The 461,373-nt window shown below is 54.6% G+C and carries 416 protein-coding genes, 9 tRNA genes, 5 pseudogenes, 1 riboswitch and 2 other annotated features (2 of these 433 running past the window's edge); of the genes and pseudogenes, 177 read left to right on the top strand and 253 right to left on the bottom strand.

Translation table 11 applies throughout. From position 1 onward, the window contains the following. Nucleotides 1-125, bottom strand: the 5' portion of a protein-coding gene (locus tag CWR52_RS22395) for a crotonase/enoyl-CoA hydratase family protein (protein WP_032674921.1). 745 nt of this gene lie to the left of the window's left edge; the window shows 125 of its 870 coding nt (coding positions 1-125); its start codon is at nt 123-125; its stop codon lies off the left edge, out of view. A 193-nt stretch (nt 126-318) separates the two neighbouring features. Between CWR52_RS22395 and CWR52_RS22390 the strand changes: the two genes are divergently transcribed. The 3 genes from CWR52_RS22390 to osmB all read left to right on the top strand — a co-directional run bounded on the left by CWR52_RS22390 (nt 319) and on the right by osmB (nt 1,777). Continuing rightward, nucleotides 319-501, top strand: a complete 183-nt coding sequence (locus CWR52_RS22390; RefSeq protein ID WP_045908883.1) for a hypothetical protein — start codon at nt 319-321, stop codon at nt 499-501. A gap of 44 nt (nt 502-545) precedes the next feature. Then, the gene (locus CWR52_RS22385; RefSeq protein WP_045908884.1) at nt 546-1,298 is read left to right on the top strand and encodes a DNA-binding transcriptional regulator YciT; all 753 of its coding nucleotides are present in this window, start codon (nt 546-548) and stop codon (nt 1,296-1,298) included. 260 nt (nt 1,299-1,558) lie between these two features. After that, entirely contained in the window at nt 1,559-1,777 is a 219-nt protein-coding gene (gene osmB / locus CWR52_RS22380; RefSeq protein ID WP_008501216.1) for an osmotically-inducible lipoprotein OsmB, read from the top strand. Between the two features lie 105 nt (nt 1,778-1,882). Here osmB and yciH read toward each other — a convergent pair whose 3' ends face one another. The 5 genes from yciH to pgpB form a co-directional block, all read right to left on the bottom strand. After that, nucleotides 1,883-2,209, bottom strand: coding sequence for a stress response translation initiation inhibitor YciH (gene yciH / locus CWR52_RS22375; protein WP_104950797.1), 327 nt, complete (start codon nt 2,207-2,209; stop codon nt 1,883-1,885). Next, on the bottom strand, nt 2,209-2,946 hold the full coding sequence (gene pyrF, locus CWR52_RS22370; protein WP_032674923.1) for an orotidine-5'-phosphate decarboxylase: 738 nt from the start codon (nt 2,944-2,946) through the stop codon (nt 2,209-2,211). The genes yciH and pyrF overlap by 1 nt, the downstream gene beginning before the upstream one ends. 185 nt (nt 2,947-3,131) lie before the next feature. Then, nucleotides 3,132-4,301, bottom strand: a complete 1,170-nt coding sequence (gene lapB / locus CWR52_RS22365; protein ID WP_104950796.1) for a lipopolysaccharide assembly protein LapB — start codon at nt 4,299-4,301, stop codon at nt 3,132-3,134. A gap of 6 nt (nt 4,302-4,307) precedes the next feature. After that, the gene (locus tag CWR52_RS22360) at nt 4,308-4,616 is read right to left on the bottom strand and encodes a LapA family protein (protein ID WP_104950795.1); all 309 of its coding nucleotides are present in this window, start codon (nt 4,614-4,616) and stop codon (nt 4,308-4,310) included. Nucleotides 4,617-4,764: 148 nt separating this feature from the next. Further along, a complete protein-coding gene (gene pgpB, locus CWR52_RS22355; RefSeq protein WP_104950793.1) occupies nt 4,765-5,532 on the bottom strand; it encodes a phosphatidylglycerophosphatase B in 768 nt (255 codons plus the stop codon). A 197-nt stretch (nt 5,533-5,729) separates the two neighbouring features. Here pgpB and ribA point away from each other — a divergent pair, with 197 nt between their 5' ends. Continuing rightward, nucleotides 5,730-6,320: a GTP cyclohydrolase II gene (gene ribA / locus CWR52_RS22350; protein WP_008501210.1), complete on the top strand. Its 591-nt coding sequence runs from the start codon at nt 5,730-5,732 to the stop codon at nt 6,318-6,320. Between the two features lie 35 nt (nt 6,321-6,355). Here the strand turns inward: ribA and acnA are convergent, their stop codons facing one another. The 6 genes from acnA to topA all read right to left on the bottom strand — a co-directional run bounded on the left by acnA (nt 6,356) and on the right by topA (nt 13,840). Next, nucleotides 6,356-9,031: an aconitate hydratase AcnA gene (acnA, locus tag CWR52_RS22345; protein ID WP_104950792.1), complete on the bottom strand. Its 2,676-nt coding sequence runs from the start codon at nt 9,029-9,031 to the stop codon at nt 6,356-6,358. Nucleotides 9,032-9,192: 161 nt separating this feature from the next. Further along, the gene (ymiC, locus tag CWR52_RS23470; protein WP_032623144.1) at nt 9,193-9,291 is read right to left on the bottom strand and encodes a small membrane protein YmiC; all 99 of its coding nucleotides are present in this window, start codon (nt 9,289-9,291) and stop codon (nt 9,193-9,195) included. A 137-nt stretch (nt 9,292-9,428) separates the two neighbouring features. After that, complete coding sequence (locus CWR52_RS23270) at nt 9,429-9,599, bottom strand: hypothetical protein (RefSeq protein ID WP_021240301.1); 171 nt, start codon at nt 9,597-9,599, stop codon at nt 9,429-9,431. Nucleotides 9,600-9,601: 2 nt separating this feature from the next. Next, nucleotides 9,602-9,742, bottom strand: a complete 141-nt coding sequence (locus CWR52_RS22340; RefSeq protein WP_213374860.1) for a YmiA family putative membrane protein — start codon at nt 9,740-9,742, stop codon at nt 9,602-9,604. Between the two features lie 338 nt (nt 9,743-10,080). Further along, on the bottom strand, nt 10,081-11,055 hold the full coding sequence (cysB, locus tag CWR52_RS22335) for an HTH-type transcriptional regulator CysB (protein WP_008502814.1): 975 nt from the start codon (nt 11,053-11,055) through the stop codon (nt 10,081-10,083). Nucleotides 11,056-11,242: 187 nt separating this feature from the next. Next, nucleotides 11,243-13,840, bottom strand: coding sequence for a type I DNA topoisomerase (gene topA / locus CWR52_RS22330; RefSeq protein WP_104950791.1), 2,598 nt, complete (start codon nt 13,838-13,840; stop codon nt 11,243-11,245). Nucleotides 13,841-14,239: 399 nt separating this feature from the next. Between topA and CWR52_RS22325 the strand changes: the two genes are divergently transcribed. Continuing rightward, nucleotides 14,240-14,491 carry a YciN family protein gene (locus CWR52_RS22325; RefSeq protein WP_003856804.1) on the top strand — a complete coding sequence of 84 codons (252 nt, stop codon included), beginning with the start codon at nt 14,240-14,242 and terminating at the stop codon, nt 14,489-14,491. 34 nt (nt 14,492-14,525) lie between these two features. Here the strand turns inward: CWR52_RS22325 and sohB are convergent, their stop codons facing one another. Further along, nucleotides 14,526-15,572 (bottom strand): protease SohB, encoded by a 1,047-nt coding sequence (sohB, locus tag CWR52_RS22320; RefSeq protein WP_104950790.1) that lies wholly within the window; start codon nt 15,570-15,572, stop codon nt 14,526-14,528. A gap of 251 nt (nt 15,573-15,823) precedes the next feature. Here sohB and CWR52_RS22315 point away from each other — a divergent pair, with 251 nt between their 5' ends. Continuing rightward, on the top strand, nt 15,824-16,585 hold the full coding sequence (locus CWR52_RS22315; RefSeq protein ID WP_008502811.1) for a YciK family oxidoreductase: 762 nt from the start codon (nt 15,824-15,826) through the stop codon (nt 16,583-16,585). After that, nucleotides 16,582-17,172 carry a cob(I)yrinic acid a,c-diamide adenosyltransferase gene (gene cobO, locus CWR52_RS22310; RefSeq protein WP_104950789.1) on the top strand — a complete coding sequence of 197 codons (591 nt, stop codon included), beginning with the start codon at nt 16,582-16,584 and terminating at the stop codon, nt 17,170-17,172. Before CWR52_RS22315 ends, cobO begins: the two co-directional genes overlap by 4 nt. 35 nt (nt 17,173-17,207) lie before the next feature. Here cobO and rluB read toward each other — a convergent pair whose 3' ends face one another. After that, on the bottom strand, nt 17,208-18,083 hold the full coding sequence (gene rluB, locus CWR52_RS22305; RefSeq protein WP_008502809.1) for a 23S rRNA pseudouridine(2605) synthase RluB: 876 nt from the start codon (nt 18,081-18,083) through the stop codon (nt 17,208-17,210). A 664-nt stretch (nt 18,084-18,747) separates the two neighbouring features. Further along, on the bottom strand, nt 18,748-19,257 hold the full coding sequence (locus tag CWR52_RS22295) for a hypothetical protein (protein ID WP_252152173.1): 510 nt from the start codon (nt 19,255-19,257) through the stop codon (nt 18,748-18,750). 82 nt (nt 19,258-19,339) lie between these two features. On the opposite strand from CWR52_RS22295, the gene CWR52_RS22290 reads away from it, so the two are divergent. Genes CWR52_RS22290 through CWR52_RS22275 form a run of 4 tightly spaced genes read left to right on the top strand, consistent with a single transcriptional unit; the run spans nt 19,340 to nt 22,052 of the window. After that, nucleotides 19,340-19,837: a hypothetical protein gene (locus CWR52_RS22290; RefSeq protein ID WP_201268146.1), complete on the top strand. Its 498-nt coding sequence runs from the start codon at nt 19,340-19,342 to the stop codon at nt 19,835-19,837. Between the two features lie 36 nt (nt 19,838-19,873). Beyond that, a complete protein-coding gene (locus CWR52_RS22285; RefSeq protein WP_104950964.1) occupies nt 19,874-21,265 on the top strand; it encodes a PAAR domain-containing protein in 1,392 nt (463 codons plus the stop codon). Continuing rightward, on the top strand, nt 21,262-21,660 hold the full coding sequence (locus tag CWR52_RS22280) for a hypothetical protein (RefSeq protein ID WP_104950787.1): 399 nt from the start codon (nt 21,262-21,264) through the stop codon (nt 21,658-21,660). Before CWR52_RS22285 ends, CWR52_RS22280 begins: the two co-directional genes overlap by 4 nt. Then, nucleotides 21,657-22,052: a hypothetical protein gene (locus tag CWR52_RS22275; protein WP_104950786.1), complete on the top strand. Its 396-nt coding sequence runs from the start codon at nt 21,657-21,659 to the stop codon at nt 22,050-22,052. Before CWR52_RS22280 ends, CWR52_RS22275 begins: the two co-directional genes overlap by 4 nt. 353 nt (nt 22,053-22,405) lie before the next feature. Here CWR52_RS22275 and CWR52_RS22270 read toward each other — a convergent pair whose 3' ends face one another. Further along, complete coding sequence (locus CWR52_RS22270) at nt 22,406-23,026, bottom strand: L-threonylcarbamoyladenylate synthase (protein WP_003856793.1); 621 nt, start codon at nt 23,024-23,026, stop codon at nt 22,406-22,408. Continuing rightward, the gene (gene rnm, locus CWR52_RS22265) at nt 23,023-23,904 is read right to left on the bottom strand and encodes an RNase RNM (RefSeq protein ID WP_104950785.1); all 882 of its coding nucleotides are present in this window, start codon (nt 23,902-23,904) and stop codon (nt 23,023-23,025) included. The genes CWR52_RS22270 and rnm overlap by 4 nt, the downstream gene beginning before the upstream one ends. Nucleotides 23,905-24,043: 139 nt before the next feature. Between rnm and trpL the strand changes: the two genes are divergently transcribed. From trpL to CWR52_RS22230, 7 genes are all read left to right on the top strand, one after another. Beyond that, nucleotides 24,044-24,088: a trp operon leader peptide gene (gene trpL / locus CWR52_RS23625; RefSeq protein WP_106993556.1), complete on the top strand. Its 45-nt coding sequence runs from the start codon at nt 24,044-24,046 to the stop codon at nt 24,086-24,088. Beyond that, nucleotides 24,065-24,158: a sequence feature (Trp leader region), on the top strand. It overlaps the preceding gene by 24 nt. A 26-nt stretch (nt 24,159-24,184) precedes the next feature. Then, entirely contained in the window at nt 24,185-25,747 is a 1,563-nt protein-coding gene (locus tag CWR52_RS22255; RefSeq protein WP_044596563.1) for an anthranilate synthase component 1, read from the top strand. Beyond that, the gene (trpD, locus tag CWR52_RS22250) at nt 25,747-27,342 is read left to right on the top strand and encodes a bifunctional anthranilate synthase glutamate amidotransferase component TrpG/anthranilate phosphoribosyltransferase TrpD (RefSeq protein ID WP_104950784.1); all 1,596 of its coding nucleotides are present in this window, start codon (nt 25,747-25,749) and stop codon (nt 27,340-27,342) included. The genes CWR52_RS22255 and trpD overlap by 1 nt, the downstream gene beginning before the upstream one ends. Nucleotides 27,343-27,345: 3 nt before the next feature. Further along, nucleotides 27,346-28,704 carry a bifunctional indole-3-glycerol-phosphate synthase TrpC/phosphoribosylanthranilate isomerase TrpF gene (trpCF, locus tag CWR52_RS22245; protein WP_104950783.1) on the top strand — a complete coding sequence of 453 codons (1,359 nt, stop codon included), beginning with the start codon at nt 27,346-27,348 and terminating at the stop codon, nt 28,702-28,704. A gap of 10 nt (nt 28,705-28,714) precedes the next feature. Then, entirely contained in the window at nt 28,715-29,908 is a 1,194-nt protein-coding gene (trpB, locus tag CWR52_RS22240; protein WP_104950782.1) for a tryptophan synthase subunit beta, read from the top strand. Next, nucleotides 29,908-30,717 carry a tryptophan synthase subunit alpha gene (gene trpA, locus CWR52_RS22235; RefSeq protein ID WP_104950781.1) on the top strand — a complete coding sequence of 270 codons (810 nt, stop codon included), beginning with the start codon at nt 29,908-29,910 and terminating at the stop codon, nt 30,715-30,717. Before trpB ends, trpA begins: the two co-directional genes overlap by 1 nt. 308 nt (nt 30,718-31,025) lie before the next feature. Beyond that, entirely contained in the window at nt 31,026-32,159 is a 1,134-nt protein-coding gene (locus CWR52_RS22230) for an acyltransferase family protein (protein WP_104950780.1), read from the top strand. Between the two features lie 102 nt (nt 32,160-32,261). On the opposite strand, the gene CWR52_RS22225 is transcribed toward CWR52_RS22230, so the two are convergent. Next, nucleotides 32,262-32,513, bottom strand: a complete 252-nt coding sequence (locus tag CWR52_RS22225) for a hypothetical protein (protein ID WP_129546968.1) — start codon at nt 32,511-32,513, stop codon at nt 32,262-32,264. On the opposite strand from CWR52_RS22225, the gene yedE reads away from it, so the two are divergent. Further along, complete coding sequence (gene yedE / locus CWR52_RS22220) at nt 32,512-33,723, top strand: selenium metabolism membrane protein YedE/FdhT (RefSeq protein ID WP_104950779.1); 1,212 nt, start codon at nt 32,512-32,514, stop codon at nt 33,721-33,723. The genes CWR52_RS22225 and yedE overlap by 2 nt on opposite strands. Then, nucleotides 33,720-33,953 (top strand): sulfurtransferase-like selenium metabolism protein YedF, encoded by a 234-nt coding sequence (yedF, locus tag CWR52_RS22215; protein ID WP_003856774.1) that lies wholly within the window; start codon nt 33,720-33,722, stop codon nt 33,951-33,953. Before yedE ends, yedF begins: the two co-directional genes overlap by 4 nt. Nucleotides 33,954-34,109: 156 nt before the next feature. Here the strand turns inward: yedF and CWR52_RS23210 are convergent, their stop codons facing one another. Both CWR52_RS23210 and ompW read right to left on the bottom strand, forming a co-directional pair. Then, on the bottom strand, nt 34,110-34,319 hold the full coding sequence (locus CWR52_RS23210) for a hypothetical protein (protein ID WP_161566071.1): 210 nt from the start codon (nt 34,317-34,319) through the stop codon (nt 34,110-34,112). 145 nt (nt 34,320-34,464) lie between these two features. Beyond that, a complete protein-coding gene (gene ompW / locus CWR52_RS22205) occupies nt 34,465-35,097 on the bottom strand; it encodes an outer membrane protein OmpW (protein ID WP_104950777.1) in 633 nt (210 codons plus the stop codon). 282 nt (nt 35,098-35,379) lie between these two features. On the opposite strand from ompW, the gene CWR52_RS22200 reads away from it, so the two are divergent. From CWR52_RS22200 to yciA, 4 genes are all read left to right on the top strand, one after another. Continuing rightward, nucleotides 35,380-35,784 (top strand): YkgJ family cysteine cluster protein, encoded by a 405-nt coding sequence (locus CWR52_RS22200; RefSeq protein WP_032674935.1) that lies wholly within the window; start codon nt 35,380-35,382, stop codon nt 35,782-35,784. Nucleotides 35,785-35,809: 25 nt separating this feature from the next. Further along, nucleotides 35,810-36,553 (top strand): YciC family protein, encoded by a 744-nt coding sequence (locus CWR52_RS22195; RefSeq protein WP_104950776.1) that lies wholly within the window; start codon nt 35,810-35,812, stop codon nt 36,551-36,553. Nucleotides 36,554-36,609: 56 nt separating this feature from the next. After that, on the top strand, nt 36,610-37,149 hold the full coding sequence (locus CWR52_RS22190) for a septation protein A (RefSeq protein WP_032647595.1): 540 nt from the start codon (nt 36,610-36,612) through the stop codon (nt 37,147-37,149). Between the two features lie 104 nt (nt 37,150-37,253). Beyond that, nucleotides 37,254-37,649, top strand: a complete 396-nt coding sequence (gene yciA / locus CWR52_RS22185; RefSeq protein WP_008502796.1) for an acyl-CoA thioester hydrolase YciA — start codon at nt 37,254-37,256, stop codon at nt 37,647-37,649. Nucleotides 37,650-37,687: 38 nt separating this feature from the next. Here yciA and tonB read toward each other — a convergent pair whose 3' ends face one another. After that, nucleotides 37,688-38,410: a TonB system transport protein TonB gene (gene tonB / locus CWR52_RS22180; protein WP_104950775.1), complete on the bottom strand. Its 723-nt coding sequence runs from the start codon at nt 38,408-38,410 to the stop codon at nt 37,688-37,690. 220 nt (nt 38,411-38,630) lie between these two features. Here tonB and CWR52_RS22175 point away from each other — a divergent pair, with 220 nt between their 5' ends. Next, on the top strand, nt 38,631-38,927 hold the full coding sequence (locus tag CWR52_RS22175) for a YciI family protein (RefSeq protein ID WP_104950774.1): 297 nt from the start codon (nt 38,631-38,633) through the stop codon (nt 38,925-38,927). 41 nt (nt 38,928-38,968) lie between these two features. Here CWR52_RS22175 and CWR52_RS22170 read toward each other — a convergent pair whose 3' ends face one another. The 3 genes from CWR52_RS22170 to CWR52_RS22160 all read right to left on the bottom strand — a co-directional run bounded on the left by CWR52_RS22170 (nt 38,969) and on the right by CWR52_RS22160 (nt 40,936). Then, nucleotides 38,969-39,922, bottom strand: coding sequence for a helix-turn-helix domain-containing GNAT family N-acetyltransferase (locus CWR52_RS22170; protein WP_104950773.1), 954 nt, complete (start codon nt 39,920-39,922; stop codon nt 38,969-38,971). A gap of 93 nt (nt 39,923-40,015) precedes the next feature. Beyond that, nucleotides 40,016-40,651, bottom strand: a complete 636-nt coding sequence (gene leuE / locus CWR52_RS22165; RefSeq protein ID WP_104950772.1) for a leucine efflux protein LeuE — start codon at nt 40,649-40,651, stop codon at nt 40,016-40,018. 111 nt (nt 40,652-40,762) lie between these two features. Then, nucleotides 40,763-40,936, bottom strand: coding sequence for a YciY family protein (locus CWR52_RS22160; RefSeq protein WP_021240326.1), 174 nt, complete (start codon nt 40,934-40,936; stop codon nt 40,763-40,765). A 158-nt stretch (nt 40,937-41,094) separates the two neighbouring features. On the opposite strand from CWR52_RS22160, the gene cls reads away from it, so the two are divergent. Then, nucleotides 41,095-42,555, top strand: coding sequence for a cardiolipin synthase (gene cls / locus CWR52_RS22155; RefSeq protein ID WP_008502791.1), 1,461 nt, complete (start codon nt 41,095-41,097; stop codon nt 42,553-42,555). A 33-nt stretch (nt 42,556-42,588) separates the two neighbouring features. Then, nucleotides 42,589-42,918, top strand: coding sequence for an HI1450 family dsDNA-mimic protein (locus CWR52_RS22150; protein ID WP_006810881.1), 330 nt, complete (start codon nt 42,589-42,591; stop codon nt 42,916-42,918). 31 nt (nt 42,919-42,949) lie between these two features. On the opposite strand, the gene CWR52_RS22145 is transcribed toward CWR52_RS22150, so the two are convergent. From CWR52_RS22145 to CWR52_RS22110, 7 genes are all read right to left on the bottom strand, one after another. Further along, nucleotides 42,950-43,819: an ion transporter gene (locus CWR52_RS22145; RefSeq protein ID WP_201268145.1), complete on the bottom strand. Its 870-nt coding sequence runs from the start codon at nt 43,817-43,819 to the stop codon at nt 42,950-42,952. Between the two features lie 14 nt (nt 43,820-43,833). Beyond that, nucleotides 43,834-44,838, bottom strand: a complete 1,005-nt coding sequence (gene oppF / locus CWR52_RS22140; RefSeq protein ID WP_008502789.1) for a murein tripeptide/oligopeptide ABC transporter ATP-binding protein OppF — start codon at nt 44,836-44,838, stop codon at nt 43,834-43,836. Beyond that, nucleotides 44,835-45,848, bottom strand: coding sequence for an ABC transporter ATP-binding protein (locus CWR52_RS22135; protein WP_024907097.1), 1,014 nt, complete (start codon nt 45,846-45,848; stop codon nt 44,835-44,837). Before CWR52_RS22135 ends, oppF begins: the two co-directional genes overlap by 4 nt. An 11-nt stretch (nt 45,849-45,859) precedes the next feature. After that, nucleotides 45,860-46,768: an oligopeptide ABC transporter permease OppC gene (gene oppC, locus CWR52_RS22130; RefSeq protein ID WP_008502787.1), complete on the bottom strand. Its 909-nt coding sequence runs from the start codon at nt 46,766-46,768 to the stop codon at nt 45,860-45,862. Nucleotides 46,769-46,780: 12 nt separating this feature from the next. Then, nucleotides 46,781-47,701: an oligopeptide ABC transporter permease OppB gene (gene oppB / locus CWR52_RS22125; protein ID WP_008502786.1), complete on the bottom strand. Its 921-nt coding sequence runs from the start codon at nt 47,699-47,701 to the stop codon at nt 46,781-46,783. Nucleotides 47,702-47,785: 84 nt separating this feature from the next. Further along, complete coding sequence (gene oppA, locus CWR52_RS22120; protein ID WP_008502785.1) at nt 47,786-49,417, bottom strand: oligopeptide ABC transporter substrate-binding protein OppA; 1,632 nt, start codon at nt 49,415-49,417, stop codon at nt 47,786-47,788. Nucleotides 49,418-50,187: 770 nt separating this feature from the next. Next, the gene (locus CWR52_RS22110) at nt 50,188-50,835 is read right to left on the bottom strand and encodes a YchE family NAAT transporter (RefSeq protein ID WP_008502784.1); all 648 of its coding nucleotides are present in this window, start codon (nt 50,833-50,835) and stop codon (nt 50,188-50,190) included. Between the two features lie 478 nt (nt 50,836-51,313). On the opposite strand from CWR52_RS22110, the gene adhE reads away from it, so the two are divergent. Then, on the top strand, nt 51,314-53,992 hold the full coding sequence (adhE, locus tag CWR52_RS22105) for a bifunctional acetaldehyde-CoA/alcohol dehydrogenase (protein ID WP_028013432.1): 2,679 nt from the start codon (nt 51,314-51,316) through the stop codon (nt 53,990-53,992). Nucleotides 53,993-54,060: 68 nt separating this feature from the next. Here the strand turns inward: adhE and tdk are convergent, their stop codons facing one another. Further along, nucleotides 54,061-54,675: a thymidine kinase gene (gene tdk, locus CWR52_RS22100; RefSeq protein ID WP_008502782.1), complete on the bottom strand. Its 615-nt coding sequence runs from the start codon at nt 54,673-54,675 to the stop codon at nt 54,061-54,063. A gap of 549 nt (nt 54,676-55,224) precedes the next feature. Between tdk and hns the strand changes: the two genes are divergently transcribed. Continuing rightward, on the top strand, nt 55,225-55,638 hold the full coding sequence (gene hns, locus CWR52_RS22095; RefSeq protein WP_008502781.1) for a histone-like nucleoid-structuring protein H-NS: 414 nt from the start codon (nt 55,225-55,227) through the stop codon (nt 55,636-55,638). A 202-nt stretch (nt 55,639-55,840) separates the two neighbouring features. On the opposite strand, the gene galU is transcribed toward hns, so the two are convergent. The 3 genes from galU to rssA form a co-directional block, all read right to left on the bottom strand. Next, entirely contained in the window at nt 55,841-56,749 is a 909-nt protein-coding gene (gene galU / locus CWR52_RS22090; protein ID WP_008502780.1) for a UTP--glucose-1-phosphate uridylyltransferase GalU, read from the bottom strand. 200 nt (nt 56,750-56,949) lie between these two features. After that, the gene (rssB, locus tag CWR52_RS22085; protein ID WP_104950771.1) at nt 56,950-57,963 is read right to left on the bottom strand and encodes a two-component system response regulator RssB; all 1,014 of its coding nucleotides are present in this window, start codon (nt 57,961-57,963) and stop codon (nt 56,950-56,952) included. Nucleotides 57,964-58,054: 91 nt separating this feature from the next. Then, nucleotides 58,055-58,957 (bottom strand): patatin-like phospholipase RssA, encoded by a 903-nt coding sequence (gene rssA, locus CWR52_RS22080; protein ID WP_045908968.1) that lies wholly within the window; start codon nt 58,955-58,957, stop codon nt 58,055-58,057. A 114-nt stretch (nt 58,958-59,071) separates the two neighbouring features. Between rssA and CWR52_RS22075 the strand changes: the two genes are divergently transcribed. From CWR52_RS22075 to CWR52_RS22060, 4 genes are all read left to right on the top strand, one after another. Next, nucleotides 59,072-59,530: a YchJ family protein gene (locus tag CWR52_RS22075; protein ID WP_114149327.1), complete on the top strand. Its 459-nt coding sequence runs from the start codon at nt 59,072-59,074 to the stop codon at nt 59,528-59,530. A 46-nt stretch (nt 59,531-59,576) separates the two neighbouring features. Continuing rightward, entirely contained in the window at nt 59,577-60,419 is an 843-nt protein-coding gene (gene purU / locus CWR52_RS22070; protein WP_023312104.1) for a formyltetrahydrofolate deformylase, read from the top strand. A gap of 157 nt (nt 60,420-60,576) precedes the next feature. Beyond that, nucleotides 60,577-60,661, top strand: a tRNA-Tyr gene (locus tag CWR52_RS22065). A gap of 35 nt (nt 60,662-60,696) precedes the next feature. Beyond that, nucleotides 60,697-60,781 (top strand) — tRNA-Tyr (locus tag CWR52_RS22060). A 77-nt stretch (nt 60,782-60,858) separates the two neighbouring features. On the opposite strand, the gene CWR52_RS22055 is transcribed toward CWR52_RS22060, so the two are convergent. Then, complete coding sequence (locus tag CWR52_RS22055) at nt 60,859-61,302, bottom strand: Lrp/AsnC family transcriptional regulator (RefSeq protein ID WP_021240337.1); 444 nt, start codon at nt 61,300-61,302, stop codon at nt 60,859-60,861. A gap of 107 nt (nt 61,303-61,409) precedes the next feature. Here CWR52_RS22055 and CWR52_RS22050 point away from each other — a divergent pair, with 107 nt between their 5' ends. Further along, the gene (locus CWR52_RS22050; protein WP_104950770.1) at nt 61,410-62,306 is read left to right on the top strand and encodes a DMT family transporter; all 897 of its coding nucleotides are present in this window, start codon (nt 61,410-61,412) and stop codon (nt 62,304-62,306) included. Here the strand turns inward: CWR52_RS22050 and narI are convergent. The 5 genes from narI to CWR52_RS22025 form a co-directional block, all read right to left on the bottom strand. Next, entirely contained in the window at nt 62,303-62,980 is a 678-nt protein-coding gene (gene narI / locus CWR52_RS22045; protein ID WP_023312107.1) for a respiratory nitrate reductase subunit gamma, read from the bottom strand. The two genes, CWR52_RS22050 and narI, sit on opposite strands and share 4 nt — an antisense overlap. After that, nucleotides 62,980-63,690 carry a nitrate reductase molybdenum cofactor assembly chaperone gene (narJ, locus tag CWR52_RS22040; RefSeq protein ID WP_104950769.1) on the bottom strand — a complete coding sequence of 237 codons (711 nt, stop codon included), beginning with the start codon at nt 63,688-63,690 and terminating at the stop codon, nt 62,980-62,982. The genes narI and narJ overlap by 1 nt, the downstream gene beginning before the upstream one ends. Then, nucleotides 63,687-65,222 carry a nitrate reductase subunit beta gene (narH, locus tag CWR52_RS22035; protein WP_104950768.1) on the bottom strand — a complete coding sequence of 512 codons (1,536 nt, stop codon included), beginning with the start codon at nt 65,220-65,222 and terminating at the stop codon, nt 63,687-63,689. The genes narJ and narH overlap by 4 nt, the downstream gene beginning before the upstream one ends. Then, nucleotides 65,219-68,962 (bottom strand): nitrate reductase subunit alpha, encoded by a 3,744-nt coding sequence (locus CWR52_RS22030; protein WP_104950767.1) that lies wholly within the window; start codon nt 68,960-68,962, stop codon nt 65,219-65,221. Before CWR52_RS22030 ends, narH begins: the two co-directional genes overlap by 4 nt. Nucleotides 68,963-69,341: 379 nt before the next feature. Next, entirely contained in the window at nt 69,342-70,739 is a 1,398-nt protein-coding gene (locus tag CWR52_RS22025) for a NarK family nitrate/nitrite MFS transporter (RefSeq protein ID WP_048989619.1), read from the bottom strand. A 309-nt stretch (nt 70,740-71,048) separates the two neighbouring features. On the opposite strand from CWR52_RS22025, the gene narX reads away from it, so the two are divergent. After that, entirely contained in the window at nt 71,049-72,845 is a 1,797-nt protein-coding gene (gene narX, locus CWR52_RS22020; protein ID WP_104950766.1) for a nitrate/nitrite two-component system sensor histidine kinase NarX, read from the top strand. Next, complete coding sequence (gene narL, locus CWR52_RS22015) at nt 72,838-73,488, top strand: two-component system response regulator NarL (RefSeq protein ID WP_008499531.1); 651 nt, start codon at nt 72,838-72,840, stop codon at nt 73,486-73,488. Before narX ends, narL begins: the two co-directional genes overlap by 8 nt. 3 nt (nt 73,489-73,491) lie before the next feature. Here the strand turns inward: narL and CWR52_RS22010 are convergent, their stop codons facing one another. From CWR52_RS22010 to nasR, 7 genes are all read right to left on the bottom strand, one after another. Beyond that, entirely contained in the window at nt 73,492-74,898 is a 1,407-nt protein-coding gene (locus tag CWR52_RS22010; RefSeq protein WP_104950765.1) for a YchO/YchP family invasin, read from the bottom strand. Nucleotides 74,899-74,945: 47 nt separating this feature from the next. Further along, nucleotides 74,946-77,471 carry a nitrate reductase gene (locus CWR52_RS22005; RefSeq protein WP_104950764.1) on the bottom strand — a complete coding sequence of 842 codons (2,526 nt, stop codon included), beginning with the start codon at nt 77,469-77,471 and terminating at the stop codon, nt 74,946-74,948. Next, nucleotides 77,468-81,454 carry a nitrite reductase large subunit NirB gene (gene nirB / locus CWR52_RS22000; protein ID WP_104950763.1) on the bottom strand — a complete coding sequence of 1,329 codons (3,987 nt, stop codon included), beginning with the start codon at nt 81,452-81,454 and terminating at the stop codon, nt 77,468-77,470. Before nirB ends, CWR52_RS22005 begins: the two co-directional genes overlap by 4 nt. 13 nt (nt 81,455-81,467) lie before the next feature. Beyond that, entirely contained in the window at nt 81,468-82,256 is a 789-nt protein-coding gene (locus CWR52_RS21995; RefSeq protein WP_104950762.1) for an ABC transporter ATP-binding protein, read from the bottom strand. Nucleotides 82,257-82,265: 9 nt separating this feature from the next. After that, nucleotides 82,266-83,144, bottom strand: coding sequence for a nitrate ABC transporter permease (gene ntrB, locus CWR52_RS21990; RefSeq protein WP_104950761.1), 879 nt, complete (start codon nt 83,142-83,144; stop codon nt 82,266-82,268). A gap of 2 nt (nt 83,145-83,146) precedes the next feature. Further along, nucleotides 83,147-84,394 carry a CmpA/NrtA family ABC transporter substrate-binding protein gene (locus CWR52_RS21985; RefSeq protein ID WP_104950760.1) on the bottom strand — a complete coding sequence of 416 codons (1,248 nt, stop codon included), beginning with the start codon at nt 84,392-84,394 and terminating at the stop codon, nt 83,147-83,149. Between the two features lie 229 nt (nt 84,395-84,623). Beyond that, nucleotides 84,624-85,808 (bottom strand): nitrate regulatory protein NasR, encoded by a 1,185-nt coding sequence (gene nasR / locus CWR52_RS21975; RefSeq protein WP_104950759.1) that lies wholly within the window; start codon nt 85,806-85,808, stop codon nt 84,624-84,626. 73 nt (nt 85,809-85,881) lie between these two features. On the opposite strand from nasR, the gene CWR52_RS21970 reads away from it, so the two are divergent. From CWR52_RS21970 to CWR52_RS21960, 3 genes are all read left to right on the top strand, one after another. Continuing rightward, nucleotides 85,882-86,235, top strand: a complete 354-nt coding sequence (locus CWR52_RS21970; RefSeq protein ID WP_104950758.1) for a DsrE/DsrF/TusD sulfur relay family protein — start codon at nt 85,882-85,884, stop codon at nt 86,233-86,235. Nucleotides 86,236-86,341: 106 nt separating this feature from the next. Continuing rightward, entirely contained in the window at nt 86,342-88,126 is a 1,785-nt protein-coding gene (locus CWR52_RS21965) for a methyl-accepting chemotaxis protein (RefSeq protein ID WP_104950757.1), read from the top strand. Between the two features lie 211 nt (nt 88,127-88,337). Next, a complete protein-coding gene (locus CWR52_RS21960) occupies nt 88,338-88,577 on the top strand; it encodes a DUF1883 domain-containing protein (protein WP_013096243.1) in 240 nt (79 codons plus the stop codon). Nucleotides 88,578-88,607: 30 nt separating this feature from the next. On the opposite strand, the gene CWR52_RS21955 is transcribed toward CWR52_RS21960, so the two are convergent. Continuing rightward, a complete protein-coding gene (locus CWR52_RS21955; protein WP_023618421.1) occupies nt 88,608-89,303 on the bottom strand; it encodes a gamma-glutamylcyclotransferase in 696 nt (231 codons plus the stop codon). 177 nt (nt 89,304-89,480) lie between these two features. Then, entirely contained in the window at nt 89,481-89,711 is a 231-nt protein-coding gene (gene chaB / locus CWR52_RS21950) for a putative cation transport regulator ChaB (RefSeq protein ID WP_008499518.1), read from the bottom strand. Nucleotides 89,712-89,981: 270 nt separating this feature from the next. Here chaB and chaA point away from each other — a divergent pair, with 270 nt between their 5' ends. After that, entirely contained in the window at nt 89,982-91,082 is a 1,101-nt protein-coding gene (chaA, locus tag CWR52_RS21945; RefSeq protein WP_008499517.1) for a sodium-potassium/proton antiporter ChaA, read from the top strand. Between the two features lie 93 nt (nt 91,083-91,175). Here chaA and kdsA read toward each other — a convergent pair whose 3' ends face one another. The 5 genes from kdsA to hemA form a co-directional block, all read right to left on the bottom strand. Further along, nucleotides 91,176-92,030, bottom strand: coding sequence for a 3-deoxy-8-phosphooctulonate synthase (kdsA, locus tag CWR52_RS21940; protein ID WP_104950756.1), 855 nt, complete (start codon nt 92,028-92,030; stop codon nt 91,176-91,178). Nucleotides 92,031-92,066: 36 nt separating this feature from the next. Then, entirely contained in the window at nt 92,067-92,876 is an 810-nt protein-coding gene (gene sirB1, locus CWR52_RS21935; protein WP_028013460.1) for an invasion regulator SirB1, read from the bottom strand. A gap of 121 nt (nt 92,877-92,997) precedes the next feature. Beyond that, nucleotides 92,998-93,828, bottom strand: coding sequence for a peptide chain release factor N(5)-glutamine methyltransferase (gene prmC / locus CWR52_RS21925; protein WP_104950755.1), 831 nt, complete (start codon nt 93,826-93,828; stop codon nt 92,998-93,000). Further along, the gene (gene prfA / locus CWR52_RS21920) at nt 93,828-94,910 is read right to left on the bottom strand and encodes a peptide chain release factor 1 (RefSeq protein WP_021240360.1); all 1,083 of its coding nucleotides are present in this window, start codon (nt 94,908-94,910) and stop codon (nt 93,828-93,830) included. The genes prmC and prfA overlap by 1 nt, the downstream gene beginning before the upstream one ends. Nucleotides 94,911-94,951: 41 nt before the next feature. Continuing rightward, complete coding sequence (gene hemA, locus CWR52_RS21915) at nt 94,952-96,208, bottom strand: glutamyl-tRNA reductase (protein ID WP_104950754.1); 1,257 nt, start codon at nt 96,206-96,208, stop codon at nt 94,952-94,954. 326 nt (nt 96,209-96,534) lie between these two features. On the opposite strand from hemA, the gene lolB reads away from it, so the two are divergent. The 4 genes from lolB (at nt 96,535) to dauA (ending at nt 100,889) form a co-directional block, all read left to right on the top strand. Further along, nucleotides 96,535-97,146 carry a lipoprotein insertase outer membrane protein LolB gene (lolB, locus tag CWR52_RS21910; RefSeq protein WP_104950753.1) on the top strand — a complete coding sequence of 204 codons (612 nt, stop codon included), beginning with the start codon at nt 96,535-96,537 and terminating at the stop codon, nt 97,144-97,146. Beyond that, nucleotides 97,143-98,012 carry a 4-(cytidine 5'-diphospho)-2-C-methyl-D-erythritol kinase gene (gene ispE, locus CWR52_RS21905; RefSeq protein WP_104950752.1) on the top strand — a complete coding sequence of 290 codons (870 nt, stop codon included), beginning with the start codon at nt 97,143-97,145 and terminating at the stop codon, nt 98,010-98,012. Before lolB ends, ispE begins: the two co-directional genes overlap by 4 nt. A 125-nt stretch (nt 98,013-98,137) precedes the next feature. Continuing rightward, a complete protein-coding gene (gene prs, locus CWR52_RS21900) occupies nt 98,138-99,085 on the top strand; it encodes a ribose-phosphate diphosphokinase (protein WP_003856663.1) in 948 nt (315 codons plus the stop codon). A 124-nt stretch (nt 99,086-99,209) separates the two neighbouring features. Then, a complete protein-coding gene (gene dauA, locus CWR52_RS21895; protein ID WP_104950751.1) occupies nt 99,210-100,889 on the top strand; it encodes a C4-dicarboxylic acid transporter DauA in 1,680 nt (559 codons plus the stop codon). On the opposite strand, the gene CWR52_RS21890 is transcribed toward dauA, so the two are convergent. Together CWR52_RS21890 and ychH are read right to left on the bottom strand one after the other, a co-directional pair. Continuing rightward, entirely contained in the window at nt 100,875-101,933 is a 1,059-nt protein-coding gene (locus CWR52_RS21890) for a MerR family transcriptional regulator (protein ID WP_104950750.1), read from the bottom strand. The two genes, dauA and CWR52_RS21890, sit on opposite strands and share 15 nt — an antisense overlap. A 119-nt stretch (nt 101,934-102,052) precedes the next feature. Beyond that, nucleotides 102,053-102,328, bottom strand: coding sequence for a stress-induced protein YchH (gene ychH / locus CWR52_RS21885; RefSeq protein ID WP_028013466.1), 276 nt, complete (start codon nt 102,326-102,328; stop codon nt 102,053-102,055). A gap of 274 nt (nt 102,329-102,602) precedes the next feature. Here ychH and pth point away from each other — a divergent pair, with 274 nt between their 5' ends. Together pth and ychF are read left to right on the top strand one after the other, a co-directional pair. Then, a complete protein-coding gene (pth, locus tag CWR52_RS21880; RefSeq protein ID WP_023336005.1) occupies nt 102,603-103,187 on the top strand; it encodes an aminoacyl-tRNA hydrolase in 585 nt (194 codons plus the stop codon). A gap of 126 nt (nt 103,188-103,313) precedes the next feature. Beyond that, nucleotides 103,314-104,408 carry a redox-regulated ATPase YchF gene (gene ychF / locus CWR52_RS21875; RefSeq protein ID WP_003856650.1) on the top strand — a complete coding sequence of 365 codons (1,095 nt, stop codon included), beginning with the start codon at nt 103,314-103,316 and terminating at the stop codon, nt 104,406-104,408. A gap of 58 nt (nt 104,409-104,466) precedes the next feature. Here the strand turns inward: ychF and CWR52_RS21870 are convergent, their stop codons facing one another. The 28 genes from CWR52_RS21870 to CWR52_RS21735 form a co-directional block, all read right to left on the bottom strand. Then, nucleotides 104,467-104,892: a hypothetical protein gene (locus CWR52_RS21870; protein WP_104950961.1), complete on the bottom strand. Its 426-nt coding sequence runs from the start codon at nt 104,890-104,892 to the stop codon at nt 104,467-104,469. Continuing rightward, nucleotides 104,879-105,121: a hypothetical protein gene (locus CWR52_RS21865; protein WP_252152172.1), complete on the bottom strand. Its 243-nt coding sequence runs from the start codon at nt 105,119-105,121 to the stop codon at nt 104,879-104,881. Before CWR52_RS21865 ends, CWR52_RS21870 begins: the two co-directional genes overlap by 14 nt. A gap of 434 nt (nt 105,122-105,555) precedes the next feature. Continuing rightward, a complete protein-coding gene (locus CWR52_RS21860; RefSeq protein ID WP_063437391.1) occupies nt 105,556-105,999 on the bottom strand; it encodes a DUF6386 family protein in 444 nt (147 codons plus the stop codon). Nucleotides 106,000-106,007: 8 nt separating this feature from the next. After that, the gene (locus CWR52_RS21855; protein WP_252152171.1) at nt 106,008-110,423 is read right to left on the bottom strand and encodes an RHS repeat-associated core domain-containing protein; all 4,416 of its coding nucleotides are present in this window, start codon (nt 110,421-110,423) and stop codon (nt 106,008-106,010) included. A 3-nt stretch (nt 110,424-110,426) separates the two neighbouring features. Next, complete coding sequence (locus tag CWR52_RS21850; RefSeq protein WP_104950749.1) at nt 110,427-110,867, bottom strand: DcrB-related protein; 441 nt, start codon at nt 110,865-110,867, stop codon at nt 110,427-110,429. 82 nt (nt 110,868-110,949) lie between these two features. Then, nucleotides 110,950-111,648, bottom strand: coding sequence for a hypothetical protein (locus CWR52_RS23320; RefSeq protein WP_201268143.1), 699 nt, complete (start codon nt 111,646-111,648; stop codon nt 110,950-110,952). Next, a complete protein-coding gene (tssI, locus tag CWR52_RS21840) occupies nt 111,648-114,209 on the bottom strand; it encodes a type VI secretion system tip protein TssI/VgrG (RefSeq protein WP_104950748.1) in 2,562 nt (853 codons plus the stop codon). Before tssI ends, CWR52_RS23320 begins: the two co-directional genes overlap by 1 nt. 65 nt (nt 114,210-114,274) lie before the next feature. After that, the gene (locus CWR52_RS21835; protein ID WP_104950747.1) at nt 114,275-115,693 is read right to left on the bottom strand and encodes a serine/threonine protein kinase; all 1,419 of its coding nucleotides are present in this window, start codon (nt 115,691-115,693) and stop codon (nt 114,275-114,277) included. Between the two features lie 24 nt (nt 115,694-115,717). Beyond that, a complete protein-coding gene (gene tssH, locus CWR52_RS21830) occupies nt 115,718-118,333 on the bottom strand; it encodes a type VI secretion system ATPase TssH (RefSeq protein ID WP_104950746.1) in 2,616 nt (871 codons plus the stop codon). 34 nt (nt 118,334-118,367) lie between these two features. Beyond that, entirely contained in the window at nt 118,368-119,411 is a 1,044-nt protein-coding gene (tssG, locus tag CWR52_RS21825; RefSeq protein WP_104950745.1) for a type VI secretion system baseplate subunit TssG, read from the bottom strand. Continuing rightward, nucleotides 119,408-121,279, bottom strand: a complete 1,872-nt coding sequence (tssF, locus tag CWR52_RS21820) for a type VI secretion system baseplate subunit TssF (RefSeq protein ID WP_104950744.1) — start codon at nt 121,277-121,279, stop codon at nt 119,408-119,410. Before tssF ends, tssG begins: the two co-directional genes overlap by 4 nt. A 2-nt stretch (nt 121,280-121,281) precedes the next feature. Next, nucleotides 121,282-121,845, bottom strand: a complete 564-nt coding sequence (gene tssE / locus CWR52_RS21815; protein ID WP_024909842.1) for a type VI secretion system baseplate subunit TssE — start codon at nt 121,843-121,845, stop codon at nt 121,282-121,284. After that, a complete protein-coding gene (locus tag CWR52_RS21810; RefSeq protein WP_104950743.1) occupies nt 121,838-122,650 on the bottom strand; it encodes a type VI secretion system accessory protein TagJ in 813 nt (270 codons plus the stop codon). The genes tssE and CWR52_RS21810 overlap by 8 nt, the downstream gene beginning before the upstream one ends. 9 nt (nt 122,651-122,659) lie before the next feature. Then, nucleotides 122,660-123,658, bottom strand: coding sequence for a hypothetical protein (locus tag CWR52_RS21805; protein WP_104950742.1), 999 nt, complete (start codon nt 123,656-123,658; stop codon nt 122,660-122,662). Between the two features lie 16 nt (nt 123,659-123,674). Continuing rightward, complete coding sequence (locus tag CWR52_RS21800) at nt 123,675-124,472, bottom strand: PP2C family protein-serine/threonine phosphatase (RefSeq protein WP_104950741.1); 798 nt, start codon at nt 124,470-124,472, stop codon at nt 123,675-123,677. Further along, nucleotides 124,469-126,232, bottom strand: a complete 1,764-nt coding sequence (gene tagH, locus CWR52_RS21795) for a type VI secretion system-associated FHA domain protein TagH (protein ID WP_104950740.1) — start codon at nt 126,230-126,232, stop codon at nt 124,469-124,471. Before tagH ends, CWR52_RS21800 begins: the two co-directional genes overlap by 4 nt. Nucleotides 126,233-126,319: 87 nt before the next feature. After that, nucleotides 126,320-126,736 (bottom strand): hypothetical protein, encoded by a 417-nt coding sequence (locus CWR52_RS21790; protein WP_104950739.1) that lies wholly within the window; start codon nt 126,734-126,736, stop codon nt 126,320-126,322. After that, nucleotides 126,730-127,719 (bottom strand): hypothetical protein, encoded by a 990-nt coding sequence (locus CWR52_RS21785; protein ID WP_104950738.1) that lies wholly within the window; start codon nt 127,717-127,719, stop codon nt 126,730-126,732. Before CWR52_RS21785 ends, CWR52_RS21790 begins: the two co-directional genes overlap by 7 nt. A gap of 580 nt (nt 127,720-128,299) precedes the next feature. After that, nucleotides 128,300-128,782, bottom strand: a complete 483-nt coding sequence (locus CWR52_RS21780) for an Hcp family type VI secretion system effector (RefSeq protein WP_008502640.1) — start codon at nt 128,780-128,782, stop codon at nt 128,300-128,302. A gap of 344 nt (nt 128,783-129,126) precedes the next feature. Further along, a complete protein-coding gene (gene tssC / locus CWR52_RS21775; protein WP_021240385.1) occupies nt 129,127-130,626 on the bottom strand; it encodes a type VI secretion system contractile sheath large subunit in 1,500 nt (499 codons plus the stop codon). A gap of 3 nt (nt 130,627-130,629) precedes the next feature. Continuing rightward, the gene (gene tssB, locus CWR52_RS21770) at nt 130,630-131,154 is read right to left on the bottom strand and encodes a type VI secretion system contractile sheath small subunit (protein ID WP_104950960.1); all 525 of its coding nucleotides are present in this window, start codon (nt 131,152-131,154) and stop codon (nt 130,630-130,632) included. Between the two features lie 75 nt (nt 131,155-131,229). Then, nucleotides 131,230-132,246 (bottom strand): type VI secretion system protein TssA, encoded by a 1,017-nt coding sequence (gene tssA, locus CWR52_RS21765; RefSeq protein ID WP_104950737.1) that lies wholly within the window; start codon nt 132,244-132,246, stop codon nt 131,230-131,232. Nucleotides 132,247-132,257: 11 nt separating this feature from the next. Beyond that, nucleotides 132,258-132,974 (bottom strand): type VI secretion system-associated protein TagF, encoded by a 717-nt coding sequence (gene tagF, locus CWR52_RS21760; protein WP_045908265.1) that lies wholly within the window; start codon nt 132,972-132,974, stop codon nt 132,258-132,260. Between the two features lie 16 nt (nt 132,975-132,990). After that, a complete protein-coding gene (tssM, locus tag CWR52_RS21755) occupies nt 132,991-136,611 on the bottom strand; it encodes a type VI secretion system membrane subunit TssM (protein ID WP_104950736.1) in 3,621 nt (1,206 codons plus the stop codon). A 3-nt stretch (nt 136,612-136,614) separates the two neighbouring features. Then, nucleotides 136,615-137,853 carry a DotU family type VI secretion system protein gene (locus CWR52_RS21750; protein ID WP_104950735.1) on the bottom strand — a complete coding sequence of 413 codons (1,239 nt, stop codon included), beginning with the start codon at nt 137,851-137,853 and terminating at the stop codon, nt 136,615-136,617. A 17-nt stretch (nt 137,854-137,870) separates the two neighbouring features. Beyond that, nucleotides 137,871-139,214, bottom strand: a complete 1,344-nt coding sequence (gene tssK, locus CWR52_RS21745; RefSeq protein ID WP_008502649.1) for a type VI secretion system baseplate subunit TssK — start codon at nt 139,212-139,214, stop codon at nt 137,871-137,873. Nucleotides 139,215-139,242: 28 nt separating this feature from the next. After that, the gene (gene tssJ, locus CWR52_RS21740; RefSeq protein WP_104950734.1) at nt 139,243-139,746 is read right to left on the bottom strand and encodes a type VI secretion system lipoprotein TssJ; all 504 of its coding nucleotides are present in this window, start codon (nt 139,744-139,746) and stop codon (nt 139,243-139,245) included. A 23-nt stretch (nt 139,747-139,769) separates the two neighbouring features. Next, complete coding sequence (locus tag CWR52_RS21735) at nt 139,770-140,264, bottom strand: hypothetical protein (protein ID WP_104950733.1); 495 nt, start codon at nt 140,262-140,264, stop codon at nt 139,770-139,772. A gap of 1,004 nt (nt 140,265-141,268) precedes the next feature. Between CWR52_RS21735 and CWR52_RS21730 the strand changes: the two genes are divergently transcribed. Together CWR52_RS21730 and CWR52_RS21725 are read left to right on the top strand one after the other, a co-directional pair. Then, a complete protein-coding gene (locus CWR52_RS21730) occupies nt 141,269-143,557 on the top strand; it encodes an FdhF/YdeP family oxidoreductase (RefSeq protein WP_104950732.1) in 2,289 nt (762 codons plus the stop codon). 22 nt (nt 143,558-143,579) lie between these two features. Continuing rightward, nucleotides 143,580-144,476, top strand: a complete 897-nt coding sequence (locus CWR52_RS21725; protein WP_104950731.1) for a LysR family transcriptional regulator — start codon at nt 143,580-143,582, stop codon at nt 144,474-144,476. On the opposite strand, the gene CWR52_RS21720 is transcribed toward CWR52_RS21725, so the two are convergent. Together CWR52_RS21720 and CWR52_RS21715 are read right to left on the bottom strand one after the other, a co-directional pair. Beyond that, the gene (locus CWR52_RS21720) at nt 144,455-145,213 is read right to left on the bottom strand and encodes a phosphate/phosphite/phosphonate ABC transporter substrate-binding protein (RefSeq protein ID WP_104950730.1); all 759 of its coding nucleotides are present in this window, start codon (nt 145,211-145,213) and stop codon (nt 144,455-144,457) included. The genes CWR52_RS21725 and CWR52_RS21720 overlap by 22 nt on opposite strands. Further along, nucleotides 145,206-146,177, bottom strand: a complete 972-nt coding sequence (locus CWR52_RS21715) for a fatty acid desaturase (protein ID WP_104950729.1) — start codon at nt 146,175-146,177, stop codon at nt 145,206-145,208. The genes CWR52_RS21720 and CWR52_RS21715 overlap by 8 nt, the downstream gene beginning before the upstream one ends. 148 nt (nt 146,178-146,325) lie before the next feature. Here CWR52_RS21715 and CWR52_RS21710 point away from each other — a divergent pair, with 148 nt between their 5' ends. Then, nucleotides 146,326-147,306, top strand: a complete 981-nt coding sequence (locus tag CWR52_RS21710; protein ID WP_104950728.1) for a GlxA family transcriptional regulator — start codon at nt 146,326-146,328, stop codon at nt 147,304-147,306. A gap of 78 nt (nt 147,307-147,384) precedes the next feature. Further along, on the top strand, nt 147,385-148,395 hold the full coding sequence (gene gap, locus CWR52_RS21705) for a type I glyceraldehyde-3-phosphate dehydrogenase (RefSeq protein ID WP_104950727.1): 1,011 nt from the start codon (nt 147,385-147,387) through the stop codon (nt 148,393-148,395). 41 nt (nt 148,396-148,436) lie between these two features. Here the strand turns inward: gap and CWR52_RS21700 are convergent, their stop codons facing one another. Further along, a complete protein-coding gene (locus CWR52_RS21700) occupies nt 148,437-149,624 on the bottom strand; it encodes an MFS transporter (RefSeq protein WP_104950726.1) in 1,188 nt (395 codons plus the stop codon). A 115-nt stretch (nt 149,625-149,739) separates the two neighbouring features. Here CWR52_RS21700 and CWR52_RS21695 point away from each other — a divergent pair, with 115 nt between their 5' ends. Further along, complete coding sequence (locus tag CWR52_RS21695) at nt 149,740-150,696, top strand: AraC family transcriptional regulator (protein ID WP_104950725.1); 957 nt, start codon at nt 149,740-149,742, stop codon at nt 150,694-150,696. Between the two features lie 13 nt (nt 150,697-150,709). Here CWR52_RS21695 and CWR52_RS21690 read toward each other — a convergent pair whose 3' ends face one another. Continuing rightward, a complete protein-coding gene (locus tag CWR52_RS21690) occupies nt 150,710-152,050 on the bottom strand; it encodes a carbohydrate porin (RefSeq protein WP_104950724.1) in 1,341 nt (446 codons plus the stop codon). A 418-nt stretch (nt 152,051-152,468) separates the two neighbouring features. Between CWR52_RS21690 and CWR52_RS21685 the strand changes: the two genes are divergently transcribed. Next, a complete protein-coding gene (locus tag CWR52_RS21685; RefSeq protein ID WP_104950723.1) occupies nt 152,469-154,154 on the top strand; it encodes an alpha,alpha-trehalase in 1,686 nt (561 codons plus the stop codon). Between the two features lie 64 nt (nt 154,155-154,218). Here CWR52_RS21685 and CWR52_RS21680 read toward each other — a convergent pair whose 3' ends face one another. Both CWR52_RS21680 and CWR52_RS21675 read right to left on the bottom strand, forming a co-directional pair. Next, complete coding sequence (locus tag CWR52_RS21680) at nt 154,219-156,321, bottom strand: TonB-dependent siderophore receptor (RefSeq protein ID WP_104950722.1); 2,103 nt, start codon at nt 156,319-156,321, stop codon at nt 154,219-154,221. 112 nt (nt 156,322-156,433) lie between these two features. Continuing rightward, nucleotides 156,434-156,688 carry a GlsB/YeaQ/YmgE family stress response membrane protein gene (locus CWR52_RS21675; protein ID WP_008502662.1) on the bottom strand — a complete coding sequence of 85 codons (255 nt, stop codon included), beginning with the start codon at nt 156,686-156,688 and terminating at the stop codon, nt 156,434-156,436. 208 nt (nt 156,689-156,896) lie between these two features. On the opposite strand from CWR52_RS21675, the gene ycgR reads away from it, so the two are divergent. Beyond that, nucleotides 156,897-157,628, top strand: coding sequence for a flagellar brake protein YcgR (ycgR, locus tag CWR52_RS21670; protein ID WP_104950721.1), 732 nt, complete (start codon nt 156,897-156,899; stop codon nt 157,626-157,628). Nucleotides 157,629-157,666: 38 nt separating this feature from the next. Here the strand turns inward: ycgR and emtA are convergent, their stop codons facing one another. Further along, on the bottom strand, nt 157,667-158,278 hold the full coding sequence (gene emtA, locus CWR52_RS21665) for a membrane-bound lytic murein transglycosylase EmtA (protein ID WP_024909815.1): 612 nt from the start codon (nt 158,276-158,278) through the stop codon (nt 157,667-157,669). A 106-nt stretch (nt 158,279-158,384) separates the two neighbouring features. Between emtA and ldcA the strand changes: the two genes are divergently transcribed. Together ldcA and CWR52_RS21655 are read left to right on the top strand one after the other, a co-directional pair. Further along, complete coding sequence (ldcA, locus tag CWR52_RS21660) at nt 158,385-159,299, top strand: muramoyltetrapeptide carboxypeptidase (RefSeq protein WP_104950720.1); 915 nt, start codon at nt 158,385-158,387, stop codon at nt 159,297-159,299. Between the two features lie 97 nt (nt 159,300-159,396). Further along, nucleotides 159,397-161,064 (top strand): annotated as a pseudogene (locus tag CWR52_RS21655) (potassium/proton antiporter); the annotation flags it as partial. Nucleotides 161,065-161,226: 162 nt separating this feature from the next. Here CWR52_RS21655 and dadX read toward each other — a convergent pair. Beyond that, complete coding sequence (dadX, locus tag CWR52_RS21650) at nt 161,227-162,297, bottom strand: catabolic alanine racemase DadX (protein ID WP_008500515.1); 1,071 nt, start codon at nt 162,295-162,297, stop codon at nt 161,227-161,229. Nucleotides 162,298-162,306: 9 nt separating this feature from the next. Continuing rightward, entirely contained in the window at nt 162,307-163,605 is a 1,299-nt protein-coding gene (locus tag CWR52_RS21645) for a D-amino acid dehydrogenase (RefSeq protein ID WP_045908248.1), read from the bottom strand. 321 nt (nt 163,606-163,926) lie between these two features. On the opposite strand from CWR52_RS21645, the gene CWR52_RS21640 reads away from it, so the two are divergent. Then, nucleotides 163,927-165,459, top strand: a complete 1,533-nt coding sequence (locus CWR52_RS21640) for a SpoVR family protein (protein ID WP_023293929.1) — start codon at nt 163,927-163,929, stop codon at nt 165,457-165,459. 93 nt (nt 165,460-165,552) lie between these two features. Here CWR52_RS21640 and fadR read toward each other — a convergent pair whose 3' ends face one another. Further along, nucleotides 165,553-166,272: a fatty acid metabolism transcriptional regulator FadR gene (gene fadR, locus CWR52_RS21635; protein WP_104950719.1), complete on the bottom strand. Its 720-nt coding sequence runs from the start codon at nt 166,270-166,272 to the stop codon at nt 165,553-165,555. A 201-nt stretch (nt 166,273-166,473) separates the two neighbouring features. Between fadR and nhaB the strand changes: the two genes are divergently transcribed. Both nhaB and dsbB read left to right on the top strand, forming a co-directional pair. Further along, complete coding sequence (gene nhaB, locus CWR52_RS21630) at nt 166,474-168,012, top strand: Na(+)/H(+) antiporter NhaB (protein WP_104950718.1); 1,539 nt, start codon at nt 166,474-166,476, stop codon at nt 168,010-168,012. A gap of 143 nt (nt 168,013-168,155) precedes the next feature. Further along, entirely contained in the window at nt 168,156-168,686 is a 531-nt protein-coding gene (dsbB, locus tag CWR52_RS21625) for a disulfide bond formation protein DsbB (RefSeq protein ID WP_024909807.1), read from the top strand. 125 nt (nt 168,687-168,811) lie between these two features. On the opposite strand, the gene CWR52_RS21620 is transcribed toward dsbB, so the two are convergent. From CWR52_RS21620 to CWR52_RS21610, 3 genes are all read right to left on the bottom strand, one after another. After that, nucleotides 168,812-169,252, bottom strand: coding sequence for a YcgN family cysteine cluster protein (locus tag CWR52_RS21620; RefSeq protein WP_045908282.1), 441 nt, complete (start codon nt 169,250-169,252; stop codon nt 168,812-168,814). A gap of 93 nt (nt 169,253-169,345) precedes the next feature. After that, nucleotides 169,346-170,005: a fumarylacetoacetate hydrolase family protein gene (locus CWR52_RS21615; protein WP_024909871.1), complete on the bottom strand. Its 660-nt coding sequence runs from the start codon at nt 170,003-170,005 to the stop codon at nt 169,346-169,348. A gap of 47 nt (nt 170,006-170,052) precedes the next feature. Next, nucleotides 170,053-170,328: a YcgL domain-containing protein gene (locus CWR52_RS21610; protein ID WP_008500507.1), complete on the bottom strand. Its 276-nt coding sequence runs from the start codon at nt 170,326-170,328 to the stop codon at nt 170,053-170,055. Nucleotides 170,329-170,451: 123 nt separating this feature from the next. Between CWR52_RS21610 and minC the strand changes: the two genes are divergently transcribed. From minC to minE, 3 genes are read left to right on the top strand one after another with little or no spacing between them, the layout of a single operon-like run. Next, nucleotides 170,452-171,159: a septum site-determining protein MinC gene (minC, locus tag CWR52_RS21605; RefSeq protein WP_104950717.1), complete on the top strand. Its 708-nt coding sequence runs from the start codon at nt 170,452-170,454 to the stop codon at nt 171,157-171,159. Between the two features lie 23 nt (nt 171,160-171,182). Beyond that, nucleotides 171,183-171,995, top strand: a complete 813-nt coding sequence (gene minD / locus CWR52_RS21600) for a septum site-determining protein MinD (protein WP_104950716.1) — start codon at nt 171,183-171,185, stop codon at nt 171,993-171,995. A 3-nt stretch (nt 171,996-171,998) separates the two neighbouring features. Beyond that, the gene (gene minE, locus CWR52_RS21595) at nt 171,999-172,268 is read left to right on the top strand and encodes a cell division topological specificity factor MinE (RefSeq protein WP_008500504.1); all 270 of its coding nucleotides are present in this window, start codon (nt 171,999-172,001) and stop codon (nt 172,266-172,268) included. A gap of 73 nt (nt 172,269-172,341) precedes the next feature. Here minE and rnd read toward each other — a convergent pair whose 3' ends face one another. The 5 genes from rnd to CWR52_RS21570 all read right to left on the bottom strand — a co-directional run bounded on the left by rnd (nt 172,342) and on the right by CWR52_RS21570 (nt 178,721). After that, nucleotides 172,342-173,469, bottom strand: coding sequence for a ribonuclease D (gene rnd / locus CWR52_RS21590; protein ID WP_104950959.1), 1,128 nt, complete (start codon nt 173,467-173,469; stop codon nt 172,342-172,344). Between the two features lie 71 nt (nt 173,470-173,540). Next, nucleotides 173,541-175,226, bottom strand: a complete 1,686-nt coding sequence (gene fadD, locus CWR52_RS21585; protein WP_129546967.1) for a long-chain-fatty-acid--CoA ligase FadD — start codon at nt 175,224-175,226, stop codon at nt 173,541-173,543. A 203-nt stretch (nt 175,227-175,429) separates the two neighbouring features. Further along, nucleotides 175,430-176,011, bottom strand: a complete 582-nt coding sequence (locus tag CWR52_RS21580) for a Slp family lipoprotein (protein ID WP_104950714.1) — start codon at nt 176,009-176,011, stop codon at nt 175,430-175,432. A 37-nt stretch (nt 176,012-176,048) separates the two neighbouring features. Beyond that, on the bottom strand, nt 176,049-176,744 hold the full coding sequence (gene tsaB / locus CWR52_RS21575) for a tRNA (adenosine(37)-N6)-threonylcarbamoyltransferase complex dimerization subunit type 1 TsaB (protein ID WP_024909864.1): 696 nt from the start codon (nt 176,742-176,744) through the stop codon (nt 176,049-176,051). Between the two features lie 66 nt (nt 176,745-176,810). Further along, nucleotides 176,811-178,721: an ATP-dependent DNA helicase gene (locus CWR52_RS21570; RefSeq protein ID WP_104950713.1), complete on the bottom strand. Its 1,911-nt coding sequence runs from the start codon at nt 178,719-178,721 to the stop codon at nt 176,811-176,813. 133 nt (nt 178,722-178,854) lie between these two features. On the opposite strand from CWR52_RS21570, the gene CWR52_RS21565 reads away from it, so the two are divergent. Continuing rightward, entirely contained in the window at nt 178,855-179,199 is a 345-nt protein-coding gene (locus tag CWR52_RS21565) for a RidA family protein (protein ID WP_023312193.1), read from the top strand. Between the two features lie 6 nt (nt 179,200-179,205). On the opposite strand, the gene CWR52_RS21560 is transcribed toward CWR52_RS21565, so the two are convergent. Then, nucleotides 179,206-179,388: a YoaH family protein gene (locus CWR52_RS21560; protein ID WP_008500497.1), complete on the bottom strand. Its 183-nt coding sequence runs from the start codon at nt 179,386-179,388 to the stop codon at nt 179,206-179,208. A 61-nt stretch (nt 179,389-179,449) separates the two neighbouring features. On the opposite strand from CWR52_RS21560, the gene pabB reads away from it, so the two are divergent. The 4 genes from pabB to CWR52_RS21535 all read left to right on the top strand — a co-directional run bounded on the left by pabB (nt 179,450) and on the right by CWR52_RS21535 (nt 184,639). Continuing rightward, entirely contained in the window at nt 179,450-180,775 is a 1,326-nt protein-coding gene (gene pabB, locus CWR52_RS21555; protein WP_104950712.1) for an aminodeoxychorismate synthase component 1, read from the top strand. A 6-nt stretch (nt 180,776-180,781) separates the two neighbouring features. Then, a complete protein-coding gene (locus tag CWR52_RS21550; protein ID WP_045908238.1) occupies nt 180,782-181,360 on the top strand; it encodes a CoA pyrophosphatase in 579 nt (192 codons plus the stop codon). 185 nt (nt 181,361-181,545) lie between these two features. Beyond that, entirely contained in the window at nt 181,546-182,910 is a 1,365-nt protein-coding gene (gene sdaA / locus CWR52_RS21545; protein ID WP_008500494.1) for an L-serine ammonia-lyase, read from the top strand. A gap of 130 nt (nt 182,911-183,040) precedes the next feature. After that, nucleotides 183,041-184,639, top strand: a complete 1,599-nt coding sequence (locus CWR52_RS21535) for an EAL domain-containing protein (protein ID WP_104950711.1) — start codon at nt 183,041-183,043, stop codon at nt 184,637-184,639. Nucleotides 184,640-184,645: 6 nt separating this feature from the next. Here CWR52_RS21535 and yoaE read toward each other — a convergent pair whose 3' ends face one another. Next, the gene (gene yoaE / locus CWR52_RS21530) at nt 184,646-186,205 is read right to left on the bottom strand and encodes a CNNM family cation transport protein YoaE (RefSeq protein WP_008500492.1); all 1,560 of its coding nucleotides are present in this window, start codon (nt 186,203-186,205) and stop codon (nt 184,646-184,648) included. Then, nucleotides 186,193-186,351, bottom strand: coding sequence for a protein YoaL (locus CWR52_RS23620; RefSeq protein ID WP_414650396.1), 159 nt, complete (start codon nt 186,349-186,351; stop codon nt 186,193-186,195). The genes yoaE and CWR52_RS23620 overlap by 13 nt, the downstream gene beginning before the upstream one ends. A gap of 316 nt (nt 186,352-186,667) precedes the next feature. On the opposite strand from CWR52_RS23620, the gene manX reads away from it, so the two are divergent. The 5 genes from manX (at nt 186,668) to mntP (ending at nt 190,823) form a co-directional block, all read left to right on the top strand. Beyond that, nucleotides 186,668-187,633 carry a PTS mannose transporter subunit IIAB gene (manX, locus tag CWR52_RS21525; protein WP_045908235.1) on the top strand — a complete coding sequence of 322 codons (966 nt, stop codon included), beginning with the start codon at nt 186,668-186,670 and terminating at the stop codon, nt 187,631-187,633. 47 nt (nt 187,634-187,680) lie between these two features. After that, on the top strand, nt 187,681-188,481 hold the full coding sequence (gene manY, locus CWR52_RS21520) for a PTS mannose transporter subunit IIC (RefSeq protein ID WP_024909729.1): 801 nt from the start codon (nt 187,681-187,683) through the stop codon (nt 188,479-188,481). A 12-nt stretch (nt 188,482-188,493) separates the two neighbouring features. Beyond that, complete coding sequence (locus CWR52_RS21515; RefSeq protein WP_006810994.1) at nt 188,494-189,345, top strand: PTS mannose transporter subunit IID; 852 nt, start codon at nt 188,494-188,496, stop codon at nt 189,343-189,345. A gap of 55 nt (nt 189,346-189,400) precedes the next feature. Further along, entirely contained in the window at nt 189,401-189,859 is a 459-nt protein-coding gene (locus CWR52_RS21510; protein ID WP_104950710.1) for a DUF986 family protein, read from the top strand. A 197-nt stretch (nt 189,860-190,056) separates the two neighbouring features. After that, a riboswitch (yybP-ykoY riboswitch) is annotated at nt 190,057-190,247 on the top strand. A gap of 9 nt (nt 190,248-190,256) precedes the next feature. After that, nucleotides 190,257-190,823 (top strand): manganese efflux pump MntP, encoded by a 567-nt coding sequence (gene mntP / locus CWR52_RS21505; RefSeq protein ID WP_045908281.1) that lies wholly within the window; start codon nt 190,257-190,259, stop codon nt 190,821-190,823. On the opposite strand, the gene rlmA is transcribed toward mntP, so the two are convergent. From rlmA to mgrB, 7 genes and pseudogenes are all read right to left on the bottom strand, one after another. After that, nucleotides 190,820-191,635: a 23S rRNA (guanine(745)-N(1))-methyltransferase gene (rlmA, locus tag CWR52_RS21500; protein ID WP_104950709.1), complete on the bottom strand. Its 816-nt coding sequence runs from the start codon at nt 191,633-191,635 to the stop codon at nt 190,820-190,822. The genes mntP and rlmA overlap by 4 nt on opposite strands. Nucleotides 191,636-191,700: 65 nt before the next feature. Further along, nucleotides 191,701-193,401, bottom strand: a complete 1,701-nt coding sequence (gene ftsI, locus CWR52_RS21495) for a peptidoglycan glycosyltransferase FtsI (protein ID WP_104950708.1) — start codon at nt 193,399-193,401, stop codon at nt 191,701-191,703. A 237-nt stretch (nt 193,402-193,638) separates the two neighbouring features. Continuing rightward, nucleotides 193,639-193,848 carry a transcription antiterminator/RNA stability regulator CspE gene (gene cspE, locus CWR52_RS21490; RefSeq protein ID WP_001062678.1) on the bottom strand — a complete coding sequence of 70 codons (210 nt, stop codon included), beginning with the start codon at nt 193,846-193,848 and terminating at the stop codon, nt 193,639-193,641. Between the two features lie 13 nt (nt 193,849-193,861). After that, nucleotides 193,862-194,006: pseudogene (locus tag CWR52_RS21485) on the bottom strand (DUF2627 domain-containing protein). Nucleotides 194,007-194,519: 513 nt separating this feature from the next. Then, the gene (locus CWR52_RS21480; protein WP_104950707.1) at nt 194,520-195,521 is read right to left on the bottom strand and encodes an MBL fold metallo-hydrolase; all 1,002 of its coding nucleotides are present in this window, start codon (nt 195,519-195,521) and stop codon (nt 194,520-194,522) included. 23 nt (nt 195,522-195,544) lie between these two features. Beyond that, nucleotides 195,545-195,835: a YebO family protein gene (locus CWR52_RS21475; RefSeq protein WP_024909723.1), complete on the bottom strand. Its 291-nt coding sequence runs from the start codon at nt 195,833-195,835 to the stop codon at nt 195,545-195,547. 74 nt (nt 195,836-195,909) lie between these two features. Next, a complete protein-coding gene (mgrB, locus tag CWR52_RS21470) occupies nt 195,910-196,053 on the bottom strand; it encodes a PhoP/PhoQ regulator MgrB (protein ID WP_006175995.1) in 144 nt (47 codons plus the stop codon). Nucleotides 196,054-196,213: 160 nt separating this feature from the next. Between mgrB and CWR52_RS21465 the strand changes: the two genes are divergently transcribed. Continuing rightward, a complete protein-coding gene (locus CWR52_RS21465; RefSeq protein ID WP_104950706.1) occupies nt 196,214-196,453 on the top strand; it encodes a YobH family protein in 240 nt (79 codons plus the stop codon). A gap of 66 nt (nt 196,454-196,519) precedes the next feature. Here CWR52_RS21465 and kdgR read toward each other — a convergent pair whose 3' ends face one another. Continuing rightward, nucleotides 196,520-197,311 (bottom strand): DNA-binding transcriptional regulator KdgR, encoded by a 792-nt coding sequence (gene kdgR, locus CWR52_RS21460; RefSeq protein WP_023312208.1) that lies wholly within the window; start codon nt 197,309-197,311, stop codon nt 196,520-196,522. A 178-nt stretch (nt 197,312-197,489) separates the two neighbouring features. Between kdgR and CWR52_RS21455 the strand changes: the two genes are divergently transcribed. After that, nucleotides 197,490-198,863: an MFS transporter gene (locus CWR52_RS21455; RefSeq protein WP_104950705.1), complete on the top strand. Its 1,374-nt coding sequence runs from the start codon at nt 197,490-197,492 to the stop codon at nt 198,861-198,863. 50 nt (nt 198,864-198,913) lie between these two features. Here CWR52_RS21455 and htpX read toward each other — a convergent pair whose 3' ends face one another. The 4 genes from htpX to CWR52_RS21435 form a co-directional block, all read right to left on the bottom strand. Then, nucleotides 198,914-199,795, bottom strand: a complete 882-nt coding sequence (gene htpX / locus CWR52_RS21450) for a protease HtpX (protein ID WP_014884290.1) — start codon at nt 199,793-199,795, stop codon at nt 198,914-198,916. A 193-nt stretch (nt 199,796-199,988) separates the two neighbouring features. Beyond that, a complete protein-coding gene (gene prc / locus CWR52_RS21445; protein ID WP_025910096.1) occupies nt 199,989-202,037 on the bottom strand; it encodes a carboxy terminal-processing peptidase in 2,049 nt (682 codons plus the stop codon). A gap of 19 nt (nt 202,038-202,056) precedes the next feature. Next, nucleotides 202,057-202,743: an RNA chaperone ProQ gene (gene proQ, locus CWR52_RS21440; protein ID WP_014884292.1), complete on the bottom strand. Its 687-nt coding sequence runs from the start codon at nt 202,741-202,743 to the stop codon at nt 202,057-202,059. 96 nt (nt 202,744-202,839) lie between these two features. Next, a complete protein-coding gene (locus tag CWR52_RS21435) occupies nt 202,840-203,337 on the bottom strand; it encodes a GAF domain-containing protein (protein ID WP_008500476.1) in 498 nt (165 codons plus the stop codon). Between the two features lie 132 nt (nt 203,338-203,469). On the opposite strand from CWR52_RS21435, the gene yebS reads away from it, so the two are divergent. The 4 genes from yebS (at nt 203,470) to CWR52_RS21415 (ending at nt 209,221) form a co-directional block, all read left to right on the top strand. Next, nucleotides 203,470-204,753 carry a membrane integrity lipid transport subunit YebS gene (gene yebS / locus CWR52_RS21430; protein WP_104950704.1) on the top strand — a complete coding sequence of 428 codons (1,284 nt, stop codon included), beginning with the start codon at nt 203,470-203,472 and terminating at the stop codon, nt 204,751-204,753. After that, nucleotides 204,722-207,355, top strand: a complete 2,634-nt coding sequence (locus CWR52_RS21425; RefSeq protein WP_152034559.1) for a PqiB family protein — start codon at nt 204,722-204,724, stop codon at nt 207,353-207,355. The genes yebS and CWR52_RS21425 overlap by 32 nt, the downstream gene beginning before the upstream one ends. A 122-nt stretch (nt 207,356-207,477) precedes the next feature. After that, nucleotides 207,478-208,875 (top strand): 16S rRNA (cytosine(1407)-C(5))-methyltransferase RsmF, encoded by a 1,398-nt coding sequence (gene rsmF / locus CWR52_RS21420; RefSeq protein ID WP_414650405.1) that lies wholly within the window; start codon nt 207,478-207,480, stop codon nt 208,873-208,875. 106 nt (nt 208,876-208,981) lie between these two features. Further along, nucleotides 208,982-209,221 (top strand): YebV family protein, encoded by a 240-nt coding sequence (locus CWR52_RS21415; RefSeq protein WP_008500472.1) that lies wholly within the window; start codon nt 208,982-208,984, stop codon nt 209,219-209,221. 34 nt (nt 209,222-209,255) lie between these two features. On the opposite strand, the gene pphA is transcribed toward CWR52_RS21415, so the two are convergent. Then, nucleotides 209,256-209,900 (bottom strand): protein-serine/threonine phosphatase, encoded by a 645-nt coding sequence (gene pphA / locus CWR52_RS21410; protein WP_104950701.1) that lies wholly within the window; start codon nt 209,898-209,900, stop codon nt 209,256-209,258. 177 nt (nt 209,901-210,077) lie between these two features. Between pphA and CWR52_RS21405 the strand changes: the two genes are divergently transcribed. Beyond that, nucleotides 210,078-211,019 carry a VirK/YbjX family protein gene (locus tag CWR52_RS21405; RefSeq protein ID WP_104950700.1) on the top strand — a complete coding sequence of 314 codons (942 nt, stop codon included), beginning with the start codon at nt 210,078-210,080 and terminating at the stop codon, nt 211,017-211,019. A 406-nt stretch (nt 211,020-211,425) separates the two neighbouring features. Here the strand turns inward: CWR52_RS21405 and CWR52_RS21400 are convergent, their stop codons facing one another. The 3 genes from CWR52_RS21400 to yobA are packed head-to-tail and all read right to left on the bottom strand — an operon-like array spanning nt 211,426 to nt 213,023. Continuing rightward, entirely contained in the window at nt 211,426-211,764 is a 339-nt protein-coding gene (locus tag CWR52_RS21400; protein WP_048029434.1) for a YebY family protein, read from the bottom strand. Between the two features lie 16 nt (nt 211,765-211,780). After that, the gene (gene copD / locus CWR52_RS21395; RefSeq protein ID WP_104950699.1) at nt 211,781-212,650 is read right to left on the bottom strand and encodes a copper homeostasis membrane protein CopD; all 870 of its coding nucleotides are present in this window, start codon (nt 212,648-212,650) and stop codon (nt 211,781-211,783) included. A gap of 1 nt (nt 212,651) precedes the next feature. Beyond that, nucleotides 212,652-213,023, bottom strand: a complete 372-nt coding sequence (gene yobA / locus CWR52_RS21390; protein ID WP_048029432.1) for a CopC domain-containing protein YobA — start codon at nt 213,021-213,023, stop codon at nt 212,652-212,654. A 137-nt stretch (nt 213,024-213,160) separates the two neighbouring features. Here yobA and CWR52_RS21385 point away from each other — a divergent pair, with 137 nt between their 5' ends. From CWR52_RS21385 to exoX, 3 genes are all read left to right on the top strand, one after another. Next, nucleotides 213,161-213,391 carry a DNA polymerase III subunit theta gene (locus CWR52_RS21385; protein ID WP_008500465.1) on the top strand — a complete coding sequence of 77 codons (231 nt, stop codon included), beginning with the start codon at nt 213,161-213,163 and terminating at the stop codon, nt 213,389-213,391. A gap of 110 nt (nt 213,392-213,501) precedes the next feature. Further along, nucleotides 213,502-214,152, top strand: a complete 651-nt coding sequence (locus CWR52_RS21380; RefSeq protein WP_104950698.1) for a carbon-nitrogen hydrolase family protein — start codon at nt 213,502-213,504, stop codon at nt 214,150-214,152. 24 nt (nt 214,153-214,176) lie between these two features. After that, nucleotides 214,177-214,839, top strand: a complete 663-nt coding sequence (gene exoX, locus CWR52_RS21375; RefSeq protein WP_104950697.1) for an exodeoxyribonuclease X — start codon at nt 214,177-214,179, stop codon at nt 214,837-214,839. On the opposite strand, the gene ptrB is transcribed toward exoX, so the two are convergent. Both ptrB and CWR52_RS21365 read right to left on the bottom strand, forming a co-directional pair. Further along, on the bottom strand, nt 214,836-216,896 hold the full coding sequence (ptrB, locus tag CWR52_RS21370) for an oligopeptidase B (RefSeq protein ID WP_104950696.1): 2,061 nt from the start codon (nt 216,894-216,896) through the stop codon (nt 214,836-214,838). The two genes, exoX and ptrB, sit on opposite strands and share 4 nt — an antisense overlap. 85 nt (nt 216,897-216,981) lie before the next feature. Then, entirely contained in the window at nt 216,982-217,632 is a 651-nt protein-coding gene (locus CWR52_RS21365; protein WP_104950695.1) for a tellurite resistance TerB family protein, read from the bottom strand. Nucleotides 217,633-217,803: 171 nt separating this feature from the next. On the opposite strand from CWR52_RS21365, the gene purT reads away from it, so the two are divergent. Continuing rightward, on the top strand, nt 217,804-218,982 hold the full coding sequence (gene purT / locus CWR52_RS21360; protein WP_104950694.1) for a formate-dependent phosphoribosylglycinamide formyltransferase: 1,179 nt from the start codon (nt 217,804-217,806) through the stop codon (nt 218,980-218,982). 42 nt (nt 218,983-219,024) lie between these two features. Here purT and CWR52_RS21355 read toward each other — a convergent pair whose 3' ends face one another. The 3 genes from CWR52_RS21355 to zwf all read right to left on the bottom strand — a co-directional run bounded on the left by CWR52_RS21355 (nt 219,025) and on the right by zwf (nt 223,226). Further along, nucleotides 219,025-219,666 carry a bifunctional 4-hydroxy-2-oxoglutarate aldolase/2-dehydro-3-deoxy-phosphogluconate aldolase gene (locus CWR52_RS21355; RefSeq protein ID WP_104950693.1) on the bottom strand — a complete coding sequence of 214 codons (642 nt, stop codon included), beginning with the start codon at nt 219,664-219,666 and terminating at the stop codon, nt 219,025-219,027. A gap of 39 nt (nt 219,667-219,705) precedes the next feature. Further along, nucleotides 219,706-221,517 (bottom strand): phosphogluconate dehydratase, encoded by a 1,812-nt coding sequence (edd, locus tag CWR52_RS21350; RefSeq protein WP_048029427.1) that lies wholly within the window; start codon nt 221,515-221,517, stop codon nt 219,706-219,708. 233 nt (nt 221,518-221,750) lie between these two features. Continuing rightward, complete coding sequence (gene zwf, locus CWR52_RS21345; protein WP_023312228.1) at nt 221,751-223,226, bottom strand: glucose-6-phosphate dehydrogenase; 1,476 nt, start codon at nt 223,224-223,226, stop codon at nt 221,751-221,753. A 356-nt stretch (nt 223,227-223,582) separates the two neighbouring features. Between zwf and CWR52_RS21340 the strand changes: the two genes are divergently transcribed. Both CWR52_RS21340 and pyk read left to right on the top strand, forming a co-directional pair. Next, nucleotides 223,583-224,452 carry a MurR/RpiR family transcriptional regulator gene (locus CWR52_RS21340; RefSeq protein ID WP_023312229.1) on the top strand — a complete coding sequence of 290 codons (870 nt, stop codon included), beginning with the start codon at nt 223,583-223,585 and terminating at the stop codon, nt 224,450-224,452. Between the two features lie 140 nt (nt 224,453-224,592). Continuing rightward, on the top strand, nt 224,593-226,035 hold the full coding sequence (gene pyk / locus CWR52_RS21335; protein ID WP_020883399.1) for a pyruvate kinase: 1,443 nt from the start codon (nt 224,593-224,595) through the stop codon (nt 226,033-226,035). A 45-nt stretch (nt 226,036-226,080) separates the two neighbouring features. Here the strand turns inward: pyk and lpxM are convergent, their stop codons facing one another. The 3 genes from lpxM to znuA form a co-directional block, all read right to left on the bottom strand. Next, nucleotides 226,081-227,052 (bottom strand): lauroyl-Kdo(2)-lipid IV(A) myristoyltransferase, encoded by a 972-nt coding sequence (gene lpxM, locus CWR52_RS21330; protein ID WP_104950692.1) that lies wholly within the window; start codon nt 227,050-227,052, stop codon nt 226,081-226,083. Between the two features lie 121 nt (nt 227,053-227,173). Further along, on the bottom strand, nt 227,174-228,493 hold the full coding sequence (mepM, locus tag CWR52_RS21325) for a murein DD-endopeptidase MepM (RefSeq protein ID WP_104950691.1): 1,320 nt from the start codon (nt 228,491-228,493) through the stop codon (nt 227,174-227,176). Nucleotides 228,494-228,508: 15 nt separating this feature from the next. Next, the gene (znuA, locus tag CWR52_RS21320) at nt 228,509-229,453 is read right to left on the bottom strand and encodes a zinc ABC transporter substrate-binding protein ZnuA (RefSeq protein WP_129546970.1); all 945 of its coding nucleotides are present in this window, start codon (nt 229,451-229,453) and stop codon (nt 228,509-228,511) included. 77 nt (nt 229,454-229,530) lie between these two features. Between znuA and znuC the strand changes: the two genes are divergently transcribed. Next, nucleotides 229,531-230,286: a zinc ABC transporter ATP-binding protein ZnuC gene (gene znuC / locus CWR52_RS21315; RefSeq protein WP_028018633.1), complete on the top strand. Its 756-nt coding sequence runs from the start codon at nt 229,531-229,533 to the stop codon at nt 230,284-230,286. After that, entirely contained in the window at nt 230,283-231,068 is a 786-nt protein-coding gene (znuB, locus tag CWR52_RS21310; protein ID WP_104950689.1) for a zinc ABC transporter permease subunit ZnuB, read from the top strand. Before znuC ends, znuB begins: the two co-directional genes overlap by 4 nt. Before the next feature lie 59 nt (nt 231,069-231,127). On the opposite strand, the gene ruvB is transcribed toward znuB, so the two are convergent. The 6 genes from ruvB to aspS form a co-directional block, all read right to left on the bottom strand. After that, nucleotides 231,128-232,138: a Holliday junction branch migration DNA helicase RuvB gene (gene ruvB / locus CWR52_RS21305; RefSeq protein ID WP_008500449.1), complete on the bottom strand. Its 1,011-nt coding sequence runs from the start codon at nt 232,136-232,138 to the stop codon at nt 231,128-231,130. 8 nt (nt 232,139-232,146) lie between these two features. After that, entirely contained in the window at nt 232,147-232,761 is a 615-nt protein-coding gene (gene ruvA, locus CWR52_RS21300; RefSeq protein ID WP_104950688.1) for a Holliday junction branch migration protein RuvA, read from the bottom strand. An 80-nt stretch (nt 232,762-232,841) separates the two neighbouring features. Beyond that, the gene (gene ruvC, locus CWR52_RS21295) at nt 232,842-233,363 is read right to left on the bottom strand and encodes a crossover junction endodeoxyribonuclease RuvC (RefSeq protein ID WP_003859749.1); all 522 of its coding nucleotides are present in this window, start codon (nt 233,361-233,363) and stop codon (nt 232,842-232,844) included. A gap of 34 nt (nt 233,364-233,397) precedes the next feature. Then, nucleotides 233,398-234,138, bottom strand: coding sequence for a YebC/PmpR family DNA-binding transcriptional regulator (locus CWR52_RS21290; protein WP_008500447.1), 741 nt, complete (start codon nt 234,136-234,138; stop codon nt 233,398-233,400). Between the two features lie 27 nt (nt 234,139-234,165). Continuing rightward, nucleotides 234,166-234,609: a dihydroneopterin triphosphate diphosphatase gene (gene nudB, locus CWR52_RS21285; RefSeq protein WP_104950687.1), complete on the bottom strand. Its 444-nt coding sequence runs from the start codon at nt 234,607-234,609 to the stop codon at nt 234,166-234,168. 1 nt (nt 234,610) lies between these two features. Then, complete coding sequence (gene aspS, locus CWR52_RS21280; RefSeq protein WP_104950686.1) at nt 234,611-236,383, bottom strand: aspartate--tRNA ligase; 1,773 nt, start codon at nt 236,381-236,383, stop codon at nt 234,611-234,613. 263 nt (nt 236,384-236,646) lie between these two features. Here aspS and CWR52_RS21275 point away from each other — a divergent pair, with 263 nt between their 5' ends. The 5 genes from CWR52_RS21275 to cmoB are packed head-to-tail and all read left to right on the top strand — an operon-like array spanning nt 236,647 to nt 240,227. Next, a complete protein-coding gene (locus CWR52_RS21275) occupies nt 236,647-237,213 on the top strand; it encodes a hydrolase (RefSeq protein WP_104950685.1) in 567 nt (188 codons plus the stop codon). Beyond that, entirely contained in the window at nt 237,210-238,028 is an 819-nt protein-coding gene (locus CWR52_RS21270; RefSeq protein WP_104950684.1) for a DUF72 domain-containing protein, read from the top strand. Before CWR52_RS21275 ends, CWR52_RS21270 begins: the two co-directional genes overlap by 4 nt. 51 nt (nt 238,029-238,079) lie before the next feature. Next, on the top strand, nt 238,080-238,475 hold the full coding sequence (locus CWR52_RS21265) for an MAPEG family protein (RefSeq protein ID WP_104950683.1): 396 nt from the start codon (nt 238,080-238,082) through the stop codon (nt 238,473-238,475). Nucleotides 238,476-238,515: 40 nt separating this feature from the next. After that, entirely contained in the window at nt 238,516-239,259 is a 744-nt protein-coding gene (cmoA, locus tag CWR52_RS21260; RefSeq protein WP_104950682.1) for a carboxy-S-adenosyl-L-methionine synthase CmoA, read from the top strand. Next, nucleotides 239,256-240,227 (top strand): tRNA 5-methoxyuridine(34)/uridine 5-oxyacetic acid(34) synthase CmoB, encoded by a 972-nt coding sequence (gene cmoB / locus CWR52_RS21255; protein WP_104950681.1) that lies wholly within the window; start codon nt 239,256-239,258, stop codon nt 240,225-240,227. Before cmoA ends, cmoB begins: the two co-directional genes overlap by 4 nt. 120 nt (nt 240,228-240,347) lie before the next feature. On the opposite strand, the gene cutC is transcribed toward cmoB, so the two are convergent. Together cutC and CWR52_RS21245 are read right to left on the bottom strand one after the other, a co-directional pair. Next, nucleotides 240,348-241,091, bottom strand: coding sequence for a copper homeostasis protein CutC (gene cutC, locus CWR52_RS21250; RefSeq protein ID WP_104950680.1), 744 nt, complete (start codon nt 241,089-241,091; stop codon nt 240,348-240,350). 69 nt (nt 241,092-241,160) lie between these two features. Then, nucleotides 241,161-241,730, bottom strand: coding sequence for a VOC family protein (locus CWR52_RS21245; protein ID WP_069718983.1), 570 nt, complete (start codon nt 241,728-241,730; stop codon nt 241,161-241,163). A 239-nt stretch (nt 241,731-241,969) separates the two neighbouring features. Here CWR52_RS21245 and argS point away from each other — a divergent pair, with 239 nt between their 5' ends. Then, nucleotides 241,970-243,703, top strand: a complete 1,734-nt coding sequence (gene argS / locus CWR52_RS21240) for an arginine--tRNA ligase (protein WP_008500436.1) — start codon at nt 241,970-241,972, stop codon at nt 243,701-243,703. A 76-nt stretch (nt 243,704-243,779) separates the two neighbouring features. Here argS and CWR52_RS21235 read toward each other — a convergent pair whose 3' ends face one another. From CWR52_RS21235 to flhB, 5 genes are all read right to left on the bottom strand, one after another. Continuing rightward, nucleotides 243,780-244,919 carry a glycoside hydrolase family 88/105 protein gene (locus CWR52_RS21235; RefSeq protein ID WP_104950958.1) on the bottom strand — a complete coding sequence of 380 codons (1,140 nt, stop codon included), beginning with the start codon at nt 244,917-244,919 and terminating at the stop codon, nt 243,780-243,782. A 4-nt stretch (nt 244,920-244,923) separates the two neighbouring features. Next, entirely contained in the window at nt 244,924-246,507 is a 1,584-nt protein-coding gene (locus CWR52_RS21230) for an MFS transporter (RefSeq protein WP_104950679.1), read from the bottom strand. 262 nt (nt 246,508-246,769) lie between these two features. Beyond that, nucleotides 246,770-247,162, bottom strand: a complete 393-nt coding sequence (flhE, locus tag CWR52_RS21225; RefSeq protein ID WP_104950678.1) for a flagellar protein FlhE — start codon at nt 247,160-247,162, stop codon at nt 246,770-246,772. After that, nucleotides 247,162-249,240, bottom strand: coding sequence for a flagellar biosynthesis protein FlhA (gene flhA / locus CWR52_RS21220; RefSeq protein WP_045908197.1), 2,079 nt, complete (start codon nt 249,238-249,240; stop codon nt 247,162-247,164). Before flhA ends, flhE begins: the two co-directional genes overlap by 1 nt. After that, nucleotides 249,233-250,381 (bottom strand): flagellar biosynthesis protein FlhB, encoded by a 1,149-nt coding sequence (flhB, locus tag CWR52_RS21215; RefSeq protein ID WP_104950677.1) that lies wholly within the window; start codon nt 250,379-250,381, stop codon nt 249,233-249,235. Before flhB ends, flhA begins: the two co-directional genes overlap by 8 nt. Before the next feature lie 504 nt (nt 250,382-250,885). Between flhB and CWR52_RS21210 the strand changes: the two genes are divergently transcribed. The 4 genes from CWR52_RS21210 to CWR52_RS21195 all read left to right on the top strand — a co-directional run bounded on the left by CWR52_RS21210 (nt 250,886) and on the right by CWR52_RS21195 (nt 255,998). Further along, nucleotides 250,886-251,461 carry a fimbrial protein gene (locus CWR52_RS21210; RefSeq protein ID WP_062935745.1) on the top strand — a complete coding sequence of 192 codons (576 nt, stop codon included), beginning with the start codon at nt 250,886-250,888 and terminating at the stop codon, nt 251,459-251,461. 138 nt (nt 251,462-251,599) lie between these two features. Next, nucleotides 251,600-252,280, top strand: a complete 681-nt coding sequence (locus CWR52_RS21205; protein ID WP_391527365.1) for a fimbrial biogenesis chaperone — start codon at nt 251,600-251,602, stop codon at nt 252,278-252,280. 93 nt (nt 252,281-252,373) lie between these two features. Continuing rightward, nucleotides 252,374-254,845 (top strand): fimbria/pilus outer membrane usher protein, encoded by a 2,472-nt coding sequence (locus CWR52_RS21200; RefSeq protein ID WP_252152170.1) that lies wholly within the window; start codon nt 252,374-252,376, stop codon nt 254,843-254,845. Next, on the top strand, nt 254,835-255,998 hold the full coding sequence (locus CWR52_RS21195) for a fimbrial protein (RefSeq protein WP_104950675.1): 1,164 nt from the start codon (nt 254,835-254,837) through the stop codon (nt 255,996-255,998). The genes CWR52_RS21200 and CWR52_RS21195 overlap by 11 nt, the downstream gene beginning before the upstream one ends. 48 nt (nt 255,999-256,046) lie before the next feature. Here the strand turns inward: CWR52_RS21195 and cheZ are convergent, their stop codons facing one another. The 11 genes from cheZ to CWR52_RS21140 form a co-directional block, all read right to left on the bottom strand. Then, nucleotides 256,047-256,691, bottom strand: a complete 645-nt coding sequence (gene cheZ / locus CWR52_RS21190) for a protein phosphatase CheZ (RefSeq protein ID WP_104950674.1) — start codon at nt 256,689-256,691, stop codon at nt 256,047-256,049. Nucleotides 256,692-256,701: 10 nt separating this feature from the next. Next, a complete protein-coding gene (gene cheY, locus CWR52_RS21185) occupies nt 256,702-257,091 on the bottom strand; it encodes a chemotaxis response regulator CheY (protein ID WP_008500431.1) in 390 nt (129 codons plus the stop codon). Between the two features lie 17 nt (nt 257,092-257,108). Continuing rightward, nucleotides 257,109-258,158 carry a protein-glutamate methylesterase/protein-glutamine glutaminase gene (locus tag CWR52_RS21180; RefSeq protein ID WP_008500430.1) on the bottom strand — a complete coding sequence of 350 codons (1,050 nt, stop codon included), beginning with the start codon at nt 258,156-258,158 and terminating at the stop codon, nt 257,109-257,111. Continuing rightward, on the bottom strand, nt 258,155-259,021 hold the full coding sequence (cheR, locus tag CWR52_RS21175) for a protein-glutamate O-methyltransferase CheR (protein WP_008500429.1): 867 nt from the start codon (nt 259,019-259,021) through the stop codon (nt 258,155-258,157). The genes CWR52_RS21180 and cheR overlap by 4 nt, the downstream gene beginning before the upstream one ends. A 19-nt stretch (nt 259,022-259,040) precedes the next feature. Beyond that, nucleotides 259,041-260,642, bottom strand: coding sequence for a methyl-accepting chemotaxis protein IV (gene tap, locus CWR52_RS21170; RefSeq protein WP_104950673.1), 1,602 nt, complete (start codon nt 260,640-260,642; stop codon nt 259,041-259,043). 44 nt (nt 260,643-260,686) lie between these two features. Continuing rightward, nucleotides 260,687-262,354 (bottom strand): methyl-accepting chemotaxis protein II, encoded by a 1,668-nt coding sequence (gene tar / locus CWR52_RS21165; RefSeq protein ID WP_104950672.1) that lies wholly within the window; start codon nt 262,352-262,354, stop codon nt 260,687-260,689. Between the two features lie 84 nt (nt 262,355-262,438). Next, nucleotides 262,439-263,401: a Csu type fimbrial protein gene (locus CWR52_RS21160; RefSeq protein ID WP_104950671.1), complete on the bottom strand. Its 963-nt coding sequence runs from the start codon at nt 263,399-263,401 to the stop codon at nt 262,439-262,441. After that, nucleotides 263,398-265,782, bottom strand: coding sequence for a fimbria/pilus outer membrane usher protein (locus tag CWR52_RS21155; RefSeq protein ID WP_104950670.1), 2,385 nt, complete (start codon nt 265,780-265,782; stop codon nt 263,398-263,400). The genes CWR52_RS21160 and CWR52_RS21155 overlap by 4 nt, the downstream gene beginning before the upstream one ends. Further along, on the bottom strand, nt 265,758-266,516 hold the full coding sequence (locus CWR52_RS21150; RefSeq protein ID WP_104950669.1) for a fimbrial biogenesis chaperone: 759 nt from the start codon (nt 266,514-266,516) through the stop codon (nt 265,758-265,760). Before CWR52_RS21150 ends, CWR52_RS21155 begins: the two co-directional genes overlap by 25 nt. 16 nt (nt 266,517-266,532) lie before the next feature. Next, entirely contained in the window at nt 266,533-267,081 is a 549-nt protein-coding gene (locus CWR52_RS21145; protein ID WP_104950668.1) for a Csu type fimbrial protein, read from the bottom strand. A gap of 12 nt (nt 267,082-267,093) precedes the next feature. Then, nucleotides 267,094-267,666, bottom strand: coding sequence for a spore coat protein U domain-containing protein (locus CWR52_RS21140; protein ID WP_104950667.1), 573 nt, complete (start codon nt 267,664-267,666; stop codon nt 267,094-267,096). Between the two features lie 430 nt (nt 267,667-268,096). Here CWR52_RS21140 and CWR52_RS21135 point away from each other — a divergent pair, with 430 nt between their 5' ends. Beyond that, nucleotides 268,097-269,356 (top strand): dicarboxylate/amino acid:cation symporter, encoded by a 1,260-nt coding sequence (locus CWR52_RS21135; RefSeq protein WP_104950666.1) that lies wholly within the window; start codon nt 268,097-268,099, stop codon nt 269,354-269,356. 106 nt (nt 269,357-269,462) lie between these two features. Here CWR52_RS21135 and cheW read toward each other — a convergent pair whose 3' ends face one another. From cheW to flhD, 6 genes are all read right to left on the bottom strand, one after another. Next, nucleotides 269,463-269,966, bottom strand: a complete 504-nt coding sequence (gene cheW, locus CWR52_RS21130; protein WP_008500420.1) for a chemotaxis protein CheW — start codon at nt 269,964-269,966, stop codon at nt 269,463-269,465. A 19-nt stretch (nt 269,967-269,985) separates the two neighbouring features. Next, nucleotides 269,986-272,022: a chemotaxis protein CheA gene (gene cheA / locus CWR52_RS21125; protein ID WP_104950665.1), complete on the bottom strand. Its 2,037-nt coding sequence runs from the start codon at nt 272,020-272,022 to the stop codon at nt 269,986-269,988. Nucleotides 272,023-272,026: 4 nt separating this feature from the next. After that, nucleotides 272,027-272,956 carry a flagellar motor protein MotB gene (gene motB / locus CWR52_RS21120; protein WP_008500418.1) on the bottom strand — a complete coding sequence of 310 codons (930 nt, stop codon included), beginning with the start codon at nt 272,954-272,956 and terminating at the stop codon, nt 272,027-272,029. Then, a complete protein-coding gene (gene motA / locus CWR52_RS21115) occupies nt 272,953-273,840 on the bottom strand; it encodes a flagellar motor stator protein MotA (protein WP_008500417.1) in 888 nt (295 codons plus the stop codon). The genes motB and motA overlap by 4 nt, the downstream gene beginning before the upstream one ends. A gap of 123 nt (nt 273,841-273,963) precedes the next feature. Beyond that, nucleotides 273,964-274,542 carry a flagellar transcriptional regulator FlhC gene (gene flhC, locus CWR52_RS21110; RefSeq protein ID WP_008500416.1) on the bottom strand — a complete coding sequence of 193 codons (579 nt, stop codon included), beginning with the start codon at nt 274,540-274,542 and terminating at the stop codon, nt 273,964-273,966. Nucleotides 274,543-274,544: 2 nt separating this feature from the next. After that, nucleotides 274,545-274,895, bottom strand: a complete 351-nt coding sequence (gene flhD, locus CWR52_RS21105; protein ID WP_008500415.1) for a flagellar transcriptional regulator FlhD — start codon at nt 274,893-274,895, stop codon at nt 274,545-274,547. A gap of 795 nt (nt 274,896-275,690) precedes the next feature. Between flhD and uspC the strand changes: the two genes are divergently transcribed. Continuing rightward, entirely contained in the window at nt 275,691-276,119 is a 429-nt protein-coding gene (gene uspC, locus CWR52_RS21100) for a universal stress protein UspC (RefSeq protein WP_104950664.1), read from the top strand. Nucleotides 276,120-276,136: 17 nt separating this feature from the next. Here uspC and otsA read toward each other — a convergent pair whose 3' ends face one another. From otsA to araF, 5 genes are all read right to left on the bottom strand, one after another. Continuing rightward, complete coding sequence (gene otsA / locus CWR52_RS21095) at nt 276,137-277,561, bottom strand: alpha,alpha-trehalose-phosphate synthase (protein ID WP_021240457.1); 1,425 nt, start codon at nt 277,559-277,561, stop codon at nt 276,137-276,139. Beyond that, the gene (gene otsB / locus CWR52_RS21090) at nt 277,536-278,339 is read right to left on the bottom strand and encodes a trehalose-phosphatase (protein WP_104950663.1); all 804 of its coding nucleotides are present in this window, start codon (nt 278,337-278,339) and stop codon (nt 277,536-277,538) included. Before otsB ends, otsA begins: the two co-directional genes overlap by 26 nt. Nucleotides 278,340-278,515: 176 nt before the next feature. Continuing rightward, nucleotides 278,516-279,505, bottom strand: coding sequence for an L-arabinose ABC transporter permease AraH (araH, locus tag CWR52_RS21085; RefSeq protein ID WP_175430159.1), 990 nt, complete (start codon nt 279,503-279,505; stop codon nt 278,516-278,518). An 11-nt stretch (nt 279,506-279,516) separates the two neighbouring features. Then, nucleotides 279,517-281,031 carry an L-arabinose ABC transporter ATP-binding protein AraG gene (gene araG, locus CWR52_RS21080; RefSeq protein ID WP_104950662.1) on the bottom strand — a complete coding sequence of 505 codons (1,515 nt, stop codon included), beginning with the start codon at nt 281,029-281,031 and terminating at the stop codon, nt 279,517-279,519. 71 nt (nt 281,032-281,102) lie between these two features. Next, nucleotides 281,103-282,092: an arabinose ABC transporter substrate-binding protein AraF gene (araF, locus tag CWR52_RS21075; RefSeq protein WP_008500409.1), complete on the bottom strand. Its 990-nt coding sequence runs from the start codon at nt 282,090-282,092 to the stop codon at nt 281,103-281,105. 787 nt (nt 282,093-282,879) lie between these two features. On the opposite strand from araF, the gene CWR52_RS21070 reads away from it, so the two are divergent. Further along, the gene (locus CWR52_RS21070; protein WP_104950661.1) at nt 282,880-283,383 is read left to right on the top strand and encodes a non-heme ferritin-like protein; all 504 of its coding nucleotides are present in this window, start codon (nt 282,880-282,882) and stop codon (nt 283,381-283,383) included. 156 nt (nt 283,384-283,539) lie between these two features. Continuing rightward, nucleotides 283,540-284,883 (top strand): anaerobic C4-dicarboxylate transporter, encoded by a 1,344-nt coding sequence (locus tag CWR52_RS21065; protein WP_104950660.1) that lies wholly within the window; start codon nt 283,540-283,542, stop codon nt 284,881-284,883. Nucleotides 284,884-284,925: 42 nt separating this feature from the next. On the opposite strand, the gene CWR52_RS21060 is transcribed toward CWR52_RS21065, so the two are convergent. After that, on the bottom strand, nt 284,926-285,177 hold the full coding sequence (locus tag CWR52_RS21060; protein WP_008500405.1) for a DUF2766 family protein: 252 nt from the start codon (nt 285,175-285,177) through the stop codon (nt 284,926-284,928). 109 nt (nt 285,178-285,286) lie between these two features. Continuing rightward, entirely contained in the window at nt 285,287-285,370 is an 84-nt protein-coding gene (gene azuC, locus CWR52_RS21055; protein WP_014884364.1) for a stress response protein AzuC, read from the bottom strand. Between the two features lie 234 nt (nt 285,371-285,604). Between azuC and yecR the strand changes: the two genes are divergently transcribed. Beyond that, entirely contained in the window at nt 285,605-285,943 is a 339-nt protein-coding gene (gene yecR / locus CWR52_RS21050; protein ID WP_045908178.1) for a YecR family lipoprotein, read from the top strand. 202 nt (nt 285,944-286,145) lie between these two features. After that, nucleotides 286,146-286,643 carry a non-heme ferritin gene (gene ftnA, locus CWR52_RS21045; RefSeq protein ID WP_014884366.1) on the top strand — a complete coding sequence of 166 codons (498 nt, stop codon included), beginning with the start codon at nt 286,146-286,148 and terminating at the stop codon, nt 286,641-286,643. A gap of 36 nt (nt 286,644-286,679) precedes the next feature. On the opposite strand, the gene CWR52_RS21040 is transcribed toward ftnA, so the two are convergent. Then, nucleotides 286,680-287,021, bottom strand: coding sequence for a hypothetical protein (locus CWR52_RS21040; protein ID WP_104950659.1), 342 nt, complete (start codon nt 287,019-287,021; stop codon nt 286,680-286,682). A 216-nt stretch (nt 287,022-287,237) separates the two neighbouring features. On the opposite strand from CWR52_RS21040, the gene tyrP reads away from it, so the two are divergent. Continuing rightward, nucleotides 287,238-288,449 carry a tyrosine transporter TyrP gene (tyrP, locus tag CWR52_RS21035; RefSeq protein WP_104950658.1) on the top strand — a complete coding sequence of 404 codons (1,212 nt, stop codon included), beginning with the start codon at nt 287,238-287,240 and terminating at the stop codon, nt 288,447-288,449. A gap of 498 nt (nt 288,450-288,947) precedes the next feature. Here tyrP and CWR52_RS21030 read toward each other — a convergent pair whose 3' ends face one another. Further along, the gene (locus CWR52_RS21030; protein WP_104950657.1) at nt 288,948-289,616 is read right to left on the bottom strand and encodes a YecA family protein; all 669 of its coding nucleotides are present in this window, start codon (nt 289,614-289,616) and stop codon (nt 288,948-288,950) included. 424 nt (nt 289,617-290,040) lie between these two features. Between CWR52_RS21030 and CWR52_RS21025 the strand changes: the two genes are divergently transcribed. From CWR52_RS21025 to CWR52_RS20995, 7 genes and pseudogenes are all read left to right on the top strand, one after another. Next, on the top strand, nt 290,041-291,162 hold the full coding sequence (locus CWR52_RS21025) for a branched-chain amino acid ABC transporter substrate-binding protein (RefSeq protein WP_023312277.1): 1,122 nt from the start codon (nt 290,041-290,043) through the stop codon (nt 291,160-291,162). A 99-nt stretch (nt 291,163-291,261) separates the two neighbouring features. Then, nucleotides 291,262-292,176 carry an ABC transporter permease subunit gene (locus CWR52_RS21020; RefSeq protein WP_032646250.1) on the top strand — a complete coding sequence of 305 codons (915 nt, stop codon included), beginning with the start codon at nt 291,262-291,264 and terminating at the stop codon, nt 292,174-292,176. An 11-nt stretch (nt 292,177-292,187) separates the two neighbouring features. Then, entirely contained in the window at nt 292,188-293,462 is a 1,275-nt protein-coding gene (gene livM, locus CWR52_RS21015) for a high-affinity branched-chain amino acid ABC transporter permease LivM (RefSeq protein WP_104950656.1), read from the top strand. After that, nucleotides 293,459-294,334: pseudogene (locus CWR52_RS21010) on the top strand (ATP-binding cassette domain-containing protein). The gene livM and the pseudogene CWR52_RS21010 overlap by 4 nt, the downstream one beginning before the upstream one ends. Continuing rightward, nucleotides 294,331-295,047, top strand: a complete 717-nt coding sequence (locus tag CWR52_RS21005; RefSeq protein WP_104950655.1) for an ABC transporter ATP-binding protein — start codon at nt 294,331-294,333, stop codon at nt 295,045-295,047. The pseudogene CWR52_RS21010 and the gene CWR52_RS21005 overlap by 4 nt, the downstream one beginning before the upstream one ends. A gap of 154 nt (nt 295,048-295,201) precedes the next feature. Continuing rightward, nucleotides 295,202-295,693, top strand: coding sequence for an Hcp family type VI secretion system effector (locus CWR52_RS21000; RefSeq protein ID WP_008500392.1), 492 nt, complete (start codon nt 295,202-295,204; stop codon nt 295,691-295,693). After that, nucleotides 295,690-296,169: a DUF2778 domain-containing protein gene (locus tag CWR52_RS20995; protein ID WP_104950654.1), complete on the top strand. Its 480-nt coding sequence runs from the start codon at nt 295,690-295,692 to the stop codon at nt 296,167-296,169. Before CWR52_RS21000 ends, CWR52_RS20995 begins: the two co-directional genes overlap by 4 nt. A gap of 355 nt (nt 296,170-296,524) precedes the next feature. On the opposite strand, the gene CWR52_RS20990 is transcribed toward CWR52_RS20995, so the two are convergent. Then, nucleotides 296,525-297,202 (bottom strand): DUF2076 domain-containing protein, encoded by a 678-nt coding sequence (locus CWR52_RS20990; protein WP_104950652.1) that lies wholly within the window; start codon nt 297,200-297,202, stop codon nt 296,525-296,527. Between the two features lie 843 nt (nt 297,203-298,045). Here CWR52_RS20990 and CWR52_RS20985 point away from each other — a divergent pair. Continuing rightward, nucleotides 298,046-299,392, top strand: coding sequence for a hypothetical protein (locus tag CWR52_RS20985; RefSeq protein WP_129546966.1), 1,347 nt, complete (start codon nt 298,046-298,048; stop codon nt 299,390-299,392). A gap of 232 nt (nt 299,393-299,624) precedes the next feature. Here CWR52_RS20985 and CWR52_RS20980 read toward each other — a convergent pair whose 3' ends face one another. The 12 genes and pseudogenes from CWR52_RS20980 to uvrY all read right to left on the bottom strand — a co-directional run bounded on the left by CWR52_RS20980 (nt 299,625) and on the right by uvrY (nt 312,747). Further along, the gene (locus CWR52_RS20980) at nt 299,625-301,496 is read right to left on the bottom strand and encodes a DUF262 domain-containing protein (protein ID WP_104950650.1); all 1,872 of its coding nucleotides are present in this window, start codon (nt 301,494-301,496) and stop codon (nt 299,625-299,627) included. A gap of 57 nt (nt 301,497-301,553) precedes the next feature. Next, complete coding sequence (locus CWR52_RS20975; RefSeq protein WP_104950649.1) at nt 301,554-302,063, bottom strand: hypothetical protein; 510 nt, start codon at nt 302,061-302,063, stop codon at nt 301,554-301,556. A gap of 46 nt (nt 302,064-302,109) precedes the next feature. Further along, nucleotides 302,110-302,865 carry a M48 family metallopeptidase gene (locus CWR52_RS20970; protein WP_104950648.1) on the bottom strand — a complete coding sequence of 252 codons (756 nt, stop codon included), beginning with the start codon at nt 302,863-302,865 and terminating at the stop codon, nt 302,110-302,112. Beyond that, complete coding sequence (locus CWR52_RS20965; protein ID WP_104950647.1) at nt 302,862-306,146, bottom strand: type I restriction endonuclease subunit R; 3,285 nt, start codon at nt 306,144-306,146, stop codon at nt 302,862-302,864. The genes CWR52_RS20970 and CWR52_RS20965 overlap by 4 nt, the downstream gene beginning before the upstream one ends. Nucleotides 306,147-306,167: 21 nt before the next feature. After that, nucleotides 306,168-307,439 (bottom strand): restriction endonuclease subunit S, encoded by a 1,272-nt coding sequence (locus tag CWR52_RS20960; protein ID WP_104950646.1) that lies wholly within the window; start codon nt 307,437-307,439, stop codon nt 306,168-306,170. After that, nucleotides 307,429-308,952: pseudogene (locus CWR52_RS20955) on the bottom strand (type I restriction-modification system subunit M). Before CWR52_RS20955 ends, CWR52_RS20960 begins: the two are co-directional and overlap by 11 nt. 258 nt (nt 308,953-309,210) lie before the next feature. Then, nucleotides 309,211-309,297 (bottom strand) — tRNA-Leu (locus CWR52_RS20950). Between the two features lie 11 nt (nt 309,298-309,308). Further along, a tRNA-Cys gene (locus CWR52_RS20945) sits at nt 309,309-309,382 on the bottom strand. A 46-nt stretch (nt 309,383-309,428) separates the two neighbouring features. Beyond that, nucleotides 309,429-309,504, bottom strand: a tRNA-Gly gene (locus tag CWR52_RS20940). A gap of 152 nt (nt 309,505-309,656) precedes the next feature. After that, a complete protein-coding gene (gene pgsA, locus CWR52_RS20935) occupies nt 309,657-310,205 on the bottom strand; it encodes a CDP-diacylglycerol--glycerol-3-phosphate 3-phosphatidyltransferase (RefSeq protein ID WP_008500348.1) in 549 nt (182 codons plus the stop codon). 56 nt (nt 310,206-310,261) lie between these two features. Further along, nucleotides 310,262-312,094 carry an excinuclease ABC subunit UvrC gene (gene uvrC / locus CWR52_RS20930; protein ID WP_008500347.1) on the bottom strand — a complete coding sequence of 611 codons (1,833 nt, stop codon included), beginning with the start codon at nt 312,092-312,094 and terminating at the stop codon, nt 310,262-310,264. Then, nucleotides 312,091-312,747, bottom strand: coding sequence for a UvrY/SirA/GacA family response regulator transcription factor (gene uvrY / locus CWR52_RS20925; protein WP_013096026.1), 657 nt, complete (start codon nt 312,745-312,747; stop codon nt 312,091-312,093). The genes uvrC and uvrY overlap by 4 nt, the downstream gene beginning before the upstream one ends. 467 nt (nt 312,748-313,214) lie before the next feature. On the opposite strand from uvrY, the gene CWR52_RS20920 reads away from it, so the two are divergent. Next, nucleotides 313,215-313,439: a DUF2594 family protein gene (locus CWR52_RS20920; protein ID WP_008500345.1), complete on the top strand. Its 225-nt coding sequence runs from the start codon at nt 313,215-313,217 to the stop codon at nt 313,437-313,439. 66 nt (nt 313,440-313,505) lie between these two features. On the opposite strand, the gene sdiA is transcribed toward CWR52_RS20920, so the two are convergent. The 14 genes from sdiA to CWR52_RS20850 form a co-directional block, all read right to left on the bottom strand. Beyond that, entirely contained in the window at nt 313,506-314,228 is a 723-nt protein-coding gene (gene sdiA / locus CWR52_RS20915; RefSeq protein ID WP_104950645.1) for a transcriptional regulator SdiA, read from the bottom strand. A 221-nt stretch (nt 314,229-314,449) separates the two neighbouring features. Further along, entirely contained in the window at nt 314,450-315,202 is a 753-nt protein-coding gene (tcyN, locus tag CWR52_RS20910; RefSeq protein ID WP_008500343.1) for an L-cystine ABC transporter ATP-binding protein TcyN, read from the bottom strand. Next, a complete protein-coding gene (gene tcyL, locus CWR52_RS20905; protein WP_014884380.1) occupies nt 315,199-315,867 on the bottom strand; it encodes a cystine ABC transporter permease in 669 nt (222 codons plus the stop codon). The genes tcyN and tcyL overlap by 4 nt, the downstream gene beginning before the upstream one ends. 21 nt (nt 315,868-315,888) lie before the next feature. Then, on the bottom strand, nt 315,889-316,875 hold the full coding sequence (gene dcyD, locus CWR52_RS20900; protein WP_104950644.1) for a D-cysteine desulfhydrase: 987 nt from the start codon (nt 316,873-316,875) through the stop codon (nt 315,889-315,891). Nucleotides 316,876-316,982: 107 nt separating this feature from the next. After that, a complete protein-coding gene (tcyJ, locus tag CWR52_RS20895; RefSeq protein ID WP_023336163.1) occupies nt 316,983-317,783 on the bottom strand; it encodes a cystine ABC transporter substrate-binding protein in 801 nt (266 codons plus the stop codon). An 86-nt stretch (nt 317,784-317,869) separates the two neighbouring features. Continuing rightward, a complete protein-coding gene (gene fliZ / locus CWR52_RS20890) occupies nt 317,870-318,421 on the bottom strand; it encodes a flagella biosynthesis regulatory protein FliZ (protein WP_104950643.1) in 552 nt (183 codons plus the stop codon). A 53-nt stretch (nt 318,422-318,474) separates the two neighbouring features. Continuing rightward, complete coding sequence (locus CWR52_RS20885) at nt 318,475-319,194, bottom strand: RNA polymerase sigma factor FliA (RefSeq protein ID WP_008500338.1); 720 nt, start codon at nt 319,192-319,194, stop codon at nt 318,475-318,477. 131 nt (nt 319,195-319,325) lie between these two features. After that, nucleotides 319,326-319,775, bottom strand: a complete 450-nt coding sequence (locus CWR52_RS20880) for a GNAT family N-acetyltransferase (protein ID WP_104950642.1) — start codon at nt 319,773-319,775, stop codon at nt 319,326-319,328. A 10-nt stretch (nt 319,776-319,785) separates the two neighbouring features. Next, nucleotides 319,786-320,487, bottom strand: a complete 702-nt coding sequence (locus tag CWR52_RS20875; protein ID WP_252152169.1) for a WbqC family protein — start codon at nt 320,485-320,487, stop codon at nt 319,786-319,788. A gap of 16 nt (nt 320,488-320,503) precedes the next feature. Beyond that, nucleotides 320,504-321,658, bottom strand: a complete 1,155-nt coding sequence (locus CWR52_RS20870; protein ID WP_104950640.1) for a DegT/DnrJ/EryC1/StrS family aminotransferase — start codon at nt 321,656-321,658, stop codon at nt 320,504-320,506. 144 nt (nt 321,659-321,802) lie between these two features. Continuing rightward, nucleotides 321,803-325,201 (bottom strand): glycosyltransferase family 2 protein, encoded by a 3,399-nt coding sequence (locus CWR52_RS20865; protein ID WP_114149326.1) that lies wholly within the window; start codon nt 325,199-325,201, stop codon nt 321,803-321,805. Continuing rightward, nucleotides 325,198-328,836, bottom strand: coding sequence for a glycosyltransferase (locus CWR52_RS20860; RefSeq protein WP_104950957.1), 3,639 nt, complete (start codon nt 328,834-328,836; stop codon nt 325,198-325,200). Before CWR52_RS20860 ends, CWR52_RS20865 begins: the two co-directional genes overlap by 4 nt. A 170-nt stretch (nt 328,837-329,006) precedes the next feature. After that, a complete protein-coding gene (locus CWR52_RS20855) occupies nt 329,007-329,912 on the bottom strand; it encodes a flagellin (RefSeq protein ID WP_104950638.1) in 906 nt (301 codons plus the stop codon). A 188-nt stretch (nt 329,913-330,100) separates the two neighbouring features. Beyond that, a complete protein-coding gene (locus CWR52_RS20850) occupies nt 330,101-331,033 on the bottom strand; it encodes a flagellin (protein ID WP_023293880.1) in 933 nt (310 codons plus the stop codon). A gap of 238 nt (nt 331,034-331,271) precedes the next feature. Between CWR52_RS20850 and fliD the strand changes: the two genes are divergently transcribed. From fliD to amyA, 4 genes are all read left to right on the top strand, one after another. Then, nucleotides 331,272-332,675 (top strand): flagellar filament capping protein FliD, encoded by a 1,404-nt coding sequence (gene fliD / locus CWR52_RS20845; RefSeq protein WP_049005150.1) that lies wholly within the window; start codon nt 331,272-331,274, stop codon nt 332,673-332,675. A 24-nt stretch (nt 332,676-332,699) separates the two neighbouring features. Then, nucleotides 332,700-333,110, top strand: coding sequence for a flagellar export chaperone FliS (gene fliS / locus CWR52_RS20840; protein ID WP_104950637.1), 411 nt, complete (start codon nt 332,700-332,702; stop codon nt 333,108-333,110). Further along, nucleotides 333,110-333,469, top strand: a complete 360-nt coding sequence (fliT, locus tag CWR52_RS20835) for a flagella biosynthesis regulatory protein FliT (protein WP_104950636.1) — start codon at nt 333,110-333,112, stop codon at nt 333,467-333,469. The genes fliS and fliT overlap by 1 nt, the downstream gene beginning before the upstream one ends. Nucleotides 333,470-333,572: 103 nt before the next feature. Further along, nucleotides 333,573-335,060: an alpha-amylase gene (gene amyA / locus CWR52_RS20830; protein ID WP_104950635.1), complete on the top strand. Its 1,488-nt coding sequence runs from the start codon at nt 333,573-333,575 to the stop codon at nt 335,058-335,060. A 102-nt stretch (nt 335,061-335,162) separates the two neighbouring features. Here amyA and yedD read toward each other — a convergent pair whose 3' ends face one another. Both yedD and fliE read right to left on the bottom strand, forming a co-directional pair. Next, nucleotides 335,163-335,576: a lipoprotein YedD gene (gene yedD / locus CWR52_RS20825; protein WP_104950634.1), complete on the bottom strand. Its 414-nt coding sequence runs from the start codon at nt 335,574-335,576 to the stop codon at nt 335,163-335,165. A gap of 74 nt (nt 335,577-335,650) precedes the next feature. Then, nucleotides 335,651-335,965, bottom strand: a complete 315-nt coding sequence (gene fliE / locus CWR52_RS20820) for a flagellar hook-basal body complex protein FliE (RefSeq protein ID WP_008500329.1) — start codon at nt 335,963-335,965, stop codon at nt 335,651-335,653. A gap of 228 nt (nt 335,966-336,193) precedes the next feature. Here fliE and fliF point away from each other — a divergent pair, with 228 nt between their 5' ends. The 14 genes and pseudogenes from fliF to rcsA all read left to right on the top strand — a co-directional run bounded on the left by fliF (nt 336,194) and on the right by rcsA (nt 347,728). Continuing rightward, complete coding sequence (gene fliF, locus CWR52_RS20815; RefSeq protein WP_104950633.1) at nt 336,194-337,873, top strand: flagellar basal-body MS-ring/collar protein FliF; 1,680 nt, start codon at nt 336,194-336,196, stop codon at nt 337,871-337,873. After that, complete coding sequence (gene fliG / locus CWR52_RS20810) at nt 337,866-338,864, top strand: flagellar motor switch protein FliG (protein WP_008500327.1); 999 nt, start codon at nt 337,866-337,868, stop codon at nt 338,862-338,864. The genes fliF and fliG overlap by 8 nt, the downstream gene beginning before the upstream one ends. Next, complete coding sequence (gene fliH / locus CWR52_RS20805; RefSeq protein ID WP_104950632.1) at nt 338,857-339,564, top strand: flagellar assembly protein FliH; 708 nt, start codon at nt 338,857-338,859, stop codon at nt 339,562-339,564. Before fliG ends, fliH begins: the two co-directional genes overlap by 8 nt. Continuing rightward, nucleotides 339,564-340,934 carry a flagellar protein export ATPase FliI gene (gene fliI / locus CWR52_RS20800; RefSeq protein WP_104950631.1) on the top strand — a complete coding sequence of 457 codons (1,371 nt, stop codon included), beginning with the start codon at nt 339,564-339,566 and terminating at the stop codon, nt 340,932-340,934. The genes fliH and fliI overlap by 1 nt, the downstream gene beginning before the upstream one ends. A gap of 21 nt (nt 340,935-340,955) precedes the next feature. Further along, a complete protein-coding gene (gene fliJ, locus CWR52_RS20795; RefSeq protein WP_104950630.1) occupies nt 340,956-341,399 on the top strand; it encodes a flagellar export protein FliJ in 444 nt (147 codons plus the stop codon). Then, on the top strand, nt 341,396-342,628 hold the full coding sequence (fliK, locus tag CWR52_RS20790) for a flagellar hook length control protein FliK (RefSeq protein ID WP_104950629.1): 1,233 nt from the start codon (nt 341,396-341,398) through the stop codon (nt 342,626-342,628). Before fliJ ends, fliK begins: the two co-directional genes overlap by 4 nt. Nucleotides 342,629-342,734: 106 nt before the next feature. Further along, complete coding sequence (gene fliL, locus CWR52_RS20785) at nt 342,735-343,205, top strand: flagellar basal body-associated protein FliL (RefSeq protein WP_021241388.1); 471 nt, start codon at nt 342,735-342,737, stop codon at nt 343,203-343,205. A gap of 4 nt (nt 343,206-343,209) precedes the next feature. Next, the gene (gene fliM, locus CWR52_RS20780; protein WP_008500320.1) at nt 343,210-344,214 is read left to right on the top strand and encodes a flagellar motor switch protein FliM; all 1,005 of its coding nucleotides are present in this window, start codon (nt 343,210-343,212) and stop codon (nt 344,212-344,214) included. Continuing rightward, nucleotides 344,211-344,624, top strand: a complete 414-nt coding sequence (gene fliN, locus CWR52_RS20775) for a flagellar motor switch protein FliN (RefSeq protein WP_008500318.1) — start codon at nt 344,211-344,213, stop codon at nt 344,622-344,624. The genes fliM and fliN overlap by 4 nt, the downstream gene beginning before the upstream one ends. A 2-nt stretch (nt 344,625-344,626) precedes the next feature. Then, nucleotides 344,627-345,001 (top strand): flagellar biosynthetic protein FliO, encoded by a 375-nt coding sequence (gene fliO, locus CWR52_RS20770; protein WP_028016024.1) that lies wholly within the window; start codon nt 344,627-344,629, stop codon nt 344,999-345,001. Beyond that, entirely contained in the window at nt 345,001-345,738 is a 738-nt protein-coding gene (gene fliP / locus CWR52_RS20765; RefSeq protein ID WP_008500316.1) for a flagellar type III secretion system pore protein FliP, read from the top strand. Before fliO ends, fliP begins: the two co-directional genes overlap by 1 nt. Before the next feature lie 9 nt (nt 345,739-345,747). Then, nucleotides 345,748-346,017: a flagellar biosynthesis protein FliQ gene (gene fliQ, locus CWR52_RS20760; RefSeq protein WP_008500315.1), complete on the top strand. Its 270-nt coding sequence runs from the start codon at nt 345,748-345,750 to the stop codon at nt 346,015-346,017. Nucleotides 346,018-346,024: 7 nt separating this feature from the next. Then, a pseudogene (gene fliR, locus CWR52_RS20755) lies at nt 346,025-346,817 on the top strand (flagellar biosynthetic protein FliR); the annotation flags it as partial. Nucleotides 346,818-347,104: 287 nt separating this feature from the next. Further along, on the top strand, nt 347,105-347,728 hold the full coding sequence (gene rcsA / locus CWR52_RS20750) for a transcriptional regulator RcsA (protein WP_013097740.1): 624 nt from the start codon (nt 347,105-347,107) through the stop codon (nt 347,726-347,728). A gap of 102 nt (nt 347,729-347,830) precedes the next feature. On the opposite strand, the gene dsrB is transcribed toward rcsA, so the two are convergent. Next, on the bottom strand, nt 347,831-348,019 hold the full coding sequence (gene dsrB / locus CWR52_RS20745) for a protein DsrB (RefSeq protein WP_008500312.1): 189 nt from the start codon (nt 348,017-348,019) through the stop codon (nt 347,831-347,833). A gap of 128 nt (nt 348,020-348,147) precedes the next feature. On the opposite strand from dsrB, the gene yodD reads away from it, so the two are divergent. Together yodD and CWR52_RS20735 are read left to right on the top strand one after the other, a co-directional pair. Then, complete coding sequence (gene yodD / locus CWR52_RS20740; RefSeq protein ID WP_032641438.1) at nt 348,148-348,375, top strand: YodD family peroxide/acid resistance protein; 228 nt, start codon at nt 348,148-348,150, stop codon at nt 348,373-348,375. Between the two features lie 301 nt (nt 348,376-348,676). Next, nucleotides 348,677-349,477: a mannosyl-3-phosphoglycerate phosphatase-related protein gene (locus CWR52_RS20735; RefSeq protein ID WP_104950628.1), complete on the top strand. Its 801-nt coding sequence runs from the start codon at nt 348,677-348,679 to the stop codon at nt 349,475-349,477. Here CWR52_RS20735 and dgcQ read toward each other — a convergent pair. The 3 genes from dgcQ to CWR52_RS20720 form a co-directional block, all read right to left on the bottom strand. Continuing rightward, entirely contained in the window at nt 349,462-351,162 is a 1,701-nt protein-coding gene (gene dgcQ / locus CWR52_RS20730) for a cellulose biosynthesis regulator diguanylate cyclase DgcQ (RefSeq protein ID WP_104950627.1), read from the bottom strand. The genes CWR52_RS20735 and dgcQ overlap by 16 nt on opposite strands. A 73-nt stretch (nt 351,163-351,235) precedes the next feature. Next, the gene (locus tag CWR52_RS20725; RefSeq protein WP_023618677.1) at nt 351,236-351,418 is read right to left on the bottom strand and encodes a YodC family protein; all 183 of its coding nucleotides are present in this window, start codon (nt 351,416-351,418) and stop codon (nt 351,236-351,238) included. A 78-nt stretch (nt 351,419-351,496) separates the two neighbouring features. Then, the gene (locus CWR52_RS20720; RefSeq protein ID WP_104950626.1) at nt 351,497-352,408 is read right to left on the bottom strand and encodes a DUF808 domain-containing protein; all 912 of its coding nucleotides are present in this window, start codon (nt 352,406-352,408) and stop codon (nt 351,497-351,499) included. A gap of 178 nt (nt 352,409-352,586) precedes the next feature. Here CWR52_RS20720 and yedA point away from each other — a divergent pair, with 178 nt between their 5' ends. Then, nucleotides 352,587-353,501: a drug/metabolite exporter YedA gene (gene yedA / locus CWR52_RS20715; protein ID WP_104950625.1), complete on the top strand. Its 915-nt coding sequence runs from the start codon at nt 352,587-352,589 to the stop codon at nt 353,499-353,501. On the opposite strand, the gene CWR52_RS20710 is transcribed toward yedA, so the two are convergent. The 3 genes from CWR52_RS20710 to CWR52_RS20700 all read right to left on the bottom strand — a co-directional run bounded on the left by CWR52_RS20710 (nt 353,473) and on the right by CWR52_RS20700 (nt 356,123). After that, on the bottom strand, nt 353,473-353,964 hold the full coding sequence (locus CWR52_RS20710; RefSeq protein WP_104950624.1) for a very short patch repair endonuclease: 492 nt from the start codon (nt 353,962-353,964) through the stop codon (nt 353,473-353,475). The genes yedA and CWR52_RS20710 overlap by 29 nt on opposite strands. After that, nucleotides 353,945-355,360: a DNA cytosine methyltransferase gene (locus CWR52_RS20705; RefSeq protein ID WP_104950623.1), complete on the bottom strand. Its 1,416-nt coding sequence runs from the start codon at nt 355,358-355,360 to the stop codon at nt 353,945-353,947. The genes CWR52_RS20710 and CWR52_RS20705 overlap by 20 nt, the downstream gene beginning before the upstream one ends. A 61-nt stretch (nt 355,361-355,421) precedes the next feature. Further along, nucleotides 355,422-356,123 (bottom strand): phosphohydrolase, encoded by a 702-nt coding sequence (locus tag CWR52_RS20700; RefSeq protein ID WP_104950622.1) that lies wholly within the window; start codon nt 356,121-356,123, stop codon nt 355,422-355,424. Nucleotides 356,124-356,407: 284 nt separating this feature from the next. Between CWR52_RS20700 and ompC the strand changes: the two genes are divergently transcribed. Next, the gene (ompC, locus tag CWR52_RS20695) at nt 356,408-357,550 is read left to right on the top strand and encodes a porin OmpC (protein WP_104950621.1); all 1,143 of its coding nucleotides are present in this window, start codon (nt 356,408-356,410) and stop codon (nt 357,548-357,550) included. A gap of 56 nt (nt 357,551-357,606) precedes the next feature. Here the strand turns inward: ompC and CWR52_RS20690 are convergent, their stop codons facing one another. Next, nucleotides 357,607-358,470 carry an N-acetylmuramic acid 6-phosphate etherase gene (locus tag CWR52_RS20690; RefSeq protein WP_104950620.1) on the bottom strand — a complete coding sequence of 288 codons (864 nt, stop codon included), beginning with the start codon at nt 358,468-358,470 and terminating at the stop codon, nt 357,607-357,609. Nucleotides 358,471-358,635: 165 nt separating this feature from the next. On the opposite strand from CWR52_RS20690, the gene CWR52_RS20685 reads away from it, so the two are divergent. Then, complete coding sequence (locus CWR52_RS20685; protein WP_045908150.1) at nt 358,636-360,252, top strand: sensor histidine kinase; 1,617 nt, start codon at nt 358,636-358,638, stop codon at nt 360,250-360,252. Beyond that, nucleotides 360,249-360,968: a two-component system response regulator DcuR gene (gene dcuR / locus CWR52_RS20680; RefSeq protein WP_104950619.1), complete on the top strand. Its 720-nt coding sequence runs from the start codon at nt 360,249-360,251 to the stop codon at nt 360,966-360,968. Before CWR52_RS20685 ends, dcuR begins: the two co-directional genes overlap by 4 nt. Here dcuR and CWR52_RS20675 read toward each other — a convergent pair. Together CWR52_RS20675 and CWR52_RS20670 are read right to left on the bottom strand one after the other, a co-directional pair. Further along, nucleotides 360,949-361,911, bottom strand: a complete 963-nt coding sequence (locus CWR52_RS20675) for an FAD:protein FMN transferase (protein ID WP_104950618.1) — start codon at nt 361,909-361,911, stop codon at nt 360,949-360,951. The genes dcuR and CWR52_RS20675 overlap by 20 nt on opposite strands. A 94-nt stretch (nt 361,912-362,005) precedes the next feature. Beyond that, nucleotides 362,006-364,786: a flavocytochrome c gene (locus CWR52_RS20670; protein WP_104950617.1), complete on the bottom strand. Its 2,781-nt coding sequence runs from the start codon at nt 364,784-364,786 to the stop codon at nt 362,006-362,008. Between the two features lie 608 nt (nt 364,787-365,394). Here CWR52_RS20670 and CWR52_RS20665 point away from each other — a divergent pair. Continuing rightward, nucleotides 365,395-366,903 carry an anion permease gene (locus CWR52_RS20665; protein WP_104950616.1) on the top strand — a complete coding sequence of 503 codons (1,509 nt, stop codon included), beginning with the start codon at nt 365,395-365,397 and terminating at the stop codon, nt 366,901-366,903. A gap of 52 nt (nt 366,904-366,955) precedes the next feature. Further along, complete coding sequence (gene fumA, locus CWR52_RS20660) at nt 366,956-368,605, top strand: class I fumarate hydratase FumA (protein WP_104950615.1); 1,650 nt, start codon at nt 366,956-366,958, stop codon at nt 368,603-368,605. On the opposite strand, the gene CWR52_RS20655 is transcribed toward fumA, so the two are convergent. Beyond that, a complete protein-coding gene (locus CWR52_RS20655; protein ID WP_104950614.1) occupies nt 368,594-369,487 on the bottom strand; it encodes a LysR family transcriptional regulator in 894 nt (297 codons plus the stop codon). The two genes, fumA and CWR52_RS20655, sit on opposite strands and share 12 nt — an antisense overlap. Before the next feature lie 106 nt (nt 369,488-369,593). Between CWR52_RS20655 and CWR52_RS20650 the strand changes: the two genes are divergently transcribed. The 3 genes from CWR52_RS20650 (at nt 369,594) to CWR52_RS20640 (ending at nt 373,271) form a co-directional block, all read left to right on the top strand. Continuing rightward, a complete protein-coding gene (locus tag CWR52_RS20650) occupies nt 369,594-370,892 on the top strand; it encodes a serine hydrolase domain-containing protein (RefSeq protein WP_104950613.1) in 1,299 nt (432 codons plus the stop codon). Between the two features lie 280 nt (nt 370,893-371,172). Then, a complete protein-coding gene (locus CWR52_RS20645) occupies nt 371,173-372,486 on the top strand; it encodes an MFS transporter (protein WP_104950612.1) in 1,314 nt (437 codons plus the stop codon). Continuing rightward, nucleotides 372,483-373,271 (top strand): substrate-binding domain-containing protein, encoded by a 789-nt coding sequence (locus tag CWR52_RS20640; RefSeq protein ID WP_104950611.1) that lies wholly within the window; start codon nt 372,483-372,485, stop codon nt 373,269-373,271. Before CWR52_RS20645 ends, CWR52_RS20640 begins: the two co-directional genes overlap by 4 nt. Here the strand turns inward: CWR52_RS20640 and CWR52_RS20635 are convergent. From CWR52_RS20635 to CWR52_RS20625, 3 genes are all read right to left on the bottom strand, one after another. Then, a complete protein-coding gene (locus CWR52_RS20635) occupies nt 373,246-374,145 on the bottom strand; it encodes a LysR family transcriptional regulator (RefSeq protein WP_104950610.1) in 900 nt (299 codons plus the stop codon). The two genes, CWR52_RS20640 and CWR52_RS20635, sit on opposite strands and share 26 nt — an antisense overlap. A 94-nt stretch (nt 374,146-374,239) precedes the next feature. Then, nucleotides 374,240-375,769, bottom strand: coding sequence for a cryptochrome/photolyase family protein (locus CWR52_RS20630; protein WP_104950609.1), 1,530 nt, complete (start codon nt 375,767-375,769; stop codon nt 374,240-374,242). Beyond that, a complete protein-coding gene (locus tag CWR52_RS20625) occupies nt 375,766-375,912 on the bottom strand; it encodes a DUF2256 domain-containing protein (RefSeq protein WP_071530926.1) in 147 nt (48 codons plus the stop codon). Before CWR52_RS20625 ends, CWR52_RS20630 begins: the two co-directional genes overlap by 4 nt. Before the next feature lie 216 nt (nt 375,913-376,128). On the opposite strand from CWR52_RS20625, the gene mtfA reads away from it, so the two are divergent. Further along, nucleotides 376,129-376,926, top strand: a complete 798-nt coding sequence (mtfA, locus tag CWR52_RS20620; protein WP_104950608.1) for a DgsA anti-repressor MtfA — start codon at nt 376,129-376,131, stop codon at nt 376,924-376,926. Here the strand turns inward: mtfA and CWR52_RS20615 are convergent. Further along, entirely contained in the window at nt 376,923-378,134 is a 1,212-nt protein-coding gene (locus CWR52_RS20615; RefSeq protein WP_104950607.1) for an MFS transporter, read from the bottom strand. The two genes, mtfA and CWR52_RS20615, sit on opposite strands and share 4 nt — an antisense overlap. Before the next feature lie 138 nt (nt 378,135-378,272). On the opposite strand from CWR52_RS20615, the gene CWR52_RS20610 reads away from it, so the two are divergent. From CWR52_RS20610 to CWR52_RS20585, 6 genes are all read left to right on the top strand, one after another. Then, nucleotides 378,273-380,015 (top strand): IucA/IucC family protein, encoded by a 1,743-nt coding sequence (locus CWR52_RS20610; RefSeq protein WP_104950606.1) that lies wholly within the window; start codon nt 378,273-378,275, stop codon nt 380,013-380,015. Beyond that, entirely contained in the window at nt 380,015-380,962 is a 948-nt protein-coding gene (locus tag CWR52_RS20605) for a GNAT family N-acetyltransferase (protein WP_104950605.1), read from the top strand. The genes CWR52_RS20610 and CWR52_RS20605 overlap by 1 nt, the downstream gene beginning before the upstream one ends. Continuing rightward, complete coding sequence (gene iucC / locus CWR52_RS20600; RefSeq protein ID WP_104950604.1) at nt 380,959-382,701, top strand: IucA/IucC family protein; 1,743 nt, start codon at nt 380,959-380,961, stop codon at nt 382,699-382,701. The genes CWR52_RS20605 and iucC overlap by 4 nt, the downstream gene beginning before the upstream one ends. Then, the gene (locus tag CWR52_RS20595; RefSeq protein WP_104950603.1) at nt 382,698-384,023 is read left to right on the top strand and encodes a lysine N(6)-hydroxylase/L-ornithine N(5)-oxygenase family protein; all 1,326 of its coding nucleotides are present in this window, start codon (nt 382,698-382,700) and stop codon (nt 384,021-384,023) included. Before iucC ends, CWR52_RS20595 begins: the two co-directional genes overlap by 4 nt. A gap of 26 nt (nt 384,024-384,049) precedes the next feature. Beyond that, nucleotides 384,050-386,239 (top strand): TonB-dependent siderophore receptor, encoded by a 2,190-nt coding sequence (locus tag CWR52_RS20590; RefSeq protein WP_104950602.1) that lies wholly within the window; start codon nt 384,050-384,052, stop codon nt 386,237-386,239. Between the two features lie 164 nt (nt 386,240-386,403). Continuing rightward, nucleotides 386,404-386,479: transfer RNA gene (locus CWR52_RS20585), tRNA-Asn, on the top strand. A 54-nt stretch (nt 386,480-386,533) separates the two neighbouring features. Here CWR52_RS20585 and CWR52_RS20580 read toward each other — a convergent pair. Next, nucleotides 386,534-386,935 (bottom strand): RidA family protein, encoded by a 402-nt coding sequence (locus CWR52_RS20580; RefSeq protein ID WP_104950601.1) that lies wholly within the window; start codon nt 386,933-386,935, stop codon nt 386,534-386,536. Nucleotides 386,936-387,076: 141 nt separating this feature from the next. Here CWR52_RS20580 and CWR52_RS20575 point away from each other — a divergent pair, with 141 nt between their 5' ends. The 4 genes from CWR52_RS20575 to CWR52_RS20560 all read left to right on the top strand — a co-directional run bounded on the left by CWR52_RS20575 (nt 387,077) and on the right by CWR52_RS20560 (nt 390,907). Then, nucleotides 387,077-388,015, top strand: a complete 939-nt coding sequence (locus tag CWR52_RS20575) for a LysR family transcriptional regulator (protein ID WP_104950600.1) — start codon at nt 387,077-387,079, stop codon at nt 388,013-388,015. 429 nt (nt 388,016-388,444) lie between these two features. Further along, nucleotides 388,445-388,756, top strand: a complete 312-nt coding sequence (locus CWR52_RS20570) for a phage holin family protein (protein WP_414650395.1) — start codon at nt 388,445-388,447, stop codon at nt 388,754-388,756. After that, nucleotides 388,743-389,132 carry a M15 family metallopeptidase gene (locus tag CWR52_RS20565; RefSeq protein ID WP_104950598.1) on the top strand — a complete coding sequence of 130 codons (390 nt, stop codon included), beginning with the start codon at nt 388,743-388,745 and terminating at the stop codon, nt 389,130-389,132. The genes CWR52_RS20570 and CWR52_RS20565 overlap by 14 nt, the downstream gene beginning before the upstream one ends. A gap of 245 nt (nt 389,133-389,377) precedes the next feature. After that, the gene (locus CWR52_RS20560; protein ID WP_104950597.1) at nt 389,378-390,907 is read left to right on the top strand and encodes an aryl-sulfate sulfotransferase N-terminal domain-containing protein; all 1,530 of its coding nucleotides are present in this window, start codon (nt 389,378-389,380) and stop codon (nt 390,905-390,907) included. Between the two features lie 146 nt (nt 390,908-391,053). Here CWR52_RS20560 and tnpA read toward each other — a convergent pair whose 3' ends face one another. Further along, nucleotides 391,054-391,488, bottom strand: a complete 435-nt coding sequence (gene tnpA / locus CWR52_RS20555; protein ID WP_104950596.1) for an IS200/IS605 family transposase — start codon at nt 391,486-391,488, stop codon at nt 391,054-391,056. A gap of 179 nt (nt 391,489-391,667) precedes the next feature. Beyond that, nucleotides 391,668-392,795, bottom strand: coding sequence for a cytoplasmic protein (locus CWR52_RS20550; protein ID WP_104950595.1), 1,128 nt, complete (start codon nt 392,793-392,795; stop codon nt 391,668-391,670). A gap of 132 nt (nt 392,796-392,927) precedes the next feature. On the opposite strand from CWR52_RS20550, the gene CWR52_RS20545 reads away from it, so the two are divergent. From CWR52_RS20545 to CWR52_RS20525, 5 genes are all read left to right on the top strand, one after another. Beyond that, nucleotides 392,928-394,481, top strand: coding sequence for a bifunctional metallophosphatase/5'-nucleotidase (locus CWR52_RS20545; protein WP_104950594.1), 1,554 nt, complete (start codon nt 392,928-392,930; stop codon nt 394,479-394,481). Nucleotides 394,482-394,596: 115 nt separating this feature from the next. Continuing rightward, nucleotides 394,597-396,132, top strand: a complete 1,536-nt coding sequence (locus CWR52_RS20540; protein WP_414650404.1) for a bifunctional metallophosphatase/5'-nucleotidase — start codon at nt 394,597-394,599, stop codon at nt 396,130-396,132. A 56-nt stretch (nt 396,133-396,188) separates the two neighbouring features. After that, the gene (locus tag CWR52_RS20535) at nt 396,189-397,070 is read left to right on the top strand and encodes a nucleoside-specific channel-forming protein Tsx (protein ID WP_104950592.1); all 882 of its coding nucleotides are present in this window, start codon (nt 396,189-396,191) and stop codon (nt 397,068-397,070) included. Between the two features lie 22 nt (nt 397,071-397,092). Beyond that, nucleotides 397,093-398,703 carry a bifunctional metallophosphatase/5'-nucleotidase gene (locus CWR52_RS20530; protein WP_104950591.1) on the top strand — a complete coding sequence of 537 codons (1,611 nt, stop codon included), beginning with the start codon at nt 397,093-397,095 and terminating at the stop codon, nt 398,701-398,703. Between the two features lie 7 nt (nt 398,704-398,710). After that, entirely contained in the window at nt 398,711-399,817 is a 1,107-nt protein-coding gene (locus CWR52_RS20525) for a radical SAM protein (RefSeq protein WP_348982979.1), read from the top strand. Between the two features lie 71 nt (nt 399,818-399,888). On the opposite strand, the gene cbl is transcribed toward CWR52_RS20525, so the two are convergent. Both cbl and nac read right to left on the bottom strand, forming a co-directional pair. Then, the gene (gene cbl, locus CWR52_RS20520; RefSeq protein WP_028013741.1) at nt 399,889-400,839 is read right to left on the bottom strand and encodes an HTH-type transcriptional regulator Cbl; all 951 of its coding nucleotides are present in this window, start codon (nt 400,837-400,839) and stop codon (nt 399,889-399,891) included. Nucleotides 400,840-400,935: 96 nt separating this feature from the next. Further along, the gene (gene nac / locus CWR52_RS20515) at nt 400,936-401,853 is read right to left on the bottom strand and encodes a nitrogen assimilation transcriptional regulator NAC (RefSeq protein WP_008499475.1); all 918 of its coding nucleotides are present in this window, start codon (nt 401,851-401,853) and stop codon (nt 400,936-400,938) included. A gap of 320 nt (nt 401,854-402,173) precedes the next feature. Here nac and CWR52_RS20510 point away from each other — a divergent pair. Beyond that, nucleotides 402,174-402,249, top strand: a tRNA-Asn gene (locus CWR52_RS20510). A gap of 145 nt (nt 402,250-402,394) precedes the next feature. Here the strand turns inward: CWR52_RS20510 and ldtA are convergent. From ldtA to CWR52_RS20495, 3 genes are all read right to left on the bottom strand, one after another. Continuing rightward, a complete protein-coding gene (gene ldtA, locus CWR52_RS20505) occupies nt 402,395-403,291 on the bottom strand; it encodes a L,D-transpeptidase (RefSeq protein ID WP_104950589.1) in 897 nt (298 codons plus the stop codon). Between the two features lie 61 nt (nt 403,292-403,352). After that, nucleotides 403,353-406,046: a cation-transporting P-type ATPase gene (locus tag CWR52_RS20500; RefSeq protein WP_104950588.1), complete on the bottom strand. Its 2,694-nt coding sequence runs from the start codon at nt 406,044-406,046 to the stop codon at nt 403,353-403,355. A 47-nt stretch (nt 406,047-406,093) separates the two neighbouring features. Further along, entirely contained in the window at nt 406,094-406,525 is a 432-nt protein-coding gene (locus CWR52_RS20495; RefSeq protein ID WP_028019628.1) for a universal stress protein, read from the bottom strand. 396 nt (nt 406,526-406,921) lie between these two features. On the opposite strand from CWR52_RS20495, the gene CWR52_RS20490 reads away from it, so the two are divergent. From CWR52_RS20490 to CWR52_RS20480, 3 genes are read left to right on the top strand one after another with little or no spacing between them, the layout of a single operon-like run. Next, nucleotides 406,922-408,007 carry an efflux RND transporter periplasmic adaptor subunit gene (locus CWR52_RS20490; protein ID WP_167467787.1) on the top strand — a complete coding sequence of 362 codons (1,086 nt, stop codon included), beginning with the start codon at nt 406,922-406,924 and terminating at the stop codon, nt 408,005-408,007. Then, entirely contained in the window at nt 408,007-411,069 is a 3,063-nt protein-coding gene (locus tag CWR52_RS20485) for an efflux RND transporter permease subunit (protein WP_104950586.1), read from the top strand. Before CWR52_RS20490 ends, CWR52_RS20485 begins: the two co-directional genes overlap by 1 nt. Then, the gene (locus CWR52_RS20480) at nt 411,066-412,031 is read left to right on the top strand and encodes an acyltransferase (RefSeq protein WP_104950585.1); all 966 of its coding nucleotides are present in this window, start codon (nt 411,066-411,068) and stop codon (nt 412,029-412,031) included. The genes CWR52_RS20485 and CWR52_RS20480 overlap by 4 nt, the downstream gene beginning before the upstream one ends. Here the strand turns inward: CWR52_RS20480 and pagP are convergent. Further along, complete coding sequence (gene pagP, locus CWR52_RS20475) at nt 412,028-412,603, bottom strand: lipid IV(A) palmitoyltransferase PagP (protein WP_045908122.1); 576 nt, start codon at nt 412,601-412,603, stop codon at nt 412,028-412,030. The genes CWR52_RS20480 and pagP overlap by 4 nt on opposite strands. 257 nt (nt 412,604-412,860) lie before the next feature. Here pagP and shiA point away from each other — a divergent pair, with 257 nt between their 5' ends. From shiA to CWR52_RS20460, 3 genes are all read left to right on the top strand, one after another. Then, entirely contained in the window at nt 412,861-414,180 is a 1,320-nt protein-coding gene (gene shiA / locus CWR52_RS20470) for a shikimate transporter (protein WP_104950584.1), read from the top strand. 73 nt (nt 414,181-414,253) lie between these two features. Beyond that, nucleotides 414,254-415,708, top strand: a complete 1,455-nt coding sequence (locus CWR52_RS20465) for an AMP nucleosidase (protein ID WP_045908120.1) — start codon at nt 414,254-414,256, stop codon at nt 415,706-415,708. An 18-nt stretch (nt 415,709-415,726) separates the two neighbouring features. Beyond that, nucleotides 415,727-417,493 carry an aminopeptidase P family protein gene (locus CWR52_RS20460; RefSeq protein WP_104950583.1) on the top strand — a complete coding sequence of 589 codons (1,767 nt, stop codon included), beginning with the start codon at nt 415,727-415,729 and terminating at the stop codon, nt 417,491-417,493. A gap of 142 nt (nt 417,494-417,635) precedes the next feature. On the opposite strand, the gene CWR52_RS20455 is transcribed toward CWR52_RS20460, so the two are convergent. Both CWR52_RS20455 and emmdR read right to left on the bottom strand, forming a co-directional pair. Further along, nucleotides 417,636-417,711: transfer RNA gene (locus CWR52_RS20455), tRNA-Asn, on the bottom strand. Between the two features lie 103 nt (nt 417,712-417,814). After that, nucleotides 417,815-419,269, bottom strand: a complete 1,455-nt coding sequence (emmdR, locus tag CWR52_RS20450; protein WP_129546965.1) for a multidrug efflux MATE transporter EmmdR — start codon at nt 419,267-419,269, stop codon at nt 417,815-417,817. Between the two features lie 161 nt (nt 419,270-419,430). Between emmdR and CWR52_RS20445 the strand changes: the two genes are divergently transcribed. Together CWR52_RS20445 and CWR52_RS20440 are read left to right on the top strand one after the other, a co-directional pair. Next, nucleotides 419,431-419,506 (top strand) — tRNA-Asn (locus tag CWR52_RS20445). 53 nt (nt 419,507-419,559) lie between these two features. Further along, entirely contained in the window at nt 419,560-419,895 is a 336-nt protein-coding gene (locus CWR52_RS20440) for a gamma-glutamylcyclotransferase family protein (RefSeq protein WP_104950581.1), read from the top strand. Between the two features lie 46 nt (nt 419,896-419,941). Here CWR52_RS20440 and CWR52_RS20435 read toward each other — a convergent pair whose 3' ends face one another. The 4 genes from CWR52_RS20435 to dacD form a co-directional block, all read right to left on the bottom strand. Then, nucleotides 419,942-420,277, bottom strand: coding sequence for a DUF496 family protein (locus CWR52_RS20435; protein ID WP_008499467.1), 336 nt, complete (start codon nt 420,275-420,277; stop codon nt 419,942-419,944). A gap of 281 nt (nt 420,278-420,558) precedes the next feature. After that, nucleotides 420,559-421,617, bottom strand: coding sequence for an FUSC family protein (locus tag CWR52_RS20430; protein WP_104950580.1), 1,059 nt, complete (start codon nt 421,615-421,617; stop codon nt 420,559-420,561). Between the two features lie 92 nt (nt 421,618-421,709). Beyond that, a complete protein-coding gene (sbmC, locus tag CWR52_RS20425; protein ID WP_104950579.1) occupies nt 421,710-422,183 on the bottom strand; it encodes a DNA gyrase inhibitor SbmC in 474 nt (157 codons plus the stop codon). Between the two features lie 119 nt (nt 422,184-422,302). Next, on the bottom strand, nt 422,303-423,469 hold the full coding sequence (gene dacD, locus CWR52_RS20420) for a serine-type D-Ala-D-Ala carboxypeptidase DacD (protein WP_104950578.1): 1,167 nt from the start codon (nt 423,467-423,469) through the stop codon (nt 422,303-422,305). A gap of 198 nt (nt 423,470-423,667) precedes the next feature. Between dacD and sbcB the strand changes: the two genes are divergently transcribed. Then, the gene (gene sbcB / locus CWR52_RS20415) at nt 423,668-425,104 is read left to right on the top strand and encodes an exodeoxyribonuclease I (RefSeq protein WP_414650403.1); all 1,437 of its coding nucleotides are present in this window, start codon (nt 423,668-423,670) and stop codon (nt 425,102-425,104) included. 99 nt (nt 425,105-425,203) lie between these two features. On the opposite strand, the gene plaP is transcribed toward sbcB, so the two are convergent. From plaP to CWR52_RS20395, 4 genes are all read right to left on the bottom strand, one after another. Then, nucleotides 425,204-426,562: a putrescine/proton symporter PlaP gene (gene plaP / locus CWR52_RS20410; protein WP_008499462.1), complete on the bottom strand. Its 1,359-nt coding sequence runs from the start codon at nt 426,560-426,562 to the stop codon at nt 425,204-425,206. Then, nucleotides 426,552-426,614 (bottom strand): membrane protein YoeI, encoded by a 63-nt coding sequence (yoeI, locus tag CWR52_RS23615; protein WP_100245854.1) that lies wholly within the window; start codon nt 426,612-426,614, stop codon nt 426,552-426,554. The genes plaP and yoeI overlap by 11 nt, the downstream gene beginning before the upstream one ends. Before the next feature lie 219 nt (nt 426,615-426,833). Next, the gene (locus tag CWR52_RS20400) at nt 426,834-427,763 is read right to left on the bottom strand and encodes a LysR substrate-binding domain-containing protein (protein ID WP_104950576.1); all 930 of its coding nucleotides are present in this window, start codon (nt 427,761-427,763) and stop codon (nt 426,834-426,836) included. A 41-nt stretch (nt 427,764-427,804) separates the two neighbouring features. Then, nucleotides 427,805-428,629 (bottom strand): SDR family oxidoreductase, encoded by an 825-nt coding sequence (locus CWR52_RS20395; protein ID WP_104950575.1) that lies wholly within the window; start codon nt 428,627-428,629, stop codon nt 427,805-427,807. Between the two features lie 175 nt (nt 428,630-428,804). Here CWR52_RS20395 and hisL point away from each other — a divergent pair, with 175 nt between their 5' ends. The 9 genes from hisL (at nt 428,805) to hisIE (ending at nt 436,021) form a co-directional block, all read left to right on the top strand. Then, the gene (hisL, locus tag CWR52_RS20390; protein WP_001364200.1) at nt 428,805-428,855 is read left to right on the top strand and encodes a his operon leader peptide; all 51 of its coding nucleotides are present in this window, start codon (nt 428,805-428,807) and stop codon (nt 428,853-428,855) included. Beyond that, nucleotides 428,831-428,954 (top strand) — a sequence feature (His leader region). Its footprint overlaps the gene before it by 25 nt. Before the next feature lie 45 nt (nt 428,955-428,999). Beyond that, nucleotides 429,000-429,899 (top strand): ATP phosphoribosyltransferase, encoded by a 900-nt coding sequence (hisG, locus tag CWR52_RS20385; protein WP_000886595.1) that lies wholly within the window; start codon nt 429,000-429,002, stop codon nt 429,897-429,899. A gap of 5 nt (nt 429,900-429,904) precedes the next feature. Continuing rightward, nucleotides 429,905-431,209, top strand: a complete 1,305-nt coding sequence (gene hisD, locus CWR52_RS20380; RefSeq protein WP_104950956.1) for a histidinol dehydrogenase — start codon at nt 429,905-429,907, stop codon at nt 431,207-431,209. Beyond that, the gene (hisC, locus tag CWR52_RS20375; protein ID WP_021241431.1) at nt 431,206-432,267 is read left to right on the top strand and encodes a histidinol-phosphate transaminase; all 1,062 of its coding nucleotides are present in this window, start codon (nt 431,206-431,208) and stop codon (nt 432,265-432,267) included. The genes hisD and hisC overlap by 4 nt, the downstream gene beginning before the upstream one ends. After that, entirely contained in the window at nt 432,264-433,331 is a 1,068-nt protein-coding gene (hisB, locus tag CWR52_RS20370; RefSeq protein WP_104950574.1) for a bifunctional histidinol-phosphatase/imidazoleglycerol-phosphate dehydratase HisB, read from the top strand. The genes hisC and hisB overlap by 4 nt, the downstream gene beginning before the upstream one ends. Beyond that, nucleotides 433,331-433,921: an imidazole glycerol phosphate synthase subunit HisH gene (gene hisH / locus CWR52_RS20365; RefSeq protein WP_104950573.1), complete on the top strand. Its 591-nt coding sequence runs from the start codon at nt 433,331-433,333 to the stop codon at nt 433,919-433,921. Before hisB ends, hisH begins: the two co-directional genes overlap by 1 nt. Then, nucleotides 433,921-434,658 carry a 1-(5-phosphoribosyl)-5-[(5-phosphoribosylamino)methylideneamino]imidazole-4-carboxamide isomerase gene (hisA, locus tag CWR52_RS20360; RefSeq protein WP_023616231.1) on the top strand — a complete coding sequence of 246 codons (738 nt, stop codon included), beginning with the start codon at nt 433,921-433,923 and terminating at the stop codon, nt 434,656-434,658. The genes hisH and hisA overlap by 1 nt, the downstream gene beginning before the upstream one ends. Beyond that, complete coding sequence (hisF, locus tag CWR52_RS20355; protein WP_048029350.1) at nt 434,640-435,416, top strand: imidazole glycerol phosphate synthase subunit HisF; 777 nt, start codon at nt 434,640-434,642, stop codon at nt 435,414-435,416. The genes hisA and hisF overlap by 19 nt, the downstream gene beginning before the upstream one ends. Next, a complete protein-coding gene (gene hisIE / locus CWR52_RS20350) occupies nt 435,410-436,021 on the top strand; it encodes a bifunctional phosphoribosyl-AMP cyclohydrolase/phosphoribosyl-ATP diphosphatase HisIE (RefSeq protein WP_104950572.1) in 612 nt (203 codons plus the stop codon). The genes hisF and hisIE overlap by 7 nt, the downstream gene beginning before the upstream one ends. 38 nt (nt 436,022-436,059) lie before the next feature. Here the strand turns inward: hisIE and wzzB are convergent, their stop codons facing one another. Next, nucleotides 436,060-437,040, bottom strand: coding sequence for an LPS O-antigen chain length determinant protein WzzB (gene wzzB / locus CWR52_RS20345; RefSeq protein ID WP_104950571.1), 981 nt, complete (start codon nt 437,038-437,040; stop codon nt 436,060-436,062). Between the two features lie 192 nt (nt 437,041-437,232). Here wzzB and CWR52_RS20340 point away from each other — a divergent pair, with 192 nt between their 5' ends. Next, the gene (locus CWR52_RS20340; RefSeq protein WP_104950570.1) at nt 437,233-438,237 is read left to right on the top strand and encodes an NAD-dependent epimerase; all 1,005 of its coding nucleotides are present in this window, start codon (nt 437,233-437,235) and stop codon (nt 438,235-438,237) included. A 52-nt stretch (nt 438,238-438,289) separates the two neighbouring features. On the opposite strand, the gene ugd is transcribed toward CWR52_RS20340, so the two are convergent. The 20 genes from ugd to wzxC form a co-directional block, all read right to left on the bottom strand. Continuing rightward, the gene (ugd, locus tag CWR52_RS20335; RefSeq protein ID WP_104950569.1) at nt 438,290-439,456 is read right to left on the bottom strand and encodes a UDP-glucose 6-dehydrogenase; all 1,167 of its coding nucleotides are present in this window, start codon (nt 439,454-439,456) and stop codon (nt 438,290-438,292) included. 226 nt (nt 439,457-439,682) lie between these two features. Then, the gene (gene gndA, locus CWR52_RS20330; RefSeq protein WP_024908082.1) at nt 439,683-441,089 is read right to left on the bottom strand and encodes an NADP-dependent phosphogluconate dehydrogenase; all 1,407 of its coding nucleotides are present in this window, start codon (nt 441,087-441,089) and stop codon (nt 439,683-439,685) included. Nucleotides 441,090-441,297: 208 nt separating this feature from the next. Further along, nucleotides 441,298-442,410, bottom strand: coding sequence for a glycosyltransferase family 4 protein (locus tag CWR52_RS20325; RefSeq protein WP_104950568.1), 1,113 nt, complete (start codon nt 442,408-442,410; stop codon nt 441,298-441,300). Nucleotides 442,411-442,484: 74 nt separating this feature from the next. After that, nucleotides 442,485-443,354: a rhamnosyltransferase gene (locus CWR52_RS20320; RefSeq protein WP_104950567.1), complete on the bottom strand. Its 870-nt coding sequence runs from the start codon at nt 443,352-443,354 to the stop codon at nt 442,485-442,487. 13 nt (nt 443,355-443,367) lie between these two features. After that, nucleotides 443,368-444,456 (bottom strand): glycoside hydrolase family 99-like domain-containing protein, encoded by a 1,089-nt coding sequence (locus CWR52_RS20315; protein ID WP_104950566.1) that lies wholly within the window; start codon nt 444,454-444,456, stop codon nt 443,368-443,370. Beyond that, on the bottom strand, nt 444,453-445,619 hold the full coding sequence (locus CWR52_RS20310; protein ID WP_104950565.1) for an O-antigen polymerase: 1,167 nt from the start codon (nt 445,617-445,619) through the stop codon (nt 444,453-444,455). The genes CWR52_RS20315 and CWR52_RS20310 overlap by 4 nt, the downstream gene beginning before the upstream one ends. Next, a complete protein-coding gene (locus CWR52_RS20305; RefSeq protein WP_161566070.1) occupies nt 445,616-446,836 on the bottom strand; it encodes an oligosaccharide flippase family protein in 1,221 nt (406 codons plus the stop codon). The genes CWR52_RS20310 and CWR52_RS20305 overlap by 4 nt, the downstream gene beginning before the upstream one ends. A gap of 62 nt (nt 446,837-446,898) precedes the next feature. Beyond that, entirely contained in the window at nt 446,899-447,447 is a 549-nt protein-coding gene (rfbC, locus tag CWR52_RS20300) for a dTDP-4-dehydrorhamnose 3,5-epimerase (protein ID WP_041909150.1), read from the bottom strand. A 3-nt stretch (nt 447,448-447,450) separates the two neighbouring features. Then, a complete protein-coding gene (rfbA, locus tag CWR52_RS20295) occupies nt 447,451-448,329 on the bottom strand; it encodes a glucose-1-phosphate thymidylyltransferase RfbA (protein WP_041909149.1) in 879 nt (292 codons plus the stop codon). Between the two features lie 52 nt (nt 448,330-448,381). Then, complete coding sequence (rfbD, locus tag CWR52_RS20290) at nt 448,382-449,281, bottom strand: dTDP-4-dehydrorhamnose reductase (protein WP_104950563.1); 900 nt, start codon at nt 449,279-449,281, stop codon at nt 448,382-448,384. Beyond that, nucleotides 449,281-450,366 (bottom strand): dTDP-glucose 4,6-dehydratase, encoded by a 1,086-nt coding sequence (gene rfbB / locus CWR52_RS20285; RefSeq protein ID WP_104950562.1) that lies wholly within the window; start codon nt 450,364-450,366, stop codon nt 449,281-449,283. The genes rfbD and rfbB overlap by 1 nt, the downstream gene beginning before the upstream one ends. A gap of 102 nt (nt 450,367-450,468) precedes the next feature. Further along, on the bottom strand, nt 450,469-452,355 hold the full coding sequence (locus tag CWR52_RS20280) for a polysaccharide biosynthesis protein (protein WP_104950561.1): 1,887 nt from the start codon (nt 452,353-452,355) through the stop codon (nt 450,469-450,471). A gap of 38 nt (nt 452,356-452,393) precedes the next feature. Continuing rightward, nucleotides 452,394-452,954, bottom strand: a complete 561-nt coding sequence (locus tag CWR52_RS20275; RefSeq protein WP_104950560.1) for a sugar O-acyltransferase — start codon at nt 452,952-452,954, stop codon at nt 452,394-452,396. Then, on the bottom strand, nt 452,947-453,990 hold the full coding sequence (locus CWR52_RS20270) for an MraY family glycosyltransferase (protein WP_104950559.1): 1,044 nt from the start codon (nt 453,988-453,990) through the stop codon (nt 452,947-452,949). The genes CWR52_RS20275 and CWR52_RS20270 overlap by 8 nt, the downstream gene beginning before the upstream one ends. Then, on the bottom strand, nt 453,990-454,934 hold the full coding sequence (locus CWR52_RS20265) for an NAD-dependent epimerase/dehydratase family protein (RefSeq protein ID WP_167467786.1): 945 nt from the start codon (nt 454,932-454,934) through the stop codon (nt 453,990-453,992). Before CWR52_RS20265 ends, CWR52_RS20270 begins: the two co-directional genes overlap by 1 nt. Nucleotides 454,935-455,316: 382 nt before the next feature. Next, on the bottom strand, nt 455,317-456,213 hold the full coding sequence (gene galF, locus CWR52_RS20260; RefSeq protein WP_104950557.1) for a GalU regulator GalF: 897 nt from the start codon (nt 456,211-456,213) through the stop codon (nt 455,317-455,319). A 176-nt stretch (nt 456,214-456,389) separates the two neighbouring features. Beyond that, the gene (wcaM, locus tag CWR52_RS20255; RefSeq protein WP_104950556.1) at nt 456,390-457,781 is read right to left on the bottom strand and encodes a colanic acid biosynthesis protein WcaM; all 1,392 of its coding nucleotides are present in this window, start codon (nt 457,779-457,781) and stop codon (nt 456,390-456,392) included. A gap of 12 nt (nt 457,782-457,793) precedes the next feature. Then, nucleotides 457,794-459,014, bottom strand: a complete 1,221-nt coding sequence (gene wcaL / locus CWR52_RS20250; RefSeq protein WP_104950555.1) for a colanic acid biosynthesis glycosyltransferase WcaL — start codon at nt 459,012-459,014, stop codon at nt 457,794-457,796. Further along, nucleotides 459,011-460,291, bottom strand: coding sequence for a colanic acid biosynthesis pyruvyl transferase WcaK (gene wcaK, locus CWR52_RS20245; RefSeq protein WP_104950554.1), 1,281 nt, complete (start codon nt 460,289-460,291; stop codon nt 459,011-459,013). The genes wcaL and wcaK overlap by 4 nt, the downstream gene beginning before the upstream one ends. A 17-nt stretch (nt 460,292-460,308) precedes the next feature. Continuing rightward, nucleotides 460,309-461,373: the 3' portion of a colanic acid undecaprenyl disphosphate flippase WzxC gene (gene wzxC / locus CWR52_RS20240; RefSeq protein WP_025913264.1), read on the bottom strand. 414 nt of this gene lie beyond the right edge of the window; 1,065 of the gene's 1,479 nt are visible here — the last part of the coding sequence; its start codon lies off the right edge, out of view; it ends in the stop codon at nt 460,309-460,311.

The following is a 461,373-nucleotide window of genomic DNA, read 5'->3' as shown; positions in this document are numbered from 1 at the left end:
GGCCGTGGCTGAGCCCGTAACATCATCCAGACGGTATGTCGCTCCGCCTCGTAATACCCTGACAGCTGGGTGAACCGTTCAGTATCGGTAAACAGTGTACAGGTAGGCTGATTGATAACTGTCATAGTCTACTTCCTCCTATAAAAAAGCGCGTTGCGCGCAGTTTTAGACTAATCCACTCAATAAGCCCGCTGTATGAGGGGGAATAATTTTATCACTTCCGTTTATGTAATTTAGTTATTGCATTTTTTCCCTTCTCTTTTGAACCCAATTTCTGCATCATTGAAAATATTAACTTTTCGCGCCTGGGGTGAGATCATGTCTACTATTGACGCACAAGCTGTAGCACAACGAATTGATACCGTGCTGGATATCCTGGTGGCGGGCGATTATCACTCTGCTATCCGTAATCTTGAGATCCTGAAGTCTGAACTTCTTGCTCAGCATGGCGCTGACGCTGCGCCCGAAAACAGACAGCCAAAAGCGCCGTGGGAAGTTTAACGCCCACCGTTTCCGACCTCGTTTCGCTTTATTAAATGGATGCTATGAATTCCCGACAACAACTCATTTTGCAGATGGTCATCGATCAGGGACGCGTAAGCGTAGTCGATCTCGCGAAAACCACTGGCGTTTCTGAAGTCACCATCCGTCAGGATCTTAACCTGCTGGAAAAACAGAGCTACCTGCGTCGCGCGCACGGCTATGCGGTCCCGCTGGACAGTGATGACGTTGAGACGCGCATGATGAACAACTACGCGCTCAAACGTGAACTGGCGGAATTTGCTGCCTCCCTGGTGAACAACGGCGAGACCGTCTTTATTGAGAACGGCAGCAGTAATGCCCTGCTGGCGCGCACGCTCGCCGATCAAAAGGACGTTACTATCATCACCGTCAGCAGCTATATCGCGCATTTGCTCAAAGAGACGCGCTGCGAGGTGATTCTGCTGGGCGGTATTTATCAGAAAAAAAGCGAAAGCATGGTTGGCCCGCTGACCCGTCAGTACGTCCAGCAGGTTCATTTCAGCAAGGCCTTTATCGGGATTGATGGCTGGCAACCGGAGACAGGTTTTACCGGCCGGGATATGATGCGCTCTGACGTGGTGAATGCCGTACTGGAAAAAGAGTGTGAAGCCATTGTGCTCACCGACAGCTCTAAATTTGGTGCCGTTCATCCTTACACGATGGGTCCCGCTTCACGCTTTAGCCGTGTGATTACCGATGACCGTTTGAGCGAAGCACATCGCAATAAACTCGAAGAGAGCGGTCTGATCGTCAATATTATTGAAACCAGCGCCTGATTTCCCTCCGCGCCCGAATTTCGGGCGCGCATGTTTTTTCTCTGAGATGATTCTTAGCCCTGCTTTAAGAGTTTTTACCTGTTTAACCTGCCCTAAAGTCGTAAAATTACTGTTAGCGATATAACAGGAAGTGACTATCACCTGCGTGATGAAGTAACGCCTGCGCGACCAGCTTTCACGGGGAAAAGAATTAAGTATTCGATTCGTCTATACTTAACGTGTACATCTTTCCGTGAATCGATAATTCAGGAGAAAGTATTATGACCTTAACCAGCAAAAAATTAGCCGCCGCTGTTCTGGCAATCACTGTAGCAATGTCCCTGAGCGCATGCTCTAACTGGTCTAAACGTGACCGTAACACCGCGATTGGTGCCGGTGCCGGTGCTCTCGGTGGTGCAGTATTAACGGATGGTAGTACGCTGGGTACATTAGGTGGCGCTGCTGTCGGTGGTATTATCGGTCACCAGGTTGGCAAATAATTATTATCTAAGCCTTCCTCGATATTGCGATATTTAAACGCATTTCAGGTCTGACATACGCACGTATATAACACGAGCCACGGCATTTGCCGTGGCTCATTTATTTTAACCGCCTGCCAGTTTAACTTTCATGCCTTTGGCTTCCAGCAGTGATTTTATTAAATCACGTTTATCACCCTGGATTTCAATAACCCCGTCCTTTACGGCACCGCCGCAGCCACATTTCTTTTTCAGCTCGGCCGCAAGCGCTGACAGTTCTGCATCATTCAGATCAATGCCGGAGATAAGGCAGACCCCTTTCCCCTTACGTCCGCTGGTTTGACGCTGAATCCGAACGATACCGTCTCCCTTTGGACGCTCCACTTTGGCTTTCGGTTCGTCTATCCGCCCGGAATCGGTTGAGTAGACCAGACGGCTGTTGGAATCGGTCATTACGCCCCCTTCTTCAGCGATGCATTGATAGCCTTAAGCGTCTCAGCCGGGTTTGCAGACTGCGTCACCGGACGCCCGATAACCATATAGTCTACGCCCGCCGCCAGCGCCTGCTCAGGCGTCATAATGCGGCGCTGATCGCCCACGTCGCTGCCCGCAGGGCGAATCCCTGGCGTGACGAGTTTAAAATCCTGGCCCAGTGCTGATTTGAAACGTACCGCTTCCTGCGCGGAGCAGACAACACCATCCAGGCCGCACTGCTGCGTCAGACGCGCGAGACGTTCAGCATGTTCCGCAGGTGACAACGTCACGCCGAGGTCGCGTAAATCACTTTCGTCCATACTGGTCAGCACGGTGACGGCGATCAGCAACGGCGCGTCCTTACCGAACGGCAGGAGCGCCTCACGGGCGGCGGTCATCATTCTTGCCCCACCCGACGCATGGACGTTGACCATCCATACACCCAGCTCTGCGGCTGCAGCAACGGCGTGGGCCGTGGTATTCGGAATATCATGGAATTTGAGGTCGAGGAAAACGTCAAAGCCGCGCTGTTGCAGATCGCGAACGATTTGCGGTCCAAACAGCGTGAACATCTCTTTGCCAACTTTCAGACGGCAGTCGCGAGGGTCGATACCGTCGACAAACGCCAGTGCAGCGTCACGCTTATTGTAATCAAGCGCAACAACAACAGGAGAATCCGTAATTACACGGGAAGTGGAGGATGTAACAGACGTCATGACCAGCCCTTTTCGTCTATGGGCGCGCAGCGGCGCGGAACAGATAAACGGCCAGCATTCTACCTGCCGCCGCCGCAAATTGACAGGATCCATTTACGCGCCTGCCAGGCCGGCAAACCGCACGGTGTTGAGACACTGCTAAAAGTCTTAAGTATGTTGTAACTAAAATGAAGGCTTTTAAAAAATCACTGCCCGTCAAGGCCGCGGATTGGCTTGATGGTTGACCAGGCCCGGCATGAAGGACAATGCCAGTAGAGGGTATAGGCGGTAAAACCACACTTCTGGCAACGGTAGCGCGGCTTGCTGCGCACCTGTTCGCCAACCATGTCGCGCAGCACCATCAGGCTCTCTTTGGCGCGCCCTTCTTCCGCGTCGTTCAGGTGGTAATCCATCAGCTTATGGAAGACCCGCATCGTCGGATGACGCTGAAGCTGTCGGGTGATATAGACCTGCGCGGTGTCGCCCCCCTCATACTGCTCAACAACGTCAGCGAGCATCAGTTCCGCGGTTGCGCCGGTATTCTCTTCCACGCAGCGACGCAGGAACGCCACCCACTCTTCCCGCTTGTCCAGCTGTTGATAGCAGGTTTGCAGCATTTCCAGCGTTTCACTGACCAGCTCTTTGTCCTGGTCGATAACCCGCAGCAGGCTTTCAACGGCTTTGGCGTAGTCGCCATTCGCCATAAAGACGCGCCCCATCATGATGGAGATTCGCGCGCTGTTACGATCCGCGGCGGCACCTTTCTTCAGCAACGCCATGGCTTTGTCCATGTCGTCATTGCCCATCTGCTGAAGGGCAAGCTCACAGTAGAAATGGGCTATCTCAACGCGCTGCTTATCTTTACCCAGCTTCACCAGCCGTTCAGCCGTATCAATGGCTTTTTGCCAGTCGCTGGTGGCCTGATAAATCTGCAGGAGCTGCTGCAACGCGCCGATGCGGAAATCTGTTTCATCCACCAGCTGAGCGAACATATCTTCCGCGCGATCGTACAACCCCGCAGCCATGTAATCTCGTCCCAACTGCTGTACGGCCAGCAGTCGTTGATCGTAGGTCAGCGAGGCGCTTTCCATCAGGGTCTGGTGAATACGAATGGCGCGGTCAACCTCGCCGCGCGAGCGGAACAGGTTACCCAGGGTAAGATGCGCTTCAACGGTCCCCGAATCCTCTTTCAGCATGTCGAGGAACAGGTCAACCGCTTTGTCCTGCTGATTGCTCAGGAGGAAGTTGACCCCCGCAACGTAGTCGCGGGTAAGTCGGTTGGCCTCATCCTGTTTTGTTTGTTGCGCACTTCTGCGGCCCATATACCAGCCATAGGCTGCGGCGACAGGCAAAAGCAGAAACAACAACTCCAGCATCGTCGATTATTCCTTCACGACCGGCACGGCAGAGCTTTCCGGCATGTCGGACGCAGGCGCAATGTGATGTTCGAGTCGTTTGATTTTACGTTCAGCGCGCGCAAGCGAAACACGGACTTTTAACCAGAACAAACCGCAAACCAGCCAGCCAATGGCAAAGCCTGCAGCAAATAAGACCGCGAGCAGGCTCGACACACGGTATTCACCCTGAGCCAGCAGATAGTTAAACGTCACCTGCTGATCGTTTTGTGCACCCAATGTGACTGAAATGACAAAAATCGCCAATACCAGTAAGAAAATGAGTAAATATTTCACATTACTTCCCGTTATGTGGTTCAAGCGAATAAAGTGTGTTCAACTTACCGCAATCAGCCTTATAAACTACCATTTTAGTGACGGGCGCGAAACGGAAAAAGTGACGCGCACGTCATGGATCTATGGGCAAAATGCGCAATATCAACCGTCAGGCGTCCGTTTGGTCCCTTTCGGCTATTTCTTCTTTCTCTTCCGGCGGTGGCGTTAGCGGGCCGCAGAATCGTTCAGCCAGCCAGGTCGCCAGCATTACCAGCAGCCACGAGATGAGCGTAGCGACGACCAGATCCCGTGGCCAGTGCATCCCCAGCAGTAAGCGGCTGCCCATGACCGCCGTCGCCCAGACCAACAGAATCACGATAGTGACCGTACGGCGTCTTGGCCAAAGCAGGCCAACCCCCAGCAGCGCCCAGCTGGCGGCAAACATGGTATGGCCAGAAGGAAACGCGAACCCGGTCTCTTTCTGCCAGTGTTTTCGCAAGAATTTCGGGATATCCTGCTGTTCCGCAAGCTGTTCTTTGACCAGCGCGCCGCGATCTTTACGCTTTAAAGTGTAGAACTCATCCACCGGAACATGGTGCGTTTTTTCCAGCCAGACGACAAAAGGACGCGGTTCCTGGACGCGATCTTTAACCCAGGACTTCACGCCCTGACCGACAAGGATAGCGCCACCGAGGATAGTAAAGAGCACCAGCGCCGCGCGCAGACGAAAGCGCAGGCACCACAGAAACCAGGCGCACAGGAGAACGTGGGTAATAATTCCCCAGGGCTGGGTCACCGTTTCCGTAATCCAGTATAACGTTTTCAACCACGTGGCGTTCTGTCCGGGCTGCCACATCCACCCGGAAAGCCATACGGCCAAAGGCATAATCAGTAAAATGGCCGCACCTGCTGCCGTACGTCTGGCGATTGAATGCATGTCTTCTCCTTTTTCGCTAAGCGTCACAATCATAACTGAAATTTATTCACCTGGTGGAGATGTCGGATCGTGCGTTTAACGTTCATATAGCATGGTGCCCATTAGGCGAACATGCTGAGCTTGTGGCAAAATAAACTGATACAGAAAGCAAAACAGGGCACAGGCACGAAACGTGTCAGCCTACTCTGGAGAATCACATGCAGCTTAAACGTGTGGCAGAAGCCAAACTGCCAACCCCATGGGGCGATTTCCTGATGGTGGGTTTTGAAGAACTGGCAACCGGACAGGATCATGTCGCACTGGTGTATGGCGACATTTCAGGGCAGACACCGGTGCTGTCCCGCGTCCATTCAGAGTGTCTCACCGGCGATGCGCTGTTCAGCCTGCGCTGTGATTGCGGTTTCCAGCTGGAAGCAGCCCTTTCTCATATTGCTGAAGAAGGCCGCGGCGTGCTGCTTTATCACCGTCAGGAAGGGCGTAATATTGGTTTGCTGAATAAAATTCGCGCCTACGCGCTTCAGGACCAGGGCTACGATACGGTTGAAGCCAACCATCAGCTCGGTTTTGCCGCTGACGAACGTGACTTCACCCTGTGCGCCGATATGTTCAAGCTGCTGGGCGTGGACGAAGTACGTCTGTTGACCAATAACCCGAAGAAAGTGGAGATCCTGACCGAAGCCGGGATCAACATCGTTGAACGTGTACCGCTTATTGTCGGACGTAACCCGAAAAATGCTCATTACCTGGATACCAAAGCCGCCAAAATGGGCCATCTGCTGAAAGAGTAATATAAAAAGCCCGGCACGCCTGCCGGGCTCGTTCATCAATCCAGCATCTTACGAATCACGTAATGTAAAATGCCGTCGTTCTGGTAGTAGGTCAGCTCGGTTGCCGTATCAATACGGCATCGGCAATCCAGCACCTCGGTTTTCCCGTCTGCCCGCGTTAACGTTACCGGCACCGTTTTACCCGGCTGCAGGTTTTGCAGGCCGCTAATGTCAATCTGCTCTTCCCCGGTCAGGCCCAGCGTTTTACGCGTTACGCCCTGCGGGTATTCAAGCGGCAGGATCCCCATACCAATCAGATTCGAACGGTGAATACGTTCGAACGATTCGGCGATGACCACCCGAACGCCAAGCAGGCGCGGACCTTTCGCCGCCCAGTCGCGGCTGGAGCCGGAACCGTACTCTTTACCGGCAATCACCGCCAGCGGCGTCCCTTCCTGTTGGTATTTAACGGCCGCATCATAGATCGACACGACTTCCGTTCCAGGCAGATGACGCGTCATGCCCCCTTCCACACCCGGCACCATTTCGTTACGAATGCGGATGTTGGCAAAGGTCCCGCGCATCATGACTTCATGGTTACCGCGGCGCGAGCCGTAAGAGTTAAAATCGCGGCGTTCGACGCCCCGGCTTTGCAGATAACGACCCGCCGGGCTATCGGCTTTGATACTCCCCGCCGGAGAGATGTGGTCAGTTGTGACAGAATCCCCCAGCATCGCCAGGATACGCGCTCCGTGGATATCCTTAAGTGGCGCGGGCTCGGCCTGCATCTCATCAAAGAACGGCGACAGACGAATATAGGTCGAGTCATCCTGCCAGCCATAGGTATCCGAACTTGCAACATTGATGGCTTTCCATTCCGGCGTGCCTTCAAAGACTTCCGCGTACTCTTTGCGGAACATTTCGGTAGAGACCTTCTCAACGGCCAGCGCGATTTCTCGCGAGGATGGCCAGATATCTTTCAGATAGACAGGGTCATTCTTGCGATCGTGACCAATCGGATCGGTCACCAGGTTGATATTCATGTTCCCCGCGAGAGCGTACGCCACCACCAGCGGCGGCGAAGCAAGCCAGTTGGTTTTCACCAGCGGGTGAATGCGCCCTTCGAAGTTTCGGTTACCGGAAAGAACGGCGCCTACCGTCAGGTCACCCTGCTTGATCGCCGTTTCGATGGGTTCAGGCAATGGCCCGGAGTTACCAATACAGGTCGTACAGCCGTAGCCCACGAGGTTAAAGCCCAGCTCGTCCAGGTACGGCGTCAGTTTGGCCTGAGCCAGGTAATCCGACACCACTTTGGATCCCGGCGCCAGCGAGGCCTTAACCCACGGCTGAGGTTTTAACCCAAGCTCGACCGCCTTTTTCGCCAGCAGACCGGCTGCCATTAATACGCTGGGGTTGGACGTGTTGGTGCAGGAGGTAATGGCGGCAATAACAACCGCGCCATCCGGAAGCTGATACTGATGCCCGTTCAGAACATAATCGACGGGACGATGGTCTTTCTGCGCCACGTTCACTTCCAGGGCATTGCTGGCGGCAAACGCTTTCGGCACGTCAGACAACGCAACCCGATCCTGCGGACGTTTCGGCCCCGCGAGGCTCGCTTCGACGCTTCCCATATCGAGTTCAAGCGTGCTGGTGAAAACAGGCTCATCGCCCGGATTGCGCCACATGCCCTGCGCTTTGGTGTACGCTTCCACCAGCGCGACCTGCTCTTCGCTGCGGCCACTAAGGCGCATGTACTCCAGCGTGACGTCGTCAATGGGGAAAAAGCCGCAGGTGGCACCGTATTCCGGCGCCATATTGGCAATGGTGGCGCGGTCAGCCAGCGGCAGCGAATCCAGACCGTCACCGTAGAATTCAACAAACTTGCCCACCACGCCATGCTTACGCAGCATCTGGGTGACGGTCAGTACCAGATCGGTGGCAGTGATGCCTTCAGAAAGCTTTCCGGTCAGCTTGAAGCCCACCACATCCGGAATAAGCATGGATACCGGCTGGCCGAGCATGGCGGCTTCCGCTTCAATACCGCCGACGCCCCAGCCCAGCACGCCCAGACCGTTGATCATGGTGGTATGCGAATCCGTGCCCACCAGCGTGTCCGGATAAGCGACCCACTCTTTATCCTGCAATTCGCTCCAGACGGCTTTACCCAGATATTCAAGGTTCACCTGGTGGCAAATGCCGGTGCCTGGCGGGACCACGCTAAACCGGCTGAACGCCTGCTGTCCCCACTTCAGAAATACGTAGCGCTCGTGGTTACGCTCCATCTCCAGACGCACGTTTTCGCCAAAGGCGTCATCATCACCGAAGTGGTCAACGGTGACGGAGTGGTCAATGACGAGGTCAACCGGGGAAAGCGGGTTAACTTTTGCCGTATCCCCGCCCAGACGCTTAACGGCTTCGCGCATCGCGGCCAAATCCACCACGGCCGGAACACCGGTAAAGTCCTGCATCAGCACCCTTGCCGGGCGGTAGGCTATTTCTCTGTCGGCATGGGCATTTTCAAGCCACCCTGCCAGCGCCTGGATATCATCGAGGGTGACAGAGTCACCGTCCTGCCAGCGCAATAAATTTTCCAGTAAAACTTTCAATGACTTGGGTAAACGCGAAATGTCCCCAAGCGTTCTGGCAGCCAGCGGCAGGCTGTAGTAATGCCAGGTTTTATTTTCTGCCTGTAATGTGTCCTTACTGGCTTCGCGTAGGGTTAACGACATAAGCTCCTCCTTAATCACAGAGATGCCCTGACAATCATCAGGGCCGTAATTAAAGATAACACAAAGATGTCGTAACGTTTTGATAACAACCCAAATTGATAAATTTAGGATTGGTCCAGTGCGGGGAAACAAAAAACCCCGCCGTAGCGAGGTTTTACAATTTAGTGGAGCGCCAGCCAGATGAGCTGACTCCAGAACAGAATCGACACGGTAAAAACGCCGATCCACGACCAGTATTTGTGAGACGTCATGTTATTCATCATAGGGACACCAGGCATTATTTATAAAAATTCCGAGGTCGTTCCTCAGTGCTATATTGCTGATGTGTATTTATTAAAGAGTACAAAAGCGCAGAGTCGATATTCAGACTATTTGCATCATTACGCAATAAACTAAATTATTGTTTTTTGGGTTCGTCTTCTGCGAACACATCAATAAAAGCCTGCTGCTGCGGCGTCAGTTTCCAGGACGCAGGTACAACAGTTGCAGGTGCTTTACGCCCTCTGTGGCCGTTGTCACGATGCTGACACATCTGTTTTACCGAAGCGGTACGTACCGTCACTGCCATATTTAACCCCAATATCTCCAGGCCAGGAGAGCAACAGCCACCCAAAACAAGGCGGAGACGAGAAAGACCGCCAGCCAGGCTTTACGCTTGAGCGCAGGATCCCTTTGCGGTTCTTCACTTCCTGAAGGCATTGCTAACCTCATACAATCGACATCGCTTATCATTTAGGACCAAACAATTGGTACGATTAATCATCTGTTGAGATAAATCCTAAAGAAACTTTAGCCGAAAAGCCAGTGAATTTACGCACCGGGAGGTATGAAATATTCAATCTTTTGACCAGAAATAAATAATTGAAAAGAAAAATTTGCGAAGGCGTAAATTAGTTTCTACTTTTGTCGCCAATTCACGACATTATAACCTTACGCATTAAATGGATAATGACATTATATGGCAGGGGACGCGCAGATGATGATAATTCTAATTTAGCTTTGAGGCGTTATTTCGGTATCTTTCCCTAAGGGAAAGATACCGGGTGTGATTATTTTTCGGGGAGTTTGATGTCTTTAAACATCTCTTCAATATCTTCATTTGAGCGTAATGCCACGGCGGTATCAACCACATCACGCGTTAAATGAGGGGCAAAGCGCTGAATAAAATCATACATATAGCTGCGCAGGAAGGTGCTGCGGCGAAAACCAATTTTTGTGGTGCTATGGCTGAAAACGTCGTGCGCATCAAGACGCACCAGGTCAGGGTCTGACACCGGATCCACCGCCATGCTGGCAATGACGCCCACCCCCAATCCAAGCCGGACATAGGTCTTAATGACGTCGGCGTCCGTCGCAGTAAAGACAATACGCGGCGTTAATCCTGCCCGGTTAAAGGCCGTATCAAGCTCAGAACGCCCGGTAAAGCCAAAGGTATACGTCACCAGAGGATACTGGGCCAGCTCTTCGATAGTGACCGACCCTTTACCCGCCAGGGGGTGATCGGGGGTCACCACAATAGAACGGTTCCAGTGGTAGCACGGGAGCATGACCAGATCGTCATAGAGATGAAGCGCTTCGGTGGCGATGGCAAAGTCTGCATTCCCCTTGGAAACGGCTTCAGCGATTTGCGTTGGCGAGCCCTGGTGCATATGCAACGAGACGCGAGGATAACGCTCGATAAAGCCCTTGATCACGCCGGGCAGCGCATAGCGCGCCTGCGTATGCGTGGTGGCAATATACAGCGAGCCTTTATCCGGCCAGGTATGCTCCCCTGCCACAGACTTAATCGCATCGACTTTGGAGAGCACTTCCCGCGCAATGCGGATGATTTCCTGCCCCGCCGGCGTCACCTGGGTAAGATGCTTACCGCTGCGGGCGAAGATCTGAATGCCTAACTCATCCTCCAGCATACGAACTTGTTTGCTGATGCCCGGTTGCGAGGTATACAACCCCTCGGCGGTAGAAGAGACGTTAAGGTTATGATTCACCACCTCAACGATATAACGAAGCTGCTGTAATTTCATGCCAGACCATCCGATTTAGCGCATGCGGTCAATCGCTTAAGACGATTTAATAATAAAAAACAGGTTAACTATAACCACTATATCATTTATAGCCTGACTGTATAGTACGGAACAAAAAATAATAACAAGGTAATAAAAAAGGGCCGGAAATCCGGCCCTTTCACAGGTAAGTTACGGTTAGGGAAGATTATTTCTTGCCTTCAACCCATTTGCCATCGACAAAGAAGGCTGACCATCCGGTCGCTTTACCCTCTTTCTCTGCCGCAACGTACTGCTGCTTAGTTTTACGGCTAAACCGCACCACGGTTTTGTTGCCTTCCGGATCCTGCTGTGGCGCATCGGCCAGATAACGCAGTTTCTCCGGCAGACGATCGCGGAAGCGATGCAGCTCTTCCACCAGCGGCGCGCGGGTTTCACGCGATTTCGGGAAGGTGTTGGCGGCCAGGAAGACACCTGCCGCGCCGTCACGCAGCACGAAGAACGCGTCGGATTTCTCACACGGCAGCTCTGGCAGCGGAACCGGATCTTCCTTCGGCGGAGCCACTTCACCGTTACGCAGAATTTTGCGCGTGTTTTTACATTCGTCGTTGGTGCAGGCCATGTACTTACCGAAACGCCCCATTTTCAGGTGCATTTCAGAACCACACTTCTCGCACTCCACAATCGGGCCGTCATAGCCTTTAATGCGGAACTCGCCCTCTTCGATCTCATACCCGTCACACGTTGGGTTATTACCACACACGTGCAGCTTGCGTTTTGGATCGATCAGGTAGCTGTCCATTGCCGTGCCGCATTTTTTGCAGCGGCGCTTGGCACGCAGAGCGTTAGTTTCCGCATCATCACCTTCCAGCACGTTGAGAACTTCATTCTCCGGCACCAGGTTGATGGTGGTTTTGCAGCGCTCTTTTGGCGACAGCGCATAGCCGGAGCAGCCCAGGAACACGCCCGTGGTGGCAGTACGGATCCCCATCTTGCGGCCACAGGTTGGGCAGTCGATGCTGGTCAGTACCATCTGGTTAGGCAGCATGCCGCCTTCTTCAGGGTCTTTCTCCGCTTTTTCAAGCTGGTCGGTGAAATCGCTGAAGAAGCTGTCGAGGACCTTTTTCCATTCCGCCTGGTGGCTGGCGACCTGGTCGAGACTGTCTTCCATTTGCGCGGTGAAATCGTAGTTCATCAGCTCGCGGAAGTTGGCTTCCAGGCGATCGGTGACGATCTCACCCATTTTTTCCGCATAGAAACGACGGTTTTCAACACGGACGTAACCGCGATCCTGAATCGTCGAGATAATTGACGCGTAGGTCGACGGACGGCCAATACCGCGTTTTTCCAGCTCTTTTACCAGAGATGCTTCACTGAAGCGTGCAGGTGGCTTGGTGAAGTGCTGGGCTGGCACGAGGTCAACCAGCGAGAGCTCATCCCCTTTGTTCACTGCCGGCAGCGTTCGGTCTTCATCACCTTTACGCAGCGCAGGCATTACTTTCGTCCAGCCGTCGAAACGCAGAATACGACCGCGCGCCTTGAGACGGAAATCACCCGCGCCGACGGTCAGCGTGGTGGAATCATACTGTGCTGGTGTCATCTGACATGCCACGAACTGCCGCCAGATAAGCTGATACAGCTTCTGGGCATCGGCTTCCATATCTTTCAGCGATTCAGCGAGCACAGAGACATCAGAAGGACGAATCGCTTCGTGCGCTTCCTGAGAATTCTCTTTGCTGGCAAACTGGTTAGCGCTTTCCGGCAGGTATTTTTTACCGAAGTTGTCGCTGATGTAGCCACGCACCATGTTGACCGCGTCCTGACTCAGGTTGGTGGAGTCGGTACGCATGTAAGTGATGTAGCCCGCTTCATACAGGCGCTGGGCCATCATCATGGTCTTCTTCACGCCATACCCCAGACGGGTGCTCGCCGCCTGTTGCAGGGTGGAGGTGATAAACGGCGCACCAGGCTTGCTGCTGGTCGGTTTGTCTTCACGTTCCAGCACCTGATAGCGAGCCTTTTCCAGCAGCGCCACGGCGGCCATGGTCTGGTCGCGGTTTTCCGGACGGAAAGGCTTATCGTTCTGATGGCTTACCTGCAGCGGCAGAGCGTCACCGCCCGGCGTGGTTACATTGGCATCGACTTCCCAGAACTCTTCCGGCACGAAGGCTTTAATTTCGCGCTCACGCTCAACGACCAGACGCACGGCAACGGATTGCACACGCCCTGCGGACAGGCCACGGGCAATCTTCTTCCACAGCAGTGGAGAAACCATGTAGCCCACAACGCGGTCCATAAAGCGACGTGCCTGCTGGGCGTTTACACGGTCAATATTCAGTTCGCCCGGCTTCTCAAACGCCTGACGAATCGCATTCTTCGTAATTTCGTTAAACACTACACGACTGTAGCGTTTGTCATCACCACCAATCACTTCCCGCAGGTGCCACGCAATGGCTTCCCCTTCGCGGTCAAGGTCGGTTGCGAGATAGATGTGGTCTGCTTTTTCAGCCAGCTGCTTGAGCTCGTTAACGACTTTTTCTTTCCCGGGCAGCACTTCATATTGTGCGTCCCAGTTATGCCATGGGTTAACACCCATGCGGTTGACAAGCGCGCTACGTTCATCCTTTTTAGGCTTTTTAGCCCCTTTGGTGGAGGTAGAGTCTGCGCTCTTTTTGCTGGCTGAGCCACTGGTCGGCAAATCGCGGATATGACCCACGCTGGACTTAACCACGTAGTCATTACCCAGATACTTATTGATCGTTTTGGCTTTTGCCGGGGACTCAACGATGACGAGAGCTTTACCCATATTCACCTTTACCTAATTTAATTCTTCCAGGAATACGCCGCACGTTGATTTCCCTTCCGCTGACGACGAGCCAATGATATTGCGACTGCGTCAGGAGATATCAACCCCTTTGTCTTACCGGGCGTTAAAGAAAAGATGCCCAGGTGATTGAGTTCTCGGGTATTTTTCTCACATCTCGTGTAATTCGTGACGAATTCCCGGTTGAATGTCAAGCAATTCTGTTGCCAGAATGACGAAAGCGCACACTCTACCTGATAAAATTCGTTACGCAACTTTATTAGCATGCAAAAGCAAATCCTGCCAGCCAGGCCCCTGCACCTTATCCCCTCTCATTACAGGGAAAATTTGCCCCCAAAGCGCCCTCGGCGTAGACTATTGTCACTGTTTAAGGAGTGGATTATGCAGAATACGACCCAACCTATTGACCGAGCCTCTCTGCTTATCGAAGCAAACAAGCTTATTCGTGACCATGAAGATACGCTGGCAGGCATTGAAGCCACCGGTGTAGAGCAGCGAAATGGCGTGCTGGTTTTCAGCGGCGAATACTTCCTTGATGAACAGGGTTTGCCGACCCCGAAAAGCACCGCCGTGTTTAACATGTTTAAATACCTGGCGCACACGCTTTCCGAGAAATATCACCTGGTCGATTAACGCAAAACGCGAGGCATAAGCCTCGCGTTTTGGTTTACAGCAACGGTTTTTGTCCGCGCTGTAGCCAGCGGAGCAGCAGGCGGTCCGCGCTTTCTGCGGCACTGTTGGTAAAGCGGTCAAGGAGTCGCTTGCGCTGGGCAAAGCGGACGCCCACCAGTTCCCGGCCTTCCATCAGGTTGAGCAGCAGATCGTCACTGGTTCCGACTTCATCCACCAGCCCTTTCTCCTGCGCCTGAACGCCGTACCAGTGCTCACCCGTTGCGACCTGCTCAATGTCCAGCGTCGGGCGCATACGGTGCACAAAGTCTTTAAAGAGATGATGCGTTTCGTTGAGATCCTCACGGAATTTTTGGCGCCCTTCTTCCGTGTTTTCCCCCAGCAGCGTCAGGGTACGTTTGTACTGACCCGCTGTGTGAAGCTCGATATCAATCTCTTTATTTTTCAGGAAGCGGTTAAAGTTCGGGATCTGTGCGACCACCCCGATCGAGCCAATAATCGAGAACGGTGCGGCCACAATTTTGTCCGCCACGCAGGCCATCATGTAGCCACCGCTCGCAGCCACTTTATCTACGGCCACGGTCAGCGGGATCTGTTTTTCACGCAGGCGCTGCAGCTGAGAGGCCGCCAGGCCGTAGCCGTGCACTACGCCCCCCGGGCTTTCAAGGCGTACAACGACCTGGTCCTGGGGCGTCGCCACGGCCAGCACGGCAGTGACCTCTTCGCGCAAAGACGCGACTTCATGCGCATCCATGCTGCCCTTAAAATCGAGCACGTAGACGCGGGGCGTGACCTTATCCTGTGGTGTATTGAGCTTCGCCTTTGCCTTTGCCGCTTTGGCTTCCTGTTTATGCTTTTTCTTCTGCGCGTTGAGCCACAGTTTCTGTTGATGACTGTCAAGCAGCGCCAGAGACATCTCTTCCTGCATCTCTTTATACTGCTCGCTCAGGCGGGTGATGCGTAACTCCCCACGCTGACGCTTGCGCTGCGTCAGGTTGACAATCAGAACGGCAAACACCGCAATGGCAATCACCACCGTCGCGATTTTCGCCAAAAACAACCCATATTGAGAAAGTAATTCCACGCGTTCCACCTTGATTTAACCACGAATCTTTCACGGCAGTGTACAACAGCCCTGCCCATGCGTCTCGCTCGTGACATTACCTCTGCGAGGCGCCTTCAGGAATCCCCGGTCTGGCGTTTAAATATTTGCAAATTGTTAATTTTACAGCAATGCGTCCTGTAGACTGATTGAATTATCAGGCGAATTCGGGCATAAAGCCGAAAAGTCACAAAAGAAGGCGTCTTTGAGTCACCGTGCGCCGAGGAGTCACCTTGCATTATCAACCGCAAAAAAATCTGCTGCAGAACCGCATCATTCTTGTCACTGGAGCCAGCGACGGGATTGGCCGTGAAGCGGCGCTGACCTACGCTGAGTATGGCGCGAGCGTCATCCTGACCGGCCGCAACGAAGAAAAACTTAAAGGAGTGGCGCAGGAGATTGAAGCCGCAGGTGGGATTCCTGCTCGCTGGTACACGCTCGATCTGCTCACCTGCACGCCCGCGTCATGTCAGGAGCTTGCTCACCGCATCAGCACCCATTATCCGCGTCTCGACGGCGTGCTGCACAATGCCGGCTTGCTTGGCGAAGTTCGCCCGATGGATGAACAAGATCCTGAGATCTGGCAGGAGGTCATGCAGGTCAATGTCAACGGGACGTTTTTCCTGACCCAGGCACTGCTTCCTTTATTACTCAAATCGGATTCGGGTTCACTGGTGTTCACCTCCTCCAGCGTAGGCCGTGAGGGGCGTGCAAACTGGGGTGCCTATGCCGTATCAAAATTCGCGACCGAAGGCATGATGCAGGTGCTGGCAGAGGAGTACCAAAGCCGCCATCTGCGCGTAAACTGCATTAACCCGGGCGGTACGCGCACCAAAATGCGCGCCAGCGCCTTCCCTACGGAAGATCCGCAGAAGCTGAAAACGCCGGCAGACATTATGCCGCTCTATCTCTGGCTAATGGGCGACGACAGCCGCCGCAAAACCGGGATGACCTTTGACGCCCAGCCAGGCCGTAAACCAGGAATATCGCAATGAGTGAAGAACGTCACCAGCAGCGCCAGCAGCGTCTGAAGGAACAGGTCGATGCGCGCGTCGCGGCCGCTCAGGATGAGCGCGGGATCGTGATCGTCTTTACCGGCAACGGCAAAGGGAAAACCACGGCCGCATTCGGCACGGCGACACGCGCCGTCGGCCACGGGCAGAGGGTCGGCGTTATCCAGTTTATTAAAGGTGAGTGGCCTAACGGCGAGCGTAATCTGCTTGAGCCCCACGGCGTTGAGTTCCAGGTGATGGCGACTGGATTTACGTGGGACACCCAGAACCGCGAAACCGATACCGCAGCCTGTCTGGCCGTCTGGGAGCACGCTAAAAGAATGCTGGCCGACCCTTCACTCAATATGGTTCTGCTGGATGAGATCACGTATATGGTCGCCTACGACTATTTGCCGCTGAAAGACGTGCTTAATGCACTGAAAAACCGTCCCGCCCATCAGACGGTTATCATCACGGGCCGCGGGTGTCATCGGGATATTCTGGAGCTGGCAGATACCGTCAGCGAGCTGCGTCCGGTTAAACATGCGTTTGATGCGGGCATCAAAGCGCAAATAGGGATTGATTACTAAAGAAAAAAGCCCGATGTCTTCACCGGGCTTTTACATTAACCGTTGTTATTACGGCTGCCAGAGCGGCGGTTGCTGCTCACCTGGCTGTGACGCTTCACCGCACGGCGAATCTGGTTCGCCTTCATGCGGCGACGATCTTTCTCCACCGCCACTTTAGAGGTGGTTTCCGGCGTCAGGCCGACCAGCTCGCGCAGGTAGTTGGTCTGGGTCAGATCCAGTTCGGTATAGCCCCCACGCGGCAGGCCTTTCGGCAGCAGGATGTCGCCGTAACGCACACGGATCAGGCGGCTAACCTGCACGCCTACCGCTTCCCAGAGACGACGCACTTCGCGGTTGCGGCCTTCGGTCAGGGTCACGTTGTACCACTGGTTGATGCCTTCCCCACCGGTAAATTTGATGGTTTTGAACGCCGCAGGACCGTCTTCCAGCTGAACGCCACGCGACAGGTCGCGCAGTTTATTCTCGTCAACCTGGCCGAACACACGCACGGCGTATTCACGTTCCACTTCACGGCTTGGGTGCATCAGACGGTTTGCCAGTTCACCATCGGTGGTAAACAGCAGCAGACCGCAGGTATTCACGTCCAGACGGCCAACGGCAATCCAGCGAGCGCCACGCAGTTTAGGCAGACGGTCAAACACCGTCGGGCGACCTTCTGGGTCATTGCGGGTACACAGCTCGCCTTCCGGCTTGTAGTAAGCCAGCACGCGGCAGATTTGTTCAGCAGACTCTTTCACGGAGATAAGATGACCGTCGATACGGATCTTCAGCCCCGGTACGATTTCTACGCGGTCACCCAGCGTGGCGATTTTACCGTCCACACTCACGCGGCCCGCTTCAATAATGGCTTCGATTTCACGGCGTGAACCGTGGCCGGCACGCGCCAGCACTTTCTGTAACTTCTCGCTCATTGAGCTTCCTCAGGTGTCGCCTTCACAGGCGTCTGGTGTACTTTCTAAAACAACGAGTTAACGCTAAAATTAGACTAACTCGCTGATCTGCAACTATTTCATGGTACACAGCATGGCAAACGACGTGTCACACAAGCTGTCACACACAATGATTCGTGGGCGCACATACTACACGAATTTTTGACTAAATGATTCAACAAGTTTTGTGCGTCTGAATCTTGGTACTGACAGTCAAAAACAAGCCGAAGTGGTCATGAATCAGATCCGCCCATACATTCCTCTCGTTCAGAATGGGACAATGGGTAGTGAAGAGTTTAAGCGGAAGATTCAAAGCTACCGAGCCGCCACTAAGCAGGACTTTGATAGCTATCTACTACGTGCCCTTGAAAGAGATGTTGCCGAAGTGGAGCGCCTCCCAGAGTTGGGCCAACAGTGCTTCCACTACTCCTCGGTGCTCTACCGTACATCCTCCCCGTCGGATATTTGGGGATTGTCGGGGTAAAAACCGGGAGAGCCTCAAAATTCGCGCTTAATAGCTCATGCAATGGCGAAGAGCATCACCCCCTTGCCTCGGTAAACACTACATTCCCCCGCTCATCTCTTCTACGTGACCGTAATCACGGCCCGGATTGATCCTAAGCAGCTAAACAAGATAGGTTTTTAACTACTCTTTTTGGGAAAACTTGCAGTGCATACATGACCAATTATTGGTCGGCTTAATCCCGTATCCTGGTACACCGTCATGAATGACAGAACGCAGGTGATGCTTCTTATTGTCCCCTTCGTAGCATCTCGGACAGAAAGGAGTTTCATCACCTTCTCTCCAGTACAACGGCGGCTTAAATACGAACGTTGATTTATCTACCAACTGTTCTTCAAGGTGCTTGTTTTTTTGCTCAGCATCGAAAAGCAAAGTCTGGGTAGTTAGCGCTTCGATTTTGGCATTAGCAAGTTCAACCATCAGATTAGCCAACTCAAGTTTGAGCGTTGCCTTATCCAGTTCATCACTGTTATTCGCCAGTTTCTGGGTGATGCTCACCGCTTTATCAAGGATTCCAACCGTTGCCGCCGTACCTGCCAAAATGCCTGCCATAGCGTCCCTTGTCTGATATTTGTTGAAGATTAATGCCCACCACTTTACCGGATAACCTTCTGTTACGAAACGAAGTTTCACTTAGGCATAATACTTATTGCGCATGTGGTTATTGTTTGTAAAATGACCTCTGTGATTATTTCTATAACAAGTAGAGGGACTTATGAAACAGTACAACAACTATCTTACCCCTGAAATCATCGCATCTTTAGATGCTCCTCGTTATACCGACAACCAACTGTCCGAAATGAATGAAGAATCCCGCCAACTCGTTATCGAGCAGCAAGAGTACGCTGAACACCATCCAGTTACAGCTATCTATCGTACAGCCGTTGCCGGAAGCCGCACTCTTCGGGGCGGCGTTGTCGATGAGCCTAATCCAGATCCGAGCCAGGGTATGAAAGTCCAACTCGATAGCGGTGAATGGGCCAGCATTGTCACAGAAGGTGCAACCGTCACTTATCCAGACGGAACGAAAGCTGTCATCATCACCAGCGCCGGGCAGTTAAGCGAATGGGAAGGTAAAGGGATCGCGCTGGTTGGTAGTTTACTTGATAACGGAGATCAAATTATCAGCACCCCTGATTATGGATTGGTGTTCTCTTTCCGCGAGGGTGAATCAATGCCAGATGATTTCCTGACTGTTGCAAAGGTGGCATAAATGGGGGGAATGCGTCCAAACGTTTTAGGGCGGGGAATGGCGTTGTTTGGTGATCAAACCACAACTGGCGCAAAACTCATCCCCTCACTTTCTTGCGGTAACATTCTTGGTCGTCGTCCGATTGTTCTGGGTGACAAGACCACCGCTTGCCCGAAATGCGGCAAAGAAGGAAAAGTTGTTGAAGGTGAGTCACACCGCACAATTCACCAGATCCCTGTAGCAGTGGACAGGGGCGTCGTTTTATGTGGTTGCCCCTCTGGATCTAACCGTATAATAGCCCCTTTGGGATGGATCGGCCCAGGTGAATCCCCCTCTCAGGCAACAGCAAGGTATCTGGCAGAAGCGGCAACCGCAGCAGCCGCTCTTGCTGCATCTCAACAGCCGCAAGCAGAACCAGAACAACACGCCCAGACAGCGAAAAAGAAAACAGGCATCGACGCAGGTTTTGCCGTTATCCCCTACGGCGGCACCACAGAAGCCTGGCAACGTCTGCTATTCACAGGCACCCCGCCAGCAGGAGCAAAGGAGCTATTCTCTACGCTGAACGGCCCGGATGAAAGATACAAAGCTGGTTCGATTATGCTTCTGGTTGATCCAGAGAAACAGGACGACGAGCAGATCGCCCACATGAAAGCCGCGAAAGCGCGAGTCGATGCGGTGTTAGAACCGCTGACAATCCAGGAAGCTAACTTCCTGCATAAGAACAAAGACACCATTGATCTGTTTACTTCCCGCGCCAGTACGACAACAGGGATTGCCTCAGAAGCTGCGGGAAAATACTTTGAGAAGATCGAGAGTGTTCTGACCAGGATTCAGCAAGCATACAAAAATCAGTACATAACCAGTGGGTCACTGATCAGCGAGCAATTTTATGTTCAGAGACGGCAACTGTTCGGTGAACTCGATAGCATTCTAACGGATTTCACGCGTCACAAACTGGCATTGCAGGACTACCCAGACATTAAACGAGCGTTGGGACTTTCAACCAGTTCGATCACACATCGCTGGAATCAAACCGGGGTTGCAGACATCGAGGGCTACGCCACCTTCATCGAGAAAGCTGCAAAGTATGTGAAAATGATGAAAACAACGGGCTATGTCGGAATCGCTCTTGATGGCGTGAACAGGCTGGATAAGATTTACGAAGCCTGCACAGTCGGGTCTGACTGCGAAAAAACGGCGTATACCGAGGTTGGAAGTTTTGGTATGAGCATCGGAGGCGGTGTATTTGCAGGTTCACTCGCATCAGGGGGAGCCTCTGCAACCGTTTGTTCTTTTGTCTTGGGCGCATTAACTATTGAAGCCGCTGGTGCGGGAATGTTGGCTTGCGGTGTAATCTTCACTGGCGCGGCTGGTTATGCCGGGGGAGAAATGGGAGGAAAACTCGGCGAAACATTAGGTGAAAAAGTTTATGAGGTAACAAAATGACCGTTACCGCATCTGATGCTCTGCTTTTCATCATTTCAGGAGCAATGATGATCGCTTTAGTTTCGATGGTTATCATCTCCATTCTGAACAAAAAGCGATTCCTTGAGGTCTGCCGTTTGTATGAAGTCAAGTTTGGAACTTTGCCCCTTGCCGCCGCAGTATTGAAAGATGCTAACGTTATTGGATTTACAGCAGGGTACACAACCAAAATGGACTTCATCATTCATCCGTTGATCTATGGAAAAAAATCCATCCATAGCAAGAACGATGATGTTGCATTCATCAGAGACTTACCAGCAAAAATCAGATACTGGTTTATTGCGGAATTTGTTTGCTCAGTGATTGGTTTGGTTGCATTGCTTCTCGGTGGTGTGTGGCTTTGGGTCAACAAATGACCAACTTACCATCAGATCTAATCATCTGCGGATTTGGAGGGTTAAGCCTTGTCTGCGGTATCGCCGTCGCGTTGCTCTCATTTATCAACAAAAAGCGCTTCTCCGCGATCTGTACACTGTATAAAGAAAAGTTTGGTTTTCTCCCGGCAGGGGCTATTATTTTCGACAAAGCGGACTCGACAGGATTTAGCTCAGGTTATGCCGCAAAGATCAATTTTATCGTAAACCCGTTAATCTTCGGTAAAAGCTCAGTAGACAGTACCAATGATGATGTTACGTTCATCAGAGGCTTGCCACCTCACCTCAAAAATGGGTTTATCGTCGAGTACGCTTTCTCTGTTTTAGGATTGCTATCAATCATTATCGCCGGGTCTGTTCTGTACTTCCGATAAACTCCCAAAGCCAAGCCAGCAATCATGCTGGCTTGCAATTAGCACATAGCGATCCCTCATTTCAACCAGCCTCTCCCCCAGCCCCCGAATCAAAGAAGTCCGTTGGTGATACCAGCTTATTGGCGCAGGCGTTGAAGCCTGCCAGAGAATAGCAAACGGTGTGCATAAAGGATGAGAGTCAAAGTGCTACTAAAGCTGTCACACAAAGCGATGATCACCATTCACGAGCTCGAAATAACCCATTGATTAATTATAAGTTATTATTTCGCTTGCGCGCCTTCACAGGCGTCGAATCAGGTCAAAAGAGGGCTGAGCCCTGCTTTGATGGCCGCGTAGTATATCTGCTTATACCTTTACAAGAAAGGCTTTACATCACCCACGCCTTCACGAATCACTTCCGGTGCATCTTCGGTTAAGTCGACCACGGTGGTCGGCTGCTGGCCGAGATAGCCGCCGTGAATAATCAGCTCGACCACCTTCTCCAGACGATCCTTGATCTCTTCCGGATCGGACTCGGTAAATTCACTTCCCGGCAGCATCAGCGAGGTAGACAGCATCGGCTCGCCGAGGGTTTCCAGCAGCGCCTGCGCAATCGGGTTCGACGGCACGCGCATGCCGATAGTCTTACGCTTTTCCTGCAGCAGGCGGCGCGGCACCTCTTTCGTCCCTTTAAGGATGAAGGTGTAGTTGCCCGGCGTGTTGTTCTTGATCAGGCGAAACGCCACGTTATCCACATAAGCATAGGTGGACAGCTCAGAGAGATCGCGGCACATCAGGGTAAAGTTATGCCCGTCCGGCAACTGGCGAATGCGACAAATGCGTTCCATCGCCCCTTTATCTTCAATTTTGCAGCCCAGCGCGTAGCCTGAATCGGTCGGATAGACAATCACGCCGCCTTTGCGGACGATCTCCACGGCCTGGTTAATCAGACGTGGCTGCGGGTTATCCGGATGGATATAGAAAAACTGACTCATACTTCCCTCTCTTCAATTTGCTGCGGCTGTTCCCAGAGCTGCCAGACCGGCTCAACGCCAGCGGGCAGCCAGAGTTTACGCCCCAGTTCGATCCAGGCGCAGGGCTGATGGAAATCAGAACCCTGTGAGCCAAGCAGACCGTACTGTCGGGCATAGGTCGCGAGCTGCGCGCGCTCATTGGGCGCCTGCTGACACTGGGCGACTTCCATCGCCTCACCACCGTTTTCGGCAAAGTGCGCCAGCAGCCTTTTCAGCCATTTAGCAGAAAGATTATACCGCCCCGGATGGGCCAGCACGGCCTTACCGCCAGAATGATGAATCACATCAATAGCTTGTTTTATTGTACACCACTGTGGCGGAACGTATCCGGTTTTCCCGCGCGCCAGATACTTTTTAAAGACATCCGCCATCGTCGTGGCTTTACCCGCCTCTACCAGAAAACGGGCGAAATGACCGCGCGTGACCGCCCCGCCGTTCGCCAGCTTTTGGGCACCTTCCAGCGCGCCCGGAATATGCGCCTTTTCCAGACGTTCGCCGATCATCTCTGCGCGCTGGTTGCGGCGCGTTTTTTGTTCTTGCAAAAAAGCAATAAGTGCCGGATGGTCTATATCGATGTTCAGGCCAACGATATGAATCTCATGGTTTTCCCAGACGGTCGAAATTTCGACACCGGACACCAGATTAAGCGCCAGCCCGCTGCGGGCGATCTCGGCGCGCGCCGCCGGAATGGCATCCGTCGTATCGTGATCGGTTATCGCCAGCGTACCGACGCGCATTTCAACGGCACGATGAACCAGGGCTTCGGGTGTCAGCAGGCCATCAGAGGCCTGAGTATGGCTGTGTAAATCATAAATAATAGCGTAGGTGGTATCGCTCAAAGCACTTCCCATAACAGGTTGGAGACATCCGAAACCATCATGATACCGACTTATATCGAAATTCTGAAATCAAGGGTTGACAACACGCCATCGAACTAGTTAACTAGTACGCAAGTTCACACGAGAAAGGTATCTGAAAATGACAGCACATTTCACTCTGCACGGTTGGTGGCGTACTTCCTGATCATCGGGCAGTGTCACGCGTCTGCGAAATGCAAACAGATACCCGCCCGCTACCCAGCGGGCTTTTTTTTTGAACAGAATAAATGAGAACACCAACATGCAAACAGCCAAACCCCATCTCGAATTGCTGACCTGCGAGGCGGCCTATCGCCACAACCCGACCGCGCTGTTTCATCAGGTGTGCGGGGCTCGCCCGGCAACGCTGCTGCTGGAATCTGCGGACATCGACAGCAAGGACGATCTCAAGAGCCTGTTGCTGGTCGACAGCGCGCTGCGCATTACCGCTCTAGGTGACACCGTCACAATTAAGGCCTTGTCAGACAACGGCGCATCGCTGCTGCCGCTGCTGGATGCCGCCCTGCCTTCAGGCATCGAAAACGAACGTCATCCAGAAATGCGCATTCTGCATTTCCCGCCGGTTAGCCAGTTGCTGGATGAAGACGCGCGCCTGTGCTCCCTTTCCGTCTTTGATGCCTTCCGCCTGCTGCAGAACCTGGTCACCGTTCCGCACGATGAGCGTGAAGCGATGTTCTTTGGCGGGCTGTTTGCCTACGACCTGGTCGCCGGATTTGAAGATTTACCGGAAACCGAGCAGGGCAATCGCTGCCCGGACTATTGCTTCTATCTGGCCGAAACCCTGCTGGTGATCGACCATCAGAAACAATACACCCGTATCCAGGCCAGCCTGTTCACGCCTTCGACCGCTGAGAAAAACCGTCTTGAGCACCGCATCGCTCAGCTTCAGCAGCAGATGACGGAAGCGCCACCTGCACTGCCGGTACAGCGCGTGGAAAAAATGACCTGCGATGTGAACCAGACCGACGATCAGTACGGTGCCGTGGTTCGCCAGATGCAAAAAGCGATTCGCGCCGGGGAAATTTTCCAGGTTGTACCGTCCCGTCGCTTCTCTCTGCCCTGCCCGTCTCCGCTGGCCGCTTACGACGTGCTGAAAAAGAGCAACCCAAGCCCGTACATGTTCTTTATGCAGGACAACGACTTCACGCTGTTCGGCGCCTCGCCGGAAAGCTCGCTGAAATATGACGCCACCAGCCGCCAGATTGAGATCTACCCGATCGCCGGAACCCGTCCACGCGGACGTCGCGCCGATGGCTCCCTGGATCGCGATCTCGACAGCCGCATCGAGCTGGAAATGCGTACCGACCACAAAGAGCTCTCCGAGCATCTGATGCTGGTTGACCTGGCGCGTAACGACCTGGCACGCATTTGCACCCCGGGCAGCCGCTACGTCGCCGACCTGACTAAAGTTGACCGCTATTCGTTCGTGATGCACCTGGTCTCTCGCGTGGTCGGTGAGCTGCGCCATGACCTCGACGTGCTGCACGCCTACCGCGCCTGCATGAACATGGGCACCCTGAGCGGTGCGCCGAAAGTGCGCGCTATGCAGCTGATTGCCGCCGCCGAAGGACGCCGTCGCGGAAGCTACGGCGGCGCGGTGGGCTATTTTACGGCCCACGGTGACCTCGATACCTGCATCGTAATCCGCTCCGCCTATGTTGAAGACGGTATTGCCACTGTCCAGGCGGGTGCCGGGATTGTCCTTGATTCTGTTCCGCAGTCTGAAGCTGACGAAACGCGCAGTAAAGCCCGTGCGGTCCTTCGCGCCATTGCTACCGCACACCATGCACAGGAGATTTTCTGATGGCTGACATTCTGCTGCTCGATAATATCGACTCCTTTACCTACAACCTGGCAGATCAGCTGCGTGCGAATGGCCATAACGTCGTTATCTATCGCAACCACGTACCGGCGCAGACCCTGATTGACCGTCTGGCCACCATGCAAAACCCGGTGCTGATGCTCTCCCCCGGGCCAGGCGCACCGAGCGAAGCAGGCTGTATGCCGGAGCTGCTGACCCGCATGCGCGGCAAGCTGCCGATTATCGGCATCTGCCTCGGCCATCAGGCAATTGTGGAAGCCTACGGCGGCTACGTCGGCCAGGCGGGTGAGATCCTGCACGGTAAAGCGTCCAGCATTGAACATGACGGCCAGGCAATGTTTGCCGGGCTGCCGAACCCGCTTCCGGTCGCGCGCTACCACTCGCTGGTCGGCAGCAACATTCCCGCCGGGCTGACCATTAACGCCTCGTTTGAAGGGATGGTGATGGCGGTACGTCACGATGCGGATCGCGTCTGCGGCCTGCAGTTCCATCCGGAATCGATCCTGACCTCCCACGGCGCCCGCCTGCTGGAGCAGACGCTCGACTGGGCGTTACAGAAGCTGGAGCAGACCAATACCCTGCAGCCGATTCTGGAAAAACTGTACCAGGCGCAGACCCTGAGCCAGCAGGAGAGCCACCAGCTCTTCTCCGCCGTGGTTCGCGGCGAGCTGAAGCCTGAGCAGCTGGCGGCCGCGCTGGTGAGCATGAAAGTCCGCGGCGAAAGTCCGCAGGAGATCGCCGGTGCCGCTACGGCCCTGCTGGAAAATGCCGCCCCGTTCCCGCGCCCGGACTATCAGTTTGCCGATATTGTTGGCACCGGGGGAGACGGCAGTAACAGCATCAATATCTCCACTGCCAGCGCCTTCGTGGCGGCGGCGTGTGGTTTAAAGGTCGCAAAACACGGTAACCGCAGCGTTTCCAGCCGGTCTGGTTCTTCCGATTTGCTCGCCGCATTCGGTATTAATCTCGATATGAACGCCGAGCGTTCCCGTGAAGCGCTGGATGACCTGGGCGTCTGCTTCCTGTTTGCGCCGAAGTATCACACCGGTTTCCGCCACGCGATGCCGGTTCGTCAGCAGCTTAAAACCCGCACGCTGTTTAACGTGCTCGGCCCGCTGATCAACCCGGCGCACCCGCCGCTGGCGCTGATCGGTGTCTACAGTCCGGAACTGGTACTGCCGATTGCCGAGACGCTGCGCGTGCTGGGTTACCAGCGTGCCGCCGTGGTGCACAGCGGTGGAATGGACGAAGTGTCACTGCATGCGCCGACGCTGGTAGCCGAACTGCGCGACGGTGAAATCCTGAGCTACCAGCTGGAAGCCGCTGACTTTGGTTTAACCCCGTATCACCAGGAAGCGCTGGCCGGCGGTACGCCGGAAGAAAACCGTGACATTCTGACGCGCTTATTACAAGGTAGGGGAGAGGTTGCCCATGAGGCCGCCGTTGCTGCCAACGTCGCTATGCTGATGCGTTTGCACGGTGAGGAAGACCTGAAGGCCAACGTTCAAAAAGTTCTGGATGTACTGCGCTCCGGTGCAGCTTACGATCGCGTTACCGCACTTGCGGCAAGAGGGTAAAGAATGCAGACCGTTTTAGCGAAAATCGTTGCCGATAAGGCCATCTGGGTGGAAGCCCGCAAGCAACAGCAGCCGCTTGCCAGTTTTCAGAATGACGTCGTACCAAGCCAACGTCGTTTCTATGATGCCCTGCAGGGTGCGCGCACCGCGTTTATTCTTGAGTGCAAAAAAGCGTCCCCCTCTAAAGGCGTTATCCGTGACGATTTCGACCCGGCACGTATTGCCGGCATTTATAAGCATCATGCGTCAGCTATCTCCGTGCTGACGGATGAGAAATATTTCCAGGGCAGCTTCGATTTTCTGCCGATCGTCAGCGGCATCGCGCCGCAGCCGATCCTGTGCAAAGACTTTATCATTGACCCGTATCAGATCTGGCTGGCGCGCTTTTACCAGGCTGACGCCTGCCTGCTGATGCTCTCGGTGCTTGACGACGAGCAGTACCGCCAGCTTTCCGCCGTGGCGCACAGCCTGAACATGGGCGTGTTGACCGAAGTGAGTAATGAAGAGGAGCTGGAGCGCGCGATTGCGCTGGAAGCCAAAGTGGTAGGCATTAATAACCGCGATCTGCGTGACCTGTCCATTGACCTGAACCGCACGCGCCAGCTGGCGCCGCGTCTGGGCGCTGGCGTCACGGTGATCAGCGAATCCGGCATTAACAGCTACGCCCAGGTGCGCGAGCTGAGCCACTTCGCCAACGGTTTCCTGATTGGCTCCGCCATGATGGAACATGACGATCTCAATGCGGCAGTACGTCGCGTGCTGCTGGGTGAAAACAAAGTCTGCGGCTTAACCCGCGAACAGGACGCCCAGGCCGCGTATGAAGCCGGAGCGATTTATGGCGGGTTGATTTTTGTGGATTCCTCCCCTCGCGCGGTCAGCGAAGAGCAGGCGCGTAAGGTCATCGCCGCGGCACCACTCAGCTATGTTGGTGTGTTCCGCAACGCAGATATTGCAGACGTTGCGGTAAAAGCCGACGCGTTATCCCTCAGCGCGGTGCAGCTCCACGGTGATGAAGACCAGGCCTATATCGGTGCCCTGCGTGCCACGCTGGCACCGCAGGTACAGATCTGGAAAGCGCAACGCGTTGACGATACGTTGCCCCCGCGTAACCTGAACCACGTGGATAAATACGTCCTCGATAACGGCCAGGGCGGAACCGGCCAGCGTTTTGACTGGTCTTTGCTGAACGGCGAAAAGCTGGACAACGTCCTGCTGGCGGGCGGATTAAGCCCGGATAACTGCGTAGAAGCCGCGAAAACCGGCTGCGCAGGCCTCGATTTCAATTCAGGCGTAGAGTCCCAGCCGGGTATTAAAGATGCCAGCAAACTGGCCTCGGTTTTTAAAACTCTGCGTGCATATTAAGGAAGAGAAGATGACGACATTACTTAACCCGTATTTTGGTGAGTTCGGCGGGATGTACGTCCCGCAAATCCTGATGCCCGCGCTGCGCCAGCTGGAAGAAGCGTTTGTGAGCGCGCAGAAGGATCCGGCGTTTCAGGCTGAATTTACCGACCTGCTGAAAAACTATGCAGGCCGCCCAACGGCCCTGACCAAATGCCGCAATCTGACAGAAGGCACGAAAACCACGCTGTATCTTAAGCGTGAAGACCTGCTGCACGGCGGCGCGCACAAGACTAACCAGGTGCTGGGCCAGGCGCTGCTTGCGAAGCGTATGGGCAAAACCGAAATCATCGCCGAAACCGGCGCAGGCCAGCACGGCGTGGCCTCGGCGCTCGCCAGCGCCCTGCTCGGTCTGAAATGCCGCATCTATATGGGAGCGAAAGACGTTGAGCGTCAGTCTCCGAACGTCTTCCGCATGCGTCTGATGGGTGCGGAAGTGATCCCGGTGCACAGTGGCTCCGCGACGCTGAAGGATGCCTGTAACGAAGCGCTGCGCGACTGGTCTGGCAGCTACGAAACCGCGCACTATATGCTCGGTACCGCGGCGGGCCCGCACCCGTTCCCGACTATCGTGCGCGAATTCCAGCGCATGATCGGTGAAGAGACCAAAGCGCAGATCCTCGAAAAAGAAGGTCGCCTGCCGGATGCGGTGATCGCCTGCGTTGGCGGCGGATCTAACGCTATCGGCATGTTCGCGGACTTTATCGACGAAACCCGCGTGGGTCTGATTGGCGTCGAGCCTGCGGGTCACGGCATTGAATCGGGTGAACACGGCGCGCCGCTGAAGCATGGCCGCGTGGGGATCTACTTCGGTATGAAATCCCCGATGATGCAGACCGATGAAGGCCAGATAGAAGAATCCTACTCTATCTCTGCTGGCCTCGACTTCCCGTCCGTGGGACCGCAGCACGCCTATCTGAACAGCACCGGTCGTGCGGACTATGTCTCCATTACCGATGACGAAGCGCTGGAAGCGTTTAAAACGCTGTGCCGCAGCGAAGGGATTATCCCGGCGCTGGAGTCATCACACGCCCTGGCGCACGCGCTGAAAATGATGAAAGAGAACCCGGAAAAAGAGCAGCTGCTGGTGGTGAACCTTTCCGGCCGCGGTGACAAAGATATCTTCACCGTTCACGATATTCTGAAAGCACGAGGGGAAATCTGATGGAACGCTACGATAACGTATTTGCAGAACTGAAAACCCGCCAGGAAGGCGCGTTCGTTCCCTTCGTCACCCTGGGCGATCCGGGCCCGGAGCAGTCGCTGAAGATTATCGACACCCTGATTGAAGCCGGTGCCGACGCGCTGGAGCTGGGGATCCCGTTCTCTGACCCGCTGGCGGATGGCCCGACCATCCAGAATGCGACGCTGCGCGCGTTTGCCTCAGGCGTCACACCGACCCAGTGCTTCGAGATGCTGGCGGCGATACGTCAGAAGCACCCCACTATCCCGATTGGCCTGCTTATGTACGCCAACCTCGTGTTCAACCGCGGTATCGATGAATTTTACGCCGAGTGCGCCCGCGTGGGTGTCGACTCCGTTCTGGTCGCCGACGTGCCGGTTGAAGAGTCCGCGCCGTTCCGCCAGGCTGCGATGCGTCACAATGTCGCCCCGATTTTCATCTGCCCGCCAAACGCGGACGATGAGCTGCTGCGCCAGATTGCCTCTTACGGGCGCGGTTACACCTACCTGCTCTCCCGCGCAGGCGTGACCGGTGCCGAGAATAAAGCCGCATTGCCGCTGCATCATTTGGTGGAAAAGCTGGCCGAGTACCATGCCGCACCGCCGCTGCAGGGCTTCGGGATCTCCTCTCCGGATCAAGTCACCGCGGCGATTGACGCGAAGGCTGCGGGTGCCATTTCCGGCTCTGCGATTGTGAAGATCATCGAGAAGAACGTGGACAAGCCCGAGCAGATGCTGGCCGAGCTGAAGGCGTTTGTAACTGCCATGAAGGCGGCGACGCGTAAATCCTGACCCCTCCACCGTCTGGCATCCCTGCCAGACGGTTACCCTCTTTTTTACACTTCTTTTTGATTTTACAGCGTTCCACTCCAATGAAATAAACGGAACATAAATACTGAATTGCACTTATCAACAGATTAGCCAGAAAAAAGCTGACGACATAGCGTCATACGGTGCCGCGGGGTAAAGAAATCAACCAATTTTCAGGGGATTAAATGAGATACATCATCTCGACGAAAATAAGAAGCAATGCTAGAATGGCATCGAGGTCAGGTAAAGCCTTCCAATTATTTCTATACAAATATCCGTAAGGTTTGAAGATGGATTTATACTTTTCGATTTACTTAGTTTTCACATGCTTAGCCTTGGCAATTGTGATTTTTAGTCTACCGCTATTCAAATTTATAGATGAAGATACTGAACCGACAAGGTCAAATAGTATAGATGGTATGAGATACGTCCTTGCCTCATTTGTCATATTTCATCATATGGATTGTGCTTTCACATTTATTAAAAAAGGCAATTGGGCTCCGACATCAGACTTGTTGCTCTATTTTGGGAGATACGGGGTTGCTTTATTTTTTATGATTACAGCTTTTTTGTTTTGGGGAAAAATCAGAAAAGAAAATGAAGTGGATTGGATTGAATTATATAAAAAACGCATTTACAGAATTGCACCGCTATCCGTATTTTGCTCCATAGCGGCTCTATCTTTACTTTTCTTATTAACTGAACAAAATGAATTTTCTCTTAGTGTAATAAACAACGCGCTTTCTTGGTTTGATTTGGGACTCTGGAATGACAAACCGCCGGTCACTACTTTCCAGTATCCTTTTATGGCTCTGGCTGGGGTGACGTGGACACTGCGCTGGGAATGGATTTTCTATTTTTCTCTTCCGTTGTTATATATGTTCAAAAAATGGTCCTTTGAATTAACCATTTTCCTTTTTGCCTTCTCCATATATTTTCTTCCAGCCTTTACGAACGATTCATCTTTGTGGTCTTATTTTTTCACCGGAATGTTATGCCGGGAAATCAAAGACAGAATAGTCATAACAAAAAAACTGGCCAATGCTGCTTTGATTTGCACGATTCTTATAACCCTTTTAGCGCAACCAACACTTTACGGTCCGTCCGAGAAACTATTTCTCTGCGCGATATTCTTTTCTGTAGTTTCAGGCGCGAATCTTTTTGGTTTTTTAATTACCAAAGCAGCCATTCGCCTCGGTGCAATAAGCTACAGTTTATATTTGACGCAAGGGTTGATTTTATTCCCTTTAATCCTTCACTTCAAAACAAACAATGAACCAGAGTTGAATGTTCATACTTTTGCGATCTTAGTTTTATGCTACGTGGCAATATGCCTTCTCTCTTCCATTACTTACCACTTTATTGAAAGACCTTTCATAAAGAAAATGAGCATTATTAGCATAAAGAAAGTATACGAAAAATAATCATCTCCGGCGCGCAGGCGCCGGAAGTTAAAGTCATTATTATATGATTCATTGGTTTTATTTTTATGATATACCATGGCAGGTGTTTCTAACCCCTGAGATTTAAGTCCCCCTCTCAGGCGTTAGACTCACTTTGTTACACCACGCCATCCAACGGTTATCTTCTGGAGCAAGCTTGAAAGTAAATGTTGAGAATATACGGTTTACAGTGAGTTGCAAGTTTCGATGACGGAGGTCATAAAAGGTGTAAGTAATTGGAAAATCTCTGTTGACAACTTTTAGATATTTAGAAAAAGAGATATATTCCAGTCCGCTTAATTCACTAACACCTTCTGAGTTCAGAGGTTTATTCATGTCATGGCAATCCTTCAAACAGGCTTACCTGGTTAAGTTCTGGTCACCCGTTCCGGCCGTTATCGCGGCAGGCATTCTCTCTACTTATTATTTTGGCATTACCGGTACCTTCTGGGCCGTGACCGGCGAGTTTACCCGCTGGGGTGGACAGCTGCTCCAGCTCGCAGGCGTGCACGCCGAAGAGTGGGGATACTTTAAGCTCATCCACCTCGACGGTACGCCGCTCACCCGTATTGACGGGATGATGATCATCGGCATGTTCGGCGGCTGCTTCGCTGCCGCGCTGTGGGCAAACAACGTTAAGTTGCGTATGCCCAAAAGCCGAATCCGCATTTTGCAGGCGGTTATCGGCGGCATGATTGCCGGATTCGGCGCGCGTCTGGCGATGGGGTGTAACCTTGCCGCCTTCTTTACCGGGATCCCGCAGTTTTCGCTTCACGCCTGGTTCTTTGCTGTTGCCACGGCCATCGGCTCTTACTTTGGCGCAAAATTCACCCTGCTGCCGCTGTTTCGTATTCCAGTGAAAATGACAAAAGTCAGCGCAGCGTCTCCGTTAACCCAGAAGCCCTCTCAGGCCCGCCGCCGTTTCCGCCTCGGAATGCTGGTCTTTTTCGCCATGGTGGCATGGGCGCTCTGCACCGCCCTGAATCAGCCTAAGCTCGGTCTGGCGATGCTGTTCGGTGTGTGTTTTGGTCTGCTCATTGAACGTGCGCAGATCTGCTTCACCTCCGCGTTTCGCGATATGTGGATCACCGGGCGCACGATGATGGCGAAGGCGATTATCGCCGGGATGGCGGTCAGCGCCATCGGCATCTTCAGCTATGTTCAACTGGGCGTCGAACCGAAAATCATGTGGGCCGGTCCTAACGCGGTCATTGGCGGCCTGCTGTTCGGCTTCGGGATCGTGCTGGCTGGCGGATGTGAAACCGGCTGGATGTATCGCGCCGTCGAAGGCCAGGTGCACTACTGGTGGGTGGGTCTGGGAAATGTGATTGGCTCGACGATCCTGGCGTACTACTGGGATGACGTGTCTCCCGTCCTGGCCACCCGCTGGGACAAGGTCAACCTGCTGAATACCTTCGGGCCTCTCGGCGGCCTGCTCGTCACCTACGCCCTGTTGTTGCTCGCTTTTTTACTGGTTGTCGCACAGGAGAGACGTTTCTTCCGCCGTGCGAGCGTTAAAACAGAAACGCAGGAGAATGCAGCATGAAAGAGATTGTGCCTGATTATCGTCTGGATATGGTTGGCGAGCCCTGTCCATATCCGGCGGTGGCTACGCTTGAAGCGCTACCGCAGCTTAAAAAAGGTGAAATTCTGGAGGTGGTCAGCGACTGCCCGCAGTCCATCAACAACATACCTCTGGATGCGAAAAACCACGGTTATACGGTGCTGGATATCCAGCAGGATGGCCCAACCATTCGCTATCTGATTCAAAAATGATCGTTAAGGGCCTCGTCAGGGGCCTTTATCGTATTGAATTATAAGACATCTTGATCCACGGCAAAAACGCGATTTTTGACTTAAGTAAAATCTCATTTCCCTTTTGAAGGAGGTTTTCGCGGTTTGATGTATTTACGAGCTTTACTGGTTTTCGCCTTATTGATTCCCTTCCATGCGCTGTCCCTGAATTTCTCTTCTACCTTCCTGCGCCTTAATTGTCCGCAAAGAGGACTTGTCGAGGTTATTCTTCACGTTTATGACCATACCCAGGAACGGTGGCACGATCATTTTGAAACCGGCGCGGGACACAAACGTGCGGGTGATACCGAAATTATCCCGTTTGCCAACGGCGATATTCTCTTCCATTCCCTGTCCAGCGACGCTTTCAGCTATTTATATGATGGGGAAACGATCCTGAGGCACTGTGTAAAGCTTGATGAGCGGCCAGTTTATCCGTCGTTTTGATGTGAGCAAAGCAAACTGGCCACCCTGTGGCCAGTTTGACGGGGGATCAGAAACGATAACCCGCAGAGAACATAAACACCCACGGATCCAGGCGAGTATTGATACTTTGCTGCTGACCGCCCGCCTTGAAGCGTACGTCCGTATCAATATCCATATACCAGACCGAGGCGTTGATCAGCCAGTCGCGGTTAATCAGGTAATCCAGACCGACCTGTCCCGCCATGCCCCAAGAATCTTTCAGGCTGAGATCCGTCAGACCCGCCTCTTTACCGGTATCGTTAAATTTCTCATCAAAGAAGGTGGTGTAGTTCACACCGGCGCCAATATAAGGACGCACCTTGCTGCTTGAGTCGCCAAAGTACCATTGCGCCATCAGCGTTGGCGGTAAATGGTGGACCGTGGCGATATCACCGGTTGGTCCTAAACCGACGCGATGACGGAACGGCGTTGCGGCCAGAAGCTCAACACCAACATTATCCGTCGCCATCCAGGTGAACGTTAAACCTAACTGGGTGTTATTACTGACGCTAAAACCGCCCATACCCAGCACGTTATCCGATCCTTCAGTTGGGCGAACCGTAGCCGAACCGGCACGAATAAAGAATTCGCCTGCTTCATGCGCATACGCGCCGCCAGAGAGACTGCTTAATACAAGGGCTGCCACCGCTAATTTTTTCATATCCGCTCCATCGTTGTGGTTTTAATCGCGGATGAGAATATACTCACAAAAGAGTAATAAGTGATCTGCCACAGATCACATTAAAACCAGTAACTTAACATTCATTGATCTGGATTAATTTTTTGTTACGCATCCAAAACCAATAAGTTGTTTCCATGTCAATTTTTGGCATTTCACGGTTACAAAATTTTCCCTTTTCCCCCTCTTGCTCTTCCTCTGGCGGCTGGATAATTTATCGCTCTCACAAGTTGATTTGATGCGTTCTTCTTTTGCAGGTGTGCCATGAGTGATATTAACCCGTGCATGACGTGCGGAGCCTGTTGTGCGTATTTTCGAGTCTCTTTCTACTGGGCCGAAGCCAGCGATGGCGGCGGTACCGTTCCGGTTCATCTTACTGAGCCGTTAACTCCCTTTCTGCGCTGCATGAGCGGCACGAACCAAAAGCAGGCCCGTTGTGTGGCGCTACAGGGTGAACCTGGGGTCGCGACCCGCTGTTCCATCTATGAGGATCGCCCCAGCCCGTGCCGGGAATTTGCCATGTCGGGGGAAGATGGGCAGGTCAACGAAGCCTGTAACCGCGCCCGCGCCCGTGTTGGATTACCGCCGCTTTACAAAGATATGCTTTTCCATACAAGCCTTGATGCTGCCACAGCAGGTGCATCCGGTGTACAATTGCCGGCTAATTAACACCTGCAATACTCAAGGAGAGTGCATGTCTATCACGGCGAAGTCTGTCTACCGTGACACGGGAAACTTTTTCCGCAATCAGTTCATTACCTTTTTACTGATCGCGTTGCTTTGCGCCTTTATCACGGTGGTGCTGGGTCATGCGTTCTCACCGAGTGAAGAACAGATTGCCAGCCTGAGCCAGGGCGACCATCTTGCGGGTAGCGTGGGGTTGTTTGAACTGGTGCAAAACATGACGCCGGAGCAGCAGCAAATTCTGCTGCGCGCTTCTGCCGCGTCCACGTTCTCAGGCCTGATCGGTAATGCGGTTCTGGCGGGCGGCGTTTTGCTGATGATTCAGCTGGTATCAGCGGGGCAACGGGTCAGCGCCTTACGGGCGATTGGTGCCAGCGCGCCGGTCTTACCTAAGCTGTTTATCCTGATCTTTTTGACCACCCTGCTGGTGCAGATGGGGATTATGCTGGTCGTGGTGCCGGGGGTATTACTGGCTATCGTGCTCTCATTTGCCCCGGTGATGGTCGTGCAGGATAAGATGGGTATTTTTACCGCGATGCGCAACAGCATCAGACTGGCATGGGCTAATATGCGTCTGGTGGCGCCCGCCGTGATCGGCTGGCTGCTGGCCAAAACGCTGCTGTTATTGTTTGCGCCGAATTTTGCGGTTTTAACGCCTAATGTTGGCGCCGTGGTGGCGAATACGCTGAGCAATCTCATTTCAGCGGTACTGCTCGTCTATCTGTTCCGCCTGTATATGTTAATTCGTCAGTAATCCCGAGGCGGGGGGCATCGCTGTCTCCCGCCCCGCTCAGAAGATGGAATCACAGAATGAAGCAGTTTCTTGATTTTTTACCGCTCGTGGTCTTTTTTGCTTTTTATAAGCTGTACGATATTTATGCCGCCACCACTGCGCTGATCGTTGCAACCGCCGTCGTACTGATCTACAGCTGGGTTCGCTATCGTAAAGTCGAAAAAATGGCGCTGGTTACCTTCGTCCTGGTCGCCGTATTCGGCGGGCTTACCCTGTTCTTCCACAATGATGAATTTATTAAGTGGAAAGTGACCGTCATTTACGCGCTGTTTGCGGGTGCATTGTTAATCAGTCAGTGGGTGATGAAAAAGCCGCTGATCCAGCGCATGCTGGGCAAAGAGCTTACACTGCCTCAACACGTCTGGTCCCGTCTGAATATCGCCTGGGCGGTCTTCTTTATTCTCTGCGGTCTCGCTAACATCTATATTGCTTTCTGGCTGCCGCAGAATATCTGGGTCAACTTTAAGGTCTTTGGCCTGACTGCGCTGACGCTTATCTTCACGCTGTTAAGCGGCGTATATATTTATCGACACATGCCGCAGGACGACAAGCACTGATTAATGACTGACCAGAACGTCAACGACAGGCGTTCTGGTCTATTCTCTCCGCTGTGAAATCATAGTAGCATCCCGCCTGAAGTCTTCCGTTACGAGTTAAAACAATGACAACAACTAACGCCCCTCAGGGCGAACTGGTTTTACGCACACTGGCAATGCCCGCTGACACCAATGCCAATGGCGATATTTTTGGCGGCTGGCTGATGTCGCAGATGGATATGGGCGGCGCAATTCTGGCAAAAGAGATCGCCCACGGGCGCGTGGTCACCGTGAGAGTGGACGGCATGACCTTCCTGCGCCCGGTTGCGGTGGGAGATGTGGTTTGCTGCTACGCGCGCTGCGTGAAACGCGGTAATACTTCCATTTCCATCAACATCGAAGTCTGGGTGAAGAAAGTCTCTTCTGAGCCGATTGGACAACGTTATAAGGCCACTGAAGCGCTGTTTATTTATGTCGCCGTGGACAGCGAGGGTAAACCGCGTCAACTTCCACAGGCCTGATCGACAGGCAAAAAAAAGCCTCCTTTCGGAGGCTTTTTTTATTCCATCTGCGCCCCGCCGTTCAGGCGGAAAACAATATTGACGATCAATCCGCTGCCCGGCTTGCCTGGCTCATAACGCCATCTGCGCATGGCAGATTTCACTTCGCGCTCAAACATATTAGAAGGTTGCGCAGACAAGATTTCCACATTATCCACGCGGCCATCCGCAGTGACATCAAATTTCACCCGTACGCGGCCTTCAATACGCAAGGCCTGAGCTCGCGCCGGATACTGAGGCTGATTGCGGCTTACGGCTCGCGGGCCCGCTGGCGCGGTAACCGTTGGCTTTGACGTCGTTGCCGTATTGTTCATCACCGAACGTGAAGGCGCTGCATTTTCGACTGGCTGGGCCGCGCGCGGTTCAACCGGACGTTCCTCGCGTTTCGGACGCTCCTCAACCTTCTTCACCGGCTTCGGCTTCGGCTTAGGTTTTGGCTTCGGTTCAGGTTTGTGGATCACCACCGGGGCTTCCTTCGGTGGCTCCGGAACGGGCTCGGGTTCTGGCTCCGGTTCAGCCACCGGCTGTGGCGGCGGAGGGGCAACCTGCGGCGGTTCGAGATCCGCTGGCGATACCATCGTCACGGAAATCGGCTGCGCGGGCGCGGGCATTTCAATAACCTGATGAACCGAGGTATACAGCAGACCCGCCACAACGGCACCGTGAATCACGACAGAAAGCAGCGTCGGCCAGGGAAAGCGGCGAGGTAAATCAAGGGTCATCGAAGTCATAGTCATCAACGTTAAAAAACCGAACCCTGATTTTAAATGCAAATAGCAATCATATTCAATAAGACACTTTGCTCTGGCGCAACTTTAGCGCCTGAGAGGCCAAAAAAGGCGCATTCAGATCAGGGTATTAACATTGTTTTTATTTTACATTGCAGTCGTTTGCCCTTTCACATAACGTAACTGACACTTTTACCGGTTAAGGAGCTTCGCCGTGTTTTACGTGATTTACTCTGAAGATGTTGCTGATTCGCTCGAAAAACGCCAGTCTGTGCGCCCTGCGCATCTGGCACGTTTGCAGTTGCTTCAGGATGAAGGCCGATTACTGACCGCTGGCCCCATGCCCGCAGTAGACAGCAACGATCCGGGTGCTGCCGGTTTTGCCGGCTCCACGATTATTGCTGAATTTGAATCCCAGGAAGCCGCTCAGGCCTGGGCTGACGCAGACCCGTACGTTGCAGCGGGTGTATATGCGAAGGTAACGGTCAGACCGTATAAGAAAGTGTTTTGATACCAAAGCGGCTCCGAAAGGAGCCTTTTTTATGGCGGCGATTACACGCCTCTGTACCGGGTAAACTGCTGCTCTGTAATCAGGCTCCCCCACTGGTCGCCTTCCCACTCTTTTACCAGCGTAAACCCAAACGACTCGTACAGACGCCGGGCGGCGGTCAGCTTATTGAACGTCCAGAGGTGCACGGCAGAAAACCCGACACTGTCGCAGAACCGCATCGCTTCATTCAGCAGTTTTTTCCCCACGCCGTGTCCCCGGCAGCCATCATCAAGAATAAACCAGCGAAGATGGGCTTCACCCGTCGCCAGATCCTCGCCATCGATTGCCACCGAGCCGACAATTTTGTCGTTGAGTACAGTCAGCCAAATCTGGTTACAGGGCTTCTCCAGTCTTTCACTGAACTCGGCCAGCCCAGAAGCCACTTTGGCCTCGAAGAAGCGACCAAAGTTATGCTCCCGCGAATAATAGCTGCCATGCATCTCCGCAATACGGCCAATCATGCCGGGGATATATCCCTGCACTATCTTCAGCTCGTCGGGCTGCATATCGTTGCCCGCCTCGCGGCATGCCAGCAGCGCGTTGGCATAAAGGGAGAGCCCCTCAGAGATGGTCTGCTGCTGGGCAGGAGCAAGACGCTTTATTGCTGTGACCACGCGCTCATTGCTGAAGGCATTAATTTTGCTGACCGTCTCGTGACCTTTCGCGGTCAGCCTGAGGCTCTTTGCTCTCGCATCCTCAACAGAAATGACTTCCTCGAGTTCGCCTGCGGCAATCAGGCGAGCCAGCATCCGGCTGACGCTGGACTTTTCCAGGCCCAGCAGTTGCACCAGCTGACTCGCCGTCATCTGTTTGCGTAAGGCGATTTCGACCAGGGTATGGACGGCCGAAGGTGAGTAGCTCGTTGAGGCCAGGGTAGAACCCATAAAACCTAACTCTCGCACCATGAGGCGCGAGGAACGTCGAATAACGCTGACTACCGGGGTTTCGCTGTGCATGTTCTGTCCTCACCATTTAGTTGCACTATACAACTAAGTGATGAGGCGTTGTCAAACATAATTAGAAAGGCTCCCGCAGGAGCCTTTCATTCATCAATGCAGCGACGCCAACCTCGCCGCAAACCCGACGAACAGCAGCCCTATCAGCCCGTTCCCCAGCTTTGCCAGTTTCTTTTTGGTTTTCAGATAACGCGTGACAAACGCACCGGAGAAGATCAGGAAGCTCATGTACATGAAGCTGATTAACTCAAGCGTCGTCGCGAGGATAAGGAAAGAGGTGCCGGTGCTCTGTGCGTTCACGTCAATGAACTGAACGAAGAACGATACGTAGAACAGAATCGCTTTTGGATTCGTCAGGCTCAATACCAGCGAACGTTTCATGATCGTGCTGGCAGGCTCGGTACCGCTCTCATGAGCGTGATTCTGCCGGGTAATGACCGACCAGAGCATTTTGCCGCCCAGCCACAGCAGATAGAAGGCGCCGAGATAGCGCACGATATTAAACAGTACCGGCGTGGTCTGAATTAATGCCGCGACGCCCGCCCAGGCCAGAAACATCAGTACCGCATCGCCGATAAATACGCCCGACGCGGCAAGATACCCTTTTTTAACGCCGTGTCCAATTCCGGTTTTGAGGACAAACAGGGTATTCGGCCCCGGTACGAGCACGATAAAAAACGCGCCAACAACATACGTCCAGAAATTCAGTACGCCAAACTCCGCAAACACTTCTTCTCCCTCCTTTTGCTCAATACAGCAGGAGTAGCGCTGCAAATACGCTACTCCTAAAAATCAGACTCTATAAAATCATTGGGCACCATTACGGTGCCCTCATGGTACTCAGATATCCTGGACTGCGAACAGCAACGCGTTGCGATGCCGGGTCATTCCACATTTTCTGATGGCGTGAATACGCATATTGCGGCGGGATTGTGCTTCCAGCCAACGAGCCTTGCGACGACTCACCTGTCGCAACATGCGCCAGCGCCCTACTTCTGTTCTACTGCGCTTCATGTCTACAACTCTTTCTCTAACACTTTTTCTCTAAAAGAAAGGCCATTATAAACCCAACCCTGCGGCAAACCAGCGCTTTTACCTGGCGTTTTTATTTGCCAGATGAATCCTGATGCGTACACTCATAACAATACGCTTTCAAAAGGATTTTTTTACCTATGACAACCTTCTACACCGTGGTGAGTTGGCTGGTCATTTTAGGATACTGGCTGTTAATCGCGGGTGTGACGTTACGCATCCTGATGAAGCGCAGAGCCGTACCCTCTGCCATGGCCTGGCTTCTGATCATCTACATCCTGCCGCTGGTGGGAATTATTGCCTATCTCTCTTTCGGTGAGCTTCATCTCGGCAAACGCCGCGCCGAGCGGGCCCGCGCCATGTGGCCCTCAACCGCAAAGTGGCTAAACGATCTTAAAGCCTGCAAGCATATCTTTGCCGAGGAGAACAGCAGTGTCGCCTCGTCACTGTTTAAGCTGTGCGAGCGCCGTCAGGGGATTGGTGGTGTTAAAGGCAATCAACTGCAGCTGCTGACCTCGTCCGACGACGTCATGCAGGCATTAATCCGCGATATCCAGCTGGCGCGTCATAATATCGAGATGGTTTTTTATATCTGGCAACCCGGCGGGATGGCTGACCAGGTCGCTGAATCGCTGATGGCCGCGGCGCGACGCGGCATTCACTGCCGTCTGATGCTTGACTCCGCAGGCAGCGTGGCATTTTTCCGTAGCCCCTGGGCAGGCATGATGCGCAATGCCGGTATCGAAGTGGTTGAAGCGCTGAAGGTCAATCTCCTGCGCGTGTTTCTGCGCCGGATGGATCTCCGTCAGCATCGTAAAATGATCATGATCGATAACTATATTGCCTACACCGGCAGCATGAACATGGTTGACCCGCGCTTCTTCAAGCAGGACTCGGGCGTGGGCCAGTGGGTGGATTTGATGGCGCGAATGGAGGGGCCAATTGCCACCTCGATGGGCATCGTTTACTCCTGCGACTGGGAGATAGAAACCGGCAAACGCATCCTGCCGCCACCGCCGGACGGCAATATTATGCCGTTTGAAGAGGCCAGCGGTCACACCATTCATACCATTGCTTCCGGGCCAGGCTTCCCGGAGGATTTGATCCATCAGGCGCTGCTGACGGCGACCTACTCGGCGCGTGAATACCTGATCATGACGACGCCCTACTTTGTTCCCAGCGATGATCTCCTGCACGCGATCTGTACCGCGGCGCAGCGCGGCGTCGATGTGAGCATTATTTTGCCACGCAAAAATGACTCTCTTCTGGTGGGCTGGGCCAGCCGGGCATTCTTTAGCGAACTGCTGGCTGCAGGGGTGAAGATCTACCAGTTCGAAGGCGGATTGCTCCACACCAAAAGCGTGCTTGTCGACGGCGAGTTAAGCCTGGTGGGGACAGTGAACCTGGATATGCGCAGCCTGTGGCTCAACTTTGAAATCACGCTGGTTATTGATGATGCCGGCTTTGGCGGCGATCTCGCGGCGGTGCAGGATGATTATATCTCCCGCTCGCGGCTGCTGGATGCCAGACTGTGGGTAAAACGTCCGCTGTGGCAGAGAATTGCCGAACGACTGTTTTACTTCTTTAGTCCGTTGCTGTAAAACGTGCCCAACGATGTTAAACAGGTAGTCATCATGGAAATGGATCTGAACAATCGCCTGACCGAAGACGAAACGCTCGAGCAGGCCTATGACATTTTTCTCGAACTGGCGGTTGATAACCTCGATCCCGCAGACGTGATCCTCTTTAATCTGCAGTTCGAAGAGCGCGGCGGTGCCGAACTGTTTGACCCTTCAGAAGACTGGGCTGAGCATGTGGATTTCGATCTGAATCCTGACTTCTTTGCCGAAGTGGTCATCGGGCTGGCCGATGAAGACGGTGGCGAGATTAACGATATTTTCGCCCGCGTCCTGCTCTGTCGAGAGAAAGACCACAAGCTGTGCCATATTCTCTGGCGCGAATAATAAAAAAGGCTGCGATTGCAGCCTTTTTTATTTACTCCGGCAACGCACTTCCGCAGCGGTTACAAAACCGCGCGTTAAGGTCATGTTCACCCTGGTGACATGCCGGACATTTGCGCTGCTGCTTGCGGCTCTGAAATGCGCTGCTCATGTGCGTGGTAATAAGCCCTGTCGGAATAGCAATGACCGAATAGCCAATCAAAATCAGCACTGAGGCCACAATGCGGCCCAGCGGCGTATGGGGCGTGATATCACCGTACCCGACGGTCGTCACGGTCACTATCGCCCAATAGACGGACGCATTGAGCGTCGTGAAACCATATTTCGGCCCCTCTATCAGATACATCAGCGCGCCAAAAACGATCATGACGATGGCAATAAACGAGTAGAAGAGAATAAGCTGATGACGCGCGCTGACGATTGCGCTCCAGAACACGCGCAGTGAGGGCATAAAGCGCAGTAATTTCAGAATACGTAATACGCGAATAACGCGCATCGCTCGCCAGGCAAAGACATAGCTCAGGCTGATTTCCGGCCACAGCCACATGACGTAGAGCGGCAGAATGGTGGCTAAATCGATAAATCCCCAGAAGCTGAAAACATATCGGCCCGGGTTAGGCCAGGCAATCACTCGGAGGAGATATTCAGCGGTAAAAACCAGGGTAATCGCCAGCTCAAGCCAGACAAAGACATGCCATTCGTCAAACGTCAGGTGGTATTGCGTCCCGGCGCCTGACTCGATAAAGATGACCACCACGCTGAGGAGCGCAAATAAACCGCAAAGACCTTCGAAGCGTCGCCCGGATACCGTTTCAGGATCGAATAAAACATGATAAAGCCGCCGACGGGCTGACGTGAATAAACGCGACACATTGACCTCGCAAAATATAAGGGCTGACATCATGTCAGCCCTTGCGATTATAACGGGTCTACTTTCAGGCAGGAAACCGCATGTCGGAAACTGCCTTCCAGAACCGGCCGCGTTTTCGCACATTCCGGCCCGGCCATAGGGCAGCGCGTGCGGAAGACGCAGCCCGACGGCGGGTTAATCGGTGAAGGCAATTCCCCTTCCAGAAGCTGGATGGTCTTATTCTTTTCCAGATCGGGATCGGGGATCGGCACCGCCGACATCAGCGCTTTGGTGTAAGGGTGCAGCGGATTGTGGTACACCTCGTCATAGGTGCCCAGCTCCACGGCGTGCCCCAAATACATCACCAGCACGCGGTCAGAGATGTGTTTCACCACGGCCAGGTCATGCGCGATGAAGATCAGCGACAGCCCCATTTCGCGCTGCAGCTTCTGCAGCAGGTTAACCACCTGCGCCTGAATGGAGACGTCGAGCGCGGAAACTGGTTCATCACAGATAATCAGCTTCGGTTCGAGGATCAGGGCGCGCGCAATACCAATACGCTGACACTGGCCGCCGGAAAACTCGTGCGGATAGCGGTTGATGAGGTTAGGCAACAGCCCGACTTTCAGCATCATCGCCTTAACGCGATCGCGCACTTCCTGACGGGACATCTTCGGATGATAGGTCCGCAGCGGCTCGGCAATAATCTCACCGATGGTCATACGCGGGTTTAACGACGCCAGCGGATCCTGGAAAATCATCTGGATATCGCTGCGCACGTCGCGCCACTCATCGGGTTTCATGCCCAGCAGATCTTTACCCAGCCAGGCCACTTTGCCGTCGGTGGCTTTCACCAGACCGATAATGGCGCGCGCAAAGGTCGATTTACCGCAGCCGGACTCGCCCACCACGCCCAGGGTCTCCCCCTCATACAGGCGCAGGGTGACGCCGTCCACCGCTTTCAGGGTCTTCGACGGCTGCCAGAACCACTGTTTGCCGTCTTTGATGTCGAAATGCACCTTAAGGTCAGCAATCTCGAGCAGCACGTTGCGTTTTTCATCTAATGCGTTCATACCAGCTCCTCCTGCGGCTTAAAGCAGGCGCGCAGGCGGCCTGGTGCAAACTCTTCCAGCGGCGGTGCGCTGTTGCAGATTTCCATCGCGTGCGGGCAGCGCGGCTGGAACGGACAGCCTTTCGGCAGGCGCAGCAGGTTTGGCGGGTTGCCTGGAATGGTGAGCAGGGACTCCCCTTCCGCATCGAGACGCGGTACCGCGTTCAGCAGGCCAATCGAGTAAGGATGCGCTGGCTGATAGAATACGTCACGCGCTTTGCCGTATTCCATGGTACGGCCGGCATACATCACCAGCACTTTGTCACAGATGCCCGCCACCACGCCCAGGTCGTGGGTGATCATGATAATCGCCGTGTTGAACTCACGCTTCAGCTCGTTCAACAAGGTCATGATTTGTGCCTGAACGGTAACGTCCAGCGCGGTGGTCGGTTCGTCGGCAATCAGCAGTTTTGGCCGGCACAGCAGCGCCATCGCAATCATCACGCGCTGACGCATACCGCCAGAGAACTCGTGCGGGAACATGCGCATGCGCTTACGCGCTTCCGGCATTTTCACCGCATCGAGCATTTTGACCGACTCTTCAAAGGCTTCGGCTTTGCCCAGACCTTTGTGCAGCATCAGGACTTCCATCAGCTGCTCACCGACGCGCATGTACGGGTTCAGCGAGGTCATCGGATCCTGGAAAATCATCGAGATCTGCTCGGCGCGCAGCTTGTTCAGCTCGTGCTCCGGCAGGTTGAGGATTTCGCGACCGTTGAATTTAGCGGAACCACCAATCACACCGTTAGCGGCCAGCAGGCCCATTAGCGCAAAGGCGGTCTGGGATTTCCCGGATCCGGATTCACCCACGATGCCGAGCGTTTCGCCCGCGCGCAGGTTGAAGTTGAGATCGTTCACGGCGGTCACATCCCCGTCCGGGGTCTTAAAGGTGACGCGAAGATCTTTTACGTCCAGCAGAAGGTCGCTCCGCTGCTGCGCCTGTGGCGCGGTTGCCGTTTCAATCATTGTCATGACGGCGCTCCTTAACGGTCTTTCGGGTCGAGGGCATCACGCAGGCCATCGCCGATAAAGTTAAAACAAAACAGGGTAACGACCAGGAAACCCGCCGGGTATAACAGCAGCCACGGTGACACTTCCATTGAGTTTGCACCGTCACTCAGCAGCGCGCCCCAGCTGCTCAGCGGCTCTTGCGTACCCAGACCGAGGAAGCTCAGGAAGGATTCAAACAGGATCATGCTTGGCACCAGCAGTGAGGCATAGACCACCACCACGCCCAGCACGTTAGGAACGATATGGCGAACCACGATATTCCCGGTAGAGACACCGCCGACCTGTGCGGCTTCGATAAACTCTTTGCGTTTGAGGCTCAGCGTCTGGCCGCGGACAATACGCGCCATATCCAGCCAGGAAACCATCCCGATGGCCACGAAGATCAACAGGATATTCTGACCGAAAAAGGTCACCAGCAGGATGACGAAGAACATAAACGGGAAGGAGTTCAGGATTTCCAGCAGACGCATCATCACCGAGTCCACTTTGCCGCCAAGGTAGCCGGACAGTGAGCCGTAGAGCGTCCCCACGATCACCGCCACCAGCGCGGCAGCAATCCCGACCATCAGCGAGATACGCCCCCCGATAGCGACACGCACCAGCAGATCGCGTCCGGAAGAGTCCGTGCCGAAATAGTGGCCAGACTCCATATCAGGCGCGCTGGACATCATGCCCCAGTCGGTGTCGAAATAGGTAAATTGCGACAGCATCGGGGCAAGGGTCACAAACAGCGCGATGATCACCAGAACCACCAGACTCGCCACCGCCGCGCGGTTGTGCATAAAGCGACGACGCGCGTCCTGCCAGAGGCTACGACCTTCCACTTCCAGTTTTTCACTGAAGTTTTCCAGCGCCTCGCTGTTTTTCTTACTCAACATCATGGCGTGCTCCAGTTAGTAACGGATTTTCGGGTCGATGACGGCGTACAGAACATCGACGATTGCGTTAAAGAGAATGGTCAGCGCACCGACGAGAATGGTCAGGCTCAGTACCAGCGAATAGTCGCGGTTGAGCGCGCCGTTCACAAACAGCTGGCCAATGCCCGGCAGGCCGTAAATGGTTTCGATAACCATCGAGCCAGTGATGATCCCGACGAATGCCGGTCCCATGTAGGAGAGCACGGGCAACAGCGCCGGTTTAAGCGCGTGGCGGAAGATAATCCGACGCATCGGCAGCCCTTTCGCGCGCGCGGTACGAATGAAGTTCGAGTGCAGCACTTCGATCATTGAACCACGGGTGATACGCGCGATACTGGCGATGTACGCCAGAGATAATGCCACCATCGGCAAAATCATGAACTTGAGTGCCCCGCCGTTCCAGCCGCCGCCAGGCAGCCACTTCAGCGTAATGGCAAATATCATCACCAGTAATGGCGCGACAACGAAGCTGGGTATAACTACCCCGGTCATCGCCACCCCCATTACGGCATAATCCCATTTGGTATTTTGTCTGAGCGCGGCGATGACGCCAGCGGTGACACCGAAAACGATCGCCAGAATGAATGCCGCAGCACCCAATTTCGCCGACACCGGGAAGCTGGACGCCACCAGGTCGTTAACGGAATAGTCTTTATATTTAAATGACGGTCCAAAATCACCGTGCGCCAGCTGCTTCAGGTAGTTGAAGTACTGGGTCGAGATAGGATCGTTTAAGTGGTATTTCGCTTCGATATTCGCCATGACTTCTGGCGGCAGCGTACGCTCACCGGTAAATGGACTTCCCGGCGCAAGGCGCATCATGAAGAAGGAAATCGTGATGAGAATAAATAGCGTTGGAATCGCTTCCAGACAGCGACGTAGGATAAATTTCAACATTGCCCGTACCTTCTGGCGTGTGCCTATATAATGTGACGTTGGTTAGACACCGTGGGGCGAGCACGCCCGCCCCACTCATTGCCATTAATGCTTGATAATATACAAGTTTTTAACGTAGATATTATCCATCGGGTCTTTACCGGTGTACCCACCTACCCACGGTTTCACCAGACGGGCGTTAACGTAGTAGTAAACCGGAACGATCGCGGAATCTTTATCCAGCTGCTGCTCAGCTTTAGAGTACAGTTCAGTACGCTGTGCTTCGTCAGTGGTTTTCAGCGTGTCGGCGATCAGCTTGTCAAACGCCGGGCTCTTATAGTGCGCGGTGTTGTTTGAGCTGTCACTCAGCATGGTGTTCAGGAAGGAGGTCGGTTCGTTATAGTCCGCACACCAGCCAGCACGCGCAACGTCAAAGGTGCCCTGATGACGGCTGTCGAGGAAGGTCTTCCACTCCTGATTCTCCAGCTTCACGTTCGCGCCCAGGTTTTTCTTCCAGATCGAAGCGACGGCGATAGCCAGTTTTTTGTGCAGATCGGACGTGTTGTACAACAGGCTGAAGGTCAGCGGCTTATCTGCGGTATAGCCCGCTTCGGCCAGCAGTTTCTTCGCTTCTGCGTTACGCTGTTCCTGCGTCTGTTTGAACCAGTCTGGCTCGGTCAGTTTTGCACCATCGGTGTATGGAGGGGTATAGCTGTATGCCGGCAGATCGCCCTGGTTTTTCACTTTGTTTACGATGATATCGCGATCCAGAGCCAGCTTCAGCGCGGTACGAACGCGTACGTCGGTGAACGGTGCTTTCTGGTTGTTGATTTCATAGTAGTAGGTGCACAGGTACGGGTCGACGTGAACTTCTTTAGGGATCTCTTTCTTCAGTTTCTGGAACAGTTCAATCGGCATGTTGTTATAGGTCATGTCGATTTCGCCGCTGCGGTAGCGGTTGACGTCAGTCACTTCGGACGAAATTGGCAGGTAGGTAACCTGATTAATCACGGTTTTAGCGTTGTCCCAGTATTGCGGGTTACGCTCAAGCACCATACGCTCGTTGACCACCCAGTCTTTCAGCTTGTAGGCACCGTTGGTCACGATATTGGCAGGCTGGGTCCATTTTTCACCAAATTTTTCCACGGCGGATTTTGGTACCGGGGAGACGGACGGGTGAACCAGCAGCTTATAGAAGTACGGAACAGGTTCGCTCAACGTGACTTCAAAGGTATTGGCATCGATCGCCTTAACGCCCAGGTCGGTGATCGGTTTTTTGCCCGCGATGATGTCATCAATATTGGCAATATGGCCATATTGCAGGTAGCTCGCATACGGAGAGGCGGTCGTTGGATTCGCCAGACGCTGCCAGCTATAAACGAAATCTTCAGCCGTCACCGGCGTACCGTCGGACCATTTCGCATCTTTACGCAGATGGAAGGTCCAGACTTTGAAATCTTTGTTTTCCCATTTTTCTGCCACGCCCGGTGCCGGGTGGCCATCTACGTCCGTTACCAGCAGACCTTCGAACAGGTCGCGGTTGACGTTAGACTCAGGAACACCTTCAATTTTGTGCGGGTCGAGAGACTGAACTTCCGCACCGTTGTTACGCACCAGCGTCTGCTTCTCCGCCAGCTGAACACCTGCAGGAACGTCCGCAGCCATTGCAGCGTTTCCCGCGATTAGCGCAGTTAAAATCCCCGCCGCTACCAGATTTTTTTTTGTGATGATGGACATTGTGTTGGTACTCCACTCATTATAATGACTGGCCTTCGCCAGCTGTGTAATCCCCTGTTGGGGCCTGTACAGCGCAGGAGTTTTTTTTGCTGCTGTCAGGTTCTTCTTTTACTACTTGCTATCACCGACTTTTTTATTACTGACCGCTCGTATGGCCGTCTTGCGTCGATTCTTTACAGGCCTCCCCTGTTTGAGGCCTGCGCTGGATATCTGAGAAGAGAACTATATGAAAATAATTCTCATCTGATTGTTTTATGCTGCAAAATATTAGGCCGGAAAGTATCAAATGGCGTAATCGTGCGCCAATACATTTTGCAAATTTGTTAAGCAATTCTCTTTTACGGTGAGTACCGTATCGTTGAGGGCAGCCCTGCCAGACATCGAATATCAGTAAAACAACATGATATTCAACAGGATAGAGAAAATTTTCTCTACAAGCGCGTCGCTGCGCTATCATCGAGTGAATTTGTACAAAAATTTAACAACTGGTTATTATTTAGCACATTCGTCTAGGGGAATGTTGAAATTACTAATATCATTTCGGTTATCTCTCAGCAAGCCCAAGAGTATCATGTGAGTAAAATAACAGAGCGATCGAAGATTTTCTGTGCAGGCGGGTTGATGCGGAATTAATAACCTATTGAAATACAAGCAATGAACATTATTAGTAGAATTTATTATGATATGTGAGCATTTCAACTTTAGTTATATGATTTGCTGATAATCACGTAAAAAAACGGAGCCGTCGCTCCGTCCTTTCATATGAAGTATTAATGCAATAATCCGGGGAAAATGCTTTTAATCCCCGTGACGATGAATTCGATCCCTAACGCCATCAGCAACAGGCCCATGATACGCGTAATGACGTTGATGCCCGTTTGACCCAGCAAGCGCACCAGCCAGGGTGCCATGCGGAACACACCCCAACAGCAGAGCGCAAAAATGGCAATAGCCACTGAAAAGCCAATCAGGTGCATCAGGCTATGGTAACGCGTCCCCCAGACGATGGTTGAACTGATGGCCCCCGGACCGGCCATCAACGGTAAGGCCAGCGGCACTACGCCAATGCTTTCGCGGATAGCGGTTTCTGACTTCTCTTGTTTGTTCTGCTTATCCTCGCCCAGCTTACCGCTGATCATGGACATGGCGATGGTTACCACCAGGATCCCGCCGGCAATACGGAAAGAATCAATGGAAATCCCGAACAGCTGAAGAATCGTGTCGCCGAGAAAAAGAGAGGTCAACAATATGATCGCTACCGACAGGTTAGCGGTGAGGTTGGTTTTGTTCCTGGCCGCCGCTGTCTGGTAACTCGTCATACTAATGAAGACAGGAATGATCCCCACCGGGTTGACCAGGGCAAACAAACCAATAAAAAATTTAAAATAAGTTGGAAAATCAAAGAGCGTTTGGATCACGTTTTGCTCCGCTTATACACATGCCCTGGATTGACAATTTGTCGTGAGAAATCGCGCTGAAGATACCCTTTTTATCAGCATACTTCACTTGAAATCTGTACCAAAACGTTATCATTTCAGGATGTTAAACATATGTTGAATCATTGATGCCACCACTTCCAATAGTTACTTAATTAATTAACAGTGGAAAAATATCCATGAAATAACCCTGCTGAAAGGTATCAGCTTGGGGAGAAATTGACGCAGATCATGATTTCCGTACTCAGAAGTGAGTAATCTTGATTACGCCCCCAGGAAGGTCACCTGTCAAAAAGGGATGATGCTAAGGTAAGGCTCTTTTAGTAAATTAGTGTGCTGGAGCATAAAGTAACCCATTGTTTTACTTTATGTAACGCAAGTCGTATTGGCACTGTCTATACTGTCTGACGTATCGAGCGCTGGTTTACTAAAAGAGTTTAAACATTATCAGGAGAGCATTATGGCTGTTACTAATATCGCTGAACTGAACGCCCTCGTCGAGCGCGTTAAAAAAGCCCAGCGTGAATATGCCAATTTCACCCAAGAACAGGTTGATAAAATCTTCCGCGCGGCCGCACTGGCTGCTGCAGATGCTCGAATCCCTCTCGCTAAAATGGCCGTTGCCGAATCCGGCATGGGTATCGTGGAAGATAAAGTGATTAAAAACCACTTCGCTTCCGAGTATATCTACAACGCCTATAAAGATGAGAAAACCTGTGGCGTGCTGTCCGAAGACGACACCTTCGGTACCATCACCATCGCTGAACCTATCGGCATCATCTGCGGTATTGTTCCGACCACTAACCCAACGTCTACTGCAATCTTCAAATCACTGATTAGCCTGAAAACCCGTAACGCAATCATCTTCTCTCCACACCCACGTGCGAAAGACGCGACTAACAAAGCTGCAGATATCGTCCTGCAAGCGGCTATCGCTGCGGGTGCACCAAAAGACCTGATCGGCTGGATCGACCAACCTTCTGTTGAGCTCTCCAACGCGCTGATGCATCACCCGGACATTAACCTGATTCTGGCGACCGGTGGTCCCGGCATGGTTAAAGCCGCATACAGCTCCGGTAAACCTGCTATCGGCGTGGGCGCGGGTAACACCCCTGTTGTTATCGATGAAACCGCTGATATCAAACGTGCTGTCGCGTCTGTGCTGATGTCTAAAACCTTCGATAACGGCGTGATCTGCGCATCTGAACAGTCTGTTGTGGTCGTGGATTCCGTATATGACGCGGTTCGCGAACGTTTCGCCAGCCACGGCGGCTACCTGCTGCAGGGCAAAGAGCTGAAAGCGGTTCAGGACATCATCCTGAAAAATGGCGCGCTGAACGCCGCTATCGTGGGTCAGCCAGCCTACAAAATTGCTGAACTCGCAGGCTTTACCGTTCCGGCAACAACCAAAATCCTGATCGGTGAAGTAAAAGTCGTTGACGAAAGCGAGCCGTTTGCTCACGAAAAACTGTCTCCGACGCTTGCCATGTACCGTGCGAAAGATTTCGAAGATGCGGTTGAGAAAGCAGAGAAGCTGGTTGCCATGGGCGGTATCGGTCACACCTCTTGTCTGTACACTGACCAGGACAACCAGCCAGAGCGTGTTGCTCACTTCGGTCAGATGATGAAAACTGCACGTATCCTGATCAACACCCCTGCTTCTCAGGGTGGTATCGGTGACCTGTACAACTTTAAACTCGCACCTTCCCTGACTCTGGGTTGTGGTTCCTGGGGTGGTAACTCCATCTCTGAAAACGTTGGTCCAAAACACCTGATCAACAAGAAAACCGTTGCTAAGCGAGCTGAAAACATGTTGTGGCACAAACTTCCGAAATCTATCTACTTCCGCCGTGGCTCTCTGCCAATCGCGCTGGATGAAGTGATTACTGATGGCCACAAACGTGCGCTCATCGTGACTGACCGTTTCCTGTTTAACAACGGCTACGCTGACCAGATCACCTCCGTGCTGAAAGCGGCTGGCGTCGAAACTGAAGTATTCTTCGAAGTTGAAGCTGACCCAACCCTGAGCGTTGTACGTAAAGGTGCTGAACTGGCTAACTCCTTCAAACCAGATGTGATTATCGCACTGGGTGGTGGTTCCCCAATGGACGCCGCGAAAATCATGTGGGTTATGTACGAGCATCCAGAAACGCACTTCGAAGAACTGGCGCTGCGCTTTATGGACATCCGTAAACGTATCTACAAGTTCCCGAAAATGGGCGTAAAAGCGAAAATGATCGCGGTCACCACCACTTCCGGTACCGGTTCAGAAGTTACGCCATTCGCGGTAGTAACCGACGATGCAACAGGTCAGAAATACCCACTGGCTGACTATGCGCTGACGCCAGACATGGCTATCGTTGATGCGAACCTGGTCATGGAGATGCCGAAGTCACTGTGTGCGTTTGGTGGTCTGGATGCGGTGACTCACGCCCTGGAAGCTTACGTTTCTGTGCTGGCGTCTGAGTTCTCAGACGGTCAGGCCCTGCAGGCTCTGAAACTGCTGAAAGAAAACCTGCCAGCGTCTTACAACGAAGGCTCTAAAAACCCTGTAGCACGTGAACGCGTTCACAGTGCAGCAACCATCGCCGGTATCGCGTTTGCCAACGCCTTCCTGGGTGTTTGCCACTCAATGGCGCACAAACTGGGCTCACAGTTCCACATTCCTCACGGTCTGGCGAACGCCCTGTTGATCAGCAACGTTATCCGTTATAACGCTAACGACAACCCAACCAAGCAGACGGCTTTCAGCCAGTACGACCGTCCACAAGCACGTCGTCGTTATGCTGAAATCGCTGACCACCTTGGTCTGAGCGCACCGGGCGACCGCACTGCTGCGAAGATTGAGAAACTGCTGGCATGGCTGGAAAGCCTGAAGGCTGAACTGGGTATTCCTAAGTCAATCCGTGAAGCGGGCGTACAGGAAGCTGACTTCCTCGCTCACGTAGACAAACTGTCTGAAGATGCATTCGATGACCAGTGTACTGGTGCTAACCCGCGCTACCCACTGATCTCCGAGCTGAAACAGATTCTGCTGGATACCTACTACGGTCGTGAGTTCAAAGAAGGTGACGTTGCCGCTGTGAAAACAGAAGCACCTGTCATCAAAGCTGACAAGAAAGCGAAGAAAAGCGCTTAATTGACATCAGTAGATGAAAAACCCGCCTTTATGGCGGGTTTTTTTATATCTGAATAATAAGCCAGACGTTATTTTCTGTTGTCGTGCTGAATCGCCGTCAGCGAGCCTACAGACAACGCTTCTTTATAATGCTTACGGCAGACCGAAACATAGCGTTCATTGCCGCCTATCACCACCTGCTCGCCATCTGCATAAGGTTTTCCGGCCTGGTCGAGACGAAGCACCATGCTGGCTTTACGACCGCAGAAGCAGATCGTTTTCAGTTCGACAAGTTTATCCGACCAGGCGAGCAAATACTGGCTTCCTTCAAAAAGCTCCCCGCGGAAATCCGTACGCAGGCCGTAACACAGCACGGGGATATCAAGCTCATCAACTACCTCTGACAGGGCATGGACCTGTTCACGCGTCAGAAACTGGCTCTCATCGACCAGTACGCAGTGAATGGGCTGTGCCGCATGTTCTGCACGAATGTCTTCAAACAGATCGGTTTTCGGGTTAAACAGCCTGGCAGGCGACGAGAGCCCTATTCTGGAGCTCACCTTCCCTGCGCCAAAGCGATCGTCAATTTCAGCCGTATAAACAACGGTACGCATCCCGCGCTCCTGGTAATTGTACGAGGATTGCAGCAGCGCGGTGGATTTCCCGGCATTCATTGCCGAATAGTAGAAATAAAGTTGTGCCATTGGCCGTAAAACCCTAATCAATGTGTAATATTCCCGATGAGTCATTGTACCATATTTTGTCCGGTCATCAGCGATGCAGCGCACAGAGGATACGGTTCAGTGCCGCGTTCAGTACCTTCTGTTTCTGAAAATAACCCGCTAAAACATGAAGTAAACCCATTCAGCCACGCCAATATGCTATAAGTTAAGCCAAACATAACACTTCTTTTTATAGTGGAATCCCTGCTCTTTAAAATTCACTATTTATTAACTATTTCAGGCTTAACACCAGGGGTGAGAACTAATACAAAAGGCTGATATTTCTCCGCCGCAACTATAATTCCTGCGGGAAATGTCACAAAAAAAAGACGCCATCGACCGGGTTAAGCAGGTTCCGGTGATAACAACCGAGACAGCTGGGTGGTGGAATTTAAGTTAGCGTAATTAATAATAGCGGCATTATTTAGTATTTTTTGAATTCCTTACATTCCTGGCTATTGCACATCTGAATTTATGGCTCTATTATTAGGTCAACAAACCACCCCCCATTATAAGTTTGAGATTACTACAATGAGCGAAGCACTTAAAATTCTGAACAACATCCGTACTCTTCGTGCGCAGGCAAGAGAATGCACCCTCGAAACGCTTGAAGAAATGCTGGAAAAATTAGAAGTTGTAGTTAATGAACGTCGCGAAGAAGAAAGCGCTGCTGCGGCTGAAATCGAAGAACGTACTCGTAAACTGCAGCAATATCGTGAAATGCTGATTGCTGATGGTATCGATCCAAATGAATTGCTGAACAGCATGGCTGCCGCTAAAACCGGTACTAAAGCTAAGCGTGCTGCCCGTCCTGCTAAATATAGCTACGTTGATGAGAACGGCGAAACTAAAACCTGGACTGGCCAGGGTCGTACTCCTGCTGTTATCAAGAAAGCAATGGATGAGCAGGGTAAACAGCTGGACGACTTCCTGATCAAGGATTAATCGAGCCTCATTCAGAAAAATCCCGCATATTGCGGGATTTTTTTTAACCTAAATTTGTCACATACATCCTCTTACACTTTGTCATAAAGCATTATTTAGCAATTTCATCGACTGTACTTTCAGACAGGTTTTCGAGAGTGTTATGGGCATAAAAAAACCGGTGGGCAGCGCCTCACCGGTTTCGAACATTTACAGCCGTGGCTTATTTCTTAATACCTACGCTCTCTTTGAGCCAGGTTTTAAATTCTTCGCCAAGGGTATTGTGGCGGATACCATATTCAACAAACGCCTGCATATAACCGAGCTTATTACCGCAGTCATGGCTCTTACCTTTCATATGGTAGGCCTCAACGGTCTCTTTCTCGATCAGCATATCTATGGCATCTGTCAGCTGGATCTCATCACCCGCTCCTGGAGGCGTTTTAGCCAGCAGAGGCCAGATTTCAGCACTCAGGACATAGCGACCTACAACAGCAAGGTTTGAAGGCGCGACATCGGCTTTAGGCTTCTCTACGACGCCAACCATTGGCACACTCTCACCCGGCTCCAGGTTAACGCCTTTGCAGTCAACCACACCGTATGCCGTTACGTCTTCAACAGGCTCAACCATAATCTGGCTGCTGCCGGTTTCGTCGAAACGTTTGATCATTTCAGCCAGGTTATCCTGAGAAAGATCGGATTCGTATTCGTCCAGAATAACGTCAGGCAGAATTACCGCTACAGGCTCATCACCCACGACAGGGTGCGCGCACATAACAGCGTGGCCCAGACCTTTAGCCAGCCCCTGACGAACCTGCATAATGGTGACGTGTGGAGGGCAAATAGACTGAACTTCTTCTAACAGCTGACGCTTAACACGCTTTTCCAGCATGGCTTCAAGTTCAAAGCTTGTATCGAAATGGTTTTCGATAGAGTTTTTAGATGAATGCGTAACCAGCACAATTTCAGTGATGCCGGCTGCGATACATTCATTCACGACATACTGGATTAATGGCTTATCAACCAGAGGCAGCATCTCTTTAGGAATCGCCTTGGTTGCTGGTAACATCCTGGTCCCCAATCCCGCTACCGGGATAACGGCCTTTCTGACTTTCGAATTTAGGGCAGCCATTCAAATTCTCCTGAGCTGTTCAAGTTTTGAACTTTTATGCAATAAATAACGCGTTGAGTATATCAGCCTCATCCCGCAGTCCGGGTCTGAAAAGAACGCGTTGCCGATCAATTAGGATAAATACGCATGAAACCGGGCAGCGATAGTAGCACTCCCCGTAAAACACAGGTAAAGCAATCTTAAAATGACGATCCAATTGCTTATTCCGTGGACAACATTAAGCGTAACCGTCCCCCGGCCCCCCAAATTTGGCACTGCCACGAGGAACAGCGGTGGCTAATTTGATTAAGATACGCCGTTCCCAACGTCCCAAGCGGTACACCGTTACTCACCTGAATATGGTGTTCACCGGTATTCAGTGATGCATTGAGACCGGCTGAAACGAGGATCAGATTTTTTAAACCACTATGGTAATAGCCAACCAATAGCGGGAACTGTCCAGGCAGATTGGCCTGACGAAAAAGCTGGTTTACCTGTTTGAGTAAACTGCCTAACTCAGGCAACCGTTGTCCCTGATGGGATAACTGTTCCTGCAACAAACCATTAAATAGCGCACGAAGAAGTAACGCCGCTAATACACCGTTATCCCCCGCCCGGGTGACATCCAGAGAATAAAACGCAAGATCGGAATCTGACAGTGGCGCAATATCCAGCACCAGTCCTGGCTGGTCAGCGGCCACAAGCTGCCGATAATTTACGCGACAGTGTGAAATAGTTTGCTGGACGGGTGGCTGGAGTTCTTGCAACAGTTTCGCCGCGGCAGGCGGATTACTCACCAGAGCGTCCCAGTCCTGGAAAAGACGCTCCTCTTCCTCTACCCGGGAATTAAACATATTCGGATAAAGGCACGCCAGGACCGTTTCTCGCAACCGATGCAAATCCTTGACCGGCTTAAGCAGAATATCCTGTACCCCAAGACGTAATGCTTTTGCGATGTCCGCCATGTTCTCGGTGGCAGAGATCACCAGAATCGGCGTCTGATTGCCTTCGTTACGCAGATGTTCAACCAGCTTCAGTCCATTCATACGCGGCATCGCAATGTCGCAAATCATCAAATCGGGCATAATGCTGATCATTTTTTCCAGGGCCTCGATGCCATCTTCAGCCAGTGACGTCATTGCGCCCAGCGAGGATAACCACGAATCCAGTAGCGATCGGAAAACGGGCTCGTCTTCAACAATCAAAATGTGTTTTCCGGCCAATGGCTGCGTCATGGTTCCTCCCCTGGCTGACAGTAACTAAATAGTGGCATGCGATCGGCACTATCGCCTGTCAGATTTTGCTGAAGTAGTCAAAAAAAGGTGCTTAACGTGCGGTCTGCACAAAAGGCAACAATTCGTCCATTTTCTTTTCGACGGCTAACGAGCCCGCTGCGATGGCGGCCTCAGCCCGATGGAAATCAAGGGTAGAGATTTGCGGACAGTACGGCTGAATAAGAATATCCGGAGGATCGCCTGCCATACGGTTACGTTTAAGGCGGTTCTCGAGAACCTGAATTGACGTGGTCATGATTTCTATCGCCGTCGGTGCGGCAACCGAACGACGCGCGGCCAGACGCCCGATTCTTCCGCGCAGGCGTTCATGCCAGGCCAGTTTCTCGCCCTCAGCATCTTCGCTCTGGAGATTGACCGGCATGAGATCCTGTTGCATCAGGTGAGCATCGTGCTGCAAGTCGACGGCAATCACAATGTCCGCCCCCATAGCACGCGTCAGTGAGATAGGAACCGGGTTAACGACGCCACCATCGACAAGCCAGTAACCGTTGTGTGGGACAGGCGCCATGAGTCCCGGCATACTGCAGGAGGCACGCACGGCAAGATGGATATCGCCTTCGGTGAGCCAGAGCTCGCGTCCTGTGCTGAGGTTTGTCGCGACGGCGCCGAAAGGCATCTGACAATCAGTGAAGTCTTCGAGAGGCATGACCTGGCGGAACTGGTTAAAGACGCGTTCGCCGCGCAACAGTCCACCACGCTGCCAGGAGAGGTCCATCAGACGCAGCACGTCCCAGTAGCTGAAGGAGCGCACCCACGTCTCGAGTTCCGGAAGCTTCCCGCACGCATAAGCGGAGCCGACAAGCGATCCGATTGAACACCCTGCAACAATATCGACGGTAATGCCCATCTGATTTAAGGCATTAATCACGCCGATGTGCGACCATCCCCGGGCGGCACCTGAACCCAGCGCCAGCCCAATTTTAACCTTTCTCATTAGTCCTGTTTTACGTCCCCTGGATTCCTGACATGGCATCAACGCAACGCCTCAGTTAACATAGTGCTACCCGAAGCGTTTAACGCCTTTATATTTTGTTCCAGGAAGAGAATCGTGTCTCAACTCTGCCCTTGTGGTAGCGCTCTGGAGTATAGCCTATGTTGCCAGCGATATCTTTCTGGCGATCAGGTTGCACCAGACCCGTCACACCTTATGCGTTCACGGTACACTGCTTTTGTGATCAAAGACGCAGACTATCTGATTAAAACCTGGCATCCATCCTGCCGCGCAGCCGATTTCAAGCAGGACATCGAAACCGGGTTTGCGAACACGCAGTGGCTCGGCCTCACCGTCTATGAATCCTCTCCAGGCAGTCATGAGGATGAAGGTTACGTCAGCTTTGTTGCCCGTTTTACCGAGAATAATAAACCGGGTGCCATTATCGAGCGTTCCCGGTTCTTAAAGGAAAGCGGGCAATGGTATTATATTGACGGAACGCGCCCACAGTTTGGTCGTAACGATCCCTGCCCTTGTGGTTCAGGTAAAAAATTTAAAAAGTGTTGCGGGCAGTAATGCCTGACAATCCAGACTTCGCAAATACAAACAGGATTTCCCGGCGATGCAATCATTACAACGTAAAGTTCTGCGCACCATCTGTCCCGATCAAAAAGGGCTGATCGCACGAATTACCAACATTTGCTACAAACATGAACTGAATATCGTGCAGAACAACGAGTTCGTTGACCACCGTACCGGCCGCTTCTTCATGCGTACCGAACTGGAAGGTATTTTCAACGACACCACGCTGCTGGCCGATCTGGATAGCGCGCTTCCGGAAGGCTCCGTACGTGAGCTGACCCCAGCGGGCCGACGCCGCATCGTGATCCTGGTGACCAAAGAAGCACATTGCCTGGGTGACCTGCTGATGAAGGCCAACTACGGCGGTCTGGACGTTGAAATTGCTGCCGTGATTGGCAACCACGAGACGCTGCGTACGCTGGTCGAGCGCTTTGATATTCCGTTCGAGCTGGTCAGCCATGAAGGTCATACCCGCGAAGAGCACGACGATCTGATGGCGCAGGCCATTGAAGCGCATAACCCGGACTATGTGGTGCTGGCGAAATACATGCGCGTGTTAACGCCATCTTTCGTGGCGCGTTTCCCGAACAAGATCATCAACATCCACCACTCGTTCCTGCCGGCCTTTATTGGCGCGCGTCCATACCACCAGGCCTACGAGCGCGGCGTGAAGATCATCGGCGCGACCGCACACTACGTGAATGACAACCTGGACGAAGGTCCCATCATCATGCAGGACGTGATTCATGTGGATCACACCTACACGGCTGAAGACATGATGCGCGCAGGCCGTGATGTTGAGAAGAATGTGTTAAGCCGCGCGCTGTATCAGGTGCTGGCCCAGCGTGTCTTCGTTTACGGTAACAGAACCATCATTCTTTAATCTTTCGGAAAATGAATTGATTAGCTTTGCGCCTTTACGGATAAAAAGCAGGCAAACAACTTCGTTTCCCTAAAGGAAAGCTTTACAGGGGCGTCTCATTTGATATGATGCGCCCCGCTTCCAGCAGGAAGCAGGCCAGTAAAAAGCATTACCCCGTGGTGGGGTTCCCGAGCGGCCAAAGGGAGCAGACTGTAAATCTGCCGTCATCGACTTCGAAGGTTCGAATCCTTCCCCCACCACCATCTCTCAGCACGACCTCAAAATTTGAATTACCCCTGGTGGGGTTCCCGAGCGGCCAAAGGGAGCAGACTGTAAATCTGCCGTCATCGACTTCGAAGGTTCGAATCCTTCCCCCACCACCATCACTTCCCCAGCATAAAAAAACCAAGTCCGCCTTTGTAGGCCGGGTAAGGCGCAGCCGCCACCCGGCGAAAAATGGCTACATCGGCGGCAAACGACGCCTGACAGGCGAACTCTTCACAATCGACGTATTACACTGAGCATGCTCTGCCAGACCGTCCAGCAGCGCATCCAGCTGCTCTATCGATCGCACCACCAGCCTAATCACAAAGCAATCTTCCCCGGTCACTTTGTCGCTCTCAATACACTCCGGCATGGCCTGAATGTACTTATCCACCTTATGCAACAGACCCGGTAAGGGGCGAACCCTTACCAGCGCCTGCAGCGTATACCCCAGCGCCGCCAGATTCACCCGCGCACCATAACCCTGGATCACACCGCGCTCTTCCAGCCTCTTCAGGCGTTCTGCCGTGCTGGGGGACGTCAGACCGATGCGGCCGCTGAGCACCTTCAACGACATGCGCGCATCCTCAACCAGACAGGCTAAAATTTGTCGGTCGATATCATCGATAAGGCATTCCATTCTTTTCACCTAATTTTAAAAAGTCATTTACCTTTTCAACCTTATATCCCCCCTGTAAAACCCGACAGCGATTTTCGACAATAGCGTCATTAATCAGGAGGTGGATGATGCGTGATTTACATAAAGGCGTCTGGCAAATGAGCCTGGCGATGTTAATTTCCGGCTCTATCGGCGCGTTTGTTTTGCTCTCCGGTCTGCCGGTGACGGAAGTGGTGTTCTGGCGCTGTCTTATCGGAGCTATAGCGCTTTTTATTTTTATCCGGGTCAGTCAAAAGCCCTTTAATCCCCTCACCCGCACCACGCTGCTGTTCGCTATTCTCGGCGGCGTGGCGCTCGTGGTGAACTGGCTGCTGCTCTTCGCGGCCTATGAGCGGATCTCGATTGGTCTTTCGACCGTGGTGTATAACACCCAGCCGTTTATGCTGGTCTTGATGGGGATGTTTTTAGGGGAACGCGTCAGCCTGGTGAAATGGGGCTGGCTGTTTCTCGCCTTTGGCGGCGTGGTGATCCTGCTCTCCAGCGAGCTCGCCGGCGCGCATGGCAGTGAATGGCTCACCGGAATGGGTTTGGCAATGGCCGCGGCCTTCTTCTACGCGCTGACGGCAATCATTGCGCGCAAACTGAAAACAATCGCACCGCAGCATATTGCCTTTATCCAGGTGCTGACCGGCGTCGTGATGCTTTTGCCGTTTGCCAGCCTGCCGTCATTTTCTGGTGATTTCCCCTGGCCGATGCTGCTGACGCTCGGCATTGTCCATACCGGCATTATGTACCAGCTGCTCTACAGCGCGATTCAGAAGCTGCCGACGCCCATTACCGGCTCCCTGTCGTTTATCTATCCGGTGGTAGCAATTGTGGTTGATAATCTGCTTTTCGGACACGCGCTGAGCCTGACGCAACTGGCAGGCGGCGCGCTGATCCTGTTTGCTGCCGCAGGCAACAACCTGGGCTGGGGCGAAAAAAAACCCCGCGAGTGCGGGGTTGGTATCAAAACGGCAAATTAGCGACGGGCGCGTACTATCTGATATTTGCGCGTCAGGTACTCCACCGGCGCGCTCCAGATATGCACCAGGCGGGAGAACGGGAACAGCACAAACAGCGTCATCCCCAGCACCAGGTGGACACGGAAGATAAACGCTACGCCGTCCAGGTGCGCAGACGCTCCGCCGTGGAAGGTCACCACGGACTGCGCCCAGCCCACCAGCTTCATCATTTCGCTCCCGTCCATATGCTGCGCCGAGAACGGAATGGTCAACAGACCCAGCGCGCACTGCACCATCAGCAGGGAGAGGATCAGGATGTCCGCAGCGGTCGTGGTAGCACGCACGCGTGGGCTGAACAGACGACGTTTCAGCAGCAGCAGGCCACCGACTAAGGTCATCACCCCGCAGGCACCGCCGGCGATCATCGCCATCTTCTGCTTCACCTCAATCGGTAGCCACGCTTCATACATCCAGTGCGGCGTCAGCATCCCGAGGAAGTGACCGGCAAAAATGCCCAGAATACCGATGTGGAACAGGTTAGAGCCCACATGCATCCCTTTGCGATCCAGCATCTGGCTGGAGGCGGCACGCCAGGTGTACTGGCCGTAGTCGTAACGCAGCCAGCTTCCCACCAGGAACACGGTTCCCGCGATATACGGGTAAATGTCAAAGAAGAACATATTCAGGAAGTGCATTAGTGCCGTCCTCCGTTAGAGATATTCAGATATTGCGGGGCAACCGCGCCGGCAAAACGACGCTGGTGAGCGGCGATTTCAGACTCGCCGCAGTTCTGGTCAGCAAAGAATTTCACCTGCTCTTCTTCCCATACCGCATCCAGCGCCTGTGGCGTATCGTCACGGGCTTCATCGGCGATTTTCTCCGCCACTTTTTCACTGTCGACCGCGGCGTTGGCCAGCTTCACCAGCAGATCGAACAGCACCGCATAGCGGCTCTCGCGCTGCTGAAGACGCGCGCCGAGCAGCGCCAGGATCGGCGCGATGTCCTGCAGACCGCCCAGCGCCTCCTCTTTCGGCAACTGCGCCAGATATTCCAGATAGAGCGGCAGATGGTCCGGCAGCTCGCGGCTGTCGAGCTGCAGGCCGTGCTGTTCGTACTGGGCCATCAGATCCACCATCGCCTGACCGCGGTCGCGGGATTCACCGTGAACGTGTTCGAACAGCAGCAGCGAGGTCGCACGCCCCCGATCAAACAGCTGACTGTAGTCCGCCTGCGCATCAAGAAGATCGCGCGCCAGCAGGTCACGGAGGAAAACGCCCAACTTCTGAGCATCTTCTTTATCCAGGTTTTCAGATGCCGTAAGCGCATCAAAAAGTTCCTGCTGATGCTGCGCAAGCGCCGCATCCGGGTACTCAAGCAGACGCGAAACAATGACGAGTTCAATCATGAGTGCGGCTCCGTTTTACTGGTCACATCCATGGCGTCGATGCGGCGGCTGTTGAACAGGTTGAATTTGCTGTCTGACCCGTGGCAACCATCGCCAAAGCTAAAGCCACAGCCATTTTTTTCAGGGAAGGCTTCGCGGGCCAGCTCACGGTGGCTGCTCGGCACCACGAAACGGTCTTCGTAGTTGGCAATCGCGAGATAGCGGTACATCTCCTGCGCCTGCGCTTCGGTCAGACCAACCTCTTCCAGCGCGCGGGTATCGGTCACGCCGTCCACGGTTTCCGCACGTTTGAAGTGACGCATCGCCAGCATACGCTTCAGCGCCAGCAGTACGGGCTGGGTATCCCCGGCGGTCAGCAGGTTGGCCAGGTACTGAACCGGAATACGCAGGCTCTCCACGTCCGGCAGAATGCCGTTGCTGCCCAGCTCGCCCGCGTCAGCGGCAGACTGAATCGGCGACAGCGGCGGCACGTACCAGACCATCGGCAGCGTGCGGTATTCCGGATGCAGCGGCAGGGCCAGCTTCCAGTCCATCGCCATCTTGTACACCGGAGACTGCTGCGCGGCGTCAATCACGCTCTGCGGAATGCCGTCCTTCAGCGCCTGCTCAATCACCTTCGGATCGTTCGGATCGAGGAACACGTCCAGCTGAAGCTGATAAAGATCCTTCTCGTTCTCGGTGCTCGCGGCGTTTTCAATCGCGTCCGCGTCGTACAACAGCACGCCGAGGTAGCGAATACGGCCTACGCAGCTTTCGGAACAGACGGTCGGCATACCGGCTTCGATACGCGGGTAGCAGAAGATGCACTTCTCAGACTTGCCGCTCTTCCAGTTGAAGTAGATCTTTTTGTACGGGCAGCCGGTGATGCACATACGCCAGCCGCGGCACTTGTCCTGGTCGATCAGCACGATGCCATCTTCTTCACGCTTGTAGATGGCGCCGCTCGGACAGGTCGCCACGCATGCCGGGTTAAGACAGTGCTCGCACAGGCGCGGCAGATACATCATGAAGGTGTTTTCGAACTGGCCGTACATCGCCTTCTGCATGTTCTCGAAGTTCTGGTCTTTGGCGCGTTTCTCGAACTCGCCGCCCAGAATCTCTTCCCAGTTTGGACCGCTGGTAATTTTGTCCATGCGCTGACCGGTGATCAGCGAGCGAGGACGGGCGATCGGCTGGTGTTTGCCTTCCGGCGCGTTGTGCAGGTTCTGGTAGTCGTAATCAAACGGCTCGTAGTAATCCTCGATGCCCGGCAGATGCGGGTTAGCGAAGATTTTTCCCAGAAGCCAAGCGCGGTTACCCATGCGCGGCTGCAGCTTGCCGTTGATTTTACGGATCCAGCCGCCCTTCCACTTCTCCTGGTTTTCCCAGTCGGTCGGGAAGCCGGTGCCCGGCTTGCTTTCCACGTTGTTGAACCAGGCGTACTCCATACCTTCACGGCTGGTCCAGACGTTTTTACAGGTGACTGAGCAGGTATGACAGCCGATGCATTTATCCAGATTCAGCACCATGCCGACTTGTGAACGAATTTTCATTTTACGCTCTCCTGTACCTGGTCATTACCTTCGCCATCTAACCAGTTAATATTCTTCATCTTACGTACCACCACGAACTCATCGCGGTTCGATCCTACGGTGCCGTAGTAGTTAAAGCCGTAGGCCAGTTGGGCATAACCACCGATCATGTGGGTCGGCTTCGGCGTAATGCGGGTCACGGAGTTGTGGATCCCGCCGCGCTGCTCGGTGATCTCAGATCCCGGCAGGTTAACGATACGTTCCTGCGCGTGGTACATCATGGTCATCCCGGCCGGTACGCGCTGGCTCACCACCGCACGTGCCGTCAGGGCGCCGTTACTGTTGAACACTTCGATCCAGTCGTTATCTTCGATACCCAGATCTTTGGCGTCCGCTTCGCTCATCCAGACAATCGGACCGCCGCGCGACAGGGTCAGCATCAGCAGGTTGTCGCTGTAGGTGGAGTGAATACCCCACTTCTGGTGCGGCGTCAGGAAGTTCAGCGCCTTCTCAGGGTTGCCGTTCGATTTCGCGCCCATCACGGCTTTCACGGAGCGTGTGTCGATTGGCGGACGGTAAACCAGCAGGCTTTCACCGAAGTCACGCATCCACTGGTGATCCTGATACAGCGACTGGCGACCGGACAGGGTGCGCCATGGGATCAGCTCGTGAACGTTGGTGTAGCCCGCGTTATAGGACACATGCTCGTCTTCCAGGCCTGACCAGGTCGGGCTGGAGATAATCTTGCGCGGCTGGGCCTGAATATCGCGGAAGCGGATTTTCTCTTCCTCTTTATTCGTCGCCAGGTGGGTATGGTCGCGACCGGTGAACTCGCTCAGGGCCGCCCAGGCCTTCACCGCCACGTGGCCGTTGGTTTCCGGTGCCAGGGTCAGGATCATCTCCGCCGCATCAATTGCCGTGTTCAGCATTGGCTGGCCTTTGGCCGGGCCGTCCGCTTTGGTGTAATTGAGCTTGCGCAGCAGATCCATTTCGCTCTGGGTGTTCCAGGCGATGCCTTTGCCGCCGTTACCGATTTTCTCCATCAGCGGGCCGATGGAGGTAAAGCGCTCGTAGGTTGCCGGGTAGTCACGTTCAACCGGAATGATGTGCGGTGCGGTCACGCCCGGGATCAGGTCGCATTCGCCTTTTTTCCAGTCCTTAACGTCCAGCGGCTGCGCCAGTTCGGCGGCAGAGTCGTGCTGGATGGGCAGCGTCACCACGTCGGTCTCTTTGCCGAGGTGCCCCACGCAGACTTCGGAGAATGTCTTCGCGATGTCTTTGTAGATCTCCCAGTCGCTTTTCGATTCCCACGCCGGGTCAACGGCCGCAGACAGCGGATGAATAAACGGATGCATATCCGAGGTATTCATATCGTCTTTTTCGTACCAGGTCGCGGTTGGCAGCACGATGTCGGAGTACAGGCAGGTGCTGGACAGGCGGAAGTCGAGGGTGACCACCAGATCCAGCTTGCCGTCGAGACCGTTGTCTTTCCACTCCACCTCTTCCGGCTTCACGCCGCCCTGTTTGCCGAGATCTTTACCCTGGATACCGTTTTCGGTACCGAGCAGGTATTTCAGCATGTACTCGTGGCCTTTACCGGACGAGCCCAGCAGGTTGGATCGCCAGATGAACAGGTTACGCGGATGGTTTTTACCGTTCTCCGGCTGTTCCGCCGCGAAGCGGATTGAGCCATCCTTCAGCGATTTCACGGTGTAATCCACCGGTGACATGCCCGCCTGCTTTGCCGCTTCCGCGATGCGCAGCGGGTTAGTGCCCAGCTGCGGCGCAGACGGCAGCCAGCCCATGCGCTCGGCGCGCACGTTGAAGTCAATCAGGTGGCCACTGTAGCGGGATTTATCCGCCATCGGCGACAGCAGCTCCTGCGCGGTGACCGTCTCGTAGCGCCACTGGCTGGAGTGGTTATAGAAGTAAGAGGTGCTGTTCATGTGGCGTGCCGGACGCTGCCAGTCGAGGGCAAACGCCAGCGGCTGCCAGCCGGTCTGCGGACGCAGTTTTTCCTGGCCCACGTAGTGCGCCCAGCCGCCGCCGCTCTGACCGACGCAGCCGCAGAAGATCAGCATGTTGATCAGGCCGCGATAGTTCATATCGAGGTGATACCAGTGGTTCAGACCCGCACCGACGATGATCATTGAGCGACCATGGGTTTTGTCGGCATTTTCCGCGAACTCGCGGGCGATACGCACGATCTGCGCGCGTGGAACGCCGGTGATCTGCTCTGCCCATGCTGGGGTGTAGGCTTTCACGTCGTCATAGCCGGTAGCGCAGTTTTCATCGCCCAGGCCGCGTTCAAGGCCGTAGTTCGCCATGGTCAGGTCATAAACGGTGGTGACCAGCGCGGTAGACCCGTCGGCCAGTTGCAGGCGTTTTACCGGCAGCTTGTGCATCAGTACGTTTTTCAGTTCAACCTTGTTGAAGTGCTCGGAACCTTCACCGCCGAAGTATGGGAAGCCCACCTCGGCGATCTCGTCCTGGCTACCCAGCATGCTCAGGCGCAGTTCCGTCTCTTCACCGGTCGTGCCGTTACGCTGCTCAAGGTTCCACTTGCCCTTCTCGCCCCAGCGGAAGCCGATAGAGCCGTTTGGCGCCACCAGTTCGCCGTTGCTGTTATAGGCAACGGTTTTCCACTCTGGGTTATTTTCCTGGCCCAGCGCGTCCACCAGATCGGCTGCACGCAGCGTGCGGCCTGCGGCATAGTACCCGTCACGCGCTTCCAGCATGACCAGCATCGGCATGTCGGTGTAGCGACGGACGTAGTCGGTGAAGTACTGGCTTGGTTTATCCAGATGGAACTCGCGCAGCATGACGTGGCCCATTGCCATCGCCATCGCCGCATCGGTACCCTGTTTCGGTGCCAGCCACAGATCGCACAGCTTGGCGATTTCGGCGTAGTCCGGGGTCACCGCCACGGTTTTGGTGCCTTTGTAACGCACTTCGGTAAAGAAGTGCGCGTCCGGCGTACGGGTCTGCGGCACGTTTGAGCCCCAGGCGATGATGTAGCTGGAGTTGTACCAGTCTGCGGATTCCGGCACGTCGGTCTGTTCGCCCCAGGTCTGCGGAGACGCCGGCGGCAGGTCGCAGTACCAGTCGTAGAAGCTCAGACAGGTACCGCCGATTAAGGAGAGATAGCGCGCGCCGGAAGCGTAAGAGACCATCGACATCGCCGGGATTGGCGAGAAGCCCGCCACGCGGTCAGGACCGTAGGTTTTCACGGTGTAGACGTTGGAGGCGGCAATCAGCTCGTTCACCTCTTTCCAGGAAGAGCGAACGAAACCACCTCGGCCGCGAGCCTGCTTGAAGCTTTTCGCTTTATCCGCGTCTTCAATGATAGAGGCCCAGGCATCCACCGGATCGCTGTGTTGCACTTTCGCTTCACGCCACATTTTCATCAGGCGCTTGCGCATCAGGGGGTATTTCAGACGGTTCGCGCTGTAGAGATACCAGGAGTAGCTGGCGCCACGCGGGCAGCCGCGCGGTTCGTGGTTCGGCATATCCGGGCGGGTGCGCGGGTAGTCGGTCTGCTGCATTTCCCAGGTCACCAGACCGTTTTTAACGAAAATTTTCCAGCTACATGAGCCAGTGCAGTTCACGCCGTGGGTCGAACGGACGACTTTGTCATGCTGCCAGCGCTGGCGGTAACCGTCTTCCCAGTCCCGGTTGGTATCCAGAACCTGGCCGTGCCCATCGGCAAACGTTTCGCCCTTCTGCTTGAAGTAGCGAAACCGGTCCAAAAATTTGCTCATCGGGTATCTCCTGTGTGGAGCCTGTGGCTCTCTAAATCGACATTGCTGATTTGCAGCGAAGGTAACGCCCTGAAAGAGGGGGAGAATTGATAACGATCAAGACGACGAGGGACTTTCAGGGGAGGGGTTACACCGAATACCACCAAAGCGGTATCATTTAAAATTCCATATCCATATGAAATATATCGTTATTTTTAATTTATCGTACAAACCGCCAGGCAAAATTTAACATCTCAGGTATTAAGGGGTAGAGCGCCCTGTAAAGCGATGGCGATCACAGTGCTGCCTGCGGATTTCCTCTGCATGGCAACCAGTATGTTGTAACTATTTTGACGCAAAAAAAACGCGGCCCGAAGGCCGCGTAAACGGATAATCACACTTACTTATTTTTCTTGGTATTACGGCCATATACCAGCCACGTAATCACGACGCAGGCGATATAGAAGACGAGGAAGACTTTCATGGCACCGGCCGGAGAGCCGGTCAGGTCCAGAGAGATACCGAACGCTTTCGGGATAAAGAAGCCGCCAATCGCGCCGATGGCGGAGATAAAGCCCAGCGCCGCAGCCGTATCCGTCGCCGCTTCGCGCATGGCCTGCTCTTCGCTTCCGCCCTGCGCTTTTACGCGGTCCATGGTCAGCTTACGGAAGATCACAGAGATCATCTGGAAGGTGGACGCGCTCCCCAGCCCGGCCGTCAGGAACAGCACCATAAACACGCCGAAGAAGGCGATGAAGTTACCGCCCTGTCCGTCGGCTGGCAGCGTGAGGAACAGCAGCGCACAGAAGACCGCCATCACGACAAAGTTAACCAGCGTCACGCGGGTACCGCCCAGGCGGTCAGACACCATGCCGCCCAGCGAACGTGCCAGGGCGCCAATAAACGGCCCGAAGAAGGCAAAGTGCAGGATCTGAATCTCGGGGAACTGCGTTTTCGACAGCATCGCGAAGCCCGCAGAGAAGCCGATAAACGAACCGAAGGTGGCCAGATACAGCAACGCCATCACCCAGAGGTGTCCACGCTTCAGCACCGGCAGCTGTTCGCTCAGCGACGCCTTCGACGCGGACAGGTCATTCATAAAGAACCAGGCTGCGAGGGTGAATACCACGAGGAACGGTACCCAGATCCAGGCTGCGTTTTGCAGATAGAGGGAAGAACCGTCCGCCTGCTCAACGCCACCGCCACCAAAGGCTGCAAAAATGGAGACCGAGATCGCCAGGGGAGCGATCAGCTGCATCACGCTCACACCCATATTGCCCAGACCGCCGTTAATCCCCAGCGCGCCACCCTGCTTCGCTTTCGGGAAGAAGAAGCTGATGTTGGCCATACTGGAGGCGAAGTTCGCCCCGGCAAAACCGCACAGCAGGGAGATAATCACGAACACGCTGAACGGCGTGGAGGTATCCTGCACCGCGAAGCCCAGCCACACGCAGGGGACGATCATGATGCCCGTACTGAACGCCGTCCAGCGACGGCCGCCAAAGACCGGCACCATAAACGCGTAAGGGACGCGCAGCAGCGCGCCTGACAGCGACGGCAGCGCGGTCAGCATAAACAGCTGATCGGTCGTGAACGTAAAGCCGACTTTAGGCAGGTTTACCGCCACCGCGCTAAACAACATCCATACGCAAAACGCTAATAATAAACACGGCACGGAAATCCACAGATTTCGGCTTGCTACACGATGGCCGCGCTGTTGCCAGAACGCCGGATCCTCTGGACGCCAGTCAGTAATAACGGCACCATTTTCCCTTTCGGGAGCGGATGAGTGACTCATAGACACCTCTGATTCTCGAATGATGCTGCAAACATTAGGGTTTTAGGGCGGCGGTAAGTTGATATAAATCAAAGGAAAAGTGGGAGGATTTGCGGCACAAAAAAAGGTGTTATCCTTAGTGAGTAGGCTAATTCGGTAAAAAAGACGTGGTTTTTCACGGCACTGACGATTCCCTGCAACGCCCACCTCTTGCCCCCTACTCCGTTGGCAATTTAGGGGTAATCCTTTATTGGTATGGGTATACTCCAGGGTATGCACCAGAATAGCGCCATTCCTGCAAGCAGGCCACGTCAGGAGCACGCCCACTCAATGTTAAAAAGATGCTTATCTCCGTTAACGCTCGTGAATCAGCTCGCCCTGATTGTTTTGCTGTCTACCGCCATCGGCGTGACCGGCATGGCGATCTCCGGCTGGCTGGTACAAGGGGTACAGGGTAATGCGCATGCCATCAACGAGGCAGGCTCACTACGCATGCAGAGTTATCGCCTGCTGGCGGCGGTTCCCCTGACGCAGGACGATCGGCCTTTAATCGATGAAATGGAGCGCACGGCGTTCAGCCCCGAACTGGAAAACGCCGCCATCCGCGCAGGCCAGCAGTCCCAGCTTAAGGCCCTTCAGGGGTACTGGCACACCCAGCTACAGCCGGGCCTGAAACAGGCGCGCAGTACAGAAGCCGTTGCCCAGGACGTGGCGGGGTTTGTCTCCCGCATTGACGCGCTGGTCTCCGCGTTCGACCAGACGACCGAATTACGCATCGACCGGGTGGTGATGGTGCACCGGGCCATGGCGCTGTTTATGGGTCTGCTGCTGATCTTCACCATCGTCTGGCTCCGCGCGCGTCTGCTGAATCCCTGGAAACAGCTGCTGGCAATGGCCCGCGCGGTCACCGCACGCGATTTTACCCAGCGCACGCACATCAGCGGGCGCAACGAGATGGCCATGCTTGGCCAGGCACTCAATACCATGTCGGCAGAGCTCTCCGAGAGCTACGCGGTGCTGGAACAGCGCGTACAGGAAAAAACGGCCGGGCTGGAGCAGAAAAACGAGATCCTCTCCTTCCTCTGGCAGGCCAACCGTCGGCTGCACATGCAGGTGCCGTTGTGTGAACGTCTTTCGCCGGTGCTGAACGGCCTGCAAAATCTGACCCTGCTGCGTGACCTGGAGCTACGGGTCTACGATGTGGAAGACGAAGAGAACCACCAGGAATTTACCTGTCAGTCCGATATGTCCTGCGATGACAAAGGCTGCCATCTTTGCCCTCGTGGCCTGCCGCCGCTGACCTCCGGCGGCACGACCCTGAAGTGGCGCCTGACGGACAGCCACACCCAGTACGGCATTCTGCTGGCCACCCTGCCAACCGGACGCCACCTGAGCCACGACCAGCAGCAGCTGGTGGACACCCTGGTTGAACAGCTAACGGCCACGCTGGCGCTCGACAGGCATCAGGAAAAACAACAGCAGCTTATCGTCATGGAAGAGCGCGCGACCATCGCCCGTGAGCTGCACGACTCCATCGCCCAGTCGCTCTCCTGTATGAAGATGCAGGTGAGCTGCCTGCAGATGCAGGATGCGGAGATGCCCGACAGCAACAAGCAACTGCTCAGCCAGATCCGCAACGAGCTGAACACCTCCTGGGTACAGTTGCGAGAGCTGCTGACCACTTTCCGCCTGCAGCTGACCGAGCCGGGCCTGCGCCCGGCGCTGGAATCAAGCTGTCACGAATTTAGCGCCCGGCTGGGGTTCCCGGTGAAGCTGGATTATCAGCTGCCGCCGCGGTTTGTCCCCTCCCATCAGGCCATCCATCTACTGCAGATCGCCCGCGAAGCGCTGAGCAACGTGCTTAAACACGCTGAAGCAACGGCGGTCACGGTCACCGTCAGCCAGCACGACAATCAGGTGAAACTGACGGTTCACGATAACGGCCGCGGCGTGCCGGAAAATGCCGAACGCACTAACCACTATGGTTTAATCATTATGCGAGACCGCGCTCAAAGCCTGCGCGGTGATTGCCAGGTTCGCCGGAGAGAAACGGGCGGCACGGAAGTTGTCGTCACCTTTATTCCCGAGAAACCGCTCACAACTGCTCAAGGAGAAACCCATGACTAATCAGGAACCGGCATCCATCCTGTTGATCGACGACCATCCGATGCTGCGTACTGGCGTGAAACAGCTGGTCAGCATGGCACCCGATATCACCGTGGTGGGCGAAGCCAGTAACGGTGAACAGGGTATTGAGCTTGCCGAGTCCCTCGATCCCGATCTGATCCTGCTCGATCTGAATATGCCGGGCATGAACGGTCTGGAAACCCTCGACAAGCTGCGGGAAAAATCGCTTTCCGGACGCATCGTCGTCTTTAGCGTGTCGAACCATGAAGAGGATGTGGTCACGGCGCTGAAGCGCGGGGCGGATGGCTATCTGCTGAAAGACATGGAGCCGGAAGATCTGCTTAAGGCGCTGCAGCAGGCGGCGGCGGGCGAGATGGTATTGAGCGAAGCCTTAACGCCGGTGCTGGCCGCCAGCCTGCGCGCTAACCGCGCCACCTCTGACCGTGACGTCAGCCAGCTCACGCCGCGCGAGCGCGATATTCTCAAACTGATTGCCCAGGGCCTGCCGAACAAAATGATCGCTCGCCGCCTGGACATCACCGAAAGCACGGTCAAAGTGCACGTGAAGCATATGCTGAAGAAAATGAAGCTAAAATCCCGCGTTGAAGCCGCCGTGTGGGTGCATCAGGAACGTATTTTCTAAGGATTACTCCTCCGGCAGCAGCTTCCAGCGGGGATCGTCGTCAGGCAGTGCGACCAGCGGCTGCACCACGGCAAGCGTGATCTCATTGGACGAGACGCGCTGGCCTTTCTCATCTTCTACCACCGCCGACAGGTGCCAGCGGTTTGTCGCCCCTTCCCGATCGTCCCAGGCAGGGATAATCACGCTCCAGCCGTCGCTGCTGTTGCTTTTCGCCGGCGACGTCAGGCTCAGTGCCTGCGTATCGCCCTGCCAGTGGATCTGGCGGATGCCGTGCGTGCTGCGAACCTGAAGCTTCAGCATCACGGTCTCGCCCCCTTTCAGATCCCACGGCGGCGTGGCCAGCCAGACGGACAGCGTTTTACGCTGGCGGAACTCGATCACCGGCAGGCTGGTGCGCTCCGGTGAGTCGTAGCGGCTGCCGCGCAGGGAGCGCGTGGCGGCGACCTCATCGGCGGATAGCTGCTTTGCCAGTGGCACGCCAAAGCGATAGTTGAGCTTCAGCCCGAGGTTATTCTGGCTCGCGCCGCTTTCGCCCTGCTTATGCCCGGCGGTCAGCGTCACCAGCGGAACGGGGGTATAGTTAAGCCCCAGATTCACCGCCACAGGATTGTGATAGCCGGTGCCGCTGTTGAACAGGTCGACGTTATCGCCAAAATATTGCTCAAAGCTGACGCTGGTATTCAGATGATGGAACCACGGCAGCCAGGCTTTAGCGGTCACGTCATATCCGCGCGCCATGCGCTGCTCCTGAACGTCAGATCGCGCGCGCCATCCGGCAAAGGGCTGATAATAGTTCGCTGACAGGCGCAGATTTTCCCCCCACGCTTCCGCCCCCAGCCCGGCACGCTGCAGGTTTTCATCCAGAAGATTATCGTAAAAGGTGTTGTAGCCCAGCAGCCACTTCCCGGCGACCCAGCGCTGACCGATTCCGGCATTGCTGACCAGGCCATCCGTCTGCTGCGTCAGGCCAAGCTGGCTCCAGCTCAGGTAGCGGTTAGTATCATTCCACGGGATAAACCAGCTCCCGCTGCTACCGTTAAATTTGCCATCGTTATCGACCAGCAAATTGACGCTGGCATTCCCCCAGGGTGACAGCCAGGATTCAATCTGCTGGTTCACTTCCCCGCTTACCGCGTCGCGCACCTGACCAAAGGCAAACTGACGCGCCTGCTCGCCGGTCGTCAGGCCATTGTCGGTCATGCTGGCCTCACCGAAGGCTTTCGCCATTTCGGCAAGGTGTTTTTCCCCTTCGCCAGTGGGCGCCGCCATGCCGAGATCGGGCAGACTATCCCCATTATTATCAAAGGGGTGCTGCGCCTGATGCATAAAGGAATTCGGCGCACCGTGAACGGCTCCGGCCGTAAGAAGGGGGAGTAAAAACAGCAAACGAATGCGGGACGATACAGCCATCAACGTCGTCAATAAGAACCTGTGTTTATGAATAAACTCTTATTATGTTAACGCGATAAGCCCTGAAATGCAGTCCGGGCGGACATTTCAGGATTATCCTGAAACAGCCCTTTCAGCTCCGGCACGCAGGAACCACAGTTCGTACCACAGCGCAGCTTCGCCCCCAGCGCGGTGACGGAATCACATCCTCCGGCAATCGCCTCCCGTATCGCCTCTTCCCCGACGCTGAAACAGCTGCAGATAATGCGTCCCGGATCCGTCGCCCTCCCGACGCTCTGCCCGTTCAACAGGGCGTGGCGTTCTGCGGGCAGCACGGGTGGTGAATGAAAAGCAGCTTCAATCACCGTATGCGCCAGCGCCGGTAACGCGGTACCTTCCCAGAAACCCAACATCAACTGGCCTTCATGCCAGGCCAGCACGCTGCTGCGTTCACCGGTCTGCGCAACCTGCAGCTGCCAGCCCCGGCCACTGGCGTATTCCATTACCCAAGACAGCAGCGGTTTATCGCACGCCACCGTCAGGCGTGCAGCTTTACGCCACCAGTAAACTGAAGAGGGCATTTCCAGCCCTTCGCGGGCATAGAGTTCTCCCTGCCAGGCGGGCTGCCAGGGCAGGATTCTGACGGCGGTTTGTTTACTCTCCGGCTGCCCCGAAACCGGATCGCAGCGCCCTTCCACCAGCGCATTCACCTTTCCCTGGCGGGCAAACTCAGCGTTCCAGTGCATCGGGGCAAAAGCGTCCCCTTCACGCTGGGCGTCGCTGATGCGCACTCTTGCTACCATGACGCCGCGCGGCGAACTGATGCGCGCCAGCTGGCCGTCGCACAGGGAAAACCGAACGGCGTCTGCGGGGCAAACCTCAACAAAGGGTTCGGCGATATGCTGCATCAGTCTGGCCACATATCCTGTTCGCGTCATGGTATGCCACTGATCGCGGATGCGCCCGGAGTTGAGAATCAGCGGGTACAACGCGCTGACCGTCGCACCGTGCGACTGTGGGTCAACGGGAACAATGTTTCGGCGCGGAAAATCCCCCCCAGGCCACTGCCAGGGCTCAAGCCACTCCCACTCTTCGCGGGTTAACGTAGCCAGGTCGTGAAGGTTTAAGGCCCGCGCGCCGTCATTTTCAAAGGCCGTCAGCGCTGCATGCTCGCAAAAAATCTCGTGGGGATGCTGCCAGGCAAAGGCGTCGCCGTGCCCCAGCCGTTTCGCCACCTGCGCGACGATCCACCAGTCCGGCTTTGCCTCACCGGGCGCGGGCAGAAACGCGCGCTGGCGCGAAATGCGTCGCTCGGAATTGGTTACCGTGCCGTCCTTCTCTCCCCAGGCCAGCGCCGGAAAGCGAATATGGGCAAACCGGCTGGTGTCGGTATCATTCATCACCTCAGAGACAATGACCAGCGGGCAGTGCCCCAGCGCCTGACACACCGCGTGGCTGTCCGGCAGCGACACGGCAGGATTGGTGCCCATGATCCACACCGCCTTCACCTCGCCGCGGGCGATGGCGTCAAACAGCTCCACCGCCATCAGCCCCGGCGTCTGCGCCAGCCGTTCCGTTCCCCAGAAACGCGCCACCCGCGAGAGATCGTCCGGCTCAAAGTTCATGTGCGCCGCCAGCTGATTTGCCAGCCCGCCCACCTCCCTTCCGCCCATCGCGTTTGGCTGTCCGGTCAGCGAAAACGGGCCGCAGCCCGGACGGTTAAATTTCCCGCTGGCAAGGTGCACATTAATGATGGCGCTGCATTTGTCGCTGCCGCTGGAGGACTGGTTGATTCCCATGGTGTAGAGCGTGATGGCCCGGGGCGCCGTCATAAACCAGTCGTAAAACGTACCAATATCCTGCGGCGAAAGGCCGCAAAACGCCGCCACGCGGGATATCGGCCACGCGCCCATTCCCTGAATCACATTAAGCAGACCGACGAACAGCCCGGCATCGCTGCCGGGAGTGAGCGCCAGATGAAGGTCAGCAATATCACAGGAGGCGGTTCGGCGCGGATCGATGACCACCACTTTCATCTCCGGATTGTTGTGCTTTGCCTGCACCAGCCGCTGATACAGCACCGGATGCGTCCAGGCCGCGTTTGAGCCCACCAGCACCACCAGATCGCTGTTTTCCACATCCTCGTAGCTGCATGGCACGACATCTTCACCGAAGGCGCGCTTGTAGCCAACAACCGCCGATGACATGCAGAGCCGGGAGTTGGTATCAATGTTCGCCGCGCCGATAAACCCTTTCATCAGCTTATTGGCGGCGTAATAATCCTCGGTAAGCAATTGCCCGGACGCGTAAAACGCCACCGCCTGCGGCCCCCACTTGTCGATAATGTCCTGGAGGCGCTCGCCTGCCGCCCCCAGCGCCCGCGCCCAGTCCACCTCAGCACCGTCAACAACGGGGCGCAGCAATCGCCCCTGTAACCCCATTGTTTCCCCCAGGGCCGAGCCTTTCACGCACAAGCGGCCAAAGTTCGCAGGATGGGTTTCATCCCCCCGAACGCTGACCGTTTCACCTTCCACGCGGGCGACCACGCCGCAGCCGACTCCGCAGTAGGGACACGTTGTCCGGGTTTCCGTCATGAGGCCTCCGCACGCATTACCAGAGCATCATTTCCGACCCACACCTTGCCGTTCTCAATTTTGACCGGCCAGGCGCGCACCGCGGGTTCGCCGTTCTCCACCTGACAGCCGTCGCGCAGGCGAATACGCTGCTTGTAGAGCGGGGAGATCACCACCGGCTCCCCCGCCGCATCGCCAAGAATACCGCGGGAAAGCACGTTCGCGCTGCTGCCAGGCTCCCGGTCATCAAGGGCGTAAACGGTTTTGCCAAAGCGGAAGAGCGCAATCGGCTTACGTCCAAGCCGCGCGCCGATGCCCGCCTGCTCGGGGATATCGTCGATGCCGCAGATTTCCTGCCAGCGTTTACCTTGATCCGCTGTGATGTCGTTCACCGTCGTGCGGAACAGCGCCAGACGGTTCGGATCGTTAAGCGTGGTTTGCCATTCGCACTGATAGGTTTCCACCACCCGGGCCATCTCCTGCTCCAGCTCGTGGGCGATGCCCAGGCTGTCGTTGAGGATCACCTCCCGCAGATAGTCGAGACCGCCTTCCAGGTTGTCCATCCAGGTGCTGGTGCGCTGCAGGCGATCCGCCGTGCGGATGTAGAACATCAGGAAGCGATCGACGGTGCGGATTAACGTTTCGTCGTTCAGATCGCTGGCGAAGAGATCCGCATGGCGCGGCTTCATGCCGCCGTTGCCGCACAGGTAGAGGTTCCACCCCTTATCGGTGGCAATCACCCCCACGTCTTTACTCTGCGCCTCGGCGCATTCGCGGGTACACCCTGAGACCGCCATTTTGATTTTGTGCGGCGCGCGCAGGCCTTTGTAACGGTGCTCGAGCCTGACCGCGAGGCCGGTGGAGTCCTGCACGCCGTAGCGACACCAGGTCGACCCGACGCAGGATTTCACCGTGCGCAGGGATTTGCCGTAGGCGTGCCCGGTTTCAAATCCGGCTTCCACCAGCGCCTGCCAGATCTCCGGCAGCTGTTCGAGCGTAGCGCCAAACAGGTCGATACGCTGGCCACCGGTGATTTTGCTGTACAGTCTGTAGCGTTTCGCAATCTGGCCGATGGCGATCAGCCCGTCGGCGGTCACTTCCCCCGCAGGCATGCGCGGCACAATGGAGTAGGTACCGTCCTTCTGGATATTGGCGAAGTAGCGGTCGTTGGTGTCCTGCAGCGGCAGGTGTGACGGTTTCAGCAGATACTCGTTCCAGCAGGAGGCGAGCACTGACCCCACCAGTGGCTTACAAATTTCGCACCCGTGTCCCTGACCGTAGCGGCTAATGAGCTGGTCAAAGGTGCGGATATGGTTGACGCGCACGAGGTGGTAAATCTCCTGACGCGAGTACGGGAAGTGTTCGCAGATGTCCTTTTTCACCTCCACGCCCTGCGCCGCCAGCTGGAACTCCATCACCTGCTTCACCAGTGCGCTACATCCTCCGCAGCCGGTCGCCGCTTTGGTGCACTGCTTAATCGCGCCGATATCTGTTGCGCCCGCACTCACCGCCTGACAGATATCGCCTTTGCTGACGTTATGACACGAACAGATTTGTGCGCTTTCCGGCAGCGCTGCCACGCCGAGCGCTTTTGGCGCACTGCCTGAAGACGCGGGTAAGATCAGCGTTTCCGGCTCTTTTGGCAGGGCTATCCCGTTGAGCATCATCTGTACCAGCGTGGCGTATTCACTGGCATCACCCACCAGCACGCCGCCGAGCAGCGTTTTGCCGTCGTGGCTGACCACGATTTTCTTGTAGATTTGCTGCGGGCCGTGCGTCCACTGGTAACTCAGCGCCCCCGGCGTGCGACCGTGAGCATCGCCGAACGAGGCCACGTCCACGCCCAGCAGCTTGAGTTTGGTGCTCATATCCGCGCCGGCGAAGATGTTCTCCTCTCCCGCCAGCGCGGCGGCGGCCACCCGCGCCATCTGGTAGCCGGGCGCAACCAGCCCGAAGATTTTTCCTTCCCACAGGGCGCATTCACCAATGGCCAGCACGTCCGGATCGGAGGTCTGACAGCGGTCGTCAATGCCGATCCCGCCGCGTTCGCCGATAGCCAGCCCGCTGCTGCGCGCCAGCGCGTCTTGCGGACGAATGCCTGCAGAAAAGACCACCATGTCTGTTTCCAGCTGTTCTCCATCGGCAAAGCGCAGCACCAGCCCGCCGTCCGCGGCGGCGATCTCCGTCGTTGCTTTACTGGTATGCACACCGACGCCCAGCGCCTCGATTTTCTTGCGCAGCATCGCCGCGCCGTCGTTGTCGAGCTGGACCGCCATCAGGTTAGGCGCAAATTCCACCACGTGGGTTTCCAGCCCGAGCTGCTTCAGGGCATTCGCCGCCTCCAGCCCGAGCAGGCCGCCGCCAATCACGACACCGCGGCGCGAGCCCGCCGCGTGCGCCGCAATCTTGTCCAGATCGTCAAGCGTGCGATAAACAAAACAGCCCGGCAGATCGTTTCCCGGCACGGGCGGCACGAACGGGTATGAGCCGGTCGCCAGCACCAGCTTGTCCCAGTGGGTTTCGTGCCCGCTGGCGGTACGCACCACGCGCGCGTCGCGATCGATAGCGACAATCTGCTGCGACAGGCGCAGCTCAATACCGTTGTCGGCAAAGAAATCCCCTTCCACCAGCGAAAGCGACGCCGCGCTACGGCCGCCAAAATATTCCGACAGATGCACGCGGTCGTAGGCGGCATAGCGCTCCTCACCAAAGACAACGATCTGATACTGCTGATGCAGATTGCGGTTTACGCAATCTTCGAGGAAATGATGGCCGACCATACCGTGCCCAACCACCACCAGAGTAGGTTTTGTCATAGCGTTCTGTCCTGCAACCTGCGGTTGCGTAGTGAAACGATCGAACAGCCAGTCCGCGTGCGCGGGCGCAGCCGTTGCCAGTAAATCGATAAATGTCGCCGCGCTGCGGCAGTCCCCCATCAGCAGCACGCCAGCCAGCGCCCCCTGATGGATCAGTAAACGACGATAGTGACGGGTGAGCGGATCCCATGCGCTCCAGACCACATCGCCCTTCTGCTCTGCCGCGCGACCAAGGCTGAACAACTCCACGCCGGTCACCTTGAGGCGCATGCCGTTGTCGGTCAGGGGAAATGGCGCGGTGACGTCTCCGGCCAGCCGTGCGGCGAGGATATCCGCCTGCGCCAGACAGGGGGCGACCAGGCCAAACGTCTGGCCGTCAATTTCACAGCATTCGCCAATGGCGTAGACGTCCGGCACGGAGGTTTGCATCTGGTGATCCACCACGATGCCGCGAGCGCAGCGAATGCCGCTGGCCTGCGCCAGCACGACGTTAGGCTGCACGCCGGTCGCCAGCACCACGCGCGCGGCGGTGACGCTGCGTCCGCTGTGCAGCGTCACGCTATTCCCGTCAATCGCCGCGATGCCAGAGGCGAGCTCACAGCGCACGCCCCGCGCCGCCAGCGCCTCTTCCAGCAGCACGCCCGCCTGCTCATCCAACTGCTGCTCCATCAGCCACGGACCGCGATGAACAAGGGTGACGTTGTCCCCTGAGCGCGCCAGTGCTGCCGCCGTCTCAACCCCAAGCACGCCGCCGCCCAGCACTACCGCCGGACCGGCGATCGCCCCTATGGCCCGGATATCCTCCAGGGTACGGAACGTGAAGACATGCGGTGCATCGCAGCCGGGAATTGGCGGAACAAAGGGCGTTGATCCGGTGGCAAACACCAGCGCATCCCAGCCCAGCGTGCGGGCGGTAGTTTGCACTTCCCGCGTGTCCACATTCACGGCGAGCGCCTTTTCGCCCCGCAGCACCGTCACGCCCCGTTCCTGGTACCAGTCGTCATTCTGAAGACTGATGCCCGCCGCTGTTTTTTCACCGCCCAGCACCGGCGAAAGCTGGATGCGGTTATAGGCATGCTCCGGCTCGTCACCGATGACGGTAATTGCGAAACGATCGGCAGCACGCCCGGTGAGCGAGGCAATCAGCCGCGTGGCCGCCATGCCATTTCCGATAATGACCAGTCGCATCAACGCCCCCTCGCTACGCCGCTTTCGGCTGCTTTTCATAGAGGAAATGCAGGATCTGCTGGCGCATGTGGTGATAGCGGCTGTCGTCAGCCAGCTGCACCCGGTTACGCGGGCGCGGCAGGTCAACGTGCAGGATCTCCCCGACGGTCGCCGCCGGGCCGTTGGTCATCATCAGCACGCGATCGGAGAGCAGCACCGCCTCGTCCATGTCGTGGGTAATCAGCACGATGGTGGTGTTCAGCGCCTGCTGGATCTGCATTACCGAGTCCTGCAGATGGGCGCGCGTCAGCGCATCCAGCGCGCCGAAGGGTTCATCCATCAGCAGGACTTTCGGCTTCATCGCCAGCGCGCGGGCAATCCCGACGCGCTGCTTCATGCCGCCGGAGATCTCCCCCGGGCGCTTGTGCAGGGCGTGCCCCATCTGCACGCGGTCGAGGTTGTGCTCAATCCACTCCCGGCGCTCCGCCCTGCTCATGCTGTGGCGAAACACGTGATCTACCGCCAGGGCCACGTTGTCGAAGCAGGTGAGCCACGGCAGCAGCGAATGGTTCTGGAATACCACCGCGCGCTCCGGACCTGGCCCGGCAATTTCGCGGTTGTCGCAAATCAGCCCGCCTTCCGTCGGCAGCGTGATCCCAGCGATAAGGTTAAGCAGCGTCGATTTACCGCAGCCGGAGTGCCCAATCAGGCTGACGGTTTCGCCCTCATGGATATCAAAGGAGACGTTCTGCAGCGCCAGAAATTCGCCGCTGGCGGTGGAAAAACGCTGGCTCACGGCCTGGACCTGGATTAATGGTTTCATGTTCGCTCCTTATTTTTCCTGCCAGCTAAAGCGACGGGCGATTAGCATCAGCCCCTGCTCCAGCAGCAACCCGACCACGCCAATGATGACGATGGCGATGAGAATGTTTTCGACGTTGAGGTTGTTCCACTCGTTCCAGATCCAGAAACCGATCCCTAAACCGCCGGTCAGCATTTCGGCGGCGACAATCACCAGCCAGGCGATGCCAATGGAGAGGCGCACCCCGGTCAGCACCGCGGGCAGCACCGCCGGGAAGAGAATGCGGCGCAGGATGGTCCACTCTGAAAGCTGCAGCACCCGGGCGACGTTAAGGTAGTCCTGCGGAATACGGCGCACGCCTTCGGCCGTGTTGATCACCATCGGCCAGATGGAGCAGATAAAAATGGTCCAGCTCGACGCGGGCTCCGCTTTCTGGAACAGCAGCAGGCCGATGGGCAGCCAGGCCAGCGGGCTAACCGGGCGCAACAGCGCGATCAGCGGGCCGAACATGCGCGAAAAAAAGGTGAAGCGACCAATCAGGAAACCAAGCGGGATCCCGGCGAACGCGGCCAGGCCAAACCCCACCGCCACGCGCTGTAATGAGGCGAGCACGTTCCAGCCGATGCCCATGTCGTTTGGCCCGTCGCGATAAAACGGATCGGCAAACAGGGTAATAGCGGAATCGAGCGTGCTGAGCGGCGTCGGAAAACCTTTGCTGTTAATTGCCGCCAGCTGCCAGAGCACCACCAGCAGTCCCAGCCCCAGAAAGGCCGGAATGATGCGCTGAAGGATCGCGTTAATCCGACACGCAAACGTCGGCGTACGGCGGCGAACCTGCACCGGAGGCAGGACAATCACCTCTCCACTCTCCGGCGTCTCGTGTGATTTTGTCTTTTGCAGATGCTGCATAATCAGGCCCCTTTACGGTGAATGGCGAAACGGCTGGCGTATCCTTCCGGGTCGGTACCGTTCCAGACGGTGCCGTCCATCAATGTGCTGCTGCGTAGTGGTGAAGTCGGTGTGGTAATACCCCCCACCGCCGTGGCGGCATCCTGCCAGACCGCCGTCTGGTTAATGCGTTGTGCGATGCCCGCATAGTCCGGGGCGGCTTTGAGCAAGCCCCAGCGGCGGAACTGGGTTAAGAACCACATGCCGTCGGAGTGATACGGGTAGCTGACGGCCCCCTCGTTGAAGAAGCGGATCGGGTGCGCGTCCTGCCAACGCTGGCCCAGGCCATTGTCGTACTCGCCGAGCATGCGTCCGGTGAGATACTGCTCTTTGCAGTTGAGCCACGCCCGGCGGGAGAGGATCTGCGCGGTTTCGCGTTTGTTTTCCGGGGAGGCCTCAATCCAGCGCGCCGCCTCCAGCACCGCGCTCACCAGCGCCCGGGCGGTGTGCGGGTTTTTCTCCACCCAGTCGCGACGCGTCCCGAGGATTTTTTCCGGATGGTCGGCCCAGATAGACTGCGACGTGGCGGCGGTAAAACCGATGCGGTCGTTGATGGCACGCGCGTTCCACGGCTCGCCGACGCAAAAGCCGACCATGTTGCCAATGCGCATGTTCATCACCATCTGCGGCGGCGGCACCACCACCGTACGCACGTCGTCAAAGGGGTGAATGCCCGCGCTGGCCAGCCAGTAGTAGAGCCACATGGCGTGCGTCCCGGTCGGGAAGGTGTGCGCAAAGGTCAAGGTTCCCGGCGCCTGCTGCCCAATCAGCTTTTTCAGCCCGTCAAGGTCATGAACGCCCTTCTCTGCCAGATCGCTGGAGAGCGTTATCGCCTGGCCGTTCTGGTTGAGGGTCATCAGGTTAGCCATCTGCTGTGGCTTGCCGGCGATGCCCAGTTCCAGTCCGTACAGCAGGCCGTAAAGAATGTGCGCGGCATCGAGTTCGCCCGCCACCAGCTTGTCGCGCACCGCCGCCCAGCTCGCCTCTTTGGTGGGCAGGATGGTAATACCGTATTTTTTATCAAACCCTTTCAGCGCAGCGATAACCACCGGGGCACAGTCGGTCAGCGGGATAAACCCGATGCGCACTGTTTCCTGCTCCGGTTTATCCGAGCCTGCCGCCCATGCGGCCTGCATGACACCCGGCAACAGCATTGCACCACTCGCCAGCATGCTGGCCTGCAAAAAACGCCGTCTCGACAAATCCGCCATGACCACTCCTGAAAAAAAAACCAAAAAAAAGCGCCCACGGTGCCGAAGCACCAGTGGACGCCTTTATCCCGAAGACGGATGCACCGCCGTTGGCGCATCGTCAAAAATGGTTAATCTGATAATGCAAAGTGAATGCCAGGTTTTAACACACTGTTTCTTGCGGTGCTTACCGTTCTTCCCTCGCCTTTACGCACCGCAAACAGGCATAAAATGCCCACTGACCGTGCAGCTACTCCTTTGGTGTTACCTGCCATACATCCTTCACCATGAGCAGCGCGCGGGCGATATCCACCATCCTTTGGTTCTTGTCCATCGCCATTTTGCGCAGCGCCGTCCAGGCCTGTTCCTCACTCATATTCTGGTGGGTCATCAGCACGCTCTTCGCTTTATCAATGATTTTGCGCTCTTCAAGCGTATCGCGCAGCGACGCAAGCTGACGTGAGAGCTGCTCTATCTCGCGCGCCTGCTGGCGAACCAGGGTAAGCAACGGTTTTTCCGGATAGCGGATCGGCGGATCATCCTGTTCATCGCCGGGGAGCGCGTACTCATCGTCACGGTGAATGCATTCGTCCACCGCGACCATCAGATCGGCGATGATCGTCTCCTCCAGCGTGCGCAGATGCTCAAGGCGCGCGGTTTGCAGAGCAAACCAGGCCAGTGCGGTAAGGCCGTTATCGGCGGCAGGCTGGCGGGTACAGGCCACGCGCCGGAGTTGCTCCGTTTCACGATCGGGCTGACAGTGCATTGAAAAGGTGGTCTGAACGTCAGCGGAGCTGTGAGAGAGAAAGATCTCAAAGCAGGCCTGCTGCCCATCGATGCGGTCAACCAGCCTCTGGCGAGTCACATCATCGAAAAAACCCTGCGTGAAGCCAATCGCCCCCAGCGCCCGCTCCTGTCCTGCCAGCTCTTTGCCCTGCATCAGGCTATAAAGCGCGACAAAACGTCCTGCGATTTGCGGATCGTCAATGCTGTCATTAAGCTGCGGCACGATACTGAGCAGATGGCGAAGCATACGTGAGTAGTGTTCCATCGCCTGGGGTGCCGTTACCGTCTGCTGAATAACACCGTCACGCAGAGCGGGAAGCGTCTCCAGGCTCAGGAGCGCGCCGCCGATGCGTTCACAGACGGCACTTCCCGGGATCGGCGACTGTGTTTCAAGAATGCCGTAAAGGGCAACGAGGTTTTCATCCACCAGCGCCCGGCTGGCTTTGCATTCGGGGGCGTACAGCTTGCCCTGTGAGCAGAGCCAGACGTTGGACGCCCCGCGCTCACACTGTAACATGTGCACCAGTTGGCTAATGCCGTGCACAAGCACGCCCAGCTGTGCCAGCTTGCTGAACTGCTCCTGGCGCATCATCTTTGCGCGCGTGAGCCATTCGGCAGCGCCTGGCGAAATGCCTGCCATTAATGTCATGCTTACTCTCCCGGACAGCGAAACTCCGGGGAAATTAAGCAATATTCGTGCCTTTATAAGAACAGGAGTCAACATGCAGAAGATTGTGATCGTTGCCAACGGTGCGGCCTACGGCAGCGAATCCCTTTTCAACAGCCTGCGCCTGGCGATTGCGCTGCGTGAAAAAGAGAGCGACCTGGCGTTATGCCTCTTTTTAATGTCGGACGCGGTTACTGCGGGGCTGAAGGGTCAAAAACCGGCAGAGGGTTATAACATTCAGCAGATGCTGGAGATCCTGACCGCGCAAAACGTGCCGGTGAAATTGTGCAAGACCTGCACCGACGGCCGCGGTATTACCGGTCTGCCGCTGATTGATGGCGTAGAGATTGGTACGCTGGTTGAGCTGGCCGAGTGGACGCTGTCCGCCGATAAAGTATTAACTTTTTAATAATAAACACGTAAAAATATTATTTTCTTATGGACGCGGTTTCAGCATCAAGTTTACCTGCGGGGTTGCCGATAGGCATGGAAACAACACAGCAGGTATTTCACTTATGTTCAGATCGATTCGTGCACGCATCATCGCGGCGACGGCAGGCTGTCTGGTCGTCGCCCTTCTCCTCAATACCGTTATTAACTTCCAGGTCACACGCCAGGATAACCAGCAGTCACAGCGCGATATCCTGACCAGCACCAGCGCCAGCCATAACATGGCGATCGCCGACTGGGTCAAAAGCAAGATGACGGTGATTGCCTCTGCCCAGACCATTGCACTGAGTGACGATCCGGTTCCGGTGTTTAAACAGCTTGCGCAGGCGGGTGGATTCACCAACGTTTATGTGGGCTACGCCAGCAAAACGGCGAAATTCTCTGAGCCCGCGGGTGTTCCTGCGGATTATGACCCGACGATTCGCCCCTGGTATCAGCAGGTGGTCAGCACGGACGGCCCGGTCGTCACCGCGCCTTACGTTGATGCGGGTACCGGTAAACTGGTGGTGACCTTCGCAGTGCCGGTGAAAGAGAATGGCGCCCTGAAAGCGGTGGTGGCGGGCGATGTGGCCATGGACAGCGTGGTGGCGAACGTGCGCGGGATCCATCCAACCCCGTCCAGCAGCGGGTTGCTTCTGAACAGTGACGGCAGCGTGATAGCGGCTAACGATCCGGCGCTGACGCTTAAACCGTTTGCTGAGACCATCAAAGGCATCGATTTTGCTGCGCTGAAAAGCGGTAACCCGGTTGACGGAACGCTGAACGATGCTGAAAAAACCTTCGTGGCGACAGCCGTGCCGGGCACAAACTGGCTGCTAGTCGTCGCCCTCGACAACGGCGACGCCACCTCCGGCATGCGTTCCCTGCTCAAGGCATCGGCGATTTCGCTGGTGATCCTGGCGCTGCTGAGCGCGGCCATTGTCCACTTCCTTATTGCCCGTCTGCTGAAGCGCCTGTCTGACATTCGCGACGCGATGCACAACATTGCCAACGGGACTAACGATCTGTCGCAGCGTCTGCCGGACAGCGGCGAGGACGAGGTGGCGCAGATTGCCCAGGCCTTTAACGCCTTCAGCGATAAGCTGTCGGTGGTGATGGTGCAGCTCCGTGATGCCAGTGAGTCGGTGAAAAACGCCGCCCAGGAGATTGCGGCGGGTAACCAGGATCTCTCCGGACGTACCGAGCAGGCGGCATCCAGCCTGCGCGAGACGGCCAGCGCCGTGGAGCAGATCACCGCCTCCGTGACGCAGTCGAACGAGTCGGCGGCAGAAGCGAACGACCAGGCAAGCAAGGCCTCTGCGGCGGCGGCGCGCGGCGGCGAAGTGGTTTCGCAGGCCATCAGTACCATGCAGTCCATCGAAGTGGCGTCCGCTAAGATTGGTGATATCACCAGCGTGATTGACGGTATCGCGTTCCAGACCAACATTCTGGCGCTGAACGCCTCCGTCGAGGCAGCGCGTGCCGGTGAGCAGGGCCGCGGGTTCGCCGTGGTTGCCGGTGAAGTGCGTAACCTCGCCAGCCGCAGCGCCCAGGCGGCGAAAGAGATCAAATCGCTTATCGACTCCACCACCGACAGCGTGGCCACCGGCTCGCGCTACGTGCATCTGGCCGGGGAAAGCATGGACGAGATCCGCTCCAGTATCGGCAGCGTCTCCGGCATCATGCGCGAAATCTCCATCGCCACCAGCGAGCAGATGAAGGGTATTCATGAGATCAACCACGCGGTGACCCATCTCGACCGCATGGTCCAGCAGAACGCCGAGTTGGTGGTGCAATCCGCCGCCGCTGCGGGCGCCCTGCAGAGCCAGGCGGGCGACCTTGCTGAAACCGCCGGCCATTTCCGCATTTAATTTTCTACTGGCTCGCGTTTAGCGGGTAAAACGCGTGCCAGCGGAAATTTTGAGGGATTTTGTCATTTTTGTTTAATCGTTATGCCTTTTTTTGATCAAAATCAGCATCCCACCCCCTCCCCTTTGGTGTTATGCCATGAGTGAATTGTGAACAACATCACGCTCGGATATGGCAGCAGGGAGAGCGTTGTTTAAGACTACGGGGTAAAAAATGGCACTGGTAAAAACAAGTTTGAAGCTGTTTGGCGGGGATACGGTTGTGGTGCGTTGCTCAGAGCGCTGCCGTATTCATCTCATGAGTGCGAAAGCACAAAAACAATCCCAGGCGGATATTCTGACCGTGCAGGACGATAAGGCCTGGCTTACCGTGCCATATACCGGCACGTGGGATGTGCTGATCGACAGCCACAGCCAGTCGCTGGAGCATTCCGTCAGTTACGTAGCAGCATAACGTCAAACGCCCGGCAAGCCGGGCGTATTTTCAGGCAAAACCCGGTCGCAGCGTGCCGTTGAGCGGGTTCCCTTCCAGCAGTGCCTTCACCTTCGCCACCAGCTCATTCAGACAATCGTCCTGCATGCCGAGGCGGGTCAGCTCCTGATCGAGAGAGAAGAGATACTGCGCGTTGGTACCCAGCGGTCCGCTGGCGGCAGCAATCAACGGGGCGATGACCTGCGTGCGAGTGTCCGCTTCATACAGCGGATGGCGCGGGTCCATGATAAACACCAGCGCATTGACGGTGCGTCCGTCGTCCAGCTCCAGCTTGCACCAGCTCGGCATATAGCAGCCGGTGATCATCTCACGCTTCCAGAGCAGCGTAAGCTCCTCTTCCAGCGTGGCATCCGGGAGGCGATACGCCACGCCCGTGGTGCGCCCGCCCTCTTTCAGTGCAAGCATACGCCCGGGCTGGCACGCGCTGCCGCGTCCGGCCGTCAGACGCAGGCAAAATGCGCGGTGCCAGCCGGGCAACGTGCCCGTTGCCGATTCGACAAATTCGAGCGCCGGGTTCCACATCAGGGAACCGTAGCCAAAAATCCATACCGGGCCATCATCCGGGCGGCAGGCAAGCGTGGCAGCAAGTGACGCCGCACGTTGTTCAGCTGACCAGAGAAGCGATTCCTCAATAGCACCAAATGCCGTCTTACAATCTGCCTTCATTAAGAAATCACGCGTTAACACTTTCCACCTCCGCCACTGCATGCTTCCTTGCGACATCTGTAATTCGCCTTCCGGGCCTTAGGTGCTGGTCATTTTGCCAGCAGTTAAATAACGATAAGCAATTAGCGGACCAGTTGCAATACAACGGCAGTTCAACCGCCTGAAAAGTCAAAATGAAGGCAGCGAATTATTTCATGGCTATTTCTTTTTGTGCCATTTATCGTCGTCTCCTTTTTCATATTCATGTTTTACGGCGGCCCAGGCGACTTTGTGTGCCGTCTCTTCACGGCTGGCATCATCCCGGCGATCGTCCTTATCTTTGTACTGATCCCAGGCACTGTTAAACGCCTCTTTGTAGATATCCTGCGCATGAGCGGGCAGCACGTTTTGCACGTTATCGGGTAATTCGCGTTTCGTTTTATATGGCATCACTCACCTCTCTTTTGCTTAAAGAGATAAGTGTGGACGACGATATGCCAGCGTGCCACCCGGTCTTAATTTATGGATTAACATTATCTTTAACTAATTGTTATTTAATAAATATTATGTGAAAACCGTCAATTACAGGAGTCATATATTAAATTCATGACAAAGGGTAAAATTAAGTAAAAAATTAAGGGTATTTAACAGAGATCTGTTAATTTAATGCCCTTAAAAATCTATCTATAATTACAAGCACCTGCATTGATGGAGAAACACATGACAGCAACACACGAGGCGGTAAAAACCCGCCACAAGGAGACGTCTCTCATTTTCCCGGTTCTGGCACTGGCTGTGCTGCTCTTCTGGGGAAGCAGTCAGTCACTGCCAGTGGTGGTTGGTATCAATATTCTTGCCCTGGTCGGTATTTTAACCAGCGCCTTTAGCGTCGTTCGCCATGCGGACGTACTGGCCCACCGTCTGGGCGAGCCCTACGGATCGTTAATTCTCAGCCTTTCCGTCGTTATTCTCGAAGTCAGCCTGATTTCCGCGCTCATGGCGACCGGCGATGCCGCGCCGACGCTGATGCGCGACACGCTTTACTCGATCATTATGATTGTGACGGGCGGCCTGGTGGGCTTTTCTCTGCTGCTGGGCGGGCGTAAATTCGCGACCCAATATATGAACCTGTTCGGCATTAAACAGTATCTTATTGCCCTCTTCCCGCTGGCGATTATCGTGCTGGTCTTCCCAATGGCGCTGCCGGGTGCAAACTTCTCCACCGGTCAGGCGCTGCTGGTCGCGCTGATTTCCGCAGCCATGTACGGCGTGTTCCTGTTGATTCAGACCAAAACGCACCAGAGCCTGTTTGTGTATGAGCATGAAGACGACAGCGACGACGATGACCCGCACCACGGTAAGCCGTCGGCCCACAGCAGCGCGTGGCATACGGTTTGGCTGATCGTGCATCTGATTGCGGTGATTGCCGTCACCAAGATGAACGCCAACCCGCTGGAAACGCTGTTAACCGAGCTGAACGCGCCGGTCGCGTTTACCGGTTTCCTGGTGGCGCTGCTGATCCTGTCTCCTGAAGGGCTGGGTGCGCTGAAAGCCGTCTTAAACAATCAGGTACAGCGCGCAATGAACCTGTTCTTCGGCTCCGTGCTGGCGACCATTTCACTCACCGTGCCTGTGGTGACGCTGATTGCCTTTATGACCGGTAACGAGTTGCAGTTTGCGCTGGGCGCGCCGGAGATGATTGTGATGGTAGCCTCATTGCTGCTGTGTCAGATTTCGTTCTCAACCGGGCGCACCAACGTGCTTAACGGGGCAGCGCATATGGCGCTGTTTGTGGCCTATTTGATGACGATTTTTGCCTGAGAGTGATCCGGTGCGGCCTGATCCCCTCACCCCAACCCTCTCCCACAGGGAGAGGGAGACAACATAAAAAAACCCGCCGAAGCGGGTTTTTTATTATTTGCTGGTATCCAGCTCGTCGAAGCTCTTCACCAGATCGTCAATCGCTTTGATCTGTTTCAGGAAAGGCTCCAGCTTATCCAGCGGCAGCGCGGATGGGCCGTCGCATTTTGCGTTATCCGGATCCGGGTGCGCTTCAATGAACAGACCCGCCAGACCGGTTGCCATACCGGCGCGCGCCAGTTCGGTTACCTGAGCACGACGGCCACCGGACGCGGCGCCAAACGGGTCGCGGCACTGCAGCGCGTGGGTCACGTCGAAAATCACCGGAGACTGGTTAGAGACGTTTTTCATCACGCTGAAGCCCAGCATATCCACCACCAGGTTGTCGTAACCGAAGTTAGCGCCACGGTCGCACAGGATCACCTGATCGTTACCGCCTTCGATAAACTTATCGACGATGTTGCCCATCTGACCCGGGCTCACGAACTGTGGTTTTTTCACGTTGATCACGGCACCGGTTTTCGCCATCGCGGCAACCAGGTCGGTCTGGCGAGCGAGGAATGCCGGGAGCTGAATCACGTCAACCACGTCTGCCACCGGCTGCGCCTGAGAGGCTTCATGCACGTCGGTGATCACTTTCACGCCAAAGGTCTGCTTCAGCTCCTGGAAAATCTTCATCCCTTCTTCCAGGCCCGGGCCACGGTAAGAGTTGATAGAGGAGCGGTTGGCTTTGTCAAAAGAGGCTTTAAACACGTACGGGATGCCCAGCTTCTGGGTCACGGTCACGTAGTGCTCGCAGATACGCATGGCGAGGTCGCGGGATTCCAGCACGTTCATGCCGCCAAACAGCACGAAAGGCAGGTCGTTTGCTACCTTGATATCACCAATGCTAACCACTTTTTGTTTCATAGGATCGCCTTATTCAGGTGTGAATCGGAATTAAGATTAATGCAGTGTAATTTGCTTGTGCGAGATCGCGTTGATCTGCGCACGAATCATTTCGCTAATGGGGTCTTCCGGACACTGCTCAACGAAATAGCTCAGATCGTTTAGCGCCACGTGTTCGCAGTCGAGTTGGGCATAGATTAGCCCGCGGTCGCGAATTTCGTACGGGTCTTCCGGATTAAACTGCAGCAGCACTTCGCTGGCGCGCAGGGCCAACTCCATCTGACGCTCTTCCATTAACGCTGACTTCAGCGTATCGAGCAGCTTGCGGATCACTTCTGCGTTATCCGCCTCGTCGAGATCTTCGTTGAAGAGCTCAGCCACCGGGCTGATGTTGCCTTTCAGCCACACGTCCAGCGTATGTTCATCAAGCGTGTCGCCGTTGAAGGGATTAATGAGCCACATCTCACCGTCCAGCCACTCCGCACGCAGGATCATCTGCGTCGGAAAAATGACCGGCACCAGTGGAATATCCAGGCGATGCGCAACCCACAGCAAAATAGAACCCAGCGCAACAGCACTCCCCTGACGATTTTTTAAGACCTGGTCCAGCCATAATGCGTCAGACAGGCGATACACGCCCCGCGTGTCGCAGAAACCCCATTCGCCGTAGAAAAGCTCCAGTAGCTTCTCTAATTGCCAGTCCTGCGGGCGCGCCTGATTGATCTCTTCACGCGCCAGGCTGACCAGATTCTCCAGCTCATCGTAGACGTACTGCGATGTAAAATCATCGCGGATCATCTCAGAAATCAGGATCATGCCATCGCAAAGCGGCACTTTATTAAATTCGAAATCGGCTAAGGACCTCATGACTTACCCCAGTAACGCCCGAGCGCACAGCGACGCCCGGGCGAGATAAAACTCAAAACGATGTAGATGATAACGCCAAACCGCCTTTCAGTCAGCCTTACGCCTTTATCAGTACCTGCGCTCATAACCATTGCCCCAGCGTCAGGCGTTCGTTACCGCCGTAATCGCGGCAGGTTTTGACATCGGCGTAGCCCGCCTGGGTAAAGAGCGCCCGCACGGCTTCCCCCTGCGTCCAGCCATGCTCCACAAGAAGCCAGCCGCCGGAAAGTAAATGTTTTCGTGACGTTGTCACAATGTGATCAAGGTCGGCTAAACCTTCCCTGCCGGCGACCAGCGCCGTCAGCGGTTCGAAGCGCACATCACCCTGCGCAAGGTGCGGGTCATGCTCGTCAATATAGGGCGGGTTACTGACAATGATGCCGAACGTCTGGTTTTCCAGCGCGCTAAACCAGCTGCTTTGCAACACCGTTACGTTGGTCAGGCCAAGACGTTCCACGTTGCGCTGCGCCAACGCCACTGCGTCGGGCATCACATCCACCGCCGTGACCGCGCAGTCGGGTCGTTCACTGGCGAGCGCCAGCGCGATGGCCCCGGTGCCCGTACCGAGATCGAGAATGCGGCAGGCCGCCGCCGGTAAACGCGCCAGCGCCTGTTCGACCAGACATTCGGTATCGGGACGCGGGATCAGCGTCGCCGCCGAGACGTAAAGCGGTAACGACCAGAACTCGCGCTCACCGACAAGGTGCGCCACCGGCTCGCCGTGCTTACGACGGGCAAGCAGCGTGGCGAGCCGTGCTTCCTGCTCAGCGGTCAGTTCGGTTTCACCGAAGGCCAGCAGGTACGTGCGGGCTTTGCCCGTCACATGTTCAAGTAAAATTTCGGCATCGCGTTTCGGGCTTTCGCTTTCGGAAAGCTCACCGGCAGCCTCACGTAACCAGCGCTGAAAATCCATTATTCCTGCTCGGACAGTGCCGCCAGCTGGTCGGCCTGGTATTCCTGCACGATAGGCTCAATCAGCATATCCAGCTTGCCTTCCATCACTTCATCCAGACGATACAGCGTCAGGTTGATACGGTGGTCGGTCACGCGCCCCTGCGGGAAGTTATAGGTGCGGTTACGGTCGCTGCGATCGCCGCTCCCCAGCAGGTTACGACGCGTAGACGCTTCCGCCTGCTGGCGTTTTGCCATTTCGGCCGCGTGGATACGCGCACCCAGCACGGACAGCGCTTTGGCTTTGTTTTTATGCTGGGAACGCTCGTCCTGACACTCCACCACGATACCGGTTGGCAGGTGGGTAATACGGATGGCGGAGTCGGTGGTGTTAACGTGCTGACCACCCGCGCCAGAGGAGCGGAAGGTATCAATACGCAGGTCCGCCGGGTTGATGTCTGGGAGCTCCGCTTCCGGCAGCTCCGGCATCACCGCCACCGTACAGGCGGAGGTATGGATTCGGCCCTGAGATTCGGTGGCCGGAACGCGCTGCACGCGGTGACCGCCGGATTCAAACTTGAGACGACCGTATACGCCGTCGCCGCTGATCTTGGCGATAACCTCTTTGTAGCCACCGTGTTCGCCTTCGTTGGCGCTCATGATCTCCACGCGCCAGCGACGCGACTCGGCGTAGCGGCTGTACATGCGGAACAGATCCCCGGCAAACAGTGCCGCTTCGTCACCGCCGGTTCCGGCGCGGACTTCCACGAACGCGTTACGCTCGTCGTCCGGATCTTTTGGCAGCAGCAGCACCTGAAGCTGCTGCTCCATCTCCTCAGAACGCGCTTTCGCATCCTGCAGCTCTTCCTGCGCCATCTCGCGCATTTCAGGATCGTCGAGCATCATCTGCGCGGTTTCGATATCTTCCTGAACCTGTCGCCAGTCGGTAAAGCATTTAGAAACATCACTTAACTGCGCGTATTCACGTGAGAGCGCGCGAAAACGCTCCTGGTCCGCAATGGTCCCGGCATCGCCGAGCAGCGCCTGGACTTCTTCATGGCGCTCGTGCAGAGCTTCCAGTTTAGCGACGATAGAAGGCTTCATAGGCGTAAGTGCACCTTGTCTTAGAAAATGGGTATAGGGCGCTATTCCAGCCCGAGGCTGTTGCGCAGAATAGTCAGGCGTTCATCATCCCCGTCACGGGCTGCCTGCTGAAGAGATTTGGTTGGCGCATGGATCAGGCGGTTGGTCAGTTTCCACGCCAGATCCTGCATAATAGCCTGCGCGTCGCCGCCCTGCTCCAGGGCCGCTAACGCTTTGGCAGTCAGGTCATCACGCACCTGCTCCGCCTGCCCGCGGTACTCGCGGATGGTCTCACTGACGCTTTGCGCGCGCAGCCAGGCCATAAACTCACTGGTTTCCTGCTCAACAATGGTTTCCGCCTGCACCGCCGCCGCTTTACGCTGGGCGAGGTTGTGCGAAATGATGCTTTGCAGGTCATCCACGCTGTAAAGATAGGCGTTAGCCACCTTGCCCACTTCTGGCTCAACATCGCGCGGGACGGCGATATCCACCAGCAGCATAGGCTGATTACGGCGGGACTTCAGCGCACGCTCCACCATCCCTTTGCCGATAATCGGCAGCGGGCTGGCGGTCGAGCTGATAATAATGTCCGCCTCTTTCAGACGTTCATCGATGTCGCTCAGGGCAACCACCTCTGCCCCCACTTCATCCGCCAGCACCTGCGCGCGTTCGCGAGTGCGGTTAGCGATAATCATCTTTTTCACTTTATGCTCGCGCAGATGGCGCGCCACAAGTTCGATGGTTTCGCCCGCGCCCACCAGCATCACGGTGACGGTGGAGAGGGATTCAAAGATTTGGCGCGCAAGGGTGCAGGCCGCGAAAGCAACGGAAACCGCACTGGCACCAATGTCGGTTTCGGTTCGCACACGCTTCGCCACGGAGAATGACTTCTGGAACATGCGCTCCAGCTCGCTGGCCTTCAGATGCCCTTTTTGCGAATCCGCAAAGGCTTTTTTCACCTGACCCAGAATTTGCGGCTCGCCGAGCACCAGCGAATCCAGCCCGCTGGCCACGCGCATCAGATGGCTGACGGCATCGTTGTCCTGATGCCAGTACAGGCTGTTGCGCAGCTCGTCTTCATTGAGATTGTGGTAGTCGCATAACCAGCGGATCAGCGCTTCGTGCAGGTTATCCTGCTCTTCCACGCTTAAATAGAGCTCGGTACGGTTGCACGTCGAGAGCACCACGCCACCCTGCACCATCGGCTGTGCAAGCAGGCTGTCCAGCGCCAGGTCGAGCGTATCTGGCGAAAACGTTACGCGTTCTCGCAGCGAAACCGGGGCTGTTTTGTGGTTGATACCGAGTGCTAATAGGGTCATGTTGAGCGGGAGTAGTACCAGCGTTAATAAGGTTAGCAGAACGCATCATACAGGATGCGCGAGATCAATAAAAGAGACAGCCCCCTTTCGGAGTAATAGGTTATACCCGTCATACTTCAAGCTGCATGCGCGTTGGCTGCGCTCGTTCACCCCAATCACATAGTTATCTATGCTCCTGGGGATTCACTCTCTTGCCGCCTTCATACAGCTTGAATTATTTAGGGTAGATACAACGCTTTGAGATAATTTGAACGTAGACGGTAGCCCCCTTCGACGCTAGCATTAACAGTTATAACTGCAACGTATCTCAAGGATTTGTCCTCATTATGACCCGACTGATTCGCCTGCTGCCCCTGGCGGCACTGGTTCTGACCGCGTGTACCGTCACTCAACCAAAAGGCCCGGGCAAAAGCCCTGACTCGCCACAGTGGCGTCAGCACCAGCAGGACGTCCGTAATTTGAACCAGTACCAGACCCGCGGCGCCTTCGCCTATCTCTCGGATGAGCAAAAAGTGTATGCACGCTTCTTCTGGCAACAAACGGGTCAGGACAACTATCGCCTGCTGCTGCTGAACCCGCTGGGCAGTACCGAGCTGGAGCTTATCGCGAAACCGGGCGAAGCGCAGATCACCGATAACAAAGGCCAGCACTACACCGCAACCGATGCCGAAGAGATGATTGGCAAGCTGACCGGAATGCCTATCCCGCTCAACAGCCTGCGCCAGTGGATCCTCGGCCTGCCGGGTGACGCCACCGACTACACCCTGGATGATCAATATCGTCTGAGCCAGGTGAACTACACCCAGAACGGCAAAACCTGGAAAGTGGTGTACAGCGACTATGACAGCAAGAGTAAACCGTCGCTGCCATCGAATATGGAAATGACCCAGGGCAGCCAGCGCATCAAGCTGAAAATGGACAACTGGATCGTTAAATGATGACCCACTGGCCCTCTCCGGCAAAACTGAATCTGTTTTTATACATTACCGGCCAGCGCGCTGACGGCTATCACACCCTGCAGACGCTGTTTCAGTTTATTGACTATGGCGATACGATCTCCATTGAACTGCGCCAGGACGGGCAGATTTGTCTCCTGACGCCGGTCGATGGCGTGGCGCATGAGGACAACCTGATTGTGCGCGCCGCGCGTCTGCTGATGAACGCCGCAGCGGAATCAGGTCGTCTGCCTGCGAGAAGCGGTGCGGATATTCGTATCGAGAAACGTCTGCCGATGGGCGGCGGTCTGGGCGGTGGCTCATCTAACGCCGCCACGGTGCTGGTTGCCCTGAACCACCTCTGGGGCTGCGGGCTGTCGCAGGACGAACTGGCAGGCCTGGGCTTGACGCTGGGCGCGGATGTTCCGGTGTTTGTTCGCGGTCATGCGGCCTTTGCCGAGGGCGTGGGAGAAATCCTCTCCCCGGTCAACCCGCCGGAAAAATGGTATCTGGTTGCTCACCCCGGCGTGAGCATTCCGACCCCGGTCATCTTTAAAGATCCTGACCTGAAAAGAAATACCCCGATTCGGTCAATAGAAACGTTATTAAATTGTGAATTCAGCAACGATTGCGAGGATATCGCAAGAAAACGTTTTCGCGAGGTTGATGCGGTGCTTTCCTGGCTGTTAGAATACGCGCCGTCGCGCCTGACTGGTACAGGGGCCTGTGTCTTTGCTGAATTTGACACCGAATCCGCCGCTCGTCAGGTGCTTGAGCAAGCGCCGGTTTGGCTGCATGGTTTTGTAGCGCGTGGGATGAACATTTCCCCCCTACAGCAGGCCATTCTGGCGCAGACTGAGTTTCGGTGACAACGTCACCCTGTTCCAGACGTTGCATCGCGCTCTTTAATACACCGCCTGGATAGCCTTCGCCTGACCCGCACAGTTTGCGGCGAACGCTATCCACCACTGGACGCATGCCTGAGGTTCTTCTCGTGCCTGATATGAAGCTTTTTGCTGGTAACGCCACCCCGGAACTAGCACAACGTATTGCCAACCGCCTGTACACTTCCCTCGGCGACGCCGCCGTAGGTCGCTTTAGCGACGGCGAAGTCAGCGTACAAATCAACGAAAATGTACGCGGTGGTGATATTTTCATCATCCAGTCCACCTGTGCTCCAACGAACGACAACCTGATGGAACTGGTTGTTATGGTCGACGCCCTGCGTCGCGCTTCCGCAGGCCGTATCACTGCTGTAATCCCTTACTTCGGCTATGCCCGCCAGGACCGTCGCGTCCGTTCCGCGCGTGTGCCAATTACCGCGAAAGTTGTCGCTGACTTCCTGTCCAGCGTTGGCGTTGACCGCGTACTGACCGTTGACCTGCACGCAGAGCAGATCCAGGGCTTCTTCGACGTCCCGGTTGATAACGTATTCGGCAGCCCAATCCTGCTGGAAGACATGCTGCAGCTGAACCTGGATAACCCAATCGTGGTTTCTCCGGACATCGGCGGCGTGGTACGTGCCCGTGCTATCGCTAAGCTGCTGAACGATACCGACATGGCGATCATCGACAAACGTCGTCCGCGCGCTAACGTTTCTCAGGTGATGCACATCATCGGTGACGTGGCTGGCCGCGACTGCGTGCTGGTTGACGACATGATCGATACCGGCGGTACGCTGTGTAAAGCGGCTGAAGCGCTGAAAGAGCGCGGTGCCAAGCGCGTATTCGCTTACGCCACTCACCCGATCTTCTCCGGTAATGCCGTAAACAACCTGCGCAACTCCGTCATTGACGAAGTTGTAGTATGCGATACCATCCCACTGAGCGACGAGATCAAGGCACTGCCAAACGTGCGTACCCTGACCCTGTCCGGGATGCTGGCCGAAGCGATTCGTCGTATCAGCAACGAAGAATCCATCTCTGCAATGTTCGAACACTGATCGAGCACGGCCGAAAAACCCGCTGCGGCGGGTTTTTTTGTCTCTGGGTTTTATTTGTATGATTAATGCCTCCTTCACCTGCCATTGATATGACAGATGATGCGCATACGGATGATAGATAATTGTGAAAAACGTAGCCTCCTCACATGTTCTGCCCTTTCGCGCCCTCATCGACGCCTGCTGGAAAGAGAAGTACACCTCCTCACGCTTTGTGCGTGACCTGATTGCCGGGATCACCGTCGGCATTATCGCCATCCCGCTGGCGATGGCGCTGGCCATTGGCAGCGGCGTTGCGCCACAGTACGGTCTGTATACCTCAGCCGTGGCCGGGATCGTCATTGCCCTGACCGGCGGCTCGCGCTTCAGCGTCTCCGGCCCGACCGCCGCCTTTGTGGTGATCCTCTACCCTGTTTCGCAGCAGTTTGGTCTGGCAGGCCTGCTGGTCGCCACCCTGATGTCCGGCGTCTTTTTGATTCTGTTTGGCCTGGCCCGCTTTGGGCGGCTGATTGAGTACATCCCCCTTTCCGTCACGCTGGGGTTCACCTCGGGGATTGGGATCACCATCGGAACCATGCAGATAAAGGATTTCCTCGGCCTGCAAATGGCTCACGTCCCTGAACACTATCTGCAGAAAGTGGGCGCGCTGTTTATGGCGCTGCCGACTGCGAACCTCGGCGACGCCGCCATCGGGATGGTGACGCTGGGCACGCTGATCGTCTGGCCTCGTCTGGGGATCCGTCTGCCGGGCCACCTGCCCGCGCTGCTGCTGGGCTGCGCGGTGATGGCTATCGTCAATATGTTCGGTGGTCATGTCGCGACTATCGGCTCACAGTTCCACTATGTTCTGGCGGACGGTTCACAGGGCAGCGGCATTCCGCAGCTGTTGCCGCAGCTGGTGTTGCCGTGGGATATGCCCGGCTCCAGCTTCACCCTAAGCTGGGATTCCCTGCGCGCCCTGCTTCCCGCCGCGTTCTCGATGGCGATGCTGGGGGCGATTGAATCCCTGCTCTGCGCCGTCGTTCTGGACGGCATGACCGGCACCAAGCACAAAGCCAACAGCGAACTGGTTGGTCAGGGGTTAGGCAACCTCGTCGCGCCGTTCTTTGGCGGTATTACCGCAACGGCAGCCATCGCCCGTTCTGCGGCAAACGTGCGCGCAGGTGCGACCTCCCCCGTTTCAGCGGTTATCCACTCCCTGCTGGTGATTCTGGCGCTGCTGATCCTTGCCCCGCTACTCTCCTGGCTGCCGCTTTCCGCCATGGCCGCCCTGCTGCTGATGGTGGCCTGGAACATGAGTGAGGCGCACAAGGTGGTGAACCTGCTGCGTCGCGCGCCGAAAGACGACATCATCGTGATGCTAATCTGCATGTCGCTGACCGTGCTGTTCGATATGGTTATCGCCATCAGCGTCGGGATCGTGCTCGCGTCCCTGCTGTTTATGCGCCGTATCGCGCAGATGACGCGCCTCTCCCCGGTCAACGTAGAGGTGCCTGACGATGTGCTGGTGCTGCGCGTGATTGGCCCGCTATTCTTCGCCGCTGCGGAAGGTCTGTTCAGCGATCTGGAATCCCGCATCGCGGGCAAACGGGTTGTGGTATTAAAATGGGATGCCGTACCGGTGCTGGATGCTGGCGGGCTGGATGCCTTCCAGCGCTTTGTTGCGCGTCTGCCGGAAGGCTGTGAACTGCGGGTGAGTAACCTCGAATTCCAGCCCCTGCGCACCATGGCGCGTGCGGGCGTGCAGCCGATCCCTGGCCGCCTTGCCTTTTATCCTAACCGTGAAGCCGCGTTAGCGGATCTGTGAGTTACCTGATGCAGAGAAACGTCTCTGCATCATCACCCCGATCGCCTGCTGGAGCCATGCAAGCACGGCAGGCGTCATCCAGGTTCCCTTCATCAGATGCGGCTCCTGCTGCATGGCCGTGCGAAACTTTTGCTGGGTCTCCGGGCTGGTGCCTGCATAGGACTGGAATAACGCCAGCCAGTTTTCAGCCAGCTTTTGCGCCTCCTCCGAGGCAGGATCGAGATTTTCCCGCTGCGCCTGATGCAGTTTTGCCACCAGCGGCGGCCACTCCATCATGCGGTCAAAGTAGTGTGCCCGGGTAAAGGCCATCTCTTCGGCAGTGAGATAGTTCTCCCATATGCTGAGCTTAGACTCAGCAAATGCGCGCGTGATGTAATCCGTCATCTCCGGCGTGATGCCTGTCTGCACCTGCATCTGCGTTTCAACGCTGTGCATCTCGTTCAGCCGGGTGAGAAACTCCGGCTTGCCCGCCGTGTCCTGCTCCAGGCGTTCCATCCAGCGCGTCGCCAGGTCCATCGCCCGCGCGTCCGTAACGGATATATGGTGCTCCAGCAGCGTGTTGGCCTCTGCAACCAGTCCTGACCAGATAGCCGCCAGCGCATCCTTCTGCACCGCGAACGGCAGCTGCTGTAACTCTTCTTTGCTAAACCAGCGATCGTACATATTCATCAACTCCAGAGTCTGTAGCCAGGATTCCAGATCTGGCGTCGCATCGTCGAGCAGCCCGGTACGCAGTTCCACCAGCCGGTCGCGCAGCGTATGTATGCTGCGCAGCTGTTTATCCAGCAGCGTGATTTGCGCATCGAGTAACTCGGTTAACGACAGCGACTCCTGTTCCAGAAAATCCCTGATTTCGGCAAGTTCCAGCCCCGCTTTTGCCAGCGCCTGGATCATGTGCAGACGCTGGACATCCGCCAGGTTGTAAAGCCGGTAACCTGCCGCGCTTCTGGCAGAAGGCAGCAACAGCCCTGTTTGCTCGTAGTGATGCAATGTCCGCACGGTGATACCGGCTCGTTTCGCCAGCTCACCCACCTGAATCAACATAACTGCTCCTTTTTACTTTGCCAGTACCACCACTCTGGAGCCTTACGTTACGTGAGGGTCAATATGCTATGCAAAAAAACGACTCCGGATGGAGTCGTTTCGATGTTCTTAATCAGGCACTAGCTGTGCTTATGCTGGTCACGACGACAGCGTTTGTCGTAGTGGCGCACCCACCAGTATTTATCGCAGACTTCCTCATGTCCGCTTACGCGCGCCCCGGCGAGCCACAATACTGCACCGAGGAAGATGCTCAATACCGCGCCATGCGCGAAGTATTGTGGGAGATCAAGCTGCGGCAGTTGGTTTAAAATGGAATAACCTACGCCGACTACCATCACGAACAGTCCCAACCCCATTAGCACGTTACCGAGCATCGAAGCGTTTTTGCGTTTCATATGTCACCTCCGGAACTTTGGGTTGTCAGGGGAAAAGCCCCTAATCCTTGTGTGTAAAGTATAGACAACGCCCCTTTTATGAGTTGCGTGAATGATCACAATTACAGATAAGTCACAAACAAAAGTTTACAAATAAGGCTTTGAACAGCTTGAAATTCTAATTGTTCAAAACAGAAATTATTCGTATTTCGCTGAGAAGATCGCAGAATTTTGTCAAGCGGCGCGCCAGACAGTAAACTACGCGCCAGATCTGGAACCCATTAGGAATTGAATCGTGACGATTAAACTGATTGTCGGCCTCGCCAACCCGGGCGCAGAATATGCGGCTACCCGCCATAACGCCGGGGCATGGTACGTCGATCTGCTGGCCGAGCGGTTACGTGCTCCCCTGCGTGAAGAACCTAAATTCTTCGGGTATACCTCACGTATCAACCTTGCAGGCGCGGATGTTCGTTTACTGGTGCCAACCACCTTTATGAACCTGAGCGGTAAAGCCGTGGCGGCGATGGCAACGTTTTATCGCATCAATCCGGATGAAATTCTGGTGGCCCACGATGAGCTGGATCTTCCCCCTGGCGTGGCTAAATTCAAGCTGGGCGGCGGGCACGGTGGTCACAACGGTCTTAAAGACATCATCAGCAAGCTGGGCAATAACCCGAATTTCCACCGTTTGCGCGTCGGAATCGGCCATCCGGGCGATAAAAACAAAGTTGTCGGTTTCGTGCTCGGTAAGCCACCGGTTTCTGAGCAGAAACTGATTGACGAGGCGGTAGACGAAGCGGCACGCTGCACGGAAATTTGGCTTAAAGACGGCTTAACCAAGGCAACAAACCGCTTGCACGCTTTTAAAGCGCAATAATCCGCCCGATACGGCTTTTTTACCGCGCGTCATGCGGGTTACGTGTATAATAGGCGTAGTTATTTACTTTTCATCAATCGGTTATCGTTAACGGATTGATTATCAAGATATTAAGGTGATTTAGAAATGGGATTCAAATGCGGTATCGTCGGTCTGCCAAACGTGGGCAAATCCACCCTGTTTAACGCGCTTACCAAAGCGGGTATCGAAGCGGCGAACTTCCCGTTCTGTACCATCGAACCTAATACCGGCGTTGTGCCAATGCCTGATCCGCGTCTGGACCAGCTCGCGGAAATCGTTAAGCCGCAGCGCATTCTGCCCACCACCATGGAGTTCGTGGACATCGCGGGCCTGGTAAAAGGCGCATCCAAAGGCGAAGGTCTGGGTAACCAGTTCCTGACCAACATTCGTGAAACCGAAGCGATCGGCCACGTTGTGCGCTGCTTCGAGAACGACAACATCATCCACGTTAACAACAAAGTGGATCCGGCTGACGACATCGACGTCATCAACACCGAGCTGGCGCTCTCTGACCTCGACACCTGCGAACGTGCGATTCACCGCGTGCAGAAGAAAGCCAAAGGCGGCGACAAAGACGCGAAAGCGGAACTGGCTGCGCTGGAAAAATGTCTGCCACAGCTGGAAAACGCCGGCATGCTGCGCGCGCTGAAAAACCTGACTGACGAAGACAAAGCGGCGATCAAATACCTGAGCTTCCTGACCCTGAAGCCGACCATGTACATCGCCAACGTTAACGAAGACGGTTTCGAGAACAACCCGTACCTGGACAAAGTGCGTGAAATCGCCGCGGCGGAAGGTTCTGTGGTTGTTGCCGTCTGCGCGGCCGTTGAATCCGACATCGCTGAGCTGGACGACGCCGACCGTGAAGAGTTCATGGCCGAGCTGGGTCTGGAAGAGCCGGGCCTGAACCGCGTAATTCGTGCAGGCTATGAGCTGCTGAACCTGCAGACCTACTTCACCGCTGGCGTGAAAGAAGTGCGTGCGTGGACGATTCCTGTGGGTGCGACTGCGCCTCAGGCGGCCGGTAAGATCCACACCGACTTCGAAAAGGGCTTCATTCGTGCGCAGACTATCGCGTTTGAAGACTTTATCACCTACAAGGGTGAGCAAGGCGCGAAAGAAGCAGGCAAGATGCGTGCGGAAGGGAAAGATTACATCGTTAAAGATGGCGACGTGATGAACTTCTTGTTTAACGTTTGATTTGTTTTGAATGAAAAAAATCCACGCTTTGGCGTGGATTTTTTTTAAGTTAACGAACTTAAGCCCTCTTGCGTAGATAGAACTCAAGATATTTTTTAGGTCTATCCTGAAACGCACGCTCTTTGCCGTAGTTATAAGCATCGTTAAAATATTTGTACGCTTCATCGAATTGATTCAGCTCGTAACAGACCATACCCAGGTCGATTAACGGTGCAGTGTCTATATCCGATCCACGTGTCCGTAATGTCGTCTCTCCCCATTTCTTTGCCTCAGCGTAATCGGCAAGATCAAAATATGCGCTGTACATGCATGCAGAGATCCAGTTGGCGAGCTCCCATTCAAGCTTTGGCTCAGGGAGAGCTTTCCAAGCTTTTTGGTATTGCTCTAAAGCCTCGGCGTATTTTTTTTCATCGTGAAACTCATTTCCTTTTTCAACAAAGGAGTTAATTTTGGATTCAATTTTTGGGTCTTCAAGATCTTTCATGGAACAATGCTCCTTCATTGGAAATATTGGGACTTTTCCTTTGGGCCAATAAAATCAAGGGAATCTTTATATCTATCCGGTAGCACTGCTCCCTGAGACCGATTGTGCCATAATATTCAAGCTCATACTTCCTGGAATCTCTCATAAAGGCTCTGACCTCACGAGATTTAGGACCATAGTAGCCACCCTTCTGATTCCAGTATTTAACTGCATCTTTTAAATGAGCCATGTCCGCATCCTGAATACGGTACCATTTACCATCAGTTGAGCTTTTAAATTGCATCCTATCGCCCGTACCATGAATACGTCTTTCTCCTCGCATTCGTGCAATTACTTCACGTCAAGTTTTACTGTTTTTTCCCGGGGGTCTTCCCATAAATTTCTGACATTGCAGGTAAAGACGTCCCGGCGATGCCATCGCCCAAGGCGGTCTTACTCGCTACGGGGATCAGCCGCCACTGGGGGCTTTACTCAGGGTAGAGTTGTTCGTCGCGAGTATACTGACAGCTTATTGAACACAAGGGTAAGCAAGGCGCGAAAAAAGCAAGCAAGATGCGTTCAGAAGGAAAAAAGAATAGTGTTAAAAATGGCCACGTAGTGAACTAATTAATTATTTAACATTTTTTTGGATGAAAAAATCCACGCCAGGGCGTGGATTTTCATTCAGAGGTAAACACCCTCTTCTAATGAGTTTTCAGTAAACGTTGCTTTTGTAAAGGAAATTAGCACATCTGAACCATGCTTTTTATATTTAACCTCGTAACTACCTGGTTCTAAAGTAATAAACTCGCCTGAAATAGCATCTGAATCATCTGGCTCCAGATCTCCTCCAGTGACATCCTCTCCCGCCCCTATGAAAACCTTTCCAGTAGGTACGTTTAAAAATAACGATCCGGTATATTCACCAATGTCACTTTTAATATCAACTTTATAGTTACCATCATCTCCAAGATTGAGAAATAATACATTCCCTTTATTTATTTCTTCAACTTCATCTTCTGGAAGACTCCACCAATCTGCATCATCATTAATCCTATGCTTTAATGACATCAAATCATAAATCACTAATGTGGCAGTATCCGTCTGTATATTAATAGATTTATTCATTTTACCCCCTATTGAAATATTATTTCACTGATGGCATCTCCGGGCTGAAGCCCCGCCTTTCTGCCTGCATTTTTCAAAGAACTACCTACACTTTTATTAATAGTTTCATTCAGCATTTGTAATCTTTGTGTAGGCGAACCTCCAACAATTAAATCAACAGGATGATCAGCGTTTAACTTACTTAGATCAGGTGCTGAACCAAACATTTTTTCAAAACGTGCAGAAACAGCCTGCCTGTAAGAACTTTGCAAAGATGAAATCCTAACCTCATGGGTGCCAGGAGACCAAACTAACTCTCCTCTTTGAGCCGCTCGGTTTAAAGCATTCATTTTTTTCATAAACTGTCTTTCGAGGAATTTTCTCTCAGTTGATGACAGCTTTGTGCTGCTTAAAATCTTCGGTTTATTGACAGTTAAGCGGGTACCTCCAGAACACCTACTCAACCCCCACGGATCCACCCACCCCAGCGCATTCGGCGCATACTGGTAAAGGCTTATCCCCCCCGCCAGCCCTATCGGGTCCTGCTGCGTAAACCTTCCGCAATCCGGGTCGTAATACCGGAACAGATTGTAGTGCAGCCCTGTCTCACGGTCCAGGTATTGCCCCTGCATGCGCAGGTTCTGAGAATATCCTGATATCTGCGTCTCGCTTTCCCGCAGCAGCTTGCCCCAGGCGCTGTTCACACCTTCCCAGCGTACCTGTCCTTCGATATCCGTCATCCGCTCCGGCGTGCCGTTGGGCTGGCAGTGGAACCAGAAGATTTCCGGGTCATCAACGCCGTCAATACGCGCCAGCGGATCGTAGCTCTCCTGATCGCTGTAAACGTAGGTCAGCGGCACATCCCCGTGCACTTCCTGCAGCAGCCGGAACCCTTCCCAGACAAACCGGGTGGTAACCGGCTTACCGGTTGGCTGTCCGCCCAGCATCTGGCGGCGCGTTTTGCTGATGCGGCGACCGAGCGGATCGTAGCGGAAGCTGACCTGCGTCTGCGGCTTGTTGCGATCCCGCGGCTGGCTGATGACTTCCGTCAGGCGATGTTCGCCGTCGTAGCGGTAGTGCCAGCGGGTCTGGCCGTTATCCTTCTCCACGGTGCGGCCGTGGATGTCATAACGCCAGCGAATGCCGTTCAGCTGCGTCAGGCGGTTGTGTGTGACCTTCTCAGCAGATCCTTCGAGCGGGTTACCGGCAGCATCCCAGCGCCACTGCTCCTGGCCAGGCAGCGTGCCGTCCTGAACCAGCAGGCGCCCGGCGCTGTCGTACTGCCAGCGGTACCAGCTGAACGGATTATCGTCCCGCTCTTCGCGCACCAGATTATTGCGGTAGTCGTAATCCCAGCGGCGGGACCAGCGGCGCGGCGACGGGCGCTGGGCATTGCCGGTAAAGACGTCCCGGCGGTGCAGTCGACCGAGGCGGTCGTACTCGCTGCGGGTGGTCAACAGCCCCTGGGTGCGGCTGGTCTCACGGTGGAGTTCGTCGCGAGTAAAATCGGAGACCGACAGCTTGTCGAGAGCAATGCTAAGCAGATGCCCGCTGCCGTAGTAGAACTGCTTCAGCTCGCGGCCATCGGGCAGCGTGACGGAGGTGCGGTTGCCCAGCGCGTCATACTCCCACGCCAGCTCACCGTGCTCGCCCGCTTCGCGCGTCACGCGACCGAGCGCGTCATACTCAAAGGCAAGCTCCTGCTCTGCCTCGGTGGTCCACGCGTCGGCTGAAAGCGCAGGATGCAGACCAATCCGGCTTAATAGCCCGGACGGCGTGTAATGGTAGCGGGTCTGTCCTTCCGGCGTGGTGCGGGCAACCAGCTGGCCGCTCGCGCTCCAGGCGAAGGCGTGGGTGATAGCCTCAGGATGACCGGCGGCAAAGGTGCGCGCAATCGTGCGCCCGCAGGCATCATAGCGATACTGCGAGGCTACGCCATCGAGCCCCACCTCTTCCAGCAGCAGCGAGTCTGGCCCCCAGCGGAACTGATACGCTTCGCCGTTCTCGTTTTCAAGAGCAATCAGACGCCCGCGACTGTCCCAGCGGCGGCGCACCTCTTCACCCTGCGTATTACGGGTGGCGGTTAAGCGCCCCGCCTCATCGTATCTGAACTCGCTTTCTTTACCATCAGCGCCAGCATGCTTCACCGGCAGACCGCGTTCGTTCCATTTGAGCGATTCCGTCCAGCCTTCCGGGCGATCGAGCTGCACCGGGCGCCCTGCGGCGTCGTAGCGGTAGCGCGTCTCTTCACCGTCGGCGCCAGTCTCAGCCACCAGCCAGCCCAGCGGGTGATAGCGATAGCGGGTAATACGCCCGGAACAGTCCGTCGAACGGACAATCTGCCCGGCCTCGTTGTACTCCTGGTAGCGGCTGTTGCCAGCGGCATCGACCTCTTCCACGACCTGACCGAACGCGTCCCGGCGCAGCTGCGTCGTCTGCCCCATCGGATCCACCACGCGCTTGAGCCCGTGATGTTCGTCGTACCAGAACCGGGTGGCGCTGCCGTCGGCTTCAATAATGGCCGCAGGAAGCGCGCGGTGCTCCAGCCAGGTGGTGGTGCGAGTATTGCCGTCGGCATCGGTCTCCTGCACCCGGTTGCCCATCTCGTCGTAGACGAAGGTGACGGCGTTGCCGAGCGGATCGATGCGACGCGTCAGAAGCTCGTTATCATCCCACTCGTAGCGCCAGTTTTCACCGCGCTCGTCGACGTAGCGCACAATCAGATTCTGCGCGTTCCAGTAGTGGCGGCGCGTCTGACCATCGTAGTGCTCGACGGTCGTCAGCCCGGCGGCTAAATCATAGCTAAAGCGGCAGCCGTCGCCGGTGCTGGTGCGGTTTTCCACCACGCGCCAGTGGTCGAATTTTTGCCAACGGTATTCGCTCTCCAGCCCACCCGGCATCCGGTGCCAGACCATCAGGCCGTGGTCGTTGTAACGGTATTCACGCGTCACCACGCCGGAGGCATCCGTCGCGCTCGCCAACTGGCCGCGCGCATCGTAGCACCACTGCATCAGCGGCCAGGTTTGGTTGCCGTCGAAATGGCTGGCTGCGGTCACGCGCAGCGGGAAGCGCTCATCTTCATAGCGCAGGGTGACGTCGATGGCCCGCGGCTCATCATGGATACCAATCAGCCTGCCGTGCTCGTCCCACGCCGTCAGCAGCGCGTTGCCGTATTCATCGCTAAGGGAGGCCAGACGCAGGATAGAAGGATTCACGCGGGTCGGTTTGTACAGACGCCACACCGCGCCGTCATCGTCAGCAATCGCCACGTCGCCGCTCTCATTGCGGCGGATAATGATGCCTTCGCTGATGCTGTAAAACGCGCGGTCGACAGGCGGCAGTTCAAAGCTCAGCTCGCGCCCGGTTTCATCGAACCAGGTCGCATGGTTATCTTCCAGCGCCAGATAGCTGTCAAAGATCGTTGCCCAGCCCAGACCAAACAGCCCTTCGCGGGTGGTCAGGCTGTTGTAGCTGCGCTGCCAGCGAAGCGGGAAGCGCCCCGGCAGCGAGAAGTCGAGCTCATCGTCGTCGTTCAGCACCTTCACGCCAGTGGCGGCGTGGACCGGGTGCGAGGAGCCAAACACGGCGTTGACCGCCATATCCGCCAGCATCCCGCCGCCGGCCGCGGCCAGCGCGCAGGGCATGTTTTTCAGGATCTTGCCCGGACGCCCGCGCAGCAGGGAGAGCGCAATCATCCCCAGCGCCAGACCCGGCGTTTTACCGCTTTTGATGTCACGGACCGTGAGCGTGTCGCCGCCGATGATCACGTTCGGGGAGACGTCGTCGGAAACGGTGCCTTCGCAGGTGGTGCGATCTTTCGCGCGCACCGCAGGCTGGCCGTTGATGAAGACGCTTTTGGAGCCTTCCGCCAGATACTGGGGCCCGGAGTGCTTTTCACACGCCACCTTATCCTCTTCCAGCGGCGAGGTCCCCGCGGCGGCAGAGGCGACACTCGGCTGCCACATTTCGCTGCCAAACTGTCCGGCGGCGGAAAGCAGCATGCCCGCGTAATCGGCAAAGCTGCCCGGCGACTGCGGCTCAGGGGACGGTGTATCGGCGGGCGTCAGCGTGCCTGCCGCGCGTGCGGCGGGGATTGCGTTGGTCAGTACGTTGTTCGAACCGGTGGTAATTTTACCCGCAGGCGACGGCGGGAAGAGCGCATTGCCTAACCCCTCAGCAGCGTTGCTGATATCGTCCGTGATCCCCGCGACGTTCGCCAGCACGCCGCCAATGATGCCGCTTAAGAGACAACTGGATCCAATTGCGGCCACGCCTGCTGCTGCTGCCCCCGCCCCCAGTAATGGCGCCGCTACGGTTGCTGCTGCGCCTACCGCCGCGCCGATCACCGCATAGGCGGCACCTTCCGCCACAATGCTTGTGATATCAGCAAAAATGCTGGAGTGAATAATCTCATCGCCCTTACGGGCCGCGTTGTTATCGCCCATGCCTTACACATTCCGGTTGTCGTTTAGCGTCAGACTCTGCTTAAGCGCGCTCCAGCGCACCTCGTCTTCTTCGGTAAAGGCTCTGAGTGCCGAGAGGGTAAAAATCATCAATACCGGTTTGCCCGGCGTCTGCACGGCCAGCTGTTTTTGCCACAGGCGTTGCCCGTTACGGTCAAACGTGGTTTCAACTTCCAGCCCGTTAATGTTTCCATCTGGCCCGGCTTTCACCTGCTGGAACTCGCTCTGGGCAATCTCACCCATCTGAGGACGCAGCACATCCCACTGGCGGTGAAACTCTTGTTCGTAGTCGCTGCCATCGGGGATCACGCCGCGGCTGACCACCACGGACAGCCCGCTTTCGTCATCGCGAATGATGTTCATGCTGTTATCCTGCCAGGCAGCAGGAAATAGGGAAAATGAACCTTCCTGGAGGGTGTATTTCATAAGTGAACTCGGGATGATTAATATCAAGAAAAGTGAAGGCAAAAATAAAGGCCAGAGAACACTGACCCTTTAGTAATAAATTCTACTTATTAATCCATTGACCTGACTGATCAACTAAAATATCACCACCCTTACTGACTACCAATTTCAATGGGTTATAGGTAACCGCATAGGTAATTTCGCCATTTTTAAATAAGGAGCCAATTACTTTTCCTGTCGCATCGTTTAAAGTCTTCCCATTTAAAGAAATTGTACTATTGTCACTTTTTCTAATTCCAAGATAAAACATATCATTGCAGTCGCTTTCAAACGAACCACATTTATTTACTATAGTAATATTGAATTTATCGGTTTCAAAAATTCTTTTTTCGGACACCGGCGCCTTTAACACTTTTGTTAGTTTATAATTCTGCGGAGCATAATATTCACCTTTCTGTGGCGGTGTAATTAAAGTCCAGATCATTTTATCACCAACAACTTCCAGTTTCGCATGTCCCTTTTCACCACCAAATGAAGAGTTAAATTCCACATTTGCTCGATTTTCAGCAATAACACCCTTTAGATTATTCTCATCATCTGGGGGACAGTCAATGCGGTTACCGTTTTGCGTAACATAACAATAACTACCATTCACATTTTGACCAACTTGAGTTAATCGTAAAGTCAGTGTTGACTCATTTTTTTGTTCTCCGCTCCACTGACCAGAAAACAAATCTTTAGCTATTACATGACCACTATTAAAACCTGCAACCATTAATAGCATTACTAATTTTATATTCATTACAAAGCCACCTGTGCACACCGATCAACTCGATTTAACCAACCTGTCAAAAACTTAGCATTTTTTGAGTTATTTACCACAAGATTTTCATAATATTCTTTACGAATGTCCGCTATTCTGGAGGTAAGCTTCGCTGAGTCGCTTACGCTGTTCATTGCGTCTATAGTCTTAGGCCCTATTTTCCCATCTGCAATCAACTGCTGGCCAAACTCATTGTTCAGCAATTTTTGGATTTGTTTACCGGCTCCGCCGGAGGTTATGGTCCAATCATAAGACATTAATGCGAGTTTAGGATCATTAAGATTGTTAAACCCAGACGGCTCCCAGTAACGTTTACGGTAAATTGTCTCAGCTTGTTCATTGGTTAAATTTTTTAGGTTATCCAATGTGGGTTCAACACCAAGATCTTCCTTGGCATATTTCTGCCATGTTTTCCACGCAATTCCTTTATTGGTAGCACCCCCAGCGTCGTTAGGGTCATTAACGTATCCGCCTTCATTTTGGAAGATAATAGGTGAGATCTTTGAAAACTTGTCCTCACTTTGAGTCGGTGTTGCTGAAGTGGCATTACTTACTGTGGCTTGAGGTGCTGGTTTCGTTGCAGACTGTGATGGCACAGGAGACGCTACTGCCCCTTTCTTGCTTTGTTCCGGCGAAAACTTCGCCTGCACCGCCGCATCAATATCCCCTTTATGCCCTGCCCCCGGCGCCATTGTGCCCGGCTTAGTGCCAGAGGTATTCAGATGCAGCTTACCCCCCGTGGTGATATACCCATCCCCTTCCACGAAGAAGTTAAACTCTTTGCCGATGAGGTTAATCTTGCCGTTAGCATTCAGCTCAATGGCACTCTCACCGGAGACCAGCCGCAGCTTCGTCCCGGAAGCAATAACATACTGCTCCACCGCCGCATCCAGCTTGCCTTTTCCCGTAAGGATCTCGGTGCCACCTTTCACGGCCTGAGTCTGATTCGCTTCCACGCGATGCAGTTCATTTTTCTTCACGTAATGGCTGCGCTCACCGCCGACGCTGTGCGTTTCATCATTTTTAACGCTGGTGTCCATGTTGCGCTCGGCCTGGATCCACACCTGCTCTGCACCCGCTTTATCCTCAAAGCGCAGGGCGTTGGCGTTGTCCACGGAACCGTCTTTCGTGCGGCTCATAAAGCCCATCTGCGTCGCCGCAGCCGGCAGCGCCCACGGCGGCATGCTCGCGTCGTTGTACACGCGACCGGTAATGATCGGACGGTCCGGGTCGCCGTTGATAAAGTCCACCACCACCTCATCGCCCACGCGCGGGATTTGCACCCCGCCGTAGCCCTGACCCGCCCACGCGCTCGACACGCGCACCCAGCAGGAGCTGGTGTCATCGCCCTTCGCCAGACGGTCCCAGTGGAACTTCACCTTCACCCGGCCGTATTTGTCCGTCCAGATACTCTCGCCCTTCGGCCCCACCACTTTCGCCGTCTGCGGGCCGTAGGTGCGCGGCCACGCCGTGGACTGCGCCGGACGGTAGGCCACTGACGCAGGAATGACCGTGAAATCGGTGCGGTGAATGGTCTCCCCCTCGCCGCTGGCATAGCGGTTCTCTTCGAGGTGGTAACCCGCGGCAGTGACCAGATACTCTCCGTTGTCGCTGAAGAACGGCGCGTTGGTTAAGGTGAAGGTGTGTCCGGGCGCAATCCCCGCCGCCGTGGCGGTGGCCTGAATCTGCTGGTGCTCCACCTGCCAGCGCTCCTGACGGATACGGGCATAGAACTCCCCGTGCCCCTTGTCCACAAAGCGCCCCGGCCAGTCGTACACGTCAATGCTGCCCGGTGTCGGCGACGCCGGGTTCTGCTGGGCCTGGAACAGCCACGCGTTCGGCTTGCGGAAGTCATAGTCGTCGAGGCTGTAAATCCCCGGCGTCACGCTGTCCTCCAGCGCCCACTGGCTGATGCCCTCTTCGTCCGTACTGCCGCCGGACGGCGTCTGATGGTAAGGAATCACCTCATAGCCACTGAACGGCTGGTACTGCGTGGCGGCGTCGGTGAGCACCAGGGTGTGCTTGTCCGCCTCATGGCGGAAGTGATACGCAATCCCCTCCAGCTCCATCAGGCGGCTGATGAAGTCCAGGCTCGACTCCTGATACTGCACGCAGTAGTCCCACACCCGGTAGCTGCCGGTGAGTTTGTCCTCAACGTTGACCTGATGCTCACCCAGCAGGGTTTTCACAATCTGCGGCACCGTCTGCCCCTGGAAGATACGCAGGTTACGGTCGCGCTTCATCGGCCACAGGTCCGGCTCCACCGTAAGCTGGTACATCGCATAGCGGGTGCCCGTCAGCTCAACGGCGCTCACCGCCACGCGGGTAATCTTGCCGTTAATATAGCGGGACGTCAGCAGGTTCTGCGTCGGGATAGTCACCGTGACCGGCTGGCCCAGCAGCTTACTGCGGTCAATGCGTGCGTCCGTGCCGAGCACGGTCAGCGTCAGCGCAAACGACTCGGACATCGCCTCGCGGCCCGTCAGTTTCCAGAACAGAAGCCCCTCCACCGGGAGCTGAACGGTAATTCGGTTGAGCATAATCTTTATTCCATCTAGCTTATGCGATTCAGAAAAGAGGTTCGCATCAGTAACTGAGCGTCATTCTACGGATTCACCAGCCAGGTACCCGGCTTGCCGATATCCAGCGTCTGGCCACGCGTTCTTCCGTTGCCCTGCAGTTCAATCTTCGCCTCACCGGCCGGCAGCTTGAGCGATGCATAGCCGTTGGTTCCTGGGCGCAGCGCTTTTGGCTCGCCGTTCACTTTCAGCGTTTCGCCGTCGAGGATGCGGATATAGACCAACGCAACAGGGCTCGCGGCAGGCGGTGGCGTCTGCTGTGCCGTCGCCGGTTCGCTCACCTTCGCCGTTTCTGGCTTCTCGTCTGGGGCGTTCGCGGCGGTTTCGGCTGGACGCGTCTCTGCCGGTGCCTGCGCAGCCTGCTCTGGCGCATCTTTGCCGCCGCTGAACAGCATCGCGCCAGCGACAACGCCGACCAGCACGCCTGCAGCAACCATGCCCGGGATCCTGTAGCGACGCCAGTCGAGCAGCGATGCCGGCTGTTCTTCCTCCACCGGTACCAGCATGGTGCCGGGCTTTTTCGCGGTCAGCACATCGTTGATACCCGCGACCGGCATCTCAATCAGCGCGGCAAACTCGTCGATGGACTGCGGACGGTCCTCCATGTGCAGCGCCAGCGCGCGGTCAATGGCCTGCAGCAGCGGAATGGAATAGCCCTGCGGCATGATTTCCACCAGCGGTTTGCAGGTATCCTGAATCGAGCGCACCACGCTGACCGGCGGCGGAGAACCCACAATCAGGGTACGCAGCACGGCGCCGAGGGCGTAAATGTCCGTCCACGGGCCCTGCTCGCTTTCGTTGTCGTCGGTGTACTGCTCAATCGGCGCAAAGCCCGGACGCAGCATGGTTTCCGTTTCGTCGGAGAGGTTACCAATCGTGCGGCGCGCGGAGCCGAAATCGAGCAGCACCGGCAGGCCGTTATCCTGGATCTGGATGTTATCCAGAGAGATGTCGCGGTGCAGGTAGCCTTCGTCGTGGATGGTCTTGATCGCACCGAACAGCATCGGCAGCGTGCGGCGGATCCAGGCTTCGTTGATCAGCTCCGGCTTTTCTTCACGCAGGCGTGACAGCGTGGTGCCGCTGTAAAACAGCGTCCCCATATAGGCCGTGTCGTTTTGCACCCAGAAGCGCAGGACGTGCAGCAGGTTCGGGTGGTTAAAGCGCGCCAGCAGACGCGCTTCCTGAATGAAGCTGTTCAGGCCCGCGGAGAACGCTTTGCCAAAGCGCTCGCTGCGCAGCACCAGGGTCATGTCGTCGCCGCGTACGGCGAGCGAGGAAGGCATAAATTCTTTGATAGCGATAGTGCGTTCGAGCTGGTGATCCCACGCGCGATAGACAATGCCAAACCCGCCGCCGCCGATCACCTCTTTGATTTCAAACTCGTTGAAGCGGTACCCGACCGGGAGCGCGTTTGGGACAGTCCGATTGTTATCATTATCCGTCATCTTTTACAGTTCTCTTGATGATTATTACGCGGCAAACTGACAGTGAAACTCGCCCTGCTCGCAGGTGACATGCAGACGTCGGTACTGTTCGTCGCTGCGGCTGGCGGTAAGTAAGATCTGGCTCATCTGGGGCAGCAGAGTGTTGGTCAGAATAGCATCCACCATGCGTCCCCCCGACTCCACCTCGGTACAGCGCTGAACAATCTGTTCCACCACGCTGTCGTCAAACTCAGAAATAATGCTGTGATTCTCTTCCAGACGACGCTGAATGCGCCTGAGTTGCAGGCGAACAATCTGCCCCAGCATCTCGTCGCTGAGCGGGTAGTACGGCACCACCAGCAGACGGCCCAGCAGTGCTGGCGGGAACACCTCCAGCAGCGGCTGGCGCAGGGCACCGCTTAAGGCCTCAGGCTCCGGCACCAGTTCCGGATCGGCGCACATGGCGCTAATCAGCTCGGTGCCGACGTTGGACGTCAGAATAATAATGGTGTTGCGGAAATCAATGTGGCGCCCCTCGCCGTCCTCCATCCAGCCTCTATCAAAGACCTGGAAGAAGATTTCGTGGACGTCCGGGTGCGCTTTCTCAATTTCGTCCAGCAGCACGACACTGTATGGACGGCGGCGGACGGCCTCGGTTAATACCCCGCCTTCACCATACCCTACGTACCCCGGAGGCGCACCTTTTAAGGTGGACACGGTGTGCGCTTCCTGGAACTCGCTCATGTTGATGGTGATGACGTTCTGCTCGCCGCCGTACAGGGATTCGGCGAGCGCCAGCGCGGTTTCGGTTTTACCGACCCCGGACGGGCCGCACAGCATAAAGACGCCCACCGGTTTGTTGGGGTCGTCCAGCTTCGCCCGCGAGGTTTTCACGCGGCGGGCAATCAGATCCAGACCGTGACGCTGGCCGATAACGCGCTGGTTCAGCGTGTCGGCGAGGTTGAGTACCGCGTCGATCTCGTTTTTCACCATCCGGCCCAGCGGGATCCCGGTCCAGTCAGAGACGACCGCGGCGACCACGTTTTCATCCACCGCGGCAAACAGCAGCGGTTCATCACCCTGTAAGGCGTTCAGCGCCAGCTGCTGTTCCGCCAGCTGGCCGCGCAGCTCGGCGGTATCTTCCTCGCCCGCCGCGAACAGCGCGGCGCGCAGGCGGATAATCTCCTGCACCAGACTGCGCTCTTCTTCCCAGCGCCGGGACAGGGCTTCGCGTTTTGTCTCATACGCGTCGCGTTCGGCGCGTAATGCCGAGACGCGATCGGCATCACCGGCCCCCACGCGCGCTTCGCGTTCGGCAATCTCAATTTCAACGTCCAGCGCGGCAATATGGCGCAGGCAATCTTCCAGCTGCGCCGGCGGCGCGCTCTGGCTGACCGCGACGCGGGCGCAGGCGGTGTCGAGCAGGGCCACGGCTTTGTCCGGCAGCTGACGCGCCGGAATGTAGCGATGAGACAGCTTCACCGCCGCGCTGACCGCTTCGTCGAGCAGCAGGACCTGGTGATGCGTCTCCAGCGGCGACACGGTGCTGCGCAGCATCAGAATGGCTTTCGCTTCGTCCGGCTCGTGGACCTGCACCGTCTGGAAACGACGGGTCAGCGCCGGGTCTTTCTCAATGTACTTTTTGTATTCTGCCCAGGTGGTGGCGCCGATGGTGCGCAGCTGGCCGCGCGCCAGGGCTGGCTTCAGCAGGTTCGCCGCATCGCCGGTCCCTTGCTGGCCGCCTGCGCCAATCAGGGTGTGGATCTCATCGATAAACAGAATAATCGGCGTGGCGCTGGACTGGACTTCGTTAATGAGCGCCTGCAGACGGGCTTCAAACTCGCCTTTCATGCCTGCACCGGCCTGCAGCATGCCGATATCCAGCAGCCACAGCTGAATGTTCTGCAGCGGCTCCGGCACGTCGCCGTCGGCGATTCGCAGCGCCAGGCCTTCCACCACCGCCGTTTTCCCGACCCCGGCTTCCCCGGTCAGCAACGGATTGTTCTGGCGACGACGCATCAGGATATCGACCATCTGGCGGATCTCCTCGTCGCGCCCGACAACCGGGTCAATCTTCCCGTCGCGGGCGCGGGCGGTCAGGTCCTGGCCGTACTGGGCCAGCGTCCCCTGCGCAGCCGGTACCGCACCCGCCGGTGCATCGACGGCAGCAGCGGCCTGCTGCGTCTCTTTGCTGTTGGCGCAAATAGCGTCGAACTGCTCAATCAGCACCTCGACGTTAAGGCGGGTGAACTGCGACGAGATGCTTTTCAGCACGTTGGCCAGATTCCAGGTTTTCAGCATGCCGATCAGCAAATGGCCGCCGCGAATGCGGCTGACGCCAAACTTCAGTGAGCCAAAGACCCATGCGCGCTCCACGGCACTGTCGATATGCTCGGAGAGATCGGAAACGGAACTCGCCCCGCGCGGAAGGACATCCAGCGCCGCAACGATATCGCGCGTCAGCTGCTGTTCATCAAGGGCAAAGTGGCGGATGACCTGCTGCAGATCGCCATCCTGCTGCTGCATCAGCTGATGCAGCCAGTGCACCAGCTCAACATAGGGGTTGCCGCGCAGCTTGCAGAACGCAGTGGCGCTTTCCAGAGAGGTAAATAACAGCGTATCCAGTTTGCCGAAAAGCACGGCACGGCTTATTTCTGACATGTTCGGTTCCATTGATAACAATGCGTTAGAAAAATTATCGCTCTGCGCAATACACCAGATCGCCACGCGGGACAGGCCGCGGCTGAAGGCCCAGCCAGGTGTTGTAGCCTAATCGCCCGGCACCGCCGAGCGTGGTGCCCTGCACCGCATCTTCACGCAGGATCACCCGCGTTTCCCATTCAAACTCCACTCCGGCGTACTGACGCACCCAGTCGCGCAGCTCGGTGACCCACGCTTCGCCCGGCAGAAAGCGGTTGTACTCCTCCGCGCTCAGCGGGCCAATCTCGATGCGAAACTTATGCTGCACGTCGCGGACGGCGATGCCGAGAAAGGCGGACTCACCCATGCGCGGCATGCGGCGTCCTGCTCCCAGTTGCGCCTGCTCGCGCGTGGAGAGCGGCATCCACTGCGGCACGTTGCTGACCAGTTTGACCGGCGCCTTAAAATAGCTGCGCAGGATCTTCTCCAGCCCCTCCGGATCCCGCCCGTGACGGGTCAGGTGCCCGGCGTGGGTGAAGCGCGCGTGCGAGCTCAGGCTGCCTTTGTTCATCTGACCCGGCTGCCCCATGCCAATCAGCGACGCCAGATAGCCCTCAAAGCGCTTGTTATCGGCGCGGTCCAGCGAGACGGTGGGCTGCGCATCCGCCCAGGCGCGGTAAAACAGCAGCGCCAGACGATGATGGAAAAGATCGGCAAACGCGCTCAGGCTGGTGTCCTGATGATGATAAATACGCTCGCGGGCGTATTCGGTCATGTGGACCGGCAGCGGGCCGTTCGGGCCAAACAGGCCGAAGCTGAGGATAGACACCTCATGCAACCCGCCTTCTTTCCGCTGACGGACCTGAGCCACCGTCGACGGGGCAAAACTCATCGACGGCTGCTGGCCGATGCGCAGCGGTTCAAATTTTGGCAGCGGCGCGCGGCCCAGCGGGTAGCGCTCGCCACCCTGGGCATCAATGCGCCTTAACAGCTGAAACAGATCGTAGCGCCAGGGCGTCTCACGGACCCCGTGCCAGAACGCGTCCGGCAGCTTCGTCAGGCGATGCACGCGCAGCGGTACAGTGGCGGCGTCACTCATATCAGCGCCCTTTTACCCATGCGCGGCGCCCAGTAGCCAATCTCGCCGCGCTGCTGACTCTTCAGGGTGAACTCGGTGAAGCTGTTGATAGAGACCAGACGGGCAAAAAGACGCTCCATCACGCTGCCGAAGAGCCACGGACTGGCCCCCGAAAAGGCTCGCTCATCCACCGTCAGGGTAATGCCGATCCCGCGGGCGAACACCACCGGGCCGGGTTCAGGCACGCGGCGGTGAACCGGCTCCAGCACGCAGTGGCGAACGCCTTCTACCTGACGCGCCACGGGCGTTTCGGCCAGGTTGGCGTACAGCCCTAACAGCTGGCGCAGCGCGGCAGCCCCCTCCTCATTGTCACTGTCCATCAGGCTGAGGTAGTTCATCTGCAGCTGGCTGATAAGCCGCCAGGTGCTGAACCCTTCCGCCAGCGCCGGACGCGGCGGTGTCGGCCCTTTACGCAGCGTGAGGGATTTCACCGGCATGGAGTCCGCCATAATGAACTGCCCGAGCTCCTGCTGCAGCATCAGCGGCAGGTCGCGGCTGGTGCAGAGCACCTCGGCAGAGATATAGCGCAGGTTTTCCTGCCAGGGGGCATGCTGTTCATCCACCAGCGAGACAAAGACCTCCGAGCCGATATAGCCGGTACGCGTACCGTAGCGCAGGGCGTGTTCGGACAGCACGCGCTGTTCGCGGCGCAGGGAAAAATAGGCTCCGTAGTTGCCCGCATCGCCGCTCCAGGTACTCCAGAACGGACGAAACGTCTGGTCATCGCGCTGACCATCCGCGCTGCCATAGATTTTTTTGACCGCGTAAATCTCATAATCCAGCGGACGGATGTTATCGACCACCAGATGGTATTCATGCTGGCCTTCATTCAGCTTCTGACGCGCCGCGACCTTTGGGAACAGGTTGATGACCGGGGTGCAGTGCAGCGCCAGGTGGCTGGCATCGACCACGCGCTCCAGCTGTTCATCCGACTTATCCAGCAGGATGAAGATGTCGAAGGCTTTTTCGCCTTCACAGCGCTGGATCAGCGTGCTCAGGCCGCTGAGGCTAATGAAGCGGAAACGGGCCGGAAACGCGAAATACTCCTGCAGCAGGCGATAGCCGTCAAAGTTGCGCAGATCGTCCGGAAGCAGCGCCTGGTCAGGCTCAAAACCCTCCTGGCGCAGCGCATCCGACGCCAGCAGCTGTCGCTGCGGCTGCGGGCTGACCGTCTGACAGACGATCCCGGCGTGGTGCTCCATCACCAGCTCCAGCAGCTTCAGCGCTTCAATGTCCGGACCGCCGAGGAAAAATTCCAGACGGTCGAAATCCAGGTGTCCGAGATTTTGCGGGCCGTCGCAGGCGATGCGGATCCGCAGGGCGCTGCCGATCCCCCGCTGACTCAGACCCAGCTGTGCGAGCGGCAAATCGGCGGGGACACCGCCCAGCTCGACCTTGTCGATTTTCAGCGGCAGCAGGTTGACCTCGTGCGCCGTGGTATAGCTGCAGGTCACGCCGGTTTTTTTCAGCGCCAGGCTGTCCATCATGGTACCGCGCGGCACGATAAAGCCCTTGCTCAGGTCGCCCCGGCTGCTGTCGGGCTGAATCTCCGCAATCGCCATCGACGGCGTGGGTGCAAGATAGTTCGGCGCAATCATCTCCAGCAGACGCTGGGAGAAGCGCGGAAACTCCGCGTCCATTTTCATCTGCACGCGGGAGGTCAGGAAGGCGAACCCTTCCATCAGACGTTCGGTATACGGGTCCGCCACCTCGATGCCGCGCATGCCCAGCCGCCCGGCGACCTTAGGATAGCGTTCGGCAAACTCGGCCCCCATTTCGCGCAGGTAGGCCAGCTCACGGTTGTAGTATTCGAGCAGTTTACTTTCCATGATTACCCCGCATCTTTCAGTTCAAAATGGCCGTTTTCCAGATCGACATCGGTACGAAACAGAAACTCCAGCGGGTACGGCACACACCATAAACGCCCTTTGATCTCGATGGAGAGCACGTTGTGCAGATCCAGCGAGGAGGTATCCGACACGCAGCGGACCTGCAGCCCCTGCGGCAAAATGCGTGGTTCAAAATTGATGATGGCCTCGGTGAGCTTGCGCTGAATGTCGTGCCATTCGATGTCCGACATTCTTTTCCCGGCCAGCGGCGCGACGCCGAAGTTAACCACTGAGCGGCTCACGTGCGGTAACGCGCTCAAATCACCGGAGGCATCGTGGTTGATGGTATTAAACAGCCACTGCAGATCGCGCAGCACATTGCGGCGCAGGGCGGCGTGGGTGATCAGATTGCTGTTGGCCGACTCGCGTTTTTTTTCCGGGTCGTTATCGGTAAGGCGATCGAGCAGCGAAGGCTGCATTTTATCGCGCGCCCCCACCTTCTCCTGCTTGCTGCGGGCTTGCCAGCCGCTGCGCAGCAGATCGCCTTCGCCAGCGGGATTACTCATCGGCTCCATCCGTCGCAAACGTCACGAGGCTCAAGGACAGCAGCGGGCTTTCGCTTTGCTCGCTCAGCCAGGCCTTCTGGCCCTGGCCTTCATACAGCGTGCCGTCAGTATTGAGCGGGTGCCAGTCGGTGGTGCGGCCCAGTTTGACCGCATCAGAGGCGTCATTTGCAAACGGGTAACGCGCCGGGATCTGACACACTTGTTCCGTTCCGTCGGTCAGGCGCACCAGCGCGTGACGCCAGACCAGATCGGTCACGCTGGCAGGCGCCTGGAAACGGATCTCCGCGATAGCGTTAAACGGCAGCCAGAAATAACGGCCGTTGACGATGGTTTCGCACACCGGGCCGAGACGGGTATCGCCGTCCATCAGCCAGTCAAAGGCCTGCGTCTCCTCGTTTTCAAGGGTGACACTACCAGGGTTTGCCTGCGCCTGTTCAAGGGCTTCCAGACGCAGCGCCTGCGCGCGCTCGCCCTCCTCGCTCAGCGCCGCGGCAAGGGTGGTCAGCCACGGCCACTGGGTTTCAGGCATCGCCGGACGTGCCTGTCCCGCCATCACCTGCGCGCGCTGCAGCTCGCCCTGAATGGACTGCTCCAGCAGCGTGACGGTGGGCTTCGCCTGCGGCTTCAGCGCCAGCCAGCTTTTTAGCTGGGTCAGGGCACGCGTCCAGTTGCCGCTAAGGGTTAAAAACTGCACGAACGCGGCGCGGAGATCGGCGTCCGCCGGACGGGCTTTGATTTCTGCTTCCAGACGCGCGAGCGCGTCGTTAAGCGACTCACCCGCCAGATGTTGATAGAGCGTATTCATTGCCATTCCTTAATTTGCCGCGCGCCATGCGCCGACGGCCGGATCGCGCAGCTGAGGACGCAGGGTGTCAATCAGCACGATATTCAGCGGGGTGCCGGGTGCCACCCAGGCGCTCCAGGTTTTTTTCACCGCCGCGATACGCGCCTGCAGTTTTGCATCATCGCTGGCGGTTTCACGGGAAATCTCCACCGCGACCGTGCCGTTGCTCTTCCAGCTGTTCAGGGCGTTGTCGTAAGGCAGGATCATCCAGCTCTGGTCGCTGTCTGGCGTGCTGAATACCATGCGCTCTTTGTTGACGGAGGTGATCAGCGCGTTTTCCGGGTCGGCGCTCTGATTCAGCCCGGTGACCGGGAAGCCATGAATGTAGGTCACCGCCATCTCTTTCTGCCCGCCGTTGCGGGACTGCGACACAACGGCGTGTCCGCTCAGCCAGCTGCCGTTCCCGCAGCGGGTGGTGTCAGAATCCGGAATAAAGAGCGCCGGTGCAGAAGCGCCCCCTTCCCAGAAGGTGCGCAGGTGGCAGCCGTCCTGAAGCGTAAACTCCTGCCACGGCGTGCGGTCGGCCGCGACAGTGCGGGAAGCCACGTTCTGGTCTGGCGGCAGTAACGCGCCGCTGGCTGGGGTGGCGGTGATAGTCGCAGCAGGCGCGGCCTGCTCCTGTTTCACCACCAGCGCCCACTCCTGCGCTTTGCCAGCCGTGCCCTGCGCCAGCGTGGTACCCGCCGGATCGTTGAGCGTCCAGCTGAGTTTATTCACTTTGCTGCACTGGTGTTCCAGCAGTGAGCCAAGACGCGGCACAAAGTTCTCCAGCACGGAGACGTCTTTCTTGCCGTTCGCCACAATACGCAGCGCCACCTCAGGCTTACACCAGCTCTGCGGCGTGTTGTCTTTGATGTTGTCGATCCAGATATCCAGCTTCTGCGCAGGAGACTGCACGATGCGGAAATTTTCAGCCTGCGCGGTGGAGGTCGCCGCCAGAAGTGCCAAACCCGATAGCCAAAGTTTCATATCGTTCCTTGTGTGTCTAATCAGTTCCGCAGGGAAGAAATTGTGCTGCGTCAGAGAGGGTGTGCAGCAAAGTGGTGTCCTGAGGGTTGCCCATCCATACCGCCAGGGCAGTATAGTTATCCTGAGCATTCCCCTCCTGTTCGCCATTCTTTTGAATGATTTGGTTCATTAAGGTCAGCCACTCCTGCGGCGTATTCACCATATGCAGCGACTGCTTCATTTGCTCTTCGCTGACGCCGTGCCAGAATCCGTCGGTGCAGAGTAAAAAGGCATCGCCGTCTTCAACCTGCACCACGTCGCTGTAGCTCGCTTCCGGCCCGCCGTTTTCAATCCCGAGCGCCAGATAGAGCAGGTTGCTGTTCAGGTTGTCGGTCTGGTGCCCGGCATCTTTCATCTGCTGCACCAGGCTGTGGTCGGTGGTTACATGCCACAGCCATCCGCGGCGGAACAGGTACAGGCGGCTGTCTCCGGCATGCGCCCAGTAGGCCAGCCCGTAATCACGGTCAATGAACAGGCTGACCAGCGTCGTGCCCATCCGGCGATAGTCCTGTATGGCCTGCTGTTCGCTGAGGATCGTGCGGTTCGCCGTCTGAACGTAGTCGCGGATGTGCTGCGCATTAAGATGTTTGTCGCCATCGAAGCGGGAGATAATGCTGTTGCGGGCCAGCGCTGCGGCCACATCGCCGCCCGGCAGCCCTGCGATGCCGTCGCAGACGACAAAGCAGGCTGAACGTTCCCCTATGGTTTCTCCCGTCTGATCCTGGTTGCTGGCGCGCGTCCCCTGGCGGGAGAGAGAAGCCGTTGCGATATTCATTTGTCTTCCGATCCGCTCTGTGAGTCTTTGTACTGATTGACCTCCATGTCATAGGCATGAAGGAAGGCTTCGCCGAACAGGGTGTGGAAGTCGTCCTCAATCTCGCCCGCCGTCTCGCCATAGCTGCGAACAAAGTAGTCCCACAGGGCGGCTTTGCGGCTGCCCGGCAGCGCCAGACGGGAGGTCATGCCGTTCTGTTTCGCCTGCTCTTCCAGCTGCTCCGGGTTAAAGGACTGTAGCATCGCAGCAATGATGGCGCGGATGCCGGAGATCATACCCAGCTGGTGCGCCTGCAGATCGATCAGCGCATCGCGCACGGATTTGGTCGGTGGCATAAAGCCCGGCATCGGGGTGCCGAACATTTGGATTAACACGGTTTTGCCGGTCGGCAACAGCTTGAACGGGTTGTTGGCATCGTCCAGCACCATGGTCATGTCGGCTTTTACGCCGCGCTTGAGGATAGAGCGCGAGGAGAGCAGCGCCACGGTCCCCTGAGAGAACATACCGAGGATCTGCCCCAGCTGACGCATATTTTCACGGTCAAACTGAGGAACGGGCTGCATTTCACTGAGCCCCATCCCCTCCAGCAGCGCTTCCAGCAACTCGCCCTGCAGCACTTCGCCCTTCTCACCGCTGTTTGCCGTGGCGGCTGGCGAGGCGGCGTTATTGACCGGGTCGATGCGCAGTCGGCCCTTCGGGGCCTGCGCGCTGCTGCGCGCAACGGCCTGTGGCGTTGGCATGGTGAAGCCAGCGTAATCCGGTCGCGCGGGTTCCTCTTCAGCACGCGGTTCTTCCTGTGGCTCAGGGGCGAACAGCGGAGAATCGGCCAGGACGTCCTCTTCCTGCTCAGGTTCCGGCACGGGGGCAGGCTTCTCGCTGATAATGTCATCCGGATGGGTTAACGGCGCGCCGCCCATCAGCCCGAGCGGGTCGTCATTACGCGCGGCTGGCGCGCTGGCCTTACCGCCAAACAGGGCCAGCGGATCGAGCTCATCCGTCGCCTCGTCTTCTGGCTTAGCGGGGCTATTTTCGCCCGGCGGCACCAGCGTTGACGGGGTGACGTCGTCAAAAATACTCTCTTTCTTGAACAACGCTTCGTCGCTGAACAGCGTTTCCGGGTCAACGTTCTTACGCTCAAGCTTTGGATCGCTGTCGTTGAACATCGCCAGCGGATCTTCAGCGTTACGCTCCGGGGCCGCTGGCTGGGAGAATGGATCGTGCGATGCAGCTGGCTGCGGTTTTGTACGGTTGCTGGAGATGCTGTCGGAGATGGAGAACTCCTGCATCAGGCTATCCCAGATTTCCGTTGGCACGGCGGTCGGCTCGGCCTTCCCGCGCGGTGCGGCACTCGCCGGCTTCGGTTGCGGAGCGGGTGCGGACGCGGCTGCCGGACGCGCCTGCTGATGCATGCTGGCCGCCATACGGCTTACGGGCTGGGTATCGTGGATCAGTTCGGTCACTTCAATACGGTAGTCATCAATACCGAGAATGTCGCCATCCTGCAGCTCAACCTGACGTCCCCGCTCCAGCGGAATGTCATTTAATACCACGCGGGTAACGCTGCCGCGGTTGGTCACGCGGCATTCGCCCTGGGCGTCAACGTGAACAATGGCCTGCAGACGAGAGATGGTGCGGTCATTATCCGGCAACACCAGATTGTTATCCGTACCGCGCCCAATGGTGCCGCCCGGGGCGTAAAAATCACAGCTGCTTTGCGGCGGCTGATGACCGGGTTTTGTAGAAATAATCGTGAATCGCATGGCGTATTCCTGCTGGTATGATTAGCGCTCAAACGCTGCCGCTCTCGGAGCGAGAACGGCGGCGTTTGAGAAATTGAATATCAAAAACTATTTAATGAAGATGATAAAATATAATCCAACAATGAGCCATAGAGTGAATATTAACGCCTGTAACTTATAACGGCGATGTAACTTTAGTATCCAACCAATTCTTTCTTCAGGTAACGACTGTACATATTTGTAAGCATCTTCCTGAACAAGCCTTTCACGCGTAAATTTCATTTTAACGCCTTTATAAAGGCGAACAAACCAGATTATTTTTTGATAATTGGCCAGCGAACCAAAAAAAGAAGCATAGTCGGTTACAAGATCCAGATCATATCCCTTGCGCCGATAGTCTGAAAGTAACTGATTATAATCAGCCTCGTGCTTTTTGAAATAACGAGAACTGAACAAATCCATAATTACAACAACCAGCAATAAAACCACGATAAGAAATAATGATAAATTCTCTGTATTCACCATATTTTATCCATCATATACTCAGTCGCTCCGCCCGCTATCTCGCCACCAACGTATCCTCCTGCAGCAGCCCCGACAATGGAGCAGGCGAGCAGTCCTACACCCCCCGTCGCAACACCAAGCGCAACGCATACACCAGCACCTGCCATTGCTCCGTATTTACCACCGTAAATACCCCCTGCCAGGCTTGCACCAAAGCTGCTGTATTTTTTCACAGCGACTTTAGAGCAACTCTGCTCTCGTCCTACGGTGCAGGCATTGTAAACTTCATTAGTGGTATTTGCACCTGCAAAACCTATTGCAAGCCACCCTCCCGCTTTAAGAAAACGAGCGGCCTTAGAGGCATTATCGATATAAGTTGAATAACCACGAATAGAAGCGACTCCGGCTGTACTCCATTCATGTACAATGGATCTGCTTGACAACCCTAATGCATGTTTCAATTCGTCATAGGGTTTCATCTTCAACGTCAACCTGGACAATTTATTTAATAATCCATCTAACTCAGAAAAGAGGCGCTGACGCTCAACAAAAAATTGCTGGCTTATTAATGTTCCTTGTGTCCTGTACTGATTCTGGTAAGCCAGTTCAATGGATTTAAGTTTTCTTTCTATGTCGCTGAAATATTTTTCGCCTGCATCAGCAACGACACCAAGGGACTTATCCATAAAATTAGTAACTGCGGCTATTGTGCTAAAATGTTGATTAAAGAAATTCGCCTCTCCAGAGTTAAGATCGGCCAGAGCACCATTAACTTTCTTTTTTGCAATTTGTAATTGCTTAAGTTGCACAGAATTATTACTTCCCGGTGCATCAAGAATCAACATCTGTCCAGGTTTTGACCACTGAGCATCGCTATTAACTTGCATGAAATAACGAGCAGCATCGCTATTTGGATTGTTGAATAAAAGTCTTGCCTGGAAATCCAAGGTTCCGGGCTGCTGAACAATACAGTATCCCGGATTAATTAATGATTGACTAGCCATATTCATTCCCTTTGCTTTTCACAAATAAGCACTCACATTCAAGTAAAATGGAGTTGAACTAGTATCCAAACGTTGACACTTTCTTAAAATCGGCAACGTTTGAAAACTCACCTATTCTGTTTTAGCTAGCGATAACTCGCCTTTAGCATTTACACTGATAATAAATCGAGCCGCATATCGAAGATCCGTATTATGAGTTCTCGACTTTAATACCACATCATACTCTCCTGACTGCCAGTCCACTTTATCCCAGAGCAGACACTCTTCAGATTTTAAAATGTGGCTGGGAGGAAATGCCCCTGGAGAGAAAATTGTTTCCCATTCGTTACCTACACGTCGGGATATAGAAGGCTCGTAAACTAACACAGGCTCACTGATCCTAGTGCTATTCGAAACTCCAAAACAGGGTGCATTTTTTTCCACCTTAACAGTTAAACTCTGAAACTGAGCAGGGTGGGATATGCAGGCGCTACATGATAATACAATGGGTATAACCGTTAACGCTCTTTCCATCGCAAATACACGCCGAATAGTGAACCAATCATAAAGACCGGGGAAAACTCCCCGGCCACATACGCAATTACGCTTCTTTGTTTTCTTTGATGTTCCAGCCAGCGCTGCTTTCAGCGCCTTTACCACCAGACGTGGTCTGCTCCCAGTACTGCTGTTTCACTTTCGCAGCCTGGAATGCATAGGTCACACCAACGGTATCGCCGTTGTCAGCACCGGTGTACTGAACAGAAGTGACCAGCACATCTTCCAGCGTGATGCGGGAGTATTCCACCTGCTGGCCGCCGGCTTTACAGACGGACAGCTCAACTTTAGTCAGGTGTTTACCGCTGGCGCAGTGTTTCAGGATAGCGGTGGTGGATTTGTCGATAAGCGCGTTAACGTGCAGGTCGTTGAAGTTAACTTTACCGGCACCGCCGCCACCGCCAACGCTCATATTACCTGGCTGGGAAGCACCCCAGGAGAAGGAGGTAATATCAGTCCAGCCGGTGTGGTTAGAATCTTTAGATTCGCCCGTAACACCCTCGACCTTCAGAAACATATCAATAGCCATAATATCTACTCTTCGTGGATGAACAATATTGCTTTCGAAAAAGCACTTATATGGCAAACAGGAAAGCATGGGGCTGAATAAAACCGTCCATATTTTACCTCTGCCTCATATCAAATGACCCGTGTCATTTGACAGTCTTACATTCCTTCGAAATAACGGAAGGAATGTGAAGTCATTATTACCGTGCGTTATTCTGGAACCGAATAAGCCCGGCATTACCGGGGATTAATTTTTGAATTCTTACGGACAGTGATGTTTGAGGAAAATTGAATAACCACCGCAGCGGTATTTTCCCCCTCACCCCCGCCCTCTCCCTCAAGGGAGAGGGCGCATCCGTGTCTTCATCACGCGTCTTTCGTCTTCAGCGACGGCAGTTTAGATACCAGACGCAGGGAAACGGTCAGACCTTCCAGCTGGTAGTGAGGACGCAGGAAGAACTTCGCAGCGTAGTAGCCCGGGTTGTCTTCAATCTCCTGCACCTGCACTTCTGCAGCCGCCAGCGGTTTACGGGACTTGGTCTCCTGGGAGGAGTTAGCCGGGTCACCGTCGACGTAGTTCATGACCCAGTCGTTCAGCCAGCGTTCCATCTCTTCGCGTTCGCGGAAGGAGCCGATTTTGTCGCGCACGATGCACTTCAGGTAGTGGGCAAAACGGCAGCAGGCGAACAGGTACGGCAGGCGTGATGCCAGGCGCGCGTTGGCGGTGGCATCCGGGTCGTGGTACTCGGCCGGTTTTTGCAGGGACTGTGCGCCGATAAAGGCGGCAAAGTCGGAGTTTTTACGGTGAACCAGCGGCATAAAGCCGTTTTTCGCCAGCTCGGCTTCACGACGATCGCTGATGGCAATCTCGGTCGGGCATTTCATGTCCACGCCGCCGTCATCGCTCGGGAAGGTGTGACATGGCAGGTTTTCCACCGCCCCGCCGGACTCCACGCCGCGAATCGAGGTGCACCAGCCGTACTCTTTGAAGGAGCGGTTGATGTTGGCGGCCATCGCGTACGCGGCGTTCGCCCAGGAGTAGCTGTTGTGGTTCGCGCCGTCGGTCTGCTCTTCAAAGTCAAAGCTGTCCACCGGGTTGGTGCGAATACCGTACGGCAGGCGCGACAGGAAGCGCGGCATCACCAGGCCCAGATAGCGGGCATCTTCGGATTCACGCAGCGAACGCCAGGCGGCGTATTCGGTGTTCTGGAAGATCTTGGTCAGATCGCGCGGGTTAGCCAGCTCCTGCCAGGACTCCATCTGCATCACGCCCGGTGCGGTACCGGTAATGAACGGACAGTGCGCCGCAGAACCGATGCGCGCCATTTCCCCCAGCAGCTCAACATCCTGCGGGCTGTGGTCGAAGTAGTAGTCGCCGACGATGCAGCCAAACGGCTCGCCGCCGAACTGACCGTACTCCTGCTCGTAAATTTTCTTGAAGATCGGGCTCTGGTCCCAGCCCACGCCCTTGTAGCGCTTCAGGGTACGGCCCAGCTCCTGCTTGGAGATGCTCATAAAGCGGATCTTCAGCATCTCGTCCGTTTCAGTGTTGTTCACCAGGTAGCTCAGACCGCGCCAGGCGCTCTCCAGCTTCTGAAATTCTTCGTGGTGAATGATCTGGTTCACCTGCTGCGACAGCTGCTCGTCAATACCGGCAATCAGGTTCTGAATAGTGCGGTAGGTATCGTTCGAGAAGGTGACGGTATTTTCCAGCGCCTGCTGTGCCAGGGTTTTGACCGCGCTTTCGACGGCGGAACGCGCCTGGTCGGTTTTCGGGCGGAACTCTTTGTTCAGCAGCGCGCTGAATTCATCCTGGCTGAACGCCTGACCCGCCTGCTGCTCGTGTTGTTGAGTCTGGTTGCTCATCGATTATTCCTCGCTACCTTTCGCATTTTCGTCATTTTTCGGCAACTGGCTCAGGGATTTGAGCAGCGTCGGATCCTGCAGAATTTTTGCGATCAGCTCTTCCGCACCGTTTTTGCCGTCCATATAGGTCAGCAGGTTGGAGAGCTGGGTGCGCGCCTCCAGCAGCTTGTTCAGCGGCTCGACCTTGCGGGCCACCGCATCCGGCAGGAAGTCGTCCATGCTGTCGAAGGTCAGATCCACGTTGAGCTTACCTTCGCCGGTCAGGGTGTTATCCACCTGGAACGCCACGCGCGGCTTCAGCGCCTTCATGCGTTCGTCAAAGTTGTCGATGTCAATTTCGAGGAATTTACGCTCGTCGACGGCCGGCAGGTTTTCCACCGGTTTGCCGACCAAATCGGCCATAACGCCCATCACAAACGGCAGCTGAATTTTACGTTCTGCACCGTAGATCTCTACGTCATACTCGATCTGCACGCGGGGGGCACGGTTACGTGCGATGAATTTCTGCCCACTGTTACTCATTGCCATGATGTTCTCCATCAAAGATGCGCGGTGAAGGTGAAACGGCAGGCTCCATGCCTGACGTCATAATGCCTGGACGCGCTATTCGCGGCGCCCAAAGATGTTTTCCAGTTGGTTAACGCCGTCTGGCGCCAGGTCGCGAATAATGTCCATAAAGTTAAGTTCTGACAGCCGCTGCACCCGTTCAATCATCAGCGGCGCAGGGTGGCTCGGTTCGTACTGCGCAAAATACTGCTTCGCTTTTTCCAGCATCAGCTGGGCGTCGGCGCGGCTGGTGACCTGCACGCTGCGCCAGTCGGTCACCGGCTGAACGGGTTGCGCTGCCGCAGGCTGCGGCTCGGCGTGCTGTTCAGCCTGCGCCTCCCGGTTCGGCAGCAGCTTGCTGATGTCGGTCACCTGACAGGCGCTGGCGACCAGCCCCACGGTTTTCAGCAGCTGCTCCATCTCGGGCACGCCGCTTTCACCGAGATGCCCGGTGAGCAGCTCGCGAATCGCCAGCAGCCGTTCGTTGATGACGATAACCGCTGCGGTCCCCGGCTGGTCGCCGCGGGCCAGTTCGTCAATCAGCCGTGGACGGCCGCCGGGATAGTCGGGACACTCCGTCTTACTGCCGTCCAGTAGGGCCTGGGCATCCCGCAGCGAAATTTCATCGCCGTTTGAACGCAGCAGCGAGGCGTTACGCACGGCGACGGTGAGGTCAGATTTATCGCTCAGCCCTGCCAGGGCGTTAATGCGGTAGAACGGATCGGTTTCGCCATACTCTTCCAGCAGCGGATAGAGCGGCTCCCAGTAGCGGGCGATCGCCTCCTGCACCAGCAGCAATCCGTCCGCGTAGCCTGCCAGCCCGCGACGGCGGGTCCAGGCATGGGTTAACGCCAGCAGGACGCGAAGATCTTTGGTGCGGGTCAGCAGGCTGGTGGCGTATTTTTCGACCGTGTTCCAGTCAGCAGGCTCCGCCGGAATAATGGTGTCACCAAACTGCTGTTCCGCTTTCCCAAGGCTTGCCTGGTTCATTGCCTGGAAGTCGGCGTCGTATTCCAGGTTTTCGCCGCAGGGTTTGTCGGCGCTAATCGGCGCGAGAAATTCTTCGATATTCATGTGATCCCTGCTTATTCAAACATAGGCGGATAGAGACCGTGACGGCCCGGACGGGCCCCCCCTGCTGGATCGAACAGCAGGGTGAAAAGCTGCCCGGTGAAGTTACCGCTGTGAACGTGGGTGTACAGCGGGTAACCGTCGCAGCGGTTGGTCCACCAGTAGCTGGTCTGACGCAGAGGATCAAAGCACTCTGCCGCCTGCGGCCAGCCCAGCGTGCTCTGACCGTCCTCGTCATAGCCAATCACATCCAGGATGTCAGAGCGCTTCTGCGGCTCGACCGGCTGCGGCGCCGGAATGGTCATCAGCATCTCATCCAGCTGCGAGGCGGAAAAACTGTTGCGCACCGCGTGCAGCCCCAGGCGCCCAATCTGCTGATACCAGCTTTCGGCCTGGCTGAGCAGGCTGGTCGACCATTCTGACGGCGCGAAGCTCAGCTGAAGGCAAACCGGGTATTGTCGGCCAACGCTGTCGCGGCCGGGCAGCAGACAGCCCATCTGGATCATCTGGCTGCCCAGCATGGGCGGTACCACAAAATTCCAGACTGGCGCTTTCTGAAACGGGCGCTCGCCACTGCGCTGCTCTTCCTGCTGCCAGGCCAGCAGACCGACCTGGAACCAGTGCGACCACTGGCGCTGTAAGGTGTCAGGAAAGCGACGCTGCAAAAAATCTCCGGCGCTGGGTAACTTGCCATACCAGCTGTAGCGGTTCATCGCAGGGGTATTCGTCATACGGCTGTCCTTGCGGTTATGGGCATGAGAAACGGGGAAGCTGGAACGGGTTACGAATGCTGTTCGGCGCAAACTCCAGCGTGACCTGATGTCCGTCGACGTTGAAGGTGGCCTGACGGCTCAGGCTACCCGTACCCGGGCTGGTGCTCGCTTTATCGAAAAAGCGGTTCAGCGCCCAGGCGCCGTTGGTGACCAGCGTCGCCGTACTGCCGTTCGCCAGCCCCAGCTGCATGCGTACCTGGTTGGTGCCGCCCGGCCCCGGCCAGTTCATGATCTGCACGGCCTGTGGGCCGTGGCTGTAGCGCAGCAGCTGGCCGTCAACGTCCAGGGTCAGGTTCAGAATGGTGTTATCCATTCGCACGGTGCGAACCGTCACCTTGAAAGACGGCGTGGTTGCGCCGTTAGCAAAGAAGGCGTCGCGAATCGACTGGGCCTGCTGGAACGGTCTCAGCAGCCCTTCACTTCCCGGCAGCGTTTTCCCGTCAATGCCCGGCATAAAGCGCCAGTTGGCCTGCGTGGTATCCACCTTGTTGGTCAGATTGTCGCGGAAGAAGGCGTCCATCAGCCCGGTTCCCGGCGCAAACATGCGCGCGAGATCGTCCGGCGTCACCTCGGTGCTGGCGCTGCGCACCAGCGGGTAGCGACCGGCTATTGCCTGGCGGCAAAATCCGCCCACTTCGACGTTAATTCGCTTACGTACGTTTTCCAGGTCACGGCGCTGGGTGTCGCTGCTGGCGCCTACCGCCATGTTGCTGAACATGGTTTGCAGCCCGCCTGGCAGACGACCGGCGCTGGCCTGCAGACGGCTGATCGCCTCCCCGCCCGGCGCAGGCATGCCGCTGTTGGCCGCATCCTGAACGGCGGTCAGGTAGCGATAGAGTTCATCCACCTGCTTGAGAAAATCATCAAACACGATGGTCTTCCCGCCCTTCTCCAGCGGCTGCGCCAGCTCAATCATCGGCGCATAGTGGTCGGTCACCAGCTGTTCCGGTGCCTGCGTGACCACCGCGGCCTGCGTCGGTGCAGCGTCGTTGTTGCTGAACAGGGCTTCCAGCGTACGGGTGGCGCGGTTGCTTTGATCCTGCGCTTTACCCGCATCTTCCGGCGCTGGCGCATTGCGTGATAGCGTCAGGACCTGGCTCAGGTTCTGCACCAGACGGCGCAGCGGCGAGTTGGCGCCGGAGAGCAGGCGCGCGGTGTTGATGCGCTGGGAAAGGTCGGCGCTGTTATTGAGCTGGATGTCGGCGAGGAAGCGATCCCAGTTGGCGATAAAGTCGCGCATATAGAGCTGGCGCACGGCGTTATCGATCTGCTGTTTATCTTCCTGCGCCGTGGCGGCCCCCAGCACCCAGGCGTCGTCCTCGTGCAGCGCCGTAGTGACGCTGTCAATCTGGCCGTTAAAGCTTTTCCAGTAGCCGTCCGGCGTATAGAGACCCGGTACGCCCTCGCTCACCGGCTTGCCGCTTTTGCGCGAAAACACCAGCTCGCTCTGCGGTCCGCCGAGGTCGGAAAGGGAAACCGGCTTCAGGTTGTCATCATGTTCCAGCAGGCGCTTGAGGCGGCCATAGACGCGCGTGGAAAGCGGCTGCTGGTTGATCATCGCTCTTTCGCGCGCGACCAGGGATTCATCCTGCGCGTACGGCGAGGCCTGAATTTTCGGTTCCAGCAGCTGCGTCAGATGCCATTCAAGCTGCTGCAGCTGCGCCTTCGTGACGTTCTGCGGCAGGTTACGCTGCAGGTTGAGCATTACCCATGAATGCAGGAATTTGCCATCATAGTGTTTCGGCTGATACAGCATCTGATAGGCTTTCAGCGCTTCATAGCTGTATTCCACATCGCTGCCGTTGTCGTTGCGCAGCCAGGTGGTGATGTGCATGGCGACGGCAGGCAGCAGCATCTGATCCAGCGCCTTCTGGTACAGGGACTGGGAGGCGTCGCTGACGTCATCCCCGCGATAAAGCCCCATGCGGCGGGAGATCGGCGGATCGTTCACATCAAAGGCGTCGCTTTTCGGCAGATCCACCAGGCTATTCAGCAGCGGCAGCAGTTCGAACAGGTCACGCTGAGTCTGGTTCTGTAGGGCTTTGCCCTGCTGGTCGAGCAGCGGAACCTTCGCATCCACCTCTTCCAGGTAGGCCTTGTTTTTGGCATAGCTGGTGAGCCACAGCCCGCCCAGGATCGCGAGCAGAGCCAACAGCGCCGCATAGCCTGACCAGATCACCGCCCGGTTGCGCAGCTCCCACCAGCGGTTTTCCCCTGCGATCCCGGCTTCCTGGAAGATGACGTTTTGCAACAGGTTCTTGATGAAGAAACTCTGGCCTTTTGCGCCCGGGATTGGCGCTTCTTTGCTGACCGAATCCCAGTTATCGCTCTCTGCCCCTTCCGGCAGCGACAGGGCGCGGTTCAGTTCGCCCATCACGCGGTCGAACGGCATGCCTTCCTGCGTCCCGCTGGCGAAATAGATCCCGCGCGGGGAGAATTCGGTTTCGAAGTTGGAGCGGGCGAAGACCGTGCTCAGGTAATCCGCCAGCAGCGGACGCAGCGCGGCGAACTCCTGCGGGAAGAGATACGCTTCGGCGCGGGTTTTCGCGTCATGCTCTTTGAGCATGGTTTCCGGCAGCCCGGCGTCGAGGCGCTGCTGCAGCAGCGAAAACTCCTGCTGGAAGTTGCCCATCAGGTCGTAATCGGCGTGTTTGGTTTGTTCCCACGGCAGCGTAAAGCCCCAGATCTGGTCGCGCTGCGCTTTGTCGTAGTCGGCAAACCAGGCGCGGAAGCCTTTAAGCAGGTCGGCCTTGGTCACCATCACGTAGACCGGGAAGCGAATCCCCAGTTGTTCATGCAGCTCGGACAGACGCTGACGCAGGTTTACCGCCTGCTGGCGGGACGCCTCGGCTGACTGGGTGAGCAGGTCAGAAATGCTGATGGTAACGATCACGCCGTTGATCGGCTGGCGGCGGCGATACTTACGCAGTAACCCCATAAACTGCAGCCATTCCCCGGCGTCCTGCACCTGCTCGCTCTCCTGGGTGGTATAGCGACCCGCGGTGTCCAGCAGCACGGCCTCGTTTGTGAACCACCAGTCGCAGTTACGCGTGCCGCCAATACCCCGCAGGGCGGTCTTACCGAAACGGTCGGCCAGCGGGAACTGCAGCCCGGAGTTGACCAGCGCCGTGGTTTTACCGGATCCCGGCGCGCCGATAATGACGTACCACGGCAGCTGATAGAGGTACTGCGTGCTGAAGCGCTGCGTCCACTGGGCGCCCTGTCCCGCCTTGCTGAAGTGCGCTTTTTTCAGCATCTGCGCGGCTTCATCAAAACGGCTGGCGAGGATCTGCTCCTCGCTGTTCAGTCGCTTCTGCGGATCCGCCGCTTCCGGGCTGGCGGTATTCTCTTTGAGCTTGTCCATCAGCTTGCGGTTCAGCCAGGCGTTGTACAGGCGCGGCAGAATATGGCCCTGCGCCCAGAGCAGGTAGACCACGGCGATGCTGATGATGCGGTTCTGTTCCGATTCAAGCGGTCGGGTGTCCACGATGGACAGCAGCGGGCCAATCATCCAGATCACCGCCGCCAGCGCCGTGACGCCGAGGAAGCTCCACAGAATGCGGTTAGTCAGTATGGAAAGAAGAGTCGTCAGCATTCCTTAGTTTCCTTGCGGCAATCCGTTCAGCTCGGCCTGGGTATTTTCAGGCGACACCAGCAGAGTAATTTCCACACGGCGGTTACGGGCGCGGTTTTCAGGCGTCGTGTTCGGCGCCACCGGGTTAATCTCGCCCCGCCCTTCCGCTTTCACGCGGTCAGGCTGAGAGAGGCTTCCCTGCAGCATTTTCTGTACCGAGCGAGCGCGTTCCAGAGAGAGTTCATAGTTAGAGGCAAAGCGCGCGCTGCGAATCGGCACGTTGTCGCTATAGCCCACCACCAGAATTTTGCCGCTGACGTTATTCATTGCCTGCGCGATGCGCTGGATGACCGGTTCATAACGGTCACGCACGACGGTCGAGGCAGAGGCAAACAGCCCGTCGCCTTTCAGGATAACCACGCTGCGATCCGCTTCGTCTTTCACCGCGACGAGGCCAGCCTCGATCTCCGGTTTCAGGAAGCCGCGCAGGTTTAGCACCGCCGGAAGCTGACGCGCCGGCTGCTGAATAGTGGTTTCCGGCAGCTGGGACTGGTAAATCTTCGCCAGCACCGGGTTGGTGCTGTCGCCAAGACGCCAGTTGAGCACGATATAAAACAGACAGGCGATAAACCCGGCCAGCGCCACGCAGGCCCAGAGGGGCACCATCGGCCGCCAGAGCTTGCGCAGCACCGGGCGATCTTCCGGATGGGGAGAAAGCGGCGGCGGATAGCTGCCGCGCACGCCGCGGATCATCTGCCACAGTCGCTGCTTGATGGTCTCAAGCTGGGTGCGGCCATTGTCCAGCACCCGATAGCGTCCTTCGAAGCCGAGCAGCAGGCAGTAGTTGATCATCTCCAGCAGCAGAATGTGTTCGCGCGGGTTTTGCGACAGGCGCGCCAGCAGCTGGAAGAACTTCTCGCCGCCCCAGGTTTCGTTATGGAACGTCACCAGCAGGCCATTGCTTGACCAGACCCCGCTGCTGCCCCAGGGGGTGAGCGCGGCAGCCTCATCGAGCGCCGTACACAGGCAGTAGCGTGCCCCGACGATCACTTCGTAGGGCAGCCCCGCCTGCTGGCAGCGGACTTCGAAACGGCGAATTTCATCGATCAGGCGCTGGCGTAGCGCCACCTGATCGTCATGCGATACCGAATGACGGATCTGCGGAATCGCATTGAGCAGCGGATTGGCGGCCGCCACCAGCTGATTGTTGCTACTGGCCCCGGTGAACGCGGCATCGCTGCCGGTATCCTGTCGTTCCTGCATATTAAGCGCTCGCTTTATTATTCTGTCGGGCTACGGATGGCCCAAAACTCCATATCCAGCCCCGGGAACTCCCCTGCAAGGTGCAGGGCGAATGCGCCGGACTTATCCATCTCGTGCCACAGCTCGCTGCCCTTCTCGAGCTCGAAGTAGCTGTAGCCGGCATGCCACGGGATCTGCGGCGGTGCGACCGGCATGGCGCGCAGCATAATGCCCGGCAGCTGAAGCTGAACCAGATCGCGGATTTTCGACACCGGTGCGACCTTCATCTGCGCCGGGAAATGGGTTTGCAGGTGTTCGCCCGGCACGTTGGCTTTGACCGCCAGCACGAAGCCGAACTCACGCACCATGCTGGTTTCAGGCACCGTGGCGATGTTCAGGCCGTGAGAGCGTTCGTTAAGCGGCAGCTGAATCGCGTGGTCTTCCATCACCAGCGACAGCCCCTGACGCAGCATCAGCATCAGCTTGCTGAAGCAGTTTGCCAGATCGTCATGATCGTAAATCGGCAGCACGCTTTCAGCGGTTCGCTGCGACGTCCAGGTGGCGAGCTCGGTCGCAAACGGCAGCCAGCTGCGCCAGAGCGTTTCCGGGTGCAGCAGCGGAAGGGTTTTTAAATGAGACACCTCGCCCAGATGACGGTTAACCAGCGACAGCAGCGTGAACTCAATCAGTTCAGAGGTATTAAAGCGACCGGGCTGGCGCAAACGGCCGCCAATTTGCTGGCTGCGCTGCACCAGCAAGCCGTGCAGATCGTTGATCATGCTGTAGATCTGCGGGCTGTTATTGGCATTCAGCATCGGCGGGATGTAGCTGTTGTCGAGCCGCACGTGGTTGTCATTACGCTTCTCGGTCACAAACGCCACGCCAATGGCGGTCCACTCCGCCGTGAGGTCTTTTTCGAGCATCAGGGTCAGACGCAGGCGGCCAAACTGGACGGTAGCATCCCCCACCGACATGGCGTTATCGTCTTCCACCTCTTGCTCGAACGCGATAAAGCGCGCCAGCGAGGATGGCTCTTCGCTGAAAATTACCTCTTCTCTCTCGCCACGACGAACCGGCAGTGCGAGCACCACCTTTTCGTTGGTGAGATTGTCAGGAATTTTCAGCGGTACTGGACCGTTGCGCCCGTTACGCACCTGGAAAAAGGTGCCGTCCGGCAACAAACCGCTGCAGTAGCTCAGGGCTATGCATCCCTGACGAAGCATCGCTTCATCCAGTTCAACGTCGAGAAAGCCCCAGAGATACGATCGCTGCAGCGCGCCCCATTCACGAACATGGTTGAGCAGATAGCTTTCAGTCCGCTGAAAATGGTGTGGACGCAGGAACATGCCTTCGGTCCAGACGACCTTTTCTGCTTTCGTCATGATGATGTGTTTCCTGTTTTAAAGCGCGTTACTGGCTGATGACCCGAATACCGTTCACGTCGAGAAAAACGTTGGCCTGAAGTTCATCTGCGGACCACTTCCAGAACTGGTAGATATGATTTTCGCCAGGCACGGGCAGAGGGAGTGAAACGCGCCATTTTTTGCCATCCAGCACCTGATACTCCGCCATCACGCCGATATAGCGAGCCTCCGACGAGCTTTGCCCGCTGAGGGTTTTTGACAGCTGTCCCGGCATCAGGAAGAACACATCGCTGTTCAGCAGATTCGCGCCAAGCGTAGCTGACGCGTTGTTCTGCAGGGAGTAGAAGTCGCTGGACATGAAATCCGCATCGGATTTCAGCAACAGTACCCGGACCTTAAGCGGCGCAGATTCATTGATTTGTGGATGAGCCTGAAACTGCAGATTGTAGCGGGAGGGGTCGCTGTGTGAAGACGACGTACAACCACTGACCAGCGCGAAAATCATCGCGTAAAAGGGTAACCACAGCTTATGAAAATTTTTATTATTCATAAAAATGCGCTCATGAAAGCCGTTTAGTTCAGGATCCAGGTACCGTTAGCGCTGTCTTTGCAGGCTTTGCTGTTACCGTCGACATCAACACAGGTCGCTTTTTTACGCGCCTTTTGACGAATAGCCTGTTTACGCACGGTGGCTTCGTACTGGTCAGCCTTGATCACGGCGCGCATCGGAACGTAACCAATCAGCTGTTCGTTACCTTCATCGGCAAGCGCCATCCAGTAGTGTTCAACCTGCCCCAGCACCACGTACGTTTTTCCGGTCTCGAGAGTGCGGATAACTTTACCGCCAAAGTCAGGACGGCTCATCAGGGAGGCTGGATACATGGCACGATACGGCTCGTTAACCGGGTTGAACTCCGTCGGCGCCGTCACAGCGTGACGGTGGGTTAAGGTGACGCCGTTGACCTGGCTGGTCTCGATCGTATCGTCGTTGATCACAGGTTTCTGCGGTGCTTTACAGCCCGCCACCGCCATTACAAACAGAAGTGAAAACAGTACGCGCATTTTCATATGCTTTTCCGTAGCGATATTTCGATGATGGAGATAAGGGGATGAAGTTTGACTTAAGTGCTATTGTTAAAATAGCCAGGATATTTTCGGGGCGTTACTACTTTAAGGGCATAGCTACCGCACGAGCCTTTCAGAATAAGGCCCAGTGTCTTCCTGACATATTTTGACAAACGGTAAACAAGTTTACATGAGCTTCGTATCAATTCAATATTTACCGCCGCGTAACTGTTGGTAAATGAAGCAGTCGGAAAATTATAGGATTAATCCTATGATAAAAAACGACATGGCCCACCCTTTCTTATTTCTTCACCACAAAACGACATAACTTTATGTTTTATATATTAAAAAACACAAAGAAGAACCACTTTCATTAACGCAATCACGCTATTATCGCCACTACCATAATTAGTAGAATTCGCGTTTTTTTGATGTCAAAGGAATATATCTCTGATGAATTATTTGTTGCACTAACAGGGTATCTTTAATATTGAAGACGCTTCATCCTCTGGGTGAGAATATTTCACTTATGCAGCAAGATGTTAATTTCATGCCGCAAAAAAAGCGTATATTTTCGGCCGTAATAATTCCACTGTCAGGTATACCTTATATCTATTATTCATTAAGCGTGAGTAAACCTTCCTGCCATTCTCTCAATTGGAAAATGCCTCCAGCAGCCCACCAGACGAGAATCGCGGCGATATCTCCAGCGCATCAGCTTCATTCGAAGTTTTACTGGCGCTACATATTTTCCTGTTCACCGCCATCTATCTCGCCTACCGGACGATAGATAAGATTTATTATTAAAATGATAAAAATTCGTTATAATTTCTTTAAATATTTAAACACCAGACCAGATAAATTACTGTAATAAAAAGAGTTTGCGTTAAGGCACTTTTCCGTTCCGTATGTGCGTTGCCATTCGGTCGTCATTGCTTTCACCTATTGCTCTCGTCAGTGATTTTTTGAGCTCAGGCGTTGTGTGATCGAACAAATCAGGAGTGGGTATGAACAAGAAAAGACGCTCGGTGCCAGGCATCAGACACTATGACGGCCCTGCTGGCGGCTGGGGCGCATTGAAAGCAACGGCCATTGCGGTACGCACCCAAATGGATACCCTTGACGCCCCCGCGACGCTGCTGCGCACCAACCAACCTGACGGCTTCGACTGCCCGGGCTGCGCGTGGCCTGATAAAGAACACAAATCGACGTTCCAGTTCTGTGAGAACGGCGCCAAAGCGGTGACCTGGGAAGCGACCAGCAAACGCGTCACCCCCGCGTTTCTGGCCGAAAACAGCGTCTCCTCGCTGCTGGCAAAATCGGACTTTGAGCTGGAAGGCTACGGTCGACTCACGCACCCCCTGCGCTATGATCGGGCGAGCGACACCTTCCGCCCCGTCGAGTGGGACGCGGCGTTTCAACGCATCGGCGAAGTATTGCGCGGGCTCGAGCCGGACCAGGTCGAGTTCTATACCTCCGGACGCGCCTCTAACGAAGCGGCTTATCTGTTCCAGCTGTTTGCTCGCGAATACGGCACCAACAACTTCCCCGACTGCTCGAATATGTGTCACGAGGCCACCAGCGTCGGTTTGCCCCGTTCGATCGGGATTGGGAAAGGGACCGTCTCGCTGGATGACTTTGATAAGACTGAACTGGTGATCTCCATCGGCCATAACCCCGGCACTAACCATCCGCGCATGATGGGGACCCTCCACGAGCTGGCCCGCCGCAACGTGCCGATTATCGTCTTTAACCCGCTGCGCGAGCGCGCCCTGGAACGGTTTGCGGATCCGCAGAGCGTGATTGAAATGGCGACCTACAGCTCCACGGATATCGCCTCGACCTATTTCCAGGTGAAGGCCGGAGGCGATGCCGCCGCGCTGAAAGGGATTGCCAAACACCTGCTGGAAATGGAGGCCGAACGCGGGGACGTGCTCGATCGCGCGTTTATTGCCGAACACACCCAGGGCTTTGAGGACTTTGCCGACGATATTGCACAAACCCGCTGGGACGACATTGAGCGCGAGTCGGGTCTGAGCCAGGCGGCACTCAAACAGGTGGCTGAGGCCTATGCGAAATCGAATGCCACCATCATTACCTACGGGATGGGCATTACCCAGCACAATAAAGGGACGGCCAACGTCCGCCTGATCGCTGACGTGCTGCTGATGCGCGGGAATATCGGCAAGCCCGGCGCGGGAATATGCCCGCTGCGCGGCCACTCAAACGTGCAGGGGAACCGTACCGTCGGGATTAGCGAGAAACCCACGCCGTCCTTCCTGAACAGTCTGAAGGATGTGTTCGGCTTTGAGCCACCGTCTCACCACGGCCATGACGCGGTGCAGGCCACGCAGGCGATGATCGACGGCCGCGCAAAAGCGCTCATTTGTCTCGGCGGTAATTTTGCGGTGGCGATGCCCGATCATGAACGCGGCTTTCCGGCCATGGGCTCCCTCGATTTGAGCGTTCACGTCGGGACCAAGCTGAACCGTACCCATTTGCTGGTAGGCAAAGAGACCTTTATTTTCCCGTGTCTTGGCCGTACCGAGCTGGATGTTCAGGCCACCGGCCGTCAGTCCATTACCGTCGAAGACTCGATGTCGATGGTCCATGCCTCATCCGGCAAGCTAAAACCCGCCTCGCCGTTGCTTCGGTCAGAACCCGCTATCGTCGCAGGCATGGCGAAAGCCACCCTGCCGGACACCCGCGTGGACTGGCTGACGCTGGTTGAGGATTACGACCGGATCCGCGATCTGATCGAGCAGACCATTCCTGGCTTTGAGAACTACAACGCGCGGATCCGCGTTCCCGGCGGCTTCCGTATGCCGCTGCCGCCAACGCAACGTCTCTGGCCAACGGCGACGGGAAAAGCGATGTTCTCGGTCTTCGACGGCGTACATGAGAACGCCAGCGGTGAAGGTGAGCATGTTCTGCGCCTGATCACGCTGCGCAGCCACGACCAGTACAACACCACTATTTACGCGCTGGATGACCGCTACCGTGGCGTGTTTGGCCGTCGCGACGTGCTGTTTATGAACGAAGACGATATGGCGCAGTCAGGGCTGGAACACGGCGACCGCGTGGATATCGAAACCGCCCTGCCCGGCAACGGACAGCGTCTGGAAGACATTACCGTGGTGGCGTACAACATCGCGCCGGGGACCGTCGGGGCCTATTATCCGGAGGCCAACGTGCTGGTACCGCTTGATTATCTGGATAAGGACAGCGGTACGCCGTCGTATAAATCCGTTCCGGTTCGCATCACCCTGCGCTCAAAAGAGATCCGCATGCTGTAAGGCTGTTCGCGCAAAGAAAAAGATGGATATTAAACAGTTAAAATATTTAATCGCGCTCGACGAGACGCGCCATTTTGGCAAGGCGGCCTCTCAGTGCAACATCACCCAGCCGACCCTCTCCATGCGCATCCGCAGCCTGGAAGAGGAGCTGGGGCTTGTGCTGATTGTGCGCGGGCAACGCTTTGAAGGGTTTACGCCGGAGGGTGAACGCATCCTCGCATGGGCCCGCGCGCTGCTGGCCGCGCATGACGGGCTACAGGCGGAAGCCGCGCTGTGCAAAGGCCAGGTGGTGGGTGAACTCCGTCTGGGGATGGTGCCGCTGGCGAGTGTGGATCCGATGATGTTTATTCGCCTGCTGACGCAAAAATACCCGGAGCTGACCTATAGCCTCTATTCCATGTCCTCCGCGCAGATTGCCGACGGCGTCAGCCGCAATCAGCTTGAGCTGGGGATTTGCTATCTCAACAGCATCGACACCAGCCAGTTCGATATTATCCAGCTTCCCAAAACGAAGATGGGCCTGCTGCACGACGTCCGCCATTTCCAGCTCGGCCAGGAGAGATTGACCTGGCGCGACCTGACGGATTTTCCGCTGGGGTTCCTGACCAAAGGGATGCATTACCGGGCACATATGGAGGCCAGCTTTCAGTCTGCTGGCATTGAACCGAGGTCCGTTTTCGAGAGCGACTCCACGTTCCAGATCATTCAGGCGGTGCAAAGCGGCGTATGCTGCGCCGTGATGCCGCTGAACAACGGACTGGAAGATCTGAACAGCCATTTCAGGATTGTCCCCATCGCCGATGCGAACATTGAGGCCCCTGTCGGCCTGATTATGCGCCGGCAAAAACCGGTCTCCTCGCTGGCGCTGCGCTGTTTTACCGACGCGCAGGAGATCTATCACGCCAGCAATGAGGCGTAGGCCTGACGCGTCACGACGCTAAACCCCTCAATCAGCACCGCGTCGCAAACGGCCCGGTGCTCCGGCGAACTCACCAGCGCGTGGAGCGCATCGCGAAGGGCGTTCAGGGACTCAGGCGAAGTGTGGGGCGAGGTAATGAGCGGCAGCCCTTGCGTCAGCGGGGTACGGTCAATGACCGCCAGGCCCGTCAGGCTTTCCGGTTCGTGACGCTGCAGCAGTGCCCAGGTGACACAGTCGATGGCCGCGATATCCCCTGCTCCGCGTTTGACATCAATCAGCGACTGGCGATGGCTGCCGCTAAAGGACGTTTGCGCGAAAAACGGACCGTCCGCCGCCAGAGGCGCTATTTTTTTTCGCAGCGCATTGTAGCCGGACTGCGAGTCCGCAGAGTTACAGACCGCTCGGCGGCCGCGAAAATCCGCCAGCGTGAGATGCCGATCCGCCTCGCGCACCACCAGAAAGCTGCGGTACTGGATCCCTTCGCAGCCCGGGGCCGCGTAGTGAAAACAGCCGACAACCTGCACGTCCGGAAGCTGCGTGACCAGCGGGTAACCGCAGGTCTGGCTGAGGATAAGCCCGGGCTGTTGCCAGTGCGTGAGCAGATCGGACTCCGGCCCGTCGGGGAGATCATCGACGGGCACACCGCGTGCGGCCAGCAGCCCCTTTACCGCCAGCCAGAGCGCGCGGGTGTCGGCACGATCCACCGCATACATGGGAAACGCCAGCAGGTTACTCATACCCTTCTCCCTGTTGCTTTCCGGGATGAACGGTGACGTCGACGGGACTGACCCAGAACCGGCGCAGCCATTCACCGTAGCCCCTGACCAGAAAACCGCGGTTTCGCTGCTGGTACGCCCCCCGGTTTTGCTGGTAGATCGCCTTCAGTCCGTACCACGGCACGCCCGGTAGATCATGATGTACTGAATGATAGTTGAGATTCAAAAACAGTATCCGCCAGAACAACCCGGCCTCGTTAATGACGGAGCGCGCCAGCGGATCGTCCGCCGCACGATGTTCGAAAAACGATCGTACCTTGGTCAGCGCCAGCGCCGGATAACTGACCGCCAGCACAAACCAGACGGGTGAAAAACCAACGTGCGTCATCCAGGTGAAGATTGCCGCCAGCAGCGTGATGTGAACCAGCCACATCGTCATCGCCCGCAAGTGAAGATGACGAAACGCCGCCACGGCGCTGCCCAGCGTCTGGACGATATCCAGCAGCGGCGCCAGCAGAAGCCGTCCGGCAAAGGTATTTCGGGCCCGGATCAGGCGCTTCTGCCAGGGGGAAAAGCGCGCCCAGCTCGTCTCGGTAAAATAGTACGACTCCGGGTCATCCACCGGATGGGTCAGGCTATCGTACCGATGGTGGGCCAGATGGGAATCCCGGTACAGGCCGTACGGGTACCACACCGCCAGCGGGAGCGTGCCGAACAGCTGGTTAAGCCAGGCAAAACGGGTGGGATGCCCGTGGATCAGCTCATGCTGCAACGACATATACCAGGCAGTAAACCCGATGAGCAGCAGCGTGGCGGGCAGCAGGCCGAGCGTTTGCCAGAACGCCAGCGTGGCAAACCAGCCCGCATAAATCGTGAACATTAACAGCCAGGTGGGCAGTTCGCTTCGCCACAGGAAACCCGATGCAAGATGGCGGATTTGTTCGCGTTGTTGCGGATGTAAATAGAGGGTGCTTCGTTGACTCATTCCTTCAGACGCCGTTTCGCCAGAGACAGAGCCCTGACGATCGGGGATTACGCCTGAAATCACAAACAACTTAAATCGCTTTGCTTTGCCAGAAACGTGAAGTGCGGGCACTCTTGACTTATTCTGTATTAAAGGTACTTTTCAGGACATGAAGAAGATCCTGATTATTGTTCCCGACGGCGGCATGCTGTTTGAAGCCGCCGGTATCGCCGACATTCTGATGCAGGCCAACCGGCTGCATCCGGAAGGGCTTGCGCAGCCGCGCTACCGAATTATCATCGCCACCACGCAACCTCACCAGGTGATCCACGGCCAGTCTGGCCTGAACCTGCTGGCGGACTATCGTCTGCCTGAGCTGGATCCGCGCGAACCGCTGGACACCATTATCATCACCGGACGCGGTATGAACGAGCAGGAGAGCACCGCCGTAGTCGACTGGCTGCACCTCGCTGCGCCGCACGCCCGGCGGATCGCCTCTATCTGCGGCGGCGCGATGCTGCTGGCCCAGACCGGCTTGCTGAACGGTCGTCGCGCCACCACCCACTGGCGGCTGCTGGAGACCATGCAAGCCCAGTACCCGTCAATCCAGGTTGAAGGCGGCCCACTTTACATTCAGGACGGCCCCATCTGGACCTCCGGCGGCGTGAGTTCCGGGTTCGACCTGACCCTGGCGCTGGTGGAGGACGACTACGGATTTACCCTCGCCCGCGACGTGGCGCAGGATATGGTGATGTATCTGCGACGTCCCGGCGGACAGCTGCAGTTCAGCCGCTACAGCCTGCAGCAGCCCGGCACAGCAGGACCGATAGGCGAGGTGCAAAGCTGGATCCTGCAGAACCTCACCGCCGATCTGTGCGTGGAGAACCTGGCCGAGAAAGCGGCGATGAGCCCGCGTAACTTCACCCGCGTGTTTACCCGCGAGGCCGGGGTCTCGCCTGCCCGCTACGTGACCGAAGCGCGCCTGGCCGCCGCCCGCCAGCTGCTTGAACAGACCCGCGATCCCCTTGAGCGCGTTGCTGAGCAAAGCGGGTTTGGTACCAGCATTAACTTGCGCCGCATCTTTGAGAAACAGCTTCACCTCACGCCCGGCGAATACCGCCAGCGCTTTCACTGCCGCAAGATGGCGTAAACTGATCCTTTTTTGTCGTTTACGCCAACCGGCCCGACGCCTACAGTGACTCCAGACAACAGAGATAAGGAGTACACCATGGTTAAGGTCGGTATTAACGGTTTCGGCCGTATCGGACGTAATGTCCTGCGCGCGGCGCTGGGCAACCCGGCGCTTCAGATTGTGGCCATCAACGATCTGACAGACAGTAAAACCCTCGCCCATCTGCTGAAACATGATTCCCTTCTGGGCAAGCTGCCCGCGTCCGTTGAAGCGGCTGACGGTGCGCTGCAGGTAGACGGCCAGCGGATCGCCGTATTTAGTGAACGCGATCCGGCGAATATCCCGTGGCGGGATGCCGGGGTAGACGTGGTGATTGAGGCCACCGGCTTCTTCACTGAACGGGAGAAAGCGGCGGTGCATATTACCCACGGCGGCGCTAAGCGCGTCATCATTTCCGCTCCCGCGAAAAACGACGACCTGACGATTGTGATGGGCGTCAACCAGGATCAGTACGATCCCGCCCGGCACGCGGTGGTAAGCAACGGGAGTTGCACCACGAACGGTCTGGCGCCGGCCGCTCAGGTGTTGCACCAGCAGTTCGGGATTGAGCATGGCCTGATGAACACGACGCACGCCTATACCAACAGCCAGGCGCTGCACGATCAGCCGGAAAAAGATCTGCGCGGTGCACGCGCGGCGGCGCTGTCGATTGTGCCCTACTCCAGCGGCGCGGCGAAAGCGCTGGGGAAAGTCATCCCCTCCCTGGACGGCAAGCTGACCGGGTACTCCCTGCGCGTGCCGGTGCCGGTGGTGTCGATTGTCGATTTAACCGTGACGCTGAGCCGCAACGTGACCGCCGAAGAGGTGAATGACGCGTTCCGCAACGCGGCCGCCAGCGGCCCCCTGAAAGATATCCTGGGTTATAGCGATGAACCGCTGGTGTCCAGCGATTACCAGGGCGACCCGCGATCGTCAATTATCGACGGGCTTTCCACGCTGGTCATTGGCGGGAACATGGTGAAGATCCTGGCGTGGTATGACAACGAGTGGGGCTTCTCTAACCGCCTGGTGGATCTGGCGGTGCTGATGGATAAGAAAGGGCTGTAAACCTGAGGCCGGGTGGCGCGAACGCTCACCCGGCTAAAAAATCACTCCGCTTTCACTTTCACACCCATAAACACAATCACCATCGCCGTCACCAGCAGGAAACCGCTGCCCGCGAACACGCCGCTGGCACCGTTAAGATCAAATACCGCCCCACCTCCGGCCGCACCGGCGCTTATCGCCAGCTGGATTGAGGCCACCAGCAGCCCCCCTGCACTTTCGGCTTCATCCGGAACGGTGGTCGCAAGCCAGGTTGACCAGCCCACCGGAACCAGACCAAATGCAAAGCCCCACAGCGCGACCAGCAGCCCGTCCAGCATCGCCAGATGACCAAAGGCGACCATCATGAGCGCGAGAACGCCCATCGCAAACGGCACCAGCGCCAGCGTCAGGCGCAGATTACGTGCCAGCAGATGCCCGGCCACGGAGGTGCCCACAAAGTTGGCGATACCAAAGCCCAGCAGGATCAGTGAAATGGTCTCCACGCTCGCCTGGCCCACCGTCTCCAGGAACGGACGCAGGTAGGTAAAGAAAGCGAAATGGCCGCTGAAGATCAGGATGGTTGCCAGCATGCCGCCGATCATCCCCGGACGGCGCAGCACGCGGAACAGCGTACTGAGGCTACCGCTGCTCTCCGGCTTCATGGACGGCAGCACCCAGAGCTGCCACAGCAGCGCCAGCATGCTCGGCAGAATGCAGAGTACAAAGACGTTGCGCCAGCCGATCAGGCTGCCCAGATAGCTGCCCAGCGGCGCCGCGACTACCGTGGCAATCGATACGCTGGAGAAGATCACCGCCAGCGCTTTCGGCACTTTATCTGCCGGAACCAGACGCATCGTCGTGGCCGTCGACATTGCCCAGAATCCCCCGATGGCTATCCCCAGAAGCAGGCGCCCCATCAGCAGGACGTGCAGGTTAGGCGCAAAGGCCACCAGCAGGCTGGAGATAATTTGCAGCACAGAGAAAAACATCAGTACCCAACGACGGTCGATACTTTTGGTTGCCGGGGTGATCAGCAATCCGGTGACCAGCGCCACCAGCGCGGTGGCGGTGACAGCTTGTCCAGCCATCCCCTCGGTCACGCCCAGGCTCGCGGCCATTGGCGTTAACAAACTGGCGGGCAGAAATTCGGCCGTAATCAAACCAAATACCCCCAGCCCCAGTGAATAAACGGCCCGCCAGGCGGGTTTTGCAGGCGCTATCGCCTCGCTCGCCGCGACACATGAACTCATCTGTTGATCTCCCGTTATAAAAATGTGACTAGTGTCGCAAAAGAATAGAAGGTTCACCCTGGACGATCTATGACATATAATCTCCACTTATTGATTATTCGTCCGGAGTTACGCCATGACCGTACAGTCACCCGATTTGATCAGCGAACTTTTACGCGGCATGCGCCTGTCAGGCGTGAAATACCGGCGGATTGAAGCCAGCGCGCCATTTGGCGTCGCGTTTCATCAGGCTCCCGGCAGGGCGCAGTTTCATTTTGTGAGCCACGGTAGCGCCCTGTTGCGCATGGAGAGCGGTGCAACGTTCGAACTGAGCGGTGGCGACGCCCTCTTTATTCCCGGCGGGAATTCCCATGCCCTGCTCTCTGACGAACAGGCCACCCTTACCCCTGTCAACGCCTTTCCGAGCGAGCCTATCTGCGGCTCGGTCTGTGCTATCACCTGCGAGCCCTGCCCGGAGAGCGAGAAAACCCTTATCTTTAGCGGATGCATGGATTTTGAACTGGGCGGCATGCAGCCGCTGATCAAGGCGATGCCGGAAGTGATGATGGTCAGCCGGCTGATGTCTACCTGGCCGGAAATTCATCCGCTGCTGGCGGCAATGGATCGGGAATCCGCGGCGCGTCAGGCCGGGTATGCCGGGATCCTTGCGCGGCTGGCGGATGTGGTGGCGGCGTTAATTGTGCGGGGCTGGGTTGAAGGCGGCTGTGGCAAAGCCACCGGCTGGGTGCAGGTGCTACGCGACCCGCGCCTGAGCCGGGCCATTTACGCTATGCACCAGCAGCCAGGTCTGAACTGGAGCGTCGCCGAACTGGCAAAAGAAGCCGGGACTTCCCGATCCGTTTTCGCGGAACGGTTTCTCGCGGCGACGGGAACGACTCCGGCAAAATATCTCAGCGAGCTGAGAATGCGTCTGGCCATTCAGTATATTCGTCATGAAAACCAGCCGATCGAAACCGTCGCGCTGCGGCTGGGTTACGGATCGCTGGCGGCTTTTAGCCGGGCATTTAAGCGCATCATTGGCCATGCGCCGGGCACGCTGCGGGAAGCCAGCCAGACTCCGGAAGAAGCCTGACTGGCGTATGGCATCAGAAATAGTATTTAAAGCGTACGCGTCCGCCGTAGCGATCGTCGTTTTTATTGTCACCCTCTTTTGGAGAGGCGTTGACCCAGGACGCATACGCGCCCAGATAGATGTTGAAGTTTTTCATCTTCATGACGTTTGGAATGAGGTACGACGTATGGATGGTATGAATGTCGTACTCGCCCGGGTCGCTGATCCAGCAGTCGTTTTCACACTCCGCGTCAAAGGTTGAGGTATTAAACTCGTCGATTTCGTTATGAGCATAGATATAGCCCAGCTCAAAATTACGCCAGAGGGCATTGATGCCTGAGGTAAAGTCGGTTTCGCCCGTCGCGTCCAGGTAAGCCGTGTTGAAGTTCATGACCACCCCGTTCTCCGGATCGGTTTTAAGTCCGTCCCAGGTCATAGTAAATCCGTAGCCGGTCCGGTCTGACTGATCGACCCAGCGCCCGGCATCGTCACGATAGCCGTAAGCGTTGTTCACCAGGTTGGTCTCCATAGCGAACGCGGTTGAAAACGGTCCGCTCTGCAAGGAGATCACCGGGCGCACGTAGGCGACGTTTTTATCGTTCTCAAGCTCTGCGCCGTGATAGCGCTGGTCGACGTACAGATCGCTGCCGTCCTTAAACAGGGTATTCAGTTCGAAATACCAGTTTTCCAGCGTTTTGCTCACCAGGAAGTTACCGCCGCTGTCGGTTCGGCCACGCCCCTCTTTCAGCATATAGATATAGCCGTAGCCGTCACTGTACAGGTCGTCTGCCGTATTGCCCGAGTATTCCACAAAGGTATCCTGATTGAGCGGAAACATATCATACGCTTCGAAGCGGCCAACCTTAATTTCCCAGTCTTTTTCAGAGCCGAAGAAAAATACGGCGTCATCCAGATACATTTGCCCAGCGAGATCGCCGAGCGGCTGAACGGAGAAGCCGGCAAAATTGCCGTTATCCATTTTACGATAACCATCATAACCCAGCAGAATACGTCCATTAATATCCCAGCGTTCTTTATCCCCGGGTGCCCAGTCGTTATTAGCGCTTTGCTTAACAGACGTCAGACTGCCTGTTTTACTGGCGGCATCCATATTAAATTCAACGTCGCCATAAAATTTAATATCACCGAATCCAGAGAGCGTCAGCTTTGGCGGTGCCGTTTTGCTCACCGGTTCTTCTGACTGCACGACAACGGCCGGCGCTACCGGCTTCGCAGCCGCCTGCTGCTGTTTAAGCTCCTGAATTTGCGCTTCCAGTTGCGCCAGTTTTTCTTCCACGCTTGTCGAGGGCTGGGCAGCAAAAAGCGCACCGGAATAGAGCGCGCTCATCATAATTACCGTTTTTTTTAATTTCATAGAATCCATCCTGATTATAAAAGTGAATAGCCGAATATTGAGCCTCGCCATTTCGACTAAATACCCCAGAAGGTGCCATTATGTTTTTTGATAAGTTAATTATGAATTTTAACTTGTGTGATCGGCACTGAAAAAACGTTTCACAATAAACAGAAAAAAGACAACCCACTTCACACTCTTACGCTATTAACCGCATTTATATTTTAACGTGAAATATATATCATTATTTAAAGACATAATTCTTTTAATTCCATTTGTACAACTAATTTTTCTACCCGGTCCTGGCGGGCGAAGCGGTAAATTGTCTGGTTCTGTGAAAAATGGGATATTCAACACGCGAAGCGGCCAATATTCGTCTAAGGTTTTCAGGTGATTGATAACAGCGGTCATGCTGCACAGGAATACAGGAGACGAACCGATGATAAGACCTCGTACTTTACGCCCTGCTTTTTTGCACCTCGCGCTGGGAGGCGCGCTACTCGGTGTGGCAACGCTGGGTTATGCTGACGAACAGCCAGCCTACCAGAAAAATTCCCCCGATATTCTGCTTGGCCCTCTGTTTAATGATGTGCAGAGCGCCAAACTGTTTCCCGATCAAAAAACCTTTGCCGATGCCGTTCCAAAGAGCGACCCGCTGATGATTCTGGCGGATTATCGGATGCAGCACACCCAGACAAGCTTTGACCTGCGCCATTTTGTGGAGATGAACTTCACGCTGCCGGCGGAAGGCGAAAAATATGTACCGCCTGCCGGACAAAGTTTACGCGAACACATCGACGACCTCTGGCCTGTACTGACGCGCACAACGGACAAAGCCAGCAACAAGTGGGATTCCCTTCTGCCGTTACCGAAGCCTTACGTTGTGCCCGGCGGTCGTTTCCGCGAGGTCTACTACTGGGACAGCTATTTCACCATGCTGGGCCTGGCCGAAAGCGGCCACTGGGACAAAATCAGCGATATGGTGGATAACTTTGCTTATGAGATCGACACCTTTGGTCATATCCCCAACGGTAACCGCAGCTACTACCTGAGCCGCTCCCAGCCGCCGTTCTTCTCCCTGATGGTGGAACTGCTGGCGACGCATGACAAAGACGCGCTGAAAAAATACCGTCCACAGATGGAGAAAGAGTATACCTACTGGATGGAGGGTGTTGATGGCCTGCAGCCGGGGCAGGCTAACCAGCGCGTGGTGAAGCTGGATGACGGTTCAGTGCTTAACCGCTACTGGGACGATCGCGATACCCCACGTCCGGAGTCATGGCTTGACGATATCACCACGGCGAAAAGCAATCCTAACCGTCCTGCAACGGAGATTTACCGTGATTTGCGCTCCGCCGCGGCTTCGGGCTGGGACTTCAGCTCCCGCTGGATGGACGATCCGCAAAAGCTTGGTACGATCCGCACCACCAGTATTGTGCCCGTCGATCTGAACGCCCTGATGTTTAAAATGGAAAAGCTGCTCGCGCGAGCGGGACAGGAGGCTGGCGACAGCGCGGCGGCGAGTCGATACGAGGCGCTGGCCACCGCGCGTCAGAAAGCCATTGAGAACCACCTGTGGAACGATAAAGAGGGCTGGTACGCCGATTACGATCTCAAGAGCAAGAAGGTGCGCAACCAGCTTACGGCAGCCGCCCTCTTCCCGCTGTATGTGAAGGCGGCAACGCAGGATCGGGCCGATAAAGTGGCTGCGGCCACCTCAGCGCGTCTGTTGAAACCGGGCGGGATCACCACCACCACCATCAACAGCGGCCAGCAGTGGGATGCGCCAAACGGCTGGGCACCGCTGCAGTGGGTGGCAACGGAAGGGTTGCAGAACTATGGGCAGAACAAGGTGGCGATGGACGTGACCTGGCGCTTCCTGAAGAATGTTCAGCATACTTACGACCGCGAGAAGAAGCTGGTGGAGAAGTATGATGTCTCATCTACCGGTACCGGCGGTGGCGGCGGTGAATATCCGCTGCAGGACGGCTTCGGCTGGAGCAACGGCGTGACGCTGAAGATGCTGGATCGGGTATGTCCGAAAGAGAAACCGTGTGACAGCGTGCCGGAAAATCAGCCTGCGGCGAACGATGAGGTGGCACCAGTGAAAGCGACGGCGCAGTAAGTGAGTATTGCCGGGTGGCGGCTACGCCTTACCCGGCCTACTTTTTAAACTCACAGGGCTTAGCTTAGAAACTGTAACTCGCCCCTAGCTGATACGTTCTGTCGCGCCCAATCCAGCAGTTGGTCGCGTCGTAGCAGGTCAGCGTCTCTTTGTTGGTGATGTTCTGCGCGCTGGCCTTAAGCGTCAGCCCTGCCAGCGAAGGCAGGATTTCGCCCATCCGGTAAGATGCCGCCAGATCGTACTGGGTGGTACCGCCCAGCTTACCCGCATCGTTAGCGGGTGAGATTTCCATCGGGCCGGTATAGCGCGCCCCCACCCCCAGCATCAGCCCTTTCAGCGGCGTGTTCTCAAAGGTGTAATCCCCCCAGAGATTGAAGGCATTCTCCGGCACCTGCGTTGGACGTTTCCCTTTGTACTTATCATCTTCCGTATTGATCGCGTGGGTGTAGGCATAGTTAGCAATCAGCGTCAGGTTGTCCGTCGGGCGGCTGATGGCAGACAGCTCAGCCCCTTTGGATTCCACCTCCCCGGTCTGACGATAGTTCAGGAAGCCCGGATCGGAGGTAACGACATTTTTCTGACGGATGTTAAACACCGAGGCGGTAAAGGTGGTGGCGTAATCCGCCAGCAGATATTTTACCCCGCCTTCCACCTGCTTGCTGGTGGTCGGTTTGACGTCTTTCGCCACGAGCGTGCCCTGCGGCGATACCGGCGCAAAGCCTTCGGAATAGCTGATAAACGGCGAAATCCCGTTATCAAAGGCGTAAAGCGCGCCCAGACGTTTGGTGACGCGATCCTGCGATACCCAGGCCTTATCACCGTTTTGCAGATAATTGGTGGTGACGGAGCGATAATCATCGTAACGCAGGCTGGCCAGCAGATTTAAGCCGCCAAACTCCACCTGATCCTGCAAGTAATAGCCGTTCTGCTGATAGCTCAGGCGGTTTTTCTGGGCGGTATACAGCCCTAATGCGCTTTCGCTGATTTGCGAATAGTCAGGATTGCGCATATCCATGCCCGGCGTGGTCGACGCGTAACGGTAGTGGAAATGGGAGTTCAGCTTCTGATAGTCAAACCCGGCCAGCAGATGGTGTTGCCAGTCGCCCAGCGCCACGGTTTTAGTCACCTGGTTATCGATGTTGAAGCTCTGCAGATCTTCATCGGTGGTGTAGGCAAAGCGGTTGAGCTGATAGACCTCGCTTCCCGTACCCGTTGCATAGACGCTGCGCTGATGCGTATCGACGTCGAAATAACGCGCCTTCTGGTTAAAGCCCCAGCCGCTGTCAAACTCATGCTCAAAGCTGTAGCCCAGCATCCACTGACGCTGCTTAAACCCGCTCCACTCGTCACCGGCGTAATCGCGCTTGCCCGCGTATTTCGAGCGCAGGTAGGCGATCGGAAGCGGGTTAGACGGCGTCAGGCTCGGGGAGTTCTGCGCCAGCGCATCCAGGGTGAGGCGGGTTTTGCTGTCGGGTTGCCAGGTGACGGACGGGGCAACCAGGTAGTTTTCATACCGGGTGGTGTGCGGCTGATCGTCATTTTCCGTCGCTTTACCCAGCAGGCGATAGTTCCAGTCGCTGTTGGCAATCTGCCCGGTTGAGTCGAGATAGCCCTCTTTCAGGTTGCGGTTGCCGGTGTTAAAACCGATTTCGGTTCGCGCTTCCCGCTGCGGCTTTTTACTCTGGATATTCACCAGCCCGCCCGGCGAGCCGCCGCCGTAGAGAACCGATGAGGGGCCTTTCAGGATATCAACGCTGTCAATCAACAGCGGATCGATGCGCGCTTTGGTATTGCCGGTAACGTTATAGGGTAACTGCAGCCCGTTGTAGAACTCCTGGTCGACGGTAAAGCCACGAATTTTATATTCGCTCATGTAGGAGGTATTTCCCCGCACCTCGGTTGAGACCCCTGGCGCATAGCGCAAGATTTCATTCACGGAATTCGCATGGCGCTTGTCAATTTCCGGCGCAGAGACGGTCGTGATAACCTGCGGCGTTTTACTTTCAGCAACGGCCGATTTCGTGGCGCTGTTCGTCCAGGCCGGCAGCGCGCTGCCCTGCTCTGCGCCGGTGACGACGATAGTGGATTCTTCGGCGAATGCCGGAACGTGCAGTGCGAGCGAGACGGCGCCGGCCAGGGCGCATAGCGTAAAGCGTGAAGGAGTCATAATGTCGTCTTGTTGTTAGATGAGATACGGAACGACAATTATTATCATTTAGATTAACAAATCAATATGCAGGCAAAAAAACGGCCCTCCGCAGAGAGCCGTTTACGTTATCTTATGCTCGTCGCAGTAACCTGAATATGCCCAGCACCACAATGGCGCCCACGACAGCGACCAGAAAACTGTGCAGGTCAAAACCACTTATGTTGCCTCCGAAGCCAAACATCGTCGCCAGCCAGCCGCCCACAACCGCACCAACGACCCCGAGTACACAGGTCAAAATAAAGCCGCCGCCATCGTTTCCCGGCATGATCAATTTCGCGATAGCGCCAGCAATAAGACCAAAGATAATCCAGGCGATGATACCCATAGCGATGCCCTCTTGCAGGTTTAACGCATGTGCAGAAAACCTTCTGCACAGCTAATATAAGTATAGGTCATCGCCGGAAAATCATTTTCTTGTCACCGACTTATCTTTTCCTGAACAGGCAAAAAAAACTCACCGGTTTGTATTAAGTTTCATTGCAGATTGCCGATAACGCTAAGACAGTCTGTCATCTATCAAGGAGCCATCCGGCGTGAGTCATTACAGTGAGCAGTTCCTCAAGCAAAATCCGCTGGCTGTATTAGGGGTATTACGCGACCTGCAAAAAGGTGAAGTGCCGCTGCGCATCAGCTGGTCGAATAATCAGTTCATCAGTAAGATCCTTGACGCCTCACAGGAGCGGCTGGTGATTGATTTAGGCAGTCAGGAGTATGAAAACCGCGCGGCGCTGAAGGCGGAGAATATCGCCGTGATGGCCGAAACGCAGGGCGCCAAAGTGGAGTTTGTCCTGTCGCGACTGGAACTGAGCGAATACCAGGGGCTTCCGGCCTTTGTGACCCCGCTTCCCACTAATCTTTGGTTTGTCCAGCGTCGCGAATATTTCCGCATCAACGCCCCGCTTCACCCCGCTTACTTCTGCAAGGCCAAAATGCCGGACAAAAAAGAGATCCGCTTCCGTCTCTTCGATCTGTCGCTGGGCGGTATGGGCGCGCTGATGGATACGCCGAAGCCTGACGGACTGGTAGAGGGCATGCGGTTCACGCAAATCGAGCTGGATATGGGGGGCTGGGGGCGCTTTTATTTCGATGCACAGCTGATTGCCATCAGCGACCGCACCGTCGTGGACAGCAAAAATGAAACCATCACCACGCCGCGTCTGAGCTTCCGTTTCCTGAACGTCGGGCCCGGCGCAGAGCGCGAGCTGCAGCGCATTATCTACTCCCTGGAGCGCGAGGCGCGGGAACGCGCAAATAAAGTGCTGTAAGGAACATCGGGCAGCGTGACCGCCGCCCGTCTGCGGCATTACATGGCATCCATCGCTTTCTGTACTTTCCAGATATAACGAGGCGCCTGTGGTGCCGGGTGATTTTTCGCCACATGCTCAAAGAATTCGTCTTTGTCCATGCCGTTAATCTCTTCTATCGCCTCTTTGCGGTCAGAGGAGAAGGTTCTGAGCAACGCGCCGGCACCGTTAACATAAGAGACCACCAGCGCGTACTGCATCACCTCCGGATCCTTAATGCCCTTCAGCACGCCGTGCTCCATGATGCTCAGATAAGCCGTGCCCATTGAAATGTTGCGCTCCGGGTTCTTCAGCTCGCTGGTCGACGGCTGACCGCTCCAGCCCATATAGCGGTAAACTTCTTTCCCCGCCGTTGACGCTTTAAGCTGCATCAGCCCCACCGCGTTGGATTTGCTGACAAGCGTGGGGTTACCGCCGGACTCCACCGCAATGATCGCCGTGATAAGACGCGGACTGACGCCCCAGGCCTTCCCGGCTTGTTCACTGATCGGCATCCACTGCATGGCCCGTTTCACCGGCACTTCCGGGTTCCAGGGCGGGTTTTGATAATCATGTTTTGAACTACAGCCAGCAAGCAACACAATCAAAAAAGCAAACCATCTCAATTTCACGTCATCTATCCTTATAGCCGGTCATCGCGGTGCGCCGCTCTTGAAGCAGGCGGCGTATACGCGGCATGATATAGACAATTAGTTTCTCATTCAGCAAGGAATTGCCATGTCTCAGTTTCATCTCATCGCGCCGTCGGGCTACTGCATTAACCAGGACGCGGCGCTGCGTGGCGTTCAGCGTTTGCTGGAGTCGGGCCACCAGGTAGAAAATCAGACGATTATCCCCCGCCGCCAGCAGCGTTTTGCCGGTACCGAAGCGCAGCGGCTGAATGATATTAACAGCCTGGTTAACCTGAAGGGTGAAAACAGCATAGTGCTGGCGGTGCGCGGCGGATATGGCGCGAGCAGGCTGCTGGAGAGCATTGACTGGCAGGGTCTGGCGCAGCGTCAGCAGCAGGATCCGCTGCTGATCTGCGGCCACAGCGATTTCACCGTCATCCAGCTTGGGCTGCTGGCGCTGCATAACGTTATCACCTTCAGCGGCCCGATGCTGGCCGGTAATTTCGGCGCCCCGGAGCTGAATGCGTTCACCGTGGAACACTTCTGGCGCGCGCTGCGCAATCCCACCTACAGCGTGGAGTGGCGGGGCTTTGGACCGCACTGGGAATGTGAAGGCCAGCTCTGGGGCGGCAACCTGGCGATGCTGGTTTCGCTTATCGGCACGCCGTGGATGCCGCACATCGAGGACGGCATTCTGGTGCTGGAAGATATCAACGAACATCCATTCCGCGTCGAGCGCATGCTGTTGCAGCTCTATCATGCCGGTATTCTTGAGCGCCAGTCCGCGATCGTGCTGGGCAGCTTCAGCGGCGCTGCCCCGAATGACTATGACGCGGGTTACTCCCTGGAAACCATGATTGAGTTCATTCGCTCGCGACTGGATATTCCGGTGATCGCCGGTCTCGATTTCGGCCATGAGCAGCAAACCGTGACCCTGGCGCTGGGGGCGCACGCCTCCCTGCTCCATAATGATTCCGGCTCCCGGCTCACCATCAGCGGCCATCCTGTCATAAAGGCATAAAAAAGCCGTTATACCCCCTTAATAAAACGCTGTTGCCGTCGTTAATATGTTAGGGTTTTAGTAACAGCGTTAACATTGAGGTGGGAGTAAGAGAACATTGGATGCCGCAGCGATAATCAGCCTTTTCATTCTGGGTTCGGTCCTTGTAACCAGCAGTATTTTATTAAGTTCATTTTCATCGCGTCTCGGCATACCTATTCTTGTTATTTTCCTCGCCATCGGCATGCTGGCCGGCATTGATGGCATTGGCGGTATCCCATTCGATAACTATCCTTTCGCCTACATGGTGAGTAACCTGGCGCTGGCGGTGATCCTGCTGGACGGCGGCATGCGCACCCAGGCAAGTTCCTTCCGCGTGGCCTTAGGGCCTGCGCTGTCTCTCGCGACGGTTGGCGTGTTGATTACCTCCGGTCTGACCGGGATGATGGCCGCGTGGCTTTTCCATCTCAATATCATGGAAGGGTTGCTGATTGGCGCGATTGTTGGCTCAACCGATGCGGCAGCGGTGTTCTCCCTGCTTGGTGGAAAAGGGCTCAACGAACGCGTGGGCTCAACGCTTGAGATTGAATCCGGCAGCAACGATCCGATGGCGGTGTTTCTCACCATTACGCTTATCGAGATGATTCAGCAGCACGAAAGCGGGCTGAGCTGGACGTTTGCGTGGCATATCCTGCAGCAGTTTGGCCTGGGGATTGTTATCGGCCTGGCGGGCGGCTATCTGCTTCAGCAGACAATCAACCGCATATCGCTGCCGTTGGGGCTTTACCCGTTGCTGGCGCTGAGCGGCGGCATCCTCATTTTTGCCGTTACCACGGCGCTGGACGGCAGCGGCATTCTCGCCGTCTACCTCTGCGGGTTCCTGATGGGCAATCGCCCTATTCGCAACCGCCATGCCATTTTGCAGAACTTCGATGGTCTGGCCTGGCTGGCGCAGATCGGCATGTTCCTGGTGCTGGGGCTTCTGGTCACCCCCTCAGACCTGCTGCCCATCGCGGTTCCGGCGCTGCTGCTGTCCGCGTGGATGATCTTCTTCGCCCGTCCGCTGTCGGTATTTGCAGGCCTGCTGCCGTTTCGCGGCTTCAACCTGCGCGAGCGGATATTCATCAGCTGGGTGGGCCTGCGCGGCGCGGTGCCGATTATCCTTGCGGTGTTCCCGATGATGGCCGGTCTGGATAACGCCCGGCTGTTCTTTAACGTGGCGTTCTTCGTGGTACTGATTTCGCTGCTGTTCCAGGGAACGTCGCTCGGGTGGGCGGCAAAAAAAGCCAAAGTCGTGGTCCCTCCCGTGGGCTGGCCGGTCTCCCGCGTGGGGCTCGACATTCATCCGGAGAACCCGTGGGAACAGTTTGTTTATCAGCTAAGCGCCGACAAATGGTGCGTGGGAGCCTCGCTGCGCGATTTGCACATGCCGGCCGAAACGCGCATTGCCGCCCTGTTCCGCGACAATGTTCTGCTGCACCCTACCGGCAGCACCCGCCTGCGCGAAGGGGACATTCTGTGCGTGATTGGCCGCGAGCGCGACCTGCCCGCGCTGGGCAAACTGTTCAGCCAGTCGCCTCCGGTGGCGCTGGACCAGCGTTTCTTCGGTGATTTCATTCTGGAAGCCAGCGCCAGGTTTGCCGATGTCGCGCTGATATACGGACTGGATGAAGGTGCTGAAGACGGAGATAGCCAGCAAACGCTGGGTGAAATTATCCAGCAGCGGCTTGGCGCTGCCCCGGTCGTGGGCGATCAGGTCGAGTTTGCCGGGATGATCTGGACGGTAGCAGAGAAAGAAGATAACGCTGTGAGGAAAGTCGGTTTGAGGCCGATGGAAGAGGAAGCGGAGTAGCGGTTTTTTGCCGGGTGGCGCTAACGCTTACCCGGCCTACACTCGAGGGTTTTGTAGGTCGGGTAAGGCGAAGCCGCCACCCGACACAAACATTTGTTACACCGTCACAACCGGCACCCTTGGTGCCAGAGCACACATCAGTTCATACCCCACCGTGCCCGCCGCGGCAGCAACGTCATCAATTTTGATTTCGTTCCCCCACAGCTCGACCGGCGAACCGATACCCGCCTGCGGGCAGGGCGTCAGGTCAACGGCCAGCATATCCATTGATACGGTGCCTACCGTCCCCGTGCGGACACCATCGACCCACACAGGCGTGCCGGTCGGCGCAATCCGCGGGTAGCCGTCGGCATAGCCGCCCGCCACGATACCAATCCGCTGCTCGCCCTTTGCCCGGTAGCGGCTGCCGTAGCCCACCGTGTCGCCGGCCTTCAGGGTTTGCACACCAATGATTTCACTGCGCAGGGTCATGACCGGCTTCAGGCCGCTGTTGGCGATATCCTGCCACTGGCCCGAGGGCGACGCGCCGTACAGAACGATCCCCGGACGCACCCAGTTGTAGTGCGCCTCGGGATGCCAGAGCGTGGCCGCCGAGTTGGACAGCGAGCGCGGACAGTCCAGCCCTTCTGCCGCCTGCTCAATGCGGACCATGGCATCGGCAATGCCGTCCGGTTTTTCCGCGTCGGCAAAATGCGCCATCAGCGTCATTTCACCTACGTTCTTCAGCGCACGCAGCTGCTGCCAGACCGTATGCACCCGCTCAGGCTGGAAGCCCAGGCGGTTCATGCCGCTGTTCACCTTGAGATAGATATCCAGCGGCGCGTGGAGCTTCGCATCCTGAATCGCTTTGATCTGCCAGTTGCTGTGAACGCTGGTGGTCAGCCGGTACTTATCCAGCAGCGGCAGATCGTCGGCGTGGAAGAAGCCCTCGAGCAGCAGTATGGGCCCTTTCCAGCCGCGCTCGCGCAGCAGAATAGCCTCTTCCAGATTAAGTAACGCAAAGCCATCGGTGGCGCTCAGCGCGCTCCAGATACGGTCAATGCCGTGGCCGTAGGCATTCGCTTTCACCACCGACCACACGCGTGCGCCAGGTGCCGCCCGGCGAACAATCTGCAGGTTATCCTTCAGGGCCTGCAGGTTCAGCTGAGCCAGAACAGGACGGGACATGACAACTCCTTAGTTATGCGCGCCGTGCAGGTGCTGTGGACGCGACGGCGTAAACCCCGATTGATAGCGCGCGGCGCTTAAATCGTCAAAAGGAATGGCTGGCGTGCGTCCGGAAATCAGGTCGCTCAGCAGCTGGCCGGAGCCACAGGCCATCGTCCAGCCAAGCGTGCCGTGTCCGGTATTGGTCCACAGGTTTTTGAACGGCGTGCGCCCCACAATCGGCGTACCGTCCGGCGTCATTGGACGCAGGCCGGTCCAGAACGTCGCCTGCTCGACAAAGCCACCGCGCGGGAAGAGATCCCCAACCACCATCTCCAGCGTTTCACGACGCGGTTTCAGCAGCTCGGTATTGAAGCCGACGATCTCCGCCATGCCGCCTACGCGGATGCGGTTATCGAAGCGGGTAATGGCGATTTTGTAGGTTTCATCCAGAATGGTAGAAACCGGTGCGCCGCTCTCCTCTTTTACCGGAATGGTCAGCGAGTAGCCTTTTAGCGGGTAGACCGGAATATCGAGAATGCCCTTCAGCATGGCGGTGGAGTACGAGCCAAACGCCATGACGTAAGCATCCGCTTTGATCACCTCTTCGCCACACTTCACGCCGTAAATTTTTTCCCCTTCCGACAGCAGCTTGTCGACAGCGGTGTTAAAGCGGAACTTCACCCCCGCCTGCTCGCACATCTGCGCCAGACGCTGCGTAAAGAGCTGGCAGTCGCCGGTTTCGTCGTTTGGCAGGCGCAGGCCGCCCGTCAGCTTATGCGCCACTTCCGCCAGCGCCGGTTCAACCTGACCAAGCTGGCTGGCTTCCAGCAGCTGGTACGGTACGCCGGCATCTTCCAGCACGGCGATATCGCGGGTGGCATTTTCGTACTGCTGCGCCGTGCGGAACAGCTGCAGCGTTCCGCCCTGACGGCCTTCGTACTCAATCCCCGTCGACGCGCGCAGCGCTTTCAGGCAGTCGCGGCTGTATTCCGCCAGGCGCACCATGCGCCCTTTATTCTCCATGTAGTGGCGGGTGTCGCAGTTGCGCAGCATCTGCCACATCCACTTCAGCTGGAACTGCGTGCCGTCAAGGCTGATGGCCAGCGGCGCGTGGCGCTGGAACATCCATTTAATCGCTTTCAGCGGAACGCCCGGCGCTGCCCACGGTGCCGCATAGCCGGGAGAGATTTGCCCGGCGTTCGCCGCGCTGGTTTCCAGCGCAGGGCCTGACTCACGATCGATAACGGTGACGTCATGTCCCGCCTGACTTAAATACCAGGCGCTGGTTACCCCAACGACACCACTTCCCAGTATGACAACACGCATAGCCACTCCATTATGTGCAAAAGAACAATCTTCTAATTACAGATTGATAACCTAGTTGAAAATATTATTCAACATACGACTTTTTTATGGTGACTTACCTCACACATCCCCCAGCATCAGGGGATAGTGCTAATTTGGGATCTCCTGCTGCGCGTTATTTTTAACCAGCATAATATGCTGATGGACGCCCTTTTTTTGCCGTATCAAAAACGCGAAATCGCAAAGAAAAAATTTCTGCCTCAGCACGCTTTTTAACACGTTGATCTATGCTTGAAAGGAGGCTCTCCAGACAGAGAGAGCACCCACAACGAGGGCGCGCTAATGGCTACTATTGATTCCCTGAACAAGGACAACACACGTCTGAGCGATGGACCCGACTGGACCTTCGAGCTGCTGGATGTTTACCTCGCCGAGATCGACCGGGTCGCAAAACTGTATCGCCTGGATACCTACCCCCATCAGATTGAAGTCATTACGTCCGAACAGATGATGGACGCCTACTCCAGCGTCGGGATGCCGATCAACTATCCGCACTGGTCGTTTGGTAAGAAATTTATTGAAACGGAGCGGCTTTATAAGCACGGCCAGCAGGGTCTGGCGTATGAAATCGTCATCAACTCCAATCCGTGTATCGCCTATTTAATGGAAGAGAACACCATTACCATGCAGGCGCTGGTGATGGCGCATGCCTGCTACGGGCATAACTCTTTTTTCAAGAATAACTATCTGTTCCGGAGCTGGACGGATGCCAGCTCCATCGTCGATTACCTGATCTTCGCCCGTAAATACATTACCGACTGCGAAGAGCGCTACGGCGTGGACGAAGTGGAAAAACTGCTGGACTCCTGCCACGCGCTGATGAACTACGGCGTAGACCGCTATAAACGTCCGCAGAAAATCTCCCTGCAGGAGGAGAAAGCGCGGCAGAAAAGCCGCGAAGAGTATCTGCAAAGCCAGGTGAACATGCTGTGGCGTACCCTGCCGAAGCGTGAGGAGGAAAAAACGATCGCCGAAGCGCGTCGCTATCCGTCCGAGCCGCAGGAAAACCTGCTCTATTTTATGGAGAAGAACGCCCCGCTGCTGGAACCGTGGCAGCGTGAGATCCTGCGCATCGTGCGCAAGGTGAGCCAGTATTTCTATCCGCAAAAGCAGACGCAGGTGATGAACGAAGGCTGGGCGACATTCTGGCACTACACCATCCTCAATCACCTGTATGACGAGGGGAAAGTGACCGAGCGGTTCATGATGGAGTTTCTCCACAGCCATACCAACGTGGTGTTCCAGCCGCCCTACAACAGCCCGTGGTACAGCGGCATTAACCCGTATGCGCTTGGCTTTGCCATGTTCCAGGACATCAAGCGTATCTGCCAGTCGCCGACGGAAGAAGACAAGTACTGGTTCCCGGATATCGCCGGCTCTGACTGGCTGGAAACGCTGCACTTTGCGATGCGCGACTTCAAGGATGAGAGCTTCATCAGCCAGTTTATGTCGCCGAAGATCATGCGTGACTTCCGCTTCTTCACCGTGCTGGACGATGACCGCAACAACTATCTGGAGATCTCCGCAATCCACAACGAGGAGGGATACCGTGAGATCCGCTCTCGACTCTCTTCCCAGTACAACCTGAGCAATCTTGAACCCAACATTCAGGTGTGGAACGTGGATTTACGCGGTGACCGCTCCCTGACGCTGCGCTATATCCCACACAATCGCGCGCCGCTGGATAAAGGGCGTAAAGAGGTGCTGAAGCACGTGCATCGCCTGTGGGGCTTTGATGTGCAGCTGGAGCAGCAGAATGAAGACGGGAGCGTCGAGCTGCTGGAACGCTGCCCGGCGCGGTTGAATACGCTGTAGTTTTTTGCCGGGTGGCGGCTACGGGTTTTGTAGGCCCGGTAAGCGAAGCGCCACCGGGCGAAAAAAAACCTCTCACACGAGAGGTTTTTTATTTCAGCGGCTCTGAATCGCCAAATCACCCGGCAGCGTTTTTTGCATACGGTGCCAGATTTCACCGGAATCGTGACCGTAGCGGCGCACCGTCTCATACACCTGATCGTGCAGACCTTCGGAGCACAGCTTGCTCAGCTTATGGTAGAAGCCCAGCGCCAGGCTACGGGCTTCGGGATTGGCAAAGTAGTGGCGACCAATGCGGGTGTAGAGCCCTTTCATGCCGTTGAGGATCAGACCGTACACCGGGTTGCCGGAGGCAAACGCCAGCCCACGGAAGATGTTGTAATCGAGGGTGGCGAACGCGTCGGCATGATCTTCCACCTCGTTGGCACTTGCCAGCACCGCAAGCGCATCTTCCGGATGCTGGCGGAAAGCCGTACGAATAAAGATCGTCGCGATGTTGGTGCGAACGGAGAGCAGATTATCAATGAGCTGTGGCACGCTTTCATGATCGAGACGCGCCAGCGTTTCAAGAATGTTCAGCCCGGAGGTTTCCCAGAAGTTGTTCACTTTTGTTGGCTTGCCGTGCTGGATCGTCAACCAGCCATCGCGCGCCAGTCGCTGAAGCACTTCACGCAGCGTGGTGCGAGTGACGCCAATCAGTTCAGAGAGTTCGCGTTCAGCCGGAAGAATGGACCCCGCAGGGAAACGATTATTCCAGATGCTTTCAATGATGTACTCTTCCGCGAAACCCGCCGGGCTCTGCGCCTTAATGACCATAGTGAGATTTCCATTACACAGCTTTAGCAAATTGGACTCATCATACCAGAGGCATGCAGTGGCAGGTAGCGCGGCAAAGAGAGAAAAGAGGGATCGCCGTTTCATTTTTGTGAAATTTACACTGCAGCGTTATCCGCCTCCGGCCCGCGATTTTTGCGTATACTGATGTTTTGTCTTACTTGACGGGGAAGGACGTCTGTCGTGGAAATTTCATTTGGGCGCGCGCTGTGGCGCAATTTTTTAGGCCAGTCTCCTGACTGGTACAAACTGATACTGCTGGTGTTCCTGGTCGTAAACCCTCTCCTCTTTAGCGTGAACCCGTTTATGGCCGGGTGGCTGCTGGTGGCGGAATTTATCTTCACCCTGGCAATGGCGCTGAAATGTTATCCCCTTATGCCGGGCGGACTGCTGGCGTTTGAGGCGGTGGTGATTGGCATGACCTCTGCCGAGCATGTCAAAGCAGAGCTGGCTTCAAACCTTGAAGTGCTTCTGCTGCTGATGTTTATGGTGGCGGGCATCTACTTTATGAAACAGCTGCTGCTGTTTATCTTTACGCGCCTGCTGCTCAGCATTCCGTCGAAAACGGTTCTCTCGCTGGCGTTTTGCCTTGCGGCGGCCTTCCTGTCAGCCTTCCTGGATGCGCTGACGGTCGTCGCGGTGGTGATAAGCGTCGCGGTGGGGTTTTACGGTATTTATCACCGCGTGGCCTCCTCTCGTCCGGGTGAGGATCTGCAGGATGACAGCCACGTCGATGCGCATAACCGTGAGGTACTGGAACAGTTTCGCGCCTTCCTGCGCAGCCTGATGATGCATGCCGGCGTCGGTACCGCTCTGGGAGGCGTGATGACGATGGTGGGCGAGCCGCAAAACCTGATCATTGCCAAAGCGGCGGGCTGGCACTTCGGTGATTTCTTCCTGAGAATGGCCCCGGTGAGCGTGCCGGTGCTGATCTGCGGTCTGGCGACCTGTCTGCTGGTGGAGAAGTTTCGCCTCTTTGGGTATGGAGCACAACTTCCGGAGCCGGTGCGTCAGGAGCTGCATAAATTCGATCTGCAGAGCCGACGCCAGCGGACGCGCCAGGAGACGCTGCGTCTGATTGCCCAGGGGATCATCGGCGTCTGGCTGATCGCCGCGCTGGCGTTCCATCTGGCCGAAGTCGGGCTGATTGGCCTGTCGGTCATTATTCTCGCCACCACCTTTACCGGCGTGACGGATGAGCATGCCATCGGTAAGGCGTTTACCGAAGCCCTGCCGTTTACCGCCCTGCTGGCGGTGTTCTTTGCCGTCGTGGCGGTGATTATCGACCAGCATCTGTTCGCGCCGATTATTGCCTTTGTCTTAAAGGCATCGCCGGATGCTCAACTGTCGCTGTTTTATCTGTTTAATGGCCTGCTCTCGTCGATCTCAGATAACGTCTTTGTCGGGACGGTCTACATCAACGAGGCCAAAGCGGCCATGGAGCAAGGCGTGATCAGCCCCGGACAGTTTGAGCTGCTGGCCGTGGCGATCAATACCGGCACCAACCTGCCGTCGGTGGCGACACCCAATGGCCAGGCAGCCTTCCTGTTCCTGCTGACCTCCGCCCTTGCGCCACTCATACGTCTTTCTTATGGCCGGATGGTGTGGATGGCGCTGCCCTACACGCTGGTGCTCACGATCGTGGGATTGCTTTGCGTCAAAATTACCCTCATTCCCTGTACGCAATGGTTGATACAAGCGGGTATACTTGCGGCGCAGTAAACACTGCAACTCGGGCAGTTCGCTGCCCGTTTGCCTTTTCGCACGATAAACATCCAATTACGTTTTATTTCGCCAGGTACAGGTGGCGAGAAAAACGAATTCGTTTACACTGCGATTTCTAAGCATGTTCCAGGGAAATGATTATGTTGAGATTTTTAAACCAGTGCTCCCGCGGTCGCGGAGCGTGGTTGTTAATGGCCCTGACCGCCTTTGCGCTGGAAATGGTGGCGCTATGGTTCCAGCACGTAATGGGACTCAAACCTTGCGTGCTCTGTATTTACGAACGCTGCGCCCTGTTCGGCATTATGGGTGCGGGCCTGGTGGGCGCAATTGCGCCGAAATCGCCGCTTCGCTATGCCGGTATTGCCATCTGGATCTACAGCGCCTGGAAAGGGATTGAACTCTCCTGGCAGCACACCATGATGCAGCTGCATCCGTCACCGTTTATGACCTGCGATTTTGCCGCCCGCTTCCCGAGCTGGCTGCCGCTGGATAAATGGCTGCCGCAGGTGTTTGTTGCATCCGGTGACTGCTCCGTTCGCCAGTGGGAATTCCTGACCCTTGAGATGCCGCAGTGGCTGGTGGGCATTTTTGCCGCCTACTTCGTCGTGGCGCTGCTGGTACTGATTGCCCAGCCGTTCAAACCGAAGAAACGCGATTTGTTCGGAAGGTAAAAGCAAAACGGCAACCTCGGTTGCCGTTTTTAGTGTTTGCGCCCTCTCCCGTGGGAGAGGGTTGGGGTGAGGGCATCAGGCCGCACAAACATAATAAAAAACCCGCCTCGGCGGTTTTTTTAATCTCAACGGGTCGGGTGATTCATGATGTGATCTTCCCAATCACGCACCTCGGACTCTTTCACCGCAATATGGCGCACGGAGATACGCTCGCCGTGCATCGCCGCTTTTGAACCGGTCAGCAGCGGATGCCAGGCCGGCAGATCTTTCCCTTCCGCCAGCAGGCGATACGCGCAGGTATGCGGCAGCCATTCGAAGGTGGGCAGATTATCCCGGGTTAACTTGATGCAGTCCGGCTCAAACTCAAAGCGGCGCTCATAGTTGCGGCACTGGCAGGTCTTAATGTTGAGCTGCTTGCAGGCAACGTTGGTGAAGTAGATTTCGTCCGTGTCTTCATCCATTAGCTTGTGCAGGCAGCACTGACCGCAGCCGTCGCATAAGGATTCCCATTCCGCGTCGGTCATGTCGTCGAGAGTTTTGCTTTGCCAGAAAGGGATGTCGTTCATCAGGATGTCCACACGTCAAAAGAAAGCGCACCTTATAACGAGTCTGGCACGTCGTTGCAAGTTTTGCCGCCCTTTTCAGGCGGCAAGAGGAAGTTACAGCACGCGGGTTTTCAGCGACAGGCCGTTAAAACCAACCTCCAGTTCATCACCGCTCACGAGCGGACCAACGCCTTCCGGCGTGCCGGTCAGGATCACATCACCCGGCTTAAGGGTAAAGAAGCGGCTCATGTAGGCGATCAGCGGCACAATCTTATGGATCATGTCTGCCGTGGTGCCCTGCTGGCGGATCTCGCCGTTAACCTTCAGGCTGAGCGGGGTATCCTGCGGATCGCCGGTAAATTCGCTCACCGGCACAAACGCCGAAATCGGGCAGGAATTATCAAACCCTTTGGCTTTTTCCCACGGCTGTCCGGCTTTCTTCATTTTACCCTGCACGTCGCGTAGTGTCAGATCCAGCGCCACGCCGTATCCGGCAATCGCTTTCTGAACATGCTCTTCGGAAGCCTGACGCAGCGTCGCGCCGATCAGCACGGCGAGCTCAACCTCGTGATGCACCGAGCCGAGCCCCTGCGGCAGGGCCAGCGGCTGGCGGATATCGCAAAGCGCCGTTTCAGGCTTAATAAACAGAACCGGCTCTTCTGGCGTCGCACTGCCCATCTCCTGAATATGTTTTGCATAGTTGCTGCCCACGCAAACCACTTTGCTGACGGGATAATCCAGTAATGCACCTTGCCAGTTATGATGTTGATACATGGTCGCCCCCTAAACGGTTGATGTGTTGTGCTCAAAAACAGTTGAGACTATTTTTTTCCGTTCGCCTCAAGATGCTGTTTTAATAAATTCTCCGGTGGCGGCGGAAGCTGTAAATAATAGCCCTGCTCGGCTAATGCCGTTTTCACTTTCTCCAGATCGGCATTCACCAGTTTCTTGCGACCATCAAGCGGCAGCAGCATCGCCATCTGCGGTCGGCCAAAGCTCTTCATTAATTCTTCAGGCACGCGTGAAAAATCGTCTTTCTTTTCGACATAAAGATAGGTCTGGTCACGGGTTGTACTTCTGTAGATCACACAAAACATGTTTTTACTCTGAATTAATGGGTGGTTGCTTGCCTCAATATACTCCTGACTATAACATGCCTGATACTCTTCGGAATATCGCAGCGAGTGGTTGCGGTTAATAGCAAATTGAGTAAGGCCAGGATGTCAAACACGCCCATCGAGCTTAAAGGCAGTAGCTTCACCTTATCAGTGGTACATTTGCATGATGCAAAACCCGAGGTTATTCGTAAGGCGTTAGAAGACAAAATCGCCCAGGCTCCCGCCTTTCTGAAGCACGCCCCTGTTGTGATCAACGTCAGCGGTCTTGAGGCGCCGGTTAACTGGAAACTTCTCCAGCAGGCCGTCTCTTCCACCGGACTGCGTATTGTCGGCATCAGCGGCTGCAAAGATACTGAACTGAAAGCGGAAATCGATCGTGCGGGGCTGCCGCTTCTGAATGAAGGCAAAGAAAAAGCCCCCCGTGCGGCACCCGTTGCCGTCGAAACGCCCCCTCCTGCGGCGCAAAACGTTACAACCATCACAAAAACGCGAATGATTGATGTGCCGGTTCGTTCCGGTCAGCGCATTTATGCACCAAACTGTGATCTGATTGTTACAAGCCACGTCAGCGCTGGCGCTGAGCTGATTGCAGATGGCAATATTCACGTATACGGTATGATGCGTGGACGTGCGCTCGCAGGTGCAAGTGGCGATCGAGATGCGCAAATATTTTGTACTCACCTGACGGCGGAACTGGTGTCCATCGCAGGTGAATATTGGCTGAGCGACAAGATCCCAGCCGAATTTTATGGCAAAGCGGCTCGCCTGCTTCTGGCAGACGACGCGTTGACCGTTCAACCGTTGAATTGATCCCTTTTTAACAAGGAATTTCTATGGCACGCATTATTGTTGTTACTTCGGGTAAAGGAGGCGTTGGCAAGACCACCTCCAGCGCGGCCATCGCTACTGGTTTGGCCCAGAAGGGAAAGAAAACCGTCGTTATCGACTTCGATATCGGCCTGCGTAACCTCGACCTCATCATGGGATGTGAGCGTCGCGTCGTGTATGACTTCGTGAACGTCATTCAGGGCGATGCCACGCTGAACCAGGCGATGATTAAAGACAAGCGCACCGAGAACCTCTACATTCTCCCGGCCTCTCAGACGCGTGACAAAGACGCCCTGACCCGTGAAGGGGTAGAAAAGGTGCTCGACGAGCTGAAAAAAATGGAGTTCGACTTCATCGTCTGTGACTCCCCTGCCGGCATCGAAACCGGTGCTCTGATGGCGCTCTACTTCGCTGATGAAGCGATCATCACCACCAACCCTGAAGTTTCATCCGTGCGTGACTCAGACCGTATTCTCGGGATCCTCGCCTCTAAATCCCGTCGTGCGGAAAATGGCGAAGACCCGATTAAAGAACACCTGCTGCTCACCCGCTACAACCCGGGCCGCGTGAACAAAGGTGACATGCTGAGCATGGAAGACGTACTGGAGATCCTGCGCATTAAGCTGGTGGGCGTTATCCCGGAAGATCAGTCCGTGTTACGCGCCTCTAACCAGGGCGAGCCAGTGATCCTGGATACAATGGCAGATGCAGGTAAAGCTTACGCCGATACCGTTGACCGTCTGCTGGGAGAAGAACGTCCTTTCCGCTTCATTGAAGAAGAGAAGAAAGGTTTCCTCAAACGCCTGTTCGGAGGATAAGTTATGGCATTACTGGACTTTTTTCTCTCGCGGAAAAAGAACACCGCCAACATCGCAAAAGAACGTCTGCAAATTATCGTTGCGGAGCGTCGTCGTAGCGACGCCGAGCCTCACTACCTGCCGCAGCTGCGTAAGGACATCCTGGAAGTGATCTGTAAGTACGTGCAGATTGACCCGGAGATGGTGACGGTGCAGCTGGAACAAAAAGACGGGGATATTTCGATTCTGGAGCTGAACGTGACGCTCCCGGAAGCGGAAGAGTCGCGTCCGTAGGTTAGTGATGTCGTAGCCCCGGTAAGCGCAGCGCCACCGGGGGAATATGCCGGGTTATCCCCCGGCATATTTGTTATCGCGGATAACCTTCCAGCAACGTATTCAGACGATCGGCCATCAATTCCCCGCGCCATCCCGCCATCATTTCCGGTACGCCATTTTGCGGCTTCAGCTTCCAGTGCCAGTTCAGCAGCTGATTAATCTGACGGCGTGAGGCGAGCAGTTCCGCGCTCAGCTTGCTTTCCGTTGCCACCGTCTGCACCAGCGCTTTGATATCTTTAAACGCTTTGCGATAGCCCGGCATATCCATCAGGTTCAGCAGCGGTTCCGGCAGCGCGTCGTCGGATAATTCCTGCGCTTTTGCGACCAGCGCCAGCAGGGTTTTGCCGTGGAAACGGATCTCACTGCCAGAAAGTCCAATGCTGTCCAGCTCGCCGAGGCTGCCCGGCATATAGCGCGCCACCGCCCAGAGATGCTCTTCCCGGACGACAAAGTTAACGGCCAGATCGCGCTCGCGCGCTTTACGCAAGCGCCAGTCTGCCAGCAGCTGCAGGCATGCCAGCTGACGCGTGCGCAGCTGCCAGGCGTTGCTGATGTCGCGCCAGGCCTCTTTAGGATCCACCACTTCCTGACGACGCTGCTGGGTCATACGGCACTCGTCCAGCGCGGCAGGGAGCCATCCGGAGGCTTCGGCCTCTTTCATCAGTTGTCCGGCGATCGGCAGCAGGTAAAACACGTCAGCCGCCGCATACTCCAGCTGGCGTGCGGTAAGCGGACGCGCCAGCCAGTCGGTACGGGATTCGCTTTTATCCAGGGTCAGGCCCGTATACTCCTCCACCATGGCGGCAAAGCCCCATGAGAGTGGGCGACCGCTGAACGCCGCGAGGATCTGCGTATCAATCAGCGGCTGGGGCATGATGCCAAAGGTATTCAGAAAGACTTCCAGATCTTCACTGCCTGCGTGCAGGTATTTCGTGACAGCGGTATCGAGCAGCAGATCGCGCATCGGCGTCCAGTCGGTAATGCCGAGAGGGTCGATCAGCGACACGTGTTTACCGTCGTACATCTGAATCAACCCCAGTTGCGGATAGTACGTCCGGGTACGGACAAACTCGGTATCCAGGACAATGGCAGGAAAGTCGCGCGTCACTTCGCACAGCGAAGCCAGCTCGTCGTTGGTCGTGATCATCTGGTAATTCAAATCGGATTCTCTTTTGTTTGCGCCCATAAAAAACGCCGGCTTAACCGGCGTCTGGGCGATTAACGTGAAGCTCAGGCCTTATTGTCTACTTTGCCACGGGCTTCGTCACGTAATTCTCGTCGTAATATTTTCCCGACGTTGGATTTCGGCAGCTCGTCGCGGAATTCCACCAGCTTCGGCACTTTATAGCCCGTCAGCTGACGACGACAAAACGTTATCAGCGCTTCCTCGGTGAGAGAAGGATCTTTCTTGACCACAAATATCTTCACCGCTTCACCGCTGCTGCCGGAAGGCACGCCGACCGCTGCCACTTCGAGTACGCCGCTGTGCTGCATGACCACGTCTTCGATCTCATTCGGATAGACGTTGAAGCCGGAGACCAGGATCATATCTTTCTTGCGATCGACAATGCGCAGGAAGCCCTCGTCATCCATCACCGCGATGTCACCGGTATGTAGCCAGCCGTCTTTGATGATTTCGTCAGTCGCGTCGGGACGCTGCCAGTAGCCCAGCATGACCTGTGGACCTTTGACGCACAGCTCACCCGGCTCACCCGGCGCGACTTCGTTATCGTTATCATCGACCAGTTTCGCTTCAGTGGAAGGAACGGGCAGTCCAATGCTTCCGCTGTGGTAATCGATGTCATGCGGGTTAACGCTGACCAGCGGCGCGCACTCCGTCAGGCCATAGCCCTCCAGCAGATACTGACCGGTGAGCTTCACCCAGCGCTCGGCCACCGCCTGCTGAACCGGCATACCGCCGCCCGCAGAGAGGTGCAGCGTGGAGAAGTCCAGCTGCTGGAACTCTTTGTTATTGAGCAGCGCGTTAAACAGGGTGTTTACCCCTGTCATGGCGGTGAACGGGTATTTCGCCAGCTCTTTCACCAGGCCCGGGATATCGCGCGGGTTGGTGATGAGGATGTTCTGACCACCCAGTTCAATAAACAGCAGGCAGTTCATGGTCAACGCAAAGATGTGATACAGCGGAAGCGCGGTGATCACCACCTCTTTGCCCGGATGCAGCAGCGGCCCATAGGTGGCGTTCACCTGTTCAAGATTTGCCAGCATATTGCGGTGGGTAAGCATGGCCCCTTTGGCGACGCCGGTGGTCCCACCTGTGTATTGCAGAAACGCAAGATCTTCCGCGACCACTTCGGGTTTCACATACTGCATACGATAGCCCGCATGCAGCGCGCGGCGGAAGGAGATAGCGTCCGGCAGATGGTATTTTGGCACCAGACGTTTGACGTATTTGACGACAAAGTTAACCAGCGTGCCTTTGGCGGTGGAGAGCTGGTCCCCCATGCGCGTCAGGATGACGTGTTTCACCTGGGTCTTGTCGACCACTTTTTCCAGCGTATGGGCAAAGTTGGACACAATGACAATCGCAACCGCGCCGCTGTCGTTCAGCTGATGCTCCAGCTCGCGCGGGGTATACAGCGGGTTGACGTTGACGACGATCATCCCGGCACGCAGGATACCGAACAGCGCCACCGGGTATTGCAGCAGGTTCGGCATCATTAGCGCGACGCGATCCCCTTTTTGCAGCCCCAGCCCTTCCTGCAGATACGCCGCAAACGCCCGGCTGCGCTCCTCCAGCTTACGGAACGTCATCACCTCGCCCATATTCACAAATGCGGGCTGGTCCGCGTAGCGCCTTACCGAGTGTTCAAATAATTCCACCAGGGATTGATAACGGTCAGGATTGATCTCAGCAGGAACATCTGCGGGATAACGGTTAAGCCAAACCTTCTTCAATGCATCACCTCTGAAATGAGTGTTCGTCGTCATCACAACCCCGATAATAAACAGTTTGTTAACATTATATTAACTCAGCGTACCAGTTTATTAATTGTTCAGATTTAAGGTTGCGAAGCGCGTCACTCTTTTTTTTCGTTTTATCCGTAAAAAAACAGAGACAGCGGCTGAGCCGCTGTCTCTTTTCTAGCGATAACAGTAAGTTACTCAGTAACGATCGTCTGTACCTGTGCAGGTCCCGGGTTATACCAGCCCCAGCCCGGGTAGCCGTAGCGATAAGGATGCGGACCCCACATCCACGGATCGATCGGCTGAGGCGGCATGATCACCTGCTGGGCCAGCCGCCAGCGCTTGTATCCGTTGACCTGCATGGTCATAAATTTATACGGCGTGTTGCCGATTTTGCCCTGCACGGCGCCGGTAATCGGCCCGACGACGGTCACCAGCTGTCCGCGAAAATCGACCGGGTCCAGGAACCCACTGACGTCCGCATAGATACGTCCCCGGGAGGCCTCGCCCAGTACAGGCCGCGCGCCGCTGTCCAGCGGAACGGTGGCGATCTCCAGGCGGGTTTTCCCCTGCTGATTTTGTACATCGATGACCTTACCGCCAAAGCGCGCTTCCTGGCCCACGTATAGCTCAGGCGCATTCATCACCCGAACCAGATCCTGCTGTGGCGTCGGGCTGCTGCCCTTAATCGCATCAGGAACGGAAACGCATCCGCTCAGTGCTATGGCAACTGCGCCTGCCATAATAAGGCGTACTACTGTAGTATGAACCGCCATGATGCGACTCCTTTTTCTCAGTTCCTGTTACTGAGATTCACTCGCGGCCCGGAAGTTTCTTCCACGCGACGGTGTTTCGCAAATAAACCGGTTCCGCCTGTTCAACAGCCACGGTTTTGCCTGCTGCGAGCAGCTGGCTGGCAATCGGAAGCATATCTTCCGCAGCCGGCAGAAGCATGTTGCCGTCCACCAGCGTCAACCCGGTGTCGTTCGCCATCTCAGGCCATGCTGGCCAGCCCGTGCCGACGGTCGCCCACTCGCCGGACAGCTGCTTCAGTCGTTCTGTCACCGCTTCTGGCTTAAGCACGGCCTCCGTCTCTTCACCGTGCCACACGCCCTGCTCGTCACGGGTGTATTCGGCCCAGTAGACTTCGCCCATGCGGGCATCAATCGCTGCCAGAACGCGCGTTGCCCCGGTCATGCGCCATGCGCCCTGCGCCATGGTGGCGAGGGTAGAAACGCCGATCATCGGCAGTTCGGCGCCCAGCGCCAGCCCCTGCGCAATGCCAATCCCGATACGTACGCCCGTAAAGCTGCCGGGGCCGCGGCCAAAGGCCAGCGCGTCGAGGTCGGTTAAGGAGGTGTTGCCCTGGGTTAAAATGGCTTTTACCAGGGGCAGAATGCGTTGGGTGTGTTCCCGGGGGCACTCTTCGAAATGGGCAGAAACAGCACCGTCGTTCAACAGGGCAACAGAGCAAGCCTCTGTCGCAGTATCAATAGCCAGAATTCGCATCGGTCGTCGCGCTCTCGCAAGGGTCAGTCACAAAATGGCGCGCATCTTAGCACACTCCGGGGTAAATTACTCCGCCGTTGGGTTTGCCAGAAAACGCACCGCGCGTTTTATGTCCCGCGTCCGCGGCGCGGGCGGCAGGCTTGCAAGGAAAGTCGCCCCGTAAGGACGCATCACCAGCCGGTTATCGCAGATGACCAGCACGCCGCGGTCGGTGACGTCACGGATTAAGCGCCCTACCCCTTGCTTAAGCGTGATGACCGCATCCGGCAGCTGTACCTCGTCAAACGGATCGCCACCGCGCAGGCGGCAGTCTTCCATCCGCGCCTTCAGCAGCGGATCGTCCGGAGAGGTAAACGGCAGCTTATCAATGATCACCAGCGAAAGCGTGTCGCCGCGCACGTCCACCCCTTCCCAGAAGCTGCTGGTTGCCACCAGCAGGGCATTACCGGCGCTGACAAACTGCTGTAACAGCTGGCCTTTGCTGGTTTCGCCCTGCAGCAGCACCGGTAGCGTCATCGTGGCGCGGAACTGCTCGGCGAGATCGCGCATCATGGCGTGGGATGTGCAGAGCATAAAGCAGCGGCCGTTGTTGGCCTCGATCATCGGTTTTAACATTGCAGCCAGATGGCGCGCCGCACCCGGCTGGTTCGGCAGCGGCAGATTACGGGGCACGCAGAGCAGCGCTTGTTTTTCGTAGTCGAACGGACTGGGCAGGAGCAGCGATTCCGCCTGCTCAATGCCGAGGCGCTCGGTGAAGTGGTGCAGATCGTCATTCACCGACAGGGTTGCCGACGTAAAGATCCAACTGCCCGGCTTCTGCGCCATCACCTCTTTAAATTTATCCGCCACCGTCAGCGGCGTCAGCGCCAGGGTAAAGTGGCGCGAGGTGCACTCGTACCAGTAGCTGTAACCCGGCTGGTTAATCTCTTTCAGCCGTTTGAGCCGCCCGCGATAGAGCGTGGCGCGCTCGAAGGCCGCATCCAGCATCGCGGAGCGGCCGAGCGACAGTTTCGCCACGTCGTAGCAGAGCTCAAGCGCATCATCGAGCAGCAGCAGCGCGCGCTGGATGTTTTTGTCCGCCAGCAGCTCGCGCAGGTTACCACGATAGCCCGGCTCGCCGAGCTGTAAACGGAAATCCTGTGCGCTCTGCGCCAGACGGTCGGCGCACTTCTGCAGCTGCTGGGTATCTTTGAGTTCGGTCCGGTAAGCAATGGTGAAATCTTTCGCCAGATCCTGCAGCTGACGGCTGGAGAGCGACTGGCCAAAGTACTGGCTGGCGATATCCGGCAGCTGGTGGGCTTCGTCGAAAATCATCACGTCCGCTTCCGGGATCAGCTCACCAAAGCCGCTGTCCTTAACCACCATATCCGCGAGGAACAGATGGTGGTTCACCACCACCACATCCGCATCCATTGCCGTTTTGCGCGCTTTCACCACAAAGCAGTCTTTATACAGCGGGCAGTCGCTGCCGAGGCAGTTGTCGTTGGTGCTGGTCACCAGCGGCCAGGCGGGAGAGTCTTCCGGCACGCTCGCGCAGGTGCTGATATCGCCCTCTTCGGTCTGGTTCGCCCAGGCGCGAAGGATAATGACGTCGCTCAGGGTTTGCACCGGCAGGTCGCCGCCCGCCAGCGCCTGCTGTTCAAGGCGTTCCAGGCAGAGATAGTTGGAGCGCCCCTTCAGCAGGGCCAGACGGCCTTTATATTTCAGCGCTTTTGCCACGGTGGGCAAATCACGGCTGTAGAGCTGATCCTGGAGCGCCTTCGAACCGGTGGAGATAATCACCTTTTTTTTCGCCCGCAGCGCCGGCGCAAGGTAAGCATAGGTTTTACCCGTGCCGGTACCGGCTTCGACCACCAGCGGCTGAGCCTTATCGATGGCGCGTGCAACGGCGTGCGCCATCTGTCGCTGAGGCTCACGGGGTTTGAAGCCGGGGATAGCCTGCGCTAATTGACCTTCAGGGGAAAAATCGTCTGCCACGGTGCTCTCTCACTGTATTTTTGCACAGGGATTATGTCAGCCCATCCACTCATGTGCCACCCCAAATAGTGACGACAGATGAACAATATGGCAGTCTTGCCGCCTGACGACGAAAAATAACGAGGAAACGTTTATGACAATTGTGCGCATTGATGCCGAAGCCCGCTGGTCTGATGTGGTGATCCATAACCAGACGCTCTACTACACCGGCGTCCCGGCTAACCTGGATGCGGATGCGTTCGAGCAGACGGCCAATACTCTGGCGCAGATTGACGCGGTGCTGGAAAAACAGGGCAGCGACAAATCCCGCATTCTGGATGCGACGATTTTCCTGGCAAACAAAGAAGACTTCGCGGCAATGAACAAAGCCTGGGACGCGTGGGTGGTGGCGGGTCACGCGCCTGTACGTTGCACCGTACAGGCCACGCTGATGAAGCCGGAATACAAGGTCGAGATTAAGATTATCGCGGCGGTTTAAGCCCGATCACTCTTCATCTTCATCCTCGAAACGCGCCACGATCCGCTCGCCGGTATGCGTGGCGCGCAGTTCTTCCGCCACCTGGGAAATCGCCTGTCCGCTGCTCATCCCCTGGGACATCAGTTCCTGAATTCGCTCAACCGCTTTCTGCTGCTGTTCATGGCTCAGAGAAGGTAAACCTGCAAACATCGTCAACTCCTGCTAAATTATTCGCGCTAATTATTTCACGCTGCCCGGTAGTATGCCACACATGAACATGCGCTTCCCCACTGTTATTACCCTGCCCTGGCGGACAGACGCCGCTGAATACTGGTTTGCCCGTCTGAGCCATCTTCCGTTTGCGATGCTGCTGCACTCCGGCCATGCGGATCATCCCTTTAGTCGCTTTGATATTCTGGTCGCCGATCCGCTGAAGACGCTGACCACCGACGACCTGTCCCTGACGGACGATCCGCTGGCGCAGCTTCAGCATGCCATTCACGCGCTGGGCTTATCTGCCCCCCCCAACCCGGACCTTCCTTTTCAGGGGGGCGCGCTGGGCCTGTTTGGTTACGATTTGGGTCGCCGTTTCGAAACGCTGCCCGAGCATGCGCAGGCTGATATTCCCCTGCCCGACATGGCCGTGGGGCTGTATGACTGGGCGTTAATTGTCGATCACCAGAAAAAAACGGTTTCCCTGCTGAGCCATCGTGACGTGCAGGCGCGTCTGGCCTGGCTTGAGGCGCAACAGGCTGCACCCGCAGAGACGTTCACGCTGACCTCCGGCTGGCGCTCGAACATGAGCGCCGCGGAATATGCCGAAAAATTCTCGCGCGTTCAGGCGTATCTGCAAAGCGGTGACTGCTATCAGGTTAACCTCGCCCAGCGCTTCGAGGCGACCTATCGGGGAGATGAGTGGCAGGCGTTTACCCGTCTTAATGCCAGCAATAAGGCACCGTTCAGCGCCTTTGTGCGTCTGGAACAGGGGGCGATCCTCAGCCTGTCGCCCGAGCGCTTTATTCATCTGGCCGAGGGCACGATTCAAACCCGCCCGATTAAGGGCACGCTTCCACGCCTTGCCGATCCCGACGCCGACCGTCAGCAGGCGGAAAAACTGGCCGCCTCGCCAAAAGACCGCGCCGAAAACCTGATGATTGTCGATCTGATGCGTAACGACATTGGCCGGGTGGCCGTGCCGGGCAGCGTCCGCGTGCCGGAACTGTTTGTCGTCGAGCCTTTCCCTGCGGTGCATCATCTGGTCAGCACCATTACCGCGCAGTTGCCAGACTCGCGCACGGCCTGCGACCTGCTGCGCGCCGCGTTCCCGGGCGGCTCCATCACCGGCGCGCCGAAGGTGCGGGCAATGGAGATCATTGATGAGCTGGAGCCCCACCGCCGCAATGCCTGGTGCGGCAGCATCGGCTATATCAGCCTGTGCGGCACCATGGATACCAGCATTACCATTCGTACGCTGACGGCCTGCGACGGAAACCTTTACTGCTCGGCCGGGGGCGGGATTGTTGCCGATAGTCATGTCGATGCGGAATATCAGGAAACCTTTGATAAAGTTAACCGTATCCTGAAACTACTGGAGTAATCACGGGTGGAAAAAGAGAACCTGACGCTGGATGACTTTTTATCGCGTTTTCAGCTATTAAGACCGCAGGTCAACCGCGAGGCGCTGAATCAGCGTCAGGCGGCCGTGCTGATCCCGGTCGTGCGTCGCGCGCAGCCGGGCCTGCTGCTCACCCAGCGTTCCGCCCATTTACGCAAGCACGCGGGTCAGGTCGCTTTTCCGGGGGGCGCGGTAGACAGCTCCGACGCCTCGCTGATTGCCGCCGCGCTGCGCGAAGCGCAGGAAGAGGTTGCCATTCCGCCGGAGGCCGTTGAGGTCATCGGCGTGCTGCCGCCCGTCGACAGCGTCACCGGTTTTCAGGTCACGCCGGTGGTCGGCATTATCCCGCCGGGCCTGCAGTATCACGCCAGCGTCGATGAAGTCTCCGCGGTGTTTGAAATGCCACTGGATGAAGCCCTCCGACTGAGTCGTTATCACCCGCTGGATATTCAGCGTCGTGGGCATGACCATCGGGTCTGGTTGTCCTGGTATCAGCATTATTTTGTCTGGGGCATGACGGCGGGCATTATTCGTGAGCTGGCGTTGCAAATCGGCCTGAAGCCTTGACTATACTTTACATTCCGCCCTCTTCTGCCAGGTTTGCGATCTGCGTCGCGCTATTAGCAAAACCCATCGTTAACCATTAGTTTAATTCATGTGAATAGTTAAGCCGAGGTCGGTGTTCCCTCTTACACTATGCGCAGTTATAACATCGTTACTGGAACCCCGGTAACCCTGTCAGGAGTGTGAAAGTGATTAGTATATTCGACATGTTCAAAGTGGGAATTGGCCCTTCGTCTTCCCATACTGTTGGCCCGATGAAGGCCGGTAAACAGTTCGTCGATGATCTGGTCGAAAAAGGATTACTGGAAAGCGTTACCCGTGTCGCCGTGGATGTTTACGGCTCGCTGTCATTAACGGGTAAAGGCCACCACACCGATATCGCCATTATAATGGGTCTGGCAGGCAATATGCCGGATACCGTTGATATTGATGCCATCCCGGCATTCATCCGCGACGTGGAAACACGCGGCCGCCTGCTGCTGGCAAACGGCCAGCAGGAAGTCGATTTCCCGCAGGATGACGGCATGCGTTTTCGCAGCGACAACCTGCCGCTGCATGAAAACGGCATGACCATTCACGCTTATAGCGGTGAAAAAGAGATCTACAGCAAAACGTACTACTCCATCGGCGGTGGTTTCATCGTGGATGAAGAGCATTTTGGCAAAGACAGCGTCGGCGACGTCAGCGTACCGTACCCGTTCAAATCGGCGACCGAGATGCTGGGTTACTGCAAACAGACCGGTCTTTCCCTGTCCGGCATGGTGATGCAGAACGAACTGGCGCTGCACAGTAAACAAGAGATTGAAGACTATTTTGCCAACGTCTGGCAAACCATGCGCGCCTGTATCGATCGCGGGATGAACACCGAAGGGGTTCTGCCGGGTCCGCTGCGCGTGCCGCGTCGTGCCTCTGCTCTGCGCCGTATGCTGGTGACCACGGACAAATTCTCCAACGACCCGATGAACGTGGTCGACTGGGTGAATATGTTTGCACTTGCGGTTAACGAAGAGAACGCCGCCGGTGGCCGCGTCGTGACGGCGCCAACCAACGGCGCGTGCGGCATTGTTCCTGCGGTGCTGGCGTATTACGACCACTTTATTGAGCCCGTGACGCCAGACATCTATATCCGTTATTTCCTGGCAGCAGGTGCCATCGGCGCGCTGTACAAGATGAATGCCTCCATTTCCGGTGCGGAAGTGGGCTGTCAGGGTGAAGTCGGCGTGGCCTGCTCCATGGCGGCGGCAGGTCTGGCAGAGCTGTTGGGTGCAAGCCCTGAGCAGGTCTGCGTGGCGGCTGAAATCGGTATGGAACATAACCTCGGTCTGACCTGCGATCCGGTCGCGGGCCAGGTGCAGGTGCCGTGCATTGAGCGTAACGCGATTGCCTCGGTGAAAGCCATCAACGCCTCACGTATGGCGATGCGCCGTACCAGCGAACCTCGCGTATCGCTGGATAAGGTGATTGAAACCATGTACGAAACGGGCAAAGACATGAACGCGAAATACCGCGAGACGTCCCGTGGTGGCCTGGCCATTAAGGTGCAGTGCGACTAATACTGCCTTTCGCCCATCTGCAACGGATGGGCGAATTTCCCTCTTCTTCCTCGTCTCCTTCTGCTTTCCCCACTACACTTTCACTGTTGCGTCCGGCTTTTGTGGCTGGTGGCTTATCAGGCGACCGTTCATGCAAACTGCACAAACGATCATTAAAAACTATCGCCGAAAACGCGTTATCGTCTGTGTGACGGTTGCGCTCCTCACGCTCATCCTGACGCTGGGCATTCGCTTTATTTCCCAGCGCAACGTTAACCAACAGCGGATCCTCGATTTTACCAGCCATACCGTTCGCGCCCTTGATAACGTTCTACTTTCGCTGGAAAACCACCGCAACGTGCTGCAGCCGCTGGTGGGACAGCCCTGCCCGCAGGTGCAGCTGGCGCTGCGACAGCAGGCAGCCATTTTGCAGACGGTACGTTCTATCGCCCTGATTAAAGACGGTATCCTGTATTGTTCGAGTATTTTCGGCAGCCGCAGCGAGCCTGTTCGTGACGTCCTTCAGGAACTCCCCGCCAGCACGGCAAAGCTGATTTTATCGACCGACCAGTGGCTGCTTAAGGGCAGCCCTGTTTTGATCCAGTGGTATCCCGTCTCCCGGGACGGTGAAGAAGGCGTCGTCGAGATTATTAATATCGACCTGATCGCCAGAATGATCCTCGAGCCCCAGCGTCCGCTCATCAATGACGTGGTGCTGACAGTCGGCGATCGTTTTTTACGCTACGGTCAACGCGTCACCGACAGCCTGACGTTTGATGAAAAGAGCGCCCTTTTCCAGCAATCTTCAACCCGAAATCCTTTCACCATTACGGTCAGCGGACCTGGCCCCGGTGAGTTAGCCTTAAAAAGCCTGCCCGCCCAGCTGCCGCTGGGGCTGATGCTCAGCCTGCTGCTGGGCTATCTCGCCTGGCTGGCGACGGCAAACCGGATGAGCTTTACGTGGGAGATCGATATGGGCATTGCGGCGCGGGAATTTGAGCTTTTCTGCCAGCCGCTGGTGAATGCCCGCACCCAGGCGTGCACGGGCGTTGAGATCCTGCTGCGCTGGAATAATCCCCGTCAGGGTTGGATCACCCCGGAGGTGTTTATCCCTCTGGCAGAAGAACATAACCAGATTGTCCCCCTGACCCGCTATGTCATCGCCGAAACGGTGCGCCAGATAGGCTACTTCCCGTCCAGCGCCGGTTTCCATATCGGCATTAACGTTGCCGCCAGCCATTTCCGTCACGCTGTACTGGTACATGACCTGAACCGTCTCTGGTTCAGCGCCAATCCGCGACAGCAGCTGGTGATTGAACTCACGGAACGGGATGCGCTGCTGGACGCGGATTATCGCATCGTGCGCGAACTGCATCGCAAAGGCGTGAAGCTCGCTATCGACGATTTTGGCACCGGGAACAGCTCCCTCTCCTGGCTTGAGAAGCTGCATCCGGACGTCCTGAAAATCGACCAGTCCTTTACCACCGCCATTGGCACGGATGCCGTGAATTCAACGGTGACGGACATGATCATTGCGCTGGGCCAGCGGCTGAATATCGAGCTGGTTGCGGAAGGGGTCGAAACGGAAGAGCAGGCGCGCTATTTACGCCGTCACGGCGTTCCAGTCCTGCAGGGCTTTTTCTATGCGCGGCCGATGCCGCTACGGGATTTTCCAGACTGGCTGGCGGGAAGTGCTCCCCCGCCAGCGCGTCATAACGGGCACATCGTGCCCTTAATGCCGCTGCGTTAAGCAGACTTACTCATCTTCGTCGTGGGCAGATTGTTCTTTAACAATACGGACCATATCAACGCGATAGTCATTGGCTTCGACAATGGTAATGTGCAGCGGCGGCAGCTCGATCACATCGCCAACACGCGGGATCTGGCCATTTACGGCGATAACCAGACCGGCAACGGTCGCGATGTCTTCTTCATCGTTGACCACGTTTTCCAGCCCCAGCGTGTGCGAGAGCGCGTGCAGGTCGGTGGTACCTTTAACCAGCCAGCCTTCGCCATCGGCAACAATTTCCGGCGTTTCGTCTTCATCCGGGAATTCACCGGCGATCGCTTCCAGCACGTCCAGCGGCGTCACCAGCCCCTGCACCACGCCAAACTCGTTGGTGACAATAACAAAGCTACCGCGAGCGCGGCGAAGCACCCCGAGCAGGTTGATCGGATCCAGCGTTTCCGGCACCACAATCGCAGGCGATGCAGCAGCAACGGCTTCGACGTTAACGCCCTCTTCCAGGGCGACCAGCATCTCTTTCGCCCGCACCACGCCGATGATTTCATCCAGTTCACCACGACATACCGGGAACAGGCTGTGCGGTGAAGAGAGCAGCTGCTGGCGAATTTCATCAACGCTCAGGTTAGCATCGACCCAGCTGATCTCCCCGCGCGGCGTCATGATGCCGCGCAGCGAACGGGAGGCCAGAGAGAGCACGCCGTTAATCATGTAGCGTTCCTGTTCCACAAATGCCCCTTCCGGGACCGGAACCGGGTTATGGTTTTCGGAATCAGACTGGACGTTCACCTGACGACGACCGCCCATCAGGCGCAGAATGGCATCTGCGGTACGGGCGCGCAGCGGCTGATTCGACTGCTGCTTGATAAAGTTACGGCGCGCAATCTGGTTGAACAGCTCGATCAGGATCGAGAAGCCAATCGCGGCGTACAGGTAGCCTTTCGGAATATGGAAGCCAAAGCCTTCCGCCACCAGGCTCAGACCAATCATCAGCAGGAAGCTCAGACACAGTACCACCACCGTTGGATGCTGGTTCACAAAACGCGTCAGCGGTTTCGACGCCAGCAGCATGACCGCCATCGCAATAACCACCGCTGCCATCATGACCGGCAGATGGTTCACCATGCCGACCGCCGTGATCACCGCATCCAGCGAGAAGACCGCATCCAGCACCACGATCTGCAGCACCACCACCCAGAAACTGGCATAGCCTTTACCGTGCCCATCATCGTGCTGACGGTTTTCCAGCCGCTCATGAAGTTCTGTCGTCGCTTTGAAGAGCAGGAATATCCCCCCGATCAGCATGATTAAATCACGCCCGGAGAAGGTGTAATCCATGACGGAGAACAGCGGTTTGGTCAGCGTGACCATCCACGAGATGACGGAGAGCAGCCCCAGTCGCATGACCAGCGCCAGCGAGAGTCCAATCAGACGCGCTTTATCACGCTGTTTTGGCGGCAGCTTATCCGCAAGGATGGCGATAAACACCAGGTTATCAATGCCGAGAACGATCTCCAGCACCACCAGCGTGAGCAATCCCACCCAGATTGACGGGTCCATTAAGAATTCCATGACAAGCTCCTGCTAAAGGAATGACGAAACGGTGCCCCACTCAATGTGGGCAAAACAGAGGTAAACAGAGTCGATACGTGGCGAAGATCGCCGGTGAAAAAGGCGCGGAATGGCCTGAAAGATGACTGACGTCGGTGACGGTCCATATAGTGGGCTGGAGCCCTATACTCCTGAACAATTAAACGGAGGCTAAACATATCAGAGAGACTGTGTTTTTAGCAAAGATTTACGTTCCTTTGCAAAGTTCTGTAACACAGCGGCTTTACGCTACAGATAATTCTGCAACGCGTGGCTAAATTACGGATCTTCATCACATAAATTATTTTTTCACTATCTAAAATAATTCGCGGAAGTCTTAGTTTTTTGAACTCTAACCCTTATCTGAATCGATTCGGTTCGCCAATACGATTCTCAGTACGACTGCCTGGCAGGCGTATTAATGATAATAAAAGGAGGTAGCAAGTGACCATTGCTATTGTCATAGGCACACATGGTTGGGCTGCTGAGCAGCTACTCAAAACGGCAGAGATGCTGTTGGGCGAGCAGGAAAACGTCGGCTGGATCGATTTCGTTCCCGGTGAAAACGCCGAGACGCTGATAGAGAAGTACAACGCTCAGCTCGAGAAGCTGGATACCAGCAAAGGCGTGCTGTTTCTCGTTGATACATGGGGCGGCAGCCCGTTCAATGCTGCCAGCCGCATTGTCGTCGATAAAGAGCACTATGAAGTTGTCGCCGGGGTCAATATTCCCATGCTGGTGGAAACCCTTATGGCGCGCGACGACAATCCGTCCTTCGATGAGCTGGTTGCACTGGCCGTTGAAACCGGCCGTGAAGGGGTTAAGGCCCTGAAGGCACAGCCGGTTGAAAAACCTGCCCCTGCGCCTGCAGCGGCACCGAAAGCGGCGGCACCGGCAAAACCAATGGGCCCGAATGATTACATGGTGATCGGCCTTGCGCGTATTGATGACCGCTTAATCCACGGTCAGGTTGCCACGCGCTGGACCAAAGAGACCAACGTTCGACGCATTATCGTGGTCAGCGACGAAGTGGCCGCTGATACCGTACGTAAAACCCTTCTGACTCAGGTTGCTCCTCCTGGCGTTACCGCGCACGTTGTGGATGTCGCCAAGATGATTCGCGTTTACAACAACCCGAAATATGCGGGCGAACGCGTGATGCTCCTGTTCACTAACCCAACAGACGTTGAGCGCATTGTTGAAGGCGGCGTGAAAATCACCTCCGTTAACATTGGTGGTATGGCATTCCGTCAGGGCAAAACGCAGGTCAACAACGCCATTTCAGTCGATGCGAAAGATATCGAAGCATTCAACAAGCTGAATGCACGCGGTATTGAGCTGGAAGCCCGTAAGGTTTCCACGGACCAGAAACTGAAAATGATGGATTTGATCGGCAAAGTTGGGAAATAAGCCCGCGCCGGTTTTTCACATAATGCTTATGTAATAGGAGAAGTACAATGGAGATTACCACTCTTCAGATTGTGCTGGTGTTCGTGGTCGCATGTATTGCGGGTATGGAATCCGTACTTGATGAATTTCAGTTCCACCGTCCTCTGGTGGCCTGTACGCTGATTGGGGCCGTTCTGGGTGACATGAAAACCGGTATCATCATCGGTGGTACCCTGGAAATGATCGCCCTGGGCTGGATGAACATCGGTGCGGCAGTTGCGCCCGATGCCGCGCTGGCCTCTATCATTTCGACCGTTCTGGTTATTGCCGGTCACCAGAGTATTGGTGCAGGTATCGCCCTGGCGATCCCGCTGGCAGCCGCAGGCCAGGTTCTGACCATCATCGTTCGTACTATCACCGTTGCCTTCCAGCACGCGGCGGATAAGGCGGCCGACAACGGCAACCTCACGGCCCTGTCATGGATCCACGTTTCATCCCTGTTCCTGCAGGCGATGCGTATCGCAATCCCGGCGGTTATCGTCGCGATCTCTGTGGGTACCAGTGAAGTCCAGAGCATGCTGAACGCCATTCCTGAAGTGGTCACCGGCGGCCTGAACATCGCGGGCGGTATGATCGTGGTCGTTGGTTATGCGATGGTCATCAACATGATGCGCGCAGGCTACCTGATGCCGTTCTTCTACCTCGGCTTCGTGACCGCGGCCTTCACCAACTTCAACCTGGTTGCACTGGGTGTGATCGGTGCGGTGATGGCGATTCTCTACATCCAGCTCAGCCCGAAATATAACCGCGTTGCGGGTGCCCCAGCGCAGGCTGCTGGTAACAACGATCTCGATAACGAACTGGACTAACAGGTGAGCGAAATGGTTGATATGACAAAAACTACCACCGAGAAAAAACTCACTCCGGGTGATATTCGTGGCGTGTTCATCCGTTCTAACCTGTTTCAGGGTTCATGGAACTTCGAACGTATGCAGGCACTGGGTTTCTGCTTCTCCATGGTACCGGCGATCAAACGCCTGTACCCGGAAAACAACGAAGCACGCCGTCAGGCCATCAAGCGTCACCTGGAATTCTTTAACACCCATCCTTACGTTGCGGCCCCCGTTCTGGGCGTAACGCTGGCGATGGAAGAGCAGCGTGCAAACGGCGCAGAGATTGACGATGGTGCCATCAACGGTATCAAAGTCGGTCTGATGGGTCCGCTGGCCGGTGTCGGTGACCCTATCTTCTGGGGTACCGTGCGTCCGGTCTTCGCGGCACTGGGTGCCGGTATCGCGATGAGCGGCAGCCTGCTTGGCCCGCTGCTGTTCTTCATCCTGTTCAACGCCGTGCGTCTTCTGACCCGTTACTACGGCGTGGCCTACGGCTACCGTAAAGGGGTGGACATCGTTAAGGACATGGGCGGCGGCTTCCTGCAGAAACTGACTGAGGGGGCGTCAATCCTCGGCCTGTTTGTCATGGGCGCGCTGGTAAACAAGTGGACGCACGTGAACATCCCGCTGGTGGTATCGACCATCACCGGACAGGATGGTCAGACCCGCGTCACCACCGTGCAGACGATTCTGGATCAGCTGATGCCGGGCCTGGTCCCGCTGCTGTTGACCTTCGCCTGTATGTGGCTGCTGCGTAAGAAAGTGAACCCGCTGTGGATCATCGTTGGCTTCTTCGTCATCGGTATTGCGGGCTACGCCGTCGGCCTGCTGGGTCTGTAAGTATCAATGCTATAGGCCGGGGGCTTGCCCCCGGTTTTTTTTATCTGGAGGATGAATGACTGTCACGGACATCGTACTGGTTTTGTTTGTTGTTGCTCTTCTGACTTACGCGATCTATGACGAGTTCATTATGCCCCGCCGTCACGGCGAGACGCTGCTCTCCCTTCCCCTGCTACGACGCGGGCGCGTGGATGCCTTTATCTTCGTGGGTCTCATCGCCATTCTTATTTACAATAACGTCACCAGCCATGGTGCATTATTAACCACATGGTTATTATGTGCGCTGGCATTAATGGCGATTTATCTGTTCTGGATCCGCACACCAAAAATCATTTTTAAATCCCACGGATTCTTCTTCGCCAATGTATGGATAGAATATAACCGTATTAAAGAGATGAATTTATCCGAAGACGGCGTGCTGGTGATGCAATTAGAACAACGCCGCCTGCTTATTCGGGTGAAGAATATTGATGACCTGGAAAAGATATACAAGTTACTCGTTAAAACTCAATGAGTTAGATATATAGCAACGGCTATATCCTGTGTTTATTTTGCGCAAGAAATATAGCCGAAGCTATATCCCAGGGCTAATTGATACGCTATTTGTTAACGATATTTTCACGATTAAAGACAAATGAAAATCGTTATCAACAAACGTTTTAAATAATGCCTTTTCATTGTTGTTTTATATTCTCAAAATATGTTAAGGTTGCGCCCGTCGTTGGGGAGTAGCCGATTTCCTGTTCGCAGGAAATGTACGTGTCAACATACTCGTTGAAAAACGTGGCACGTACGGATCGCTTACCGCACATCTTAAGTGCATTGCGATCAGGCGAGACCATAGATACATCAACTGCTGTTTACTGGGGGCAGTGATGTGTCATATGGATATCCCCGGTCTGGACGCTGTTATGAATATCTCCGCTACGATCCTTCTCGCTTTTGGCATGTCCATGGACGCCTTCGCTGCTTCCATCGGAAAAGGCGCCACGCTACACAAACCTAAATTCTCAGAAGCCCTTCGTACCGGCCTGATTTTTGGCGCTATCGAAACGCTGACCCCGCTTATCGGCTGGGGACTTGGCATGCTCGCCAGCCAGTTCGTGCTGGAGTGGAACCACTGGATTGCCTTCGTCCTGCTGGTGTTCCTCGGAGGCCGAATGGTCATTGAAGGTTTTCGCGGCGGCGATGATGAACACGAGGAGCCGCAGCACCGCCACGGCTTCTGGCTGCTGGTCACCACGGCCATTGCCACCAGCCTTGACGCGATGGCCGTTGGTGTGGGTCTGGCCTTTCTGCAGGTCAATATTATCGCCACCGCGCTGGCTATTGGCTGTGCAACCCTGATTATGTCCACGCTGGGCATGATGGTAGGACGGTTTATCGGCCCGCTGCTGGGTAAACGCGCCGAGATCCTCGGGGGGATTGTGCTGATTGGCATTGGCGCCCAGATCCTCTGGGCACACTTCGCCGGCTAATCTTCGCGCTGCCAGATGTGGATGCTGAAGTCCGTCTGGCAGCGAAATGTTGAATGTGCCGCCAGCGTTTCCCACACCTCCGGTTTTGCCCGCCACGCGAACGGCGTCATTTGCAATAACGCGACGGCCTCTTCCCCTTTCAGCGTCATTTCGTACGCCACCGATTCCGCCTGCTTCAGGGTAAAACCGCCCAGTTGCTCTGAATGCGGGGCATGCAGACGCACTTCGTCGTAGATCAGCCCTTTCAGCTCCATCAGATGACGCGGGCCTGGGGTCACGGTGACCACCCATCCGCCCGGCTTCACCACGCGCGCCAGCTCCTCTGCCTTACACGGCGCGTAGATGCGAATAACCGCGTCCATGCTGGCATCGTTAAACGGCAGCCGGTGGCTGGAGGCCACGCAGAACGTCACGTCGGTATAACGCTTCGCCGCCGCGCGAATGGCCACTTTCGACACGTCCAGACCGAATGTGTTTGCGCCCTTCTCACGGGCAACCTCCGCAAACCGTGCGGTGTAGTACCCTTCCCCACAGCCGATATCGAGCATGGCGGTGGCTGAAGCAGGCAGAATATCATTGAGCATCTGCGTGACGGCCTCACGCAGCGGCAGATAGTGTCCGGCATCGAGAAACGCGCGGCGCGCCCGCATCATCTCAGCACTGTCGCCAGGATCGCGGGAACGCTTATGCTGCACCGGCAGAAGATTCACGTAGCCTTCTTTTGCCCGGTCAAACTGATGCCCCTGCGGACAGGTATACCGTTTATCTGAGTGCGTCAGGGGGGCGTGGCAAAGGGGACAGCTGAAGGACATGGCAACTCCGGAGCATAATCAAAGGGCGAAGTGTACCGCTATTCGCCCCTGTTATAAACGCCCGGTTAGCGCATGACGATAAGGTGATCGGACCCTGCCGGTAACCCGTCAGGTTTGATATTCTCCAGACGCAGCACGTTACCCATAATCTCACTGAAGACAGGGGCAGAGACGGCCCCGCCGTAGTAAGCCCCGTTTTGCGGATCGTTAATCACCACCACCAGGGCAAAACGCGGATTGCTGGCAGGGGCAACCCCCGCCGTGTAGGCGACATATTTATCGACATACTTCCCGCTATCGTCAATTTTCTTCGCCGTACCGGTTTTCACCGCCACCCGGTAATCACGTACGGCAGCCTTAACGCCTCCGCCGCCCGGCAGCGCAACGCTCTCCATCATGTGCTCCACTTCATGGGCAATCTCTTTCGGCATGACGCGATGCCCGATAACGGGGGGATCGATGCGGGTGATCGAGAGCGGACGCTCAAGCCCGTACCCGCCAATCGTGGCGTAGACGTGGGCCAGCTGGAGCGGCGTAACCATCAGCCCGTAGCCGAAGGCAAAGGTCGCGCGATCGAGCTGGCTCCAGTATTTACGCTGTGGCAACAGCCCCGAGCTTTCCCCCGTTAAGCCAAGCCCCGTATTGGTGCCAAAACCAAAGTTTCGATAGGTATCGATGAGATGCTGGACAGGCATCGCCAGCGAAAGTCGGGAAACGCCGGTGTCGCTCGATTTTTGCAGGATCCCGGTCATCGTCAGCTCAGGGTAAAAGCCCACGTCGCGAATGCGATGTCCATCAAGGGTATACGGGTGGGTGTCAATCACGCTGTCCGGCTGGACCAGCCCCTGCTGCAGGGCCGTCATCAGCACCAGCGGCTTGACGGTCGAACCGGGTTCGAACGTATCGCTGATTGCGCGGTTGCGAAAATCGTTTATCGTCGCCCCTTCACGATTATTGGGGTTAAAATCCGGGTAGCTCGCCATGGCGAGGATTTCCCCGGTTGGGATATTAATCAGCACCGACGCCCCCGACTCGGCCTTGTTCCAGGCCACGGCATTGTCGAGTGCATCTTCGGTGATGGTTTGCAGCCGCTCGTCAATACTTAACTGGATGTTATGCGCCGGTGCGGGCGCAATTTCGGTCAGGTTTTCAACCACGCGTCCATAGCGGTCTTCCCTTACCTGACGCACACCCGGCTTGCCGGTGAGTTGCGCGTTGAAGCTCTTTTCCACACCTTCGATGCCCTGCCCGTCAATATTGGTGAAACCAATCAGGTTCGCTGCCACATGGCCAGCAGGATAAAAACGGCGGGACTCATCGCGCAAATTGATGCCGGGCAGATTCAGTTTGTCGATCCACTTTGCCTGCGCAGGATCGACCTGACGGGCAAGGTAAATAAAACGCCCCTGTGGGTTGGCGTTGATGCGTGCCGAGAGTGTGCCGAGGGAGAGATGCAGCGCGCTGGCCAGCGCCTGCCAGCGCTCATCAAGGCCGACGCCCCCTTTTGCCAGCACCGTTTTAGGATCGGCCCAAACGGCCTGGACAGGCACGCTCACCGCCAGGGGGCGACCCTCACGATCCATTATCATGCCGCGCGGCGCATCAATCGCCAGCTGGCGGAGGGATCGCATATCCTCCTGCTTCACCAGATTGTCAGGCTTGATGATTTGCAGCCAGGCAACGCGGCCCAGCAGAAAAGCCAGACTACAAAAAATAGCTAAACAGAGCAGCGCAAAACGCGCTGGCGTGAAATTGCCAGCGGTCATTATCAATTTCTTCTTCACCTGAACCCCAGGGCTGTAAAACAACGCCCTGATTTAACGGGAAAAGACGGCGAGAAGGTGGCGAAACAATGCTACTAACCTCGTAACTTTGCAACAAGTTACTAACATGACCGCGGATGGTAATATTTTGAAAGATAAGGGACATAAAAAAGCCCCGCGACAGGCGAGGCTTTATGTCTGAGAGTGAAGTGCCGGGCACTTCAGTCAGCAGCGGTTCGATCAGATAGCAGTTACGTTAACTGCAGCTGGGCCTTTCTGGCCGTCCTGAATTTCGAACTCAACGTTCTGGCCTTCAGCCAGAGTTTTGAAGCCGTTACCCTGGATTGCAGAGAAGTGTACGAACACGTCTTTGCTGCCGTCAGCAGGAGTAATGAAACCAAAACCTTTAGACTCGTTGAACCACTTAACTTGACCTTTAATCTTTGCCATTTTGCAAAATTCCTTAGAGTGTTTTCTTAGCCCGCAGGCATTAACTGAGATAAAACTGAGACATTACTGCATGAGGCACTAATATAAGGTTCGGCAGAGAAGCGGTATTCAACGACAACGTGTTTACTCAGGACTTCTTTACTGAAAATGCCACACATAAACAGAACTGTACCTCGTTTGACCCAAAACGTGTTATCACACACTATGTTTAATATGGCAAGCCATTTTTAAACATGTCTCGATCCGCCGCACAAATTCGAACAGTGCCTGTCAGGTTTTGCACAATTATGCGCATCACGAACAGACAGCCCTGCTGCGTAACAAAGACCCAGCGTTGCTTTCACAACCGCTGTAATCTAAGACTTTTTTAACATAGCTCAATCATTACGAACCGTCCAGCAAACAGGAAAAGAAATCTTACGTCTTGATTGAGTTAGAACAATTTGTGAAAACTTATGCTTAAATCATTGTAACGCGACCAAATTGTTTCAGAGAAAAAACAGTGTTAATAACCGGCGCCCAGTTGTATTAAAATGCACCAGCGAATAAACAGCGTTATGCACCAAAATAATGAAATTTTTATGACTGTGCATCAAAAGAAGGCAAGCAAAACGTTTCGATAAAAATAAAACATTCCTGCGCGCGTTTACATCAACAATATATGCAACAATTTATCGCTTCGTTTGTAAGGATAAATATTCACCAATTTTCAGTATCCTGAAAGAATGGTTAACTGGTGCTAAATTATCGAGTGCGTGAGTTAACTCCTGCACAGGTTCATCTAAGGCCTCATCTGCCAGTTCAAACACGCCCCAGTGAATAGGGAACGCCAGAGGTGAGCCCAGCTGCTGCCACAATGCCACCGCAGATTGCGGATCCATATGATGGACAGCCATGAACCATCGTGGGGCATAGGCACCAATCGGTAACGCGGCGGCATCTATCTGGCCCAGGCGTTCAGGAATTAACAGCAGCTCAGGTGAATAACCGGTATCACCGCTAAACCAGAAACGGTGATGCCGTCCTTCCATCACCCAGCCGCACCATAAGGAACGATTGCGGTTCCATGGCGTGCGCATGCTCCAGTGCTGTGCCGGTACGGCGGACAGCGTCATCCCCTGCCAGGTGAAACTCTGCCACCAGTCGAGTTCCACCACGTGTTTTGCTCCCCGGCGACGAAACCAGTCGGCGAGGCCCAAAGGAACAAAAATACTGACGTCGGGAAAGCGTTTGAGGATTCGGCGAATGGTTGCGTCATCAAGATGATCGTAATGATTATGGGAAATGACGACCGCATCCAGCTGATGAAGTTGCTCGACAGACAGTACGGGGGGAGTCTTACGCTGGGGTCCCAGGAAAGGCAGCGGAGAAGCGCGTCGAGAAAACACCGGATCGGTAAGGATGATATTGCCGTCCAGCTGTAGCAACACGCTCGCGTGTCCGAGCCACCATACCCCATCTTCCTGAGGTTGCGTAAGCTCAACCGGTTGCCACCACTGGCGGATAAAGTCTTCATAACCCAGCGCGGGCGGCTTCGGTAATCCGGCCTCTTTACGCGCTTTACGCCAACGGTCAAGGTCGCCGGGTTGATGTCCGACAGGATCGGTATTACAAAAACCGTTTGGGGTGTGATGTTTCAGGGAGGGGTCATACCAGGGATTTTTCCAGACCACAGCCACCTCCCAGGACAAAAAGATTAACGCTCGGCCACCAGGCGGATAAAGTCGTCTTCGTCTTTGTTATCTTCAGCGACCGCGTCTTTCGGCGCGTCTTTCTCTTCCGGTTCGTTAGCCTCACACAGACGGCGTAGCAGCGCATTCTGACGTTTTTGCTGATCGAGCAGCGCTTCCAGCAGTTCGATCTGCTCGTTAGTACGGGAACTGGCGCGGTTCACGAAAAACCAGATGACCAGCCCTACAAGCAGTACCACCAAAGAAATCATCAGGGATGCTATATTCAGCAGCCCTGAATTCAGTAACTCACCCATTTCACCACCTCAATAAAAACATCTATTTTACCACTGGCGCGAAAGAAGGAAATCACGTTGAGAAAAAATGTCTATTACCACGGAATAAACTTGTTTATTGCGCAAACGCCGCTAAAAAACTGTACATCCTGATCGCACATCACATTGATCGTCTGCGTCCATAAAACCACACACGCTATCAGCACGATAATCAGAATTACCCAGCGTATTTTTTTCACTCCACACTCCGTCTAAGGACCTGATGTAACGAGATTATCACGCTTATCTTAAACAAGGACTAACTGTGCCTCCATCGCGCCTTTTTCAGAATCCTGCACTTGTTTCATCGCGTAAACGCTTTACGCTAGCATTACGATAACAACGATAAAAGAGGTAATGATGCGATTCATCATTCGAACAATTATTGCACTGGCCCTTGTCTGGATTGGCCTTCTGTTAACGGGCTATGGCGTGCTCGTGGGGAGCACCGAAAACGCAGCCGGGCTAGGCATTCAGTGTAAATATCTAACAGCACAGGGAACGAGCATTGCCCAGTATCTGCATACTGACAGCGGGATCGTTGGCTTAACCCACTGCCCTGTACTGCGTAAAACATCCGTCGTGATTGATAATGGCTAATCAGCCTGGTGAATGACACACAAAAAACGCCGCATCAAATGCGGCGTTTTTTTCTACCTGCAGGAATTAAAACGGATAGTCGTGATACCCCATCTGTTCAGAAATTTTCCGTGCCGCAGTGTGCAGAATAGCCACATACTCATGCAGACGCTCTTCGGAGAAGCGTAAGGTTGGGAAGGAGATACTCAAGCCCGCGATCACCACGCCAAAGCGGTCAAATACCGGAACACCGATGCAGCGCAGCCCCTCTTCCTGCTCTTCGTTATCTTCGCCATATCCCTGCTCGCGCACGCGGTCGAGCACCGTCAGCAGCGCATCCGTGCTGGTAATGGTTCGTGAGGTACTTTGCTTGTATTCCACGCCTTCAAGGATCTGCTTCACTTCCTCGCGATCGCGCCACGCCAGCAGAACTTTACCAATGGCGGTACTGTAGAGCGGGTTGCGGCGACCAATGCGCGAATACATGCGCAGATTGTACATGGAGTCGATTTTATGGATGTAAACGATGCTGTCTTCATCCAGCGCACCGAGATGAATGGTCTCTTTGGTCAGGCGAGAGATTTCACGCATCTGAATGTCAGCGCTGCGGATCAGGTCAACATTTTGTAGCGCACGCGCACCCAATTCAAACAGCTTCAGCGTCAGAGAATACTTTTCAGATTCGCCTTCCTGCGCAACGTAACCCAGTGACTTCATGGTTTGCAAAAAGCGATAAACGGTGCTTTTTGACATCATCACGCGCTGCGACAGCTCTGTAATACCTATTTCACGCTCTTCTCCAAGCGCCTGCAAGATGCCAAACACCTTCAGCACGGAAGAAACAGAATCTGGCTGTTTATCCAAATCCGCAATAGCCATTTACCACCTCATAGCGAGTGTTTTATAAAAATCAGAACCGGTTTTTATTATAAGTTCCCGTCATGTCACCTGCAATCAATCCGCGTTTACTTCGTTACAAATCTGCGACATATCGCGGCTGTAACAATGCTAAAATAGTTACCCTGAGAATAATTTCACGCTGAGCTTTTTACTCCTGATGGAAAAGAATCTTTCTGATGGCCTGCCATTACCCCAGCGGTATGGCGCAATAGCGACCATCATTATCGGTATCTCAATGGCCGTCCTTGACGGCGCGATTGCAAACGTTGCCCTGCCAACCATCGCCAGCGACCTGCATGCCTCACCCGCCAGTTCGATTTGGATTGTTAACGCCTACCAGATTGCGATTGTGGTGTCACTGCTCTCGTTCTCTTTCCTCGGCGATATGTTCGGCTACCGCCGGGTATATCAGTGCGGCCTGGTGGTTTTCACTTTTACCTCCCTGCTCTGTGCCCTTTCAGATTCACTGCATACCCTGACGCTTGCGCGTATTGCGCAGGGTTTTGGCGGCGCGGCGCTCATGAGCGTAAACACGGCGCTGATCCGCTTGATTTATCCGCAGCGTCATCTGGGGCGCGGAATGGGGATAAACTCGTTTATTGTCGCCGTCTCTTCTGCCGCCGGGCCAACCATTGCGGCGGCGATCCTCTCCGTTGCGTCATGGCAATGGCTGTTCGCCATTAACGTGCCACTGGGTATCGTCGCCATCTTTTTTGCTCTGCGCTTTCTTCCCGCTAACGGCTCCAAAAGCAGCATGCCGCGCTTCGACGTGGCAAGTGCGGTGATGAATGCTCTGACCTTCGGCCTGCTGATTACGGCGCTGAGCGGCTTTGCCCAGGGACAATCTCTGGTGCTTACCGCCGCGGAGCTCATCGCCCTGCTGGCGATCGGCTTCTTCTTTGTACGCCGCCAGCTCACCCTGCCAGTTCCTTTGCTGCCCGTTGACCTGCTGCGTATTCCCCTCTTTTCGCTCTCCATCTGCACGTCTGTCTGCTCGTTCTGCGCCCAGATGCTGGCTCTGGTCTCCCTGCCCTTCTTTCTGCAGAGCGTAGTTGGCCGCTCAGAAGTGGAAACCGGGCTGCTGCTCACCCCCTGGCCGCTGGCGACGATGGTGATGGCACCGCTGGCAGGTTATTTAATTGAACGTGTTCATGCCGGTTTATTGGGCGCTTTGGGGCTGGCGGTGATGGCGACAGTCCTTTTCGCGTTAGCATTGTTGCCCTCGTCGCCTTCGGATCTGGACATCATCTGGCGCATGATCCTCTGCGGCGCAGGGTTTGGCCTGTTCCAGTCCCCCAATAATCACACCATTATCACCTCAGCACCACGGCATCGCAGCGGTGGGGCAAGCGGTATGCTGGGAACCGCGCGTCTGCTGGGCCAAAGCAGCGGTGCGGCACTGGTCGCCCTGATGTTTAACCTTGCCGGACAAAACGGTAACCACCTTGCGCTCCTCACCGCAGGCGCCCTTGCCACCCTAGCGGCGGTCGTCAGTGGCCTGCGGGTGACCCAGCCCAGGGTTCAGGCATAAAAAAAACCGGGCGGAGTGTTCTCCCGCCCGGCTTTTTGTGTTTTGTTGCGTTACTTCAGGTATTCCCCACTGCGCAGCGCTTCAATACGCTTATCCAGCGGCGGGTGAGACATAAACAGCTCGCTCAGCGATTTGGATTTACCGTTAATGCAGAAGGCCATCATGCTGTTCGCTTCCTGCGGCTCGTAGGAGGTTTTGAGACGCTGCAGCGCGGCAATCATCTTCTCACGACCAACCAGCTTCGCAGAGCCGGCATCCGCGTGGAATTCACGGTGACGAGAGAACCACATGGTGATGATGCTCGCCAGAATACCGAATACCAGTTCCAGAACCATCGACACAGCAAAATAGATCAGCGGGTTGCCGTTGCTCTCTTCGCCTTCGTCGCGGTTGCCGCCCATGAAGCCCGCGGCAATCTGCGCCAGAATACGGGAGATAAAGATCACGAAGGTGTTTACCACGCCCTGAATCAGGGTCATGGTCACCATGTCACCGTTAGCGATATGGCTAATTTCGTGGGCGATAACCGCTTCGGCTTCGTCACGGCTCATGTTCTGCAGCAGTCCGGTGCTGACAGCAACCAGTGACGCATCGCGACGGGCCCCCGTGGCGAACGCGTTGATATCCGGAGCATGGTAAATGGCCACCTGCGGCATGGCGATCCCGGCCTGACGGGACTGCTGAGCCACCGTATTCATCAGCCACTGTTCCATATCGTTACGGGGTTGCTCAATGACCTCCCCCCCTACCGATTTCAGTGCCATCCACTTTGACATCAGCAGGGAGATGAACGAGCCACCAAAACCAAACAGCAGCGCCATAATCAACAGACCCTGAACGCTGCTCGACTGAATTCCTGTCAGGCTTAGCACGAGCCCGAAAACCACCATCACCGCCAGGTTGGTGAGCAGGAAGAGCGCGATTCGCATCATAATTTTCTTTTTACCTCAGTTTAACAAAACGCACTATGCGATTACCCACATCGTATGGGTATTGCGGCTATTTTCAAGCATCCGGCGGGCGTAAGTCACCAGAAAGACACAACTTTACACAATTGAAAATCTGGCTGACGGAAGGATAAAGTACAAAAAGAAACAGGCACAATGTCTTGTGCCTGTTGGGAGGTTATTTTGCCGGAGCGGGCTGTACGGCAGGTTTCTCTTTTTCCTGATTCGCCAGGTCGAGAGCGATATGCACCGTCTCGTCGAGATACGGATCCGGCTCCTGGTAATCTTTTGGCAGATCGTCCAGTTTCTTGAGCAGAGGCTTGCCTTCACGCTTGAAGCGATCGTTGATACGCGCCAGGCGGGTTGCATCGTCTTCGTTGTTCTCTTTTTCACGCTGAGCGTAGTTCAGAGAAACAATATTCCGCTTATCCTTCAGAGCATTGAATCGTGCAATGTCCTTCATGATGTACTGGAACTCCGGATCTTTCGCGATGCGGTCGTTATGCGCCTTCAGCAACTCAGGGCCAAACTGCGTCATATCACCCGCTTTCACGTAGGTCGCGGCATTGATGCTGTCCCACGGCAACGCGTTATCTTCAAACTTCTCGCCGGTTTCCGTCTCCTGGGTGCCAGTCGGCATGATGATGTCCGGCGTGACGCCCTTACGCTGCGTACTGCCGCCGTTTACGCGGTAGAATTTCTGAATGGTGTACTGAACCGAGCCCAGCGCAGGCCATTCAGGACGCAGCATCTGATCGTAAATACGATTCAGAGAGCGGTACTGCTGAACAGTGCCTTTCCCGAAGGTTGGCTCACCGACGATCAGCGCGCGGCCGTAGTCCTGCATGGCTGCGGCAAAGATCTCAGACGCGGAAGCGCTGAAGCGGTCAACGAGAACAACCAGCGGACCTTTGTAGTAGACCACACCGTCATTGTCCGCATCTTCGCGCACTTTACCGTTGTTATCGCGCACCTGAACCACCGGGCCAGATGGGATGAACAGGCCAGAGAGAGAAACCGCTTCCGTCAGCGCCCCGCCGCCGTTACTGCGCAGGTCGATGATGATGCTGCTGACGTTCTGCTTTTCAAGCTTCTGCAGCTGAACTTTCACATCGTCAGTCAGCCCGACGTAGAAGCCAGGAATATCCAGGACGCCCACCTTCTCTTTACCCACGGTTTTCACCGACATTTTCACCGCGCGGTCTTCCAGACGGATACGCTCACGGGTCAGGGTAACGATACGGGTTTTGGTGCCTTTTCCGGCTGGCAGAATTTCCAGACGAACCTTGCTGCCTTTCGGACCTTTGATCAGCGCAACCACGTCATCAAGACGCCAGCCGATCACGTCGACCATGTTCTGGCCGGTTTGTCCCACACCCACAATACGATCGCCAACGCTAATCGCTTTGCTTTTAGATGCCGGGCCACCCGCGACCATCGAATTGATCACCGTGTAATCATCGTCCATCTGCAGCACCGCGCCGATACCTTCCAGAGACAGGCTCATTTCGGTATTGAACTGTTCGGTGTTGCGTGGTGAGAGATAGTTGGTGTGCGGATCGATTTCGTGCGCAAAGGCCGTCATGGCCAGCGAGAAGACATCCTCACTGTTGGTCTGGGCCAGGCGACGAATGGCAAATTTGTAACGACGCGTCAGCGTGTCACGGATCTCTTTTTCGTCTTTGCCGGTGAGCTTAAGGCTCAGTTCGTCGTATTTAACTTTGCCGTCCCACAGCGCATTCAGCTCGGCTTCATCTTTTGGCCAGGGCGCTTTGCTGCGGTCCAGATTGAAGGTGTCGTTGCCGGTGAAGTCCATTGGACGTTCCAGCACTTTCAGCGCGTACTGATAACGTTCGAAGCGGCGCTTTTGCGACAAGTTGTAGAGATCGTAGAACAGATCCAGCTTGCCTGAACGCAACTCGTCACCCACCTCGGATTTTCTCTTAGCGAACTGCTCGACATCGCTGGCGAGCAAAACGTTATGGCTGTAATCCAGCAAGTTCAGATAGCGGTCAAAGATTTTGGCCGAGAAGGCCTGATCGAGATCGAACTGACGATAGTGCGAACGCGTGAAACGTGAGGTCACGCGCTCGCTCACCGTCGCGTGCTGCGTCTCTTCCTTGAGTACCGGAATTTGATCAACACGCGTGATATCGTCCACTGCAAAAGCGTGACCTGTTATAGCAAACAGACCCGCCAGCGCGGTGAGCTTAAAAAAAGTGTTCATGCCAGGCTTGGCCTCCGTTTCAGAACAACAAGTGTTCTGCGCGTACAATCATTGACATACCAGAAGTCAGCTGTACACGAACGCCATCTTTGGTGATTTCCAGTACGGTGGCGTCCATAGCATTGTTACCCGCTTTTACCTTCAGTGCCTGACCGACGCTCAGGGCGTTAATGTCAGAAACCGGCGTATGGCGCGGCTCTTCACGAGGCGCACGCGGGGCTTTTGCTGCTGGTTTGTCTGCACGCGGTTTGCGATCGTTATTATCGTGACGACGCGGCGCAGGGCGTGGTTTACGCTCGCGACGAGGCGCTTCTTCCTGGCCATTTGCCGCGGCGGCTTCGCGTTTTTTCGCTTGCTGTTCTGCACGTTGTGCCTGAACGCGTGCTTTGGCTTCTTCCAGCTGCTTGCGCGCATGCTCAACGTGCTGCTCGTCCAGCTCACCGCAAGGGTTGCCGTCGAGATCCACGCGAGTCGCGCCAGGTTTGATACCGTACAGGTAACGCCAGCTCGAAGTATAAAGACGTAAGGCGGAACGCAGCTGAGTTTTGCTGAGGTTCATTTCCCCTTCAACACGTGCCACCAGATCCTGAAAAATACCGACTTTCAGGGGACGAGCTTCACCTTCCGCGCTGAAGCACTGCGGGAAACGCTCGGCCAGAAATGCGATAACTTCTTTACTGCTATTCAACTTAGGTTGATTTTCCATGAAATTTCCTGATTACAACGGACGTTGCCAACAAGCGCAGGCATGAACAGGCGTCATTATAATGACGCTATCAGTAAATGCTACGTTATCCGTTGATTATCCTGCGACGCTCGCAAAGAATTTTTGATAATCGGTTGCAGCGAGTACGTTTTCCAGATTCGCCACCAGCTCGCGCAGCCCCTGTTCGTCCTCGGTTGTAAAGCGACTGAAGACCGTACTGTCGATGTCCAGAACGCCAATAATCTGATTTTTGACCACCAGCGGCAGAACGATTTCAGAATTGCTGGCAGCATCACAGGCAATGTGTCCGTCAAACGCATGAACGTCTTCCACACGCTGGACCTGATTCTCGGCCACCGCCGTGCCACATACGCCACGCCCAACCGGGATACGCACGCAGGCCAGTTTGCCCTGGAACGGACCGAGCACCAGCGTTTCACCTTCCAGAAGGTAAAAGCCCGCCCAGTTTACGTCAGAGAGACGTTCAAACAGCAATGCGCTAGTATTTGCCAGAGTGGCTAAGAAGCTGGTCTCACCCGCCATCAATGCCTTAAAATCGCGGTTCAGATCCGCGTAGAATTCTGTTTTGTTCATTATTCAATCACTTAGTTGTCTTACAAAATTACCGCAGAGCCTATTAAAATAAGCATTAAATGCGCTCATGCTCAAGATGAATCCGTTCATGAGTTATTATAACTTTCAACAATACTTATTTGTGCGCAGCTGATGGCCTTAAAAACAACCAAAATTACGCCGACGAGAAAGATAACTGTCCATACGGTAAGCGAAGCTTTGCCTCATGCACATTATCAGCGTTGCCCCCAGTGCGATACGCTTTTTATGTTGCCGAAGATGAAATCGCACCAAAGTGCCTTCTGTCCCCGCTGCGACGCCAAAATTCGCGATGGCCGCGACTGGTCGTTGACCCGCCTCGCCGCCATGGCCGTCACCATGCTGCTGCTGATGCCCTTCGCCTGGAGCGAACCACTGCTGAAGCTCTACCTGCTTGGCGTGCGCATTGATGCCAACGTGCTGCAGGGTATCTGGCAGATGACCCGTCAGGGCGATCCCATCACCGCCGCGATGGTGCTGTTCTGCACCGTCGGCGCACCGCTGGTGCTGGTTGCCGCCATTGCCTATCTCTGGTTTGGCAATATTCTTGGCATGAACCTTCGCCCGGTGCTGCTGATGCTGGATAAGCTCAAAGAGTGGGTCATGCTGGATATTTATCTGGTCGGCGTGGGCGTTGCGTCCATAAAAGTCCAGGACTACGCGTTTTTACAGCCCGGCATTGGACTCTTTGCCTTCATCTGTCTGGTATTGCTGAGCATCCTGACGCTGATCCACCTGAACGTTGAGCAGCTCTGGGAGCGATTTTACCCGCAGCGCCCCGCCACCCGTCCCGATGAAAATCTGCGCGTCTGTCTGGGTTGCCACTATACCGGGTTGCCCGACGCGCGCGGACGCTGCCCGCGGTGCCACATTCCGTTGAGACTGCGACGCAATAACAGCCTGCAAAAATGCTGGGCCGCGCTGATCGCCTCCCTGGTGTTCCTGATCCCCGCCAATATGCTGCCGATTTCCATCATTTACGTGAATGGCGGACGTCAGGAGGATACTATCCTCTCCGGGATTATCTCCCTTGCGCACAGTAATGTTGGGGTGGCGGCGATCGTCTTTATCGCCAGTATCCTGGTTCCCTTTACCAAAGTGGTAGTGATGATTACCCTGCTCATCAGCATTCACTTAAAGTGTGAACAAGGTTTACGGACCCGCATTCTGCTTCTGCGATTCGTCACCTGGATTGGCCGCTGGTCAATGTTAGATTTGTTCGTGATTTCGCTGATGATGTCGCTCATCAATCGCGATCAGTTACTTGCTTTTACAATGGGACCCGCGGCTTTTTATTTCGGCTCTGCGGTGATATTGACTATTCTTGCTGTGGAATGGCTGGATAGCCGCTTACTTTGGGATGCACATGAGTCAGGAAACCCCCGCTTCGCCGACTGAAGCGAGAATTAAAACAAAACGCCGCATTTCGCCATTCTGGTTGCTGCCCGTCATCGCCCTGATGATTGCAGGCTGGCTTATCTGGACAAGCTATGAAGATCGCGGGAGTACGGTCACGATTGATTTCCAGACCGCCGACGGCATCGTCGCCGGACGAACGCCCGTTCGCTTCCAGGGGGTTGAGGTCGGTACGGTTCAGGATATCTCCCTTGGAAAAGGGCTGAACAAGATTCAGGTGCGGGTCAGTATCAAATCTGACATGCAGGATGCCCTGCGCAGCGAAACGCAGTTCTGGCTGGTGACGCCCAAAGCCTCTCTGGCCGGTGTCTCCGGGCTGGATGCGCTCGTGGGCGGCAACTATATCGGCATGATGCCGGGCAAAGGCGAGCCGCAGGATCACTTTGTTGCGCTGGATACGCAGCCCAAATACCGCCTGAATAACGGCGATTTGATGATTCATCTCCAGGCGCCGGACCTCGGTTCCCTGAACAGCGGTTCACTGGTCTATTTCCGTAAGATCCCGGTGGGCCGGGTGTACGATTACGCAATTAACCCGAACAAACAGGGCGTCACCATTGATGTGCTGATCGAGCGTCGCTTCACCAATCTGGTGAAAAAAGGCAGCCGCTTCTGGAACGTCTCCGGCGTGGATGCCGACCTCAGCCTGAGCGGTGCGAAAGTGAAGCTGGAAAGTCTGGCCGCCCTGGTGAACGGCGCCATTGCCTTTGACTCCCCGGAAAACTCGAGCCCTGCCACCGCTGATGACACGTTCGGATTGTACGCCGACCTGGCGCACAGCCAGCGCGGCGTGATCGTCAAACTTGCCCTGCCCGATGCTAAGGGGCTAAAAGCGGGCTCAACGCCGCTGATGTATCAGGGTCTGCAGGTCGGCCAGCTCACCAAAATGACGCTCAACCCGGGCGGGTCGGTCACCGGCGAAATGACGGTTGATCCGAGCGTGGTCGATCTCCTGCGCGAGAAAACGCGCATCGAAATGCGCAGTCCAAAGATTTCCCTGAACGATACCAGCCTCAGCACGCTGTTGACCGGCAATACCTTTGAGCTGATCCCGGGTGAAGGTCAGCCCAGCAACAGCTTCGTGATTGCCCCGGCGGATAAAGCTCTGTTGCAAAAACCGGGCGTGGTGACGGTTACCCTGAATGCGCCTGAAAGCTATGGGATTGAAGCCGGTCAGCCGTTGATTTTACACGGCGTGCAGGTGGGACAGGTGCTGGAGCGCAAGCTCTCCGCGGATGGAGTGCAATTCTCCGTCGCCATCGACCCGCAATACAGAGACCTGGTGCACGGTGACAGTAAATTCGTGGTGAACAGCCGCGTCGACGTGAAGGTGGGTCTGGACGGCGTGGAGTTTCTCGGCGCCAGCGCCAGCGAATGGGTCAACGGCGGTATCCGCATTTTACCTGGGGATAAAGGCCCCGTGCGCGACAGCTACCCGCTGTATGCCAACCTGGAGAAAGCGATTGAAAACAGCCTGAGCGATCTTCCGACCACCACGCTGACGTTAAGCGCCGAGACCCTGCCGGACGTTCAGGCGGGCTCCGTGGTGCTGTATCGCAAGTTTGAAGTCGGGGAAGTGATTACCGTACGCCCGCGTGCCGATGCCTTTGATATCGAACTGCACATCAAGCCGGAGTACCGCAAGCTGCTGACGCCGAACAGCGTCTTCTGGGCCGAAGGCGGTGCGAAAGTTCAGCTTAACGGTAACGGACTGACCGTGCAGGCCTCTCCGCTGTCACGCGCGCTGCGGGGGGCGATTAGCTTCGATAACCTCAGCGGTGCGGGCGCGAATCTGCGCAAGGGCGATAAACGTATTCTCTTCCCGTCCGAGACCGCCGCCCGCGCCGTGGGGGGGCAGATTACCCTGCACGCGTTTGACGCCGGTAAGCTGGCTGAAGGTATGCCTATCCGCTATCTGGGTATTGATATCGGGCAGATCCAGAAGCTGACGCTGATCACCTCGCGTAACGAGGTGCAGGCCACCGCCGTACTTTACCCGGAATATGTGCAAACCTTTGCCCGTACGGGTACGCGCTTCTCGGTGGTCACGCCGCAGATCTCGGCCGCAGGCGTTGAGCATCTCGACACCATTTTGCAGCCGTACATCAATGTGGAGCCAGGCCAGGGCAATGCCCGTCGTGATTTCGAGCTACAAGAAGCCACGATCACCGATTCGCGCTACCTTGGCGGCCTGAGCATCGTGGTGGAAGTGCCGGAAGCGGGCTCGCTGAGCATCGGCACCCCGGTACTGTTCCGCGGTATTGAAGTAGGTACGGTCACGGGCCTGACGCTCGGTACGCTCTCCGACCGCGTGATGGTGGCGTTACGCATCAGCGAACGCTACCAGCACCTGGTTCGAAATAACTCGGTCTTCTGGCTGGCATCCGGCTATTCGCTGGACTTTGGCCTGACGGGAGGCGTGGTGAAAACCGGCACCTTCAACCAGTTCATTCGCGGTGGCATTGCTTTCGCCACGCCGCCGGGAACGCCGCTGGCACCGAAAGCGCAGCCGGGTAAACACTTCCTACTGCTCGAAAGCGAACCGAAAGAGTGGCGCGAATGGGGAACCGCCCTGCCGCGTTAATCTCCAAGGCTCCGGTGTCAACGCACCGGAGCCTTTATGCTACACTGCGCACCTGAACTTTTCCCTGTGGTGTGCCCGTGGCTCAAAACTCCGTATTTCTTCCTGAACAATTCCTGGCGCAGATGCGCGAGGCGCTTCCTTCTCACCTGTCGTTAGACGATTTTATCGCCGCCTGCCAGCGTCCGTTACGCCGAAGTATTCGCGTCAATACGCTGAAAATCAGCGTCGAAGATTTTCTGGCGCTGGTCTCGCCGTACCGCTGGCAGCTTACGCCGGTACCGTGGTGTGCAGAGGGGTTCTGGATCGAGCGCGATGACGAAGACGCCGTGCCGCTGGGAAGCACTGCGGAACATCTGAGCGGCCTGTTCTATATCCAGGAAGCCAGCTCGATGCTGCCGGTGGCTGCTCTATTTGCAGAGGGTAACGCGCCCGCTCGCGTGATGGATGTGGCTGCGGCGCCAGGCTCAAAAACCACGCAAATTGCCGCCCGCATGGGTAACCGCGGTGCGATCCTTGCCAACGAGTTTTCCGCCAGCCGCGTGAAGGTGTTGCATGCCAACATCAGCCGCTGCGGTATTCATAATGTTGCCCTGACGCACTTCGACGGACGCGTGTTTGGCGCCGCCTTGCCGGAAGCCTTCGATGCCATTCTGCTGGACGCCCCCTGCTCGGGCGAAGGGGTGGTGCGTAAAGATCCCGATGCGTTAAAGAACTGGTCCGTGGAAAGCAACCTGGAGATCGCCGCCACGCAGCGGGAGCTGATAGTGAGCGCATTCCATGCCCTGCGCCCTGGCGGCACGCTGGTCTATTCAACGTGCACCTTAAACCGCGATGAAAACGAAGACGTCTGTTTGTGGCTGAAAGCGCAATACCCGGATGCGGTCGAGTTCCTGCCGCTCGACGATCTGTTTGCCTCAGCACAGGAGGCGGTCACCCCTGAGGGTTTCCTTCATGTGTTCCCACAGATTTACGACTGCGAAGGCTTCTTTGTGGCGCGTCTGCGTAAAACACAGGCGGTTGCTCCCCTGCCCGCACCTAAATTCAAGGTCGGCAACTTCCCGTTTGCCCCCCTCAAAGGGCGCGATGCAGCACAGCTTATCGCCGCCGCCGAAAAAATTGGCCTGGTCTGGGATGAGAGCCTGCACCTCTGGATCCGTGATAAAGAGGTATGGCTGTTCCCGGCTGAGATCGAACCGCTCATCGGAAAGGTCCGTTTTTCCCGAATCGGGATCCGCCTGGCGGAAGTGCATAATAAAGGCTATCGCTGGCAGCATGAGGCCGTCATCGCCCTTGCCGGACGCGAGAATACCTTTGCCCTGACGCATCAGGAAGCCGAAGAGTGGTACCGTGGTCGCGATGTCTATCCGGACAGCACGCCATCAGGCGATGAAATGATCGTGACGTATCAGGGATACCCGCTCGGGCTGGCTAAAAAAGTCGGCTCACGACTGAAAAACAGCTATCCGCGCGAGCTGGTTCGCGATGGACGGCTGTTTACCGGTAACGATCGCACGGCCTGAAAAAAAGCGCATTTTTTTACTGGCGATTTTGCTCTCCTTGTCTACGATCAAAAATGGGTGGCCGCACTGGTCATACCAGATTTTGACAACCGACCCGGAGAGCACTATGACGAAAACCAGCGTGCGTATTGGCGCTTTTGAAATCGACGACGCAGAGCTGCGCGGCGAAGCACAAGGCGATCGAACGTTAAGTATTCCCTGCAAATCCGACCCGGATTTGTGCATGCAGCTCGATGCATGGGATGCAGACACCAGCGTCCCGGCAATACTTGATGGCGAACACTCAGTCCTTTACCGTGAGCATTACGATAGTAAAACCGATGCCTGGGTCATGCGTCTTGCCTGACCTAAAGAGAACCCGCCCGAAGGCGGGTTATTTATTACTGCAGCTGCGCCAGCGTAAAGTAACCGTCAAATACGGCGCCCGTATCAATGTAGTGAAGATTGTCAAAATCATACCTTCTGTCGACAGGCGTATGTCCGAACCAGAAATGATCCGCACCGCTGATGCCCTGCCCTTTGCCCACCATAAACCCCATCAACCGATCGCGGTCCCATAAAACGCGATGGGTATTGACCGGTTTTTGCCAGCGGTATTCCGCTGCCGGATAATCCGCATGGGCAATCACGTTCAGCCCGTTAGCACAGGTTATCTCAATGATATGCGGTAAATCGCGACAGGCCTCGAGCAACGACAGCGCAAGCTGTTGCTGGTCGCGTTCAAGCTGCGCAAACCACATTCCGCCATTCATCATCCAGAGAGAAAAATCGTTATTATCCAGACCGTCGAGCGCCATTTGCTCATGGTTGCCCCGGACGGCACGAAACCATTTTTCATGAATTAACTGCAGGCATTTCACACTATCAGGCCCACGATCGATCATATCCCCAACGGAAATAAGCAAATCCTCATACGGGTTAAAATGGCGGCGTTTAAGCTCATCCATAAGCCGCTGATAACAGCCATGTATATCGCTGACAACCCAGACGTGACGCCACTTTCGACCATCTATTCGCTCATACATAGAACCTCCCACAAGAGAGTGTAGCTGCAGCTAGCATATGCGCAGGGAAGCTCCGCTGGAGCGCTTTTCATAAAGTTAAACAAACAGTAAACTGAGGATAAATAAATGTTTCACCAGTATTAATACTCTTTTGCATGCCCCCTAAAATATGCATTGCATAAACTTTGAGGTTTTCCCGTGTCAAATACGCGCCTGCAAAACGATGCGCCACAATCGCATCGTACCCATATCATTTCCGAACTGGTGAAAGGCAAACTCGTTCCAGGCCCTATCTGGCAAAAACGCGAGTACCGTCTTAAATTTCTGTTACGTTCATTGCTGTTTTGGTCTTCTACGCATCGCATGCTCGATGCGCTGGCTCGCCGCGACGATTTTGATCAGTTACTGGCTTCGCAGATCACCCTGCCGAGCAAAACACATCGCCAGTATCTGATGCGTGGCATGAACGCCAATGCGCGTGCTGATGCCATCGTCAGCCATTATCAGTGGATTGACTCCCTGAAAGACGTCGACCTGGTCAGGGCCTTAACCGGACCGCAAGAGCAATCCATTGTTGAGTTTCATGCCAAAGATGGCGTGAGCTATAACGTCAACGCCATGAATGCCAGTAAAGCAGAGCGTGAGGGTGAATGTACGCTGTGGCTGCGTGATAACGAAAATACCCTGCTTGCCAGTGTGACATTTTGCGTTGCTCGCGAAAACGGAGAATATGTTCTGGTGATTGGCGGTCTTCAGGGCCCGCGACGCAGCGTATCCCGTGATGTGATCAAACAGGCAACCCGAGCCTGCCATGGTCTTTTCCCGAAACGCGTGTTGATGGAAGTGCTTTTCCAATTGGCCACACTTTCCGGCATCAAAGCCATTTATGCGGTCAGCGATGAAGGTCATATCTTCCGTGCACTGCGTTATCGACTGAGTAAAGGTCGCCATTTCCACGCCAGCTACGATGAGTTTTGGGCCTCTATCGACGGTCAAAAACGTTCAGCCTTCAGTTGGCAGTTGCCATTGCAGATGGAGCGCAAATCCCTTGAGGAGATAGCCAGTAAAAAGCGTGCCGAATACCGCCGTCGCTTTGAACTGCTTGATGAAATTGAGGCATCCGTTAAATCCCGCTTTTAAACACGGTTCTGGCTTTTACTGATTGCACACGAAAATTTAACAAAACAGGCAAAAAGGTCTGGACTTCCGCATGCTCTGTTGTGTTATGTTTTAAGCAGTCGTACAGGACGTACGCACTGTATGAGAAAGAAATATTGGGATTACTCGTTTACTTTCATACAGATAAAAAGAGACCGAATACGATTCCTGTATTCGGTCCAGGGAAATGGCTCTTGGGAGAGAGCCGTGCGCTAAAAGTTGGCATTAATGCAGGCTAAGTCGCCTTGCCTTTTAAGAATAGATGACGACGCCAGGTTTTCCAGTCCACAGCTAAAGCGGTCGGAAAAAAAGCGCCAGAGCATCATAAAATGTGAAAAACCGCAGTGCTTTCGCAAGCATCTGCGGTTTTTTATTGGAAACCTGAACGTTAGCAGAGCTTGTCGGCGCGCTCGATAAACGGGGCCAGACTCATTTTCTGGCCCGGATTCGCCGGGTCATCGATCTGAATAATGCTGATCGGCTGGCCGCTGCTCTTTCCGCTGGCCACCTGCTGCTCGGCGGTTTCATTTAACGGGTATTGCACCAGCGTGCTCGGGTTGATGGCATACAGCGCATGGCCCGGACGGCAGGTCAGCATCACCTCTTCGCGGTTGAACGCCCATTTATCCTTACCCACTTCAAAACGGCTGACGGTGATAACCTGCGGTGCGGCTAACGCGCTCCCCGTGCAGGCCAGCAATATGAGAGAAAGTACTGTCTTTTTCATATGATATTTAACCTTGTCAGAAGGGTTCCCAGGTGGCGAACAGACTGACCGTTGCCAGTACCAGCGCCCCCAGCACCACTTCTGCCTTTGTCATCCTGATAAAAATTTGTTGTGCTCGCCCGGTCTCCGGACGAAACCGTGGCACCAGAAAATACCGATTTGCCAGCGCAATTACCACCATCAAGGCCACCAGCGCACATTTGAACAGCAAAAACTGCACGTAGTCAGCCTGCCAGGGAATATGGACGCCCAGTATCATGAGCGCATTGATCGCTCCGCTGAGCAGCACGCCCGCGACCGCATAATGGCCCACGCGCGAGAAGCGCATCATGGTATAGATGGCGGCATTCTGCCAGCGCCCTTTCGCCAGACGCATGCAGAATAGCAGGGGCAGTAATCCGCCCAGCCAGGCTGCGGCACAGATCAGGTGAAACGCGTGATTAAGGCGCTGCAACGCCCCCATCGGACCGTCGTTCATCGCCGCGTGCCCTACCCCCGCCAGCAGGATAAGCTGGCCCATGGCGAGCAGCAGCAGCCGCGAACCTTTCAGCGGCGCGAGCCATGCTGCAGCGACCGTCATCGCAGCGAGAATCATTTGCCACAGCCAGACGCCGCCAAACTGTGTCCTCATCACGCCGGACCAGACCTGCGGGGCAAACACATCTCCCCAGCCGTTACCCATCAAACCGCCCTGAAGCATAAACATCAGGAGTGCAGCCGTCAGGCTCACTACGGCCGCCACTTTCTGCTGCAGCTGGAAACGCCGGGACATCAGCCGCTGGAGAGAGGAAGGCGCAAACCAGACGCTGTAAAGCGCGTTGCCAAAAACCAGCATCAGCGCCCCGAAATGGATAAAGCGCAACCCGATATAACACAGCGCCAGCATGCTATTTCACGCTAAAGTGATAGCTGCCTTTAGTTTTATGACCGTCTACAGAGACGACATGCCAGTCTACCTGGTACGTCCCTGACGTCAGCGTTTGTTCCAGCGGAACGGTGAGTTGCGCCTTGTTCTTTTCGTCTCGCGTAGCGGTACCCGTTTTGATGACCTGCTTTTGTGCGTCCGTCACCACCACACCGCTAAATCCCGGTTCGATGCCTTCCGAAAAATGCAGTGTAAGTGCCTGCGGAGCGCTCACCACGCTGTCCGCTGCCGGGATCGGCTGCTTAAGGTGCGCATGCGCCAGCGCGGAGGAGGTCATCATTGTAGAGGTCAGAAAAACCAGTGCGCATACCGCGCGGGAAGCGGAGAAACCCATCGCAATCATTCCTTTTTGTTATGTCTGTATGCTAAAGAATAACGCTGTATAATAAACGAGTCGAGGAACATCCTGCCTCCGCTTGTCATCTTCGTGCAATCGCGGTAACGTTGCCGCCGCAGAAAAAGGAGAAGGTAATGAAGATCAATCTGGCCGCCCTTCCACAGGACGAGATGGATAAAGTGAATGTCGATCTCGCTGCCGCTGGCGTCGCGTTCAAAGAGCGTTATAACATGCCTGTCGTGGCTGAAGTCGTTGAACGAGAACAGCCCGCCCATCTGCGCGACTGGTTTCGCGAAAGACTCATCGCCCACCGTCTCGCCTCGGTTAACCTCTCCCGTTTACCGTACGAACCTAAAGTTAAATAAGCTTAACGAGCCGTTACACTTCCTTACGCGGAATCTGGCAGGATAAGAAAACCCTGATAAATTTAGGTGTATTCTTAAATCTCTGCGACTCAGTGTATAAGGAAGTCACGATGTCACATTGGAATATAGCGGCAGCCCAGTATGGTGGGCAGCATCAGAGTGTCGATGACCATATCACGCACCACCTGCGCTTCATCGCCGAAGCAGCACGGCAGCGGTGCGATCTGCTGGTGTTCCCTGAACTCTCATTAACAGGCTCGGGTAAGACGACGCTACCTCCCCCACCTGATGACGCGCAACTGAAACCGCTACTGGACGCGGCGCATTTTTACCGGATTACCGTGATTGCCGGGCTCCCCCTGGAACGGAACGGCCAACGTCAGAAAGGTCTCGCGCTCTTCACGCCCGCCCGTCACCGCATCCTGCGCTACCCGCAAGGTAGCGGTGCCAGCCTGGTGCCGGGGGAGAAACAGCTCAGCATTATTGATGCGCATGCCGATTCCCCCAATCTCGATCCCAGAGCGTCGCTGTTTACCAGCAGCCAGTCCGTGGAGGATCACCGCTGGCGGCAGTCCATCAGTACCCTGCAGCGCTTCGCGCATAAATATGCCATTGCGGTGCTGATGGCGAACGCCTGCGGCGGTAGCGCACTGTGGGATGAAAAAGGCCAGCTGATCGTCCGCGCCGATCGGGGCGAGCTGCTGTTAACCGGCACGCTCGGCGGAGAGGGTTGGCAAGGCGATATCATTCCTTTAGGCTAGGCGTTTTAAGCTCAGGAGTGTTCAATGCTGCGCGTCATCGATACCGAAACTTGCGATCTTCAGGGCGGAATTGTGGAAGTGGCCTCTGTCGACGTGGTTGATGGTAAAATCGTCAACCCTATGAGCCATCTGGTGCGTCCCGACCGCCCCATCAGCCCTCAGGCGATGGCTATCCATCGCATTACCGAATCGATGGTGGCGGACAAACCGTGGATCGAAGAGATCATTCCCCACTATTACGGTAGCCCGTGGTACGTCGCGCATAACGCCAGTTTTGACCGCCGGGTGCTACCTGAGATGCCGGGGGAATGGATTTGTACCATGAAGCTGGCGCGTCGCCTCTGGCCTGGCATTAAATACAGCAACATGGCGCTGTACAAGTCCCGCAAGCTCAGCGTCCGCACGCCTGAAGGGCTTCACCATCACCGGGCCCTGTATGACTGCTATATCACCGCCGCGTTACTGATAGATATTATGAATATCTCTGGCTGGACGCCGGATGATATGGCGACCATCACCGGCCGTCCTGCACTTCTGACCACATTTACCTTTGGGAAATATCGCGGGAAGCCGGTGTCCGAGGTGGCGGATAAAGACCCGGGCTATTTACGCTGGCTGTATAACAACCTCGACAAAATGAGCCCGGAGCTGCGCTTAACGCTGAAGCACTATCTGGGCGAAGCTTAACGCTCCGCACGGCCTGGCAGCGTCTCCTGCGCCAGGCCAATCAGGAAGGCATATTCCAGAGCAACCCCTTCGTAGGATTTAAATCGACCCGATTTCCCGCCGTGACCGGAGTCCATATCGGTACACAGCAGCAGCAGGTTGTCGTCGGTTTTCAGCTCCCGCAGTTTCGCCACCCATTTTGCCGGCTCCCAGTACTGCACCTGAGAATCATGCAGACCGGTGGTGACCAGCATGTGGGGATAGGCTTTCGCTTCCACGTTATCGTACGGGCTGTACGTTTTCATATAGCGGTAGTAAATCTCATCCTGCGGATTGCCCCACTCTTCAAACTCCCCTGTTGTAAGCGGGATGGATTCATCGAGCATAGTCGTCACCACATCGACAAACGGTACCTGCGCGACAATTCCCTTAAAGCGCTCGGGTCGCTGGTTGATCACCGCCCCCATCAGCATGCCGCCCGCGCTGCCGCCCATGCCAAAGCAGAGCTTCGGATCGCCATAGCCCTGATCAATCAGCGCATCGCAGACGTCGAGGTAGTCATTAAAGGTGTTTTTCTTTTTCAGGAATTTCCCGTCCTCGTACCAGTGCTGCCCCAGCTCACCGCCGCCGCGAATATGGGCGATGGCGAAAACAAAGCCGCGATCGAGCAGGCTTAATCGGCTGCTGCTGAAATCGGCATCCATGCTTGAGCCGTAGGAGCCGTAGCCGTACACCAGGATCGGGTTTTTGCCTTTCTGGAAGTGGGCTTTGTGATACACGAGCGAGACGGGGACCTCGACGCCATCCCGGGCGATGACCCACAGGTGCTCGCTGCGGTAGTTTTCAGACTCAAACCCTTTGACCTCGGTCTGTTTAATCACCTGGCGCTGCCCGGTATCCATGTCCAGCTCAAACAGGGTGTCTGGTGTGGTCATCGATGAGTAGCCGTAGCGCAGCCGCGAGGATTCGGGTTCCGGGTTGAAACCAATCCACGTCACATAGGCCGGGTCGTCGAACGCGATGCCTACCACTTCTCGCGTTTTACGGTTGATTTGCCGGATGCTGGTCAGCCCGCGCTGACGCTCCTCCACCACCAGCCAGTCGGTGAACAGGGTGAACCCTTCCAGCATCACCTGATCCCGCGCGGGAATAAGCACTTCCCACTTGCGCTCATCGCGAACTTTGGTTTTATAGAGACCAAAGTTTTTACCCTCGCGATTCGAGCGCAGATAAAAGCTGTGCTGGAAGTGATCCAGGCTGTACTCATGATCCTTCCGGCGCGGCAGGAAACAGAGCGGCTGGGCATCGGGCAGTTCGGCATCCAGCAGCAGGACTTCCGACGTCGTGGCGCTGGCCAGGAAGATAATCACATAATGGCGCGAGGAGGTTTTATGCAGGCTGACATAGAACGTTTCGTCTTTCTCTTCATAAACCAGCTCGTCGTCAGCGGAGTCCGTACCGACGGTATGCCGCCATACCTGATAAGGCAGCAGCGTCGAGGCGTGCTTTTTGACGTAGTAAACCGTCTCGGAATCATTCGCCCAGACAAAATCCGGGGAGACGTTTTCCAGCATTTCAGGATACCAGTTGCCGGTGTCCAGATTGCGAAAACGCAGGCCGTACTGGCGACGCGAGAGATAATCCTCCGCCAGCGCCATTACCGCGTTATCCGGTGAAATGGACATGCCGCCCAGAGTATAAAACTCGCTGTGGGCGGCGCGCTGGTTGGCATCCAGCAGAATATCCCACGCATCCCATTCGGCGCTGAGCACCGACTGACGCTGGTAGATGGGATACTCGTTGCCGGGCTCGTAAATATGGCGGTAGCGATAGCCGTTTTTGGTCCAGGGCGCCGAGATATCGCGCTGAGGAATGCGCTGCACCATCTCATTCAGCAGTTGGTCCTGAAGCGTCTGCTGGCTGGACATGACCTTGCGGCCGTAGTCATTTTCCTCGTGCAGATAGTCGAGCACCTCTGGCCGGGAGCGCGAATCGTCCCGTAGCCAGTAATAGTTGTCTATACGCGTATCGCCATGCGTGGTGATCGCATAAGGTATACGTCGGGCTTTCGGTGGCATGTCATCATTCTTTTTAGTTTTACACCCTATAAGGTTGGCAAAACCCACGCATGATGCAAGCGAAACCGGATCGCAACGGCGAGCACTAGCCCTGTAACGCCTGTTTTTGTTCCCGGATATCCCGCTCAATGCCCTCACGCACGTCCTGGGGGATCTTCAGCGCGTCTCCAAGCGCATTCAGGTAGCTGCGCTCCATAAAGTGATCGATATCGATGGCGGCACAGCTGAGGAAATAGAGTTCAAGCGCCTCTTCCTCATTTTTCACGCTTTGCGCCAGACGCTGTGGCTCCAGAGGCTGTTCGATGGCCTGCGCCACCAGCGCTCTGCCCTTCTCTTCAACGCCGGCCTCACGCAGCTGCTGTTCGATTGCAAGTCGTTCCTTATCGTCAATATGCCCGTCACTTTTCGCGGCAAAAACCAGCGCCAGGATCAGCCGTTCAGTACGCAGATCCAGCGGCGAGGTATGCTCGCCATAATGCGGTTCGTCATTGTGCGCGGTCCGTACCCTGTCCTTGTATTTATTCCACAGGACGGTGCCCGCAATGGCGCCGCCGCCGGCCAGCAGCGCGCCTGTCCCGTACTTTGCCAGCAGCTTGCGCGAGGATTTATTCGCGACCAGCAGGCCGGCCAGGCCGCCGAGCGCCCCGGGCACCAGCAGTTTACTGAGCTCCCGCTCGCCGGAAGACGATGTTTTCTGTCCTAACAGTGATTGCAATTGATTTAGCCAGCCAGACATGGTTTCCCTCACTTAACGGTGAATATGTTCCACAGCGTAAGCGAGCAGGCGTCAGGAAATGTCTGGCCGGGCTAAAGAAGCGCAAATTTCTTCCTCCCGCGCTTAGCGGTGCACAAGACAGACGCAAACGTTTTCGTTTATACTGCCCGCAACTTTTTCAGGGGGATTGTTATGATTCGTTTAGGAACCGCGCTGCGACCTGCGGCGACGCGAGTGATGCTGTTGGGATCGGGCGAGCTGGGAAAAGAGGTCGCCATTGAGTGCCAGCGTTTAGGCGTGGAAGTCATTGCCGTAGACCGTTACGCCGATGCGCCCGCCATGCACGTCGCCCATCGTTCTTATGTGATTAACATGCTGGATGGCGATGCCCTACGCGAGCTGATTACGCGCGAGAAACCCGATTTCGTTGTACCGGAAATTGAAGCCATCGCCACCGATACGCTGATTGCGCTTGAGCAGGAAGGCCAGCGCGTGGTGCCCTGCGCGAAAGCCGCAAAGCTGACCATGAACCGCGAAGGCATTCGTCGCCTGGCGGCGGAAGAGCTGGAATTGCCCACCTCGAGCTATCGTTTTGCTGGCGATAAAGCCGCATTCCTGCAGGCCGTAGAGGAGATTGGTTACCCGTGCATCGTTAAGCCGGTGATGAGCTCCTCCGGTAAAGGACAGAGCTTCATTCGCGACAGCAGCATGCTCGATAAGGCGTGGGATTACGCCCAGCAGGGTGGCCGCGCCGGTGCTGGTCGCGTCATCGTCGAAGGCGTAGTGAAGTTTGATTTCGAGATCACGCTGCTGACCGTCAGCGCCGTTGACGGCGTCCATTTCTGCGACCCGATTGGCCACCGCCAGGAGGATGGCGATTACCGCGAATCCTGGCAGCCGCAGCAGATGAGCGCTCTGGCGCTGGAACGTGCGCAGGCGATCGCCCGTAAAACCGTCCTGGCGCTGGGCGGCTATGGCCTGTTCGGCGTGGAGCTGTTTGTGTGCGGTGATGAGGTGATTTTCAGCGAGGTGTCCCCGCGCCCGCATGACACCGGCATGGTCACGCTGATTTCGCAGGATCTTTCCGAGTTCGCTCTGCACGTGCGTGCCTTCCTCGGCCTGCCCGTCGGCGGTATCCGTCAGTACGGCCCGGCCGCCTCGGCGGTGATCCTGCCGCAGTTAACCAGCCAGAACGTGACGTTTGATAACGTCGACGCGGCGGTGGGTGCCGGGTTGCAGGTACGTTTGTTCGGTAAGCCGGAGATCGACGGTACTCGTCGTCTTGGCGTGGCATTAGCTACCGGGGATAACGTTGACGACGCCGTGGCGAGAGCGAAAGCGGCCGCAGCAAGCGTTAAGGTAGAGGGATAAAAAAAACGGGCCGAAAGGCCCGTTTTTTATGCGACGAATGACTTACTGCTTCGCGCCTTCCACCGCTTCGCGAGCCAGTTTTGTGATGCGATCCCAGTCGCCCGCTTCCAGCGCATCCGCCGGAACCAGCCATGAGCCACCGATGCACAGCACGCTTTTCAGCGCCAGGTAGTCCCGGTAGTTGGCAGGAGAAATACCGCCCGTCGGGCAGAAGCGTACCTGGGAGAAAGGACCCGCAATCGCCTGCAGCGCTTTGGTGCCGCCGTTCGCTTCCGCCGGGAAGAATTTAAACTCTTTCAGACCGTAGTCCATGCCCAGCATCAGTTCAGAAACGGTGCTGATACCCGGGATCAGCGGAATAGTGCCTTCGGTCGCGGCCTTCAGCAGCGATTCGGTCAGGCCCGGGCTGATGGCAAACTGTGCGCCCGCTTCGGTCACTTCAGCCAGCTGTCTTGCGTTCGTCACGGTACCCGCACCGATAATGGCGTCCGGCACTTCTTTAGCAATGGCGCGAATAGCATCCATCGCGCAGGCGGTACGCAGGGTCACTTCCAGAACGCGAACGCCGCCCTCAACCAGCGCTTTCGCCATCGGTACAGCGTGCTCCAGCTTGTTTACCACGATAACCGGCACGACAGGGCCCGTGGTCAGGATTGCTTCTGCACTTGTTTTCCAGTTTTTCATCAGAGTTTTCTCTCGCCAGATCGTTAAAATCAAGTCGTCTTAAAACGTAATACAGGTTGCGCCCTGCTCAGCACCGGAGAGTTTCTCACGCAGCGCGCCAAACATTTCGCGTCCTGTTCCCACGCGCGACGCGCTCAGGTCAGGAATATGGGGCTGACGTGCCGCCAGTTCGGCATCATCCACCAGCAGGGTTAACTCGCCTGTCTGACCGTTAACGCGGATCATGTCACCGTCACGCACTTTCGCCAGCAGGCCACCGTCGTACGCTTCCGGCGTCACGTGGATGGCTGAAGGCACTTTACCTGAGGCGCCAGAGAGGCGTCCATCGGTCACCAGTGCAATTTTGAAACGGCGGTCCAATAATACACCAAGTGGCGGCATAAGTTTATGTAATTCTGGCATCCCGTTGGCTTTAGGCCCCTGATGACGCACCACCACCACGCAGTCTTTATCGAGCAGACCGGCGTCAAAGGCAGGTAATACGTCGTGCTGGCTTTCAAATACCACCGCCGGCGCTTCGATAATCTGGTTCTCTTCCGGTACGGCAGAGGTCTTCATCACCGCGCGACCGAGGTTACCGCTGAGCACTTTGGTGCCACCGTGAGGAGAGAACGGTTTGTCAATGGTGGCGATAACCTGCGCATCAAGAGACGCGCTCGCCCCATCACGCCAGTCCAGCTCGCCGTTGTTCAGCCATGGCTCCTGGGTGTAGCGCTGCAGGCCAAAGCCCGCCACGGTGTTGACATCTTCATGCAGCAGACCGCCTTTCAGCAGCTCGCGCATCAGCAGCGGTACGCCGCCCGCGGCCTGGAAGTGGTTAATGTCCGCCGGGCCATTTGGGTACAGGCGTGCCATCAACGGCACCACGGAAGAGATCTCGGAAAAGTCATCCCAGTTAATCAGAATACCCGCAGCACGCGCCATGGCCACCAGGTGCATGGTGTGGTTGGTTGACCCACCGGTTGCCAGCAGCGCGACAATCCCGTTGACGATGACCTTTTCGTCGACCATTTTGCCCATCGGCATCCATTCGTTGCCGTTTCCGGTCAGACGCGTGACCTGACGGGCCGCGGCCTCGGTCAGCGCTTTGCGCAGCGGCGCGTCCGGCTGGATAAAGGATGAGCCTGGAAGCTGCATCCCCATAAACTCCACCACCATCTGGTTCGTGTTTGCGGTACCGTAGAACGTACAGGTGCCCGGCGCATGGTAGGACGCGGCTTCCGCCTCCAGCAGCGCCTGACGATCTGCTTTTCCTTCCGCGTACAGCTGGCGAATGCGCACTTTTTCTTTGTTCGGCAGGCCGCTTGCCATTGGGCCCGAGGGCACGAAGATCGCAGGCAGATGACCAAACGACAGCGCGGCCATCACCAGGCCCGGAACAATCTTGTCGCACACGCCGAGATAGAGCGCGCCATCAAACATGTTGTGTGACAGGCCCACCGCCGCGGACATGGCGATCACTTCGCGGCTCAGCAGGGAGAGCTCCATACCGTCCTGACCCTGCGTTACGCCGTCGCACATGGCGGGTACCCCACCCGCCACCTGGCCGACCGCATTCACGCTGTGCAGCGCTTTACGGATGATATCCGGGTAAACCTCATAGGGCTGATGCGCGGAGAGCATATCGTTATAGGCGGTAATGATGGCGATATTGTTACGCAACATGCTTTTCAGCGACGCTTTATCGTCAGGCTGGCAGGCGGCGAAGCCGTGCGCCAGGTTACCGCAGGCCAGCTGGGAGCGGTGAACGGTGTTGCTCTTCGCCTGCTCAATCCGGGCGAGGTAGGCCGAACGGGTCTCTTTCGAGCGCTCAATAATGCGTTGTGTTACGCGTAACAATGTCGGATTCATAAAAGCTCCTCTCATTTATCTGTCCGGGCTCGGGAGTTTACAAAGTCGCTGGCAGTTGTTAACAACGCTGAAACGCTTGCTGTCCGGAGCTCAGGGGCAAAATCACTTCCGGCAGTGTAATAAAAAAAGCTCCGCGGGTGAATCCACGCGGAGCTTAAAAGTTGAAAATTGTGCCACGAGCTGTGTTAGATCATGTTACCGGTAAAATAACACTTTCGGGCTAGCGGATTATCTTACTCAAACTCATTCCAGGAGCGGCCATCGCGGGTGATCATCGCCACCGACGCGACAGGTCCCCAGGTACCCGCCTGATACGGTTTTGGCGCATCCTGATCGGCAGCCCAGGCTTCGGTGATGGAGTCGACCCATTTCCACGCCTCTTCCACTTCATCGCGGCGCACGAACAACGCCTGAATGCCGCGCATGGTTTCCAGCAGCAGACGCTCGTACGCATCGGCCAGGTGCGTCTGGTTGAAGGTTTCGGAGTAGCTCAGATCCAGCTTGGTGGTCTGCAGGTTGTGTTTATGATCCAGGCCCGGCACTTTGTTCAGGATCTGGATATCCACGCCCTCGTCCGGCTGCAGACGAATGGTCAGCTTGTTCTGCGGCAGCTCCTGCCAGGACTCTTTGAACAGGTTCAGTTCCGGGTTTTTGAAGTAGACCACTACCTCGGAGCACTTCGCAGGCAGACGCTTACCGGTGCGCAGGTAGAACGGAACACCCGCCCAGCGCCAGTCGTCGATATCCACGCGGATCGCCACGAACGTCTCGGTGTTGCTGGACTTGTTCGCGCCCTCTTCTTCCAGGTAGCCCGGCACTTTTTTACCCTGTGCAAACCCGGCGGTGTACTGGCCGCGAACGGTCTTCTCACGCACGTTGGAGCGGTCGATGCGGCGCAGCGATTTCAGCACTTTCACTTTTGCGTCACGAATGCTGTCCGCCGTCAGGTCAGACGGTGGAGACATGGCAATCATGCACAGAATCTGCAGCAGGTGGTTCTGGATCATGTCGCGCATCTGGCCGGCCTGGTCAAAGTAACCCCAGCGGCCTTCAATACCCACCTCTTCTGCCACGGTGATTTCCACGTGGTCGATAGTGCGGTTGTCCCAGTTATTCACAAACAGGGAGTTAGCGAAACGCAGGGCCAGCAGGTTCAGTACCGTCTCTTTACCGAGATAGTGGTCGATACGGTAGACCTGGCACTCTTCAAAGAACTCGCCCACCTGGTCGTTGATTTCACGCGAGGTTGCCAGCGACGTACCCAGCGGCTTCTCCATCACGACGCGCGCCGGTTTGGCGTTCAGTTTGGCTTCGCCCAGGCCTTTGCAGATGGCGCCGAAGGTGCTTGGCGGCATGGCGAAATAGTTAATCGTGACACGGTTTTTCTGATCCAGCATCGCGCCTAAGCGGGTAAACGCGCTGACGTCATTTACGTCCAGGTTGCAGAAATCGAGACGTCCACTCAGGGTATCCCACAAACTTTCATCAATTTTTTCCTTCATGAAAGTTTCGAGCGCCTCGCGGACGACTTTGGTATAAGCGTCCTTGTCCCAGTCGGCGCGCCCTACACCCAGGATACGGGTATCCGGATGAATTTGGCCCGCTTTCTCCAGTTGATACAGGGAAGGCAGCAATTTTCGGCGTGCAAGATCGCCTTTCGCGCCGAAAATGACCAGGTCACATGCCTGGGCTGTTTGCGTTACCGCCATGTCATTCTCCTCAGTTGGATCACCTGGTACTTCTGCCAGGTATCGTTGTAATTTTATTACAATGCACTGTACTGCTTTTACGTCATTCCCGAAACCATTAGCGCTTATCGTCGCGTGCGATACCGCGATTTTTCACCCTTCGGATGATTTCGACGGCTTAATGACGCAACAACCGTCGTTTCTTTGCGCAACAGGGTCATAGCAAAACCCGACACCGATCAAGTAATGAAAAAAAACAACAACATTATCTTGTCGATTGTTACCCTTAATGGAAGCCACAAGGGTAATATCGGCTAAATCGAATCACGATTTCATCAATTTATGAAATCGTTTACACCCATGAGCATCCTGTTAACATGAACATGCTGGAAAAAATCCAGTTTCAACTGGAACACCTTAGCAAATCCGAGCGAAAAGTGGCCGAGGTCATTCTCGCCTCTCCCGCTCAGGCGATTCATTCAAGCATCGCCGCTCTGGCACAGGAAGCGGGTGTTAGCGAACCCACGGTCAATCGCTTTTGCCGCAGCCTGGAAACGCGCGGCTTTCCTGATTTTAAACTGCATCTGGCGCAAAGTCTGGCTAACGGCACCCCTTATGTTAATCGTAATGTGGATGAAGACGACAGCGTTGATGCCTATACCGCGAAAATTTTTGAATCGGCCATGGCTTCGCTCGACCACGTCCGTCAGTCTCTGGACATGAGCTCCGTCAATCGCGCGGTGGATTTACTCACCCAGGCCAAGCGAATTGCGTTCTTTGGGCTCGGGTCGTCGGCGGCCGTGGCGCATGACGCGATGAACAAATTTTTCCGCTTTAACGTCCCGGTGATTTATTCCGATGACATTGTCCTGCAACGCATGAGCTGTATGAATTGCAGTGAAGATGACGTCGTGGTACTGATTTCGCATACCGGCCGCACCAAGAGTCAGGTTGAACTGGCGCAACTGGCCCGTGAAAACGATGCCATGGTGATTGCGCTGACCACGGCGGGCACACCGCTGGCCCGTGAGGCAACGCTGGCGATCACCCTCGACGTGCCGGAAGACACCGACATTTATATGCCGATGGTCTCCCGCCTGGCCCAGCTCACCGTGATTGACGTGCTCGCGACCGGTTTTACCTTACGTCGAGGGGCAAAATTCCGGGATAACTTGAAGCGGGTCAAGGAAGCGCTGAAGGAATCGCGTTTTGATAAAGAATTGCTTATAAAGAGCGATGTTCCCTGATAGTTGATAACGAAGACGTCACGAATAATGACGATGTAACGATTTACGGCATTCGGTCCCCTCGCCGCTGCCTTGCAGCAGATGAAGGCCGATTCAATGTTCACGCAACACCAAAGTTGTTTCAGTCAACGGAGTATTACATGTCCAGAAGGCTTCGCAGAACCAAGATCGTAACCACCTTAGGCCCGGCCACCGATCGCGATAATAATCTCGAAAAAATTATCGCCGCCGGTGCCAACGTGGTGCGTATGAACTTCTCTCACGGTACGCCAGAAGACCATAAATTACGTGCCGATAAAGTGCGTGAAATCGCAGCAAAACTGGGCCGCCACGTGGCTATCCTCGGCGATTTGCAGGGTCCAAAAATTCGTGTTTCCACCTTTAAAGAGGGGAAAGTTTTCCTCAATATCGGCGACAAATTTCTGCTGGATGCCAACCTGGGCAAAGGCGAAGGCGATAAAGAAAAAGTCGGTATCGACTATAAAGGCCTCCCGGCTGACGTCGTACCTGGCGATATCCTGCTGCTTGATGACGGCCGCGTACAGCTGAAAGTGCTGGAAGTTCAGGGCATGAAAGTGTTCACCGAAGTTACCGTCGGCGGCCCGCTCTCCAACAATAAAGGCATCAACAAACTGGGCGGCGGCCTCTCAGCAGAGGCGCTTACCGATAAAGACAAAGCGGACATCGTGACGGCTGCGCTGATCGGCGTTGATTACCTGGCTGTCTCCTTCCCGCGCTGCGGCGAAGATCTGAACTATGCGCGGCGCCTGGCGCGTGATGCAGGCTGCGATGCCAAAATCGTCGCCAAAGTTGAGCGCGCGGAAGCCGTTTGCGATCAGGATGCCATGGACGATGTGATCCTCGCGTCTGACGTGGTGATGGTTGCGCGCGGCGACCTGGGTGTGGAAATCGGCGACCCTGAGCTGGTGGGTATTCAGAAAGCCCTGATTCGTCGCGCACGTCAGCTGAACCGCGCGGTGATCACCGCGACTCAGATGATGGAATCGATGATCACCAACCCAATGCCAACCCGTGCAGAAGTCATGGACGTGGCGAACGCCGTGCTGGACGGTACCGATGCGGTGATGCTCTCTGCCGAAACCGCTGCGGGCCAATATCCGGCAGAAACCGTGGCCGCTATGGCACGTGTTTGCCTGGGTGCTGAAAAGATCCCAAGCATCAACGTCTCTAAACACCGTCTGGACGTGCAGTTCGATAACGTGGAAGAAGCGATTGCGATGTCGGCGATGTATGCGGCAAACCATCTGAAGGGCGTTACTGCGATCATCACCATGACCGAATCTGGCCGTACCGCGCTGATGACCTCGCGTATCAGCTCGGGTCTGCCGATCTTCGCCATGTCCCGTCACGAACGTACGCTGAACCTGACGGCGCTGTACCGCGGCGTGACGCCGGTACACTTCGACAGCACCAATGACGGCGTGGCCGCTGCGCACGATGCCGTAAACCTGCTGCGTGACAAAGGCTATCTGGTCTCTGGTGATATCGTCATTGTGACCCAGGGCGATGTGATGAGCACCATCGGATCAACCAACACCACGCGCGTTCTGACCGTCGAGTAATAACGTCTCTGTTAAAAAGCCCTCTCCAGCTGGAGAGGGCTTTTTTTATTTCGTTGGATACAGCTCTTTACGTTTATACGGCTCTTTTTCACCCGGCTTACGCGTTTTAAGCAGCTTCAGGATCCACGTGTACTGCTCGGCATGTGGCCCTACCAGGATCTCCACCTCTTCGTTCATCCGACGGGCAATGGTGTAATCATCGGCGGTGAGCAGATCGTCCATCGGCGGACGAACCTCAATACTCAGGCGATGCGTTTTACCGTCGTAGACCGGGAACAGCGGGATCACGCGGGCACGACAAACTTTCATCAGGCGACCAATCGCGGGGAGCGTCGCTTTATAGGTCGCAAAGAAATCGACAAACTCGCTGTGCTCGGGGCCATGGTCCTGATCCGGCAGATAGTAGCCCCAGTACCCCTGACGTACCGACTGAATGAAGGGCTTAATGCCATCGTTGCGCGCATGCAGGCGTCCGCCAAAACGACGACGCACCGTATTCCAGACAAAATCGAAGATTTTATTGCCCTGGTTATGGAACATAGCCGCCATCTTCTGGCCCTGAGAGGCCATCAGCATCGCCGGAATATCAACGCCCCAGCCGTGGGGGACAAGGAAAATGACTTTCTCGTCATTGCGACGCATCTCCTCGATGATATCCAGCCCTTTCCAGTCAACGCGATCGACAATTTTATCCGGCCCTTTCAGCGCCAGCTCCGCCATCATCGCCATGGCCTGCGGTGCGGTGGTATACATCTCATCAATGATTGCCTCGCGCTCGGCGTCACTCTTTTCCGGAAAACAGTAATAGAGATTGATCTGCGCGCGACGACGGGCGCTTTTGCCTAAACGCCCGGCCAGACGGCCAATTTTACCCAGGACAGGATCTCGCAGTGCGGCAGGCAGCAACGCCATCCCCGCAAAGGCGTAGACGCCGAGCCAGGCGCCCCAGTTGCGCGGATGGCGGAAGGATTTTTCAAACTCAGGAATGTATTCAATATTGTTTTTTTGGGTTTCCATGCTAGATCCAGGGTCTGATGACGCAAAAATTTATTCAGATAGTGTAGCGAGGCAGTCGTCCGCGCACAAAAGAAAAAGCCGGCGTCAGTGTGCGCCGGCTTTTTTAACAAAAACAGAGGGCTTAGTCTAAGCTCAGCTGCGGCAACACCTCTTTCACCTGCGCCAGATAATCAGTACGATCTTTACCTGTCAGGCCTTCGGTGCGCGGCAGTTTCGCCGTCAGCGGGTTCACTGCCTGTTGGTTAATCCACACTTCATAGTGCAGATGCGGGCCGGTAGAGCGTCCGGTATTGCCGGAGATCGCGATACGGTCACCACGCTTCACCTTCTGACCCGGTTTAACCAGCAGCTTACGCAGGTGCATGTAGCGGGTCGTATACGTACGGCCATGACGTACCGCGACGTAATACCCGGCTGCACCGCTACGTTTGGCCACCACCACTTCACCATCCCCTACCGCCAGAACCGGTGTGCCCTGCGGCATGGCAAAGTCAACGCCACGGTGCGGTGCGACACGCCCGGTTACCGGGTTCAGACGACGCGGGTTAAAGTTCGAGGAGACGCGGAACTGTTTAGCCGTTGGGAAGCGCAGGAAGCCTTTTGCAAGGCCCGTACCGCTGCGGTCGTAGAACTTACCGTCTTCGGCACGGATCGCGTAGTAATCTTTGCCCTCGGAGCGCAGACGTACGCCCAGCAGCTGGCTTTGCTCGCGCTTGCCGTCCAGCATTTCGCGGGACATCAGGACGGAGAACTCATCGCCCTTCTTCAGCTTGCGAAAATCCATCTGCCACTGCATGGCTTTGATCACCGAGCTGATTTCAGCGCTGGTCAAGCCTGCATCTCGCGCGCTGGAGACAAAGCTCGCGCCCACGGTGCCTTTCAGAACGCTGTTAACCCAGTCGCCCTTCTGCATTTCGCTGGTCATTTTAAAGCCCGTCGCCGTGCGATCGTAGGTGCGGGTTTCGCGGCGGGACATTTCCCAGGTCAGACGCTGGAGATCGCCATCGGCCGTTAACGTCCAGGAGAGCTGCTGCCCAATTTTCAGGTTGCGAAGATCTTTATCTGCCGCCGCCAGCTGGCTGATATTCCCCATGTCGATGCCGTACTGGTTCAGTACGCTGCTCAGCGTATCCCCGGTAGAGACAACATATTCATGAATACCCGCTTCGTTCTCGGTTTTATCGTCCAGTTCATCCTGTGGAATAGCTTCATCTTCCTGAGCCGACTGGTCGATAGGCTCACTGGCTTCAGGCAGCAAAGAACGAATTTCGCTCTTTTCAAGCTCGATGGTTTTGATGATAGGGACAGAACTCGGGTGGTAAACATAGGGCCGCCAGACGGCGACCGCTAGGGTGAGTACTGTAAGCGACCCCAGCATGACGCGGTGGGGTCGAGGCAGATTGTTAAATGCCAGGGCGACAGAGCGGGCTATCTGTTGCACGTATTCACTTCCTCGTTAATCTCCTTTCAGGCAGCTCGCATACTGGTTCGCCAGTTGGCTGAGGAACTGCGAATAGCTCGCTTTGCTCAACTGGATATTCGTTCCTAGCGGGTCAAGGGTCCCCATGCGCACGGATGTCCCCCTGGCCACGGCTTCTACGACCGCTGGCCTGAACTGTGGCTCAGCAAAAACGCATGTCGCTTTTTGCTCAACCAGCTGTGTTCTGATTTCATGTAAACGCTGCGCACCAGGCTGAATTTCAGGGTTGACGGTAAAATGACCCAGCGGGGTCAAACCGTAGTGTTTTTCGTAATAGCCGTAGGCGTCATGAAAAACGAAATACCCTTTTCCTTTCAACGGTGCGAGCTCATTACCAACCTGCTTATCGGTTGCGGCTAATTGTGCCTCAAAATCCTTCAGGTTGGCGTCTAGTTTGGCTCGACTTTGCGGCATAAGTTCCACTAATTTGTCATGGATTGCAACCGCTGAAAGCCGCGCTATCTCTGGGGATAACCAAAGATGCATGTTGTACTCGCCGTGATGGTGATCTCCATCACCTTTTTCACCGTCGGCAGCATGATGGTCATGTTCGTCGCCGTCGTCATCCGCCCCTTTCATGAGTAACGGTTTCACGCCGGGGAGGTCGGCAATCGCGACCTGTTTTTCACCCGCCACCTGTTTTGCTGACTTCTGCATAAACGCTTCCATTTCCGGACCGTTCCAGACAACTAAGTCCGCGTTTTGTAAGCGTTTTACATCGGAAGGGCGCAGGGAATAATCATGCTCCGATGCACCATCCGGGAGCAGAACCTGGGTTTCTGTTACCCCGTCAGCAATGGCTGACGCGATGAACCCGAGCGGTTTAAGCGAAGCGACAACCGCAGCGTTAACATCTTGTGCGGTTGTACCCCAAAGGGCAGCGGATAATGCTGCGAAAAGAAGCGTATTTTTATGTAACATAATGCGACTAATCATCGTAGTGAATGCGTGGAATGTGATATTATAACATTCGTTGACTTCTTCAAGCTTAAAATGACATGACGACATTGGTTTCCCTTGAAAATATTTCGGTCTCATTTGGCCAGCGCCGCGTCCTCTCTGACGTGTCGCTCGATCTGAAGCCCGGCAAAATTCTGACGCTGCTCGGCCCCAATGGCGCAGGCAAATCCACTCTGGTGCGCGTGGTGCTGGGTCTGGTCGCACCCGATGAAGGCGTGATCACGCGCGAGGAAAAATTGCGCATCGGCTATGTGCCGCAAAAACTGCACCTCGACGCCACACTGCCGCTGACGGTGAGCCGTTTCCTGCGCCTGCGTCCCGGCACACGTAAAGCCGATATTCTCCCGGCGCTGAAGCGCGTGCAGGCGGGCCATCTTGTCGATGCGCCGCTGCAAAAACTGTCCGGTGGAGAAACGCAGCGCGTTTTACTTGCCCGCGCGTTGCTCAGCAGCCCGCAGCTGCTGGTACTGGATGAGCCGACGCAGGGTGTGGATGTGAATGGTCAGGTTGCGCTTTATGATTTGATCGACCAGCTACGTCGAGAGCTTGATTGCGCAGTGCTGATGGTGTCTCACGATCTCCATCTGGTGATGGCAAAGACTGACGAAGTGCTGTGTCTCAACCACCATATCTGCTGCTCCGGCACGCCAGAAGTGGTCTCCATGCATCCGGAATTTATTTCCATGTTCGGCCCTCGCGGCGCTGAACAGCTGGGCATCTATCGCCATCATCATAATCATCGCCATGATTTACAGGGACGAATCGTTCTGCGTCGGGGAAATGGACACTCATGATTGAACTGTTACTGCCCGGCTGGCTGGCCGGGATTATGCTTGCCTGCGCCGCGGGCCCGCTCGGCTCGTTTGTGGTGTGGCGCAGAATGTCTTACTTCGGTGATACCCTGGCGCACGCGTCCCTGCTGGGCGTTGCCTTTGGTCTGCTGCTGGATGTAAACCCCTTCTACGCGGTGATTGTGGTCACGCTGCTGCTGGCGGCCGGTCTGGTCTGGCTGGAAAAGCGCCCTCACCTCGCCATCGATACCCTGCTTGGCATCATGGCGCACAGTGCCCTGTCGCTGGGCCTGGTGGTGGTCAGCCTGATGTCGAATATCCGTGTGGATCTGATGGCTTACCTGTTCGGTGACCTGCTGGCCGTCACGCCAGACGATCTCATCGCAATCGCGATTGGCGTTGTGGTGGTGCTCGGCATTCTGCTCTGGCAGTGGCGTAACCTGCTGGCCATGACCGTCAGCCCGGACCTGGCGTTTGTCGACGGCGTGAAGCTGCAGCGCGTTAAGCTGCTGCTGATGCTGGTAACGGCGTTAACCATTGGCGTGGCGATGAAGTTTGTCGGGGCGCTGATTATTACGTCACTGCTGATCATCCCTGCGGCTACGGCGCGTCGTTTTGCCCGTACGCCGGAGCAGATGGCCGGTGTGGCCGTGATTGTCGGAATGATTGCGGTAACGGGTGGACTCACCTTCTCGGCGTTCTATGACACGCCTGCAGGGCCGTCCGTGGTGCTGAGTGCGGCGGTGCTGTTTATCTTCAGTATGATGAAGAAGACCGCAAATTAACATCGAGGGCGCTGATGCCCTCACCCTGGCCCTCTCCCACAGGGAGAGGGAACAATGCATTACGGCATTGCCGGTGGCGTAATGCCGAAATGATTCCACGCCCGCACCGTCGCCATGCGGCCACGCGGTGTGCGCTGCAGGAAGCCCTGCTGGATCAGATACGGTTCAAGCACATCCTCAATGGTTTCACGCTCCTCCCCGATTGCCGCCGCCAGGTTATCCAGCCCGACCGGGCCACCAAAGAACTTGTCCAGCACCGCCAGCAGCAACTTGCGGTCCATGTAGTCAAAACCTTCGGCATCGACGTTCAGCATATCCAGCGCCTGCGCAGCGATCTCTGCGGAGATCGAACCGTTGTGCTTCACCTCAGCAAAGTCACGCACGCGGCGCAGCAGGCGGTTGGCAATACGCGGCGTACCGCGGGAACGCTTCGCCACTTCAAACGCCCCCTCTTCGCTCATCTCCAGCCCCATATAGCGGGCGCTGCGGCCAACGATGTGCTGGAGGTCGGCCACCTGGTAAAACTCCAGACGCTGCACGATACCGAAGCGGTCGCGCAGTGGAGAGGTCAACGACCCGGCTCGCGTCGTTGCGCCTATCAGGGTAAACGGCGGCAGATCGATTTTGATGGAGCGCGCAGCCGGACCTTCACCAATCATGATATCCAGCTGATAATCTTCCATCGCCGGATAGAGCACCTCTTCCACCACCGGTGACAGACGGTGGATCTCATCGATAAACAGTACGTCATGCGGCTCGAGGTTGGTCAGCATAGCCGCCAAATCGCCCGCCTTCTCCAGCACCGGGCCGGAGGTGGTGCGCAGGTTAACGCCCATTTCATTAGCGACGATATTCGCCAGCGTGGTTTTGCCCAACCCCGGAGGGCCAAAAATCAGCAGGTGATCGAGCGCATCGCCGCGCAGTTTTGCCGCCTGGATAAAAATCTCCATCTGGGAACGAACCTGTGGCTGGCCAATGTACTCATCAAGCAGTTTTGGGCGAATCGCGCGATCCACCACATCCTCTGCCTGAACAGTGCCTGCCGAAACCAGGCGGTCTGCTTCAATCATCCTTTACCTCACAATGCAGCGCGCAGCGCTTCACGAATCAGGGTTTCACTGCTGGCATCCGGTTTGGCAATTTTACTTACCATGCGGCTGGCCTCCTGAGGTTTATAGCCCAGCGCCACCAGCGCGGCAACCGCTTCCTGCTCGGCGTCATCATCCGTCGCAGGCGCGCCTGGGGAGGTCAGCACCAGATCGGCCGCCGGCGTGAAGAGATCGCCATGCAGGCCTTTGAAGCGGTCTTTCATCTCGACAATCAGGCGCTCTGCCGTTTTCTTACCAATACCAGGAAGCTTAATCAGCGCCGCAGGATCTTCACGCTCAACGGCATTCACAAACTGTGACGCTGACATGCCGGATAAGATCGCCAGCGCCAGCTTTGGCCCGACGCCGTTGGTTTTAATCAGCTCGCGGAACAGCGTGCGTTCCTGTTTGTTGTTGAAGCCGTACAGCAGCTGAGCATCTTCACGCACCACAAACTGAGTAAAGACGATCGCCTCTTTGCCCGCGTCCGGCAGCTCGTAGAAGCAGGTCATCGGCATATGGACTTCATAGCCCACGCCACCCACTTCCAGCAGCACTAACGGGGGTTGTTTTTCAATGATGATGCCTCTGAGTCTGCCTATCACGTGACGCTCCTGCGTTCTGGAAGAAATTAACTGCCGACATAATAAAAAAAGGCTGGATAAACATCCAGCCTGATTTGTCATTATCGTAACCTGCCTCGCGCCAGATTGAGCCGCGACTCGCTCATTTGCATCGCGTTCTGGCTGACATGACAGTGGGTAATCGCAATCGCCAGCGCATCCGCGGCGTCAGCCTGCGGGTTTGCAGGGAGCTTCAGCAGGGTACGCACCATGTGCTGCACCTGACTTTTCTCCGCGCTACCGATGCCCACCACCGTCTGCTTGACCTGACGTGCCGCGTATTCAAATACCGGCAAATCCTGGTTTACCGCAGCCACGATGGCCACTCCGCGCGCCTGACCGAGCTTTAGCGCCGAATCGGCGTTTTTCGCCATAAAGACCTGCTCGATAGCGAAATAGTCCGGCTGAAACTGGGTGATAATCTCCGACACGCCCGCATAAATGAGCTTCAGGCGCGACGGCAGATCATCCACTTTGGTGCGAATACAGCCGCTGCCGAGGTAGGTTAACTGGCGTCCCACCTGGCGGATAACGCCATACCCGGTGACGCGTGAGCCTGGGTCAATCCCGAGAATAATCGACATCACGCGTCTCCTGTAACGGATCTACACGCTCTCATCAGAGAGTCGCTGCAACCTCATCAGAGATTTCACCGTTGTGGTACACTTCCTGCACGTCGTCGCAGTCTTCGAGCATGTCGATCAGACGCAGCAGTTTTGGTGCAGTTTCCGCATCCATGTCCGCTTTGGTGGACGGGATCATGGAGACTTCAGCGTTGTCCGCTTTCAGGCCAGCCGCTTCCAGCGCATCGCGCACGGCACCCATCTCTTCCCACGCGGTGTAAACGTCGATAGCACCGTCGTCAAAGGTCACCACGTCTTCCGCACCGGCTTCGAGCGCTGCTTCCATGATCGCATCTTCGTCGCCTTTCTCGAAAGAGATGACGCCTTTTTTGCTGAACAGGTACGCAACGGAACCGTCAGTGCCCAGGTTGCCACCGGTTTTGGTGAACGCGTGGCGCACTTCCGCAACGGTACGGTTACGGTTGTCGGACAGGCACTCAACCATTACCGCCGTACCGCCAGGACCGTAACCTTCATAGATGATGGTTTCCATGTTCGCGTCTTCATCGCCGCCCACGCCACGTGCGATAGCACGGTTCAGGGTGTCACGCGTCATGTTGTTGGACAGCGCTTTATCCACCGCCGCGCGCAGACGCGGGTTAGAAGCCGGGTCACCGCCGCCCAGACGCGCTGCCGTCACCAGCTCGCGAATGATTTTGGTAAAGATCTTACCGCGCTTGGCATCCTGTGCCGCTTTGCGGTGTTTGGTGTTGGCCCACTTACTATGACCTGCCATAAAAAGTTCTCCAAAAATCGCGCCTTTTCAGGCTGCGTTAATTACAAATTCTTCAATCGCCTGCCGGTTGCTCCACGACTTGGTCAGTGCGGCGGCATCCGCCGCATTCACCCAGCGGTAGGTCAGGTGTTCGGTAAACACGATCTCCCGTTCATGGGGGAGCGCGAGACAGAACCACGATTCCGTATTGCGCTCGGTACCCGGCGCGTAGCGATGACGTAAATGGCTAAAAATTTCAAACTCCACCGTGCGCTGACAGTCCTTCAGGGTCAGTTGCTCGCGGGCAACGTCAATGGCGACCTCTTCCTTTACTTCGCGCGCGGCGGCCTGCAACGCGGTTTCCCCCTCTTCCAGACTGCCGGTAACTGACTGCCAGAATTCAGGGTCATCGCGCCGCTGCAACATCAGCACCCGCTTCGTGTCTTCTGCATAAATGACCACCAGGACCGAAACGGGGAGCTTATATGTCATATCAGTTTTTCTCTTCCTTCTTCACCACCTCAATGCCCAGCTCAGCCAGTGCGGCCGGGTTGGCAAAGCTTGGCGCTTCGGTCATCAGACACGCGGCGGCAGTGGTTTTCGGGAAGGCGATCACATCACGGATGTTATCGGTGCCGGTCAGCAGCATGGTCAGACGGTCAAGACCGAAAGCCAGACCCGCGTGCGGAGGCGTACCGTATTTCAGCGCGTCCAGCAGGAAGCCGAACTTCTCGCGCTGCTCCTGCTCGTTGATGCCCAGGATGCCGAACACGGTCTGCTGCATTTCACCGCTGTGAATACGCACGGAACCGCCGCCCACTTCGTAGCCGTTAATGACCATATCGTAGGCGTTGGCGACCGCCTCTTCCGGTGCCGCTTTCAGCTCTGCCGCCGTCATCTCTTTAGGCGAGGTGAACGGGTGGTGCATCGCGGTCAGGCCACCTTCACCGTCGTCTTCAAACATTGGGAAGTCGATAACCCACAGCGGCGCCCATTTGCTCTCGTCGGTCAGATTCAGGTCTTTGCCGAGCTTCAGACGCAGCGCACCCATCGCATCCGCAACGACTTTCTTGTTGTCTGCACCGAAGAAGATCATGTCGCCGTCCTGCGCGCCGGTGCGCTCCAGGATCGCTTCCACGATGTCTGCGTTCAGGAATTTCGCGACCGGGCTGGTGATCCCTTCAAGACCTTTCGCACGCTCGGTCACTTTAATATAGGCCAGACCTTTCGCGCCGTAGATCTTGATGAAGCTACCGTAGTCGTCGATCTGCTTACGGCTCAGAGCCGCGCCGCCCGGTACACGCAGCGCTGCTACGCGGCCTTTGGCGTCGTTAGCCGGGCCCGCGAATACCGCGAACTCCACGTTTTTAACCAGATCCGCTACGTCCACCAGCTCCATTGGGTTACGCAGGTCTGGTTTGTCAGAGCCATAGCGACGCTCGGCTTCCGCGAAGGTCATGATTGGGAAATCGCCCAGCTCAACGCCTTTCACGTCATTCCACAGGCTACGCACCAGGGCTTCCATCACTTCACGCACCTGCTCGGCGGTCATGAAGGAGGTTTCCACATCGATCTGGGTAAATTCAGGCTGGCGGTCAGCACGCAGGTCTTCGTCGCGGAAGCATTTCACGATCTGATAGTAGCGATCGAATCCGGACATCATCAGCAGCTGTTTGAACAGCTGTGGAGACTGCGGCAGCGCGTAGAATTTGCCTTTATGAACGCGGGATGGCACCAGGTAATCGCGCGCGCCTTCCGGCGTGGCTTTGGTCAGCATCGGGGTTTCGATATCCAGGAAACCGTGGTCATCCATAAAGCGACGCACCAGGCTGGTGATTTTCGCGCGGGTTTTCAGGCGCTGAGCCATTTCCGGGCGACGCAGATCCAGGTAGCGGTATTTCAGACGCGCTTCTTCGGTGTTGACGTGGTTGGAGTCCAGCGGCAGCGCTTCAGCACGGTTGATGATCGTCAGATCGGACGCCAGTACTTCAATGGCACCCGTCGCCATGTCGGCGTTAACGTTTTTCTCGTCACGCGCACGTACGGTGCCGGTGACCTGAATGCAGAACTCATTACGCAGCTCAGAGGCCAGCTTCAACGCATCTGCGCGATCCGGATCGAAGAACACCTGAACGATACCTTCGCGGTCGCGCATATCGATGAAGATAAGGCTACCAAGATCACGACGACGATTGACCCAACCACACAGGGTGACCTGCTGTCCGACGTGGGACTGACGCAGCTGCCCGCAATATTCTGTACGCATGAGATATCCCTTAATTAGCCGCAGGCTAAATGTCGCCTGGTATGCAGGCTACTATGTCGCAGCTTTCTGTATGTCACAACTGGATGAAAAAAGGCGGCTATTATACTGGAAATTCCGCCGGACGATAAGAGCGAACCACGGCCAGGCGGTCGTTTGCTGCACTCTTATTGCGCATTCTCACAAAAATTAACAAAATTATGCGACCAATAACAGGCCATCACGTCGTATGGTGTCTGGAAGTGATTCATTTAACGGGAGTAACGATGTTAACCCTTGATGCCAGAAAAACCGCGCTTGTAGTCATTGATTTACAGGAAGGCATTTTGCCCTTCGCCGGTGGCCCGCATACCGCGGACGATGTAGTCAGCCGCGCCGCCCGCCTGGCGGAAAAATGCCGCGCCAGCGGTGCCCCGGTCGTCATGGTGCGCGTCGGCTGGTCTGCGGATTACGCCGAAGCGTTAAAACAGCCTGTTGATGCGCAGGCACCCGCCCGTGCCCTGCCGGAAAACTGGTGGACGTACCCGGTCTCGCTTGGCAAACGCGACAGCGACATCGAAGTCACCAAACTCCAGTGGGGTGCCTTCTACGGCACCGATCTTGAGCTGCAGCTCCGCCGTCGCGGCATTGACACCATTATCCTGTGCGGTATTTCCACCAACATCGGCGTGGAGTCGACTGCCCGCAACGCGTGGGAGCTCGGTTTTAATCTGGTGATCGCCGAAGATGCCTGCAGCGCGGCCTCCGCGGAACAGCACCAGGGCAGCATGACCCACATCTTCCCGCGCATCGGCCGCGTGCGCAGCACGGATGAGATTGTCAGCGCGCTATGATGTATGTCGGTTTACCCCAGTGGTCGCACCCGAAATGGGTGCGCCTTGGTATCACCAGCCTTGAAGAGTATGCCCGACACTTCAACTGCGTCGAGGGTAACACTACCCTCTATGCGCTCCCGAAAGCCGAGATTGTTGCGCGCTGGCGGGAACAAACGACCGACGACTTCCGCTTCTGCTTCAAGTTTCCGGCGACCATTTCTCACCAGGCCGCGCTGCGAAACTGCGGTGAGTTGACCGACGAATTCTTTGCCCGGATGGCGCCTCTGGCAAACCGCATTGGCCAGTACTGGCTACAGCTTCCGGCCGTCTTTGGCCCGCGCGACCTGCCCGCACTGTGGACGTTTCTGGACGCCCTGCCCCGGGAGTTTACTTACGGCGTGGAAGTTCGACACCAGGACTTCTTTGCGAAGGGCGAAGCAGAAAAAGCGCTCAACCGCGGCCTTCTCGAGCGTTCCGTTAACCGGGTGATCCTCGATAGCCGTCCGGTGCACAGCGCGATACCGCACAGTGAGGCCATCATTGAGGCGCAGCGTAAAAAGCCAAAAGTGCCCGTTCATGCTGTGGTGACCGCGCAGAACCCCATGGTCAGGTTTATCGGCAGCGATAACATGCCGCAAAACGAGGCGCTGTTCGCCGTCTGGCTGGAAAAACTGGCCTCGTGGGAACACACCACCACGCCGTATCTCTTTTTGCACACGCCGGATATTGCCCAGGCTCCCGAACTGGTCGATGCTCTGTGGCAGGCCTTGCAAACTGCGGTGCCGTCCGTGGGCAGCGCCCCTTCCATCCCACAACAATCTTCTCTTTTCTGATATCACCCCCTATCATAGTGAAGTGCCATCTGCCAAAAACAGGGAGTTTGTATGGTCAGCGCGCTGTATGCGGTGTTGGGTGCATTACTGCTGATTAAATTTTCATTTGATGTTGTGCGCCTCAGAACGCTCTACCGCGTCTCCTACGGTGACGGCGGATTTTCCGAGCTGCAAAGCGCAATCCGCATTCACGGCAATGCGGTCGAATACATCCCCGCGGCCTTAATCCTGCTGCTGTTTATGGAGATGAATGGCGCAGAAACCTGGATGGTGCACCTCTGTGGCCTGCTTCTTATTGCTGGCCGCCTGATGCACTATTACGGTTTTCACCACCGCTTAATCCGCTGGCGTCGTTCCGGCATGAGTGCGACCTGGTGTTCGCTTTTGCTGATGGTGCTGGCTAACCTGTGGTATATGCCGTGGGAGTTGGTTTTCTCCCTCCATTAGCGCACAATACGCCACTTTATTTTTCCCGGATTTTTACGTTATGTCAGATCGCGACACGCTTTTTTCCGCGCCTATCGCCAGCCTGGGCGACTGGACCTTCGATGAACGGGTAGCCGAAGTCTTCCCGGATATGATCCAGCGCTCTGTTCCCGGTTATTCCAATATTATCTCTATGATCGGCATGCTGGCTGAGCGCTTCGTTCAACCCGGCACGCAGGTCTATGACCTGGGCTGCTCGCTCGGCGCGGCAACGCTGTCGGTTCGTCGTAACGTTCACCACGAAGGCTGCCGAATCATAGCCGTCGATAACTCCCCGGCCATGGTTGAACGCTGCCGTCGCCATATTGACGCCTACAAAGCCCCTGTGCCAGTGGACGTGGTGGAAGGTGATATCCGCAATATTGAGATCACTAACGCCTCGATGGTGGTGCTGAATTTCACGCTGCAGTTCCTGGTGCCGGAAGACCGCCAGCTGCTGCTGGACAAAATTTATAAAGGGCTGAATCCTGGCGGCGCGCTGGTGCTCTCAGAGAAATTCAGCTTTGAAGATGCCGAGGTTGGCGAGCTGCTGTTCAATATGCACCACGATTTCAAGCGTGCGAACGGCTACAGCGAGCTGGAGATCAGCCAGAAGCGCAGCATGCTCGAAAACGTGATGCTGACGGACTCCGTAGAAACCCACAAGGCGCGCCTGCGTCAGGCCGGATTTGAGCATAGCGAACTGTGGTTCCAGTGCTTCAACTTTGGTTCGCTGGTGGCGCTAAAAGCGGGGAAACCGGCATGATCGAGTTCAGTAACTTCTATCAGTTGATTGCCAAAAATCAGCTCTCACACTGGCTTGAGACGCTACCTGCGCAGATTGCCGCCTGGCAGCGGGACCAGCAGCACGGTCTGTTAAAGCAGTGGGCGAATGCGGTGGAGTTTCTGCCCGAGCTGACCCCGCATCGTCTGGATCTCCTGCACAGCGTCACCGCAGAGAGTGAAGAACCGCTTCCGCCAGGACAGATCAACCGTATTGAAACGCTGATGCGCAACCTGATGCCGTGGCGCAAAGGGCCGTTCTCGCTGTACGGCGTGAATATCAATACCGAATGGCGCTCAGACTGGAAATGGGATCGCGTTCTGCCCCACCTTTCCGACCTGACCGGGCGCACCATTCTGGACGTGGGCTGCGGCAGCGGTTACCACATGTGGCGCATGATTGGCGCGGGCGCGCATCTGGCGGTGGGTATTGACCCGATGCAGCTGTTCCTGTGCCAGTTTGAAGCGGTACGTAAGCTGCTGGGTAACGACCAGCGCGCCCACCTGCTGCCGCTGGGTATTGAACAACTGCCCGCTCTGAAAGCGTTTGATACCGTGTTCTCCATGGGCGTGCTGTACCACCGCCGTTCCCCGCTGGAGCACCTGTGGCAACTGAAAGATCAGCTGGTCAGCGGCGGCGAGCTGGTGCTGGAAACACTGGTCATCAAAGGCGATGAACATGCCGTTCTGGTGCCGGGCGATCGCTACGCGCAGATGCGCAACGTTTACTTTATCCCTTCCGCGCTGGCACTGAAGAACTGGCTGGAAAAGTGCGGGTTTGTGGATGTGCGGATAGCCGATGTCAGCGTGACCTCTCTCGAGGAACAGCGCCGCACCGACTGGATGATCACCGAATCGCTGGAGCAGTTCCTCGACCCGGCCGACCACAGCAAAACCATCGAAGGCTATCCGGCCCCGATGCGTGCGGTGCTGATTGCGACCAAGCCGTAGTTTTTCCCTCTCCCCCGTGGGGTGGGGGGATAAAAAAAGGCCCCTGTTGAAATTGCAGGGGCCTGGTACAAGCAAGCATCATATTGGGCGACATGATGCGCGGTAAAAATCGGTACGTTGCTACACGTGATGGCGCTCAATCAGCGACTTCATTTCCGCAACCGACTCTCCCTCGACACCGTAGCGTGAATACTCATCCGCTTCAGCATCCGTCGACATAGACAATCCTGTATTGCGATAACGCATGGGTGACGGCATCCATTTGCCTGCCGAGCTGTGCAGCTCTTTTACCCCGGCGTTTAAAAACAGTTCCAGATTGCTGGCACGGACTCCCGCCCCCGCCATTATTATTGGAACACCGGAATGTGCTTTTAGTTCCGTAATTAATTGCAGTCCTTTTTCAGCGGACGACTGTTGACCCGATGTCAGAATGCGCGCCACGCCAAGTTCTCCAAGCGTTTCAAAGGCCTGAAGCGGATCTTTACACATATCAAATGCCCGATGAAAAGTGACGGCGAGCCCCTGCGCAGCGCTCATGACCTGACGCATGCGCGGGAGGTCAATATTGCCGTCTTCATCCAGCAGGCCGGTGACCAGTCCCGGGAACCCCAGGTCACGTACGAGGGCGATATCATCAAGCATGGCACCGAACTCGCCCGCCGTGTAACAAAAATCACCGCCGCGCGGACGAATAATTGGGTGAACGGGAATCGTGACGGCCTGACGGGCGGCCTTCAGCACGCCGTAAGAAGGCGTCAGCCCGCCCTCTTTGGGTGCCGCGCACAGTTCAATGCGGTCAGCCCCGTAACTTTGCGCGGTGACGGCGCACTCCACGCTGTAACAGCAAATCTCCAGCAGCGCCATTTAATCCTCCTTTACTCCCACCAAACGGGCCATCATGACATGCCGTCCGCTTTCAGTCCCGGCGTGAACTCACATCTCTTGCGCTTCACTGGCAACGATCTGCTCAATGGTCCAGGGATGAAACTTCACCGTGACCTTTCCGTCCGTGACGGCCAGCGTCGGATTGGGTAATCGCTCGCGCTCACCTTTGGGTGAACTGGTCTTCACAAAAATCCCTGGCTGGCTTAAGCCTTCGTCAGCTAACAGGGCCAGCGCACGCGCGTTCAATGTCTCCGGCTCACCCGGCAGGACAATCTCAATGTGCTCCCACCCTTCGTGCGGATAGCGCTTCTCGCCCGGCCACGGCAGTTCAACCACGGTGAATTGCCAGTGGGCCACGTTCACCGGCTCACGCAGCCTGAACAGGCAAATAGGCCGACCGTTAATGATGTTCTCGGACAGTAACTCGCCGCACTGTTCGAACCCACGACGCCAGCGTTCTGCGGTCGCATTCTGATGGCAGCGCAAAGAGATGTGATCGGCCTCAAGCGGCGCGATATCCAGGCCGAGACGGGTGGCAAGTTCTGTGAACGCCTGGGTGAAGCGCGGTAAATCTGCGGAAATATCATGCAGTTCGTCAATGGATTGCCAGTTCGCCATAATTCACTCTCTTTTCGTGTCGCAAAGCCGCTAATTTACTCTGTTGCCCTGTTTTGACCAACCGCAGAATCCCGCTTTTTATGACTGCATGTTTATGCACACCTTCTTAGCCTGGATTCTGAGCAATCTTCAGGCCCCGCGATGCTGACGGCAGAAGGCATTTGCAGTATACTCCCGCCCTAAATTCTCTAACTGGCGCGGGTGGTTGTGAGCCCGCATCAAAAAAGTAAGGTATCCAGGTGAATATTCAGGCTCTTCTCTCCGAAAAAGTCAGTCAGGCACTGATTGCCGCAGGCGCGCCTGCGGATTGCGAACCGCAGGTTCGTCAGTCAGCAAAAGTACAGTTTGGCGACTATCAGGCTAATGGCGTGATGGCAGTGGCTAAAAAACTGGGCATGCCGCCGCGACAGCTCGCTGAGCAGGTACTGACGCATCTGGATCTCGCCGGTATTGCCAGCAAAACCGAAATCGCCGGCCCGGGCTTTATCAACATCTTCCTTGAGCCTGCCTTCCTGGCAAGCCACGTTGACGCGGCGCTGAAATCCGATCGTCTGGGTGTGTCCCAGCCGGAAGCGCAGACCGTCGTGATCGACTACTCTGCCCCGAACGTGGCGAAAGAGATGCACGTTGGCCACCTGCGCTCCACCATCATCGGTGATGCCGCGGTGCGTACCCTTGAGTTCCTCGGCCACAAGGTGATCCGCGCGAACCACGTGGGCGACTGGGGTACCCAGTTCGGGATGCTGATTGCTTACCTGGAAAAACAGCAGCAGGAAAACGCGGGTGAAATGGCGCTGGCGGACCTGGAAGGGTTCTATCGCGAAGCCAAAAAACACTACGACGAAGACGAAGCCTTTGCCGAGCGCGCGCGCAGCTACGTGGTAAAACTGCAGGGCGGCGATCAATACTTCCTCGAGATGTGGCGCAAGCTGGTTGACATCACCATGTCTCAGAACCAGCTGACCTATAACCGTCTGAACGTCACCCTGACCCGTGACGACGTGATGGGTGAAAGCCTGTATAACCCAATGCTGCCCGGCATTGTGGCTGACCTGAAAGCGAAAAACCTGGCGGTTGAGAGCGAAGGCGCAACGGTTGTGTTCCTTGATGAGTACAAAAACAAGGAAGGCGAACCGATGGGCGTGATCATCCAGAAAAAGGATGGCGGCTACCTCTACACCACGACCGACATCGCCTGTGCGAAATACCGTTACGAAACGCTGCATGCCGACCGCGTGCTGTACTACATCGACTCCCGTCAGCACCAGCACCTGATGCAGGCGTGGACCATCGTGCGTAAAGCCGGTTACGTGCCGGATAGCGTTCCGCTGGAACACCACATGTTCGGCATGATGCTGGGTAAAGACGGCAAGCCGTTCAAAACCCGTGCGGGCGGGACCGTGAAGCTGTCCGACCTGCTGGACGAAGCGCTGGAACGCGCCCGTCGTCTGGTGGCTGAGAAGAATCCGGACATGCCGGCCGACGAGCTGGAAAAACTGGCCAACGCCGTGGGTATCGGTGCGGTGAAATACGCGGATCTCTCCAAGAACCGTACCACCGACTACATCTTCGACTGGGATAACATGCTGGCGTTTGAAGGCAACACCGCGCCATACATGCAGTACGCTTACACCCGCGTGCTGTCGGTCTTCCGCAAAGCCAATATCGACGAAAGCGTGCTGGCGAATGCCACCGTGACCATCACGGAAGATCGTGAAGCACAGCTGGCAGCGCGTCTGCTGCAGTTCGAAGAGACGCTGACCGTGGTCGCACGTGACGGCACGCCGCACGTGATGTGCGCTTACCTGTACGATCTGGCGGGTCTGTTCTCCGGCTTCTACGAGCACTGCCCTATTCTCTCCGCGGAGAATGAATCGGTCCGCAACAGCCGCCTGAAGCTGGCGCAACTGACGGCGAAGACCCTGAAGCTGGGACTGGATACCCTGGGTATCGAAACCGTAGAACGTATGTAATGCAAAAAACCCGGCGCAAGCCGGGTTTTGTTTTGTAGCCCCGGTAAACGCAGCGCCACCGGGGATATCCACAGGTTCAGAAGTATTTCCGCAAATACTCCGTCAGACACAGTATCGCCATCGCCTGCCCATACGGCATTGAGGTCAGCGGAATCTGACGATAAAACTCAAGATCGCTCCCCATGCCCGTGCCGAACGACGTTTGCAACAGCTCGCCTTCCGGCGAGATATTCCTGACGATACCGCGAATTGCTTTTTCTGCCACTTCGGCATACTCCGCGCCAACATAGCGCTTGCGCACGGCTTTCAGAATGCCGTAGGCAAACCCTGCCGTGGCGGATGCCTCAAGATAAGAATGTGGATCGTCAAGCAGCGTGTGCCACAGACCACTCCCGTCCTGACACTTCGCCAGCGCGGCAATCTGCGCGTTCAATACCTGCACCAGGTAGCGGCGCATAGCGTTGTTTTCCGGCAGATCCACCAGTTCGAGGAAGTCCGGGATCACGATGGTGAGCCAGCTGTTGCCGCGCGCCCAGCGGGCACGGGCAAAGTTATGATTACCGTCATAGCTCCAGCCGTGGAACCACAGTCCGGTCTCCCGGTCCATCAGATTCTGCACGTGCAGCAGGAACTGATACACCGCCTCTTCAACGTACTCCGGTTTGTTGAGCAGCTTACCGATTTTCGCCAGCGGCAGCACCGTCATCATTAGCGTGTCGTCCCACATCTGCTGATGGTTCTCTTCCGCCAGGGTGATGTGCTGCATCCCGCCGTGTTCAGTGCGCGGCATCTCCGCCATCGCCCATTCCGCCCAGCTTTCCAGCCACGGCAGCCAGGCCTGATTTTGGGTCTCTTCGTAACGATAAGCGAGCGTCAGGAACGGCGACATGGTATTCACGTTTTTGGTGGTTGCGCCTTCCGCAAAACGGTCGGCAAACCAGCTGTCGATGATGTCGCGCATACCTTCGTCGCCGGTCTGGCAGTAATACTGCCAGATACCATACAGGCCGACGCCGTGCGTCCACTCCCATCCGGCCCAGCCTTTGGTGTCGATCACGCGCCCGTCGTCCAGCCGCAGCAAAAATTCACCCGTTTTGTCGCGGATATTGACCAGATTATGCGTCACCTTTTGAATCAGCGATTTCAGCTCATCCCGGGCAATAAAGCGCTCTGGCTGACGTAATAACGGGCTATGTTTGACAGGCCAAACTTTCATCATCTTAACCTCTGTTGTATGTCGAATTCAGTACCGCGCGATCCTTGAGAGAAGGTGCCGCTGGCTTATTGCGATTCAGATAACCGATATTGTTATTGCCCCACAGTGACTCATAAGGCATACCGGCCAGCATCTCGACGGTGGCGCGGGCGTGTGGCGTCGCTGACTCAGGCATCGCATGACCACTCTCACGCATTTTCGCGGTCTCCTCGCGCAGCGTGCTGTGGGTTTGCAAGTTGAGTTTGAAGCGCAGGGAAACAAGGAAGCCGCAGAACAGCACCAGGATGGTGCCCACGCTCAGAATCATCAAAATGGTGTGGCTCACTTCCGCAGGCTGCACTTTCTGACCGCTGACAAAGCCGGACATCTGCATCACGATGCCCACCAGCATCACCGCACCGGCCTGCGACGCCTTGCGGGTCAGGGTCATGATGCCCGCGAAAATCCCTTCGCGGCGCTGGCCGGTGATCACTTCATCCACGTCAGCGATGTAGGTGTAGGTATTCCATGGCACGTAATTGATACCGCCACGACCCAGCCCTGCTACCGCAGAGATCAGCAACAGCAGAGCGTAGACGTCGCTCAGGCCAGCATAATAGAGTACGGCGTATGAGAGAGACGCCAGGCCAAACAGCACCACAACCATGCGGTAGGACGGTGCAGGCCCGAAGCGGATACACAGCGGGATCATGGCAATAACCGCAAGGAACTGGAAGATAGCCATCGTGCCCAGCAGACTGGACGCCATTGACGCTTCCTGCATCAGCACGAACACCACGTAGTAGGTGAATACCGCATTAAACACGTCCTGCGCGATATAGCCGCCGAGGTACATGCCCAGATGCTGACGGAAAATCTTGATGCGCAGCGTGGAGCTTAACTCAACGAGCAGCCGGTTGAGGCTCTGCCCCAGCGTCAGTTTCTTCTTCTCTTCTTCAGCACGCAGCGCCGCTTCAGACCACTCTTCGCGCGGGCGCTCCCAGGTGAAGCACCAGACGAAGGTCAACATCAGTGCGCAGAGCACAGAGAAGACCAGGCTTGCGTAGAAGAAAGAAACCGCGTTGTCTTTCCCGAAGTGGGTCAACAGGATCCCCGGCAGGAAGGAGGCCAGAATGGCGGACATCTGCGCCATAGAGATGCGCGCACCGGAGAACTTCGTTTTCTGTTTGAAGTCGTCAGTCATTTCCGGCACCAGCGTTTCGTACGGCACCAGAATCATGGTGTAGACAATATCAAACACCAGATAGGTCAGCAGGTAATACCAGAAGCTCATGTCCCCAACCCACATCAGCGAGTAGCTGAACACGCACGGAATACCCAGCAGGATAAAGAACTTACGGCGGCCAAAGCGCTTACCGAGCCAGGTCGTACCAAAGTTATCGGTTAAAAAGCCCATTAACGGGCTAACTACGGCATCCAGCACCCTTGCCGCAGCAAAGATGAACGTTGCTTCGATCGGTGAGAGCCCGCAGAAGGTGGTATAAAAATATAAAAGCCAGGCCGCCGTCAGGGCGGTGGTACCCGCCCCAAGGAAATCGCCTGATCCGTACGCAAGATAATTCGCGAGTCCAATTTTACGTGTTTTCATTGCCGTCAACCCTAATCAGTTTTGGGAGACTCCCTGCAAGCAAGCCTCGTCCGGGAGCTTTAATACGGCTACAGTAATTGCATCGGCTTGTTGATACCTTTCTGTTTCTGCCATTGCAAAGAGGGGGAATGGCAAAAATACAAAGAGTATGGTTACGCGCGTCACTGATTTATAAAACAGCGTTTCTTTTTGATCAAAAGGCGAGGTCAGTTTTGAGAGCCAGCCATCAAAATTGCCTGATGGCTGGTGAAAAGGCAGGGTGTTAGCGGTAGTTCACGATGACAGAATTGCTCTGCACCTTCAGCGCCGGGATCAAACGTCCTCCGCCCGGCACTTCCCAGATGAAACGCAAAGGCTCAATAGCTGGCACGCCGTTGAACGCCTGCGTTGTTCCATTTTCGCCGTCGATTTCGGTACAGCGCGTCTGAGAGCAGAGGCGCACCCGCAAGCCCGCTGGCGTAGGGCCAATCAGCCGGTAGTTCCAGACCACAAGGCCCATCTGACCGGAAACCTCTTCCGAAGGCGACAGCGGGTTAGACGACATGGCAACACCGCGGTTGCTGAGGGTCACCCCCATGCTGCTCGCCTGCCAGGTACCTTCCCCGGCAGCCTGCGCCGCCAGCGGGAAGAACAGCATCCAAAGCCATTTACGCATTATTTTCCTCCAATCGTCGCGGTCATGCGGATATGGCGGTTATCCGACAGCTCCAGATTCGACAGCACGACCAGCTGGTTCAGGCTGCGACGCAGGAAGCGCGACAGCAGCGGACGCAGCGCGTGGTTCACCAGCAGCACCGGCGGCGCCCCCAGCATCTCCTGACGCGCCAGCGCCTCCTGGGTTTGCGCCAGCAGACGGTCCGCCAGGCCCGGCTCCAGGCCGCCCCCGCCCTGCAGAGCCTGCAGCAGCAGACGCTCAAGCGGCGTATCGAGGCCGATCACCTGCACTTCCCCGGTTCCCGGGAACCACTGCTGGGTGATCGCCCGTCCCAGCGCCACGCGCACCACCGCCGTCAGCTCGTGCGGATCGCTTTGTATCGGCGCATGCTCGGCAAGGGTTTCAAGAATGGTGCGCATATCGCGGATCGGCACCTTCTCGTCGAGCAGGTTTTGCAGCACCTTATGCAGCGTGGTTAAGGTCAGCACGCCCGGAACCAGATCTTCCGTCAGCTTCGGCATCTCCTGCGTGACGCGGTCCAGCAGCTGCTGCGCTTCCTGACGGCCAAACAGCTCCGCCGAGAATTGCCCAATCAGGTGATTAAGATGGGTCGCCACCACGGTACTGGCTTCCACAACCGTATAACCCTGGATCTGCGCCTGCTCTTTCAGCGCGCTTTCAATCCAGATCGCGGCCAGACCAAAGGCCGGGTCGATAGTTTGCTCACCCGGCAGCGTGCCTGCGGCGGTGCCGGGGTTAATCGCCAGCCAGCGGCCCGGATAGGCATCGCCGCTGCCGATTTCAACGCCTTTCATCAGGATGCGATAGCGCGCGGGCGGCAGGTCCATATTGTCGCGGATGTGTACCACCGGCGGCAGGAAGCCCATGTCCTGGGCGAATTTTTTACGGATACTGCGGATACGGCCGAGCAGCTCGCCGTCCTGCTGGAAATCGACCATCGGGATCAGGCGATACCCGACTTCCATTCCCAGGGAATCTTCGAGCTGAACGTCGTTCCAGGTCGCTTCAACGGCCTGGTTATTCTCCGGCATTTTGACCGGAACAGGTTCCGCTGCCGGTTTGGTTTCACGGCCACGCATCCACCAGGCAAGACCCAGCAGCGCCGCCGTAAACAGCAGGAAAACGAGGTTTGGCATACCCGGCACCAGGCCGAGCAACCCGAGAACCGCCGCGGCCAGCAGCATCACGCGCGGGTTACTGAACAGCTGGCCCACCATCTGCTCGCCAACGTCCTGATCGGTGCTCACGCGGGTCACGATGACACCCGCCGCAGTGGAAATCACCAGCGCCGGGATCTGCGCGACCAGGCCGTCACCGATGGTCAGCAGCGTATAGCTTTCCGCCGCGTGGCCCATGTCCATCCCGTGTTGCAACACGCCCACCAGCAGGCCGCCAACCACGTTAATCACCATGATCAGAATGCCCGCGATGGCGTCACCGCGGACAAACTTACTCGCACCATCCATGGAGCCGTAGAAGTCCGCCTCCTGCGTCACTTCCGCACGGCGCTTTTTGGCTTCATCTTCAGCGATAAGACCGGCGTTCAGATCGGCGTCGATCGCCATCTGCTTGCCGGGCATCCCGTCGAGCACAAAGCGCGCGCCCACTTCCGCAATACGCCCTGCACCTTTGGTGATGACCATAAAGTTGATGATCACGAGGATGACAAACACCACGATACCGATAGCGAAATTACCGCCCACCAGGAAGTGGCCGAACGCTTCCACCACTTTACCTGCCGCTGCCGCCCCGGTGTGACCTTCCATCAGGATGATACGCGTGGACGCCACGTTCAGCGCCAGGCGCAGCAGGGTGGTAAACAGCAGAATGGTCGGGAACGCGGCGAACTCCAGGGTACGCTGGGTGAACATCGCCACCAGCAGCACCATAATGGACAGCGCGATATTGAAAGTGAAAAGCAGGTCGAGGATGAACGCCGGGAGCGGCAGTACCATCATCGACAGAATTAGCAGGATCAGAATCGGCCCGGCCAGGATCTGCCATTGGGTCGATTTCAGGTTGCCGGGCAGGCGCAACATTGCCACCAGATTAGCCATCAGTGTCCTTCTCGTTCATAAAATCCAGCGCGGCAGGCACCGGAAGGTTCTCAGGTTTCACAGGCCGTTGACCGCCGGCCAGACGCCAGCGCTTCAATTGCCACACCCAGGCCAGCACTTCCGCCACGGCGGCGTAGAGTTGTCCCGGGATCTGTTGTCCAATATCCGCATGGCGGTACAGGGCACGCGCCAGCGGAGGCGCTTCCAGGATCGGCACGCGGTGTTCCGTGCCAATTTCCCGGATACGCAAAGCGATCAGCCCCGCCCCTTTCGCCACCACTTTCGGCGCGCTCATTTTGTTTTCGTCATAGCGCAGCGCAACGGAATAGTGTGTCGGGTTGGTGACGATAACATCGGCCTTCGGCACATCTTCCATCATGCGGCGACGGGCGGCAGCACGCTGCATCTGGCGGATGCGCCCCTTCACGTGCGGGTCGCCTTCCATCTGCTTGTATTCGTCACGGATATCCTGACGCGACATCCGCAGCTTTTTGAAGTGGGAATAGAGCTGGAAGATCACGTCAAAACCCACCATCGGGATAATGCTGAGCACCACCAGCAGCGCGCAGAGTCCGACCAGATTCAGGGCATTGCTCATCGCGGTGAGAGGCGATTCGCTGATGAGACGCATCATTTCCGGCCAGTGGTACCAGAGGTAAAACCCCGCGGAGCTGCCCATCAGCACCGATTTGAGAATGGCTTTGAGTAGCTCGGCCCCGGTCTGGGCAGAGAACATTTTCGCAATGCCCGCCAGCGGATTCAGTTTGGAAAATTTCGGCTGCAGCGATTTGGCGCTGAAGACCAGACCGCCGAGCATCACCGGCGAGACCAGCGCGACCAGCACAACCCCGGTAATCAGGGGCAGCAGCGCAACCATGGCCCCTTTAATCAGCTGAATAATCTGTATGAGGATCAGATTCGGATCGTTGACCATACTGTGGTCAAAACGTAAGCCGGTTGAGAGCATGCCCGCCAGCTTGCGGGCGAGCGACTCCCCGCCCCACCAGATAATGCACACCCCTACGATAAGGATCAGCAGGGAGGTCAATTCTCGGGATCGGGGGATTTGCCCTTCCTCACGCGCCTTTTCAAGTCGGTGGGGTGTGGGGGCTTCCGTTTTGTCGTCGTTCTCTTCTGCCACAGTGCATGCCCGGCCTGTTAAGTCACGGATATCATGCCACGGCGCCACATCGCCAATGGGCAGATAAGACCCTATAAGCGGGCCTTTTTAATCACTTTAGAGACCACGTACGCAGGTAACGGCGGAGAGAACCGTTTAAATATTGCTCAATTTGGTTTTGGCCAGCCATTTCAGAGATGAAAAATTATTAAAAATGGATTAAGCAAAAATAAATAGCAAATCTGTCAGCGCGACTTTCGGTGAGTTTATTTAAAAAATCACGCGTTTTTTGCATTTATTAGTTATCTGAAATGAGAAAAAAATGTAAATATTATAAAGCAACGGCATTAAATGCTAAGTTTAGTCCCGCATCATCCCTTCCTGAAAGATTACAATATTTAATATCAATACGGGAACGCCCTTACCTGAATAAAATTAATCGTTATAATTCCGCATGAGCATCAATTGATGCCTGAATGTAAGATTAGATGCCCAGCTTATTTTCAAACTAAGGAGTTTTTGCAGATGGATTTTAAAAAACACATTTTAGCAGGCACTGCGCTAGCGGCCATTTCTATGGGCAGCTTTGCCGCCGAAATGAATGCAGGGACGGTCCACTTCACCGGTGAAATAATTGAACCCAGTTGCACTATTGAGGGCGACAGCGGCACGGATAGCACTGTCCCACTGGGTACTTATCCCAAATCTTACTTTACAGAAGTCGGAATGGAAACCGCACTCACACCGTTTTCTATTGTTCTGGCCAACTGTCCATTGAAGAGCGATGGGTTGCCGGCAGTGCAGCTAACGTTCAACGGTCCAACGACCTTAACCGGGACAAATAACCTGCTGGATGTCAGTAAAATCACCACGACAGGTGATACGGCAGCCACCGGTATCGGTGTGGCCGTCAGTCTGTCAGGAAATGATTCTCAGCTCATCACCATGGATGGTGCCGAAGAGCAGGTTTATATTGAGCTGGCGACAAAGACGACTGATACTATTCAGGCTAACTTTAACGCCCGCTATAAATCATTCGCCGCCGAGGTTACGGCAGGCCCTGCCGATGCTGACATGACGGTCAATATTTTATACCGCTAATAGCGGCTCACCTGATATTCAGCAAGCATATATTTATATGCCCTGATAGCGAAGGTGCCATGCTCAGATAATGGTCCGGATTCGGACTATTATCATTTTCTTTACCTGCTTCATTAAGGGTTCATCATGCGGACAGCAGTGAAATTGTTATTATGCCTTCCCGTAATGGCGAGCACGATTTGCCATGCGGCAGGAATACAGATCGGCCGCACACGCATTATTTACGAAGCGGCAAAAAAGGAAGTTGCCCTGCCGCTGAAAAATAGTGAAAGCGAGCTTCCCTGGTTAATACAGTCCTGGACGGATACTGGTGATGGCAAAACGCGTGGGCCGTTTATCGTCACGCCACCTCTCTTTCGCCTCGATCCGCAAAAAGAGCAAAGCCTGCGAATAACCTGGAACGGCCAGCCGCTGGCTGATGACAGAGAGACACTCTTCTATCTCAATGTACGTACCGTGCCAGCCACTCCCGATGATGAGGCCGACAAAAACGTGCTGCGTCTTATCTATAAAACGCGCCTGAAATTGTTCTGGCGTCCTGTCGGACTCAGCGGCACGCCAGCCGAGTCCTGTAAAAATTTGCGCTTCGTTCGCCACGGCCAGCAACTTACCGTTATCAACGACGGCGCGTATTACAGCATATTTGACTCGCTGACGTTGGGTACGCGAAAGGTCGAGAAAGCCGACATGGTAGAGCCCAAATCCAACGTCGTTATCCCCCTTCCCGCCAATGCACAGGGGATAAACGTCAGTTGGCGCTGCATCACGGATTACGGTAACGCCTCCGAAAAATATACTTCCAACCTGGCTCAGGAATAAAAGTTCGCAATGATTACAGGACGTAACTCTTCGCCAGGCCGGCCGATCTTTCGACTGAATCCGCTTACCCGGTGCCTTGGGGGGATACTGATTATGTTAAGCTGCTCCGCAAATGCCCGGGAATATCGCTTTTCCCCCTCCTCACTGGAAGGGGACATGTTGGCCCGGCAGGATATCGATCTTTCACTCTTTTCAAAATCTAACGCCCAGTTGCCAGGCACCTATCCTTCTCGCGTAATGATAAACAAGCGCAGGATTAAGGATGCCAGTATCGCCTACATCAGCACGCCTGAAGGAGCCCTGACGCCACAGCTGACGCCTGAAATGCTGCGCGCCTGGGGGATCAATATCGATCGCTATCCCGAGCTGGTTAAACTGCCCGCCAACGAGCCGTTGCCAAAAACGCTGGACAGCTACATCGAGCTGGCCTCTGCAAAGCTTGATTTCTCGACGATGACGCTGACGCTGAGCATTCCCCAGGCTGCGTTAAATGGAAGTGGCCGCGATTATATCGATCCTTCCCGCTGGGACGACGGCGTGCCCGTCTTGTTCAGTGATTATTCCTTTTCAGGATCACAAAACAAAGACAGCAGCGACAACAACACCACCAACCAGTATCTGAACTTACGCACCGGGGTGAACCTTGGCGGGTGGCGGGTGCGCAACTACTCAACGTGGAATAAATCGGAAGATGATGACCAGTGGGATACCATCAATACGTTCCTGCAACACGATATCGACATCTTAAGGGCTCAGTTCACAGCGGGTGAAAGCAGCACCCGGGGCGAAGTGTTTGATAGCCTGCAGTATCGGGGTGTGAACCTGGCCACAGATGAAGAGATGCTGCCCTATAGCCAGCGTGGTTATGCCCCCGTGATTCGCGGTATCGCCAGTTCAAATGCGGAAGTCTCTGTACGCCAGAACGGGTATCTCATCTATCAACAAAACGTCGCGCCCGGTGCGTTTGAGATCAATGACCTCTACTCCACCACCAACAGCGGCGATCTGGAAGTGACGGTGAAAGAGGCTGACGGAACCGAGCATCACTTTACCCAGCCCTACTCCAGCATCGCGATTATGCAGCGCCCGGGGCATATGAAGTACGAATTAACGGCCGGTCAGTATCGCGCCGACAGCGGCAGCGCTCAAAAGGAACCCGATTTTCTCCAGGGGAGCATTATCTACGGTTTAAGCAATCTGCTCACCGGGTTTGGCGGACTCACACTCTCGAAAGATTATAACGCCGTTAACAGCGGTGTCGGCGTCGCGCTGGGGCCGCTGGGCTCGCTGTCTGCAGACGTCACCGTTGCGGATACCAAACTTGACGATGACAGTAAGCATACCGGTCAGTCATGGCGCGTGCTTTACTCCGGTAAAATTGACACAACCGATACCAACTTCACCCTGGGCAGCTATCGCTACTCAAGCCGCGGGTATTACAGCTTTGCTGACGCTAACCAGCAATGGGACGGGCACGAAGATGACCTGCTGTTTCACTATAATAAACGCAACCGTATTCAGGCCAGTATCAGTCAGTCACTGTCTGGCCTGAGTCTGTACCTTAACGGCTATCAGCAGGATTACTGGGGAACGTCGAAAAAAGAACGTAGCCTGTCGTTAGGCTTTAATACCGTACTCTCCGGGGTGAGCTACCACATGGCTTACACCTACAGTAAAACGAACGGTGAAGAGTCTGACCGGATGGTCTCCTTCGGCTTTAGCGTCCCGCTCACCCGCTGGCTGCCCCGTGCCTGGAGCAGCTATAACATCAGCAATACCAGACAGGGCTATACGCGGCAAAACCTCGGTTTCAACGGCACGCTGCTGGACGATCAGCGGCTGAGCTACTCGCTGCAGCAGAGCCATTCAAATCACGATGGGGAAGATACCAGCAGTGTGTATGGCACCTACCGTTCACGGTACGCCAACCTGAACGCCGGGTATTACGCCTCCTCTGACCATACTGAGCAGTTTAGCTACGGTATCAGCGGCGGGATTGTTGCCCACCCGCATGGCGTCACGCTGGCACAGCCCTTAGGCAGCCAGTTTGCCATTGTGAATGCCAACGACGCCGCCGGAGTTCGCTTCAAGAACCAGCGAGGGATCCAGACAGACTGGCTGGGTAATGCTGTCATTCCATCCCTGACGCCGTATCAGGAAAACGCCATTCGTATTGATACGACCAGCCTGCCTGAAAACGTTGACAGCAGCGATACCACCGCCACGGTAATCCCTTCCCGCAACGCCGCTGTCGTGGCACGGTTTAATGCGCACGTCGGCTATCGGATGCTGATAACACTGACGCGGCCAAACGGAGATCGCGTTCCCTTTGGTGCGGTTGCAACCAGTGCCAGCCCGGTTATGAGCGGCATCGTGGACGATACGGGCACCGTATACCTTGCAGGCGTCGGCGACACCACACAGCTCAACGTGAAATGGGGTAACGCGCGGGATCAGCAGTGCACCGCCCGCATTCTTCAGCAGACAGATCAACAAGCTGAAAGCCCTAACGGTATCCGCTCGGTTAACGCGCTTTGTCAGCAGGAATCATCAAATGCGCAATAAAATGAAAAGACTTATCACCACGGCCACACTGGCTATGACATTAAGCCTGGCATCAATCAATTCTTGCCGGGCCTCCACGGTACTCAAGAACTGTTTCGGTGGCCCTCAAACGTATACCGTTTCATACGACCATGAGTTCACCTCAAGCGAAAACGCCGCTAATTATGATTACGACATTCCGGATCATCTGGTGGGCGCAGGGGGTGAAATGGATGCTAACTGCTCGTGTCCGGGAAACGTGTTTTCCTCCACGGTCATCTATGAAAAAACCCTGGCCGGTAGCCCACTTAATCCAGGCGCAAACGGCTATGGCTATCTCACCGATAAAATTGATGCTGATATCACCGGCTACGCTGACGCGATCAACTCGCCGGACGGTAACTCCCTCACCCCTGTTCCCATAAATGAGTACCCGACTTCACGGGCAAATATGCAATCGGTTCTGGAGGCGCATTTATCCTGGCCATTGAATGAAAAAAACGTTTGTAGCAGTGAGACGCAACCGGAAGGTGCGGCCGCTATAAAGCGTCAATTCCGCTGGAACGTTGTTGCTGTCATTTTGCGCATTAAAAAACCGATCCTGGGTGAAGAGGTGATCCCGCCGACGATTATCGCCCAGAACTATGCCTGCCTCTATTTTGGCTCCGGCGGAAGCTGCGATGCCACTGAGGCAGAGCAGGTCTCTGATATCTGGTTTAGCGGTACGCTATCAGCGCCGCTAAGCTGTACTATCAACGCGGGCAGTACGATTGAGGTGGAGTTCGGCAGTCTTGTCAGTAAGCAATTCGTCAGCAAGGGACAGCCCCCAGGAGGTTATGCGCTTAAAAACGTCGATATTGCCTATCACTGCGACAATAATGCCGTCGGAAACACGGATCGGATAAAGCTCACGCTCACAGCCGATCAGGGCGTGGCGGATAGCAGTACACCGTATATTGCGAAGCTTCTGGCAAGAGACGATCTCGGTGTGCGTGTGTACGATGAAAACAACCAGAACGTTGCCCTGGATGGCACCTACGCGTTTCCGGTGACGATGGACGAACAGGGAAATGGCGTCATCAAAATTCAGGCCGCACCGGTCAGCACAACGGATGCCACCCCTGCACCGGGTAGCTTTGAAGGTAACGTGACGGTGAAAATGGATCTTCGCTAACCGAAAAACCCTCAGGTTGGCACTGCAACCTGAGGGTAATGACGGCCATCAGAAGCCGAGGCTGTCCAGCAGGTCGTCCACCTGATCCTGGCTTGCCACCACGCCCGCCTTGCTGGCGTCGAGCTGTGGACCATTGAGCAGGCTTTCGTTCTCGCGTTTTGGACGGGCAGCCGGTTCCGGGATGTTCTCCAGCAGCACCATCAGCAGCTGGCGCTCAATCTCCTGAATCACATCCATCATGCGTTTGATAACCTGACCGGTCAGGTCCTGGAAATCCTGCGCCATCATGATGTCCAGCAGTTGGGCATTGGTGAAGCTGGTGTGACCCGGCACATCCCCCAGGAACTGACGGGTATCGGTCACCAGTTCGCGGGCATCCGCCAGCTCGATAGGGTTCTCAAACCACTCATCCCAGCGTTTGGTCAGCGCTTTCGCCCCCTTTTCCATCGCATCCTGGTGTGGCTGTGACGCTTCAACGCTGTTCAGCGCACGTTCCGCGGCCTGAGCGGTCATCTGCACAACATAGTCCAGACGATCGCGGGCATCAGGAATCGCTTCCGCGGCTTCGGCAATCGCCTGATCCAGACCCAGCTCGCGCAGGCTGTCACGCAGCATGCGCGTCAGGCTGCCGATGCGGACGATGATATCGCTCGGCGAGTGTTCTTCAACGGGTTTCATAGCAGGTTGCAACATTTCCATCACCTCACATGCCGAGTTTCTCGAAGATCTTACCGAGCTTCTCTTCCAGGGTTGCCGCGGTGAATGGCTTCACCACATAGCCGCTTGCGCCCGCCTGTGCAGCGGCAATGATGTTCTCTTTTTTCGCTTCTGCCGTGACCATCAGAACCGGCATAGACGCCATTCCCGCATCAGCACGAATAGTTTTTAACAGTTCCAGACCGTCCATGTTTGGCATGTTCCAGTCGGAGATCACAAAACCAAACCCGCCAGCCTGCAGTTTGTTCAGCGCATCAACGCCGTCTTCTGCTTCTTCAACGTTGTTGAAGCCCAGCTCTTTCAGCAGGTTGCGCACGATGCGACGCATGGTGGAAAAGTCATCCACAACCAAAAACTTAAGCTCTTTATCCGCCATAAAATAATACTCCTGAGTCAAATACGTATTGCCTGTCCGGCACTGATTTTCGCCAGCATCTGCTGGCTTACCTGGCTAAGATCGACCACTTCGCTCACGCCACCCATATTGATGGCCTCGCGCGGCATGCCGAACACCACACAACTTGCTTCATTCTGCGCAATCGTCCAGGCGCCAGCCTGGTGCATTGCAAGCATTCCGGCGGCACCGTCGTTGCCCATCCCCGTCAGGATCACCCCCACGGCGTTGCGCCCCGCATGTTTCGCCACCGAATGAAACAGCACATCCACCGACGGACGGTGCCGGTTGACCGGCGGTCCGTCATGAATTTTGATTTGATAGTTAGCGCCGCTGCGCGCCAGCTCCATATGCTTGTCGCCCGGCGCGATATAGGCATGCCCCGGGAGCACGCGCTCGCCATCTTCCGCCTCTTTCACGCTGATCTGGCACAGCTTGTTCAGGCGCTCGGCGAACGAACGGGTAAAGCCTGGCGGCATATGCTGAGTGATCAGAATACCCGGACTTGAAAGCGGCAATGGCTGGAGTACATGACGAATTGCCTCTGTTCCTCCGGTTGACGCCCCAATGACCAGCAGTTTTTCCGAGCTGAGTAAGGGACCGGCCTTCAGGGTCGCCGGCGCGGCCATCGGCGTGTGGGCGGCAAGCTTCGCCCGCGACGCGGTGCGGATCTTCTCGGCGATCATCTCGCTGTACGCCAGCATCCCTTCACGGATGCCGAGCTGCGGCTTGGTGACAAAATCCACCGCCCCCAGCTCCAGCGCGCGCAGGGTGATTTCCGATCCTTTCCCGGTCAGGGAGGAGACCATCACCACCGGCATGGGCCGCAGCCGCATTAATTTTTCGAGGAAATCTATGCCATCCATGCGCGGCATCTCGACATCCAGCGTTAGCACGTCGGGGTTATATTTTTTAATTAAATCCCGCGCTACCAGCGGATCGGGCGCGGTTGCCACCATCTCCATGTCGCTGTGGCTATTGATAATTTCAGTCATGATCTGACGCATCAGCGCTGAATCATCGACAGACAATACCCTGATTTTACTCATGCTTTTTCCTTACTCAGCGCATATACCGTTTGCCCACGCAGGCTAAACTCACGCACGAGGTTGCTGAAGTTTTCCGAGTGCCCGGCAAACAGTAAACCGTCAGGCTTGAGCAACGGAACAAACCGACGCAAAATGTCCTGTTGCGTCGTTTTATCAAAATAGATCATGACGTTACGGCAAAAAATGGCGTCGAAAGGCCCCGGCACGTTGTACTGCTTATCCAGCAGGTTAACGGGCGCGAATTCGACGCAGTTCGCCAGCTCCTGGCGTACGCGTACCAGGCCTTCATGCGGGCCCGTCCCGCGCATGAAATAACGCTGCAACTGCTGCGGCGACAGCGTTTTCAGTTCATCCTGGCGATAAACGCCGTTACGCGCCTTCTCCAGCACTTCGGTATCGATATCGCTGGCGTAGACCTTCCAGCGTCCGGGCGCCATCCCCAGCGTATCGGCAAGGGTGATCGCCAGCGAGTACGGCTCTTCACCCGTCGAGGCGGCCGCACTCCATACGCGATACTCCCCGGTGCGACGGCGCGCATGCTCGGCCAGAACCGGGAAGTGGTGAGCCTCGCGGAAAAACGCCGTCAGGTTGGTGGTTAACGAGTTAATAAAAGCCTGCCACTCTGCGCTGTTCTGGTTCGCCTCGAGCATGCTCAGATAGCGGCCAAAATCATCCAGCCCCAGCGTACGCAAGCGCCGCACCAGACGGTTGTAGACCATGTCCCGCTTATGATCCGCAAGCACAATCCCCGCACGCTGGTAGATTAACTGACATATCCGACGAAAATGCGCGTCGGACAGCGCGAGGCGCTGTGTCATCTGCAACAATAATGACGTTTGCCCAGGGGGCATTGGTGATGTCATAGCGCCTTCTTAATTACATTCAGGATACAACTGGCACGGCCTGCGACCGCCCGACTTCTGTTACTGCTTCAACGTGCTCTTTCACATTAAATACCGCGACCAGCCCGGTCAGACGATCCGCCTGGCTGGCCAGCTGATCGGTTGCCGCTGCCGCTTCCTCAACTAACGAGGCGTTCTGTTGCGTCACCTGATCCATCTGGCTCACCGCCTGGGCAACCTGCTCAATACCGCGACGCTGTTCATCCGACGCCGAGGCAATCTCGCCCATGATGTCGTTCACCCGCGTCACGGAGGTGACGATTTCGTGCATAGTTTTCGCCGCAGTATCCACAAGCGTTGAGCCCTGTTGAACGCGTGAGACCGATTCTTCGATCAGCACCTTAATCTCTTTCGCCGCGTTGGCGCTGCGGCTCGCCAGGTTACGCACTTCCCCTGCCACCACCGCAAACCCGCGCCCCTGCTCCCCGGCACGCGCGGCTTCAACGGCGGCATTCAGCGCCAGAATGTTGGTCTGGAACGCGATACCGTCAATCACGCTGATGATGTCACCAATTTTCTGTGAACTGGTGGCGATCTCCTGCATGGTGCTGGCGACATGAGATGCCTGGTCGCCGCCCTTCTTCGCCGTCATCGCCGCCTGTTTTGACAGGTCAGACGCCTGACGCGCGTTATCGGCGTTCTGGCTTACCGTCGCGGTCAGCTGCTCCATACTGGCTGCCGTCTGCGCCAGCGAGGCCGCCTGCTGCTCGGTGCGGGACGAGAGATCGTTGTTACCCACCGCAATCTCTGAGATCCCGGTGTGCATGGCATAACTGCCCTGCCGCACGTCGCTCACCGTTTCCCGCAGCGATCCCTGCATCGCCTTCAGGCTGGCAAAAATTGCCGAAATTTCGTTCTTGCCGAACACCGCCACCGGACGCGCCAGGTCGCCTTTCGCAATACTGTCGAAGTGGCTGCTGATAATCGCCAGCGGCTGCACAATCATTTTGCGCGACCAGAGCAGCGCGGCACCGGTCAGCAACCCTGCCAGAATCACCACCACGGCAAAGATGACGCCCGACATGTGATAGCTTTGACGGCTCTGTTCACCAGCACGCTGTACAGACTGGTTAATATCCTGCTGCCACGCGTTAAAGCTGCCGTCAAACGCGGCCTGCGAGGCCTGAACCGGCGCGGTCATAAAGTCCGACAGCTGGTTGTTCTCCAGCCACGTCGCCTGATGGTCCAGATCGCTGTACCACTGCTCAAAGTGGGTCTTCATGGCGGCCTTCAGCGCTTTCTCTTTCTCGCTGCCGGTGGCCTGTGCCGTAAACGCCTTAAACTGTGCGTCAGCCTGTTTCAGGCTGTCGCGCGCGGTGGCCATCAGCGCCTTAATGTCATCCGGCGGATAACTGAGCGCGGTTAAGGTTCCCGCCTTGTTCAGCGCAGTGCTTGCCTGCAACAGCACGGCACGGGTTTGTGCCAGTGCGGAGCGCTGCTGATTACTCGCCTCAACGTCCTGCAAATTCTGATAGCCATCGCGAAACGCCCAAAAAGACAACCCGTTACTGCCAACCTGCAACACACCGCAAAGGATCAGAATCAAAAACAGTGTGGTCGAGATACGAATACGATTTAACATCCACGCTCCCATCAAGCGGCAAGCAGCCGCGGTTTAATTGTCAGTCAAAATGTTTCCCAGTTTTCATCTTGTCCGGTCGCCGCGGTACGCGTACGGTTTGCAGCAGGTTCAGCGGCTGGCGTGCGGTACGTCGCCTGCGGGGTGACCGTGTTTCCAGCGAGTGAAGCGAGACGAAACGCCGAGACCGCCATCTTCAGACGGCTTGCCTGGTCTTCCAGCGCAGCGGCCGCCGCAGCGGACTCCTGCACCAGCGCGGCGTTTTGCTGTGTCACGCGATCCATTTCCGATACCGCCAGGGCAACCTGGTCGATACCACGACTCTGCTCATCAGACGCAGAGGCGATTTCACCCATGATGTCCGTCACGCGGGTGACGGCATTCACGATGTCATTCATGGTCTCCCCGGCGCTTTCCACCAGCACGGAGCCGGTATCGACGCGGGAGACGGAATCTTCAATCAGCGACTTGATCTCTTTTGCCGCGTTGGCGCTGCGGCTGGCCAGGTTGCGCACTTCCCCGGCCACCACGGCAAACCCGCGTCCCTGCTCGCCCGCACGCGCCGCTTCCACGGCGGCGTTCAGCGCCAGAATGTTGGTCTGGAAGGCAATACCGTCGATGACGCTGATGATGTCGGCGATTTTCTTCGAGCTCTCGGCAATGTCGTGCATGGTTTTCACCACACCATCCACCACGCGACCGCCGCGCTGTGCCGTCTCGGAGGCGCTTTCCGCCAGCTGAGAGGCCTGGCGGGCGTTATCGGCGTTCTGCTTCACGGTCGAGGTGAGCTGCTCCATGCTGGCCGCCGTCTCTTCCAGGGCGGACGCCTGCTGTTCGGTGCGCGAAGAGAGATCGTTATTGCCCATCGCAATTTCGCTGGTGCCGGTATAGATGGCATCCGTGCCGCTACGCACGTTGGCGACGGTATCGATAAGCGAACGCTGCATATGGTCAACGCTGTTTGCCAGTTCGGTGATCTCATTGCGCCCGGACACGGTCAGCGTTTTGGTCAGGTCACCGCCGGCAATGTTACGAATGTGGGCAATGACGCGGCCGAGAGGGTTCAGCAGGATATGGCGAATGCCGTACCAGACAGCAACCAGCACAATGACCAGCGCCAGCGCCATCACCGCCATCTGCCATTTCGCAAAGCGGTAGTCATTCTGGCTTTCAGCAAACGCGGAGTGATACAGATCGCCACTGACCTTCGCGTACTCCCCCAGCGCCGCGCCGAGGGCGTTTTGCATCCCCTGCGTCGGCTGCGCGAAATAGGCGTCCATGTTGCCGTTCTCAAGGAACTGAATCAGCTCTGCCAGACCGGCATGGTAGGCGTTGTATTTTTCGTCAATGTTCTGGCTCACCTGCTCCATCGCAGGCTGCGGGGTAATCTTTTTAAAGGCGTCGTAATGTTTTGCGGCGTCAGCGAGGGTGGCACGGGCATTTTTCAACAGATCGGTTTTCGCGCTGCTCTGCTGATTGTTGGGATCCATCATCATGCGCGCGGACGAACGGCTCAGGTTAATACGCGTTTGCAGCATCAGATCCCACGTTGAGGTGAGCTCACTCTGCTGCAGGCGGAGATCGTTCGAGGCCGCAAAGCTATCCTGGTTCTGTTTTAATGACGAGAAAAAAAGCCCGCCGGAGATAAGCTGAAGTAGTGCGAAAATGACCAGCACCATCATGAGCATTGTGACAACGCGGATACGGTTCAACATACAACACCTTCTCATAGATTTATTAACGGTGTTATCGGCACAGCCAACAGGAACTTTACATTTGAGAAAGGGAAAAGCGCGGGGTTAGAAAGCCACGTCGACAATCAGCGTATCGGTGTAGGTTCCGGCGGGTGGCGTGGCCTGATTAGTCAGCACTTTCGCGGTGTAGTTGTAGGTACGCAGGAGACCGTCGGTACTGACCTGCGACGACGTCGCGCTGGTCCAGCGTTCGCTGCCGCTGCCGCCCCAGCGGTTACCCGTGGCTTCTTTATAGATGTCATAACTGAGGTAATTACTGCCGCTTACCATCCGGCGCACGTTATTCAGCGCGTTAGCACCGTTGTTAATGCCGATGGTATACGTACTGCCTTTGGTACAGGTGACGGCAATGGCCTGCGAGACGGTGGGGAAACTTTGTACCAGCGGCGCGCTGTTGAAGTTGACGTCCGGCGTGGTCATGGCGCTGCAGTCGTTGGTGACGGTCATATTAAGGAGAATACTGGTTGTTGCGGTTCCCGACTGGGGGGATGTGCAAAGGCTTCCAACTCCGAAGGCACAGACGTTGTAGTTAATACTGAAGGTCAGCAGCACCTGATAAGGCCCGGCAGTGACGTTTTGCCCGGCGACGGTGCGAAAATAGAGCGGAATGTTGTACTGCTTTGACCCGAGCAATCCCAGCAGCGTGTTGCCGCTCCAGGTATAGGCTTTGCTTATCTGCACCTCGCTGCTGCTCGCGCACCCGGATAATCCGCACAGCCGGGTGGGGATCACGTCCGTGATGGCCGCGTTGTCCGTGCGTTTCATGGTGGCCCGACTGCTGCCCGAGACCGATGCCGAGGTGTAATTCAGCGTCACCGAGTCGCTGGTCAGTACATTGAGCACGGTGTCACACGCCACCACCAGCGTGCCGGTGGTTTCCACCTCCCCGGTTCCACTGAGCGCAAACGACGTGACGCTGCCAAACGAGGCGTTGACCGTACTGACGGTACACGCCGCCCAGCCGCCGCCGGAAAACAGCAGCAGTATCAACAGCAGCAGGCGCTTCATGGCGCCTCCCGGCACACCAGCGGACCGTAGGTTTGCAGCTTGTGCTCCGGGTTGGCTCCCACGGTCAGGGTGACCTTGCAGCGTTTTCCATCAGGCGCGATCACCTCCAGCGGGTTCACATCGCTAAGATTCTCCAGCCAGGCGATGCCGTCATACCCCACCACCGCATTGCTGCGCGAGGCGCGTCGGACCTGGCTTCCCACCGGCAGTGCCTGGCCGCGCGCATCGTGTAGAATGACGCTTGCCACCCGCTCCTGCTCCATTGGGAAATCAACCAGATAGCCGCTGTGACGGCGGATCGCGATCCGCCGCTCGGTCTCTTTCAGACGGGTATCCGCCGGCAGGTTCAGGGTATCAATGCGGTAGCTGGCCGGATAATACGCCGACACCCCGCTGACCAGCAGGTAACCGTTGTTATTCGTTTTACCAACGGGCTGGTTCTCATAGCTGACGGGCACGTCCGGATGACCGTCGGTACTGATGACCACAAACGCATCGTTGATCTTATTCGCGGCAAACAGCTCGCCGTCCATCAGAACAATTGCGCCCATCGCCTCGCCCCACCAGGTCATCATGTCTCTTTCGCCGTAGCCGCCGCCCTGCAGTTCAATATTGTTATTACGCCAGCCCAGCGTGCCCTGTTGATAGTCACTGGATTTTGACTGGTTGGCCCAGGCCATGTTCCAGCTAAAGCCGCCGTCAGACGGCATGGAATGGTTGTAGTTAATGCGCTGGGTGTTGCCCGCATCCGGGGTGTTTTCGACGGTGAACGCGGCGCTGTCACGTGCCCCCAGCGGCACCTGTAGCGACAGCGCGACCGTCCAGTCTCCCCGCTGCTGGTCCCGGCTCCCTGCCAGGTAAATACTGCTCGCGCCCCACAAATTACGGCTCCATGAGAGATTAAGCAGCTCGGTTTTTTGACTGTCAAAACTCTCCACGCCAATCCAGGCCGCACCGATGTTGCCGTACTGTCCCAGGTTGAAGGTCAGAGAATACTGGTCCGTATTACGGCTGAAGCTGGCGATGGGTTTATCGTTCTCGTCATACACCGTAGGCTGGTCGTACAGGGCCAGATTGCCAAAGCCGCGGTCCCGACGCGTGTGCTGGGTGGCGACGCTGAACTCGCTGGTGCTGTACTGGTAACCCCAGTTGATTTGCCCGCCCGCATCCCCGCGCATGCGGCTTTGCGAGTAAGAGGTATTCACCACGCCAAACTGGCCGAGTTTAATAACCGTCCCAGCCCCGCCCAGTGCCAGCGACTCCGCCCCTTCGGCATGGCCCTCCAGGGTCAGCCAGTCCGTCACCCCGTAGCGATACGAGCCGCTGCCTGCCGCCGGGCCGTAATCAAAATTCCTGATACCGTAATTGCGCCGCAGGCTGCCCAGCGTCACGGCACCGTCGCTCAGCCCTTTTTTGAGCAGGTCGCTGGAGACGTAAAACGGCAGCGTGGTGCTGACCTGGCGCCCCAGCGCATCCGTCGTGACCAGCACCGCATCCCCGGCGCCGTTGATATAGGGCAAATTGGTCAGGGTGAAGGGGCCCGGCTGAAGCTGGGTTGAGCCGGACCGATAGCCGTTGATAAAGAGATCCACCGAGGTGGGCACCGCCGCTTCCCCCGCGAATTCGGGCAGCGGCCACGTCACCAGGTCAGGGCGCAGGGAGAAATCTCGCCCGACACTGATCCCTCCCATCCGCACACTGGAACTCCAGCTCAGGGCATCGCTGATCACGTCCCCGACGCTCCAGCTCATCGCGTCATCCTCATTGGTGAACAGCAGGGTCGTGTCATAGCGGACATACCCCTCCTGCTGACCCTCGTTGCCGGTGAAATTATCACGGGCATAGCCGGTGGAGGAAAACGAGCCGTTCTCGTTAAAGTAGCGGAACTCATGCCAGAGAGACGCCTGTCCGCCGATGTGCTCCGTGTGGTTGGTGTAAAGATCGTAATTGAGCAGCGCACCGCGCCCGAAGTGCGGTTTAGCCTGCGTCGCTTGCGCGCTGAACGGCGTCACACGGGACGCGACCCAGTCGCGGGGAACGGTCAGCAGCAGGCGCTGCGCTGCGCTGTCGTACTCGACCCGAACCTGAGAAAGCGAAGAGAGATTTACCTCCCCGGCAGGAACATGTTCCGGTGGCAGCCCCGCGCGCAGCAGGTCGGCGCTGGAGATAAAGAAAGCGCCTTTGCGCTGCGTCACGGGCACGACCAGACCGGTGTCGTAGTGGTTGAGCACGAGGGCAAGCTGGAAGACCGCTTCATCATGTATCGCCTGTGCCTGGGGCGGCGGCGGAAGACTGTCGTCGCCGGGCTCAGCCCAGGTCGCGGAACTGACGCAAAGCAGTATCATCATCGCCGGCTTCAGTTGACGGGGGGCGACTGCCATTGTTCGTCCCTGGCATTAATCTGCGCGCTCATCGTGTCTGGCTGACGAACGCCAGCGGGTATCGGCCAGCTGCGGGTACTGCCCGGAAGGACGTAGCCCAGTAATCCTTCCGCGACGGTGCGTTTTTGCCCTCCCTGCGCCAGTGTCACCTGGCTCAGCCTGACGTGCACATCACCCCGATTCCGAACCTCCAGTGCCGGCTGCCCCTCCGTTCGCGTCACCCGCCAGCTCAGGTTCCGGGTCTCGGCCAGCGCGTGATGCGCCCCCTCTTTTATTGTCGGGATCCCCTGGCCATACACAAACAGCGGAATGGAGTAACGCATCTGCAATTTGAGGCCGATGGTGGGTTCTGCTTTGGCATCAGGCTGAGGAATTTCATCCACGATAATGCGGTAGGCTTGTTCGATGCCCGCGGGAACGGGCGCCTGCTTAATAAGGCGGATAAGCTGCTTGCTGCCTGTGCCAATCGTGACGATGGGCGGGCTGGCGACCACATCCTGCTGTGCGGTGTAGCGCTCGTGTCCGTCCTCCTGTTTCCAGCGCACAATGCGCACCTGCATCGTTGTGGCGCTGTTTCCCTGGTTCTGGATCCACAGTTCCGTGGCGTTGGCGTCTGCCGCAAGCCACGGGTCGATCGGCCAGAGCAGAATGGTGGCTGCCGCCTGCGCCTGACCGGTTGCCACAGCCATTCCCAACGCGCCCGCCAGACAAACAGGTCTGAAAACTGGCTTCATCAACACTCTCCCTTTATTACCATGACAAGGTCACGGTGAGCTGATCGGAATACGTTCCTGCCGGGCTAAATCCGGTCAGTAGCGCCACGCCAAAAAGCGGCAGCGCGATGTTATTGCTGTTGCTATAGGTCACCGGTATCGCCTGGTTGACGCCAATCTCGCTGTTCGCGGCCAGCGAGCTGCTGCTGTAAAGCCGGTATCCCACGACGTCGGCGCCGTTCGAGCGCTTCATGCGGCGAACGGTTGAATAATTCTGGCCGCCATTAATGCTCATGCTCAGCGCCACGCCTGGCGTGCAGGCGATAGATAAGGCCCCGTTTGGCACAAAACTGGTGCTGACCGGTGCGCTCTCGACGCCGTTATGGGTGCCAAAATCCAGCGTCCCGAGAAGCCCTCCGCTGCCGGTGGTCACTACACATCCCGGGACGATGGTCGCGCTGACCTTAAAGGACTGTGATGTCACCGCCTCCGCCGCGGGCGTCATCAGCAATCCGACGATCAGCGCGAAAAAAGGCTGCACGTGTCCCTCTGCGCATATGCGCAGACCAGTAAGAGTTGCCTTCATGGCGGTGCAGGACTAATAGGTGACGCTGACGTTAATCGTGTCGGTGTAGGTGCCCGGGACGACCGTCACGCTGTTACCGCCGCCGGTAATACGTCCATAGAGGGTGTAACTGTCCACCCCTCCGGCCGTAGAGGCGGCCTGCAACGCGGTGTTATTGGCAATCACGCTGTTAAACCCGCTGTCGCTGTACAGGCTGTACGCCACACCCTGTGCCGCATTGGCGGTGTTAACCAGATAGCGCGCAGGTGTTCCCGGAGTGCCGACAACGGTACCGGGGGCTGTGGAGTTGGTGTTGCCGGTGATCGCCACCGTATAGCTGGCGGTCGTGCACTGAATGGTGAAGGTGTTTCCGCCGCTGGCACCGGTGAGTTGCGTGGTCAGAGTAGAAAACGTTGCGGGATGGGTGCCGAAATCCAGCGTCCCGAAGTTAATGCCGTTTTGCGTGGGCGATCCGTTTATCAGGCAGCCATTCGTCAGTGTCAGCGTCGCGCCGATGGTGCCGCTACTGGTGACGGCCAGTGCCTGATGGACCGTTGTCGCAGTCAGTAAGGTGCCTGCGCAGATCAAAAGGAGTTTTCTTTTCATTTACCACCCTCCAGAAGACGTCTCCGTTCCCTTGCCACATTTTATTTATTTCGTTCAAGATGTTAGCCCCGCTTAATGTTCCTCTGAGGGGGGTTATTGAGAATTTAGTTTACGGATATCGCTTCGACCACCTGCCCCTTAACGCATAAGCACTTTGTCTTATTGACTTCTTATTTCCTTAAATAACATGCAGTTAAAATCATTTTTCCCGCTTTTTTAATTTATTCCCTGAGAATATATCCATTAAAATGTGATACAGATCACAATATATCGTCATAGCAATAACAACAAAATTAATAAAACTTAAAAAGGAGTTGTATCCCCCTACGCTTTGCGTCAATTTATGTGCCGAATAATTTCCCGCGTCGTAATAAAAAATTTATATGTATCGCCGCGGGCTACATCTGAAGCGCATAGAGGGTCTTTTTTCGTGGCAAGTGCAAACAAACTCACACTCTTCATCGTGATATTCATGCTGGCGGGTATTCTTTCAGGGGCAGCAATTCATGAATATGCATCTGCGGATGCCATCAAAGCCTGGTCGGATAATATTACCCTTCTGACCGATATTTTCCTGCGACTGATCAAAATGGTCATTGCACCGCTGGTCTTCAGTACGCTCACCGTCGGCATTATGAAACTGGGCGAAACCTCCACCATTGGCCGCGTGGGCGGCAAAGCGATGGTATGGTTTATCAGCTCATCCGTGCTCTCAATTCTGGTCGGCCTTTTTATCGTCACGCTGGAGCATCCGGGCAGCGGACTGAACCTGACCGTCCCGACCGAAGCGGTGGATACCGGTCTGGCCGTGGGGGGCATGACGCTAAAAGCGTTCCTGTCACACACCATTCCAACCAGCATCGCGGGGGCGATGTCGAACAATGAGATCCTGCAGATTGTGGTGTTCTCCATGTTCTTCGGCATTGGCGGCGCGTCGCTGGGGCAGAAATTCAATGCCCCACTGGTGGCTGCGCTGGACGTGGTTTCCCATATCATGCTGAAGGTCACGGGTTATGTGATGTACGTTGCGCCGCTGGCCATTTTCGCGGCAATCTCATCCGTTATCGCCACGCAGGGTCTGGGCATTCTGTTGAACTATGCCTCCTTTATTGGCGGCTACTATGTTGCCATTCTTCTCACCTGCATGGTGCTGCTGGCCGTGGGTTACATGGTGCTGAAAAAAGAGGTGTTCCGCCTGGTCAGCATGCTGAAAGATCCAGTTCTGGTGGCGTTTACCACCAGCAGTTCTGAAGCGGCCTACCCTAAAACGCTGGAGCAGCTGGAGCGTTTTGGCTGCTCGCGCAACATCGCCTCTTTCGTGCTGCCGATTGGCTATTCCTTCAACCTGGTGGGGTCGATGGTGTACTGCTCTTTCGCCTCGATGTTTATCGCTCAGGCGTACAACATTCACCTGAGCTTCTCTGAAGTGACGGTGCTGATGCTGACCCTGATGCTGGCCTCAAAAGGGATTGCGGGCGTACCGCGCTCCTCGCTGGTGGTGCTGGCCGCGACGATCCCAAGTTTCAACATCCCGGTCGCCGGAATTTTGCTGCTGATGGGGATCGACCACTTCCTGGATATGGGCCGTTCCGCGATTAACGTGTTGGGGAATGGTATTGCGACCGCGATGCTGTCACAGAATGAAGGTGCGCGGGAAGTGGACGCTGAGCTGGTAAAGCAGGAAGCGTAAGGGTATGAAAAAAGGGTGAGGCCTGATGCCCTCACCCCAACCCTCTCCCACAGGGAGAGGGAGCAAACACAAAAAACGGCAACCTGGGTTGCCGTTTTGCATTTACCTACGCTACGTGACTCGCGGCGATATCCAGCAGCGCCATCTCATCGCTGTTCAGCAGCTTCTCAATGTTCACCAGAATCAGCATACGCTCGCCGAGCGCGCCCAGACCGGTCAGATATTCGGTCGACAGCGTGACCGCAAACTCCGGCGCAGGACGAATCTGGTCAGAGGTCAGGGAAAGCACGTCAGACACGCCATCCACCACGATACCCACCACGCGCTGCCCCAGGTTCAGAACGATCACCACTGTGTTGTCGTTGTAGTCAACGTCGCCCTGGCTGAACTTCACGCGCAGGTCCACGATGGGCACAATGACGCCACGCAGGTTGGTAACACCTTTAATAAACGCAGGCGTGTTAGCGATGCGGGTAACCTGGTCGTAACCACGGATTTCCTGCACTTTCAGGATATCGATGCCATACTCTTCATCGCCTAAAGTGAATACCAGAAATTCCTGTCCTGATGGCTCGCCCGCCAGTTTCGTTACATTACTCATACCGGTCATGTTATTACCTTCTACTTAATCAGGCGGCTGTGTACGCCACACGTTGTTCACGATTTAATCCCTGAAGCGCCGACACGTCGACGATCAGCGCCACGCTACCATCACCCAGAATGGTGGCGGCAGAAATACCCGGCACTTTGCGGTAGTTGCTTTCGAGGTTCTTCACCACCACCTGGTGCTGGCCAATCAGCTGATCGACCAGCAGCGCATAGCGGCGGCCCGCGCTTTGCAGGATCACCACGATACCCTGCGTGGCCTCGGTCTTTGCCCCGTCCACTTCGAACACTTTCCACAGTTCCACCAGCGGCAGGTACTCACCGCGAACCTCGAGCACGCGCTCGCCGCCCGCCAGCGGATGCAGATCTTCCTCACGCGGCTGCAGGGATTCCATCACCGCGTTCAGCGGCAGGATAAAGACTTCGTCCGCCACCTTGACGGACATGCCGTCGAGGATCGCCAGCGTCAGCGGCAGCAGGATGCGAATGGTGGTGCCGGAACCCTGTTTAGACTGGATTTCAACGTGGCCGCCCATCTCCTGGATGTTACGTTTCACCACGTCCATGCCCACGCCGCGCCCGGAGACGTCGGTCACCTGCTCTGCGGTAGAGAAGCCCGGCGCGAAGATCAGCATGCCCACTTCTTCGTCGGTCATGTTTTCATTGACCGCCATCCCCTGCGAAATCGCTTTTGCGAGGATGCGCTCGCGGTTCAGACCTGCGCCGTCATCGGTCACTTCGATACAAATGTTCCCGCCCTGGTGTTCCGCAGAGAGAATCAGGTTGCCGACCGGCGATTTCCCGGCGGCAATGCGGTTTTCCGGCAGTTCGATGCCGTGGTCGAGACTGTTACGCACCAGGTGCGTTAACGGGTCAATGATGCGCTCGATCAGGCTCTTATCCAGTTCGGTTGAGCTGCCCATCAGGGTCAGTTCAATCTGTTTATTCAGCTTGCTGGCAAGGTCGCGGACCAGACGCGGGAAGCGGCTGAAGACATATTCCATCGGCATCATACGGATGGACATCACCGATTCCTGCAGGTCGCGGGCGTTACGCTGCAGCTGACCCATGCTGGTGATCAAATCCCCGTGGGTGACCGGGTCGAGTTCGTTTGAACGTTGCGCCAGCATCGACTGGGTGATCACCAGTTCGCCCACCAGGTTAATCAACTGGTCAACCTTCTCAACGGCAACACGGATGCTGGTCGACTCGCTGGAGCGCGCGGCAGGTTTTTCACCACGGCCCGGTGCAGCAGCTTCTTTTGGCACCGCCTTCAGCGCCGGGGCCGCAGGGGCCACAGCCGGTGCGGCGGCCTGGGCGACAACAGCCACCTCTTCCGCAGCCGCAGGGGCGTCAACTGCGACAGTTTCGGTTTCGAAGGCGATTTGATCGGCTTCAATCACAAAGCACAGCACCGCCACGATATCGTCCTGGCCAATACCGTCATCAAGCGTCGCGGCCAGGCTGTCTTTGCCTTTTACTACGTTGCTTAATTTCGCCAGGTTACCCAGCTCTTCTTCCAGCAGGTTAACTTCATTCTCTTTCAGGCGAGACAGCACAACGCGCAGTTTGCTCGCTTGTGCAGCGGCTGGCGCAGCCTCGTCGGCAGCAACCGCATCGACAACGCTCAGTTTCGCCGCAGGGACAACGGCTGTAACGACCTCACCTTTTGCTTCCAGGGCGAGCTGGCGCAGCGCATTGCAGATGTATTCAAAGCTGGCGGCATCAGGCTCTGCCGAACTTTTATAGGCGTCGAGCTGTTCCTGCATAATATCTTTGGTTTCCAAAAACAGGTTGATAATGTCGGTATTGAGCTGCATCTCACCGCGTCGTGCTTCATCAAGCAGGTTTTCCATTAAATGGGTCGTTTCCTGCAGGATGGTAAATCCAAACGTTCCGGCTCCGCCTTTAATGGAATGCGCCGCACGGAAGATGGCATTGAGCTGCTCAGAATCCGGTGCTTCGGGCACCAAATCGAGCAAGTGTTGCTCCATATCGGCCAACAATTCGTCGGCTTCATCAAAGAATGTCTGGTAAAAATCGCTAATATCCATGCTCACGCTATCACCTCGGATTGGCTGGTGGCGATGTTGGAACGGCAGCCGAAGGAACGGCCCCAGGCTGTTTTAAATCGTCCAGTGACTCATTCTGACTTTCGGCGTTTTCATGCAGGATGGCCTGCTCCGCCTGCTGGTTCAGCACTAAAAGACTGATACGACGGTTGATGGCATCATCCGGCCCGCGGTCGGAAACGCGCATGGTTGCGGCCATGCCGACTACGCGCAGTACCTTGCCATCATCAAGCCCACCTGCCACCAGCTCGCGGCGCGAGGCGTTGGCACGGTCGGCAGAAAGTTCCCAGTTGCTGTATCCCTTCTCCCCACTGGCGTACGGGAAATCATCCGTGTGGCCTGACAGGCTGATTCGGTTAGGAATGCCGTTCAGCACCGGTGCAATGGCACGGAGAATATCGCGCATGTACGGTTCGACTTCCGCACTCCCGGTTTTAAACATCGGGCGGTTCTGGCTGTCGATAATCTGGATACGCAGCCCTTCCTGCACCAGGTCAATCTTCAGATGCGGTCGCAGCGCGCGCAGCTTCGGATCCGCTTCAATCAGCTGATCGAGATCGCCACGCAGTTTTTTCAGGCGCGCCTGTTCCATCTTTCGTTTCAGCTCGTCGATGTTCGGCTCTTTTTTCACCTCACCCTTCTGCTGGGTGTAATCATCGCCGCCGCCCGGGATCGGGCTTTCGCTGTTAGAGATACGCGGTCCGCCAGCCACCGCCGTTGCCAGCGGCGTTCGGAAATATTCGGCAATCTGGATCAGTTCTTTTGGGCTGGAGATGGAGATCAGCCACATCACCAGAAAGAACGCCATCATTGCGGTCATAAAATCGGCGTACGCGATTTTCCACGAGCCGTGCGCGCCATGCCCACCGCCCTTGTGCTTGCGTTTTTTTACGATGACGATCGGATGGGACTGGTTTTTCATGCGTCCTCAGTTGTCGTCTGTTGGTTTGGGTTTTTCACCGCACGCACGTGTTCTTCAAGCTCGATAAACGACGGACGCTCGCTGGAGTAAAGCGTTTTACGGCCAAACTCAACCGCGATCGGTGGCGCATAACCGTTGAGGTTAGAGAGCAGCGTGATCTTCACGCACTGCATCATTTTGGTGGTTTCCGCGCTCTTCTGGCGCAGTACGCTGGCCAGCGGAGAGATAAAGCCATACGCCAGCAAAATACCGAGGAAGGTTCCCACCATCGCATGGGCAATCAGCGCACCGAGCTCCGCTGCCGGACGGTCTGCTGAGGCCAGCGCGTGAACCACCCCCATGACCGCGGCAACGATACCGAATGCCGGAAGCGAGTCGCCGACCAGCGCCAGGCTGTTGGCCGGTACTTCCGATTCGCTTTCATGGGTTTCAATTTCTTCATCCATCAGCGCTTCGATTTCGAAGGTATTCATGTTGCCGCTGATGATAAGGCGCAGATAGTCGACGATGAAATCCAGCATCATGGCATCAGCAAGAATGCGCGGATAGCTGGCAAAAATTTCGCTCTCTTTCGGGTTTTCAATATCCCGCTCAAGCGAGAACATGCCCTGCTGACGCGACTTCGCCATCAGGCGATAGAGCAGTGCCAGCAGATCCATATACATGCTTTTGGTGTATTTCGAGCGACGGAACAGCAATGGAATTGCTTTCAGCGTGCCCTTGATCGATTTACCGTTGTTACCAACGATAAAAGCCCCTACCCCTGCGCCGCCGATGATAATAAGTTCAGCCGGTTGATAGAGTGCTCCAAGGTGCCCGCCGGTCATCATGTAACCGCCGAAAACTGTACCGAGAACTACCAGGTAACCTAATAAGATAAGCACGACATCATCCTTCCGCTAGTGACTATGGCAAGGACGTCCAGCTCGCAGCGTTGACCGTTTACGGGGTAAAAAAAAGCAGCGGTAATCGCTTACCGCTGCTGGAATCTTTCCCACACGTTCGGGTTAAACAGCTTGTTCGATCTGTTCATCCAGCAGTTGTGGAATAATATCGGCAGCATCCCGGGAAAGTTTACGTCTTTTTACTGCGCGGGATGGAGGCTGACATAAACTACAGGCGAAGCTGCCTGCAGGCTGATGAGCATGGGTAATAAAATTGCCGTTGCAGCAGTTGCAGCGCGACAGCTCAAGCATTCCGCTCTCAACAAAACGCACCAGCGTCCATGCGCGGGTCAGCGCCAGCAGAGGGCCTTCTTCCTGCTGTGGGCATTGTTCAAGGTAAAGTTTGTAGGCTTTGATCACGGCGTCAACGCCGCTACACAAACCGGTTTTGAGAAGATACTGCCAGGCATTACAGAACATGGAAGCATGAATATTCTGCTCCCACGTCATAAACCAGTCGGTAGAAAACGGCAGCATGCCTTTCGGCGGGGGACTACCACGTAACTCTTTGTACAGTTTGATCAGACGGCCACGGCTCAACTGCGTCTCGCTTTCCAGCATTTGTAAACGAGCACCCAGTGTAATCAACTCCATGGCCAACTGTATGTCACGCGCTTCCTGAACAATGCTTTTCTCGCTCATTGCTAGGCCCTTTTCTTACGGGCTACGTCATCAGGCTGGCTGATTTCGTTAAGCAAGCGAGTGGAAAGAAGAATACCGGTATGGATCTGTTGAAGATCGTCTACACGGGACTCCTGCGTCAGACGCGTTATAGTCTGAGAGTCATCGAAACGGAACTGGCAAACCAGTTGATTCGTTTCAGCCAGTTTAACCATCTGCGGGAGGGTTAAACCACCCAGCATGGTTGCCATTTCTTCGTTAATACCCAGACGAAACATCGCGGACGCCTTGTCCTGACTAATCAAACGCTGCGCGAGCAGTAAATACGACAAATTGATGTCATAGATATGTTTTAGCAACTCGGATGTATGCATTGTTCCCATCCCGAATAACCAACTATTATTTTTATGCGGAAAGACCGCACCCCGTGATGTCGCCGGGAAATCACCCGGTATAAAAAAGAAAAGGCTAAATGCATAGTTGAATTTAGGTTTGTATTCATCGAAACGCGTAAGAGAGGAAACGCAAATGCGTCTCTTACATGTTTTATCATTTCTTACAAATAACTAAGATTTTTCCTAATTCGACGCAAACTCTACTCGTCAGTTTTGACACATACAATCCAGCCATCCTCAAATTTAAAAAAAATGTGATCTACGTCACACAATTTAAGTGAATATGACCCATAAATCCATCAGTATGACTTGTAATTTGTTCATTTATTAACCAATCGACACTGTTTTGTATTCTTAATTGACGAATACTCATGCAGAAGGGGGATCAGAACTGGCATGCAATGTGCTTTTCCATCGGGGAGCGTGGCGCGGAAACATTTACATCAATTACCCCTTTGGGAAACATTTTTCTTACTGTGAAAAAACATAGAGTTATGCAGGCAGCCCAAAAAAGATGTTTCAGGGCGTGATCATTCGAAATGATTTTGTAACGTATCAAAACGATTCAACAGTCAAGGCATAAAATTGTGTGATTTACGTTAAGTTGTTAATTTTTTTCATTTAGGCGCATTTTTCAGTTATTCTTCTTATAAGAATAATTAATGAATAATTATGATAAGCTTCACACTAATGTCGTAATCAGCCCTTGCAGAACCCGGAAAATCGCGGTAAAGGTGATCAAACGCTGTCAGTCAGACACTCAAGGAGTGCGCCATGAGTTACTCCCATCTACTTGTTTCTGTTGCCGTTTCCCCAGAAAGCCATCAACTCGTCGCCCGGGCGGTGTCCATTGCCAGACCCCACAATGCCCGCATCAGCCTCATCACGCTTGCGGCCGAACCGGAGATGTATAATCAGCTGGCTGCCCCTATGCTGGAGGATATTCGTGAGGTACTTCAGGAGGAAACGCAGCAATTCCTGCACGAACTGGTAGAAAAGGCACATTATCCTGTTTATGAGACCGTTATTGCGACCGGGGAGCTGAACGCCCATATTCTCGACATGTGTCGTAAACAGAATATTGATTTAGTAATATGCGGAAATCACAACCACAGCTTTTTCTCACGCGCAGCCTGCGCGGCGAAATCTATTGTCGCGTCAAGCCAGGTTGATGTGCTGTTAGTGCCGTTTGGGGGGCGTTAAGCCCCCCCAGGGAAATATCAGGCAAGTTTAGGGAAGGTTGCGATCTTTTTTTGTAAATCGCCTTCATGGCTTTGTGGGGCGATATCGCGGAGATCCTGAATAAAACGCGCCTGCCAGTGGTTAATATCGTTTTTCCGGATCGTCTCCATCATTTCAGCATGGCGGGAAATACGCTCCGTGAGCGGCATGGTCAGCGCGCGGTTCAGGGCGTTAGCCACGTCATCGCGATCGTAAGGGTTCACAATCAGCGCCGAGGTAAGCTCATTTGCGGCCCCGGCAAACTGGGAGAGCACCAGCACACCCGGATCGGCGGGGTCCTGCGCCGCCACGTATTCTTTCGCGACCAGGTTCATCCCGTCGCGCAGCGGCGTCACCAGGCCGACGTCCGCGTAGCGGAAGACCTTCATCAGGATCTTACGGTCGAAGTGCTGGTTCAGATAAAACAGCGGCGTCCAGCCCAGCTGCCCGTAGCGTCCATTAATCCGCCCTGCTTCTGTCTCCAGCTGATGGCGAATGTCCTGATAGGCCTGAACCTCACCGCGCGACGTCGGCGCAATCTGGGTATAACGGATTTTACCGTGATGCTCCGGATATTTATCCAGCAGCGTTTCATATGCCAGGAAGCGCTCCGGCAGCCCTTTTGAATAATCAAGACGCTCGACTGAGAAAATATTTTTCACGTGCTTGAGTTCATTCTTAAGCTGCGCCAGCTTTGGCGGCAGCGGACCAGAGGCCTGCTCCGCGATTTCGTCAGGTTCAATCCCTATTGGATACACTTCGGTGTGGAACGTTTTTCCCCACGCCGTATGGGTTTTCCCGCCTTTGGTCACCAGACGCGCTTTCCCTGATACGGAGTCAAGGAATGCCAGTCGGTCATTTTCCGTCTGGAAGCCCAGCAAATCGTAGTCGCACAGCGCCTCCAGCAGCTCTTCATGCGGCGGCAGCGCGGTAAAAATTTCCGGCGTCGGGAACGGGATGTGCAGGAAGAAGCCAATCCGGTTATTTACTCCCCTCTTTCGCAGTTCTCTGGCGAACGGCAGCAGGTGATAATCGTGGATCCATAAAATATCGTCTTCTTCTATTAAAGGCAGCAGTTTATCCGCCAGCAGCGCATTCACGCGCGCGTAGCCTTCGAAGGATTCACGCTGGAATTTGACCAGGTCAAGACGATAGTGAAACGCCGGCCACAGGACGGCATTCGAGAACTGCGAGTAATACTCGTCGTAGTCTTTCTCTTTCAGCGCAAACGATGCCCACGTGATGTTCCCGCGCGTCACTTTTTTGAGCGGTTTCTCTTCTTCACTGATTTCTCCGCTCCAGCCAAACCACAGCCCGCCAGCGGCTTTCAAGGCACCTAACACCCCTACCGCCAGGCCACCCGCACTGGCTTTTTTATCATCAGGCGGTGCGATTCGGTTAGAGACGACGACTAAGCGACCCATAATGGTTTCCCCCTTTGTTTTGCGCTATTTGTTGTTGTTGCTGGTTAGCGATATCAGATACCCACTGCCAGACGCTGGCGACATCCGCCAGCCGCCATTCGGCGACAGTGTCACCAGGCCCTACCTTAACGGCGATCCCTCGGGCCTGATTAACCACACGGAACCCGGCCTCGTCGGTCAGGTCATCCCCAAAGAAAACAGGCGTCCGGCCCTTAAAAGGTGCCTCCGCCATAAATGCGGCGATGGCTGCGCCTTTATTAATCCCCTTTGGTTTTAACTCCACCACGCATTTGCCCGGCTGCAGCGCCAGCTGTGGATGGGCATCCGCAACCGCCTGCGCAAGCGCAAGCACGGCAGCTTCATGCTGCGGCGCCTGGCGATAATGCAGGGCAAAGGCCATGCCTTTGGCTTCCAGCTCGGTGCCGGGCAGGTCTGTCAGCGCAGCAGAGAGCTGCTTCTGGAGCGTTTGCGTGAGTGCGTCGGGGAGTGAAACGATATGCGTTTGATCATGGATGTCGCGGCGCTCCGCTCCGTGTACACCGGCCAGCGGAAAGTGGTATGGACTGGCGAGCAGATCCAGCTCGGCCATTGAGCGCCCTGATATCAATGCCAGTGCTCCCTCATTCATGAGCGAGAGCTGATGCAAATCCTGTAACACCGCCTCCGGAATAGACACCTGATCGGGGTGCGGTTTTATCCCGGCGAGCGTGCCGTCGAGATCAAAAAAGAAAGCATAGTGTCCGGGCAGTACAGGCGGTGCGGTTAACAAGTCAGCCACCCTTTTCCTCCTTACGGTTGACGAGAGGCAAACGCCTTTACCTCTTTCATAGCCATGTAAGTATAGACAGTGTGACGTCGCTCGCCATTTGACAACCGCCCCGCCAGTAAAACTGGCGGGGCGGTTAAGGGGTCAACTATGGTTATAAGTTGAGCAATAAAAGAGGTGCCAAACGGTTACACGGTACGCTTCGCTTTTTGCTTGTAACGGTCGAAAATCACCGCTGCCAGCAGGATCAGACCACGTACCACGTACTGCGAGAACGGCGAAATATTCAGCAGGTTCATGGCGTTCTCTACCGTCCCTAAAATCAGGATACCGGCCACCACATATGAGATTTTTCCGATGCCGCCCTTGAGGGAAACGCCCCCTAACACGCAGGCCGAAATGACGATCAGCTCATAACCGATAGAGGTCATTGGCTGGCCGCTGGTCATACGAGACGCCAGAATAATCCCCGCCGCGGCAGAAACCAGTCCTGAAAGCACAAAGATAATAATCTTGGTGCGCACCACCGGTACCCCAGCCAGCCGTGCGGCCTCTTCATTACCGCCAATCGCCAGCGTATTACGGCCAAAGGTGGTCCGGTTAAGCAGGAAGCCGAACAGGATCAGGCAGGCCACCGTCAGCCAGATAGGCGCGGGCAGACCCAGCCAGTTAGCGTACCCCAGCGTGAAGAAGCGTTCGTCTTCAATCCCCACCGCTTTACCGTCGGAGATGATATAGGCCAGCCCGCGGACAATTTGCATTGTCGCAAGCGTCGTGATCAGGGCGTTAATCTTCAGGCGCGCGATGACAAAACCGTTCACCAGACCGCTGATGACGCCGAGTAACAGACCGGCAAGGACGCCAATCCACAGGCTCTCCGTCATGTTGATCACTACGGCCGTCGTGACGCCTGCGCAGGCAATCACCGACGCTACCGACAGGTCAAAATCGCCGGAGGCCAGGCAGAATAGCATCCCGCAGGCCACCATCCCGGACATGGAGATGGCGAGACCCAGCCCCTTCATATTGATGAAGGTGGCAAAATTGGGAACAAAGATCGCGCAGGCGACGAACAGTGCGGCAAAGACCACCAGCATGCCGTACTGATCCCAGATACGCCCAACGCTCAACGCCGACTTCGACTTCGGCACTCCGGATGTAGTAACAGAGGACATCATTAACTCCTTACTCAGGCGACGGCCTGGCTAACTTTAGGCATGGCGAGGTTCAACGCCTGTTGTTCATTCGCCTGTTCATGAAGTAATTCGCCGGCAATTTCGCCTTCACGCATCACCACAATGCGGTCGGCCACGCCAAGCACCTCCGGCAGATCGCTGGAGGCGAAAAGCACCGCCACGCCGCGTTTTGCCAGCTCATAGATCACGTTATAAATCTCGTGTTTTGCCCCCACGTCGATACCGCGCGTCGGCTCATCCAGTAAGATGACCTTCATATCCTCTGACAGCCAGCGGCCCAGAATAGCCTTCTGCTGGTTTCCGCCTGACAGATTCATGATCAGCTGTTCCGGACCCGGCGTTTTGATATTCAGCGAGCGAATATGGTGATCGGCATTACTCGACTCCCAGCTATCGTTTATCAGGTAACCGGCGCGAATAAACTTACGCCGGGCGGAAATATTGATATTGTCGCGCACCGAGTGCACCGGAATAATGCCCTCCGCTTTCCGGTCTTCCGGACAGAGCATCATCCCCGCCCTGATCGCGTGGGCCGGTTTCTGAATATCTATCCGCTCGCCGTCAATGGAGACCTGCCCATCGGTAATACGGGTACCGCCGAACAGACCTTTCATCAACTCGCTACGCCCCGCGCCTACCAGACCAAACAGGCCGACGATTTCACCGCTGCGTACGGATAACGAAATCGGCGTTCTGACGCCCGGCGCTTTTACGCTATCCAGGCGCAGGCGTTCCGGGCCGTACTGGCGCGGCTGCCAGTGATAGATATCACCCAGATCGCGTCCGACCATCGCCTGGACAAGCTGGTCATGGTTCACCTGCGCCATGTCGGTAAAGGTGCGCACATAGCGTCCATCTTTAAACACGGTGATGGCATCGCTCAGGGCAAATATCTCTTCCATGCGGTGCGAAACGTACAGAATCGTACGACCTTCCTGACGCAATTCGCGGATCACGCGGAACAGATTTTCGATTTCGCGCTTCGAGAGCGAACTGGTGGGTTCATCGAAGGCAATTATTCTGGCGTTACGCGCCAGCGCCTTGGCAATTTCAACCATCTGCCACTGGCCGATGGAGAGATATTTCAGCGGCGTCTGGGGATCGACATCCAGACCCAGGTGTTTAAGCTGCAGCCCCGCTTCATAATTAAGTAGCGAACGATTCACCACGCCGCCTTTGTGCGGGAGCTGTCCTAGATAGATGTTTTCCGCCACGGTCATCTCAGGGATGAGGTGTAGCTCCTGATAGATAATGGCTACCCCGGCATTGAGCGCCGCAGTGGTATCGGCAAAAGCGACCTCTTCGCCGCGGATCGCCAGCGTGCCGGTCGTGGGCGAGTAGTTGCCGCTGAGGATTTTCAGCAGCGTCGATTTTCCCGCACCGTTTTCCCCCATCAGGGCGTGGACCTGGCCGGCATAGCAGTCGAAACTGATATCCGTCAGCGCGTTAACACCGGGGAAGGTTTTCCCGATGCCGCGAAAAGAGAGATACGGATCAGACTGTCGCATAACGTCTCCGTGATTCCTGTAGTGTGTACGTCAGGCCCCTCACGATGCGTGAGGGGCACAATCACCGCGTATTACTTCCCGCCCAGTCCTTTTTTCGCCAGCTCCTCTTTGAAGTTGTCGCGGGTAATCAGCACCACGTCGGTCACTTCGGTAAATTTGGGCGGCTCAGCCCCTTTGGTGACCCAGTTGTAGAGCATCTCGCTGGATTTGTAGCCGTGAACGTCCGGGCTTGGCAGCAGTGAGCCGTAGAAGCCGGTTGCCTGCGCTTTGGAGAGCTCGCTGACGGCGTCAACGCCGTTGATGCCAATCCCGATCACGTCAGGCGCTTTGAAGCCCTGACCTTCCGTCGCGCGCACCCCGCCCAGCACGGTGTTGTCGTTCATGCCGACCACCAGCCAGTGTTTGACTTCTGGATGCTGCACCAGCATTGAGTTCGCGGCGTCGAATGCGCCCGGGATATCGTTGGATTTGGTTGGGACTTTATAGATCTGTTTTTCCGGGAAGCCGGCTGCTTTCAGCGCGTCCATTGACCCGGTCGTACGACGACGTGCCGTGTCCAGCTCATCCGCAGTGATGGCCATTACCGCGGTCTCTTTGACATCCCAGCCGCGTTTTTGCATCTCTTTATAGAGTTCCTGGCCCTGACGCTCACCGATTTTGGTGGCCGCCATCATCACCAGCGGAACGCTGTCCATCGGTTTGCCTTTGGCGTTAACGAACTGATCGTCAACGGCGATGACCTTCATGTCATAGCCCCGGGCCTTGGCCGCGATGGCCGAGCCCAGCTTTGGATCCGGCGTGCAGATCACAAAACCTTTCGCGCCGCTGGCCGCCAGGCTGTCGATGGCGTTCAGGGTTTTCTCACCGTCAGGCACGGCGATTTTAATCACTTCAAAACCTAAGTCTTTCCCGGCCTTATCGGCGAATTTCCACTCCGTCTGGAACCAGGGCTCTTCAGGCTGTTTTACCAAAAAGCCGAGTTTTAAATTCTCAGCAATAGCGGATTGTGACATAACGGCAGCCAGACCGATGGCCGCCAGCGCTTTAGTAAATTTGTGCATGGTAAACTCCAGCTTTAGCGTTCTTTTCTGTAGGGAATATATGCGTGCTTCTTATTTAATCGGACTTAAAACAAGGCATTAGCGCTTACCTCGTCATAAGCGTTATTGCTGGTGATAGTTTTAGCGGGAAATTAATCATCCATAAGAGAGCCCCATCACACCGCAGAATTACAGTAATTGCGTACATAAATTCAGCGAAAAATGACATAAAAAAGGCAGTATTTGTCAGACAAATGAAATGAAGGTAAGCAGGATTATCCATAAGATTAGCTAAGATATCCCTGATGCCTTTTAACAGGCGTGAGGACGCCAGACGTCAGAACGCTGCAGCATGTTTTTCATCAAAAACGCAGCACGTCCGGAGCGTTATTTATTTCGTAGAATTTGATTTAGCGCAATTTTATTAATGCATCATATATTAGAAATAATTAACCCGTAATTCACTCTTTTACGGAGCATTATTCCGGCTTAATATCCCCAAAAGAGTAACAGTATATCTCTTCGTTAAAAATCATTAATTATCAATGGATTAATGAGAGGGAAATTGATGGCGAGCTAATTGTATTTCTGTACTATATTAAAGTTTGTAATGTATGGTAAACACAGCCTATTTAAGAGTTTTCTTAGACCACAGACAAGGGTATGCTTATTTATATCGAACACAGGAAGTGAATTTCGGTCGACTTCGTTTACTGCAGAAAGCGTATTTCTGCTCTTTTCTTCGTATTTGCCTGGCGCTCAGGTTAAGCAACGGACATCACGTCCCACCGTCAATAAGGATATGAGTATGGCTACCCAAACGATGATGCAAAAACTTAACGCGCAGATGAACCTTGAGTTCTATGCCTCCAACCTGCACCTGCACTTAAGTGCGTGGTGCGCTGAGAACAGTCTCACGGGGTCTGCCACCTTCTTTCGCTCTCAGGCGCAAAGTAACGTCACCCATATGATGCGGGTCTTTAACTTCCTGAAGGCCTCAGGGGCAAATCCCGTCGTTAAAGCCCTTGATGGGATCAACGAGAGCTATTCTTGCCTGGAAGAACTGTTTCAGAAGACGCTTGAAGAGTATGAACAGCGCTGCAGCACCCTCAGCAAACTGGCTGATGAAGCCAAAGCGCAGCAGGATATTACGACGCTCAGATTCTTACGCGATATGGACAAAGAGCAGCAGCAGGATGGCCTGCTGCTGAAGACGCTGGCGGATGAGATCCATAATGCGCAGCAGGCAGGTTTATGTCCTGAGCAGACCGACCGTCACCTGCTCGACATTGTAGCGGTGCAGCACCACTGAGTTTTTGGCCTGCTTCCGTCCCGGGGAGCAGGTCCCCTTCCCCTCTCCAACCTTCTGCTTTTGCTGAAATTTAACAAATCAGATCTGGCTCCCAATGATTAACCACACAACGTGTGATGATTTATTTAATTACATAATCATTGACGAGGGAGCATCATGATCACCATTGAGTTTGTTGTCATTCTCCTCTGCCTGCTGACGGGTACGCGTTTCGGCGGGATGGGGCTTGGGTTAATCAGCGGTATTGGTCTTTTTATTTTATGTTTCGTCTTTGGTCTTCAGCCGGGTAAACCCCCGGTTGACGTCATGCTGACCATTCTCGCGGTGATTGGTTGTGCCGCTACTCTGCAAACGGCGGGGGGCCTCAACGTCATGATGCAGTTTGCGGAACGCCTGCTGCGCAAACACCCGCAGCACATCACCCTGCTCGCTCCGTTTACCACCTGGATGCTGACCTTTCTGTGCGGCACCGGCCATGTGGTCTACACCATGTTCCCCATCATTGCGGATATCGCCCTGAAAAAAGGGATCCGCCCGGAGCGCCCCATGGCCGTGGCATCGGTAGCATCGCAGATGGCGATTACGGCCTCCCCCGTTTCGGTTGCCGTCGTGTCGTTGGTGTCCATCCTGGCGGCCCAGCATGGGATCGGTCACGGGTGGGGGATCCTGGAAATACTTGCCGTGTCGGTTCCCGCTTCGCTTTTCGGCGTGGCCATTGCGGCCCTGTGGAGTTTACGCCGTGGGAAAGATTTGACCGACGACACGGAGTTCCAGGCAAAGCTGAACGATCCTAAACAACGTGAATTTATCTATGGCGGAACGGAGACGTTAATGAATCAGCGTTTCCCAAAACAGGCCTACTGGTCCACGTGGATTTTCTTTGCCGGTATTGCCGTGGTCGTTCTGCTGGGGGCCTTTCCTGAGCTGCGTCCGGCCTTTGAACTGAAAGGCAAAATGACGGCCCTGTCGATGAACCTTGTCATCCAGATGATGATGTTAATTGCGGGTGCCGTGATGCTGATGGTCTGTAAGGTCAATGCCTCCACGATTTCTAACGGCGCGGTGTTCAAGGCCGGTATGGTCGCGATCTTCTCGGTCTTTGGCGTGGCGTGGATGAGCGATACTTTTTTCCAGGCGCATCTCGACGAGTTAAAGCTGGCGCTGGAGGGCGTGGTGAAAAGCCACCCGTGGACGTATGCCATTGTTCTGTTTCTGGTGTCAAAACTGGTGAACAGCCAGGCGGCGGCACTGACGGCGGTTGCGCCGATGGGGCTGATGCTGGGCATCGATCCGAAAATGCTGATCGCCTTTTTCCCGGCATCATACGGTTATTTTGTCCTGCCGACCTATCCCAGCGATTTGGCCTGCATCGGCTTTGACCGGTCAGGCACGACCCGCATCGGGAAATTTATCATCAACCACAGCTTCATTTTGCCAGGGCTGATTGGGGTGAGCTGCGCCTGTGCGGCGAGCTACCTGCTGGTTCAGACGTTCTTCTGACAACATCAAAGGGCGACACATGCCGTCGCCCATTTCCCTGCTTTAGTGAGATTCACCCTGTGGCGTGAATCGCAGCTCGATCAGCGCGATGGCTTTCTGGATCGCACGAAGCGTTACCGGGTCAGCGGCAGCAGGATGGCTGGCGAAGTCGATGTTTTTCAGCTGCGTAGACATCTTCTCGCGCACTTCAACCGGCGCAATCACGTCCAGAACATCAAGGATTTGTTTGATAACCAGCTGGCAGGCGACAACGTCAGAGACCAGTTCCTGATCGGCGCTCAGGTTTTGTGACATGGGGGCTTTCTCCTTATTTAAAGGCCGCCATAGTACCAAAACACGCCCCCTGACATCTTCCCTTCATCGCCTGCAGGTACAAAAAAACCCGCCGAAGCAGGTTTTTTTATCAGAACATGGCGCCCGGCGGCACGTCTTTGAAGGTGCGGCAGTAATTGGCCCACATACTTTTCAGGATTTTGCGCAGTTTCACGATGATGCTCCATTAACTTGTTATATAACTTTATTGTCAACGTGCCTATAATATGACCACCATCACAAAAATCAATACTTTTGTGACAAACATCACAATTTAATCAGCAAGTGTCCTGATGGCGTTCACCTCTGACCCGTTGCGAAGAGTGAGGGCAGATTGTCCGGCTATTCCAGCCATTGCGGCGGGCATCTGCGGGTACGATAACGTATTTCCATCCACTCAGAGCGAACCATGAAAAGAGTCATTGTAGCCGGCACACTCCTGCTGCTCGCGGGGTGCAGTATTAACCGCCAGGCTGAAGTCAGCAGCCTCGACGCGCCGAATGGCATCGTCCGCCTCGACTACGGCCAGGCAGCGCTGCAAAATGCGTATTCCGATGAGTATGTGAACAACGGCACGGCGGTAAAAGCCTGTCAAAATATGGGGTATGCCACTGCCTCGGCCTATGGTCAGCCCATCAAAACCTGCACCCTCATTAGCGGCTCGTTGTGTCTGAACGAGAGCGTGACTATCCAGTATAAATGCCTGGGTTACGCCGTGAACCCTAAGTCAAATAATCCGTGGTATTAATCCAGACTGCCAGCCTGTGCTGGCAGTTTATTTCATTACGAACAAAAACAATTCTCATTAATAAATAATAAATCGCCAATGCGTTTTATTCCCATTCGTATTTTTAATAAATAAAATAAAGATTTTACGTTTTGCAAATAATTAAATAACAAATTATAGTGTCGCTCATTGTGAACCAGAAATAATAACCCGGAGCGTCACCATGCTGAAAACTGAAATGATCGACAAGCTCAACGCGCAAATGAACCTTGAGCTGTTTTCGTCCCTGCTCTACCAGCAGATGAGCGCCTGGTGCAGCTACCACAGTTTCGAAGGCGCGGCCGCGTTTCTGCGTCGTCACGCGCAGGAAGAGATGACCCATATGCAGCGTCTGTTTGATTATCTGACGGATACCGGCAGCCTGCCGCGCATTGAAACCGTGGCTTCCCCTTTTGCTGAATATAATTCTCTCGATGAACTGTTCCGCGCCACCTACGAGCACGAGCAGCTGATCACGCAGAAAATTAACGAACTGGTTCATGCCGCGATGACCAGCCAGGATTATCCAACCTTTAATTTCCTGCAGTGGTATGTAGCCGAACAGCATGAAGAAGAGAAGCTGTTTAAATCCGTGCTGGATAAATTATCGCTGGTGGGTAAATCCGGTGAAGGTCTTTACTTTATTGATAAAGAACTTTCCACGCTTGATACGCAGAATTAATTTCAGCGCGGTGCCGGTTTCCGGTACCGCGTTAATTTACATACACCCGGCACAACTGGTACAGCGCCAGTCTTGGGGATTCACGGCCTGGTAAAAATAGCGGTAGCTGGACGTCTCCAGCGGAATACCCCTCTCGTAGAACATATCCGTCAACCAGTCGACATTCTCGATAATCCACTCATCTTCCTGTAAGCCTTGTGCAAAGGTCTCATCTTCAGGATCTATAACCGAATAGATCCCCCAGGTACCCATATCCTTTTCGCGGCGGGACTCGGGAAGGTTCAGGGGCTGATTCTGCCAACTGATTATCCAGTGGCCATGGCACAACAGGTTACCACCCCGGCTCCATGCCGCGGTAAAGGGATTTTCCCCCGCCATAAGACCCTCACTTAATTTGATAATTTATATTTATTGTTTACGTTACGCCGGAATGTCGCGCAGCAGTATTGCCCTTATGAGGTAGGCATAGGCCTGGGCCATTAATACGTAAATAATTTTTTACACCACTTGTAACGGTGATTTGACGAGTAACGGCTTTTCCCTTACTCTGCGCCGCAGATTTTGTCGCGGTTAAGAAGCGTTGTAGAGGAAAGCGTGAAAAACAGAACTCTGGGAAGTATTTTTATCGTCGCCGGAACGACAATTGGCGCAGGAATGCTGGCAATGCCTCTGGCAGCCGCGGGCGTGGGATTTGGCATGACCCTGCTGCTGCTGGGCACGCTCTGGGCGCTGATGTGTTACACCGCCCTGTTGCTGCTTGAGGTTTACCAGCACGTACCCGCCGACACCGGTCTGGGTTCGCTTGCGGCACGCTATCTCGGACGCTACGGCCAGTGGCTAACCGGCTTTAGCATGATGTTCCTGATGTACGCCCTGACCGCCGCCTATATCAGCGGCGCCGGGGAATTGATCGCCTCCAGCGTTAACGACTGGTTTGGCTCTGACATTACCCCTGCGACGGGCGCCATCTTCTTTGCGCTCATCGGCGGCAGCGTGGTCTGCGTCGGGACGTCGCTGGTTGATCTGTTTAACCGTTTTCTGTTCAGCGCCAAAATTCTTTTCCTGATTGTCATGCTGGTGCTGCTGGCGCCGCACGTGCATAAGGTCAACCTGCTGACGTTGCCGCTGGAAAAAGGGCTGGCGCTTTCCGCGATCCCGGTCATTTTCACCTCGTTTGGCTTCCACGGCAGCGTGCCGAGCATCGTCAGCTATATGAACGGCGATATTCGCAAGCTGCGCCGCGTCTTTGTGATCGGCAGCGCGATCCCGCTGATCGCCTATATTTTCTGGCAGCTGGTGACGCTGGGCAGCATTGACTCTTCAACCTTTATTGGGCTGATGGCGCAACACGCTGGACTGAACGGTTTTCTGCTGGCACTGCGTGAGGTTGTCACCTCGCCGCACGTGGAGCTGGCGGTACACCTGTTTGCCGACCTGGCGCTGGCAACCTCGTTCCTGGGCGTGGCGCTTGGCCTGTTTGATTATCTGGCCGACCTGTTCCAGCGTCGCAATACTGCCGCAGGACGGTTACAGACGGGGGCGATCACCTTCCTGCCGCCGCTGGCGTTCGCGCTGTTTTATCCACGCGGGTTTGTGATGGCGCTGGGCTACGCGGGAGTGGCGCTCTCGATCCTTGCCCTCCTCCTCCCTTCCCTGCTGGCATGGAAAAGCCGTCAGCAACATCCTCAGCAAGGGTATCGCGTGGCGGGGGGGAAACCGCTGCTGTGCGTTGTGTTTGGCTGCGGGGTGGTGATTATTCTGGTGCAGGTGTTGATTGCAGCCGGGATGCTGCCGGAAGTGGGTTGAAATGTATATCTCAATGGCAAGTCCATTTTCTATGTAATCGCAGGGGATAATTCCGTTCACTAATATTCTTCTGCTACCTGTTTTGTCCGCTGCGGTGAACGTGTTAAGGGGGCTATCGCCGCGCATCCATGCGCGTCGCCCGGGCCTCCAGGAAACGATTCGGCGATTTTAGCCGGACTCCCGCTCCCTCCATCATCGTCTGCATGGGGCACGGGTGTTGCATCCCCGCTAAAATCGGCGAACCGGAGTCCGGGGGACAAGGGCTGGACGCCATGGATGGCGGCCAGAGGCGAAGCGAGACAGGATGTCGAGTTGAGCCGACCGCAGGCAAACGGTCGTGAGGTGAGCGCAGTGCGAAGCACCGATTTTCCGCGGGGCCGCGGGGATCGATAAGGGGGCCGCGGTGGCCCCCTTATCTCGTTCACAGGTTAAGATCGTATTATTTTCTACTGACTGGAGGTGAACGAAACAAATCCACCTAAGTTAATAAAAAATTGATCAGTGCAAACAGCAGCTCTTAAATTTCTTGCCACTGCCGCAAGGACACGGATCGTTACGCCCGACCTTCGTGCCGTTCACAATCGGCTTCTTCGCTTCCGGCTGCTGCGGGTTGTTCGCCCAGTAGTTATACAGGCGCAGCGCCGCAGGCTGGATGCTCTTGATGCTGGCGATGTACTCCTCTTCGGACAGTTCATCCAGCTTGTCGCTGTTCTCTTCCGTCCCGTGTAGCGCAATCGTATCAAGATCGGCCTTCAGGGCTTCCGGCAAGGCAGACCAGTCCGTCAGCGCCACGCCGCGCATATAGCCGTAGCACCACTCTTCCACCACGGTATAACTCTCACCGTCCACGTCGTTATAGCCAAACATCGGTTCGAACTGATCCGGGTATTCGCTCAGGCGCTCGGCAATATCGTTCATGTGCTTAAAGCAGAGATCGATAAAACGGTTCATCTCACGATCGTTTTTCCAGCGCGGGATATATTTCTCGCCGCCCCACACCGCCACCAGCCAGGCATCTGGCTCAACGACAACAGGGCCGGAAAGCACTGCGGTAAGCATGCCGTCCAGTTCGGACACGTCAATCACGGACGCGTCATCATGACCGTAAGACATTAACGTCTCTTCAAGCCACGCCATTTCGCTTTCATTCAATGGGCCTTCAGTCATCGCTGATACTCCTGAAAAAAAGGAAACGATCCTAACACATCTCTCACGCCTCTCCGGGCTGAAGTTTAGGTCTTTATTGCTGCAAAAACGTGCAAACCGTGACCTTTGCACAACTTATGGGCTTTATTGTTAACGATATGTGATCTCCGCTGTAATTTCTTCTCCTCCCGCAAGGCGGCATAACGCGGCGCTCTATACTCAAACATGTCACAAGCCCGTCAATGGGTTAACCATTCTGGCAACGTTTTTGCTTAATGTTCTTCGCGCGACGCTGCGCAGGGATACCTCGCCGTATATGCAGGATGCCGTCTGTATTTTGTTCGTTTAGTGCATTTTGTTCTTGCTCGTGTTTCGGATTGGCTGCGCCGTCGGGCGTTCGGGTTTACGCCGTGGTGCAAAAACCTCTTTGCTAAGGAACATAATAATGTCGCTGAAATTTATCAGAACTCCTCTTTCTCTTGTGCTGGCCGGTTGTCTGGTGACGGCGTTTTCCGCCCGGGCAGATATTGTGATTGGCGTGGCCGGGCCATTCACGGGACCGAACGCCACCTATGGCGATCAATACTGGCACGGCGCAACGCAGGCTGCTGAAGACATTAATGCCGCCGGTGGCATTAATGGTGAGAAGATCAAACTGGTTCAGGGAGATGACGCCTGCGAGCCTAAGCAGGCCGTTGCCGTCGCCAACCGTTTAGTTGACCAGGATAAAGTCAACGCCGTGGTCGGCCATTTCTGCTCCTCTTCCACCATGCCCGCCTCCGAGGTGTATAGCGATGCGGGGATCATCGCCATTACCCCCGGTTCAACCAACCCGCTGATTACCGAACGCGGCATGAGCGATATGTTCCGCATGTGCGGCCGCGACGACCAGCAGGGTCAGGTTGCCAGCGACTTCATTATCGACAAGCTGAAAGCCAAACGCGTGGTGATCATTCACGACAAAGACACCTATGGTCAGGGTCTGGCTGACGCCACCAAAGCGGCGCTGGCGAAACGCGGAGTTCAGGATGTGATGTACGAGGGGTTATCCCGCGGTGAAAAAGACTTTAACGCGCTGGTCACCAAGATCGGCGCGCAAAAACCGGACGTCGTGTTCTTCGGTGGCTGTCACCCGGAAGCCGGTCCGCTGGTTCGCCAGATGCGTGAGCAGGGCGTACAGGCGAAATTCTTCTCCGGGGACTGCATCGTCAACGAGGAGATGGTGACCGCGGCGGGCGGCCCGCAGTATACCAATGGCATTTACATGACCTTCGGTAAAGACCCGCGCCTGATCCCGGACGGCAAAGCGGTTATCGAGAAATTCCGCGCCGGTAAATTCGAGCCGGAAGGTTACACCCTCTACTCCTATGCCTCCGTACAAGCCATTGCCGCGGCCTTCAAGGCCACCGGCGGCAAGGATTCTGCCAAAGCCAGCGAGTGGCTGAAAGCCAATTCCGTCGACACGGTGATGGGCAAAAAAGCCTGGGACAGCAAAGGCGATCTGAAGGTCTCTGACTACGTGGTTTACCAGTGGGACGACAAAGGAAAATATAAGGAAGTGCAGTAACGGGACGGAGTCACGCTCAACGTCGACGGGCTCGCCCGTCGGCGCGTAATAAACATCAGGCTGCGCGGCTCGCGCAGCCTATAAAACGAGCGCGCTAAGATGAGTACATTCTTCCTGCAACAGTTAATCAATGGTTTAACGCTGGGTTCCGTCTATGGCCTGATCGCCATCGGCTACACCATGGTGTATGGCATTATCGGCATGATTAATTTCGCCCACGGCGAAGTGTATATGATTTCCGCCTATCTCTGCGCTATTGGCCTGGCGCTGCTCTCGTTCTTCGGCCTGCAGTCGTTCCCGCTGCTGATCCTCGGCACGCTGGTGTTCACCATTGTGGTTACCGGGGTGTACGGCTGGACTATCGAGCGTATCGCCTACAAACCGCTACGCAACTCCACGCGCCTGGCGCCGCTGATCTCCGCCATCGGGATGTCGCTTATCCTGCAGAATTACGCGCAGCTCAGCCAGGGCCCGCGCCAGCAAGGGGTACCGACCATGCTGGACGGCGTCATTCGCCTGCATCTGGGCGAAGGGTTCGTGCAGATAACCTACACCAAAGTGTTTATCCTGGTTGCCTCGTTTGCCGGCATGCTGGTGCTCACCTGGATAATCAACCGTACCCGGCTGGGGCGGATGTGCCGCGCGGTCCAGCAGGATCGCAAAATGGCCTCCATTCTGGGAATTAATACCGACCGGATTATTTCGCTGGTCTTTGTCATCGGCGCGGCGATGGCGGGCCTGGCGGGGGTGCTGATCACCATGAACTACGGCACCTTTGATTTCTACGTCGGGTTTGTGATCGGTATTAAAGCCTTCACGGCGGCGGTACTTGGCGGCATCGGCTCGCTTCCCGGCGCCATGCTTGGTGGCCTTATCCTGGGCGTGGCGGAAGCGCAGTTCTCGGGCATGGTGAACTCGGACTATAAAGACGTCTTCTCGTTCGGCCTGCTGGTCATGATCCTTATTTTCCGTCCCCAGGGACTGCTCGGGCGCCCAATAGTGGCCAAAGTGTGAGGGAGAGAACGATGACATCACACGGTTTTTCACTTAAACGCTGCATTCTGGACGCGGTTTTCTCCGGGCTGATTGCGCTGATTATCTTCGGCCCCATAGCCGGCGTGGTGCTGGACGGGTACAGCTTTACCTTCGCCGGGCAGCGACTGGCCTGGATGGTGGGCATCGTCATGTTCGGGCGTTTTCTGCTAAGCACCTTTTTAGGTACCGCTGCGGGCGCCCGTTTCCAGGCGCGCTTCGAAGCCGATAGCGCGGGCGTATATGTCCGACCGCCGGAATACAAAAGCCGCATGCGCTGGATTATTCCTCTGGTGATAACCCTTGCGATTTGCTTTCCGTTTGTCGCCACCAAGTATGTGCTGACCGTCGCCATTCTCGGGCTGATCTACGTGCTTCTCGGCCTGGGTCTGAATATCGTCGTGGGTCTGGCCGGTCTGCTGGATCTGGGGTATGTCGCGTTCTATGCGATTGGTGCGTACGGCCTGGCGCTGGGATACCAGTATCTCGGCCTGGGCTTCTGGAGCATGCTGCCGCTCGCGGCAATCATGGCCGCCGCCGCAGGCGCCCTGCTCGGCTTCCCGGTACTGCGCATGCACGGTGACTATCTGGCCATCGTCACCCTCGGATTCGGGGAGATCATTCGCCTGATACTGAACAACTGGCTGACCTTCACCGGCGGCCCCAACGGCGTGTCTGCCCCACCCCCGACTTTTTTCGGTCTGGAATTTGGACGACGGGCAAAAGAAGGCGGCGTGCCCTTCCACGAGTTTTTCCACCTGACCTACAACCCGAACATGAAGTTTATCTTTATCTACGCGGTGCTCTTTCTGGTGGTGATGCTGGTGCTCTACATCAAGCACCGCCTGACGCGCATGCCGATTGGTCGGGCGTGGGAAGCCCTGCGCGAAGACGAAATTGCCTGCCGCTCAATGGGGTTGAATCATGTTCTGGTTAAGCTTTCCGCCTTTACGCTGGGCGCGTCCACCGCAGGCATTGCCGGGGTGTTCTTCGCCACCTATCAGGGGTTCGTGAATCCGACCTCCTTTACCTTCTTTGAATCGGCGCTGATCCTCGCCATTGTGGTGCTGGGCGGGATGGGCTCGACGCTGGGCGTGGTGCTGGCCGCCTTCGTGCTCACGGTCACGCCGGAACTGCTGCGCAGTTTTGCCGAGTACCGCGTCCTGCTGTTCGGCATGCTGATGGTGGTCATGATGATCTGGCGTCCACGCGGTTTGATCCGCATTAACCGCAGCGGGTTTGCCGTGCGTAAGGGCGTCGCGCCATGAACGAAACAATATTACGCGTTGAGCATCTGATGATGCATTTTGGCGGGATTAAGGCGCTAAATGACGTTAACCTGGACGTGCAGCGCGGCTCCATTACCGCCCTGATTGGGCCCAACGGGGCGGGAAAAACAACCGTGTTTAACTGCCTGACGGGCTTCTACAGGGCCTCCGGCGGCAACATTTTGTTTAACACCCGCAATAAAACGACCAACGTGATTCAGGTCCTTGGACAAAAATTCCAGCCGGGTGACTGGATTAACCCCGCGCAGTTCGGGCAACGTCTGTTCTACAAAATGTTTGGCGGAACCCACCTGGTCAACCGTGCCGGGCTGGCGCGCACGTTTCAAAATATCCGTCTTTTTCGCGAGATGTCGGTCGTGGAAAACCTGCTGGTCGCGCAGCATATGCGCGTCAACCGCAATCTGCTCGCCGGGATCCTGAATACGCCGGCATACCGACGGGCGGAAAGCGACGCCCTGGACAGAGCCTTCTACTGGCTTTAAGTGGTGGATCTGGTGGAGTGCGCCAATCGCCTGGCGGGAGAAATGTCCTACGGCCAGCAGCGGCGACTGGAAATCGCCCGGGCAATGTGTACCGGGCCGGAAATGATCTGTCTGGATGAACCCGCCGCGGGGCTGAACCCGGTTGAAACGCACAAGCTGAGCGGGATTATTCGCTTTCTGCGGGATCATCATGACATCACGGTATTACTGATTGAGCATGATATGGGAATGGTGATGGAAATTTCGGACGACATTATCGTGCTCGACCACGGCGATGTGATTGCCAGGGGGAAGCCCGAGCAGATCCAGCATGATGAAAAGGTCATTGCCGCCTACCTGGGCACGGATGAAAGCGAGGTCTCCCTATGAGCGAACCGCTGCTGGCCTTTCGCGAGGTGGATGTGTTTTACGGCGTCATTCAGGCGCTGAAGCAGGTCTCTCTTGAGGTGAATAAGGGGGAAACCGTGGCGCTGATTGGCGCAAACGGCGCGGGTAAATCGACATTGCTGATGTCCATCTTTGGTCAACCCCGTATCCGCAGCGGACAGATCCTGTTCTGTGGTGAAGACATCAGCCATCAATCCACCCACTACGTCGCGTCCGGCGGCATTGCGCAGGCACCGGAAGGCAGACGAATCTTCCCGGATATGACCGTTGAAGAGAATCTGCTGATGGGAACCATTCCCATCGGCAATCAGTTTGCGGTTGAAGATATGCAAACCATGTTTGAGCTTTTCCCTCGCCTTAAAGAGCGACGTAAACAGCGCGCGATGACCATGTCCGGCGGGGAGCAGCAGATGCTGGCGATCGCCCGGGCGCTGATGAGCCGTCCGAAGCTGCTGCTGCTGGATGAGCCCAGCCTGGGCTTAGCCCCGATTGTGGTGAAGCAGATCTTCCAGACGCTGCGAGAGCTGGCCCGCAGCGGTATGACCATTTTTCTGGTGGAGCAGAATGCGCACCATGCGTTGAAGCTGTCTGACCGGGGGTATGTGATGGTGAACGGACAGATCCGGCTGAGCGGCAGCGGTGAGGAATTGCTGGGAAATCAGGACGTGAGGAAGGCGTATTTGGGCGGGGTGTGATGTGATACCTAAGGAACCATTAGAAATATTTTTATATAAATAACAATAAGATATTCACGAAAAGTATAGCACGCAATGCCTTGAGAAGGCCTGAGTTTGTTGATTTATTAGTCTTTGACAATCACGTCAAACTCACTGAAAAGGAGCGTTCAGAATGGCTATACCCGCATATTTATGGCTCAAAGATGACGGAGGTGCGAATATTACAGGTTCTGTAGATGTTCAGCACCGTGAAGGTAGCATTGAGGTTTTATCGTTTGGCCATGGTTTACACATTCCAACCGATGGCAATACAGGGAAACTAACCGGTACCCGCGTCCACTCCCCACTAACAATCGAAAAAGAGTTTGATTCATCCTCGCCTTACCTTTACCGGGCTGTAGCAACTGGCCAGACCCTAAAGTCAGCTGAAATCAAATGGTACCGTATCAACGATGCAGGGCAGGAAGTTGAGTATTTCAACATGCTTTTAGAAAATGTGAAAATCGTAGGGATAACGCCTGTAATGCATAACGTAAAAAATCCCTCAATGGAAAAACACAATCACCTTGAGGCGATAGAACTGCGTTATGAGAGAATCACATGGAAGCACTGCGACGGGAATATCCAGTTTACTGACGGGTGGAATATTCGGGTTACAGCATGATTATTGCTCGCTATGCATTGAATGGCTTATCGTCATCTATTCTTACCGTTCCGGGTATAGGAAACTTTCCGGCATTCTCAGGCCAGCTCTATGGCAGAAACAATCCGACTATGGCAAGCAAACCAGAAATCGGACCAATCCCGCCAGGACGTTACTTCATTGTGAACCGACAGAGCGGAGGCAGGCTCGGAGGACTAAGTGATTTTGCCCTGAAAAATATTTATGGCACCGATCGCTCAAAATGGTTTGCCTTATACAAAGATGACTGGCAGATAGATGATCAAGTATTTGTTGAAGGTGTCCGGCGTGGCCATTTCCGCCTTCATCCGATAGGACCAAGAGGGTTAAGCGAAGGCTGTATAACCCTTCTTCATCTGAGTGACTTTGATTACTTGTACGAAGCTCTTATGAAAACAACTATGATGCCGGTACCTTGCACGAGCTTTAAAGCTTACGGGACAATAACAGTAACATGAGGACTTTTATAGAAATCACCTTCAGCCTTGCAATCGGTCTTATCAGTTTTCTTTTATATACGCGCTGGCTTTTTATTTTGATACCTGTCGAATGGGCTTATGCCGTGATGGACCATTTCGGGACATACGGGATAGAAGAACTGGAGGATACGTTAGTCGATATCGCCTCTTTGTTTGGATTGCTTCCGGCCTTTCTTACAGGTTTGTTAGTAAGAAAAGCAGTAAAAAGAATGTGATTTATGAGCCTTCAGGCTTAGCCTCAAAGGCTTTTTTGCCCCGGAAACGCAAAACCCCTAATCGCTGGACACCCAACTTTCGGGGTTCACTTCATTTCGGTGGTTACACGATAACGTCGTTAAATAAAACTGTCGTCGTCATTGCTGTAGTCGTCATCTACATCGTCGTTCTGCCAGGCGTCGTTATTACTGCCGAAAGGATCGTTCTGATTGAGGAAACGGGTGTCAGAGACGTTATTAACGTCACCGTATTGATTACCGACAAACGGTTCACCACCGACGGGCATTGTCGGTTCTTCGATGATGTTCACGATCTCTTCCGGCCGCGACTGATGGAACATGCTGGTAAGCATCTCGGCAAGCGCGATGCCACCGGCCACGCCAGCGGCTGTCTGGAGCGCGCCAGCCATAAAACCACCGCCGCGAGTAGCTGGCGCTGGCGCCCGAGAGTAATCCTGCGCCGGTGGCTGTTGCGGCTGGGCATTCCAGCTGTTGTCAGGCTGCGGGTTACTTTTCCCGCCACCAAACAGGCCGCCAAGGAAACTGCCGCCCGTCGAGGGTTTGCTTTTTTGCGCGGCTAATTCGCTTTCAAGCTCCTGAATCCGGGCCTGCAGGCGTTTCAGCGCCGCTTCCTGAATCAAAATCGACTGCGCCATATAGTAGGGGGCCGCAGGCTGCTGTCTGACAAATTCAGCGATCTGACGCTCTGCATCTGCATCCCGTTGGCTGTTTTGTTGTCCGGCCTGTTTAAGACGCTCGAAAAGGCCGTTGATAAGCTGCTGTTCTTCATATTGCATGACAATAACCTTCCGCTCTCCAGGGTGGATGCCAACGAGTTTATCAGCGGCGGCAACCTGTGTCTGGCAAGTGAAATGTTTGTTTAAGATTGGTTGCAGGTTAGCTAAAAATCGCCTTGCTTTCTGGGCTTGATAGTGGAGCGTTAGGCTTAACACTCTGGTATGGCAAGAAATTCCCGGGGACAGCACGACCGTGATTATGATGAGATACGCTCACTTCGCGCTAAACTGGAGGCACAAAAAAACCACCTTTCGGTGGTTTCACGACACTGCTTATTGCTTTGATTATTCTTTGTTTCCCATGGTAGCCGGAGTGGGACTTGAACCCACACAGCGCGAACGCCGAGGGATTTTAAATTCTACGCAGGCTCAATGAGCTACATATCAGTGCATTGCAAAACTTTGCTAAAATTGATTACTAGTTTTGCTGTAATCGGCAGAAAATAGATAATCATGGATAGCGTTGAGCACAAAAAAAGCTAAGGTGATTAAATGCCCGCCGATTTTATTGACATAGTTGAAAATGAAGGTGAAACGATTCTCGTTATTCTATCTGATAATCAGTTGCTTGAACTGGTTGACAACTGTTGTATGGGGCTGGTCTCCGACAATGACTCCGGTAGTACCCGTTTTTTTTCGAAATGAGTGCTCAAACCGATGTATATAATGAAATATATTTAAAATTGTGTATTATTAAAAGATAACCTTGGGATATCGGGACACTCTTAGTATTTTTCTTGTGGAAATATTGAACAGTGAATCAAAGAAACTGGAATATCTGTTCAAATCCCTGGATTGTATTATTCACTTTGACTGGCGAAACTTTTAATAGAGAAATTATTTATGATAGATGAACATGGAAAACTTAATTTTACATTCAATTTATTAAAGAAATTCAGACCTAACTATATATTTGAAGATGAAGATGTTAGTTTTACCAATACTAAGTGTCCTCATTGCAATAGTGTTATTATTTTTTCAGAGGCACACTTACAGCCTGTAGAGCTAGATAATGGGTCATCTGTCCCTTTCAGTGACGAAGAAGGTGTAATGATTGGAAAATGTAATAATTGTACTGAAACATTCGGGATAAATGTTATCAACCCTGACTTTTCAGGATGTAAGAGTGGTGCTAGTAAGGTTGACTATTACTTTAATAAAGATGGTAAAGATATTAACGATACACACAAAGCACATTTATATGTAAACATTTTATTCATTGAGGATAAAGTAGAGCGTGATGCAGATTTAGAACACTATTCACTCCCTTACACCTGCGATGATTACCCTCTCTATATTTGCTCGAATTGCGGTAAAAACATTGAGAAAGAGTCATTTAAAAAATTAAAGGATGTATTTCCTCGACTCCTTGGCGAACATTCTCGCTATGTTGAGTGGACGCTAAAAAATTCATATGGTAAAGGCCCAGAATATGTGATAGTGAAACTAAAATTCAATTGTTCCTGCGGGCAAGAATGTGAAAGTTTTTTCTTTAAAAAATATATTGAGACTGTAAACATTAAGATCAGCGATTTCTCAATCTGCAATGTAATTGGCTCACGCTTGATAGAGAAAAGAATCATTCCTGGTGTTTATTCGAAAACAAACATCATATCTTGGCTATATAAATTAATCCCGCGATGGACAATTTTATTTGACAAAATTTACATTATCACTCCCTTTATTGGGCATCAGCATTTGAGGCCAGCCGAACTTACCGAAATATGGATTGAGTTAATAAACAGACTCGATCATAAAAAAACAAAAATCTGGACTAAAAATGGTGAATTAACTAAATTCAAGAATGCTTATTCGGAGGTGAATAATATTGCATACGATAAACTTAATGAGTTTGAACTTGGATCCAGTTTATTATCCGAACTTCACCAAAATAAAGATTTCCATGCAAAAATTTACTGCGGCATTAGTCAAGGAAAATGTGAGGTTTTTAGTGGATCAGCTAATTTGGTTAGAGGGCCATCAGTAGAAGTTATGCATTTTGATATATTTAATAATTTTAGTTCTGTTTATGAAGCATTTTTAGAACCAATAGGAATCAAAGAAGAGTTCAGTTCAATTAGAGACACTTACTCTTTGTTGTTTGATTCAAGCAAAGATTTTAAAGCTGGTATGGATGGATTTGAAATACGCTCAGAGCACTACAGTAAAGTAATTTTACCTGATAGATAATATCACTAACTTGGCAACCTCGTGATTTTAGCATACTTATGTTTTTCTTTGGAGGTTAGGGGCATACTAGCTCCATATGATGGACCAGGGCGAAAATGGTATCCATGACGCCATTAAGTCCAAGAATTACGAGGTTAAATTTTATCAATACCCCGAAAGGTTCTGGAGCGATTCAATGGCTCCTGGTGATTGGTCTGGTTCAGGAGCCGTATTACGAGAGATGAAGTTATTATTATACAATAAACTCGTTTCCAGGTTCAGAGCTCAGATTATTTACTATATAAGAATCTATTCTCTGATCATTAAATCGCCAGCAGTCAATGGCAAGATCCATCAGCAGGCGTTGCCTTGCGGTGATATTTTCTGCGGACCAGAATTGATATTCATAACCATATTTCTGCTTAAAGCGATTTAATGCGGTGTTCTCACCAATTGAGTACTGAGAGTGGAGTAATCGAGTCATGATGATTTCAGAGTTTAAATATTCTGTTTGTTTTTTCAAAAACCAGTCTTCACTCAAATCATTGCAGTTATTGACGGACTGGTTAATTGTACCCTCTAATAATGTTACATTCCCAAGCTTGTAGAGATAACTTGTTCGATTTGCATCGGAGAACTCCCCATCTTCAGGGACGTTCCGTACGGTCTGAGGAAGAATATGCTCAATTTGCATCTGCTGAATAGCCTGCTGGCTCTTTTCCGGAAAACCGCAAAGATGGCGGATATGATTCTCTAATCTACCCAATACATAACGTTGGCGATACTGAGGGGTAAAATTATAGTCATTAATAATTGAGAATCGTTCTTTAAATTCATCTAAACGCTCCACAACAAAAGGTATAAGTGTTACTGAAACAACATTTGCAATCTCTGCTTTCGTTTTCACATCCCGAAGCTTTACAGCCCATTGAGTAAAGCGTTGCTCATATGTCTTCGATTGAATAGCCATTGTATTTGTAAAGAATAAAAAGCTCTCAAGTTGAGCACCTAAGAAATCCATCACATCATCAGAACAACTAGTGTCCAATGCCATTAGTAAAACCAAATGCTGACGTGAGCGATATTTATTAATATATCCAATGTTACTTACATTTGGAAAACGGGCATTTTCACGCCAGTAGGCTGCTTCATTTGTTGCATTGACCAAGTTAGCGTATCGTTCTGATAATTTTTCCAATTCTTTGACGAGAGCCAGAGGGTGTGTCTTATACTGCAACGACAGTTCCCCCTCAGATGAAATGATCCATTTATATATATCATCTTCACGCAAAATCCCGTGATGATATCGTGCCATCAGAAAGTAACGTAAAAAACGAAGCGGGTTATCACTTTCGCCGCAAGATTCAAGATTATTAGTGATGGATTTCCATGTTGTCTTTATTGCCGAAAACTGTTCTTCTTTTATCTGACTGAAAATCAAATTTTTAACAAGATCCATAGCATTAAGGCTGGCACCACGCTGATTGATCGTTTCGAAGATCTTTAATGCGCTACTTAAGTTCTCTGATTCAATGACAACCAGCTCAACTTTTGTTAAAAAAAACCGAGCGAAGGAGATTAATCCATTCAAGCTATCTTGCAATTGGTATTTAAGATAATCACGAATGTGATCGTACGCGTCAGCCATTTTTTTTACTGAGGCTGTTTCCGCAAAGGTATTGGTTTGCCCTTCAATTAACCGCGAAACAAACCCTCGACTTTCTTCATATTGAAGGTCTAGTCTAATTAGATTTTCCTCACTATTAATATCATAACTAGAGAGCCATTCCTCAATAGTTTTCAGATATTCCAGCCCTTTTTTGTCAAGTGTATCCATTCTATCTTTTAATAGATCCCGTAAGGCACACATAGTGATGACAATAGTGGTCAACCGCTGCTGTCCGTCAATAACATCATGCTTTTCCCCATTCTTTACGATAATAACAGAACCGAGAAAATAACCATTTTGATCTTTCTGCTCTGGTTGGTATTCATTGTCTAAATCCATGATAAACTGTTCAACCTGATCATCAACCTTCCATACATACTCACGTTGATAATCGGGAACTAAAAAATAATAATCGCTTAATTTTGATATATTTTTTACATCAGCTTCTATTTTCATTTTATATCCTTACATAGCTGGATGAACACCACAGATCATACTGATCCCAGATCCAATTCACAAACGAACAGTAGAGTAGACCCCTTCTACATTACAGCTATCTCCGTCATCAAAAATCAACTCTCCTGCACTATAACCATCCATGGACAAAATAGCCTTTTCATTGAGAGCCAGACTAAGGCACATTGATGTTTTTATCATATTATCTGTGCCATAAATCTCATACCAGTTATCTTCTTTTTTAGAAACCTCTACCTCATACTTTCCTGAGCCAATATTAACCATGCTAAATACATTATCTACATCACATGAATCCTTGCTATCTGTAAAAATTATTTTTTTATCATAGCCATCAACCCTGAGATATGCGTCTTCAGAATAAGCATAAACATAACAATACTTCGTATTAACAAAAGCATCCTTCCCAGTAATTTGATATAAATTACTATCCTTTCTTGTGACATTTATTTCCCACGTATTGGCATGAACATAACCTGGAGCCAAAAACAGGGTTAATAATAACAGTCCAATCTTGGCTTTAAAGTTTCTAACAATTTTGAAAAACATAAAACCCCTTCTTATATAGTTCTGTAATATTTTAGCTGAGCTCTTACTACATATCAGCCAACAACATCCCCGCCATTCCGTCGAGCCGTTTCTTAACCTTTTCCCACCCCGGCATAACCTGCCCCATCAGACGGTAAAACTCCTCGCTGTGGTTGTGTTCAGCAACATGGCATAACTCATGCAATAAGACATAATCGATGCATTCTGAAGATGCCTTAATCAGCCATGGATTCAAGGTCAGACAGCCTTTTGCAGAACAGTTACCCCATTGGGTTTGCATCGCCCGCAAACGTATCGGCGGACGCTCACTAACCCAAAGGGTCTGTGGTATCAATAAAGCTAGCCTGCGTTGGAAGACATCTCTGGCACGCTCACGATACCATTCAGCCAGCAATGCTTTAACTTTTTCAGCCGATTTGTGTCTGACCGTCACTTCCAGACGCCCACGCAACATTTTCACTCGTTGCGGTGCAGTAGCGTCTTCTGTCACTTTCAACTGATATTGCTTGCCAAGATAGTAATGACTTTCGCCACTGACATACTGACGCGGAACAATATGCGTCTGTTGCTCCCTGAAATCACGCAGTTGCTGGTATATCCAGCGACTTCTTTTTTTCAGCGCAGACAACACCTCGTGCTCAGCTGTTTCTGGCGGTACAGAGGCAACAACACGGCAGTCCGGATGCACCTTGATGAGCACCCTGCCCTTAACGACCTGACGCGGAACACACTGTACGACGATGGCTTCATCACCATAGACAATGCGTAACGCTTTCATTGCTGGCGACTCATTTTCACTCATGATTTCATCAAACCAACGCGCAGTATCTGGATGATAGTTTCCACAATACGGTTTACCTGGTTCATTCCGGCACCTATTTCCCGGCAGGTCGTAAACAGTAGCGGTAAGAGATTTGTCTTGACTGCTTTCTCGACATCCTGAGGGTTTAGGGAGTTTTCTGCCACTGCTTTGACGATGATACTGTCCACCTCAAATGCCAGCTTCGTCCACTTCTCCTGCACCTGAACGTCGTTGACCGCAAAAACCTCAGGCAGCTCTTTTTTAAATACGCCGTAATATGCCTGAGCATGTTTGTTTACCGCCAGCGCATCCGGGATATCACTGAGCTTACGGGCTTCAACCTGCTCTTCAAACTCACGGAATAAGAGGTACTGCTTCAGTGGATGGTCGAACAGTTTTTCAGCCTCTTCGATTGCCATACGCAGGAGTCTGGAAAAGGCCTCCTGAGCATACGGGTCATCACGCAGCTCCTGCTCAATCATCTTCGTCACGCGGGTTTTAATGATGTCGGTTTCATTGCGGGTTTTATTGTTGTCCCACTCTTCGGGCTTTTCACTCTTGCCCATTTTACCGACTTCATACACGCCATCCGGTTCACGAACCTCAACGCCGGTGACATGCTTATCCAGCAGTTTTTTCACCTGCTCAGCGTAGTCGTCATAATTGACCTGCTCTCCACTTACCTGCATCGCCCACTGGCGAAGGCTGGACATCTGTTTTACGGTTTCTTTATAAAGACTTCGGTCTTGTTCCGTAAAGCTCTTGTCGGTGAAGAAGGTGGCGGACTGCAGTGCCACTTTCAGGCATCCGGCAAAGGCTGTTAACGCCTCGAAGAAATCATCACGGATTTTCTGATGGATATCGACCATCTCTCCGTCACGTTCTTCCATTTTTGGCACCAGAACCGCGCGTAACTGTTCAGTATCATTCTTGTTTTTGACACCGGCAAATATGGCCCACAGCTGGTTATACAGATGCGGCAGCCGCTTGTATTCAGAACTCATCGCGCTGTACAGCCCGTCAATATCCTTGATGTCGTATCCTCCCTGCGTTCGGGAGGCGAGATCCTGATATTTACCGATAGTGGTGTCCAGCTCAGCCAGAATGCCGCGATAATCAATCAGCAGGCCAAACTTTTTCAGTGGATGCAGTCGGTTCACCCTGGCAATCGCCTGGATAAGGTTGTGGGACTTAAGCGGCTTGTCTATATACAGCACGGTATTTTTCGGTTCATCAAACCCGGTGAGCAGTTTATCAACGACGATCAGTAATTTGAGCTTATCATCAGTATCGAAACGACTGATGATATTGCGGGTATACGCGGACTCATCCTGCGTGCCGACATTATCCTTCCACCATTTCGTCACTTCCGGCAGTTTGCTTTCATCCACCTCGGTATTCCCTTCCCGGGTATCCGGCGGGCTGATCACCACCGCTGATTCAAACAACCCTGCTTCATCAAGGTACTTTTTATATTTGATGGCGGAAATCTTGCTGTCACAGGCAAGTTGCCCTTTCAGCCCCTCATCAATGTTTTTCGAGAAGTGGGTGGCTATATCGAGCGCGATCAGGCGGATGCGGTCATCTGCACTGTACACCTCACCTTTACGGGCATATTTACGCTTAAGGTCGGCTCTTTGCGCTTCGCTTAACCCATCGGTAATACGGTCAAACCAGGCATCTATTGCCCGATCGTTAACCTCAAGATCGGGAATACGTTCTTCATATAGCAAAGGTGTAACGGCCTGATCTTCTACCGCCCGCTGCATGGTATAAGCGTGGACAATCGGCCCGAATTTATTGGTGGTCTTATCTTCTTTCAGCAACGGCGTGCCGGTGAATGCGACAAAGGCGGCATTCGGCAGGGCCAGTTTCATTCGCACATGGTTCTCGCCACCCTGGCTACGGTGTCCTTCATCTATCAGAACGATGATGTCGGGGCTGGTATTGACGCATTCAGGCAATTTTGTCGCTGAGTTAAATTTCTGGATAAGGGTAAAAATTATACGTTCTTTACCAGAGCCAATCTGCTGTGCCAGCTTCTGACCTGAGGTCGCCATCGCTTTGGCCTTATCATCCTTCCCGGCCAGTTCTCCACCAGAAGCGAAAGTGCCGCTGAGCTGCCCTTCAAGGTCCACACGGTCCGTCACCACCACAATACGACACTGCTTCAGGCTGTCATGAAGGATCAGCGCCTTGCTGAGGAACACCATGGTGTACGATTTACCGGACCCTGTGGTATGCCAGATAACACCACCTTCCCTGCCCCCGTCCGGTCTGCGGGTACTGATGCGTTCCAGCAGTCTTTTGATCCCGAACACCTGCTGATAGCGGGCGACAATTTTTCCGGTCTTTTTATCAAACAGGGTGAAGAAGCGGGTCATCTCCAGCAGACGTTCCGGCGAAAGCAGGCTGATAAGCAGCTTATCCTGCCTGCTGACGGCCAGTTCACCAGCGGCGATTAACTGCTGGTACCAGTCGAGATCGGCTGAAGGGCGATGATCAAACAATGCATGAATTTGTTCCGTCGATAACTGATGGTTGCGCAGCGCATACATCTGCGCGTCAGTAATATCTTCTTCACGCCATGCCGCCCAGAATTTCATTGGCGTATGGCAGGTACCGTAGCGCCCGTCATACCCGTTAATCGACAGTAATACCTGGCTGTAGGCAAACAGCTGCGGGATTTCATCGTTGAGCTGATTGCGGATACTCTGAGATATCCCCTCGTCAATGGTTGGACCTTTCTTACCGTGACCTGCCGGGCTTTTCGCTTCAATGACGGCCAGCGGGATACCATTCACAAAACAGACAATATCCGGTCTGCGGGTATCGACACCGCCTGACCGCAATACCGTAAACTCTTCGGTAAAATGGAACTGATTATTTTCCGGGTGTTCCCAGTCAATCAGCGCAATCGTGGGGTTCACCTTCTTACCGTCGACAAACTCCGTGACGGCGATACCGTAGAGCAGATGGTTATACATACGCTCATTGGCTTTCAGCAGCCCTTCATTCAGTGCCGGTGAACAGACCTGCGATATCAGGTTATCCAGTGCCTTTTCCGATAACTGGCAAGTTTTACCGCTCGCCATAAAGGAACGCTTCGACAACGCCTCACGTAGAACCGGACGCAGCACCACCTCATCCTGTTTATAGCCCCGATAATCCATAATCTGTTTTGGGGATAAAAACGTCCAGCCGAGGCTGGTGAGTAACGTCAGTGCCGGTATTTTGGCACTGTATTCTTCCTGGAACTTTGGCGTGTACGTCTGGTTCATTAGCTTTCCTTGTTCTTCGCGTTAAGCGCTCACGGCTTCTTCAGCTTCTACTTTGACACGACGCTTTCCGGTCAGTAATTGCTGCATCAGGGCTTTTTTCTCGTCTTTCAGGCAAGCGAGTTTTTTCTCCAGCGTGGAGATTTCGGCGTCAGCAGCGGACAAGACGGCGGCGATCTTTTGTTGTTCTTCAAAGCTAGGAACCGGAACTTTTAATGAAAAAAAGTCCGAAGGTTTCACATTTAGCAAGCCATGAGCCCGACCACCTTCATGAGCGATTTGAGACAAACTGTTATTCAAAAGGCCTGACTCAAAATAATGCTCCCAATAGTCACCGAATGATTCTTTGGGTGTAGAAAGTTCAAAACATATATACAGAGTTGTTACTACTCCCTCTGGGTATCGATTTAATCGTTTTATTGCTCCCATCGGATAACCATTAGAGTAACTTTTATTATATGCAAACTGTCCTTTTTTTAATAAGAAATATCCATCAAGGGTATCTGATGCCACTGTTTTCTTGAAAAAAACCTCCTGCTTAATCAAACCATGTTGTCCGGAAATGGTTACAACATTAGTGCTCTTTCCATTGTTTTTGGTCGTAACTCTCTGAAATAATTTCGATAAGGCATACAATCCCCAAATTTCAGAAAACCTTGTACCATTATCATCCAGCAAGCGCTTCTTCCCGGTAAGTAATTGCTGCATCAGGGCTTTTTTTTGCTGTTGGCTGTTGGTGAGAAGCTTTTCCGTCACCGAAATCGCCTTATCCCAGGCGGACAGGATTTGGGCGATTTTCTTTTGTTCGTCAAAAGGAGGAACAGCTATTCTTAATTTCTTAAAATATGGAAGACCAATTGTTTTAATTGTAGAGCCAACAGCCTGCCTTTCGAACTCTTCTTTATTTAATTGCAACCAATTATAAAGATACCAACTATGAAGCTTTTCTTTATTATCACATTTCCAGGCAATAAAGTGCTGACTCACAGCCATTGGCGTAGCCATAACACCACTCTTGCCAACACCTGCGTCGCGCGATAATACAACAGTTTCCGCCGGATGTACTTCAGCTGAACTATTTTTGATGCCCTCTAGAGATATTTCTTTATCGGTTTCATAAACGTACCCTTTATCAAGGCGACATGAATCAGCGAGGGAAATCCATTTAATGCCACCATTCCAATATTCCGGGAATGATTTACTCGGTGTATGGCCACTGCATCTTTCAGCAATATTATCCAATAAATTGTAGCTCCACCCTACAGGCAGCTTTTGCAATATTATTTCACGAGCCATAACCAAGCTCCTTCAGATAACCCGCCATCTCCGTTTCCAGTTTCGCCAGCTCCACCTTTAGTTGCTCACGTTCCTTATGCACCACCAGCAAATCGATCTCGTCTTCTTCCTCAAAGGTATCGACATAGCGTGGGATGTTGAGATTGTAATCGTTATCCTGAATATCTTTCAGGCTGGCAAGGTAGGCGTATTTATCGACATTATCGCCATCACGATAGGTCTTGACGATTTTCTCGATGTTTTCTGCGCTAAGCTGGTTCTGGTTTTTACCCGCCTTAAATTCACGGCTGGCATCGATAAACAGCACCTTGTCATCCACTTTCTGTTTTTTGAAAATCAGAATTGCAGCAGGAATCCCCGTACCGTAGAACAGTTTTTCCGGCAGACCAATTACCGCATCCAGCAGGTTTTCGTCGATCAGTTTCTGACGAATTTTACCTTCGCTGGAACCCCGGAACAGCACACCGTGTGGCACCACCACGCCCATCCGTCCTGTTCCCGGTTTCAGGGTTTCGATCATATGAAGAATAAAGGCATAATCGCCTTTGGTCTTCGGCGGTACACCACGACGGAAACGACCAAACTTATCGTTCTCCCCCTCGTCATGGCCCCACTTATCCAGGCTGAACGGTGGGTTGGCAGTCACGATATCAAACAGCATCAGGTCGCCGTTTTTATCGAGCAGCTTAGGGTTACGAATGGTATCGCCCCACTCGATTTTGTGGTTGTCTTCGCCGTGCAGGAACATGTTCATTTTCGCCAGCGACCACGTGGAGCCAATGGCCTCCTGACCGAACAACGCATAGTTCCGGCTATCATGTCCTGAGACAACTTTACGTCCGCACTTCATCAATAACGAACCAGAGCCGCAGGCCGGATCGCAGATGGTATCACCCGGTTGCGGGTCAAGCAGTTCAGCAATCAGGTCCGAAACTTCCGGCGGAGTATAGAACTCGCCTGCTTTCTGCCCACCGCTGGCAGCAAAGTTTTTAATCAGATATTCGTAGGCATTATCGATAACGTCCAGCGTACCGACACGGCTCGGCTTCAGGTTGAGATCTTCACCGGCAAAGTCTTCCAGCAGCTGACGCAGGATGGTGTTCTTCTGTTTTTCTTCGCCCAGTCGATCGGTGTTAAACGAAATATCCTAGAAGACACTTTTCCCGGCGTCTTTCAGTTTGGTGCCGTTGGCTTCTTCAATCGCATGCAGCGCCTGATCGATGCGCTCACCGTTGCCCGGTTCATGACGGCGCTCATACAGCGCATAGAAACTGGCGCTTTTCGGCAGCACAAAACGCTCGTTCGCCATCATCGCTTCAATCAGTTCCGGCGCATCGCCATACTGTTCTTTGTATTCGTCATAGTGATCCTGCCAGACATCCGAAATGTACTTGAGGAACAGCATGGTAAGGATAAAGTCTTTATAGGTATCAGCACTGATGGTGCCACGGAACGTATCACACGCGGCCCACAGGGCTTTGTTGATCGTATCCTGACTAATTTTATCGTTCATGAATCATCCTGGTATGAGAATGCCAGCCCGGAGAGCCGGGAAATACGTAAATGAATAGAGTGAGATAATACCCCAGAACATAGAGTCAGACACGTTAAGTCATTATGTTTTGAACCAATACGCGCTCGTAAACGGAATTAATTAGATTGAGGTCTTTTGGGGGGATGTAGAGTTATCACATGGATTTCAGGCACAAAAAAACCACCTTTCGGTGGTTTCACGACACTGCTTATTGCTTTGATTATTCTTTGTTTCCCATGGTAGCCGGAGTGGGACTTGAACCCACACAGCGCGAACGCCGAGGGATTTTAAATCCCTTGTGTCTACCGATTCCACCATCCGGCCAGGGAAGAAAGTGGAGGCGCGTTCCGGAGTCGAACCGGACTAGACGGATTTGCAATCCGCTACATAACCGCTTTGCTAACGCGCCGTAAAACTTTTTAAACTGACACCCGCTATTGCGCATGTCTTTAATCTGGAGCGGGAAACGAGACTCGAACTCGCGACCCCGACCTTGGCAAGGTCGTGCTCTACCAACTGAGCTATTCCCGCATGTCATCAAGTAAATGTCTAACCACTTGATTTCATTATCGTCCGGCTTGCTGTGCCGCCGTTCGATGCGTTGCATTCTACTGATATGACGTTATGAGTCAACGTTATTTTTTGCATCCCCGGATCGTTTGCTGAAAATTACGGCGAAACGATCACTGATCAAGCAAATCCCCGCGCGCAGCGTTCAAATATTGCAGCATTGACCACAGCGTGAGCACTGCCGCCACCCACAGGAGGCCAATCCCCGCCCACTCAACCCAGGCGTTCGGACGCCAGAGCATCCAGACCAGCGCCGCCATCTGCGCCGTCGTTTTCACTTTGCCGATCCAGGAGACCGCCACGCTGCTGCGTTTTCCCAGCTCCGCCATCCACTCGCGCAACGCGGAGATGATAATCTCACGGCCAATCATGGTTGCCGCAGGCAGCGTTACCCACCAGGTATGATAGTGCTCAGCCACCAGCACCATCGCAATCGCGACCATCACTTTATCCGCCACCGGATCGAGGAAGGCGCCAAAACGGGTGCTTTGATTCCAGCGGCGCGCCAGGTAGCCATCAAACCAGTCTGTTACCGCTGCAATAAGGAAGATCAATGCGCAGGCAAAGGGTGCCCAGACAACCGGCAGGTAAAACGCCAGCACAAAGAACGGGATGAGTACGACACGAAAAAGAGTGAGCAACGTAGGGATGTTATATTGCATAGTGACGGTAACTATTTGTTGTCAGTAAAATTTAGCTCTATGTTGCTACAGAGCCCTCAATGTTTCAACGAGTAGTAGATCTTTTCTGCCAGCCCTTGCGAAATACCCGGCACTTTTGCAATTTCCTCCATGCTGGCGTTGAGTAATCCTTGCAATCCGCCCATATACTTCAGCAGCATCTGGCGACGTTTTGGCCCCACGCCTTCGATCGTCTCGAGTGAGCTGGTGTTTTTCACCTTCGCCCTTTTTTTGCGGTGACCGCTGATGGCGTGATCGTGCGATTCATCGCGAATATGCTGAATGACGTGCAGCGCCGGAGAGTCCGGCGGCAGGCTGAAGCCCTCACCTTCCGGCTCGAAGAACAGTGTCTCCAGACCGGCCTTACGATCGGCCCCTTTTGCGACGCCCAGCAGCAGCGGATGGTTTTTATCCCAGCTGACATCAAGCGATTCAAATACCGCTTTCGCCTGACCGAGCTGCCCTTTCCCGCCGTCAATCAGGATCACATCCGGGATCTTGCTCTCTTCTATGGCTTTACCATAGCGACGACGCAGCACCTGATTCATCGCCGCATAGTCATCGCCCGGCGTGATGCCGGTGATGTTATAGCGGCGATACTCGGCGCGCAGAGGGCCGTTAGCATCAAACACTACGCAGGATGCGACCGTCTGTTCCCCCATCGTATGGCTGATGTCGAAACACTCCATCCGTTTTACTTCCGGTAGCTTCAGCAGCGCCGCCAGGGCCGTTAAACGCTGGTGTACCGTCGACTGCTGCGACAGCTTCGTGCTCAGCGCCGTTGCCGCGTTGGTCCGCGCCAGCTTCAGATAGCGCGCACGATCGCCGCGCGGTTTGGTTTGTACATTGACCCGGCGCCCCGCCAGTTCAGAGAGCGAATCGGCCAGCAGGGTTTTATCGTCAAGATTAAAATCGAGCAGGATCTCAGAAGGCAGCGTGCGCATCTGGCTCCCCTGCAGATAGAACTGGCCAACAAAGGTTTCCACCACTTCGCCCAGTTCGGTACCGCCAGGCACTTTCGGGAAATAGCTGCGGCTGCCGAGCACTTTGCCCTGGCGTATGAACAGCACATGCACGCAGGCCATCCCGGCGTCAAAGGCCACGCCGATCACATCGAGATCGTCACCGGTATTTGAGACAAACTGTTTCTCCGTGACTCTGCGCACCGCCTGAATCTGGTCGCGGATCCGCGCGGCCTCTTCGAACTCGAGTGCGGCGCTGGCTTTTTCCATCCGCGCGATCAGCTGCGTTAACACCTGATCGTCTTTACCGGCCAGGAACAGGCGCACGTACTCCACCTGCTGGGCATACTCTTCTTCACTCACCAGCCCGGCCACGCACGGCCCCAGGCAGCGTCCAATCTGGTACTGCAGGCACGGGCGCGAGCGGTTACGGTAAACGCTGTTTTCACACTGGCGGATCGGGAAGATTTTTTGCAGCAGCGCCAGCGTTTCACGCACGGCATAGCCGTTGGGGAACGGCCCGAAATATTCACCCTTCGCATGTTTTGCACCACGGTGCATGGCGAGGCGCGGATGGGTGTCGCCGCTCAGAAAGATAAACGGATAGGATTTATCATCGCGCAACAGAACGTTATAGCGCGGCTGGTACAGCTTAATATAGTTGTGCTCAAGCAGCAGCGCTTCTGTCTCCGTGTGCGTGACGGTGACATCAATATTCTGGATGAGTGAGACCAGCGCTTCGGTCTTACGGGAGGCCAGGTTGCTGCGAAAATAGCTGGAAAGGCGTTTTTTAAGATCTTTTGCCTTCCCTACATAGATAACCGTACCGCCAGCGTCATACATGCGATAGACGCCAGGCTGGCTGGTTACGGTTTTCAGAAATGCTTTTGAATCGAACACATCACTCACTGACTTAACAACGTCTCCGCATTACACAAACCATGTCGGATGGCCAGATGCGTCAGTTCGACGTCACCATGAATGTTCAGTTTACTGAACATCCGATAACGATAGCTGTTTACCGTTTTCGGGCTGAGATTAAGCTGTTCCGAGATCTCATTCACCTTCTGACCTTTGGTGATCATCAGCATAATCTGCAATTCACGCTCGGACAAACTGGCAAACGGTGATTCGGTTTTCTCGGGCTCAATCTGACTCAGCGCCATCTGCTGAGCGATGTCGGACGCAATATAACGCTGTCCGGCAAACACGGAACGGATAGCATTGACGACTTCCTGCGGTGCAGCACCTTTACTCAGGTAACCCGCGGCCCCCGCCTGCATTACTTTCGCAGGCAGTGGATTTTCGGTATGCACGGTCAGCATGATGACTTTGGTGTCTACAAAGGTACGCGCGATTTTGCGTGTTGCCTCAAGACCACCGATACCGGGCATGTTCATATCCATCAGCACCACATCGGCGGAGTTAGTACGGCACCATTTTACCGCATCTTCACCACAGCATGCCTCACCGGCAACTTTAATACCTTTAATATCTTCAAGAATGCGTCGTATCCCTGCGCGCACCAGTTCGTGGTCATCAACAAGAAGGACGTTGATCAAAGGAAATGTCTCCAGAATAGGGATAACGCTACTGAGTGATAATTTGGTTTATATTAACGGTTTTCATGACAAGATTAAAACGTTAAAAAACCGGCTATTCGATTTTGCTCTCGTTTTTGGAAATTAGGCTGTACAGGCGGTGGAAAGAGAGTCCGTGTTTTTAGGGCTCTTGCGGCTTTTTTTAACCATCTGTATTCAAAAAGTTACAAAAAAATCGTGCTGGCTTAACCTGCACAAAAACAGAGATCAACTTTTTGTAACAATAATTAACGGCATGCGGACCCAACCTAAACAATTAATAGTCATTAACCCGGTTGAGTTTACCGGTACGTTCTGTTTACGCAATTAAACACCCGCGTAAAAGTACGAAAAACAACCGCTGCATTTTTTGCGTTAGCTTGTGGTATACTCCGCCGCCTTGACTTTCGTCGTCGCGCTCTAGCGCCGTTTAATAATGAGGAAAATAAATGAGCACACCTGAATTTGCCACTGCGGAGAATAACCAGGAACTGGCACAGGAAGTAAACTGCCTGAAGGCACTGCTGACGCTGATGCTGCAGGCGATGGGCCAGGCTGATGCCGGCCGTGTGATCATTAAAATGGAAAAACAAATCGCGGAGATGGAAGACCAGGCTGAATCAGCGGTATTTGCTAACACCGTTAAGCAAATCAAGCAAGCCTACCGCCAGTAACAAAAAACGGCTGGATGCAGTGCATTCAGCCGTTCGCTCGCCTGTCACGCAGAACGTTTTACGGAGTCAGATCAGTCCCGTTGCCGCCGCATAGCATGCGATCTGGGTCTTATTAGGTGCGTTAAATTTCTTCTGCATATTCTTCTGATGGAAGTTAACGGTATTCTCTGAGATCGAGAGAATGATCGCTATTTCCGCTGACGTCTTCCCTTCCGCAGTCCATTTCAGAATTTCACGCTCGCGCTTGCTGAATTTCATTTCGGGCGGCATGACCATCTCATGGTCAAAACGCATCAGGGAGGTTAAAGCCATTTGCACCAGCATTTGCAACCGCAGTTCTATTTCTTCATGGGCTAATGGCCCTTCCTGTACACGCGTACGAGAGACTGACAGGAAACCAAGCGCATGATTTGGCAGCATCAGGCACTGCGTTATTCCCGAGCGTAAACCGTGATCCTGGGCGCTGTGCCATAATTCCTGCGCCTCAGCGAATAATGCATCTGTCCAGGGGAGATGGCCCTGAATGAAATTCTCCGGTTTTAAAACCGGATCGATCGCGAAATAGTTCGCGGATTGATATTGCGCCATCCACAGCTTTGGGTAAGTGGTTTGCAGGGAGATCTTAGGGCGGGTAAATGGCACGGGATGGCGCACGCAGAGCGCGTAATAATCAAATTCCAGCGCCTGAGTTTGTCGCTCCAGCTCCTGATATACCTCGGCGGCACAGGTCAATTCCTGAAACCGGAGGGAGCAATCCCGTCGCCAGGTGAAAAAGTCTAAATCCTTCATACTTACTAAATGAAGCCTCTGAACAGATAATCATTATTATGGTGAATATAAGCTAACACAGAAAACTTTTTTCTAGCCACAAAATATCGGCAATAGCACAATTAACTTTACTATCGATAAGGTTTATCCGATCTGGATGGAATAAAAAAACAGAAGCCCTCGCGCAGAGGGAGAATAATTTGCTCCAGGGGTAATTTCTGGAGCAAATGCGTGCAAAAATGCTACTGCATAAGGAATTTTTCAAGGAATTGACGGGTTCGCGGCTGTTGAGGGTTAGCGAACAGGCTTTTCGCTGGCCCCTGCTCCACAATCCGTCCCTGATCCATAAAGATGGCTCTGTCAGCGACATCGCGCGCAAAGCTCATTTCATGGGTCACGATCACCATTGTACGTTTCTCCTGTGCCAGCTGGCGAATGGTGTTCAGCACCTCGCCCACCAGTTCCGGATCGAGCGCAGAGGTCGGTTCATCAAACAGGATCACATCAGGGCGCATCGCCAGCGCGCGCGCAATCGCCACGCGCTGCTGCTGCCCGCCCGACAGGCGACGCGGATAGCTGGTCTCTTTCCCCGCCAGCCCTACTTTGGCGAGCAGTTCGCGAGCCCGCGCCGTCGCTTCCTCTTTAGGCTCACCTTTGACGATCACCGGCCCTTCGATGATGTTCTCCAGCACAGTACGATGCGGGAAAAGGTTGAAGTTCTGGAAAACAAAGCCGACATGCTGGCGCAGGCGGCGAATCAACCCTTTTTGCTGGCTAATGGATTTCCCGGTATCAATCGTGATCTCCCCGACGCGGATGGTGCCGCCTTCCGGCTGTTCAAGCAGGTTAATGCTGCGCAGCAGCGTTGTCTTTCCCGAACCGCTCGGTCCGATAATCGCCACCACTTCGCCCTGCTCGACCTCCAGATCGATCCCATGGAGCACCGTTTGACCGTGGAATTTTTTCACCAGGTTTTTGACGTCAATTGCACTCATTTTGGATCACGCTCCTGGCGGTTAAGCTGGTTTTCGAAATAGTTTTGCAGAGCAGAGAGCACTGTCGCCATCACCCAGTAAATCAGCGAGGCGGCCAGATACATGGTAAAGACCTCAAGCGTACGGGAGGTGATGAGCTGTGCCTGACGGAAAAGCTCCGGAACCTGAATCGTTGCCGCCAGGGAGGTATCTTTCACCAGGCTGATAAAGCTGTTGCTGAGCGGCGGAAGCGCCACGCGCGCCGCCTGCGGCAGAATGGCGCGGCGCAGCGTCTGCCAGGGCGTCATCCCGATACTGGCCGCCGCTTCCCACTGCCCTTTGTCAATGGATGAGATGGCCGCACGCAGGGTTTCGGAGGTGTACGCCGCGGTATTGAGCGACAGGCCAATCATTGCTGCCGGGATCGGATCCAGCTCAATACCAAACTGGGGTAAGCCGTAGTAAATCATAAAGAGCTGCGCGATAAGCGGCGTACCGCGAAACACGGAGATATAAAAGCGCGCCAGCCAGCGCACCGGCAGGATGGGCGACATGCGCATCAAGGCCAGCACAAATCCCAGAACCAGCCCAAAGAACATCCCGCCGATACTAAGCTGTAACGTAAATACCGCACCTTTCAGCAGATACGGCAGAGAATCAATAACCAGTTGAATACTTTCTTGCATTATTATTTTTCGACCTGATTTTTAGACATGAGGATGGTAGGCAAACAGCGCAGGCGCTCCGCCGGTATGGACAAATAAAATCGGCCCTTCATCCTTAAAGCGTTTTTGCGCAATGCCGTCGATCAGTCCGGCCATCGCTTTGCCGGTATAGACCGGATCGAGCAGTATGCCCTCGAGGCGCGCCAGCAGTTTCACCGCTTCCATTCCCTCTTCGTTCGGCGTGCCGTAACCCGGCGCAAAATAGTCATCCCAGAGCAGAATATCGGCCTTGGCCTTCAGCTCCAGCTGCTCTGCGACCGCCTGCTGTAATGTAACCACTTTTGGCTTCTGATCCGCCACGCTGCGGGACACCGTCACGCCAATCAGTTCGACCTCGGGAAGCAGTTGCTCCAGCCCCACCGCCAGCCCGGCATGGGTGCCCGCACTGCCGGACGCGACCACCACGGAGGAGAGACTTACCGCGCCCTCACACTGCTGCGCGATTTCCAGCGCGCTTTCCACGTACCCCAGCGCGCCCAGCGCATTCGAACCGCCGACGGGGATAACGTAGGGGCGAAAACCCTGCGCTTCCAGACGCGTCGCCAGCTCATCGAGCTGGGGGCTCGGGTCGGTCAGCGCGTCAACCATCTCAACCTGCACGTTAAACAGGTCTAACAGCAGGCGGTTACCGTTGGTGAGATAGTTTTCAGCCCGCGTGCTAATCGGGTTTTCCAGCAATGCCACGCAGTGAAGCCCAAGTTTTGCCGCCACGGCCGCCGTCTGGCGAACGTGGTTGGACTGGATGGCCCCGGCAGTGATGAGCGTATCCGCGCCTTCACGCAGGGCGTCCGCCGCCAGAAACTCCAGCTTGCGCAGCTTGTTGCCCCCCATCGCCATGGGCGTCACGTCATCACGCTTAATAAAAATATCGCGCCCTAAATAATCAGAAAATCGCGGCAGATACTCCAGCGGCGTCGGTGCGCCGATGAACTCCAGACGGGGAAAGCGCGTTAAATTCTGTAGTGACATGGATGCTCCGGTAACTCAGACAAAATGTGATATTTTTCATTATGCACGCAGACGCGTAAGAAATAAAAAAGGCGCTTTTAAAAGCGCCTTTTTTTTACGTCCGAAACTTATTTGGTGACGTCAGCGCCGAACCACTTCTCGGAGAGCGCCTTCAGGCTGCCGTCTTTTTGCATGTCAGCAATTGCGGAGTCGATCGCCTTAACCAGATCTTCGTTGCCTTTACGTACTGCTACACCGGATTCCTGACGAGAGAACGCATCACCTGCGACCGCCAGGGTGTTGTTGGTTTTCTTCACCAGATCCAGTGCGGCCAGGCGGTCAACCAGAATGGCGTCGATACGGCCCACGCGCAGATCCTGGTACTTCGTCGGGTCATCATCATAGGTACGGATATCTACGCCCTGCACGTTCTGGCGCAGCCACTCTTCGTAGTTGGTTCCCAGACCGACACCGACTTTCTTCCCTTTCAGGTCAGCGGCGGTTTTAATCCCACCTTCGTTGCCTTTCTTCACCAGCGCCTGAATACCGGATACGGTATACGGGGTGGAGAAGTCATACTTCTTCTTACGCTCGTCAGAAATGGTGACCTGGTTGATGACCACATCAATACGTTTCGAATCCAGCGACGCCAGCATACCGTCCCATTTGGTCGGTTTCAGGGACGCTTTCACGCCGAGGTGTTTCGCCAGCTCTTCAGCAAACTCCACTTCAAAACCGGTCAGCTTACCGTCATCGCCCTGGAAGCTGAACGGAGGATAGGTTCCTTCCAGCCCGACCAGCAGCGTACCGCGCTCTTTCACTTTATTCAGCAGGTTTTCTGCGGCGAACGTTTTCACGCTCATGCCTGCAACCAGCGCAACGGCCATAACACCCATCAGCGCCTGACGACCCAGAAGTGCAAATTTCATAAATACCCCGATATAGTGGAATTTTTACGTAGTGTAGAGAAATCGCCTGCAACGTCAAAGGCGACTGCGCTACATCTTATTCTTTTTTAATATATATCAGAAGTTGTTCCGGCGTGGGCTTTCTGCTTTATGGCACCCGGCATTTGTACCTTATATTGTGCATACTTGCGCAGCGCAATGCGGTAGTTGTTGGTGCTGGTCGCAGGCAGCCACGGCTCCAGGTTCTCGTCCAGATAACCGGTTTTCAGCAGATCGCGAGAAATATTGTTCACGGTCAGATGTTGCCCGAGGCGACGCAGGCGAACCACATATTCGCGAACGGTGCCGTGGCTCATCTCCGTTTGTTCAAACAGGAATTGCTTGAAGCCGATAATGTCGAAGAAGTCGCTTTGCTCTTTGCAGTGGAGATCGCCACAGAAACGGCAAAGCGCCACCCACTCTTTTTGCTCTTCGAGCCATGCTGCTTCGTCCATCAACGTGTCGAGGCGCGAAATCGCGATCTTATTGACGATTTCGCCACGGCGAACCAGCGTGATACGATCGAGTAACTTGTTACAGTGGGCGCAATGCGTCTGGCTGTGTTTAAAGTCTTTCAGGTAGCGGCTTAAAGGCCGTCTTTTAGGTTGCTGCACCGTCATGATAACTCCTGGTTGTCAATACGTTGTGCGGCATTTTAAGGTGAATCAATCACCTATAACTTACCCAGCTTGGTTCGTAAGCGTTTAATGGCCTGGCTGTGCAGCTGGCTCACCCGCGACTCTCCCACCTCCAGAACAGCGCCAATCTCTTTGAGGTTAAGCTCTTCCTGGTAATAAAGGGTCAATACCAGCTGTTCGCGTTCAGGCAGAGCTTCAATAGCTTCCATGACGCGCTGGCGTAAATTCCCTTCCATTAAATGGTGTAACGGGTTTTCTTGCTGGTGCTCATCCGTCACCAGCTCGATGCTATCGCCATGCTCTTCTCGCCACTCGTCATAAGAGAAGAGTTGGCTATTATTGGTATCGAGCAACATCTGACGATACTCTTCAACAGCAATGCCAAGACGATCCGCCACTTCAGTTTCCGTTGCGTTGCGTCCCAGTTCCTGTTCCAGCTGCCCCATCGCATGCGCCACTTCGCGCGCGTTGCGGCGAACACTGCGCGGCACCCAGTCACGGCTGCGCAGCTCGTCCAGCATCGCACCACGAATACGCTGAACTGCGTAAGTCGTAAATGCCGTTCCTTGCAGAGCGTCGTATCGGTCAACTGCATTCAATAACCCGATACCGCCCGCCTGTAGCAGATCGTCGAGTTCCACGCTCGCCGGCAAGCGCACCTGGAGGCGCAATGCTTCGTGACGCACCAGCGGGACATAACGCTGCCACAGCGAGTGTTTATCCATTACACCTTCAGCGGTATAGAGTGAATTCACGATAAACAGCCCTGCGTTAGTTGAGTTATCGGCATGATTATCCGATTCTGCAGAGGTTTTAATCGGGTGAATAGTGGGTGAAATGAGGGGTTATTTCTGCCTTACTCCCTCCCCGGTCCAAATTAACGGGATTAAGACGGACCGGACACTCTACTTTTTCGCACCATCATGAGCGTATCCTGTTCAGAAGAAGAGATGATAAAGCCATGTTTTGAATACAATCTAATAGCCTTTTCTCTGATGCTTAGCACTTCAAGGGCTATCTGTTCAACACCCGCCTCTTCAAGATAAAGAATACTGTTTCGCAATAACTCATCCCCGATGCCACATGATTGCCAACCAGGTAGTACAGAAACATTAGTAATAAATCCGGTCCGTTTTTCCTTATTCAGATATGCCGCAACAAGGCCAATTAACTGGTTATCGCTCCACACTTCAAAGGTAAAGCCATATTTTTTAATTTTAGCAGCATAACGTTCAATATTAACCTGCCGCATGAGATGCTCGACAAAATCGGATTCGCCAAGGTGAAGATGCCCTGCAATCTGCATGGCAGTGGCGGTGTTGACGCGTGATATCATCACATGCTCCTTAACCACTCACAGTCCAGCCATGACGACAAAGGTTGATAACCTCATTTTTACTATTAAACATCATGACATCGATAATTGAGAGCCAAGGGACAAACTCAGCACCAAACTGTGGATAACATATATTCTTCGGTTGGATAAACTGTAAGTTGACACCTTGCTGCTGAAAGCTTTCGCTGTCATAAAGCGCGCGACCACCAGGAAGGTTGATATATGTATGAGCCCCCAGAGTCGAGCAAATGGACAATATTTTGTCCTGAGCACGCAATTTATGATCAATGGCAATATCAGACGAGAGCATAATTTCACACTCCAGAGATAATACCTGACGCAATACCATCAATGAGTTACCAAGATAGTCTGACAAATTATTGCAAGAACAATTAACAATCTTTTCTACAAGCGGAAATACTGTATGAAAGTAAGGTGCATGACGATAGGCATCAAGAAATTGATTGAGCAAATCCTCACGAATAAAATTATCTGACAAGTGACGACTGTTGATTGCGAGAAAGCGCGAATCCTTCGCTAATGGAAGAGTAACAATGCCGGGTTGATTATGTTGCAAAATACGATTGCGATTGATCCAGCCCTGCCTGACGTACTGCACGTTGTCAAATAGAACAAAGCGGTCAACCGCTGACATCAGTTGAAAATAACCAATATAGGGTAGAAAGTAAGGTTGCATTACTGCAATTTTCACAACTGACAATCCTTATTTATAACGCACTAGTTGCGACGCACTGTGCATTTTTATGCGGAGAATATGTCTTACTAATAATTTCCACGATCCGGATCTGATTTTCATATGTCAGGCCAGGATAAATAGGTAGACAGAGAATACCTCGAGAAATCGACCACGCTACAGGAAGATGTCGGGCATCAGCTGTTGCAAATTGACGATACATCTGAAACTCACTAATTAGAGGATAGAAATAGCGTCGTGCAAAAATCCCCTGCTGCCGTAAGGCACTGTAAACTTCATCGCGCGCGCTTAGAATGTTACCCTCAAAGAGAACGGGGAAATAGGCGAAATTCCATTCAATCGAGCAAGAAGGTGTTATATAGCTAAGTTCCGGCAGCCATTCATCCAGCAGCTTTACATACCGCTCATAAATCGCTTTGCGTTCCGCCAGAGCCGCGTCAATATGCTGCAACTGAAGCAACCCCATTGCCGCCTGGACTTCATTCATTTTGCCATTAATACCTGGGGCCATGATGGTGACCTCATCAGCAAAACCAAAATTTTTCAGATAGTCAATTCGCTGTTTGGTTTTAATGTCATGACAAATAATCGCACCACCTTCAAAGGTATTAAATACTTTGGTAGCATGGAAACTCACGACCGAAAGATCGCCGTGGTTCAGGACACTGGTATTATTCTCTTTTACTCCAAAACAATGGGCAGCGTCGTAAATAACCTTTAGGCCGTATGTATCGGCGATCTGTTGAATACGTACGGTATCACAAGGAATACCGTAACAATGCACCGGTAATATTGCTGACGTTTGCGGCGTGATGAGTGATTCAATTTTCTCAGGGTCAATATTAAACGTATCGGGATCAATATCCGCAAAGACCGGAGTTAGTCCATTCCAAAGCAAACTATGAGAGGTTGCAACAAAGGAGTACGGGGTGGTGATCACCTCGCCACGGATCCGCAGCGTCTGCATAGCCGTCAACAGGGCAAGCGTACCATTTGAGAATAAACTCACGTACTTTACGCCAAGATAACGCGCCAGAGCCTGTTCAAGCTGTTGGTGAAACTCGCCGCCGTTTGTCAGGATCCGGTTTTGCCAAATTTTTTCCAGATAAGGAATAAACTCCTCGAGGGGAGGCAAAAGCGGGCTGGTAACATAGACGTTATCACTCATATGAGAACCTGTGGACTAAGGGGTGGTGTCCTATCATAGCGATGAGCACACAGTTGCTATCGGTAAAACAAGACACCTTTCAGGACTCAATTACCCAAACGGCTTAGCTTTCCGGGTAAAAAACGCCCCGGAAAGCATCCTTTGTTACATAAACAGCTCGCGAATCACCTCAGGGATTGACTCCCGATCGTAAATGAAGGTGCTAATCTCCTGCGGACTAACCACGTTGCTGTCGGCATTTGCGATTTCGTTCTGCCAGACCTGAGGGTCAGCTTTAAGGCGCCGGAAGGGGAGATTGTTGTGCAATGAAGGAACATCGCTAGCCACAATCGCTATCCCACAGGCTGCGAGCTGAACCGCCTGATAGTCATCTTTAAAACGGTTGTGGTCGCTGTTCAGCCTGAAAATAATGGCTATGTCGGCTTGCACCTGATGTAGCTGTTCAGGTGACATCCGTTCCCCGTGCCAGCGAACCGTTTCTGCGACCATCGGCAGCCACGCCGCGGGCCAGGCCCCCAAAATGATCCAATCCACCCAGGCGTGCGTGGCGGCGATAACCCGGCTAATGAATTCTTGCTCTTTTACGGATAACGCTTCAGGTATACACAAAACGCGTCTGCGTTCGGACGAAGCCGGCCTCGCCTGCGAGACCCATTCACGCCCCAGCAACACCGGCAGACACGACACCGGCCTTTTTCGTTTGCTTAACTGCGCTTCACGCTCTGCAGACCAGGTTAGCCACTGCGTCACCACACTTCCCTGCTCCTGACCGTTATTACCTGAACCGGCTGAATCCGCCAGCGCATAAATTCGCAAAGGGATAATCCGACTCACCGCCGCAAGACGTGCAGATAGCGACTTATCCGGGGCATGGGTAAGCACCACAATATTCGGTACGAGACGCAATATTTCTGGCACGGACAGATCGGAAGAATCACGTATCAGGCAGATCGCGTTATCTGTCGACAGATTCTGCAGCAAGTCGGCGATACGTTTCGAGTATTCGCAGTCCTCACCATTTTTAAGCAACAGAACCTTTGCGCGCGCCAAGGAGAGATCTTCAGGCCCATTGGTCGTAACAGGCCCATGGCGGAACAATGGACGTTGTAGACTGAGATAGCGGTTATAGGCCGGATCGTCAGTGAAAACCTCTGGCATCTCGGCGAGTAATGTCTGGCGCTGGGAGTTCTCGCTGACGCACACCGTTTCAAGAAGCCGTGTATTGTCCGATACCACAACGCTGAACGGCGACCAGACGGCAAGATAACCAGCCCGCTTTAGCTTCAGAGGCAGAATAATATCAATGACGTGCTGGTCGTCATATTCAACCGACAGCCCGCCGACACGCTGCCATGCTTCACGCTTGACCAGCAGGCAGTTGCTGCTCAAAATGGAATAGTTTTGCTCGCACTGGTAGCGTGACAGTTCGCCTTCTGTTTGCCAGGGTTCCCCTTGACCTACATGCCCGACCCAACCATCGGCCCCAGCGATCATACCCGCACTCAGCAACCGTTGGTCAGTGGTGATAAATTTTGGCCCTGCGCTTCCTACTTCAGGGCGAATCACATGGCTCAGCAATGTCGTCAGCCAGTTTTTCAGGACAAAAAGCGTATGGAGATCCAGAAGTAAAATAAAATCACCTGTCACATTTTGCGCCAGGCAGTTCATGCGACTTGCGTAGTTTTGCTCAGCGCCACAGACGATCGCCGTTAATGGCATCACCTCCTGCATCTGCTTGATGAGATCAATCATCTCTGCATTGGCGTTTTCAGCCACCGCCAGCAAAATCTCTTTGTTCTGCCACTCGGTATTCTTCATCAGACTCTCAACGCAGCGGATCAGTCGCGCCGGTTCATCACCCGCATCAAGCAGAATGCTGACTTTTTCACGTTCTGGCTGTGGGTAGCTAATACGCCACGTCAGATTTTTTTGCTGTACGGCGCTGGCCTGAGAAAATCCACGATGCTGCAGATAACGCTGGAGAATCTGTGCTTCTTCGAGCGGAGATGGGAAATCAAATACGGAGGCAGGCACCAGGGTAATAATATCCGTAATATGCCCAATACAGCCCGTTCCCCATTGCAGCAGATAATCGATCAACGCGTCAAATTCGAAAGACTGACTAAATTCAGGGTTAAATTTACCCGCCGCCAGCCAACTCTCGCGCCGGAACCAGACGCGACGTAAATAACGGTGAGGCGAAGCGAGGAAAAGATCGAGATTAAAATCCGGTTTACGTACCGGAGTGATTTCACCACCCTCAGCGCGTAACGCCTCATCCGTATAAATTGCCTGACATTCCCCGGCCTGCGAGAGCATATTACGCATTAACCCAATGCTTGCCGCAGTGTATTCAACACCCGCATCGATGCAGTGCAGCCAGTCGAAGTCCTCAGTTTCAGCCAGTTGCCTGACAGCACTAACCCAGCTATCTACCGTAACCGCGCGAATATCCATGGTCGTAGCGCGATATCCAGGTTCTGGCGCAACGAGAAGAATCGTGCGTGAATCCACACCCTGACGGGTAAGTGAGGCGACGGATGCCTCGATAGCGCTCACCTGCGCATTCAGGCAAAGGATAACGTGCAGCAGACGGGTTTCTGCTGTAACCGTGGTCGGCAGAGTGCGGTGAGAAATCCAGTGGCTGAACGAGTTGCGCTCCTTAACATCATCGTGCTGCTGTGCTTTTGCCTGGGTTAGAGACAGGAAGCGATCAAACTGGGTTTCCAGAAGTCGCCTTTTGGCCAAAACAACGTCGCGGACAATCGGTAGACCAGCCCGAATGTCGTCCAGTGCTTCCGGAGAATCGGAGTAACCGAAACCGGCACCACCGATATCCTGTAATGATTGCTCGTTCAACGCATAATGCTCATAGCCCGGAACAGACAATGATACGACCGGGCAGCCACATAGCATGGCTAGCAGACAGGTTCCTGACGACTCATAGGTGTAAAGCACGCGCCCACGTTTCAGAAGCATCGCCAGCTCGCGTAATGACAAAGGGTTGCGCATCGACAAAATAGTGATGTTTTCTGGCAACCTCGATAAATCAAGCGCGGATTCAGGGATCCTGTTCAGGTAGAGAAAGTCTTTATCTTTAACCGGCTGGTCATCCTGAAAGAGTGAGAGGTCATAACATTCAATCCCCAGAATATTCGGATCGGGTTCTTTGTCTGCAAACTCAGGGCGATACCAGAAAAAGAGATCGTCAGCACCGGCCTCAATGGCGTTTTGCATGATGACCCCTTCCCTGTTTAGCATGTAGCGGACAGTTACCGGCGCAGAAAAAGGATTTCCCGTAGTGACCTCCGGATAAACAGCAATCCAGGACCTGCCGCTGGAGATGATCTGTTCATAGGCTTCTTGCGTCAGCGCTGGCGCATTCCATTCGGGGTTGATGGTACAACCAACCATCCAGGCACGACCACCACGCTCATTGATCATATGGCATAATCGATGAAGTACCTGAATGCCCAACGACGATTCACGGTAGTCAGGTGCAGCAATCAGGTAGGGAGAATGAAGATCTATATGCATAGTCATTGTGCCAACCAACCTTGTTGCCAGTCATTGAGTCCATTTTCGCGCAGATACCAGTTGCGCTGTACGGCATTCCGTAGTTTATCCCCCTGGCGGATACGGTAATCCGCATCATTGAGGTAAGACTGAATGGCTTTCATCCAGTCTTTATAACGGTTTTCAACCAGGGTCACCGGTAGCCCACAACGGTACGGAGCAATATCCGTGGCAACGATCGGTACTCCACATGTACCAATTTCCAGCAGCCGTAAATTACTCTTGCATTCATTGAACTGATTGATTTCCAGTGGAACCAGTGCCAGATCGAGATTCAGGCTGGCCAGCTTTTCGGGGTACATCTCGAAAGGAACGCCAGGGTGGAACTCACAATGGACATTACGCGGCTTCATTCCCATAAAGACCCATTCAACGTCATTCTCCAGCGCCTTAATCAGAGGTAGCAGGATTTGCAGATCCCCTGCATGGGTACTTCCCCCCGCCCAACCAATGCGTAATTTTTTACCCACCCCCCGTTGACTCAGCAAATGCCCCCATTGGTCGGGAGCAAGGCGGTTTTGCGCAATCCGAATATCATGATGGAAACGGCTATAAGCTTCAGCAAGCGGCGCCGTTGAGACAACAATTCTGTCTGCGCTTTCGAGTATTTTGCGGAAGCTCTTCACCATGCGTTGCGGATAGTTATCACGATTACCATTTTTCAACGGCACGTTAAGTAAGAAATCATCGTACTCAATGATAACTTTAGCATTACAGACTTCACGCAGCTGCTTAATAATGTTCGGGAAACGGCTCCCGGTGAGTGACTCAAGTACAATCACATCTGGCTGAAGTTGCGCGGCTTCCATGACGGAAGGGATGCTGTTCATCATCCCCCCCTCCAGCATATGATGACGCTCCATTGCTTTAAAGGGCTGCATAACCCGGTGATGTCCGCAGCCATTCCAGTCAACATGATGCGCAAGCACAACGGGTAAAGGACGTCCAGGCAAAGGGGTATGCAGACGCGCACTGTTTTCACTCAGAGTGAAAAGCGCGCCGGATTTTTGCATAAGTGGATGATAAGAAGGATCTATGAGCAGCTCTGACTTCCACTCGTTACGCAACTGTGCGTAGTGTTCCAGCATCGGTCGTTCGGGAACATGGTACTTATCGGCCAGAAGGCGTGTCGCTCCGCCCATATGTTGAACGCGCGAACAGGGCGTCCAGACGTTTAAATAGCCCTGCTTTTGCAGCCTTATTCCTAGATCAACATCGGCAAAATAGACGGGATAACGTTCTTGCGTAAATCCGTTAAGCGCGAAAAACACCTCTTTTCGCAGCATCATACAAGAACCGCTCACTGCCGTTACATTATGCGGGACGCAAAGATAGTCCTGAAAACCTGAGTCAGCCCCTCCCGCTCCTGCAAACGCAACCTCCACACCGTTTTGAACGCCAGTCAGATAGCCACCATGCTGGACCCGGCCATCCTTAAACTCCAGGCGAGCCCCTACCACGCCCACCTCCGGGCGTAATGCATGTTCCAGTAACGCTTCCAGCCACGCGCCATCAATGATTTCACAATCGTTATCAAGGAAAACGAGCACGTCTCCCCTCGCCTGCTGCGCGGCAGCGTTGCCCATTTCAGCAAAATTGAATGGGGCGTCATATCGCAATATCCGCACCTGCTCCAGCCCAAGATTCGCTAGATCGTTCAGGAACTGACAGGCATCGCTCTCTACTGACTGGTTATCAACGATCATTAGCTCGTAGCGCGCGTAGTGGGTCTTTTCCATCAGGCTTTCAATGCAGTTCTTTAGTAAAGCAAACCGATCGCGCGTGGGGATTATAATTGAGACCATCGGCTGGGCATCCCAGTGATAGCGAAGGCGCGGTAGAGCTTTAACGGCTCCCGGCTCATAGGAGGCAGAGATACCAAGTCGTGTAAGGTGTGCCAGTACGCCGTTTCGATGCTGTTCCATAAGACCTGGCTGTTCAGTCCAGCGTTGCGCAGGTTCAGAATTGCAGAGCAGCACTTCAGGCACATGCGTTAAGACACTGATGCCCTGCAGCTCGACCAGACGCCAGAGCAAATCGGTAAATGGCGTATAAGCAAAGAGAGGGTTTAGCCCTCCTGCGACCTTTGCCGCATGGCAATCAATGAGCAGCGCCTGTCCAATGTAAGGCTTGCTGCGCAGGAGATCGATATTAACCTCAGGGCGCAAGGTGACAACAGGTTCATCGTTTTCGGCAACCATCATTTCATCACAATAGGCGACACTTGCCTCTGGATGATGAATTCGATGCTCAGCGAACCGCAGCAGCGCGTCATCTAACAGGGTGTAGCCCGCAGGGAGCATCAGCAGCGCCTGAGCAGGGCTGTTTTCCAGTAACGCATTAATATCGGAAACAGAATGCGCCACCTCTACAGAGATCGGCACTAGCGATTGAGCGAGCGCCGATGCATGGGTTATCTGGCACTCTTCAGTCGTTTTATTCTGCGCGAGGATAATAACACCCAGTCTGGCGCGGTCCGGAAAGGCATCAGCACAGGCACGCAAAGCCTCACGACGCGCATTCGTGATATTTCGATCCTTTATCCAGCGGGTAATAGAGTAGTTTTCGCTCTGCTGGAGCAGCAGCGCTTTGCTGTGGAATGCCAGCGCATGGCGATCTTTTTCAGAAAGCGTGTAAGGCCTTTGCGAAACAGGAAAAACCAGCGCAGCGAGAATATTCTGCTCAAGGCTCCAGCGTGATACGAACGTCTGATGATTATTCTGCACCCATTTATTGGCATCGTTATAACCATCGGTCAGCAGTTGAATCCACTCGTCTGCACCCGGGCAAAAACGCAAATTCACCCCAGAGAAATAGTTGGCTTCATAGTGCGCAAAATTTGTATCGTTCAAATACCCTTCAACATAGTTTCCGTGGGCTAAAAAGACCGGTACGCCGAGAACAAGCGCTTTAGGAACATACTGTTCATCCGTGATAACAACGTCATAACCCGCGAGCCACTCCGGTTCAATACGCCCGGATTGAGCACTTAAATCGAGCCATTCAATGCGTATCTGCGACTGGGCTGCGCGCTGCTGCACTTCATACATTTCAGCGGACATTTTATCTGCGATATAGAGAATCCGACGCAACGCTTGCACCTCACGATTAGCGTAAACGTCGCAGTAAGCGTCCGGCACGAGCCACGGCATCAGATGTAGCTTGTCTTCCTGGATCCCCGTCTGTAGCAGGATGGTCTGCGTAAACGCCGACAGGCCAAGCACTCGCGTTGCCAGAGCATTCTCAAGCCCGGCGCCCCATGGAATATAAAGATCGTTGTAATCACTGTAATGGCGGAAGATAAAAGATCCCGCCGTTTTCTGCTCATGTAGCGCTGTAAGCAGTTTCTCGCTAAAAAAGCCTTTGACGACCCATATAACGTCATAGCGTGCGGCCAGTTCTCCCGCATTCTCTGTAACAATCGTCAGGGCTCCAGTTGCCTGCAGTCTGGCCACTTCTGGCTGAAGACGCTTCCCGATAAACGAGGTACAGAGAATCACATGCCATTCCCGTCTTAGCAGGGCATCAGCTATGTCGAGCACTTCCGTGCAGGAAGCAGACCATGCGTCCAGTTTGTCCACACTTATCAGAATTTCAGGCATTTTTATCCCCAACGCCGCCACAAGGACGCCTACAGTTCTATTTTCAGTAATGCAATATTGTGAGGGATAGAAGACGGTTTAAGAGGAAAAATAGGTTGGATAATTGGGCTTAAATCTGGCGATTGGGAAATAAAAAGGCATCCGAAGATGCCTTTTTAGCGTTATCAAAATTAACGCAGCAGGGACAGCATGGTCTGCGGAACCTGGTTGGCCTGGGCCAGTACGGAAGAGCCAGCCTGCTGCAGGATCTGTGCGCGGGACATGTTGGACACTTCAGTCGCGTAGTCGGAATCCTGAATACGGCTGCGGGCAGCGGACAGGTTGTTCACAGTGTTGTTCAGGTTGGTGATAGTGGACTCGAAACGGTTCTGAGAGGCACCCAGCAGGCTGCGCTGGTTGTCTACAGATTTGATTGCCGCATCGATGTCTGCCAGCGGGTTACCATCGGTAGTACCACCGGAAGTCACGGTACCGCTCAGAACGTCGAAACCTTCTGCAGCAGTAGAACGTGCATTACCATTGATAGTCTGACCAGTGGTAACAGAGGTTGCGCCGGTGGCATTGAACAGGTTGTAGGCGTTAGAGCTGCTCAGGCTAATAGAAATGGTTTCTTGATCCTTAGAACCTACCTGGAAGCTGTAGCTGCTGGAGCCAGTGCCAGTGTTCAGCACTTTAATACCATTGAAGTCAGTCTGAGTCGTCACGCGGTTTACTTCTTCCATACGCTGGTTAACTTCAGCCTGGATGGAGTCGATATCGGAAGCAGAGTTAGAGCTGTTCTGCGCCTGAACGGTCAGATCACGGATACGCTGCAGGTTGTTGTTGATTTCGCTCAGTGCGCCTTCAGCAGTCTGCGCCAGAGAGATACCGTCGTTGGCGTTACGTGCAGCAACGGTCAGACCATTGATGTTAGAGGTGAAACGGTTAGCGATTGCCTGACCAGCAGCATCGTCTTTTGCGCTGTTGATGCGCAGACCGGAGGACAGACGCTCGATCGCGGTGCCCAGAGAAGACTGAGATTTGCTCAGGTTGTTCTGAGTCATCAGCGACAGAGTGTTAGTATTAATCACTGCCATGATAAGTATCCTTTAATTGATTATGAGTTCCGGCTAGCTGCCAGGGGCTTCATCGCCTTCATAAAGGTTATCGACAGGGCATTTACAAACTTTAGATCTTTTGATGTTTTTTTCTTGCTTTATTTCACTTTGATTTTAAACGAAAAAAAGCGCCGACATGCGGCGCTTTTTGTCTGTCATAACGGCGATTAACGCAGCAGGGACAGCATGGTCTGCGGAACCTGGTTGGCCTGAGCCAGTACGGAAGAGCCAGCCTGCTGCAGGATCTGCGCGCGGGACATGTTGGACACTTCAGTCGCGTAGTCGGAATCCTGAATACGGCTGCGGGCAGCGGACAGGTTGTTCACGGTGTTGTTCAGGTTGGTGATAGTGGACTCGAAACGGTTCTGAGAGGCACCCAGCAGGCTGCGCTGGTTGTCTACAGATTTGATTGCCTTATCGATGTCTGCCAGTGGGGTAGAACCTGCTGCGGTACCACCTGTACCACCGGTTACCGCACCGTGCAGAACGTCGAAACCTTCTGCTGCAGTCGTACGTTGGTTACCGTTAACAACATCACCAGAAGTCATCGCTTTGGTGTTCAGCGTCGCGCCGGTGTTGCCAGCAGCTGCCAGGTTGAAGCTATCGCTAGAACTCAGAGTGATACCGATAGTTTCATTATCTTTAGAGCCAACCTGGAAGTTGTAGGTGCTTGAACCTGTACCGGTATCCAGAACTTTGATACCGTTGAAGTCGGTCTGCTTGGTCACACGGTTCACTTCTTCCATACGCTGGTTAACTTCAGCCTGGATGGAGTCGATATCGGAAGCAGAGTTAGAGCTGTTCTGTGCCTGAACGGTCAGATCACGGATACGCTGCAGGTTGTTGTTGATTTCGCTCAGTGCGCCTTCTGCCGTCTGCGCCAGAGAGATACCGTCGTTGGCGTTACGTGCAGCAACGGTCAGACCGTTGATGTTAGAGGTGAAACGGTTGGCGATTGCCTGACCAGCAGCATCATCCTTCGCGCTGTTGATGCGCAGACCGGAGGACAGACGCTCGATCGCGGTGCCCAGAGAAGACTGAGATTTGCTCAGGTTGTTCTGAGTCATCAGAGACAGGGTGTTAGTATTAATAACAGCCATGATGTATTCCTTTGAAAAAGTTATCAGATTTAGGCATCTGCCTACGGCTTTCTCACCGTCAATGAGGTTATCGACCGCCCTTTCTCAAGCTTTAGGGAAAAAAATCATTTTTTTAAACCTGTAAACTGCCCGAATTTCTCCCTCTTTATTTACGCATTGTTTTTTTTAAATAACGCTAATCTTTTTCTCGTTTCTGCCGATAGACCATCCAGCGATTGTCTCAATAAAGGATGAAAAAATGGCAAGTATTAGTTCACTCGGCGCAGGTACTTCACTGGACCTCAATACGTTGTATGACAATTTACAGACAGCTGAGCAAACCAAGCTAAAGCCTATCACTACCCAGCAAACGTCATATAAAGCCAAGCTGACAGCATGGGGGGTGGTGCAGACAGCACTCACTAAATTACAGACTGCTTCAGATGCATTAAAAAATACCTCTGCTATTGCACAATCAAAGGTTTCCAGCACTAACACAGCGTTTAGTGCGACGCTTGCCAGCAGTGCAGCGGCGGGATCTTATTCCGTTGAAGTGACGCAACTGGCAGCAGCGCAGTCTCTGTTAAGTCCTAAAGTCGGCAGCAAGGATACCGAACTCGGCGACAGCAGCATGAGCACGCGCACCCTCACAATTACTCAGCCGGGGCAGAAAGATCCGTTAACGATCACCCTGGCGAGCGATAAGACCAGCCTTGCCGATGTGCGTGACGCTATTAACGCCAAGCAGGGAAGCGTAAGCGCCAGCATCATCAAAGCGGATGATAACAGTTATTACTTAGCGCTGACTTCCCGTGATACCGGTACAGCAAACGAGATGACCATTACGACGGATGATAGCCAACTGGCGAAATACGTCAGCTACAACCCATCCAGCGCCACCAACGTGATGAGTGAACAGGTTCCGGCCGCCGACGCTAAAGTCAATATCAACGGTATCGAGATCGTTCGTAGCAGTAATGCCATCACGGATGCGCCAGAGGGCGTTACCCTAAACCTGACGAAGACCAATAAAGGCAGTCCGGAGACATTGTCAATTGTCAAAGACAACCAGCCAATGACCGATGCCATTCAGGCTTTTGTGGATGCGTATAACTCTCTGCAGACCACTATTGCCAATCAGACGAAATATACGGCGGTCGATCAGGGAAGCACCAACCAGGACAGCAGCAACGGCGATCTGTTGGGCGACGGAACGCTGCGTAATATTCAGACCCGTCTGCGCTCGATGATTTCGGCCAGTCAGGGCTCAGGCGATCTGGCCACTTTATCCCAGATTGGCATTACGCAGGATATCACCGGTAAGCTGACGGTGGACAGTACCAAACTTAACAAGGCACTGAACGAAAAATCGGCTGACGTCGTCGCGTTCCTTTCCGGCGATGGAAAAACCACCGGGTTTGCCACCCAGACCAGCAGTCTGCTGAAAGACATGCTCGGAACTGACGGTTCCGTTCAGAATGCCACTGCGGGCATCAACAAGACGCTGAAAAAACTGTCGGACGAATACGATCGCGTAAACGCACAGATTACCGCCACCATGGCACGTTATAAAACGCAATTTACCAGTCTGAGCCAGCTTGTCTCAAAGATGGATCAGACCGGAAGCTATCTGACCCAACAGTTCAACGCCATGAACCGTTAATAAATGATGAATTGAGGTTTTACCATGTATACAAAATCGGGAATTCAGGCATATGCTCAGGTCGGCGTTGAATCGGCCGTTCTGAGTGCCAGCCCACATCAACTGGTTGTGCTTCTTTTTGATGGCGCATTAAGCGCCATGAAAAAAGCCATCATTTTGATTGAACAAGGTGATATTCCCGGTAAAGGGCAGGCCATAAGTAAAGCAATCAATATCATCAGCAACGGTTTGCAGTCAGGTCTAAACCATGAGGTCGGTGGCGACCTGGCGGCAAATCTCGATAGTCTTTATGACTATATGACCATGCGTCTTTTACAGGCTAATCTTCATAACGACATCAATGCCATCAATGAAGTAGTGGAGTTACTCAATAACATTGCTGATGCCTGGAAAGAGATAGGCCCTCATTCTCAAAACATGCGGGACAATTACTAATGGACGTCCATCTCGGCTTGCTCCAACATTATCAGCAGTTATTAACAACCAGTAACACTATGCTTGTTCTCACTCAGGCGGGGCGTTGGGATGAGCTTATCGCTTACGAAGTTGACTACCTGACATCAGTTGAAAAACTGACTATGTTTCAGGATGCCAGCGAAATTCCGCCTCATATTCAGGCTCAAATACGCCCTATTCTGAAAAAAATACTCGATAATGAAATCGAGTTGAAAACCTTGTTGCACCAGCGTATGGAAGAGCTGAAAGCATTAGTTGGACAGACGTCGAGACAGCATAATCTGAACTCAACATATGGACGTTTATCAGGAAATGTTCTCTTTCCATCAGATCTCTAGTCTGAATATGGTATTTTGCGGATGAATAATATTTTGTTATTTCATCCGCGTTTTATTCTCATTTCACCCATACTCACTGTGTTCTCAATATGGAGCACGGACGATGAAAAACCCCACCCTGTTACAATGTTTTCACTGGTACTACCCTGCTGGCGGTGAATTGTGGCGAGAGGTCACGGCGTTAGCACCCAATCTTAACGAAATCGGCATTAACATGATCTGGCTACCGCCCGCCTATAAAGGCGCGTCAGGCGGGTATTCTGTCGGCTATGACTCCTATGACCTGTTCGATCTGGGCGAGTTTGACCAGAAAGGCAGTATCGCCACCAAATACGGTGACAAAGCGCAGCTGCTGGAGGCCATCGACGCCCTCAAGCGCAACGACATTGCCGTGCTGCTGGACGTGGTGGTCAACCACAAAATGGGCGCCGATGAAAAAGAGCCAGTGCGCGTGCAGCGCGTGAACGCGCAGGATCGCACGCAAATCGATGATGAGGTCATTGAGTGTGAAGCCTGGACCCGCTATACCTTCCCTGCCCGCGCCGGGCAATATTCCCAGTTCATCTGGGACTACAAATGCTTCAGCGGCGTCGACCACATTGAAAACCCCGATGAAGACGGCATTTTTAAAATCGTCAACGACTACACCGGCGAAGGCTGGAACGATCAGGTTGATGATGAGATGGGTAACTTCGACTATCTGATGGGCGAAAATATCGACTTTCGCAATCACGCCGTCACCGAGGAGATCAAATACTGGGCCCGATGGGTTATGGAACAGACGGGCTGCGACGGTTTTCGTCTGGACGCCGTCAAGCATATTCCCGCCTGGTTCTACAAAGAGTGGATTGAGCACGTCCAGGAGGTCGCCGACCAGCCGCTGTTTATCGTGGCGGAATACTGGTCCCATGAGGTGGATAAACTTCAGGCCTATATCGACCAGGTTGAAGGCAAAACCATGCTGTTTGATGCCCCGCTGCAGATGAAATTCCACGAGGCGTCGCGTCAGGGCCGGGATTACGACATGAGCCAAATCTTCACCGGCACGCTGGTGGAAGCCGATCCGTTTCATGCGGTGACTCTTGTCGCGAACCATGACACCCAGCCTTTGCAGGCGCTGGAAGCCCCGGTCGAAGCCTGGTTTAAACCGCTGGCGTATGCGCTGATCCTGCTGCGGGAAAACGGCGTGCCGAGCGTCTTTTATCCGGACCTCTTTGGCGCCAGCTATGACGATACGGGGGGAGACGGAGAAACGTACCATATTGATATGCCTGTGATTGAGCAGCTCCACGAACTGATCCTTGCGCGCCAGCGTTTTGCCCACGGCGTACAGACGCTGTTTTTTGATCATCCTAACTGCATCGCCTTCAGCCGCAGCGGCACAGAAGACGATCCCGGCTGCGTGGTGGTGATGTCGAACGGTGACGACGGCGAGAAGGTAATTTGCCTGGGGGAAAACTACGGCAACAAAACGTGGCGTGATTTTCTCGGCAATCGCGAAGAAACGGTCACCACGGCGGCGGATGGCGAAGGAACGTTTACCTGCAAAGGCGGAAGCGTCAGCGTGTGGGTGATTGAGGATGCGTTGTAGAACGGGAAACGTGCGGCCTGATGCCCTCACCCCGTCCCTCTCCCACAGGGAGAGGGCGCAAACACCAAAAACGGCAACGATGTTGCCGTTTTGCTTTTACCCTTAGGGCAGCTTACTCTCCAGCGGATTCTTGCTCAGGTAATCGGCACACTCAACCGTTGGGCGATCGACCTTCTGCAGCTCCAGCCCGTCGTACTCAAGCGTCGAGCCATCGCGCTCCAGCGGATAGATATCCAGCTTGCGGGTCACGTTGTAATAACTGTCTGAACGCAGCATGATTTTACCCGGCACGGCGATCACGCGCTGCCACTGACGGCAGTCCAGCGTATCACCCTCTTCCGTCACCACCAGCGTGGCAATCGCTTCAGGGCTGACCATGTTGCTCTGCGGCCCTTTCGACTGCCAGTATCCCGCCAGCTGCGACGGGACAGGATGCTTGATCACCTCTTTATAATTATCGACCTGAACGCACCCGGTCAGTGCCAGCAGCGCGCCAGCAATTGCTATTTTTTTCATCATCTTTCCTGCATTCGAAGAAAAAAATATTGTGGCATTAAAGCGCTGCGGCTGCCAGCGAAGATCGACAGGTCTTAGACCTGCATCCCCATCACTTCCTGATAGGCCGACACCAGCTTGTTACGCACCTGGATCCCCATCTGCAGAGAAACCGAGGCTTTTTGCAAATCGGTCATCACATCATTCAGCGCCACGCCCGGCTCGCCGAGGGTGAACTTCTCAGCCTGAGTGCGCGCTGCGGTCTGGGTATCACTGATACGGTCAAGAGCGGCATGCAGTTGCCCTGCAAAGCTGATGCTCGGCTGCTGATCTGCCACATTCTGATTACGGGCCGTCATCGCCGTTGCCTGCAACTGACTGATTACCCCTTCAATGCCCTGTATAGCCATGACTCTCCCCTGGATGGTTTTTTACGCGGTCAAGACTAACAGCTTGTCAATAAGATAATGGCGGTAAATAGCATGAAAAAACCAGGTTATTTGACGCATAGAAAATCACGAATCATCAAATAATGGCTGGGCCATCAATATGGAACTTTTGTCGTGTTTGCCGACCCGGGAGTCAGTTTTGTTTCTCTACACGAATAACGTAAACCACCAGGATTTTAGAGGTGCGCAATGAGTGCAACAGCATCGACAGCGCCGCAGAATAAATCACTCGAGTGGATGAACCGCCTTCGCGCGAATCCTAAAATCCCGTTGATCGTGGCAGGCGCTGCCGCAATTGCGATCCTTGTAGCGATGGTCCTGTGGGCGAAAAGCCCTGATTACCGGACGCTCTACAGTAACCTTTCCGATCAGGATGGCGGCGCCATCGTCACCCAGCTGACCCAGATGAACATCCCTTATCGCTTTGCCGATAATGGCGGTGCGCTGGAGGTCCCGGCAGATAAGGTGCACGAACTGCGTCTGCGCCTGGCCCAGCAGGGGCTGCCGAAAGGCGGCGCGGTAGGCTTTGAGCTGTTGGATCAGGAAAAATTCGGTATCAGCCAGTTCAGCGAGCAGGTGAACTACCAGCGTGCGCTGGAAGGTGAACTGGCCCGCACCATTGAAACATTAGGCCCGGTGAAGAGCGCCCGCGTGCACCTGGCGATGCCTAAACCGTCCTTATTTGTCCGCGAACAGAAATCACCTTCGGCTTCCGTGACCGTGAACCTTGAGCCTGGCCGCGCGCTGGACGAAGGGCAAATCAGCGCGGTGACGCATCTTGTCTCCAGCGCCGTCGCCGGCCTGCCGCCGGGTAACGTGACGCTGGTCGACCAGAGCGGTCACCTGCTGACGCAATCCAACACTGCCGGTCGTGACCTGAACGACGCGCAGCTGAAATATGCCGCCGATGTCGAAAGCCGTCTCCAGCGTCGTATCGAAGCGATCCTCGGCCCGGTTGTGGGCAACAGCAACGTGCACGCGCAGGTCACCGCGCAGATCGACTTCTCGAATAAAGAACAAACCGAAGAGCAGTACAGCCCGAACGGCGATGCGGCTCAAGCGGTCATGCGTTCGCGTCAAATCAACTCCAGCGAGCAGATTGGCGGTGCCTACCCGGGCGGCGTGCCGGGCGCGCTGTCTAACCAGCCTGCCCCGGCAAACGCGGCGCCGATCTCTACGCCGCCGGCCAATCAGCAGAACGGTCAGCAAAATAATCAGCAGACCACCTCTACGGCGAATAACAGCGGCCCACGAAACAGCAGTCGTAACGAAACCACGAACTACGAAGTGGATAGAACGATTCGTCACACTAAACTGAACGTGGGCGATATTCAGCGTCTCTCCGTTGCGGTAGTGGTGAACTACAAAACGCTGGCGGATGGCAAACCGTTGCCGTTGACCGCCGAGCAGATGAAGCAGATTGAAAACCTGACCCGTGAAGCGATGGGTTACTCCGAGAAGCGCGGCGATACCCTCAACGTGGTGAACTCACCGTTCAACTCGGTTGAAGAGACTGGCGGTGAACTGCCGTTCTGGCAACAGCAGGCGTTTATCGACCAGCTGATGTCCGCAGGACGCTGGCTGCTGGTGCTGATTGTCGCGTGGCTGCTGTGGCGTAAGGGCGTTCGTCCACAGCTCCAGCGCCGTGCTGAAGCTGAAAAAGCGGCTCGCGAGCAGATGAATGCGCGTCAGGAAACGGAAGAAGCGGTTGAAGTGCGCCTCAGTAAAGATGAACAGATGCAGCAGCGCCGTGCTAACCAGCGCATGGGTGCCGAGGTGATGAGCCAGCGCATTCGCGAAATGTCAGATAACGATCCGCGCGTCGTGGCGCTGGTCATCCGCCAGTGGATGGGTAACGAACATGAGTAATACGCTTACGGGCACCGATAAAAGCGTCATCCTGCTGATGACCATTGGCGAAGATCGCGCGGCAGAGGTGTTTAAACACCTCTCCCAGCGAGAGGTACAGATTCTCAGTGCGGCCATGGCCAACGTGCGTCAAATCTCCAACAAACAGCTGACCGAAGTGCTGTCGGAGTTTGAGCAGGAAGCCGAACAGTTTGCCGCGCTGAACGTCAACGCCAACGACTACCTGCGTTCCGTGCTGGTCAAGGCGCTGGGCGAAGAGCGCGCCGCCAGCCTGCTGGAAGATATTCTGGAAACGCGCGATACCGCCAGCGGTATCGAAACGCTCAACTTTATGGAACCGCAAAGTGCCGCCGACCTTATTCGCGACGAGCACCCGCAGATTATCGCCACCATTCTCGTCCACCTCAAACGTGGTCAGGCGGCCGATATTCTGGCGCTGTTCGAAGAGCGCCTGCGTCACGATGTGATGCTGCGTATCGCCACCTTCGGCGGCGTCCAGCCAGCCGCGCTGGCGGAGCTGACCGAGGTGCTGAACAACCTGCTCGACGGCCAGAACCTCAAGCGCAGCAAAATGGGCGGCGTGAGAACGGCGGCGGAAATCATCAACCTGATGAAAACGCAGCAGGAAGAGGCCGTCATTACGGCGGTTCGCGAATTCGACGGCGAGCTGGCACAGAAAATCATCGACGAGATGTTCCTGTTCGAAAACCTCGTCGAAGTGGACGACCGCAGCATCCAGCGCCTGCTCCAGGAAGTGGATTCCGAGTCGCTGCTTATCGCCCTCAAAGGCGCCGAGCAGCCGCTGCGCGAGAAGTTCCTGCGCAACATGTCTCAGCGTGCGGCCGATATCCTGCGCGACGACCTTGCCAACCGCGGCCCGGTTCGTCTGTCTCAGGTGGAAAACGAACAGAAAGCCATTCTGCTTATTGTTCGTCGTCTGGCGGAAACCGGCGAGATGGTGATTGGCAGCGGAGACGACACCTATGTCTAATGAGCTGCCGTGGAAGCGCTGGACGCCAGACGATCTGGCCCCTCCCCTCTCCGAGTTCACGCCAGCCGTGATCCCGACCGAGGCGCTTGACCCGGACGTCGAACAGCCTGAGCTAAGCGAAGAAGAGCAGCAAGCACAGATGCTGGCTCAGCTGCAAATGCAGGCGCACGAGCAGGGCTACAATGCCGGTCTGAACGAAGGCCGGCAGAAAGGCCACGAGCAGGGGTATCAGGAAGGCCTGGCGAAAGGGTTAGAGCAGGGGATTGAACAGGCGCGCCAGCAGCAGGCGCCTCTTCATGCTCGTATGCAGCAGTTGGTCAGCGAGTTCCAGCACACGCTGGACGCGCTGGACAGCGTGATTGCCTCGCGTCTGATGCAGATGGCGCTGGAAGCCGCGCGTCAGGTGATCGGCCAGACGCCCGTGGTGGATAACACGGCGCTGATCAAACAAATTCAGGGCCTGCTGCTGCAGGAGCCGTTGTTCAGTGGTAAGCCGCAGCTGCGCGTCCATCCGGACGACCTGCAGCGCGTGGAAGAGAGCCTGGGCGCGACGCTAAACCTGCACGGCTGGCGTCTGCGCGGCGATCCGTCGTTACATCACGGCGGCTGCAAAGTCTCAGCCGATGAAGGCGATCTGGATGCCAGCGTCGCCACCCGCTGGCAGGAACTGTGCCGCCTGGCGGCACCGGGAGTCGTCTGATGACCGCACGCCTCACCCGCTGGCTCACCACGCTCGACAATTTTGAGACGAAGATGGCGCAATTGCCATCCGTTCGTCGTTATGGGCGACTGACGCGCGCCACCGGTCTGGTACTGGAGGCCACCGGCCTGCAACTACCGCTGGGCGCGACGTGCGTGATCGAGCGTCAGGACGGTCTGGAAACGCGTGAAGTGGAAAGCGAAGTGGTCGGGTTTAACGGCCAGCGCCTGTTCCTGATGCCGCTTGAAGAGGTAGAAGGCATTCTGCCCGGCGCGCGCGTGTATGCCAAAAACACGTCTGGCGATGGGCTGCAAAGCGGGAAACAGCTGCCGCTTGGTCCTGCCCTGCTGGGTCGCGTGCTGGACGGCAGCGGGAAGCCGCTCGACGGGCTGCCCTCACCGGACACCACTGAAACCGGCGCATTAATCACCCAGCCGTTTAACCCCCTGCAGCGAACCCCTATTGAGCATGTGCTCGATACCGGCGTACGCCCGATTAACGCCCTGCTGACCGTGGGACGCGGGCAACGTATGGGCCTCTTCGCCGGGTCAGGCGTGGGTAAATCCGTTCTGCTCGGCATGATGGCGCGCTATACCCAGGCGGATGTTATCGTTGTGGGCCTGATCGGCGAACGCGGTCGCGAAGTTAAAGATTTCATTGAAAACATTCTGGGTGCGGAAGGCCGTGCCCGCTCGGTGGTCATTGCCGCACCGGCGGACGTGTCGCCGTTACTGCGTATGCAGGGGGCAGCGTATGCCACCCGCATCGCCGAAGATTTTCGTGACCGCGGCAAACACGTGCTGCTGATCATGGATTCGCTGACCCGCTACGCGATGGCGCAGCGTGAAATCGCGCTGGCTATCGGTGAGCCACCGGCGACCAAAGGCTACCCGCCTTCGGTCTTCGCCAAACTCCCTGCCCTGGTGGAACGTGCGGGGAACGGCATCAGCGGCGGCGGCTCCATCACCGCGTTCTATACGGTGCTGACCGAAGGCGATGACCAGCAGGATCCGATTGCCGACTCCGCGCGCGCGATCCTTGACGGCCATATTGTGCTGTCGCGTCGTCTGGCCGAAGCCGGACACTATCCGGCCATTGATATTGAAGCCTCTATCAGCCGCGCGATGACGGCGCTGATAACCGAGAAGCACTACGCCCGCGTGCGTAACTTTAAACAACTGCTTTCCAGCTTCCAGCGCAACCGCGATCTGGTCAGCGTGGGGGCGTATGCCAAAGGCAGCGACCCGATGCTCGACAAGGCAATTAGCCTGTGGCCGCAGCTGGAGGCATTTTTGCAACAAGGCATTTTTGAACGCGCCGACTGGGAAGATTCAATTCAGGCACTGGAGCTGATTTTCCCGCAGGTGTAACACAGGTGGAGGGCGAAGGTCATGGCGCAAAACAGCGCGTTATCAACGCTGAAAGATCTGGCTGAAAAAGAAGTTGATGATGCCGCATTGCAGCTTGGCGCAATGCGACGCGGGTGCCAGCAGGCTGAAGAACAGTTGAAGATGTTAATCGACTATCAGCATGAATATCGCACCAACCTCAATACCGATATGACACAGGGCATTGGAAGCCAGCGCTGGATTAACTATCAGCAGTTTATCCAGACGCTGGAGAAGGCGATAGATCAGCATCGCCAGCAGCTTCAACAGTGGACCCAGAAAGTCGATACCGCGCTGAATTTCTGGCGCGAGAAGAAGCAGCGACTGCAGGCCTGGCAGACCTTACAGGACCGACAGATTGCGGCAACGACCCTGGCGGAAAACCGTCTGGATCAGAAAAAAATGGATGAGTTTGCCCAGCGCGCATCAATGAGGAAACCGGAATGATCACACTGCAACAACTGCTGATGAGCGACAGCGACCTGTCAGGCGGTACGCAGACAGGAAAAGGCACCGACGGTGCACAGGACTTTCTCGCGCTGCTCGCGGGCGCCCTGTCGGACGCGACGGGCAAGGGCAAAGATGCGCCCCTGACTCTGGCTGACCTGAAAGCCGCCGGCAGCAAGTTGTCCCACGTTGCTCAGGACGCCAAAGGGGATACCCCCCTTCAGGCCAAAATTGCCGACCTGCTCTCGCGCCAAACCGCGCTGAATGGCGACGAAACGTCGCCCGTCACCTCGCTTGATACGCTGGTTTCCGGGCTGGTACCGCTGCCTAAAGGTGACGCACTGAAGACGATCAATGCCGCGAACAGCAAAGATGACGGTAAAAGCGAGCTGAGCGAAGAAGAGCTGGCCGGATTGAGCGCCCTGATGGCGATGCTGCCGCACCAGCAAACTACCGCCTCTCGCGTAGCTGGCAGTGACGGCGTTTCCGCCACCGCAACGCTGAGTACAGCGGGGCTTGCGCAAAACGGCGCGGGCCAACCGTCGCTGAACGCGCTTCCGGGAAGCCATGATAAAGCGCAGAGTGCTGCGCCTTATCAGAGCCAGGCGAAAAACAGCGACCCTACCCTGTCGGGCAACGCGCCGGCCACGCCTGTCGTGGCCGCAACCGCAGAGAAGCAGGAGCTCGCCAGCGCCTCCTCCTCATCATCGCCGACAGCTACCCTGGCACCAATTATGTCCAGCCATGTAACCAGTCAGACGGCCGCCACCGTTGCTCCCGCGCCGGTGTTAAGCCAGCCTCTGGGCACGCATGAATGGCAGCAGTCCCTGAGCCAGCACATCACCCTGTTCACCAAACAGGGCCAGCAGACGGCCGAGCTGCGTCTGCACCCGGAAGATCTGGGTCAGGTGCAAATTTCGCTTAAGCTGGATGATAACCAGGCGCAGTTGCAGATGGTCTCTGCGCACAGCCATGTCCGTGCGGCGCTGGAAGCCGCGCTGCCGGTACTGCGAACCTCACTGGCAGAAAACGGCATTCAGCTTGCGCAGAGCAGCGTCAGCAGCGAGAGCTTTGCCGGGCAGCAGCAGTCCTCATCCCAGCAGCAGCACCAGGCTTCGCGTTCCGGCAACACCGGCGGTTTTAATGAAGAGAGCGATGAACTACTGCCCGTTCCTGCCGCCCTGCAATCCGCCGCGCGCGGTAACAGTGCCGTAGACATCTTCGCCTAAACGCCAGAGGTAGCGTGATTATCCCCGTCTTTTCCACGCTTTGACGACAGCAGGACACGGGATAATCCCCTTATTAAGCTGTACCGAAACAGGAAGCTCGTATCAGATGACTGACTCCGCTATCACCAAAAAAAGTAAGCGTTCCATCTGGATCCCGCTGCTGGTGTTGATCACGCTCGCCGCCTGCGCTACCGCGGGCTATAGTTACTGGCGTATGCAGCAGGAACCTTCGACCGCTGCGGCCAAAGCCGAACCTGCACCGCCACCGGCGCCGGTATTTTTCCCTCTGGACACCTTCACCGTGAATCTCGGTGACGCGGATCGTGTGCTGTACGTCGGTATTACGCTGCGCCTGAAGGATGAAGCCACGCGCGCGCGTCTGAATGATTATCTTCCGGAGGTGCGTAGCCGCCTTCTGCTGCTGTTCTCTCGTCAGGACGCTTCGGCGCTGGCCACCGATGTGGGTAAGCAAAAGCTGGTCGACGCCATTAAACAAACGCTGGCGACCCCGCTGGTAAACGGCCAACCTAAGCAGGAAGTCACTGACGTTCTGTATACAGCCTTCATTCTGCGGTAACGACATGGGCGACAGTATTCTTTCTCAGGCAGAAATCGATGCGCTGCTCAACGGCGACAGCGATAAAAGTGATGATCCGCAACCGGGTATCGGCGGCGATAGCGATATTCGTCCCTATGACCCGAATACCCAGCGTCGCGTGGTACGTGAACGTCTGCAGGCGCTGGAGATCATTAACGAACGTTTTGCACGTCAGTTCCGTATGGGGCTATTTAACCTGCTGCGTCGTAGCCCGGATATCACGGTCGGTGCGATCCGCATTCAGCCGTATCATGAGTTTGCCCGCAACCTGCCGGTGCCAACCAACCTTAACCTGATTCATCTGAAGCCGCTGCGCGGCACCGGTCTGGTGGTGTTTTCCCCAAGCCTGGTGTTCATTGCGGTGGATAACCTGTTCGGCGGCGACGGGCGCTTCCCGACCAAAGTAGAAGGTCGTGAATTCACCCACACCGAACAGCGCGTCATTAACCGCATGCTGAAGCTGGCGCTGGAGTCTTACAGCGACGCGTGGAAAGCGATTAACCCGCTGGAAGTGGAGTACGTCCGTTCTGAGATGCAGGTGAAATTTACCAATATCACCACCTCCCCGAACGATATCGTCGTGAACACCCCGTTCCACGTGGAGATCGGTAACCTGACCGGTGAGTTCAACATCTGCCTGCCGTTCAGCATGATCGAACCGCTGCGCGAGCTGCTGGTCAACCCGCCGCTGGAGAACTCCCGCAACGAAGACCAGAACTGGCGTGAAAACCTGGTCCGCCAGGTCCAGCATTCGCAGCTTGAGCTGGTGGCGAGCTTCGCCGATATCCCGCTGCGGTTATCTCAGATCCTGAAATTACAACCCGGTGATGTTTTGCCGATAGAAAAACCCGACCGCATTATTGCCCATGTGGATGGTGTCCCCGTGCTGACTAGCCAGTACGGCACGATTAACGGTCAGTATGCGTTACGCGTTGAGCACTTGATCAACCCGATTTTGAATTCGCTGAATGAGGAACAGCCCAAATGAGTGACATGAACAATCCGTCCGATGAAAACAGCGGAGCACTGGACGATCTGTGGGCTGACGCGTTAAACGAGCAAAAAGCGACCCCGGCCAAAAGCGCAGCGGATGCCGTATTCCAGCAGCTCGGCGGCGGTGACGTCAGCGGCACGCTGCAGGACATCGACCTGATTATGGATATCCCGGTTAAGCTGACCGTTGAGCTGGGACGCACCCGTATGACCATTAAAGAGCTGCTGCGCCTGACGCAGGGTTCCGTGGTGGCCCTTGACGGCCTGGCCGGTGAGCCGCTGGATATTCTGATCAACGGCTATCTGATTGCTCAGGGTGAAGTGGTGGTGGTAGCCGATAAATACGGCGTACGCATCACCGACATCATTACCCCGTCTGAACGTATGCGTCGTCTGAGCCGTTAAGCATGAAAACCCAGGCAACACTATCGCAACCTTCTGCCGTTCCCGGCTCACCTCTGCTCCAGGTGAGCGGGGCGTTGTTCGGTATTATTGCCTTTATTCTTATCGCCGCCTGGCTGGCGAAGCGCTTTGGCCTGGCGGGGAAAACCGCCGGCGCCCGCGGGCTAAAGGTCAGCGCCAGCACCACGCTGGGGCCGCGTGAACGCGTGGTCATCGTCGAGGTGGACGATGCGCGCCTGGTCCTGGGCGTCACGGCGTCGAACATCAGCGTATTACATAAGCTGCCGCCCGCCCCTGCTGTGGTGGACGAGCGTGCAGAGGCCCCTGCGGATTTCCAGTCCGTGATGAAGAGTTTGCTTAAGCGTTCCGGGAGATCCTGATGCGCCGTTTGTTATCCCTGACGCTTGCGGGCGTTGGCCTGTTTGCTCCCGCGGTCTATGCGCAACTGCCCGGTCTGGTGTCAACCCCTCTCGCAGGCGGCGGCCAAAGCTGGTCGCTTCCGGTGCAGACGCTGGTGTTCATCACCTCGCTGACGTTTATTCCGGCTATCCTGCTGATGATGACCAGCTTCACCCGCATCATCATCGTTTTTGGTCTGCTGCGAAACGCGCTCGGCACCCCTTCCGCTCCGCCAAACCAGGTTCTGCTCGGGCTGGCGCTGTTTTTGACCTTTTTCATTATGTCGCCGGTGATCGATAAGATTTACACCGATGCCTACCAGCCGTTCAGCGAAGATAAAATCTCCATGCAGGAAGCGCTGGATAAAGGCGCGCAGCCGCTGCGGGAATTTATGCTGCGCCAGACGCGCGAAGCGGATCTGGCCCTCTTTGCCCGCCTGTCCAACACCGGCGAGCTGCAGGGACCGGAAGCGGTGCCCATGCGTATTCTGCTGCCCGCCTATGTGACCAGCGAGCTGAAAACCGCGTTCCAGATCGGCTTTACCATCTTTATTCCGTTCCTGATTATCGACCTGGTGATCGCCAGCGTCCTGATGGCGCTCGGGATGATGATGGTGCCGCCCGCGACCATCGCCCTGCCCTTTAAGATCATGCTTTTTGTACTGGTCGACGGCTGGCAGCTTTTGGTCAGCTCGCTGGCGCAGAGTTTCTACAGTTAAGGAACGGCAATGACACCCGAATCGGTCATGATGATGGGCACGGAGGCGATGAAAATCGCGATTGCCGTTGCCGCGCCGCTGCTGCTTGTCGCGCTGGTTACCGGTCTGATTATCAGTATTCTCCAGGCCGCCACGCAAATTAACGAAATGACGCTGTCATTCATCCCGAAAATCATCGCCGTGTTCGTGGCGATTATCGTGGCCGGGCCGTGGATGCTGAACCTGCTGCTGGACTATATGCGCAACCTGTTTACCAACCTGCCGTACATCATCGGCTGACCTGACGATGCTGCACTTCACCAGCGACCAGTGGGTTCAGTGGCTCGGCGTCTACTTCTGGCCGATGCTGCGCATCATGGCGCTGATCTCCACCGCCCCCATTCTCAGCGAGAAATCGATACCCAAGCGTGTCAAAGTGGGGCTGGGAATTATCATCTCCATTATCGTCGCACCGTCTCTTCCTCCCGTGGATATTCCGATCTTCTCGGCGAATGCGGTGTGGGTCGCCCTGCAGCAGGTGATGATTGGCGTCGCCGTCGGCTTTACCATGCAGCTCGCTTTTGCCGCCGTACGTACCGCGGGGGAACTGATTGGCCTGCAGATGGGGTTATCGTTCGCCACGTTTGTTGATCCCGGCAGTCATCTCAACATGCCCGTGCTGGCGCGCATTATCGATCTGCTCGCCATGCTGCTGTTCCTGTCGTTCAATGGCCATCTGTGGCTTATCTCCATGCTGGTGGATACGTTCCATACGCTGCCGATTGGCGAAAATCCGGTGAACAGCAACGCTTTCCTGGCGCTCACCCGCGCCGCGGGGCTGATCTTCCTGAACGGGCTGATGCTGGCGCTGCCGATCATCACCCTGCTGCTGACCGTCAACCTGGCATTAGGTTTACTCAACCGAATGGCGCCGCAGCTTTCGGTGTTTGTCATTGGTTTTCCGCTGACGCTGACGGTCGGCATTTTATTAATGTCATTACTGATGCCACTAATCGCTCCCTTCTGTGAACATTTATTCGGCGAGATATTCAACCTGTTAGCGGATATTGTCAGCGAACTGCCTCGTAAATAATAGACCGTACTGTTGCTACTGTCTTTCTGAGGATATTCCTAAAATAAAATGCGAAAAACATCTTCCAGGATATATCTGACGCGGTTTAATTGTTTCTAACCACCTCACAATACTTAATATTTACTTTACTTTAAGAAGATTCCTGGCAAATTATACGTAACTTTACGGGATAGTGAGTCCGCCTGAAAGTCTTTGTCATGCTCACAGGTTTATTATTTTTTTCCATCCCGTATGGCTGTTTTGAGCTCTCAGGCAGATGGTGAATTATCGTTACGCATTGAGTGAGGGTATGCCATGTCAACGATCATTATGGATTTATGCAGCTACACCCGGCTAGGGTTAACCGGGTACCTGGCAAGCAGAGGGGTAAGAAAGAGAGACATCAACGATGCACACACCGTTGAGGAACTCGCAGCCGCTTGTGACGAACTAAAACCAGGCGTGGTGTTTATTAATGAGGACTGTTTCATTCACGATCCAGCCAACAGTCAGCACATTAAGCAAATCATTAATCAGCATCCAAAAACCCTGTTTATTGTTTTTATGGCGATCGCGAATATCCATTTCGATGAGTATTTGTTGGTCCGTAAAAATTTATTGATCAGTTCTAAATCGATTAAACCCGAGTCGCTGGATGACATTTTGGGTGATTATTTGAATAAAGAAGTTAAAAATGTAGGAGCGGTTAACTTACCCACCCTATCATTAAGCAGGACTGAATCAAGTATGCTGCGAATGTGGATGGCGGGACAAGGAACTATTCAGATCTCCGACCAGATGAATATTAAAGCGAAAACCGTTTCATCACACAAAGGAAATATTAAACGGAAAATTAAAACGCATAATAAGCAAGTGATCTACCACGTGGTACGCCTGACCGATAATGTGACGAACGGGATTTTCGTCAACATGCGTTAGTCGCTTAAGACCCTGTGCACCCTACCTTTGATCTCTGGCCTGGCCAGAGATTTTTGCTTCTGCAGAGGGTGTCGGGCACGCGATATGCTACCCGACGCCGTGTTAGTCTGCTTTCTCAACAAAAATACCGTCCGGATGCCCCAGTTCGTTAAAAAACCAAATGCCGAGCGGGTAGTCTTCCAGTGATACCAGGTACATTGTCCCTTCGCTAAACTCTTCAATTGCCAGCACCACACCCGGGCGGCGCGGCCCACCGTCCGTTTTAACGGTTACCCGATCGTTGACCTTCATACATTCCTCCTCTGGTTTTGAGCCAGTGTAGAACAAAACGCAAAATCGCACATCGCCGCCCGGTGTGAATGGCGTTTTTATCTACAGTCTATACTTAGCGATGGACCCGGCTGAATGAGGAACCCGCAATGAAGACCGATAAAGCGTACAGCGACACCATCAAGCGCGAAGTTGAGGTGGATGTCGATGCCCTGCTGGCCGCCATCAATGAGATTAGCGAGTCAGAAGTCCGCAGGACGGACGACAATTCGGACCGCGTCATTGTTAACGGAAGGGATTATCACACCTATCGTGAGCTGGCGGAGGCCTTCGAGCTCGATATTCACGACTTTAGCGTGTCGGAAGCCAATCGTTAGGGCGAAAAAAATCCCGGTCATGGGGATGACCGGGATCAAAACTTGCTTATGCAAGAAGCACTTGAAAATTCGTTACACCAGGAAATCTGATGTACAAGCCACACTATCCCCAACGAATTTGTCTGACAAGCATATATTCTTATGATGAATATAATATTTTTAACATAATGCTTTTCGTTATGAGCAATAACTTACGCCGAATGCGGGTTTGCCAGGGATTGTTCCCATTTCATCTGTTAACAATTCGGCCATTTTTTAGGAATTTTCTTAGAACGAAACGCAACCGTCATCGGGAGTCACTATGCCTTCACTGCGGGATACCTTGCTGATTTTTTCTGACCTGGATGGCGCGTTGCTGGATATTCATACCTATGACTGGCAACCCGCCATGCCCTGGCTGGACAGGCTGCAGGATAACCAGATTCCGATCATTCTCTGCAGCAGCAAAACCGCGGCAGAGATGCTGGATATTCAGCAGGATCTGGGGCTGGAAGGCTTGCCGTTTATTGCCGAGAACGGCGCGGTCATTCAGCCTGACGTGCGCTGGGACAAGGTCCAGCGTCAGATCCGGGGGATGACGCACCGGGATATTCGCCCGCGAATCGAGCAGATTCGCCTGCAGACGGGCTTTAAATTCACCACCTTTGACGATGTGGATGAGTACATTATCAGCGAGTGGACCGGACTGACGCGCTACCGTTCGACGCTTGCCCGCAAGCATGACGCCTCCGTCACGCTCATCTGGCGCGATACCGACGAGAAATTGGTCCAGTTTGAAGAGCAGTTGGCGCACATCGGCCTCAAGTGTGTGCAGGGGGCGCGCTTCTGGCATATTCTCGACGCCCGCTGCGGTAAAGACGTGGCGGTTAACTGGCTGATTGAACAGTATCGCGAGCAGGACGAGATCGAGCCCACCACGCTGGGGCTCGGCGACGGCCCTAACGATGCGCCGCTGCTCGACAGCATGGACTTCGCGGTGGTCATCAAGGGGATTAATCGCCAGGGCATCACGCTACGGGACGATAATCCTGAGCGGGTCTATCACACCCAACAGCCCGGCCCCGCGGGCTGGCAGGAGGGGCTGGATCATTTTTTGTCATGATCGTTCCAGACAACACGGTTACGCCCGCCCTGCTTCGCTTTGTATAACCGGGCGTCTGCAACCGACTGCTGCTGCTCAAAATCGTAGTTTTCCTTCTCCCCCGCGCTGCTGACACCGAGTGAAGCGCTGATGCGCAGGGTCGTGCTCTTTTTCACCAGTATTTCCTTACTGTTAATTCGGCATCGAATACGGTCCGCAACCACTCTGGCCTCCTCAAGGCCTATCCCCGGCAGGACGACACAAAACTCTTCTCCCCCCACGCGCCCGGCCACGTCGTTTTTACGCAACACGCTGGCAATCAGTCCGGCCGTGTGGGAGAGCACTTTATCACCGGCCTGATGGCCGTATTGGTCATTGACGCTTTTAAAATGGTCGAGGTCTAACTGGATGACCGAGAACGGCAGCGACTGCTGATGACACTTCTCTGCCAGTAATTTTGCGCGCTCGAACAGCGCGCCGCGATTATTCAAACGGGTAAGCGGGTCATGCCAGGCCTGCCACTGGAGCGAGTGTTGAAGCGTGTACATATTGCTGACCATTCGGCGTATTACCAGCCAAGAAATCAGCAGCATGGCGGTAAAGAGCGCCCACAGCAGCGCCAGCACGATGCTGATGCTGCCAAAATCGTCCTGCACCCCTTCATGCAGGGTGTGGATCCGCAGGACGACGCCATCGAAGTGATCGAGCCGCTCCCAGCTAATAAAGCGGCTTCCGAGGCGGATACCGCCACCGGTATCATGCTCAATCGCCTGGGCAATCTGCGCCGTCTCGCGTTCGTCAAAATGGTTAACCGCGTTTTCCGCAAGAGCTGAGGTAGCAATCATATTGAGCCGGGTATCGTACAGCTGATACTCCCCCTCCGTACGGTCTTCCGTCGCCTCTGCCAACAATTGCTGCATCGTGCTCAATGTGAAATCCATCGCCACGACGCCATACCAGTAGTGATCGAGATAGATGGGCACGCTGGCGGTGATCGTACGTTCATCCTGGGTCCAGGATGAACGGGTAGAGATAAACCAGCGCACCGCGCGCGCGCGATTGTGACGCTCTGACTGCTGGGTAAACCAGGGCTGCGTCACCAGATTGTAATAGCGGGCGGTAATATTACCCGCCTGGTCTGGCGTATCCGTGGAAAGAAAAAAACCGGCGCGAGAAACGTAGATCACCCGCGCTTCCGTTTGCGCTCTCGACGAGGCCAGCCTGAGCAGATACCCTACTTCGAGTGCGGCAGAAATTTCATGACTGATGCGCTCAGCGTCCCGGTTCAGAAGCGTGGTTTTCTCCACGAATGCATCCGAGACCCCGTTAAGGGGAAGCGTACGCTTTTTATCAACGGCAAGCTGCCAGGTGGGGAGCATGCGGACGGTATTAAAGCGGGTTACCGCATCCTGTAAGACATCAAAGGCCAGCGGCGTCTCGATTGCATCATGCATGCCCTGGCGAAACAACAGCAGCCTGTCGACGCTGTTCTGTAACTGCCTGTCCAGCGAACTGGCCACCGTATCCAGATGGTTGCGCTGGCTGGAGATGTACGCCTCTTCCAGCACCACCACCTCACGCCAGGTCAGGAGCGTGGAAAACACCAGAACGATCAGAAAACAGAGATTAACAATCCGCCCCGGATTGCTACGCTTATGCAGCCATTGCAAAAAAGTTTGTCTTACAACAAAGGTATCGCGCTGCACACACACTCCCTGATTACTGCTCTTTACCCGAAACCTGAGATAAAAACGCCCGGCAAAGCCGGGCGTTATGTGATTAAGCCTTGTCCCGCTGGTGCTGCCCGTCACCCGGCTGAAGCTCATCTTCACGGAATGCTTCCCGTTTGATGCTATAGCCATCGTGCCACCGACATTCCACCATTCCGCTGGAATACCCGGTGACGATCATACGTGGGCCGCCCTTCTTAGGCTTAACTTCATCACTGACCAAAAAGACCATACCTGCCTCCTGTATCAGGGTGAAACTGTTTCAATTTAGACGAGGAATGGTCTTTTTGCATCCTGCCGACGGTAACAATTAGTGCGACGTGCCGCGAATTTTCTCAACCAGCTTCACCGCCGCGACGACGATAGCGCCAATGATAAAGCCCAGCACCAGATTCAGCAGCGTAGGCAGAATCGCCGCGATAACGGCCCCCTGTGTGGAGGAGAAATGTTCGATGGCATGGTGCAGCGGCGCAATGCCGTGAACCACAATTCCGCCGCCCACGAGGAACATCGCCAGCGTACCCACCACCGACAAACTCTTCATCAGCCACGGGGCCAGCACCAGCAGGCTTTTGCCGATGCCTCTTGCTACCGCGCTCGATTTTTCCTCCAGCCAGTAGCCAATATCGTCCAGCTTGACAATCAGCCCCACCAGACCGTACACGCCCACGGTGACCAGAATCGCGATGCCTGAGAGGATCAGGACCTGATTCAGAAGCGGCGCGTCAGAGACAATGCCCAGCGTAATCGCGACGATTTCCGCAGACAGGATAAAGTCGGTCCGTATGGCGCCTTTGACCTTATCGCGCTCGAAGGTTTTCGGATCCTGCGCGGCCAGCGCTTCAAGACGCTGCTGGCGCACCTCCGGCGTATCGCTCTGCTTGCGCACGCTAAAGGAGTGCAGCACCTTCTCCACGCCCTCGAAGCAGAGAAATGCCCCGCCAATCATCAGTAACGGCGTGATGGCCCAGGGAATAAACGCGCTGATCAGCAGCGCCAGCGGCACCAGAATCACCTTGTTCAGGAACGAGCCTTTCGCCACGCCCCACACCACCGGCAGTTCACGGTTTGCCCGCACCCCACTCACCTGCTGGGCGTTAAGCGATAAATCATCGCCCAGCACGCCTGCGGTTTTCTTCGCCGCCAGTTTACCCATCACTGAAATGTCGTCCAGTAAAGTGGCAATATCATCCAGCAATGTTAATAAGCTACTTCCTGCCAAAATCTTAATCCTTCATTTTTTGGTAATTAAGTGAATAGTATGGAGCAAAAGCGCCAACCCGGAAACAGGCACCTTACGTCAACAAAAAATTCACATCTGCCACACAATTAAAGGGCTCGCCAGCGCGATAGTTTTCGCGTTTACTATCAGCGAACTTTTTATTTCGTCGTGAGGGATTATGCGTTTCCGGCAATTGCTACCGCTCATCGGGGCACTCTTTTCGCTGTACATCATCTGGGGCTCAACCTACTTTGTCATTCGCATCGGCGTGGAGAGCTGGCCGCCGCTGATGATGGCGGGCATCCGCTTCCTCTCGGCGGGTATCCTGCTGCTGGCCTTCCTGCTCCTGCGCGGGCATAAGCTTCCCCCGCTACGCCCGATGCTGAATGCCGCCCTGATCGGCCTGCTGCTGCTGGCGGTGGGTAACGGGTTTGTGACGATTGCCGAGCACCAGAACGTCCCGTCCGGGATCGCCGCCGTGGTCGTTGCCACCGTACCGCTGTTTACCCTCTGCTTTAGCCGCCTTTTCGGCATCCGCACCCGCAAACTGGAATGGCTGGGGATTGGGATTGGCCTGGCCGGCATTGTTCTGCTCAACAGCGGCGGCAACCTGAGCGGGAATCCGTGGGGCGCGGTGATTATCCTGATCGGCTCGATGAGCTGGGCGTTCGGCTCCGTCTACGGGTCGCGTATCGAACTGCCGACCGGCATGATGGCCGGTGCGATTGAGATGCTCGCCGCGGGGATTGTCCTGCTTCTGGCCTCCACCCTGACGGGAGAAAAGCTGACCGCGCTGCCGGACCTGTCGGGCTTTCTCGCGGTAGGCTACCTGGCGCTGTTTGGCTCTATCATCGCCATTAACGCCTATATGTTCCTGATCCGCAACGTCTCTCCGGCGGTCGCCACCAGCTACGCCTACGTTAACCCGGTCGTGGCCGTGCTGCTCGGGACAGGACTGGGAGGAGAAACGCTCTCGCCTGTGGAATGGATTGCTTTAGGGATCATCGTGTTTGCCGTCGTGCTGGTCACGCTGGGCAAATATCTGCTGCCGGCAAAACCGGTGGTCACGCCTTGTGAGGTGGAGAAACCGTAAGCAGGTGAATACCCTGCGTGTCGATCTGCGCGGCCTGACCGCCGCCGCAGATCCACTCTTCCAGCCGTTCGCGCAGATCGGTATCGTTCAGCTTTAATCGGCCTCTCAGTGCACACTCCCAGACGATCAGCACCCGCCAGCCCTGCGCCAGCAGCGTGGTCAGATCCCGATTGTCGCGCTCGACGTTCTTGCCAATCTTATCCAGCCAGAAATCGGTACGCGTCGCCGGGACTTTAAACAGGTAGCAGTCGTGATGGTGCCAGAAACAGCCGTGGGTAAAGATGATGCACTGCCAGGCGTCGATGACGAAATCCGGGCGTCCCGCCAGGGTGGGATCCTGCACGCGGAAGTCAAACCCCGCCTGCGTCAGCAGCGCGGCCAGGCGCTTTTCAATGGCGGTGTCACGCGTGCCGATGGCACGCATGTTTTTACTGCGCGTCGCCTTATCGTGAACATCCGTCATTGACGGCCTCACCCTGACGAAGTGCCACCGCTTGTCGGATGCGCGAGGCCAGCAGCTTTGCGACAGCCGCGAACGCGGGAACCACCACCGAGTTACCAAACTGGCGGTACGCCTGGGTGTCCGACACCGGGATGCGGAAGCGATAGCCCTGCGGCGTCTCAAAGCCCATCAGCCGGGCGCATTCGCGCGGCGTTAAGCGCCGTGGGCGATGGCGTTGGTTGTGCGGATCGTCGAAATCTTTTTCACCCAGCGCCTTGTCCCAGCCTCTGTCGATCAGGATTTCCGCGCCGTCTTTATAGTAGCGAGCAGACAGCGTGCGGGTGACGCTGTACGGATCGTTCGGGTTGACCATCCCAAAGCCGAAGCCGTTGCCTTTCGCCTGGTGCTTCTTGGCATAGCGGTAGAGGTATTTCCACAGCACCGGGGTCAGGATAAATTTCGTGTCGACGACCGGTTCCAGCAGATCGGCCACGGTGGGGCGGCGCTCGGGATACAGAGAAGGAATATCCCGCAGGGTGAAATCGCCTTTCAGATTGAGATCGCGGCGGAAGCCCACCAGCACGATGCGTTCGCGATGCTGGGGCAGGAAATATTTCCCATCAATAATTTTAGGATCGTCCGCGCCCATGTCCTCTGAATCGGCCACGTCATAACCCAGCTCATCCAGCGTTTGCATGATAATGCGGAAGGTTTTCCCGCCGTCGTGGCTTTTTAAGTTTTTGACGTTTTCCAGTACAAAAATGGCCGGACGACGGGCGTCAATAATGCGCGCCACGTCAAAAAACAGCGTTCCCTGCGTATCGCAGGCAAAACCGTGGGCGCGTCCAAGGGCATTCTTTTTGGAGACGCCGGCCAGCGAGAAAGGCTGACACGGGAAGCCTGCCAGCAGCACGTCATGCGACGGGATCGTCTGACGAATGTGCTCGGCGGCCTGTTCATCGCTCACGCCGCTTTTATGGCTCAGGGTCACATCGCGGATATCCGCGTTGAAATGATGCTCGTGCGGATCGCAGTACCAGTTTGCCTTGTAGGTACGCACGGCGTGCTTGTTCCACTCGCTGGTAAACACGCACTGTCCACCGATGGCTTCAAAACCGTGACGAATGCCGCCGATACCGGCAAACAGATCGATAAACCGGAAGGCATAGTTCGGGTGCGCGGCAGAAGGACGCGGAAGCAGGTTTTGCAGATAACGAAACTCGCTTTCGCTCAGGCGACGCCCTGCTCGCTCGCTGGTCAGCAGACGTTTAAGGATCGCCGGGCTCCAGTGGCTCTCGCCGTGCGCCACCAGCAGGCTTGCCAGCGTTTTAGCATCATAGATATCCAACAGCTGGCGCAGTAAGGCCTGCACCGTTGCCGTTGATTTCTCACCCTGCGCGGGCGCGGGCTCTGTCACTGATCGATTTTCCTGCATTCTTTTAACCGGAGAGTAAAGACTGGGAACAGATTACCACAGTTCAGTTGCGCAAACTGCGACGGAAGCGGCTCAGCACCTGGCTATCCAGCCCGAGGCAGTCGCCGTGTAATTCGGCGCTGAGTTTCGCCATAAACTGGATCAGGAAATCGGCATTGTGACGTGCCAGTTCGCGGCCCATGTCCGTTTGCATTGTATCAGGCAAACGCAGCAGCTTGGTCTGAAAATGGTCGAGGGCAAACGCGCGGTCGTCGAGGGGACGCGCATCGGCAAAGGGATCGTCCGCGTCAAATAGCGGCACGCCCAGTGCGCCCGAGACGGCAAAAACGCGCGCCAGGCCAATCGCGCCCAGCGCCTCCAGGCGGTCTGCATCCTGCACAATTTTGGCTTCTATACTTTGAGGCGCAATCCCGGCGCTAAAGCTGTGCGCCTCAATCGCGTGCGCGACGGCGGCAATATGCTCGGGCGGAAAGTCCGGGAAGTCGCGGCGCAGTAAATCGCTCGTCTTGCGAGCAGCGAGCCGTGACGACTGGCTGCGTTCAGGATGGTTCTTCGGCAGGCTGACAATATCGTGAAAATAGCAGGCGGTCAGAATCACCCGCGGTTCGGCCGTGTGGTGAACCATGATTTTTTGCGCCGTCATCCAGACCCGTCGAAAATGCGAAATATCATGTGCGGTATCGTCGGTGCTGTGGTTTTCCTCGAGCCAGCGCTCAAATATGTGCTGCCACCGGGTAAGTTCCATCGTCATGTCCTGTTTGTTCAATGAGAATAAAATATAAAATAGCCGAATTAAAACAATTTAAAAATAGAATTTCGAAATACTTAATAATAATTACATCATATAAATTCAATGAATTAATTCACTGGAATAATAATGAGACCAATAGAAATATTTAGCAATATTTCATCGAATTTAATTACATTTATTCTTGAAACTAAATCACAAGCCATAGAATAGTATCGATTCTGTAATTACGGAGAGTGATTACATATATTCATATAAATTATCTTTTAAGGGAATATATAATGAAAAGAAAAGTTCTGGCAATTCTGGTACCCGCGTTATTAATGGCAGGCGCAGCAAATGCGGCTGAGATGTACAACAAAAACGGCAACAAAGTTGACCTGTACGGTAAGGTTGATGCCCGTCACACCTTCTCTGACTACGCTAGCGACGACGGCGATGAAACCTATGTGCAGATTGGCTTCAAAGGCGAAACGCAGATTACCAACGATCTGATCGGCTACGGCCAGTGGGAATACAAAACCTACGCGAACGATACCGAAGGCGCGGGGGATAAATCCTTTAACCGTCTGGCATACGCTGGCCTGAAATATGGCGAATACGGTTCATTTGATTATGGCCGTAATTACGGCGTCGTGTACGACGTTGAAGCCTGGACCGATATGCTGCCTGTATTTGGCGGTGACTCTTACACCTGGACCGATAACTTTATGAATGGCCGTGCTAACGGTCTGGCAACCTACCGTAATAGCGATTTCTTCGGTCTGGTTGAGGGTCTGAATTTCGCGCTGCAGTATCAGGGTGCGAATGAAGGTCAGGATCTTACAGAAGATCAGGAAGGTACTAAAAACGGTCATAAAGACGTACGCTTCCAGAACGGCGACGGCTTCGGCATGTCTACCTCTTATGACTTCTCTGGCGATCTCTCCGGCCTGAGCCTGGGTGCGGCGTACTCATCTTCTGACCGCACTAACGAGCAGGTTGCTTATGGCAAAGCCGCGGAAGGCATTGGCTATGCGGGTGGCGAAAAAGCTGAAGCCTGGACCGTTGGCGCAAAATACGATGCTAACAGCGTCTACCTGGCGATGATGTATGCGGAAACCCGCAACATGACGCCAATCGGCAACTCTGGTATCGCCAACCAGACCCAGAACTTTGAAGCGGTTGCTCAGTACCAGTTCGACTTCGGTCTGCGCCCTTCCCTGGCATGGGTCTACTCAAAAGGTAAAGACCTGGACGGTAAAGGATTCAATCAGGATCTGGTTAACTACATCGACCTGGGCATGACCTACAGCTTCAACAAAAACTTCTCCACCTATGTTGATTACAAAATCAACATGCTGGACAACGATGAAGCGCTGTATGACGCATACGGTATTTCCACCGACGACATCGTTGGCGTCGGCATGACCTACCAGTTCTAATCCAAAAAAGATCAAAGGCCGCATCTGCGGCCTTTTTTATTTCTTCGCGGTCTGTATTACGGCGCTTCCTGCAGCGCCACGCGGATGAACCCGTTATTCTGCGCCAGCAGTTCATGGGCTTTCCATGCATCCAGCCCTGTCAGCACCATCAATACCGCCGTTTTACAGTGATGGTTACAGCTCTCCAGCGCGGCTTTTGCCTCCGCCCGGGAGCATCCCCCTGCTTCCATCACAATGGCGATTTGGCGTTCGGCCCATTTGGTACTGCTTGCCTCGAGATCCACCCTCAGGTTGCTGTAAACGCGCCCGGTTCGAACGGCCAGCCCGGTAGCGATCATCGAGAGGATCATTTTCTGCGCAATCCCCGCTTTGGTGTTGAGATAGCCTGCCACCACATCGGCACCCAGTTCGGGAGCAATAACCATACTCGCCAGCTGCGCGGCTTCACTTTGCGCATCACCGGTAATGACGGCGACCGGCGAACCCAGCGACCATGCATGGCGCATTGCCCCCCAGACCCACGGCGTTTTTCCGCTGACGGTCACGGCCAGCATCATATCGTGTTCACCAAACTTAATGGCCTGCAGATCGGCAACGCCGCGCTCGTAGCTCCCTTCCCCTTCTTGTGCCGTAACGGCCACCACAGGGGTTTTGCCCGGCGCATAGTTATCGGCAACCTGTTGCGCGACCCGACCAGACGGCCCCGCCCCGACAATCACCAGACGGCCACCGTGATTGAGGGTCGCGGCAGCGTTATCCACCGCGCGGGCAATCACAGGTAAACAAGGGGTGAGTGCAGAAGAAATGAGTGCATCATCCTGGTGAATGACTTTCAGCATGTCCAGCGTGGACAATCGATCGATATTCATCGTGCTGGCGTGCCGTCTTTCCTTGACCGAACCGGTAAGCAGAATGCTCATAAACAGCCTCCTTATTATGAGTACCCACACACTATAAAGTGTTTTATATAGATGACCTGCGAGGAGGGTCACGAAAAGAGGACCAAATCCACGCCTTTACATGGCTTTAAGAAAAGCGCGTCATCGGCGATAATTACCTCCTTACTTAATCATCGCGGAGTATTGATGAGCGATTTGCAGCCTTTCCTTCCGACGCGCAAGCGCCCCATGAAACTCAATACGCTGGTCACGCTGATGGTATGCGCGATTATCGGCTCAGTGCTGCTGGTGGTCTTTGCGCTCTATTCGGTGCAGATCACCCGCGCCACACGCGATGATGTCAAAGACACCGCGCTCGGCATTGCCCGCACCCTCGCCGATAGCCCCGAGATACAGCGCGGCCTGATGCAGGCGCCGCAGGAGAATATTATTCAGCCCATCGCCCAGGCGGTGACGAAACGAAACGATCTGCTGTTCACCGTGGTCACCGATATGCGCGGGATCCGCTATTCTCACCCGAACGAGGCGCTGCTGGGGCTGCATTTTATCGGCGACGATTTAACGCCCGCGCTGGAAGGCAAAGAGAACGTATCGGTTAACCGGGGCGCGCTCGCCGAAGCGCTGCGCGTATTTACCCCCGTCTACGACGGCCAGCACGAGCAGATTGGCGTGGTGGTGGTCGGTATCTCCCTGAATAAGGTTGAAGAGCAGATTACCCGCGGGCGGCTAAACGCCGTCTGGACCATTTTGTTCAGCATTTTTATGAGTTCGATGGCGATTTGGGGTCTGGTGCGTGTCCTGAAACGCATCCTGTTCGGACTCGAACCCTACGAAATTTCCGCCCTGTTCGAACAACGCCAGGCGATGCTGCAGTCGCTTCGTGAGGGAGTGCTGGCCGTTGATATTCACGGGCGCGTGACGATGATTAATCAGACCGCCAGAGAAATATTGCTTCTCCCCTCCGGCAAGCAGACCGAAAACACCAGCGCCCCCCTGCTGGCCAGCCTGCGTGACGTCTCGAAGACGGGCGTCGCGCGCCAGGATCAGGAGATCAGCTGCAACGGCCGACTATTGCTGTGCAACATGGTCCCGGTGAAAAGTCAGGATCGGGTGATCGGCGCCATCACCACCTTCCGTGATAAAACAGAAATCAGCCAGCTGATGCAGCGTATTGATGGCATGGTGAATTACGTCGATGCCCTGCGCGCCCATACACATGAGTTTATGAATAAACTGCATGTGATCCTGGGCCTGCTGCACATGAAGCGCTACGACAAGCTGGAAGAGTACATCCTGCAGACGGCGCATCATTACCAGACGGATATCGGTACGATACAGAGCAAGGTAAAATCCCCGGTGGTAGCCGGGTTCCTGCTGGGTAAAATCAACCGGGCGAAAGAAGCGGGCGTCACCCTGACACTGGCGGATGAAAGCCAGATACCGGATACCGCAAGTGAAGAGCAGGTCGCGGTGCTGATCACCGCGCTGGGCAACCTCATTGAAAACGCGCTCGACGCGATGGAAGGACAGCAGGAAGGTGAGATTGGCCTGCTGCTGCATTATCAGAATGGCTGGCTCAGCTGTGAAGTCAGCGACGATGGCCCCGGCATTGATCCCACTCAGCTGGAGTCTATTTTTACAAAGGGCTTCTCAACAAAAGGCGACAACCGCGGCGTTGGGCTGTTCCTTGCTCGCCAGCAGATTCAGAACCTTGGCGGCGATATCACCGTCGAGTCTGAGCCCGGCGTATTTACCCAATTTTTTGTTCACATCCCCTGGGATAGCGAGAGGAATATCGCGTGATAAATGTGTTAATTGTCGATGATGACGCCATGGTGGCCGACCTCAACCGTCTGTACGTCAACCGTGTTGAAGGCTTTACCTGCTGTGGCGTCGCCTCCACGCTAAACCAGGCCGAGGCCATCATTAATGACCCCAGCCATCCTGTCGATCTGGTGCTACTGGATGTCTATATGCAGCAGGATAACGGGCTGGATCTCCTGCCCGTCATTCGCGCATCCGGCCGCCGAATCGACGTGATCATGATCACCTCGGCCGCCGACGCCGCCACGATCCAGACCTCCATACATTATGGCGTGGTGGATTATCTGATAAAGCCTTTCCAGTTCCCACGCTTTGAAGAGGCGCTGAACGGCTGGAAGGCAAAGCACAGCCTGATGGGGTCGCATCAATATTACGAGCAGGCGGACGTCGACCGTCTGATCCACGGCGGGGCACCGGAACTGGCAGACAGCAAAAAGCTGCCGAAAGGGTTAACGCCGCAAACGCTGCGCACGATTTGCCAGTGGATTGACGCACACCCGGAGACGGAGTTTTCTACCGATGACCTGGCAAACGCGGTCAATATTTCCCGCGTGTCCTGCCGCAAATATCTGATCTGGCTGGCGCAAATCAATATTCTCTTCACCAGCATTCACTACGGCGCCACCGGGCGTCCGGTGTATCGCTACCGTCTCCAGCCGGAGCAGACGGGCCTGCTCAAGCAATACTGCCAGTAACGCGGTAGGTATCGTCCAGCAGGGTAAAGCGGAAGTGGTGTGCTGAAGAGAACACCACTTCTTTTGTTTTGGTCACAAAGATCGCTTCTATGTCTGGACGCGCACGCAGCGCGGCGCAGCCCTTCTCCACGCCCATGCCGTACATCAGCGTGGTCCAGATATCGCCGTCGATGGAATCTTTTGAAATGATGGTCACGCTGTCCAGTTCGTTGTCCAGCGGATATCCGGTGCGCGGATCGAGAATGTGGTGATAGCGTTTGCCGTTGTGTTCAAAGTAGCGCTCGTACGTTCCCGACGTCACGACGGAGAGGTTCTCGACGACCATCGTGCCGATCAGCGCATCCCCGGCGAACGGTTTTTTCAGCCCAACGCTCCAGCCCCCTTCCGGGGAGCCTAAGGTCTGAATGTTTCCGCCAAGGTTAATCAGCCCCCGCTCAGCGCCCTCTTTACGCAGGTAATCCCGCACCCTGTCGGCGATATAGCCTTTGGCAATCGCCCCCAGATCGATCTCCATCCCCGCCCGGGTCAGAAACACGCTGCTGCTGGCCTCATCAAGGAGGACATCTTCAGGACGGGTTATCGCCAGCAGCGACGCGATTTCATCGGCAGGCGGAACGCTGTCCCCCTGAAAACCAATCTTCCAGCGCTTCACCAGCGGACCGATTGCCAGATTAAAGGCGCTGTCCTTGAACAGGCTTGCCGCTTTTGCACAGCGGATCAGATCAAACACTGGCCGACTGACGGTGACCGGATGCTGGCCGGCCGCATGGTTGATGTCCATCACCTGGGAGTGCGCGCGGTTGACGGTGAGCAGGTTTTCATACTGTTTGATCAGGCGAAACACGCGGGACGCGAGGGCTTCGTCATGGGAGAAGAGCTTCAGGAGGATGGGTGAGCCCATCAGGACGGCGGAGTAACTGTAAACGCGATGGCTATCAGGCATGGCAAGAGTCCTCAGCTGTAGCCCCGGCTGGCACCGCGCCGCCGGGGGAAATGCCGGATAACGTTGGGCGTATCCGGCCTGGGAAGCAGGAGCCTTACCTCTTTTTCGAACGCAGAGCCGCCTGATGTCCTGCAAGGGTACCAAAAATAATGATATCTGCCACCGCGTTACCGCCGATACGGTTGGCACCGTGGATCCCGCCGACCACTTCACCGGCTGCAAACGCGCCTGGCAGCACGTTGTGGTTGTTGTCCAGCACGCAGGTTTCGGTGTTGATGGTCACGCCGCCCATGGTGTGGTGCACGCCCGGCGCAATCTGAATGGCGTAGAATGGCCCTTCATTGATGGGCGCACGCAGCGCGGTGGTACGACCAAAGTCGTCATCATGCTGTTTTTCAACGAAACCGTTGTAACGTTCCAGGGTCGCCAGGAAAGCGTGGTAATCCATGCCGAGCGCTTCCGCCAGGGCTTTCGGCGAGCTGGCGCTGGTCACGAAGCCTTTGGCAATGTACTCATCCGCGGCTTTGTTTTTGGCGCGTACGTGCTCGTCAAAGACGATGTAAGCGTATTTCTCCGGCAGGGCGATGATTGACGCCGAGACTTTATCGCGGGTCGACATTTCGTTGTAGAAGCGTTCCCCTTTCTGATTGACCAGAATCGCCCCGCCCCCGCGGATGGATTCGGAAATCAGGTACGACGTTTTCTGCTCTACGGTCGGGTGAATTTGAATTTCGCCCATATCGACAGTGCCTGCACCGATGCGCTCCAGCAGCGCGATACCGCCACCGGTCGCCCCCTTATGGTTGGTGGTGACGAAACCTTCCAGATCCGGACGGTATTTCACGACCATCTGGCTGTTGGCGCTGAAGCCGCCGGTTGCCACAATCACGCTTTTCGCTGCCACGGTGAGGGTTTCATTCTCTTCGGTGGTCAGGCGCACGCCGGTGACTTCACCGTTTTCGAAGAGAATGTCGCTGACGGAAGTATCCAGCATCACCTCGATGTTGCGTTTGTTGACGTTACGCACCAGGCCGCTAATCAGGTAACCGCCCACCGCAGAACCGTCTTTTGGACGGTGAGTACGGTCGATGCTCATCCCGCCAGTGGTAGTGATGTCGTTCAGCATGATGCCGCGGGTTGCCAGCCACTCAATTGCCTGCGGTGCGTTCTCGACGAAGCGGCGCAGCAGTTCAGGGTTGTTCTTGTTGCCGCCACCTTTCAGGCTTTCCTGGTAGAACAGCTCTTTGCTGTCCTGAATGCCCTTCACGCGCTGGAAGCGGGTTTCGGCGGCATTCATACCGGCAGAGGCTTTGATGGTGTTCCCGCCGATGGTGGGCATTTTCTCAACAATCAGCACGCTCGCGCCTTCGTCGTGCGCCTGAATAGCCGCCGCCAGACCGGCGCCGCCGCTGCCGACAACCACCACGTCCACGCTGCGGGTTTCGTTCGGGTCAACGCCCTCTTCCGCGGCCAGCGCTTTGCTGGATTTCAGCATCGCTTTAGAGACCGCTTTCTTCACCGCCTCGCTCTGGCTGGTGGCGCCAGTGATGGCATCCACGTGCGGGGTATTGGCATCCAGAATGCGGGTGCGGATCTCTTCAAAGCTGGTGACGAACTCAACGTCTTCGCTCGGGCCAGACGCCAGCTCGATGTCCGCAATGCGGTCAGTCTCCAGGCTGACGTTAATCACCAGCTCGTTCACGTCGTCCTGCACCTTCTCGGTGAACATGCCCGGTTTGAATTTCGATTCGCCCATGCTCATGTCGCGGATCATCGCTTCCACCAGCGAGAAGCGCCACAGCGGCTCAGGGATGTTCAGCGCCTCGCGCTGGGTGCTGTCCATAAACAGCTCCAGGCTTTCGCCAGCCGTGATGCGGTCGGTCCAGTCCGGGTAAGCGATAGTCGCGCGGCCAACGGCAATCAGATCGTAACCGTGTTCCAGCGCTTCATTGGCATCGGCGGCATTCACCACGCCACCCACACCCATGACCGGAACCTGCGCCAGCGTTTCAGAACGCATCGCGCAGTATTTTTCGATAAGCGGCGTTGGGTCCTGGGTGTCGACAATGGAAGGACGCAGGGTCGCGCCAACGGAGAAGTGCAGGTAATCCACGCCACGCGCCGCCAGTTTTTCCAGCAGGTACATGGTGTCTTCAAAGCGGATGCCCGGCACTTCCAGCTCTTCAGGAGAGAAGCGATATCCAATAATAAAGGCGTCGTCCGCGTACTGGCGCACCATTTTGTGGGTAATGTCCAGCACCGCCAGCGGGAACTTCGCGCGGTTATCGCGGCTGCCGCCCCACTCGTCGTCACGCTGGTTAGAGTTTGGCGAATAAAATTGCTGAATCAGATAGGTGTTTGCCCCGTGGATTTCCACGCCGTCGAAGCCGGCCTGGATGGCGCGGCGCACCGCTTCACCAAACTTGCCGATCATGCCTTCGACTTCTTCGCCAGTCAGTGCCACTGGCGTTGCTGCACCCTCACGCGGCGCGGCAACGGCGCTTGGGCCAACCGGCGTACGGCCACCGATCAGTTTCGGGTCAACCATGCGGCCGCCGTGGTAGATCTGCAGCAGAGCCTTAGACCCTTTGGACTTAATGGCCTCTGCGATTTTCGCCAGCCCGGCAATTTTCTCGTCATTATCAATCCCGATCGCGCCCGGGAAGGCGAGACCGAGATCGTCGACGAAGCAGCACTCCACGATGATGGTACCGATGCTGCCGGAACGGGCCCGATAGTACTCCACCAGCTCGCTGGTGACGGTACCGTCAAAATAGCCGGTACAGGTTGTCATAGGGGCCATTAACAAACGGTTTTTCAGTTCAGTACCATTCGGTAATGTGAAGGGGCTAAGAATACGTTCGTTAGTGCTCATAATTGAAACTCCAAACTTTTAAAAAATTAAGAATTCGTTATCGGATTAGTTTTTAGTTCGTCGTTATTTGCCGATGTCATAATATTAATATAATGATTTTTTTAGTTTCTAAAGTTATTACGTTAGTTAAAAAACTATTTAATCCCTGCAATAACACAAATAACACATTGGTGTTAGCGAATGTAATTCAGTCATTCACAATAATTTAAAATTCGTTAAATAAAAATTGGTAAAACCAATTTTCATCACGCATGCAAAACCATTAAAAACAACAAGATACAAAACAAATAAAAAATAGATGTTACAAAAATGATAAAACAAACCAATAAAACAGGTAATACCCACATACGCCTGAGTGGTTATTAATAAAAGCATAAAAATAACGCTGAGATTCTGTTTTTTTGATCGCGATCAATAGTTATGGCATCCAAAAGCGCAATATAAAAACATCATCATTTTTTAATTTAGCGCCACCATAAAAGCGTTGAATTGCTATTACTGAAAATACAAAACCGCACCTTTAATAACTAAAAAAAGCAAAGAAACTTAAGAAAGTGATTTTGTTTTTTCAGTACGACCGAATCTTTGACAACTTAAGACGTGAAACTATGAATACAAAAACTGCTGTAACGCCCCCTGTGGCGAACCAGGCATCAAATGGAAACGCAAAACGTCTGCTGATGATGGCACTGCCCATCGTCGTCGCCGTACTGCTGCTGTTTGTTCCGGTACCGGAAGGTCTGCCTCCTTACGCATGGCACTACTTCGCCATTTTCGTCGGCGTGATCGTGGGTTTGATCTTCGAACCGCTGCCGGGCGCGGTGATCGGTCTGACCGGCGTGGTCGCCATTGCCCTGTGCAGCCAGTGGGTGCTGTTCAGTCCTGAACAGCTGGCTGATCCGAAATTCAAGCTGGCAGGCGCCTCCTTTAAGTGGGCGGTGAGCGGGTTTGGTAACTCGACCGTCTGGCTGATCTTCGGTGCCTTTATGTTCGCCGCAGGCTATGACAAAACCCGCTTCGGCCGCCGTCTGGCGCTGATTCTGGTGAAATACCTCGGCCGTCGCAGCCTGACGCTCGGTTACGCCATTACGTTTGCGGACCTGCTGCTGGCACCGTTCACCCCGTCCAACACCGCGCGCAGCGGCGGGACCATCTACCCGATTATCGCTAACCTGCCGCCGCTGTATGGTTCTAAACCGAACGACCCAAGCGCGCGTAAAATTGGTTCGTACCTGATGTGGGTGGCGATCACCGCGGCCTGTATCACCAGTTCAATGTTCCTCTCTGCCCTCGCGCCGAACCTGCTGGCGCTGGCGCTGGTGAAAAGTACAGTTGGGATCGATATCTCCTGGGGCACCTGGTTCCTCGCCTTCCTGCCGCTGGGTATCCTGCTGATTCTGACCATGCCGCTGCTGGCCTACTGGTTCTACCCGCCAGAAGTGAAAGTGAACAACGAAGTGCCGCTGTGGGCGACCCGTGAACTGGAAAAACTGGGCAAACTGTCCCGCAATGAAATCCTGCTGCTGGTGTTCGTGTGCTGTGCGCTGCTGATGTGGATCTTCGCTGCCGCATGGATTGAGCCTGCCATGGCGGCCCTGCTCATCGTTGGTCTGATGCTGTGGACCGGCGTGCTGGAGTGGAACGATATCACCGGTAACAAAGCTGCATGGAATACCTTCGTCTGGTTCGCCACCCTGGTAGCACTGGCGGATGGCCTCTCCTCTACCGGCTTCATCAGCTGGCTGGGTAAAGAAGGTGGTCTGTTAATGAGCGGTATCTCTCCAGGCGTGGCGACCATCGTCCTGCTGCTGGCGTTCTACCTACTGCACTACCTGTTTGCCAGCACCACCGCGCACACCACGGCGCTGCTGCCAGCGATGCTGACCATCGCCTCCACCATTCCGGGCATGAATATGGAAGTGTTTGTTCTGCTGATGGTGACCTCGCTGGGCGTGATGGGGATTATCACCCCGTACGGTACTGGCCCAAGCCCGATTTACTACGGTAGCGGCTACCTGCCAACCAAAGACTACTGGCGCCTCGGCACCATCTTCGGTGCCATCTTCCTGGCGGCCCTGCTGCTGATTGGCTATCCGTGGATGTCCATGATGTTCTGATTTCTGACCGCCGGGGCCTTCCTCCGGCGGTTTTATTTTTGTGGAGCAAGCTATGTCAAACAAACCGTTTATCTACCAGAACCCCTTCCCTCTTTCGCATGACGACACCGAATACTACCTGCTGACCAAAGAGCACGTCTCCGTTGCCGAGTTCGAAGGCCAGGAAATCCTGAAAGTGGAGCCGGAAGCGCTGACCCTGCTGGCGCAGCAGGCCTTCCACGACGCCGCATTTATGCTGCGTCCTTCCCACCAGCAGCAGGTTGCCGCCATCCTTAACGACCCGGAATCCAGCCAGAACGATAAGTACGTTGCCCTGCAGTTCCTGCGCAACTCCGAAATCGCGGCCAAAGGCGTGCTGCCGACCTGCCAGGATACCGGCACCGCGATCATCATGGGTAAAAAAGGCCAGCGCGTCTGGACCGGCGGCGGTGACGAAGCGGCCCTGAGCCAGGGCGTGTATAACACCTACATTGAAGACAACCTGCGCTACTCCCAGAATGCGGCGCTGGATATGTATAAAGAGGTGAATACCGGTACCAACCTGCCCGCGCAGATCGATCTCTACAGCGTGGACGGCGATGAATACAAATTCCTGTGCATGGCGAAAGGCGGCGGCTCTGCCAACAAAACCTATCTCTACCAGGAAACCAAAGCGCTGATCACCCCGGCTAAGCTGAAAAATTACCTGGTTGAGAAGATGCGCACCCTCGGCACCGCGGCGTGCCCGCCGTACCATATCGCGTTTGTTATCGGCGGAACCTCGGCGGAAGCCACGCTGAAAACCGTGAAGCTGGCTTCCACGCGCTACTACGACGCGCTGCCAACGGAAGGCAACGAACACGGCCAGGCGTTCCGCGATGTTCAGCTGGAACAGGAGCTGCTCCAGGAAGCACAGAACCTCGGCCTCGGCGCGCAGTTTGGCGGTAAATACTTCGCCCACGACATCCGCGTGATCCGCCTGCCGCGCCACGGCGCGTCCTGCCCTATTGGTATGGGGGTTTCCTGCTCCGCGGACCGCAATATCAAAGCGAAAATCAACCGCGACGGGATCTGGATTGAGAAGCTGGAGCACAACCCGGGCCAGTATATTCCTGAATCGCTGCGCCAGCAGGGCGAAGGCGACGTGGTCAGCATCAACCTGAACAAGCCGATGAATGAGATCCTGGCGCAGCTTTCCGCGCACCCGGTCTCCACCCGCCTGTCGCTGAACGGCACCATCATCGTGGCGCGCGATATCGCCCACGCGAAGCTGAAAGAACTGCTCGACAACGGGGAAGAACTGCCGCAGTACGTTAAAGATCACCCGATTTACTACGCAGGCCCGGCAAAAACGCCGGAAGGTTACGCGTCTGGCTCACTCGGCCCGACCACCGCAGGGCGCATGGATTCGTATGTGGACTTACTGCAGTCCCACGGTGCGAGCATGATCATGCTGGCAAAAGGCAACCGCAGCCAGCAGGTGACGGACGCCTGCCATAAGCACGGCGGCTTCTACCTGGGCAGCATCGGCGGCCCGGCGGCGGTGCTGGCGCAAAACAGCATTAAGAGCCTGGAGTGCGTCGCGTATCCTGAGCTGGGCATGGAAGCCATCTGGAAAATTGAAGTCGAGAACTTCCCGGCGTTTATCCTGGTGGATGACAAAGGCAACGATTTCTTCCAGCAGATCCAGAACCAGCAGTGTAAAGGCTGTTCACAGCGCTGAGTGCTTCCATACGTCCGGCAAGAGCGACAGCGTTTCAGCGATCGTGCTGCGCTTGTCGCTTCCCGGCTTCCAGATGGTGACCATCGTCTGACCAATCCCCTGGCTGCCCACTTCGGTGTGCAGCCTTTTTACGTTTTGCCACTGCCCGGCGTGAAAATGCGTCGGTAAGAATCCCCAGCCGCAGCCGCGCTCCAGCAAACCGCGCAGCATCTCCGGTTCATTGGTAAAGAGGGTATGCCCGGAAATCTGCAGGCGGCGCGCCACCGGCTCGTCCGAGGCGGGGTGCATGACGACCTGGGGCACCAGGGAGAGATCGAGCAGCGACAGAGGCGAAGAACGGTCAGCAAACAGCCCGCTGGCGGCATAAAAATCCATATCGATGGCACCCAGGGCGCGCCACTCCATATCATTGCCCACGCTGCGGTTGCGTGCCTGGCAGATGGCGAGATCCGCGTCGTTGTTCGCCAGCAGCCGTTCTGATTCTTCCCGCGAGGCGCAAATAAGGCTCAGGCGGATTTTTCGCACCGCCATTTCAGCAATCACCCCGTGCAGAAAGGCTCTGGGCGTAAAAGGATCGTAGACCAGCGTCAGGTCCTGCGTGGCACCGTGCGGCACCTCTCTGGCAAACGCCTCAAAGGCTTTTACCTGCCGCATCAGCAGGTGCGCCTGGCGCTGAAGCTGCTCCCCTTCGGGCGTGAGCCGCAGGGTGCGGCCGTCGCGAATAAACAGCGCGTAGCCTAACCCATCCTCAAGAAAATCAACCAGATCGCGAAGCGTCGTTCGGTCCTTCTTCAGCGCCACCGCGGCTTTACTCAGGCTCCCGTTCTCGGCCACAGCGGTAAATGCCTCGAGCTGTGCAAAAGAGTAAATCAGTCCCGCCACGCTACGCTCCTTCTGTTTTTTGGGGGGATTTTCCCCCGCTACGCGTTTTTTATTATAGCCCCGGGGTTTTTAAACTAAAGCCGTTCCTAACCTGTAAGAGACGGATATGAAAAACAGAAAAGTAAACCATGCCCTGCTGGCGGGCCTTGTCTTCAGCACCCTGATCTCCCCTGCGGCAGTGGCGGCCTGTAAAGGCACCGACCTCAGCGCCTGTCCAGCCCCCTTCGACACCACGCTGCCTGACCCCCATAAGATGCTCACCTGGAGTCAGGCCGAACGCGTGGTGGGCTTTCGCAATGACTATCGCAACTACGCCGGGGATCGTTTCCGCCACGGAAACGCCGTGCCGCTGCAAATGTCGGACAAGCCGCTCACGGACGCACACTATCAGGTCAACGGCAGGCGCTATGGCCTTCAGGAGTACCTCCAGCGCCAGAACGTCAGCGGCATGCTGGTGCTGAAGGACGGCAAAATCGCCTGGAAGTATCTTGGAGAGGGCAATACCGACTCGACGCTCTGGACCTCGCGCTCGGTTGGGAAATCGGTGGTATCGGCGCTGGTGGGCGTGGCCCTCAAAGAGGGAAAGATCCACTCGCTTGACGATCGGATCACGCGGTATGAACCCGACCTGAAAGGCACCGCGTGGGACGGCGTGACGCTCAGACAGCTGATCACCCATACCTCCGGCGTGGCCTGGAACGAGGATTACACCAACCCCCACTCCGACTTTGCGCAGCTCACCGAGTGCGAGGCGAAACCGGGTACCTATGACTGCGTGCGCAAGCTGGTGAAGGGGCTGCGCAGAGCGCATCCGGCCGGAGAGAACTGGTCTTACTCTTCGGGTGGCGCCTGGCTGCTGGGTGACGTGCTGGAGCGGGCCACCGGCATGACGCTCGCAGCTTATCTGGAGAAAAGCATCTGGCAGCCTTACGGCATGGCGAGCGACGGCGTGTGGCATGCCTACAGCAAAGGCCAGCACGACGTCGGCGCGCACGGCTTTAACGCCACGCTGGAGGACTGGGGACGCTTCGGGCAATTTATCCTGAACAACGGTACGCTGCCGAACGGTAAGACCATCCTGCCGGAAAACTGGATCCAGCAGTCGTCAGACTGGACGAAGGCCAAAGGCTCGGTATCAGACGCCCATCCCGAGGGGCTGTACGGCTATCAGTGGTGGAACAATGAAGTGCCCGCGAACGCCACGGGCGTAGAGCCGACGGCACAGGATTCACTGAAAGGTTCGCTCTGGGCGCTGGGCATTTTCGGGCAGATGATCGTGGTGAACCCGAAGGAAAATCTGGTCATCGTCCAGTGGTCTACCTGGCCGCAGGCGGAGCCGTCCTTCAGCGCCCAGCCGCTGGAAGCTTCTCTGATGTTTAGTGCGATTGCCAGGGCGCTGCGCTAAATGGCCTCCGCCGGGTAATGACGCGGTTACCCGGCGCATTCTGAAACGCGCCTCTGCGCCACATCACAAAATCGCAATATCAGAGACTTACAGATTATTGGTGAATAAAAAGCCAACGGTTTGTTAAGTTATTGTTGCCACTAATTGTATTTATTAGCCGAATTATATTCATGCAAGAAATGCATCAGTCGATGCGGCATTTGCGCTTATCTAATTCCTCATCCTGATCCAGTTTTCAGAAACAGACGCGTAAAACGTCAACAATAAACTGGAGATAACCATGTTTTCCTCAACCTCACCTGCAACCGTACGGTCGAAAGCGGGCGCGATACTTCGCGTCACGTCCGGCAACTTTCTTGAGCAATTCGATTTCTTTCTGTTCGGCTTCTATGCCACCTACATCGCCCACACGTTCTTCCCGGCGAGCAGTGAATTTGCGTCGCTGATGATGACCTTCGCCGTCTTCGGCGCGGGCTTTTTGATGCGTCCAATCGGGGCCATTGTGCTTGGCGCGTATATCGACAAGGTGGGGCGCAGAAAGGGGCTGATTGTCACGCTGTCCATCATGGCGGCGGGGACCTTCCTGATCGTGCTTATTCCGTCTTATCAAAGCATCGGTCTGTGGGCACCGCTGCTGGTGCTGACGGGCCGTCTGCTGCAGGGTTTTTCCGCCGGCGCGGAGCTTGGGGGCGTGTCGGTCTATCTGGCTGAAATCGCCACGCCGGGCCGCAAGGGTTTTTACACCAGCTGGCAGTCCGGTAGCCAGCAGGTCGCCATTATGGTCGCCGCCGCAATGGGCTTTGCGCTGAACGCGATGCTGGAAGAGAACGCCATCCGCGAATGGGGCTGGCGCATCCCGTTCCTGTTCGGCTGTTTAATCGTGCCGTTTATCTTCTTCCTGCGCCGCAAGCTGGAAGAGACGGAAGAGTTCAGCGCGCGTCGCCATCATCTGGAGATGCGTCAGGTCTTTAAAACGCTGCTCGCGAACTGGCAGGTGGTGGTCGCGGGCATGCTGATGGTGGCAATGACCACCACGGCCTTTTATCTGATTACCGTTTATGCGCCCACCTTTGGCAAAAAGGTGCTGATGCTGAGCGCGTCAGACAGCCTGCTGGTCACGCTGCTGGTGGCGATCTCTAACTTCATCTGGCTGCCGGTGGGCGGTGCCCTGTCGGATCGCTTCGGGCGCAAGCCGGTACTGATTGCCATGACTCTGCTGGCGCTGGCGACCAGCTACCCGGCCCTTACACTGCTGGCGAACGCGCCCAGCTTCTCGATGATGCTAAGCGTGCTGCTGTGGCTCTCCTTCCTCTACGGCCTCTATAACGGCGCAATGATCCCGGCGCTGACGGAAATTATGCCTGCTGAAGTGCGCGTGGCGGGGTTCTCGCTGGCTTACAGCCTGGCAACGGCGGTATTCGGTGGCTTTACCCCGGTCATGTCCACCGCGCTGATTGAATACACCGGTGACAAAGCCTCGCCGGGCTACTGGATGAGCTTCGCCGCGGTGTGTGCCCTGCTGGCGACGCTCTACCTCTACCGCCGCCGCGCGGTATCGCTGCAAAACACCGTCAAGTCACAGGGGGCAGTATGAAACGCACTTATCGCTTTACCGCCAGCGCGCTGGTGCTGACGCTCCTGAGCGTTAATGCCTGTGCCCAGGACGTGAAGGTCATGATCTCAGGCGGTTTTAAAGCCGCCCTTGAAAAGCTGGCCCCGGACTATGAACGCCGGACCGGGGATAAAATTGTGGTCATCCCCGGCCCCTCAATGGGCAATACGCCGCAGGCGATCCCAAACCGACTCGCGCGCGGCGAGAAGGCCGACGTGGTGATTATGGTGGGTGATGCCCTGGAAAAGCTCGAAAAGGCCAGCCAGACCCAGCCGGGTTCGCGAACGGAACTCGCGGATTCTCCCGTTGGCATGGTGGTAAAAAAAGGAGCGAAAGTACCGGATATCAGCAGCGACGCGAAACTGCGTGAAACGCTGCTGCAGGCCAGCTCCATCGCCTACTCTGACAGCGCCAGCGGCAGGTACGTCAGCGAGGCATTATTCAAAAAGCTGGGAATAGAAAAAGAGGTGGCGGGTAAAGCGACAAAGGTCGAGCGTATTCCGGTCGCCTCAGAAGTGGCCAAAGGAAAATACACCCTCGGTTTCCAGCAGGTTAGCGAGCTGTTGCCGGTTCAGGGCGTCACCTTTGTCGGGAAAATCCCTGACAATGTGCAATACATCACGCGCTTCGCGGGTGCGGTTACCCGCCATGCCGAACATCCCGCGGAGGGAAAAGCGCTGTTGACCTATCTCGCCTCACCGCCCTCAAGGGCCGTCATTACGGAGACGGGGATGATCCCCGTTACGTCCGGCGATACTGCTCGGTGATCTGCTTTTCCAGTTCAGCCGCAATATAAGACTGGATGCGCCCCCGGCGACGGATAAGCCCCACGGTGCGTTTCACTTCCGGCGCCATCAGCGGCAGATGCGTCAACAGCGTGTGCTCTGAGGTCGGCATTGACATGGCGGGAACGGCAGCGATGCCGATCCCCGCCTCAACCATACCGAGCATCGTGGTAACGTGACGTGTTTCGCAGACGCTCGGGCGTTCGGGAACGATATCTCCCAGCATGCGATCGAGCAGATTGCGGTTGCCTGACGTTTTATCGAGGGAGATATAATCCTGCTGGTAAAACGTCTTCCACGTCAGGTGATGCTTCTGCGCCAGAGGATGATCCTTTCTGCACGCCGCAACGTAGACATCCTCCACCAGCGGGAAAAATTCGATTTCAGACGGCAGGTTTCCTACAAAGCAGATACCAAAATCCGCCTGGCTGCGGGCCACGGCGTCAATCACATTGCCCGCGCTGCTGTCGATGAGCTTAATGCGAACGCGCGGATAGCGAGACTGAAAACGCCGGATCACGTCAGGCATAAAGTAACAGGCTGCGGAAGGTACCGTGGCAACCGTGATCAGCCCCGTCCGCTCTTCACTGGCCTTATCGACATCCGCGAGCATTGACTCAACGCTGTCGAGCAACTGTGCGGAGCGCTCGGCAAAGTTTTGTCCGTAGAGCGTCAGCGCCACGCGGCGGGTGGTGCGATCGAACAGCCTGTTTCCCAGCGCGGCTTCCAGCTTTTCAATCCTGCGGCTCAGCGCCGACTGGGATAAACAGATAGATTCAGCGGCGACACGGAAGTTACCGTATTCCACTAACGCTCTGAAAGCATAAAGATCGTTAAGGTCAAAATTCACGGGCATAGCGTCTGGATGTCCTGTCAGGGAATACGCAACAAAGTCAAAAATAATAGCGTCTTATTGACCTGCCGCAACCGCCCAGGCGTTGAAATACCGATCAGAGGTCGTTGAGATGCAGGCGGACGTACCCGGCGCGGTCCGCAATGGCCTGCCGATCCTCTTCCGTCATGTCCGCTAGCTGTTTAAAGACAATGCCCAGGCGGGGATTGTTACCGAGACGCGCCTGATTGCGCGCAAAGAAGTCCCAGTAAAGGGCATTGAAGGGGCACGCCTGCTCGCCGGTACGCTGGTTGTGTTGATACCGGCACCCCTGACAGTAATTACTCATTTTATGAATATATGACGCGCTCGAGACGTAGGGTTTACTCGCCAGTAACCCGCCATCGCCAAACTGGCTCATGCCGAGGGTGTTGGGCAGCTCCACCCACTCGAAGGCATCAATATACACTCCCAGATACCATTCATGGACCGCCTGCGGAGACAGGCCGCTGAGCAGGCTAAAGTTGCCGATGACCATCAGGCGCTGGATATGGTGGGCGTAAGCCTCGGTGAGCGACTGCCCAACGACATGCGCCAGGCAGCGCATCTGCGTCTTGCCCGTCCAGAACCAGTCCGGCAGCGGGGCGTGCTGGTCTAAGGCATTCAGCTCCCGATAGCCCGGCATTTGCGACCAGTAGATCCCACGCACGTACTCCCGCCAGCCGAGAATTTGTCGGATAAACCCTTCAACGGCGGGCAGCGGCGCATGGCCCGAACGCCATGCCTGCTGGGCGGCTGCGACCACTTCCCGCGGATTAAGCATTTTAGCGTTCAGCGCGAATGAAATTAACGAGTGGAAAAGAAAAGGTTCCTCCGCGTGCATCGCGTCCTGCCAGTTTCCAAACTGCGGGAGCGTGTGCGCGATAAAATCATCCAGCCTGGCTTTGGCTTCCGCACGGTTGAGCGGCCAGCGAAAATTGTCGGCCTGCGGTTCACCGAAGGTCTTTACGCCACAGCGTTGGATCTCCGCCCATAAGGCTGAATAATCGTGGCAAGGACGCGCGTCCACCGGCGCGGGAGGCTCGCCGGACCAGCGCTTGCGGTTTTCAGCATCGAAATTCCATTTCCCCCCTTCCGGCTCGCCTTCAGAGGTTAACAGGACGCCGTGCTGGCGACGCATTTCCCGATAAAAGTACTCCATTCGCCAGCTTTTGCGTGACGCAAAGAACGCGCTAACCTGTTCCCGAGTGGTGAAAAAATGCTCGCTGCTGACGCAGGCCGTTTCAACGGAGACCGTCTTCGCCCACGCCTGCAGTTGCGTATCAAGACGCCATTCGTCGGGCTCCTGCCATATCACCCTATCCGCGCCGTAATGCGCGACAAGCGCGTTGAGATTGTCTTCCAGCGTGCCGCGGTTTGAGCCATCGGAGAGTCGGACATACCTCACCCGATGCCCCTTCTCCTTTAACGCAGAGGCAAACGCGCGCATGGCGGCGAAGATAGCGATAACTTTCTGTGCGTGATGAAGCACATAGGCGGTTTCTGCCCGGAGTTCCAGCATCACGTAAATGACGTTCGGACTGCAGGTATCAAACCAGCAGTGATGCGGATTAAGCTGATCGCCCAGGATCAGACGCAGCTCGGTCAACGGTGGCTCCTGCGGCAACGCTCAGAACAGTATTTAACCTCATTCCAGCATTTCGCCCATTTCTTGCGCCACGTCATGGGCCGCTGGCAGTGCACACACAGTCGACTGGGCAGGTCCTGCTTGTTACCTTTGAAATCGCTCATCTTTTCAATACCGCACTGATTAATTCACCCCACCTGCGGATAAAGGCCACGACAGACTTCACAAAATGAAGGTGATGCCCGCAAACCGCTACCCACCGCTACGTACGAAATGATAGTTTATTCAGGCTGGATTTGTCGCAGTGAGCGATTTTCTGGCATCTTAACCGAACCTGACTTTCCCATTTTTGTTCAAGTGACGAGTTTGCGAGCAAAGCGATGATAAAGTGGCCCTGGAAAACGAATGAGGCTGGCCGGGAAGTGGCGCTGCCATGGGATGACGCGCTGACGATCCCTGTTCTGGCTAACCTAAACCCGGATGAACAATCGAAGCTGGTTCAGCTGGCGGATCGTTTTTTGCAGCAAAAACGCCTGGTGCCGCTGCAGGGGTTTGAACTCGATCCCCTGAAAAACGCCCGCATCGCCCTGCTGTTCTGTCTGCCGGTGCTTGCACTCGGCATTGAGTGGCTGGACGGTTTCCACGAAGTGCTTATCTATCCCGCGCCGTTCGTGGTGGATGACGAATGGCAGGACGACATTGGGCTGGTGCATAACCAGCGCGTGGTGCAGTCCGGACAAAGCTGGCAGCAAGGGCCGATAATCCTCAACTGGCTCGATATTCAGGACTCGTTCGACGCCTCCGGTTTTAATCTGATTATCCATGAGGTGGCGCACAAGCTGGATACCCGCAACGGCGATCGCGCCAGCGGCGTTCCGCTGATCCCGCTTCGCGAGGTCGCGGGATGGGAGCACGACCTGCACGCGGCGATGGATAACATCCAGGATGAAATAGACCTTGTGGGCGAGAGCGCAGCCAGCATTGACGCCTATGCGGCAACCGACCCGGCTGAGTGCTTTGCGGTGCTCTCCGAGTACTTCTTCAGCGCGCCCGAGCTCTTCGCGCCCCGTTTCCCGGCCCTCTGGCAACGTTTCTGCCAGTTTTATCAGCAGGATCCGCTCCAGCGCCTGCGGCAGAATGAGGGGTCTGGCGGGCATTCGTCCCGCCAGGTTCATTAAGCTTTTTCAGCAGGGGTACGCTCAGTTGACCATACCCCTATGCTCAGGGCTAAAAACAGCAGCGCCATTCCCCATGCGGCCACCGTTAAAGCCTGCTCCCCGCAAAAGCGCGTCACGACCGGCACCAGCAGTGCGCTGACGCCGTAGCCTAACGTGTGGCTGGTGGCGATGACGCCCGCGCCTTTCCCCGTGGTCAGCCGATCGTTCAGCAGCAGCTGGTAGCCCGGCGTGGCCATCGCCGCCCCGAGTGACGTGATAACAATCCCCACGTAGAACAACATTAAACCGGCAACAGACATCAGCCCAAGCCCTGCTACCATCAGCACCGCCGCGATGCAGAGCAATGTCACCGGGCTGAAATGCTGCGGGCGGACCACCAGAAACTGTGCCGCGAGCGTGGCCAGCGCGGCCAGGCTCAGCAGGAGCGCGACATGATGGCTGATCTCCCGGGCGTTACCGTCCAGCAATGGGCTAAGATGTGGTGACAGGCCAATCTGCATCAGGCTCACCAGCGCCGCCAGCAGCAGCGCCAGCAGCAGGAACGGCATCATGGAAGCCTGCAGGCGGGTTGCCTGGTGGGCTACCGGCGGCAGCGGCGGGTCAGCGACTTCGCGAAGCACCAGCAGCAGAGCGATAAGCGGCGCAACCGCCATCAGCCAGAGCGGTGCTACCGGATTAACGCTGAGCATCAGCGCCGCCAGCGGTGGGCCGAGCAAACGCCCGCAGCTGAGGCCGGAGCTTATCGTCGCCAGCGCCGCCATTCTTTTCTCCAGTCCCGCACGCTGAATCGCCCACGTCTGGGCCGCAGGCACCAGCCCCGAGACCGTCAGTCCGTAGAGCAGGCGCGAGAATATAAGCCCCGCCAGCCCCCAGACCGTATCCAGCCTTCCGGCCGCCATCGCCCAGACCACCAGCGCCATCACAACAAAACTGGCCAGATAGCCGCTTAGCGAGGCCAGCATGACGGACTTACACCCCTTCCGCTCGCTCTGACGCCCCCACCAGGGGGATGCCGGTAAAAAGAGCATGGATCCAAACATCAACAGCCCGGCCCAGACCGAGAGTGACAGCCCGGTCAGGGTGACCAGCTGCGGGAGCATCACCAGCAAACCGTTTTGCCCGATGCCGAGTAACCCCGCAGATAGCGCCAGGGGCCAGTTAGCTTTTGAGGTGACGTTTTCCGTCAAGGTTTCAGAGTCAGCGCGCATGAGAATGTGAACATAGTGTCAATAAATGTGCGGAAATTATGAAGTTTATGAAAACAAATATTGCAAAAATGGTTGCGACTGTAAACAGAATGAATATCATAACGAGAATTATTATCAATCATGGAATGAGGTACATCTATGCGTGCTCTGCTCCGCGCCGCCGGTACAGACGTTGCAGCCCAGTGTTTTTTAAACGCCCTGTTGCGCGAAACGAAGGACTGGCGCTATCACTCCGCTACCGATGCGGATGCGCTATCTGAGATCCATATCCCGCTTTCCCAAACCCAGGCGCTTCGGGTGCCGGTACGCTATTTCTCTCCCACCCAGCATCATCAGTACCGTTTCCCGGCAACGCTTATTCAGAGCAACAGCGACCGCAGTAACGCCGTCACATTCTCTCAACTGGTTGATTTAATTCTTGAAAAACCGTCCGTAAAAGGCTCGCTGGATGCCGATACGCTGGCGCGTTTTAAGCAGCGCGTTCTCGAGAGCCATGTCCACACCTGGCAGGCGATTGATTTACGCCACGGCTGGGCAACCCTGCGCGATAAGCCGCTGACGTTTGCCGACGCGGAACAGGCACTGCTGGTCGGCCATGCGTTTCATCCGGCACCGAAGTCGCACGAGCCGTTCAACGAAACCGAGGCGCGTCGCTACCTGCCTGATTTCGCCTCCCGCTTCCCGCTGCGCTGGTTTGCCGTTGAGAGCACGCTCGTTGCCGGCGACAGCCTGAACGTCTCCCTGCGTGAACGTCTGCTGCGCTTTGCGGCCCAGAGCGCGCCCGAGCTGCTCGGCCACTTCACCGACACCCGCTGGCTGCTGCCGATGCACCCGTGGCAAGCCGACTATCTGCTGGAGCAGGACTGGTGCCAGCGTCTGGCGGAAAACGGTTCACTGCAGGATCTGGGTGAAGCGGGCGCACAGTGGCTGCCCACCAGCTCCTCCCGCTCGCTGTACAGCGAGACCAACAGCGACATGATTAAGTTCTCCCTCAGCGTGCGCCTGACCAACTCCGTGCGCACGCTGTCGGTGAAAGAGGTGAAGCGCGGCATGCGCCTGGCGCGTCTGGCAAAAACGGAACGCTGGCAGGAATTACAGGCGCGCTACCCGACCATGCGCGTGATGCAGGAAGACGGCTGGGCGGGACTGCGCGATGGCAGCGGCGTCATTCAGGAAGAGAGCCTGATGGCACTGCGCGTTAATCTGCTGTTCGATAGGCCAGACACCCAGACCAACGTGCTGGTGAGCCTGACGCAGGCCGCGCCGGACGGCGGTGACAGCCTGCTCGCTGCGGCGGTGCGCCGTCTGAGCCAGCGTCTTGATTTACCGCTCGCCCAGGCCGCCCGCTGCTGGCTGGACGCCTACTGCGACCGCGTATTGCTTCCGCTGTTCAGCGCCGAGGCGGACTACGGTCTGGTCCTGCTGGCGCACCAGCAAAATATCCTCGTTGAGATGCAGCAGGATTTCCCGGTCGGGCTGATCTATCGCGACTGCCAGGGTAGCGCGTGGTCCGAAAGCGCCGACGCGTGGCTGAAAGAAGCTGGCGAAACTGAGGTGGAAAACCGCTTTGGCGAGAGCCAGCTGCTGCGCTACTTCCCTTACTACCTGCTGCTGAACTCTACCCTTGCCGTTACCGCCGCCCTTGCTGCCGCCGGTTTTGACAGCGAGGAGAGCCTGATGTCCCGGGTGCGCGACGCGCTGGCGGAACTGCGCCGCACGGCGAAGCAGACCCGCTGCCTCGACTACGTGCTCGGCAGCCCGACCTGGAACTGCAAAGGCAACTTCTTCTGCTACCTGCACGATCGCAATGAAAACACCATCGCCGATCCGGCGGTGATCTATTTCGACTTTAGCAACCCGTTCTACAAGGAGAATGCGTGATGGCTATCGCGAATATCGTCCATTCCGGCTATGGCTTTCGCTGCACCGCAACGGATCGCGCGCTGCCGCTGGCGTTGGGTCTCGACGGCAGCGCGGTGCTGGAGCGTCTGAAGGGGATCCCGGACGGCTGGCTGGTGGAAGCCCTGGATCAGCTGTTTGTGGCCGCCCCCGCGCTGACCGGCATTACGTTGCCGTGGGCGGACTGGCAGGATGAACCCCAGGCGCAGGCGCTGTTTGGCCTGGCCCACGGTGATTATCTGGCGCGCAATGCCTTCTGGCAGTTGCCGCTTTGGCTGAAAGGCGAACGGCATCAGGCGAGCGGCGGAATGCAGTTTGACGAGAGCCGTCAACTGTACTTCCCGCTGCGCCCTCGCCGCCCGCAGGGTGAGGTGTATCGCCGTTACGATCCGCAAATTAAGCGCACCCTCAGCTTCCGCGTGGCCGACGTGGCGCTGGACGGCGAACGTTTTACCCGCTGGATGAACAACCCGCGCGTGAATGCCTTCTGGGAGATGGCAGGCCCGCAGGCCGAGCAGGAAAACTACCTGCGCCGTCAGCTCGACTCGACCTACTGCTACCCGGTTATCGGCTGCTTCGACGACCAGCCGTTCGGCTATTTTGAACTCTACTGGGCGGCGGAAGACCGCATTGGCCGCCACTACCGCTGGCAGCCATTTGACCGCGGGCTGCACATGCTGGTGGGCGAAGAAAACTGGCGCGGTGCGCAGCATATCCGCAGCTGGCTGCGCGGTCTGAGCCACTATCTGTATCTGGATGAACCGCGTACCACGCGGATTGTTGCCGAGCCACGCTTCGACAACCAGCGCCTGTTCCGCCATCTGGACTCTGCCGGTTTCGACACGGTGAAAGAGTTCGACTTCCCGCATAAACGCTCGCGTCTGATTATGAGCCAGCGTCACCGCTTCTTCAGCGAGGTGGGCCTGTGAACGCGCTCTGGGAAAAAGTGAACCGCGAGATGGTGGCGAAGATCCTCGCCGAGCTGGAGTATGAACGCACCCTGCGCGCCGAGCCGCTTGCGTCTGACGCCTGGCGTATCACCATGGGCAACGAGTCCTGGCAGTTTTGCGCCACGCGCGGGATCTGGGGCTGGTTGCATATCGACCCGGACAGCCTGACCACCGCCAGCGGTGCCGCCGTGGAGGCGGAGAGCGCGCTGCTGCAGCTGGCAAAGGTCCTGGAGATGAGCGACGCCCAGACGGCGGAGCACATGGAAGATCTCTACGCCACGCTGCGCGGCGACATACAGCTGCTGCAGGCGCGTGACGCGCTGGACGCGGACGCGCTGATCCACCTCGACCCGGACGAATTACAGTGCCTGATGCGCGGTCATCCGAAGTTTATTTTCAACAAAGGTCGCCGCGGCTGGGGTCTGGACGCGCTGCGTCAGTACGCGCCTGAGTATCGCGGACGTTTTCGTCTGCACTGGGTTGCCGTTCAGCGGGAGCATCTGGTCTGGAGCAGCGACGTCGATTGCGATATCAGCGCCCTGCTGGCCAGCGCCATGGACAACGCTGAGCGCGCCCGCTTTGACGCCCGCTGGCAGGCGCTGGGTCTCGACGAGAGCTGGCTGCCGGTGCCGCTGCACCCGTGGCAGTGGCAGCAGAAAATCGCCATTCATTTCCTGCCTCAGCTGGCGCGCGGTGAGATGGTTGAGCTGGGCGAGTTTGGCGATGAGTATCTTGCCCAGCAGTCCCTGCGCACGCTCACCAACGCCAGCCGTCGCGCGCCGTATGACATCAAGCTCCCGCTGACGATCTACAACACCTCCTGCTATCGCGGTATTCCGGGCAAATACATTGCCGCCGGGCCGCTGGCCTCGCGCTGGCTGCAGCAGCAGTTCGCCAGCGACGCCACGCTTGCCCGCTCTGGCGCGCAGGTGCTGGGTGAGCCCGCTGCTGGATACCTGTCGCACCCGGGCTATGCGGCGCTGCCGAAAGCACCCTATCGCTATCAGGAGATGCTGGGCGTGATCTGGCGCGAGAACCCGTCCTGCTATCTGCAGGACGGCGAACAGGCGCTGCTCCTGGCTGCGCTAATGGAAACCGACAACGCCGGGCGTCCGCTGATCGACGCGTGGATCAGCCGCTCCGGGTTAAGCGCCGACGCATGGCTGGAAAAACTGTTTGAGGCATCGGTGATCCCGTTCTATCACCTGCTCTGCCGCTACGGCGTGGCGCTGATCGCCCACGGCCAGAACGTGACGCTGGTGATGAAGGACTACGTCCCGCAGCGCATCCTGCTGAAGGATTTCCAGGGCGATATGCGCCTGGTGGACGAGGATTTCCCGCAGGCGCAGAGCCTGCCGGAGCAGGTAAAAGCAGTGACGGCGCGCCTGAGCGCGGATTACATCATCCACGACCTGCAAACCGGCAACTTTGTGACGGTGCTGCGCTTTATCTCACGCCTCACGCTGCAAAGCGGCGTCAGCGAAACGCGCTTCTATCAGATCCTCGCCGGGGTGCTGCACCGCTATATGGCCGCGCACCCCGAGCTTGCAAAACGCTTCGCCAAATTCGATCTGTTTAAGCCGCAGATTATTCGCGTGATCCTTAACCCGGTCAAACTGACCTTCTCCAAACACGACGGCGGCAGCCGCATGCTGCCGAACTACGTCACCGATCTTGATAACCCTCTTTTTCTGGCCTCCCGGGAGTCCGCGCAATGAAAACCTATGATTTCATCGGCATTGGTATCGGCCCGTTTAACCTCAGCATCGCCGCGCTGGCGGAAGGGCTGGACGGCTTTAGCTCGCTGTTTCTTGAGCGTAAACCGCACTTTTCCTGGCACCCGGGGATGATGGTGCCGGACTGCCACATGCAGACCAGCTTCCTGAAGGATCTGGTCAGCGCCGTAGAGCCCACCAACCGCCACAGCTTCCTGAACTACCTGGTGCAGCGCAAAAAGTTCTATCGCTTCCTGACCACCGAGCAGCGCACCGTCTCCCGCGAGGAGTTTGCGGACTACCTGTGCTGGGCGGCGGACAACCTCACCAACCTCGCCTTCAGCCAGCAGGTACAGCAGGTGAGCTTTGATGAGAAAAGCGGCCTGTTTGAGGTGGTGACCCAACGCGACCGCTTCCTGGCGCGCCACGTCTGCGTAGGGATCGGTAAGCAGATCAACCTGCCTGACTGCGTCACCGTGCAGGACGATACCTGCTTCCATGCCAGCGAGATGATGCTGCGTACGCCGGATCTCGCGGGCAAGCGCGTCACCGTCGTCGGCGGCGGCCAGAGCGGCGCCGACCTGTTCCTGAATATTTTCCGTGGCGAATGGGGCCAGCCGCTGAGCCTGAACTGGGTCTCGCGCCGCAACAACTACAACGCGCTGGATGAAGCCGCCTTTGCTAACGAGTATTTCACGCCGGAGTATGTGGACAGCTTCTCCACGCTCGGTGAAGAGGCGCGTCGTCAGATGCTGCACGAGCAGAAGATGACCTCCGACGGCATCACCACCGAGTCCCTGCTGGCGATTTACCGCGCCATGTATCACCGCTTCGAAGTGCTGCGTGAAAAACCCTGGGCGCACCTGATGCCGTCCCGCTCGGTGACGGCCCTGACGCGTCAGGAAACCGGACATCGCCTGAGCATTCAGCATCACCTCGACGGCGGCCACGAGCAGCTGGAGAGCGACGTGGTGATTTTCGCCACCGGCTACCGCGCCGTGCAACCCGCGTTCCTCGCGCCGCTGTCTCACCGCCTGCATCTGGATGCGGACGAAGCGTTCTGCATTAACAACGATTTCACCCTCAAATGGGACGGCCCACAGAGCAACCGCCTGTTCGCCGTGAACGCCGGGATGCACCGTCTCGGCATTGCCGAACCCCAGCTCAGCCTGATGGCCTGGCGCGCGGCGCGCATTCTGAATCGCGCACATGCCGACGAGCCGTTTGAGCTGGCCACCACCCCTGGCGTTATCCACTGGCGAAGCACCACCAGCCCGGAGAACAGTCAGGTTTTTAAATCATTAGCAAAAACCACCGAGTACTGACACACACAATCAGGGTCAACATAACAATGAAACGTTCTCATCTTTGGGTTTTAAATCCTTGCTTGCTTGCAATGCTTTCTACCTCTGCGTGGGCGGAAGAACAAAAGGAAGAAAATATCGTGGTCTCCGCCAGCCGTGCGCACCGCAGCGTGGCGGAGATGGCGCAGACCACCTGGGTCATTGAGCGGGCTGAAATTGAGCAGCAGGTTCAGGGCGGGAAAGAGATTAAAGAAGTGCTGGCGCAGCTGATCCCGGGTATGGACGTCAGCAGCCAGGGACGTACCAACTACGGCATGAACCTGCGCGGCCGCTCCATGATGGTGATGGTGGACGGCGTGCGCCTGAACTCGTCCCGCAGCGACAGCCGCCAGCTCGACTCTATCGATCCGTTCAACATTGACCGTATCGAAGTGATCTCTGGCGCCACCTCGCTCTACGGCGGCGGCAGCACCGGCGGCCTGGTGAACATCGTCACCAAAAAGGGCCAGCCTGAGACCGAAGTCGAGTTCCAGACGGGTGCTAAAAGCGGGTTTAACAGCCACAACGACCATGATGAGAACGTATCGGCAGCGGTCAGCGGCGGCAACGATAACGCTTCCGGTCGTCTGTCGGTGTCGTATCAGCGCTACGGCGGCTGGTATGATGGCAACGGCGACGAGGTGATCATTGATAACACCCAGACCGGCTTACAGTATTCCGACCGTATCGATGTGATGGGCACAGGCACCCTCAATATTGACGATCACCAGCAGTTGCAACTGACCACTCAGTACTACAAGAGCGAGTCCGACGGCAAGCATGGTCTCTATCTCGGGAAGAACTTCTCGGCGGTCACGGGGGATGCGACCGCGTACAACAAAGGTAACCTCGATTCTGACCGCGTGCCGGGTACCGAGCGCCATCTGATCAACCTGCAATACTCCAATACCGACTTCTGGGGCCAGGATCTGGTCGCGCAGATTTACTATCGCGACGAGAGCCTGACCTACTATCCGTTCCCGACCCTGACCAAAGGCGTGGTCAGCAGCATCGGCGCGTCGCAGCAGAAAACCGATTTTTACGGCGGCAAGCTGACGCTGAACAGCAAGCCGGTGGACGATTTAACGCTGACCTGGGGTATGGATGCCGACCACGAAACCTTCGACGCCAACCAGCAGTTCTTTAACCTGAGCAAAGCTGCAGCGAGCGGCGGCATGGAGCTGGATAACGCCTACAACGTGGGCCGCTACCCGGGCTACAGCATCACCAACCTCGCCCCGTTCCTGCAGGCCAGCTACGATATTGACGCCATCACCCTGAGCGGCGGCGTGCGCTACCAGTACACCGAGAACAAGGTAGACGATTTTGTCGGTTACACCCAGCAGCAGGCCATCGCTACCGGGAAAGCCACCTCCGCCGACGCGGTGCCGGGTGGGAAAACCGATTACAACAACTTCCTGTTTAACGCCGGGATCCTTGGTCGCCTGACCGAACAGCAGCAGGTGTGGTTTAACTTCTCTCAGGGCTTCGAAATTCCGGACCTGGCGAAGTACTACGGCTCCGGGACCTATCAGCTCAGCAACGGTCACTATCGCCTGCTGAACAGCGTCAACGTGAACGACTCGAAGCTGGACGGTATCAAGGTCAACGCTTATGAGCTGGGCTGGCGCTACACCGGGGATAACCTACGCACGCAGGTTGCGGCGTATTACTCGCTCTCGGATAAAACCATCACCATCAACAAGACGGACATGACCATCAACCTGGAAGACGACAAGCGTCGTATCTACGGGGTAGAAGGTCAGGTGGACTATTTCTTCACCAACAGCGACTGGAGCACGGGCGCGAACTTTAACGCCATTAAGTCTGAAACCCGCGAAAACGGGAAATGGGAGAAGCTGACGGTCGACAGCGCCAGCCCGTCGAAAGCCAGCGCGTGGGTCAACTGGGCGCCGGGCGACTGGACCCTGCGCGTACAGAGCACCCAGACCTTTGACGTCTCTGACGCCGACGGCAAGAAGATCGATGGCTACAACACGGTCGACTTCCTGGGCAGCTACGCCCTGCCGGTGGGTAAAGTCAGCTTCAGCGTGGAAAACCTGCTGGACAAAGACTACAGCACCGCCTGGGGCCAGCGCGCGCCGGGGCTGTATAGCCCAACCTACGGTGCACCGGGTCTGTATACCTACAAAGGCCGCGGACGGACGTTTGGTCTGAACTACTCCGTTCTGTTCTAATCCTGCGCGCCGCCTGCGGGCGGCGCATTTTGCTGTGTAATTTCGAAGCGAATTTACTATAAAATCAGCGATTTGCTGAAATTGTCGGCAAACGAACGAAAAGTGCGTTTTCACCCTTTGACAAGGCGTAGTGAGGTCGCTACTATGCGCCTCGTTCACACGATTCCTCTGTAGTTCAGTCGGTAGAACGGCGGACTGTTAATCCGTATGTCACTGGTTCGAGTCCAGTCAGAGGAGCCAAATTTGAAAAGCCTGCTTTTAGAGCAGGCTTTTTGCTTTTCTGCGTCTCTGATGTTAACTCAGAATCGCATCCAGCCTGGCAATCACCTTAATCTCAAACTTAAATCCGTACAGCCACGTCACGCCGATCCCGGTCAACGTAGGGTAAGGCGCTTCACCCCAATATTCTGGCAGGATACGCCAGATAGCGTCGAGGTTTGACTCAGGATCGACGACGAAGAGGGTAACGTCAACCACGTCACCGAACGTGCAGCCCGCAGCCGTGAGAACAGCATTAAGGTTATCGAAGGCCAGCCGGACCTGCACGTTGAGATCCTCTTCAGGCGACCCATCCTCCCGGCTACCCACCTGCCCCGAAACAAACAGGAAGCCGTTAGATTTGATGGCGGGTGAATACCGATTGCGCTCATAGAGCGCCTGCCGTCCGAACGGAAAAACGGCTTCGCGTGTAGTCATGTTTGTACCTTTGTAATGGGGCGAAATCTGCCTTGTGAACATAAAGACACTTTACAGGTGCCATCTCGGGCGGATAAACAAGCGACTTTGTCCATCATTGTTTGTAATATCCAAACAATCGGCGAAAAGAGAGGACAAGGGATGGATCGTTTCGATGCGATGCGCGCCTTTGCTCGCGTGGTAGAAGCAGGCAGTTTCACAAAGGCTGCCCAGACGCTTCATATGAGCAAAACCACGGTGACACAGCTTATTCAGCAACTGGAAGCGCGCCTGCGCGTCAGGCTGCTTCATCGCACCACCCGCAGGCTCGGCGTCACGCCTGATGGCGCGGTCTACTACGAGCGCGTCATTCGCCTGCTGGCGGACATGGAAGATGCTGAAAACAGCCTGTCCAGTTCGGCGATGACGCCCAAGGGACGGCTACGGATAGATGTGCCCACTCCTCTCGCTCGCCTGGTGCTGGTACCCGCGCTACCGGCTTTTCACGCACGCTACCCTGATATCCAGTTCGACATGGGCGTCAGTGACCGGGTGGTGGATCTGATTGGCGACAACGTGGATTGCGTCCTGCGCGGTGGCGAAATCAACGACCAGTCCCTGATCGCGCGCCATGTCGGCGATTTGCAAATCGGTGTTTACGTCGCACCGAGCTATGTGGAACGCCTTGGCGCCCCTGCGCATCCGCGTGAGCTGGAAAACACCGACCATCGCATAGTGGGATTCTTATCCTCACGCACCGGTAAGATTGATCCTCTGGTACTGCACAGCGAGAGTGAACATATTGAAATCACGGGCAGCTATGTCCTTGCCGTGGATGATGGCAATGCTTACCTCGAAGCTGGGTTAGCGGGATTAGGCGTAATTGCGCTACCCGTCTATATGGCAGAGGCGCATCAGGCTTGTGGTTCCTTGATTCGGCTGTTCGAACATTGGCGTATTAAGCCAATGCCCCTGTACCTGGCATTTCCGCCTAACCGCCATGTCAACGCCAGACTGCGCGTTTTTATTGATTGGATCGTTGAATTGATGCAGCAGCATGTCCCAAATTCCAATAATAAGTCGCTATATCCCAACCTCTGATTCGCTCATCTGAGTATTGATTTATCTCCAGCCGTAACCAAAATTAAAAATCACCTCCCCGCTCTGCCACCGGAGCGAAATCATCTCGGGTAAGACCACGAACGCTGGAGGCCAGAGCGTCACGGTTACAGCATACTTTCTTTACTGAATCCGTTAATTATCGCGCTACCGGAATATGCCCTCTCCTACTGGTTCCTCTTATGTATTCCACTGCTAAATATAATGATCAATATCAATAACACATAACTATCATTTAGCATTAATTGATCGACAAAATCTATTAATTACATTCCGTGTGACATTCATCACAAAACAGGGTCGCTCAACGTTTATTATTTACTCCATAGCAAAGCATATAGTTAAGTTACAAAAGAAAACCTATCAACTGGTAATTTTTATAACGTAATACAATCTTTGGAGGGAATTGTTTTGCCATGGAAAGATCCATCATCAAATGCATTTTTTAGCTGGATTTACATAATATTATTCGGCGCATGGGGAGGACTTGTTAGATATCTCCTTGACGTTAAGTCTGGCCAGTCAGGAAGAAGTTTATTTTCGGCAATAGCACAAATTATTGTGTCAGGATTCACTGGTGTGCTTGCCGGATTGATGTCACAAAGCCTTGGAACGGTATTTCACACTTCGCTTGCCGTCAGCGGTATATCAGGTGCCATGGGCGTTGTTGCCCTTAATTATTACTGGAAAAAAATCTCTGGAGACAACAATGAACAATCATGAATTTAGCAAAACGACTGAAAAGAACCTTAAAGGCGTACATAAGGATCTTGTTGATGTGATGAGAAAAGCGTTGAAATTATCACCTGTTGATTTCGGTATTTCAGAAGGGTTAAGAAATCAAAAGCGACAGCTTGAGCTGCTGGCAGCAGGAAAATCATTAACGTCGAAAAGCAGGCACTTAACGGGACACGCCGTTGATGTATTCGCTGTCATAAACGGCACAGCATCCTGGGAGTTTAAACATTACCAGACCATTGCCACGGCTGTGTTTCAGGCCGCAAAAGAGTTATCTGTTGATGTTGAGTGGGGCGGTAACTGGACGGAAATAAAGGATGGCGTCCATTTTCAGCTCTCACGAAAAAGGTATCCTGAATAGGAACTAAATATTTACCAGGTCTATTCTCGCAGAGAATACGGCACACCAGTATTTACTGTATTATTAACCACACCATGCTTATTCAGTTATTTTACAAGAGGAGAATTACAATACAAAACTGCTTTTAATTACCACAGCACTACATTATTCGTCAGGTGTTTATTGGCTCGCTATTTTTATTGGCGATGCTTTATTACGCTGACTAAAAACATATTTCATTGAACGTTACAAAAAGGAATACAATCATGACTATTACTTATGTTAAAACTGAACTTGCACCGTCCGACAACCAGCTCGCTGCATATCTTTATTTTACCTCAGATACGCCAGTAAGCTACTCTTACACTGTATCTAAACGGACGACCAGCCCAACCAGCGTAGATTTTAACTATACATCGGACCTGATTTATGGTGCTTCTCAAACCATAAAAATCCCTGTTATTGGCCTTTACGCGCAATATGCAAACAGCGTCCAGGTCGTGTTTAAGGATGAAACCGGAGCTGAAGTTTTCAATCAAGCATTCACCGTTAGCACGCTGGATCAGGTTTATGATACATCCGTTATTTTCCATCTCGATATTGAACAAACCAATCCTGCACTATTTACCTCTGTATGGGGAAACAGCCTGTTAATGGAATCAACAGGCCGTGGTTATGACCGAAATGGTGATCTACGTTTTAACTTTGTATCGGTTTATCATCTCCAGCCTTTGCGAATTCACAATGGCTACCTCTATACCGGTAGCGATGAAGATATGTCGTGGTACGGTCGTCGCTTTTTCAAAATTGACATTATGGGTAATGTCGTCCTGGAATTCGACCTGCGTGATGCAGATGGCAATCACTATGCAAATACTCACGATGTAGTCTGGGATTCAGCGGGTGACATTTATATGTTTGGTACCGATAGCCCTAACCGGCTCAGCAATACGATGGCACAAGATGCTCTGGTGCTAAAATTCAACGATCAGACAGGGAAAATGATTTGGGCGAAAAACTATACCAGTGAATATAGTGGCTCTCAAATCTTGAATAACAATACCTCTAATGATGTTCATTTTAACTCTCTCACATGGATTGCAAGCAGCCCAAATAACGAAGAAGCCGTTATTGTCCACTCTCGCACAACGAGTACTACTTTTGGCATCTCTATTGTTGATGGTAGTATTTTGTGGACAATCAACACAGGTAATTTCAACCCTCAATTCCCGGCAATTCAAGAGACTATTCATATTGATAACTCGGGTATTACTCACTATGAAAATGGTGCACATACGGTGTGCATCACTAATAACAGCGCATTTTCAGAATATATCGATCCTGGCGTAGGGAAATTTGTCTTATCAGTATTTGATAATAGATCTTGCCTTGATACAGATGGAAACCCTGTTATACGCCCGATGAATGACGCGCCAACAACCGATCCCTATGTAACAGATCCCGCTCGCATTCTATTCTATGCTGTAGATCTGGCAGCCAAAACCGCTGTGGAAATTCACGCTCCTATTGAATTACCAACAACCCCTATCGTCCAATGGACTGATTTTATGGGAAGTGTGTTTGATCACGATGACTACTTCGTTATTTTTACCTGCCACGCTCGTTCATTCTTTATCAGCGATGTGGACGGTAATATGATTGCCACTATCTACGATGTGATTTCTTTACCTGATGGTGCGCCTCAATTCCCTGGGGAGGCCTATCGTGCAAGATTGTTTAACGAAACGGAGCTTACTGACGTAATCACTACGGCATCCATTCATGCAAACTTATAAAAAGATGTAATTATAATATACAAACGCAAGTGATCATCAGGCTTTAATAAGCAATTGATCTCTCTGTATATGTAAAAGACCACCTTCTTAGAAGGTGGCTTTTGAGAATGCCCCCTGTAAGGGGGGCTATTGTCTCTTTCTCCTTACTACTCTAGCAATTCCATCTGCTGTTCGTGGGTTTGTTCCGTTTTCTCCTGATGCCGCACGTATCTTCTGATAATTTCCTCGTTCACCCCGACCGTATCCACAAAGTAGCCACGCGACCAAAAACGGTTGCCCCATAACTTCTTTCTTATGTGTGGAAAACGGTTGTACAGCCTGATGGCGCTGCGCCCTTTCAGGTGCCCCATCAGAGTTGATATCGAGATTTTCGGTGGGACGATAACTACAAGATGTACATGATCTGGCTGAACATTTAACTCCAGTACCTCACACTCTTTTATTCCGTAGAGAATGTAAATTGTTCTGTAAAGTTCCTTGGCCAGCTTGTCCTTCAGGATCCTGAAACGGTACTTTGGCGTCCACACGATGTGGTATTTGCAACGCCAATATATATGTGATGAACTTCTGTAAAGCCCCATGTCGGTTTGTCTCCTTTTACTTGTGGTGAGTAAGCAGAGATATTCCGGCATGGGCATTCTTCAGGCTATAGCCTTACAGGATCAATCACCACCTCCCTAGGAGGTGGTTTAGGGGTGACAATTAAAAGGGTTCATGTATCTACATGAACCCTTAACGATATAGACGACGTATTTAGAACCTATCTCGCAATTTTATCGTTATAGTCATGCGTCAGAGAAAGAAGAACCTGCGTTACACGCCCAGCAGAGAGTTTGGCACTATGGGTAAAATTCGTTTGTTTGTATAGCCAATGGATAAAGTGCCTGCTGGCCGTTAAAGAGAGCATTTTTGCATTATTGATATCACCACCGGTTAACGGGCAAACCATCTTGAAATTTTTGCCCTGCCCCCAAAGCTGCCACTGCGTTTGCCACCAGCCGTGCTGTGTTGTTCTCTGAAAATTCCAGGGAATATCGCTCTCACCCTCATTGATTTCCTCTTCTATAAACCAAAGCTCACCTTGCCGCTCGCGAAACAGATCTGCCCAGGCGGTAATGACGGCTCCCCGAAGAAAGCATTCGTGTGAAATAACGTGCATTTTTACCTCAGGAAAAAGGATGTTCAGCACGCGAAAATGTCCGTGAGCGGCAATAACGGGACGCAGTATCGCACCTCTGGCATTACGTTTGAGTGCCGCACTGCCATACTGAATTTCATCAAACTGGCTCCGATGTAGAAATTGCATTTCACGCATATCAACACGACTGACAATATCATGATGATGCAGATCGGGTTCACGCTTTCCGCGCCAGCAATACCGCAGGCTTTCACCAATATCATGCTGAGTAAAATTTGTGGAAAGATGAACAATATGACCTCGGTCAGCATCGAAGCTAAGCAGAACATACAGTTTCTGTTCAGCACGACTTCCCTGGAACGGGACAATGAGTGGAACCGTTTCAATGCGCTCTGGAGGTACTCTTTCTCTTTGTTTTTGCTGTTTGGGTGTCCAGACTTTCCTGCAAGTTCGGCACTGAACGCGCTGTGTCCCCTGTGGGTTATAACCATAGCAAATAGTTTCCAGGCTATAACATTCAGGACAAAAATAACCGTTTTCTGAAGCATAGACACTTAAGTGCGCAGACAGCCATTCATTAAACTGTTGCTCATCAAAAAGCGGAGGATAACTCCCGCACGCCCGACAGTGCAAGGCCGGAAACCCCAGCCTGTAGTCTGGCCAGCTGTAATCTGCAGAGGCTGATATAGGTAGCCCTAAATTTCGGCAACCAAACGATTTGCAGGTATTAATTGTGAACAGAGCCAATATAATTCACCAACGATTTTAAGAGGTCGCTAATTTTGCCTCATAACTGTGGATTGATTGTGTGAGCAGACTCGCATAAAAAATGCTTTCAGAACGTAAAGTAACGCATCTTTATATAACTGAAAGGAACGGGTTATGAATATAAAAGCGGTTACCGCAGGTATTTTTTTGGCATTACCATTTTGGGCCAGCGCCAAGGATGTCACGCTTATTTACACCAACGATCTCCACGCGCATGTGGAACCTTATAAAGTTCCCTGGATTGCTGACGGGAAACGCGATGTTGGGGGTTGGGCTAATATCACCACTCTGGTGAAAGAGGAAAAAGCCAAAAGTAAAGCAACATGGTTTTTTGATGCGGGTGACTATTTTACGGGCCCTTATATTAGTAGTTTAACGAAGGGAAAGGCTATTATTGACATTATGAATACCATGTCGTTTGATGCTGTCACGATGGGTAATCATGAATTTGATCACGGCTGGGATAATACATTATTACAGCTTAGCCAGGCGAAATTCCCTATTGTACAGGGCAACATATTCTATCAGAACAGCAACAAATTATTCTGGGATAAGCCTTATACCATCATCGAAAAAGATGGCGTGAAAATTGGCGTCATTGGTTTACACGGCGTGTTTGCTTTCAATGATACCGTTTCTGCGGCAACGCGCGTAGGTATTGAAGCTAGGGATGAAATTAAGTGGCTGCAGAGCTATCTCGATGAACTGAAAGGAAAAGTCGACCTGACCGTATTGCTGGTCCATGAAGGCACGCCGGCGCGTCAGTCCAGTATGGGAGGGACAGACGTACGCCGTGCCCTGGATAAAGATATTCAAACGGCAAGCCAGGTGAAAGGTCTGGACATTCTGATTACGGGACATGCGCATGTCGGTACGCCGGAACCGATTAAAGTCGGCAAGACGCTGATCCTCTCGACCGACAGCGGCGGTATTGATGTGGGTAAACTGGTACTGGACTACACGAAGCCGCATCAGTTTACGATGAAAAAATTTGAGCTTAAAACCATTTATGCAGATGAGTGGAAGCCCGACCCGCAGACGAAACGGGTAATCGACGGCTGGAATAAGAAACTTGATGAAGAGGTTCAAAAAACGGTGGCGCAGTCGCCGGTTGAATTGACGCGTGCGTATGGTGAATCAGCCTCGCTGGGAAATCTGGCTGCGGATGCTTTGCTGGTGGCTGCGGGTAAAAATACACAGCTCGCCTTAACCAACTCGGGGGGGATTCGCAATGAGATCCCGTCTGGTGCGATTTCAATAGGCGCTGTGATCAGTACGTTCCCCTTCCCTAACGAACTGGCCACGATGGATCTCACGGGTAAACAGTTGCGTACGTTGATGGAACATGCCGCAGGCCTAACTAATGGCGTTTTGCAGGTATCAAAAGGCGTGGAGATGAAGTATGACAGCAGTAAACCCATCGGCCAGCGGGTCGTCGCATTTACCCTTGATGGTAAACCGATTGAGGATGCGACAGTCTATCACATTGCCACCCAGAGCTTCCTTGCCGACGGCGGAGATGGTTTTACCACATTTACCGAGGGTAAAGCACGTAATACAACAGGCGGTTACTACGTTTCTAACGCGGTGATCGATTACTTCAAAGCGGGCAATATCATTACGGATGAACAGATCAACGGCATGCGCGTTGTTGATGTGAAAAAATAATAGTTTATTCCACCGTACATCTTAAAAGGGTTCATACATCTTCATGAACCCTTATTCAAGCTATTACCTTTTTTCAAAGGATCTGATTATGAATGAAAATACAAAGCTTAGTCTGATGACATTGTGCCTGTCAGCAATGCTAACCGCATCAGCTATTGCTAAGGATGTGACAATTTATTATACCAATGATCTACATGCCCACGTCTCTCCTGGAAAAATTCCAGCCGTCGATAAAGAACGTGCAGTGGGCGGTTTTGCTAATATCGCGACCATCGTTAACGATGCTAAGAAAAAAAATAAAGATGTCTTTTTCTTTGATGCGGGTGATTACTTTACCGGCCCCTATATAAGCACACTGACCAAAGGTGAAGCCATTATTGACATAATGAACGCTATGCCTTTCGATGCTGTATCAGTGGGGAACCATGAATTTGACCATGGCGTTGATAATATGGTTAAGCAATTGTCAAAAGCAACGTTTCCCGTTTTGCTGGGTAATGTTTTTTATACTAACAGTGATAAACCTGTCTGGAATAATCCCTGGACGATTGTGGAAAAAGATGGCATTAAAATTGGCGTCATTGGGGTGCATCAAAAATTTGCCTTTTATGACACTGTTGCGACAAAGGCTTACGCTGGCTCAGAGGCGCGTGATGAGGCACCTTATATTCAAAAAGGTCTTGATGCGTTAAAAGGCAAAGTGGATATCATCGTGCTACTGGTTCATGAAGGTACGCCCGCGCGTCAATCAAGTTACGGGAATAAAGATGTAGCCAGAATGCTGCAAGCTGATATCGATACCGCAAAGAAATTTAAGGGTATTGATGTATTAATCACTGGGCATGCTCATGTAGGTACACCAGAGCCCATTAAAGTTAATGACACGCTTGTTGTTTCAACAGATGCGTATGGTACTGATATTGGTAAATTAGTCCTGGATTTTAACCCTCAAACTAAAAAAATTGAGGGCTATAGCGGTAAATTAATCACTGTATTTGCCGACGAATACAAGCCAGATCCTAACGTTCAGGCCAGGATTGATGAGTGGAATGCTAAGCTGAAAAGTATCACTGACCAGATTATTGGGTCGACAACGGCCCCCTTCACTCGCTCTTATGGTGAATCATCACCTGTTGGTAATTTAGTCATTGACGCCATGATGACCAAAGCGCCTGACGCCGTCGTGGGATTACAAAACAGCGGAGGATTGCGTGCTGATTTCCCACAAGGAAATTTACGATATGGTGATGTCATTACTACCTTCCCATTTAATAACGAACTGGTTGAAATGGATCTCACCGGAAAAGATCTCACTGACTTGATGACTCATGCAACGAATCTTACCAATGGCGTGTTGCAAGTATCTAAAAGCGTTCATGTTGAATACGACAGCAAAAAACCGCTGGGTAAGCGGATCGTTAAATTCACGATTAATAATCAACCGGTAGATCCAACCAAAACATATCGGGTTGCTACACACTCGTTTTGTGCGACGGGTGGGGATGGATTCGAGGCATTCTTAAAAGGCACGAATGTCAAAACGATCAACAGCACTACCTCTGCCGAGTCGATTATTGAGTATGTCAAGGCGCATAGCCCATTGAAACCCGATCTTGAAAAGAGAGTGGTCGATGTAAGCGCAGCTAAGTAGTTTCAATAACATAAAAAGTCTTAATTAACAAATCTCTGTGGAAGGAACCCCTACGTATGAAAAAAATAAAACATATATTGTCAGGCGCTTTTATGCTTTTACCCACGGTAGCATTGGCAGACACCGGTAATAATGAATACCTGTCAGACTGGTGGCATCAAAGTATTAATATCGTAGGCAGCAACTCAACTCGTTTTGGGCCATTAAAAAGAGCGGACTTATATCCAGAGTATCGTGCATGGGCGCATGTCGATTGGTTTGATTTCTATGGCTATGCAGACTTACCTAAGTTTTTTGGTATAGGCAATGATAATGATATCGGTATTTGGGATAATGGCTCTCCCTTTTTTATGGAGATAGAACCGCGTTTTAGCATCGACAAGTTGACGGGGCTCGACCTAAGTTTTGGTCCATTCAAAGAATGGTATTTTGCCCACAACTATATCTATGATGCAGGAACGAATGCAGGACAGCGCCAGAGCACATGGTATATGGGGATAGGAACCGATATTGATACGGGGCTACCGATGACGTTATCTGCAAACATCTATGCCAAGTATCAAGGAAACAACTACAATGCAGCCAACGAAAACGAGTGGGATGGGTATCGCTTCAAAGTCAAATATGTCATCCCTATTACAACACTATTTGGTGGGAAACTCAATTACGTCGGCTTTACCAATTTTGATTTTGGTTCAGACCTTAAAGAAGAGTCAGGCGGCGAGCAGCAATTCTACTCCCGGACCAATAGCTCTATTGTTTCCACCAATGTACTCAGTTTAGTTTATACCCACTGGAACTATGGCGCCACCCTTCGTTATTTCTATCATGGTGGGCAATTTGACGAAGGGAGTAAAGCATTTAGCAGCGACGGAGACATCACCACTATAGATTCAACGGGGTGGGCATACTATTTAACTGTGGGTTACGCTTTTTAAATATCACTGCAAGGGATTAACCATGAAGATAAAAACAATTGCCGCAGGTATTCTGTTAACGTTGCCATTCTGGTCCTGCGCCAAAGATGTCACTATCATTTATACCAATGATCTCCATGCTCATGTTGATACTTACAAACTCCCGTATGTCGCAGACGGTAAACGAGCAATTGGAGGATTCGCTAATATCACCACTTTAGTCAAACAGGAAAAATCCAAAAATAAAGCCACATTCTATTTTGATGCAGGCGACTATTTTACCGGGCCATATATCAGTACTCTGACTAAGGGTCAGGCGATTATTGATATTATGAATACCATGCCCTTTGATGCGGTATCAATTGGTAATCATGAGTTTGACCATGGCTGGGATAATCTCTTGCGACAATTGAGCAAGGCAAACTTCCCGGTACTGTTGGGGAATGTGTTCCATAAGGACAGCGAGAGACCTTTCTGGAACAAACCGTACACTATCCTGGAAAAGGATGGCGTTAAAATTGGCGTTATTGGGCTGCACGGCGTGTATGCGTTTAATGACACCATCTCAGAGCTCTCGATCCAGGGGCTCGATAATGATAAAAACAACCGCTTTGATAAATCAGCCGCAGCCCTCAAAAATCAGGGAATTGAAGCTCGCGATGAGGTGAAATATCTGCAGCATTACCTGGATGAGTTACGGGGTAAAGTTGACGTCACCGTTGCGCTCGTGCATGAAGGTGTTCCGGCACGTCAGTCCAGTATTGGGAGTACAGATGTCAGGCGTGCACTGGATAAAGATATTCAGACCGCCAGTCAGGTCAAAGGTCTTGATATTCTCATCACCGGACACGCTCATGTTGGCACACAGGAACCGATCAAGGTGGGGAATACGCTAATCCTGTCTACTGACAGCGGTGGTATCGATGTCGGTAAGTTGATACTTGACGTTGAACCTGGGGCGAAAACCAAAAAAGTAAAAAGCTTTGAACTGAAAACACTTTATGCCGATGAATGGAAGCCCGATCCAACAACACAGAAAGTTATCGATGGCTGGAATAAAAAACTCGCGGATATTGTGCGTCAGCCAGTGGGTGAATCGCCGATCATGCTGACCCGCGCTTATGGCGAATCATCACAACTGGGCAACGTGTTTACGGATGCAATGCTTGTCGCCGCGCCGAATGCACAGATTGCGCTGATTAATTCCGGTAGCTTACGGGCCGATCTCAACGCGGGCCCGATTACCTTTGGCGACATTACCAGTATATTCCCCTTCAAGAATGAGCTTACAGAGATGGATCTCAGCGGTAAGGATCTGCGTAATCTGGTGGAGCATGGAGCATCGCTCACGAATGGCATACTGCAAATGTCAAAGGGGGCTGAAATGCATTATATGCCGCAGAAACCGGCCGGTAAGCGCGTAGTATCTTTCACAATTAACGGCAAAGAGATTGCCGATACGGAGACGTACCATGTTGCTACGACAACATTCCTTGCTTTAGGAGGCGATGGTTTTCTGGCATTTAAAGAAGGGAAAAATGTTCAAGTCCGTGCCGGACACAATATGTCCGATGTGGTCATTGACTATCTGAAGTCAGGGCACAAAATTATTCCTGCACAAGTTAATGAAATGCGGGTTGAAGCCAGTAAGTAAAAAATTAATGATGCCATTCATTTATGTTTATGGATGGCATCAATTTTATATAAAGATGGAAAATTGCCCTATGACGGAAAAACACTTAACTGCACTCTGTAATTTACACTGTGCACATTGCTCCCATCTCCATAAAACGCGACTACCTCCGGAATACCAAACGTGTTCAATGGACGAAACGACGCTTAAGCAATATATTCGTCAGAAAATTGATGCATGGAAAACTGACGATGTGCATTTTTCCTGGCAGGATAGTACATCACCTTCTTATAGTTTACGTTTTTTTAAACGCATCATTAACTTACAACAGCGATTTGCACAAGGCAAAAATATTATTAATACATTGCTTATCAATGCTACTACATTAGATGATGACTGGTGTGAATTCTTCAAAAAGAATGATTTTCTTATTTGCATTTCGGTAGATGGTGATAGTCAGTCATGCGACGGGTTCAGCAAAACGATGTTTGAAAGCCCAGTAACTAATATGATTGAAACAAACGTGAGGTTACTGCAAAAACACAATATTACATTCGATACGCTTACCGTCATTAATAACATAAATAGCCAGCAACCGCTGCGAATCTATCATTATTTGAAGCATCTTGGCAGTCGTCATATGCGGTTTATTCCCTTCCTTAAACCGCTTGAACAAGGTGGTGTGGATGCGCAAAGCCTTGACCCCGCCGCACTGGGCACTTTTTTGAAAACGATTTTTTATACCTGGATACGTCTTGACATTGGAACAATTCACGTACCCATGTTTGAACGTGCATTTGCTTCGTGGTGTGGGTTATCTGTGCCGACCTGTGTTTACGCCTCATATGAGGATGGCGAGTCAGCGCTGAAAATAAACGAGGATATTTATCAATGCGATCGTTTTGTTAATCTGACACTGGCAGAAGAATGTACGCGGTGCAAAATGGAATTCGCCTGCCATGGCGGTTGCACACAAGATCGCATAGCACTTTCCCGGAGTGGGGTTCCGCAGCTTAATTATTTTTGCGAAAGTTATCAGGCTTTTTTTACTTATGTTGAACCCTATATGTTGATGATGAGGGCTTTGTGGGAACAAAACTATGCGCCTTCCGATATTCGTCAGTATTTGGCCTGATATAGTTCTTAAGTTGCAGAGAGAAGGATATTGCAGCCCGGTAGACGCAGCGCCACCGGGCAAAACCGCACCTAAATCTGATAATCAATCGCCACTTCTTCCGGCTCCATGACCTGACGTTTAATCTCATCAACGGACAGCCCGGCGTTGCAAAGTTCGATAAAGCGCCACACATAGTTACGCTGCAGCTGTCCACGCTTCAGGCCAAGCCATACGGTATTGGCGTCAAACAGGTGACGCGTATCAAGACGCACCAGGTTCCCGTCTTCGCGTTCTCCGCTGGACTGTTCCGCCACCAGACCAATGCCCAGCCCCAGCTCGACGTAGGTTTTGATCACGTCAGAATCCTGCGCGCTCAGCACGATGTCCGGCGTTAACCCTTTACGGTTGAAGGCTTCATCAATACGCGAGCGTCCGGTGATCCCCTGGCGGTAGGTAATGAGTGGCCATTTCGCAATGTCTTCCAGCGTCAGGGGAGAAACCTGATTCAGCGGATGATCGACCGGAAGTAATAAGCTGTGGTACCAGCGGAACCAGGGGAAAGCCACCAGCAGCGGGTCGTTGCTCAGGCGTTCGCTGGCAATGCCGATATCCGCCCCACCGTTTTGCAGCAGCACTTCAATTTCCTGCGGCGTGCCCTGGATAAGCTCCAGACGGACGTCAGGGAAAAGTTCGCGGAACGCTTTAATCACCGGCGGCAGGCTGTAGCGCGCCTGGGTGTGGGTGGTGGCGATGGTGAGCACGCCCGAGGCGTCATTGGTGAAGAGATCCGCCAGGCGACGCACGTTGCTGGCCTCGTTGAGGATCCGCTCAGCGATGGTGAGCAAAGCCTTACCCGGCTCCGTCATGCCGAGCAGCCGCTTGCCGCGACGGATAAAGATCTCTATACCCAGTTCCTCTTCCAGCTCGCGGATATGGCGGCTGACGCCGGACTGGGAGGTATAAAGCATATTGGCGACCTCGGTCAGGTTGTAGTCCCGCCTGGCCGCCTCACGGATAATTTTAAGTTGCTGGAAATTCACGATTCACTCCGGCGCATCTGACATAGCTCTATTGTTAGAGTCAGCCGAGCTGCAGAACAAATAATAAAAACCAGCATCTTATGCTTTTATGGAATATCAGCTCACGAGCTGGAGTTCACGGTTCTCAAGCGATGGCTTGCTGACCAGTGACATCAAAATCTCTTTTACCGCCTGCGCCTGTGGCGACAGCGAACCGCGTGCGGACATGTTCAGCGACAGCGGCAGGCTCATGGAAGGCGTGGTGATCCGCGCCATCCAGCCGTTTGCCGCACTGCACAGCGAGCGTGCTGCGGATTCCGGCAGAACGGTGACCCCCATGCCGCTGGCAATGGCTGCGGTCAGCGTGGAGATCGAGTCGATTTCACCGATAATTTTGGCCGTCAGGCGGCGAAGGGAGAACGCTTCGTCCACGCGCACGCGCACGGCGCTGTAGTCGCGCGGCAGATAGAGGTTCATTTCTGCCACGGCGGTAAGGTCGACGCTCTGGCCCGGGCAGTCGCGGGTGCCCACGAGGTAGAGATCTTCTTTCAGCAGCGGCTGGCTGGTGATCCCGGCAACCGGAGAGCGATCGTAAAGGACCGCCATGTCCAGCTGGCCGTTGAGCAGTTTGTCATTCAGTACGGACCCGCTGTTTTCGTGCAGATAGACCAGCACTTCAGGCAGCTCAGCGCGGACGGCCTGCAGAAGCGGCATGGTAATGGACGATGCCGCCGTACCCGGCGCCAGCCCGATGGACACGTGTCCGCTCAGGGTCTGGCCCACGTTATTCACCGCCAGCTGCGCCTGTTCACACTGGCGAAGAATGGTGCGCGCATGGGTATACAGGATCTTACCGGCTTCCGTTGGCGTGACGCCGCGTTTGGTGCGGATCAACAGCTGCTGATCCATCTCGCCTTCCAGAGTAGCCACCTGCTGGCTCAGCGCAGGCTGCGCGATATGCAGCACTTCTGCCGCTTGAGTCAGGCTGCCGATATCGACGATTTTTACGAAGTATTTCAGTCGTCTTAAGTTCATTTTGCCCCCTGTTCAAAATGCTGTGCCGGAACCGGCTGTCGTTGTTGAACAGGTTTTGCAATATGAATGCCACTTTTACCAGGCGGTCTGAATTGGGCGCTAAGCGCCTGAAAATAAGGAAACCTAATCATGGAGGGGGGTTTTATTACCGAAACAGCAGTTTATGATCTGCCCCATTAGAGGTATACCCGCACCAAAGCGGTGCATTCCGCTGTCAAAAACATCACTTTGCCGATTTTGTCAGCAAACGATCAAAAGGCGGCGATCCACCCTTTGACAAGGTGAACGCAGGTCGATAATATGCGCCCCGTTCACACGATTCCTCTGTAGTTCAGTCGGTAGAACGGCGGACTGTTAATCCGTATGTCACTGGTTCGAGTCCAGTCAGAGGAGCCAAATTTGAAAAGCCTGCTTTTAAAGCAGGCTTTTTGCTTTTCTGCCCAAGGTAAATGCAAAACGGCAACCTGGTTGCCGTTTTTAGTGTTTGCTCCCTCTCCCGTGGGAGAGGGATGGGGTGAGGGCACCAGCCCGCACTAAGGCTTCACATGCCGATTTTAACCGGCATCCCTGACCGCCGTTCCAGTTCGGCTCCCGCCCCCTCGTTTACCAACTGCGTCCGCTGCGCGGCTGACATTGGCAGAGGCACTTTCCGGGTCGATTCAAACTCCGCACGGTTACGTGATAATGGCTCGTGAACCTCCACCCAGCGGCTGCCGTCCGGTTCCGTGGTGACTTTAACGGGCCGATCGATAAGCTGTACGCGGGTTCCAACGGGGACATTATCGAAAAGGTATTTGATGTCGTTATTGCGCAGACGAATACAGCCCTGGCTCACCCGCAGTCCGATGCCGAAATTCGAGTTTGTGCCGTGTATGGCATACAGCCTGCCAATATAGATGGCATACAGACCCATCGGGTTATCCGGTCCGGCGGGCACGAAGGCAGGCAGCGTTTTCCCCTCTGCCGCATAGGCACGGCGCGTATTCGGCGTCGGAGACCAGGTTGGCCCCACCTGTTTACGCTCAACGGCCGTCACCCAGTTACGCGGAGTTTCACGCCCGGCCTGACCGATGCCGATGGGCAGCACTTCAACGGTGTTGCCGCCTGGCGGGTAGTAGTAAAGGCGCATTTCTGCCGCGTTAACGATAATGCCCTCGCGGACGGTGTCAGGCAGAATCAGTTGCTGAGGTATTACCAGCCGGGTGCCGGATTTGGGTAAAAAAGGATCCACGCCCGGGTTTGCTTCCAGCAGGTTGCTCAGCCCCTGACCGTAGCGCGCGGCAAAGGCTTCCAGAGGCAGCGTATTGTGCTCGGGAACGGTGATGATAATCGGGGCTCCCACCAGACGACTGCCTTCCGGCGGTAGCGTATAGGTTACGGCAAACGCACCGGGGGCAACGGCACACAGCGTAAGGACGAACCAGGTAAGTCTAATCATAGTTTCCTATGCTCAAAAAAGAGAAAGCCCGGTCTCAGGCAGGCTTTCTCAGTTTACGCTATCACGCCTCGGTTTTGCGCCACCGGCGCGTCAGCACTTTCTCCGCCTCGACAATAAGGAACATCACAAAACCAATCAGCAAGGTGATGACCCAGTAGCGGAACTGCAGCGCTTCTGTGCCAAACAGCATCTGCATGAACGGTGCGTAAATGATAAGAAGCTGTAGCGCCAGCAGCACGCCGCTGACGATCCAAATCCCTTTGTTCGCCAGCAGGCCTTTGCTCAGCGAGAAGCCGTCATTAACGCGGCAGTTAAGCATGTAAAACCACTGCGCGGTCACCAGGGTTTGCAGCAGCACGGTGCGGATAAATTCCGCCGAGTAACCGCGCGGCTGTAGCCAGGCTTCCAACACGAAAGCGCTGATGGCAATCATCAGACCGACAAACACCACGCGCCAGATGGCATAGCCGTCCATCACATGCAGATTCGCCTTACGCGGTGGCCGGTTCATGATATCCTTCTCACCCGCTTCAAACGCCAGGCCAAACGACAGCGTTGCCGACGTCGCCATGTTCATCCACAGGATCAGGACCGGCGTCAGCGGGATCAGGTTCCCCGCCAGCAGCGCGATGATGATTAGCAGGGCCTGCGCAATGTTGCTCGGGATAACGAAGAGAATCGTTTTTTTCAGGTTATCGTAAACACGACGTCCCTCGTGCACCGCACTGGCAATGGTGGCAAAGTTGTCATCCGTTAACACCATGTCGGCGGCTTCCTTGGTAACTTCAGTCCCCTTAATCCCCATGGCGATACCCACATCCGCCCGCTTTAGCGCCGGGGCATCATTTACGCCATCCCCGGTCATACCCACCACTTCCTGTTTACTTTGCAGGGCCTGCACAAGGCGGAACTTATCCTCCGGGCTGGTACGGGCGAAAATGTCGTACTGCTGGGCGGCGTCGCTCAGCTGACGATCGTCCATCGCCTCCAGCTCACGCCCGGTGATAGCGCTTGCGGCGTTACCAATCCCCAACATTTGCCCAATGCTCATTGCCGTTTGCGGATGGTCGCCGGTAATCATTTTCACGCGGATCCCGGCCTGCAGACAGTCGGCGATCGCAGTAATGGCCTCCGGACGCGGCGGATCCATCATTCCCGCAATACCCAGCAGGATCACGCCATCACGCAGGTCCGGGTGATCCAGCTCGCGCTGTCCCTCGCGGGCAGGTTTCCAGGCCGCAGCCACCATACGCAACCCTTCCCGGGCATACACTTCAATCTTACCTTCCCAGTAAGGTTGATCGAAAGGCTGCAGTCCGTCATTTGTCTGCTGGTACTGGCAGAGGCGGAACAGGACGTCCGGCGCGCCGGTGATTAAAATCACCTCTTCATCGCCCAGCCGGTTCAGCGTGGACATGTATTTATACTGCGAATCAAACGGGATTTTACTGCGCATTTCGGTATCGAGTGGAGGGAGAGGGATTTTCGCCGCCAGCACCTTCAGCGCGCCCTCGGTTGGTCCCCCGGTGATCTTCCACAGCCCCTGCTCGTCTTTGATCAGCTGGCTGTCATTACAGAGGTCAATGGTGCGCAGGTAGCGCTCCAGCAGGGAACCCTGCGTCACGCTGAGGGGCGTCGGGTCATCTACGGGGTGAATATTCCCCACAGGTTCGTAGCTGTCGCCCTCCACGCGATAGGTCGTCTCAGCGGTAATCACCGCTTTGACCGTCATTTCATTCATCGTCAGGGTGCCGGTTTTATCCGAGCAGATGACCGTCATTGCGCCCAGGGTTTCCACCGTGGGCAACTTACGAATGATGGCCTTGCGACGTGCCATGGCCTGTACGCCAAGCGAAAGGATGATGGAAATGATGGCCGGCAGGCCTTCAGGCACGGCGGCAACGGCGAGGCTGATAAGCGACAGCACCAGTTCAGAAACCGGCATATCCCGGAACAAGAGGCTGAAAACAAACAGCGCTACCATCATGACCAGGATAGTCATGAAGATGGTTTTACCGAGCTTATCCATCTGCACCATCAGCGGCGTGCGGTGCTTTTCAATGTCGGACATCATCTGATTAATGTGGCCAAGCTCGGTCTCGCCCCCGGTTGCCACCACCACGCCTTTACCGCCGCCGGAGCTGACGGTGGTGCCTGAATAAAGCAGATTATACCGGTCACCTAAAGGCAGTTCCCCGCTCAACGCATCGCTGTTTTTTTCAACAACGGTGGATTCGCCGGTCAGGATGGCCTCCTCCACGCGGAGGTTATGCGCTTCAATCACACGCAGGTCCGCAGGAATACGATCCCCGGCGCGGATCACCACGATATCACCCGGAACCAGCGACGTGGTGGGGATCGTTTCATGATTCCCCTGTCGTACCACCACGGCTTCGCTGGAGAGCATATTGCGAATACTCTGCAATGATTTTTCAGCATTGCTCTCCTGGATATGGCCAATCAGCGCGTTAATGATGGCAACCCCAAGGATCACAAACATGTCTACCCAGTGGCCCATAAAGAGCTTAAGCAACGCGGCCACCAGCAGAACGTAAATTAATACATCGTTAAAATGCGCCAGGAAGCGCAGCCAGGCGGGTTTGCCCTTTTTTTGCGGTAATGCATTCTCACCATGCTGCTGAAGTCGGGCTGATGCCTCAGTGCCGCTAAGTCCTTCCAGAGTGGAGTGGATATTCGACAGGGTTTCGTCAACGGTTTGTTGATAATACGGACGTTCAGGTTTTCCTGTTTTCATCGTTCCTTCCTCAGGTTCTATTCAGAAATCACCTTGCTTTCATGTAATTAACGAATAACGAAAACAGGAACATGGGCGTAACGGACAATACTTGCCGCCTCCGAACCTAACAAATGGGTTTGAATATTTGGATTTCGAGAGCCGACAATAATCGCGCCAGCAGCAAGTTCATCCGCCAGCTTAATAACCTCATCACGAACATTTCCGCTACGAACATGGAGATGAACCCGCTCTTCTGGCAGATTCAATTTTTTGACCAGGTCAGACAGTTTTTCTTTCGAATTATTAATCATATATTCATCCATCTTGCGCGCATCTGAAATAAAACCGCGCGTCAGTTCGGCTGAAAATTTGGGCATGACGTGCAGCAAATGAATGTCACCTGATGCGCTTTGCGCCAGAAACTGTGCATGTTGCAACGCTTTATCCGCCAGGCTTGTCTCGTAGACGTCCACCGGAACGAGAATGTTTTTATACATATCGAGCATCCTTTTTATAACCAACATGAGAGTGAATGAAGCATAAAAACGCATTAAATGCAGGGGGTTGCCCTTAATGCCAGTTACGGTAAAAAGAGATGAATAATATTAAACGTAGCACAGGAATATCAGGTTTAGCGCTTCCCCACTGCTAATGGTTATTTAACATTTATGTTTTCGCCGACTATGCTCATAGTTAGCCACCGCTTCCGGCTCATGGAGGAATGTATGTATGGTATAAGCCTGATCCGACTGGGTATGTTTATTGCGCTTGCCATTATCGCCAGCACGGCGATTGGTTTATTTACCTATATGGTCGTCACTGTTCTGGCAGAATAGTGTCACCCCTGTCCAGGTTATGGAATAAATAAAACAGTTATTTATTAGGGGAATACAGTGAACCGCTACTTCTCTCTTTTACCGTTCGTTTTGTTAACGCTCACGGCGTGCGATCCTAAACCTGAACAAGCCTCCCCCCTGCCCAGAATGGTTAAAGTGGCGGAGGTGACGGTTCCCGGTCACGCCCAGCAGCGCGTTTTTCCCGCCCGCATTGAATCGGGCGATGCCACAGACCTTTCCTTCAAGCGCGCTGGTCAAATTGAAGCGCTCGATGTGCGTCAGGGCGCAGCCATCAAGCAGGGCCAACAGCTTGCAAGATTGAACGCCCGTGAAGCCCAGCAGCGGGTTAACGACAGGCAGACGGCGGCGACGCTGGCCCAGAGGCAGTTCGATCGCTTCCAGACGCTGGCGGGCCGCCAGGCGATTTCGAAAGCCGAAATGGACGTGCAGCGTGCGAACCGCGATTCGGCGAATGCGGCGCTACAGATCGCCCGAGAAGAGTTGAATCAAATGACGCTTGTCGCCCCTTTCAGCGGGACGGCGGCCAGCGTACATGTCCGAAACCATCAGGTGGTGTCTGCCGGTCAGCCCATCGCGACGTTAACCCGCACCGATCTGCTTGACGTGGTGTTCAGCATCCCTGAAAACCTGTTTAAGACCTTTGATATTCGCAACGCGCAGTATCGCCCGGTAGTGAGAATTAACGCCATTCCGGATCGGGAATTTACCGCCGTTTATAAAGAACACTCGGGCAGCAGCGACAGTAATACCCTGACCTGGCAGGTAATACTAACCATGCCGCGGCCAGATGATTTTCCCGCCGTCGGTGGCGTAAGCGGTACGGTTACCATTAATTTAACCAACCTCCCGGCTGGCACGGGCACTCAGGCGCTGGTCGTACCGGTTGAGGCAGTCTTTAACCCGGACAACAGCCCGCGCAATGAGCCGCACGTCTGGGTTGTAGCGGGAGAAGGCGACACGCTCCATCTTGAAGACCGCAAGGTCAGCGTGGGGCAAGTGATTACCGAAGGCGTGGTGATCACCAGCGGGCTTAAGGCGGGTGAGCGCGTGGTAGCCGCAGGCGTTGGGGAGCTGCATGCCAACCAGCCGGTGCGTATCTGGACGCGTGAACGGGGACTGTAATGGATATCTCTCGTCAATTTATTAATAACCCTGTTCGCGTCTGGCTAACGATTCTGCTGCTGGGCATTGGGGGTATTTTCGCGCTGTTGAATATCGGCAGGCTGGAAGATCCCGCCTTTACCATCAAAACCGCAGTGGTTGTCACCCTCTACCCCGGCGCATCCGCTCAGCAGGTCGAAGAAGAGGTGACGCTGCCGCTGGAGAATGCCCTTCAGCAGCTGCCTTATCTGGACAACGTGAGCTCCATCTCTTCAAACGGTTTGTCGCAAATCACCGTTAACATCGCGTCACGCCATCACTCAAACGAACTGCCGCAGATTTGGGATGAACTGCGCCGCCGCGTGGGCGACGCCTCGCGTCAGTTCCCGCCCGGCGTCGTCACGCCCTTTGTGAACGACGATTTCGGCGACGTGTTCGGCTTCTTCTTCGCCATTTCCGGGGATGAATTCAGTAATCCTGAACTGGTGAGATACGCGGAGCAGCTGCGCCGCGAGTTGATTCTGGTCCCCGGGGTCGCGAAGGTTGCCATCGGTGGAGCGATTAGCCAACAGGTCAATATCGATATTTCCCTGACCAAAATGGCCGCGCGCGGCATTACCCTGAACCAGCTTTCCGCCCTGCTCAGCAGGCTTAACGTCGTTTCCAGCGCCGGAGAAATCACCTCCGGCAGCGAATCCATTCGTCTGCACCCGACCGGTGAGTTCGAGAATCTGGATGAATTGGCGGATCTCATCATCACGCCTTCCGGCACCGGGGCGGCGACGCGTCTGCGGGATATCGCCACGCTGTCGCGCGGGCTGAACGAATCGCCAGCCAGTATCTACCATGCCAACGGCAAAAAAGCCGTCACCATGGGCGTCTCGTTTATTCGCGGCGTGAACGTGATCGACGTGGGCCACGCACTGGAGGCGAAGCTAAACCAGATGTCGGCGGAAAAACCGGCAGGCATACAGATAGATCTGTTTTACGATCAGGCAGGCGAAGTGGGCCACTCTGTTAACGGTTTTATTATTAACTTCCTGATGGCGCTGGCGATCGTCATCGGCGTGCTGCTGATCTTTATGGGCGTACGCAGCGGGATCATCATCGCGTTTTCCCTCGCGCTTAACGTGCTGGGCACGCTGCTGATTATGTATCTCTGGGGCATTGAGCTACAGCGCATCTCGCTTGGGGCGCTGATTATCGCCCTCAGCATGCTGGTGGATAACGCCATCGTAATTGTCGAAGGGGTGTTGATTGCCCGACAGCAGGGCTCCCCGCTATTAACCGCCGTTAACACTATCATCCGTCGCTCCGCCCTGCCGCTGCTGGGGGCGACGGTGATCGCTATCCTTGCGTTTGCGCCTATCGGGCTGTCGCAGGATTCCACCGGGGAATACTGTAAATCCCTCTTCCAGGTGCTGCTGATTTCCCTGATGCTGAGCTGGTTCTCGGCGCTCACCCTCACCCCGGTGATGATTAAGTGGTGGTTGTTTAAAAACGACAGCGCGCCGGGCACCACTGACGAGTCAGATCCTTACGACAAACGTCTCTACCGCCTCTATCAGCACCTGCTTAACACGCTGCTGCACCATAAGGCACCGACGCTGGTAGTGATGGCCGCCCTGCTGGCCGCGTCTGTCTGGGGGTTTGGCGCGGTGCGGCAAAACTTTTTCCCGTCGTCCAATACGCCGATTTTCTTTGTCGACCTGTGGTTACCCTACGGGACCGATATCAAATGGACCGAGAAAATGACCGGTGATATTGAGAAAACCATCAAGGGCCAGCCCGGCGTGGAAACCACCGTCTCTACCATCGGTCAGGGGAGCATGCGGTTTATTCTGACCTACAGCGGACAACGGCAGTACAGCAACTATGCGCAGATCATGGTGCGCATGGATGACCAGCGTAACATTTCCCCCTTGACCCGCCACGTTGACGAGTACATCGCGCGAAACTACCCGCAGGTGAACGCCAGCACGAAACGGGTGATGTTTGGCCCTTCCGGCGACAGCGCCATTGAAGTGCGCATTAAAGGCCCGGATCCTGACAGGCTGCGTCTGATTGCCAGCCAGGTGGACGATATTCTGGCGCGCGATCCGGCTACGGGGAGCGTCCGAAACGACTGGCAAAACCGCAGCAAAGTGATCCGCCCGCAGTACGTCGCCGCGCTGGGACGCGAGCTTGGCGTGGATAAACAGGACGTCGACAACGCGCTGGAGATGAATTTCTCCGGCAGCCGGGCGGGGTTGTATCGGGAAGGCAGCGACCTGCTGCCCGTGGTGGTGAGGCCCCCGGAAAGCGAAAGGCTGGATGCCAGCCACCTGAACAACGTGCTGGTGTGGAGCCAGGCGCGGCAGCAGTATATCCCGCTCAGTAACGTCGTCAGTCGCTTCTCTCTGGAGTGGGAAGATCCGCTCATTCTTCGACGCGACCGCTCGCGGGTACTGACGGTTCAGACGGACCCTGACCCGCTGACCCAGCAAACTTCCGGCGATATTCTCGCCCGCGTGAAGCCGCAGGTTGATGCCCTTCCCCTGCCACACGGCTACAGCATCGAGTGGGGGGGCGATGCGGAAAACTCCAGTGAAGCGCAGCAAGGGCTGTTCACAACGCTGCCTCTCGGGTATCTGGTGATGTTTGTCATTACGGTGCTGATGTTCAGCTCGGTAAAAAATGCCGTCGCAATCTGGCTGACCGTACCGCTGGCGTTGATTGGCGTCACACCAGGATTTTTAATTACCGGCATTCCCTTTGGCTTTATGGCGCTGATTGGTCTGCTGAGCCTGAGCGGAATGCTCATCCGCAACGGCATCGTGCTGGTGGAAGAGATCGAACAGCAGAAAACGCAAAAGGATCAGCACAGCGCGATCGTTTATGCCGCCACCTCGCGCCTGCGCCCTATCCTGCTCACCGCGTTCACGACCGTACTTGGCCTGGCTCCGCTACTGCTGGATGTTTTCTTCCAGAGCATGGCCGTTGTGATTATGTTTGGACTGGGGTTTGCTACAATCCTGACGCTACTGGTACTCCCCGTGATCTATGCGTGTTTCCATCGTAAGGACGAAGCCAAACAACAATGAATGCGACAGGGCTGAACATTATCAAGACGCTGGGCTGCATGACGGCGGTTACCTTCTTCACCATCTACAATACCTGGGATCATTATGATTATGACTATCACTGGATCCTGGGGTTTTTAACCTTTATCTCGACGATCGCTACACCGCTGTTTTTTGTGGTGTCGGGCTATCTCGACGGACAATCCCGGCACGGCACGCGCTGGCAGCTGGGTAAAATTAAAAGTCTTGTGATTGTTTTTCTGTTCTGGATAACGATCTACTACCTGTGGGAGCCTTATCAGCGCGGGTATTTAATCCAGCCCTGGTTCGTGTTCGCCTTTGTCGTGATTTACACCTTCCACCCGGCGATAGAGTGGCTTAGCCAGCGGAGATCGCTGTTCTGCGGCGCGATTGCTGCCCTGCTGTTCTTTTCCTACGGATACGATCTGTTATCGGCGCTTTATCCTGAAACGCACGCCCTTTCTCTTTCACCGCAGTATCGGCTGTGGACGTGGCTGCTGTTTTATCTGACGGGACAACTCTTCTGCGATCCTAAAATCGCCGAGTGGATAAGCCGCAAAAATGTAGTCCGGGCGGCGCTTATCGCCATCCCGTTTATCTATCTCTTCACCTGGTTTTACGAGCGCCACTTCTTTTTTGCCCTGTTTAAGGCCGACAGAAACGCCTTTATCCTCACCGGCTCGCAGATCTACATCCTGATAATTGCCCTGGTGATTGCGGCGAACGGCGTGCGCTTTCGCCGCAATGCTGAATTTAAGGAGTCCATACTGGCCGCCATCAGCAAAACGATGACTGGCGTATATATTGTGCACTACTCGGTGTTTCATCTGCTGACGGCGCTGATACCGGTGACGTCGCTCGGTATGAAGCTGGCGCTGATTGTGCTCACGTTCGTCACCTCGGTTCTCCTCTCCATGCTGGTATTGTCTAACGCCGTGGCAAAAAAGGTGATCACCCTTTAAAAGCCTAAGCGCAGCCAGGCAAAGAGCACGTTGCCGTTGTTATACGTCCCGGGAATATAGGTGAACTGGACGGTAACGCGCTGATAGCTGGCCGAAAAAAGGGGGAAGATGAACGGTAGCGGGACATAGTTCGCAAAATCATCTCGCGCCGTGATGCCCGCGGCGGCACCGAGCCCAAGGCGGAAATCTCTGGCATTATCCAGATACCAGCCCTTCTCCCAGCCATAGCCCATCGCGGGCTGCCATTCGTTGTGCGAGTCCTTGAACATCATCGCGAAAAGCGCGCTCCAGTTACCCTCTTCGTTATAGCGGGAAACGCCCAGCCCGCCTCCCCACGGCATTTCGTTGTACTTGTCGGTTTTTTCTTTGTCGTACATAAAGCGAGCGTGCCAGCTCAGAAACGGCAGGTACAGATCGTAACGCTGAGGCTGCGCCCAGGTTTGCGAAATGTCTTCCGTCAACGCATTCCACCAGCCGCTGATGCGTTGCTCGCCATAGACGTTGGGCTCCGCCTGAAGCGGTGCGACGAATAAAAAAAGAATCATCCAGAATGCCGAAAAGGTGCGTTGCATCGTTATTCCCTCAGCTTAACTCACGCGGCGGTCACTATTACTGTAATCCATTCAGCACTAACCGGAGCCAAACAGACTGATTTATCTCAAGGCAGGGGAAGATGAAATTTATTTATTCAGCACCTTCCGGAAAGATAAAAACGTTTTCTCAGGCGTTTTGTCGCGGTAGTCTCATAGGTTCCGTTTATATGACGGGCGCAATGTGAGTGACCTTTTCTTATACCAATAATTAAAAAATCAGTACGGACAGGACAACTATGGACTCCACCCTCATCTCCGATCGTCCCAACGAGGAGACACCTTCGCTCAATCGCGCCCGCCGCGCCGCACTCGGCAGCTTCGCGGGTGCCGTCGTCGACTGGTATGATTTTCTGCTTTACGGCATTACCGCCGCGCTGGTGTTTAACCGCGAATTCTTCCCCCAAATCAGCCCTGCGATGGGTACGCTTGCCGCGTTTGCCACCTTCGGCGTCGGCTTTCTGTTTCGCCCGCTGGGCGGGGTGATCTTCGGCCACTTCGGCGACCGCCTGGGCCGCAAGCGCATGCTGATGCTCACCGTCTGGATGATGGGGATCGCCACCGCGCTGATTGGCATTCTCCCGTCGTTTTCCGCCATTGGCTGGTGGGCCCCGGTATTGCTGGTGACATTACGCGCCATTCAGGGCTTCGCCGTGGGCGGCGAATGGGGCGGCGCGGCGCTGCTATCCGTTGAGAGCGCGCCAAAAAATAAGAAAGCGTTTTACAGCAGCGGCGTGCAGGTCGGGTACGGCGTAGGGCTGCTGCTTTCTACCGGGCTGGTATCGCTAATCAGCCAGCTTACCACCGACGAGCAGTTCCTGAGCTGGGGCTGGCGCATTCCGTTCATCTTCAGCATCGTGCTGGTCATTGCCGCACTGTGGATCCGTAACGGCATGGAGGAGTCCGCTGAATTCGAACAGCAGCAGCAGCAGGAAAAACCGGCCGTCAAAAAGCGGCTGCCGGTGATGGAAGCCCTGATTCGGCACCCTGGCGCTTTTCTGAAAATTATCGCCCTGCGCCTGTGCGAGCTGCTGACGATGTATATCGTCACCGCCTTTGCGCTGAACTACTCGACGCAGAATCTCGGCCTGCCGCGTGAATTGTTCCTGAATATCGGCCTGCTGGTCGGCGGAATCAGCTGTCTGACGATACCCTGCTTCGCCTGGCTGGCGGACCGCTTTGGCCGCCGTCGCGTCTATATCACCGGGGCGCTGATTGGCAGCCTCAGCGCCTGGCCATTCTTTATGGCGCTGGAGGCGCAGTCGATCTTCTGGATTGTCTTTTTTGCCATCATGCTCGCGAACATCGCTCACGATATGGTGGTCTGCGTGCAGCAGCCGATGTTTACCGAACTGTTCGGCGCCAGCTACCGCTACAGCGGCGCGGGCGTGGGTTACCAGGTCGCAAGCGTGGTCGGCGGCGGGTTTACGCCGTTTATTGCCGCCGCGCTGGTGACCTTCTCCGGCGGTAACTGGCACAGCGTGGCGGTTTATCTGCTGGCCGGTTGCCTGCTGTCGGCGGCAACGGCGCTATTGATGAAAGAGACGAGCCACCGCTGATCTCACTTTTGTTTCACAGGCGTGTGACATACTATCGGGTAGAGTCGCACACCTGTGGAACAAGGAGACAGAGATGAATAATAAGGGCTCCAGCCTGACCCCGGCTCAGGCGCTGGAAAAACTCGACGCGCTGTACGAACAGTCCGTCAACGCGCTGCGCAGCGCCATCAGCGAATATATCGAAACAGGGAAACTTCCCGACGAAAAGGCCAGAACCGAGGGCCTTTTTGTTTATCCATCGCTCTCTGTGACCTGGGACGGCAGCGCCAGCACAACACCGAAAACCCGTGCCTACGCTCGTTTTACCCACTCCGGCTGCTACAGCACCACCGTCACCCGCCCGGCCCTGTTCCGCCCGTACCTCGAAGAACAACTTACGCTGCTGTATCAGGATTACGGCGCGCACATTCACGTTGAGCCCTCGCAGCATGAAATTCCATACCCCTACGTGATTGACGGTTCGGCGCTAACGCTGGATCGCTCAATGAGCGCGGGGCTGACCCGCCACTTCCCGACGACGGAGCTTTCACAGATTGGCGATGAGACGGCCGATGGGATCTATCACCCGGCAGAATTTTCTCCCCTGTCGCACTTTGATGCTCGCCGGGTCGATTTCTCCCTGGCGCGACTGCGCCACTACACCGGCACGCCCGTCGAACATTTCCAGCCGTTCGTCCTCTTTACCAACTACACCCGCTACGTTGACGAGTTTGTCCGCTGGGGCTGCAGCCAGATCCTCGACCCGGAAAGCCCGTATATCGCCCTCTCCTGTGCGGGAGGGATCTGGATCACTGCGGAGACCGAAGCGCCCGAGCAGGCCATTTCCGACCTGGCGTGGAAAAAACATCAGATGCCCGCCTGGCACCTGATCACCGCCGACGGCCAGGGCATTACGCTGATTAACATTGGCGTGGGCCCGTCAAATGCCAAGACCATCTGCGACCATCTGGCGGTGCTGCGTCCGGACGTGTGGCTGATGATCGGCCACTGCGGCGGCCTGCGTGAAAGCCAGCTGATAGGCGACTACGTGCTCGCCCACGCCTATCTGCGTGATGACCACGTGCTGGATGCGGTGCTGCCGCCGGATATCCCAATCCCGAGCATCGCCGAAGTGCAGCGCGCGCTGTACGACGCCACCAAAGAGGTCAGCGGCATGCCGGGTGAAGAAGTTAAGCAGCGCCTGCGCACCGGTACGGTCGTCACGACGGATGACCGGAACTGGGAGCTGCGTTACTCCGCCTCCGCGCTGCGGTTCAACCTGAGCCGCGCGGTGGCCATTGATATGGAGAGCGCCACCATCGCCGCGCAGGGGTATCGCTTCCGCGTCCCTTACGGCACGCTGCTGTGCGTCTCCGATAAGCCACTGCACGGCGAGATTAAGCTGCCCGGCCAGGCCAACCGTTTCTATGAAGGTGCGATATCCGAACATCTGCAAATCGGCATTCGCGCCATTGACCTGCTGCGGGCAGAAGGTGACCGGCTCCATTCCCGCAAGCTGCGCACCTTCAACGAGCCGCCGTTCCGCTAATAACGATAAGGAATAATCATGTCCAGCACATCTCCGCTCTCTGCACTGCGCCACTGGCTTGAGGCCAGCCATCTCGACGGGATGATCGTCCCGCGTGCGGATGCATGGCAGAGCGAATACTGCGCGCCCTACGACGAAAAGCTGGCCTGGCTGACGGGCTTTGACGGTTCGGCCGGCGTGGCGCTGGTGCTGAAAAACAACGCGCTGCTGTTCGTCGATGGGCGCTATCAGGTTCAGGCTCGCGTTCAGGTCAATACGGATGAGGTAGAGATCCGCCACCTGCACAACGAGCCGCTGGCTGAATGGCTGACGGAAAACGCTGAGGCCGGGACGCGCATCGGTTTTGACCCACTGCTGATGACCCATTCAGAGTTTGAGCAACTGTCTGCCACGCCTTGCGAGCTGGTCCCGCTGAAAGCCTCGCCGTTTGACACCCTATGGACTGACCGCCCTGCCGCACCGGCGGGGCTTATCCGGGAAATGCCGGTTGAATACAGCGGTGAAAGCAGTGCTGATAAACGTCAGCGCGTCGCCGCCGTGCTGGCTGCAAGCAATGCCGATTATCTCGCCGTTACCCTGCCGGATAATATCGCCTGGCTGTTAAACGTCCGTGGCGCGGATATCCCTTACAGCCCGGTACCGCTCTCTTTTGCTCTTCTGGGCCGTGACGGCCACGTTGAGTGGTTTGTTAACGACAACAAGCTCGGCGCCCTGCCGGAAGACGTGCGCAATGCGTTTACCATTGCGCCACAGGACGCCTTTGTCGAACGCTGCCAGCAGATTGCCGCAGGAAAACGGGTGATGGTTGATGCCGATTCCGCGCCGGTCGCCCTGCGCTTTGCCATCGAACCCAAGGGAGAGATTGTCTGGCGGACCGATCCCATCACCCTGATGAAAGCCACCAAAAACCCGGTTGAGCTGGCCGGTTATCGCGCGTGTCATCACCAGGACGGCGCCGCCTGGGTCAACTTCCTGGCCTGGCTGAGCCGCGAAGTGCCGCTGCGCGAGGCGGCAGGAAATCCGCTCACCGAGCTGGAAGTGCAGGCGCAGCAGCTGGCGTTCCGTCAACAGCAGCCCGGGTTTATCGAGCAGAGTTTTGCGACCATCTCCGCCTCTTCGAGCAATGCGGCGATGTGCCACTATCATTCGAGCGAGGCCAGCAACAAGCCCATCGGTCATGACCATTTTTACCTGAACGATTCCGGCGGTCAGTACGTTAATGGCACGACCGACGCCACGCGCACGCTGGCATGGGGTAAGGTCGACCCGCAGCAGCGCCTGCACTACACCGCCGTGCTGAGAGGCTTCCTGTCGCTGATTACCCTGCAGTTCCCTTCCGGGACTCAGGGGCATCAGCTGGATGCCTTTGCGCGTCGTCCGCTGTGGGAGATGGGACTGGATTACGATCACGGCACGGGGCATGGCGTGGGTCATCAGCTTCTTATCCATGAGAACCCGCATCGCATTGCCAAAAAGGTCAACCCGTGGCCGCTGGTGGCGGGCAATATCATGACGATTGAACCGGGATACTATCTGGGCGATAGCCACGGTATTCGTATTGAAAACCAGGTGGAGATTGTGGAGAGCCGTCCAGGGTTCTGCAGGTTTGCCTCGCTGACGCTGATCCCGATCGACTTAAGCCAGGTTGAGCTACATTTGCTGAGCGAGCAGGAAAAGCAGTGGCTGGATGCGTATCACCAGCAGGTACGCGAGGCGCTGTCACCGCTGGTGAACAGCGATGCGCGTCCGTGGCTGGAAGCGGCGACGGCACCGGTTCGTTTGTAATTTCGTGCGGTCTGGTGCCCTCACCCCAACCCTCTCCCACGGGAGAGGGTGCACACACTAAAAACGGCAACAAGGTTGCCGTTTTGCATTTACCTTGCGCAGAAAAGCAAAAAGCCTGCTTTAAAAGCAGGCTTTTTAAATTTGGCTCCTCTGACTGGACTCGAACCAGTGACATACGGATTAACAGTCCGCCGTTCTACCGACTGAACTACAGAGGAATCGTGTGAACGGGGCGCATATTATCGATGCGCTCCCGGGATGTCAAAGGCAGAATGCATATTTCCGATCGTTTGACGATTTATTCTCCACTTCGCGCAATTGTCAGGCATTTTGTCGCGGATATTTCCACAGCCAGCGCCCGCTGACCATACGCCAGTAGAACAGCACGCCCCGCACGGCCCAGTCCAGGAACATCCCCAGCCAGACGCCGATCACACCCCATCCGAGCATTACCCCAAGCGTATACCCCGCCACGACGCGACATCCCCACATGCCAAGCATCGACACCCACATCGCAAAGCGGGCGTCGCGCGCGCCCTTTAGCCCGGCGGGCAGTACCCATGAGGCCGCCCAGATAGGCATAAAAGCCGCATTGAGCCATATGAGGACTTTTACAACCTCTTTAACGTCGTCTTCATGGGTATAGAACGAGGCCATCAGCCCGGCAAACGGCGCGGTTCCCCAGGCAATCAAGGTCAGTCCGATGGTCGACAGCCAGAAAACGTGGCGCAGCTGTCGCTCCGCCTGGCCGATTTGCCCTTTCCCGAGCCGTTTCCCGGTAATAATGGTCGATGCAGAGCCCAGCGCGTTACCCGGCAGGTTAATCAGCGAGGCAATGGAGAAGGCGATGAAGTTACCGGCGATCACGTCGGTGCCCATCCCGGCGACAAACATCTGCGTCAGCAATTTCCCGCCGTTAAACAGCACTGATTCAATGCTTGCGGGAATGCCGATCCCCATCACTTCCCAGATAATGGCGAAATTAAAGGGGCGGAAATAGCTCTTCAGCGTGAGGCGCAGCGAGGGGGTGATCCCCGCCATCAGCACGCCGATAATCGCCGCTGCACCGATATAGCGTGAAATGGTTAGTCCCAGTCCTGCACCGACAAAGCCCAGCCCGTCCCACGAGAAGACGCCGTAGATCAGCACGCTGCTGATGATAATATTCAGGATATTCATTCCGCCGTTGATCAGCAGCGGAATTTTAGTGTTCCCTGCCCCGCGCAGCGCGCCGCTGCCAATCAGGGCGATGGCCGCCGCCGGATAGCTGATGACGGTCATCTCCAGATAGGTCAGCGCCAGGTCTTTAACCTCGTTCGTGGCCTCCCCGGCGACAAAATCGATGATCTCTTTGCCGAAATAGTGGATCACCGCCGCCAGAACGGCCGAAAAGACAGTCATGATCATCAGCGACTGGCGTGCCGCCTCGCGCGCACGTTTGGGATCCAGCTTGCCGAGGCTAAAGGCCACCACCACCGTCGTGCCGAGGTCAATGGCGGCAAAGAACGAGATCACCACCATGTTAAAGCTGTCCGCCAGACCTACACCCGCCATCGCCTCTTTTCCCAGCCAGCTCACCAGGAAGGTGCTCAGTACCCCCATCAGCAGAACGCAGGTATTTTCCAGGAAAATAGGCACGGCAAGAGGGGTGATTTCACGCCAGAAGAGAACCCGATAGCTTTTACGTTTTGCATACCATGGCGTGCGCGCGATCGCCTGGCGTAAGGAGGCAGTGACGTTCAAAATGGACCTTAGCGAGAAAAGTTGAAACTCCATTTCAAATAATGGGGGAGAAATGCTCATCCTGCAAAGTATTTTCCGGAAAAAGATGTGTGGATTTACAACAAACTGACGACAGAATCAGCAATCAATCGATTTTCCCTAAGATCAGGTTTGACAAAACTTTTTTCGCCGCTAAGATAAGCCTCCACAACGATTCCTCTGTAGTTCAGTCGGTAGAACGGCGGACTGTTAATCCGTATGTCACTGGTTCGAGTCCAGTCAGAGGAGCCAAATTTAAAAAGCCTGCTTTTAAAGCAGGCTTTTTGCTTTGCGGATGAGGGAAAATGAACGCTCTGTTTGTCTACGGCACGCTGCGCCCGGGCCACTCAAATGCGCATATTCTTGAAAACATTGGCGGCGAATGGCTGGCCGGTTTCGTCTCCGGTACGTTTTACGAACGCGGCTGGGGCGCTGCGGCGGACTTTCCGGGGATCGTGCTCCACCCCGATGGCCCCCGCGTCGAAGGCTATCTGTTTATCTCTGATCGCCTTGCCGCACACTGGTCAATGCTGGATGAGTTTGAAGACGGCTACGATCGGGTTGAGGTCACGGTGACCACCTCTGAAGGCGAGCAGGTTCAAGCCTGGATTTACCAGCTACAGCCGCGTTCTGAGCCATAAAAAAAGCTCTCTGTCACCAGAGAGCCTTTTTCACTATTCGCTGCGATTACTCGCTTTTTGCTTCACCGTTTTTGATTTCGCCCATCACTTTCAGCTTTTTAGAGATGTCACGACGCTCTTTGGACAGCTCAGCATTTTTGATGATGTAGTCATCAACACGGTCTTCATAGTCGCTCTTCATGCTGGCGATGATGCCCTGAATAGCTTCAACGCTCATGCCTGGCTTGATGTAGTCGCTCAGGTTGTCGAGCAGCAGAACACGTTTCTGGTTGTCACGGATCTTCTTCTCAACGTCCTGGATTTCACGCTGCAGTTTGTTTTTGCGGCGGAACAGGCGGACGAATTCCAGAACATCCTGGAACGAAGGCTTGGTAGTTTCCATTTTTACACCCCTGATAATGTGAGATTCGGATTCGTTAAAGCAACCGTTGTAACAATAACCTTACTGACAGCGGCTGCGAATGGCAATGAGTATACCCGTCATACTTCAAGTTGCCTGTGCTTGGCTTCCTCGCTCACCTCAGTCACGTACTGATGTACGCTCCTGAGGATTCACTGCGTCGCCGCCTTCACGCAACTCGAATTATTTAGGGTATATATCGTTTAAAGCTATCATAACCCCAATTGCTGCTGAATCGAAGCAGCAGGCGTCACATACGCCTTTTATTTGCGCAGCGCCCGGCAAATCAGGTGCGATAACAGCTCAAGCTGCCGCGCCAGTTCCATGCTCAGCCAGACGTAGCCATGAATAGGTGTTTCCGCCACGTTATCGCTCTGGCGCTCATTGATTAACTGCTTCAGTTCCGCGACGATCTCGTTCAGTCGCTCGCTGTTGGCCAGGATCGGCTGCGGGTTACCTTCGTAGAGCGCATGGGCGATGGTAAACAGCGTTTGCTGCGTCATCTGCTGGGTCTCTTTGAGAGTCTGCGCGTTAAGCATCAACAGATGGCTGGGTCGCGTGGCCCAGTGTGCGTTGATTTGCAGTTCAAGCATGCAGACCAGATTGCGGCTCACCGTCTGAATAGCTTCGAAAATTGATTTCTGAATATGGGTTTCTTTGCTGGCTGGCGTGATCAAGCCGCGCATTTTGACCACGTCGTTTAGGATGGTCTGCAGGTGCTTTTCCAGGCGCGGGCGCTCAACCAGATTCGGGGAAAAACCGGCCTGATAGACGCGGTTAAACGCGGTGACGTAGCTGGCCATCTGAATACGCCAGTGCAGAAAAGCGCGCTGCGGCCAGATACCGGTGAAGAGCATCGCCAGCAGTGAACCCAGGATGACATCCCCGCTTCGCCACAGCGCCGTGGTCATATCCCCGGCGGGTGCACCGACCACCACCGCGAGCGTAATACCTATCAGCAGCGCCTGATAAGGCTTTTTACCCAACGCCAGCCAGCCGCACAGGAACATAGCGGCACCGCACCATATCAGCATGACCGGGAACGAGATAAGCTCCAGCTTCAGGGCAATTAGCCCCAGGGCCGAACCTAACACGGTCCCGCCAATACGCTCCAGGGCGCGCGGGACAACGTTCCCCCAAAACGAGATGGGCCCCATCACCACCACCAGCGTGATCAGCGGCCACGTCCCTTCCGGAACCTCCAGCAAACGCACCAGGACAAACGTTAATACGAACGCCAGCGCAATGCGACACCCGTGCACCACGCGGTAGTGTTTGTACAACCGAATTTCAAAAGGGGTTAATGATTTGTCGGGACGCACACCCGCTCTCCAGCTACACGGCAAAGCACAATTGTACTGTGTTTTCAGCCGGGTGGATCGCTCCCGGCTGAAAAACCCTTCATTTAGCAGGCTTAAAACCTTTTGTGCTCGACGGCGATATACATTTCGATATCCCAGTAGCCGTCCGCATTGCCGTCATTGAGATAGCGCTCAAAGCAGGGTTTGAGCGCCATCTGGTACTTATTGTCCTGTAGCAGGGAATTGAAGAACTGATACCACGGCGTGGCGAAGTCGTAGTTTTCCACGCGCGCCGTCGCCACGGCATAATCCCCGGCCGCGATTTCCGTCATCATGACGCCTTCGCTGTTTTCCGGGATGACGAAATCATCCGGTACCGTCACGGCCGTATCACAGCGTAGTTTTTCTGCCGGGACTTCATCCGGGTTATCGTAATAGACCGCCACCCACTCCAGCGGCTCAATGTGACGCCCGTCGACCCACATGACCAGTTGTTCAAAGCCCTGCTTTACCGTGTGTTCCCACGGGCCGACCAAATGAAAACCGGCAATCTTACGTTTCTGTTGCTGCGTAATGCTGTAGTCCATGCTGCCTCCGTTTATCACTGTATATTTATACACTATAAAACTGGGTTATCATTATCAGCAAACGAGGAGTGTTTATTATGTGAGCAGACTCGCAACCCTGCCAGTCTGCTCAGCAGCGGTTAAAGCGTGTGATGCAGATAATCGCTCAGACGAGAGAGCAGGCCGCCTTTATCAACAGCTTCCAGCGTGACCAGCGGCCAGTGGGCTACCACCTTGTCGCGGTCATAGAGCTGAATCTCCCCGACCCGCTGATGCGCAGCAATCGGCGCTTCCAGCTCTTTTTTATCCAGAACGTACCTGGCTTTGATGTTGGGAACCTCCGCTTTCGGCAAGGCCAGCCAGAAGTCCTGATCGGTGCCCAGTTTCACCTGCTCCTTATCGCCGTACCAGATGCGCTCCGTCCCTACTTTTTTACCGCTATGCAGGATCTGCACCGTATCGAAATTCTGCTGCCCCCAGTGCAGCAGTTTCCGGGCCTGGTCTTCGCGCCCTTTCGGGCTGTCCGCCCCCATCACCACCGCGATTAAACGGCGCTGGCCGTCTACGGCAGACGCAATCAGGTTAAAACCCGCCCCCGAAGTATGCCCCGTTTTCAACCCGTCCACGTTCATGGTCTTATCCCACAGCAGGCCGTTACGGTTTTGCTGGGTGATTCCGTTCCAGGTCAGGCTCTTTTCGCTGTACATATGATAAAACTCTGGCTCACCGTGGATGATGGCGCGGGAGAGTACGGCCAGGTCATAGGCCGAGCTGTGCTGGCCCGGCGCGTCCAGCCCGTGGACGGTTTCAAAATGCGTATCGCGCAGGTTCAGCTTCTGCACGTAGTCGTTCATCATCTTCACGAACTGCGGCTGCCCGCCCGCCACGTGATCGGCCAGCGCTACGCAGGCGTCGTTGCCGGAATCGACAATCAGACCGCGGCTTAAGTCACGCACGGAGACGCGATCGCCCTCTTTCAGGAACATGAGCGACGAGCCGTCAAAAACCGGGTTGCCTTTTGCCCAGGCATCACGTCCTACGGTAACAATGTCGTCCGGCGTAATGCGGTGGCTATCAATGGCCCGATCCACCACATAGCCCGTCATCAGCTTGGTCAGGCTCGCCGGATTACGTTGTTGATGTTCGTTGCCCGCCGTTAAAATCTGACCAGTCGTGTAATCCATCAGCACCCAGGAGCCAGCCTGAATGGCCGGAGGCTGCGGCGAAAAATCCAGTGGTTCGGCCGCAAAAGCAGATGAGACACTCGAAGCGAGTAAAGAAACAGCAATAAACAGACGGCGTTTCAACGGTATATCCTCAGGTCATTAAAAATCGATGACCTTTTTACGGGAGTTCTGATGTCGTTACCTGGCTTAATTGCAAAAAAATGTGACAGAACGCAGATTTTTCTCTGAAGCTGGCGCGCAAATTTGCGACGCGGCGGTGCTTTTTATTCGGTCTGACCCGCACGATCGTTTACCATAGTGACGTCATTTTTTAACAGGATGGTATTACTGGTGTCTGACTCTGCCGCTCGCCCGACTTTTTTATTTCATGACTACGAAACCTTTGGCACGCACCCGGCGCTGGACCGACCGGCGCAGTTTGCCGCCATCCGTACCGACGACGAATTCAACATCATAGGCGAGCCCGAGGTCTTTTACTGCAAGCCTGCGGATGACTACCTGCCGCAGCCCGGCGCGGTCATGGTCACCGGGATCACCCCTCAGGAAGCGCGGGAAAAAGGCGTTAACGAGGCAGAATTCGCCCGACGCATCCACGACTTGTTTACCGTCCCCAACACCTGCGTGGTCGGTTACAACAACATCCGCTTCGATGACGAAGTGACGCGCAACATCTTCTATCGTAACTTCTACGATCCCTATGCCTGGAGCTGGCAGAACCGCAATTCGCGCTGGGATTTGCTCGACATCATGCGCGCCTGCTACGCCCTGCGTCCTGAAGGCATTAACTGGCCGGAAAATGAGGAAGGGCTGACCAGCTTCCGGCTGGAACACCTGACGCGCGCCAACGGTATCGAACACAGCAATGCCCACGACGCGATGGCGGACGTCTATGCCACCATTGCCATGGCAAAGCTGGTGAAAAGCGCACAGCCCCGGCTGTTTGAGTATCTGCTGAGCCATCGCAGCAAGCAGAAGCTTATGACCCTTATCGACGTACCGCAGATGAAACCCCTTGTGCATATTTCCGGCATGTTTGGCGCCTGGCGCGGCAATACAAGCTGGGTTGCGCCGCTGGCCTGGCATCCGGACAACCGTAATGCGGTTATCATGGTGGACCTGGCGGGCGATATTTCACCGCTGCTGGAGCTCGACAGCGATACCCTGCGCGAACGGCTTTTTACCCCGAAAAACGAGCTCGGCGATCTGCCGGCGGTGCCGGTCAAACTGGTGCATATCAATAAATGTCCGGTCCTGGCGCAGGCGAATACGCTGCGCCCGGAAGATGCTGACAGGCTGGGCATTAACCGCCAGCACTGCCTCGATAATCTGAAAGTGCTGCGTGAAAATCCGCAGGTGCGCGAGAAAGTCGTGGCCATTTTTGCCGAAGCCGAGCCATTCGTGCCGTCTGAGAACGTGGACGCCCAACTTTATAACGGTTTCTTCAGCGATGCCGATCGCGCGGCCATGAATATCGTTCTGCAAACCGAGCCGCGCAACTTACCGGCGCTGGATATCACCTTCGCCGATAAGCGCATCGAAAAACTGATGTTTAATTACCGCGCGCGTAATTACCCCGGCACGCTGGATGAAGCCGAGCAGGAACGCTGGCTGCAGCATCGTCGCAACGTGTTTACGCCAGAGTACCTGCACAGCTATGCACAGGAGCTGGAGATGCTTTACGGCCAGTATGAAGGGAATGCTGAGAAACAGGCGCTGCTGAAATCCCTGTTCCAGTACGCGCAAGAGATAGTTTGAACGATGGATATAAAAAAGCCGGAGGCGATGTCTCCGGCTTTTTTTTGCCCGCTTGGGTTTTGTAGGTCGGGTAAGGCGTAGCCGCCACCCGACACAGTCTTACGCGACGTCTTCGTACTGAGGAACCGGGTTACGGAAGCTCTTCGTAACGCAGGCCAGGTAAACCAGGCCGATACCCGCCCAAATCAGGCCAAGCACCATCGAGCTCTCTTCCAGGTTAACCCACAGCGCGCCCACGGTCAGAGCACCACACATCGGCAGGAACAGATACTGGAAGTGATCTTTCAGCGTCTTGTTACGCTTTTCACGGATCCAGAACTGAGAGATAACCGACAGGTTAACAAAGGTGAACGCCACCAGTGCACCGAAGTTAATCAGCGCCGTTGCCATCACCAGGTCAAAGTTAATCGCCAGAAGCGCGATCGCACCGACCAGGATAATGTTCATCGCCGGGGTACGCCAGGTTGGATGCACGTAGCCGAAGAAGCTTTTCGGGAATACGCCATCGCGGCCCATTACGTACATCAGACGCGCAACGCCTGCATGCGCGGCCATACCGGACGCCAGTACGGTGATGGTGGAGAAGATCAGCGCGCCGACCTGGAACGCTTTACCCGCCACATACAGCATGATTTCCGGCTGAGATGCATCCGGATCCTTGAAGCGAGAGATATCCGGGAAGTACAGCTGCAGGAAATAGGTCGAGAAAATAAAGATCAGACCACCAATTAGCGCCGTCAGGAAGATGGCACGCGGAATCACGCGCTCTGCATCTTTCGTTTCTTCAGACAGGTTGCTGATCCCGTCAAAACCGGTAAAGGAGAAGCACAGAATGGTTGCCCCGGTAATCATCGGGATCACATGCGCATCACCAGACCAGAACGGCTTGCTGCTCGCCAGGGTGCCCGCGCCTTCGCCGTGGAATACGCCGTAAATCACCATGCCAAGAATAACCGCAATCAGCACAACCTGAAGCACAACGATAACGGAGTTAAAGTTGGCAACGGACTTGATGCTGCGCAGGTTAAAGGCCGTCATAAAGGCCACCAGCGCCACAACGAACATCCATGATGGAATCGACGGCACCAGTGCTTCAAAATAGATTTTTGCCAGCAGAATGTTGATCATCGGCGCGAACAGATAGTCGAGCAGCGAAGACCAGCCCACCATAAAGCCAACCGTCGGGCTGATGGATTTCTGGGCATAGGTGTAGGCGGAACCCGCAGACGGATAGCGACGCACCAGTTTACCGTAGCTCAACGCGGTAAAGAGGATCGCAATCAGCGCGAAGCCATATGCCGTTGGCACATGACCGTCGGTGAGGCCTGATACGATACCGAATGTATCGAACAGCGTCATCGGTTGCATATAGGCCAGGCCCATCATAACAACCGGAATCAACGTAAGCGTTTTACGTAATTCCACGCGAGAGGTGTTTGGAGTTGCGTTATGCGACATAGTTAATCTCCTTTACGGTGATAACCGCCACGTAAGCGAAAAATTGCCCCATTTCTTTCTTCCTCAGCGACAACAACTGTCGGATTTTAGTAAATATCTATCCGGTACGAAGCCCGGCCTCTTGGTTTTTAGTTTCGTTTCGTACATGCAAAAAAAAATAACCGACGCCTTTTATATCGTCGATTATTCATTTGGTTGCAGCGGCCGCATTTTGCCCCACATCGGATACAAAAGGCAATACTTTGCAACGCACCGGGTCATTTTCTTTTGGCTAACTGGCTGATTTCTCGACGCTGCCCTGAGCGTATACAGCAGCGATAGCACTATTTGCTAAAATTTCGTCCCGCCACCAGGCGCTGGCGAGCCCGGCGGTCTGTTCATTCCAGCCCACCCATACCGATTCATGGCTGTTTTGAGCAAGTACCTGTTTTTCAACAAGCGCACCGCTGTCAATGTACCGCTGTGCCAGATAGCGGGGTAAATAGCCGCAGCCCAGACCGCTGATTTGCAGCTCCAGCTTGGTTTTAAAGTCGAAAACGGTGATGGCCTCCTGCTCGTCGAGCAACTGCGAGGAAACCGCACATTCCGGGCGAGAGCTGTCCCCGACCACGATGGCGCGGTAGCCTTTAATCACGCGGCGGTTAAGCGGCTCAGCTTCCTGAGCCAGCGGATGATGGGGCGCTACGGCAAACACCTGCTCCAGCACGCCCAGACGCGCAAAGCCAAACTCACTCAACTGGGGAGGCTCGTGGAGTGCACCGACAAAAATATCCGCCCTGCCCTGGGTTAGGGCGTCCCAGGAGCCCCCCAGCACGCCGTTGATAAAGATCAGCCGCGTCACGCTGTGGTGTTGATAGAAGGCCTCAATCAGCGGCGTCAGGAGAGAAAACGGGAAAGTGTCATCCACGCCAATCACCAGCTCGTTTTCCCATCCCTGGTGAAGTTTGACGGCCTGCTTTTCGAGTTCACGCACGGTATGGAGGACTTCACGGCCTTTTTCCAGCAGCATCTGTCCGGTGCGGGTAAAACGGGCGCGATGCCCGGAGCGATCGAGGATCTGGATATTGAGGTCGCTTTCCAGTTTTTGGACGGTATAGCTCAGGGCCGAAGGGGTTTTGTAGAGCTTGGCCGACGCAGCGGCAAAGCTCCCCTCTTTTTCCAGTGCATCCAGAATAATAAGAACATCCAGCAGCGGTTTCATGCTCGCCCCCTTTCGGTGTGCGACGGTCTCCGCTGCGGGATTTATTCCATGGGCATCACCAGCGGATCGGGATACTGATACTCAAACCCCAGCTCATGACAAATGCGATTGCCATCAACAATTTTGCCTTTACTGCCATCCTTTGCCTCACCAAAGACCGGCGCAGACAGGCCCAGCTGACGTGCCATCAGCGGGTAAAACGTGCTGCGCGCCGGATGAGACGGTGCACATATATTATAGATGTGTCCGCCTTTCGGAGCCTGTAAGAGTAGCTCAATCGCGCCAACCACATCATCAAGATGCACAAGATTGACAACATGTTGGCCATCTGGCGCCGACTTCCCGGCAAAAAAGCGTCCCGGATGACGACCCGGGCCTACCAGCCCCGCCAGACGTACGATATCAACCTGGGTGCCGGGAAGATGATGCAGCCAGTCTTCCAGCTCTTTCAGAACCTGACCGCTCGCCGTAACGGGACGGCGCTCGGAAGTCTCTTTTACGACGCCCTCAACCTCACCATAGACCGACGTCGAACTGGTAAAAATAATGCGCGGAACATGATGCGCCAGCGCGCTGTCGACAATCTCCTGCATCGCCTGCAGGTAAAATGATTCGCCCGGGCCGCTGCGCCGCGCGGGTAGCGTAATCACCAGCGCATCGACGTTCATCAGGGTGTCCAGATCGTCCGCATCACACACCAGTTCCGGCTCCAGACGCAGTTCAACGCCATCAATACCGCACATGCGCGCCGCTTCGACCCCATCTCGGGTGGTCTTGCTCCCGGTCACCTGCCAGCCTTTCGCGGCTAATGACATCGCCAGCGGCATTCCCAGCCATCCTAAACCGACAATCGCGACCTTTTTCATGCGAATTCTCCTGACTCTTACTCGTCTTTCATAAGGCTACGCCAGCCCGGCAGAACACACAATTCATAGCATCAATATGAAATGAATTAATGATCAAAAAAAGCCCTTGCAATATGTCGCACAACTGGTTTAGGTTAAAAGACATCAAATGAATAAGCATTCATCGAGAATTTATATGACACGCGTTCAATTTAAACACCACCATCATCACCATCATCCTGACTAGTCTTTCAGGCGATGTGTGCTGGAAGACGTTTGGATCTTCCAGTGGTGCATGAACGCATGAAAAAGCCCCCGGAAGATCTTCTTCCGGGGGCTTTTTTTTGGACCGAATTCAGACAGGTTAAAACAGGTTAACGAGGAATAAAGAATGTTAGATAACTCACGTTTACGCATAGCTATTCAAAAATCAGGCCGTTTGAGTGACGATTCACGCGAACTGCTGGCCCGCTGCGGGATTAAAATTAACCTGCACACCCAGCGCCTGATTGCTCTGGCTGAAAACATGCCCATCGACATTCTGCGCGTGCGTGATGACGATATTCCCGGCCTGGTCATGGATGGCGTCGTTGACCTCGGCATCATCGGCGAAAACGTACTGGAAGAAGAGCTGCTGACCCGCCGCGCGCAGGGCGAAGACCCGCGTTACTTCACCCTGCGCCGTCTGGACTTCGGCGGCTGCCGCCTGTCGCTGGCAACGCCGGTTGATGAAGCGTGGGACGGTCCGGCGGCGCTGAACGGCAAACGTATCGCCACCTCCTACCCTCACCTGTTAAAGCGCTATCTGGATCAGAAAGGCGTGCAGTTTAAATCCTGTCTGCTGAACGGTTCTGTTGAAGTGGCGCCGCGTGCGGGTCTGGCGGATGCCATCTGTGACCTGGTCTCTACCGGCGCGACGCTGGAAGCGAACGGTCTGCGCGAAGTAGAAGTGATCTACCGCTCCAAAGCGTGCCTGATTCAGCGTGACGGCGAGATGGCCGACGCTAAGCAGCAGTTGATCGACAAACTGCTGACCCGTATTCAGGGTGTCATTCAGGCACGTGAATCCAAATACATCATGATGCACGCCCCGACCGAGCGTCTGGATGAAGTGATTGCCCTGCTTCCGGGTGCCGAGCGCCCAACCATCCTGCCGCTGGCAGGCGATCAGCAGCGCGTGGCGATGCACATGGTGAGCAGCGAAACCCTGTTCTGGGAAACCATGGAAAAACTGAAGGCGCTGGGCGCAAGCTCCATCCTGGTGCTGCCAATTGAGAAGATGATGGAGTAATGGCCATGAGCTTTAACACAATCATCGACTGGAATACCTGTAGCGACGCACAGCAGCGTGAGCTGCTAATGCGCCCGGCGATTTCCGCCTCTGAAAGCATCTCGCGCACCGTGGCGGAGATCCTGGATAACGTCAAAGCCCGTGGCGATGACGCCCTGCGTGAATACAGTGCAAAGTTTGATAAGACGGAAGTCGGCGTATTGCAGGTTACGGAGCAGGAAATCATTGATGCCAGTAATCGTCTGGGTGACGACATCAAGCAGGCGATGGCCGTCGCGGTGAAAAATATTGATACCTTCCACACCGCGCAGAAGCTGCAGACCGTGGATGTCGAAACCCTGCCCGGCGTGCGTTGCCAGCAGGTGACCCGCCCGGTTGCCTCCGTCGGCCTCTATATTCCTGGCGGCTCTGCCCCGCTTTTCTCCACCGTACTGATGCTGGCGACTCCCGCACGCATTGCCGGGTGTCAGAAAGTGGTGCTGTGCTCACCGCCACCGATTGCCGACGAGATCCTGTACGCGGCGAAGCTGTGCGGCGTGCAGGCGGTCTATAAAGTGGGTGGCGCGCAGGCGATTTCAGCCCTGGCTTTCGGCACGGAATCCATTCCCAAGGTCGACAAAATCTTTGGCCCGGGCAATGCGTATGTGACCGAGGCTAAGCGTCAGGTCAGCCAGCGTCTCGACGGCGCGGCCATCGATATGCCTGCCGGCCCGTCTGAAGTGCTGGTCATTGCCGACAGCGGTGCAACGCCGGACTTCGTGGCCTCCGACCTGCTTTCACAGGCGGAACACGGCCCGGACTCGCAGGTCATCCTGCTGACGCCGGATGCCGATATGGCGAAACGCGTGGGCGAAGCCGTGGAGCGTCAGCTTGCCGACCTGCCCCGCGCCGACACGGTACGCCTGGCGTTAGCGGCCAGCCGTCTGATTGTCGCGCGCGATCTCGAGCAGTGCATTGCCATTTCTAACCAGTACGGTCCGGAGCACCTGATTATTCAGACCCGCAACGCGCGCGATCTGGTCGACAGCATTACCAGCGCGGGCTCGGTGTTCCTCGGCGACTGGTCCCCGGAGTCCGCAGGCGATTACGCCTCCGGCACCAACCACGTGCTGCCAACGTATGGCTATACCTCAACCTGTTCCAGCCTGGGACTGGCGGATTTCCAGAAACGCATGACCGTGCAGGAACTCTCCCGCGAAGGGTTTGCCTCACTGGCGTCCACCATTGAAACCCTGGCCGCCGCCGAGCGCCTGACCGCCCACAAAAATGCCGTTACGCTGCGCGTTGCAGCCCTGAAGGAGCAAGCATGAACATTGAAGAATTAGCCCGCGAAAATGTCCGTCGCCTGACGCCCTATCAGTCTGCGCGTCGTCTGGGCGGTAAAGGGGATGTCTGGCTGAACGCCAACGAATATCCAACGGCGGTGCAGTTTGAGCTGTCGCAGCAAACGCTGAACCGTTATCCGGAGTGTCAGCCGAAGGCGGTAATCGAAAACTACGCGCAGTATGCTGGCGTGAAGCCAGAGCAGGTACTGGTCAGTCGCGGCGCGGATGAGGGCATTGAGCTGCTGATCCGCGCGTTCTGCGAGCCCGGCAAAGACGCCGTCATGTACTGCCAGCCGACCTACGGCATGTACAGCGTCAGCGCGGAAACCTTTGGGGTGGCGTGCCGCAACGTGCTCTCACTGGAGAACTGGCAGCTGGATCTGCAGGGCATTGCCGACAATCTTGACGGCGTAAAAGTCGTCTTTGTCTGTAGCCCGAACAACCCGACCGGGCAGATTATTAACCCGCAGGATATCCGAACCCTGCTGGAGATGACGCGCGGAAAAGCGCTGGTGGTGGCCGACGAAGCCTATATCGAGTTCTGCCCGCAGGCGACGCTGGCAGGCTGGCTGGAAGAGTATCCGCACCTGGTGGTGCTGCGTACGCTGTCGAAGGCTTTCGCCCTCGCGGGTCTGCGCTGCGGATTCACCCTGGCGAATAAAGAGGTCATCGACCTGCTGCTGAAGGTGATCGCTCCGTACCCGCTCTCGACGCCGGTTGCCGATATTGCGGCACAGGCGCTGACGCCTCAGGGGATTAACGCGATGCGCGAGCGCGTGGCGCAAATCCTGGAGGAACGTCAGTACCTGGTGACCGCCCTGAAGGATATCCCGTGCGTGGAGCAGGTATTCGACTCGGAAACCAACTACATCCTGGTGCGCTTTACCGCCTCCAGCGCCGTATTTAAATCTTTGTGGGATCAGGGCATTATCTTACGAGACCAGAATAAACAACCTTCTCTGAGTGGCTGCCTGCGCATTACCGTCGGCACCCGTGCAGAGAGCCAGCGCGTGATTGACGCCCTGAAAGCGGAGAAAGTATGACCCAGAAGATCCTTTTCATCGATCGTGACGGCACCCTTATTTCGGAGCCACCAGCTGATTTTCAGGTCGACCGATTCGACAAGCTGGCGTTTGAACCTGACGTGATCCCGGTGCTGCTCAAGCTGCAAAAAGCCGGATACAAGCTGGTGATGATCACCAACCAGGACGGTCTGGGTACCGACAGCTTCCCGCAGGCAGACTTTGACGGCCCGCATAATTTAATGATGCAGGTGCTGACCTCGCAGGGCGTGGTGTTTGATGACGTGCTGATTTGCCCGCACATGCCAGCCGATGAGTGTGACTGCCGTAAGCCAAAGGTGAAGCTGGTCGAGCGCTATCTGGCAGAGGATGTGCTGGATAAGGCTAACAGCTATGTCATCGGCGATCGCATCACTGATGTTACGCTCGCGGAAAACATGGGCATCGCGGGGCTTCGCTACGACCGCAACAACCTTAACTGGGCGATGATTGGCGAACAGCTGACAAAACGTGACCGCTACTCGCACGTTGAACGTAACACCAAAGAGACGCAGATTGATGTGAAGGTCTGGCTCGACCGCGAAGGCGGCAGCAAGATCCACACCGGCGTGGGTTTCTTCGACCACATGCTGGACCAGATTGCCACCCACGGCGGTTTCCGCATGGAGATCACGGTAAAAGGCGATCTTTATATTGACGATCACCACACCGTGGAAGATACCGGCCTGGCGCTGGGTGAAGCCCTCAAGCTGGCGCTCGGTGATAAACGCGGCATCAACCGTTTTGGCTTTGTCCTGCCGATGGACGAGTGTCTGGCGCGCTGTGCGATGGATATCTCCGGTCGCCCGCACCTGGAATATAAAGCAGACTTCAATTACCAGCGCGTGGGCGATCTGAGCACCGAAATGGTGGAGCACTTCTTCCGTTCATTGTCCTACACCATGGGCCTGACGCTGCACCTGAAGACCAAAGGCAAGAACGACCACCACCGCGTAGAGAGTCTCTTCAAGGCCTTCGGCCGCACGCTGCGCCAGGCAATCCGCGTGGAAGGTGACGCCCTGCCCTCATCAAAAGGAGTGCTGTAATGAACGTGGTGATTCTGGATACTGGATGCGCCAACCTGAACTCCGTAAAGTCGGCCATTGCTCGCCACGGCTATGAGCCGGCGGTGAGCCGTGACCCGGACGTGGTGCTGCGTGCCGACAAGTTATTCCTGCCGGGCGTGGGCACTGCGCAGGCGGCGATGGATCAGATCCACGCGCGCGAACTGGTCGATCTGATCAAGGCCTGTACCCAGCCGGTGCTGGGGATTTGCCTGGGCATGCAGATTCTTGGCCGCCGCAGCGAAGAGAATAACGGCGTTGACCTGCTGGGCATTATCGACGAAGACGTGCCGAAGATGACCGACCACGGTCTGCCTCTGCCGCATATGGGCTGGAACCGCGTGTACGCCAAAGCGGGCGACAGGCTTTTTCGCGGCATTGAAGACGGCGCGTATTTTTACTTCGTACACAGCTACGCTATGCCGGTGAACGCGAATACGATCGCCCAGTGCACCTACGGCGAGGCGTTTACCGCAGCCGTGCAGAAAGACAATTTCTTCGGCGTACAGTTTCACCCGGAGCGCTCTGGCGCCGCGGGCGCGCAGTTGCTGAAAAACTTCCTGGAGATGTGATGATTATTCCCGCATTAGATTTAATTGACGGTACGGTTGTCCGTCTGCATCAGGGTGATTACGGCCAGCAGCGCGACTACGGAAACGATCCGCTGCCGCGTCTGCAGGATTATGCCGCCCAGGGGGCTCAGGTGCTGCATCTGGTCGATTTAACGGGTGCGAAAGACCCGGCAAAACGCCAGATCCCTCTGCTTAAAAATCTGGTTGCCGGAGTTGATGTGCCGGTACAGGTGGGCGGCGGCGTACGTACAGAAGACGACGTTGCGGCACTGCTGGACGCGGGCGTAGCGCGCGTGGTGGTCGGTTCAACCGCGGTGAAAGAGCCTGAGATCGTAAAAGGCTGGTTCCGCCGCTTTGGCGCCGACGCGCTGGTACTGGCGCTGGACGTGCGCATTGATGAACAAGGTAATAAGCAGGTGGCGGTCAGCGGCTGGCAGGAAAACTCCGGCGTGACGCTGGAGGCGCTGGTCGAGATGTATCTCCCCGTTGGCCTGAAGCACGTGCTGTGCACGGATATCTCCCGTGACGGCACGCTGGCGGGCTCCAACGTCTCGCTGTATGAAGAAATCTGCGCGCGTTATCCGCAGGTGGCATTCCAGTCTTCGGGCGGAATTGGTGATTTAAACGATATTGCCGCGCTGCGCGGAACGGGCGTACAGGGCGTGATTGTGGGCCGGGCCCTGCTGGAAGGTAAATTTACGGTGACGGAGGCGATTCAATGCTGGCAAAACGGATAATCCCTTGCCTGGACGTACGTGACGGCCAGGTCGTGAAAGGCGTGCAGTTCCGCAACCACGAGATCATTGGCGACATCGTTCCGCTGGCAAAACGCTATGCTGATGAAGGCGCAGACGAGCTGGTGTTCTATGATATTACCGCGTCCAGCGATGGCCGCGTAGTCGACAAAAGCTGGGTCGCTCGCGTGGCGGAAGTGATCGATATTCCGTTCTGCGTGGCGGGCGGGATTAAATCCGCCGACGATGCGGCCCAAATTCTCTCGTTTGGTGCCGACAAGATTTCCATCAACTCCCCTGCCCTGGCCGACCCGGAGTTGATTACTCGCCTCGCCGATCGTTTTGGCGTGCAGTGTATTGTGGTTGGGATCGACACCTGGTATGACGCCGCAACGGGCAAGTACCACGTCAATCAATATACGGGTGACGAAAGCCGCACGCGCGTAACGCAGTGGGAAACGCTCGACTGGGTGCAGGAAGTGCAGAAACGTGGCGCGGGCGAGATTGTCCTCAACATGATGAACCAGGATGGCGTGCGTAACGGGTATGACCTCGAGCAGCTGAAAAAAGTCCGTGCAGTCTGCCACGTCCCGCTGATTGCCTCCGGCGGCGCGGGCACCATGGAACACTTCCTGGAAGCCTTCCGCGATGCGAACGTGGACGGCGCGCTGGCCGCTTCCGTGTTCCACAAACAGATTATTAATATTGGTGAGTTAAAAACGTACCTGGCCGACCAGGGCGTGGAGATCAGGGTATGTTAACAGAGCAACAACAGGCGCAGCTGGACTGGAAAAAAACGGACGGATTACTGCCGGTAGTTGTCCAGCATGCCGTCTCAGGCGAAGTGCTGATGCTGGGGTATATGAACCAGGACGCGCTGGCGAAAACGATTGACAGCGGCAAAGTGGCCTTTTTCTCGCGCACGAAACAGCGCCTGTGGACCAAAGGGGAAACCTCGGGTCATTTCCTGAACGTGGTCAGCATAACGCCTGACTGCGATAACGATACCCTGCTGGTGCTGGCAAACCCAATCGGTCCGACCTGCCATAAGGGCACCAGCAGCTGCTTTGGTGAGACGAGCCACCAGTGGTTGTTCCTGTATCAACTGGAACAGCTGCTGGCGGAGCGTAAAACGGCGGATCCGGAGAGTTCTTATACCGCGAAGCTGTACGCCAGCGGAACCAAGCGTATCGCACAGAAGGTGGGTGAAGAAGGCGTTGAGACCGCGCTGGCCGCGACCGTGCATGACCGCGAGGAGCTGACGAACGAAGCGTCGGATTTGATGTATCACCTGCTGGTGCTGCTGCAGGATCAGGAGCTGGATTTAACGGCGGTGATAGAAAATCTTCGTAAGCGGCATAAATAAAAAAACCGGGGATAATCCCCGGTTTTTTAATCTGCAAATCAGGCTTTTGGTTTGTAGTTTCGTAAGGCGTTACGGCCAAGCACCACACCTGAACCAATCATGCCACCGAGCAGCACGGCAAGAATCAGCACAATGGCTTTTTTCGGGCTGTCACGACGAACGGGCAGATCCGGCTTCATGACGTAACGGTAGACGTGTATTGTGTCCGGCTTTACGTTCAGGTTTTGGATGTCAAGCAGGTTTTGCCTAGTCTGATAGTATGCAGCAGAAAAGACCAAGGGACGAGAGGCTTCGTTTTCAATCATCGATTTCAGCCCTACGCTTCCCAGCAGGAACATTGTTTCCTGGGTCACATCCTGAGTTTGTTGAATCTGTGGCGAGGAGATTTTCGCCGCCTCAGCGTTTTTCAGCGCTTCGGTAATTTGTTTAATACGCAGGTCTTTCTGCTCCTGAGCGACCTTCTCCTGGTTTACCAGAGAATCGTTCAGGGTTTTAATCTGCTCTTTGATGCTGTTTTGCAGGTCAACCGTGAGCTCTTTGGAAGTTTGCTCATCAACCTGCTGGATATATTGCGCAAGCTGCTTCTGCGCCGCTTCTGCGGAAGTACTGGTATAGGAAACACTCAACGGGAGCGATTCCCCTTTAACAGCAGGCTCGATTGTCAGTTTTTCAGGTTCGTCCTGATTTTCCAGTGCCTGTGCCAATGCAGAGAAGGAAGAATTGAAACGACCAATAGCGCGTGTTTGAACATCAAGCATTGAGGGTGCAGCGCTACCGTAGAGGATATTCAACGCATTAGAGTATGTTGCAATTTGAGCTACATCAGGTTGCGCAATAATTGCGCTTGAGGTCCACTTTTCTTTCGCGAAAGTAAGATAACCGACAGCAAGTGCAATAAAAACAACAACAAACGTTGCTATCATCCACTTCCCACGCCACAGCTGCAGCACTAAATCAAGTAAATCAATTTGCTCAGGGTCATTGCTTCGACTGACCTGGCTATTGTTGTTTTGTGTCATACAATCCCTAACAGATGAAAAAGGGCAAACAGAATGATGTCTGCTTAGTTTATCTGTTACTGGCGATTTTTCTATAAGAATCCGATGAGTTAAATCGGAAAGATGGGTTATGTAACTTCGACCCTTCGCGCTATCATAGACACCATGTGATGCGCTATGGCATCTGTAAGAAAAAGGTTTATGAGGGAAGCTATGAAATTTTTGGTCACGGGCGCTGCAGGTTTTATCGGTGCGAATGTCAGCAAACGCCTCCTTGAGGCCGGTCATCAGGTTGTTGGTATCGATAACCTCAATGAATACTACGATGTTAACCTGAAGCTGGCACGCCTGGAACTGTTAAAATCTGAGGATTTCACCTTCCACAAGCTGGAATTAGCTGACCGCGAAGGTATGGCCAAGCTTTTCGCCGGTGAGAAGTTTGATCGTGTGATTCATCTGGCCGCTCAAGCGGGTGTGCGCTACTCCCTTGAAAACCCTCACGCGTACGCAGACGCCAATCTTATCGGCCATCTCAACGTGCTGGAAGGCTGCCGCCATAACAACGTTCAGCATCTGCTTTATGCCTCATCCAGCTCCGTATATGGTCTCAACCGCAAGATGCCCTTCTCTACTGACGATTCCGTGGATCACCCGGTCTCACTCTATGCCGCGACCAAAAAAGCCAATGAGCTGATGTCGCATACTTATTCGCATCTTTACAATCTGCCAACCACCGGCCTGCGTTTCTTCACCGTGTACGGCCCATGGGGACGCCCTGACATGGCCCTGTTTAAGTTTACCAAGGCGATGATTGAAGGCAAAAGCATCGATGTCTATAACTACGGTAAGATGAAGCGCGACTTCACGTATATTGATGACATCGCTGAAGCAATTATTCGTCTGCAGAATGTTATTCCTCAGGCAGACCCGAACTGGACCGTTGAGGCCGGCTCACCTGCGACCAGCTCAGCGCCTTATCGGGTTTATAACATCGGCAACAGTTCGCCAGTAGAGCTGATGGACTACATCACCGCTCTGGAAGAGGCCCTGGGTAAAAAAGCGGAGAAAAATATGATGCCACTCCAGGCCGGGGATGTTCTGGAAACCAGCGCCGATACCCAGCCACTTTATGACGCGATCGGATTTAAACCACAAACCTCGGTTAAAGATGGGGTGAAGAACTTCGTTGACTGGTATCGCGATTTCTACAAAGTCTGAAAATAAAAAACCCGGCCACTCAGCCGGGTTTTTTACAGGATAAAGCAGAGAATCAGTCGCTACCAAACAGATCGCGGGTGTAAACCTTATCCGCCACGTCGGCCAGCTCTTCCGCCATGCGGTTTGAAATGATGACATCGGCTTCTTTCTTAAAGGCGTCCAGATCGCGGATCACCCGTGAATTGAAGAACTGATCGTCCGGCATAGCAGGCTCATAGATCACAACCTCAACCCCTTTCGCCTTAATGCGCTTCATGATTCCCTGAATGGAAGAGGCACGGAAGTTATCGGAGCCACTCTTCATGATCAGACGGTATACGCCGACGACTTTCGGTTGACGCGCAAGAATGGAATCGGAGATAAAATCTTTACGTGTACGGTTAGCATCAACAATCGCCGATATCAGGTTGTTTGGCACAGCCTGGTAGTTTGCCAGCAGTTGCTTGGTGTCTTTTGGCAGACAGTAACCACCGTAGCCAAATGAAGGGTTGTTGTAGTGATTACCAATGCGCGGATCCAGACACACCCCTTCAATAATCTGACGGGTATTCAGCCCAAGACTCTCTGCATAGCTGTCGAGCTCATTGAAATAAGCCACTCGCATTGCCAGATAGGTATTCGCGAAGAGCTTAATCGCCTCAGCTTCAGTGGAGTCGGTAAACAACACTTGAATATCTTTCTTCAGGGCCCCTTCCTGAAGCAGCGCGGCAAAGCGCTCAGCACGCTCAGAGCGTTCGCCAATAACAATACGCGAAGGATGCAGGTTATCGTAAAGTGCTCTCCCCTCGCGCAGGAACTCCGGCGAGAAGAAGATATTATCAATCCCAAACTTCTCTTTGATAGATTTCGTGAAACCAACAGGAATCGTTGACTTAATGACCATCACCGCACGAGGGTTGATCGCGATAACGTCTTTGATCACCGCTTCGACGGTTGAGGTGTTGAAGTAGTTAGTTTTTGGATCGTAGTCAGTAGGCGTTGCAATGATGACGTAATCCGCATCGCGGTATGCATCTTCTTTGTCAGTCGTGGCGCGGAAATTGAGCGGCTTATTGCTGAGATAGTCCTGGATTTCTTTGTCGACAATCGGCGATTTTTTTTGATTAAGCATGTCCACTTTGGCCTGCACGATATCCAGTGCAACCACTTCGTGGTTTTGAGCAATCAGAATGCCGTTAGAGAGACCGACATACCCTGTTCCGGAAATTGTTATTTTCATTCGCTAATGACTTCTGTGAGTTAACTGTACTGATGGCCACCTGACCATCGCGATAAACATAACTGTTGGGCTTTGTACCTCCTGGCAAACAGAACTGTCAAGGCAAACCAGGAGTAATCACTTCGAGTGGGATGAGATTCAGACTACTTCGAATATAAGGCAGCAGTTTTTGCATAAAAAAACCCGGAGACGAGCTCCGGGTTGCGATGACAGCGAGTGCGTTAACTCATTCCATCCATTCGGTATGGAATACGCCTTCTTTATCGGTACGCTTGTAAGTATGCGCACCGAAGTAGTCACGCTGTGCCTGAATCAGGTTAGCAGGCAGAACTGCCGCACGGTAGCTGTCGTAGTAGGCTACTGCAGCAGAGAAGGTTGGAACCGGAATACCGTTCTGGACAGCATAAGCAACTACATCACGCAGCGCCTGCTGGTATTCGTCCGCAATCTTCTTGAAGTACGGTGCCAGCAGCAGGTTGGCGATACCTGCGTTTTCAGCATAGGCATCGGTGATTTTCTGCAGGAACTGCGCACGAATGATGCAACCCGCGCGGAAGATCTTCGCGATCTCGCCGTAGTTCAGGTCCCAGTTATTCTCATCAGACGCCGCACGCAGCTGAGAGAAGCCCTGCGCGTAAGAAACGATTTTACCCAGATACAGGGCACGACGCACTTTTTCAACAAATTCGGCTTTATCACCTGCTGGTTTAGCCTGTGGGCCAGACAGCACTTTAGACGCCGCAACGCGTTGCTCTTTCAGTGAAGAGATGTAACGCGCGAAAACAGATTCGGTGATCAGAGAAAGCGGTTCACCCAGATCCAGGGAGCTCTGGCTGGTCCATTTACCGGTACCTTTGTTCGCTGCTTCATCCAGAATCACATCAACCAGGTATTTACCCTCTTCATCTTTTTTCGTAAAGATATCTTTGGTGATGTCGATCAGATAGCTGTTCAACTCGCCTTTGTTCCACTCGGTAAAGGTTTCAGCCAGCTCTTCGTTAGAGAGGTTCAGACCGCCTTTCAGCAGGGAATAAGCTTCAGCGATCAGCTGCATGTCGCCATATTCGATACCGTTGTGCACCATTTTCACATAGTGACCAGCACCGTCTGCACCGATATAGGTTACGCAAGGCTCACCATCTTCAGCCACGGCTGCGATTTTGGTCAGGATAGGTGCAACCAGTTCGTATGCATCTTTCTGGCCGCCAGGCATGATGGATGGGCCTTTCAGCGCGCCCTCTTCACCCCCGGAAACACCGGTACCGATGAAGTTGAAGCCTTCTGCGGACAGCTCACGGTTACGACGAATGGTGTCCTGGAAGAAGGTGTTACCGCCATCAATGATGATGTCACCTTTTTCGAGGTAAGGCTTCAGGGAGTCGATAGCTGCATCGGTACCTGCGCCCGCTTTCACCATTAACAGGATACGACGAGGCGTTTCCAAAGACTCAACGAACTCTTTCACCGTATAAAAAGGAACCAGTTTCTTGCCTGGATTCTCGGCAATCACTTCTTCGGTCTTATCACGGGAGCGGTTGAAAACGGAGACGGTATAACCACGGCTTTCGATGTTGAGCGCCAGGTTGCGCCCCATCACTGCCATACCGACAACGCCGATCTGTTGCTTGGACATTACATACTCCTGTCAGGTGTGGTCACTGTCGGGTAACCCCGACAGATATAATTTGTAAGAATCTTAACTCATAAATCAGGGACAGAGGTAGGCATTTGTGGCCTTGATCACGCAAGACGACACAAAACGGGAGATATTAAATCCTTATAAACCATGTAGGTATATTCCATGTATAAATTAACTAAATCACAACATATAATAAATTCTATTATTTATTATGTTTTTTATTAATTGCTTTTTGATAAAGTTCAATCGTTTTATTATACATTGCGTTGAATGAGAAGTTTTCAATGAAAAATTCATTCCCTGACTTGCCTAATTCAACACGTAAAGCATTATCATTAATTAAGTCAGCGAGTCTTTTTTCGATAGCATCAATATCTGCACGAGGAACGAGATATCCCGTTTTGCCATCTATGACAGATTCAGAAACGCCACCAACGTCTGATGCTAAAACAGGCAAGCCTGCACGCATAGCCTCGAGAATACTGATAGGAAAACCTTCCCAGTTAGAAATTAACAGGAAAATATCACTGTCTGCCAGCAAGGCATCAACGTCTAAACGTTCGCCTGTAAACAGTACATTTTCGCTAATTCCAAGATCCTGTGAAAGCTGTTTCATCTCATCTAACCTGGGGCCTTTTCCTACCAGCGTCAACACCCAGTTTCTTTTTTCTAATCGACTCAACGCTTTCAATAAGCTTTCATGATCTTTTTGTTCTGAAAAACGAGCTACCGAAATCAACTTCACTACGTCATGAGTATGGTAAACATGAGGAGCAGCACTTTTTAACGGCACGCCATTATGGATCACCGTTTGCTGACTGGCAGACGCAACGTTATGTTCGATTGCAAGTTGTTTATCTTGAGCAGAGACTGTGATTATTTCATCAGTAATTTTACTGAATAATCGTTCAATAACAATGTACAAGCGACGTTTCTTATCATGAACACCATTTGCGAATGACCAACCGTGTACGGTGAAAACAACAGGAATTTTCAGGAAAAGAGCTGCCAACCTCCCTACAATTCCAGCTTTAGAAGAATGAAGGGCAATAACATCCGGAGAAAATTCTTTTATAATCTTGCGTATAATTAAAGCGCATTTAATATCTTTATAAGGCGATATTTCCCTTACCAGCTCAGGGATAATATGAACTTTCACATTTAATGCGCGAACTTCATCAACCAGAGCGCCTTGCTCTCCAACGATTAACTCAACTTGATGACCATCCTTTACTAAACCAGATGTCATATCACGCAAATGAGTCTGAGCCCCACCGATTTCATTCGCCCGTGTAATTATATAAAGAATTTTCATAGTTTTTGAAACAGTCCGATAAGTATATCGTTACTAACGCTCATTAACTTGCAACGAGACAGCTACACTTGGTATCAATGTCTTTTGAATGGTCCAAATCGTCCAGAAAGACCATCAGAAATACCGTAAAAGATCATCATCAACGTTTTCTTTTTTTCTTTATTAAGAATTAAAGATATTGCAGCACGAGCAAAATTAAGGAAAACCTCACGAATCTTATAACCCATTGGAATATATGACTTTCTGATCATAAAGAAGCTATTTCTAACCAAAAAGTAACGTCGCATCGGGCTATGAACAGATATTTTACGTCCTAACAGATTCAGCCTTGAATCACCAATCGTGTGAGCCATTGACGCCTGATTAGTCATTGCAACGCGATACCCTAATTTTTTAGCACGCAGGGCCCACTCCACATCAATATAATCCACGAACAATGCTTCTTCCATTTTACCAACTTTCTCGTAAACTTCAGAAGAAAAGAAAGAGCCAGATGCAATAACGTAGGTGACATCTGTTATTTCTTCTATTGGCGTTCGTTTAATAAATGGACCGATGTAATTAGTGCCCCAATAGAATTCGTTTGTGTGCGGATCATAAAAAGAAGGACCCAGGATACCAACATTGTACTGAGTATACATCTTACTCATGACGCTGATGAAATTAGCACCTAATACACTGTCTTGATCAAGAAGTAATAAGTATTCGGCACCGCGAGATATAGCATTTTCGATACCAATGTTTTGCGCATGCGAAAGACCCATATTCTCGGGCAAACTGATCAGGACGAAATTAAATTTCTCTGCTAAATCTTTTATCTCTTCGTAATTTCGAGAGCCGTTATCTATTAAAATAGCACTGTCTATTTGGCCTTGCAAAGAAAGAAATTGCTTTTCTAAGCAAAGTATATCAGGGTTGAATGTTACAGTTACAGAACTAATCACGACCTATCACCTATTAATATTTTTTGTATTTTTCAACAGTATCTTTTACTGCATTCAAATAACCATATCCATTTTTTTTATCCGGCTCAAGATACGTACCCTCAGCCCATTCATTCCATGCATTTATGAATAAAAATGGAACATTAGCAGCAATAGATTTTTTATAAAGCTTATCGAAATTATTCTTAAATACCTGAGGATTACTTCCTTTCATCACGAGTGATTTAGTTTTTTTCCTTGGCGTATTATCCCAATCAACGAATGCACCTGAATAATGTGTTTCACTAAAATCCTTTTCAAGGATTTTATCCCAAATTGATTGATAAGATAATATCTGCTCAACGTAATTTGTTTTTAATTTTTCATTAGAAATACGTTTTATTCTTCCGATCACTTTTCGCAATATCGGTTTAAGTTTCCCCATATTGTGTTCAAAAGTACACATTGGTTCAAAATTTAACTCGGCATCAAAATCTAGCTTACGATGATCTTGAGCGAATGAGGTAAGTGTTGACACAAAATGTATATCACCGAAAGACGTTTCTTTTGCCAGTTTCCGCCAATACTGAATCCACTCATTACATTTTTCAAAGCTAGCAGAACGATATAACAGAAATACAGGCTTACCATTATGTTTAATGTATCTTTCGTCTTCGAAAAATGGCTTGAGATAGTTAAAGTGATTTAGCCAGTCTGATTCGTCACCATAACTTTGGGGCATGATAACATCTCGATGACTACCATCCCAACTACGCGTCCATGGCTCGTTAGCCCATGAAAAAAGGAACGGGAGATGTATATCTTTGTTCTCCAGTAAAAGCTCAGCTGGTTTGTCCAGTAAACGCTTACCATTAAACCAGTAATGATAAAAACAAAAACCATCAATATTATGCTTTTTTGCAAGTTCCGATTGCCATTTTAATGTTTCTACATCGAGCAAATTATAATAATAATTGTTCAGAGGTTCTCTGGGCTGGTTATGATTTTTAAAAAGAGGCGTAGCCTTTTTAACATTGACCCATTCGGTAAAACCTTCTCCCCACCATTTATTATTTTCTTCAATCTCATGAAATTGCGGAAGATAAAATGCTAACGTTTTCAAAAATTGCTCCTTATATTTCTATAACAAACTACAAACAAATGAACTGATAACGAAATCAGGAAATAATCCCAAAAGAAGGATAACTGCACCGGCAAAAACTGATGAGAAAAGAAAATAACAATCAAAGCAAACAGGGAGTTGAAGTTAAGGAATGAGTTCTTATTAATAAAGGAATTGTGATTTCTCGATACAATATATCCAAACAACATACTGAGTACAACAACCCCTATACTACCGAAATACAGAAAGGGTAATAACAAGGATGTATAAAAGGCATTAAAATAACCAGCACTGCCTAGCAGAACGAAATCTTGTACTTTTGTGAAGAAAGCGCTTTGGTCGTAAAACTTAGCGCCAAGTATACCTAAGAATGAAAATGGACTAGAAAGCTCATACAAGATATCAGTATCACCGCTATCAATTGCATGAGTAAAAAGTGAGTAACCTGCAATCGCATAATTGCGAGTATTAATAAGGCTTTGACTTAAGTCGCTATCACCTCTAAAAGTGAATATGGCTAATAACAAAATCAAAAATACAGCTAGAGAAAAAATAACTTTCTTCAGAGTCATTTTGCTATCATAGCAATATAATATTAATATTGCTGCCAGCACCGGAGCAAAAACATAGTATCTTGAAATCAAGATACTTTCTTTTCCTACCAACATTAAAAATGAGAAGAATAATATTGCAGATTTATTTTTATTAATCTTCAAATACAAACCATAACTAATGCCAAAAAGCGGTACCAAGGTTGCAAATACAAATAAATAAGCTGCAAATGCTCCATAGTATTCTTTTATTGATTGATCTTTAAATAAACTTTCTCTGTATTCTGCGAACGAAATACCACTCGTCACTATATTTTTAAACAGGAACGCCAGATAAATCAATATGAAGAAGTTGATTGCAAGTGAAATTTTTACCTGCAAGGAAATATTAAAGAGCGATTGATTATTTATTAGATTATCTTTCTGATGAAATCTTGTTGTTTTATTACCTATATAGCATCCTAAGAAAAAATATAAATAAGAAACAATTAGGATCATCAAACCAGAATCAAATGTGATGTAGAGGCTACTTTGTGAAACCCATAATACTAATGCAAAGACAACATACAGGCATAAATAAAAAGATGGATTTCTAGGTCTTCGTTTAATCATCTTGAATTCTTTTCGCTATTAAAACTCACCAGGACAAAAATAGCCGAAACAATTATTTCTGTAATAATCACGCTAATTGTCACGCCATATGTTGGAGTCAGATGCATTAATAGTATAGAAACTATAATATGCATAAAACTCACAGCAAGATATGTTTTCCTGACAACTTTTGTGAAATGATTAGGTATTAACCACCATTGTCCATATACAACGCCCACTGAAACGATAAATGGCAAAGGAGACATCATCAACAATATCATCGACGATATTCGATATTCTTCACTGTAATAATAAAGTGATACAGGGTATCCTATGACAGCCATTGCTACCGATATTAACAATCCGAACGCAATAAACTTCTTACCATACAAGTGCCAGATTTCATTGAGTATTTTTCCTTCACTAATCAATGAACTGACTCTTGGGAACATCGCTTGCTGAACAGGACTCATCAAACCTTGCGCTGCAGTTCGGATTTTATCTGCTGCTGAGAAATAACCTGCCAGCGTCGGGCCACCAAAATATCCTATAATTAATATATTTAAAGTCGTATAAAAACTTATAGTTATATTAGATACAAAAAGGTCAAATCCCTTAGATAAAACCGAATAGATTTCTTTTATTGAAACTCTTGTAAATTTGGCCAATTTTTGTTTTTTTATAAAGAAACAAGCCAAAATACCTGAGATAAACATCCCTGATGATTGGCTTATAACGGCCATATTCATATCTTCAGGCGTTTTTACTAAAAGGAAAATCAGAATAAGGGAGACGAATTTTGCAATGGTTGTACATATTGCAATACCCTGCATTTTTTCAATCCCTTGAAATAACCATACAGGGAATAAAACTGTACCTATTACGGATATCATCCCTAACAGGATCAGATAAGAGTATATACTCGTACCATTAATAATTACATATAAAGCAAAAATACATGAAACTATCAGTAATAACGCTAACTTGGCAGCAGTTACTGCTGTATAAATAGAATCAATTTTGGATTGATTATTCTTATTAACTGAAACCAGTAACGTCGCACTAAAGTTAAAGCCATAATCAACAAAAATTATAATGTATTGTAGCCACGCCTGGACCATAGCTACAATTCCAAAATTTTCAGCCCCTAACACTCGCATTAAATATGGGAGGGTTAACAAAGGGAATAAATAGTTTGAAGCCTGAACAAAAAATAGCAGTATAATGTTTTTTTTCACTGGTATGATACACTCAGTAATGTGAAAAAAGCCTGTATGCTATTTACAGGCCTGAGTAGAAATTAATAGTCTGAATCTTTAAAAGCTTTACCAGCAAGATCTTTCGAAGACAAACTCGGTGAACAATCGTGGCTGACAGGCCATGCAATGTTCAGTTCGCTGTCTGACCATAAGATTGAACGCTCATGTTCAGGAGAATAATAATTAGTTGTTTTATACACAAATTCTGCTGTATCGCTCAGAACATAAAATCCATGAGCAAATCCCTCAGGGATCCATAATTGTTTTTTATTTTCTGCAGATAAATGTACGCCAACCCATTTCCCATAATAGGGTGAGTCTTTACGAATATCGACAGCGACATCGAAAACTTCACCAACGACACAACGGACTAATTTACCTTGAGCATAGGGCTGTAGTTGGTAGTGCAAACCACGAAGTACATTTTTGCTGGATTTAGAGTGATTATCCTGAATAAAATTCACTTCTTTACCAACGGCTTCGTTGAAAATTCGCTGATTGAAACTTTCCATAAAGAAACCACGATCATCACCAAAAACTTTCGGCTCAAAAATTAGCACATCGGGTATTTCTGTTTTAATGATATTCATTAATTAATAACCTTTGATCATTTTCAGTAAATATTGTCCGTATTGGTTTTTTGACAACGGAGCAGCGAGTTTTTTAACCTGCTCATCATCAATAAATCCTTTGCGGTAAGCAATTTCTTCAGGACAAGCCACTTTCAGCCCCTGGCGCTCTTCAATAGTTGCAATGAAGTTACTCGCTTCAATCAGGCTCTGGTGAGTCCCTGTATCAAGCCAGGCAAAGCCACGGCCCATCATAGCCACGGAAAGCTTTCCTTGCTCCATGTAAATACGGTTAATATCCGTGATTTCCAGTTCACCACGTGCTGACGGTTTTAAATTCTTCGCCATCTCAACGACACTGTTATCGTAGAAATAAAGCCCCGTCACTGCGTAATTACTCTTCGGTTCCAGCGGTTTTTCTTCGAGGCTGATGGCGGTACCATTTTTATCAAACTCGACAACACCGTAACGCTCAGGATCGTTCACGTGATAGGCAAAAACCGTTGCACCATTTTCTTTATTAACCGCGGCATCCATCAATTTAGGAAGGTCGTGACCATAGAAAATGTTATCCCCCAACACTAGGGCGCAATCATCGTTACCAATGAATTCTTCGCCAATAATGAAAGCCTGTGCCAGACCATCCGGGCTTGGCTGGACTTTATATTGCAGATTCAGCCCCCACTGGCTTCCATCACCCAGAAGTTGTTCAAAACGCGGTGTATCCTGCGGAGTACTTATAATTAAAATATCTCGAATACCAGCCAGCATCAGCGTTGAAAGCGGATAGTAAATCATCGGCTTATCATAAATAGGCAATAATTGTTTACTAACAGCCATTGTCACTGGATACAGACGAGTACCAGAGCCACCCGCCAAAATAATACCTTTACGCGTTTTCATTTCATCATCTCTATAGTCATAAGATGCCCACTCCCAGGCATCCCGATCATTATTAAATCGCTGTCGCTGTAAACCACTCAGTCAGCATACGCTTAACCCCCACGTCCCACTGAGGCAGTACGAGGTTGAAATTCTGCTGGAACTTTAACGTATTGAGGCGCGAGTTTGCCGGACGTTTTGCAGGCGTAGGGTACGCACTGGTCGGTACGCCATGAAGTTGCTTTAATACCAGTTCAATTCCTGCTTTGCGCGCTTCATCAAATACCAGAGAGGCATAGTCGTACCAGGTTGTTGTACCACTGGCAACCAGATGATAAGTCCCTGCCACTTCAGGTTTATTCAGGGCAACCCGAATAGCATGAGCCGTACAGTCTGCTAATAATTCAGCACCCGTAGGGGCCCCGAATTGGTCGTTAATAACAGACAGCTCAGAACGCTCTTTTGCCAGTCGCAGCATGGTACGCGCAAAATTATTCCCTTTACCGGCATAAACCCAGCTAGTCCGGAAGATCAAATGGCGTGAGCAATTTTCACTTAAGCCTTTTTCACCCGCAAGTTTGGTCTCGCCATACACATTAAGCGGCGCTGTGGCGTCCGTCTCAAGCCACGGCGTATCGCCATTACCCGGGAATACGTAATCAGTAGAGTAGTGAACAACCCAGGCCCCCAATATTTGGGCCTCTTTGGCAATCGCCTCGACACTCGTGGCATTCAACAGCTGAGCAAATTCAGGTTCTGACTCGGCCTTATCAACGGCGGTATGCGCAGCCGCGTTGACGATGACATCAGGCTTAATGCGGCGCACCGTTTCTGCAATGCCTTCAGGGTTGCTGAAATCACCGCAATACTCCTGCGAATGGACGTCAACCGCAATCAAATTGCCCAGCGGTGCCAGAGCACGCTGTAGCTCCCAACCCACCTGACCGGTTTTACCGAACAGAAGAATATTCATCAGGCGCGATCTCCATAGTTTTCTTCAATCCAGGACTTGTAGCTGCCGCTTTTCACGTTCTCTACCCATTTTGTATTCGCAAGGTACCATTCTACGGTTTTACGAATGCCACTTTCGAAAGTTTCCTGAGGCTTCCAGCCCAACTCCTGACCAATTTTCTCTGCATCAATCGCGTAGCGGCGATCGTGACCCGGGCGGTCAGCCACATACGTTATCTGGTCACGATAGGAACCTTCCTTCGGCACGATTTCATCCAGCAATGAGCAGATGGTATTTACCACATCAAGGTTCTGCTTCTCATTGTGGCCGCCGATGTTATAGGTTTCGCCAATCTTGCCCAGGGTTACCACGGTGTATAACGCACGGGCGTGATCTTCTACGTACAGCCAGTCGCGGATTTGGTCTCCTTTACCGTAAACAGGCAGGGCTTTACCCTCCAACGCATTGAGAATGACCAGCGGGATAAGTTTTTCCGGGAAGTGATATGGACCGTAATTGTTAGAACAGTTAGTCACAATTGTAGGGAAACCATAGGTACGCAGCCAGGCACGGACCAAATGATCGCTGGACGCTTTAGAAGCAGAATAGGGACTGCTTGGGGCATAGGCCGTTTTTTCAGTAAACAGCGGCAGTTCAGCTCCCTTGGCCATTTCATCCGGATGCGGAAGATCGCCATAGACTTCATCTGTTGAGATATGGTGGAAACGGAAAGACGCTTTTTTATCAGCATCTAACGCTGACCAGTATTGGCGGCTTGCTTCCAGCAGTACATAGGTACCAACAATGTTAGTCTCAATAAAGGCTGCCGGGCCGGTGATCGAGCGATCAACGTGGCTTTCGGCCGCCAGGTGCATCACCGCATCCGGCTGGTGCTCTGCAAAAATACGCGCCATGGCATTGCTGTCGCAGATATCGGCATGTTCAAAATGATAGCGTTCGCTGTGCGAAACTTCGGCCAGCGATTCAAGATTCCCTGCATAAGTCAGTTTATCGACGTTAATAACAGAATCTTGCGTATCATTAATAATGTGTCGTACCACCGCAGACCCAATAAAGCCTGCTCCACCAGTGACCAGAATTTTCACGTTTATTTCGCTCTTAATGTTATCAGAAACAATTAATTAGTTGCTGTCGCCCAGGTAACAATTGATAAGCTTCCAGGGCGGAGAAACTGACAATCTGCTATTTTAACTTACCTTTACATTCCAAAGTAAATCGCAGATACCGTCGGTTGGATTAAATGCTGCAGGTGCCTGTAAAAGTATCTCTCGCACGCGCTCGTATTCGAACTGACAGCAGGCGTTGTCGAGGTCACGGAGAATAATGTTCATCTCACTCCACGGCAACATCACCTCGTTAGCAGTCCTGATACGCGGGTGCTGCGTAACGGATACATTGTCGCCGATAAGCAACTCTTCATACAGTTTCTCACCAGGCCGCAGACCCGTTGTTTTTATCGCGATATCACCATAAGGGTTTTTATCATCGCGAACGGTAAGCCCTTGCAACGTAATCATGCGGTGCGCAAGGTCGATGATCTTGACGGGTTCCCCCATATCCAGAACAAAAACATCGCCGCCCGTGCCCATGGCTCCCGCCTGGATAACCAATTGAGCCGCTTCGGGAATAGTCATAAAGTAACGCGTGATATCTTCGTGAGTCAGCGTCACCGGTCCACCTGCAGCAATCTGTTTTTCAAATAACGGCACAACTGAGCCTGATGAGCCTAACACGTTGCCGAAACGAACCATACTGAAGCAGGTTTTACTGGATTCCTTCGCCAGCGCTTGCAGCACCAGCTCCGCCATGCGCTTGGTCGCCCCCATGGTGTTGGTAGGGCGAACGGCTTTATCAGTCGAAATCAAGACAAAGTTTTCAACACCGCAACTTGCCGCGGCCTGAGCGCAACTCAACGTACCAAAGATATTATTGCGCACGCCATCAAGTACGTTGAACTCGACAAGCGGTACATGCTTGTACGCCGCAGCATGATAAATTGTGTCGACGTTAAATGCTCTGATTAACCTTTCGAGATGCTCTTTATCCTGAACGTTTCCGAGGATCGGATAGATTTTAACCTTAAAATCCTGACCCAGATTCAGGTTACGCAGTTCGGAATCAATGGAATAGAGGGAGAATTCGGAAAGTTCGAACAGAATAAGCTGGTTTGGCTTATTTTTAATTATCTGTCGGCATAGTTCAGACCCTATAGACCCCCCTGCCCCGGTAACCATCACTGTTTTCCCGTTGATATTACGGGATATCAGTTCCGGAATGGGTGAGACAGGATCGCGGCCCAGCAGGTCTGTAATAACGACTTTCCGCAAGGAATCAATACTTGCCTTCCCCTCCACCAGATCGACCATTCCCGGGATCGAGAGCACTTCGCACGGCAGACCTTCCAGGGTTTTAATGACTTCGTTTTTTCTGGCCCGGCTTGCGCTTGGCATGGCCAGCAGAATTTTCTTCGCTTCGTATTTCTCAACCAGCCAGGGCAGTTTTTCTGGTGCGAAGACGCTTACTCCGTGAATCACCTGACCTTGCAGGGCGCGATTATCGTCGACAAAAGCAACGGGGTAATATTCGTCCATCTGGCTCAGCGCAGGCAGTAATTGACGACCCGAAGCACCTGCACCATAAATAACGACCCGAGTGCCCAGATTCAACCCACGATTCACCAACATCCTCATTCCAAGCCGTGATCCGGCAATAAGCAGCAGACCGAATGAGAAATAGATAAAAGGAATCGTTCTCGGCAAATAGAGGTTGGTATAGAACGCTGCGATAATAAGCAAAATGGACGATATGACCATCCCCATCGTTACTACTAATAATATCTTGGCAGTAATATAACGGATTACAGCCCGATACAGCCCTAATTTAACAAATATTGCCAGAGTAACTAAAATTATTGAGAAAATAAAAAGCCAATGCTCCGTACTATATATCGGAGTCATTGAATCAATACGCACCCAAAATGCAAACCAAAAAGCGCATAAGAGCAGTATAACATCTATGAAGAGAGTAATAATTCGCTTAATTGGTCTGGGTAAAGATATTAAATAATTTAGCATACTAAAAACTGGTCGCCTCACTAAAGCTTGCATTCAGTTTATAAAATAGTACCAGCAGGACACACTGAGTAATCATCTACTTTAGTATTATAACCGCCCACTGTCCCCGCCTGGAGAAACGCTGATTTCCCGATCACAGCGCTGCCCGCAAGATGGACACCAACACCTAAATGAGCGAAATCACCAAGAATGGCATCGTGATCTATTGTCGAGTGGCTATTCACAATCGTCGCCAAACCTAATTTTGCGTTGGCACCCACTACAGCTCCCGCTAACACAACAGTTCCCTCAGCAAGGGTCGCCGATGGACTGACAAATGCAAAGGGGTGTATAAGCGTTACAGGATGAAAATCTAAGTCGAGCAGTTGCTGATAGAGCTGCTCTCTGACTTTATTGTTTCCGATACCAATAGCGACATGACTGACCTTACCAATATGTAACTGTAGTTCGGAAATTTTTCCAATAATCAGCTGGTTAATTACCTGGCAGGCTGAGGTATTATCGTCGAGGAAAACGATATCCTTATATCCCAGCAGTCTCGCTGTCTCGTACAGCGTACGGCCATGACCACCCGCGCCCAAAATCAATAAGTCATGCATTGACGTTGCTCTCTTTGTCTTTAACGCCTGCACCACATTTCAGTGCAACAACGAGAAGCGGGAACCAGGCGATGAGCAGCCCCACAACACCATCAATTTTGCCTGACGCAATAAAAAAGGCGAAGGGGAAAAGCCACAGCAGATTGACGGCAATTGCCAATGATGTCACCCGAACGTGGCTGCCATATTTTCTTGCGAGGATTTGGTAGCCATGGCTGGCATGTGCTTCATAGACCTTTTTACCTGCTACGAGCCTCCTCAATAGCGTTGTCGTGGCATCGACAATAAATACGCCCAGCAAGCATAATTCTGCAATAAAGAAGTGCGAGTCAACTTTCGCAATATGCAGGATCATCAGTCCGATTATTATCCCAAGAAAACCACTTCCGGCATCGCCCATGAAGATTTTCGCGACCGGGAAGTTCCAGACAAGAAAGCCGGCTCCGGCACCAATAAGGGCAAGCGTGAGAGGATAAAGAGTGCCTGGCGCGTCTGTATACGGGTTGATAGCCATCAATACCGCACTACATGCAGCAAAGGTGATGGCCTCCGAGCTAGCTAAGCCATTAATCCCATCCATAAAATTATATAAGTTAAGCATCCAGACCAGATAAACGCAGCCCAGAATCATACCAACCCAGGATAAGGAAACGTCATAACCAAACAGCGTAATGACAGGGAAAGAACCTAAGAAATAGATGCCGATTACTGCCGCAAGGAAATGCATCAACAGACGCCAGCGTGCCGCGATATGGCCGTGATCGTCAAGGAAACCGATGATGGCAACAATCAATCCTGGAATAAATAAACCCAGGAAACTATCCAGCGTCAGAGCGCGGCTGAAATAAAACCAGACTAACGCCGCCAGGAGCGTCAGAACGATAGCCACTCCGCCCCCTCGTGGGGTTGGTACCGAATGCGAACTTCGCTGGTTTGGACGGTCAATAACGTTATGCTTAATGGCATAACCACGAAGCCCCCAGGTCAGCGCGCATGATACTAAAAAAGCGAATATCACAATCCCAAAACTCATCATTATTTATTACCTTCGATATAATATTTCGCCGTTTTTTTCATCGTTTCAAAAAGGGTAATCGGGGGCGTCCAGTTTAAATGTTTCCGGGATTTAGAGGCATCGACTTCCAGATCGCCAAACAGCTGATCGTAAATACTTCGTTTACCAACTGAAGAAAGCAATAACCTGAAGATACCCGTTGGAAATGAGACCAGTTTCGCTTTAATGCCCATTCCTGAGGCAAAGGCATTAATCATATCTTCGGTTGAAGGACGTTCTGCATCGGCGAGTAAATAGAGTTGATTTTTGGATTTCTCATTTACCACGCATTCGCTGATGAAACTGACGACATTATCCAGAGACACAAGCGCTCGCTTGTTCCTGACATTTTTAAATGGCAACGGTAGGTTTTTAGAAACCAGTTTTAAAAGGCGCTGTATATTACCCGGTGCATTTTCACCACAAATCAATGCCGGGCGAACAATGGTGATCGCCATATCGCTTTCTGCAAATTGATTAAGCAGACTCTGCTCGGCTTCTCGCTTGGAAATGGCGTAATCAGAGGTGGGTTGTGGCTCCGAGGCCTCAGTAAATGGGATCCCTGAGGTGGCATTCCCGTTAACGCCGATTGAGCTTACAAAGATAAAATGTTTAACTCCGCTGGTCGCAGCATCGCTCGCTAATTTCATCGTTGCGTCGTGATTGACACGGCGAAATTCCGCTAAAGCGTCCTGAGCATTATCATCAAGGATATGCGCCCTTCCTGCGGTATGAATGACAGTGTCGCATCCTTGCAGGAGATTTAACCAGTTGGTATTGGCTGAGATATCACCCAAGTTGTAAATGCCCTGTTCAGGGTTCTCCTGCTTGCGCGTTGTTAATATCACCTCATGTCCTGATGATTTCAACGTTTGGACTAAAGCAGTACCAAGAAACCCGGTTCCGCCCGTCACCAATACTTTCATTGCCATCCCCTATCTACTCAATCTGATGTTTTTCCCCGCGAAGCCAACAGAAACACGAGAAACTGTATAGGTCACGACTGTTCGTTCAATATTCAATTGTGAATACCAGGCACGCTACCGCCCCTGGCTTAACAGCTACCAGTGCACTGAGCGATGTCTGATTAAATGATTTTTCATGTCTTGATACAGACAAAAACTGGCGTCAATTGTCGTCCTAAACGACCTCAGAAACAAGCACAAATCGTTACAAAACGGTCCAGATTTAAATCAGATAACTCTATGTAATCATTTAATTTATAAAAAAAAACGGCAGTCATCATTTTGGTTAGATATCAACACACCAAAATAATGACTGCCGCTTGTTCAGGTCGAGGCTGTAATATCAGTCGTTAGCGAGTAATTTCTCAATCCGGGTTCTGAACTTCGCCCCTTCCTTCAGGTTGCGCAGCCCATAGTTCACAAACGCCTGCATATAGCCCAGCTTCTTACCGCAGTCGTAGCTCTCACCGGTCATCAGCATCGCGTCAACAGACTGTTTTTTCGCCAGTTCAGCAATCGCGTCGGTCAACTGAATACGGTCCCAGGCACCTGGCTCGGTTTTTTCAAGTTCCGCCCAGATGTCAGCGTTCAGAACATAGCGTCCCACGGCCATCAGGTCCGAGTCCAGCGTCTGTGGCTGATCCGGTTTTTCGATGAACTCAACGATGCGGCTCACCTGCCCTTCCGTCTCCAGCGGCTCTTTCGTCTGAATTACGGAATACTCAGAGAGGTCGCCTTTCATGCGTTTTGCCAGCACCTGGCTACGACCCGTTTCATTGAAACGAGCCACCATTGCCGCCAGGTTATAGCGCAGCGGATCGGCAGACGCGGTATCGATAATGATATCCGGAAGAACAACGATAAACGGATTGTCACCCACAACCGGACGGGCACACAGAATAGAGTGGCCCAGGCCTAGCGGCTGCGCCTGACGCACGTTCATGATGGTCACACCAGGCGGACAAATAGACTGCACTTCAGCCAGCAGCTGACGCTTAACGCGCTGCTCAAGCAACGCTTCGAGTTCGTAAGAGGTGTCGAAGTGGTTTTCTACCGCATTCTTGGACGAGTGCGTAACCAGGACGATTTCTTTGATCCCTGCAGCAACAATTTCGTCGACAATGTACTGAATCATTGGCTTATCGACGATCGGCAGCATCTCTTTAGGAATGGCTTTTGTGGCGGGCAGCATATGCATGCCCAGGCCTGCTACCGGAATGACTGCTTTCAAATTAATCATTATTTCTTCCACCTTAAAATGGTTGACGAATTATAGCTCTTAAACCTGTTTTCGCCAGCATGATTTGCCGTAATCCTCAGGTAATGTTACGCCTTAGCCCTACAAATTTCTGTAGTTGTAATCTGATTCGATCTCGCTTTTAAGCCAGGAATCGTCTTAAAAGAGATTATTGTCGATTATCTGTGCGGAAGCGCAAAGTTCAGCCTTTCCACATTTATTACCTGCTGGTCGACCCGGTCAATATCCACCGAACTCTGCCCCTTCTCATTTACAGCTTTTATGTTCGCCAGCGACAGCAACGTCTCGTCTTTCGCCATAAACTTGCCCCGCACATCCTTGCGCAGGTCGAAGTTGATCTTCAGGGCAGGACCCACGGCGGCTTCCTGCATCACATTGATATTTCGTAAGAAAAGATGCTGCGGTTTGTTGTGCAGTTCCAGCGTTGCACGCTGCATTTCCACATTGGTTATCGCCACAAACGAGGTAGCGTTACCGGATGAAATCTGTATTCCGCGCAATTTATATGCAAGCTGGCGGTTATCGAGGTGAATATTATTGAGCTTGAAGTTCTGCGGGATGGACAAATAATCGCCTTTTATTACCCCATAGCCGATCAACATTCCTGCACTGTTAACCATGTCGACATTATCAATAATGAAATTATCACAGCCATAAATGGCCACAGTGGCGTTGTCTATTCCCGCTTTTTTACTGAAGTCGGGAGTAATATTTTTGGCTTTGATATTACGAATAACAAAATGCTTACCGTTTTCAACGTGCACCAGCTGGCGACAGTTGCTGCCGGTGATGTTTGCCACCACGAAGTTCTTAACGGTTTGTTTTTCCGGGTAATCGTTGTCGTAGGTGCTGCCGGCGAGGCCAATGCCGATGCCCCAGTTGATTTTGCCGTTGGTGCAGTTGATGTTGTCGATAACATGGTCGGAGATCAGGATATTGCGATCGTTGATGGCGACGTTCCACTCGATCGCATCGCCCTGCAGATGGCTAAATTTGCTGTTGGTGATGCGGGCGCCATCCACCTGGTTATGGAAACCCTGGCGCAGAATGGCGTAGTTGGCCTGGCTCACGCTAATGTTATCAATCAGCAGATTGCGCATCACGCTGGGTTTCTTGCCGCCGATATAGATCTGCGTCACAGGCCCAAACCCGCTCATGGCCAGCCCTTTAATTACGCAGTCGGAGCCACGTACATCGAGAGTGATATTCTCTGTACGGCCAGCGCCTTCGCCTATCACCTTGCTGCCTTCCTGCAGCACAAAGCGGCCGCGCCCGTTACCGGTTAACGCGCCGCGGATCAGCAGCGTTTTACCGTCGGGAATGAAAATACCCGTGTTGATGTTTTCACAGGTGAGCCCGGCAGGGACCACAACCGTGTCCCCGTCATTAAACGCCTGCTTAAAGGCCGCGATCCAGTCGTTATTATTGTACTGTTTAACAGAGACCGTTTTTCCAGCAGCCGCTCGCGCAATGCGGGACGACAGCAGCGGCGTGGCCGCCAGAACGGACAGAGACGAGACAAAGGTGCGTCGGGTAATCTTTTTCAGCATACATCCTCGGCGTTACAACGTTTGCAGCAGGCTGGCTAACTGACGGTTAATCACCTGCTGGTTAAAATCGGCTTCAACTTTTTGTCGGGCATTCTGCAGCACGGGCTCCAGCGCCTGCTGGTCGATGTCGCTGAAAGCAGCTAACCGATCGGCGAGCGCCATGGCGTTATTCTCGGGCACCAGCCAGCCGGAATGGTCAGACTTAATCAGCTCCGGGATCCCGCTGTGCAGGGTCGATACCACCGGTATACCCACGGCCATCGCCTCCATCAGCGCCACCGGAATGCCTTCCATATCACCATCGGCACCCGTTACGGAGGGCAGCAGAAACACATCTGCCTCATCAAGCATGGCCTTGACCTCGTGGCTCGGCTTGAAGCCCGGCATCTCTATGACATCTTCCAGCTGATACTGTTCGATAAGCGTGCGCAGACGACGCTCCCACGGCCCAATCCCGAGAATGCGGTAGTGGAAATCCACCCCACGCGCTTTCAGCTGGCGGCAGGCTTCAATCGCCACATGCAGCCCTTTCTTCTCGGTCAGACGCGCGACGGAGATGATCTGAAGCGGTTTGCCCGGCACCTTCACCGGACGGCGGGTAAAGCGCGTTAAATCCACGCCCATGCGCGAAACGGCAATTTTCTCTCCCGGGCAGCCCATGTTTTTCAGGCGTCTGGCCCACAGTTCGCTGATCGGCAGCATCATGTCGCCACGCCGGAAAAGCTGCTGGTATTCCGGGGTGTAGTGGTTCAGCACTTCGCGGCTGGAGATGTCGATACCGTGGAAAATGGTCGCAATTTTACCGTCAATTACGCCCAGTTCGCGCAGCTTCGCGGCGGTGACGCCTGCCGGGCCAAAGTGGGCGATAAACACATCGGCACGATACGGCTGCGCCGTTTGCCCGCAGATGGCCGACAGGATCAGATTGCGTGATTCTGATCCATAGCGGGAGACATTCAGCGCCCGCCACGTCGACGCGCGATGGATCCCACGTAAGGTCTGGCTGGCGCGGTGGCGCAGCTTACTCAGCTTCCCGGACGGCTCATCCTGCAGCCAGCGGGTTTTTGCCTCCAGCCCATACTGGGTATACGCCGCATGGGTGTTTTGGGTATCGCCCTTTTGCAGGGCGATAATCTCCACGTCATATCCCATATCGATAAACGCGGTGATTTGGTTCAGAACAAACGTTTCGGACGACAGGGGAAATTTCAGTAAGAAGAAACCGACCTTCATTTCCCCTCCCGTACGCGATCGAGTACCGATTTCACCATCCCAATGCCCTTCTCGCGCTCGGCTTTCACCGCAACCGCCAGACGTTCATTGATCGCAGGCAGTTGGCCAAGCGTGTCCCCCACCATCGCACCGAGCGATCCGTCCAGCAGATAACGAATATCCACCGCCATTTCCGGCATACCGAGCTGCTGCATAATCCCGGCGGACTTGTGCTCATAGTTAATGGCAATGGCCGGCGTGCCAAAGTTCATGGAGATAATGGCCGAGTGCAGTCGGGTGCCCACCGTCAGATCGCAGGCGGAGAGCAACTTGCCCATCTCCAGGTCGTTCAGTTCATCCATCACCACGTGATAGCGGGACGGATCGTTCACAAGATTGCGCAGGTTTAGCGCCACCATACGGTCGTCTTTGTTGTAACTGTCGATACCGGTGCAGGTTGAGAGCGCCAGCACCTGGTAGCCGCTGTCCAGCACGCGGTTCACCACGTCGGCGAAGGCTTTCTCATACGCCGCCTGGGTAGTGCCAAGACGTTTATCAAATGGCGCGAGTTCGCGCAGGGTGATGGCGACGGTTTTCTGTTTCGCCGCCACGTCGAGCCAGTGCTGTACCGCGTAGCTCGGCTGGAAATTATCGACCTGGTGATCCACCAGCCAGGCGGTGTCCACGCCGTGCTCAACTTTTGACGTGTCAATCTCGCTGCGCTTCATCATCTCAAGGCTGACCGACTCGCGCAGGATCAGCGCGTCGCAATGACCAAACACGTAATTCGCCAGCTGGTTAAACTGCGGATCCTGGAATGGCCCCACGCTGTGGCCAATCATAAACAGCGGCTTTTTCGCCATGAACGTGCAGAGCGCATGCTCAAACTGCGGCACGCCGTAGAGATCGACGAAGAACGAACCGCCGACCTGGATAATGGCGTCATAGCCGGACAGAAGACGAACAAAGTCGGTGAAGCCCTGCGCGATGGCGATGTTGCGCAGCTTGCCGGTATCGGTCACACGGGAAAGCAGCACCTGATGCTGGTAGCGACGACGCAGCACTTTTTTCACGCGCCCCATTACGCCCGCGGCGTTGTTGTGCTGTTTCATCTGGCTGTAGAGCGGGTCGCCCATCACCGGGCGGTTCAGTAACCAGGATGAGCTGACCGGATAACGGCTCATCACGTCCACTTCGGTCTCAGGCTTAAGGGTGTTAATTGCATCCAGTAAACCGCGCAGGATGGCGCTGTCGCCACGGTTGCCGCAGGTATGGTTGCCAAGAATTAATAATTTCATAATGGCCTCTTAAATAACTAGCCTGCGCGAAGCAGCGTTTTCATTTTTTCGTTACGGCAAAACTGGCGCTTCATCTCAACGACCAGCGCATTGCGCGACAGCACAATCATCACGCCAAATGCCAGCGCCCCCGCGGCAACCTGCACCGCCAGCAGCGCGGCCAGCGGCAGATGCCCGCTGAGGATAATGCCCAGGCCGTAGCTCACCGCCAGGGTTGGCAATGAGAGATAGAACGGCAGCCACAGGCTCAGGATGTACTGACGGTAGCTGGAGCCCAGCACCGGCTTGATCATGATGAAGTAGCTCAGAACGGTATTGACGATCTGCACCAGCAGGAAGCCCAGCGTCACGCCAATGGCGCCCGCCATGTGCCCGCCGACGATAATTGCCGGAATAAACAGGAAGGTTTTGAACACGTTGAACTTAAAGCTGATGTCCACGCGCGCTTTTGCCATCAGCAGGGAGCCAATCGGGTTCCCCACGGAGCGCAGCAGCCCCACCACGCACAGCAGCTGCAGGATCGGGATGATGCCGTTCCATTTCTCACCAAACACCAGCGGTACGAAGTTGCTGGACACCACCATCAGCCCCAGCAGCACCGGGAAGTTGATGATTCCCACCACCGAAAGCAGCTTGTAAAAGTTAATGCGCAGCTTTTCGGTGTCGTCCTGAATCTTGGCAAACGCCGGGAACAGCACGCGGGTGATGATCGGGTTCAGCTTCATCGGCGGGACCACCGCAACGTTGTAGGCCAGGTTGTAGCCCCCCGCCACGCTCGCGCCAAGAATACGTGCCAGCACCAGCGTCGAGAGGTTGGTGTTCACGTAGTTGATAATGCTGTCCGCCGTCAGCCACGCGCCAAAGCGCAGGTTGGACGAGACGGACGCAAGAGAGAAATGCAGCCCCGGGCGGTAAATTTTACGCCCAAAGTAGCCGAACAGCAGCGTACGTACGGCAGAGTTAACCAGGTATCCCAGAATAGCGGTCATCGCCAGCGGCCAGAAATGGGCGCTCACCACGGTGAAGGTAAAGCCCGCCAGAACGGCGCTGGTCTCAATCATGCCTATCTTGTTGAACTCCAG

Origin of the sequence: Enterobacter sp. SGAir0187 (genome assembly GCF_002952735.2) — a bacterium.
Taxonomy (GTDB): Bacteria; Pseudomonadota; Gammaproteobacteria; order Enterobacterales; family Enterobacteriaceae; genus Enterobacter; species Enterobacter quasiroggenkampii.
Note: the sequence above shows the minus strand (reverse complement) of the source record. Positions and strands in the feature narration are given on the sequence as shown.

Excerpts from the sequence above, each read along its gene's own strand:
- CWR52_RS22390 (WP_045908883.1), top strand. The coding sequence starts at position 319 with ATGTCTACTATTGACGCACAAGCTGTAGCACAACGAATTGATACCGTG.
- CWR52_RS22385 (WP_045908884.1), top strand. The coding sequence starts at position 546 with ATGAATTCCCGACAACAACTCATTTTGCAGATGGTCATCGATCAGGGA.
- osmB (WP_008501216.1), top strand. The coding sequence starts at position 1,559 with ATGACCTTAACCAGCAAAAAATTAGCCGCCGCTGTTCTGGCAATCACT.
- yciH (WP_104950797.1), bottom strand. The coding sequence starts at position 2,209 with ATGACCGATTCCAACAGCCGTCTGGTCTACTCAACCGATTCCGGGCGG.
- pyrF (WP_032674923.1), bottom strand. The coding sequence starts at position 2,946 with ATGACGTCTGTTACATCCTCCACTTCCCGTGTAATTACGGATTCTCCT.
- lapB (WP_104950796.1), bottom strand. The coding sequence starts at position 4,301 with ATGCTGGAGTTGTTGTTTCTGCTTTTGCCTGTCGCCGCAGCCTATGGC.
- pgpB (WP_104950793.1), bottom strand. The coding sequence starts at position 5,532 with ATGCATTCAATCGCCAGACGTACGGCAGCAGGTGCGGCCATTTTACTG.
- ribA (WP_008501210.1), top strand. The coding sequence starts at position 5,730 with ATGCAGCTTAAACGTGTGGCAGAAGCCAAACTGCCAACCCCATGGGGC.
- acnA (WP_104950792.1), bottom strand. The coding sequence starts at position 9,031 with ATGTCGTTAACCCTACGCGAAGCCAGTAAGGACACATTACAGGCAGAA.
- ymiC (WP_032623144.1), bottom strand. The coding sequence starts at position 9,291 with ATGAATAACATGACGTCTCACAAATACTGGTCGTGGATCGGCGTTTTT.
- CWR52_RS23270 (WP_021240301.1), bottom strand. The coding sequence starts at position 9,599 with ATGGCAGTGACGGTACGTACCGCTTCGGTAAAACAGATGTGTCAGCAT.
- CWR52_RS22340 (WP_213374860.1), bottom strand. The coding sequence starts at position 9,742 with ATGAGGTTAGCAATGCCTTCAGGAAGTGAAGAACCGCAAAGGGATCCT.
- cysB (WP_008502814.1), bottom strand. The coding sequence starts at position 11,055 with ATGAAATTACAGCAGCTTCGTTATATCGTTGAGGTGGTGAATCATAAC.
- topA (WP_104950791.1), bottom strand. The coding sequence starts at position 13,840 with ATGGGTAAAGCTCTCGTCATCGTTGAGTCCCCGGCAAAAGCCAAAACG.
- CWR52_RS22325 (WP_003856804.1), top strand. The coding sequence starts at position 14,240 with ATGCAGAATACGACCCAACCTATTGACCGAGCCTCTCTGCTTATCGAA.
- cobO (WP_104950789.1), top strand. The coding sequence starts at position 16,582 with ATGAGTGAAGAACGTCACCAGCAGCGCCAGCAGCGTCTGAAGGAACAG.
- rluB (WP_008502809.1), bottom strand. The coding sequence starts at position 18,083 with ATGAGCGAGAAGTTACAGAAAGTGCTGGCGCGTGCCGGCCACGGTTCA.
- CWR52_RS22290 (WP_201268146.1), top strand. The coding sequence starts at position 19,340 with ATGAAACAGTACAACAACTATCTTACCCCTGAAATCATCGCATCTTTA.
- CWR52_RS22285 (WP_104950964.1), top strand. The coding sequence starts at position 19,874 with ATGGCGTTGTTTGGTGATCAAACCACAACTGGCGCAAAACTCATCCCC.
- CWR52_RS22280 (WP_104950787.1), top strand. The coding sequence starts at position 21,262 with ATGACCGTTACCGCATCTGATGCTCTGCTTTTCATCATTTCAGGAGCA.
- CWR52_RS22275 (WP_104950786.1), top strand. The coding sequence starts at position 21,657 with ATGACCAACTTACCATCAGATCTAATCATCTGCGGATTTGGAGGGTTA.
- CWR52_RS22270 (WP_003856793.1), bottom strand. The coding sequence starts at position 23,026 with ATGAGTCAGTTTTTCTATATCCATCCGGATAACCCGCAGCCACGTCTG.
- CWR52_RS22255 (WP_044596563.1), top strand. The coding sequence starts at position 24,185 with ATGCAAACAGCCAAACCCCATCTCGAATTGCTGACCTGCGAGGCGGCC.
- trpD (WP_104950784.1), top strand. The coding sequence starts at position 25,747 with ATGGCTGACATTCTGCTGCTCGATAATATCGACTCCTTTACCTACAAC.
- trpCF (WP_104950783.1), top strand. The coding sequence starts at position 27,346 with ATGCAGACCGTTTTAGCGAAAATCGTTGCCGATAAGGCCATCTGGGTG.
- trpB (WP_104950782.1), top strand. The coding sequence starts at position 28,715 with ATGACGACATTACTTAACCCGTATTTTGGTGAGTTCGGCGGGATGTAC.
- trpA (WP_104950781.1), top strand. The coding sequence starts at position 29,908 with ATGGAACGCTACGATAACGTATTTGCAGAACTGAAAACCCGCCAGGAA.
- CWR52_RS22230 (WP_104950780.1), top strand. The coding sequence starts at position 31,026 with ATGGATTTATACTTTTCGATTTACTTAGTTTTCACATGCTTAGCCTTG.
- yedE (WP_104950779.1), top strand. The coding sequence starts at position 32,512 with ATGTCATGGCAATCCTTCAAACAGGCTTACCTGGTTAAGTTCTGGTCA.
- CWR52_RS22225 (WP_129546968.1), bottom strand. The coding sequence starts at position 32,513 with ATGAATAAACCTCTGAACTCAGAAGGTGTTAGTGAATTAAGCGGACTG.
- yedF (WP_003856774.1), top strand. The coding sequence starts at position 33,720 with ATGAAAGAGATTGTGCCTGATTATCGTCTGGATATGGTTGGCGAGCCC.
- CWR52_RS23210 (WP_161566071.1), bottom strand. The coding sequence starts at position 34,319 with ATGGAAGAGAATATCGCCGTTGGCAAACGGGATAATTTCGGTATCACC.
- ompW (WP_104950777.1), bottom strand. The coding sequence starts at position 35,097 with ATGAAAAAATTAGCGGTGGCAGCCCTTGTATTAAGCAGTCTCTCTGGC.
- CWR52_RS22200 (WP_032674935.1), top strand. The coding sequence starts at position 35,380 with ATGAGTGATATTAACCCGTGCATGACGTGCGGAGCCTGTTGTGCGTAT.
- CWR52_RS22195 (WP_104950776.1), top strand. The coding sequence starts at position 35,810 with ATGTCTATCACGGCGAAGTCTGTCTACCGTGACACGGGAAACTTTTTC.
- CWR52_RS22190 (WP_032647595.1), top strand. The coding sequence starts at position 36,610 with ATGAAGCAGTTTCTTGATTTTTTACCGCTCGTGGTCTTTTTTGCTTTT.
- yciA (WP_008502796.1), top strand. The coding sequence starts at position 37,254 with ATGACAACAACTAACGCCCCTCAGGGCGAACTGGTTTTACGCACACTG.
- tonB (WP_104950775.1), bottom strand. The coding sequence starts at position 38,410 with ATGACCCTTGATTTACCTCGCCGCTTTCCCTGGCCGACGCTGCTTTCT.
- CWR52_RS22170 (WP_104950773.1), bottom strand. The coding sequence starts at position 39,922 with ATGCACAGCGAAACCCCGGTAGTCAGCGTTATTCGACGTTCCTCGCGC.
- CWR52_RS22160 (WP_021240326.1), bottom strand. The coding sequence starts at position 40,936 with ATGAAGCGCAGTAGAACAGAAGTAGGGCGCTGGCGCATGTTGCGACAG.
- cls (WP_008502791.1), top strand. The coding sequence starts at position 41,095 with ATGACAACCTTCTACACCGTGGTGAGTTGGCTGGTCATTTTAGGATAC.
- CWR52_RS22150 (WP_006810881.1), top strand. The coding sequence starts at position 42,589 with ATGGAAATGGATCTGAACAATCGCCTGACCGAAGACGAAACGCTCGAG.
- CWR52_RS22145 (WP_201268145.1), bottom strand. The coding sequence starts at position 43,819 with ATGATGTCAGCCCTTATATTTTGCGAGGTCAATGTGTCGCGTTTATTC.
- oppF (WP_008502789.1), bottom strand. The coding sequence starts at position 44,838 with ATGAACGCATTAGATGAAAAACGCAACGTGCTGCTCGAGATTGCTGAC.
- CWR52_RS22135 (WP_024907097.1), bottom strand. The coding sequence starts at position 45,848 with ATGACAATGATTGAAACGGCAACCGCGCCACAGGCGCAGCAGCGGAGC.
- oppC (WP_008502787.1), bottom strand. The coding sequence starts at position 46,768 with ATGATGTTGAGTAAGAAAAACAGCGAGGCGCTGGAAAACTTCAGTGAA.
- oppB (WP_008502786.1), bottom strand. The coding sequence starts at position 47,701 with ATGTTGAAATTTATCCTACGTCGCTGTCTGGAAGCGATTCCAACGCTA.
- oppA (WP_008502785.1), bottom strand. The coding sequence starts at position 49,417 with ATGTCCATCATCACAAAAAAAAATCTGGTAGCGGCGGGGATTTTAACT.
- adhE (WP_028013432.1), top strand. The coding sequence starts at position 51,314 with ATGGCTGTTACTAATATCGCTGAACTGAACGCCCTCGTCGAGCGCGTT.
- tdk (WP_008502782.1), bottom strand. The coding sequence starts at position 54,675 with ATGGCACAACTTTATTTCTACTATTCGGCAATGAATGCCGGGAAATCC.
- hns (WP_008502781.1), top strand. The coding sequence starts at position 55,225 with ATGAGCGAAGCACTTAAAATTCTGAACAACATCCGTACTCTTCGTGCG.
- galU (WP_008502780.1), bottom strand. The coding sequence starts at position 56,749 with ATGGCTGCCCTAAATTCGAAAGTCAGAAAGGCCGTTATCCCGGTAGCG.
- rssB (WP_104950771.1), bottom strand. The coding sequence starts at position 57,963 with ATGACGCAGCCATTGGCCGGAAAACACATTTTGATTGTTGAAGACGAG.
- rssA (WP_045908968.1), bottom strand. The coding sequence starts at position 58,957 with ATGAGAAAGGTTAAAATTGGGCTGGCGCTGGGTTCAGGTGCCGCCCGG.
- purU (WP_023312104.1), top strand. The coding sequence starts at position 59,577 with ATGCAATCATTACAACGTAAAGTTCTGCGCACCATCTGTCCCGATCAA.
- CWR52_RS22055 (WP_021240337.1), bottom strand. The coding sequence starts at position 61,302 with ATGGAATGCCTTATCGATGATATCGACCGACAAATTTTAGCCTGTCTG.
- CWR52_RS22050 (WP_104950770.1), top strand. The coding sequence starts at position 61,410 with ATGCGTGATTTACATAAAGGCGTCTGGCAAATGAGCCTGGCGATGTTA.
- narI (WP_023312107.1), bottom strand. The coding sequence starts at position 62,980 with ATGCACTTCCTGAATATGTTCTTCTTTGACATTTACCCGTATATCGCG.
- narJ (WP_104950769.1), bottom strand. The coding sequence starts at position 63,690 with ATGATTGAACTCGTCATTGTTTCGCGTCTGCTTGAGTACCCGGATGCG.
- narH (WP_104950768.1), bottom strand. The coding sequence starts at position 65,222 with ATGAAAATTCGTTCACAAGTCGGCATGGTGCTGAATCTGGATAAATGC.
- CWR52_RS22030 (WP_104950767.1), bottom strand. The coding sequence starts at position 68,962 with ATGAGCAAATTTTTGGACCGGTTTCGCTACTTCAAGCAGAAGGGCGAA.
- CWR52_RS22025 (WP_048989619.1), bottom strand. The coding sequence starts at position 70,739 with ATGAGTCACTCATCCGCTCCCGAAAGGGAAAATGGTGCCGTTATTACT.
- narX (WP_104950766.1), top strand. The coding sequence starts at position 71,049 with ATGTTAAAAAGATGCTTATCTCCGTTAACGCTCGTGAATCAGCTCGCC.
- narL (WP_008499531.1), top strand. The coding sequence starts at position 72,838 with ATGACTAATCAGGAACCGGCATCCATCCTGTTGATCGACGACCATCCG.
- CWR52_RS22010 (WP_104950765.1), bottom strand. The coding sequence starts at position 74,898 with ATGGCTGTATCGTCCCGCATTCGTTTGCTGTTTTTACTCCCCCTTCTT.
- CWR52_RS22005 (WP_104950764.1), bottom strand. The coding sequence starts at position 77,471 with ATGACGGAAACCCGGACAACGTGTCCCTACTGCGGAGTCGGCTGCGGC.
- nirB (WP_104950763.1), bottom strand. The coding sequence starts at position 81,454 with ATGCGACTGGTCATTATCGGAAATGGCATGGCGGCCACGCGGCTGATT.
- CWR52_RS21995 (WP_104950762.1), bottom strand. The coding sequence starts at position 82,256 with ATGAAACCATTAATCCAGGTCCAGGCCGTGAGCCAGCGTTTTTCCACC.
- ntrB (WP_104950761.1), bottom strand. The coding sequence starts at position 83,144 with ATGCAGCATCTGCAAAAGACAAAATCACACGAGACGCCGGAGAGTGGA.
- CWR52_RS21985 (WP_104950760.1), bottom strand. The coding sequence starts at position 84,394 with ATGGCGGATTTGTCGAGACGGCGTTTTTTGCAGGCCAGCATGCTGGCG.
- nasR (WP_104950759.1), bottom strand. The coding sequence starts at position 85,808 with ATGACATTAATGGCAGGCATTTCGCCAGGCGCTGCCGAATGGCTCACG.
- CWR52_RS21970 (WP_104950758.1), top strand. The coding sequence starts at position 85,882 with ATGCAGAAGATTGTGATCGTTGCCAACGGTGCGGCCTACGGCAGCGAA.
- CWR52_RS21965 (WP_104950757.1), top strand. The coding sequence starts at position 86,342 with ATGTTCAGATCGATTCGTGCACGCATCATCGCGGCGACGGCAGGCTGT.
- CWR52_RS21960 (WP_013096243.1), top strand. The coding sequence starts at position 88,338 with ATGGCACTGGTAAAAACAAGTTTGAAGCTGTTTGGCGGGGATACGGTT.
- chaB (WP_008499518.1), bottom strand. The coding sequence starts at position 89,711 with ATGCCATATAAAACGAAACGCGAATTACCCGATAACGTGCAAAACGTG.
- chaA (WP_008499517.1), top strand. The coding sequence starts at position 89,982 with ATGACAGCAACACACGAGGCGGTAAAAACCCGCCACAAGGAGACGTCT.
- kdsA (WP_104950756.1), bottom strand. The coding sequence starts at position 92,030 with ATGAAACAAAAAGTGGTTAGCATTGGTGATATCAAGGTAGCAAACGAC.
- sirB1 (WP_028013460.1), bottom strand. The coding sequence starts at position 92,876 with ATGAGGTCCTTAGCCGATTTCGAATTTAATAAAGTGCCGCTTTGCGAT.
- prmC (WP_104950755.1), bottom strand. The coding sequence starts at position 93,828 with ATGGATTTTCAGCGCTGGTTACGTGAGGCTGCCGGTGAGCTTTCCGAA.
- prfA (WP_021240360.1), bottom strand. The coding sequence starts at position 94,910 with ATGAAGCCTTCTATCGTCGCTAAACTGGAAGCTCTGCACGAGCGCCAT.
- hemA (WP_104950754.1), bottom strand. The coding sequence starts at position 96,208 with ATGACCCTATTAGCACTCGGTATCAACCACAAAACAGCCCCGGTTTCG.
- lolB (WP_104950753.1), top strand. The coding sequence starts at position 96,535 with ATGACCCGACTGATTCGCCTGCTGCCCCTGGCGGCACTGGTTCTGACC.
- ispE (WP_104950752.1), top strand. The coding sequence starts at position 97,143 with ATGATGACCCACTGGCCCTCTCCGGCAAAACTGAATCTGTTTTTATAC.
- CWR52_RS21890 (WP_104950750.1), bottom strand. The coding sequence starts at position 101,933 with ATGTTGATTCAGGTGGGTGAGCTGGCGAAACGAGCCGGTATCACCGTG.
- ychH (WP_028013466.1), bottom strand. The coding sequence starts at position 102,328 with ATGAAACGCAAAAACGCTTCGATGCTCGGTAACGTGCTAATGGGGTTG.
- ychF (WP_003856650.1), top strand. The coding sequence starts at position 103,314 with ATGGGATTCAAATGCGGTATCGTCGGTCTGCCAAACGTGGGCAAATCC.
- CWR52_RS21870 (WP_104950961.1), bottom strand. The coding sequence starts at position 104,892 with ATGAAAGATCTTGAAGACCCAAAAATTGAATCCAAAATTAACTCCTTT.
- CWR52_RS21865 (WP_252152172.1), bottom strand. The coding sequence starts at position 105,121 with ATGGCTCATTTAAAAGATGCAGTTAAATACTGGAATCAGAAGGGTGGC.
- CWR52_RS21860 (WP_063437391.1), bottom strand. The coding sequence starts at position 105,999 with ATGAATAAATCTATTAATATACAGACGGATACTGCCACATTAGTGATT.
- CWR52_RS21855 (WP_252152171.1), bottom strand. The coding sequence starts at position 110,423 with ATGGGCGATAACAACGCGGCCCGTAAGGGCGATGAGATTATTCACTCC.
- CWR52_RS21850 (WP_104950749.1), bottom strand. The coding sequence starts at position 110,867 with ATGAAATACACCCTCCAGGAAGGTTCATTTTCCCTATTTCCTGCTGCC.
- CWR52_RS23320 (WP_201268143.1), bottom strand. The coding sequence starts at position 111,648 with ATGAATATAAAATTAGTAATGCTATTAATGGTTGCAGGTTTTAATAGT.
- tssI (WP_104950748.1), bottom strand. The coding sequence starts at position 114,209 with ATGCTCAACCGAATTACCGTTCAGCTCCCGGTGGAGGGGCTTCTGTTC.
- CWR52_RS21835 (WP_104950747.1), bottom strand. The coding sequence starts at position 115,693 with ATGACGGATAATGATAACAATCGGACTGTCCCAAACGCGCTCCCGGTC.
- tssH (WP_104950746.1), bottom strand. The coding sequence starts at position 118,333 with ATGTCAGAAATAAGCCGTGCCGTGCTTTTCGGCAAACTGGATACGCTG.
- tssG (WP_104950745.1), bottom strand. The coding sequence starts at position 119,411 with ATGAGTGACGCCGCCACTGTACCGCTGCGCGTGCATCGCCTGACGAAG.
- tssF (WP_104950744.1), bottom strand. The coding sequence starts at position 121,279 with ATGGAAAGTAAACTGCTCGAATACTACAACCGTGAGCTGGCCTACCTG.
- tssE (WP_024909842.1), bottom strand. The coding sequence starts at position 121,845 with ATGAGTAATCCCGCTGGCGAAGGCGATCTGCTGCGCAGCGGCTGGCAA.
- CWR52_RS21810 (WP_104950743.1), bottom strand. The coding sequence starts at position 122,650 with ATGAATACGCTCTATCAACATCTGGCGGGTGAGTCGCTTAACGACGCG.
- CWR52_RS21805 (WP_104950742.1), bottom strand. The coding sequence starts at position 123,658 with ATGAAACTTTGGCTATCGGGTTTGGCACTTCTGGCGGCGACCTCCACC.
- CWR52_RS21800 (WP_104950741.1), bottom strand. The coding sequence starts at position 124,472 with ATGAATATCGCAACGGCTTCTCTCTCCCGCCAGGGGACGCGCGCCAGC.
- tagH (WP_104950740.1), bottom strand. The coding sequence starts at position 126,232 with ATGCGATTCACGATTATTTCTACAAAACCCGGTCATCAGCCGCCGCAA.
- CWR52_RS21790 (WP_104950739.1), bottom strand. The coding sequence starts at position 126,736 with ATGGTGAATACAGAGAATTTATCATTATTTCTTATCGTGGTTTTATTG.
- CWR52_RS21785 (WP_104950738.1), bottom strand. The coding sequence starts at position 127,719 with ATGGCTAGTCAATCATTAATTAATCCGGGATACTGTATTGTTCAGCAG.
- CWR52_RS21780 (WP_008502640.1), bottom strand. The coding sequence starts at position 128,782 with ATGGCTATTGATATGTTTCTGAAGGTCGAGGGTGTTACGGGCGAATCT.
- tssC (WP_021240385.1), bottom strand. The coding sequence starts at position 130,626 with ATGAGCAACCAGACTCAACAACACGAGCAGCAGGCGGGTCAGGCGTTC.
- tssB (WP_104950960.1), bottom strand. The coding sequence starts at position 131,154 with ATGGCAATGAGTAACAGTGGGCAGAAATTCATCGCACGTAACCGTGCC.
- tssA (WP_104950737.1), bottom strand. The coding sequence starts at position 132,246 with ATGAATATCGAAGAATTTCTCGCGCCGATTAGCGCCGACAAACCCTGC.
- tagF (WP_045908265.1), bottom strand. The coding sequence starts at position 132,974 with ATGACGAATACCCCTGCGATGAACCGCTACAGCTGGTATGGCAAGTTA.
- tssM (WP_104950736.1), bottom strand. The coding sequence starts at position 136,611 with ATGCTGACGACTCTTCTTTCCATACTGACTAACCGCATTCTGTGGAGC.
- CWR52_RS21750 (WP_104950735.1), bottom strand. The coding sequence starts at position 137,853 with ATGCAGGAACGACAGGATACCGGCAGCGATGCCGCGTTCACCGGGGCC.
- tssK (WP_008502649.1), bottom strand. The coding sequence starts at position 139,214 with ATGACGAAAGCAGAAAAGGTCGTCTGGACCGAAGGCATGTTCCTGCGT.
- tssJ (WP_104950734.1), bottom strand. The coding sequence starts at position 139,746 with ATGAATAATAAAAATTTTCATAAGCTGTGGTTACCCTTTTACGCGATG.
- CWR52_RS21735 (WP_104950733.1), bottom strand. The coding sequence starts at position 140,264 with ATGAAAATGCGCGTACTGTTTTCACTTCTGTTTGTAATGGCGGTGGCG.
- CWR52_RS21730 (WP_104950732.1), top strand. The coding sequence starts at position 141,269 with ATGAACAAGAAAAGACGCTCGGTGCCAGGCATCAGACACTATGACGGC.
- CWR52_RS21725 (WP_104950731.1), top strand. The coding sequence starts at position 143,580 with ATGGATATTAAACAGTTAAAATATTTAATCGCGCTCGACGAGACGCGC.
- CWR52_RS21720 (WP_104950730.1), bottom strand. The coding sequence starts at position 145,213 with ATGAGTAACCTGCTGGCGTTTCCCATGTATGCGGTGGATCGTGCCGAC.
- CWR52_RS21715 (WP_104950729.1), bottom strand. The coding sequence starts at position 146,177 with ATGAGTCAACGAAGCACCCTCTATTTACATCCGCAACAACGCGAACAA.
- CWR52_RS21710 (WP_104950728.1), top strand. The coding sequence starts at position 146,326 with ATGAAGAAGATCCTGATTATTGTTCCCGACGGCGGCATGCTGTTTGAA.
- gap (WP_104950727.1), top strand. The coding sequence starts at position 147,385 with ATGGTTAAGGTCGGTATTAACGGTTTCGGCCGTATCGGACGTAATGTC.
- CWR52_RS21700 (WP_104950726.1), bottom strand. The coding sequence starts at position 149,624 with ATGAGTTCATGTGTCGCGGCGAGCGAGGCGATAGCGCCTGCAAAACCC.
- CWR52_RS21695 (WP_104950725.1), top strand. The coding sequence starts at position 149,740 with ATGACCGTACAGTCACCCGATTTGATCAGCGAACTTTTACGCGGCATG.
- CWR52_RS21690 (WP_104950724.1), bottom strand. The coding sequence starts at position 152,050 with ATGAAATTAAAAAAAACGGTAATTATGATGAGCGCGCTCTATTCCGGT.
- CWR52_RS21685 (WP_104950723.1), top strand. The coding sequence starts at position 152,469 with ATGATAAGACCTCGTACTTTACGCCCTGCTTTTTTGCACCTCGCGCTG.
- CWR52_RS21680 (WP_104950722.1), bottom strand. The coding sequence starts at position 156,321 with ATGACTCCTTCACGCTTTACGCTATGCGCCCTGGCCGGCGCCGTCTCG.
- CWR52_RS21675 (WP_008502662.1), bottom strand. The coding sequence starts at position 156,688 with ATGGGTATCATCGCCTGGATTATCTTTGGTCTTATTGCTGGCGCTATC.
- ldcA (WP_104950720.1), top strand. The coding sequence starts at position 158,385 with ATGTCTCAGTTTCATCTCATCGCGCCGTCGGGCTACTGCATTAACCAG.
- dadX (WP_008500515.1), bottom strand. The coding sequence starts at position 162,297 with ATGTCCCGTCCTGTTCTGGCTCAGCTGAACCTGCAGGCCCTGAAGGAT.
- CWR52_RS21645 (WP_045908248.1), bottom strand. The coding sequence starts at position 163,605 with ATGCGTGTTGTCATACTGGGAAGTGGTGTCGTTGGGGTAACCAGCGCC.
- CWR52_RS21640 (WP_023293929.1), top strand. The coding sequence starts at position 163,927 with ATGGCTACTATTGATTCCCTGAACAAGGACAACACACGTCTGAGCGAT.
- fadR (WP_104950719.1), bottom strand. The coding sequence starts at position 166,272 with ATGGTCATTAAGGCGCAGAGCCCGGCGGGTTTCGCGGAAGAGTACATC.
- dsbB (WP_024909807.1), top strand. The coding sequence starts at position 168,156 with ATGTTGAGATTTTTAAACCAGTGCTCCCGCGGTCGCGGAGCGTGGTTG.
- CWR52_RS21620 (WP_045908282.1), bottom strand. The coding sequence starts at position 169,252 with ATGAACGACATCCCTTTCTGGCAAAGCAAAACTCTCGACGACATGACC.
- CWR52_RS21615 (WP_024909871.1), bottom strand. The coding sequence starts at position 170,005 with ATGTATCAACATCATAACTGGCAAGGTGCATTACTGGATTATCCCGTC.
- CWR52_RS21610 (WP_008500507.1), bottom strand. The coding sequence starts at position 170,328 with ATGTTTTGTGTGATCTACAGAAGTACAACCCGTGACCAGACCTATCTT.
- minC (WP_104950717.1), top strand. The coding sequence starts at position 170,452 with ATGTCAAACACGCCCATCGAGCTTAAAGGCAGTAGCTTCACCTTATCA.
- minD (WP_104950716.1), top strand. The coding sequence starts at position 171,183 with ATGGCACGCATTATTGTTGTTACTTCGGGTAAAGGAGGCGTTGGCAAG.
- minE (WP_008500504.1), top strand. The coding sequence starts at position 171,999 with ATGGCATTACTGGACTTTTTTCTCTCGCGGAAAAAGAACACCGCCAAC.
- CWR52_RS21580 (WP_104950714.1), bottom strand. The coding sequence starts at position 176,011 with ATGGCGGTTCATACTACAGTAGTACGCCTTATTATGGCAGGCGCAGTT.
- tsaB (WP_024909864.1), bottom strand. The coding sequence starts at position 176,744 with ATGCGAATTCTGGCTATTGATACTGCGACAGAGGCTTGCTCTGTTGCC.
- CWR52_RS21565 (WP_023312193.1), top strand. The coding sequence starts at position 178,855 with ATGACAATTGTGCGCATTGATGCCGAAGCCCGCTGGTCTGATGTGGTG.
- CWR52_RS21560 (WP_008500497.1), bottom strand. The coding sequence starts at position 179,388 with ATGTTTGCAGGTTTACCTTCTCTGAGCCATGAACAGCAGCAGAAAGCG.
- pabB (WP_104950712.1), top strand. The coding sequence starts at position 179,450 with ATGAACATGCGCTTCCCCACTGTTATTACCCTGCCCTGGCGGACAGAC.
- CWR52_RS21535 (WP_104950711.1), top strand. The coding sequence starts at position 183,041 with ATGCAAACTGCACAAACGATCATTAAAAACTATCGCCGAAAACGCGTT.
- yoaE (WP_008500492.1), bottom strand. The coding sequence starts at position 186,205 with ATGGAATTCTTAATGGACCCGTCAATCTGGGTGGGATTGCTCACGCTG.
- CWR52_RS23620 (WP_414650396.1), bottom strand. The coding sequence starts at position 186,351 with ATGGACCGTCACCGACGTCAGTCATCTTTCAGGCCATTCCGCGCCTTT.
- manY (WP_024909729.1), top strand. The coding sequence starts at position 187,681 with ATGGAGATTACCACTCTTCAGATTGTGCTGGTGTTCGTGGTCGCATGT.
- CWR52_RS21515 (WP_006810994.1), top strand. The coding sequence starts at position 188,494 with ATGGTTGATATGACAAAAACTACCACCGAGAAAAAACTCACTCCGGGT.
- CWR52_RS21510 (WP_104950710.1), top strand. The coding sequence starts at position 189,401 with ATGACTGTCACGGACATCGTACTGGTTTTGTTTGTTGTTGCTCTTCTG.
- mntP (WP_045908281.1), top strand. The coding sequence starts at position 190,257 with ATGAATATCTCCGCTACGATCCTTCTCGCTTTTGGCATGTCCATGGAC.
- rlmA (WP_104950709.1), bottom strand. The coding sequence starts at position 191,635 with ATGTCCTTCAGCTGTCCCCTTTGCCACGCCCCCCTGACGCACTCAGAT.
- ftsI (WP_104950708.1), bottom strand. The coding sequence starts at position 193,401 with ATGACCGCTGGCAATTTCACGCCAGCGCGTTTTGCGCTGCTCTGTTTA.
- cspE (WP_001062678.1), bottom strand. The coding sequence starts at position 193,848 with ATGGCAAAGATTAAAGGTCAAGTTAAGTGGTTCAACGAGTCTAAAGGT.
- CWR52_RS21475 (WP_024909723.1), bottom strand. The coding sequence starts at position 195,835 with ATGGGTGAGTTACTGAATTCAGGGCTGCTGAATATAGCATCCCTGATG.
- CWR52_RS21465 (WP_104950706.1), top strand. The coding sequence starts at position 196,214 with ATGCGATTCATCATTCGAACAATTATTGCACTGGCCCTTGTCTGGATT.
- kdgR (WP_023312208.1), bottom strand. The coding sequence starts at position 197,311 with ATGGCTATTGCGGATTTGGATAAACAGCCAGATTCTGTTTCTTCCGTG.
- CWR52_RS21455 (WP_104950705.1), top strand. The coding sequence starts at position 197,490 with ATGGAAAAGAATCTTTCTGATGGCCTGCCATTACCCCAGCGGTATGGC.
- htpX (WP_014884290.1), bottom strand. The coding sequence starts at position 199,795 with ATGATGCGAATCGCGCTCTTCCTGCTCACCAACCTGGCGGTGATGGTG.
- prc (WP_025910096.1), bottom strand. The coding sequence starts at position 202,037 with ATGAACACTTTTTTTAAGCTCACCGCGCTGGCGGGTCTGTTTGCTATA.
- proQ (WP_014884292.1), bottom strand. The coding sequence starts at position 202,743 with ATGGAAAATCAACCTAAGTTGAATAGCAGTAAAGAAGTTATCGCATTT.
- CWR52_RS21435 (WP_008500476.1), bottom strand. The coding sequence starts at position 203,337 with ATGAACAAAACAGAATTCTACGCGGATCTGAACCGCGATTTTAAGGCA.
- yebS (WP_104950704.1), top strand. The coding sequence starts at position 203,470 with ATGGCCTTAAAAACAACCAAAATTACGCCGACGAGAAAGATAACTGTC.
- CWR52_RS21425 (WP_152034559.1), top strand. The coding sequence starts at position 204,722 with ATGAGTCAGGAAACCCCCGCTTCGCCGACTGAAGCGAGAATTAAAACA.
- rsmF (WP_414650405.1), top strand. The coding sequence starts at position 207,478 with ATGCGCGAGGCGCTTCCTTCTCACCTGTCGTTAGACGATTTTATCGCC.
- CWR52_RS21415 (WP_008500472.1), top strand. The coding sequence starts at position 208,982 with ATGACGAAAACCAGCGTGCGTATTGGCGCTTTTGAAATCGACGACGCA.
- pphA (WP_104950701.1), bottom strand. The coding sequence starts at position 209,900 with ATGTATGAGCGAATAGATGGTCGAAAGTGGCGTCACGTCTGGGTTGTC.
- CWR52_RS21400 (WP_048029434.1), bottom strand. The coding sequence starts at position 211,764 with ATGAAAAAGACAGTACTTTCTCTCATATTGCTGGCCTGCACGGGGAGC.
- copD (WP_104950699.1), bottom strand. The coding sequence starts at position 212,650 with ATGCTGGCGCTGTGTTATATCGGGTTGCGCTTTATCCATTTCGGGGCG.
- yobA (WP_048029432.1), bottom strand. The coding sequence starts at position 213,023 with ATGGGTTTCTCCGCTTCCCGCGCGGTATGCGCACTGGTTTTTCTGACC.
- CWR52_RS21385 (WP_008500465.1), top strand. The coding sequence starts at position 213,161 with ATGAAGATCAATCTGGCCGCCCTTCCACAGGACGAGATGGATAAAGTG.
- CWR52_RS21380 (WP_104950698.1), top strand. The coding sequence starts at position 213,502 with ATGTCACATTGGAATATAGCGGCAGCCCAGTATGGTGGGCAGCATCAG.
- exoX (WP_104950697.1), top strand. The coding sequence starts at position 214,177 with ATGCTGCGCGTCATCGATACCGAAACTTGCGATCTTCAGGGCGGAATT.
- ptrB (WP_104950696.1), bottom strand. The coding sequence starts at position 216,896 with ATGCCACCGAAAGCCCGACGTATACCTTATGCGATCACCACGCATGGC.
- CWR52_RS21365 (WP_104950695.1), bottom strand. The coding sequence starts at position 217,632 with ATGTCTGGCTGGCTAAATCAATTGCAATCACTGTTAGGACAGAAAACA.
- purT (WP_104950694.1), top strand. The coding sequence starts at position 217,804 with ATGATTCGTTTAGGAACCGCGCTGCGACCTGCGGCGACGCGAGTGATG.
- CWR52_RS21355 (WP_104950693.1), bottom strand. The coding sequence starts at position 219,666 with ATGAAAAACTGGAAAACAAGTGCAGAAGCAATCCTGACCACGGGCCCT.
- edd (WP_048029427.1), bottom strand. The coding sequence starts at position 221,517 with ATGAATCCGACATTGTTACGCGTAACACAACGCATTATTGAGCGCTCG.
- zwf (WP_023312228.1), bottom strand. The coding sequence starts at position 223,226 with ATGGCGGTAACGCAAACAGCCCAGGCATGTGACCTGGTCATTTTCGGC.
- CWR52_RS21340 (WP_023312229.1), top strand. The coding sequence starts at position 223,583 with ATGAACATGCTGGAAAAAATCCAGTTTCAACTGGAACACCTTAGCAAA.
- pyk (WP_020883399.1), top strand. The coding sequence starts at position 224,593 with ATGTCCAGAAGGCTTCGCAGAACCAAGATCGTAACCACCTTAGGCCCG.
- lpxM (WP_104950692.1), bottom strand. The coding sequence starts at position 227,052 with ATGGAAACCCAAAAAAACAATATTGAATACATTCCTGAGTTTGAAAAA.
- znuA (WP_129546970.1), bottom strand. The coding sequence starts at position 229,453 with ATGTTACATAAAAATACGCTTCTTTTCGCAGCATTATCCGCTGCCCTT.
- znuC (WP_028018633.1), top strand. The coding sequence starts at position 229,531 with ATGACGACATTGGTTTCCCTTGAAAATATTTCGGTCTCATTTGGCCAG.
- znuB (WP_104950689.1), top strand. The coding sequence starts at position 230,283 with ATGATTGAACTGTTACTGCCCGGCTGGCTGGCCGGGATTATGCTTGCC.
- ruvB (WP_008500449.1), bottom strand. The coding sequence starts at position 232,138 with ATGATTGAAGCAGACCGCCTGGTTTCGGCAGGCACTGTTCAGGCAGAG.
- ruvC (WP_003859749.1), bottom strand. The coding sequence starts at position 233,363 with ATGTCGATTATTCTCGGGATTGACCCAGGCTCACGCGTCACCGGGTAT.
- CWR52_RS21290 (WP_008500447.1), bottom strand. The coding sequence starts at position 234,138 with ATGGCAGGTCATAGTAAGTGGGCCAACACCAAACACCGCAAAGCGGCA.
- nudB (WP_104950687.1), bottom strand. The coding sequence starts at position 234,609 with ATGACATATAAGCTCCCCGTTTCGGTCCTGGTGGTCATTTATGCAGAA.
- aspS (WP_104950686.1), bottom strand. The coding sequence starts at position 236,383 with ATGCGTACAGAATATTGCGGGCAGCTGCGTCAGTCCCACGTCGGACAG.
- CWR52_RS21275 (WP_104950685.1), top strand. The coding sequence starts at position 236,647 with ATGTTAACCCTTGATGCCAGAAAAACCGCGCTTGTAGTCATTGATTTA.
- CWR52_RS21270 (WP_104950684.1), top strand. The coding sequence starts at position 237,210 with ATGATGTATGTCGGTTTACCCCAGTGGTCGCACCCGAAATGGGTGCGC.
- CWR52_RS21265 (WP_104950683.1), top strand. The coding sequence starts at position 238,080 with ATGGTCAGCGCGCTGTATGCGGTGTTGGGTGCATTACTGCTGATTAAA.
- cmoA (WP_104950682.1), top strand. The coding sequence starts at position 238,516 with ATGTCAGATCGCGACACGCTTTTTTCCGCGCCTATCGCCAGCCTGGGC.
- cmoB (WP_104950681.1), top strand. The coding sequence starts at position 239,256 with ATGATCGAGTTCAGTAACTTCTATCAGTTGATTGCCAAAAATCAGCTC.
- cutC (WP_104950680.1), bottom strand. The coding sequence starts at position 241,091 with ATGGCGCTGCTGGAGATTTGCTGTTACAGCGTGGAGTGCGCCGTCACC.
- CWR52_RS21245 (WP_069718983.1), bottom strand. The coding sequence starts at position 241,730 with ATGGCGAACTGGCAATCCATTGACGAACTGCATGATATTTCCGCAGAT.
- CWR52_RS21235 (WP_104950958.1), bottom strand. The coding sequence starts at position 244,919 with ATGAAAGTTTGGCCTGTCAAACATAGCCCGTTATTACGTCAGCCAGAG.
- CWR52_RS21230 (WP_104950679.1), bottom strand. The coding sequence starts at position 246,507 with ATGAAAACACGTAAAATTGGACTCGCGAATTATCTTGCGTACGGATCA.
- flhE (WP_104950678.1), bottom strand. The coding sequence starts at position 247,162 with ATGCGTAAATGGCTTTGGATGCTGTTCTTCCCGCTGGCGGCGCAGGCT.
- flhA (WP_045908197.1), bottom strand. The coding sequence starts at position 249,240 with ATGGCTAATCTGGTGGCAATGTTGCGCCTGCCCGGCAACCTGAAATCG.
- CWR52_RS21210 (WP_062935745.1), top strand. The coding sequence starts at position 250,886 with ATGGATTTTAAAAAACACATTTTAGCAGGCACTGCGCTAGCGGCCATT.
- CWR52_RS21200 (WP_252152170.1), top strand. The coding sequence starts at position 252,374 with ATGTTAAGCTGCTCCGCAAATGCCCGGGAATATCGCTTTTCCCCCTCC.
- CWR52_RS21195 (WP_104950675.1), top strand. The coding sequence starts at position 254,835 with ATGCGCAATAAAATGAAAAGACTTATCACCACGGCCACACTGGCTATG.
- cheZ (WP_104950674.1), bottom strand. The coding sequence starts at position 256,691 with ATGTTGCAACCTGCTATGAAACCCGTTGAAGAACACTCGCCGAGCGAT.
- cheY (WP_008500431.1), bottom strand. The coding sequence starts at position 257,091 with ATGGCGGATAAAGAGCTTAAGTTTTTGGTTGTGGATGACTTTTCCACC.
- CWR52_RS21180 (WP_008500430.1), bottom strand. The coding sequence starts at position 258,158 with ATGAGTAAAATCAGGGTATTGTCTGTCGATGATTCAGCGCTGATGCGT.
- cheR (WP_008500429.1), bottom strand. The coding sequence starts at position 259,021 with ATGACATCACCAATGCCCCCTGGGCAAACGTCATTATTGTTGCAGATG.
- tap (WP_104950673.1), bottom strand. The coding sequence starts at position 260,642 with ATGTTAAATCGTATTCGTATCTCGACCACACTGTTTTTGATTCTGATC.
- tar (WP_104950672.1), bottom strand. The coding sequence starts at position 262,354 with ATGTTGAACCGTATCCGCGTTGTCACAATGCTCATGATGGTGCTGGTC.
- CWR52_RS21160 (WP_104950671.1), bottom strand. The coding sequence starts at position 263,401 with ATGAAGCGCCTGCTGCTGTTGATACTGCTGCTGTTTTCCGGCGGCGGC.
- CWR52_RS21155 (WP_104950670.1), bottom strand. The coding sequence starts at position 265,782 with ATGGCAGTCGCCCCCCGTCAACTGAAGCCGGCGATGATGATACTGCTT.
- CWR52_RS21150 (WP_104950669.1), bottom strand. The coding sequence starts at position 266,516 with ATGAAGCCAGTTTTCAGACCTGTTTGTCTGGCGGGCGCGTTGGGAATG.
- CWR52_RS21145 (WP_104950668.1), bottom strand. The coding sequence starts at position 267,081 with ATGAAGGCAACTCTTACTGGTCTGCGCATATGCGCAGAGGGACACGTG.
- CWR52_RS21140 (WP_104950667.1), bottom strand. The coding sequence starts at position 267,666 with ATGAAAAGAAAACTCCTTTTGATCTGCGCAGGCACCTTACTGACTGCG.
- cheW (WP_008500420.1), bottom strand. The coding sequence starts at position 269,966 with ATGACCGGTATGAGTAATGTAACGAAACTGGCGGGCGAGCCATCAGGA.
- motB (WP_008500418.1), bottom strand. The coding sequence starts at position 272,956 with ATGAAAAACCAGTCCCATCCGATCGTCATCGTAAAAAAACGCAAGCAC.
- flhC (WP_008500416.1), bottom strand. The coding sequence starts at position 274,542 with ATGAGCGAGAAAAGCATTGTTCAGGAAGCGCGTGACATACAGTTGGCC.
- flhD (WP_008500415.1), bottom strand. The coding sequence starts at position 274,895 with ATGCATACATCCGAGTTGCTAAAACATATCTATGACATCAATTTGTCG.
- uspC (WP_104950664.1), top strand. The coding sequence starts at position 275,691 with ATGAGTTACTCCCATCTACTTGTTTCTGTTGCCGTTTCCCCAGAAAGC.
- otsA (WP_021240457.1), bottom strand. The coding sequence starts at position 277,561 with ATGGGTCGCTTAGTCGTCGTCTCTAACCGAATCGCACCGCCTGATGAT.
- araH (WP_175430159.1), bottom strand. The coding sequence starts at position 279,505 with ATGATGTCCTCTGTTACTACATCCGGAGTGCCGAAGTCGAAGTCGGCG.
- araG (WP_104950662.1), bottom strand. The coding sequence starts at position 281,031 with ATGCGACAGTCTGATCCGTATCTCTCTTTTCGCGGCATCGGGAAAACC.
- araF (WP_008500409.1), bottom strand. The coding sequence starts at position 282,092 with ATGCACAAATTTACTAAAGCGCTGGCGGCCATCGGTCTGGCTGCCGTT.
- CWR52_RS21070 (WP_104950661.1), top strand. The coding sequence starts at position 282,880 with ATGGCTACCCAAACGATGATGCAAAAACTTAACGCGCAGATGAACCTT.
- CWR52_RS21065 (WP_104950660.1), top strand. The coding sequence starts at position 283,540 with ATGATCACCATTGAGTTTGTTGTCATTCTCCTCTGCCTGCTGACGGGT.
- CWR52_RS21060 (WP_008500405.1), bottom strand. The coding sequence starts at position 285,177 with ATGTCACAAAACCTGAGCGCCGATCAGGAACTGGTCTCTGACGTTGTC.
- yecR (WP_045908178.1), top strand. The coding sequence starts at position 285,605 with ATGAAAAGAGTCATTGTAGCCGGCACACTCCTGCTGCTCGCGGGGTGC.
- ftnA (WP_014884366.1), top strand. The coding sequence starts at position 286,146 with ATGCTGAAAACTGAAATGATCGACAAGCTCAACGCGCAAATGAACCTT.
- CWR52_RS21040 (WP_104950659.1), bottom strand. The coding sequence starts at position 287,021 with ATGGCGGGGGAAAATCCCTTTACCGCGGCATGGAGCCGGGGTGGTAAC.
- CWR52_RS21030 (WP_104950657.1), bottom strand. The coding sequence starts at position 289,616 with ATGACTGAAGGCCCATTGAATGAAAGCGAAATGGCGTGGCTTGAAGAG.
- CWR52_RS21025 (WP_023312277.1), top strand. The coding sequence starts at position 290,041 with ATGTCGCTGAAATTTATCAGAACTCCTCTTTCTCTTGTGCTGGCCGGT.
- CWR52_RS21020 (WP_032646250.1), top strand. The coding sequence starts at position 291,262 with ATGAGTACATTCTTCCTGCAACAGTTAATCAATGGTTTAACGCTGGGT.
- livM (WP_104950656.1), top strand. The coding sequence starts at position 292,188 with ATGACATCACACGGTTTTTCACTTAAACGCTGCATTCTGGACGCGGTT.
- CWR52_RS21005 (WP_104950655.1), top strand. The coding sequence starts at position 294,331 with ATGAGCGAACCGCTGCTGGCCTTTCGCGAGGTGGATGTGTTTTACGGC.
- CWR52_RS21000 (WP_008500392.1), top strand. The coding sequence starts at position 295,202 with ATGGCTATACCCGCATATTTATGGCTCAAAGATGACGGAGGTGCGAAT.
- CWR52_RS20995 (WP_104950654.1), top strand. The coding sequence starts at position 295,690 with ATGATTATTGCTCGCTATGCATTGAATGGCTTATCGTCATCTATTCTT.
- CWR52_RS20990 (WP_104950652.1), bottom strand. The coding sequence starts at position 297,202 with ATGCAATATGAAGAACAGCAGCTTATCAACGGCCTTTTCGAGCGTCTT.
- CWR52_RS20985 (WP_129546966.1), top strand. The coding sequence starts at position 298,046 with ATGATAGATGAACATGGAAAACTTAATTTTACATTCAATTTATTAAAG.
- CWR52_RS20980 (WP_104950650.1), bottom strand. The coding sequence starts at position 301,496 with ATGAAAATAGAAGCTGATGTAAAAAATATATCAAAATTAAGCGATTAT.
- CWR52_RS20975 (WP_104950649.1), bottom strand. The coding sequence starts at position 302,063 with ATGTTTTTCAAAATTGTTAGAAACTTTAAAGCCAAGATTGGACTGTTA.
- CWR52_RS20970 (WP_104950648.1), bottom strand. The coding sequence starts at position 302,865 with ATGAGTGAAAATGAGTCGCCAGCAATGAAAGCGTTACGCATTGTCTAT.
- CWR52_RS20965 (WP_104950647.1), bottom strand. The coding sequence starts at position 306,146 with ATGAACCAGACGTACACGCCAAAGTTCCAGGAAGAATACAGTGCCAAA.
- CWR52_RS20960 (WP_104950646.1), bottom strand. The coding sequence starts at position 307,439 with ATGGCTCGTGAAATAATATTGCAAAAGCTGCCTGTAGGGTGGAGCTAC.
- pgsA (WP_008500348.1), bottom strand. The coding sequence starts at position 310,205 with ATGCAATATAACATCCCTACGTTGCTCACTCTTTTTCGTGTCGTACTC.
- CWR52_RS20920 (WP_008500345.1), top strand. The coding sequence starts at position 313,215 with ATGAGCACACCTGAATTTGCCACTGCGGAGAATAACCAGGAACTGGCA.
- sdiA (WP_104950645.1), bottom strand. The coding sequence starts at position 314,228 with ATGAAGGATTTAGACTTTTTCACCTGGCGACGGGATTGCTCCCTCCGG.
- tcyN (WP_008500343.1), bottom strand. The coding sequence starts at position 315,202 with ATGAGTGCAATTGACGTCAAAAACCTGGTGAAAAAATTCCACGGTCAA.
- tcyL (WP_014884380.1), bottom strand. The coding sequence starts at position 315,867 with ATGCAAGAAAGTATTCAACTGGTTATTGATTCTCTGCCGTATCTGCTG.
- dcyD (WP_104950644.1), bottom strand. The coding sequence starts at position 316,875 with ATGTCACTACAGAATTTAACGCGCTTTCCCCGTCTGGAGTTCATCGGC.
- tcyJ (WP_023336163.1), bottom strand. The coding sequence starts at position 317,783 with ATGAAATTTGCACTTCTGGGTCGTCAGGCGCTGATGGGTGTTATGGCC.
- fliZ (WP_104950643.1), bottom strand. The coding sequence starts at position 318,421 with ATGACGGTGCAGCAACCTAAAAGACGGCCTTTAAGCCGCTACCTGAAA.
- CWR52_RS20880 (WP_104950642.1), bottom strand. The coding sequence starts at position 319,775 with ATGATATCACGCGTCAACACCGCCACTGCCATGCAGATTGCAGGGCAT.
- CWR52_RS20870 (WP_104950640.1), bottom strand. The coding sequence starts at position 321,658 with ATGAGTGATAACGTCTATGTTACCAGCCCGCTTTTGCCTCCCCTCGAG.
- CWR52_RS20865 (WP_114149326.1), bottom strand. The coding sequence starts at position 325,201 with ATGACTATGCATATAGATCTTCATTCTCCCTACCTGATTGCTGCACCT.
- CWR52_RS20860 (WP_104950957.1), bottom strand. The coding sequence starts at position 328,836 with ATGCCTGAAATTCTGATAAGTGTGGACAAACTGGACGCATGGTCTGCT.
- CWR52_RS20855 (WP_104950638.1), bottom strand. The coding sequence starts at position 329,912 with ATGGCAGTGATTAATACTAACACTCTGTCGCTGATGACTCAGAACAAC.
- CWR52_RS20850 (WP_023293880.1), bottom strand. The coding sequence starts at position 331,033 with ATGGCTGTTATTAATACTAACACCCTGTCTCTGATGACTCAGAACAAC.
- fliD (WP_049005150.1), top strand. The coding sequence starts at position 331,272 with ATGGCAAGTATTAGTTCACTCGGCGCAGGTACTTCACTGGACCTCAAT.
- fliS (WP_104950637.1), top strand. The coding sequence starts at position 332,700 with ATGTATACAAAATCGGGAATTCAGGCATATGCTCAGGTCGGCGTTGAA.
- fliT (WP_104950636.1), top strand. The coding sequence starts at position 333,110 with ATGGACGTCCATCTCGGCTTGCTCCAACATTATCAGCAGTTATTAACA.
- amyA (WP_104950635.1), top strand. The coding sequence starts at position 333,573 with ATGAAAAACCCCACCCTGTTACAATGTTTTCACTGGTACTACCCTGCT.
- yedD (WP_104950634.1), bottom strand. The coding sequence starts at position 335,576 with ATGAAAAAAATAGCAATTGCTGGCGCGCTGCTGGCACTGACCGGGTGC.
- fliE (WP_008500329.1), bottom strand. The coding sequence starts at position 335,965 with ATGGCTATACAGGGCATTGAAGGGGTAATCAGTCAGTTGCAGGCAACG.
- fliF (WP_104950633.1), top strand. The coding sequence starts at position 336,194 with ATGAGTGCAACAGCATCGACAGCGCCGCAGAATAAATCACTCGAGTGG.
- fliG (WP_008500327.1), top strand. The coding sequence starts at position 337,866 with ATGAGTAATACGCTTACGGGCACCGATAAAAGCGTCATCCTGCTGATG.
- fliH (WP_104950632.1), top strand. The coding sequence starts at position 338,857 with ATGTCTAATGAGCTGCCGTGGAAGCGCTGGACGCCAGACGATCTGGCC.
- fliI (WP_104950631.1), top strand. The coding sequence starts at position 339,564 with ATGACCGCACGCCTCACCCGCTGGCTCACCACGCTCGACAATTTTGAG.
- fliJ (WP_104950630.1), top strand. The coding sequence starts at position 340,956 with ATGGCGCAAAACAGCGCGTTATCAACGCTGAAAGATCTGGCTGAAAAA.
- fliK (WP_104950629.1), top strand. The coding sequence starts at position 341,396 with ATGATCACACTGCAACAACTGCTGATGAGCGACAGCGACCTGTCAGGC.
- fliL (WP_021241388.1), top strand. The coding sequence starts at position 342,735 with ATGACTGACTCCGCTATCACCAAAAAAAGTAAGCGTTCCATCTGGATC.
- fliM (WP_008500320.1), top strand. The coding sequence starts at position 343,210 with ATGGGCGACAGTATTCTTTCTCAGGCAGAAATCGATGCGCTGCTCAAC.
- fliN (WP_008500318.1), top strand. The coding sequence starts at position 344,211 with ATGAGTGACATGAACAATCCGTCCGATGAAAACAGCGGAGCACTGGAC.
- fliO (WP_028016024.1), top strand. The coding sequence starts at position 344,627 with ATGAAAACCCAGGCAACACTATCGCAACCTTCTGCCGTTCCCGGCTCA.
- fliP (WP_008500316.1), top strand. The coding sequence starts at position 345,001 with ATGCGCCGTTTGTTATCCCTGACGCTTGCGGGCGTTGGCCTGTTTGCT.
- fliQ (WP_008500315.1), top strand. The coding sequence starts at position 345,748 with ATGACACCCGAATCGGTCATGATGATGGGCACGGAGGCGATGAAAATC.
- rcsA (WP_013097740.1), top strand. The coding sequence starts at position 347,105 with ATGTCAACGATCATTATGGATTTATGCAGCTACACCCGGCTAGGGTTA.
- dsrB (WP_008500312.1), bottom strand. The coding sequence starts at position 348,019 with ATGAAGGTCAACGATCGGGTAACCGTTAAAACGGACGGTGGGCCGCGC.
- yodD (WP_032641438.1), top strand. The coding sequence starts at position 348,148 with ATGAAGACCGATAAAGCGTACAGCGACACCATCAAGCGCGAAGTTGAG.
- CWR52_RS20735 (WP_104950628.1), top strand. The coding sequence starts at position 348,677 with ATGCCTTCACTGCGGGATACCTTGCTGATTTTTTCTGACCTGGATGGC.
- CWR52_RS20725 (WP_023618677.1), bottom strand. The coding sequence starts at position 351,418 with ATGGTCTTTTTGGTCAGTGATGAAGTTAAGCCTAAGAAGGGCGGCCCA.
- yedA (WP_104950625.1), top strand. The coding sequence starts at position 352,587 with ATGCGTTTCCGGCAATTGCTACCGCTCATCGGGGCACTCTTTTCGCTG.
- CWR52_RS20710 (WP_104950624.1), bottom strand. The coding sequence starts at position 353,964 with ATGACGGATGTTCACGATAAGGCGACGCGCAGTAAAAACATGCGTGCC.
- CWR52_RS20700 (WP_104950622.1), bottom strand. The coding sequence starts at position 356,123 with ATGGAACTTACCCGGTGGCAGCACATATTTGAGCGCTGGCTCGAGGAA.
- ompC (WP_104950621.1), top strand. The coding sequence starts at position 356,408 with ATGAAAAGAAAAGTTCTGGCAATTCTGGTACCCGCGTTATTAATGGCA.
- CWR52_RS20690 (WP_104950620.1), bottom strand. The coding sequence starts at position 358,470 with ATGAGCATTCTGCTTACCGGTTCGGTCAAGGAAAGACGGCACGCCAGC.
- CWR52_RS20685 (WP_045908150.1), top strand. The coding sequence starts at position 358,636 with ATGAGCGATTTGCAGCCTTTCCTTCCGACGCGCAAGCGCCCCATGAAA.
- CWR52_RS20675 (WP_104950618.1), bottom strand. The coding sequence starts at position 361,911 with ATGCCTGATAGCCATCGCGTTTACAGTTACTCCGCCGTCCTGATGGGC.
- CWR52_RS20670 (WP_104950617.1), bottom strand. The coding sequence starts at position 364,786 with ATGAGCACTAACGAACGTATTCTTAGCCCCTTCACATTACCGAATGGT.
- CWR52_RS20665 (WP_104950616.1), top strand. The coding sequence starts at position 365,395 with ATGAATACAAAAACTGCTGTAACGCCCCCTGTGGCGAACCAGGCATCA.
- fumA (WP_104950615.1), top strand. The coding sequence starts at position 366,956 with ATGTCAAACAAACCGTTTATCTACCAGAACCCCTTCCCTCTTTCGCAT.
- CWR52_RS20650 (WP_104950613.1), top strand. The coding sequence starts at position 369,594 with ATGAAAAACAGAAAAGTAAACCATGCCCTGCTGGCGGGCCTTGTCTTC.
- CWR52_RS20645 (WP_104950612.1), top strand. The coding sequence starts at position 371,173 with ATGTTTTCCTCAACCTCACCTGCAACCGTACGGTCGAAAGCGGGCGCG.
- CWR52_RS20640 (WP_104950611.1), top strand. The coding sequence starts at position 372,483 with ATGAAACGCACTTATCGCTTTACCGCCAGCGCGCTGGTGCTGACGCTC.
- CWR52_RS20635 (WP_104950610.1), bottom strand. The coding sequence starts at position 374,145 with ATGCCCGTGAATTTTGACCTTAACGATCTTTATGCTTTCAGAGCGTTA.
- CWR52_RS20625 (WP_071530926.1), bottom strand. The coding sequence starts at position 375,912 with ATGAGCGATTTCAAAGGTAACAAGCAGGACCTGCCCAGTCGACTGTGT.
- mtfA (WP_104950608.1), top strand. The coding sequence starts at position 376,129 with ATGATAAAGTGGCCCTGGAAAACGAATGAGGCTGGCCGGGAAGTGGCG.
- CWR52_RS20615 (WP_104950607.1), bottom strand. The coding sequence starts at position 378,134 with ATGCGCGCTGACTCTGAAACCTTGACGGAAAACGTCACCTCAAAAGCT.
- CWR52_RS20610 (WP_104950606.1), top strand. The coding sequence starts at position 378,273 with ATGCGTGCTCTGCTCCGCGCCGCCGGTACAGACGTTGCAGCCCAGTGT.
- CWR52_RS20605 (WP_104950605.1), top strand. The coding sequence starts at position 380,015 with ATGGCTATCGCGAATATCGTCCATTCCGGCTATGGCTTTCGCTGCACC.
- CWR52_RS20595 (WP_104950603.1), top strand. The coding sequence starts at position 382,698 with ATGAAAACCTATGATTTCATCGGCATTGGTATCGGCCCGTTTAACCTC.
- CWR52_RS20590 (WP_104950602.1), top strand. The coding sequence starts at position 384,050 with ATGAAACGTTCTCATCTTTGGGTTTTAAATCCTTGCTTGCTTGCAATG.
- CWR52_RS20580 (WP_104950601.1), bottom strand. The coding sequence starts at position 386,935 with ATGACTACACGCGAAGCCGTTTTTCCGTTCGGACGGCAGGCGCTCTAT.
- CWR52_RS20575 (WP_104950600.1), top strand. The coding sequence starts at position 387,077 with ATGGATCGTTTCGATGCGATGCGCGCCTTTGCTCGCGTGGTAGAAGCA.
- CWR52_RS20565 (WP_104950598.1), top strand. The coding sequence starts at position 388,743 with ATGAACAATCATGAATTTAGCAAAACGACTGAAAAGAACCTTAAAGGC.
- CWR52_RS20560 (WP_104950597.1), top strand. The coding sequence starts at position 389,378 with ATGACTATTACTTATGTTAAAACTGAACTTGCACCGTCCGACAACCAG.
- tnpA (WP_104950596.1), bottom strand. The coding sequence starts at position 391,488 with ATGGGGCTTTACAGAAGTTCATCACATATATATTGGCGTTGCAAATAC.
- CWR52_RS20545 (WP_104950594.1), top strand. The coding sequence starts at position 392,928 with ATGAATATAAAAGCGGTTACCGCAGGTATTTTTTTGGCATTACCATTT.
- CWR52_RS20540 (WP_414650404.1), top strand. The coding sequence starts at position 394,597 with ATGACATTGTGCCTGTCAGCAATGCTAACCGCATCAGCTATTGCTAAG.
- CWR52_RS20535 (WP_104950592.1), top strand. The coding sequence starts at position 396,189 with ATGAAAAAAATAAAACATATATTGTCAGGCGCTTTTATGCTTTTACCC.
- CWR52_RS20530 (WP_104950591.1), top strand. The coding sequence starts at position 397,093 with ATGAAGATAAAAACAATTGCCGCAGGTATTCTGTTAACGTTGCCATTC.
- CWR52_RS20525 (WP_348982979.1), top strand. The coding sequence starts at position 398,711 with ATGATGCCATTCATTTATGTTTATGGATGGCATCAATTTTATATAAAG.
- nac (WP_008499475.1), bottom strand. The coding sequence starts at position 401,853 with ATGAACTTAAGACGACTGAAATACTTCGTAAAAATCGTCGATATCGGC.
- ldtA (WP_104950589.1), bottom strand. The coding sequence starts at position 403,291 with ATGATTAGACTTACCTGGTTCGTCCTTACGCTGTGTGCCGTTGCCCCC.
- CWR52_RS20500 (WP_104950588.1), bottom strand. The coding sequence starts at position 406,046 with ATGAAAACAGGAAAACCTGAACGTCCGTATTATCAACAAACCGTTGAC.
- CWR52_RS20495 (WP_028019628.1), bottom strand. The coding sequence starts at position 406,525 with ATGTATAAAAACATTCTCGTTCCGGTGGACGTCTACGAGACAAGCCTG.
- CWR52_RS20485 (WP_104950586.1), top strand. The coding sequence starts at position 408,007 with ATGGATATCTCTCGTCAATTTATTAATAACCCTGTTCGCGTCTGGCTA.
- CWR52_RS20480 (WP_104950585.1), top strand. The coding sequence starts at position 411,066 with ATGAATGCGACAGGGCTGAACATTATCAAGACGCTGGGCTGCATGACG.
- pagP (WP_045908122.1), bottom strand. The coding sequence starts at position 412,603 with ATGCAACGCACCTTTTCGGCATTCTGGATGATTCTTTTTTTATTCGTC.
- shiA (WP_104950584.1), top strand. The coding sequence starts at position 412,861 with ATGGACTCCACCCTCATCTCCGATCGTCCCAACGAGGAGACACCTTCG.
- CWR52_RS20465 (WP_045908120.1), top strand. The coding sequence starts at position 414,254 with ATGAATAATAAGGGCTCCAGCCTGACCCCGGCTCAGGCGCTGGAAAAA.
- CWR52_RS20460 (WP_104950583.1), top strand. The coding sequence starts at position 415,727 with ATGTCCAGCACATCTCCGCTCTCTGCACTGCGCCACTGGCTTGAGGCC.
- emmdR (WP_129546965.1), bottom strand. The coding sequence starts at position 419,269 with ATGGAGTTTCAACTTTTCTCGCTAAGGTCCATTTTGAACGTCACTGCC.
- CWR52_RS20440 (WP_104950581.1), top strand. The coding sequence starts at position 419,560 with ATGAACGCTCTGTTTGTCTACGGCACGCTGCGCCCGGGCCACTCAAAT.
- CWR52_RS20435 (WP_008499467.1), bottom strand. The coding sequence starts at position 420,277 with ATGGAAACTACCAAGCCTTCGTTCCAGGATGTTCTGGAATTCGTCCGC.
- sbmC (WP_104950579.1), bottom strand. The coding sequence starts at position 422,183 with ATGGACTACAGCATTACGCAGCAACAGAAACGTAAGATTGCCGGTTTT.
- sbcB (WP_414650403.1), top strand. The coding sequence starts at position 423,668 with ATGGTATTACTGGTGTCTGACTCTGCCGCTCGCCCGACTTTTTTATTT.
- plaP (WP_008499462.1), bottom strand. The coding sequence starts at position 426,562 with ATGTCGCATAACGCAACTCCAAACACCTCTCGCGTGGAATTACGTAAA.
- CWR52_RS20400 (WP_104950576.1), bottom strand. The coding sequence starts at position 427,763 with ATGAAACCGCTGCTGGATGTTCTTATTATTCTGGATGCACTGGAAAAA.
- CWR52_RS20395 (WP_104950575.1), bottom strand. The coding sequence starts at position 428,629 with ATGAAAAAGGTCGCGATTGTCGGTTTAGGATGGCTGGGAATGCCGCTG.
- hisG (WP_000886595.1), top strand. The coding sequence starts at position 429,000 with ATGTTAGATAACTCACGTTTACGCATAGCTATTCAAAAATCAGGCCGT.
- hisD (WP_104950956.1), top strand. The coding sequence starts at position 429,905 with ATGAGCTTTAACACAATCATCGACTGGAATACCTGTAGCGACGCACAG.
- hisC (WP_021241431.1), top strand. The coding sequence starts at position 431,206 with ATGAACATTGAAGAATTAGCCCGCGAAAATGTCCGTCGCCTGACGCCC.
- hisB (WP_104950574.1), top strand. The coding sequence starts at position 432,264 with ATGACCCAGAAGATCCTTTTCATCGATCGTGACGGCACCCTTATTTCG.
- hisH (WP_104950573.1), top strand. The coding sequence starts at position 433,331 with ATGAACGTGGTGATTCTGGATACTGGATGCGCCAACCTGAACTCCGTA.
- hisA (WP_023616231.1), top strand. The coding sequence starts at position 433,921 with ATGATTATTCCCGCATTAGATTTAATTGACGGTACGGTTGTCCGTCTG.
- hisF (WP_048029350.1), top strand. The coding sequence starts at position 434,640 with ATGCTGGCAAAACGGATAATCCCTTGCCTGGACGTACGTGACGGCCAG.
- hisIE (WP_104950572.1), top strand. The coding sequence starts at position 435,410 with ATGTTAACAGAGCAACAACAGGCGCAGCTGGACTGGAAAAAAACGGAC.
- wzzB (WP_104950571.1), bottom strand. The coding sequence starts at position 437,040 with ATGACACAAAACAACAATAGCCAGGTCAGTCGAAGCAATGACCCTGAG.
- CWR52_RS20340 (WP_104950570.1), top strand. The coding sequence starts at position 437,233 with ATGAAATTTTTGGTCACGGGCGCTGCAGGTTTTATCGGTGCGAATGTC.
- ugd (WP_104950569.1), bottom strand. The coding sequence starts at position 439,456 with ATGAAAATAACAATTTCCGGAACAGGGTATGTCGGTCTCTCTAACGGC.
- gndA (WP_024908082.1), bottom strand. The coding sequence starts at position 441,089 with ATGTCCAAGCAACAGATCGGCGTTGTCGGTATGGCAGTGATGGGGCGC.
- CWR52_RS20325 (WP_104950568.1), bottom strand. The coding sequence starts at position 442,410 with ATGAAAATTCTTTATATAATTACACGGGCGAATGAAATCGGTGGGGCT.
- CWR52_RS20310 (WP_104950565.1), bottom strand. The coding sequence starts at position 445,619 with ATGATTAAACGAAGACCTAGAAATCCATCTTTTTATTTATGCCTGTAT.
- rfbC (WP_041909150.1), bottom strand. The coding sequence starts at position 447,447 with ATGAATATCATTAAAACAGAAATACCCGATGTGCTAATTTTTGAGCCG.
- rfbA (WP_041909149.1), bottom strand. The coding sequence starts at position 448,329 with ATGAAAACGCGTAAAGGTATTATTTTGGCGGGTGGCTCTGGTACTCGT.
- rfbD (WP_104950563.1), bottom strand. The coding sequence starts at position 449,281 with ATGAATATTCTTCTGTTCGGTAAAACCGGTCAGGTGGGTTGGGAGCTA.
- CWR52_RS20280 (WP_104950561.1), bottom strand. The coding sequence starts at position 452,355 with ATGCTAAATTATTTAATATCTTTACCCAGACCAATTAAGCGAATTATT.
- CWR52_RS20275 (WP_104950560.1), bottom strand. The coding sequence starts at position 452,954 with ATGCATGACTTATTGATTTTGGGCGCGGGTGGTCATGGCCGTACGCTG.
- CWR52_RS20270 (WP_104950559.1), bottom strand. The coding sequence starts at position 453,990 with ATGATGAGTTTTGGGATTGTGATATTCGCTTTTTTAGTATCATGCGCG.
- CWR52_RS20265 (WP_167467786.1), bottom strand. The coding sequence starts at position 454,934 with ATGAAAGTATTGGTGACGGGCGGAACCGGGTTTCTTGGTACTGCTTTA.
- galF (WP_104950557.1), bottom strand. The coding sequence starts at position 456,213 with ATGATTAATTTGAAAGCAGTCATTCCGGTAGCAGGCCTGGGCATGCAT.
- wcaM (WP_104950556.1), bottom strand. The coding sequence starts at position 457,781 with ATGCTGAAAAAGATTACCCGACGCACCTTTGTCTCGTCTCTGTCCGTT.
- wcaL (WP_104950555.1), bottom strand. The coding sequence starts at position 459,014 with ATGAAGGTCGGTTTCTTCTTACTGAAATTTCCCCTGTCGTCCGAAACG.
- wcaK (WP_104950554.1), bottom strand. The coding sequence starts at position 460,291 with ATGAAATTATTAATTCTTGGCAACCATACCTGCGGCAACCGTGGCGAC.